Source organism: Paenibacillus sp. FSL L8-0435, from assembly GCF_037965655.1.
Lineage (GTDB): Bacteria > Bacillota > Bacilli > Paenibacillales > Paenibacillaceae > Paenibacillus.
In genome coordinates, this window is record NZ_CP150185.1 from 115,344 (window position 1) to 576,716 (window position 461,373).

General features: G+C 47.2%; 378 protein-coding genes, 45 tRNA genes, 9 rRNA genes, 2 other RNA genes, 1 pseudogene and 3 riboswitches (2 of these 438 running past the window's edge). Of the genes and pseudogenes, 333 read left to right on the plus strand and 102 right to left on the minus strand.

Annotated features, from left to right (window positions below; genetic code table 11):
* On the plus strand, positions 1–92 hold the end of the coding sequence (locus NST33_RS00560) for a YwhD family protein (RefSeq protein ID WP_017691308.1). 412 nt of this gene lie to the left of the window's left edge; only the last 92 of its 504 coding nucleotides appear in the window; its start codon lies beyond the left edge, outside the window; its stop codon occupies positions 90–92.
* Positions 93–294: 202 nt separating this feature from the next.
* On the opposite strand, the gene NST33_RS00565 is transcribed toward NST33_RS00560, so the two are convergent.
* The gene (locus NST33_RS00565; RefSeq protein WP_339306405.1) at positions 295–2,373 is read right to left on the minus strand and encodes a PBP1A family penicillin-binding protein; all 2,079 of its coding nucleotides are present in this window, start codon (positions 2,371–2,373) and stop codon (positions 295–297) included.
* Positions 2,374–2,785: 412 nt separating this feature from the next.
* Between NST33_RS00565 and speE the strand changes: the two genes are divergently transcribed.
* Entirely contained in the window at positions 2,786–3,613 is an 828-nt protein-coding gene (gene speE, locus NST33_RS00570) for a polyamine aminopropyltransferase (RefSeq protein WP_017691306.1), read from the plus strand.
* A 15-nt stretch (positions 3,614–3,628) separates the two neighbouring features.
* The gene (gene speB / locus NST33_RS00575) at positions 3,629–4,498 is read left to right on the plus strand and encodes an agmatinase (RefSeq protein ID WP_237178613.1); all 870 of its coding nucleotides are present in this window, start codon (positions 3,629–3,631) and stop codon (positions 4,496–4,498) included.
* Between the two features lie 307 nt (positions 4,499–4,805).
* Here speB and NST33_RS00580 read toward each other — a convergent pair whose 3' ends face one another.
* On the minus strand, positions 4,806–4,937 hold the full coding sequence (locus tag NST33_RS00580; protein ID WP_017691304.1) for a hypothetical protein: 132 nt from the start codon (positions 4,935–4,937) through the stop codon (positions 4,806–4,808).
* A gap of 392 nt (positions 4,938–5,329) precedes the next feature.
* Between NST33_RS00580 and NST33_RS00585 the strand changes: the two genes are divergently transcribed.
* The 5 genes from NST33_RS00585 (at position 5,330) to argS (ending at position 10,853) form a co-directional block, all read left to right on the plus strand.
* Positions 5,330–6,517: a hypothetical protein gene (locus NST33_RS00585; RefSeq protein WP_339306407.1), complete on the plus strand. Its 1,188-nt coding sequence runs from the start codon at positions 5,330–5,332 to the stop codon at positions 6,515–6,517.
* A 218-nt stretch (positions 6,518–6,735) separates the two neighbouring features.
* Positions 6,736–8,217 (plus strand): alpha-N-arabinofuranosidase, encoded by a 1,482-nt coding sequence (locus tag NST33_RS00590; RefSeq protein WP_339181074.1) that lies wholly within the window; start codon positions 6,736–6,738, stop codon positions 8,215–8,217.
* Positions 8,217–8,486: a DUF6171 family protein gene (locus NST33_RS00595; RefSeq protein ID WP_237178610.1), complete on the plus strand. Its 270-nt coding sequence runs from the start codon at positions 8,217–8,219 to the stop codon at positions 8,484–8,486. Before NST33_RS00590 ends, NST33_RS00595 begins: the two co-directional genes overlap by 1 nt.
* 265 nt (positions 8,487–8,751) lie before the next feature.
* Positions 8,752–9,177 carry a DUF1934 domain-containing protein gene (locus NST33_RS00600; RefSeq protein ID WP_017691299.1) on the plus strand — a complete coding sequence of 142 codons (426 nt, stop codon included), beginning with the start codon at positions 8,752–8,754 and terminating at the stop codon, positions 9,175–9,177.
* On the plus strand, positions 9,174–10,853 hold the full coding sequence (gene argS, locus NST33_RS00605) for an arginine--tRNA ligase (RefSeq protein WP_221824822.1): 1,680 nt from the start codon (positions 9,174–9,176) through the stop codon (positions 10,851–10,853). Before NST33_RS00600 ends, argS begins: the two co-directional genes overlap by 4 nt.
* Before the next feature lie 288 nt (positions 10,854–11,141).
* Here argS and NST33_RS00610 read toward each other — a convergent pair whose 3' ends face one another.
* Positions 11,142–12,296: a S8 family peptidase gene (locus tag NST33_RS00610; RefSeq protein ID WP_221824824.1), complete on the minus strand. Its 1,155-nt coding sequence runs from the start codon at positions 12,294–12,296 to the stop codon at positions 11,142–11,144.
* 462 nt (positions 12,297–12,758) lie between these two features.
* Between NST33_RS00610 and rpoE the strand changes: the two genes are divergently transcribed.
* The 59 genes from rpoE (at position 12,759) to NST33_RS00905 (ending at position 69,018) form a co-directional block, all read left to right on the plus strand.
* Positions 12,759–13,328: a DNA-directed RNA polymerase subunit delta gene (gene rpoE, locus NST33_RS00615; RefSeq protein ID WP_221824826.1), complete on the plus strand. Its 570-nt coding sequence runs from the start codon at positions 12,759–12,761 to the stop codon at positions 13,326–13,328.
* Positions 13,329–13,781: 453 nt separating this feature from the next.
* Entirely contained in the window at positions 13,782–15,386 is a 1,605-nt protein-coding gene (locus NST33_RS00620) for a CTP synthase (RefSeq protein ID WP_076217010.1), read from the plus strand.
* A 230-nt stretch (positions 15,387–15,616) separates the two neighbouring features.
* Positions 15,617–16,003 carry a response regulator gene (locus NST33_RS00625; RefSeq protein ID WP_017691292.1) on the plus strand — a complete coding sequence of 129 codons (387 nt, stop codon included), beginning with the start codon at positions 15,617–15,619 and terminating at the stop codon, positions 16,001–16,003.
* A gap of 260 nt (positions 16,004–16,263) precedes the next feature.
* Positions 16,264–17,118 (plus strand): class II fructose-1,6-bisphosphate aldolase, encoded by an 855-nt coding sequence (gene fba, locus NST33_RS00630; protein WP_036607263.1) that lies wholly within the window; start codon positions 16,264–16,266, stop codon positions 17,116–17,118.
* A 147-nt stretch (positions 17,119–17,265) separates the two neighbouring features.
* Entirely contained in the window at positions 17,266–18,519 is a 1,254-nt protein-coding gene (locus NST33_RS00635; RefSeq protein WP_017691290.1) for a UDP-N-acetylglucosamine 1-carboxyvinyltransferase, read from the plus strand.
* 463 nt (positions 18,520–18,982) lie between these two features.
* Positions 18,983–20,308 (plus strand): transcription termination factor Rho, encoded by a 1,326-nt coding sequence (gene rho, locus NST33_RS00640; RefSeq protein WP_237178606.1) that lies wholly within the window; start codon positions 18,983–18,985, stop codon positions 20,306–20,308.
* A 97-nt stretch (positions 20,309–20,405) separates the two neighbouring features.
* Entirely contained in the window at positions 20,406–21,680 is a 1,275-nt protein-coding gene (locus NST33_RS00645) for a radical SAM protein (RefSeq protein ID WP_091039190.1), read from the plus strand.
* 102 nt (positions 21,681–21,782) lie between these two features.
* On the plus strand, positions 21,783–21,980 hold the full coding sequence (gene rpmE / locus NST33_RS00650) for a 50S ribosomal protein L31 (RefSeq protein ID WP_036607255.1): 198 nt from the start codon (positions 21,783–21,785) through the stop codon (positions 21,978–21,980).
* A gap of 148 nt (positions 21,981–22,128) precedes the next feature.
* Positions 22,129–22,396: signal recognition particle sRNA large type (gene ffs, locus NST33_RS00655), an RNA gene on the plus strand.
* Between the two features lie 172 nt (positions 22,397–22,568).
* Positions 22,569–24,314: a DNA polymerase III subunit gamma/tau gene (dnaX, locus tag NST33_RS00660; protein WP_339306410.1), complete on the plus strand. Its 1,746-nt coding sequence runs from the start codon at positions 22,569–22,571 to the stop codon at positions 24,312–24,314.
* Between the two features lie 41 nt (positions 24,315–24,355).
* Positions 24,356–24,667 (plus strand): YbaB/EbfC family nucleoid-associated protein, encoded by a 312-nt coding sequence (locus NST33_RS00665; protein ID WP_036607248.1) that lies wholly within the window; start codon positions 24,356–24,358, stop codon positions 24,665–24,667.
* Between the two features lie 35 nt (positions 24,668–24,702).
* Positions 24,703–25,302 (plus strand): recombination mediator RecR, encoded by a 600-nt coding sequence (gene recR, locus NST33_RS00670; protein ID WP_062838113.1) that lies wholly within the window; start codon positions 24,703–24,705, stop codon positions 25,300–25,302.
* Between the two features lie 180 nt (positions 25,303–25,482).
* Positions 25,483–25,758: a DUF2508 family protein gene (locus tag NST33_RS00675; RefSeq protein ID WP_074092951.1), complete on the plus strand. Its 276-nt coding sequence runs from the start codon at positions 25,483–25,485 to the stop codon at positions 25,756–25,758.
* 32 nt (positions 25,759–25,790) lie between these two features.
* Positions 25,791–26,060: a pro-sigmaK processing inhibitor BofA family protein gene (locus tag NST33_RS00680; protein WP_036607241.1), complete on the plus strand. Its 270-nt coding sequence runs from the start codon at positions 25,791–25,793 to the stop codon at positions 26,058–26,060.
* Positions 26,061–26,408: 348 nt separating this feature from the next.
* Positions 26,409–27,961: ribosomal RNA gene (locus NST33_RS00685) — 16S ribosomal RNA — on the plus strand.
* 105 nt (positions 27,962–28,066) lie between these two features.
* A 5S ribosomal RNA gene (rrf, locus tag NST33_RS00690) occupies positions 28,067–28,183 on the plus strand.
* 36 nt (positions 28,184–28,219) lie between these two features.
* Positions 28,220–28,296 (plus strand) — tRNA-Ile (locus NST33_RS00695).
* Positions 28,297–28,318: 22 nt separating this feature from the next.
* A tRNA-Ala gene (locus NST33_RS00700) sits at positions 28,319–28,394 on the plus strand.
* Positions 28,395–28,600: 206 nt separating this feature from the next.
* Positions 28,601–31,528: ribosomal RNA gene (locus NST33_RS00705) — 23S ribosomal RNA — on the plus strand.
* The 16S, 23S and 5S rRNA genes sit together here with 10 tRNA genes alongside, the layout of an rRNA operon.
* 81 nt (positions 31,529–31,609) lie before the next feature.
* Positions 31,610–31,701: transfer RNA gene (locus tag NST33_RS00710), tRNA-Ser, on the plus strand.
* 43 nt (positions 31,702–31,744) lie between these two features.
* Positions 31,745–31,821 (plus strand) — tRNA-Met (locus tag NST33_RS00715).
* A gap of 9 nt (positions 31,822–31,830) precedes the next feature.
* A tRNA-Val gene (locus NST33_RS00720) sits at positions 31,831–31,906 on the plus strand.
* A gap of 5 nt (positions 31,907–31,911) precedes the next feature.
* Positions 31,912–31,987, plus strand: a tRNA-Thr gene (locus NST33_RS00725).
* A gap of 9 nt (positions 31,988–31,996) precedes the next feature.
* Positions 31,997–32,074, plus strand: a tRNA-Asp gene (locus tag NST33_RS00730).
* A 21-nt stretch (positions 32,075–32,095) separates the two neighbouring features.
* Positions 32,096–32,168, plus strand: a tRNA-Phe gene (locus tag NST33_RS00735).
* Between the two features lie 12 nt (positions 32,169–32,180).
* A tRNA-Tyr gene (locus tag NST33_RS00740) sits at positions 32,181–32,266 on the plus strand.
* Positions 32,267–32,273: 7 nt separating this feature from the next.
* Positions 32,274–32,346: transfer RNA gene (locus NST33_RS00745), tRNA-Lys, on the plus strand.
* Positions 32,347–32,465: 119 nt separating this feature from the next.
* Entirely contained in the window at positions 32,466–33,686 is a 1,221-nt protein-coding gene (locus tag NST33_RS00750; protein WP_339306413.1) for a helix-turn-helix domain-containing protein, read from the plus strand.
* A gap of 103 nt (positions 33,687–33,789) precedes the next feature.
* Entirely contained in the window at positions 33,790–34,917 is a 1,128-nt protein-coding gene (gene ugpC / locus NST33_RS00755) for a sn-glycerol-3-phosphate ABC transporter ATP-binding protein UgpC (protein ID WP_017691279.1), read from the plus strand.
* Positions 34,918–35,335: 418 nt separating this feature from the next.
* Positions 35,336–36,274 carry an HPr(Ser) kinase/phosphatase gene (hprK, locus tag NST33_RS00760; protein ID WP_017691278.1) on the plus strand — a complete coding sequence of 313 codons (939 nt, stop codon included), beginning with the start codon at positions 35,336–35,338 and terminating at the stop codon, positions 36,272–36,274.
* A gap of 120 nt (positions 36,275–36,394) precedes the next feature.
* Positions 36,395–37,420, plus strand: coding sequence for a prolipoprotein diacylglyceryl transferase (gene lgt / locus NST33_RS00765; protein WP_221822479.1), 1,026 nt, complete (start codon positions 36,395–36,397; stop codon positions 37,418–37,420).
* 6 nt (positions 37,421–37,426) lie between these two features.
* Positions 37,427–38,083 (plus strand): pyrophosphatase PpaX, encoded by a 657-nt coding sequence (ppaX, locus tag NST33_RS00770; protein ID WP_017691276.1) that lies wholly within the window; start codon positions 37,427–37,429, stop codon positions 38,081–38,083.
* A complete protein-coding gene (locus tag NST33_RS00775) occupies positions 38,080–38,622 on the plus strand; it encodes a DapH/DapD/GlmU-related protein (protein WP_036616162.1) in 543 nt (180 codons plus the stop codon). The genes ppaX and NST33_RS00775 overlap by 4 nt, the downstream gene beginning before the upstream one ends.
* 408 nt (positions 38,623–39,030) lie before the next feature.
* Complete coding sequence (locus NST33_RS00780; protein WP_221822478.1) at positions 39,031–40,230, plus strand: ATP phosphoribosyltransferase regulatory subunit; 1,200 nt, start codon at positions 39,031–39,033, stop codon at positions 40,228–40,230.
* Position 40,231: 1 nt separating this feature from the next.
* Positions 40,232–40,891: an ATP phosphoribosyltransferase gene (hisG, locus tag NST33_RS00785; protein ID WP_339306416.1), complete on the plus strand. Its 660-nt coding sequence runs from the start codon at positions 40,232–40,234 to the stop codon at positions 40,889–40,891.
* A gap of 133 nt (positions 40,892–41,024) precedes the next feature.
* The gene (gene hisD / locus NST33_RS00790) at positions 41,025–42,329 is read left to right on the plus strand and encodes a histidinol dehydrogenase (protein ID WP_339306418.1); all 1,305 of its coding nucleotides are present in this window, start codon (positions 41,025–41,027) and stop codon (positions 42,327–42,329) included.
* The gene (hisB, locus tag NST33_RS00795; protein ID WP_260632859.1) at positions 42,322–42,951 is read left to right on the plus strand and encodes an imidazoleglycerol-phosphate dehydratase HisB; all 630 of its coding nucleotides are present in this window, start codon (positions 42,322–42,324) and stop codon (positions 42,949–42,951) included. Before hisD ends, hisB begins: the two co-directional genes overlap by 8 nt.
* A 3-nt stretch (positions 42,952–42,954) precedes the next feature.
* Positions 42,955–43,581 (plus strand): imidazole glycerol phosphate synthase subunit HisH, encoded by a 627-nt coding sequence (hisH, locus tag NST33_RS00800; protein ID WP_221822475.1) that lies wholly within the window; start codon positions 42,955–42,957, stop codon positions 43,579–43,581.
* Between the two features lie 62 nt (positions 43,582–43,643).
* Positions 43,644–44,378, plus strand: a complete 735-nt coding sequence (gene hisA, locus NST33_RS00805) for a 1-(5-phosphoribosyl)-5-[(5-phosphoribosylamino)methylideneamino]imidazole-4-carboxamide isomerase (protein WP_339181104.1) — start codon at positions 43,644–43,646, stop codon at positions 44,376–44,378.
* Positions 44,379–44,408: 30 nt separating this feature from the next.
* Positions 44,409–45,170, plus strand: a complete 762-nt coding sequence (gene hisF, locus NST33_RS00810) for an imidazole glycerol phosphate synthase subunit HisF (RefSeq protein WP_221822472.1) — start codon at positions 44,409–44,411, stop codon at positions 45,168–45,170.
* A 1-nt stretch (position 45,171) separates the two neighbouring features.
* On the plus strand, positions 45,172–45,897 hold the full coding sequence (gene hisIE, locus NST33_RS00815; protein ID WP_221822504.1) for a bifunctional phosphoribosyl-AMP cyclohydrolase/phosphoribosyl-ATP diphosphatase HisIE: 726 nt from the start codon (positions 45,172–45,174) through the stop codon (positions 45,895–45,897).
* A 12-nt stretch (positions 45,898–45,909) separates the two neighbouring features.
* Positions 45,910–46,734: a histidinol-phosphatase HisJ gene (gene hisJ, locus NST33_RS00820; protein WP_074092958.1), complete on the plus strand. Its 825-nt coding sequence runs from the start codon at positions 45,910–45,912 to the stop codon at positions 46,732–46,734.
* Between the two features lie 264 nt (positions 46,735–46,998).
* The gene (locus NST33_RS00825) at positions 46,999–47,946 is read left to right on the plus strand and encodes a ribose-phosphate pyrophosphokinase (RefSeq protein ID WP_036616184.1); all 948 of its coding nucleotides are present in this window, start codon (positions 46,999–47,001) and stop codon (positions 47,944–47,946) included.
* A gap of 315 nt (positions 47,947–48,261) precedes the next feature.
* Complete coding sequence (locus NST33_RS00830) at positions 48,262–50,463, plus strand: helix-turn-helix domain-containing protein (protein WP_313771477.1); 2,202 nt, start codon at positions 48,262–48,264, stop codon at positions 50,461–50,463.
* A 447-nt stretch (positions 50,464–50,910) separates the two neighbouring features.
* A complete protein-coding gene (locus NST33_RS00835; RefSeq protein WP_221822465.1) occupies positions 50,911–52,500 on the plus strand; it encodes an extracellular solute-binding protein in 1,590 nt (529 codons plus the stop codon).
* A 123-nt stretch (positions 52,501–52,623) separates the two neighbouring features.
* Positions 52,624–53,523: an ABC transporter permease subunit gene (locus NST33_RS00840; protein ID WP_221822461.1), complete on the plus strand. Its 900-nt coding sequence runs from the start codon at positions 52,624–52,626 to the stop codon at positions 53,521–53,523.
* Positions 53,524–53,593: 70 nt separating this feature from the next.
* Positions 53,594–54,466, plus strand: coding sequence for a carbohydrate ABC transporter permease (locus NST33_RS00845; RefSeq protein ID WP_076216878.1), 873 nt, complete (start codon positions 53,594–53,596; stop codon positions 54,464–54,466).
* 58 nt (positions 54,467–54,524) lie between these two features.
* The gene (locus NST33_RS00850) at positions 54,525–55,475 is read left to right on the plus strand and encodes a TIM barrel protein (RefSeq protein WP_221822458.1); all 951 of its coding nucleotides are present in this window, start codon (positions 54,525–54,527) and stop codon (positions 55,473–55,475) included.
* A gap of 264 nt (positions 55,476–55,739) precedes the next feature.
* On the plus strand, positions 55,740–57,491 hold the full coding sequence (locus NST33_RS00855) for a hypothetical protein (RefSeq protein ID WP_339306422.1): 1,752 nt from the start codon (positions 55,740–55,742) through the stop codon (positions 57,489–57,491).
* A gap of 258 nt (positions 57,492–57,749) precedes the next feature.
* Complete coding sequence (locus NST33_RS00860) at positions 57,750–59,483, plus strand: tetratricopeptide repeat protein (RefSeq protein ID WP_221822454.1); 1,734 nt, start codon at positions 57,750–57,752, stop codon at positions 59,481–59,483.
* Positions 59,484–59,656: 173 nt separating this feature from the next.
* Positions 59,657–60,616: a thioredoxin-disulfide reductase gene (trxB, locus tag NST33_RS00865; RefSeq protein WP_091012024.1), complete on the plus strand. Its 960-nt coding sequence runs from the start codon at positions 59,657–59,659 to the stop codon at positions 60,614–60,616.
* A 161-nt stretch (positions 60,617–60,777) separates the two neighbouring features.
* On the plus strand, positions 60,778–61,809 hold the full coding sequence (locus NST33_RS00870; protein WP_036616412.1) for an AI-2E family transporter: 1,032 nt from the start codon (positions 60,778–60,780) through the stop codon (positions 61,807–61,809).
* Between the two features lie 444 nt (positions 61,810–62,253).
* Positions 62,254–63,204, plus strand: a complete 951-nt coding sequence (locus NST33_RS00875) for an ROK family glucokinase (RefSeq protein ID WP_062837749.1) — start codon at positions 62,254–62,256, stop codon at positions 63,202–63,204.
* Positions 63,205–63,255: 51 nt separating this feature from the next.
* Positions 63,256–64,155: an RNase adapter RapZ gene (gene rapZ / locus NST33_RS00880; protein ID WP_017691251.1), complete on the plus strand. Its 900-nt coding sequence runs from the start codon at positions 63,256–63,258 to the stop codon at positions 64,153–64,155.
* Between the two features lie 13 nt (positions 64,156–64,168).
* Positions 64,169–65,155: a YvcK family protein gene (locus NST33_RS00885; RefSeq protein WP_017691250.1), complete on the plus strand. Its 987-nt coding sequence runs from the start codon at positions 64,169–64,171 to the stop codon at positions 65,153–65,155.
* 6 nt (positions 65,156–65,161) lie between these two features.
* Positions 65,162–66,100 carry a DNA-binding protein WhiA gene (gene whiA, locus NST33_RS00890; protein WP_091038642.1) on the plus strand — a complete coding sequence of 313 codons (939 nt, stop codon included), beginning with the start codon at positions 65,162–65,164 and terminating at the stop codon, positions 66,098–66,100.
* Between the two features lie 254 nt (positions 66,101–66,354).
* The gene (locus tag NST33_RS00895; RefSeq protein ID WP_017691248.1) at positions 66,355–66,624 is read left to right on the plus strand and encodes an HPr family phosphocarrier protein; all 270 of its coding nucleotides are present in this window, start codon (positions 66,355–66,357) and stop codon (positions 66,622–66,624) included.
* Between the two features lie 156 nt (positions 66,625–66,780).
* Positions 66,781–67,533: an SIMPL domain-containing protein gene (locus NST33_RS00900; RefSeq protein WP_074092967.1), complete on the plus strand. Its 753-nt coding sequence runs from the start codon at positions 66,781–66,783 to the stop codon at positions 67,531–67,533.
* A gap of 387 nt (positions 67,534–67,920) precedes the next feature.
* Complete coding sequence (locus NST33_RS00905; RefSeq protein WP_221822452.1) at positions 67,921–69,018, plus strand: DUF4163 domain-containing protein; 1,098 nt, start codon at positions 67,921–67,923, stop codon at positions 69,016–69,018.
* Between the two features lie 174 nt (positions 69,019–69,192).
* Here the strand turns inward: NST33_RS00905 and clpP are convergent, their stop codons facing one another.
* Entirely contained in the window at positions 69,193–69,789 is a 597-nt protein-coding gene (clpP, locus tag NST33_RS00910; RefSeq protein ID WP_017691245.1) for an ATP-dependent Clp endopeptidase proteolytic subunit ClpP, read from the minus strand.
* Between the two features lie 176 nt (positions 69,790–69,965).
* Positions 69,966–70,040, minus strand: a tRNA-Arg gene (locus NST33_RS00915).
* A gap of 426 nt (positions 70,041–70,466) precedes the next feature.
* On the opposite strand from NST33_RS00915, the gene NST33_RS00920 reads away from it, so the two are divergent.
* From NST33_RS00920 to NST33_RS01035, 24 genes are all read left to right on the plus strand, one after another.
* Entirely contained in the window at positions 70,467–71,492 is a 1,026-nt protein-coding gene (locus tag NST33_RS00920; RefSeq protein WP_221822444.1) for a sugar-binding domain-containing protein, read from the plus strand.
* Between the two features lie 107 nt (positions 71,493–71,599).
* Positions 71,600–72,607 (plus strand): type I glyceraldehyde-3-phosphate dehydrogenase, encoded by a 1,008-nt coding sequence (gene gap / locus NST33_RS00925; protein ID WP_017691243.1) that lies wholly within the window; start codon positions 71,600–71,602, stop codon positions 72,605–72,607.
* Positions 72,608–72,758: 151 nt separating this feature from the next.
* Positions 72,759–73,940: a phosphoglycerate kinase gene (locus tag NST33_RS00930; protein WP_221822442.1), complete on the plus strand. Its 1,182-nt coding sequence runs from the start codon at positions 72,759–72,761 to the stop codon at positions 73,938–73,940.
* Between the two features lie 36 nt (positions 73,941–73,976).
* Complete coding sequence (tpiA, locus tag NST33_RS00935; protein ID WP_036616221.1) at positions 73,977–74,729, plus strand: triose-phosphate isomerase; 753 nt, start codon at positions 73,977–73,979, stop codon at positions 74,727–74,729.
* A gap of 1 nt (position 74,730) precedes the next feature.
* Entirely contained in the window at positions 74,731–76,275 is a 1,545-nt protein-coding gene (gene gpmI / locus NST33_RS00940) for a 2,3-bisphosphoglycerate-independent phosphoglycerate mutase (protein WP_047841461.1), read from the plus strand.
* 239 nt (positions 76,276–76,514) lie between these two features.
* Positions 76,515–77,801, plus strand: a complete 1,287-nt coding sequence (gene eno / locus NST33_RS00945; protein ID WP_062837741.1) for a phosphopyruvate hydratase — start codon at positions 76,515–76,517, stop codon at positions 77,799–77,801.
* A gap of 212 nt (positions 77,802–78,013) precedes the next feature.
* Entirely contained in the window at positions 78,014–78,247 is a 234-nt protein-coding gene (secG, locus tag NST33_RS00950; RefSeq protein WP_062837740.1) for a preprotein translocase subunit SecG, read from the plus strand.
* Between the two features lie 562 nt (positions 78,248–78,809).
* Positions 78,810–81,599, plus strand: a complete 2,790-nt coding sequence (rnr, locus tag NST33_RS00955; protein ID WP_339306426.1) for a ribonuclease R — start codon at positions 78,810–78,812, stop codon at positions 81,597–81,599.
* A 260-nt stretch (positions 81,600–81,859) separates the two neighbouring features.
* Entirely contained in the window at positions 81,860–82,342 is a 483-nt protein-coding gene (gene smpB / locus NST33_RS00960) for an SsrA-binding protein SmpB (protein WP_036674736.1), read from the plus strand.
* 590 nt (positions 82,343–82,932) lie between these two features.
* Positions 82,933–83,297, plus strand: a transfer-messenger RNA (tmRNA) gene (ssrA, locus tag NST33_RS00965).
* An 86-nt stretch (positions 83,298–83,383) separates the two neighbouring features.
* Positions 83,384–83,581: a hypothetical protein gene (locus NST33_RS00970; RefSeq protein WP_339181135.1), complete on the plus strand. Its 198-nt coding sequence runs from the start codon at positions 83,384–83,386 to the stop codon at positions 83,579–83,581.
* Entirely contained in the window at positions 83,574–84,146 is a 573-nt protein-coding gene (locus tag NST33_RS00975; protein WP_339181138.1) for a zeta toxin family protein, read from the plus strand. The genes NST33_RS00970 and NST33_RS00975 overlap by 8 nt, the downstream gene beginning before the upstream one ends.
* A gap of 212 nt (positions 84,147–84,358) precedes the next feature.
* Positions 84,359–85,066: a uracil-DNA glycosylase gene (locus NST33_RS00980; RefSeq protein ID WP_221822338.1), complete on the plus strand. Its 708-nt coding sequence runs from the start codon at positions 84,359–84,361 to the stop codon at positions 85,064–85,066.
* Between the two features lie 106 nt (positions 85,067–85,172).
* Positions 85,173–85,535, plus strand: coding sequence for a hypothetical protein (locus NST33_RS00985; protein WP_221822337.1), 363 nt, complete (start codon positions 85,173–85,175; stop codon positions 85,533–85,535).
* A gap of 631 nt (positions 85,536–86,166) precedes the next feature.
* The gene (locus tag NST33_RS00990; RefSeq protein ID WP_221822333.1) at positions 86,167–88,239 is read left to right on the plus strand and encodes a sensor histidine kinase; all 2,073 of its coding nucleotides are present in this window, start codon (positions 86,167–86,169) and stop codon (positions 88,237–88,239) included.
* Positions 88,215–89,963 carry a response regulator gene (locus tag NST33_RS00995; protein ID WP_221822332.1) on the plus strand — a complete coding sequence of 583 codons (1,749 nt, stop codon included), beginning with the start codon at positions 88,215–88,217 and terminating at the stop codon, positions 89,961–89,963. The genes NST33_RS00990 and NST33_RS00995 overlap by 25 nt, the downstream gene beginning before the upstream one ends.
* Positions 89,964–90,136: 173 nt before the next feature.
* Positions 90,137–91,450 carry an extracellular solute-binding protein gene (locus NST33_RS01000; protein ID WP_221822329.1) on the plus strand — a complete coding sequence of 438 codons (1,314 nt, stop codon included), beginning with the start codon at positions 90,137–90,139 and terminating at the stop codon, positions 91,448–91,450.
* Between the two features lie 146 nt (positions 91,451–91,596).
* Positions 91,597–92,466: a sugar ABC transporter permease gene (locus tag NST33_RS01005; protein WP_076210184.1), complete on the plus strand. Its 870-nt coding sequence runs from the start codon at positions 91,597–91,599 to the stop codon at positions 92,464–92,466.
* A 15-nt stretch (positions 92,467–92,481) separates the two neighbouring features.
* A complete protein-coding gene (locus tag NST33_RS01010; RefSeq protein ID WP_221822327.1) occupies positions 92,482–93,357 on the plus strand; it encodes a carbohydrate ABC transporter permease in 876 nt (291 codons plus the stop codon).
* Between the two features lie 183 nt (positions 93,358–93,540).
* The gene (locus NST33_RS01015) at positions 93,541–94,182 is read left to right on the plus strand and encodes a polysaccharide deacetylase family protein (protein WP_221822325.1); all 642 of its coding nucleotides are present in this window, start codon (positions 93,541–93,543) and stop codon (positions 94,180–94,182) included.
* A gap of 148 nt (positions 94,183–94,330) precedes the next feature.
* Positions 94,331–95,584 (plus strand): mechanosensitive ion channel domain-containing protein, encoded by a 1,254-nt coding sequence (locus tag NST33_RS01020; protein WP_221822323.1) that lies wholly within the window; start codon positions 94,331–94,333, stop codon positions 95,582–95,584.
* A gap of 309 nt (positions 95,585–95,893) precedes the next feature.
* On the plus strand, positions 95,894–96,343 hold the full coding sequence (locus NST33_RS01025; RefSeq protein WP_221822321.1) for a hypothetical protein: 450 nt from the start codon (positions 95,894–95,896) through the stop codon (positions 96,341–96,343).
* A gap of 182 nt (positions 96,344–96,525) precedes the next feature.
* Entirely contained in the window at positions 96,526–97,770 is a 1,245-nt protein-coding gene (locus NST33_RS01030; protein ID WP_221822319.1) for a macrolide family glycosyltransferase, read from the plus strand.
* Positions 97,771–97,935: 165 nt separating this feature from the next.
* Entirely contained in the window at positions 97,936–98,790 is an 855-nt protein-coding gene (locus tag NST33_RS01035; protein WP_221822316.1) for an aldo/keto reductase, read from the plus strand.
* 109 nt (positions 98,791–98,899) lie between these two features.
* Here NST33_RS01035 and NST33_RS01040 read toward each other — a convergent pair whose 3' ends face one another.
* Complete coding sequence (locus NST33_RS01040; RefSeq protein ID WP_339306430.1) at positions 98,900–102,073, minus strand: alpha-mannosidase; 3,174 nt, start codon at positions 102,071–102,073, stop codon at positions 98,900–98,902.
* A gap of 199 nt (positions 102,074–102,272) precedes the next feature.
* Between NST33_RS01040 and NST33_RS01045 the strand changes: the two genes are divergently transcribed.
* Positions 102,273–103,214: an AraC family transcriptional regulator gene (locus NST33_RS01045; protein WP_339306432.1), complete on the plus strand. Its 942-nt coding sequence runs from the start codon at positions 102,273–102,275 to the stop codon at positions 103,212–103,214.
* A 123-nt stretch (positions 103,215–103,337) separates the two neighbouring features.
* Here NST33_RS01045 and NST33_RS01050 read toward each other — a convergent pair whose 3' ends face one another.
* The 7 genes from NST33_RS01050 to NST33_RS01080 all read right to left on the minus strand — a co-directional run bounded on the left by NST33_RS01050 (position 103,338) and on the right by NST33_RS01080 (position 111,353).
* A complete protein-coding gene (locus NST33_RS01050; protein WP_221822313.1) occupies positions 103,338–104,021 on the minus strand; it encodes an ABC transporter ATP-binding protein in 684 nt (227 codons plus the stop codon).
* Complete coding sequence (locus NST33_RS01055) at positions 104,021–105,142, minus strand: ABC transporter permease (RefSeq protein WP_221822312.1); 1,122 nt, start codon at positions 105,140–105,142, stop codon at positions 104,021–104,023. Before NST33_RS01055 ends, NST33_RS01050 begins: the two co-directional genes overlap by 1 nt.
* Positions 105,143–105,265: 123 nt before the next feature.
* Positions 105,266–105,832 (minus strand): TetR/AcrR family transcriptional regulator, encoded by a 567-nt coding sequence (locus NST33_RS01060; RefSeq protein WP_221822311.1) that lies wholly within the window; start codon positions 105,830–105,832, stop codon positions 105,266–105,268.
* 333 nt (positions 105,833–106,165) lie between these two features.
* Positions 106,166–107,167: a 4-hydroxythreonine-4-phosphate dehydrogenase PdxA gene (gene pdxA, locus NST33_RS01065; protein ID WP_237178320.1), complete on the minus strand. Its 1,002-nt coding sequence runs from the start codon at positions 107,165–107,167 to the stop codon at positions 106,166–106,168.
* The gene (locus NST33_RS01070; RefSeq protein WP_221822309.1) at positions 107,164–108,459 is read right to left on the minus strand and encodes a four-carbon acid sugar kinase family protein; all 1,296 of its coding nucleotides are present in this window, start codon (positions 108,457–108,459) and stop codon (positions 107,164–107,166) included. The genes pdxA and NST33_RS01070 overlap by 4 nt, the downstream gene beginning before the upstream one ends.
* A 97-nt stretch (positions 108,460–108,556) precedes the next feature.
* Positions 108,557–109,543 carry a 2-keto-3-deoxygluconate permease gene (locus tag NST33_RS01075; protein WP_169482134.1) on the minus strand — a complete coding sequence of 329 codons (987 nt, stop codon included), beginning with the start codon at positions 109,541–109,543 and terminating at the stop codon, positions 108,557–108,559.
* A 166-nt stretch (positions 109,544–109,709) separates the two neighbouring features.
* The gene (locus tag NST33_RS01080) at positions 109,710–111,353 is read right to left on the minus strand and encodes a PrpR N-terminal domain-containing protein (RefSeq protein ID WP_339306436.1); all 1,644 of its coding nucleotides are present in this window, start codon (positions 111,351–111,353) and stop codon (positions 109,710–109,712) included.
* 266 nt (positions 111,354–111,619) lie between these two features.
* Here NST33_RS01080 and NST33_RS01085 point away from each other — a divergent pair, with 266 nt between their 5' ends.
* The 24 genes from NST33_RS01085 (at position 111,620) to NST33_RS01200 (ending at position 144,761) form a co-directional block, all read left to right on the plus strand.
* Positions 111,620–111,838 carry a hypothetical protein gene (locus NST33_RS01085; protein ID WP_221822307.1) on the plus strand — a complete coding sequence of 73 codons (219 nt, stop codon included), beginning with the start codon at positions 111,620–111,622 and terminating at the stop codon, positions 111,836–111,838.
* Between the two features lie 302 nt (positions 111,839–112,140).
* A complete protein-coding gene (locus tag NST33_RS01090) occupies positions 112,141–112,845 on the plus strand; it encodes a PspA/IM30 family protein (protein ID WP_339306438.1) in 705 nt (234 codons plus the stop codon).
* A 36-nt stretch (positions 112,846–112,881) separates the two neighbouring features.
* Positions 112,882–113,913 carry a TFIIB-type zinc ribbon-containing protein gene (locus NST33_RS01095; protein ID WP_339306440.1) on the plus strand — a complete coding sequence of 344 codons (1,032 nt, stop codon included), beginning with the start codon at positions 112,882–112,884 and terminating at the stop codon, positions 113,911–113,913.
* Positions 113,910–114,713 carry a TPM domain-containing protein gene (locus NST33_RS01100; RefSeq protein ID WP_221822304.1) on the plus strand — a complete coding sequence of 268 codons (804 nt, stop codon included), beginning with the start codon at positions 113,910–113,912 and terminating at the stop codon, positions 114,711–114,713. The genes NST33_RS01095 and NST33_RS01100 overlap by 4 nt, the downstream gene beginning before the upstream one ends.
* Positions 114,714–114,789: 76 nt before the next feature.
* Entirely contained in the window at positions 114,790–115,833 is a 1,044-nt protein-coding gene (locus NST33_RS01105; RefSeq protein ID WP_036674710.1) for an SPFH domain-containing protein, read from the plus strand.
* A 207-nt stretch (positions 115,834–116,040) separates the two neighbouring features.
* A complete protein-coding gene (locus tag NST33_RS01110) occupies positions 116,041–116,268 on the plus strand; it encodes a DUF896 domain-containing protein (RefSeq protein ID WP_076254330.1) in 228 nt (75 codons plus the stop codon).
* A gap of 144 nt (positions 116,269–116,412) precedes the next feature.
* The gene (locus NST33_RS01115; RefSeq protein WP_339306444.1) at positions 116,413–117,369 is read left to right on the plus strand and encodes a ring-cleaving dioxygenase; all 957 of its coding nucleotides are present in this window, start codon (positions 116,413–116,415) and stop codon (positions 117,367–117,369) included.
* Between the two features lie 229 nt (positions 117,370–117,598).
* Positions 117,599–118,687, plus strand: a complete 1,089-nt coding sequence (locus tag NST33_RS01120; protein WP_076210224.1) for a low temperature requirement protein A — start codon at positions 117,599–117,601, stop codon at positions 118,685–118,687.
* Between the two features lie 266 nt (positions 118,688–118,953).
* Positions 118,954–121,737, plus strand: a complete 2,784-nt coding sequence (locus NST33_RS01125; protein WP_339306446.1) for a glycoside hydrolase family 3 C-terminal domain-containing protein — start codon at positions 118,954–118,956, stop codon at positions 121,735–121,737.
* 189 nt (positions 121,738–121,926) lie between these two features.
* Positions 121,927–122,118: a hypothetical protein gene (locus NST33_RS01130; RefSeq protein WP_017691199.1), complete on the plus strand. Its 192-nt coding sequence runs from the start codon at positions 121,927–121,929 to the stop codon at positions 122,116–122,118.
* Positions 122,119–122,650: 532 nt separating this feature from the next.
* The gene (locus NST33_RS01135) at positions 122,651–123,415 is read left to right on the plus strand and encodes a copper homeostasis protein CutC (RefSeq protein WP_221822299.1); all 765 of its coding nucleotides are present in this window, start codon (positions 122,651–122,653) and stop codon (positions 123,413–123,415) included.
* A 30-nt stretch (positions 123,416–123,445) separates the two neighbouring features.
* Positions 123,446–124,906: an alpha-L-fucosidase gene (locus NST33_RS01140; protein ID WP_339306449.1), complete on the plus strand. Its 1,461-nt coding sequence runs from the start codon at positions 123,446–123,448 to the stop codon at positions 124,904–124,906.
* Position 124,907: 1 nt separating this feature from the next.
* Positions 124,908–126,689 carry a beta-galactosidase gene (locus NST33_RS01145; protein WP_339306451.1) on the plus strand — a complete coding sequence of 594 codons (1,782 nt, stop codon included), beginning with the start codon at positions 124,908–124,910 and terminating at the stop codon, positions 126,687–126,689.
* Positions 126,690–126,793: 104 nt separating this feature from the next.
* On the plus strand, positions 126,794–127,660 hold the full coding sequence (locus NST33_RS01150) for a sugar phosphate isomerase/epimerase (protein ID WP_339181200.1): 867 nt from the start codon (positions 126,794–126,796) through the stop codon (positions 127,658–127,660).
* Between the two features lie 253 nt (positions 127,661–127,913).
* Positions 127,914–128,972, plus strand: a complete 1,059-nt coding sequence (locus tag NST33_RS01155; RefSeq protein ID WP_221822295.1) for a Gfo/Idh/MocA family oxidoreductase — start codon at positions 127,914–127,916, stop codon at positions 128,970–128,972.
* Between the two features lie 693 nt (positions 128,973–129,665).
* Entirely contained in the window at positions 129,666–131,078 is a 1,413-nt protein-coding gene (locus NST33_RS01160) for an alpha-L-fucosidase (protein ID WP_221822294.1), read from the plus strand.
* A 347-nt stretch (positions 131,079–131,425) separates the two neighbouring features.
* Entirely contained in the window at positions 131,426–132,370 is a 945-nt protein-coding gene (locus NST33_RS01165; protein ID WP_223868815.1) for an ABC transporter permease subunit, read from the plus strand.
* A 15-nt stretch (positions 132,371–132,385) separates the two neighbouring features.
* Positions 132,386–133,294 (plus strand): carbohydrate ABC transporter permease, encoded by a 909-nt coding sequence (locus tag NST33_RS01170; RefSeq protein ID WP_017691189.1) that lies wholly within the window; start codon positions 132,386–132,388, stop codon positions 133,292–133,294.
* A gap of 129 nt (positions 133,295–133,423) precedes the next feature.
* Complete coding sequence (locus tag NST33_RS01175; RefSeq protein WP_221822293.1) at positions 133,424–135,061, plus strand: extracellular solute-binding protein; 1,638 nt, start codon at positions 133,424–133,426, stop codon at positions 135,059–135,061.
* A 175-nt stretch (positions 135,062–135,236) separates the two neighbouring features.
* On the plus strand, positions 135,237–137,456 hold the full coding sequence (locus tag NST33_RS01180) for a helix-turn-helix domain-containing protein (RefSeq protein ID WP_221822292.1): 2,220 nt from the start codon (positions 135,237–135,239) through the stop codon (positions 137,454–137,456).
* 50 nt (positions 137,457–137,506) lie between these two features.
* The gene (locus NST33_RS01185) at positions 137,507–139,819 is read left to right on the plus strand and encodes a glycoside hydrolase family 3 N-terminal domain-containing protein (RefSeq protein WP_221822291.1); all 2,313 of its coding nucleotides are present in this window, start codon (positions 137,507–137,509) and stop codon (positions 139,817–139,819) included.
* Entirely contained in the window at positions 139,816–142,962 is a 3,147-nt protein-coding gene (locus tag NST33_RS01190; protein WP_339306454.1) for an alpha-mannosidase, read from the plus strand. Before NST33_RS01185 ends, NST33_RS01190 begins: the two co-directional genes overlap by 4 nt.
* A 38-nt stretch (positions 142,963–143,000) precedes the next feature.
* Positions 143,001–143,876 (plus strand): sugar phosphate isomerase/epimerase family protein, encoded by an 876-nt coding sequence (locus tag NST33_RS01195; protein WP_036674684.1) that lies wholly within the window; start codon positions 143,001–143,003, stop codon positions 143,874–143,876.
* Positions 143,877–143,888: 12 nt separating this feature from the next.
* Positions 143,889–144,761, plus strand: coding sequence for a sugar phosphate isomerase/epimerase (locus NST33_RS01200; RefSeq protein WP_221822285.1), 873 nt, complete (start codon positions 143,889–143,891; stop codon positions 144,759–144,761).
* A 48-nt stretch (positions 144,762–144,809) separates the two neighbouring features.
* Here NST33_RS01200 and NST33_RS01205 read toward each other — a convergent pair whose 3' ends face one another.
* Both NST33_RS01205 and NST33_RS01210 read right to left on the minus strand, forming a co-directional pair.
* Positions 144,810–145,571 (minus strand): MerR family transcriptional regulator, encoded by a 762-nt coding sequence (locus tag NST33_RS01205; protein ID WP_221822284.1) that lies wholly within the window; start codon positions 145,569–145,571, stop codon positions 144,810–144,812.
* Positions 145,572–145,587: 16 nt separating this feature from the next.
* A complete protein-coding gene (locus NST33_RS01210) occupies positions 145,588–146,466 on the minus strand; it encodes a CPBP family glutamic-type intramembrane protease (protein ID WP_221822283.1) in 879 nt (292 codons plus the stop codon).
* A 176-nt stretch (positions 146,467–146,642) separates the two neighbouring features.
* Here NST33_RS01210 and NST33_RS01215 point away from each other — a divergent pair, with 176 nt between their 5' ends.
* From NST33_RS01215 to NST33_RS01225, 3 genes are all read left to right on the plus strand, one after another.
* Positions 146,643–146,870, plus strand: a complete 228-nt coding sequence (locus NST33_RS01215) for a hypothetical protein (RefSeq protein ID WP_017691180.1) — start codon at positions 146,643–146,645, stop codon at positions 146,868–146,870.
* A gap of 79 nt (positions 146,871–146,949) precedes the next feature.
* A complete protein-coding gene (locus tag NST33_RS01220) occupies positions 146,950–147,510 on the plus strand; it encodes a hypothetical protein (RefSeq protein WP_221822278.1) in 561 nt (186 codons plus the stop codon).
* 167 nt (positions 147,511–147,677) lie between these two features.
* On the plus strand, positions 147,678–148,106 hold the full coding sequence (locus tag NST33_RS01225; protein WP_221822277.1) for a VOC family protein: 429 nt from the start codon (positions 147,678–147,680) through the stop codon (positions 148,104–148,106).
* A gap of 114 nt (positions 148,107–148,220) precedes the next feature.
* Here the strand turns inward: NST33_RS01225 and NST33_RS01230 are convergent, their stop codons facing one another.
* Positions 148,221–149,078 carry a hypothetical protein gene (locus NST33_RS01230; RefSeq protein WP_221822276.1) on the minus strand — a complete coding sequence of 286 codons (858 nt, stop codon included), beginning with the start codon at positions 149,076–149,078 and terminating at the stop codon, positions 148,221–148,223.
* A 224-nt stretch (positions 149,079–149,302) separates the two neighbouring features.
* On the opposite strand from NST33_RS01230, the gene ytxJ reads away from it, so the two are divergent.
* From ytxJ to NST33_RS01280, 10 genes are all read left to right on the plus strand, one after another.
* Positions 149,303–149,842 carry a bacillithiol system redox-active protein YtxJ gene (gene ytxJ, locus NST33_RS01235; protein ID WP_260632855.1) on the plus strand — a complete coding sequence of 180 codons (540 nt, stop codon included), beginning with the start codon at positions 149,303–149,305 and terminating at the stop codon, positions 149,840–149,842.
* Positions 149,843–149,952: 110 nt separating this feature from the next.
* Positions 149,953–150,711: a hypothetical protein gene (locus tag NST33_RS01240; protein WP_017691175.1), complete on the plus strand. Its 759-nt coding sequence runs from the start codon at positions 149,953–149,955 to the stop codon at positions 150,709–150,711.
* A gap of 32 nt (positions 150,712–150,743) precedes the next feature.
* Entirely contained in the window at positions 150,744–151,940 is a 1,197-nt protein-coding gene (locus tag NST33_RS01245) for an XRE family transcriptional regulator (RefSeq protein ID WP_339306459.1), read from the plus strand.
* 121 nt (positions 151,941–152,061) lie between these two features.
* Positions 152,062–152,244 (plus strand): hypothetical protein, encoded by a 183-nt coding sequence (locus NST33_RS01250; RefSeq protein ID WP_221822274.1) that lies wholly within the window; start codon positions 152,062–152,064, stop codon positions 152,242–152,244.
* A 164-nt stretch (positions 152,245–152,408) separates the two neighbouring features.
* Positions 152,409–154,082 carry a potassium-transporting ATPase subunit KdpA gene (kdpA, locus tag NST33_RS01255; RefSeq protein ID WP_221822494.1) on the plus strand — a complete coding sequence of 558 codons (1,674 nt, stop codon included), beginning with the start codon at positions 152,409–152,411 and terminating at the stop codon, positions 154,080–154,082.
* Between the two features lie 208 nt (positions 154,083–154,290).
* On the plus strand, positions 154,291–156,291 hold the full coding sequence (gene kdpB, locus NST33_RS01260) for a potassium-transporting ATPase subunit KdpB (protein WP_339308577.1): 2,001 nt from the start codon (positions 154,291–154,293) through the stop codon (positions 156,289–156,291).
* Positions 156,292–156,352: 61 nt separating this feature from the next.
* Complete coding sequence (kdpC, locus tag NST33_RS01265) at positions 156,353–156,913, plus strand: potassium-transporting ATPase subunit KdpC (protein WP_237178291.1); 561 nt, start codon at positions 156,353–156,355, stop codon at positions 156,911–156,913.
* Positions 156,914–157,005: 92 nt separating this feature from the next.
* The gene (locus NST33_RS01270) at positions 157,006–159,345 is read left to right on the plus strand and encodes a histidine kinase (protein WP_339306462.1); all 2,340 of its coding nucleotides are present in this window, start codon (positions 157,006–157,008) and stop codon (positions 159,343–159,345) included.
* Positions 159,346–160,944 (plus strand): ATP-binding protein, encoded by a 1,599-nt coding sequence (locus tag NST33_RS01275; RefSeq protein ID WP_339306464.1) that lies wholly within the window; start codon positions 159,346–159,348, stop codon positions 160,942–160,944.
* 1 nt (position 160,945) lies between these two features.
* Positions 160,946–161,647, plus strand: coding sequence for a response regulator (locus NST33_RS01280; RefSeq protein WP_339306466.1), 702 nt, complete (start codon positions 160,946–160,948; stop codon positions 161,645–161,647).
* 116 nt (positions 161,648–161,763) lie between these two features.
* Here the strand turns inward: NST33_RS01280 and NST33_RS01285 are convergent, their stop codons facing one another.
* Positions 161,764–163,065 (minus strand): alpha-glucosidase/alpha-galactosidase, encoded by a 1,302-nt coding sequence (locus NST33_RS01285; protein WP_036616368.1) that lies wholly within the window; start codon positions 163,063–163,065, stop codon positions 161,764–161,766.
* Positions 163,066–163,267: 202 nt separating this feature from the next.
* Between NST33_RS01285 and NST33_RS01290 the strand changes: the two genes are divergently transcribed.
* Positions 163,268–164,095 carry an AraC family transcriptional regulator gene (locus NST33_RS01290; protein WP_339306468.1) on the plus strand — a complete coding sequence of 276 codons (828 nt, stop codon included), beginning with the start codon at positions 163,268–163,270 and terminating at the stop codon, positions 164,093–164,095.
* A 77-nt stretch (positions 164,096–164,172) separates the two neighbouring features.
* Positions 164,173–164,365, plus strand: a riboswitch (cobalamin riboswitch).
* 720 nt (positions 164,366–165,085) lie between these two features.
* Here the strand turns inward: NST33_RS01290 and NST33_RS01295 are convergent.
* The 7 genes from NST33_RS01295 to NST33_RS01325 form a co-directional block, all read right to left on the minus strand.
* Entirely contained in the window at positions 165,086–168,100 is a 3,015-nt protein-coding gene (locus tag NST33_RS01295; RefSeq protein ID WP_339306470.1) for a DUF5704 domain-containing protein, read from the minus strand.
* 382 nt (positions 168,101–168,482) lie between these two features.
* Positions 168,483–169,769: an S-layer homology domain-containing protein gene (locus NST33_RS01300; protein WP_339306472.1), complete on the minus strand. Its 1,287-nt coding sequence runs from the start codon at positions 169,767–169,769 to the stop codon at positions 168,483–168,485.
* A gap of 332 nt (positions 169,770–170,101) precedes the next feature.
* Positions 170,102–170,431, minus strand: a complete 330-nt coding sequence (csaA, locus tag NST33_RS01305; protein WP_339306474.1) for a chaperone CsaA — start codon at positions 170,429–170,431, stop codon at positions 170,102–170,104.
* 111 nt (positions 170,432–170,542) lie between these two features.
* Complete coding sequence (udk, locus tag NST33_RS01310) at positions 170,543–171,175, minus strand: uridine kinase (RefSeq protein ID WP_036616377.1); 633 nt, start codon at positions 171,173–171,175, stop codon at positions 170,543–170,545.
* A gap of 201 nt (positions 171,176–171,376) precedes the next feature.
* Complete coding sequence (locus NST33_RS01315; RefSeq protein ID WP_339306476.1) at positions 171,377–171,958, minus strand: VanZ family protein; 582 nt, start codon at positions 171,956–171,958, stop codon at positions 171,377–171,379.
* 34 nt (positions 171,959–171,992) lie between these two features.
* A complete protein-coding gene (locus tag NST33_RS01320) occupies positions 171,993–173,117 on the minus strand; it encodes a DUF4179 domain-containing protein (protein ID WP_339306478.1) in 1,125 nt (374 codons plus the stop codon).
* On the minus strand, positions 173,101–173,637 hold the full coding sequence (locus tag NST33_RS01325) for a sigma-70 family RNA polymerase sigma factor (RefSeq protein WP_221822264.1): 537 nt from the start codon (positions 173,635–173,637) through the stop codon (positions 173,101–173,103). Before NST33_RS01325 ends, NST33_RS01320 begins: the two co-directional genes overlap by 17 nt.
* Before the next feature lie 329 nt (positions 173,638–173,966).
* On the opposite strand from NST33_RS01325, the gene NST33_RS01330 reads away from it, so the two are divergent.
* The 4 genes from NST33_RS01330 (at position 173,967) to NST33_RS01345 (ending at position 179,352) form a co-directional block, all read left to right on the plus strand.
* A complete protein-coding gene (locus NST33_RS01330; protein ID WP_339306481.1) occupies positions 173,967–174,812 on the plus strand; it encodes a PRD domain-containing protein in 846 nt (281 codons plus the stop codon).
* 139 nt (positions 174,813–174,951) lie between these two features.
* Positions 174,952–176,880, plus strand: coding sequence for a beta-glucoside-specific PTS transporter subunit IIABC (locus NST33_RS01335; RefSeq protein WP_339306483.1), 1,929 nt, complete (start codon positions 174,952–174,954; stop codon positions 176,878–176,880).
* Positions 176,881–176,928: 48 nt separating this feature from the next.
* Positions 176,929–178,386 carry a family 1 glycosylhydrolase gene (locus NST33_RS01340; protein WP_339306485.1) on the plus strand — a complete coding sequence of 486 codons (1,458 nt, stop codon included), beginning with the start codon at positions 176,929–176,931 and terminating at the stop codon, positions 178,384–178,386.
* Between the two features lie 15 nt (positions 178,387–178,401).
* Positions 178,402–179,352, plus strand: a complete 951-nt coding sequence (locus NST33_RS01345) for a 2-keto-3-deoxygluconate permease (protein WP_339306487.1) — start codon at positions 178,402–178,404, stop codon at positions 179,350–179,352.
* A 103-nt stretch (positions 179,353–179,455) separates the two neighbouring features.
* Here the strand turns inward: NST33_RS01345 and NST33_RS01350 are convergent, their stop codons facing one another.
* Complete coding sequence (locus NST33_RS01350; RefSeq protein ID WP_339306489.1) at positions 179,456–180,139, minus strand: type 1 glutamine amidotransferase domain-containing protein; 684 nt, start codon at positions 180,137–180,139, stop codon at positions 179,456–179,458.
* A 382-nt stretch (positions 180,140–180,521) separates the two neighbouring features.
* On the opposite strand from NST33_RS01350, the gene NST33_RS01355 reads away from it, so the two are divergent.
* Entirely contained in the window at positions 180,522–180,986 is a 465-nt protein-coding gene (locus NST33_RS01355; RefSeq protein ID WP_076210297.1) for a hypothetical protein, read from the plus strand.
* A 112-nt stretch (positions 180,987–181,098) separates the two neighbouring features.
* Here NST33_RS01355 and NST33_RS01360 read toward each other — a convergent pair whose 3' ends face one another.
* Together NST33_RS01360 and NST33_RS01365 are read right to left on the minus strand one after the other, a co-directional pair.
* Positions 181,099–184,119 (minus strand): DEAD/DEAH box helicase, encoded by a 3,021-nt coding sequence (locus NST33_RS01360; protein ID WP_339308579.1) that lies wholly within the window; start codon positions 184,117–184,119, stop codon positions 181,099–181,101.
* Between the two features lie 5 nt (positions 184,120–184,124).
* Positions 184,125–185,939 (minus strand): SWIM zinc finger family protein, encoded by a 1,815-nt coding sequence (locus tag NST33_RS01365; protein WP_339306491.1) that lies wholly within the window; start codon positions 185,937–185,939, stop codon positions 184,125–184,127.
* Between the two features lie 244 nt (positions 185,940–186,183).
* On the opposite strand from NST33_RS01365, the gene NST33_RS01370 reads away from it, so the two are divergent.
* Entirely contained in the window at positions 186,184–187,002 is an 819-nt protein-coding gene (locus NST33_RS01370) for an endonuclease/exonuclease/phosphatase family protein (RefSeq protein ID WP_221822254.1), read from the plus strand.
* Positions 187,003–187,175: 173 nt separating this feature from the next.
* Here the strand turns inward: NST33_RS01370 and NST33_RS01375 are convergent, their stop codons facing one another.
* On the minus strand, positions 187,176–188,003 hold the full coding sequence (locus NST33_RS01375; RefSeq protein ID WP_221822252.1) for a methyl-accepting chemotaxis protein: 828 nt from the start codon (positions 188,001–188,003) through the stop codon (positions 187,176–187,178).
* 370 nt (positions 188,004–188,373) lie between these two features.
* On the opposite strand from NST33_RS01375, the gene NST33_RS01380 reads away from it, so the two are divergent.
* The 34 genes from NST33_RS01380 to NST33_RS01545 all read left to right on the plus strand — a co-directional run bounded on the left by NST33_RS01380 (position 188,374) and on the right by NST33_RS01545 (position 214,546).
* Positions 188,374–190,620 (plus strand): glycoside hydrolase family 88 protein, encoded by a 2,247-nt coding sequence (locus NST33_RS01380; protein WP_221822250.1) that lies wholly within the window; start codon positions 188,374–188,376, stop codon positions 190,618–190,620.
* Between the two features lie 333 nt (positions 190,621–190,953).
* Positions 190,954–192,294: an ABC transporter substrate-binding protein gene (locus tag NST33_RS01385; protein ID WP_221822248.1), complete on the plus strand. Its 1,341-nt coding sequence runs from the start codon at positions 190,954–190,956 to the stop codon at positions 192,292–192,294.
* Positions 192,295–192,341: 47 nt separating this feature from the next.
* A complete protein-coding gene (locus tag NST33_RS01390; RefSeq protein ID WP_260632850.1) occupies positions 192,342–193,292 on the plus strand; it encodes a sugar ABC transporter permease in 951 nt (316 codons plus the stop codon).
* Positions 193,289–194,137 carry a carbohydrate ABC transporter permease gene (locus NST33_RS01395; RefSeq protein WP_192136130.1) on the plus strand — a complete coding sequence of 283 codons (849 nt, stop codon included), beginning with the start codon at positions 193,289–193,291 and terminating at the stop codon, positions 194,135–194,137. Before NST33_RS01390 ends, NST33_RS01395 begins: the two co-directional genes overlap by 4 nt.
* Positions 194,138–194,165: 28 nt before the next feature.
* On the plus strand, positions 194,166–196,034 hold the full coding sequence (locus NST33_RS01400) for a histidine kinase (protein WP_221822246.1): 1,869 nt from the start codon (positions 194,166–194,168) through the stop codon (positions 196,032–196,034).
* The gene (locus tag NST33_RS01405; protein WP_221822244.1) at positions 196,031–197,635 is read left to right on the plus strand and encodes a response regulator; all 1,605 of its coding nucleotides are present in this window, start codon (positions 196,031–196,033) and stop codon (positions 197,633–197,635) included. The genes NST33_RS01400 and NST33_RS01405 overlap by 4 nt, the downstream gene beginning before the upstream one ends.
* Positions 197,636–197,686: 51 nt before the next feature.
* The gene (locus NST33_RS01410; RefSeq protein ID WP_221822242.1) at positions 197,687–198,232 is read left to right on the plus strand and encodes a GNAT family N-acetyltransferase; all 546 of its coding nucleotides are present in this window, start codon (positions 197,687–197,689) and stop codon (positions 198,230–198,232) included.
* A 628-nt stretch (positions 198,233–198,860) separates the two neighbouring features.
* Positions 198,861–200,413: ribosomal RNA gene (locus NST33_RS01415) — 16S ribosomal RNA — on the plus strand.
* Positions 200,414–200,718: 305 nt separating this feature from the next.
* Positions 200,719–203,646 (plus strand): 23S ribosomal RNA (locus NST33_RS01420).
* 75 nt (positions 203,647–203,721) lie between these two features.
* Positions 203,722–203,838, plus strand: a 5S ribosomal RNA gene (gene rrf / locus NST33_RS01425).
* A gap of 38 nt (positions 203,839–203,876) precedes the next feature.
* Positions 203,877–203,950 (plus strand) — tRNA-Ile (locus tag NST33_RS01430).
* Positions 203,951–203,985: 35 nt separating this feature from the next.
* Positions 203,986–204,061 (plus strand) — tRNA-Ala (locus NST33_RS01435).
* Position 204,062: 1 nt separating this feature from the next.
* Positions 204,063–204,138 (plus strand) — tRNA-Asn (locus NST33_RS01440).
* 4 nt (positions 204,139–204,142) lie between these two features.
* A tRNA-Glu gene (locus tag NST33_RS01445) sits at positions 204,143–204,214 on the plus strand.
* Positions 204,215–204,220: 6 nt separating this feature from the next.
* A tRNA-Val gene (locus tag NST33_RS01450) sits at positions 204,221–204,296 on the plus strand.
* 17 nt (positions 204,297–204,313) lie between these two features.
* Positions 204,314–204,387 (plus strand) — tRNA-Met (locus tag NST33_RS01455).
* Positions 204,388–204,414: 27 nt separating this feature from the next.
* Positions 204,415–204,492: transfer RNA gene (locus NST33_RS01460), tRNA-Asp, on the plus strand.
* 16 nt (positions 204,493–204,508) lie between these two features.
* A tRNA-Phe gene (locus tag NST33_RS01465) sits at positions 204,509–204,584 on the plus strand.
* Positions 204,585–204,604: 20 nt separating this feature from the next.
* A tRNA-Thr gene (locus NST33_RS01470) sits at positions 204,605–204,680 on the plus strand.
* A 9-nt stretch (positions 204,681–204,689) separates the two neighbouring features.
* A tRNA-Tyr gene (locus NST33_RS01475) sits at positions 204,690–204,775 on the plus strand.
* Positions 204,776–204,785: 10 nt separating this feature from the next.
* Positions 204,786–204,861: transfer RNA gene (locus NST33_RS01480), tRNA-Lys, on the plus strand.
* 6 nt (positions 204,862–204,867) lie between these two features.
* Positions 204,868–204,948: transfer RNA gene (locus NST33_RS01485), tRNA-Leu, on the plus strand.
* 10 nt (positions 204,949–204,958) lie between these two features.
* A tRNA-Gly gene (locus NST33_RS01490) sits at positions 204,959–205,033 on the plus strand.
* 7 nt (positions 205,034–205,040) lie between these two features.
* Positions 205,041–205,117: transfer RNA gene (locus tag NST33_RS01495), tRNA-Arg, on the plus strand.
* A 17-nt stretch (positions 205,118–205,134) separates the two neighbouring features.
* Positions 205,135–205,213 (plus strand) — tRNA-Leu (locus NST33_RS01500).
* A gap of 7 nt (positions 205,214–205,220) precedes the next feature.
* Positions 205,221–205,294, plus strand: a tRNA-Pro gene (locus NST33_RS01505).
* Positions 205,295–205,306: 12 nt separating this feature from the next.
* Positions 205,307–205,377: transfer RNA gene (locus NST33_RS01510), tRNA-Gly, on the plus strand.
* Between the two features lie 390 nt (positions 205,378–205,767).
* The gene (gene iolD, locus NST33_RS01515; protein ID WP_339306495.1) at positions 205,768–207,633 is read left to right on the plus strand and encodes a 3D-(3,5/4)-trihydroxycyclohexane-1,2-dione acylhydrolase (decyclizing); all 1,866 of its coding nucleotides are present in this window, start codon (positions 205,768–205,770) and stop codon (positions 207,631–207,633) included.
* A gap of 53 nt (positions 207,634–207,686) precedes the next feature.
* Positions 207,687–208,589 (plus strand): myo-inosose-2 dehydratase, encoded by a 903-nt coding sequence (iolE, locus tag NST33_RS01520; protein WP_221824328.1) that lies wholly within the window; start codon positions 207,687–207,689, stop codon positions 208,587–208,589.
* 199 nt (positions 208,590–208,788) lie between these two features.
* Positions 208,789–209,799, plus strand: coding sequence for a 5-dehydro-2-deoxygluconokinase (gene iolC, locus NST33_RS01525; RefSeq protein ID WP_047841171.1), 1,011 nt, complete (start codon positions 208,789–208,791; stop codon positions 209,797–209,799).
* A gap of 98 nt (positions 209,800–209,897) precedes the next feature.
* Positions 209,898–211,373, plus strand: coding sequence for a CoA-acylating methylmalonate-semialdehyde dehydrogenase (locus tag NST33_RS01530; protein ID WP_313771506.1), 1,476 nt, complete (start codon positions 209,898–209,900; stop codon positions 211,371–211,373).
* A 69-nt stretch (positions 211,374–211,442) separates the two neighbouring features.
* Positions 211,443–212,495, plus strand: coding sequence for an inositol 2-dehydrogenase (iolG, locus tag NST33_RS01535; RefSeq protein WP_307540588.1), 1,053 nt, complete (start codon positions 211,443–211,445; stop codon positions 212,493–212,495).
* 109 nt (positions 212,496–212,604) lie between these two features.
* Positions 212,605–213,411: a 5-deoxy-glucuronate isomerase gene (gene iolB, locus NST33_RS01540; RefSeq protein WP_221824325.1), complete on the plus strand. Its 807-nt coding sequence runs from the start codon at positions 212,605–212,607 to the stop codon at positions 213,409–213,411.
* Positions 213,412–213,538: 127 nt separating this feature from the next.
* The gene (locus tag NST33_RS01545; RefSeq protein WP_221824323.1) at positions 213,539–214,546 is read left to right on the plus strand and encodes a LacI family DNA-binding transcriptional regulator; all 1,008 of its coding nucleotides are present in this window, start codon (positions 213,539–213,541) and stop codon (positions 214,544–214,546) included.
* Between the two features lie 175 nt (positions 214,547–214,721).
* On the opposite strand, the gene NST33_RS01550 is transcribed toward NST33_RS01545, so the two are convergent.
* Entirely contained in the window at positions 214,722–216,698 is a 1,977-nt protein-coding gene (locus NST33_RS01550; RefSeq protein WP_221824321.1) for a methyl-accepting chemotaxis protein, read from the minus strand.
* Positions 216,699–216,879: 181 nt separating this feature from the next.
* Here NST33_RS01550 and NST33_RS01555 point away from each other — a divergent pair, with 181 nt between their 5' ends.
* Entirely contained in the window at positions 216,880–217,407 is a 528-nt protein-coding gene (locus NST33_RS01555; RefSeq protein ID WP_221824319.1) for a hypothetical protein, read from the plus strand.
* Entirely contained in the window at positions 217,404–217,913 is a 510-nt protein-coding gene (locus NST33_RS01560) for a GNAT family N-acetyltransferase (protein ID WP_221824317.1), read from the plus strand. Before NST33_RS01555 ends, NST33_RS01560 begins: the two co-directional genes overlap by 4 nt.
* Positions 217,914–218,060: 147 nt before the next feature.
* On the opposite strand, the gene NST33_RS01565 is transcribed toward NST33_RS01560, so the two are convergent.
* From NST33_RS01565 to NST33_RS01575, 3 genes are all read right to left on the minus strand, one after another.
* Positions 218,061–218,420, minus strand: coding sequence for a hypothetical protein (locus NST33_RS01565; RefSeq protein ID WP_221824314.1), 360 nt, complete (start codon positions 218,418–218,420; stop codon positions 218,061–218,063).
* 260 nt (positions 218,421–218,680) lie between these two features.
* The gene (locus NST33_RS01570) at positions 218,681–219,520 is read right to left on the minus strand and encodes a DUF4261 domain-containing protein (RefSeq protein ID WP_221824313.1); all 840 of its coding nucleotides are present in this window, start codon (positions 219,518–219,520) and stop codon (positions 218,681–218,683) included.
* A 78-nt stretch (positions 219,521–219,598) separates the two neighbouring features.
* Positions 219,599–219,955, minus strand: a complete 357-nt coding sequence (locus NST33_RS01575; RefSeq protein ID WP_036608019.1) for a DUF1304 domain-containing protein — start codon at positions 219,953–219,955, stop codon at positions 219,599–219,601.
* 266 nt (positions 219,956–220,221) lie between these two features.
* On the opposite strand from NST33_RS01575, the gene NST33_RS01580 reads away from it, so the two are divergent.
* The gene (locus NST33_RS01580) at positions 220,222–220,755 is read left to right on the plus strand and encodes an MOSC domain-containing protein (protein WP_221824311.1); all 534 of its coding nucleotides are present in this window, start codon (positions 220,222–220,224) and stop codon (positions 220,753–220,755) included.
* A 59-nt stretch (positions 220,756–220,814) separates the two neighbouring features.
* On the opposite strand, the pseudogene NST33_RS01585 reads toward NST33_RS01580, so the two are convergent.
* Both NST33_RS01585 and NST33_RS01590 read right to left on the minus strand, forming a co-directional pair.
* Positions 220,815–221,621, minus strand: a pseudogene (locus NST33_RS01585) (helix-turn-helix transcriptional regulator); the annotation flags it as partial.
* Positions 221,618–222,364, minus strand: a complete 747-nt coding sequence (locus NST33_RS01590; protein ID WP_221824307.1) for a WecB/TagA/CpsF family glycosyltransferase — start codon at positions 222,362–222,364, stop codon at positions 221,618–221,620. The gene NST33_RS01590 and the pseudogene NST33_RS01585, both read right to left, overlap by 4 nt.
* A gap of 258 nt (positions 222,365–222,622) precedes the next feature.
* Between NST33_RS01590 and NST33_RS01595 the strand changes: the two genes are divergently transcribed.
* Complete coding sequence (locus NST33_RS01595; protein ID WP_017691129.1) at positions 222,623–223,072, plus strand: SRPBCC family protein; 450 nt, start codon at positions 222,623–222,625, stop codon at positions 223,070–223,072.
* A 176-nt stretch (positions 223,073–223,248) separates the two neighbouring features.
* Entirely contained in the window at positions 223,249–224,778 is a 1,530-nt protein-coding gene (locus NST33_RS01600) for a PAS domain-containing protein (protein ID WP_221824305.1), read from the plus strand.
* Positions 224,779–224,918: 140 nt separating this feature from the next.
* On the opposite strand, the gene pyk is transcribed toward NST33_RS01600, so the two are convergent.
* Positions 224,919–226,334, minus strand: coding sequence for a pyruvate kinase (pyk, locus tag NST33_RS01605; protein ID WP_036607968.1), 1,416 nt, complete (start codon positions 226,332–226,334; stop codon positions 224,919–224,921).
* Between the two features lie 112 nt (positions 226,335–226,446).
* Between pyk and NST33_RS01610 the strand changes: the two genes are divergently transcribed.
* On the plus strand, positions 226,447–227,226 hold the full coding sequence (locus NST33_RS01610; RefSeq protein WP_221824303.1) for an AraC family transcriptional regulator: 780 nt from the start codon (positions 226,447–226,449) through the stop codon (positions 227,224–227,226).
* Between the two features lie 133 nt (positions 227,227–227,359).
* Here NST33_RS01610 and NST33_RS01615 read toward each other — a convergent pair whose 3' ends face one another.
* A complete protein-coding gene (locus NST33_RS01615) occupies positions 227,360–228,031 on the minus strand; it encodes a phosphatase PAP2 family protein (RefSeq protein WP_076329982.1) in 672 nt (223 codons plus the stop codon).
* Positions 228,032–228,336: 305 nt separating this feature from the next.
* Between NST33_RS01615 and NST33_RS01620 the strand changes: the two genes are divergently transcribed.
* From NST33_RS01620 to NST33_RS01635, 4 genes are all read left to right on the plus strand, one after another.
* A complete protein-coding gene (locus NST33_RS01620; RefSeq protein ID WP_221824301.1) occupies positions 228,337–229,125 on the plus strand; it encodes a CPBP family intramembrane glutamic endopeptidase in 789 nt (262 codons plus the stop codon).
* Between the two features lie 150 nt (positions 229,126–229,275).
* Positions 229,276–229,512: a hypothetical protein gene (locus tag NST33_RS01625; RefSeq protein ID WP_036607962.1), complete on the plus strand. Its 237-nt coding sequence runs from the start codon at positions 229,276–229,278 to the stop codon at positions 229,510–229,512.
* A gap of 395 nt (positions 229,513–229,907) precedes the next feature.
* Positions 229,908–230,108, plus strand: coding sequence for a cold-shock protein (locus tag NST33_RS01630; protein WP_024633772.1), 201 nt, complete (start codon positions 229,908–229,910; stop codon positions 230,106–230,108).
* Positions 230,109–230,296: 188 nt separating this feature from the next.
* Positions 230,297–230,524: a cold-shock protein gene (locus tag NST33_RS01635; RefSeq protein WP_017691121.1), complete on the plus strand. Its 228-nt coding sequence runs from the start codon at positions 230,297–230,299 to the stop codon at positions 230,522–230,524.
* Positions 230,525–230,768: 244 nt separating this feature from the next.
* Here the strand turns inward: NST33_RS01635 and NST33_RS01640 are convergent, their stop codons facing one another.
* Positions 230,769–231,116 (minus strand): hypothetical protein, encoded by a 348-nt coding sequence (locus tag NST33_RS01640; protein WP_221824299.1) that lies wholly within the window; start codon positions 231,114–231,116, stop codon positions 230,769–230,771.
* A gap of 164 nt (positions 231,117–231,280) precedes the next feature.
* Between NST33_RS01640 and NST33_RS01645 the strand changes: the two genes are divergently transcribed.
* The gene (locus tag NST33_RS01645) at positions 231,281–232,015 is read left to right on the plus strand and encodes a class I SAM-dependent methyltransferase (protein ID WP_339306503.1); all 735 of its coding nucleotides are present in this window, start codon (positions 231,281–231,283) and stop codon (positions 232,013–232,015) included.
* Between the two features lie 116 nt (positions 232,016–232,131).
* Positions 232,132–233,465, plus strand: a protein-coding gene (locus NST33_RS01650) for an IS3 family transposase (protein ID WP_260633038.1) whose coding sequence is annotated in 2 segments (ribosomal slippage) — positions 232,132–232,534 and positions 232,534–233,465 — 1,335 coding nt in all. Because the reading frame shifts where the segments join, the coding sequence is not laid out codon by codon here.
* A gap of 77 nt (positions 233,466–233,542) precedes the next feature.
* On the opposite strand, the gene NST33_RS01655 is transcribed toward NST33_RS01650, so the two are convergent.
* Positions 233,543–234,187 carry a GntR family transcriptional regulator gene (locus tag NST33_RS01655; RefSeq protein WP_221825677.1) on the minus strand — a complete coding sequence of 215 codons (645 nt, stop codon included), beginning with the start codon at positions 234,185–234,187 and terminating at the stop codon, positions 233,543–233,545.
* Between the two features lie 322 nt (positions 234,188–234,509).
* On the opposite strand from NST33_RS01655, the gene NST33_RS01660 reads away from it, so the two are divergent.
* The 24 genes from NST33_RS01660 to NST33_RS01775 all read left to right on the plus strand — a co-directional run bounded on the left by NST33_RS01660 (position 234,510) and on the right by NST33_RS01775 (position 245,572).
* Positions 234,510–235,331: a transporter substrate-binding domain-containing protein gene (locus NST33_RS01660; protein ID WP_339306505.1), complete on the plus strand. Its 822-nt coding sequence runs from the start codon at positions 234,510–234,512 to the stop codon at positions 235,329–235,331.
* A gap of 23 nt (positions 235,332–235,354) precedes the next feature.
* Positions 235,355–236,011 carry an amino acid ABC transporter permease gene (locus NST33_RS01665; RefSeq protein ID WP_076217210.1) on the plus strand — a complete coding sequence of 219 codons (657 nt, stop codon included), beginning with the start codon at positions 235,355–235,357 and terminating at the stop codon, positions 236,009–236,011.
* A 141-nt stretch (positions 236,012–236,152) separates the two neighbouring features.
* Positions 236,153–237,367, plus strand: a complete 1,215-nt coding sequence (locus tag NST33_RS01670) for an ornithine--oxo-acid transaminase (RefSeq protein WP_339306508.1) — start codon at positions 236,153–236,155, stop codon at positions 237,365–237,367.
* Positions 237,364–238,329 carry an arginase gene (gene rocF, locus NST33_RS01675; RefSeq protein ID WP_339306510.1) on the plus strand — a complete coding sequence of 322 codons (966 nt, stop codon included), beginning with the start codon at positions 237,364–237,366 and terminating at the stop codon, positions 238,327–238,329. Before NST33_RS01670 ends, rocF begins: the two co-directional genes overlap by 4 nt.
* A 609-nt stretch (positions 238,330–238,938) precedes the next feature.
* Positions 238,939–240,491, plus strand: a 16S ribosomal RNA gene (locus tag NST33_RS01680).
* Positions 240,492–240,796: 305 nt separating this feature from the next.
* Positions 240,797–243,724: ribosomal RNA gene (locus tag NST33_RS01685) — 23S ribosomal RNA — on the plus strand.
* Between the two features lie 75 nt (positions 243,725–243,799).
* A 5S ribosomal RNA gene (gene rrf / locus NST33_RS01690) occupies positions 243,800–243,916 on the plus strand.
* Between the two features lie 59 nt (positions 243,917–243,975).
* Positions 243,976–244,049 (plus strand) — tRNA-Ile (locus NST33_RS01695).
* Between the two features lie 33 nt (positions 244,050–244,082).
* Positions 244,083–244,158: transfer RNA gene (locus NST33_RS01700), tRNA-Ala, on the plus strand.
* Position 244,159: 1 nt separating this feature from the next.
* Positions 244,160–244,235: transfer RNA gene (locus tag NST33_RS01705), tRNA-Asn, on the plus strand.
* Between the two features lie 3 nt (positions 244,236–244,238).
* A tRNA-Ser gene (locus NST33_RS01710) sits at positions 244,239–244,330 on the plus strand.
* Between the two features lie 17 nt (positions 244,331–244,347).
* Positions 244,348–244,419 (plus strand) — tRNA-Glu (locus NST33_RS01715).
* Positions 244,420–244,425: 6 nt separating this feature from the next.
* Positions 244,426–244,501 (plus strand) — tRNA-Val (locus NST33_RS01720).
* A 17-nt stretch (positions 244,502–244,518) separates the two neighbouring features.
* A tRNA-Met gene (locus NST33_RS01725) sits at positions 244,519–244,592 on the plus strand.
* A 26-nt stretch (positions 244,593–244,618) separates the two neighbouring features.
* Positions 244,619–244,696 (plus strand) — tRNA-Asp (locus tag NST33_RS01730).
* A gap of 22 nt (positions 244,697–244,718) precedes the next feature.
* Positions 244,719–244,794: transfer RNA gene (locus NST33_RS01735), tRNA-Thr, on the plus strand.
* A gap of 97 nt (positions 244,795–244,891) precedes the next feature.
* Positions 244,892–244,967 (plus strand) — tRNA-His (locus tag NST33_RS01740).
* A gap of 11 nt (positions 244,968–244,978) precedes the next feature.
* A tRNA-Gln gene (locus tag NST33_RS01745) sits at positions 244,979–245,053 on the plus strand.
* 9 nt (positions 245,054–245,062) lie between these two features.
* A tRNA-Lys gene (locus NST33_RS01750) sits at positions 245,063–245,138 on the plus strand.
* A 9-nt stretch (positions 245,139–245,147) separates the two neighbouring features.
* Positions 245,148–245,234 (plus strand) — tRNA-Leu (locus NST33_RS01755).
* 8 nt (positions 245,235–245,242) lie between these two features.
* Positions 245,243–245,317 (plus strand) — tRNA-Gly (locus NST33_RS01760).
* A 6-nt stretch (positions 245,318–245,323) separates the two neighbouring features.
* Positions 245,324–245,400 (plus strand) — tRNA-Arg (locus tag NST33_RS01765).
* 15 nt (positions 245,401–245,415) lie between these two features.
* Positions 245,416–245,489: transfer RNA gene (locus NST33_RS01770), tRNA-Pro, on the plus strand.
* A gap of 12 nt (positions 245,490–245,501) precedes the next feature.
* Positions 245,502–245,572: transfer RNA gene (locus NST33_RS01775), tRNA-Gly, on the plus strand.
* A gap of 383 nt (positions 245,573–245,955) precedes the next feature.
* Here the strand turns inward: NST33_RS01775 and NST33_RS01780 are convergent.
* Both NST33_RS01780 and NST33_RS01785 read right to left on the minus strand, forming a co-directional pair.
* On the minus strand, positions 245,956–247,005 hold the full coding sequence (locus NST33_RS01780; protein ID WP_339306512.1) for an ABC transporter substrate-binding protein: 1,050 nt from the start codon (positions 247,003–247,005) through the stop codon (positions 245,956–245,958).
* A 95-nt stretch (positions 247,006–247,100) separates the two neighbouring features.
* Complete coding sequence (locus tag NST33_RS01785; protein WP_339306514.1) at positions 247,101–248,783, minus strand: helix-turn-helix domain-containing protein; 1,683 nt, start codon at positions 248,781–248,783, stop codon at positions 247,101–247,103.
* A gap of 147 nt (positions 248,784–248,930) precedes the next feature.
* Between NST33_RS01785 and NST33_RS01790 the strand changes: the two genes are divergently transcribed.
* Positions 248,931–249,356, plus strand: a complete 426-nt coding sequence (locus NST33_RS01790) for a hypothetical protein (protein ID WP_339306516.1) — start codon at positions 248,931–248,933, stop codon at positions 249,354–249,356.
* A gap of 249 nt (positions 249,357–249,605) precedes the next feature.
* Here the strand turns inward: NST33_RS01790 and NST33_RS01795 are convergent, their stop codons facing one another.
* Together NST33_RS01795 and NST33_RS01800 are read right to left on the minus strand one after the other, a co-directional pair.
* Positions 249,606–250,466, minus strand: a complete 861-nt coding sequence (locus NST33_RS01795; RefSeq protein ID WP_339306518.1) for a hypothetical protein — start codon at positions 250,464–250,466, stop codon at positions 249,606–249,608.
* Between the two features lie 147 nt (positions 250,467–250,613).
* Complete coding sequence (locus tag NST33_RS01800; RefSeq protein WP_076216600.1) at positions 250,614–251,522, minus strand: LysR family transcriptional regulator; 909 nt, start codon at positions 251,520–251,522, stop codon at positions 250,614–250,616.
* A 406-nt stretch (positions 251,523–251,928) separates the two neighbouring features.
* Here NST33_RS01800 and NST33_RS01805 point away from each other — a divergent pair, with 406 nt between their 5' ends.
* The 4 genes from NST33_RS01805 (at position 251,929) to NST33_RS01820 (ending at position 257,436) form a co-directional block, all read left to right on the plus strand.
* The gene (locus NST33_RS01805; protein WP_221823770.1) at positions 251,929–252,945 is read left to right on the plus strand and encodes an ABC transporter ATP-binding protein; all 1,017 of its coding nucleotides are present in this window, start codon (positions 251,929–251,931) and stop codon (positions 252,943–252,945) included.
* A gap of 70 nt (positions 252,946–253,015) precedes the next feature.
* On the plus strand, positions 253,016–254,089 hold the full coding sequence (locus NST33_RS01810; protein WP_339306521.1) for an ABC transporter substrate-binding protein: 1,074 nt from the start codon (positions 253,016–253,018) through the stop codon (positions 254,087–254,089).
* A gap of 81 nt (positions 254,090–254,170) precedes the next feature.
* Complete coding sequence (locus tag NST33_RS01815) at positions 254,171–255,841, plus strand: iron ABC transporter permease (RefSeq protein ID WP_221823952.1); 1,671 nt, start codon at positions 254,171–254,173, stop codon at positions 255,839–255,841.
* Complete coding sequence (locus NST33_RS01820) at positions 255,838–257,436, plus strand: MBL fold metallo-hydrolase (protein ID WP_339306523.1); 1,599 nt, start codon at positions 255,838–255,840, stop codon at positions 257,434–257,436. The genes NST33_RS01815 and NST33_RS01820 overlap by 4 nt, the downstream gene beginning before the upstream one ends.
* A 76-nt stretch (positions 257,437–257,512) precedes the next feature.
* Here NST33_RS01820 and NST33_RS01825 read toward each other — a convergent pair whose 3' ends face one another.
* The 3 genes from NST33_RS01825 to NST33_RS01835 form a co-directional block, all read right to left on the minus strand.
* On the minus strand, positions 257,513–258,073 hold the full coding sequence (locus NST33_RS01825; RefSeq protein WP_339181333.1) for a GerMN domain-containing protein: 561 nt from the start codon (positions 258,071–258,073) through the stop codon (positions 257,513–257,515).
* Positions 258,074–258,107: 34 nt separating this feature from the next.
* On the minus strand, positions 258,108–259,520 hold the full coding sequence (locus NST33_RS01830) for an N-acetylmuramoyl-L-alanine amidase family protein (protein ID WP_339306525.1): 1,413 nt from the start codon (positions 259,518–259,520) through the stop codon (positions 258,108–258,110).
* Positions 259,521–259,776: 256 nt separating this feature from the next.
* Positions 259,777–261,177, minus strand: coding sequence for a serine hydrolase (locus tag NST33_RS01835; RefSeq protein WP_339306527.1), 1,401 nt, complete (start codon positions 261,175–261,177; stop codon positions 259,777–259,779).
* Positions 261,178–261,445: 268 nt separating this feature from the next.
* On the opposite strand from NST33_RS01835, the gene NST33_RS01840 reads away from it, so the two are divergent.
* Positions 261,446–263,419: a methyl-accepting chemotaxis protein gene (locus NST33_RS01840; RefSeq protein ID WP_221823777.1), complete on the plus strand. Its 1,974-nt coding sequence runs from the start codon at positions 261,446–261,448 to the stop codon at positions 263,417–263,419.
* 219 nt (positions 263,420–263,638) lie between these two features.
* Complete coding sequence (locus NST33_RS01845) at positions 263,639–264,835, plus strand: DUF2087 domain-containing protein (RefSeq protein WP_339306529.1); 1,197 nt, start codon at positions 263,639–263,641, stop codon at positions 264,833–264,835.
* Between the two features lie 202 nt (positions 264,836–265,037).
* On the opposite strand, the gene NST33_RS01850 is transcribed toward NST33_RS01845, so the two are convergent.
* On the minus strand, positions 265,038–267,038 hold the full coding sequence (locus NST33_RS01850; protein WP_221823781.1) for a methyl-accepting chemotaxis protein: 2,001 nt from the start codon (positions 267,036–267,038) through the stop codon (positions 265,038–265,040).
* Between the two features lie 373 nt (positions 267,039–267,411).
* On the opposite strand from NST33_RS01850, the gene NST33_RS01855 reads away from it, so the two are divergent.
* The 7 genes from NST33_RS01855 (at position 267,412) to NST33_RS01885 (ending at position 275,643) form a co-directional block, all read left to right on the plus strand.
* Positions 267,412–268,116, plus strand: coding sequence for an AzlC family ABC transporter permease (locus NST33_RS01855; RefSeq protein ID WP_036616527.1), 705 nt, complete (start codon positions 267,412–267,414; stop codon positions 268,114–268,116).
* Complete coding sequence (locus NST33_RS01860; protein WP_062837141.1) at positions 268,107–268,436, plus strand: AzlD domain-containing protein; 330 nt, start codon at positions 268,107–268,109, stop codon at positions 268,434–268,436. Before NST33_RS01855 ends, NST33_RS01860 begins: the two co-directional genes overlap by 10 nt.
* 109 nt (positions 268,437–268,545) lie before the next feature.
* Positions 268,546–269,343 (plus strand): NAD(P)-dependent oxidoreductase, encoded by a 798-nt coding sequence (locus NST33_RS01865; protein WP_221823953.1) that lies wholly within the window; start codon positions 268,546–268,548, stop codon positions 269,341–269,343.
* 113 nt (positions 269,344–269,456) lie between these two features.
* On the plus strand, positions 269,457–270,113 hold the full coding sequence (locus NST33_RS01870; protein WP_150365255.1) for an SGNH/GDSL hydrolase family protein: 657 nt from the start codon (positions 269,457–269,459) through the stop codon (positions 270,111–270,113).
* 359 nt (positions 270,114–270,472) lie between these two features.
* A complete protein-coding gene (locus NST33_RS01875; RefSeq protein WP_339306533.1) occupies positions 270,473–272,371 on the plus strand; it encodes a heparinase II/III family protein in 1,899 nt (632 codons plus the stop codon).
* Positions 272,364–274,316: a glycosyl hydrolase gene (locus NST33_RS01880; RefSeq protein WP_339306535.1), complete on the plus strand. Its 1,953-nt coding sequence runs from the start codon at positions 272,364–272,366 to the stop codon at positions 274,314–274,316. The genes NST33_RS01875 and NST33_RS01880 overlap by 8 nt, the downstream gene beginning before the upstream one ends.
* A gap of 190 nt (positions 274,317–274,506) precedes the next feature.
* Complete coding sequence (locus tag NST33_RS01885; RefSeq protein ID WP_339306537.1) at positions 274,507–275,643, plus strand: glycoside hydrolase family 88 protein; 1,137 nt, start codon at positions 274,507–274,509, stop codon at positions 275,641–275,643.
* A 323-nt stretch (positions 275,644–275,966) separates the two neighbouring features.
* Here the strand turns inward: NST33_RS01885 and NST33_RS01890 are convergent, their stop codons facing one another.
* Positions 275,967–276,572, minus strand: a complete 606-nt coding sequence (locus NST33_RS01890; protein WP_339306539.1) for a class I SAM-dependent methyltransferase — start codon at positions 276,570–276,572, stop codon at positions 275,967–275,969.
* A 226-nt stretch (positions 276,573–276,798) separates the two neighbouring features.
* Here NST33_RS01890 and NST33_RS01895 point away from each other — a divergent pair, with 226 nt between their 5' ends.
* Complete coding sequence (locus NST33_RS01895) at positions 276,799–279,156, plus strand: Ig-like domain-containing protein (RefSeq protein WP_339306541.1); 2,358 nt, start codon at positions 276,799–276,801, stop codon at positions 279,154–279,156.
* 158 nt (positions 279,157–279,314) lie between these two features.
* Here NST33_RS01895 and NST33_RS01900 read toward each other — a convergent pair whose 3' ends face one another.
* The 6 genes from NST33_RS01900 to NST33_RS01925 form a co-directional block, all read right to left on the minus strand.
* Positions 279,315–279,860 carry a chromate transporter gene (locus NST33_RS01900; protein ID WP_221823791.1) on the minus strand — a complete coding sequence of 182 codons (546 nt, stop codon included), beginning with the start codon at positions 279,858–279,860 and terminating at the stop codon, positions 279,315–279,317.
* 2 nt (positions 279,861–279,862) lie between these two features.
* Positions 279,863–280,450 carry a chromate transporter gene (locus NST33_RS01905; protein ID WP_221823793.1) on the minus strand — a complete coding sequence of 196 codons (588 nt, stop codon included), beginning with the start codon at positions 280,448–280,450 and terminating at the stop codon, positions 279,863–279,865.
* Between the two features lie 12 nt (positions 280,451–280,462).
* The gene (locus NST33_RS01910; protein ID WP_036616550.1) at positions 280,463–280,957 is read right to left on the minus strand and encodes an Lrp/AsnC family transcriptional regulator; all 495 of its coding nucleotides are present in this window, start codon (positions 280,955–280,957) and stop codon (positions 280,463–280,465) included.
* Between the two features lie 270 nt (positions 280,958–281,227).
* Positions 281,228–282,343 carry a PAS domain-containing protein gene (locus NST33_RS01915; RefSeq protein WP_339306544.1) on the minus strand — a complete coding sequence of 372 codons (1,116 nt, stop codon included), beginning with the start codon at positions 282,341–282,343 and terminating at the stop codon, positions 281,228–281,230.
* Positions 282,336–282,986, minus strand: a complete 651-nt coding sequence (locus tag NST33_RS01920; protein ID WP_017691068.1) for a response regulator transcription factor — start codon at positions 282,984–282,986, stop codon at positions 282,336–282,338. The genes NST33_RS01915 and NST33_RS01920 overlap by 8 nt, the downstream gene beginning before the upstream one ends.
* 108 nt (positions 282,987–283,094) lie before the next feature.
* Positions 283,095–283,526: a GAF domain-containing protein gene (locus NST33_RS01925; protein WP_221823799.1), complete on the minus strand. Its 432-nt coding sequence runs from the start codon at positions 283,524–283,526 to the stop codon at positions 283,095–283,097.
* Positions 283,527–283,902: 376 nt separating this feature from the next.
* On the opposite strand from NST33_RS01925, the gene NST33_RS01930 reads away from it, so the two are divergent.
* Positions 283,903–284,679 carry a Crp/Fnr family transcriptional regulator gene (locus NST33_RS01930; protein WP_260632941.1) on the plus strand — a complete coding sequence of 259 codons (777 nt, stop codon included), beginning with the start codon at positions 283,903–283,905 and terminating at the stop codon, positions 284,677–284,679.
* A gap of 113 nt (positions 284,680–284,792) precedes the next feature.
* Here the strand turns inward: NST33_RS01930 and NST33_RS01935 are convergent, their stop codons facing one another.
* On the minus strand, positions 284,793–285,350 hold the full coding sequence (locus NST33_RS01935) for a GNAT family protein (protein WP_221823801.1): 558 nt from the start codon (positions 285,348–285,350) through the stop codon (positions 284,793–284,795).
* 277 nt (positions 285,351–285,627) lie between these two features.
* Positions 285,628–285,783, minus strand: coding sequence for a hypothetical protein (locus NST33_RS01940; protein ID WP_017691064.1), 156 nt, complete (start codon positions 285,781–285,783; stop codon positions 285,628–285,630).
* A gap of 388 nt (positions 285,784–286,171) precedes the next feature.
* On the opposite strand from NST33_RS01940, the gene NST33_RS01945 reads away from it, so the two are divergent.
* The 4 genes from NST33_RS01945 (at position 286,172) to NST33_RS01960 (ending at position 292,213) form a co-directional block, all read left to right on the plus strand.
* Positions 286,172–287,686, plus strand: a complete 1,515-nt coding sequence (locus NST33_RS01945; protein WP_260632945.1) for a DUF6359 domain-containing protein — start codon at positions 286,172–286,174, stop codon at positions 287,684–287,686.
* 201 nt (positions 287,687–287,887) lie between these two features.
* Complete coding sequence (gene cdaS / locus NST33_RS01950; RefSeq protein ID WP_221823805.1) at positions 287,888–288,517, plus strand: sporulation-specific diadenylate cyclase CdaS; 630 nt, start codon at positions 287,888–287,890, stop codon at positions 288,515–288,517.
* Between the two features lie 287 nt (positions 288,518–288,804).
* Complete coding sequence (locus NST33_RS01955) at positions 288,805–289,911, plus strand: Glu/Leu/Phe/Val dehydrogenase (RefSeq protein WP_221823807.1); 1,107 nt, start codon at positions 288,805–288,807, stop codon at positions 289,909–289,911.
* A gap of 226 nt (positions 289,912–290,137) precedes the next feature.
* Positions 290,138–292,213 (plus strand): methyl-accepting chemotaxis protein, encoded by a 2,076-nt coding sequence (locus tag NST33_RS01960; protein WP_221823809.1) that lies wholly within the window; start codon positions 290,138–290,140, stop codon positions 292,211–292,213.
* 154 nt (positions 292,214–292,367) lie between these two features.
* Here NST33_RS01960 and NST33_RS01965 read toward each other — a convergent pair whose 3' ends face one another.
* Positions 292,368–293,231, minus strand: a complete 864-nt coding sequence (locus tag NST33_RS01965) for a LysR family transcriptional regulator (RefSeq protein ID WP_221823811.1) — start codon at positions 293,229–293,231, stop codon at positions 292,368–292,370.
* A 156-nt stretch (positions 293,232–293,387) separates the two neighbouring features.
* Here NST33_RS01965 and NST33_RS01970 point away from each other — a divergent pair, with 156 nt between their 5' ends.
* Positions 293,388–294,452 carry an alkene reductase gene (locus NST33_RS01970; protein WP_221823813.1) on the plus strand — a complete coding sequence of 355 codons (1,065 nt, stop codon included), beginning with the start codon at positions 293,388–293,390 and terminating at the stop codon, positions 294,450–294,452.
* Positions 294,453–294,498: 46 nt separating this feature from the next.
* Here the strand turns inward: NST33_RS01970 and NST33_RS01975 are convergent, their stop codons facing one another.
* Both NST33_RS01975 and NST33_RS01980 read right to left on the minus strand, forming a co-directional pair.
* Positions 294,499–295,785, minus strand: a complete 1,287-nt coding sequence (locus NST33_RS01975) for an MFS transporter (RefSeq protein WP_221823815.1) — start codon at positions 295,783–295,785, stop codon at positions 294,499–294,501.
* Between the two features lie 66 nt (positions 295,786–295,851).
* On the minus strand, positions 295,852–297,093 hold the full coding sequence (locus NST33_RS01980) for an ATP-grasp domain-containing protein (RefSeq protein WP_339306546.1): 1,242 nt from the start codon (positions 297,091–297,093) through the stop codon (positions 295,852–295,854).
* 217 nt (positions 297,094–297,310) lie between these two features.
* On the opposite strand from NST33_RS01980, the gene NST33_RS01985 reads away from it, so the two are divergent.
* Complete coding sequence (locus NST33_RS01985; RefSeq protein ID WP_221823819.1) at positions 297,311–297,874, plus strand: hypothetical protein; 564 nt, start codon at positions 297,311–297,313, stop codon at positions 297,872–297,874.
* On the plus strand, positions 297,871–298,281 hold the full coding sequence (locus NST33_RS01990; protein WP_339306548.1) for a DUF2000 family protein: 411 nt from the start codon (positions 297,871–297,873) through the stop codon (positions 298,279–298,281). Before NST33_RS01985 ends, NST33_RS01990 begins: the two co-directional genes overlap by 4 nt.
* A gap of 111 nt (positions 298,282–298,392) precedes the next feature.
* Here the strand turns inward: NST33_RS01990 and NST33_RS01995 are convergent, their stop codons facing one another.
* Positions 298,393–299,601 carry an MFS transporter gene (locus tag NST33_RS01995; protein ID WP_221823821.1) on the minus strand — a complete coding sequence of 403 codons (1,209 nt, stop codon included), beginning with the start codon at positions 299,599–299,601 and terminating at the stop codon, positions 298,393–298,395.
* A 306-nt stretch (positions 299,602–299,907) separates the two neighbouring features.
* Between NST33_RS01995 and NST33_RS02000 the strand changes: the two genes are divergently transcribed.
* The gene (locus tag NST33_RS02000) at positions 299,908–300,483 is read left to right on the plus strand and encodes a TetR/AcrR family transcriptional regulator (RefSeq protein ID WP_221823956.1); all 576 of its coding nucleotides are present in this window, start codon (positions 299,908–299,910) and stop codon (positions 300,481–300,483) included.
* Positions 300,484–300,592: 109 nt separating this feature from the next.
* Here the strand turns inward: NST33_RS02000 and NST33_RS02005 are convergent, their stop codons facing one another.
* On the minus strand, positions 300,593–301,717 hold the full coding sequence (locus NST33_RS02005) for an LLM class flavin-dependent oxidoreductase (protein ID WP_221823823.1): 1,125 nt from the start codon (positions 301,715–301,717) through the stop codon (positions 300,593–300,595).
* Between the two features lie 264 nt (positions 301,718–301,981).
* Between NST33_RS02005 and NST33_RS02010 the strand changes: the two genes are divergently transcribed.
* The 10 genes from NST33_RS02010 to NST33_RS02055 all read left to right on the plus strand — a co-directional run bounded on the left by NST33_RS02010 (position 301,982) and on the right by NST33_RS02055 (position 312,517).
* Positions 301,982–303,367 carry a hypothetical protein gene (locus NST33_RS02010; protein ID WP_036673096.1) on the plus strand — a complete coding sequence of 462 codons (1,386 nt, stop codon included), beginning with the start codon at positions 301,982–301,984 and terminating at the stop codon, positions 303,365–303,367.
* A 254-nt stretch (positions 303,368–303,621) separates the two neighbouring features.
* Positions 303,622–304,998, plus strand: a complete 1,377-nt coding sequence (locus NST33_RS02015; protein WP_036673097.1) for a helix-turn-helix transcriptional regulator — start codon at positions 303,622–303,624, stop codon at positions 304,996–304,998.
* Between the two features lie 30 nt (positions 304,999–305,028).
* Complete coding sequence (locus NST33_RS02020) at positions 305,029–306,384, plus strand: helix-turn-helix transcriptional regulator (RefSeq protein ID WP_162163210.1); 1,356 nt, start codon at positions 305,029–305,031, stop codon at positions 306,382–306,384.
* A 66-nt stretch (positions 306,385–306,450) separates the two neighbouring features.
* Positions 306,451–307,755: a helix-turn-helix transcriptional regulator gene (locus NST33_RS02025; protein WP_339306551.1), complete on the plus strand. Its 1,305-nt coding sequence runs from the start codon at positions 306,451–306,453 to the stop codon at positions 307,753–307,755.
* Positions 307,756–307,956: 201 nt separating this feature from the next.
* The gene (locus NST33_RS02030) at positions 307,957–308,130 is read left to right on the plus strand and encodes an aspartyl-phosphate phosphatase Spo0E family protein (RefSeq protein WP_084650459.1); all 174 of its coding nucleotides are present in this window, start codon (positions 307,957–307,959) and stop codon (positions 308,128–308,130) included.
* 182 nt (positions 308,131–308,312) lie between these two features.
* Complete coding sequence (locus tag NST33_RS02035) at positions 308,313–308,528, plus strand: hypothetical protein (RefSeq protein ID WP_036673099.1); 216 nt, start codon at positions 308,313–308,315, stop codon at positions 308,526–308,528.
* Positions 308,529–308,709: 181 nt separating this feature from the next.
* Positions 308,710–309,525 carry an McbB family protein gene (locus NST33_RS02040; RefSeq protein ID WP_339308583.1) on the plus strand — a complete coding sequence of 272 codons (816 nt, stop codon included), beginning with the start codon at positions 308,710–308,712 and terminating at the stop codon, positions 309,523–309,525.
* On the plus strand, positions 309,515–310,345 hold the full coding sequence (locus NST33_RS02045) for a SagB/ThcOx family dehydrogenase (RefSeq protein ID WP_036673102.1): 831 nt from the start codon (positions 309,515–309,517) through the stop codon (positions 310,343–310,345). The genes NST33_RS02040 and NST33_RS02045 overlap by 11 nt, the downstream gene beginning before the upstream one ends.
* A gap of 10 nt (positions 310,346–310,355) precedes the next feature.
* The gene (locus NST33_RS02050; protein ID WP_036673104.1) at positions 310,356–311,396 is read left to right on the plus strand and encodes a YcaO-like family protein; all 1,041 of its coding nucleotides are present in this window, start codon (positions 310,356–310,358) and stop codon (positions 311,394–311,396) included.
* A gap of 20 nt (positions 311,397–311,416) precedes the next feature.
* Positions 311,417–312,517 (plus strand): YcaO-like family protein, encoded by a 1,101-nt coding sequence (locus NST33_RS02055; RefSeq protein WP_036673106.1) that lies wholly within the window; start codon positions 311,417–311,419, stop codon positions 312,515–312,517.
* Between the two features lie 164 nt (positions 312,518–312,681).
* Here NST33_RS02055 and NST33_RS02060 read toward each other — a convergent pair whose 3' ends face one another.
* On the minus strand, positions 312,682–313,209 hold the full coding sequence (locus NST33_RS02060) for a hypothetical protein (RefSeq protein ID WP_156946155.1): 528 nt from the start codon (positions 313,207–313,209) through the stop codon (positions 312,682–312,684).
* Between the two features lie 96 nt (positions 313,210–313,305).
* On the opposite strand from NST33_RS02060, the gene NST33_RS02065 reads away from it, so the two are divergent.
* Positions 313,306–314,013, plus strand: coding sequence for an AAA family ATPase (locus NST33_RS02065; RefSeq protein WP_036673109.1), 708 nt, complete (start codon positions 313,306–313,308; stop codon positions 314,011–314,013).
* A gap of 219 nt (positions 314,014–314,232) precedes the next feature.
* Here NST33_RS02065 and NST33_RS02070 read toward each other — a convergent pair whose 3' ends face one another.
* Positions 314,233–314,322 (minus strand): putative holin-like toxin, encoded by a 90-nt coding sequence (locus NST33_RS02070; RefSeq protein WP_235193912.1) that lies wholly within the window; start codon positions 314,320–314,322, stop codon positions 314,233–314,235.
* Positions 314,323–314,647: 325 nt separating this feature from the next.
* Here NST33_RS02070 and NST33_RS02075 point away from each other — a divergent pair, with 325 nt between their 5' ends.
* The 8 genes from NST33_RS02075 to NST33_RS02110 all read left to right on the plus strand — a co-directional run bounded on the left by NST33_RS02075 (position 314,648) and on the right by NST33_RS02110 (position 323,204).
* On the plus strand, positions 314,648–314,836 hold the full coding sequence (locus NST33_RS02075; RefSeq protein ID WP_036673231.1) for an aspartyl-phosphate phosphatase Spo0E family protein: 189 nt from the start codon (positions 314,648–314,650) through the stop codon (positions 314,834–314,836).
* Between the two features lie 244 nt (positions 314,837–315,080).
* Complete coding sequence (locus NST33_RS02080) at positions 315,081–316,904, plus strand: sensor histidine kinase (RefSeq protein WP_339306556.1); 1,824 nt, start codon at positions 315,081–315,083, stop codon at positions 316,902–316,904.
* Positions 316,905–316,909: 5 nt separating this feature from the next.
* Positions 316,910–317,677 (plus strand): response regulator, encoded by a 768-nt coding sequence (locus NST33_RS02085; protein ID WP_339306558.1) that lies wholly within the window; start codon positions 316,910–316,912, stop codon positions 317,675–317,677.
* Positions 317,678–317,780: 103 nt separating this feature from the next.
* Positions 317,781–319,076, plus strand: coding sequence for a sugar ABC transporter substrate-binding protein (locus tag NST33_RS02090; RefSeq protein WP_339306560.1), 1,296 nt, complete (start codon positions 317,781–317,783; stop codon positions 319,074–319,076).
* A 30-nt stretch (positions 319,077–319,106) separates the two neighbouring features.
* A complete protein-coding gene (locus tag NST33_RS02095; RefSeq protein ID WP_339306562.1) occupies positions 319,107–319,817 on the plus strand; it encodes a hypothetical protein in 711 nt (236 codons plus the stop codon).
* Positions 319,818–320,069: 252 nt separating this feature from the next.
* Positions 320,070–320,969, plus strand: coding sequence for a sugar ABC transporter permease (locus NST33_RS02100; protein WP_339308585.1), 900 nt, complete (start codon positions 320,070–320,072; stop codon positions 320,967–320,969).
* Positions 320,953–321,807 (plus strand): carbohydrate ABC transporter permease, encoded by an 855-nt coding sequence (locus NST33_RS02105; RefSeq protein ID WP_145325714.1) that lies wholly within the window; start codon positions 320,953–320,955, stop codon positions 321,805–321,807. Before NST33_RS02100 ends, NST33_RS02105 begins: the two co-directional genes overlap by 17 nt.
* Positions 321,808–321,866: 59 nt before the next feature.
* Complete coding sequence (locus NST33_RS02110; protein WP_339308587.1) at positions 321,867–323,204, plus strand: FAD-dependent oxidoreductase; 1,338 nt, start codon at positions 321,867–321,869, stop codon at positions 323,202–323,204.
* Between the two features lie 411 nt (positions 323,205–323,615).
* Here NST33_RS02110 and NST33_RS02115 read toward each other — a convergent pair whose 3' ends face one another.
* The 4 genes from NST33_RS02115 to NST33_RS02130 all read right to left on the minus strand — a co-directional run bounded on the left by NST33_RS02115 (position 323,616) and on the right by NST33_RS02130 (position 326,800).
* Entirely contained in the window at positions 323,616–324,266 is a 651-nt protein-coding gene (locus NST33_RS02115; protein ID WP_221823860.1) for an amino acid ABC transporter permease, read from the minus strand.
* Positions 324,267–324,377: 111 nt separating this feature from the next.
* Positions 324,378–325,100 (minus strand): amino acid ABC transporter permease, encoded by a 723-nt coding sequence (locus tag NST33_RS02120; protein WP_036616642.1) that lies wholly within the window; start codon positions 325,098–325,100, stop codon positions 324,378–324,380.
* 101 nt (positions 325,101–325,201) lie between these two features.
* Positions 325,202–326,032 (minus strand): transporter substrate-binding domain-containing protein, encoded by an 831-nt coding sequence (locus tag NST33_RS02125; RefSeq protein ID WP_017691036.1) that lies wholly within the window; start codon positions 326,030–326,032, stop codon positions 325,202–325,204.
* A 39-nt stretch (positions 326,033–326,071) separates the two neighbouring features.
* Complete coding sequence (locus NST33_RS02130; RefSeq protein WP_051449904.1) at positions 326,072–326,800, minus strand: amino acid ABC transporter ATP-binding protein; 729 nt, start codon at positions 326,798–326,800, stop codon at positions 326,072–326,074.
* A 487-nt stretch (positions 326,801–327,287) separates the two neighbouring features.
* Between NST33_RS02130 and NST33_RS02135 the strand changes: the two genes are divergently transcribed.
* A complete protein-coding gene (locus NST33_RS02135) occupies positions 327,288–328,901 on the plus strand; it encodes a glycoside hydrolase family 28 protein (protein ID WP_221823861.1) in 1,614 nt (537 codons plus the stop codon).
* Between the two features lie 152 nt (positions 328,902–329,053).
* On the opposite strand, the gene NST33_RS02140 is transcribed toward NST33_RS02135, so the two are convergent.
* Positions 329,054–329,905, minus strand: a complete 852-nt coding sequence (locus NST33_RS02140) for an AraC family transcriptional regulator (RefSeq protein WP_017691033.1) — start codon at positions 329,903–329,905, stop codon at positions 329,054–329,056.
* A gap of 257 nt (positions 329,906–330,162) precedes the next feature.
* Between NST33_RS02140 and NST33_RS02145 the strand changes: the two genes are divergently transcribed.
* Positions 330,163–330,621: a cupin domain-containing protein gene (locus NST33_RS02145; RefSeq protein WP_076216501.1), complete on the plus strand. Its 459-nt coding sequence runs from the start codon at positions 330,163–330,165 to the stop codon at positions 330,619–330,621.
* Between the two features lie 152 nt (positions 330,622–330,773).
* On the opposite strand, the gene NST33_RS02150 is transcribed toward NST33_RS02145, so the two are convergent.
* The 3 genes from NST33_RS02150 to NST33_RS02160 form a co-directional block, all read right to left on the minus strand.
* On the minus strand, positions 330,774–331,625 hold the full coding sequence (locus NST33_RS02150) for a hypothetical protein (RefSeq protein ID WP_221823863.1): 852 nt from the start codon (positions 331,623–331,625) through the stop codon (positions 330,774–330,776).
* On the minus strand, positions 331,622–332,140 hold the full coding sequence (locus NST33_RS02155; protein ID WP_339306566.1) for a sigma-70 family RNA polymerase sigma factor: 519 nt from the start codon (positions 332,138–332,140) through the stop codon (positions 331,622–331,624). Before NST33_RS02155 ends, NST33_RS02150 begins: the two co-directional genes overlap by 4 nt.
* Positions 332,141–332,414: 274 nt before the next feature.
* Entirely contained in the window at positions 332,415–333,242 is an 828-nt protein-coding gene (locus tag NST33_RS02160) for an aldo/keto reductase (protein ID WP_339306568.1), read from the minus strand.
* A gap of 333 nt (positions 333,243–333,575) precedes the next feature.
* Here NST33_RS02160 and NST33_RS02165 point away from each other — a divergent pair, with 333 nt between their 5' ends.
* The 4 genes from NST33_RS02165 to NST33_RS02180 all read left to right on the plus strand — a co-directional run bounded on the left by NST33_RS02165 (position 333,576) and on the right by NST33_RS02180 (position 337,147).
* On the plus strand, positions 333,576–334,832 hold the full coding sequence (locus tag NST33_RS02165) for a DUF445 domain-containing protein (RefSeq protein WP_221823869.1): 1,257 nt from the start codon (positions 333,576–333,578) through the stop codon (positions 334,830–334,832).
* A gap of 353 nt (positions 334,833–335,185) precedes the next feature.
* Positions 335,186–335,467, plus strand: a complete 282-nt coding sequence (locus tag NST33_RS02170) for a hypothetical protein (protein WP_100527832.1) — start codon at positions 335,186–335,188, stop codon at positions 335,465–335,467.
* Positions 335,468–335,482: 15 nt separating this feature from the next.
* On the plus strand, positions 335,483–336,823 hold the full coding sequence (locus NST33_RS02175; protein WP_237177561.1) for a hypothetical protein: 1,341 nt from the start codon (positions 335,483–335,485) through the stop codon (positions 336,821–336,823).
* 45 nt (positions 336,824–336,868) lie between these two features.
* Positions 336,869–337,147, plus strand: a complete 279-nt coding sequence (locus NST33_RS02180) for a hypothetical protein (protein ID WP_237177562.1) — start codon at positions 336,869–336,871, stop codon at positions 337,145–337,147.
* A 228-nt stretch (positions 337,148–337,375) separates the two neighbouring features.
* On the opposite strand, the gene NST33_RS02185 is transcribed toward NST33_RS02180, so the two are convergent.
* From NST33_RS02185 to NST33_RS02200, 4 genes are all read right to left on the minus strand, one after another.
* On the minus strand, positions 337,376–338,152 hold the full coding sequence (locus tag NST33_RS02185; protein ID WP_260632942.1) for a YcnI family protein: 777 nt from the start codon (positions 338,150–338,152) through the stop codon (positions 337,376–337,378).
* Between the two features lie 392 nt (positions 338,153–338,544).
* On the minus strand, positions 338,545–340,260 hold the full coding sequence (locus NST33_RS02190) for a copper resistance protein CopC (RefSeq protein ID WP_221823872.1): 1,716 nt from the start codon (positions 340,258–340,260) through the stop codon (positions 338,545–338,547).
* Positions 340,261–340,510: 250 nt separating this feature from the next.
* Entirely contained in the window at positions 340,511–341,167 is a 657-nt protein-coding gene (locus NST33_RS02195) for a response regulator transcription factor (protein WP_211084473.1), read from the minus strand.
* Between the two features lies 1 nt (position 341,168).
* Positions 341,169–341,999: a histidine kinase gene (locus NST33_RS02200; protein WP_221823874.1), complete on the minus strand. Its 831-nt coding sequence runs from the start codon at positions 341,997–341,999 to the stop codon at positions 341,169–341,171.
* A 304-nt stretch (positions 342,000–342,303) separates the two neighbouring features.
* Between NST33_RS02200 and NST33_RS02205 the strand changes: the two genes are divergently transcribed.
* Positions 342,304–342,471 (plus strand): hypothetical protein, encoded by a 168-nt coding sequence (locus tag NST33_RS02205; protein ID WP_017691019.1) that lies wholly within the window; start codon positions 342,304–342,306, stop codon positions 342,469–342,471.
* 134 nt (positions 342,472–342,605) lie between these two features.
* On the opposite strand, the gene NST33_RS02210 is transcribed toward NST33_RS02205, so the two are convergent.
* From NST33_RS02210 to NST33_RS02220, 3 genes are all read right to left on the minus strand, one after another.
* Positions 342,606–344,438, minus strand: coding sequence for a diguanylate cyclase (locus NST33_RS02210; protein ID WP_221823876.1), 1,833 nt, complete (start codon positions 344,436–344,438; stop codon positions 342,606–342,608).
* 308 nt (positions 344,439–344,746) lie between these two features.
* A complete protein-coding gene (locus NST33_RS02215) occupies positions 344,747–345,337 on the minus strand; it encodes a DUF5317 domain-containing protein (RefSeq protein ID WP_221823878.1) in 591 nt (196 codons plus the stop codon).
* Between the two features lie 243 nt (positions 345,338–345,580).
* Positions 345,581–347,002, minus strand: a complete 1,422-nt coding sequence (locus NST33_RS02220) for a hypothetical protein (RefSeq protein WP_221823880.1) — start codon at positions 347,000–347,002, stop codon at positions 345,581–345,583.
* Between the two features lie 276 nt (positions 347,003–347,278).
* Here NST33_RS02220 and NST33_RS02225 point away from each other — a divergent pair, with 276 nt between their 5' ends.
* The 7 genes from NST33_RS02225 to NST33_RS02255 all read left to right on the plus strand — a co-directional run bounded on the left by NST33_RS02225 (position 347,279) and on the right by NST33_RS02255 (position 354,372).
* Positions 347,279–348,310 (plus strand): BMP family protein, encoded by a 1,032-nt coding sequence (locus NST33_RS02225; RefSeq protein ID WP_221823881.1) that lies wholly within the window; start codon positions 347,279–347,281, stop codon positions 348,308–348,310.
* Between the two features lie 293 nt (positions 348,311–348,603).
* Complete coding sequence (locus tag NST33_RS02230) at positions 348,604–350,103, plus strand: ABC transporter ATP-binding protein (RefSeq protein WP_221823883.1); 1,500 nt, start codon at positions 348,604–348,606, stop codon at positions 350,101–350,103.
* Positions 350,100–351,167 (plus strand): ABC transporter permease, encoded by a 1,068-nt coding sequence (locus NST33_RS02235; RefSeq protein WP_221823884.1) that lies wholly within the window; start codon positions 350,100–350,102, stop codon positions 351,165–351,167. Before NST33_RS02230 ends, NST33_RS02235 begins: the two co-directional genes overlap by 4 nt.
* A complete protein-coding gene (locus tag NST33_RS02240) occupies positions 351,151–352,074 on the plus strand; it encodes an ABC transporter permease (protein WP_017691011.1) in 924 nt (307 codons plus the stop codon). Before NST33_RS02235 ends, NST33_RS02240 begins: the two co-directional genes overlap by 17 nt.
* 47 nt (positions 352,075–352,121) lie before the next feature.
* Positions 352,122–352,793, plus strand: a complete 672-nt coding sequence (locus NST33_RS02245; protein ID WP_221823885.1) for a sulfite oxidase-like oxidoreductase — start codon at positions 352,122–352,124, stop codon at positions 352,791–352,793.
* A 1-nt stretch (position 352,794) separates the two neighbouring features.
* Positions 352,795–353,553, plus strand: coding sequence for a nucleoside phosphorylase (locus tag NST33_RS02250; protein WP_221823886.1), 759 nt, complete (start codon positions 352,795–352,797; stop codon positions 353,551–353,553).
* 207 nt (positions 353,554–353,760) lie between these two features.
* On the plus strand, positions 353,761–354,372 hold the full coding sequence (locus tag NST33_RS02255; protein WP_221823887.1) for a hypothetical protein: 612 nt from the start codon (positions 353,761–353,763) through the stop codon (positions 354,370–354,372).
* A 65-nt stretch (positions 354,373–354,437) separates the two neighbouring features.
* Here NST33_RS02255 and NST33_RS02260 read toward each other — a convergent pair whose 3' ends face one another.
* Positions 354,438–354,623 (minus strand): hypothetical protein, encoded by a 186-nt coding sequence (locus tag NST33_RS02260; RefSeq protein ID WP_076319539.1) that lies wholly within the window; start codon positions 354,621–354,623, stop codon positions 354,438–354,440.
* Positions 354,624–354,758: 135 nt separating this feature from the next.
* Between NST33_RS02260 and NST33_RS02265 the strand changes: the two genes are divergently transcribed.
* The 9 genes from NST33_RS02265 to nfsA all read left to right on the plus strand — a co-directional run bounded on the left by NST33_RS02265 (position 354,759) and on the right by nfsA (position 362,450).
* Complete coding sequence (locus NST33_RS02265; protein WP_339306573.1) at positions 354,759–355,046, plus strand: hypothetical protein; 288 nt, start codon at positions 354,759–354,761, stop codon at positions 355,044–355,046.
* Positions 355,047–355,150: 104 nt separating this feature from the next.
* Complete coding sequence (locus NST33_RS02270) at positions 355,151–355,336, plus strand: hypothetical protein (protein WP_036616704.1); 186 nt, start codon at positions 355,151–355,153, stop codon at positions 355,334–355,336.
* A 123-nt stretch (positions 355,337–355,459) separates the two neighbouring features.
* Entirely contained in the window at positions 355,460–355,948 is a 489-nt protein-coding gene (locus NST33_RS02275) for a GNAT family N-acetyltransferase (protein ID WP_339306575.1), read from the plus strand.
* A 122-nt stretch (positions 355,949–356,070) separates the two neighbouring features.
* Positions 356,071–356,469, plus strand: a complete 399-nt coding sequence (locus NST33_RS02280) for a metal-sensitive transcriptional regulator (protein ID WP_313771497.1) — start codon at positions 356,071–356,073, stop codon at positions 356,467–356,469.
* Between the two features lie 76 nt (positions 356,470–356,545).
* Positions 356,546–356,746 (plus strand): copper ion binding protein, encoded by a 201-nt coding sequence (locus tag NST33_RS02285; protein WP_221823889.1) that lies wholly within the window; start codon positions 356,546–356,548, stop codon positions 356,744–356,746.
* A 223-nt stretch (positions 356,747–356,969) separates the two neighbouring features.
* Entirely contained in the window at positions 356,970–359,447 is a 2,478-nt protein-coding gene (locus tag NST33_RS02290) for a heavy metal translocating P-type ATPase (RefSeq protein WP_339308589.1), read from the plus strand.
* A gap of 351 nt (positions 359,448–359,798) precedes the next feature.
* Complete coding sequence (locus NST33_RS02295) at positions 359,799–360,959, plus strand: ABC transporter permease (RefSeq protein ID WP_221823891.1); 1,161 nt, start codon at positions 359,799–359,801, stop codon at positions 360,957–360,959.
* A gap of 155 nt (positions 360,960–361,114) precedes the next feature.
* Positions 361,115–361,714, plus strand: coding sequence for a TetR family transcriptional regulator (locus tag NST33_RS02300; protein ID WP_339306578.1), 600 nt, complete (start codon positions 361,115–361,117; stop codon positions 361,712–361,714).
* Positions 361,707–362,450, plus strand: a complete 744-nt coding sequence (gene nfsA / locus NST33_RS02305) for an oxygen-insensitive NADPH nitroreductase (protein ID WP_339306580.1) — start codon at positions 361,707–361,709, stop codon at positions 362,448–362,450. Before NST33_RS02300 ends, nfsA begins: the two co-directional genes overlap by 8 nt.
* A 342-nt stretch (positions 362,451–362,792) precedes the next feature.
* On the opposite strand, the gene NST33_RS02310 is transcribed toward nfsA, so the two are convergent.
* From NST33_RS02310 to NST33_RS02330, 5 genes are all read right to left on the minus strand, one after another.
* The gene (locus NST33_RS02310; RefSeq protein WP_221823895.1) at positions 362,793–363,623 is read right to left on the minus strand and encodes a TatD family hydrolase; all 831 of its coding nucleotides are present in this window, start codon (positions 363,621–363,623) and stop codon (positions 362,793–362,795) included.
* 81 nt (positions 363,624–363,704) lie between these two features.
* Positions 363,705–364,613, minus strand: coding sequence for an ABC transporter ATP-binding protein (locus NST33_RS02315; RefSeq protein ID WP_339306583.1), 909 nt, complete (start codon positions 364,611–364,613; stop codon positions 363,705–363,707).
* Positions 364,614–364,650: 37 nt separating this feature from the next.
* On the minus strand, positions 364,651–365,409 hold the full coding sequence (locus NST33_RS02320; RefSeq protein ID WP_339306585.1) for an ABC transporter permease: 759 nt from the start codon (positions 365,407–365,409) through the stop codon (positions 364,651–364,653).
* Positions 365,409–365,699, minus strand: a complete 291-nt coding sequence (locus tag NST33_RS02325; protein WP_017690996.1) for a thiamine-binding protein — start codon at positions 365,697–365,699, stop codon at positions 365,409–365,411. The genes NST33_RS02320 and NST33_RS02325 overlap by 1 nt, the downstream gene beginning before the upstream one ends.
* A gap of 261 nt (positions 365,700–365,960) precedes the next feature.
* The gene (locus NST33_RS02330) at positions 365,961–367,001 is read right to left on the minus strand and encodes an ABC transporter substrate-binding protein (protein ID WP_339306587.1); all 1,041 of its coding nucleotides are present in this window, start codon (positions 366,999–367,001) and stop codon (positions 365,961–365,963) included.
* Between the two features lie 221 nt (positions 367,002–367,222).
* A riboswitch (TPP riboswitch) is annotated at positions 367,223–367,335 on the minus strand.
* Between the two features lie 546 nt (positions 367,336–367,881).
* Between NST33_RS02330 and NST33_RS02335 the strand changes: the two genes are divergently transcribed.
* Together NST33_RS02335 and NST33_RS02340 are read left to right on the plus strand one after the other, a co-directional pair.
* On the plus strand, positions 367,882–369,171 hold the full coding sequence (locus tag NST33_RS02335; protein ID WP_339306589.1) for a phospholipase D family protein: 1,290 nt from the start codon (positions 367,882–367,884) through the stop codon (positions 369,169–369,171).
* A 128-nt stretch (positions 369,172–369,299) separates the two neighbouring features.
* The gene (locus tag NST33_RS02340) at positions 369,300–369,809 is read left to right on the plus strand and encodes a hypothetical protein (protein ID WP_339306591.1); all 510 of its coding nucleotides are present in this window, start codon (positions 369,300–369,302) and stop codon (positions 369,807–369,809) included.
* Positions 369,810–370,180: 371 nt separating this feature from the next.
* Here NST33_RS02340 and NST33_RS02345 read toward each other — a convergent pair whose 3' ends face one another.
* The gene (locus NST33_RS02345; protein WP_339306593.1) at positions 370,181–371,416 is read right to left on the minus strand and encodes an MFS transporter; all 1,236 of its coding nucleotides are present in this window, start codon (positions 371,414–371,416) and stop codon (positions 370,181–370,183) included.
* A gap of 177 nt (positions 371,417–371,593) precedes the next feature.
* Here NST33_RS02345 and NST33_RS02350 point away from each other — a divergent pair, with 177 nt between their 5' ends.
* Both NST33_RS02350 and serS read left to right on the plus strand, forming a co-directional pair.
* Entirely contained in the window at positions 371,594–371,761 is a 168-nt protein-coding gene (locus NST33_RS02350) for a hypothetical protein (RefSeq protein ID WP_339306595.1), read from the plus strand.
* A 41-nt stretch (positions 371,762–371,802) separates the two neighbouring features.
* The gene (serS, locus tag NST33_RS02355; protein WP_339306596.1) at positions 371,803–373,101 is read left to right on the plus strand and encodes a serine--tRNA ligase; all 1,299 of its coding nucleotides are present in this window, start codon (positions 371,803–371,805) and stop codon (positions 373,099–373,101) included.
* Between the two features lie 224 nt (positions 373,102–373,325).
* Here the strand turns inward: serS and NST33_RS02360 are convergent, their stop codons facing one another.
* The gene (locus tag NST33_RS02360; RefSeq protein ID WP_076253873.1) at positions 373,326–373,529 is read right to left on the minus strand and encodes a hypothetical protein; all 204 of its coding nucleotides are present in this window, start codon (positions 373,527–373,529) and stop codon (positions 373,326–373,328) included.
* Positions 373,530–373,695: 166 nt separating this feature from the next.
* Between NST33_RS02360 and NST33_RS02365 the strand changes: the two genes are divergently transcribed.
* The 29 genes from NST33_RS02365 to sdaAA all read left to right on the plus strand — a co-directional run bounded on the left by NST33_RS02365 (position 373,696) and on the right by sdaAA (position 404,816).
* Entirely contained in the window at positions 373,696–374,802 is a 1,107-nt protein-coding gene (locus NST33_RS02365; RefSeq protein WP_339306598.1) for an Ig-like domain-containing protein, read from the plus strand.
* Positions 374,803–375,178: 376 nt separating this feature from the next.
* The gene (locus NST33_RS02370; RefSeq protein ID WP_221823915.1) at positions 375,179–375,730 is read left to right on the plus strand and encodes a GrpB family protein; all 552 of its coding nucleotides are present in this window, start codon (positions 375,179–375,181) and stop codon (positions 375,728–375,730) included.
* 4 nt (positions 375,731–375,734) lie between these two features.
* Positions 375,735–376,142: a DUF2809 domain-containing protein gene (locus tag NST33_RS02375; protein ID WP_221823917.1), complete on the plus strand. Its 408-nt coding sequence runs from the start codon at positions 375,735–375,737 to the stop codon at positions 376,140–376,142.
* A gap of 28 nt (positions 376,143–376,170) precedes the next feature.
* Positions 376,171–376,728, plus strand: a complete 558-nt coding sequence (locus NST33_RS02380; RefSeq protein WP_221823919.1) for a GNAT family N-acetyltransferase — start codon at positions 376,171–376,173, stop codon at positions 376,726–376,728.
* Between the two features lie 52 nt (positions 376,729–376,780).
* The gene (locus NST33_RS02385; RefSeq protein WP_221823921.1) at positions 376,781–377,110 is read left to right on the plus strand and encodes a DUF952 domain-containing protein; all 330 of its coding nucleotides are present in this window, start codon (positions 376,781–376,783) and stop codon (positions 377,108–377,110) included.
* A gap of 68 nt (positions 377,111–377,178) precedes the next feature.
* Positions 377,179–377,769, plus strand: a complete 591-nt coding sequence (locus tag NST33_RS02390; protein WP_221823923.1) for a DUF1572 family protein — start codon at positions 377,179–377,181, stop codon at positions 377,767–377,769.
* Positions 377,766–378,356, plus strand: a complete 591-nt coding sequence (locus tag NST33_RS02395) for a histidine phosphatase family protein (RefSeq protein WP_221823925.1) — start codon at positions 377,766–377,768, stop codon at positions 378,354–378,356. Before NST33_RS02390 ends, NST33_RS02395 begins: the two co-directional genes overlap by 4 nt.
* Positions 378,357–378,359: 3 nt before the next feature.
* Complete coding sequence (locus NST33_RS02400; protein ID WP_339306602.1) at positions 378,360–379,193, plus strand: DUF2785 domain-containing protein; 834 nt, start codon at positions 378,360–378,362, stop codon at positions 379,191–379,193.
* A 45-nt stretch (positions 379,194–379,238) separates the two neighbouring features.
* Complete coding sequence (gene pxpB, locus NST33_RS02405) at positions 379,239–379,955, plus strand: 5-oxoprolinase subunit PxpB (RefSeq protein ID WP_339306604.1); 717 nt, start codon at positions 379,239–379,241, stop codon at positions 379,953–379,955.
* Positions 379,952–380,983 carry a biotin-dependent carboxyltransferase family protein gene (locus NST33_RS02410; RefSeq protein ID WP_221823931.1) on the plus strand — a complete coding sequence of 344 codons (1,032 nt, stop codon included), beginning with the start codon at positions 379,952–379,954 and terminating at the stop codon, positions 380,981–380,983. Before pxpB ends, NST33_RS02410 begins: the two co-directional genes overlap by 4 nt.
* Positions 380,983–381,756: a 5-oxoprolinase subunit PxpA gene (locus NST33_RS02415; protein ID WP_221823933.1), complete on the plus strand. Its 774-nt coding sequence runs from the start codon at positions 380,983–380,985 to the stop codon at positions 381,754–381,756. Before NST33_RS02410 ends, NST33_RS02415 begins: the two co-directional genes overlap by 1 nt.
* An 86-nt stretch (positions 381,757–381,842) precedes the next feature.
* Complete coding sequence (locus NST33_RS02420) at positions 381,843–382,301, plus strand: NUDIX domain-containing protein (RefSeq protein WP_221823935.1); 459 nt, start codon at positions 381,843–381,845, stop codon at positions 382,299–382,301.
* Positions 382,302–382,949: 648 nt separating this feature from the next.
* Entirely contained in the window at positions 382,950–383,366 is a 417-nt protein-coding gene (locus tag NST33_RS02425; RefSeq protein ID WP_074093246.1) for a pyridoxamine 5'-phosphate oxidase family protein, read from the plus strand.
* Positions 383,367–383,848: 482 nt separating this feature from the next.
* Positions 383,849–386,116 carry a bifunctional 2',3'-cyclic-nucleotide 2'-phosphodiesterase/3'-nucleotidase gene (locus NST33_RS02430; protein ID WP_260632947.1) on the plus strand — a complete coding sequence of 756 codons (2,268 nt, stop codon included), beginning with the start codon at positions 383,849–383,851 and terminating at the stop codon, positions 386,114–386,116.
* A gap of 216 nt (positions 386,117–386,332) precedes the next feature.
* Positions 386,333–387,391 carry an EAL domain-containing protein gene (locus tag NST33_RS02435; RefSeq protein WP_221823938.1) on the plus strand — a complete coding sequence of 353 codons (1,059 nt, stop codon included), beginning with the start codon at positions 386,333–386,335 and terminating at the stop codon, positions 387,389–387,391.
* Between the two features lie 173 nt (positions 387,392–387,564).
* Positions 387,565–389,652, plus strand: coding sequence for a methyl-accepting chemotaxis protein (locus NST33_RS02440; RefSeq protein ID WP_221823940.1), 2,088 nt, complete (start codon positions 387,565–387,567; stop codon positions 389,650–389,652).
* A gap of 151 nt (positions 389,653–389,803) precedes the next feature.
* Positions 389,804–391,096, plus strand: coding sequence for an arsenic transporter (locus NST33_RS02445; protein WP_339306608.1), 1,293 nt, complete (start codon positions 389,804–389,806; stop codon positions 391,094–391,096).
* A gap of 234 nt (positions 391,097–391,330) precedes the next feature.
* On the plus strand, positions 391,331–391,552 hold the full coding sequence (locus NST33_RS02450) for a hypothetical protein (RefSeq protein ID WP_339306610.1): 222 nt from the start codon (positions 391,331–391,333) through the stop codon (positions 391,550–391,552).
* A gap of 237 nt (positions 391,553–391,789) precedes the next feature.
* On the plus strand, positions 391,790–392,716 hold the full coding sequence (locus NST33_RS02455) for a phosphate ABC transporter substrate-binding protein PstS family protein (RefSeq protein ID WP_237177637.1): 927 nt from the start codon (positions 391,790–391,792) through the stop codon (positions 392,714–392,716).
* Between the two features lie 142 nt (positions 392,717–392,858).
* Positions 392,859–393,767, plus strand: a complete 909-nt coding sequence (gene pstC, locus NST33_RS02460) for a phosphate ABC transporter permease subunit PstC (RefSeq protein WP_100528178.1) — start codon at positions 392,859–392,861, stop codon at positions 393,765–393,767.
* A 2-nt stretch (positions 393,768–393,769) separates the two neighbouring features.
* Positions 393,770–394,657: a phosphate ABC transporter permease PstA gene (gene pstA / locus NST33_RS02465; RefSeq protein ID WP_026081329.1), complete on the plus strand. Its 888-nt coding sequence runs from the start codon at positions 393,770–393,772 to the stop codon at positions 394,655–394,657.
* A gap of 12 nt (positions 394,658–394,669) precedes the next feature.
* On the plus strand, positions 394,670–395,425 hold the full coding sequence (gene pstB / locus NST33_RS02470) for a phosphate ABC transporter ATP-binding protein PstB (RefSeq protein WP_036616781.1): 756 nt from the start codon (positions 394,670–394,672) through the stop codon (positions 395,423–395,425).
* 199 nt (positions 395,426–395,624) lie between these two features.
* Entirely contained in the window at positions 395,625–396,641 is a 1,017-nt protein-coding gene (locus tag NST33_RS02475; RefSeq protein ID WP_339306612.1) for a phosphotransferase, read from the plus strand.
* A 192-nt stretch (positions 396,642–396,833) separates the two neighbouring features.
* Positions 396,834–397,544, plus strand: coding sequence for a response regulator transcription factor (locus NST33_RS02480; RefSeq protein ID WP_047840351.1), 711 nt, complete (start codon positions 396,834–396,836; stop codon positions 397,542–397,544).
* Positions 397,541–399,031 (plus strand): HAMP domain-containing sensor histidine kinase, encoded by a 1,491-nt coding sequence (locus NST33_RS02485; RefSeq protein WP_339306614.1) that lies wholly within the window; start codon positions 397,541–397,543, stop codon positions 399,029–399,031. The genes NST33_RS02480 and NST33_RS02485 overlap by 4 nt, the downstream gene beginning before the upstream one ends.
* Position 399,032: 1 nt before the next feature.
* Positions 399,033–400,127 (plus strand): hypothetical protein, encoded by a 1,095-nt coding sequence (locus NST33_RS02490; RefSeq protein WP_339306616.1) that lies wholly within the window; start codon positions 399,033–399,035, stop codon positions 400,125–400,127.
* Between the two features lie 209 nt (positions 400,128–400,336).
* A complete protein-coding gene (locus NST33_RS02495; RefSeq protein ID WP_339306618.1) occupies positions 400,337–402,616 on the plus strand; it encodes a collagen-like triple helix repeat-containing protein in 2,280 nt (759 codons plus the stop codon).
* Between the two features lie 140 nt (positions 402,617–402,756).
* Positions 402,757–402,881: riboswitch (glycine riboswitch) on the plus strand.
* A gap of 278 nt (positions 402,882–403,159) precedes the next feature.
* On the plus strand, positions 403,160–403,849 hold the full coding sequence (gene sdaAB, locus NST33_RS02500; protein WP_253509364.1) for an L-serine ammonia-lyase, iron-sulfur-dependent subunit beta: 690 nt from the start codon (positions 403,160–403,162) through the stop codon (positions 403,847–403,849).
* Positions 403,839–404,816 (plus strand): L-serine ammonia-lyase, iron-sulfur-dependent, subunit alpha, encoded by a 978-nt coding sequence (sdaAA, locus tag NST33_RS02505; protein WP_100528607.1) that lies wholly within the window; start codon positions 403,839–403,841, stop codon positions 404,814–404,816. The genes sdaAB and sdaAA overlap by 11 nt, the downstream gene beginning before the upstream one ends.
* A gap of 182 nt (positions 404,817–404,998) precedes the next feature.
* Here sdaAA and NST33_RS02510 read toward each other — a convergent pair whose 3' ends face one another.
* Entirely contained in the window at positions 404,999–406,759 is a 1,761-nt protein-coding gene (locus NST33_RS02510) for an alpha-glycosidase (protein ID WP_339306621.1), read from the minus strand.
* Positions 406,760–406,987: 228 nt separating this feature from the next.
* Here NST33_RS02510 and NST33_RS02515 point away from each other — a divergent pair, with 228 nt between their 5' ends.
* The 5 genes from NST33_RS02515 to NST33_RS02535 all read left to right on the plus strand — a co-directional run bounded on the left by NST33_RS02515 (position 406,988) and on the right by NST33_RS02535 (position 411,628).
* A complete protein-coding gene (locus NST33_RS02515) occupies positions 406,988–407,671 on the plus strand; it encodes a response regulator transcription factor (RefSeq protein ID WP_339306623.1) in 684 nt (227 codons plus the stop codon).
* Positions 407,668–409,179 carry a HAMP domain-containing sensor histidine kinase gene (locus NST33_RS02520; RefSeq protein ID WP_339306625.1) on the plus strand — a complete coding sequence of 504 codons (1,512 nt, stop codon included), beginning with the start codon at positions 407,668–407,670 and terminating at the stop codon, positions 409,177–409,179. Before NST33_RS02515 ends, NST33_RS02520 begins: the two co-directional genes overlap by 4 nt.
* Positions 409,180–409,264: 85 nt before the next feature.
* On the plus strand, positions 409,265–410,179 hold the full coding sequence (locus NST33_RS02525; protein WP_047840345.1) for an ABC transporter ATP-binding protein: 915 nt from the start codon (positions 409,265–409,267) through the stop codon (positions 410,177–410,179).
* Positions 410,176–410,892 carry an ABC transporter permease gene (locus NST33_RS02530; RefSeq protein ID WP_339306627.1) on the plus strand — a complete coding sequence of 239 codons (717 nt, stop codon included), beginning with the start codon at positions 410,176–410,178 and terminating at the stop codon, positions 410,890–410,892. The genes NST33_RS02525 and NST33_RS02530 overlap by 4 nt, the downstream gene beginning before the upstream one ends.
* 1 nt (position 410,893) lies before the next feature.
* The gene (locus tag NST33_RS02535; RefSeq protein ID WP_076254444.1) at positions 410,894–411,628 is read left to right on the plus strand and encodes an ABC transporter permease; all 735 of its coding nucleotides are present in this window, start codon (positions 410,894–410,896) and stop codon (positions 411,626–411,628) included.
* A 93-nt stretch (positions 411,629–411,721) separates the two neighbouring features.
* Here NST33_RS02535 and NST33_RS02540 read toward each other — a convergent pair whose 3' ends face one another.
* A complete protein-coding gene (locus tag NST33_RS02540; RefSeq protein WP_253505329.1) occupies positions 411,722–412,282 on the minus strand; it encodes a DapH/DapD/GlmU-related protein in 561 nt (186 codons plus the stop codon).
* A gap of 679 nt (positions 412,283–412,961) precedes the next feature.
* Between NST33_RS02540 and NST33_RS02545 the strand changes: the two genes are divergently transcribed.
* Positions 412,962–415,670, plus strand: coding sequence for a PAS domain S-box protein (locus NST33_RS02545; protein WP_339306630.1), 2,709 nt, complete (start codon positions 412,962–412,964; stop codon positions 415,668–415,670).
* Between the two features lie 164 nt (positions 415,671–415,834).
* On the opposite strand, the gene NST33_RS02550 is transcribed toward NST33_RS02545, so the two are convergent.
* A complete protein-coding gene (locus NST33_RS02550; protein ID WP_036607494.1) occupies positions 415,835–416,788 on the minus strand; it encodes an L-lactate dehydrogenase in 954 nt (317 codons plus the stop codon).
* A gap of 545 nt (positions 416,789–417,333) precedes the next feature.
* Between NST33_RS02550 and NST33_RS02555 the strand changes: the two genes are divergently transcribed.
* The gene (locus NST33_RS02555; RefSeq protein WP_339306632.1) at positions 417,334–418,020 is read left to right on the plus strand and encodes a hypothetical protein; all 687 of its coding nucleotides are present in this window, start codon (positions 417,334–417,336) and stop codon (positions 418,018–418,020) included.
* Positions 418,021–418,155: 135 nt separating this feature from the next.
* Entirely contained in the window at positions 418,156–418,977 is an 822-nt protein-coding gene (locus NST33_RS02560; RefSeq protein WP_339306634.1) for a protein kinase, read from the plus strand.
* Positions 418,978–419,193: 216 nt separating this feature from the next.
* Here NST33_RS02560 and NST33_RS02565 read toward each other — a convergent pair whose 3' ends face one another.
* A complete protein-coding gene (locus NST33_RS02565; RefSeq protein ID WP_074093270.1) occupies positions 419,194–419,403 on the minus strand; it encodes a hypothetical protein in 210 nt (69 codons plus the stop codon).
* 207 nt (positions 419,404–419,610) lie between these two features.
* Here NST33_RS02565 and map point away from each other — a divergent pair, with 207 nt between their 5' ends.
* Together map and NST33_RS02575 are read left to right on the plus strand one after the other, a co-directional pair.
* The gene (gene map / locus NST33_RS02570; RefSeq protein WP_036607489.1) at positions 419,611–420,357 is read left to right on the plus strand and encodes a type I methionyl aminopeptidase; all 747 of its coding nucleotides are present in this window, start codon (positions 419,611–419,613) and stop codon (positions 420,355–420,357) included.
* A gap of 174 nt (positions 420,358–420,531) precedes the next feature.
* Positions 420,532–421,545, plus strand: coding sequence for an NADP-dependent oxidoreductase (locus NST33_RS02575; RefSeq protein WP_036607487.1), 1,014 nt, complete (start codon positions 420,532–420,534; stop codon positions 421,543–421,545).
* Positions 421,546–421,665: 120 nt separating this feature from the next.
* Here NST33_RS02575 and NST33_RS02580 read toward each other — a convergent pair whose 3' ends face one another.
* Entirely contained in the window at positions 421,666–422,151 is a 486-nt protein-coding gene (locus NST33_RS02580) for a cytochrome c biogenesis protein CcdC (RefSeq protein ID WP_036607484.1), read from the minus strand.
* A 221-nt stretch (positions 422,152–422,372) separates the two neighbouring features.
* On the opposite strand from NST33_RS02580, the gene NST33_RS02585 reads away from it, so the two are divergent.
* Together NST33_RS02585 and NST33_RS02590 are read left to right on the plus strand one after the other, a co-directional pair.
* On the plus strand, positions 422,373–423,641 hold the full coding sequence (locus NST33_RS02585) for a glycosyltransferase family 2 protein (RefSeq protein ID WP_339306636.1): 1,269 nt from the start codon (positions 422,373–422,375) through the stop codon (positions 423,639–423,641).
* A 54-nt stretch (positions 423,642–423,695) separates the two neighbouring features.
* Positions 423,696–424,826 carry a hypothetical protein gene (locus NST33_RS02590; protein ID WP_339306638.1) on the plus strand — a complete coding sequence of 377 codons (1,131 nt, stop codon included), beginning with the start codon at positions 423,696–423,698 and terminating at the stop codon, positions 424,824–424,826.
* A 777-nt stretch (positions 424,827–425,603) separates the two neighbouring features.
* Here NST33_RS02590 and NST33_RS02595 read toward each other — a convergent pair.
* Positions 425,604–426,176, minus strand: a complete 573-nt coding sequence (locus NST33_RS02595; protein WP_221823731.1) for a TetR-like C-terminal domain-containing protein — start codon at positions 426,174–426,176, stop codon at positions 425,604–425,606.
* A complete protein-coding gene (locus tag NST33_RS02600; protein ID WP_221823729.1) occupies positions 426,173–426,904 on the minus strand; it encodes an MBL fold metallo-hydrolase in 732 nt (243 codons plus the stop codon). Before NST33_RS02600 ends, NST33_RS02595 begins: the two co-directional genes overlap by 4 nt.
* A gap of 430 nt (positions 426,905–427,334) precedes the next feature.
* Between NST33_RS02600 and NST33_RS02605 the strand changes: the two genes are divergently transcribed.
* From NST33_RS02605 to NST33_RS02615, 3 genes are all read left to right on the plus strand, one after another.
* The gene (locus NST33_RS02605) at positions 427,335–427,799 is read left to right on the plus strand and encodes an Rrf2 family transcriptional regulator (RefSeq protein ID WP_339306640.1); all 465 of its coding nucleotides are present in this window, start codon (positions 427,335–427,337) and stop codon (positions 427,797–427,799) included.
* Positions 427,800–427,864: 65 nt separating this feature from the next.
* Entirely contained in the window at positions 427,865–427,996 is a 132-nt protein-coding gene (locus NST33_RS02610; RefSeq protein WP_260632933.1) for a hypothetical protein, read from the plus strand.
* 67 nt (positions 427,997–428,063) lie between these two features.
* Positions 428,064–428,690 carry a nitroreductase family protein gene (locus tag NST33_RS02615; protein WP_076215923.1) on the plus strand — a complete coding sequence of 209 codons (627 nt, stop codon included), beginning with the start codon at positions 428,064–428,066 and terminating at the stop codon, positions 428,688–428,690.
* A gap of 127 nt (positions 428,691–428,817) precedes the next feature.
* On the opposite strand, the gene NST33_RS02620 is transcribed toward NST33_RS02615, so the two are convergent.
* Complete coding sequence (locus NST33_RS02620; RefSeq protein ID WP_221823728.1) at positions 428,818–429,501, minus strand: S-layer homology domain-containing protein; 684 nt, start codon at positions 429,499–429,501, stop codon at positions 428,818–428,820.
* A 145-nt stretch (positions 429,502–429,646) separates the two neighbouring features.
* A complete protein-coding gene (locus NST33_RS02625) occupies positions 429,647–430,507 on the minus strand; it encodes an AraC family transcriptional regulator (RefSeq protein ID WP_221823726.1) in 861 nt (286 codons plus the stop codon).
* A gap of 240 nt (positions 430,508–430,747) precedes the next feature.
* On the opposite strand from NST33_RS02625, the gene NST33_RS02630 reads away from it, so the two are divergent.
* The 7 genes from NST33_RS02630 (at position 430,748) to NST33_RS02660 (ending at position 439,301) form a co-directional block, all read left to right on the plus strand.
* On the plus strand, positions 430,748–431,803 hold the full coding sequence (locus NST33_RS02630; protein ID WP_221823724.1) for a lactonase family protein: 1,056 nt from the start codon (positions 430,748–430,750) through the stop codon (positions 431,801–431,803).
* Positions 431,804–432,138: 335 nt separating this feature from the next.
* Entirely contained in the window at positions 432,139–433,365 is a 1,227-nt protein-coding gene (locus NST33_RS02635) for a transcriptional regulator (RefSeq protein WP_339306643.1), read from the plus strand.
* A gap of 368 nt (positions 433,366–433,733) precedes the next feature.
* Positions 433,734–435,479, plus strand: a complete 1,746-nt coding sequence (locus tag NST33_RS02640) for a rhamnogalacturonan lyase (RefSeq protein WP_221823757.1) — start codon at positions 433,734–433,736, stop codon at positions 435,477–435,479.
* Between the two features lie 479 nt (positions 435,480–435,958).
* Complete coding sequence (locus NST33_RS02645) at positions 435,959–437,038, plus strand: sulfate ABC transporter substrate-binding protein (RefSeq protein WP_221823720.1); 1,080 nt, start codon at positions 435,959–435,961, stop codon at positions 437,036–437,038.
* A gap of 87 nt (positions 437,039–437,125) precedes the next feature.
* Positions 437,126–437,962, plus strand: a complete 837-nt coding sequence (gene cysT, locus NST33_RS02650; protein WP_145325621.1) for a sulfate ABC transporter permease subunit CysT — start codon at positions 437,126–437,128, stop codon at positions 437,960–437,962.
* A 67-nt stretch (positions 437,963–438,029) separates the two neighbouring features.
* On the plus strand, positions 438,030–438,905 hold the full coding sequence (gene cysW, locus NST33_RS02655; protein ID WP_221823718.1) for a sulfate ABC transporter permease subunit CysW: 876 nt from the start codon (positions 438,030–438,032) through the stop codon (positions 438,903–438,905).
* 156 nt (positions 438,906–439,061) lie between these two features.
* Positions 439,062–439,301, plus strand: a complete 240-nt coding sequence (locus tag NST33_RS02660; protein ID WP_036607453.1) for a YezD family protein — start codon at positions 439,062–439,064, stop codon at positions 439,299–439,301.
* 98 nt (positions 439,302–439,399) lie between these two features.
* On the opposite strand, the gene NST33_RS02665 is transcribed toward NST33_RS02660, so the two are convergent.
* Together NST33_RS02665 and NST33_RS02670 are read right to left on the minus strand one after the other, a co-directional pair.
* Complete coding sequence (locus tag NST33_RS02665; RefSeq protein ID WP_313771495.1) at positions 439,400–440,938, minus strand: extracellular solute-binding protein; 1,539 nt, start codon at positions 440,936–440,938, stop codon at positions 439,400–439,402.
* 219 nt (positions 440,939–441,157) lie between these two features.
* The gene (locus NST33_RS02670) at positions 441,158–443,479 is read right to left on the minus strand and encodes a helix-turn-helix domain-containing protein (RefSeq protein WP_221823714.1); all 2,322 of its coding nucleotides are present in this window, start codon (positions 443,477–443,479) and stop codon (positions 441,158–441,160) included.
* 362 nt (positions 443,480–443,841) lie between these two features.
* On the opposite strand from NST33_RS02670, the gene NST33_RS02675 reads away from it, so the two are divergent.
* Positions 443,842–446,553: an S-layer homology domain-containing protein gene (locus NST33_RS02675; RefSeq protein WP_260632932.1), complete on the plus strand. Its 2,712-nt coding sequence runs from the start codon at positions 443,842–443,844 to the stop codon at positions 446,551–446,553.
* Between the two features lie 627 nt (positions 446,554–447,180).
* On the opposite strand, the gene NST33_RS02680 is transcribed toward NST33_RS02675, so the two are convergent.
* Entirely contained in the window at positions 447,181–448,068 is an 888-nt protein-coding gene (locus tag NST33_RS02680) for a hypothetical protein (protein ID WP_221823710.1), read from the minus strand.
* 111 nt (positions 448,069–448,179) lie between these two features.
* On the opposite strand from NST33_RS02680, the gene NST33_RS02685 reads away from it, so the two are divergent.
* From NST33_RS02685 to NST33_RS02695, 3 genes are all read left to right on the plus strand, one after another.
* The gene (locus NST33_RS02685; RefSeq protein WP_221823708.1) at positions 448,180–448,608 is read left to right on the plus strand and encodes a GNAT family N-acetyltransferase; all 429 of its coding nucleotides are present in this window, start codon (positions 448,180–448,182) and stop codon (positions 448,606–448,608) included.
* Between the two features lie 319 nt (positions 448,609–448,927).
* Positions 448,928–449,560: an NAD(P)H-binding protein gene (locus NST33_RS02690; protein WP_221823706.1), complete on the plus strand. Its 633-nt coding sequence runs from the start codon at positions 448,928–448,930 to the stop codon at positions 449,558–449,560.
* Between the two features lie 202 nt (positions 449,561–449,762).
* The gene (locus NST33_RS02695; RefSeq protein WP_221823705.1) at positions 449,763–451,442 is read left to right on the plus strand and encodes an NAD(P)H-hydrate dehydratase; all 1,680 of its coding nucleotides are present in this window, start codon (positions 449,763–449,765) and stop codon (positions 451,440–451,442) included.
* Positions 451,443–451,963: 521 nt separating this feature from the next.
* Here the strand turns inward: NST33_RS02695 and NST33_RS02700 are convergent.
* From NST33_RS02700 to NST33_RS02715, 4 genes are all read right to left on the minus strand, one after another.
* On the minus strand, positions 451,964–453,616 hold the full coding sequence (locus NST33_RS02700) for a methyl-accepting chemotaxis protein (protein WP_221823703.1): 1,653 nt from the start codon (positions 453,614–453,616) through the stop codon (positions 451,964–451,966).
* 26 nt (positions 453,617–453,642) lie between these two features.
* Positions 453,643–454,650 (minus strand): BMP family ABC transporter substrate-binding protein, encoded by a 1,008-nt coding sequence (locus NST33_RS02705; RefSeq protein ID WP_221823701.1) that lies wholly within the window; start codon positions 454,648–454,650, stop codon positions 453,643–453,645.
* A gap of 367 nt (positions 454,651–455,017) precedes the next feature.
* Positions 455,018–456,628 carry a gamma-glutamyltransferase family protein gene (locus NST33_RS02710; protein ID WP_221823755.1) on the minus strand — a complete coding sequence of 537 codons (1,611 nt, stop codon included), beginning with the start codon at positions 456,626–456,628 and terminating at the stop codon, positions 455,018–455,020.
* Between the two features lie 124 nt (positions 456,629–456,752).
* Complete coding sequence (locus NST33_RS02715) at positions 456,753–457,652, minus strand: glucose 1-dehydrogenase (RefSeq protein WP_221823700.1); 900 nt, start codon at positions 457,650–457,652, stop codon at positions 456,753–456,755.
* Between the two features lie 157 nt (positions 457,653–457,809).
* Between NST33_RS02715 and fosB the strand changes: the two genes are divergently transcribed.
* On the plus strand, positions 457,810–458,229 hold the full coding sequence (gene fosB / locus NST33_RS02720) for a metallothiol transferase FosB (protein WP_221823698.1): 420 nt from the start codon (positions 457,810–457,812) through the stop codon (positions 458,227–458,229).
* Positions 458,230–458,369: 140 nt separating this feature from the next.
* Complete coding sequence (locus tag NST33_RS02725; RefSeq protein WP_339306648.1) at positions 458,370–460,181, plus strand: S9 family peptidase; 1,812 nt, start codon at positions 458,370–458,372, stop codon at positions 460,179–460,181.
* 172 nt (positions 460,182–460,353) lie between these two features.
* On the opposite strand, the gene NST33_RS02730 is transcribed toward NST33_RS02725, so the two are convergent.
* On the minus strand, positions 460,354–461,373 hold the 3' portion of the coding sequence (locus tag NST33_RS02730) for an aminoglycoside phosphotransferase family protein (protein ID WP_339306650.1). Its footprint extends 18 nt past the window's final position; the window shows 1,020 of its 1,038 coding nt (coding positions 19–1,038); its start codon lies off the right edge, out of view — the gene reads right to left on this strand; it ends in the stop codon at positions 460,354–460,356.

Below are 461,373 nucleotides of genomic sequence, written 5' to 3' on the forward strand. Positions count from 1 at the left end.
AAGCTCGAGCTGCACTTAAGACACTGCTGATCTCACACAACGAAGACTGGTGGAATGCTTCTCCAGATGTATTGAAGGAAGCACTCGCCTAAGGCAGATCATTTTCAACAAAGTATAAAAGCAAAAAAAGCAAAAGGCCCCTTGACCGGAAAGTTCGGTTGGGGGTCTTTTGCTTGTGAAATGATCGTATTCATCGATCTGAATAATTATGAGTTTTTCATCCAAAGTGAATTTCCAATTGTTCAATATAATCAGGGGTTATAGGTGACGCAACTAAGTCATAGCGCATTTGCGTCATTCTACCCACCAACGTTTGAAATCTCCCCACCAGGAATGTTTCTCTTCCTGTATGCCTTGTTGATTCTGTACCTGACGGGTCTTCTCATCTTCTCCAGAATCCGAATCATCCGTCGTACCATGACAGACCTCTTTTGGTTCAGTGCCATCAATAAAGACTTCCAATCGTTTCTCTTCACAGCCGTTGCCTGCCAGTTTGCCGGATTCAGGGTCGATATAGACACTTACAACATGATCAGGCACGGTGAAAATTTTGGGTGGTACGCTCGCAAGTGCCTGCTCTGTGAACTGGGCAAAGATCGGCGCTGCCCGGCGCCCATCCGAAGTCGAGATGGCTTTGCCTTGGTCGTACCCAACCCATACAGCGGTGGAGAGCTCGGGTGTGAACCCAACCAGCCAGGCATCCGTATTGGTCGTTCCCGTCTTTCCGGCAACCGGACGTTTGATCGCCTTAGACACCCGGTTACCCGTTCCCCCATTTTCGAAGACACTTTCCATTAAACGAGTCAGGACATAAGCTGCTGCAGGTTCCACGACGGTCTCAGCTTTGGTTTGAGGCGATTCATAGAGTACACGTCCTGCGGCATCTGTTACTTGCAGAATGGCGACAGGTGGCGTCCGTTGTCCACCAGCAGCAATGACGGAAAAGGCTGACGCCATCTCCAGCGGACTGACAGGTGACGTTCCCAGTGCAAGAGAAGGTACGGCGCTCAGGTTGCTTGTAATGCCAAGGTTTTTCGCCATACTCACAACCTGTTCAGGACCGATCTGCATAATGGTGTTCACCGCATAGATATTGTCTGAAGCGGCGATCGCCTGTCTTAGATCAATCTCACCCAGATACTTGTCTCCAAAGTTGCCGGGTTTATAGGTTTTGCGGTCATTGTCATAGTGAAACAGGGTAGGTTCACTGTTAAATATGGATGCGCTGGTGAGTTGCTTGGATTCCAGGGCTGCCAGATACATAATGGGTTTAAACGCCGAACCTGGCTGGCGTGTGGTCGCCAGTACATGGTTAATCTGATTGGTCCGGTAATTCTTGCCGCCTACCATGGCTTTGATGTAGCCCGTACGAGGGTCGATGGACACGAGAGCTGTCTCCAGCTCGCTTTTGGCATCCATACCTTTTGCTACAGCATCTTCAGCCGCTTTTTGTACACGCAGATCCAGGGTGGTGTAGATATTTAATCCCCCATGATCCAGCATCGCTTCACTGATTCCCAGCTCTTTGATGGCCAGACTCCGGATATAGTCACGGAAATACGGGGCACTTTCCACTGTTTTACGCTCACTTTCCGGTTTGAACGAAAGCATTTTCTCATAGGCCTTATCGGCTTCAGCCTGGGTGATCTTGCCGATATCCGCCATGGCATTCAGCACAATCTTCTGCCGGTCTTTGGCATTCTTCATATGGTTATAGGGTGAATAGTAGGTAGGTCCTTTCGGGATTCCTGCCAGCATGGCGCTCTCTGCAAGATCCAGCTGTTTGGCTGATTTGCCAAAATACATTCGTGAAGCCGCTTCAATTCCGTACGCACCATGCCCATAATAGATTTCGTTTAGATACATCTGCAAAATTCCATCCTTGCTGTATTTCATCTCCAATTGCGCCGTGTACATGGCTTCCTTGGCTTTGCGAGTCCATGTTTTCTCATGAGACAGATACAGGTTACGCGCCAGCTGTTGAGTCAATGTACTCGCACCCTGCGACATCTGCATATGTTCGAGGTTAACGAGCACAGCCCGTCCCATCCCTTGGACGTCGAACCCGTAGTGATTATAGAATTTGCGGTCCTCTACAGCCAGAGTGGCATTGACCAGATCTGGAGCTATATCCTCCAGTTGAACGGGTACAGAGTCTTTGCCACCTGCGGAGAAGGTAGCGATGACTTCACCTTGACTGTCCAGTAATCTGGAATTCCGGTCAGAGTCTGCGAGGGGCAGGCTGGTTGCGTATAGATAGACTAATCCTGCAGCGGTAGCAAGTATAGCGAGCACGGCGAGCAGAGACAGGTTTTTAATGAATTTTCGTACAGGGAACCCGCGTTTGCGGGTCTTTTGATTTGGCTTGGTCATGGAACGGGCTCCTCTCTTTTCTTCCAGTATGGGACTTGATTGGCAGGGATATTCAATCGGGTGCATAAGCGAACAAAATGTAGCATTTTCGCCTTAAAAACCGTTTTGCAGTATAAACGTCAATCGCGTATAATGCAAAAGGGTAATGAAAAGGTAAGATTCGGCACAAGATACTAAAGCGCGTAAGGACGAACAGACGAATGGTCATTGATTCATTGATTAGTCAGACGCTCTGCACGCTCTGGTCAATTTAATCTATATAATGAAGTGAACCGCGGACCTTTCCCGCAGGCCAGCAATGATAACGCGATATGGCGCCGAACGCTGGACGTGCTTGGGCGAACCGATTATAGTGCACAGCACTTGGTCGGGTATGGCTGATCATTAACTTTACGGAAAGAAGGTAGAGATTATGGAATTGTGGTTTACGGAGAAACAGACCCCGGTATTCGGGATCACCGCGAAGATTAAGCAGACCTATGTTACAGAGAAAACGGATTTTCAAGATTTGGCCATGGTAGAGACCGAAGAATTCGGTAACATGTTGCTTCTTGATGGCATGGTGATGACGACTGTAAAAGACGAATTCGTATATCACGAAATGGCGGCACACCCTGCGCTGAACACTCACCCGAATCCGAAAAAAGTTCTGGTTGTCGGTGGTGGCGATGGCGGAGTCATTCGTGAAGTCATTAAACATGCAGCTGTAGAAAAAGCAGTTCTCGTCGAAATTGACGGTAAAGTCATTGAATACTCCAAAAAATATTTGCCTGAAATCGCCGGAAAGTTGGACGAGCCTAATGTTGAAGTGCTCGTAAACGACGGCTACATGCATATTATTGAACATAAAAATGAATACGATGTGATCATCGTAGACTCGACGGAGCCTGTAGGCCCGGCTGCGCCATTGTTTGAGCGTGGGTTCTATCAAGGCATCTACGAAGCATTGAAAGAAGACGGAATCTTCGTTGCCCAAACGGACAACCCTTGGTTCAAGGCGGATCTGATCCAGAAGGTGAACAAAGACGTCAAAGAAATCTTCCCGATCGTACATGTGTACGGCTGTAATATTCCAACCTATCCAAGTGGTTTGTGGACATTCACCATGGGTAGCAAGAAACATGACCCGCTTGAAGTGGATGAGACTCAAATCCCGGAGATGGATACCAAGTATTACTCTCCGCGTCTGCACAAAGCAGCATTTGTACTTCCTAAATTCGTGGAAGATTTAACGAAATAAAAGGGGAAATCATTAATGAAACTGGATCAAGCTTATTCAGGAAACGTATTTATTTGCAGCTCTGAGGATTATGAGAACTCCAAAGCGGTTATCTATGGCATGCCGATGGATTACACCGTCAGCTTCCGTCCGGGTTCCCGTTTCGGCCCATCTCATATCCGTCAGGCATCGGTTGGACTTGAAGAGTACAGCCCATATCTCGACAAAAGCATTGTAGACATGACATACTTTGACGCTGGAGACCTGCTCTTACCTTTCGGTAACGCGGGACGTAGCCTTGAGGTAATTCATGAATACATCGGCAGTCTGCTCGCTGACGACAAATTCCCAGTGGGTCTCGGTGGCGAGCATCTGGTTACTTGGCCAGTCATCCAACAGATGTACAAGAAATACCCGGATCTTATCCTGATTCATATTGATGCACACGCTGACCTTCGTGAAAACTATGAAGGCGAGCCATTGTCCCACTCCACACCAGTGCGTAAAGCAGCTGAGTTGATGGGTGGCAAAAACATCTATCAGTTCGGTATCCGTTCCGGCTCCCGTGAGGAGTTCCAGTACGGTCGCGAGAACATCAACTTCTATCCATTTGAAGTGGCAGCTCCGATGAAGGAAGCTCTTCCGAAGATGGGCAATCGTCCGGTATACGTAACTATCGACATCGATGTGCTTGATCCATCAGCAGCACCAGGAACAGGTACGGCAGAAGCGGGCGGCATTACGTCCAAGGAACTGCTGGAAGCCGTTCATATGATCGCAGGATCTGATGTGAATGTCGTTGGTTGTGACTTGGTTGAAGTTGCACCAATCTATGATCCAACACAACAGACACAGATTGTAGCTGCGAAGCTGATCCGTGAAATGCTGCTTGGATTCGTGAAATAACATAGAATGATCGATAAGTATAACGCTCTCTGTCTGCGCGGTTTCAAATTTGCGCAGGGGAGAGCGTTTTTGTATTGTTAACTTTTGGACAGAGCTGTGCTATACTGACTACATAAGTATTCAGTAGTATATTAATTGATATATTACATTCGTGAAGTATATGGTGATCGGGTTCGGTCATATACTAAAAAGAGCCTTTACCGCTACCAACGGTAAAGACTCTTAGGACCCGAAGGCTGTGGATTGCCACGGCGCGCATGAACTAAATAATGCTATTCAAGCGAAACCCACCGTCAGGCTTCCGACCTTATGAGGTGGGTTTTCGCTTGCTACGAAACTTTTTGCGTAACCAACGGTAAAGCTTTCGCCCACTCAGTACAATACTGAGGATCGCAGCAATCCATCGGATTACATCAAGTAACGCCACAAGTTTGACCATCGACGTCACCCCCTTTCGGGAAGCTGCGCCGTGGTCTGAAAAACATCCACCGATATTCAAAAGTCCATAACATTAATTATAGCACGTATGTTCCCTTGTCTCTACCATTTTTTGCTTGTGTTAGTATAGCTCGCATATGCAGGTTTCCTGCCTTGGCATGACTCCATCTTAATATTTATGCCTTTTCTTAAGTATCAGTTTTGTTATCCTTGGTATCAGGACATTTCCCATTTAACTTAGAGTACACAACGTTTAGTAATCAACCACCCTTGCCTACATGATCCAATCATGGGTAAAGGTGGTTTTTTTCTTACGGAGTTGTCATCGGGGTTAATCAGATTGTTACGTTAGAACCATCAAATTTGGGTAAAACCATAGAAGGAGGTGTTACGATGACAACCAAGAGTACAATGACATGGAAACGGATTGGTGCACTCGCATTATCGTTAACACTGGCTTGGGGGATGGGACCGGTACATACGCTATCAGGTGCTAACGCTGCATCCTCACAGGCATGTGGAAAGGGAGATCATGGACTATCTGCTACATTGAAAAAGGGGAGCGGTGTGGAAGAGCAACACCTGCAGTTTACTGACATTGATTTTCTTAATGATACGACCGGACGAGCTGGGGGTGAAGGCTTCCTGATCGGTACCTCGAATGCAGGATGTACGTGGCAGTCCATATATACCGGGCAGTGGCAATTCACACAGCTTGATTTTCCGAATAATGTGAATGGATATGCGTTGGCACAAGTGAAAAATTCACCTGCAGCTTATCTGATCCGTACCAATGATGGCGGATCGCACTGGACGAGGCTTGATACGCCGGGCATTCAATTCAAACGAATCGATTTTCGCAATAAAGATGTAGGTTACGGTTACACCTATAATGGTGCATATCAGACGAAGGATGGCGGGGTAACCTGGAGTAAAATGAATACACCTGCCAACACGCGTGCAGCTGCCTTTGCAACAGAGAAACAAGGGTATGCCGTCGTGGTTGTACCTGGATCGGGATATCATCTGAAGCAAACGAGTGATGGCGGCAAAAACTGGGCAACCTCTCTTCGAGTTGTCTCAGACACATGGAGCGGAGCGGATCTGTATGCACATGGCCAGCAAGTATGGGCTCTTCTGTATGGTGATGCAGGCATGTCCCAACAATCATACTCCCTCTATGCGAGCGGTAATCAAGGCAAGAAATGGACCCAAGTATTTGCACAATCCACAGCAGGGGGAGGTCCTGCACCAGGTACAAACAGTACGGGCAAAGGAAACGGACCAGCCAACCCGGGTGGACATCCCGGCAACATGGCGTTGATTGGTAATCAGACGGCTTATCTGTCTGCAGGTTCACCCGCAGCTGGCAAAGTGGGTATTGGACGTTCTTATGATACAGGTTCCACGTGGAAAAACGTTGACTTGAAAGATCCGGGGTACAGTTCCCGTATCTCGTTCCCATCGGCCAAGACGGGGTGGCTCGTAGTAACAAGTGGTAACTCCCCTGCGATCTATCAGACTAAAGATGGTGGAACAACGTGGACACAAAAAATGTTGTTGCCTTCAGAGCAGGATTAAATACCCTGTTATTCTGAAATAACAACGGGGCAAATCCAAATTAGAAATGAATGATAATCAATTTGGCATGTCTCCGTATGAATTTCTATAACAAACAAGCCTCTTCCTAATCAATTACACAGGAAGAGGCTTGTTTGTGTAGAAATAAAAACGGTTGAAACCTACTTCAAAACGAGTTATTGTAAGCGATAACAATAGATTATATGGAGGTTGAAATTATGGTTGATGTTATTTTAAAGGCGGATTCTGATAAAGGATTAATAAATCGCAATATATATGGTCACTTTTCCGAACACTTGGGACGTTGTATTTATGAGGGGCTGTGGGTAGGAGAAGATTCACCTATTCCGAATACGGATGGGATTCGAAATGATGTATTAACGGCCTTGCAGAAGCTTAATATTCCAGTACTTCGCTGGCCAGGCGGTTGTTTTGCCGATGAATATCACTGGAAAGATGGTGTAGGTCCGAAGAGTGAGCGTGCTCGTATGATCAATACACACTGGGGCGGTGTGGAAGAGAACAATCACTTTGGTACACATGAATTCTTGAGATTATGTGAGTTGCTCGGCACGGAGCCATATATTAGTGGCAATCTGGGTAGCGGTACAGTGCAGGAGATGCAGGAATGGGTGGAGTACATCACATTTGACGGCGAATCCCCGATGGCGAACTGGCGTAAGAGTAATGGTAGGGAAGAACCGTGGAAAATGAAGTATTTTGGCGTGGGAAATGAGAACTGGGGATGCGGCGGCAATATGCGCCCTGAATATTATGCGGATGAATATCGCCGGTATGCTACATATGTACGTAACTATTCCGGAAACGAGATTTATAAAATCGCTTGCGGACCGAACGAAGGTAACTATGAATGGATGGAAGTCCTGATGCGGGAGGCTGCTCGCTTTATGGATGGAATCAGTCTTCATTATTACACTATCCCTACAGGAGAGTGGAATGATAAAGGCGCAGCTACAGGATTTGGTGAAGCTGAATGGTTTACCACCTTGAAAAAAACGCTCCATATGGATGAATTACTGGTGAAGCACTCCGAGATTATGGACAAATATGATCCAGAGGGCAGAGTCGGCATTATTGTGGATGAATGGGGTACGTGGTATAACGTTGAGCCGGGAACCAATCCAGGATTCCTATATCAACAGAACACGATGCGGGACGCTGTGCTTGCAGGTGTTAATCTGAATATTTTCAACCAACATAATAAACGGGTACACATGGCAAATCTTGCGCAGATCGTCAATGTGCTTCAATCGCTTGTGCTCACGGAAGGGGACAAAATGCTCCTGACCCCTACGTATCATGTATTTGATATGTATCAGGTTCATATGGATGCGCAGCGACTGGATTTGAATTATGAAAGCCCTGGGTATACCTTCGGAGAAGAAACCATTCCTCAGCTCAGCTTGTCAGCCTCCCGCAACAAGGATGGGGTCATTCACGTGACGGCTTGTAATCTTAGCCACACGGATGAGTTGGAAGTTGTATGCCAGCTGGACGCAGCTCAAGCCGCTAAAGTAACCGGGCAGATTCTGCACCATACTGATTTTGGTGCATTCAATACCTTTGAACAGCCGAACCGAGTTCAGCCTGTGGCGTGGGAAGGACTCACACTGGAGAATAACACCTTGCGTTTTGTCCTTCCACCAGCATCGGTTGGGGTCATCGCTGTCGAGGGTTAATGATGAAAAGGCAGGAACCTTGCAAGGGCTGTAATGATCAGTACGATGTGAAGATTAGCGATGCCAAAATGGCCAGACTTGTGGAGATTGCCTCGCGTTCGCGTCCGACGGTACAGGATGAGGAATATGAACGTCGGCTCTCCATCTGCTCTGCTTGTCCGGGATTGCAATATGGCACAACTTGTCGGCATTGTGGTTGTCTCGTACAGGTACGAGCGAAGCTGAGTGAGTCAACATGTCCTTTTCCTTATGAATCGCAATGGGCCTGATCGGATGAACGAATCTTATTATAATGAAGCAAAAGGGAGTTGCACTTTACAGGTGCGGCTCTTCTTTTTTGGCTTGATGAGGAAAAAACTCTGAATTTGGATTTGAATTGAGCGAGGGAACTGGATATAGTTATACAGTAGAGTGTAGGATAGCGAGCTATCCGGGAATATGAGCGCGTATAGCGACACAACAATACGGGAAGGGCTGTTCTCACCAGCCGTGCCTGATTTTGCGTCGCCTCGAATATAATGGAGGTTAACATTCATGTCGAACATGCGACCGGTACACATCCGGCTGCACAGCCGTTATGAAGGTGAAGATGTGCTGCAGGAAATGCAGGGTGAAGCTGTGTTAAAAGGGTCCGTTCTTTATGTTCGTTATGAAGAACCGCAGGTTGGACCTGAGGGAGGTACAACCCGTACAACATTGAAGTTGGGCGGACAATCCATCAAGATTATACGTCACGGTGAGGTGGAATCGGAGCAGACTTTTGAGTTGAATCGGAAGCTTCCTGGTTTCTACCGATCACCATACATGTCGTTTGCCCTGTCCACGCATACACAGAAGCTGGAACTTTCCATTCAGGGATTGAGCGCACGCGCAGCGTGGAGCTACGACTTTTACCGCTTTGATGAAGAATCCGGACATTTCGCGATTAGTTTGCATATACAGGAGGAACCAATTTCATGACACGTAATCCACTAGATACGATTAACGAACGGGTAAGCACGGCCATCGGCAACGCCATTGTGACGGCCGGAATTGTTACGCAGGAGGAATTGCCAGCCATCACATTGGAAGTGCCGCGCGAGAAAACACATGGGGACTTGGCAACCAATGCTGCCATGCAGCTGACCAAGATTGCCAAGCGCAATCCGCGTCAGATTGCTGAAGAGATCATTGCCAATCTGAATCTGGCAGAAGCCGGAATCGAGAAGGCTGAGATTGCTGGTCCAGGATTCATCAACTTCAAATTGGACAAGAGTTACCTTTACCCAGTACTTGCGCTTGTGCAGGAGCAGGGTGAAGACTACGGAAGAATTAACATCGGAGAAGGACGCAAAGTCGAGATGGAGTTTGTCAGTGCCAATCCGACAGGCAGTTTGCATCTGGGCCATGCCCGTGGAGCAGCTGTAGGTGATGCACTATGTAACATCCTTGACTACGCAGGATATGATGTAACCCGTGAATACTACATTAATGATGCAGGTAATCAGGTGTTTAATCTGGCTCGTTCCATTGAAGCTCGTTATCTGCAAGAGCTGGGTCAGGATGCTGAGATGCCTGAAGACGGTTATCACGGTGAAGATATCAAAGGATTCGCCAAGCAACTTGTTGCTGAAAAGGGTGACGAATTGCTGTCCATGCATCCGGGTGACCGTGCGGCTTATTTCCGTGACTTTGGCCTGGAGAAGGAACTGGACAAGATCAAACGTGACTTGAATCGCTTCCGTGTTAACTTTGACATCTGGTTCAGCGAAACTTCCCTGTATGACAACGGAGAAGTGCTGCGAGTACTTGATGAATTGCGTGACCGCAATGAGATCTATGAGCAAGATGGAGCAACTTGGTTGAAAACGATGCAGTACGGTGACGACAAAGAACGTGTATTGATCAAGAACGATGGCACGTATACTTATCTGACACCAGATATTGCTTATCACCGCGACAAATATGCTCGTGGATACGACACGATGATTAACATCTGGGGTGCCGATCACCATGGATATATTCCACGGATGAAAGCCGCGATGCAAGCACTGGGCAATGACCCTGAGAAACTGGTGGTCTTGATTGCACAGATGGTGAGCTTGTTCCAGAACGGTGAAAAAGTGAAGATGTCCAAACGGACAGGTAAAGCTGTAACGATGGAAGATCTGATGGATGAAGTCGGCATTGATGCCATCCGTTACTTCTTCACAATGCGCAGTATGGACTCCCATCTGGACTTTGACATGGACCTTGCGATTTCGACATCCAATGAGAATCCGGTATTCTACGTACAATATGCGCATGCCCGTGTATGCAGCGTATATCGTCAGGCTGAAGAACAGGGTATTGAGCTGTTGCCACTGGCACAGATTGACCTGTCCAAGCTGACAACAGAGCACGAGTATGACCTTCTCCGCAAAATGGGAGAGCTGCCTGAGGAAATCTCGGCAGCAGCAACAGGATATGCGCCTCATCGTATCATCCGTTATGTATACGAGCTGGCATCCCTGTTCCACAGCTACTACCGTGCAGAACGTGTCATTACGGAAGATGCGCAGCAAACTCAAGCACGTCTGGCACTGATCGGTGCTGTACGTACCGTTATCGCAACAGCGCTTCGTCTGGTAGGCGTGACCGCTCCTGACAAAATGTAAATTCCAGGCTCGCGGCCTATCCCGCTCTGCCTAAGGCAAAAAGTCTCCATGTCCACGTTGAGTGCCTTCAACGTGGTACATGGAGACTTTTTTTGTTGTGTACCCTGAGTTGAAGAAAACGGAATGCCTGACCCATCCAAGGCACACTAGCCTGCCCTGACATCATAGCAGGCGTAATCTAGGGTCTCAGCCGCTACGTAATACTCCCTCGTGCGTACTGCCTGGGCCGGGCTACTGCGTTTCGCCACGAGCCTCAATCAAGTTCTGCTGACGGCTGACAGAGCTGGCTCACTCACCGCCCTCTTGCATTAGCTTCAGGGCATCAATCTCACCACCGCGCACCTTGCTTTTTGCGGTGGTGGTCTTGCGGGCGCGCAGCGGGATCGTAGCACGTTTGACGAGTGTCTTGATTTCACTAGGGGATAACCCCGGATGTTTGGAGAGCAGCAAGGCGATAGCGCCACTCACATGGGACGTCGCCATGGATGTGCCGCTCATCTCGTGATGTTTGCCTTGTACCCAGGAGGAGACAATTTTATCACCGGGTGCATAGACATCCACATATGCGCCACGATTGCTGAAGGATGCAATACGTCTGTTTTTGTCAGTTGCCCCAACAGATATGGTCTGGGGATACCGTGCAGGGTAATCAATACTGCGGCGTTTGCCGTCATTTCCTGACGAAGCAACAATAACGATTCCAGCATGGTACGCACGATTGACAACGTCAAGAAGCGCCTTGCTGCGTGTTTTCATGCCAAAGCTCATATTGATGATATCGACCTTGTTGCGCACACACCAGTCGATGCCAAGTACAATATCGGATACATAAGCCGATCCGTTGTGGTCAAATGCTTTTACTGGATAGATCAGGGAGCGTGGCGCTACACCAATCATGCCTGCGGTACTGTTGGCAGCAGCGATAGTCCCTGCAATGTGGGTACCGTGTCCGTTATCATCATGAGGAAGCAGGCTGCGGTTTAACAGATTGATTCCGCGTGCCAGGGAATAACGAAGATCAGGATGGTGATAATCAGCACCTGTATCAATCACACCGATTTTAATCCGGTGTCCGGTAGAAACAGACCATACTTTGGGCGCCCGAATCTGCTTCACTCCCCAGGGTATGCCCTGGGCATTGCTTGGTTTGCTGTGGAGTGCGGTGGCATGGAGGGAGATGGGTACGTCTGCTTCAATTGTAATCTCATCCCCATAGCGGTATAGGTCCTCCGGGCGTTGGACTGGAGCGATAATGGAACGAGCCAGTCGCGAGGAACGGACAACCCCAAGATCGGTGAATTCATTCCGCATTCGGGACAATTCTACGAGACAGGCCTCGTACTGCTGCGGTTTGGCAAATCGGATCAAATATCGCCCTCCTTGTTCTGGTTCAGGGCGTCGCATTCCGTCAATCAATTGATGCAATAAACCAGTATAGTCCATAATGGGCAGCCCCCTTCGGGATGAACATGCTGAGGTATTCTATGAATGCGCTCATCCCGCCGCATGGGGAACTTGCCCTTTTTTTACAAAAACACATTCTCTTCGTGTCAAAACGGGCGCAGAGACATATGATGGATGGAGAGCTAGAGGGCTCTTGCGGGGAACCTGGTGAGGAGTAATCCTCCAAGGGTATACAGTCAGAAGGCGGAGGGGACTCCGTCTTTTTTATGATGGAGTTGTCTCTTTGGCAATAGAGGATATTTCTGTGGGATCGATGCCACTTCACGTTTAATATATGGACATATTGTTGCTGCTCTCCGCATTTGCGTCACATCCGTACATAAAAACTTGCTTTTTAACGCTAAATAGGTTTTACTTAGGTTTGTTAATGGATATGTTATACGTAACAGTCCAGTTCGTAGGGGTTAAAAAGTGAATTTTGTGTGAGAGGAAGTGTCTGCAGTGAGTACCTCGCTCAATTTGAAAATTGATAAAGAAAAGGTAAAAGAGATCCCTTTGGTGGACCTTGCCTTTATGGTGCTGAAAGCGGCTAATACGCCGTATTACTATCGTGACTTGATGAATGAGGTAGCGAAGCAGCGCGGAATGACTGATGAAGAAATCAACGAGTTTATCGCCCAGCTATATACCGAGATTAATATCGATGGCCGTTTTGCTTGCGTCGGTACAAGTCTGTGGGGCTTGAAGCGCTGGTATCCGGTAGCTGGAACAGAAGATTCCATGACGGGTGCGAAGCGTCCGCGTATCATCAACGATGAAGACGATGATCTGGAAGATGAAGACTTCGGTGAAGAAGACAGCTATAACAGTGATGAAGACTTCGACAGCACGGATAAAGAAGAAGAAGAAGAAGACGAAGAAGATGAAGACGAAGATGACATCTTTGACGAAGAAGACAGCGAAGAAGAAGTGCTGGTTGAAGATGATGATCTGGAAGATGAAGACCTCGAAGAAGACGAAGAAGAGTCCGAAAACGAGGATGAATTTGACGACGATTCTGATAATCGGTAGTCATTTTTGACGTCTATAATTTACCCGTTTCCCCGGAATAGTCAGCCTTGACAGCAGACGGGGTAACGGGTAAACTATTGCATGGGCTTATGAATGAGCGACAATATATTTATGTTTTTTATAGAAGGTGCCCCGTCCTGCGGGAGTACTTTTTTTTGTATTTTTAGAGGCATAATTTTGCAAAATGTTTTCAATTCCACATGCTCCCGGCCAACATTTCGTGGCCCGTTTTTGTATATCAAAAACACGAAATGGAATGAAGGCTACCGGAATGTTTGCACCATTTTTTGCTGTAAAACAATGTTTATTTAAACCGTCTTCGCAGAAAGAGCAGTTCGCAGATGCAGGGAATTTCTGCCATTGCTCTTTTTAACGATGATTACCTGGGAAACAGGTTACGATAACACCATATATCGCCTGAATTTCTGTACTTATATTAGGAGGGTAATAACAGTGACAAAGTATATTTTCGTGACGGGCGGAGTTGTGTCCTCCCTGGGCAAAGGGATTACGGCTGCTTCTCTGGGCAGATTGCTGAAAAACAGAGGGCTTAAGGTAACGATCCAGAAATTTGATCCATATATTAACATCGACCCAGGGACAATGAGTCCTTATCAGCATGGCGAGGTTTTTGTAACGGATGATGGCGCGGAAACGGATCTGGACCTTGGCCACTATGAACGTTTTATTGATATCAATCTCTCCAAAAACAGCAACGTCACGACTGGTAAAGTATACTCTTCCGTCATCAGCAAAGAGCGGCGCGGGGAATATCTGGGCGGAACGGTACAAGTTATCCCACACATTACGAACGAGATCAAAGAGCGGGTATTCCGCGCTGGGCGTGAAGCGGGTTCGGATGTGGTTATTACGGAAATTGGCGGAACAGTGGGCGACATTGAGAGTTTGCCTTTCCTGGAAGCTATCCGTCAGATCAAAAGTGATGTAGGTCGCGACAATGTGATGTATATCCACGTAACACTTATTCCTTATATCAAAGCAGCTGGTGAAGTGAAAACAAAACCAACGCAACATAGTGTTAAGGAATTACGAAGCATCGGTATTCAACCAAATGTGATTGTATGCCGTACAGAGTATGAATTGTCTAAAGACATGAAAGCCAAGATCGCTCTCTTCTGCGACATTGATGAGAATGCCGTGGTTGAATGTCGTGATGCAGACACGTTGTATCAAGTACCTCTGAACCTGCGTGAAGAAGGTTTGGATGAGATCGTGGTAAATCACCTGAAACTGACTACTCCTGCACCGGATATGAGCGAGTGGGAAGGACTGGTTGACCGGATCAACAAGTTGGAGCATACAGTTGAGATCGCTATTGTTGGTAAATATGTAGCGCTTCATGATGCATACCTGAGTGTTGTTGAGTCGTTGTCTCATGCAGGATTTGCATCCAATGCCGATGTGAAAATCCGCTGGGTTCCTTCTGAAGATATTACGGATGAGAATGTAGGCGACCTGTTGCATGGTATTGGCGGTATCCTTGTTCCTGGCGGATTCGGAGATCGTGGTATTGAAGGTAAAGTATCGGCAATCCGTTATGCTCGTGAGAAACAAATCCCGTTCTTCGGTATTTGCCTGGGTATGCAGGTTTCCGTTATTGAATATGCACGTTCCATCGTTGGTTTGAATGGCGCGAACAGTTCCGAGATTAATCCGGCTACGGAATTCCCGGTGATCGATCTGTTGCCTGAGCAAAAAGATATCGAGAATCTGGGTGGAACGATGCGTCTGGGTCTGTATCCTTGTAAGCTTCAAGAAGGTTCTTTGGCGATGGCTTGTTATGATGACGAACTGGTATATGAGAGACACCGTCACCGGTATGAGTTCAACAATGAATACCGTGAAACGATCGAAAAAGCAGGACTGGTTATCTCGGGTACATCTCCGGATGGACGTCTGGTTGAGATCGTTGAACTTCCAGGACACCCATGGTTCCTGGCGGTACAATTCCATCCGGAATTCACTTCCCGTCCAAACCGTCCGCAACCATTGTTCCGTGAGTTTGTAAAAGCTTCTCTGGAGAATGCGCAGAAGTAATACATGTTTTTAGTGTTAATGTAATAGATTATTGGGGATGTTCCTGGCAACCATAGCGGCTGCCGGAACATCCCTTTTTTTTGTATAAAGAGCAGATGGAAATGCTTTTTGTCATTTTGTGAAGGTAGCAGGATTTTAATGGAAGAGGTAGAATACTTATCATGACGACTATGGGATAGTTATCCAGATTCGATGATGTGCATGCTTTCCTAATTCTAGGAGGTTACAGAGTGGAAGATAAAAAAGTTTTGATTGTTGATGACCAGAATGGTATTCGAATCCTGTTAATGGAAGTGTTCAGCAGTGAGGGGTATAACACGTTTCAAGCACCCAACGGCAAGGTTGCTCTGGAGATTGTGAATAATGACAAGCCTGACTTGGTATTGCTCGATATGAAGATTCCTGGGATGGACGGTCTTGAAATCCTGAAGCATATTAAAGAGATTGATCCGGGTATCAAGGTGATCATGATGACCGCTTATGGTGAACTGGACATGATTAAGGAAGCAACAGATCTCGGAGCGCTCATGCACTTTACGAAACCGTTTGATATCGATGAGATGCGAGTGGCTGTGAATATGCAACTTCGCAATGGTACTGCCAATAAATGCAGCTGAATCCTGTTGATACAGGATTTTTTTGCGTGTGGAGAACATAGAAGGTGCTTGGTGGGAGAATTGGGTAGTTCACTCCTACATCCGGGGAATATTGGAAATGTGGAAGTTATAAAGCGGTGTCTATGAAAACTGTGCTGCAAAGCACAGCATTTTTGCAAATGCTTGTTTAGTATTTGACATGGGATGTGGTATAATAAGCCCGTATGTGATTTCGGCTAAAAACCATAGACACAACCCAAACCCCTAGGAGGATTGAAACCATGCCATTAGTATCTATGACAGACATGTTGAACAAAGCACTTGAAGGAAAATATGCAGTTGGTCAATACAACATCAATAACCTTGAGTGGACTCAAGCGATTCTTGGTGCTGCTGAAGAAGAGAAATCCCCAGTAATCTTGGGTGTATCCGAAGGCGCAGCACGTCACATTGGTGGCTTCTACACTGTAGTTAAAATGGTAGAAGGACTCATTCACGACATGAAAATCACCGTTCCAGTTGCAATTCACCTGGACCACGGTTCAAGCTTCGACAAGTGTAAAGAAGCGATCGATGCTGGATTCACATCCGTTATGATCGACGGTTCCCACCACTCTATCGATGAGAACATCGAAATGACTAAAAAAGTTGTTGAATATGCACACGCTAAAGGCGTTTCTGTAGAAGCTGAAGTAGGTACTGTAGGCGGACAAGAAGACGACGTTATCGGCGGCATTATGTATGCTGACTTGAACGAGTGTATCCGTATCGTTAAAGAAACAGGTATTGATACATTGGCACCAGCTCTTGGTTCCGTACACGGTCCTTACCATGGCGAGCCTAACCTGGGCTTCAAAGAAATGGAAGAAGTTCGTGACGCGGTACAAGTTCCACTCGTATTGCACGGTGGTACAGGTATTCCTAAACACGACATCGACAAAGCCATTTCCCTGGGTACATCCAAAATCAACGTAAACACAGAGAACCAAATTGCTTTTGCAAGAGTGGTTCGTGAAGTGCTTGCTGCTAAACCAGATGCTTACGATCCACGTACATTCATCGTACCAGGCCGTGAAGCAATCAAAGAAACCGTTAAAGGTAAAATCCGCGAGTTTGGTTCTAACAACAAAGCGTAATTTATCTTTACCAGTTCCATACTGTGAAATGGAAAAACACCGCCTAGCCGGTGTCTTTCCATTTTCACACCTTATTTCTACATCGGAAGCCAACAGCACGTATTGCCGTTCATCGGCTGCAAAACACGTAGGGGGACATTAAGCTTTATGGAAAAATTGATGATTAGTGGCGGACGTCCGTTACAGGGAACTGTAACTATAAGCGGCGCCAAGAACAGCGCCATTGCGCTTATTCCTGCAGCATTGCTTGCCGAGTCAGAAGTCGTGTTGGACAACCTGCCACTTTTGAGTGACGTGGCGGTTTATGCAGAAATTTTGGAGGAACTCGGAGCACGTGTGACTTGGGAAGGCAGTCAGATGAAGATTGACCCTTCTGACATCAAATCCATTCCTATGCCGAATGGTCCCGTGAAGAAGCTTCGCGCTTCGTATTATATGATGGGTGCATTGCTAGGGCGTTTCAAAGAAGCGACCATAGGTTTACCAGGGGGCTGTAATTTTGAGCCTCGGCCAATTGATCAACATATCAAAGGTTTTGAAGCGCTTGGCGCAACAGTAACAAACGAACACGGCTCCATTCATTTGCATGCCAAAGAGCTGCGCGGAGCAAAAATCTATCTTGATGTAAGCAGTGTCGGCGCAACCATTAATATCATGCTGGCGGCTACTCGTGCCAAAGGCTCTACAATTATCGAAAACGCGGCTAAAGAGCCTGAGATTATAGATGTAGCAACACTTCTGAATTCCATGGGTGCCAGCATCAAGGGTGCAGGTACCGAAACGATCCGTATTGAAGGGGTCTCGGAGCTTAAAGGCTGCCGTCATTCCATCATTCCGGACCGTATCCAAGCAGGTACGTATATGATCGCTGCAGCGGCGACGCGCGGAGATGTTCTGATTGACAATGTGATTCCCAAACATCTGGAAGCTTTAACGGCAAAGCTGCTGGAAATGGGTGTTGGTATTGAGGAATTGGATGAAAGTATACGTGTCATTGGTAAACCAAGCTATAACCACGTTGACGTGAAGGCACTTGTATATCCTGGTTTTCCAACGGATCTACAGTCACCCATGACCAGTGTTTTGACACAGGCAACCGGTGTGAGCGTCCTGAGCGACTTTGTATACAGTAATCGGTTCAAGCATGTGCCTGAGTTAGTGCGGATGGGTGCAAAGATTCGAGTAGAAGGACGGTCAGCGATTATTGAAGGCAGTGCATTAAACGCAGCCAAAGTAAAAGCATCCGATCTTCGCGCTGGGGCAGCGCTGGTAATTGCAGGTCTCACTGTCAGTGAAGGTGTGACTGAAGTAACGGGGGTCGAATATATCGACCGCGGTTATGATCATCTGGTGACTAATCTGCGCCTGCTCGGTGCAGATGTATGGCGGGAAACTGATTAATAGGAAGCGTTATGCATAGTTCGGTCCTACACATGTTTTTTTTAACTGAACTGCATATCTTTTTGTTGATTGGGTAAACCTGTTTTAATAGAGTTCTCAGTCTCTCCGGCATAAGACGAAATGTTTCTGTTTCCTTTACCGGAGGGTCTTTTTTTGAATTAAACTTCATATGGCTGTAAGAACATCATTTCTCATCCCCAACCCCCGGTTTTGTTTGAACTGCGCTCCACAGCCGGTCTATCCGGATTGATCGCCTCAATGCATCGTTCACTCAATAGCGGATCTGCCGAATGTTGGCCATCCCACCCGGAAACTTACACTCAAAGACAAGTATTTGCATTATAACGGTTACATTCCGTACAATGGACAGAAGAGATTGTGGCAGACGCTGCGCTCTATAGCCGAACATCTAGCGAAACTATCCATTTCACACGGACTTATTAATTGAATAGGTGGTTATTATATGGATCTACAAATTTCCGATTTGGAAGAAATGAAACTAACGGACCTCTACAAACTGGCCAAAAAATATCAGATACCTTACTATGGTACGTTAAAAAAGAAAGAATTAATCTTTGCTATACTACGTGCACAAGCTGAACAGAGCGGCCTGATGTTCATGCAAGGCGTACTCGAGATTTTACCTGAAGGTTACGGATTCTTAAGACCTATCAACTACTTGCCAAGTACGGAAGACATCTACATCTCAGCTTCTCAGATTCGCAAGTTTGACCTCAGAACAGGTGACCTCGTATCAGGTAAGTGTAGAACGCCTAAGGAAAATGAGAGATACTTCGGTTTGTTGCAAGTCAACGCTGTAAATGGTGAGAATCCATCGGCGGCTGCAGAGCGACTTCACTTCCCGGCACTAACCCCACTGTATCCGCAGAAAAAACTGGTTCTCGAAACATCCCCCAGCCATTTGTCCACACGCATTATGGATGTGCTCGCCCCGGTAGGATTGGGACAGCGCGGATTGATCGTAGCACCTCCCAAAGCGGGTAAAACGCTTCTCCTCAAAGAAATTGCCAACAGCATCTCAACTAACAATCCTGAAATTGAACTGTTTGTCCTGTTGATTGACGAACGTCCAGAGGAAGTAACGGATATGTCGCGTTCGGTAAAAGGGGAAGTTGTGGCTTCAACATTTGATGAACTGCCTGAGAATCATATTAAGGTGGCGGAATTGGTGCTTGAACGTGCGCTTCGTTTGGTTGAGGCCAAAAAGGATGTCGTTATCCTGCTGGATAGCATTACACGTCTTGCCCGTGCATATAACCTGGTTATTCCACCATCCGGTCGTACGCTTAGTGGTGGTATTGACCCAGCTGCATTCCATCGTCCGAAACGTTTCTTCGGTTCTGCCCGGAATGTGGAAGAAGGCGGAAGCTTGACCATCTTGGCAACGGCATTAATTGATACTGGATCACGTATGGATGACGTCATCTATGAAGAATTTAAGGGTACAGGTAATATGGAGCTTCATCTAGACCGTCGTCTGGCAGAGCGCCGCATATTCCCGGCAATCGACATTCGTCGTTCGGGTACACGTCGTGAAGAAGTGTTGCTTAGCAAGGAAGAGTTGGATACAATCTGGGCGATTCGTAAAAACATGAATGATTCCCATGACTTTGTTGAAGGATTCCTGAAAAAACTTCGTAACAGCAAGACAAATGCAGAGTTTTTGGCGGCATTTGATTCAGCTGGTAATAGTCCAACAAGCAATTCCGGGACAACAACAACCCGTCGTTCACCTAGACAGACAGCTACGTCAGGTACATCGACGTAATTGCCGTTTGACTAATCACTTTCTTTTTGCAGCATTGCTGTGAATGTTACAATACACTCGTCGTTAGGTTTAACCCATTAGATGTGAGGAGAACATCATGTATTTAGTATACGCAGATGAAAAAGGTAATGTATTTGATCATCCTTCCCTGTACGGGCTTGCCCGCAGTGGAGATATGATCGTTGAGATTATGGAAGACGAACTCATCCCTTTGCCAGAGGGTGCAACGTTGGTTGGACTCCCGAGTACCCGGCCGATTGGTATGGACCCGGACACAGGTGAGATGCTTCCAATGCCAACGGACACACAGGCGGTAGGTGCTTTACTTCCACAGGGATTCACTCGTTTGTGTCTCCCTGGTTATGTGAAGACGGATAAAGAGTATAAATTGCCGTTATTCGGCTATTCCGCAGTAGTTTGGAAAGATGGCGGTTTCTATGTCACGGCTGCGAAGTCAGATAGTCCTGACCAATGGAATCCGCTCAACTGTGATCGTGACGATGTACGTTCCGGGGTTAAACGATTGACAGAGCAATATCCCGAGAACCGTCTTTATACCCATCTATCCAACTGTGCGCTTGGATATGAATGCCTAACTTCATCAAACACGTTCCTGAATCGTTGGGAAGGTGGAGTACCGGTATCCTATTCTTGCAATGCGGGCTGTTTCGGGTGTATCTCCGAGCAACCGGATGATAGCGGCTTTGTTTCCCCGCAGACACGTATGAACTTCCGACCACGTGTGGATGAGATTGTGGAGGTTATGCTGGAACACCTGAAGACGCCGGAGTCCATTATTAGCTTTGGACAAGGTTGTGAAGGGGAGCCTTCCACGCAGGCCAAGCTGATTATTGAAGCGATTCGCGAAGTGCGTTCCGTAACGGACATGGGGTATATCAACATTAATACCAATGCCGGACTGAACGATCACATTAGAGGTATTGTAGATGCTGGATTGGATCTGATGCGCGTAAGTACAATTAGTGCACTGGATGACCACTATAACGCCTACTATAAACCGCGTGGTTATACCTTAGCCAATGTTGAGAAATCAATGAAATACGCAGCGCAGCAGGGTGTATATACGTCCATTAACTATCTGATCTTCCCAGGCGTAACAGACCGAGAAGAAGAGATTGAGGCGATGATTGAGTTTGCGAGAAGAACCGATCTACGCTTGATTCAGATGCGTAATCTCAATATTGATCCAGAGAGCTATCTGGAATTAATTCCTCCTGCTCAAGGTGATATCTTGGGCATGAAGCAGATGATTGAGATTTTTGAAGACGAGCTGCCTGATGTTGTGATCGGATCGTATACCCATGTTCCACCCGCTGGAATGGCACGTCCAAAACGGTTGATTACCTCATAACAATAATGGATTGCAACAGGCACAAGGCCGTGTTATAATCTCAGAGTTGTGCCATTTACTCTGGGTCCGCTTGAGGCTCAGGGCGGAAAGAGGTGAAAGGTAATGAAAGAAGCAATTCATCCTAATTACACGATTGGTCAAGTATCTTGCGCTTGCGGGAATACTTTTGAGACAGGTTCGGTTAAAGACGGACTTCGTGTAGAGATTTGCTCCGCGTGCCACCCGTTCTTCACAGGTAAACAGAAGTTTATCGATGCTGGCGGCCGTGTTGATCGTTTCAAGAAGAAATACGGAATCTAATTGGACAATTCTTGGAGTTGTCTGCTAATTGCATCCAACACACCCCTGCTGATCTGGCAGGGGTTTTTATATATTTTATAGGTAAGCATGTTTGCTTACGAGTTCCTCTGGTTGCAATTTGGATAACCTTACGTTATACTATTTCTTACCGTGCTAGATGGGGAGGTAGCGGTGCCCTGTAACTCGCAATCCGCTATAGCGAGGTTGAATTCCTGCTAGAGGTTTTGCCGATGTGAGGTTTGGTCCCTAAACGTGGTGTTGACGGTTGGGTCCTCCGCAATGAGTACTCATGAACCTGGTCAGGTCCGGAAGGAAGCAGCCATAAGTGAGATCACTCTTGTGCCGGAGGGTTGCCTAGCCCGAGCTATTGTTCAGGGGTGCCACTTGGATCGCAAATATCGATAGCAGGTGCACGGCTTACCTTTTAAATGTAGAGACCTTTGCAGTAGTATGTATGCAGAGGTCTTTTTGATATGTCTTAATAAACCGCATGAATGAGTCAGATAAAGTTTGGATTCACCCTAGAATATAGTATAATAGGGGAACGACAAAGGACTCGAATGCGAAGTGGAAGGAAGGTAACGCATCATGGAGCATATCGCGTTATACCGGGCTTGGCGTCCCCAGTCGTTTCAAGATATGGTGGGGCAACAGCATATTATTCAGACCTTGCAGAACGCGATTCGTGAACAGCGGACTTCCCATGCCTACTTATTTAGCGGGCCCAGAGGAACGGGAAAGACAAGTGCCGCCAAGATTTTGGCCAAAGCTGTGAACTGCGAACGTGGGCCTGCGCCTGAACCTTGTAACGAGTGTGAAGCTTGCCGCAGAATTACGACTGGCGCTGTGATGGATGTGCAGGAGATTGACGCTGCATCCAATCGGGGCGTTGAGGAAATCCGTGATCTTCGGGAAAAGGTTAAATATGCGCCAACCGAAGTCCGGCAGAAAGTCTATATTATTGATGAAGTGCACATGCTGACAACGGAGGCATTCAATGCTTTGCTCAAAACATTGGAAGAGCCACCGCCACATGTGATGTTTATTTTGGCAACAACGGAACCACACCGCCTTCCGGCTACCATTATATCGCGCTGTCAGCGATTTGATTTTCGCCGGGTATCCCTGGAAGAGCAGACAGCAAGACTTACACTGATTTGTGAACAGGAAGGCATGGAAGCTGACCAGGATGCGCTCCAATACATTGCCCGTTTATCGGACGGTGGAATGAGGGATGCACTTAGTGTGCTGGATCAGATCTCTTCATTTACGGATGGACGAGTAACGTACCAGCAGGTTATGGACATGACGGGTGGCATTGCTTCAGAGCAATTTGCCAAACTGGCTACTTCGCTGCTCAAAGGTGATGTTGGTCATATTTTACAGATGATTGAAGGTTTCATGCATGAAGGAAAGAGTGCAGACAAGTGTATGGAGAATTTGCTGTATTATTTCCGTGATTTGCTTATGATTAAGATGGTACCTGATGCAGATAAACTGACGGACCGGGTACTTAATCCGGAATCTTTCCGTGATATGGCGGAGTCATTCACCAGGGAACAACTGTTCCACATGATTGACACCCTTAATCGGTACCAGAGTGAAATGAAATATGCAGTACAACCACAGACATTATTTGAAGTTGCATTGCTTAAACTGTGTAGTATTCCAGCTCAAGGTGAGGCTTCTATTCAGGTGGGAGCTTCAGCTCATGCAGCACCTGCCGATGGAGGAGAGATCAACCGCTTGAAGCAGCAGCTTGCTGAGTTGGAGAAGAAGTTGGATCGTGCACTGAAAAGTGGTTTGTCTGGTGGAGAAGGTGCATCGAGTGCTCCATCTCGCCCGGCAACAAGAGCGCCGGTATCGAGAGGCAATTCGCCTGCGAAGCTTCCTGCACAGTTGGATCAGTATGTTGCACGCAAGGGAGCCCCTGAGTTCGCAGAGATCAGCAAAAAATGGAGTCAGATCCTGCAACGAGTGAAGGAAGAGAGGGTTACCGTCCACGCCTGGTTTGTGGATGGTGAGCCGGTATCATTGCTTGAAGACAATGTGTTGGTTGCTTTCAAAAACAACATTCACCGTGAAACAACGGAGAAGCAGGCTAACCGTGAAGTCATTGAGCGGGTGTTGTCGGAACAGCTTGGGCGTCCTGCACGATTGGTGACGATGATGCTCAAAGATTGGACCGGAGCAATGGAGGGAGCTTCTGAAGCGCCAAAGGAGGACTTTAAGCTTGAACCTGAGCATGAAGACGGCGGTTCAGGCAACAAACAGCCTTGGATTGATGAAGCTATCCAGCTCTTTGGTGAGGACCTTGTAGTGATCAAAGAATAATGCGCATAGCGCGATAACCATAACAAAGGAGATGAACAATTATGAACAACATGAACCAAATGATGAAACAAGTGAAGAAAATGCAGGAGCAAATGCTGAAAGCACAAGAGGAACTGGCGGACAAAACAGTCCAAGGTACTTCTGGTGGCGGTGTAGTGACGGCTGAAGTTAACGGACACAAGAAATTGCTTGCTATCACGATTAAACCTGAAGCGGTAGATCCGGAAGATGTTGAAATGTTGCAGGATCTCGTTATGACAGCTGTTAATGATGCAATGGCCAAAGCCGATGAGATTGCCAACAAGGATATGGGCAAGTTCACAGGCGGCATGAATATTCCGGGATTATTTTAATTAAAAATTGATCCTGTCAAAGGAGACACAATCGATTGTATTATCCCGAACCAATAGCCAAGCTGATTGATGCCTTCACCCGGTTGCCGGGTGTAGGTCCCAAGACGGCAGCGCGTTTAGCTTTTCATGTGCTTAACATGAAGGAAGATGACGTTATCGATTTTGCCAAAGCGCTCGTAAGTGTGAAGCGTAATCTTCATTACTGTTCTGTATGTTGTAATATCACTGATACGGACCCATGTCGCATCTGTCAGGATAAGTCTAGGGATGTCTCTGTAATCTGTGTAGTTCAGGATTCGAAAGATCTGGTGGCCATGGAGCGCACCAAGGAATTCGATGGGTACTATCATGTGTTACAGGGCGCGATTTCACCTATGGAGGGAATTGGCCCAGACGATATTCGTTTGAAGGAACTCCTGATTCGATTAAGTGATGAACGTATAAAAGAGATCATCTTGGCGACAAACCCCAATATTGAGGGGGAGGCTACAGCGATGTATATCTCCCGCTTGGTACGTCCGTTTGAGATCAGTGTGACCCGGATTGCGCATGGATTGCCTGTAGGTGGCGATCTTGAGTATGCGGATGAAGTGACCCTTTCCAAAGCGTTGGAAGGGCGCAGGGAGATGCGTTAGTGTGTTCAATTTACGCAGCGGACTTCCTTGGTAACTTCGGATGCTAAATAAGTTTCGATGTGCAAAGAGAGCCTTAGGGCTCTCTTTTTTTTATGAAGAAAATGAATGTCCGAGTTCTAAGTTTGTCCTTTCCCTGATAAGTATGAGAATATGCTGTGCTGATCAGGAGGGGGAGAGTTTATGTTTTTGTGGCGAAATACACGGAACTCGGTAGAGAAACACAACAGAATGTTGAAGGAACTTGAGGCGGATCAGATCTATGCAGATATTCAGATGGCTAAGCAGGAATGGGAACGGGCTATGAGACAGTTTGAAGATGCACAGGGGCAGGATGAGATTGATTATGCCATTTATGTATTGGAGGCAGCTGAGCGGAAGTACCAGATCCACTTGAGAAGAGCAAAGCGAGCCAGAGCTAATGATGATGTTACATCACAACGGGGGATTAGTATGTAGACGCGTTTACATTAAACATGGAGGTGTAACATATGAAGAGTATCATACTGGGAAGTGTATTGGTTATATCATTACTGGGGCTTATCGTTATTTTATTCAGAAAGCGGATAGGGTTATCGTTTTTCACGTCATTTGGAATTCATCTGGTGTTGGCTGCAGTAGGGATATATATCGTGAATTATTCTGGCTGGATTACAGGAACCTACATCCCGCTGAACCCTGCAACGATAGGGACTGTAACTGTTTTGGGATTGCCAGGTGTGGGGCTATTATTAGGGTTGAAAATTTCTTTGTTCGGATAGTTGACTCGCAGGATATTTATATGGTACATTATATCTCGTTGCTTTGCTTGCTTGGTTAGATGCTTTAGATGAAATGAAGGAGCTCATTACGAACTTCGAAAAAGAATTTCAAAAAAACACTTGACCAAAACAAACGAAGTATGATATATTATAAAAGTCGCCGCTGAGAGAAAATGGTGACGAAAAAACGAGTTTGATCTTTGAAAACTGAACAACGAGTGAGTAAACATTCTGCTTGCAGAATGAACGCAAAAGTTGGAGACAAGCCTTGGCTTGGATCGACTGGAGCACAAATGAGATTTTTAATCTCGTCAGATTCAAAATGAGCTTATCGCTCTTTTCAATACTTTATTGGAGAGTTTGATCCTGGCTCAGGACGAACGCTGGCGGCATGCCTAATACATGCAAGTCGAGCGGAGTTGATAGGAAGCTTGCTTCCTTGATACTTAGCGGCGGACGGGTGAGTAACACGTAGGCAACCTGCCCTCAAGTTTGGGACAACTACCGGAAACGGTAGCTAATACCGAATAGTTGTTTTCTTCGCCTGAAGGAAACTGGAAAGACGGAGCAATCTGTCACTTGGGGATGGGCCTGCGGCGCATTAGCTAGTTGGTGGGGTAACGGCTCACCAAGGCGACGATGCGTAGCCGACCTGAGAGGGTGATCGGCCACACTGGGACTGAGACACGGCCCAGACTCCTACGGGAGGCAGCAGTAGGGAATCTTCCGCAATGGGCGAAAGCCTGACGGAGCAATGCCGCGTGAGTGATGAAGGTTTTCGGATCGTAAAGCTCTGTTGCCAGGGAAGAACGCTTGGGAGAGTAACTGCTCTCAAGGTGACGGTACCTGAGAAGAAAGCCCCGGCTAACTACGTGCCAGCAGCCGCGGTAATACGTAGGGGGCAAGCGTTGTCCGGAATTATTGGGCGTAAAGCGCGCGCAGGCGGTCATTTAAGTCTGGTGTTTAATCCCGGGGCTCAACCCCGGATCGCACTGGAAACTGGGTGACTTGAGTGCAGAAGAGGAGAGTGGAATTCCACGTGTAGCGGTGAAATGCGTAGATATGTGGAGGAACACCAGTGGCGAAGGCGACTCTCTGGGCTGTAACTGACGCTGAGGCGCGAAAGCGTGGGGAGCAAACAGGATTAGATACCCTGGTAGTCCACGCCGTAAACGATGAGTGCTAGGTGTTAGGGGTTTCGATACCCTTGGTGCCGAAGTTAACACATTAAGCACTCCGCCTGGGGAGTACGGTCGCAAGACTGAAACTCAAAGGAATTGACGGGGACCCGCACAAGCAGTGGAGTATGTGGTTTAATTCGAAGCAACGCGAAGAACCTTACCAGGTCTTGACATCTGAATGACCGGTGCAGAGATGTACCTTTTCTTCGGAACATTCAAGACAGGTGGTGCATGGTTGTCGTCAGCTCGTGTCGTGAGATGTTGGGTTAAGTCCCGCAACGAGCGCAACCCTTATATTTAGTTGCCAGCACTTCGGGTGGGCACTCTAGATAGACTGCCGGTGACAAACCGGAGGAAGGTGGGGATGACGTCAAATCATCATGCCCCTTATGACCTGGGCTACACACGTACTACAATGGCCGGTACAACGGGCTGCGAAATCGCGAGATGGAGCCAATCCCAACAAAGCCGGTCTCAGTTCGGATTGCAGGCTGCAACTCGCCTGCATGAAGTCGGAATTGCTAGTAATCGCGGATCAGCATGCCGCGGTGAATACGTTCCCGGGTCTTGTACACACCGCCCGTCACACCACGAGAGTTTATAACACCCGAAGTCGGTGGGGTAACCGCAAGGAGCCAGCCGCCGAAGGTGGGATAGATGATTGGGGTGAAGTCGTAACAAGGTAGCCGTATCGGAAGGTGCGGCTGGATCACCTCCTTTCTATGGAGAATCGTTTCCCGAGTGGAAACATTCAAATACAAAATCTAGCCAGGTCGGCTAGTTACTCACTCGTTGCTCAGTTTTGAGAGCTTAAACTCTCAAACGTTTGGTGGCGATAGCGAAGGGGTTCCACACGTTCCCATCCCGAACACGACCGTTAAGCCCTTCAGCGTCAATGGTACTTGGACCGCAGGGTCCTGGGAGAGTAGAACGCCGCCAAGCGTAACCCATTTTGGGTTCAAATAGTATATGTAATGTGGGCCCTTAGCTCAGTTGGTTAGAGCGCACCTCTGATAAGGGTGAGGCCGGTGGTTCGAGTCCACCAGGGCCCACCATCTATACCTTTAAACTTTATATGGGGCCATAGCTCAGCTGGGAGAGCGCCTGCCTTGCAAGCAGGAGGTCAGCGGTTCGATCCCGCTTGGCTCCACCAAAAATGTTTTACAAGTTTGTTCTTTGAAAACTAGATATCGAAACGAAACAAACGCGAATTAGAACATTCCTTTAAGCTGAACTTGTGCAAACAAGTCAAGTGTATAAAGGTAGTTAAATTGCTTTTGTGATGGTATCGGGTGAGAGCGACTTTTGGCTTTGCGCAAGCAAAACAAGGGAGGCGAGCGACCGAAACCGGAACAAAATGGTTAAGCTACTAAGAGCACACGGAGGATGCCTAGGCGCTAGGAGCCGATGAAGGACGTGGCGAACAACGAAACTGCCTCGGGGAGCTGTAAGCAAGCTTTGATCCGGGGGTGTCCGAATGGGGAAACCCAGCTGGGGTAATTTCCAGTTACTCACAACTGAATACATAGGTTGTGTAGAGGCATACCAGGGGAACTGAAACATCTAAGTACCCTGAGGAAGAGAAAACAATAGTGATTCCGTCAGTAGCGGCGAGCGAACGCGGAGAAGCCCAAACCAGAGAGCTTGCTCTTTGGGGTTGTGGGACGTCTCACATGGAGTTACAAAGGAACCGGTTAAGCGAAGAGGTCTGGAAAGGCCCGCCAAAGAAGGTAAAAGCCCTGTAGTTGAAAGTCTGTTCCCTCCGAGACGGATCCCGAGTAGTGCGGGGCACGTGAAACCCCGTATGAATCCGGCAGGACCATCTGCCAAGGCTAAATACTTCCTAGCGACCGATAGTGAAGCAGTACCGTGAGGGAAAGGTGAAAAGCACCCCGGAAGGGGAGTGAAATAGAACCTGAAACCGTGTGCTTACAAAAAGTCAGAGCCCGTTTTAGGGGTGATGGCGTGCCTTTTGTAGAATGAACCGGCGAGTTACGTTCCCGTGCAAGGTTAAGGTGAAGAGCCGGAGCCGCAGCGAAAGCGAGTCTGAATAGGGCGATGTAGTACGTGGACGTAGACCCGAAACCGGGTGATCTACCCCTGTCCAGGGTGAAGGTGCGGTAACACGCACTGGAGGCCCGAACCCACGCATGTTGAAAAATGCGGGGATGAGGTGGGGGTAGCGGAGAAATTCCAATCGAACTCGGAGATAGCTGGTTCTCCCCGAAATAGCTTTAGGGCTAGCCTCGGAAAACAGAGTCGTGGAGGTAGAGCACTGATTGGGTGCGGGGCCCGCAAGGGTTACCAAGCTCAGTCAAACTCCGAATGCCATAGACTTACTTCCGGGAGTCAGACAGTGAGTGCTAAGATCCATTGTCAAAAGGGAAACAGCCCAGACCATCAGCTAAGGTCCCCAAGTGTGTGTTAAGTGGGAAAGGATGTGGAGTTGCACAGACAACCAGGATGTTGGCTTAGAAGCAGCCACCATTGAAAGAGTGCGTAATAGCTCACTGGTCGAGTGACTCTGCGCCGAAAATGTAACGGGGCTAAACACACCACCGAAGCTATGGCTTGATGCTTTGCATCAGGGGTAGGGGAGCGTTGTATAAGGGTTGAAGGTGTACCGTAAGGAGCGCTGGACATTATACAAGTGAGAATGCCGGTATGAGTAACGAAAAGATCAGTGAGAATCTGATCCGCCGAAAGCCTAAGGGTTCCTGAGGAAGGCTCGTCCGCTCAGGGTAAGTCGGGACCTAAGGCGAGGCCGAAAGGCGTAGTCGAAGGACAACAGGTCGAAATTCCTGTACCACCGTAAGCCGTTATGAGCAATGGGGGGACGCAGTAGGGTAGTGACGCGGACTGATGGATGTCCGTCTAAGCAGTGAGGCTGATGTGTAGGCAAATCCGCACATTGTAAGGCTGAGCTGTGATGGGGAGCGAAAATTATAGTAGCGAAGGTCATGATCTCACACTGCCAAGAAAAGCCTCTAGCCAGGTGATGGTGCCCGTACCGCAAACCGACACAGGTAGGCGAGAAGAGTATTCTAAGGCGCGCGGAAGAACTCTCGTTAAGGAACTCGGCAAAATGACCCCGTAACTTCGGGAGAAGGGGTGCCCCGGTAGTGTGAATAGCACGAGGGGGCCGCAGTGAAAAGGCCCAAGCGACTGTTTAGCAAAAACACAGGTCTGTGCGAAGCCGTAAGGCGAAGTATACGGGCTGACGCCTGCCCGGTGCTGGAAGGTTAAGGGGAGTGGTTAGGGAGTAATCCCGAAGCTGTGAACCGAAGCCCCAGTAAACGGCGGCCGTAACTATAACGGTCCTAAGGTAGCGAAATTCCTTGTCAGGTAAATTCTGACCCGCACGAATGGCGTAACGACTTGGGCGCTGTCTCAACGAGAGATCCGGTGAAATTTTAATACCTGTGAAGATGCAGGTTACCCGCGACAAGACGGAAAGACCCCATGGAGCTTTACTGCAGCTTGATATTGAATTTGGGTACGATCTGTACAGGATAGGTGGGAGCCTTTGAAGCATGAGCGCCAGCTTGTGTGGAGGCAACGTTGGGATACCACCCTGATCGTATCTAGGTTCTAACCTGGTACCGTAATCCGGTGCGGGGACAGTGTCAGGTGGGCAGTTTGACTGGGGCGGTCGCCTCCTAAAGAGTAACGGAGGCGCCCAAAGGTTCCCTCAGAATGGTTGGAAATCATTCGAAGAGTGCAAAGGCATAAGGGAGCTTGACTGCGAGACCTACAAGTCGAGCAGGGACGAAAGTCGGGCTTAGTGATCCGGTGGTACCGCATGGAAGGGCCATCGCTCAACGGATAAAAGCTACCCTGGGGATAACAGGCTTATCTCCCCCAAGAGTCCACATCGACGGGGAGGTTTGGCACCTCGATGTCGGCTCATCGCATCCTGGGGCTGAAGTAGGTCCCAAGGGTTGGGCTGTTCGCCCATTAAAGCGGTACGCGAGCTGGGTTCAGAACGTCGTGAGACAGTTCGGTCCCTATCTGTCGTGGGCGTAGGAAATTTGAGAGGAGCTGTCCTTAGTACGAGAGGACCGGGATGGACGTACCGCTGGTGTACCAGTTGTTCCGCCAGGAGCACCGCTGGGTAGCTATGTACGGACGGGATAAACGCTGAAAGCATCTAAGCGTGAAGCCCCCCTCAAGATGAGATTTCCCAGTATGTAAGACCCCTTGAAGACGACGAGGTAGATAGGCTGGGGGTGGAAGTGCAGCAATGCATGGAGCTGACCAGTACTAATCGGTCGAGGGCTTATCCAATAGCAAGTTGTAATTCGCGTGTTTCGTTTCGAATCTAGTTTTCAGGGAGCAATCCTTGAATGATGTTGATGATTGTTATTCGGAGAGATACCCAAGTGGCTATAAGGGGACCCTCTGCTAAGGGGTTAGACTGCGTAAGCGGTGCGAGGGTTCGAATCCCTCTCTCTCCGCCATCTTTACCTAAAGGTGGACAAGCAATCAAGACATAATTAATATGGCGGTGTAGCTCAGCTGGCTAGAGCGTACGGTTCATACCCGTAAGGTCGGGGGTTCGATCCCCTCCGCCGCTACCATATTACCCAGGAGGCTTAGCTCAGCTGGGAGAGCATCTGCCTTACAAGCAGAGGGTCGGGGGTTCGATCCCCTCAGCCTCCACCATATACGCCGGTGTAGCTCAACTGGTAGAGCAACTGACTTGTAATCAGTAGGTTGGGGGTTCAAGTCCTCTCGCCGGCACCATTAATGCCTGGAACCGTGGTGTAGTTGGCCTAACATGCCTGCCTGTCACGCAGGAGATCGCGGGTTCGAATCCCGTCGGTTCCGCCATTAATCCTAAAAATTAAATATGGCTCGGTAGCTCAGTCGGTAGAGCAGAGGACTGAAAATCCTCGTGTCGGCGGTTCGATTCCGTCCCGAGCCACCTTTAATCCCTGGAGGATTAGCGAAGTGGCCAAACGCATCAGACTGTAAATCTGCTCCCGTACGGGTTCGGTGGTTCGAATCCATCATCCTCCACCAGTTTTATGAGTCATTAGCTCAGTTGGTAGAGCACCTGACTTTTAATCAGGGTGTCGAAGGTTCGAGCCCTTCATGACTCATCTTTAAGAAAAGAGTGATTAATCATTAATTTGATTAGTCGCTCTTTTTTGTTATGTGATTTTAACTCAATATGGATTTTTATTAATACTCGGCAAGATATGATAAACTAGTAGAAAACATGCAGAGTGGTGACGTTCATTATATGAAGCTCATACCTGATCTAAAACAGCAAATTGAAGTCATTATTGGCACAACTTTGGACGAATATGAAATTACAATAGAAGAATGGATGCAATCCGTGGAAAATCTGATTGGTCATCATGAGAATTCAGAGACTTTTGGTGATGATGAAGGTGAGAGTCAGGAGTTATCTGATCAATCTGCATCTCCAAGTTCATCCGATGTGATCAGTTTGAATACGGGAGAGCGTATATTTTTTAAGGTTCGGATGAATAAGAAAGAAGAGACCGTCGTGTGTTGGGGATGCGCTGCAAGATCTATTACCTTGGAAACACGGCAATTGATCGAGCTTGTAATCCGTACTAACACGGCTCTACCCGATGAGGTACAACCTGTTGTATATGAGAATGATAGGGAGCAGTATTTGACTGAATTGGGTCTCTGGCTTAAAGAGCAGGTTGAACAACCTACCGAAAAGGAAGCTGAAGCTGTTCCTGATCGCTTTGTAGTGGCAGCAGAGTTGAATACGGAGAAGATTCTCTTCTTGCTGCAAGGAGATACACCGGATGCCCATCGTTTACGATCCAAGGAGCTCAACAAGTTGCTTGAGAGTTACTTTGGCGAGGAGATTGTCTTGATTCCTTTGGGGGAGCAAGAGTGGATTTTCATGGGTGATAAAGAAATTGTTACAGAAGAAGCCGAGGAAGATACAACGGAGGCCAAAAAGGACTCACTGAACGCTTTTTGTCTGGGGTTGCATGAATTGGTTGCCAGTGAGTGGGCTGGGGTGTTCCATCTGTCTGCATCTCTGCCATGCATTCCTGCGCAACAACTTGTATCGGTCACAACTCTTCTTAGAGAGAGTGTTCACTTAGGGAGAGCATTCCATGTTACGCAGCATATTCATCTCCCATGGGATCTTCACCTGGAGAGGTTGGTAGCGAGCATTCCAGATGATCAACGTATACGTTTTATAAAGGAAACTGGCAAAGACACGGTTATCTTCAATGACAGTGAGACACTTGCTACGCTGGAGACTTTTTTTAGCCTGGACTGTAATGTCAGCGAGACAGCGAAACGACTTTTCATTCATCGTAATACGTTGGTATACCGTCTGGACAAGATCAAACAGGAGATTGGCTATGATGTGAGGCACTTCGAAAGTGCCGTTCTAGTGCAGTTTTTACTACTAATGTACAAAGTGACGAAAAAGCATTGATATTTTTGTGCAGTTTGCGAATAGTCAAACCTCACGTAGATAGGGTATTATAAAAATACAAATTGTATTCGATTACAAAATGATCTCTGAGGAGGCAACAATCATGGCTGGAGTACGTTTAGAGCATATTTTCAAAAAATACCCGGGTTCTGATAAAGCAACTGTAGTTGACATTAACCTGGACATTAAAGATAAAGAATTTCTGGTACTGGTAGGTCCGTCCGGTTGTGGTAAATCAACAACACTTCGTATGATCGCAGGCCTTGAGGAAATTTCTGAAGGTAAACTCTATATCGGTGACCGTGTCGTTAATGATGTTGCACCTAAAGACCGCGATATCGCGATGGTATTCCAATCCTATGCCTTGTATCCGCATATGAGCGTATATCAAAACATGGCGTTTGGTTTGAAATTGCGTAAGGTTAAAAAAGATGAGATCGACAAACGTGTACGTGAAGCAGCTAAAATCCTGGATATCGAGCATTTGCTTGAGCGTAAACCTAAGGCACTGTCCGGTGGTCAACGTCAACGTGTCGCTTTGGGACGTGCGATTGTCCGTGATCCACAAGTGTTCTTGATGGATGAGCCTCTCTCCAACTTGGATGCCAAACTGCGTGGTCAAATGCGTGCAGAGATCACTAAACTTGCGAAACGTTTGGAAACAACCGTTATCTACGTAACGCATGACCAGATCGAAGCTATGACGATGGGTGATCGGATCGTTGTTATGAAGGATGGTATCATCCAACAAGCAGCTTCTCCGGAAGAGTTGTATAACCTGCCGGCTAACCTGTTCGTAGCTGGTTTCATCGGTTCCCCGACAATGAACTTTATCTCGGGTAAACTCGCTGAGCAAGGTACTAGCATGCATTTCATAGCTCCTGGTGTGGATGTTGAAATCCCGCAAGGTAAAGCACAAGTGTTGAAATCTAGAGGATACATTGGCAAAGAAGTGATTCTGGGTGTTCGTCCAGAAGACATTCACGAAGAGCCAGTATTCCTGGAAGCATCCCCGAACTCTGTATTCTCTACACACGTAGATGTTACAGAGAACCTGGGTCACGAAATGCTCCTCTACTTGAGCGGTGTTGGTAATGATACAACGATCGCACGTGTAGACGGACGTTCTAACACTCGTGATGGTTCTACAGTTAAAATGGCCATCGACATGAACAAAGTTCATATCTTTGACAAAGAGACTGAAGTGAACGTACTTCTTCAAGACAAATAATACTGGGATTCCTCGGTGACGATGGAACCTGACAGTTAACGCAATTATACATTGTAATGAGAGCCCCTTCCGTTATTGCTGGAAGGGGCTTTTTTAAGATTAATGAATTTATAAGTTTCGGCAGAGTTGAAGGATTAATAATCGTAAGAAAAACACCCCTTAAACTACGAATGTAGTATCCCAGAAGGTGCTTCGATCAGAAGACTTTTCTTACTAATGGTTGTCGGAGGCTGCGATTGCATTCATCCCGGAATTCATTTAAGATTATTTGAAGGTCTGTCTTCATTTATTTGAGAGAATCGACTGTTGGAAGGGTATGCATTCTGTACCCCATGATGTGAATGCGCTAATAATGGAAATAACTGATACACGATCTGATGTACATAGAGGGACAGCTAATGCTGAAAGGAAGAGACAAATGGCGAAAAAAGTGAAAGTATCTGAACTCGTGCAGCAATTTCAGTTGGAGGTTGTTTCTGGATCTCACGGATTGAAAAGAGTCATTACGGTAGATGACCTGAACCGTCCTGGTCTGGAAATGGCCGGTTATTTTGAATATCATCCACAAGAACGGGTACAGCTGCTTGGAAGAACGGAGTTAGCTTTCTTTGCAATGTTACCTGAGCAAGAGCGGCGCGATCGTATGCAACGTCTTTGTACGGAAGAGACGCCTTGTATCGTTGTCACGCGTGGACTGGAAGTTCCGCAAGAGCTGATTGATATTAGTGAAGAGCAGAATCTGGCTGTACTTCGCAGCAATATGGCAACAACGATTCTATCCAGCCGGATTACCGGTTTCCTGGAGAAGAAACTGGCGCCAACAGCAACCATTCACGGTGTACTTTGTGATGTCTATGGCGTAGGTATGCTGATTACAGGTAGTAGCGGTATTGGTAAGAGTGAAACAGCGCTTGAACTGGTGAAACGTGGACACCGACTGATTGCCGATGATGCGGTAGAGATCCGCCAAACGTCAGATTTTCAACTGCATGGTACAGCACCTGAATTGATCCGCCACTTACTCGAAATTCGAGGTGTCGGTATTATCAACGTCATGACATTGTTCGGAGCTGGTGCGGTTCGGAATAATAAACGGATTACCTTGGTTGTACGTCTGGAAGCATGGCAGCAAGATAAACAATATGATCGTCTGGGTCTGGATGAAGAGACTACACGTATCATTGATACGGATGTGCCTCTGGTTACGATCCCTGTTCGTCCGGGACGGAACTTGGCGGTTATTATTGAAGTGGCAGGTATGAACTATCGTCTGAAACAGATGGGCCTCAATGCTGCACTGCAGTTTACAAACAAGCTGACAGCAACCATCTCGGAAGATATGGAAGATATGGATTAAGAAACATTTTATACAAGGAAATGAAGATAAATGGTTGACATGTACTGCTTCTCTTAAGGCGCAGGGCATGCCAACCATTCGTCATGCGTACGATTGTTGAATAAATAGGAGTGTGAATGAATGGATACATTATTACTGTTGAACCCGATTGCGTTCTCTATTGGAGCGTTAAAGGTTCACTGGTACGGGCTTATTCTTGGTGCCGCGGCACTTATAGGACTGCTGCTCGTGATCCGAGAGGGCAAACGATACAATATTCCACAGGAAGTGTTCATGGACATGGTCCTGCTGGGTGTGCCTTCTGCCATCATTGGTGCCCGCATCTACTATGTCGCATTTAAATGGGAAGATTATAGGGATAATTTTTGGGATGTCTTTAAGATATGGAATGGTGGTATAGCCATCTATGGTGCCCTTATTGGTGCAATCATCTGTGCAGTTATTTTCTTCCGTCGTAAAGGGTATAACTTCTGGCGTATGGCCGATATCTGTGCGCCTGGACTGCTCGTTGGACAGTTGATCGGACGTTGGGGGAACTTTGTGAATCAGGAAGCCTACGGCGGTCCTGTAGAAGAATCATTTTTGAGAGACAAGCTTCATCTGCCGGACTTTATTGTGAATCAAATGAACGTAGAGGGCGTATTCCACCACCCTGCATTTTTGTATGAATCGATGTGGAGTCTCGTTGGTCTGGTCTTGCTGCTGGTTCTGCGTCGTCAGAAGTTTCTGCGTTCAGGTGAACTGTTCATGTCTTATTTCATCTGGTACTCTATCGGTCGCTTCTTCATTGAAGCTTTACGTACAGACAGTTTGGGCTTTCAGGCCCCGCAGTGGGTTGCTTCATTAGTGAACGGGCTGTGGTCTCCAATGACTGCAATGGGCTTTGAACAAGGATATCTTGATCCTGCTTACGGTAACGTAAGAATCTCGCAACTGCTCGCGATTGGCATCATTATTGTTGCTGTTATATTCATTGTGGTGAGAAGAGTGACAGGTAAAGCAGATGTTCGTTATAGTGATCCGATTGTATCGTCCAAAGTTACCTCAGATGATATGGAGCATACGGGAACAGTTGCTGGCAAAGAGAACAAGATAACACCTCCAGCCAAAGATGAATCCAAGCAAGTTGATGATAAAAAGGAGTAATGCAACATGATTGACACGGTATTGTTTGATCTGGACGGAACGATTATTGATACCAATGAGTTGATTATCAGCTCATTCCAGCATGTCATGGGGGGATGGGAGCATTCAGCTCCATGGACACGGGAACAGATCATTCCACATATGGGTGGCACACTGGAGCAGCAAATGCGCACTTTCTCTGGCCAGGAGGAAGTCTCCGAGTACGTGAAAGGTTACCGTGCTTATAATGATATCCATCATGAAGCGATGGTTAGACCTTTTCCACATGTTATTGAGGTAGTAGAGGCGCTGCATCAGGCCGGCATTGTGATGGGTGTGGTCACAACCAAAATTCGCCCATCCACATTAAAGGTGCTAGAACGTTTTGATCTACTGAAATATATGAAGACAATTGTAACAGTGACCGATGTAACGAATCCAAAGCCGCACGCTGAACCTGTACTGAAAGCGATGACGGAACTGGGTGCAGATCCTGCTAAAACGCTGATGGTAGGTGACAGTCCAGTGGATATCCAATCGGCACAAAATGCGGGCGCTCTTTCGGCGGGGGTTGCATGGTCCCTTAAAGGGGAAACAATCCTGAACGGATATGGACCCGACCATATGTTGCATGACATGAGAGACTTGTTGAAACTCATCCGTATTGAAACGGGACGTTCATGAGAAAAGTAACCCGCTATCCGGTAGAGGACCAGAATGCACTTTGGCATATCTACAAGACAGTGAGTCCGTGGAAGGGCGTTCGTAATTTTATCTGGATCCAGTTGTCACGCTATTGTCCGATCCTATCGGTGAAGAACTGGATTTACCGCCGAATGCTCGGCATGAAAGTGGGAAAACACACGGCCTTTGGCCTGATGGTGATGGTCGATGTGTTTTTTCCGGAGAAAATAACGGTCGGCGAAAACTCGGTCATCGGTTACAACACAACGATTCTCGCTCATGAGTATCTCATTAAGGAGTACAGGCTCGGTGAGGTGATTATCGGGGAAAATGTACTGATTGGTGCCAATACGACGATTCTGCCCGGGGTGACTATAGGGGACGGAGCCGTTGTGGCTGCTGGAGCTGTCGTACATAAGGATGTTGCACCAGGAGCTTTTGTTGGAGGCAATCCACTACGTGATTTATCCCGCGCGGCAGCTTCTACGGAAGAAACGGTCTTTAACACGGATGATTCTTCTCAGGGTAGTGTGCATTGAGTCAATAAAGTAATGAGTCAATAAAGTAAGTAAGGAATGAAGATGGGTTGAAGTAAAAAGCTGCTTATGGCAGCTTTTTTCGTATATAAATACCGATTGGTAGGCGTAACGGTGTGTATATAAAACGATATGTCGTTCCATGGGCAATCAAGCTTTGGTATTGTTGACGGTAGTGCGGATTTCATGTTATCATATCCCATATCCTTTAGTTTGTTAGCACTTTACCATGTGAAAGTATTTCGAGGGAATTTAACGTGATAAAGGTTGAACTAAACCAATAGTTGAAGGTTTTTGCAGCAATACGGTGATTCAGGGTTACAAGATAGAATGGGGATTTACACTACATAAATCCTGTTGAAATAGAACGAGCACTACTCTTAAACTACTGACTCGGGGTGAATATTACCAATGTCCAAACCAAAAGGTTTTGAAAAACCGACCGGATTCCGCGACTATACACCACATGTAGTATCCAAGCTGCGGACGATTGAACGCAATGTACTGGAATGTATGGAACGCTGGGGTTACCGTCAGATCATCACACCAACGATTGAATATTACGACACGGTAGGTGTGGCAAGCTCTACATCAGATCGAAAATTATTTAAATTGCTAAACAGCCGGGGAACCACGCTGGTGCTCAGATCGGATCTAACGGCTCCGATTGCACGCGTCGTTTCATCCATGCTCAAAGATGAGCAGTTGCCGCTGCGTCTGTCCTATCATGCGAACGTATTTCGTTCTATTGAAGAGGAAGCTGGGCGTGAGGCTGAATTTTTCCAGACGGGCGTGGAGTTGGTGGGAGACGACTCACCTGAGGCGGATGCAGAAGTTGTTGCGCTTGCGATTGCCTCTTTGCAGGCAGCGGGTGTGTCTTCTTTTAAAATAGCGATGGGCCATATGGGATTCCTGAACGGATTACTGGAGGAAGTGATTCCAGGGCAGACCGCTGAGCAGGAGCAATTGAAGGAAGGGCTGCTCGGACGTGATTATGTCGGCTATCGCCAATCAATTGAAGCATTGAATCTGGAGCCGAAGTTGAAAGAACAGCTTGAAGCGATCCTTCGTCTGCGTGGTGGCAAGGAAGTATGCACACATGCGGTAGAGCTAAGTTCAAGTGCTGAAGCAGCACAGTCAATTGCACATCTGTGTGCCGTATTCGAAGTGTTGGAAGCGTACGGTGTATCCGAGCATGTGCTGATTGATCTGACGATGATCGGTGATTTCTCCTATTATACAGGCATGACCTTTGAAGGGTATGCAGCAGAACTGGGATCTCCGGTATGTAGCGGTGGACGGTATGATAATCTGTTACAACAGTTTGGGCGCTCGTTGCCAGCTACAGGATTTGCACTGAAAACAAACCGGATTATTGATGGTGTTCATGGCATTACGATTGAAGAGAAAAAACTGGTACTTATCCAATATACCCCGAAACGTCGGGCTGAGGCACTAACAGAAGCGGCAAGATTACGCAGTATGGGACAAAATGTAGTGACACTCCTTCTTCCTGAAGACGGGGCTGGGGCAAGTGCCGTATCGGTTGAAGCAAGAACCGCTGAGGCTGAGCAGGTTATTACTTACGGATCTGAAGAAGGAGGACGCTGAGATGTCGGATATTCTGAAGGTGGCCATGCCGAAGGGCCGAATCTATAAAAAAGCCTCCAAATTGTTTCGTGAAGCGGGGCTGGATATTCCAGAAGACGTGGACGATACACGCAGATTGGTCATCGAAGTACCGGAAGCGGGAATGGAATTCATTATGGCTAAGCCAGTAGATGTTCCAACGTATGTGGAGTACGGTGTTGCCGATATCGGAGTTGTTGGTAAAGATGTGCTGCTGGAGGAAGATCGGGACGTGTACGAACTGTTGAATCTGGGAATCGCCCAGTGCCGTATGTCTGTGATCGGACTCCCCGACTGGAAGCCAGGCATACAGCAACGTGTTGCAACGAAGTATCCAAGGATTGCTTCACAGTATTTTCGGGAGCAGGGGCAGCAGGTCGAGGTGATCAAGCTGAATGGTTCCATTGAGCTTGCGCCTTTGATTGGTCTGGCAGACCGGATCGTCGATCTGGTGGAGACAGGTCAGACGCTGCGCGAGAACGGACTGGTGGAGATGACAGGCATTCTGGACATCACTAGCCGTCTTATCGCCAATCGGGTAAGTTATCGGATGAAAAATGCACGAATCCAGGCTTTGTGTGATGCACTTCAACAGGTCATTCCGGCATCGAATGAGATTTCTGCGGGAAGCTTTCGGGGATGAAGTACTGCGTTGGAAACATAGATGAGAAACATACAAAGCAGAAGCAGAAGCAAAATTAAGAGTAAGAGACAAAATAAAGAAGCAAATCGGCCACAAGAAGGCAGGTATTACAGAGGATGAGGAGGTTGTACGTATGAAAATTGTACCTGCACGGGAGTTTGATCTGAAGCGGGAAGTGGAGTATGGCACGCCGGAGCAAAATGAGACGGTACGGCGCATTGTCAGCGACATTCGCCGTGAGGGTGATGCGGCCCTGCTGCGTTACACAGAGCAGCTGGACCGCACAAAGCTGACGGCCGCGGATTTGCGCGTGCCGCAGGAAGAGCTGCAGGCGGCTTATGCAGCCGTGGAGCCATCCTTTGTGACGGCGATTCGGCAAGCCGCCGCCAACATTCGTGCGTTTCACGAGAAACAGAAACGCAACTCGTGGATGGATTGGCAGCCGGACGGCAGCCTGCTGGGCCAGGTCATCCGACCGCTGAAGCGAGTCGGGGTCTATGTACCTGGCGGCAAAGCAGCATATCCATCGTCTGTGCTGATGAATGTGATTCCGGCACAGGTGGCAGGTGTGCCGGAGATTGTTCTTGTGACGCCGCCGTCAACGAACGGTGGCGAAGGTATAAACCCGTACATTCTCGTTGCTGCTGCGGAAGCAGGCGTGAGCGAGATGTACCGGGTTGGCGGCGCTCAAGCTATCGCCGCCTTGGCTTACGGCACGGAGAGTATTGCACCGGTCGACAAGATCTGTGGACCGGGCAATATTTACGTGGCGCTCGCGAAGCGCGAGGTGTACGGTGCGGTCGATATCGACAGTATCGCCGGGCCGAGTGAAATTGTGGTGCTCGCCGATGATACGGCGAATCCGGTGTATGTCGCCGCCGACCTGTTGTCGCAGGCGGAACATGACGAGATGGCATCGGCCATTCTCGTCACGAATTCGGCCACGCTGGCGGAAGCCGTGCAGGGCGAAGTGCAGCGGCAGCTTGAAGTGCTGCCGCGGCGGGATATCGCTGCTTCATCCGTGGAGCAGTATGGCGCTATTATTGTGGTTGATTCCATCGATGAGGGAATCGACGTGGTGAACCGGCTTGCACCGGAGCATCTGGAGATCATGGTGCAGGAGCCGATGGCTTATGCTGGCCGGATCGAAAATGCCGGTGCGATCTTCCTCGGCCCGTACAGCTCGGAGCCGGTAGGGGATTATTTTGCAGGACCCAATCACATTATACCGACCAATGGCACTGCGCGATTCAGTTCGCCAGTGGACGTGGATGATTTTATCAAGAAATCGAGTCTGATTTATTATAGTAAAGAAGCGCTGCTGAAGAACGGAGCGGCTATTATAGAGTTGGCCCGCCATGAGGGTCTTGAAGGGCATGCCCGTGCAATTGCTGTACGGTTAGAACAGGAAGGAAAGGCGGAATCGGACAATGGATAAGCAAAATAATGGTGTGGAACTTGAAACCAAAGGTGCAGTGCGCCAAGCAGAGGTTGACCGCAAAACAAATGAGACCAATATTCAATTGGCCTTTAATGTAGATGGAACAGGACAATCCACGATTGAAACGGATGTACCTTTCCTGAACCATATGCTGGATCTGTTCACGAAGCACGGACAATTCGACCTGAACGTGCAGGCCCGTGGAGATATTGATATCGACGATCATCACACGGTTGAAGACATCGGAATCTGTCTGGGACAGACGTTACGAGAAGCGTTGGGTGACAAACGCGGAATTAAGCGTTACGCCAGTGTTTTTGTACCGATGGACGAGGCACTCGCTCAGGTCATTATTGATGTGAGCAACCGGCCTCACTTTGAATATCGTGCAGAATACCCTTCCCAACAGGTAGGCAGTTTCTCCACGGAACTGGTACATGAATTCCTGTGGAAATTGGCGCTGGAAGCTCGGATTACGTTACATGTCATTGTGCACTATGGTCAGAACACCCACCACATGATTGAAGCGATCTTTAAAGCATTGGGACGTGCACTGGATGAAGCAACGATGATTGATCCACGTGTAACAGGTGTGCCTTCCACGAAGGGAGTGCTGTAGACGATGGCGATTGCAATTGTCGATTACGGTATGGGTAACCTGCACAGCGTCGGCAAAGCGGTCGAACGTCTTGGCTACGAAGCGCTGGTCACGGGTGACCGGGAAGAGATTCTTGGCGCAGATGGTGTCATTCTGCCAGGCGTAGGTGCTTTTGGTGATGCGATGGTTCATCTGCGGGAGAGTGGATTGGATACGGTGGTGAAGGAAGCCGCTGCCGGGTCCAAGCCACTGCTCGGTATCTGTCTGGGCATGCAATTGTTGTTCAGCTCAAGTGAAGAGCATGGCGAGCATGAAGGACTGGATATTTTGCCAGGTAAAGTGGTGCGATTCGCACCAGGAGAGCTGAAGGTTCCTCATATGGGATGGAACCGTTTGGAATTCCTGCACGCGGAAAATCCGCTATTTAAGGGGCTTGAGGCAGGTCACGTCTATTTTGTCCATTCCTATCATGCGCTTACTGAAAACAGGGACGATCTGCTGGCAGTAACGGATTATGGACATCCGGTGACAGCCATTGTAGGCAGAGGATCCAACTTCGGCATGCAATTCCACCCGGAGAAAAGTGGAGAGCTTGGTATGAAGCTGCTCGGCAACTTTTTGGCTCTGACAGGATCACCTGTACAAAGGTAAAATATCATCTCTTCTTAACTATAGAAAGCGTACAAATCTAATTCATATTCAGGAGGCCTTGTATGTCATCTTTTATCCTATATCCGGCGATTGATATCCGGGACGGCAAATGTGTAAGACTGGTGCAGGGAGATTATAATCAGGAGACCGTGTATAACGATGACCCGGTTCAAGTGGCTCTATCCTGGGAGAAGCAAGGCGGTACATACGTTCATCTGGTGGATCTGGATGGTGCGAAAGCAGGGCGCCCTGTTAACGATGAGCTGATCGGGCGGATTGCCTCGGCTGTGAACGTACCTGTTCAGGTGGGCGGCGGACTTCGTACGGTAGCTGATGTAGAACGTTTGCTGGGTCTGGGTGTTAGCCGGCTGATCATTGGAACAGCAGCGATTGAGGATCGTGCATTTACAGAGGAAGTACTGGGACGTTACGGTGACAAAGTGGCAATTGGCATCGACGCTCGTAATGGTTACGTGGCAACCCGCGGATGGCTTGAAACATCGGAAGTACAAGCAGAGGTACTCGCGAAGGAATTGGCGGCATATGGGGCAGAAACGTTTATCTTTACGGATATTTCCCGTGATGGCATGATGCAGGGTCCTAATGTGGAAGCGATTGTATCTCTAGCCAAGACAAGCGGACGGACGGTTATTGCTTCCGGCGGTGTGAGTGTAATGGATGATCTGCTTCGTCTGAGTCGCCACGCGGATGATGGTGTTGGTGGAGCAATCGTGGGTAAAGCACTGTATACGGGAAGCATCGATCTGTCTGAAGCAGTACGTGCGGTAAATAAGTAAGAGATATTCGGATAGAGAGGAAGAGGTAACATGCTGGCAAAAAGAATCATCCCCTGTCTGGACGTGAAGGACGGACGGGTCGTCAAAGGCGTCAACTTCGTTAATCTCCGCGATGCGGGTGATCCGGTAGAGCTGGCGGCACTATATGACCGCGAGGGCGCGGATGAATTGGTGTTTCTCGATATCTCCGCTTCAGTGGAAGGCCGCGAAACGATGGAAGAAGTCGTGCGGCAGACAGCGGGCGAGATTGCAATTCCCTTTACAGTAGGCGGTGGCATCTCCAAGGTAGAGGACATGAAGCGGATTCTCCGTGCGGGAGCGGATAAAATTGCAGTGAATACAGCCGCGGTACTTAATCCGCAGTTGATTGCCGATGGTGCACGTCGCTTTGGCTCGCAGTGTATCGTGGTAGCGATCGATGCCAAGTATAACGAAGCTTGGGGCGAGTGGGAAGTCTATACCCATGGTGGACGGAAACCCTCCGGGATCAAGGCACTGGAATGGGTTAAAAAGGCTGAGAGCTTGGGCGCGGGGGAGATTCTTCTCACCAGTATGGACGCGGACGGAACAAAAGACGGCTTTGATCTGAAGCTGACGGCAGCGGTATCCGAATCTGTGCGTATTCCAGTCATCGCATCGGGCGGTGCGGGCAAGGAATCTCATTTCTATGATGTATTTACCACAGGCAAAGCGGACGCAGGGCTGGCCGCAACGATTTTCCATTACAAAGAAATCGCCGTACCGGCGTTAAAACAACATTTGAGAGAACAAGGGGTGGAGATCCGTGACTAAAGTGAGCGATGAAATCAAGGAACAGCTATCCTTGGAGCAGGTTGTGGAACACATTCGTTGGAGTGACGGATTGGTTCCTGCCATTGTGCAGGATATGGATACTCGGGAAGTCTTAATGATGGCTTATATGAATCGCGAATCTCTGAAGTTGTCGCTAGAATCCGGTGAGACGTGGTTCTGGTCACGCTCGCGTCAGGAGTTGTGGCATAAAGGGGCAACATCTGGCAACGTGCAGACGATTACTTCCCTAAAATATGATTGTGACGGTGATACCTTGTTGGTTGAGGTGAAACCGAACGGTCCGGCTTGCCATACAGGGGCGGTAACTTGTTTCCATAATGAAATCATTGGTTTGCCAGAGAAATCGGCAGACAAGGCTTCGGATGAAGCGGGTGCGGCATCTGCTTCTGCAAGTTCCGGTTCCGAAAGTCGCTTTGAGGTATTGGCTGAACTGGAATCCGTTATTGCAGAGCGTGAACGTGAGCGTCCTGAGGGTGCATATACAACGTATCTGTTTGATAAAGGTGTAGACAAAATACTGAAAAAAATCGGTGAAGAAGCGTCCGAGACAATCATCGCCGCCAAAAATAAAGATAATGACGAGCTTCGTCTGGAAGTCAGTGACCTGATGTATCACCTGCTCGTCCTGTTACAAGAGCGCAAGCTGCCGCTGGACGACATTATGTCAGAGCTGAGCCGCCGTCATGAACGGCCTCGCCGCGATTAGGAGGCGAGTTTCGTGCGTATAGACTATCATACACACCATGAGCGGTGTGGACATGCCGTTGGCAAACTGGAAGAGTACGTGCAGCGTGGTGTGGAGATCGGACTCTCCCAGATTGGATTGTCCGATCACATGCCATTGTTGCATGTCGATCCGGCTCAATATTATCCGGAAATGGCGATGCCTATGGATGAACTGCCGCGTTACGTGGAGGAGTGTTTCTCCCTGAAAGAACGTTACCGCGGGCAGATTGACGTACGTGTTGGTCTGGAAGGTGACTATATTGAAGGCTGGGAAACAGAGATCCGTGCAATCATTGAGCGTTATCCATGGGATTATGTGATTGGCTCTGTTCATTTCCTCGGGGAATGGGACATTACGGATTTCCGCCAGACCCATCACTGGGAGGGCAAAGACATCCTTGAGGTATATCGTCAGTACTACGATGCCGTAAGCAAAGCAGCCGCCACGGGCATGTACGATATTATGGGTCATACGGATGTCATTAAACGGTTTGGTTTTGTTCCTTCAACAGAGCAGACAGAAGAACGTATCTCACTGGAGAACGCAGCGCTGCAGGCTATTGCCAAAAGTGGCTGCGCCATGGAGCTGAATGCCTCCGGGTTATCGAAGCCTTGTGCCGAGATGTTCCCTAGTCGCAGAATGCTGACGGAAGCCATTCGCTTGGGTATTCCATTAACCATGGGCTCTGATGCACATGACCCAATGAAGCTGGGCGATTATTTGCCTGAAGCTGAAGCACTTTTACATGAGTTGGGCTGTACGGAAGTCGCTGTTTTCGAAGGCCGTCATCGCTCGTTCATTCCTTTAAATGTATAAGCCATTAGAGTATAATGAGGGTAGGAAATAACCTTTTAGAGGTAGTTCAAAAAGTCCGCCTTTGATTACGAAGGATGCCTAATGGCATCTTCAGCATCGAAGCTGGAATTCAGCCGAAATGTCCGTTGCTCACGTAGTTTTGCCTACGCTCCGCTACTCCATTTCTAGCTTTATCCCATCTTCTCGGTACTGAAATCCGGTCTTTTTGAACAATCGCTTTTAGATAAGGGATTATATAGGGATTTCAACCCTCGGGAGGGCATTATGCAGCATTCGTTACGTATTTTTTCCGGTTCATCGAACCCTAAGCTGGCAGAACAGGTATGTGACAAGCTGGGTGTACAACTGGGCAAGATCAAGCTGTCCAGGTTCAAGAGCGGAGAAATATACGTTCATTATGAAGAAACGATCCGTAATTGTGATGTGTTTCTGGTACAGTCGTTGTCTCATCCGATCAATGAGCTGTTTGTCGAGTTGCTTGTGATGATTGATGCCGCAAAGAGGGCTTCCGCACGCACTGTGAACATCATTGTTCCTTATTATGGTTATGCTCGTCAAGAGCGTAAATCCGCTCCACGGGAACCAATCTCGGCCAAGATGGTAGCAGATGTATTAACGACAGCTGGCGCCAATCGAGTAGTAACAATCGATTTGCACGCAGCGGCCATTCAGGGATTCTTCAACATTCCGGTTGACCATATGACATCACTGGATCTAATTAGTGATTATTTGTTAAGCAAAGGAATTGAGAACCCTGTTGTAGTCTCCCCTGATGCGGGACGAGCATCGATGGCAGAGAAGCTGGCGAACCGTCTGGATTCTCCATTTGCCATTATGATCAAGAAACGTCCAAGCCATAATGAATCGGTGATTACCCATGTCATTGGTGATGTAGAAGGGCGGACACCTATTATTATTGAGGATCTGATCGACACCGGAACAACCATTCTGAATGTTGTGGAAGGGTTGAAGGAACGTGGCTCCAAAAATGTATATGTATGTGCAACACACGGATTGTTCTCCGATGGGGCAGTGAGTAAATTGAATCACCCGTCAATTGAAGAGGTGGTCGTTACGGACTCGATCGCACTGCCAGATGACCACCCCGAATGCTTCAAAGTGTTACCTGTTGCACCAATGCTGGCCCGCGCCGTACGCATTATTGTGGATGGTGGCTCTATGGCCACATTGTTTAAAGATTCTGGCATTTAGAGCATCGAGGATATAACGGTGTGCTGCCAGATGAACTGTCCCGTGTCTGAGTTGTTGTCTGCTCAGCACGGTTTTTTTTGTTTTGGCTCTTTGAATTCAATTCTTGCTTTGCTGCTCAGAGGCTTGTGCTATAATAACATAAAATCAGTTATGATAGCGTTATCATATAGTATTCAGCCTCTAAGGCGAGATGGATGCTGAACAGTAGAACCACGGCTGAGAACATTGGCATCGTGGAGTGAGGAGTGGGGTCTATTGTCTCGTAATTGGTACTACCGGTTATTGTTTTCGTATTTCCCAATTTTTTTTCTTACGGTGACCATACTCATTTTCATCGCGTTTGTATTCATCAATGACATCTCTAAAGAAGAAACAAAAAAAGCAGACCGGATCTCCTCCAGTTATATGATCGACACAGTGGATCGCACAATCAGGGATATTGAACTATCCATTCTGGAGACGGTACAGAGTCAGCAGGCATACAAACTCTATTTTAATAACACAAACCTAACTAGCTCGGACACGGTGTATGCAATTGCGCAGAATTTACGTGAGCTATCCAATTCGTCCTCATGGATTCAGTCCATCTATCTATATGACAAGCGAAATGAACATGTTCTGACTGTAAGTGGTTCCAAAGAAGCAGAAAGTTACTCGGATAACGCATGGATTGATCAAATGGTTAACGGGTCTATAGGTTCGGGCTGGCAGCCGGTTCGGGAATTTGATGCGGATTCTGTCCAACGTACTCCTATTCGCGTATTAACCGTGAACAAGGACATGCCTTTGCCTTTTGGCTCGCAGGGCACATTGGTCATTAATATCAAGATGAGCAGCATTGAACAGAGTGTAGATAGTATGGTTAATGGTCAGCTCTCATTCCTGACGATTACGGATCGGGACGGTAAGGTTGTGTATAATGCACACTCGGACCAAGAGGGCTCGATAGACGGTCAGGAACTGAATAGGCTATCGCTAGAAAGACTGGGCTGGACAATATCCAGTGGAATTAAGGCCGGCAACTTATTTGGCTGGGTATCTGTTATATCTTATGTATGGGTAATCATTGCTATTGTGACTGTTATCTGTGCAATTGTATATATCGTGTACATTACTCGCCGTAACTATAAACCCATTCAGATCATCATGAACCGTATTGAGTCTCATCAGATTCGGGCGTTTGAACACTCAGGTGCTCGCACGGATGAGATGAAGATGATTGACGGTGTGCTTGAGAATCTGATTAATCATATGATGGATTATGACAAAAAAAGCAGGGAAAATGTACTCATGCAGCGCAGCAAGTTGTTCAATGCCCTGTTGCATGGTGAACACATGGAAAATGCAGCAGAGCAATTAAAAGAGCTCTCACCACTGAATGAAGTGCGTGACTCGTCGCGTTTTGTCGTTGTTGTTGGAGAGATTAACCGTTATGAGAAGGGATTTCAGGAGAGATACACGAGAGGCGAACAAAATACGCTGAAGTTTGCCTTGATGAACGTTTTGCAAGAGCTGTCACGTAATACGGGAGTCCAATGCTGGACGGAATGGATTAGTGTAGATCGAATTGCAATCCTTTTTGTGTTCAAAGAACAGAATGATAACAACATGGATATGTCTGGGCAGATTCTTGTTGTAGCTGAGGAATGCAAATCTTGGGTAGAACAAAATCTACGCATTTCCTTAAGCTTTGGCATTGGACCTATCGCTCAGGGAATCGGTACAATACGAGATTCCTATGCAGCTGCAGAAGCGGTAATGCAGCGTAAACTGTTGATGAATGGAGATGTCGGCCAAGCCGACTGCGGTGAAACACAGCATCCTTTGCTGGATACCTATACCTATCTGCAGATGATTGCGGACTTTGTTAAGCGATTCCGGATGTCGAGTGGACAGTGGCGGGAACAGTTGGAGGAGATCTTTACGGCATTTGAACAGAACAAACTGCCGGATGATGAGATTCGTTCTCTGATTCAGGCCATGTTACAGATGCTTAGCCGAGAAGTGGCCATGATGTCGGAAGGACTCCAGGAAGAGCTGTCCGAAGAAAACATCAACAGATGGTTGAGTGCTGTGGAAGAGGCAGTGACGCTTACCGATGTGAAAAGTCTTTTGTTTGATGGTCTGACGGACTTGTTCAGAACGTATGTAGCGGTAACGGAAACCAAGAGTTACAAAGCCATGGTTAATGAAATGAAAAATTATATCGAAGAACAGTTTGCAAATCCTGATCTTTCATTGAAACATCTGAGCGATCGATTCCAGATTACGGGCAAACATGCGAGTTATTTGTTCAAGACAGAATTCAACATGAAGTTTGTTGATTTTGTTACAGAGCTGCGCATGAAGGAGACGGAGCAGCTTCTGCTCAATACCGATTACTCTTTGCAGGATATTGCCCTGAAGGTTGGGTATGCAAATGGAATTACGTTGGGACGTGTATTTAAGCGGGTAACGGGTATTACACCAGGAGATTATCGTCGTTTGAAACGTGAACATCGAGAACCCGAAGAGTAACGCAAAAGTGAACATATTCTGAGAATTGTACATCAGGATAACACAGGGTGAATTTCATGCAGTCACTTTCCACTTAGGAGAGAGGTTTGCAGAGGTTCGCCCTGTTTTCGTTGAACAGTTCTCTGCTGCCCGAGATCGGATGCAACTGTTTTCGCAGGATAGCAAGCTAATATTCCTGTTTTTTTCCCGTTTACGAATATAGGCAGTGTGTGAAAATGGTTTATCCGACTTGGGACAGGCATTTCCAGGTCGTGAGGCGTTGAGAGCAATTACAGCCTAGAGCGGCACAGCTTCGGGAAAATAATCAGTCTGAGAAAATGGGCTTAATGCATAAACTAAATTCCGTTTGTAAGCGCTTCCGAAATTGGTTTATTGCTAGAGTTCGGAAAGATGTGGAATACTCGGAGCAAGCCTTAACATTCACGCAAAGTAAAAGGGGATGACAAAATGATTGGAAAAGCAACCAAGGGGAGTAAGAAGAAATGGATGGGTCTGGCACTTACGATGGTAATGGGAGTGTCCTTACTTGCAGGGTGCTCGTCTGCATCAGAAAAAGAATCAGCAGAAGGCGGGGCAACAACTAATGGTGAGCGTGTTACTTTGAAAGTGGAGGTTTTCGATCGTGGTAACAGTCCTTCTCCACATACGATCACGAACAACTATTTAACTAAATTTGTTCAAGAGAAATTCGGCGATCCGAATAACATTGATGTGCAATTCGTACCTGTTCAACGTTCAGAAGAAACAACCAAGCTCAACGTGTTAATGGCCAGCCCAAGCGACGTTCCAGATATTGTGTTTGTATACGACTCCAGTGTGTTCTACCGTTATGCTCAGCAAGGTGGTCTAACTGAAGTAGGTGAACTGCTTAATGAACATGCACCTAACTTAAAAGAATATCTCGGCGAAGACCTGTTGAGATTCGGTCAGCTTGAAGGTCAGCAATTCGCTATTCCGGGTAAACGTGCCATTACTTCCCGCTACAATTCTTATATTCGTCAGGATTGGCTAGACAAAGTCGGCATGAAGGCTCCAACGACAACGGATGAGCTGTACGAAACGCTGAAAGCATTCAAAGAGAAAGATCCGGGCAATCTGGGCAGCAAAAACATCCCAATGGGTATGGCACTTGCCCCAGCGCAGTACGAAACATTGATTTACTCCTTTATCAAACCCGTACAAGATGGGCTTACGTACAGTCAGCGTTACGAACTACCATTGCATGATGGCTTCAAAGATGCGATGCAGTTCCTTAACAAACTTTACAATGAAGGTCTGATCAGCAAAGACTTCAGTCTGGATGAAGAAAAAACGCAATTGGTCAAAGACTTCCAGAACGGTAATATTGGCTACATGTCTGAGGACGTAGGTCAGATTCTGTATGCAGATGGTATGCTTGATAATTTGCAAAAGAATGTACCGGATAGCAAAGTTGTAGCAGTTGACGCTTACACCAATTCGAATGTGGACAACAAACACATCAAATCACGTTATGGCAGCAATGGTATGTACATCATGATTCCGAAAAGCAGCAAACGTTCGGTTGAAGCAGTGAAATACCTAGACTGGATGGCTTCTGGAACGAACTTGCTGGAGATGAACACCGGTGTCGAAGGTGAAAATTACGATATGGTTGATGGTGTTCCAGTTGTTAAAGATGATGCACCACAGGATGTCAAAGATCGTATCTACAACGGTGGTGACATGGCCATTATTGCCAACGGTAAAGTTGTTGGAGATCAGGCAGCCAATGAAGCCGCATGGATTGCAGGCTTCCCAGAGCGTAACCAAGAGCTGATGAGACAGTCCATTGATATCGCTAATACGGATACGATTGGCCCGGTTATCTTCAGCAAACCAATTGAATCAGAATCTAAATATGGTACAGCGCTAAATGATAAGTTGAAAGTGCTTATTGTGAAAACTGCGATGGCTAAACCGGCAGACTTCGAAGCTGTATATGAAAAAGAAATGAATGATTTCATGTCACTCGGTGGAACAGAACTGAAGAAAGAACTTGAAGCAGCACTTCAGTAAGCGTTAAACAGATTCATCTTGTGATTACTAAATCAATATGTAATTTACCGCATAACTTTGGAAGGAACGTGTGCCGCCAGTATGGCGGCACAGCCGTTTCTCTGTTGATAGGAGGAAACCGACTTGACCATCACATACTTGAAAAGGTATTGGCAATTATATGCGCTCATCTCACTGCCTCTGATCTACTTCTTGATCTTTCGTTACGGCCCAATGTACGGGGTTCAGATCGCTTTTAAGGATTTCAACTTGTTTCAGGGCATCAACGGGAGTGAGTGGATCGGTTTCGATGCTTTCCGTGAAGTATTTGGAATGAGGGACTTCTACACCACATTGCGAAACACCTTTATGCTAAATTTCCTCGACCTGCTTGTTTCGTTCCCTGCTCCAATTTTATTGGCCATCATGCTCTATGAAGTTCGATTCAAATGGTTCAAAAAAATATCGCAAACGATTCTGTACATTCCTCACTTTATCTCCTGGGTTATCATCGGGGGAATTGTATACCAATTGTTCGGTAATCAATCCGGTATGGTTAACGGTGTACTGGAGAGTATGGGCTTTAATTCGATACCATTTTTGACAGAGAAAAATCCATGGCTTGTGACGTACCTATTCACAGGTGTCTGGCAAAGTGCAGGGTGGGGAACCATTCTATATCTGGCCGCATTAACCGGCGTCAACAAGGAATTGTTTGAAGCAGCTGAGATCGATGGAGCATCGCGGCTGAAGAGAATCTGGCACATAACGCTGCCAAGTATCAAACCAACCATCGTGACCTTGCTCATTCTTAATCTCGGACATATGGTCAGCATTGGCTTTGATCGACCTTATATTATCGGTAACACAGCGGTACGTGAATATTCTGATGTACTTAGTACCTTTGTATACAGGGTCGGCCTTGAATCAGGACAATACACGCTTGCAACTGTCGTAGGACTATTCCAGGCTGTTGTAGGGCTAATCTTTGTACTTGGCTCTAACTATATTTCAAAAAAGGCAACCGGCGAAGGCATCTTATAAGTTATCAAAGCATGAAAGATACGCCAATCGGCTTGTATGTATAGACCATCAGTAAAGGAGCTGTGCGCATATGAGTGAACGCACCTCAAATCGGATTTTTGATATCGTTAATATCTCCTTTATCAGTTTGTTTGTTATATTCTGTCTGGCTCCATTTTTACACACCATTGCGATATCTCTAAGTTCTAACCGGGCTATTACTTCGGGAGAAGTGACCATTTTTCCTAAAGAATTTAACTGGGATGCGTATATTCAAGTATTCTCTGATCAATCTATGCTCTACTCATTGGGCTTTACGTCTGTGTTGACAGTGGCTACTACAGTGTTGTGTATGTTATTCACACTTGCTGCTGCATACCCGCTAACCAAGAAAAAATTAAAAGGGCGCAAGCTCTTTATGTATGTCATCATCATTACGATGTTTTTCAGTGGCGGGATGATCCCCGAGTATTTGCTCATTCGTGATCTAAACATGCTCAATTCAGTCTGGGCACTGATCTTGCCAGGACTGGTTAGTCCATTTAACCTCATTATCCTGATCTCATTTTTCAGAGGCATTCCTGAAAGTCTGGAAGAATCAGCAGAAATTGACGGCAGCTCGCATGTACACACGCTATTCAAAATCATACTGCCATTATCCATGCCTGTACTTGCCACATTAGCGCTATTCTATGCGGTTGGTCGCTGGAATGGATTCCAAGATTCACTTTTGTATATTAATGATCCAAAGTTGTATCCACTACAACTGAAGCTCTTCCAAATGGTTCAAAACAATATGGTGAGTGAGCTTACATTAATGGAAGGTGCTAACCGCACACCACTGACTCCGGAAAGTCTCAAGGCAGCAACAGTGGTATTCGCAACTGTACCGATTCTACTCGTCTATCCGTGGCTGCAAAAGTATTTTGTCAGTGGTGCGATGCTTGGCGCGGTAAAAGGTTGAGTTAAGGCTGGTGCAAGAGTTATAGCCATTTCGCCAGAGGGAAGGAGAAGGAAAACAGATGCAGCACATAGATAAGGGTATATATTCGTTCTCCACATGCTGGAATATCCGAAAACATGATGTCGGGGAAGCCATGATTCGGGAGATTGCCGAACTTGGCTTTCGCCAGGTCGAACTCAACTATAACGTAACGAAGGAAATGCTCACGACGATTGAGCCCATGATTGAACGCGGAGACATCGGTATCTCCAGTGTCCATAATACGTTTCCACATGACCCTGATCCCGATTATGGTACGGATTCAGTCCTGCTTGGATTCAAGGATGAGGTTAAACGTCAGCGCGCAATAGAGTTACTTGTTGAGTCGGCAGAATGTGCCCATCGTTATGGTGCTAAAGCTGTAGTCGTACACCCTGGGGAAGTACCTTTTCCTGAGGATATCAGCAAAGATCTTGGAAAGCTCTATCACGAGGAAGGTCCGGATTCCCCGAAGTATCAAAGCAAATGGGCAGAACTGATGGAACGGCGGGAGGCACTCAGCTCTGATTATGTACAAAAGATTATTGTTAGCCTGGATGAGGTCTGTAATCGAGCTGCAGCCAAAGGTCTGGATGTTCGTTTCGGAATCGAGACAAGATCCAGACCACAACAGATTCCTACCCTGGCCGAAGCGAAGACCATCATCACGGCCCTTAAAGGGGCTCCAGTTGGTATCTGGTACGATACCGGTCATGCCATCATGATGGATCGACTGGGCCTCTATGACAGTGTAGGGGAAATGCAGGGCCTGATGGATGATATCGTTGGTGTTCATATTCATGAGACACTGGGTCTCTCTGACCACTGGTGCCCTTATGTACACAGTAAGGACATGAATTTCTATGATGCCTATCTGCCTATGATTCGCCGGGCACAGGTGAAGGTATACGAGTTAAAGTCTGCCTGTAAGCCAGAAGAGATCCACGAGAGTCATGACTTGCTTATGAAGAAGCTTGGATTGGCAGAGTAGCAGAATAGGAGCCGTGAAGTTAGGAACATTCTGCGTGTTAAAAACGTGTGTTGAACGGCGGTTTTCTCGGTGATGAAAATCACATGAAGTTTGGTGAAACAAGAACGGAATTCTAGCGACTTTTGTAAAAATATGATAAATACAGACGAGAAAAAATGAACTCACGTTACGGGCGGTATGGGAAGCAGCTCCCGGTCTGAATCGAAGAGCTGAAGCAACATACTTTGCACATCGGGAGAATGCATTGGTATGGAGGGACTGCACATGTACAAACAACTGGTGGACAGTAATGACAGAGCGGTAGAAAGAGGCATAACCCGGCAAATGCTTGATCCGGAAAGCCGTTACTATGGAGGGACAATTGATCCCTTCACAGGTGTTGCCTGGGTCAACCATACGACAGGAACGCCCACGGATATGTGTTACTGGGGAGCTGCGATCTCCAATCCGGACTCCGTCTATTACCGGGATGAGGCATTGTTAAATCGACTGCTGTTAGCTACGGAATATGTACTTCGCTTCCAGCATGAAGACGGCTCAATATCACCTGGCTGGACCAATTACCATTCCCCTCCGGATACTGCATTTGTCGTTGTAGGGTATTCGCAGTTGTATCAGCTTCTTCTGCAACAGGAATGGGAGCCGCTGCAACCTGTATTGGACAATATGAGGCTGTTTCTGGAACGGACAATCCCAACCATGCTAACGGGAGGCTGTCATACGCCAAATCATCGCTGGGTGCTATGCGCGGCGCTTGGTTTCCTGCATGAACTATTTGATCTGGAGGAAGCTGTGCAGCGCGCAGAGCAGTGGATGGATGAAGGCATGGATATTACACCCGATGGAGAGTGGACGGAGCGGAGCAATGGGATATACAGCGCTGTTAGCGACATCATGTTAATTCATGCAGCGCGTCTGCTCAATCGTCCTGAACTGCTTGAACCGGTGAGGCTCAATCTTCGCATGATGGTGTACCTTGTGCATCCTACAGGTGAGATTGTTACGGACTATTCAGGTCGACAGGATCTGGGCAGTGTTCATGATCTGTCACCTTACTATCTGCCGTATGCCATTCTGGCGCGGTTGGACGGTGATCCACTCTTTGCTGGCATGGCAGCCTGGGCGGGAGATACATTAACAGATCCGGGAGTTTGCTCAGTGAATACGCTCATTCGGTTGATGCTTGAGCCTGAGCTTCAGCAGACAATTGAGGCACCTGATGCATTACCGGAACAGTATGAGGTCATGCTGAATGAACATTTTCTCCGGGGAGAATATCTGGAGCAGATGGATTTAATAGGACATCACGGACGTATCTCTCACAGTCGGATGCATACGGATTTTGGTGCTCCGGTAGCTCGAATTCGGGATGGCGCTACTAGTGTGACTGTGATGACAGAAGTTCCTTCTTTCTTCGCACTTCGTCATGGCAAGGTGCGCCTGCTGGCTGTGCAACTGGCTTCTTACTTTAATCCAGGGTATGTACCTATGCAGCAAATGACGAGGTTGTCCGAAGGGTATCGACTAACTGGTGAGCAGAAAAAAGGTTACTACGGCCCAATCCCTGCAAACCTGCTGCCAGAATCGGCTGCATCAGCCATCAGTCCATGGTACTTGTTACCTCATCAGAGTCGTCAGCTTACTCATGAGCAGACCTTCCGTGTAGGAGCAGAATTACTGCCAACTGAAAACGGATGGAGCATGCATCTATCTGGACAGGAACCGGCGGACATCATGATGCAGTTATCCTTTGTATTCGGAAGCGAAGGTGAGCTGATCTGTGAAGACTCGATTGAAACGAGTGAGGGTCATTATTTGTGGAAAGGCGGTACATTACGCTATACCTGCGGAGAAGACTGGCTGGAGATCACCGGGGGCGAACTGGGTCATCTGGCGGCAACGGTACGTGAGGCAAAACTGCCGGACAAATGCAAGGTTGTGCTGGTCAATTTCATGACGCCTTTTTATAAGACCCTTCATATTTCACTTTCACCTTCGATGGCGTTGAAAAATTAAAGCGATTGATACTCTATTCTTCGGATGTTAACAAAGTCTATCGTTTTAGTTGATCTAATGCAGTTTCAATTGATGTAGTTACCTGAGTATTATCTGTTTACAAAAAATAAAGATGGCATTTCATCCGTGTATGATGGAATGTCGTCTTTATTTGCATTTTTTTCATAAACGACATGAAACTACATATTGAGAAGTGGGCCTTAAGATGTGGTATACTGAAGAGTATGAATGAAATGCAAAGAGGAGGTGCCTTGGAAGATGAAGGGCAAGCTAGTGCGGGCTGAGGGACACCTTGCCAATATTATACCGATTCACTTGGATGCTTCTTTCTTCTTTGAAAGAGCTGTCCGCTCGCTGGACCGAAATCATGTCGACAAGGCATTAAAATATTTTCGCAAAGCTGTTGAATACGAACCGGAAAATCCGGTAAATCATTGCAATATGGCGGGTATATTATCGGAGAAGGGGGATTACGAAGCCTCCAATGCCATTCTGGCTAACGTGCTGGAAGTGGTAGATCCGTCAATGACGGAATGCTATTTTTATATGGCGAACAATTATGCAAATATGGATCGGTTTGAGGAAGCCGAGCAAGCACTTGTTACCTATCTGGAGGAGGACACCCAAGGTCAGTTCATGACGGAAGCCGAAGAGATGATGGAGCTTCTGTACTATGAGCTGGATCGTCCGACCAAACTGAATCGAATCAAATCACGCAAAGGTGTAGTGGAGCACGATCAGGCACGGGAACTGCTGGAAGAAGGGAAATTTGCACAGGCTGCTGAATTGCTCGAAGGCATGTCTTCTGATTATCCTGATTACTTGGCTGCCCGTAACAATCTGGCACTCGCCTACTATTATATGGGCCTGTTTCCCAAAGCAAAAGAGACCATTGCCGAAGTGCTTGAACAGGAACCAGGTAATCTGCATGCACTCTGTAATCTGGCCATTTTCCATCAAAATGAGAACCGGGCTGATCAAGTGCTGCTTCTGATCAAAAAATTGCGGGTCATCGTGCCATTTCAGCACGAACAAGTCTACAAACTGGCGACAACAATGGGAATTCTGGGCCAACACGATACGGCTTATGTTCACTTCCGGCGTTTGCTCAAGGACGAAGAGACAGCTGCTGATCCGGCACTTGCTCACTATGCAGCCGTGGCGGCTTATAATACAGAACGGTACGATGCTGCTGAGCGTTTATGGCATCATGTGTCCAAGCTTGATCCGGGTTCCGAAGTATCCCGGTATTATCTGTCAGGTCTTAAGGCTGTAAGACAAGGCGAGCAAGAGCCAGAGAAGCTGAGTTATCACTATCATCTGCCATTTGATGAGCAGTTCAGACAGTGGGAGAACTATGGTAGTGGCATACCTGAAGAAATGAAAAATGATCCACTGATTCGCTCATCTTTCTTCTGGGCATTGCGTCATGGTGATCGGGCAACCAAGCTACAGGTAATTCATGCGCTTGGGATGATCGGTGACTATGAGGTGCAACAGGCTCTGCAATCCTTTATTGAAGAGCCAGGAGAAGAACAGGATCTGCTTGAGGCAGCACAAGCTGTACTGAACGGATTGAAATCGGCTGAACAAGAGGATCGGAATTCTCAGGTGGTTCGTCCCTTTTCTCCTGTAGCCTTGAAGTCTATTGGGAAGGTTCAATCCACTTCAGAGCAATCGGACAATGGATCAACCTCCCATTGGCAGGCTGTTGTTGATCGTGCGTTACAGATGTCTGAAGCCAAGGCTGAGTTGCAGCAAGAGATGGAACGGCTCTGGACGGATTATGTATCCCGGGTACATCCGGAGGTTCCAGGTACGAAGCAGATTGAGGGTTGGGCTGCAGGACTGGAATATTTGGCAGCGAAGAATCACAGACGGCCCGTTACCTATCAAAGCATTGCTGAGCGGTATGGGATATCGGCATCAACGGTTAGCAAGTATGCTAAACAGATTCATTCGGTTTGTAACAGCAAGCCACCACTTGTATAGAAAAAGTTCGCTTTAACTCGTTTTCAGAAAGACATCATCAGGTGAAGGATACAACAACCGGGAAAACGGGTAAACTTAACGAATGGGCCTCGTAAACGCCTGTAGGATATCATCTTGGCAAGTTCATCGCTAGTACAACACATTCTCACCTTAATTAAGGAGGCTGTATCTATATGTCTAAATACAGAACGATTGTGATCGGAACGGGACCTGCGGGTCTGACAGCAGCGATATATCTGGCTCGTGCTAATCTGAAACCACTGGTTATCGAAGGTCTTCAGCCGGGTGGTCAATTGACGACGACAACGGAAGTTGAGAATTTCCCCGGTTTCCCGCAAGGTATCATGGGTCCGGAACTGATGGACAACATGCGTAAGCAAGCTGAACGTTTTGGAGCAGAATTCAAAAACGGTTGGGTAGAAGAGGTTGATTTCAGCAAACCACCCTTCAAGGTAAAAGTTGGAGGAATTGGTGAACTGGAAGCTGAATCGATCATTATCTCCACAGGTGCTTCCGCTCGTTATCTCGGTATTCCGGGTGAGCAGGAAAATGTGGGACGTGGTGTAAGTACATGCGCGACATGTGACGGCTTCTTCTTCCGAGGCAAAAAAATCGTGGTCGTGGGCGGCGGAGACTCCGCGATGGAGGAGGCGAGTTTCCTGACTCGTTTTGCAACAGACGTGACATTGGTTCACCGCCGGGATGAATTGCGTGCATCCAAGATTATGCAGGATCGGGCTCGCAGCAATGAAAAGGTGAAGTGGGCGCTGAACCGTACTCCACTCGAGGTCGTACCAGAAGCTTTGGGTGTCAAAGGACTGAAGGTGCGCAACAACGAAACGGGGCAGGAAGAGTTGCTCGAAGCAGATGGTGTATTCGTTGCCATTGGTCACACACCGAATACAGGATTCCTTGGGAATGCGATCACTCTGGACGAACATGGCTATGTTGTCGTTAAACCGGGAACAACGGAGACCAATATTCCGGGTGTATTCGCCTGTGGTGATGTTCAAGATACGAAGTATCGTCAAGCTATTACAGCTGCAGGATCAGGATGTATGGCCGCGATGGATTGTGAGAAGTTCCTTGAAGGAAGCATTGTTCATGATTGGAGCGAAACGTTGGATAAATAAGCATTACATGCTTGAGGTTAGGCATATGTTAGGAATAAGAGACAACGGGAAGTCTCATGAATGAGAGAAGCCGGAAGGCTTCTCTTTTTTTGAAACTACAGTGGGCATGAGTTCGTATACATATAGGGCATATTAGCTGTGAGGTGAAGATTTTGGGGGAAATGATAAAAGATTGGTTACAGAATGCGACAGTGAGACGGTTTTTGATCTTGCTCTTGTTCTGTTTAATTTTGTTCAGTATGGGGAGTATGCTGCACATGATTCTGCTGTTGTTCCTGGTGACATATGTCATGAACAGGTTACAGCATTTCATTACAGGTGGTCTGAATCGATTGTTTCCGATCAATTATAAAGTTGTGGTCATTCTGCTCTATATGATCGTGATCGCAGTCATTGTGCTTGGCATATCCAGATATTCACCACGGATCGTGGATCAGGTCGTTCAGTTGACCAACGAGATTATGAAATTTCTGGATAGTGCAGACGGTGATAATTTTGCATCCAAAATTGCGGGTTATCTTCAATCCTTCGATATTAAAAATTACACCAATGATGCATTGAAATATATTTTCGCTTTGAGCAAATGGCTGGAGTTTATTCTGCTCGTCATCATTCTGAGTCTGTTCTTCTTGTTGCAGAAGCAGGAGATATCCAAGTTCACGTCCAAGTTCAAAACAAGTAAAATTGGATGGTTCTACAATGAAGTGGCTTATCTGGGAGACAAATTCGTGTCTTCTTTTGGTAAAGTCATTGAGGCACAGCTTCTTATTGCGGTGTTTAATACGGTGCTGACGATACTTGGCTTATGGATTCTGGGCTTCCCGTATCTGTTCGCTCTGACTATTCTGGTGTTCATGCTCAGTCTGGTTCCCGTTGCGGGAGTTATCATCTCACTTGTACCGCTCTGTCTGATCGGGTATCAGATGGGTGGACTGAAATTAAGCATTATTGTAATTATCATGATTATTGTTATTCATGCTTTGGAGACGTACTTCCTGAATCCAAAACTGATGGCACACAAGACCAAATTGCCAATGTTCTACACCTTTATCGTACTAATTCTGTCGCAACACTTCCTGGGGATCTGGGGACTGATCATTGGTATTCCGATCTTTGTCTTCCTGCTCGATATTCTGGATGTGAACAAGATGGAGAAGACAGAAGAGCCGGTACGTGTGGAAACGAAGTTATAACGCAGAAAAATCAACTGAGTTTAACCCCAATTCTACAACTTCAGAATTTTCATAAAAGTAAGGGTGCCTTCTATATGTAGAAGGCACTTTTTTGTTGGCAATACCGTCATTAGATAACTTTCTGCATGAGAATGACAGGTGGCGGGTGCATAAGACGAGTCACCACTATGAGGGGACGATGTTGATCTTTTATGAATGGAACGAGTGAAGATGCAATATCATGAGTTGAGGCTTCCTCTGTTATGGAGGAAGGAATAAAGCGTGCGTTTATAAATGAAGGTAATGAGGATGTATACGTATTCAAAAATGCTATGTGATGTGGTTCACAACCCTGGTGAAGCATGATGTATACAAGCTCTTATCGTCTTGACCCAGGCGTATCCTTCAATTATAGTTGGTACGTAGGACTTAAACTATTTTAGATAGATAAAGGTGGCTTGCAGCATGTCTGAGAAAATCTACGTTGGGGTCGATCTCGGCGGAACAGCAATCAAGGTCGGTATATGCGATGAACAAGGTCAGCTAATGCATACGTATGAAGGACCGACTGAAGTGGATAAGGGCGTAGACACGGTCATCGCCAACATCGAGAAGTATGTCCGACATATCGTAGCCGAATCACCGTACAGCTGGGAACAGCTTGAGGGTGTAGGTGCTGGAGTGGCCGGTTTCACGAATGTACGCGAGGGAATTATCGTTCATGCCCCTAACATCGGATTTCGGAATGTGGCCATTCGTTCGATTCTGGAAGAACGTCTGGGCAAGCCAATCAAAATAGATAACGATGCAAACGTGGCTGCACTGGGTGAAGTATGGGCAGGTGCTGGCAAAGGCGTAGACAACTGCGTATGTTATACACTCGGTACGGGTGTTGGCGGAGGCTTGATCTTGAATGGCAACATCTATCAGGGTTTCTCCGGTATGGCGGGAGAACTGGGTCATATCAGTGTTGTACCTGATCTGGAGGCCATCAAGTGCGGTTGTGGTAAAATGGGATGTGTAGAAACAGTATCGTCTGCAACGGGTATTATCCGTATGGCAAAGGATGCAGTAGAACGTGGTGATCATACGTCACTGGCTCTCGTCGACAAGATTGCAGCCAAAGAAGTATTTGATGCTGCCAAGGCAGGCGATGAAGTGGCACAGCGCATTGTGAATCGTGCGGCCTTCTACCTGGGCAAGTCCATGGCTACTGTAGCGGCTGTCATTAACCCGGAGATGTTCATCATTGGTGGTGGCGTATCCAAAGCAGGTAATTTCTTGTTCGATGAAATCCGTACCGTATTTGCTAAGTTGACACCGGAACCACTCCAAGAAGGGGTTCAGATTCTGGAAGCTACACTTGGTAATAATGCAGGTATTGTAGGTGCGGCAGGTCTTCTCTTGCGTTCCTAGTGACCTCGTAACAATATATGAAGACAGCAATATGATAAGGAGGGGACATTTATGCTTGAAGGTGAAGGCTCACCAGGCACAGGCGCCACGCTCATTATCATTACGGGTATGTCCGGAGCAGGTAAAACCATTGCAGTACAAAGCCTGGAGGATCTGGGTTTCTTCTGTGTGGATAATCTGCCGCCGGTATTGATTCCGAAATTTGCGGAACTAATTGAACAGTCAAACGGCAAGATTGGTAAGGTTGCATTGGTTATCGATCTGCGCGGGCGTGAATTCTTTACGGCTCTGTCCGAGTCTTTGAACTATATTAAAGATCATTTTACCATTCATTGCGAGATTTTATTCCTGGATGCTACAGATTCTGTACTTGTTCAGCGTTACAAAGAAAGTAGGCGCAGACATCCACTGGCTCCTGAGGGCATGCCGCTGGACGGCATCCGACTGGAACGCAAGATGTTGGAGGAACTCAAAAACTCTGCGACTCAGGTACTGAATACAAGCACAATGAAGCCTGCTCAACTGAAAGAACGCATCATATCCCGCTTTTCTCATCTGGAAAGCCAAATGCTGTCGGTGAATATTACGTCGTTTGGATTCAAATATGGCATTCCGATTGATGCTGATCTCGTGTTTGATGTACGTTTTTTACCGAATCCGCATTATATTGATCATTTGCGTCCGAATACGGGGCAGAATAGTGATGTCTATGAATATGTCATGAAATGGCCAGAGACACAGGCCTTTCTGACGAAACTGCTGGATATGCTGCATTTCCTGATTCCGCAATACCGGAAGGAAGGCAAAAGCCAGGTTATTATTGGAATCGGCTGTACCGGAGGCAAGCATCGTTCGGTAGCAATATCGGAATATTTGGGCAAGATGTTGGGAAGCAGCGAGACAGAAGCTGTCACCGTGAGCCATCGCGACGCTGACCGGGACCGTCATTGAAGAGGGTGAAGGGATGAAAGAGGCCGGACCACGAAGAGAACGTCCGAGAATAGTTGTAATGGGCGGCGGAACCGGATTATCCGTGATGTTGCGCGGTTTGAAAGAAAAGCCGCTGGATATCACGGCCATCGTCACAGTTGCAGATGACGGTGGAAGTTCAGGCATCCTGCGCAATGAGCTACAGATGCCGCCTCCGGGCGACATTCGCAACGTGCTTACGGCACTGGCTGATGTAGAACCATTGCTTTCAGATATGTTAAAGTATCGTTTCAACACAGGCGCGGGGCTTGCAGGCCACAGCTTGGGGAATTTGATTTTGGCTGCAATGACGGATATTTCGGGCGACTTTGTGACCGCAGTGCGGGAGCTTAGCCGCGTGTTTGCCGTTCGAGGTGAGGTGTTGCCAGCAGCCGGTCAGGCCGTTGTGTTGCATGCGGAGATGGAAGATGGGACAATTATTACAGGTGAGTCCAAAATCCCTGAGGCGGGTGGACGCATCAAACGTGTTTTCCTTGAACCGGATCACGTGGAGCCGTTGCCAGAGGCAGTAGAGGCCATTCGTCAAGCTGACGCCATTCTAATCGGGCCGGGCAGCCTCTATACAAGCATCCTTCCCAATCTGCTCGTACCTAAGCTGGCTGAGGCTGTGGTAGAGGCTGATGCGGTGAAGATGTTTATCTGTAATGTTATGACACAGCCGGGAGAAACAGATAACTATACGGTAAGTGACCACCTTAAGGCGGTACACGAGCATATAGGTCATCAGCTCTTCGACTATGTTATCGTAAATAATGGTGATATTCCGCTGCAAGTGCAGAATAAGTATGCGGAAAAAGGAGCAAAACCGGTTGTACTGGATATGAATGTACTCGAAAGTGCCGGCTATCAGGTGGTTGCAGATACCCTTGTTCTGTTCAAAACCTATCTGCGTCATGATGCCGACAAGTTGAGTCATCACATCTACCAACTGGTACAAAATTGGATGTTACGGAAGAGGTGAAGTCCCATGTCGTTTGCAGCACAGACCAAAAAAGAGTTAACCATGATCGAGAGCGAACCGTGCTGCGAAAAGGCGGAACTTTCAGCCCTCATCCGTATGCTTGGTGCAGTGCAGTTATCGAATAAAAAAGTGATCTTGGATATTTCGACGGAGAATGCCGCCATTGCAAGACGGGCATACTCTCTGCTTAAAAAGCATTTTCAAGTGCATACGGAATTACTGGTCCGCAAAAAAATGCGGCTGAAAAAGAACAATGTATATATTGTTCGTATTCCAACCATGGTACAGGAGATTCTCAACAGTCTTCATATTGTATCGGAAGGTTTTCTGTTTACGCCAGGAATTAATACGGAGTTGTTTCAGCAGAACTGTTGTAAACGGGCCTATCTTCGCGGTGCATTTCTGGCCGGTGGATCGGTTAATAATCCGGAAGGCTCCTCGTACCATCTGGAGATTGCGTCCATGTATGAAGAGCACTGTCAGGCACTCGTTGACCTGGCCAATGAATTTCATCTGAATGCCCGGTGTATAGAACGGAAAAAAGGATTCATCCTATACATTAAGGAAGGCGAGAAAATCATTGAGCTGCTCAGCATCATTGGTGCTCATCAGGCCTTGTTCAAGTTTGAAGATGTACGAATTATGCGAGACATGCGTAACTCCGTTAACCGAATTGTCAATTGTGAGACCGCCAACCTGAACAAAACCATTGGAGCGGCGGTAAGACAAATCGATAATATTCGGTTATTGCAAAAGGAAGTTGGTCTGGAGTCGCTGCCTGAGAAGCTTCGCGAAGTGGCGGAGGTTCGACTGGCTCATCCAGATATCAATTTGAAGGAAGTGGGCGAACTCCTTAAAGGTACAGTTAGCAAGTCAGGAGTGAACCATCGGCTTCGTAAAATTGATGAGCTGGCTGAGAAAGTACGCACAGAACGTTATGGTTAAGACGGAGTAGGGTAAAGTAACAAGGTCGGCTGTTTCTGCTGAACAGAAAGGTCGGGAAAGTCAACCGTTAAGGGTCTAGAGGACTTATTTAGGATATTGGATGCGCTGTGCAAAAGATGAAATAGGGCAAGATAATGTCCATCAAAGCACCCTGAGTTTTTTCTTCTAGTGTCCTGCACGGGTTAATGGTATAATGTTGTATAAATATAATTGTGTATTTAATGTCCAGATTTCATAATAGGGGGTAAGTTTCCATGACAAAGCACCCGGTAGTTGTCCGTTTGAAAACGGGTCTCCATGCCAGACCTGCGGCACTGTTCGTTCAAGAAGCGAATAAGTACTCGTCTGAAGTGTTCGTCGAGAAGGACGACAAAAAAGTTAATGCAAAAAGTATCATGGGGATCATGAGCCTTGCGATTAGCACAGGTACGGAAATCCAGATTAGTGCAGAAGGCGCGGATGCCGAACAGGCTGTAAACGCTTTAGTTAGTCTGGTAAGCAAGGAAGAGCTCGAAAACCAATAAGATATGATCAATCCAATGAAGAAGTCCCGAAAGGGGCTTTTTTGCGTTTTTCACGTTTATGCTATCGTCAAGTGCAACATTATGGAATTTGTCCCGTCTGTTAAGGTATCAAATCGTTTAAAGTTTGAGATGTTAACACATAAGGAGGCTATCGTAATGGGTAAACAATGGATGAAACCGTTTGGTGCGGTGCTGGTGGCAAGTACGTTGCTTGTTGGAGGAACGGCATGGGTTGCACCAGGTAACTATGCTTACGCTGCAGAGGTTCAGGGAGTACAACAGAATGTGATTAATGTTGTGGGTAAAGGTGAGATTCAAGTGAAGCCTGATATCGCGTATCTGTCCATTGGTGTGAACAGTACTGCAGAGACAGCTGCATCTGCTCAAAAAGCGAATGCTGCCAAAGTTCAAAAGGTATCCAACTTGCTGAAGAATACGTGGAAGATCAGTGCAGACGACATTCAAACGAGTCAGTTCTCTGTACAACCCAACTATACGTATAGCGAAAAAGACGGACAACAAATTAAAGGATATACAGCGCATCATACGCTGACTGTCACATATCGTGAGATGGACAAGATCGGCGAGTTGCTCGATGCTGCTTCGGGTGCGGGTGCCAACAATATTGAAAATGTGCGCTTTACTGTAGAAAACCCGGAAAGTTATGAGTCCCAAGTGATTGAGAAGGCTGTTGCCAATGCAGATGTGAAAGCTGGCGCCATTGCAAAAGCAGTTAAACGTCAACTGGGTGCTGTTCTTTCCGTAAGCCAAGGTGATGCCAATGTGCCTGTGTTCTATGCAAGTGAGGCATTAATGTCCAAAGCACAAGATACAGCAGGTGGCACTGAGATTGAAACAGGCCAGGTTAAAGTAAGCACAATCCTGAATATCACGTATGAAATGAAATAAACAAGAGGCAACTAGGATTGTAAGCTCAAGTAACCTTTTCAAGTGTTATTTGAAGGGTACAACGGAATAATGACAAAGACTTTGTCCTGTGGACAGAGTCTTTTTTTGTTGGAAAGGCAAACTTTGATGAAGTTAGATAGGAGGGTACCTTTTTGAAGCAACATGAAATGCTGTATATTGGTATCTTTTTTGTATAGTTGTTCGTGACAAAAAGGTCATATCCCCATATATTTTCCGCCTGATATTCATCAACATTGTAACTCGAGCTGTAAACCTTTCCGAAATCGGGTTAATTATAATAGAGAGGTGAGCGTATGAGATATGCGATCAGGTCAGGATTACATACGCAATGATCCCTAATTGTGAATTCAGAGAGGAGTTTTATATATGACATCATGGAAAAAATGGACAAGTGCATTGCTTGCGGCAGGAATTATTGTAGGTAGCGGTTCGGTGTGGCAGGACAGCTCGGTTCAGGCAGCATCGGTATCCTCTAAAGTGACAACCCCAGCTGAGGTAACTCTGAAATCGGGTGGGAAAACACTGACTCAAAAAGGACTTCTTCAAGGTGGCTCAACTTGGGTATCTCTTACGGCAGTTAAAGATGTGGCAGGTGGAACGCTGAAATATGATGCCAAAACCAAAGAGTACGCTTTGACAGCAGCCAATAACACGATGACGATCAGCCTATCGGATGGCGAACCGAGTGTTCGAATTAACAACTATTATCCTCAAGTGGACGCAAAGCTGATCAACGGCAGATTGTATATTCCATTCTCAGCAATGAGAGATTATCTGGGTGTACAGGGGAACTGGGATGGCAAAACCAAAACGTTGACACTCAGCAAGGTGAAACAAAATAACGTAAAAATTAAAGCGGCAACAGTTAATGTCACTGTGAAAAATGCCGAAGTAGATGTTCAATATCCGCAGGTGAGTGGACTTGCCAGCAAAGAAGCTGAAGCGGCGATTAACAAAGTGCTGAAAGATGAAGTGGATGCTTATGTAACTGACTTCAAGAAACAGACATCTGAATTCGGCGGTGCAACAGCCAACCGTCCATATGCATTTGAGAGCTCCTATGTAGTAACGTACAACGAAAAAGGCGTGCTGGGACTCATTACACAACGATACGAGGATTATGCTGGCGCTCATGGTATGACATACCGTACGGGCCACACCTTTGCACTGGACACAGGCAAGGAGCTTACGTTAGATGATGTGCTGCAAAATAATAAAACCATGCGCGAGACGTTGAGTAAAAAAGTGGGTGAACAACTGAAAGCCCGCGGTGGATACCTCGACGGTTACAAAGGATTGAATAAAGATCAAGATTTCTATGTGACACCAACGGGTGTAGTCGTGTTCTTCCAGTTGTATGAATATACGGCGTACGCAGAGGGATTCCCTGAAATGCCATTTACGTATAAAGAGCTTCTCCCTAAAGGCACAGAACCTTTCAGTAATGTATCTAAAACCAAATAAAGAAATCATTATTATGCACTCTTAAGTTATCTTCCTTATTCCTTATAAAATGAAAAAAAGAAGCCCTCATCATGATCATGATGAGGGCTTCTTCTCGTATAGACAACACACGAAGTGTTGCTGATTACGCGGGTGTTGATGATGTTAACGCATAGACCGTGGTCTACGTCACACTTAGATGCCTTGTGATCCTACGTTTTCGATAACTTTATCAATGATACCGTAATCGGCGGCTTCAGCAGCACTCATGAAGTAGTCACGATCTGTATCTTTCTCAATCCGCTCCAGCGGTTGACCTGAACGCTCAGAGATGATGCGGTTCAACGTATCACGCATTTTCAAAATGCGACGAGCACGGATTTCGATGTCAGAAGCCTGACCTTGTGCACCACCAAGTGGTTGGTGAATCATAATTTCACTGTTTGGTAATGCAAAACGTTTACCTTTTGCACCGGCATTCAACAAGAATGCACCCATGGAAGCCGCCATACCTACACAGATGGTAGATACATCCGGTTTGATGAATTGCATTGTATCGTAAATCGCCATACCGGCTGTAATCGATCCGCCTGGGCTGTTGATGTATAAGTGAATGTCTTTCTCCGGATCTTCCGCAGCCAGGAACAACATCTGTGCCATAATGGCATTAGCCACTACGTCATTAACATCGCTACCAAGGAAAATAATACGATCCTTCAGCAATCTGGAGTAGATGTCGTAGGCGCGCTCACCCCGGTTGCTCTGTTCAACGACCATTGGAATAAAACTCACGTGAAAAACCTCCTCGGAATGTAAATGTTATTGGTGTTTATACTTAAACTGTTACCGTATTACCCACATAATAAACAATTCCAAACAAAAAGTCAAAGAAAGTCAAACTAACTTGCAAAAAAAAGAAACCTTTCCGGTTTCATTGGTTAAATGGGTTATGAGCTGTTAAATAAAAATGGCGCGCCCGCCAAGAATCGAACTTGGATCTCAGGCTTCGGAGGCCTACGTCATATCCATTGGACCACGGGCGCACATTATGTGACAGCAATAATGATTATAGCTCATGAAATATTTAATTGCAAGCAGTTCGTTGTGGTATTGGTTTGGATTAACCTAAAAATGATCATGATGAAGAAGAGTGGATAAAGAGTGCATTTAAGTAAATGCTATTAGAGGTTTTGGACATGCCGTATGAAATGTGATTCTGAGCGATATGTAGATTGAATTCATTTGTTTCTTCTATATATGGTATGCGTGAGCTAGTCCTTGATCATGGAAGTCTAGGATTGTGAAAATAGGCGCGTACAAACGCTGAATGCGTGTCGAAATAACACGTTGAAACACTTGCATGTCACGTCAGTTTTAGGTAGAATAGACGTGGGACTTAAAAAGTTAACCCGGGACGTTTTAGGGCCACGAAAGAGAGCTTAGAACGAGAACTTGCGGGAGTGGAAAGCATGCGAACGATTTTAGAAGTACAAAAGCAGCTTCTGCCTGATCTCATGGATATCTTGAAAAAGAGGTATACGATTCTGCAACAGATCATGTTATCGGATGTGATCGGACGGAGAACGTTAGCTAATTCCATGCAGATGACCGAGCGGGTTCTGAGGGCTGAGACCGATCTGTTAAAGGCTCAGGGACTTATTGAAATTGACAGTGCAGGAATGAAGATCAGCGAGGCAGGGTATGATTTGCTGCAGCAGTTAGAGCCCGTAGCCAAAGAGTTGTTCGGATTATCCGAGCTGGAAGAGCGCATCAAGCAAGCCTACGGTCTGCAAAAGGTAGTTGTGGTTCCTGGTGATTCGGACGTTTCTCCATTTGCCAAAAGGGAACTGGGCAGAGCCGGAGCGAAGGCTCTCGGCAATATCATGAGTGACAACGACGTTGTCGCCGTTACTGGCGGATCAACAACGGCTGAAGTCGCAGAGCAACTGACTCCGCCAACATCGCTCAAAGGTGTCTGGTTCGTACCGGCACGCGGTGGACTTGGAGAAAGCCTTGAAATTCAGGCGAATACGATTGCATCCACAATGGCAAAACGGGTTGGAGCGCAATACAAACTCCTGCATGTACCGGATTTGCTTAGTGATCATGCCTATGAATCATTAATCCAGGACCCCAGTGTTCAGGAGATTCTGCAGCTGATTCGGAAATCGCGGATTGTTATTCATGGAATTGGTGATGCCGTGGAGATGGCTACAAGACGTAAACTTGCGACGGAGATTATAGATGAACTTCAGGAGCAAGGAGCCGTATCTGAATCTTTCGGTTATTACTTTAATGATCAGGGTAAGGTGGTACATACCATGCTTACACTGGGTATGCGACTTCAGGATATTGAACGAACCGATGTTGTGATTGGAATTGCAGGTGGCAAAAGCAAAGCTGCTGCTATACATTCCGTGTTGCGATTTGGACAGGAAGATATTCTGATTATTGATGAGGCTGCTGCCGAAGTCATCGTTGCTGAAATGGAATAAGGTTTTACTTTGCATCACAACTATTGTTGTCTTGACGGACTTCACCGTCTGTCTTGAATATATAAGTTTCATAAAAAAATTAATCAAAACTTGGGAGGAACTTACTCATGATTAAAGTAGGTATTAACGGTTTTGGACGTATTGGACGCTTGGCATTCCGCCGTATTCAAAATGTAGCAGGCATCGAGGTAGTAGCAATCAACGACTTGACTGACGCTAAAATGCTCGCTCATTTGCTCAAATATGATACAACTCAAGGTCGCTTCGATGGCGATGTTGAAGTACACGATGGCTTCTTCAAAGTGAACGGCAAAGAAGTTAAAGTATTGGCTAACCGTAACCCGGAAGAACTTCCTTGGGGCGACCTGGGCGTAGATATCGTTCTGGAATGTACTGGTTTCTTCACAACTAAAGAAGCAGCTGAGAAACACTTGAAAGGTGGAGCTAAGAAAGTTGTTATCTCCGCACCAGCTACTGGCGACATGAAAACCATCGTTTACAACGTAAACCATGAAATCCTCGACGGTACTGAAACTGTAATCTCCGGCGCATCTTGCACAACAAACTGCCTGGCACCTATGGCAAAAACATTGCAAGACAAATTCGGAATCGTTCAAGGTTTGATGACTACAATTCACGCTTACACTGGCGATCAAAACACATTGGATGCTCCACACCCTAAAGGTGACTTCCGTCGTGCTCGTGCAGCAGCTGAAAACATCATCCCTAACACAACTGGTGCTGCTAAAGCAATCGGTCTGGTAATCCCAGAACTGCAAGGCATCCTTGATGGTGCAGCTCAACGTGTACCAGTAGCTACTGGTTCCCTGACTGAACTCGTAACTGTTCTGAACAAAAAAGTAACTGCTGAAGAAGTTAACGCAGCTATGCAAGAAGCTTCCGATCCAGAAACTTTCGGATACACAGAAGACGAAATCGTATCTTCCGATATCCAAGGAATCACTTTCGGTTCCCTGTTTGATGCAACTCAAACTAAAGTTCTGACTGTTGGCGACCAACAATTGGTTAAAACTGTAGCTTGGTATGACAATGAAATGTCCTACACTGCACAATTGGTTCGCACTTTGGAGCACTTTGCAAAAATGATCAAGTAATATCTGCAATAACATAGAGCGGAAACAGATGCTATATTGTTTCCGCTCTTTATATATCTACATTTTGCAAATTTCTCAAAAACACCAGGATTGACGAGGGATTTTAGCTCTTGATTGGTCCACCAAATACATGGGTGCGGAGGAAATACAGATGAACAAAAAAAGTGTACGCGATATCGAATTGACAGGAAAACGGGCTTTTGTCCGTGTAGATTTCAATGTGCCGCTCGAAGATGGTAAAATTACAGATGACAAACGTATTCGTGCAACGCTTCCTACAATCAACTTCTTGATTGAAAAAGGCGCTAAAGTCATTTTGGCAAGCCACATGGGTCGTCCTAACGGCGAAGTGGTTGAATCTTTGCGTTTGACTCCAGCAGCTGAGCGTTTGTCTGAATTGCTTGGTAAAAAAGTTGTTAAAGCTGACGGTTCTGTTGGTGACGCTGTTAAAGCTCAAATCGCTGAACTGAACAACGGCGACGTATTGTTGCTTGAAAACGTTCGTTTCCACGCAGGCGAAGAGAAAAACGATCCGGAACTGGCAAAACAATTTGCTGAACTGGCTGACGTTTTCGTTAACGATGCGTTTGGCGCGGCTCACAGAGCACACGCTTCGACTGAAGGAATCGCTCACTTGCTTCCAGCAGTGTCCGGTTTGTTGATGGAGAAAGAACTTGAAGTGTTGGGTAAAGCAATCTCCAACCCTGAGCGTCCTTTCACAGCTATCATTGGTGGATCCAAAGTTAAGGACAAAATCGATGTAATCGACAACCTGCTGAACATTGCAGACAACGTAATCATCGGTGGCGGTCTGACTTACACGTTCTTCAAAGCACAAGGACATGAAATTGGACAATCCTTGCTGGATGATTCCAAACTTGATGTTGCTCTCGGTTTTATCGAAAAAGCGAAAAAATTGGGCAAAAACTTCTACCTGCCGGTAGATATCGTAGTGTCTGACGATTTCAGTGCAAAAGCAAACACACAAATCGTTGACATCGATGGTATCCCAGCAGATTGGGAAGGTATCGACATCGGTCCTAAAACACGCGAGATCTATGCTGATGTAATCAAAAACTCCAAATTGGTTGTGTGGAACGGACCAATGGGCGTATTTGAAATCGAGCCATTCTCCCACGGTACTCGTGCAGTAGCGGAAGCTTGCGCTGAGACAGAAGCTTACACTGTAATTGGTGGCGGTGACTCCGCAGCAGCAGCTGAGAAGTTCAAATTGGCTGACAAGATGAACCACATCTCTACAGGTGGCGGTGCATCGCTCGAGTTCATGGAAGGTAAAGTACTTCCAGGCGTAGTGGCATTGAACGACAAGTAAGTTTTAGTAGTCTATAGCATGAAGGAGTTGAAACCCATGAGAACACCGATTATCGCAGGTAACTGGAAAATGTTCAAAACGGTTTCCGAGTCCAATGACTTCATTCAGGAAGTTAAAGGAAAAGCGGAAGTTGAAGGCGTAGAAACTGTAATCTGCGCACCGTTTACAAATCTGCCATCCCTGGTAGAAGCGGTTAAAGGTACAAACATCAAAATTGGTGCACAAAATCTTCACTTTGAAGATAACGGTGCATTCACAGGTGAAATCAGCGGCGTGATGCTGAAAGACCTGGGTGTGGATTATGTCATTATTGGTCACTCGGAGCGCCGTCAATATTTTGCGGAAACCGATGAGACTGTTAATAAAAAGTTGCATGCAGCATTCCGTCACGGATTGACTCCAATCTTCTGCCTTGGTGAGACGCTTGAAGAGCGTGAAGCGAACCAAACAAAAGACGTATGCAAAGTGCAAACAGTAGCTGCTTTTGCAGGTCTGTCTGCAGAGCAAGCGGCACAAGTTGTTATCGCTTATGAGCCAATCTGGGCGATTGGTACAGGCAAATCCTCCACTTCCCAAGATGCGAATGAAGTTATTGCTTACATTCGTACGCTGGTGAAGGATCTGTACAACGAGACGGTTGCGAATGCAGTTCGTATTCAATACGGCGGCAGTGTTAAACCAGAGAACGTAACAGAATACCTCGGACAAAGCGACATCGACGGCGCACTTGTTGGCGGTGCCAGCTTGCAGCCGGCTTCGTTCATCGCGCTTGTTGAGGGGGCGAAGTAAGATGACAGCTCCAAAACCTGTAGCACTGATCATCATGGATGGCTTTGGTCTGCGTAACACGGTGGAAGGCAATGCGGTAGCGCAAGCCAAGAAACCGAACTACGACCGTTTCATGAGCCAATTCCCACATACAACACTCACTGCTTGCGGTGAAGCTGTAGGTTTGCCAGAAGGGCAAATGGGAAATTCCGAGGTAGGTCACCTGAACATTGGTGCCGGCCGGATCGTATACCAGGATTTGACCCGTATCTCCAAATCCATTCGTGACGGCGAGTTCTACGACAATGAAACACTTGTCAAAGCCGTTCGCGAAGCGAAACAAAGCGGCAAAAAACTTCATCTCTACGGCTTGTTGTCTGATGGCGGCGTACATAGTCACATCGACCACCTGTTTGCTATGCTGGATCTGGCCAAAAAAGAAGAAATGAACGATGTATATATTCATGCCTTCATGGATGGCCGTGATGTTATGCCAGACAGTGGTAAAGACTTCATGCAGAAGCTGATCGCTAAGATTGAAGAAGTCGGAGTAGGTAAAATCGCAACGGTTCAAGGTCGCTATTACGCGATGGACCGTGACAAACGTTGGGAACGGGTTGAGAAATCATACCGCGCCATCGTTTATGGAGATGGACCAAAATACACTGACCCACTCAAAGCGGTTGAAGAATCGTATGAGAAGTCCGTATTTGATGAATTCGTTGAACCAACGGTTATCGTCAAAGCGGATGGTGAGCCGGTAGGTTTGGTAGAGAGCGGCGATTCCGTTATCTTCCTCAACTTCCGTCCTGACCGTGCGATCCAGTTGTCGCAAGTATTCACCAACCAGGATTTCCGCGGTTTCGATCGTGGTCCGAAGTTCCCTGTGGGCTTGCACTTTGTATGCTTGACTTTGTTCAGCGAGACGGTTGAAGGTTATGTGGCTTATTCGCCGAAGAACCTCGACAACACCCTGGGTGAAGTTCTGGTACAGAATAATAAAAAACAACTGCGTATTGCAGAAACTGAGAAATACCCGCACGTTACCTTCTTCTTCAGCGGCGGTCGTGATGTGGAGCTTCCGGGCGAAACTCGCGTACTGATCAACTCACCAAAAGTTGCAACGTATGATCTGCAACCAGAGATGAGCGCGTATGAAGTGGCTGACGCATGTGTTCGTGAGATCGAAGCAGACAAACATGACGCCATCATTCTGAACTTTGCTAACCCTGACATGGTTGGACACTCCGGCATGCTGGAGCCTACCATCAAAGCGGTTGAAGTAACAGATGAGTGTATGGGCCGTGTTGTGGATGCAGTACTTGCCAAAGGTGGCGTTGTACTGATCACGGCGGATCATGGTAACGCGGATATGGTCTTCGATGAGAAAGGACGTCCGTTCACAGCTCATACAACGAACCCAGTTCCATTCATCGTTACGGATGCCAATGTAACCCTGCGTGAAGGCGGAATCCTGGCTGATATCGCGCCAACGATCCTTGACCTGATGCAATTGCCTAAACCGGCTGAGATGACAGGTACATCCGTCATCGCTACCCGTAAATAAGTTACGAAACAAGATATATAATTGGGCGGTTTGGCGTTTGCACATTGAACGAAGGCAGCAGAAATAGTCTGAAGAAGCAACGCGTTCGCCTTTATCACATGATTTCAACTTATGAAAATAAGTTCAAAGAAATCAGGGGATAACAGCGATCAGAAGACGATTCTGCTGACGTAGTGAAAAAGGGCAAACACAAGTTGGTCCAAAAAATTAAATCCCAACTATAAAGGAGATTATCACAAATGACTATTATTTCTGACGTGTACGCTCGCGAAGTCCTCGACTCCCGCGGTAACCCTACAGTAGAAGTTGAAGTATACCTGGAGTCCGGCGCAATCGGACGCGCAATCGTTCCATCTGGTGCATCCACTGGTGCCCATGAAGCCGTTGAGCTTCGCGATGGCGACAAATCCCGTTACCTCGGTAAAGGTGTTCTGCAAGCTGTTAAAAACGTAAACGAAACAATCGCTCCAGAAGTTATCGGTATGGATGCATTGGATCAACTGGGTATCGACAAATTGATGATCACTTTGGATGGTACGCCAAACAAAGGTAAACTGGGTGCTAACGCAATCCTGGCTGTATCCATGGCAGTAGCTCGCGCAGCTGCTGACGCTCTGGACCTGCCATTGTACGTATACCTGGGCGGATTCAACGCTAAAGCATTGCCAGTTCCAATGATGAACATCATCAACGGTGGTGAGCATGCTGACAACAACATCGACGTTCAAGAGTTCATGGTTCTTCCAGTTGGAGCACCAAGCTTCAAAGAAGCTCTTCGCGTAGGTGCAGAGATCTTCCACAACCTGAAATCCGTATTGAGCTCCAAAGGCTTGAACACAGCTGTAGGTGACGAAGGTGGTTTCGCACCGAACCTTGGTTCAAACGAAGAAGCAATCACTACAATCATCGAAGCAATTGAAAAGGCTGGTTACAAACCAGGCGTTGACGTATTCCTGGGTATGGACGTTGCTTCCACTGAGTTCTACAAAGATGGTAAGTACACACTTGCTGGTGAAGGTAAATCTTACACTTCCGCTGAGTATGTTGACCTTCTGGCTTCATGGGTTGAGAAATACCCAATCATCACAATCGAAGACGGTATGTCTGAAGATGACTGGGATGGTTGGAAATTGCTCACTGAGAAATTGGGCGACAAAGTACAACTCGTTGGTGATGACCTGTTCGTAACAAACACTGAGCGTCTGGGCAGAGGTATCGACGAAGGTATCGGTAACTCCATCCTGATCAAAGTTAACCAAATCGGTACATTGACTGAAACATTTGATGCAATCGAAATGGCTAAACGCGCAGGATACACAGCTGTAATCTCCCACCGTTCCGGTGAGTCCGAAGACAGCACAATCGCTGATATCGCTGTTGCAACTAACGCTGGTCAAATCAAAACGGGTGCTCCTTCCCGTACAGACCGTATTGCGAAGTACAACCAATTGCTCCGCATTGAGGATCAACTGGGTGAACTGGCTCAATACAATGGTCTTAAAGGATTCTACAACCTTAAAAAATAAGCTGGATCTACAGCTTTTACGGGCAAGCCGGGTAACCGGCTTGTCTTTTTTATTAAGACGGAGTAATGATATAACGTAAGGATCACGCAGATGGTGAAATTTAGGGCATTGTATAAACTGTACTACTTGTAGTACAACCATAGCTATGTTACAATTAAAGTAACTGTTTTTATGGTGAGATGTTATGCCCACATGGGTAGGAGGTGGAAAGAATGGATATTGCTTTGAAATTGCTGCTCGTTGTTTTCTCGATCGGTCTAATCACTGTAGTATTGCTGCAGCACGGGAAAAGCGCTGGTTTGGCGGGTGCCATCTCCGGTGGTGCGGAACATCTTTTCGGTAAAACGAAAGCGCGCGGATTGGATCTCTTCCTGCAACGTGCAACGGTGGTACTGGGTGCAGGATTTATGATTTTGTCTATTATTGTTACGGTGGTTTCCAAGTAAGATTCGGAACTGCTGTTCAATGAATAGCTTAAGCTAATGGCTTAATTGAGGAACCTTCGTTTCGTGAAGAAACGGGGGTTTTTTAATAAATTCTTACGCGTCCAAACTTTTCCAACAATCTAATCTATAGACTCCATGATTTTCGGTCTTCTTCTCACTTCTGTTTCGGTTTTCCTTCCTTAATATGCAATACACCCCTATCATGTATGGTATGTCCCTCGCTTATTCGTTACGCGAACTCACTCCCTATAATGAATGTCATGTGTACAGAAAATTTTCGCATGTCGTCCTTTTCCAGATGCGCACAGCACGTGTATCGCATAAAATGTCTGTAGAGATACGTGAAAGCGCGATTTTAGTGGAGCGCTTGGCAAACTGTGGTTTTTTTGCGAGGTACGGATGGGCCGGATTGAATTCGTGTATACTAGGGTATGAGATAGTATGGTTGCACTACTACGCTCTTTACAACAGTGATATTGCATTGCATGAAAATGGTAATAATTCCGATACATAAAGAGATGAGATTGCTTACACTTTTATGTTTCCCGAGGTGAATATATTAATGATAACAGAACAACAATTGCTCGACTTCATGCGGGAAACCGCTTATAAACCCATGACTTATCAGGAGTTGGAACAGCACTTCGCTATTGAAGATGCAGCTGATTTCAAAGCCTTTTTGATTATGCTTAATACGCTGGAGGAATCCGGTAAAGTTTTGCTGACCCGTAACAATCGCTATGGCATGCCAGAGCGCATGGATTTGGTACGCGGACGTTTACAGGCTCACGCCAAAGGCTTTGCTTTCCTTATCCCCGAGGATCGGGAGCACCCGGATGTGTACATTCATGCCAATGATATGAAAAGTGCGATGAATGGTGACACGGTACTGGTTAAAGTCACGTCTCAAGGACCTTCTGGCGGTCGCCTGGAGGGTGAGATCGTTCGCATTGTTACTCGTGCTGTAACACAAGTCGTTGGTGTGTTCCAAAGCCATGAAGTGTACGGATTTGTCATTCCGGATGACAAACGGATTAATCGCGATATTTTCATCCCGCGTACCAACTTTGCTGGGGCGGTTGATGGACAGAAGGTCGTAGCAAAGATCGTCAGCTATCCGGAGGGTCGTGCGGCGGCCGAGGGTGAAGTGATCGAGATTCTCGGTCATAAGGATGAGCCGGGTATTGATATTTTGTCCGTCATTCGCAAGCATCAGTTGCCTGAAGCCTTCCCCGATGAAGTGGTAGAAGAAGCGGAGAAAGCACCAGACTCCATCACGGATGAAGAGATCGTACAACAGGGTCGCCGTGATCTGCGCGGACTTAACATTGTCACGATTGATGGCGAAGATGCCAAGGATCTGGATGATGCTGTTAACGTAGAGAAGCTGCCTAACGGTAACTATCGTCTGGGTGTTCATATTGCTGACGTTGGCTATTATGTGCAGGAGAATTCCAAGCTTGATCAGGAAGCTTACAACCGTGGATGCAGTGTGTATCTGGTGGATCGGGTTATTCCGATGTTACCACAGCGTTTGTCCAACGGGATCTGTAGTTTGAACCCACAGGTAGATCGCCTGACACTGTCTTGTGAGATGGAGTTTAACGACCAGATGAAGGTTGTAAAACATGATATTTTCACAAGTGTAATCAAAACCAAAGAGCGGATGACGTATTCCAACGTACGTAAAATCCTTGAAGGTGAAGAGCCGGAGTTGCTTGAGCGTTATAAGGATCTTGTAGATGATTTCCATCTGATGAAAGAGATCGCTTTGAAGTTGCGTGCTATGCGTATGCGCCGTGGTGCGGTTGACTTTGATTTTGAAGAATCCAAAATCATTGTGGACGCAGAGTGCAAACCGGTAGATATCGTAAAACGGGAGCGTTCGATTGCAGAGCAAATCATTGAGGAATTCATGTTGGCAGCGAACGAAACAGTGGCAGAGCATTTCCACTGGTTGAAGGTTCCGTTCATTTATCGTGTACACGAAGACCCGGATCAGGAGAAACTGCAAAATTTCCTCGCCTTTGCGGCGAATTTTGGACACCAGGTCAAAGGACGTGGCAATGCAATTCATCCACGAGCGCTTCAATCGTTGCTTGAGGATATCAAAGAAACGAAAGAACAAACCGTGATTAGTACGATGATGCTCCGTTCGATGAAACAGGCGAAGTATGATTCTGAAATGTCGGGGCACTTTGGCCTCGCGGCAGAATTCTATAGTCACTTTACGTCTCCAATTCGTCGTTATCCCGATCTTGTCATTCACCGGGTGATTCGCGAAGTCATTGAAAATAATGGTGCTTTGCCGGAGAACCGTCAGGAGTATTTGGCAGCACGTATGTCCGATATTGCGCAGCAGTCTTCTGAACGTGAACGTGTGGCGGTAGAAGCTGAGCGGGATACGGAGAAAATGAAAAAAGCCGAGTACATGCTCGACAAAGTAGGCGAAGAGTTCGAAGGTATGATCAGCAGTGTGACCAGCTTTGGTATGTTCATTGAACTGGAGAACACGGTTGAAGGTCTGATTCGCCTGAGCGCGCTCACGGACGATTATTATCATTTTGACGATCAGCATATGGCTCTGATTGGTGAACGTACCTCGAAAGTCTTCCGCATCGGTGATGAAGTGAAGATTCGTGTGGCACGTGTAAGCATGGAAGAGTATACGATTGATTTTGAAATGGTGGATATGAAACCTCGCGCTGAACGTCCTGGCGGCTTCGGTGGCGGACGTGGCGGTAAAGGTGGACGTCCTAGTAGCGCCGGCGGGCGCGGCGGTGCCAAGGGTGGACCAGGTGGATTCAGCGGTTCACGTGGCGGCAAAGGAGGCTCATCTACTGCTGGAGCCAGCCGTGGTGGCAGATCAACGGAAGAAAGCAGCAAAGGTGGACGTGGCGGTCGCGGTGGAGCAGCGAGTGCAGGCGCGGGCTCATCTGGTGGCTACGCAGGTAAGGGCGGTGGCAAACCAAAAGGTGAGCGTCGTGCTGGTGATGCTGGTGGATCAACTGGCCGGGGCAAAGGCGCGTTGAGCTTTGGTTTTGGCTCAGGTAAAGGCGGATATAGCTCTACATCGGGTGGATCGGATAGTAGTTCAACCGGTGGACAAGGAAGTGGCCTGAACAGCGGCAGCGGTCGTGGTGAAGGAAGCTTTAAGTCCGGCAAGGGCGGCGGTAAAGGTGGCAAAGGCGGAAGTGGACGCAAAAACACTTCGCCGAGCGGCGTATTTATTGGAGAAAATGCAACTCCTGGTGGCGCTCAGGAAGGTGGAGCACCACGACGCAAGCGGAAGAAGAGCAAAGGTGCAGCTGGTAACGGTACGGCAGCTTTTGTACGGAAAAAGAAAAAATAAAGCTAACGTAACTTGGAGAAATGGATTACAATTCGTTCCTCCAAGTTAAGCGTTGGAGAAAATAGTCACTTCAGCCGGTGTGTTGTTTCGCACAGTCTGAAAGTGGTGTAATGAGGAGGGGCGGCAGAGGTCGCCTCTTTCTTGATTTTAACAGCCGTACTTGCTACAATTAAGGTCTGGCACGTGGTACCTTGGTGCAACAATGGGTGCGCTGCTATAGAGCATGGTACCGGCTTATTTTACGGAGAAGGAGTGAGGACATGGGCAAGAATGATGGACAGAGTAAAGTGCTTGCACAGAATAAAAAGGCTTCCCATGACTACTTCATTGAAGATACGTATGAAGCGGGCATGGTGCTTACCGGAACGGAGATCAAATCTCTTCGTAACGGCCGTGCGAATATTGGAGATGCATTTGCCACGATTCGAAACGGTGAGATTCATATTCACAATATGCATATTAGTCCTTTTGAACAAGGGAACCGAAATAATCCGCTCGATCCAACGCGTACGCGCAAGTTGCTGATGCATAAAGTGCAGATTCACAAGCTGCTCGGACTGTCGAAACAGGATGGGTACAGCATTGTGCCGCTGAAAATCTATATCCGCAACGGTTATGCAAAGCTTTTGCTTGGACTGGGTAAAGGTAAGAAGCAATACGACAAACGTGAAACTGCCGCGAAGCGGGATGCTCAACGTGATATCCAACGGGTACTGCGCGAGAAGCAGAAGGTTGCGCGTTAAGCGGAGCGCTGGGCTAAAGGCTTTACTTTTCAGTGTAGAAGATATTTTTTGTGATGAAGTTAGGAAGATTGATGTATGAGTTAAGGAGTCTCAAGGTTTGTCCTGCAATGGGCAAGATTGAGGCTTTTTTATTTGTAATGAGAAAGGTAATGTGATGTGAGTTGCTGAAGTGTATTATGTGGTGATTTCCTTTGATATGTGTTGAAGGGAATTCGGTAGGAGCATGGAGCTTGGCACGTTGATGAATCTAAATTTTTAGCCTTTGCGTAGTTTGCCTGAAACGTGGGTAAGATACTAAGGTGCCGTTGTTCGTGATCCAATCTGGGTAAACTTTACTTCCGATTGGTGACGCGGTATAATATGTAGACGATTGAGCCTGTTGTATTGGATAACTTTGTACACGTGCTCAGCCTGCTGGAATGTCTTCCAGCAATCTGTACTATTTCGGTGATGTGTCCTGTGTTATGATTACTCATGTAGCAGACAGGAATGCCGAGTTTGAAAGAAGCATCTTTTTACTTTGGAGGAAAAAGATGTGTAGCACCTTTGCTCCGTATTCACGGATTAATCCTGGAGCCCTTCTTCATTGAGGGGGCGTTTATGGATTCGACGGGGATAGTTCGAGCATGGGTAGCGGGTAGTGGGGACGCGTCCGCTTTATCAACGCTAAAGCCTATTAAACGGCAAACAACAAACAAACTACGCTTTCGCAGCCTAAGAAACTGTGTGCGTGCTTCTACCCTGCATCGCCCATGTGACAGGGATAGGGGCTAACAAGTAGTGGGATACGCTGTCACATCTCCGCCTGGGGTGTGCTGAAGAAGACAATCAGGCTGACCCAACGTATAGCCGGTTACGGGGCGATACTCGGGTGACATCAAAACTGTGACTACACCCGTAGAAGCTTATGTGCCGTTATCTTCGGACAGGGGTTCGACTCCCCTCGCCTCCATTAGAGTCAAAAGCCATCAACCAGTGTTCTGGTTGGTGGTTTTTTAGTTTATGATATAATAAACAGAAATTTAGATTGGGGGACTCAAGATGTTTGAAAATCGAGAACAGCTCCAAGAAATTTTGAAAAAGGCAATTCAACATGCACGGAAACAAGCTAAAGAATCAGGTGCCTCTATTTATTATATAAAGAACAACAAACGCGTTCGTGAGGATGCTGAAGGAAATAAATTTGAAATTATATTTGATGCTACTGGGAAACGCCAGGAGTTTGAGTATCATGAGTGAAATCAGACCAGTTATGACTGTGTTTGCTGGAACCAATGGAGCAGGGAAAAGTACACTCAGTATGCAAATGAGAGAGTGGCTTGGTGAACTGGTTGATCCGGATCAAATTGCAAGAGAGTTGAAGCCAGAGAATCCGCGCAGTGCTGACCTGTCTGCTGGCAGGGAAGCTGTGAAAAAAATCCGATCTCTCATTAAAAGTGGTATGAACTTCGCTATTGAAACGACATTGTCCGGATCATTTGTTTTAAAACATATGGAAATAGCAAAACAAAATAGATACGAAATTGTCGTATACTATATCGGTCTTGAGGATGTTCAAATGCATATAGATCGTGTAGCCTCTCGTGTTGAACAAGGTGGACATTGGATTGCAGAAGAAGACATTCGTTATCGATATGGTGAGTCATTGAAGAACCTTAAACCGGCTCTAGCCATCGCAGATCGGGTTATCCTCATTGATAATACATACGAGCCTTTAATTGTTGCTGAAATCATACAGGGTGATTTGATCTACTGCGCTGAATCCATACCTGCATGGTCTAATCTTGTTCTTGTGGGTTACTGATACTCGGGTGACATCAAAACTGTGACTACACCCGTAGAAGTTTATGTGCCGTTATCTTCAGACAGGGGTTCGACTCCCCTCGCCTCCATTAGAGTCAAAAGCCATCAACCAGCGGTCTGGTTGGTGGTTTTTCTGTTTATGCTATAATATTTGTAAAATAAGCTGATGTAAGCCCGATATACTCTGTAATCTCCCAAAGGAGGCAAAAAAGCATGAGCGAAACGCAGCAACAGATCCGCGAGTTTGTTGCAGGGGTACAAGCATACGTCTCGCCAGTAAATGTGATTAATCCTTGGAAAGATTATGTGAAAGGCTATGATATCGGCCCCGAAGCGGTGAAGATTCGTTCTGAACATTTGGTCAGGTATTTGGGGCCACGAATGTCCAAGGCTCGGTACATTTTTATTGCTGAAGCTGTGGGATATCAAGGGGCGAGGTTCTCCGGCGTACCCTTGACGTCCGAGCGAATGGTTACCGGGAATCACTCGCTGGTGAATCACCAGATGATTTTTGCAGGTGAGCCGGGTGTCCGAACTAGCCTGCCCAATATCGCCAAACCTAACCGGAGTCAGGCACTGTATGGATTCGCAGAACCGACAGCATCCATCATATGGGGCGAAGTGTTATCCAGTTCAAGGTGGAAACCAACGGACTTTATATTTTGGAACATCTATCCCTTTCATCCTTATCAATCTTCTGAAAACAGGATGACGAATCGAACGCCGACTTTGGCAGAGTTGGAGGATGGTTTGCCGTTTGCCAGACAGCTTATGCAACTGAATCCTGATGCTCAGATCGTGGCTATTGGCAGGAAGTCAGCAGACACGTTAAGCTCCCATTTCATTAAACATCACCATGTTCCTCATCCTGCAAATGGAAGGGCAGTACAATTCCAAAAAGCAGTAAGGTCAATTATCTAACCCATTTGGAACTGGAGAAATAAAGGCTGACACATGCATTCTTATCGTTCAAGTGCTCACACATAACGTAATGCCTATTCTATAAAGATTGGTTGGTGAAGCCTAAATGAGTGAAAAATACTGGCTTGTGGTGCAATATCCGCTGAAGAGCGCGCAGGGTAGCAAACGAGATCATTGGTTGAAGGAAAAGGTGATGGAATATCTGGAAACCGTTCTGACCCAGGCGGAGTTGGGAGAGGTGGATGGATGTGACCTGGGCAGCCGTGTGGCTGATCCGAAGGAATATGTAATGAACATTTTCTGTGTGGTCACGGACGAGGATCGGAGCATAGCGCTAGTTAAAAAAGTGCTGAGAGAGAGTCGGTTGGATTACACCCGCATCCAAATCGCTACAATGCCATATGGCACAGAAGGAAGCTACACGCTGAAGTATGCCTCCAAAAAAGGCGTTACCGTATTCTCGCTTTGATCACGATTCGCTGATTCATATCATAACGAACTCTGTACTTGTCCTGCCCGAGGGCAGTTTGCCCCCAACATTTGCCCCACTTAAATTCATCATATGAGAAAACGATAATTGGACTTCCCAACCTTATCCACTCGATCAACACACTGCCAGTAGTAAGAATGATGCCCGTAGATATCGTAATCTTGCTCAAAAGTATGCCATATCAAGGTAGACGTTTATCATCGTCTTTTGTGTATTCAGATCCTCCGCCTCTCCCACATCACTCTCCATCTGGCACAAACCACAACTTATTATCTGTACCTCCAACATTTTATAAGGCAGTACTCCTTGCGGCTCCAATTACGGGGCCTCACCCACAGCGTTCACAGCAATCGTCTTTCCAAAGCCTCATTCTACTTCACTCAGTCAAGCCATCCGTATGCGATAAAAAGAGTTGAGCCTCCTCCATGCACAGTTCTATAATATACAATTGTATAAAATCCGAGAGAGTGGTGGATATCACAATAGGTCATCCGATCACATCGGATAAACCCATCACACATCGGAACCAAGGGAGGGTCACAGTGAAACACAGAGCAAAAGATACAACAACAGATGCAGGAGCAACAACAGAAGGAGATGAAAAATAGAAGTGAAAGCAACAGCTCAATCAGATGTTGAGACCGATGCAGAAGTAAACGCAAATACAAAAGCAAACACCAGTGCAATGAAGAAGAATTGGACTCCCCGTTTCAAAGAGTATATTCAACGCAAGCCCAAGACACTCGCTTTTAAAATCCCATTTGCCTACTTTATCATTATTCTGCTAACGGTGGCGTTCAGTGCGTTGGTACTGAGTCGTATCTCGGAAAATGATACGCAGCGAAAGATCAATGAAGCATCATTGCAGACAATTACATCTATTGAGACCAACGTTAATCTGATGATCGAGAACGTGAACAATTATTCGAAAATGATTTTCTCCGATCCCAACTTGCAGAACCTGCTGCGGCAGGGCAATGTGTACTCCAATTTACAAACACAGTCCAAGGTCAGCGCGTATTTGACTAATCTTATGCAAGCGGTTCCAATTATCGATTCAGTATATATTTACGATAATTCGGGGCACCGATTCTCGGTTGGTACACAGGAATGGCCCACGTTTATGGAAGCGAATGTGAAGGAAGCGCCTTGGTACGAACAGGCACTGAAACATAACGGAAGATATCTGCTCAGGCTGAATGGTGGCAACAACGACAGCGGAGTCTCGGCAACGGGGGAGAATGATCGGCAAGAGGTGGTCTCGTTTATTCGCCTCATTCGAGATTTGGATGATACGTCTCCACTTGGATTTCTGGTCATGAACATCAAGGGAAAATCCATTGCTCAAGCCTATGCCAACCTGTCTGCACCGGATTCATTTCAGGTGGCCATCCTGGATGAGCATCAGCGGGTGATCGCAACGAACGTAACCGATGGAAAGAAGGCCGTGCCTACTGTATCCGACTCATCCATGTCTGCCGCTTCTGGACAGGAAGGGATGCACGAGATATTAGAGGCCAATCAGGCCAAGTTAAAACAAACATTTCAAGAGCAATCTTCCGGCTTCATCACCTTGCAATCGGGTGGTCAGGAATATGCTGTGACCTATCGTTCGGCTGGTGATGATCAGTGGAAATTCATCAGCATGAGCCCATACCGGGATACGGATACCCGTAATAAATCCATGGTGCTGCTTGCGTTGATTCTACTGGCAGTGAACGGAACGGTCTTTTTCGTCAGTTCATTCATCATCTCGCGCAGCGTCATTAAGCCGATTCATAAGCTGCTTCGTTCCATGCAAAAAGCGCCAAGTGGCAACTTCCGCAAAGTGACGGTTGAGCTGAACAGTTACGAGTTCGCACAGCTATATGGAGGATACAACCAGATGATTGAGCAGATTGACCAGATGCTGAAACGCATCATTCAGGAGCAGCAGACGATCCGCCGAGCAGAACTGAATACACTTCAGGCGCAGATCAAGCCGCATTTTCTATATAACACACTTGATTCCATTACCTCCCTGGCGATGTCCGGCATGAACGATAAGGTATGTGAGCTGTTAGAAGCGCTTGGAAGTTACTATCGGCTGAGTGTCAGCAAAGGGCGCGAACTGATTACGCTGCACGAGGAGGTTGAGATTGTACGCAATTATCTGACGATCCAGCAGGTGCGATATCCCGGTGTATTTGAGGTGCAGTACGATATCGATTCAGACTGTGAACGAGTGATGATTCCCAAGCTTGTACTCCAGCCGCTGGTGGAAAATTCTCTTTATCATGGTATTCGTCCCAAAGGCAGCCCAGGCACGATACGTATTCAAGCTCGTCGATCCAAAGAGGGAGTACTTCTAACGATCACTGACGACGGAGTCGGCATGTCCGAGGAAGAAGTACAACAGGTTCAACGCACAGAAATGAACAGGTCTAATCGCTCGAACTCATCTAACCCATCTAACCCATCTAACCCATCTAACTCTTCTAACTCTTCTGATACTTCTAATCCTACCTATAACGCTAAATACAATCCAAGCTTTGGCTTATGGGGGACGATGGAGCGGCTTCGGATTTTTTATGACAGAGAAGATGGACTTAAGCTGCAGAGCGAGGTTGGAAAAGGAACCACCATTATCATAACGATCCCGAAGGGAGCCGATGAATCATGGAATTCACTGTGGAACCATTAAAGGTATTGATTGTGGATGATGAGTACCTCATCCGAAATCTGCTGCGCATGCGTATCGATTGGGAGCAGCAAGGCATGAGCATCATTGGTGAGGCCTCCGATGCTGAAGAGGCTTTGAATCAGGTTGAGCTGTTGCGTCCAGACATTGTGTTCACGGACATATACATGCCCAAGATGGACGGCATTGAACTGAGCGGCATCCTCATGGAGCGTTACCCAAACATAAAAATCGTGGTAGTGACGGGACATGATGAATTTGAATATGCTCGTCAGAGTGTGAAGCTGGGCATATCCGATTTTATTTTGAAACCCATCCGTGCTTCTGAATTATTACAGGTTACGACGAAGCTACGAGTGGCAATCGAGCAGGAGATGGGGCGTGAGTACGAGCTGATGAAGCTGCGGGAGGAGATGAAGCAGAGCTTGCCTTATCTCAGGGAGAGGTTTGTAAATCAATGGTTAAGTAACGTGATACCTGAGGATGAACTACAAGAGAAGGCGCGTTTCTTCGGTATTCCTATCTCGTCTGGTGAACCAGGATCACGCATCGCAGTAATGGAGGTGGAGGTTGCTGTACCGCAAGCTAAGATAGCTGCACCAGAGGTATATCCACATCTGTCCGAATCATATCACCAAACACACCAAGCACAACGAGGGCCTCAACAACAACACGGTCAGTCCCAATTAAGCCAGCATCAGACAGAAGGTCATCCACATACTGCCGAGGAAATACATATTCTGCTGCGAATGGTAGGCATGAAGCAGGTGCAGGCATTTTATCCGCAGGATTCGCAAACCATTATCGTCATGGACCCACATAACCGGATAGTTGTACTCTCGCTTGGTGCGGATACGGAATTTGCCGTTCAGGTACAGCAGCTTCAGGAAGAACTTCAACATACACTTAAGCTCGAAGGGTGTGAAGTTGATGTGACCGTAGGGATTGGGCAATGGCAATCAGGATGGGGAAGGGCCTGTGTGGGATACCGGGAAGCTTGTCGTGCACTCGATTATCAGGCGTTTGTGGGGAAAAATCAGGTTATTTGCTTCGAGGATCTGGTCATCGAAGGCGGAAAAAGGCGGTACCACTCGGATGCTCAGCTGCTCCAACAACTGCAATTTTACGTCAGTGTTGGTGCGGGGGAAGAAGCCGTATTGTTGCTGGAGCGTATGCTGTCTGTGCCGTTCTCGGACGTTTCACAGTTTCGGATGGCTGCCATGGATGTGGTTACGGAGTGCCAGCGTGCTGCCATAGAGCAGCAACTTGAGGGAGAACACGCATTGAACAAAGAGGCCGTTGCGGCCATTTTTACAGCAGGTCATCTGCCTGAACTAAAAAGCATGCTGGAGCAGCATGTCCGCACGGTATCGGATGCCATACAAGCTAAGCGACAGGCCAAAGAAGGCAATCTGATCGACCGGGTGATGGCTTATCTTGAAGAGAACATGGGCAATGCGGAAGTGGGGCTTTCCAGCACCGCGGCTGCTTTTTACGTAAGTTCGGGCCATCTGGGGCGGCTGATGAAAAAAGAGACCGGGCAGACGTTTGTGGAATATATGACGCAGCTTCGTATGAGAAAGGCCGAAACGTTGCTGAAGCAGACCGATTTAAAGGGGTATGAGATCGGGCAACAGGTAGGCATCCCGGACCCACATTATTTCAGCGTCTTGTTTAAAAAACATATCGGTCGGTCCATGAACGAATATCGGAATGTAAAAACCTGAAAAACGAGATGTAAACCCGGGAGTGTAGAGAAGGTGTGAGCGCACCCTCACTTCCGATTTCACATATGCTCGAATATTACAAATCGATGCCTGTTTTCTAAATGGAGAACAACGCACGGTTCGCCTAAAATATGGGCTAGAACCAACTAAAACACATAGGGAGGTCCATAGAGATGAAAGCGCTATTAAAAAAATCAGCAAGTCTAATTCTGACTCTGGGAATTGTAAGCAGTCTGGCGGCATGTTCATCCGGTTCGTCCGGTGGTACACAGGGGGAGAGCGATGGCAAGATTAAGCTGACGCTATGGGATCAATCGGTCGGCAATACCGATCCTTCGGCCAAACTGCTGCCCGAGATTGTTGAGAAATGGAACAGCGAGCATCCGGACATCCAGGTTGAACGTACGGGCACGACAGGAGAACAGTACAAAACCAAAGTCAAAACATCGATTGCAGCTGGTGAAGCGCCAGACCTGTTCTACGGCATGGGTGGTGGCAGCTTTATGCAGCCATATATTAAATCCGGCAATGTACTGGAAATCTCAAGTTACCTGACGGACGATATCAAAGAACGAATGGGTCCGGGTATGGCTGAGGCGATCAATATGGACGGCAAAATCTACACATTGCCCGTGTACACACATATCGCCAACCTTTACGTGAATACGGAACTGTTCGAGCAGGCGGGTGCCAAGATTCCGACCACCTATAACGAACTGCTGGATGCAGTCTCCAAGCTGAAAGCGGCGGGGATCACCCCGGCTGTGATTGGGGAAAAGGACCGCTGGCCGGGCATGTACTGGTACGACGTTATTGCGATGCGTCAGGCAGGCAATGCTGCGGTGATGGAAGCCTTTAAAGATCCGTCGAAATGGGATTCGCCCGACTTTGTAGCCGCCGCGACCAAAATGCAGCAGCTTGCGCAAGCAGGGGCGTTCAACAGCAGTATGTTCAGCATGAGCTATGACGAGATGCTTGGGGCATTTAATGCAGGCAACGGGGCAATGATGTTCCAGGCCAACTGGGTAAATGCAGGAATTGAGGACCCGTCCTCCGCAGTCAAAGGCAAAGTGAAAGTGATTCCATTCCCGGTATTTGAAGATGGCAAAGGCACAAGTACCGAAATCTTCGGCGGAGCCGTCGATGGTTTCTACATCAACCAGAATACCAAACATTCGAAGGAAGCCGTGGAATTCCTCATGTATTTGAGCGAGCAACTTGGTACACAAGGTTTCCTGGCTGGAGCGGGTCTGCCAAGCTGGAAAACAGATGCACTCGACACGTCCAGCCTGTCCTCCCTTGATCTGTCTGCGGCAGATATTATGAAAACGGCGACCTCATTCATTGCGTGGTGGGATAACATTCTGCCAGCGGAGTCTGCCGAAGCGCACAAAAACCTGATTGCCCAGCTGCTTGCCGGCGATGTAACACCGGAGGAGTTCTGCAAACAGATGGCACAGCTCAAACCAACAGAGCTGAGCCTGTAGGTCGCGCAGGTTAATATGTGCGCAACCGTAATCCTTACATGTGTACGCTCGTGAGCTTGCCAAGCTGAAGCCTGTTAACAATGAAGATGAACCCAAACAAGGCGTGGTCCGGAATATCCGGTCACGCCTTTGAGAGGAGAACAACAATGAACTCTGTATTTTCCAATAAAGGCACGATAGCTGTCTTTGTACTGCCCACCCTGATTCTGTTCTGTGGCATTGTGCTCATTCCAATCTTTGTCTCCAGTTATTACAGTCTGCTGGACTGGAACGGCGTAGGCAGGGGTACATTTATTGGTCTGGACAACTATGTAGAGATGTTTAAGGATACCCGTGTGCTGAATTCGATCAAGAACTCCCTGTTATTCGCGGGTGCTTCGGTGTTCATTCAACTGCCGATCTCGCTGGTGCTCGCACTAATTCTGGCGTCCAATGTCAAGGGGGAAGGTTTCTACCGGACCGTGTATTTTATCCCGGTGTTGATCTCAACGGTGGTTATTGCCCAGTTGTGGTCAAAAATCTACAATGCCGATTACGGCCTGCTGAATGTGCTGCTGCAAAGTATCGGCTTATCCAGCCTGGCACAGGACTGGCTGGGGCAGAAGGACACCGCGCTGGCGGCATCGTTTATTCCGACCTTGTGGCAGTACGTAGGGTATCACATGCTGCTGATGTATGCAGGAGCGAAGTCCGTGTCTCAGGACGTACTCGAAGCTGCCCGAATGGATGGTGCTTCCCGTATTCGCACGGCGTGGTCCATCATGATCCCGCTGATGAAGCCAATACTGAAGGTAAGCCTTGTTTTTTCGGTCATCGGCGCATTCAAGGTGTTTGACTTGATCTATGTGCTGACTGGAGGCGGGCCGTTCTACACCACTGAAGTGCCGAGCACGCTGATGTACGCTACCATTTTTGATACGTTCCGGTACGGATATGGCAGTGCAATCTCGGTCTTTATCATTGTGGAGTGTCTGGTCTGTACGATCCTCATTAATTCATTGTTCAAAACGGAGTAGAGGGAGGCAAAAGGCATGAGTACCGTAGAAGTCATGTTGAAAAAAAAGCCCAAGCCGAGGTCCATCTCCGGACCGATCGGGAAAGTGTTCCTGCAAGCGTTTCTGATCCTCGTCGCGATTGTGCAGATCTACCCGCTCATCTGGCTGGCACTGTTTTCCCTGAAGGATAACAGTGAGATTTTCAGCGGTGATGTAGCCGGGTTGCCCAAAGCATTTCTGTGGAGCAACTACACCAAAGCAATGTCCGACGGCCATGTGCTGACCTATTTTATGAATAGTGTGCTGGTTACTGCGGCCTCCATTGTCTTGGTACTGATCCTGTCCTCCATGACGGGATACGCAATCACGAGAATGAATTGGAAGCTTAGCGGGTTGACGATGACGATTATTTTGCTGGGCATGATGGTGCCGATTCATGCGGCGTTGCTGCCATTGTTTATTATTTTGAAGAATCTGAGCCTGCTCAACAGCTACTGGTCTCTGATCATTCCTTATGTGGCATTTGGCATTCCGATGGCGGTATTCATTCTGGGTAGCTTTTTCAAAGGTATCCCAAGAGAGATGGAAGAGTCGGCGGTTATCGACGGCTGCGGCGTATACCGGACGTTTTTCTCCATTATCCTGCCACTTGTGCGTCCGGCCATATCAACTGTAGCGATCTTCACATTTCTGTCCTGCTGGAATGAGCTGATGTTTGCAGTTACGTTTATCAATAACACGGCTTACCAGACGTTGACGGTGGGCATGATGTCGATGGTGGGAACGTACATTACGCAATGGGGTATCATTGGTGCTGGACTGATGATTACGACGGTGCCAACGGTGGTCATCTATCTGTTGCTGAACAAACAGGTGCAGAAGAGTATGATCGCAGGTGCGATCAAAGGTTAGCTGGAGGCTGGACTGGGGAGCGTAAGAAGGGGCTTGCTGCTCACTCACTGTACTCTCTTTCTGGTGGATATCGGCTTGATTCGGGACTTCGCAAGGAGTGATCTCTGGACTAGACCGGAGCCTGTGGACATGGAATAATAAGGGGGTAAGTAGCCAGGCAGTTGCAGAGAGGGGTCATTATTTATGGTCAATACCGCGATGGTAGTGCAGGAGTCTGTTCGGGAAAAAGTTGTGGCGTTCACGTTTGATGATGGGCCACATCCGGTGTATACACCTCAAGTGCTTGAGATATTCCGCCGTGCGGGTGGGCGGGCGACGTTTTTCATGATTGGCCAAGAGATGGAGAACCACCCGGAGATTGCGGCGGAGGTGCACCGGGAAGGGCATGAGATCGCTAACCATACGTACACGCATCCGGATCTGACCAAGTTGACGCTGGAGGAAGCCGGGGAGGAGCTACAACGCGCAGAAAATCTTGTTCAAGAAGTTACGGGGCAACCTGCCCGCAGCTTCCGACCGCCGTATTTTGGCGTAAACGATGATATATTGTCTCTGGCAGCGGAGCGTGGATATCGCACGATTGGTGCGGTGAACGGTGATGCGAGGGATTGGGACAATCCCGGTGTTGAGCACATTCTGGAGCACACCCGGTCTGCGGTGAAACCTGGTAGCGTGCTCATATTTCATGACGGGTACGGGGATCGTTCCCAGACGGTGGAGGCGGTTCGTGTGCTGGTGGAGGAACTGGTCACGGAAGGGTACCGTATGGTGACGGTGAGTGAGCTGTTAGACATTTCTAGTGAGCATGATGCAAAGACGACATAATCAAGTGGGCCCATCATTCTTTGAATGACAGGGTCCTTTTTTAATATATATAATGCATAGGAAGAACGGAGCGGGAGATCAAACTTTGCTTGCCCTCTCAAACTACTTTATAATAATAGGCTAAACTAGATTATGTCAGGAGGAAACAATGGACTTTATCAGAAATCAACTAGAAGAACTCGGCATGAGTGGACCCTCCATTGGTTATCTTTCAAACATCATTATGATTATTTTTATAGCAGTGATCTCGATATTGGCAAATGTGATTGCTAAGCGAGTGGTACTGAAGACGGTTCATCGTATCGTAAGTAACAACCGTTTCAAGTGGGGCCATATTGTGGTTCAAAAAAATTTATTTCAGAAACTGTCGCATCTTGTACCAGCCATTATAATCTATTATTCTGCTTATATTTTCTCGCCCTATCAGGCCATAATTGAAAAATCAGCAATGACCTACATGATTGTCATCATGATTACGGTTCTGAATGCTCTGCTGAATGTGTTCGATGATATCTATCGTACCTATGAGGTGTCGAAGATTCGCCCAATCAAGAGTTACATTCAGGTAGCCAAGATTGTCCTGTTCATTATCGGGGGCATTATCGTCATCTCCAGCCTGATCGGACAGAACCCGCTCATTATCCTCAGTGGACTGGGGGCGTTATCGGCAGTATTAATGCTGGTATTCAAAGACTCGATCTTGGGCCTCGTGGCTGGTGTACAGCTATCGTCGAACGATATGGTGCGTGTTGGTGACTGGATCGAGATGCCAAAGTATAATGCGGACGGTGACGTCATCGACATTACTTTGAATACGGTAAAGGTTATGAATTTTGATAAAACGATTACGATGATTCCAAGCTACGCCCTCATTTCGGATTCGTTCCGTAACTGGAGAGGGATGCAGGTGTCCGGTGGCAGAAGGATTAAGCGGAGTATCTATATTGATATCAGCAGTATCCGTTTTTGTACGGAAGAGATGGTGGCTGAATTTGAGAAAATCCACTACCTGACTGATTATGTCACGGCGAAATTGAAAGAAATTCAGGCTTACAACATGGAGCACCAGGTGAATACCGAAAGCAACGTGAATGGCAGACAACTGACAAACGTCGGTGTATTCCGGGAATATATCCATCAATATTTGAGGAATCATCCAAAAATCAATAAAGATATGACGATGATTGTGCGACAATTAGCACCGGAAGATCGCGGGCTGCCTCTGGAAATCTATGCATTCAGCAATGATATCAACTGGGGTGTATATGAGAACGTTCAGGCGGATATCTTTGACCATATCTTCGCGGTGGCGTCAACATTTGGACTACGGGCCTTCCAGAATCCAACCGGACATGACATTGTGCAGCTGAAAGAGGATAAGCAATATGCGCGAGAGTATTAAGAAGATTTATCAAAATAGATGTGACGGCCACCATATTGGTGGTCTTTTTTACGTTTGGATGCACCTCCAATTCGGCCATGGGTGAGAACACGTCACAGTTTTGGAATCGTGTTCAAATGCAGTTAGAAAAACAGAGATACTGTAAATATAAGTGGACAATACATATATTTTTCATTATATTATAATTAATTCCATATTTTGAAAGGGGTGATTTGGAGCTTTTTCTGATCAGGTGTGTCTATGAACTAGGGAAAAGCATGGAGTCTCTTTGGCGTGCTAACTTTTCAAAAGAAATGGAGGGAGAATGAAATGAAGAAAACATTGTATTCTGTTATTATGATGACGCTTTTATCAGGATCGATTGTGGGTACGGCCTTGGCGGATAATTACGAGTCGAATGACACTTTGAGCAGCGCGTATAAAATCCCAACGCAAACGGTGGCCACTCCCTACGGTCCGGCATACTGGGGTGGAAGTGCTTGGTCTTATCTATCTTCCCCGACAGATGTAGACTACTTTACATTCAGAGGGCATGGCAAATCGGTCGTGCTTGGTTCTCCTTCCGGCTATGATTACGATTTGTACGCCTATGACAGCGCTGGAAATTTGGTTGCTTCTTCTACGAATACGTCAGGAGCGGATACCGTTCTTGTCGACTACAATAATGTATATTTTAAAGTGGTAAGCAAAGATGGACGATACAGCGATACCGATGCTTACAGCGTAACCTTTTATAAAAGGGATGTCTGGGTGCCGTGACCAGCTCGTGAGAGTAAAACAACGTTAGGTATCATAGACTTTAATGCTTCCGTCTCATGAATAGGAACTCTACCGCCTCAATGAGGTAGTAGAGTTTTATTTATTCAAGCCAATGGTCTGGAAGAATGGGTTACCATATCCCCCACTTGAGTTCATTGGAAAATTTAATGGAGGTGAGTGCCGTGGCACGTGTATTAGTTGTGATGATCCCTGCAGAAGGCCATATCAATCCGTCGCTTGGATTAATCAAGGAACTGGTAGAGAACGGTGATGAAGTGGTCTACTGTTGTACCGAAAAATACCGGACGAAGATTGAAGCGTTAGGCGCACAATTTAAGGCCTACTCCTTCAACGAGGCAACCCTGCTCAACAACCCTGGTATGAAGCCATTTGAACTCAAGCATCCTTACCAATTTTTATATATGATATTGAATAAAGTGATTCAACGCTTTATACCAGATGTTCTGAATCTGATCGAACATGAAACCTACGATTATATCATTTTTGACTCCATCATAGGCTGGGGAGGACAAATTCTAGGTGAGAAGCTAGGTATACCAACGGTATGTTCAACCAGCACCTTTGTTTTTGTGGAGCCTCTTGGATCAGACAATCAACTGAAAGATGATACGGAGGAGGTCAAGGAGTTATATAACAGCATCGTGGAAATGTCCCAGCAAATAGCTTCCCAGTTCGATGTGGCTGTACCTTCCCTGGCGGAACTTTCAGGGCATTCAGGACAACTGAAGATTGTGTATACAAGTCGTTATTTTCAACCCATGGGGGACAAGCTGGACGACAGCTTTGTGTTCACTGGCCCGTCCATTATTCCTCGTAAGGATGCGCCAGCTTTTGCAAATGAATCTCTGCATGCTCTTTATAAGCAGGTCGTTTATATTTCGATGGGAACCATTTTAAATAAAGATCTCGATTTTTATAAGCTTTGCTTTACGGCCTTTCGTAATTTGCCTGTGCAGTTTATATTATCTTCTGGGAAGGATACCGATATAGAGCCCATTGCTGATCTCATTCCTGACAATTTCATCATAAGACCCTATGTCCCTCAACTGGAATTGTTGCAGTGTGTAGATGCTTTTCTGACACATGCAGGCATGAACAGTACCAGCGAAGCTTTGTATTACAATGTACCATTAATCATGCTCCCGTTAACATCGGATCAGCCGCGTGTAGCAGGCCGGGTAGAGGAGTTGGGAGCAGGGGTCATCGTGGACAAAAATAACCTTACACCCGATGTGCTTAGAAACGCAGTATTAGAAGTGCTCGGCAATGCCTCCTACAGGGAACAGGCAGGGGTTATTGGGAAAACGTTACGCGATGCTGGCGGGTATAAGCAGGCTGTTATGGCCATTAAGAACTTTATAGGCAATCAGCCGTTATCGGCCACGCCCATCTCTTCGTTTGAATGAAAAGGAGACTGCCTTTCATGAGAGCAAGACGAGGAAGCCGTCACCCGACTAAAACGGAGTGTTAACTTCCAATTGATTCAAGCGCGTATGGAGGGGTAGATAAACGGAGAGGGGCATTATTTTTACCATATTGTTCGTATACCTTTTGCAAAGGAGAGTCTTCAGATGAATCATCATATTCCGGAATATACATTGAACGATGGCTTGAAAGTGCCTGCAATTGGATTTGGTACCTATAGTTTAAAAGGTGAAGAAGGCGTTAAATCGATTGCGTCGGCAATGGATGCGGGTTATCGATTAATTGATACGGCGTATAACTATGAGAATGAGGCAACGGTGGGCAGAGCAATCAAGCAAAGCTCCATCGCCAGAGAGGATCTGCTTATTTCCTCGAAGCTGCCGGGGCGTTATCACGCTCATGATAAAGCACTTGTGGCAATCCAGGAATCCCTGTACAGAGCGGATCTAGATTATTACGACCTGTATCTGATTCACTGGCCCAATCCGAAAAAGGACATGTATGTCGAGGCATGGCAAGCGCTGATCGAAGCCAAAAAACGTGGATATATCCGATCCATTGGAGTTAGCAACTTCCTGCCTGAGCACAATGAACGGCTGATTAAGGAAACGGGGATAGCGCCGAGTCTGAATCAGATTGAGCTGCATCCGTTCTTCGACCAAGCTAATCAGCGAGAACAAGATGCAAAGCATGGCATTGTGAACGAGTCCTGGAGTCCAATCGGACGTGGCAATGATGCCGTACAGGATATTCTGAAGGATGAGAATATTCTTCGGATCGCGGAAACGCATGGCAAAACGCCAACCCAGATCATTCTGCGCTGGCATGTTCAGCTGGGTTCCATTCCAATTCCGAAAGCCGGCTCCCTGCAGCATCAGCAGGAAAATATCGATATATTCGATTTTGAGTTGAGCACAGAAGAGATGCAGCTCATCTCTGCATTTAATCGTCCGGATGGACGGTTGTGGGATCAGGACCCAAGCGAGTACGAAGAATTTTAAAGAACGACAAATGAATGGCTGCTCCCATGTCAGATATGACAGGAAGCAGCCCTTTATTGTTGAAGCATAGTAAGCATTGTTGCAGTTTTCCATGTTACGTAAGTTCTGTTTAGTGTCCGGCAGGGATACGGAAGGTCAGAATCTCATACGGTTTGATATCAAAAGTAAATCGACCATTTTCCACGGCGCATTCTACTTCGTTGTTCTCGAGCAAATCACAAGCGTACGCCGTAGCACCTGCTCCTTCAGGCAATTGCAGGGAAGCACGGCTGCGACGGCCGTGTGCTTCATAGAGACGGATGATCATATCATCGTTGTTCTCGGCTTTTTTGATAACCTCCAGCACGACATTATCCTGATCGACCGATGCAAGTGACCATGTTCCCGGCAAGGTACCGGTTTGCGGTCTTACTTCACGGGCAACCAGCGGACGGTTGAGATCATAAGCGGCTTGGATGACACGTCCCTCACGGAAGTCGCCCTGATGCGGATAGAGCGCGTAGGTGAATACGTGCTGCTCTTTGTCGGCATTTTCATTCGGGTACGTTGCGCTCTTGATCAGCGACAGTCGCATCACCGAGTTATGAATGTCATATCCATATTTGCAGTCGTTCAGCAGAGCAGCACCGTACCCGTTCTCCGCCAGATCTGCCCACTTCTGCCCGCATACTTCAAACCGGGCTTGATCCCAGCTCGTATTACGGTGGGTAGCACGCTCAACGTTGCCGTACTGGATTTCGTAGACTGCTTTCTCACTCCAGATATCGAGCGGGAAGGCGGCTTTCAGCAGCAAATGCTCCTGCTTCCAGTCCACAAACGTACGGAAATCAATCCGGCGTGTATGCGCGTAGAAGATGATCGTCTGCTTAATGACCGAGTCCAGGAACTGTCGCTTCACTTGAAGCACGGAACGTACGGGCCCGCTTTCAACCCACTCCAGCGACTGCAGGTCATTAATTTCCCACATATGCTGTTCATAATAATCGTCAATGTTCCATGCCTCGTATTCCGCAGGTCGATCCTCGAACACTTGCAGCACGTTACCACGCTTGCCAGACTGGAGCAGCTCACGGCCTTCCAGCTTGTCCCATACGGATGTGAACTCGGCACTTTCATTCATGTGAATATCGTACCAAGGTGTGTGGATATGGCGCCGATCTGCTTCCCACTGTGCAACCGAAACTCCCGCGACAAGCTCGTCTGTTAGATCTAGTGTGATTCGGAAAGATTTATACCCGGATGCAGGCACGTTCTCTGCAAGGAACACAAGTCCGCCTTCGGGAGTCCGCTGGCTTGGTACAGGGTGATCTCCATCGTAGACGGTTACTTTTCTTGCAAAAGCAGGCAGCTCAACCACATCCGTCCGTACAAATCCGGTGGTGTTAAATACCGCAATGGCTTCCCCATCAGATGTAATTCGGCTTGCGATGCCGTTCAGTGCACTGTCTTTCAGCTCATCCGTGACACGTAGCACTTCTTCATATTGCTCTTTGGAATCCACATATACCTGCTCAATGGAGCTGCCCGGGAGAATATCATGGAACTGGTTCAGCATCGTCAGCTTCCATGCATGCTCCAGTGCATCGGTTGGATAGGCCGCCTGTGCATTCGCATGACGATGAATCATGGCATACAATTCGGTATCGGCCAGCGCAAATTCGCTATGACGGTTGTACCGTTTGTTGCGCGCCATGGACGTGTAGGTGCCCCGGTGATACTCCAGATACAGCTCACCCGACCAGCGGGGAACGGAAGGAACATCCGCCAGATTTTGCTCCAGCTTCTCGAAAAACTCGCGTACAAAGGTACGTTTCACCGCGGGTACACCCGGCAATCCGACATCAAGTCGTCTGCCATGCTCCAGCATCTCTTCGGTTGGTCCGCCGCCGCCATCTCCGAATCCAAAACATTGCAGGACATCTGCATTGATGTTTTTGTTCTGGTATCGCTGCCACGTGCCTTTTACTTGCGAAGCATTAAATCGTCCATTATAGGTCGTTTCGAAGCGACGTTGCCTGAAATCGGGATGTTTGTCATAGTCTGTTGCTGTGATGAAATGGGTGAGGACCTCTGATCCGTCGATTCCTCGCCAGTACATCGTGTCGTTTGGAATCTGGTTGGTATCATTCCAGGCAATTTTGGTTGTCATAAAATAATCAATGCCGCTCTTGCGCATAATCTGCGGCATCGCTGCACTATAACCAAATACATCCGGCAACCAGAGCACACGGTTCTCCACGCCGAATTCTTCCTTGAAGAAACGTTTCCCGTAGATAATCTGACGGATCATAGATTCACCCGAAATCAGGTTACAATCGGCTTCCAGCCACATTGAACCTTCCGCTTCCCAGCGGCCTTCGGCCACCTTTTCCTTGATTTTCTCATATAGGGACGGGTAATCTGCTTTCAGGTACGCATACAGCTGGGGCTGAGAGGACATGAACGTGTATTCTGGAAACTTGTCCATTAGATACAGTACACTGGCGAAGCTGCGAATGACCTTCTCCCGAGTCTGATCCAGCGTCCACAGCCATGCCACATCGATATGCGTGTGTCCGATACAGTGCACGGTAGGGATGTGATCACCGGCAGGGCGGATATCACCATAGACATGATCTTGCAGATATCGGCGCGCTTCCAGTACCGACGCATGGAATTCTGCACTGTTTTCCTGACGCAAATCCAGCAGATTCACGGCTTTATTCAGATGTTCGACCAACTTCAGCCGCTCCAGATCATCCTCACGCAGCAGATCCGCAGCATCCAGCGCAGCCTTGAGATCATAATACAAATCGGAGACTTGCTGATGATGCTCGGCGATATATACATTTAGAAAAACATCCGCGGCAGACGTACTGCAATACGCATATAATGCCAACTCAAACTCTTCGCCCTTCACCGCGGATGGAGTCAAGTCAATCTCCGTATGGTTAACATCCAGACCGCAGATTAATTCCCCATTGAGGAATGCCAGAAACTGCGGATTATCGTAATTCCAGATATCGTCAGCACCGGTGACGATAGCACACACGACCTTTTTTCCTTCCATATGATCCGGGATGCGAATCTTGGTTTTGAAGCAGCTGTGTACATCTTTACCACCCCAGCCATCACCCTTACGAAATACGTTCCAGGAGGAAGGGTCCTCATGCACCAGTTCCCAGGAGTGGTAACCACTTTCTTTATGATAAAGCTCAGGGATATATGTCTTTGAGGTTAGTCGTGCACGTTCCAAGTGTTTCACAATGGTATGGATTCGAGTATACAAGGAATTCATTTTCATGTTGGTTTCCCACCTTGGTTTGTAGTAAGTACAGGCTGTAGTCGTTGTTGGAGTGATAATACTGCAAGCGCTAACATATCAACTCTATCATAACAAAAGAGAAATGGGCGAAACTATGTATTGTATGCTGAAAATAACGTCTTTTTATTGCATTTCATGCTAAAATAAAATCATTAGAATCAGGATAGGGGGCATGTCCATGACACCATCGGTTTTGGCATACGAGCAAGGATATGCGATCCATGTGAACCAGCCTGGAGATTCACTTTTTTATCATCTGGATTATGACGAGCGCTCCCATGAACTGAATATGGAATTTCAGCATTTCCATGATTTCTATGAAATCTGTATCCTTCTCGATCGCACGGCTGCGCACATCATTGAAGGCAGTTTATATGAGATCCAGCCTCTGGATATCGTTCTGTTGCGGCCTTCATTGCTGCATAAAACGCAATATCCGAAGGGTGCTCCGCCGAAACGATTGATGATCACCTTTGCCATGCCACGTAATACACCTGGTCTTGAGAGCGGTTACACAGAGCTGTTTTCGATTTTTAATAAACCGGTCCCGATATTCCGATTTACAGAAGAAAGACGCAAGGAAGTCCTCGCGCCGATCAATGATATTTTTGCTATATCGCAGCAGCCTTCTGTCCTTCAATCGGTTATGATTCATAGCAAGTTCGTGGAGTTTCTCTGTGCTCTTCATCGTTACTCACCAGAGAACGGGTATGTGCGTGAAGAGACTGGATCAACGATGTCCAGGCGCATGTATGCCATTGCCTCTTATATTCACAGCCATTATCAAAAGGATTTATCTTTGGACGAGGTATCCAGGCGTTTTTATGTAAGTGCCCATCACTTGTCTCGCCAATTCAATAAGGTTACCGGCTTCACCTTCACGGAGTATGTGCAGATGACCCGTATTCGGAATGCCCAGCAATTGCTGCTGAATTCGAGTGAGAAAATCACAGATATTGCTGCACAGTGTGGGTTCACAAGCTTTTCCCAGTTCAATCGCATCTTCAACAAACAGAACGGAATGTCACCAAGTGCATATCGCCGAAGCAGACATTCGCAGAGAGAGCGTGAAGTTATGCTTGTGGGTGAGAGACCCGAACCACTTGGGAGCCTAGAGTGAGAGGGACGAGGAAAGTGATGGACAGACCTAAAATCTACTTAACATGTTACTCTTTTCTGAATAGAAGCTTTTTATAAAAGAAAGAATAGAGAAGAGAAATGGTATATTGTTTGGTCCATATATTCATGATTCTGCCAGGGATAATCCTCCATCACTCATCCGATATACTTTATCGCAATATTCAAGCATGCGCTCATCATGGGTAACCATAATGGCTGCTTTTTGGCGTGATTTCACCTCGTGTGCAATTAGACTGACCACTTCATGTGCTCGTTTGGTATCTAAACTTGCTGTCGGTTCATCCGCCAAAATGATGTTGGGATTATTCATTAAAGCACGAGCTATTGCTGTCCGTTGCTTCTCACCACCTGATAGCTCTTCTGGGAAACTGTTCAACTTCAAACCCAGACCCAGTTCCTCTAACAGCTTAGAGGCAAATTCCTTATCCTGCCTTCCAACCTTGCCAGACATTCTTTTTACCACGAGCAATTGATCAAGAACATTTAAATAGGGAACCAAATTCGAAGATTGCATAATAAACCCAATTTCTTGTAACCTAATATTAGACAGTTCTTTCTCAGTAAGTGCAGAGATGTTATTCCCATTTAGTTGAACCTCTCCTTCAGAGGCTTTAAGCATGGCTCCAGCAATAGATAAGAACGTACTTTTACCAGAACCGGAAGGTCCAACCACAGCAACAAATTCTCCCGGCTCTACTGATATGGATACATGATCGAGTGCAGTGATTTGATTGTTTCCTTCGGCATAATACATGGTGACTTCATTCATGTGCAATCCCTTAACCATTATTCAACCCTCCCGAGCGCCTTGAGCGGATCAATCTTTGTAATTTTACGAACAGAAACCATCGAACTTAACATAGCGATAATGAGCAGGATAACAGAATACGTGACAACAAGACTGGTTTCCAGCTTGAATGGCATACCTTTTGGCATGATCGCTGCTGTCCCATAGGTCAGCAAGATTCCAATAACAATGCTAGTCAGTGAAAGTACAAACACTTGCGAGATAATGGTTTTCCCCAAGAATCGGTTACTGGCACCGATCGCTTTCATAATGCCGAACTGATTGGTCTTTTGCATCGTGATGACATAAAAGAATACCCCAAGCACAAATGCGGAGATCGCAAGCAAAAATGCAAGCATCATTAGTATTGTACCGTTCTCTTCTTTGTACCCTGGCATACCTTGAACGGCTGCCGCTCGGGTGACCGTATCCGTACCTGATAGCATGTTATTAATTACATTTGGCTCGATATCCTTGCCTTGTAACATGATCGCATTCACGGGTCCTGTAACTCCTTTATCCGAACCTGGAGCCGCGAAGGTAATCTTCCGCCATTCATCCATTGGAGTAAATACGGATGCGACGTGGTTATAGGTCTGATTCTCCACATATCCGATAATTGTCAATGATTCAGTCGTTCCATCCAGTTGAAACGTGTCCCCAAGTTGATAGCCCTCATCTTTCATGGTTGAATTCACCACGACACCCGTAGGGTTCTCGGAAGACAGGCTTTCACCTTCTACAATAGCTGGTTCCAAAAAGCTTCCTGGGTCAATTCCTATAATCGCTATATCTACCTTATCTTCATTCTTGGTGTTATTCTCTTTCAGTGCCGTTGCCATCGTACTTCCCATGGGTGCAGCAGCATCCACATTTGGCAGCTTTTCTGCCTCAGCAACCAATTGATCTGACAGCAGCGACTTGCTCATTGAAGACTGTGACCCTTCTTCAAAGATGACATAATCAGCCTTCATGGTCTTGAATGTTGAGGCAGCTAGCGTAGATAATCCATTCCCCAGACCGGATAAAATAAAGACTAACCAAGCCATTAGTACGAAAATAATAATAATCATTAGGAATTTTATTTTACTATGCATTAATTCCTTCATAGCTAAAAACATGATCTGTTCAACTCCTTCTTTCGTTTTTATTGACACATGTGTCAAATTAGAGGTGTGGCAACGTGGTTTGTATAATTAAACGATATAAATGACACATGTGTCAAATTTAATCCAAGAATAAAGTTAGCTCTTGGCTCCTCCGATCCACATTTGGAAGAGCAGCTTTCCCCAATCAGGCGTAGGGATATTTAGCATATTAGGCGTATTAATTAAGTTGAAGAAAACACCAATAAGTACAGGTAGAGGAATATCTTGTCGCAGGGCTTGATCCTGCTGAGCGCGTTCAAACAAGCGTGATAATTGAATTTTAAGAGTCATATGTGCTTTCTCAATAAATTCAATATCTCTCGCTGCTGCGGAAGAATTAGTCGTATTAATTTTACTGGCATCTCCCAAAAGTTGATGGAGCGTAGATTCTTCTGCGTAAATGAGGAGCAATTGTTCGAGAGCATCCATTGGATCTGTCTCATCAATGGCTAATGAATTCTCTAATACGGTTGATATGGAGCGCTTCATACAAGCAGCAACAATCTCTTCTTTATTAGCGTAATATTGATATATCGTGCTCCGGGCTCCAGACAGATGCTGTGAGAGTAGCTTGAGATGAAAACCGTCGTAGCCATGCTCAAGTATTAATTTTTTTGTTGTGTCCAGTAGCTCTGTCTCAGTAAAAGATTGTTTTCTTCCCATAAAATCTCTTCCTTTTTATCGTTTAAAATCTATGTGTAAATTTCAGGCGATCGATGAGTGTTGTTAATGAAGAAGTACTGCGCTTCTTTAGTTTACTATGACCAGTTTAGCATATGTTTGATAGGCATCCTACAAAACAGACCAGCTGTCTTAATAATGGGTGTTAATCCAATTGAAAAATCCGGTATACCAGCGATTGGGAAGGTCATATTGTAATCGGGTTGCTCAAGCCAATCACTTTTCGCTTAATTATAAACTTGGGGACCATATACAAAGAAGACAAACCCTCTAAGTTACAGAGGGTTTGCCTTCTACTTCTATATAAAGCTACTCTTAAAATTGATCCTTTGGTGCCAGCTCAATAGCAGAGCGGATGGCAGCCAGCATGCTTTTATCATCGGCGATGTTTTTACCAGCGATATCAAATGCCGTACCGTGGTCAACGGATGTACGGATGATGCCACCTTTCAGGCCAACGGTGATGTTTACGCCTTCCTCGATGCCCATTACCTTGATCGGCGCATGGCCTTGGTCGTGGTAGCAGGCTACAACGATATCGAAGTCACCGCGACCAGCGCGGAAGAAGAGTGTGTCCGCCGGCAGTGGACCAACGACGTTAATGCCTTCCTGCTGCGCACGCTCAATGCCGGGCTGCAGTTTCTCTTCTTCTTCACCGTTACCGAACAAGCCGTTCTCTCCGGCATGAGGATTGATTCCGCATACGGCAACGCGCGGATTCTCAAAGCCTGCTTTTTTCAACGTATCATGAGCAAGCTTCACAACGGTGTAGGTTCTTTCCGGGTTAATACTCGCAATGGCATCGATCAGACCCATGTGTGTTGTCAGGTGAATAACGCGCAGATTAGGCGTGGTCAGCATCATCGAGAAGTCCTGCGTATCCGTCAGGTCTGCCAGAATCTCGGTGTGCCCCGGATACAGGTGCCCACCCTGATGCAGAGCTTCTTTGTTCAAAGGCGCGGTGCAGATGGAGTGAATCTGCTGTTTTTTGGCAAGATCAATGGCTTTGGCGAGAAACTGGAATGCTGCATCCCCAGCCACGGCAGATACTTTACCATATTCCAGATCCGCAGGAACAAGGTTCAGATCAATCACATCCACAGTACCGAATTCATACTTGGCTTCAGAAGGCTCTTGAATCGCGTTAACGTTCAGACTTGAGCCGATGACTGGCAACACACGCTCCAGAATCTTTGCATCACCAATAACGAGTGGATTGCACTGATCGTACATTTCTTGATGACCCAGTGCTTTCATAATAATCTCCGGTCCAATACCTGCTGCGTCGCCCATCGTAATTCCAATTGTAGGTTTCATACGAGAATACCTCCTTTTAATTTTTGAATCGCATGGATAAAGACATCCGGTTTACCGAACCCGCCTGCTTTGGTAATCACATGCAGATCATCAATCCCGATAAACTTGGAGATTGGCACGCCGATTTCAAGCTCATCCAGCAGCTCGAAGCCGCTAATATTCCATTTCAGACAGATTTGTTTTGCCGTATCGCCGCCAGTCATGGATACCCCTTTGAACAGTCCCTCTTCCAGCAGTCTGGCACAGATCTCACCCATCGCAAGTACAATCTCGTTGCTGACTTCCGTGTGATTGAGACCACGAACTTCGCCCGTTGCCCGTGCCAGTTCGATATCCACTTGTTCAGCGGTGGAGTAGAGGACAACATCTTGTCCTTCCAGCGCTTTGTCTCGGACCTCGTTATAGACACGTTCCATCTCTTCCGCGCGGTCTGCGGTTGCGGATACCGCTTTGAAGGAATGGAAGGAGACTGAAGCTACGCGGGACTTGCGCATCAAGCGATGCAGCTGCTCGCGGGAGTTTTTGTTCACGCTGCCAACCACGGTTAGGATTGGACCGGGATTCTCCGGGATATCAAGTGACGCAGCCCTGGATTCCAACTCGTAATGTGCGGGGAGATAATTGGCAATACCCGCCGAACCTGCCCAAGTAAACGTATACTCCAACTCGCGAGTCATCTGCAGAATCAGTTCCAGATGTCTTTCTTCGGTGGAGTCCACCATTACATACGGGATGTTATTTGTTTTCAACTGTTCTAGCTTGGTGCGAATATGATTCTGCCCGGCTTCCAGATCGGCGACGGTGATCTCGCCAACTTCGTACTTGGTCTGTTGTTTCAACAAGTCCGGAAGGTAGGAAATCGTTACAGGTGTCTTCGGATCATGGGCAATTTCAGTATCTGCCAGCGGGACGCCGTTCAGGTAATGAATTCCTTCCAATATCGTCCGGTTATTTTTTGGATATCCCGGGGCAATCATCATAAAGTCCGGCTTTACGACATCATATACAGCATCAATCTCGATGCCGATATTACCGCGCATGGTGGAGTCCATTTTTTTGAAAATCGTCTCAAATCCGTTGTTCGTCAACAATTCAGCAGCCCGATATACACGGTCATACGCTTCCTGCGAGGATATGGAACGACTATCTGTATCAAAGACGACGGCATCGTAACGTGTAAGAGGGCCTTCATCCATATTAAAAAGAACACTGGTCTTCAAGCCGTGACGGGCAAGCTGCACCCCGCTGTCATTGGCACCGGTCAAATCATCTGCAATAATGGCTAATTTCATGCAGTCATCCCTCCTTGTAAGCACAATTTAATAAAAAGTCCGTTCAGATCATCCATTAAGCACAGATTAAGCAAATTAAATCAGGTGATATACCCATTTATGTGGTTGGTCGTTGATTGTATTTCTCGACTCCACCTGATTTCTCCAGTCGTTTGGAGAGGAACCCGATGAAGATCGGTAACAGGATGGCCGTAGTAACAACACTCGCTGCAATCTGTACCGTTGCAATTTCGGCAATCGGGCCAAATGAAGCATTAGCAGCAACGATGGCAGCAGGTGTACCTACGGCATTCCCGGCAGTTGAACCTTCGGAAGCACCCACGATGGGATTCCAGCCGATGGCTTTAAAGAGCAGAAATCCAATTCCACCTGTGAGAAGAACGGTCAGAACGCCAAGCATGATTCCACCAAGTCCACCTTGGATGATCGACGAGAAGTTGATTCCCATACCCAGTGAGAAGGCAAAGAACGGAACAAGTTTGTCGCTGCCTTTGTGCAGCCACTCCGCAAGATTGCGGTCCAGATTACCAATAATGACACCAACGATGAGCGGAAGCAATACAGCAACGAATGCCATAGGAGAGAACATGCCGTTGGCAAAGCCCATCGCACCGAAGATGGAGAGCGCTACCATGGTTAGGAATGGACCATCGCTGAGTGCGAGGAACGGATAGGCTGCTTTGTCATCTTCTTTGCCGTATTGACCAGCGAGTGCAATGTACAAACCACCGTTCGAGTTGGTCATTGCTGCAATAATGGCCAGTGGGGCAAGACCCAGGAATAACCCACTTGAGTCAGCAAATAGAATGGCAACGAGACCGAGTGCTGCACCGATCGCCCACTTGACGACCAGCAAGGTAACGCCCTTGCCGACGGATGAGCCCGCTGTTTTGAACGTAATCTGTGTACCCGCAATCAACAGGAACAGCGCGATCAACGTACTGGAACTGTTAACGAAGAGAGCTTCCGTGAATCCACCGATGCGTAGGGCATTCGGGAAGAATGTATTGATGGTTGCACCAAGTAACAGGGGAACGACCATCATACCGCCAGGGATGCGATCTAAAGTTGCTTTAATGTTCATAGTAGTAGCTCCTTATGAAGTAATCGTTTTTATGAAGCGCTTGCAGGGATTATATTATCCCATATCGTTTAATATAGCAACAATAAATTATTGTAAATTTTAAATACTTGGTTAACTGTTTAAAAACGCAACACATAGAAGCGATAAAAAAGACGCAAACTTAAAGTTAATCTTTAAGTTTACGCCATAATGTGGCCCGGTTAATCCCCAGACGCTCTGCTGCCTTCGATTGATTGTTATTTTCCTCCTGAAGCACGAACTGAATAACTTCTTTCTCAATCTCCTTCAGCGTACCGTTCAACTTCATTGGGCTTGAAGAAGGTTGCTGATCCAGCAAGCGGGACAAGGTAGCCGTGGTAATTACATAATCCTGTTCATTGAGTGCAGCCTGCTTGATCAGGTGTTTCAACTGGTTGACGTTCATATTCGTGATCTGATCCCGGATCAGCTGGAGTGCATCTTCTTTTATCCTCACCGCAGTAGTTCCGTATTTCTGGTAGTAATCTGTAAGGAAGTGCTGCATCAGTGGGGCCAGATCCTCTGGTCTATCCGCAAGATTTGGCATCATGATTGTATTGAGCTCAAGATCAAGTGACCACTGCGGGTTTAATATCTGTTCCCCGAGTATAAACACCCCTATCTGGTTTTGAAGGCAACTCTGGATAAAGGCGAGCAACTCCGGATCTTCCATACGTGTTTCCATTTGGTTAATCTCTACATTTCTAACCTTGGCGAGTGGTATCTTATGCAAATGACCGGGCGGAACTTGCGTGAGATCCATCTGTAATAACAGTCCGCCACCGGAGTACATCTGATGAATATGTTTGACCAGAAAAGATTTACCGGAATCTGCTTCACCCTGCAGATAGATCGGTTCGTGATTCTCGTAAAGTGCCCGAATGTTCTGTAATACCGCCTGCATGGCAGGGGAATCAGCAACAATGGGCTCCATCGATGCATCCGTAAAAGTTGTTATGCCGAATTGTGCAAAGGCATAGGGTTGTCCTTTTTCCAGCATATACACCTTGTAGTTCTTGTTGTCCAGGGTCGTTTCATAGGCGTTAACCGTGAGCTGGTAATCGTCCACCATGAACACATTTTGGATCTGGGATTGATGGAATTCCAGACTGGTGTTGGTCAGATATATGTGATTATCGGTCAGCGGATTTTTCTCAAAATCGGTCAGATTCTCGAATACAACTTCATTCCGTTCATTTAAAATAAGTAAATTGGGATGTTCCCGTGTAACCAGGTCATTCAGGATGATCGATATCGCATGATTTTTGCTCAAATAACGATAGACCAGCTGTGCATCCTCCATCGCTCTAAGGATGGATTCCTGGCCCGATTGGATTAACAATCCTTCCAGACCATAGGTCTTCGCGGTGTTGACGGTGATCACATCTCCGACAATCTGTCGGTACCCGGAAGCCTTCAACTCCAGGAGCAATCGTGCCACATCTTCCGAGCTATGTATGGTATAGACCTTGAGGGGCAGATCCATCAGATCAATAATCGATTGTGCACCAGAGGTGATGTTGGAGAAGCCAACAATGGCTGTTTGGCCGTTAAACTGGCTTGCCAGGGTAAGTGAACGAATCATATCATAGCCCGATAACTGCACATCAATGACGGGAATGGTCACTGCTTTTTTAATGAGTTGGGCGGTTCCGCCGCGGCTGATGATAATCTCTGCACCGTTTTTCTCAGCTTGGGTTGCTAATTCCACACCGTTCGCCAAGTCGCCCACGTCCGTCTGAATGGCTAACTGGGGAAAGCGAGGAATGCACTCTTGTATAATAGGAATCATCGATTCGTAGGGAGCAATAAAGTGAACTCGTGTACGCATATTTTTCCTGCCTTTATAGAAAACTTTGATCCCCTTATTATAGCCAACTTGCGAAGGAATGGCACCTATGGGGGAACCAACACTGTCACATCTGTAAAATGCCTGTGTGATATGCCGCGATAACTCTCCGAGTCGAATGTGATGAAGTGCACTGAACCGAATTGTTATGTATTTCAAAATTAACGATAATTGCACACGTTAAGTGTAGAGAAATGAGGAGATTTCATATGGGAGACATTCATAAAGTAGCTGAGCCGGATCAGATCATTAAGGATGTTGTCGGGAAGTACCCGTGCAGGGTGCTCTGGAGTGAGGGCCGTCCATGTCTGGAGTATCAGAGGGAAGAGGATGTGGCGTTAATAACCGAATATGTCCGCATTACGTACAACGTTGAGCTACTGGATGTGTTTTTTACAGCGGTGGAGAGCCTTCCGGTTGAACCGTAGTTAGTTAGGGATTTGTAGAATGGGAGCAAAATTAAAACCTTAATACCGATCGAGATCGGATCACAGATGAAAGTATACAATTCATTAACGAACTGTGATTGAGGAAGATTGATACTGATAATTATGAGTGATTTTTTTGATTATAAGGCGACACTATAAGTGCTCGTCCCTTCTTATATTACGTTGTTATAGTACGACTTTGAATCGTAGTAACTCCAGCTGCCATCGTGAAATGTGAAACGTATGTGGGCGTATTCATGTATTATAGTATACATATGAACTTTTCGGAGGAGGAACAAGTAATGGGAATCTTATCGAGGTTTAGAGACGTGATGAAGGCGAATGTGAACCACATGTTGTCGCGGGCGGAAGACCCGGAGAAGAGTGTGAATGAATATATGCGCAGCCTGAGCAGTGATCTGGGCCAGGTGAAGGCTGAGACGGCAGCGGTGCTGTCAGATGAGAGCCGTGCGAAGCGAGCATTCGATGAGTGCAGCGCCGAGGTCAAGAAGTTACAGCGGTATGCGGAAAAATCGGCGGAGTCGGGAGACGAAGATAAGGCACGCGGTTTTCTGGAGAAGAAAGTGAAGCTGGCTGACAAATTGAACGAATTACAGGTTGCCTATGAACGTGCTTCCGCTAAAGCGAAGATGATGAAGCATATGAATGATAAATTGGTTGCAGATCTGGGACAACTGGAAGCAAGGCACGCAGAACTGAAAGGTCGCATGGCAGATGCAAAGGCGCAGCAACAGGCTAATGAACGGAATGCATTTGCGGGCAGAGCTGATGCTGCATTGAAGGCCATGGAAGACAAGGCGAATCAGGCGCTGAACGAAGCAGAGGCTTTGGCAGAACTTCGTGCTGGGACACAGGAAGATGATTTGGACGAATTAATTGCCCAGTTGGAGAGGGACATGAACGCAGATGCGGGTAATAATGAGAATGCGTCGCCAAGTGCGGAGGAAGAACTCGCAACGATTCAGGAAAAGCTGAAGAATAAGTAGTACGTTACACCATTTCGTTAACATTGAGGTGAGCAGATGCCGGTTATTGAATATAAATGTCCAAACTGCGGCAGTGGTATGATCTTTGACAGTGTGTCAGGTGCATTATCCTGTCCCAGCTGCGGCCGTCAGGACAACATAGAGCAGATCCCCGATCCTTTGAAGAGACAAGTATTCATCGAGAATGAGGTCAAGGAATACCACTGTAACAGCTGTGGAGCTGACATCGTGACGGAGCCGGAGACTAGTGCGACGACATGCAGTTTCTGCGGTGCAGCGGTTGTACTCAGTGATCGGCTGACGGGCAATCTGGCCCCCGCGATGGTGATTCCCTTTTCGATCAACAAGCATCAAGCCAAGCAGGCTTTCAAAAAGTGGTGCAGAAATGGCCTATTAACACCAAGTGGCTTCATGTCCGCCGATCGGATTCAGAGCATTACCGGCATGTACGTGCCGTTCTGGTTGTATGAGTTACATAACAAAATCGAAGTGCATGGTCGTGGCACCAAGGTCAGATCCTACACCCAGGGCGATTACCATTACACGGAAACACAGCATTTCGATATATACCGCCGGATTCGGCTGAATTACGTGAACCTGCCCATCGATGCATCGGAGAAAATGAAGGATGAACTGATGGATAAGCTCGAGCCTTTTCCATATAATCAGTTGAAATTGTTCAAGACACCGTATCTGGCGGGGTACATTGCGGAAAAATACAGTTATACGGACGAGGAACTTTTCCCACGGGCCAAGGATAAAACGAGATCGTACATCGACTCTTATATTGCTTCAACCGTATCCGGTTATAGCAGTGTGAGCTACACGGACAAACAGATTGATACCACACTCAAAAATGCGGATTATGTGCTGCTCCCGGTATGGATGGTCAACTATGACTTCAATCGGGCACAGTATACCTTTGCCATGAATGGTCAGACAGGGAAAGTGGTCGGGAAACCACCGATCAGCAAAGCCAAAGTGGCCGGATGGTTCGCAGGAGTCTCTGCGGTCTCGTTGCTGTCACTGAAGCTGGTTTCCTGGATGATGGGAGGTGGATTCTTATGAGAAAAAGAACCCCTCTGGCCGTGATGGCTGCGCTCATTTTACTTATGATCACCCTTGTCGCTCCGTTGATTCCCATGTCATCGGCATCCGCAGCGGAGAACAAAAATCTCATCTACGATGAGGCCGACCTGCTGAGTGAGCAGGAGATAGGTGAATTGAATCTACTTGCAAATCAGTATGGCGCGGAACGGCAGACAGACTTTGTTATCTATACCTCCAATAACGAGGAGCAAAAAAGTGAAATACTGCTTACCGAAGACTTTTATGACGATCAGGGATTTGGTTACGATAAAACGCATGGCAACGCAGTTATTCTTACAATAGACATGTACAATCGGAAGATGTATCTGGCTGGTTTTTACAAAGGGAAAGAGTACATCGATAGTGGCAGAGCTGATAAAATTACGGCCAAAATTGCCCCAGATGTATCGGATGGAAATTATAGATTGGCTTTTGAAAAATATTTGGAGCTCTCCTACGAATATATGGATCTTAAACCCGGGGTAAACCCGGATAATATCCTCTTCAATACGTGGTTTCAACTTGCTGTATCCGTGGCAATCGGAGGAATTGTAGTTGGTATCATGACCCATCGTTCTGGCGGGCGAGTTACTGTCAATCGTGCAACGTATGAGGATTCCAGTAATTCTAGTGTAATTGATCGTCAGGATCGGTACATTCGTACAACGGTCACCAAGCGCAAGATCGAGAAGAACAATAACAATGGTGGCGGAGGCGGCGGCGGTGGAGGAACCACCGGAGGTGGCCATTCCCATAGCGGTAGCAGCCGATCTTTCTAGCATCACGGACACTCGCAATAACTTAACCAGGCATGATGACACACAATGCTTACTAATAGAAGGGATGGGAACGAGTATGGGATTTTTCAGAAATCAGTTTTCGAATGTGGTGGAATGGGAAGAATTCAGAGATGACATGATATTTTGGAAATGGAGCAACCGGGAGATCAAGAAGGGGAGTAAATTGATCATCCGTTCGGGTCAGGACGCCATTTTCCTGAATAACGGTAAAGTGGAAGGCATTTTCGAGGACGAAGGATCATTTAATATCGATTCCGAGATCATTCCGTTTCTTTCTACATTAAAAGGATTCAAATTCGGATTCAACAGTGGCATGCGGGTCGAAGTCTTGTTTGTAAATACAAAAGAGTTCACCGTGCGCTGGGGCACGCAAAGTCCTGTGTTGATTCCAACACCACAACTCCCGGGCGGGATGCCGATTCGGGCCAACGGTACATTTAATTTTAAAGTAAGTGACTACGTGACCCTGATTGATAAGATTGCAGGCATCAAACAAAGTTATCTGGTGGAGGATGTCAAAATCCGAATCACTTCTGTGCTGGATCAGCTTCTAATGAAGTGGATTAGCCGCGAAGGGAAGGATATGTTCAACCTGCAGGCCAATGCATCGGATATTGCCAAAGGGATTCAGGAAGATCTGGATATGCAGATGATGGACATCGGCATTGGGATTACCGGTTTCCAAGTGATGAGCTTCAATTATCCAAAAGAGATTCAGGATATGATTACAAAGACCGCCTCACATGAGATGATTGGTAATCTGCAAAAGTATCAGCAGGTGAGTATGACAGACGGTATCTCATCCGGTAAAGTACAGGGCGGCGGCGCGGCCTCAGATATGGCTGGTATGATGATGGGGATGAACATGGCCAATGAAATGATGAAAAACATGAACCAGAACCAAGGCCAAAACCAGAACAATAATTCCAATTCGTCTCAGAATCAAAATAACGACCAGAAACCAGCGGGAAATAGCAACGGTGATTCAGGTAACTCTTCATCTACAGAAGGCAACAAGAAGCCAAACTTCTGCCCGAACTGTGGAGCCAAAAATGAAGGAGCCAACTTCTGTCCGAATTGTGGTCAAAAACTGGGCTAATCAAATAAATACATGTAGGGCTAGTCCAGCAGTGGTTGAGTTATTGCGGAGCTAGCCCTTTTTTGTTTGGATTCATTATTTAATTTTGATAAAAGTGTTGACAACCGATCACAAATCACTTATCTTTAACTTAAGATATTTAATTTAAATATAAATAACAACCAAAACAAATATCTTTAATCCATTACACAAGGAGAGATCAAGATGATGATCCCAACATTGACCAGAATAAATGAACTTTCAAGAAAAGCCAAAGAGGGCGGATTGACGGAGATGGAGAAAGAGGAACAGGTTCGTCTTCGCCAGGAATATCTGCAAACTTTTCGCGGTTCGGTCAACGACATTCTGCTGAATGCAACCATCTATGATCCAAACGGCGATGACGTGACTCCTGATAAATTGAAACAAGAACAGGCCAATCAAAATAACAACTAGAATATAATTCGCTAGATCATATATCTTAATTTAAAGATAATACAAACTTACTATAAATCAATTAACTGACTCTTTAACTAACTCAAATATCTAAAACACCTACTCAATTCAAAACATGCTTACCAAACCAAGGAGGAATTAATCATGACTATTCAAACAGCAGGTATTCACCATATTACAGCTTTCGCAGGAGATCCACAGGCCAACGTTGATTTTTATGCCGGAGTTCTGGGACTTCGTCTCGTGAAAAAAACAATCAACTTCGATGCTCCTGATGTATATCATCTGTATTTTGGCGATGAACACGGAAGCCCAGGTACCATCATTACCTTCTTCCCATCCGCTGGATCACCACGGGGCAAAATTGGCGGAGGTCAGGTCGGCATCACATCCTATGTCATTCCTCCTGGGTCGATCGGCTTCTGGCAGAATCGGCTGGAACAGTATAACATTGAGGTAACCAAAACAAGTCGCTTCAATGAAGACCTGCTTCAATTCGAAGATGGCGAAGGCCTGCGGCTTGAGCTTGTTGAACGGGAAGAGGGAGCAACCAGCACTTGGGCGCACGAAGGCATTCCAACAGATAAAGCAATCAAAGGCTTCGGTGGTGCTGTCCTGTTCAGTGTTAACCCGCAAAGAACGATGGATGCTCTTGAGAAAATCATGGGATTTGTCAGAGTGAGTGAAAATGAAGAGTATGCTCGTTTCCGGTCCAGTGGGGATATCGGTAATGTCGTAGATGTTCCAGTGACCCGTATGGCTCTGGGTATGGGCGGCGCAGGAACCGTGCACCATATTGCATGGCGCGCCAAAGATGATGAGGAGCATGCACAGTGGAGTGAAGCTGTACGCGAGTATGGCTACCAACCGACTCCAGTTCGGGATCGTCAGTACTTTAATGCAATCTACTTCAGAGAAGCTGGCGGCATTCTGTTTGAAATTGCTACAGATCCTCCGGGCTTTGCCAAAGATGAACCTGCTGATTCGCTTGGAAAAAAATTGATGCTGCCAGAGTGGTTTGAGAAATACCGCCCTCAAATTGAGGACAATCTGCAACCGATCGAAGTCAGAACACTCGTACCTGCTACAGCTGCGAATTAAGAAAAAACCTGAAAAAGCGAAGCGTTCGCCTAAAAGCTTTCTGAAAGAAAGCTACATCGGAAGCATATGCTATCCCCGGATTTTCCCTTGGGAAAAGGGAATCAAAAAATCTGGGAATAACAGCGATTGGAGGGTTATTCTGTCATCGAAGTGTATGTGTGAATCATCTTTAGTTCAACTTATATAGCTGACGTTAGATTATGAGAAAAACCTAAAGGAGCAACGAAGGATGATGGAGAAAAAGGTTACCTGGCTGGAGCTGTTTTACGATCTGCTCTTTGTAGCAGCGGTCGCCAAAGCGGGTCATGTCTTATTGCATGCCGAACACGGAGTAATTACGTTTGAATATTTAATGAAGTTTGTGCTTATTTTTATCCCTGTTTGGTGGGCATGGGTCGGTCAGACCTTGTTTATTAACCGCTATGGTCAAGACATCCTGATCCATCGAATATTCCTCATCCTTCAGCTTCTGTCCGTTATGGTCATGACGGCGAGCCTTTCTACTCATTTTGACCAATACTACCTGTCCTTCTTCGTTGGATATATCGGTTCACGGGCATTTACGGCGATTCAGTATCTGACGGTTCACAAGTCGAAAAGCGAGCATCAGCAGCAAGCCGCTCGTTACTTGGGTATCTGTTTCCTCATTGGCATCTTGATCTCATCAGGTTCATTGTTCTTCGATTCCTGGTTACGCTACTTGATTTTGTATGTGGGGATTGCCGTGGATATTGTACTTCCGTTGATTGGACGTAAAAACTTGGTGAAAGTGCCCGTTCAGACCCATCACTTGTTGGAACGTTTCGCACTCTTTACACTTATCCTGCTTGGTGAATCGGTGGTAAGCATTATCGCTGTGCTGCAAGCAGATCATTGGGATATGAAATCCATCCTGTTTGCCGCCTTTACGTCCATCTTTGTCATTGCGATGTGGTGGCAGTACTTCGACAACGTGGAGAAAAAGGTCAGCAAAGAGATTCAGACTGCCGGGCAAGCGATCATATACGGCCATCTGTTCATCTACATCTCCATGAGCATGATCGCTGCTTCAATTCAGCTGTTATATCAGAATCAGTTAAACTATGTGTTCATGCTAGGGTTTGTGTTTGGATCAACGCTGCTATATTTCTTGTCGACCTCACTTGTGTTCCACCGTTACAGACACGCACATCTACGACTCCGGCCACGTCATCTGGCAGTGATGGTAGGGTTGCTGGTGGCATTTGTCCTTGTTGATCTGATCTATCGGGTTCCGGGTTATGTCATCATGGGCGAAGAGATGTTATTCTTCCTGGTGTATGCGAAACTTACAACTTGAAATAGTGATCTAAAATCAAGAAAAGTCACGGACAACAGGCGTCCGTGGCTTTTTATTATGCCGCTAATCCTAGACATTTTTTAATAATATAAATAAAGCACAAATCTAATTTAATTTCTCCTATAGAATCTGTTAATATGAGACTATGTACAAGTGAATCTACCAGATCATAGAATATCTTTTATATCAAATGAGCGCACGTTTTGTTAGTTCATTTTATATATAGCGATTCGTAGATATGGGGATGACAATCAGGAGGGAAATCATTGAGCACACATCAAATCGGAGTTCCATTGGAAGGGTTTGCAGAGTTTAGTCGTACGGTTGCCGCTGAAGGAGCCGTTTTACTCAGAAATGAAGGCCAAGTGCTTCCACTTCGTGAAAACGAAAACGTTTCAGTTTTTGGACGGATTCAAGTAAATTATTATCGTAGTGGTACAGGTTCAGGCGGTAGTGTACATGTGGCCTACACAACGAATCTATTAGATGGTCTTCGCAGCAAAAAGAATATTACTGTTAATGAAGAGCTGGCAACTGTCTATGAGAAGTGGATTGAGGAAAATCCATTTGATGATGGCGGAAAAGTATGGGCGGCCGAGCCATGGAATCAGAAAGAAATGCCTTTGACGGATGAACTGGTTGCACAGGCCAGAAGCAAGTCTAGCAAAGCCATCATCGTGATTGGACGTACAGCAGGAGAAGACCAGGATAATGCGGATGCGCCAGGAAGTTACCAACTGACAGAAGATGAGAAAGCGATGTTGAAGCAAGTCACTTCGCAATTTGAACACACAATCGTTGTGTTGAATGTCTCAAATATCATCGACATGAGCTGGTTAAACGAAACGTATCTACATCCGATCCAAGGCGTAATTTACTCCTGGCATGGCGGTATGGAGGGTGGCAACGCGATTGCCGATGTGCTGGCGGGGGACGTTACACCAAGCGGTAAACTGACAGATACGATTGCATATTCCATCGAAGATTATCCTTCGACAAGCAACTACGGCAATGAGTTTAAGAACCTGTATCAGGAAGATATCTATGTAGGTTATCGTTATTTCGAAACGTTTCGACCTGAGCGCGTTCAGTTTGAATTCGGTTACGGCCTGTCTTATACGACGTTTTTGGCCCAGCACGAAGAAGCAAAATCCGTGTCCAAAGACGGCGAAACCTACATTGAAGTTCGTGTCAATGTGACCAACTCAGGTACAACATATGCGGGCAAAGAGGTTGTGCAAGTTTATTATGAAGCACCACAAGGCAAACTGGGACAACCGGTGAAGGCTTTGGTGGCTTTTGGAAAAACAGGATTGTTGCAGCCGGGCGAGTCAGAACTTCTGACGATCAGCTTCCCGATCTATGCCATGGCATCTTACGATGATGCAGGTGTTACAGGTCTTGCTTCCGCGTACGTATTGGAAGAAGGTACATACCGACTGCATGTAGGAACCAGTGTGAAACAAGTGCAGCATATCAGCATTGATGGGCAGGATGGCTATGTGATTGAATCCCTTCAATTGGTGGAGCAACTGCAAGAAGCGATGGCCCCAACTGAAGATTTCACACGGATGAAACCAGGTTCGCGCAAGGAAGATGGATCTTATGAACTGACTTATGCAGAAGTACCGAAACGTAAGATATCCATGGCGAACCGGATTGAGCAGAATCTCCCGCAAAAGCTGGAGCAGACAGGTAATCAGGGCCACAAGCTGAGTGACGTTAAGGCTGGCAAAGTGAGTCTGGAAACCTTCATCGCTCAACTGAGTGATCAGGATCTGGCGGCGATTGTCCGTGGTGAAGGCATGAGCAGTCCGCTCGTTACTTCGGGGACGGCATCTGCTTTTGGTGGTGTCAGCGACAGCCTGTTTAACTACGGTATTCCGGTAGCATGTACGGCAGATGGCCCGTCCGGTATTCGTATGGATAGTGGCGAGAAGGCGACACAGGTATCCATTGGTACGTTGCTTGCGGCGACATGGAACAAGGATCTTGTTGAAGAGTTGTATGTGATGGAAGGACAGGAATTGCTGAGAAATCAGGTGGATACCCTGCTCGGACCTGGACTCAATATCCGCCGGAGCCCGCTTAATGGCCGGAACTTTGAGTACTTCTCCGAAGATCCACTGATCTCGGGTGTATTTGCCGCAGCATGTACGAAAGGTATCATGAAGGGTGGTTCCAATGCCACACTGAAACACTTTGCCTGCAACAATCAGGAGAAACACCGCAGTAAAGTAGATGCTGTTGTCTCCGAACGTGCACTGCGTGAAATTTACCTGAAAGGGTTCGAAATCGCTGTAAAAGAAGGCGGAGCAAACTCCATCATGACTTCCTACAACCCGGTTAACGGGCACTGGGCGGCATCCAATTACGACCTGAATACGACGATCCTGCGCGGCGAATGGAATTTCGAGGGTATCGTAATGACCGACTGGTGGGCGATTATGAACGATGTGACCGAGGGTGGAGAAGCTGATCGCAAATACACGAACTGGATGATTCGTGCGCAGAATGATCTCTACATGGTTGTACCGAACTATGGCGCAGAGATTAACGGCTGGGACGATAACACGATTGAATCCTTGGAAAATGGAACATTGACTCGCGGAGAGCTGCAACGCTCGGCGATTAATATCTGCAAGTTCATCATGAATGCACCGGTGTCATCCCGCAAACATGAGATTGTAGAGAATATCGCTTCTTTCCAAGCGAATGCATCCCTATCTGCTGCACAAGCTCAGGCGCTGGTTGAGAACGCACAGGTGAAACCTGCAGTAGCTGAACCAGTCTACATGAAAGTGGATGAGGCAGGCCATTATCGGATTATCGTACAGATCATGTCCCCTGAGCCGGAACTTGCTCAAAGTGCATGTAACCTGCTCCTGAATGACCAGTTGGTAACCACCATTCAAACGAATGGTACGGAAGGCAAATGGATCAGACAGAAACTTGTCAAAGTAGATCTTGAAGCAGGATTGTATGAATTGAAACTGGACTTCACGAAACCAGGGCTCCAGATTGACTGGATCGAATTCAAACAGGTGTAGAAGATAATCGGAAATATCAGGTGACAAGAGCGATCGAAAGGTTGTTCTATCATTCAAAATAGAATACGTTGGCATATGACAAAGGACACTGTACGCAGGTGTCCTTTGTTGTAACACAGAATAGCTACTGTTATGATAGTGTTATGAGATTCGTAGTTCTGAACAATGGGGTCAGGGGTGTTGCGAGGAATGAGAAATTATAATTTTTTGAGTCCAATCCTGCTGGTTGTGGTTGCGCTGATTGTGAGAGGCCTGGTGACTAACCTGGGAGTTCTTTTCGGACTATCACAAGAAGTGGCAAGTAATATTGCCATGATAGCCATGATCATTGCGGCACTGATCATGTTTAATCGAATGACGAAGGCTCGGCGTAGAAAATAGAAAAAGCTCGGATAACCAGGAGGTTATCCAAAACATGAAGACACCCTCGGGGTGTCTTTTTTTGTATTGACGTTCTGATCCTAACGTTTTAGACTATTGCTAATAAATAATAACACTATAAATAACAAAAATAACAAAATTCATTAGATAAAGTGATGAAATCCGTTGCGCTCTCTATTTGCTAGCCCATTCCGGTCCCCAAAGGAGAATCCAATCATGAAGATCATTACCGACAAACCATATATCGTTCAGGAAGGTCAGCCTATTCGGATTGCGTTCCGGGAAGCTGACCGTCGCCCTAATGATGAAGAAGGACCGCAGGAGCGCTGATGATGCGTTCAGTCGGTCCTTTATGTCATGGATTAGGCTGTGTGCAGTTCGAGTGATGTCTATCGATACGGGTTAACGTTGCGAGGGTTGGGTGAGAATACGGGATTGCAATCTCGGAAGTATCTACTTACGACATAATGTCCTGCTGATGATCACCTTAATACGCTGTAATATTCAACGATGAAGTGAAGGGAGCTACATTATGGAAAGACAGCCTGTATTGGAAGTCATTGCTGTGAATGTGGAAGATGCCAAGGCAGCTGAGGAGGGAGGGGCTGATCGGATTGAGCTGGTGTCTGCGATGTCCGAAGGAGGGCTTACCCCCAGTTATGGTGTCATGAAGCAAGTACTGTCTCAAGTCTCCATCCCAGTGTATGTCATGATCCGTCCGCATAGCCGCTCGTTCCGCTATAGCGCAGATGACATCCACGCCATGACCAGGGATGTACGCGTGGCGAGGGAACTTGGAGCCGCTGGCATCGTGATCGGCGCTCTTACAGGAGCTGGTGAAGTCGACCTCATATCTTTGCAATTATGTATGGCCGAAGCTCAGGGTTTGGGCGTTACGTTTCATCGTGCAATTGATGTGAGCACAAGCCTGACTGAGGCGCTCAAGACCATTAACACATTGGGCAATGTGGAGCGTGTGCTTACATCGGGAGGAAAACGGACAGCGCCTGAAGCGATGCTAGAACTGAAACAACTCCAGCAATTGGGGCAAACCTTGAACATCGCTGTCATGGCAGGGTCGGGGGTCACCATAGAGCGGATTCAAAAGCTAGTGAGTCAGACGGGTATCACGGAAATCCATATGGGATCAGGCGTGAGGTACAAAGGCAGCTTTAATTATCCCATTGATCCACATTTGGTTGCAGAAGCCAAGCAGAAGTTATTGCTTGCATCACAGCCGTTCATGGACAGTAGTGCACTGAGTGGCGGTACGAGCAAGGGTGGTCCAATGATATAGGGATGCGCTAAATAAAAGGAGTGATACGCCATGAATTATGAACTGCAACCAGCCGAATGGATTAAGTCCGCAGCACAGGTCAGCCCATCCGAACGCCAGCTGAGATGGCAGGAGATGGAGTTCTACGCGTTTATTCATTTTACGGTAAATACATTTACGGATCAGGAATGGGGCACTGGGGAGGAAGACCCGTCGATTTTCAATCCTTCTGAACTGAGCGCAACGCAATGGGTGCAGGCGTGCAAGGCTGCGGGGATGAAGGGGCTAATTTTGACGTGTAAGCATCATGATGGGTTTTGTTTGTGGCCGAGTCAGTTTACAGCGCATACGGTCGCGGCTAGTCCGTGGAGGAACGGTACGGGGGATTTGGTTCGGGAAGTTTCCGATGCCTGCCGTGAGGGCGGATTGAAGTTTGGCGTGTACCTGTCTCCTTGGGATCGTCATGAAGCCACTTATGGAGATTCCGAGAGGTATAACGAGTTTTTTCTCCAACAGTTACACGAGCTGCTTACGAATTATGGCGACATCTTCTGTGTATGGTTTGATGGTGCATGTGGGGAGGGTCCGAATGGCAAAAGGCAGGTCTATGACTGGGACGCCTATTATGCGCTTATTCGTGAACTTCAGCCTGAGGCTGTCATCTCAGTATGTGGCCCGGATGTTCGCTGGTGCGGCAATGAGGCGGGGCATACACGGGAATCGGAATGGAGCGTTGTGCCAGCGCATATGCAGGATAATGAGAAGATTCAGGAGCAATCACAACAGGTGGATGATGGTGAGTTTGCCACAAGGATCAATACGCAGGACAGTGATTTGGGAAGCCGAGAGGTTATTCGTTTCCAAAGTGAGCCACTGATCTGGTACCCTGCCGAGGTGAATACCTCGATTCGCCCAGGATGGTTCTATCATGCCAGTGAAGATGATCAGGTCAAAACATTGGAAGAATTGCTCACCGTCTATTACGGCACAGTGGGGGGCAACGCTACCTTTTTACTCAATCTGCCACCGGATACGCGTGGTCTCATTCACGAAACGGATGTCGAGCGACTACAGGAATTGGGAGATTCGCTGCGCACCATTTTTCAGGAAAATTTCGCCTTGCAGGCGCTGGTAAAAGCATCGGAGACGATGGATGAACAACATGCCGTATCGGAAGTGCTGACGGAACGACGGGATACGTATTGGTGTCCTCACGAAGGAACGGAACAGGCCTGGATCGAGCTGGATTTGCAGGAAGAAAGATCATTTGACCGGGTGGTGCTGATGGAATATATCCAGACAGGCCAACGGATTGAGCGTTTTACACTGGAGTCACTGAGGGCAGATGGTGGTTGGGAAGAGTTCTACAAGGGGACGGTGGTGGGGTATAAGCGAATATGTTGTTTCCCACAGGTCACATCGAGAAAGATGCGATTTTGCATTCATGAATCCAGATGGTACCCTACGTTGTCCGGGTTAGGCATATATCTGAGCGAGCGGGGAGGGTTGTAAAATGGCGGTGCTGACGTATAAAGGTTCACAATTTATGTATGATGGCGAGCCCATTCGGATTTTGTCGGGTGCCATCCATTATTTCAGAGTGGTCCTCGACTATTGGGAGGATCGGTTACTCAAGCTGAAAGTCTGCGGTTTCAATACAGTGGAAACGTATGTGCCATGGAATGTTCATGAGCCACAGCAGGGGCAGTATTGTTTTGAAGGCATGGCTGATCTGGAACGATTTATTCGCACTGCGGGAGATGTGGGTCTGCATGTGATTGTTCGCCCAAGTCCCTATATATGTGCCGAGTGGGAGTTTGGCGGATTACCTGCCTGGCTGCTTGCCGATGATGAAATTCGTCTGCGGTGTAATGATGCCAAATTTCTGGCGAATGTGGATCGTTATTATGATGTGCTTTTGCCCAAATTAAAACCCCTTCTTAGCACTAATGGCGGGCCGATCATCGCGATGCAGATTGAAAATGAGTACGGCAGCTTCGGGAATGATGCGAGTTACCTGCGATATTTACGTGATGGCATGGTGGAGCGCGGTATGGATGTGTTGTTATTTACCTCGGACGGACCGACAGACCACATGCTGCAAGCGGGATCAGTCCCGGGGCATCTGGCTACAGTCAATTTTGGATCAGGTACGGAGGGAGCGTTCGCCAAGCTGCGTGAATATCAGGCGGACGAACCTTTAATGTGCATGGAGTATTGGAACGGCTGGTTCGATCACTGGGGTGAGTCGCATCATACCCGAGAAGCCGCAGATGTGGCTGGTGTGTTTGAGGAGATGCTTCGAGCAGGAGCTTCGGTTAACTTTTATATGTTCCAGGGTGGAACGAACTTCGGATTTTACAACGGGGCGAACTGTCAGCAGAAGGACCAATACGAACCAACGATTACAAGTTACGACTACGATTCACTACTCAGTGAATCCGGGGAGCCGACAGCGAAATTCCATGCGGTGCGTGATCTAATTGCTCGGTATAGCAATGAGGATCTGGGTGAGCTTGTGCTGCCAGAACCGAAGGGAACCATCGCCTATGGGCGAGTGGGGATGACTCAGCAGGCATCATTACTGGCGCAGATGGACCAGATATCAGTCCCGGTGCAACGCACGAATCCAGAACCGATGGAGAAGCTGGGTCAGGATTATGGATTTATTTGTTATCAAACCCGGATATCCGGCCCAAGGGAGCGACAGGAACTGGTGGTCCAGGAGGTGCGTGACCGTGCGCTTGTGTTTGTTGATGGGCAATTTCAAGGTGTGTTCGAACGGGGAAATACGGAATTATCGATTTCCTTTGAAGTGCCGCCAGAGGACGCAGATCTATTGATCCTTGTTGAAAATATGGGGCGAATCAACTATGGCCCGTACCTGAGAGATCCGAAGGGAATCACCGAGGGTGTGCGACATGGCTTTCAATTTTTATATGATTGGACGATTCATTGTCTGCCATTAACCGATCTGTCGGATTTAAAATTCAGCGATGTGATTAGCGAAGCAATTAACGAAACAATTAATGAAGCACAGGGGCCTGCTTTTTATAGGGGGAATTTTCATATCAAGGATGTAAGAGATACTTTTCTGCGTCTGGATAGCTGGACCAAGGGGGTTGTATTTGTAAACGGATTCAATCTGGGACGCTACTGGAATAAAGGACCGCAAAAAACGTTGTATGTACCTGCTCCGCTCCTTCACGAAGGTGAGAATGAAATCATCGTATTCGAGCTTCATCAGACGGCTGATCTGGCCGTAACGTTTGTGGATACACCGGATTTGGGCTAGAAAAGGAAAATAGGTGAGCCAAACGATTATTGAGAATTGTCGTGTCCGCCGGAAAAAGGTATACGTTGGGTAAGGACATCGACTACATGAGAGGATGATGAAGAATGAAAGTTGGACTCAGCACCTACAGTCTGCAACAAGCATTGGATCGCAAAGAATTGACCGTACCGGATGCCATTCGTTGGATCGCCGATCAGGGTGGTGAACATGTGGAGATTGTCCCGATGGGATTCAGTCTGATCGATAATCCGGAATTAATTGATGAGATTAAAGCTGTGGCAAAAGAGGTCGGGATCGACATTTCGAATTATGCCATCGGCGCTAACTTTGCTGTGCAGGAGGACGCTGAAGCGTTGGAGCAAGAGATCCAAAATGTGATGCGACATGTGGATGTGGCAGCAGCGCTCGGTGTGAAGCTAATGCGTCATGACGTGGCTTTCCGCCCTGCAACAGAAGGAACCGTAGCCCAGTTCGAGATCGACCTGCCGGTACTGGTGAAGGCTTGTCAGCGGATAGCCGATTATGCAGCGGATTTTGGAATCACAACAAGCGTGGAGAACCATGGGTACTATGTGCAGTCGAGTGAGCGCATTCAGCGTTTGTTACACGAGACGGCGCGAAGTAACTTCAAGACCACACTGGATGTTGGCAATTTCCTCTGTGTGGATGAAGATCCGGTGAGTGCCGTAAAAAATAACATTCCGTATGCGTCGATCGTGCACGCCAAAGACTTCTACTGGAGACCTTCCTACCGGAATCCGGGTGAAGGCTGGTTCCAAACCTCGCATGGCAATTACCTGCGCGGCGCCATTGTGGGCCATGGCGATATCGACATGCCTGAGGTATTCCGTGTGTTGAAACAATCCGGGTATGACGGATATATCTCGGTAGAATTTGAAGGCATGGAAGATTGCAAAACGGCCTCACGCATTGCCATGGATAACGTCCGCCGCCTATGGGAAGAGGCATAGGGCTGAGTAGTTGTTTTAAATGAATAAAATTGAATCAAATTCTAAAGAAGGCGTGAGTAACAGAGGGGAAGCTTGGAACTGTAGGAGCGTTAGTGACCGCCTTTGTCTGCGGATTTCAACCGCTAGAGCGGTCAATAAAAAAAATTTGCAGACAACAGCGGCCGAAAGTCCAAGCATTCACCGTCGTTACGGTAAGCCGAATATTATAATTTCCTGAGTCAATTCATATGAAAACGATGGAGGAATCAGCACTATGTCCAAATTGAAAGTCGCCGTTATCGGTGCCGGATCCATATCCGATTGCCATTTGCAAGCCTATGCCAGTAACCCGGACGTTGAAATATACGCTATCTGTGACCTGAATGCAGAACGTGCCGCAGAAGTGGCGAAGCAATATAATGCCCCTCACGTGTTTACCGATTACAAGAAATTGCTCGCCCTGCCTGAGATTCATTCCGTCAGCATCTGCACATGGAACGACTCGCATGCCGAGATTAGCATTGCTGCTCTCGACGCGGGCAAAAACGTATTATGTGAGAAACCACTCTGCCAAACGGTGGAGGATGCGCTCGAAGTAGAGAAGGCCGTTCATCGCAGCGGAAAGCTGCTGCAGGTCGGTTTTGTTCGCCGCTATAGCGACAATGCACAGATTCTGAAGAAGTTTATCGACGAGGGTGAACTGGGCGAGATCTATTATGCCAAAGCCTCCAGTCTGCGTCGTCTGGGCAATCCCGGTGGCTGGTTCTCGGATATCAACCGCTCCGGTGGCGGCCCATTGATTGATATCGGGGTGCATGTGATCGACATTTGCTGGTATCTGATGGGCAGACCGAAGGTAAAGTCCGTCTCCGCTAACGTGTCCAACCGATTGGGAAACCGCTCGAACATTAACAATCTGTCGTTCTACAAAGCAGCGGACTATGACGCGGAACAGAACACCGTTGAGGATATGGCGAATGCCCTGATTCGTTTCGAGAACGGCGCTAGCCTGCTCGTGGATGTCAGCTTTACACTTCATGCCAAAGCGGATGAGACCTCGGTCAAACTATATGGCGACAAAGGCGGTGCCGAGTTGGAGCCGGAGATTTCGATCATCGGTGAGAAATTCAATACTATTTTGAACATGACGCCGCAGGTAGATTTCAAATCTTTCGACTTTATGGGATCATTCCGCAATGAAATTAACCATTTTATCGACAGCACGCAGGGACGCAAAGAAACACTTAGCCCCGTCGAAGACGGCGTCGAGGTAATGAAGATGCTCTGCGCCATCTACGAATCAGCACGCCAAGGCCGCGAAATCACGCTGTAAAAGGAGCATTGTATGGCGTTGTTACGCTACGTTGATACTTTACTACTCCGTTTCATTGAACGTTATGAGCACTTCGCTCCTTTTCAATGAAAAGCTCCGCTCTCAGCAGGTATGGATTCGTCCTTCCCGCTCGCCGATGGAGCAAAGCATGGAGCGAGCGCTAACGAATCTGAGGCGTCTTATTCAAGGGTTTGGAGTGCTAGCAAAAATCTAAGGAACCTGACACACGCTATATGAGAATAAGCAGCAGTTTACAGCGTTTTTATCAGCTAATTTCGGGAAATAACGTGTCTGATCTTCCTTACAATTTAAAAAGAGGACCAAAAGGCTAAATAAGACGCCCTGAGTTCCTTAGAAAATTTTCGACCCATTCGTTAGAAATCAGTCGCTTGGATTCCCCTATAGAAGCGAGGGGAATAAGGGTTCCATAGTAATTGGAGAGGGCACCGCACTCAAAATAACAAAGTTACTACGCCCCTTAATAGTTAAACTAGCGTTTACGCCAAAACGGAGAGCGCAGAACCAATCTGAAGAAGCGAAGCGCTCGCCTTTATCACCGGATTTCCAACAATTATAAAGTTAAATAAAAGAAATCCGGGGATAACAGCGATCGAAAGATGGTACTGCAATCGGAGTGACCAGGCGTAACATGCATGGTTTATCTTTTATCTAATCCTAAGGAGATGAAACAGGATGAGCGAAACCAAAGAAACCGTATTGGAGCAGGAAGGGCAGATTGTCGAAGCCGGCGTGCACAATTTTAGCAAAGAGGAAGAGTGGATCAAACCGGAAGATCCGCTGCTGAATGAGCGGCTGGAGTGGTTCAAGGATCAGAAGCTGGGGCTGATGATGCACTGGGGGCCGTATTCCCAGCTTGGCCTCGTGGAATCCTGGGCGCTGAGTGACGAGGATGGCGATTGGTCGCGCGATGACATCGACTGGACGGATGACATGGAAGACTTCAAGCGGGAATATTTCGATCTGAACAAAACTTTCAATCCGATTCGTTTCCAGCCCGAGGAATGGGCACAAATGGCGGCAGATAACGGGTTCAAATACTTCCTGTTCACCACCAAGCACCATGACGGTTTCTGTATGTGGGATACCAAGACGACGGATTACCGGATTACGGGCAAGGACACGCCGTTTCATACCCATAAGTATGCGGACATCTGTCGAGCATTATTTGACGCTTTCCGGGCCAAAGGACTGGGCATCTCAGCGTATTTCTCCAAAGCGGACTGGCATACTCCGTATTACTGGGCACCGGGCATGGAGCGTGGACGTCATATGTGGCGCGGCCCCTCGTATGATCCCCATAAGTATCCGTGGCTGTGGGAGAAATTCGTGGAGTTCACACATGAGCAGATCATGGAGCTGCTGACGAATTACGGGCGAATCGAATGTCTGTGGCTGGATGCTGGATGGGTGCGCGAAGGTCGTCATGGTCAGGATATCAGGCTGGGAGAAGTCGTGGAACGGGCGCGTCAGACCACACAACCTTGGCTTCTGTCTGCAGATCGCACCGTGGGTGGGCCGTATGAGAATATCGTTACCCCCGAGCAGACCATACCGGAACATCCGATGAACATTCCATGGGAGAGCTGTATTACCGTGGGGAACTCCTTTGCCTTCGGATTCGATGATCAGTATAAAACGGGAAGACAGCTGGCACATATTCTACTCGAAGTTGTATCCAAAGGTGGTAACCTGGCGCTGAATGTAGGACCACAACCCGATGGGCGTCTGCCAAAAGGGGCAATTCGAGGCATCAAGGGCCTCGGTGAATGGTTGGGTACTCATGGAGAAGGCGTCTATGGAACCCGGATCTGCGGGCCATATTTTACGAAAGATTGGGCTTTCACACAGAAAGAAGAGATCAACACCGTATATGCCTTCCGTATATACCGAAACGAGAATGAGACCGTACAACCACAGTTGGTCATTCCTTATCTGGAAAAGGTAGAGCGGATCGAACTTGTCGGTAGCGATGACGTACTTTCGTATCGGCAGACGGAAGACGGACTTCTCGTGGAACTGTCCCAATCCGCTGCAACCAGTGGTACACCCATCACACATACGTTCAGGCTAGTCACAAGCGCATAGAACGCCATGTCAATTCCGGGGGAGATATAACCACCTCCGGGATTTTTATATTCATACATAAGGGACACAATTCCCAATAGAAACGGCTCGCAATCGCTTGTCACACAAGGGTTTGTGGAATAAAGAGAAGTCGGAGAAAATTGCAAATTGATAAAAGTTTATCGGGCGATGTACTATCAAATCAAGAAAGCGCTACCTGATATGAATGTTTACATCATCTATGTTGAACAAGGAACTAAGAACAGAAAAAAGGATGTTTAAGGGATGCAAATGTAATGTATTATTACACTTGAGGTGTAGAAGGAGTGACGCATATGAGTCGAGCTACGGAAAGCATACCCGCCAAGATGGAACTCCAACAGAGGAAACATGTGGAGCCCAAGCGGCAGCATCCATTCATCAAAAGCCTCAAGAAACACTGGGAGCTCTACCTGCTCGTGTTGCCCCCGGTGTTGTATCTGTTGATCTTCAAGTACATCCCTATGGTGGGTGTCCAGATCGCCTTCAAGGACTTCAGTGTAGTCAAAGGAATCTGGGGAAGCCCGTGGGTCGGATTCAAACACTTTGAGGCCTTCTTCCAATCTCCAAACTTCTGGCTTTTAATCAAAAACACGATAGGTATCAGCTTTTATTCCTTAATCGCCGGTTTCCCTATTCCCATCTTGCTGGCGCTGGCGCTGAATGAGATTCGAACGGGTTACTTCAAGAAGACCGTGCAGATGGTCACCTACGCTCCGCATTTTATCTCCACGGTTGTTATGGTATCCATTATCATTCTAATGCTCTCCCCGCATGTGGGCGTAGTAGACAAGCTGTTCACACTGCTCGGCTTCCCGATGACCAACTTCATGGGCATCCCGGAATACTTCAAATCGATCTATGTCTGGTCCGGAGTATGGCAGGGCATGGGATATTCATCAATCATATACATTGCCGCCCTTGCTGGTGTTGATCCATCTCTCTATGAAGCAGCAAAGATGGACGGCGCATCAAGGCTTCGTAAAATATGGCACATCGACCTCCCATCGCTCGTTCCAGTCACCGTTATCATGCTGATTCTGAGTCTGGGCAGCATTATGGGCGTGGGCTTTGAGAAAATATACCTGATGCAGAATCCGCTCAACACAAGCGCTTCGGAGGTCATCTCCACGTATGTGTACAAGGTGGGTCTGATCGGAGCGAATTTCAGTTTCTCCTCGGCAGTAGGGTTCTTCAACTCCATTATCAACCTGATCCTGCTGGTTATCGTCAACGGCATATCGCGCAAAGTTTCCCAGAACAGCTTGTGGTAAAGGAGGAGCTTATCCATGTTCAACCTGATTAATCGTAACCGGATCAAGGACCCGCTCGGTGACCGCATTTTCATGACATTCAACTACATCTTTCTGTTCGCCATACTGCTAACGGTGTTTTACCCGCTTTTGTATATCATCAGTTCTTCGTTTAGCTCTTCACGAGCCGTGACATCCGGTCAGGTGTGGCTGTTCCCGGTAGACTTTAACATCAAGGCGTACATCTCCATTTTCAAAAGCCAACAGCTTATGCTCGGTTTCTATAACACGATCATTTACACCGTGGTGGGTACGTTCATTAACGTAGTGCTGACCGTCATGCTGGCATATCCTTTGTCACGCAAATCGTTCTATGGACGAGGGGCCATCATTATTTTCATGATGATTACGATGTTTTTTGATGGTGGTCTGATTCCCACCTACCTCTTGATGAAGGACTTGCACCTGCTCGATACACGCTGGGCGATGTGGCTGCCCGGGGCGCTCGCGGTGTTCCAAGTCATCGTGGCAAGGACTTTCTTCCAATCTTCCATCCCGGAAGAGCTTGGCGAGGCCGCGGAAATGGACGGTTGCCGGGATATTCGGTATCTGATCAGCGTGGTTCTTCCCTTATCGAAGCCTATTCTAGCGGTCATGACACTGATGTATGCCGTAGGTCACTGGAATGCGTACTTTGATGCACTGATCTACCTGCGTTCCGAGAAGTTGTTCCCTTTGCAATACGTGCTTCGCAATCTGCTTATCCTGAACGCGGCTGATCCGGCGATGCTTGCCAATACCAGCCAACAGATGCGGGACCAAGGGTTCGAGCAGGTGTTGAAATATGCACTGATTGTTGTCGCGAGCATTCCAATTCTGATCATGTATCCATTTGTACAGAAGCATTTTGTGAAAGGGGTCATGGTTGGTTCCCTCAAAGGTTAATCCTAGTGAGTTAAGCCCGGTTGCCTTTTGAAAGGAGGTGGAAGGAACACGCCGGCTTCCGGGAGCGATTTTATACACGTGCAGTACAAGTCAATAATTTGCCGTTATGAACAAAAAGGAGGAGTCAGATTGAGAAAATCTTGGATTTCGATGTTGTTTCTGGTCTTTGCTTCGATGGCTTTGTTGTCCGCATGCAGTTCATCCGAGGAATCGGGTGGAAGTAGCGACGGTAGCGGGGAGAGCGGTGGTCCTGTAACCATGACCCTCTTTGCTCCGCAAGGCAAAGCGTCCATGGAAGAGAATGAATTCACCCAATTTATCGAAGACAAGTTCGACGTTACCCTAAAATGGGATCTGGCCCCAACAGACGCTTTGCAGGATCGCAGACAATTGCTGCTGGCTAGTGGTGATTATCCGGAAGTATTTCTTCACGGCAAGTTCACCACCTCAGACCTTCAAACCTATGGAAAACAGGGCGTGTTCCTTCCGCTACAAGATCTAATTCAGAAGTATGGTCCGAATCTGACCAAGATTATGGAAGAGAAACCTTACTTCAAAGAAGCCATCACGGCACCGGACGGCAACATTTATGCGCTGCCTATCTTCAATGAATGTTACCACTGTACGTATGCACAGAAATACTGGATCAACACGGAGTGGCTTGATAATTTGGGCCTGAAAATGCCAACCACAACTGATGAACTGTATACCGTTCTGAAGGCGTTTAAGACACAAGATCCAAACGGTAACGGGAAAGCGGACGAGATTCCACTTACAGGCGCACCGAACAAGTATGTATGGAATGGCAACATTGATGCCTACCTGATGAATAGTTTTATATACAATGATAACGACAAATACCTGATCGTGAACGATGGCAAGGTGAGTTTTGCCGCCAATCAGGAAGGCTGGAAGAAAGGGCTGGAGTACATGAACAAGCTCTATGCAGATGGCCTGATTGACCCGGCTTCCTTTACACAGAACGATCAGGCGATAGGACAGCTGGGGAACAAGGAAGGCGACGAAGTGGTCGGCTCCATTACAACAGCGCTGGTCAGTTATCTCGTGAATACTTATGACAAAGACATCACCCGTCACCAACACTGGGAGATCGTTCCTCCATTGAAAGGACCAGATGGAGTGCATACGACAGGCGCTACACAGAGCGTAGGTGAGTTTGAGTTTGCCATCACCAACAAAGCGACAGAAGCACAACAAATTGCCGCCATCAAAATTGTAGACTACATGTTCAGTGAGGAAGGTGCGCTGTACGCGGAGTATGGCCCAACCGAAGGCAAGGGCTGGAAGAAGGCAGATGCCGATGAGAAAAACATCAATGGCGAGCCGGCCAAATACAGCTACTACAACCTGCCTGAGCGTGATCCAAACGTTGTTGTGAACGAGAGTTGGTCACAGATCGGAGCCCATGACTTGTCCAACACGTTCCGTAATCTGTTTGCCGAAGGACAGAACCCTTTAGAGGCAGAGGGTTATGGTACACGTCTGGCTCAAGCTACCAATGTGTATGAACCTTATGCACCCAAAGAAGTATACCCTGCGAACGTATTTATTCGTCCAGAGGATACCGAATCAGCAGCACAACTGACTACAGCCATTAAGGATTATGTGCAGACGAATATGGCACAGTTCATTATTGGCAGCAAGAGCATTGATAAGGAATGGGATTCGTATGTCAAAGGCTTTGATGGTCTCGGACTGAGTAATTACCTTGAGATCTACCAGCGTGCCATTGAGAAAAATCAATAATAGAAGGATTCAATATAGAGGCTGTCCCGTCTGTCACCCGTGACCGGGACGGTCTTCTCCTATGACAACCCCACGTCATCCGATATAATGTACTGAATATTTATGGGAAATTAGCGATCAGCACAGGTGTTTGTCGTCATTCAGCATGAACAGTAACGGTGGGGGGATCTCGGAGATGAACAACAATTGGTTTAGGCGTTTGCTGTTATCGTATCTGCCTGTTTTCTTTATTGTGACGACCATTCTATTTTTTATTTTCTTCCAGGTATTCAATGAACAGAACCGTAGGGAAGCACTCAAGGCCAATGAATTCCTAGCATCACAGGTAACGCAATATCTGGACAACTCCTTGCGTTCCATTGATTTCAAGGTACTGCGTGAGATTTTGACCAACCCTAACTTGAAGAATTATTTCTCGGTATCTGGCAGCGAAGATGTGTATGCCGGCATTCAGGCGGTCCAGGTGGTTGATGAATTGAAAATAGAGTATCCGCTGATTGATTCGATTTATCTCGTTCGATACGGGGATGGCACGGTCTTCAGTAACGGGAAGGCTGTTCCGATTGAAGAGTTCCCGGATGCAGACTTTATTGCAGATAGCCGGTCAAGGGATGAACAGAAGTGGGCAGGAGCACGAGCGTTCAAGGCTTTTCCTTCACAAGCGACGGAGCAGGTGATTACGATTGTGCGAAGTGTAGGAAACGGCAAAGGACTTGTGGTGACAAATGTGGACCTGAGTACCCTGAGAAAATCCATTATGCAGATGTATGATCCGGAATTTACGTTTGTGAACATCTTCAACCGTTCGGGCGGCAATCTGTGGGATAGCAGCATGCCAGGAGGGGTCGCAGCTTCTACTAAAACCACGTCGGGAGAAGTCTTCTCCGAATTTACGTCGAGTTATAGTGGTTGGAAGGTGCAGACAGGTCTCAACAATGGAAAAATCGTCAAGTGGACTCTGCAATTTTATAATATCTGGTTTGCCTTTGCGATAGTGGTTGTGTTGATCGGTGTGGTGTGGGTGATCTATGTGACCCGTAGAAATTACAAGCCGATTCAGCAGATTGTCACGTTAATTCAGACCGTCTCTTCACAGAAACAATCTGGACTGAACTATGGCAAGGAGAATGAGTTCCGATTCATCCATACAACACTGGAACGCATGATTGATCAGACGAGACAATATCAGGAGGAGCATGAAGAGAATCTGATTTTGCAGAAAAAAATGTTTTTTCAGGAGTTGCTGGAGGGCACACGAGACTTTACGAGCACGGAGCTGACAGCGGAGATGAAGAAGTTCAAACTGCCTGAGCTGGAGCATCGTTGGGCCGTCATGGTAATTGAAATGGATCGGTATGATACATTTGTGACGGAGTATCATCATCAGGACCAATCCCTCCTGAAATTTGTGTTATCCAGTATTCTGCAAGAGAGTGCACGCCATGAAGGGACGGAAGTATGGGCTGAATGGATCTCCGATCAGCGTCTGTACGCCATCCTCTGGATTCCGGAAATGGAACAAGCTGAGGAGACTGAACATCGATTGCTTGCTGGTTATCTGGACAGAATCGATCAGTATCTGAACTTCACCGTGACCATTGGTGTTGGTCGGGTTGCTGTCGATATTCGGGGGCTGAGAGCTTCATTGAAAGAAGCCGTGCACGCGCTGGAGTACAAGGCTGTACTGGGGATAAATCGTATCATTCCGTGTAGCGATGTGCCGAATTCGACCAATGATGTGTATGAGTTCCTGAAAACCATCTCACTGTTGGTACAGGCGATGCGTTTATCGGACGATGTCTGGGAAAAGCATTTTGAAAGACTCTTTGAACAAATCAGTGAGTCCGTTCTATCCCGGCAGGAGATTATGAATACGATCCAACTGTTATTTCAACATTACAATCGGGAATTCGCCGAACTTCCACGGGAGTATCAGGAGTCATGGGCTGCTATATTCACCCCACTTCTCCCAAGGCTTGAAGGCTGGGAGACGTTAGACGATCTGCGTAAGCTGTGTTGGGAAGGGTTCAGGGAACTGGCGCTGCAGATGCAGACGCTGCATTGTTCCCGAAAACACAGATCACATATTCTGGAGATTCGCAAATACATCGAAGAGCATTACAACAATCCTGATCTGTCACTGAACTACCTTAGTGATCTATTCGATATTAATCCGAAGTATCTGAGCAAGCTTTTCAAGGATGAGATTGGGGAGAAGTTTGTGGATCTGCTCATTAGTCATCGTATCGAAAAAGCCAAGCTGCTCATGCAGGAGACCGATAAGGCTATTCAGGAGATCAGTGAGGAAGTGGGATACACAAACTATAATTCCTTCAACCGGGCTTTCAAGAACGTGGTGGGTGTGGCACCAAGTGACTACCGCAAAGCCATGTGATGTAAGTGCACCCGCCTAACTAATTCCGAACGCATAAGGAGAATGTGCATATGGACTATAAAGATGCTTCGCTTCCCATTCAGGAGCGGGTTCAGGATCTGATCGGACGGATGACAACGGAAGAGAAGATTGGACAACTCATTCAGCCGATGGGATGGAAGACGTATGATAAAGCAGCTGATGGTACAGTACAGGTGACGGAAGAGTTCAAAGCGGACATGGAACAGGGCGGTGTTGGTTCTCTGTATGGTGTGCTTCGGGCCGATCCATGGACGGAAGTGACACTTGAAACGGGGCTTACTCCACGGCAGGGAGCCGTTGCCACGAATGTCATTCAGCAGTATGCCATGGAGCATTCCCGGCTGGGCATTCCCATTTTGTTCGGAGAAGAATGTTCCCACGGGCATATGGCGATCGGGGCAACAGTTTTTCCGGTACCGTTAATGGTGGGCAGCACATGGAATATGGAGTTATACCGCAAGATGTGTGAAGCCATAGCTGTGGAGACCCGGAGCCAGGGGGGAGCGGCAACGTATTCCCCGGTGCTTGATGTCGTACGTGACCCGAGATGGGGACGGACGGAGGAATGTTTTGCCGAAGATCCATACCTAATCGGTGAATTTGCAGTAGAAGCGATGAAGGGACTACAGGGTGATCGCCTCGATTCCAACCAGACGATTGTCGCGACACTCAAGCATTTTGCGGCTTATGGCAGCTCGGAGGGTGGGCGTAATGCAGCACCTGTGCATATGGGATTACGTGAATTACATGAAATAGATCTGTTGCCGTTCAAAAAAGCAGTGGAAGCCGGGGCTTGCTCCGTGATGACCGCCTATAACGAGATTGATGGCGTACCTTGCACATCCAGTACGTATCTGCTGAATAACCTTCTGCGTGAGCAGTGGGGTTTTGATGGGTTTGTGATTACTGATTTTGGTGCCATTCAGATGCTGGTCCATGGACATAACACCGCTGAGAACGGGGAGCAGGCTGTAGCACAGTCCCTTCAGGCAGGGGTAGACATGGAGATGTCCGGGTACATGTATCGCAAACATCTCGCTCAGGCGTTGGAGCAGGGACTGATCGAAGAGAAGGATCTGGACTTGGCTGTGTGGCGGGTGCTGGAGATGAAATTCAGACTTGGGTTATTTGAACAACCTTTCGTTGATCCAGAGTTTGCAGAGCGGGTTATCGGATGTGAAGACCACAATCAGCTGGCGAGGGAAGTTGCACAAGAGGGGATTGTTTTACTGAAAAATGAGGGGGATACCCTTCCGCTTGCCAAAACAGGTACGAAGCTAGCTGTTATTGGTCCGAACGCGAACCATATCTATAACCAGCTTGGGGACTATACCTCGCCACAGCCGAGAGAACAGATTGTCACCGTACTGGATGGTATTACGCGCAAGCTTGGCGCGGATTCGGGCCAGGTGCTGTACGCACCTGGCTGCCGGATTAAAGGCGATTCCAGAGAGGGCTTTGCACAAGCGCTCGCCTGTGCAGAACAGGCGGATGTCATCGTGATGGTGATGGGTGGTTCCAGCGCCCGCGATTTTGGTGAAGGTACGATCGATTTGCGGACAGGTGCTTCAGTGGTGACCGATGATCCATGGAACGACATGGAGTGTGGTGAGGGCATTGACCGGGCTTCCCTGAATCTCATGGGTGTTCAATTGGAGATGGTACAGGAGGTACATAAGTTGGGGAAACCCGTTATCGTCGTGTATATTAACGGCCGCCCCATTGCTGAACCTTGGATTGATGAGCATGTCCATGCGATTGTGGAAGCGTGGTACCCCGGGCAGGAAGGCGGTAACGCGATTGCAGATATTTTGTTTGGCGATGTGAATCCATCGGGTCGCCTTACGGTTTCCATTCCCAAGCATGTTGGACAACTTCCGGTCTATTATCATGCCAAACGCACTCGTGGCAAGCGGTATCTGGAGATGGATCTGGCGCCGCAGTATCCGTTTGGATATGGACTGAGCTACACCGAATTCAAATACGAGAATGTAAGAGTAATACCAGACGTAATTGGGCCAGAAGATGAAGCGCAGGTGATGGTTGAAGTCACCAATACCGGAGCGGTATCGGGAAGCGAGGTTGTACAGTTGTACATCACGGATATGTCGGCTTCGGTCACCCGGGCTGAAATGTCACTTAAGGGTTTTCGTAAAATCCATCTGGAGCCAGGACAGACTCATACCGTTACGTTCCCTGTGCAAAAAGAACATCTCGCACTGATCGACTCCCGTCTCCAGTCTGTCGTAGAACCGGGTGAATTCAGGCTCATGGTTGGCCGTAATTCCACAGATTGGACCGCTTGCAGTCTGCAGATCCAGAAGGTGGGGGTGGAGGTATGATTCGAATTCAGCGATTCATCGAAGATCTGAAACAGCGGCAATGGCTGGATACGATCGAGCTTCCAGTGTGGGAGATGCAGAGGGCCAGATACATTCGGCCAGGGGAATACGAGTACGAGCAGGCACATGAAAATAAAGATGAGCAGGCAAACAAGGCCATGCAAAACTTGAATCCGCTGAACAGCGTACACGGAACGACGTATTTTCTGCGCAAACGTGTGGAGATTCCGGCGGAATGGCAAGATCAGGCTATTGGTCTGATCTTCGATGCCGGAGGAGAAGGGCTGTTGAAGGTGAATGGCATGCCTTATCATGGACTGGATCGGAATCACTGGTTCGTACCCCTTCCGAGGAGTCGTGTTGGCAATACACCGCAGTTGGAGATTGAACTCTATGATCCGATTCCAGAGCCGCATGATCCACTCAACCGACAAGCTGTTATTCAGCCGCCTATTCAGGGCATTCGGGCAGCATTGGTTCATATTAATCAGCCACTGCAGAGCCTGATGTACAGCGTTACGGTACTCGCCGAGTCGCTCCGGGCATATAACGAGAAGGAGCCCAAGCGGATGGCACTTGTTCAGGCCATTCATCAGGTGATGGATGACATGTACAATGACCCGGAACGCTGGAGTGATGCAGCCTGGATACAGAACTTCGAATATGGGTTAGCACAGTCGGTACAGCAGGAAGACCCGGAGGAATATCGAAGTGGCTTCATGCATCTGGTTGGACAATCCCACATTGATATTGCCTGGCTGTGGCCTGTACGTGAGACGGTTCGCAAGTCCAGTCGCACGTTTTCGACCATGTGTACCTTGATGGACACGTACCCGGATTTTGTGTATTCCCAGAGCCAGCCGCAGTTGTATGCCTTCGTGAAGGATCATTACCCGGAGTTGTACGAGCGAGTTAAAGCCCGTATTGCCGAAGGCCGCTGGGAGTTGGTTGGAGGCATGTGGGTGGAGCCGGATCTGAATATTCCGAGTGGTGAGTCATTGGTTCGGCAAATTCTGTATGGGCAGAACTTCTACCAGGCGGAGTTTGGCAAACGCTCCAACATTGAGTGGCTGCCAGATACCTTTGGTTACTGTGCTTCCTTGCCGCAGATGCTGAAGCTCGCCAATATTCCTTATTTTATGACCACCAAGCTGAATTGGAATGATACCAATGCGTTTCCGTATGACCTCTTCGACTGGGTAGGCATAGATGGCACTTCCGTGCTGGCATATCTGAATCATGGGGTGAATGAACATACGCGTCCCAAAGATGTGGATGAACATTGGCAATCATTTAAACAAAAGGATGTACACCCTGAGCAAATGTTGCTTTACGGACATGGCGATGGTGGTGGCGGCGTGACGAATGAGATGGTGGAGTTTGCGGAGCGATCCCATTTGATGGTTGGACAGCCAATCAGCAAATTCAGCACAGCAGGGGCTTTTTTTGAAGATATATCGTTAAACAACCCGACGTTGCCAAAATGGCACGGGGACTTGTACCTGGAACTGCATCGCGGAACCTATACGACCCATGCAAGGAACAAACGTAGTAACCGAAAAGCAGAGGTATTGTACCGGGAAGCGGAGATCTGGGGGCAATTTGCCGGGGCTTACGCCGTACAAAAGAAGAATGATCTGGATGAAGGCTGGAAGTTGATTATGCTCAACCAATTCCATGACATTATTCCGGGAACGTCGATTCCAGAAGTTTACGTAACGTCCACTGAGGAGTACACAAAGGTATTTGCATTAGGTACATCCGCACTGCGGGAAACGCTGGATACCCTTGCGGAGAACATTGCAACAGATGAAGTGGATGGTCTGCCCTACATTATATTCAACAGCCTCGGCTGGGAACGTGGAGAAAATATCACCATTACAGGGGATGCTCACCTCGCCAGGATGGCAGCATTCGATCGTGAAGGTAACCGTCTGGCCTGTGATCTCGAACAAAAGGAAGACAAGTATACACTGCTCGTGCATGTTCCGTCGATTCCTGCTTTTGGGTATACAACGATATGGCTACGAGAGGCACCGGATGTTATCCTTCCATTAAGGGAAGAAGAACTTTTCCCTTCCACGTGGGAAACGGAATTTTACACGCTTGAGTTCAATGACTTGGGAGAGATTACCAGATGGTATGACAAAACGGTAGGACGCGACTGGCTGAAGCCCGGTGATCGGGCGAATGAGTGGCAGTTTTTCCATGACAAACCGACGTACTGGGATGCATGGGATATCGATCCACGGTTTGAATCCCAGCGCGCAGGTGAAGTGCAGTTGATCTCCAGAGAGGTTGTACAGCACGGGGCTACGCGAGATGTACTGCGTTTTGTCTGGAAGCTGAATCAATCGGAGATCAGTCAGGATATCATTTTGCATCGTTACCAGCGGCGTGTTGATTTCCATACAAAAGTGAACTGGAATGAGAGCCATAAGCTGCTCAAGGTGGCATTTCCGGTGGATCTGGTGGCAGCCAAAGCAGCCTATGAAATCCCGTTTGGAGCGCTGGAGCGTCCAACTCATAACAACACCAGTTGGGAGCAGGCACAGTTCGAGGTCTGCGGACATCGTTGGGCGGATATCTCGGAGGGCAACAGCGGTGTGAGTTTGCTGAATGATTGCAAGTACGGCTATGACATCAAGGATCGGACGATACGTCTGTCCCTGCTTCGTGCCCCGAAATGGCCGGATGAACATGCCGATCAGGGCGATCATGAGTTCACGTATTCATTTCTGCCCCACCAGGGAGATTGGCGACAAGCTGCCGTCGTTCGCCGGGCGATGGAGCTGAATCATCCGGTGGAGGTTGTGACAGCGAATCCGTCTTCGGGTCACTTGCCAGCTGAACACGCTTGGGTTCAGTTCCACAGTGAGCATGTCATTCTGGATGCAATTAAGGCTGCGGAAGACGGCTCGGGAACGGTGCTGCGTTTCTACGAATCATCAGGAGGTCGGGAAACGGTGCAGGTTCAGTGGGCTGAAAAGGAAATCAAAGCGTCCATCATTAATCTGCTGGAGGATGAGATCCATCCGTTGGCTTGTCCGAACGGCACATTCGAACTGACCTTTAAACCGTATGAGATCAAGTCGGTGAAACTTGTTGATATCAGTAATGAGTCGAACCTTACATTTACATGAGAATGTAGAGTTAATCATTCAATCACGGGAGGTATGACATGAAATTAACGAATAAGATTGGTGTCATCGTGGATAGCTTTGGCGTAGGTGTACGGGAAGGGTTGAACAAAGCCAAAGACGTAGGTGCAGAAGGTGTGCAGATCTATGCCGTCAAGGGAGAGATGGACCCCGAAAATTTGTCGCCTGCGGCTCGCAAAGAGTTAAAGAGTTATATCGATTCTCTGGGTCTCGACATTTCAGCATTGGTCGGTGATCTGGGAGGACATGGGTTTCAGGTCAAGGAAGATAATCCTTGGAAAGTGGAGAAGTCGAAGCGGATCGTGGATCTCGCTTTGGATCTGGGCACCAACATCGTCACAACACATATCGGCATTGTTCCACATGACCCTTCATCGGAAGTTTATGCTACGCTGCATGCTGCTTGTGAGGAACTGGGCCAATACGCCAAGAGTGTTGGTGCGTACTTTGCCATTGAGACAGGACCGGAAACGGCTGCTGACTTAAAAGGATTCCTGGATACGCTGTCGACCAACGGAGTATCGGTGAATTTTGATCCGGCGAATATGGTGATGGTGACCGGAGATGATCCGGCGCGGGGCGTTCATCTGCTCAAGGATTACATCGTACATACCCATGTGAAGGATGGTGTGCGGCTGAAGGAAGTTGACCCACGAGACGTATACGGAGCGGTCGGTTATGCCCCTATGGATCACGATAAAATTGCCGAGATGGTCTCTTCCGGAACATTCTTCCGTGAGGTGCCTCTGGGCGAGGGTGGCGTTGATTTTGACGGATACTTTGCAGCGCTTCAGGAGATTGGATACACCGGTTATCTGACGATTGAACGTGAGGTTGGTCATCAGCCGGAGCAGGACATTCGCAAGGCGGTTCAATTTATCCAACAATATCGATAGGGAGCTGAGCAGATGAAAGTGGGCCTGAGCACGTATAGTTTGTTGAACGATTTGAATTCGGGTGAGATGACGGTGCTGGATGTGATCGACTGGATTGCGGCGAACGGCGGCGAGCATATGGAGATGGTTCCTTACGGTTATACCGTGGAGGATAATCACGATCTAGCGGATGCGATTCGGGAACGGGCAGCGTCTGCGGGTATTGAACTGTCCAACTACTCGATGCCAGCGAATTTCGTGCAGGAGACGGAAGAGGCGTTTGCAGAAGAGATGGCTCGGGTCAAAAGACATGTGGATGTCGTTCACCGGATGGGTGTAAAACATATGCGTCATGACGTCACGGCGTTTACCCTGCCGAAAGAGAAGATGACCATTGCCTGGTTCGAGGAACATCTGCCGCTGATGGTGCGGGGAAGCCAGATTATTGCGGATTATGCTGCGCAGTTTGGTATCACCACTACCATTGAAAATCACGGCTTCAGTGTACAGGCGAGTGATCGGGTGCAGCGTGTTCTGCATGCTGTAGATCGTCCGAACTTCAAAACAACACTCGATATTGGCAACTTCATGTGCGTGGATGAGAATCCGATTATCGGTGTCATGAAAAATCTGCCGTACGCTTCTCTGGTCCACTTCAAAGATTTCTACTTCCGTCCTTATGATGAGCATCCGGGTGAGGGTGAATGGTTCACCACAGCCTACGGCAACTTCCTGCGTGGGGCCATCGTTGGACAAGGTGACATTCCAATTCGTAAAATTGTAAAGCTGATCAAAGACTTCGGTTATGATGGTCACATTACGGTGGAGTTCGAAGGCATGGAGGAATGTAAGTCCGCATCCAAAATCGCCATGGACAACCTGCGTCGCTTCTGGGAAGAGGCGTAACGAAGCATAAAGAAGGAATGGATCAAGGGCCACTTTTCGAAGTGGCCCTTATTGTTGATCATCAGGATTCTGGACTGCCCATCGATCCAGGATCATTTCGATGTAACGCATGGTTTCCGTTGTCATACCATATACACGAGCTGACTGATCATCCTCTGGGGCGATATAATCCCAATATTTTTCTGCCAATTCTGCATTCCCTTGAAAAGCCCTTTCAGCATAATCAGAGATTCGGATGGCCAGTAACCGTGAGGCTTCGGAATCCGGAGGTTCCATCTTGCATGTATGAATTTCTTTAAGAATATCGGCCCATTCCAGGGATATTGAATTGTTCTGATTATTCAGAGGTAACGATTCCATTTCTTCATGTGTAAAAACATCTTGACGGAACTTGCCCGGAGGCTGATCCAGTTCACGGATGAAACCCAACATTTCATCCAGACTGATTGTACCGGATGCTCTGATGGCATATAGGGTTGAAAAAAGAAGATGCTCGACCTTGCTTAATCTCTCCTGCTGTTCCTTAACGACGGCCAATTGTTGTTCCAACGTATTATTCCATAAAGTAAGGGTACTCTCTGGTTCAGAGCGAGCAGCATCCTGATCGAGGAATTCTCCAATCTCATTCAATTTAAAATGCATTTTCTTCAGAATGGTAATCTGCTGAAGCCGTAAAATATCCTTTTCACCATATAAGCGATACTGATTGTTCTCATTACGGGCCGGTCGCAGTAAACCCAGCTTCTCATAATAATGCAGTGTTCGGATGGACACTCCGGTATGTTTGGATAGTTGTCCAACGGTATACAACAGGCAGATCCCTCCCTCATGATTTCTGTATTCTCCACCAGCGCCATGCATTGAGCACCGCCAGAATGATCCCACCGACGAAGATTATCATCATATACAAAATAAATATTTCGGCCAACCCGTTATCTTGCGCGGTATAGTTTAACAATGCGGGTCTATCACCTGGCATAACAACGAATCTGGCTACTTCCAGGTAAGCGACATGAAATCCGATGGAGGCCCATAAAGATCCGGTCAAACTGCGCAGAAGCTGTAACGTAATACCATAGGTCAAGAGCAAGATCATATAATCCAAGGTTATCCGGCTTCCGGCATCCATACCGACGAGCTCTTGCAATAGGCTGACACTCATCGGAACCAGCAGAAAGAGTATGATTTGAGTTACATAAGCGAAAAACACAGGAAGTCGCAGTCTGAAGCGTAATCCATCATAGACCATGCCTCGCATGGATAGTTCCTCTGGCAAAGCCTCATACAAGAAAGCAATACAACTATTAAGTACGACAGCAAGCAAGAACTCAGCTGAGAAGTGCCACTCCGTAATCGTAATCCAGTTGTTCATACTGGCTATCGCCAACCCGATAAAGGCCAGAGAAGTGGCAAATAATGCGCCAGAGAGCAAGTGAATTATGCTTTTTCCTGTCAGAGGAAGAAGAACGGACTTCATATGGAAGTGTCTTCGAATGACGAATAGTACGGGTAAGACGATACTAATAATGACAACAGCTTGGGTGAGATGAACCATCCATTCAGCAGCAACAACAATAGTGCTGATAAACTCCCCTGCGAGTGTAGCAAAAAACAGACCCAATGTCATCGTTAACCAACTCATTCCAATTATGGCTATTCCACTGCTGCGTCGTTTCTTGGTTACATGTTCAGGTGACATACTCATGCTAATCCCCTCCTGAAGCCAGTATAAACCCTCGAGTTAACGTCAGGGTCAAGCGGAAATCTGCCTATCAGAATATGGTTCTGCGCAAGGATTAAGTTACGAGCAGCACAAGTGTGGTATACTGGATATATTCAGCCTGATAATAACTGGCTATGGATAGGAGATGTCACTGATCTATGCAGGTATTCGAGGACTGGAATCAGAAAGTAAAGAGGACGTTTAATGCTACGAACCCAGAGGTAGTGTTGACGGTATCGGAAGCTGGAAGTTTGCTTGGTTTGACCAAAGACCAGATGAAACTGTACGTGGACAAGAACAAACTAACGAAGGTCCCGATCATGAGAAGTGTTCACCGATACCTCTTATTGAAAAGTGAAATAGATAACATCGTTCAAGCTCGATAACTTTATAGGATTGAACACAACCATTTTACCGATAGGATTCGGGAGAGTGGTCTTTTTTTTATCGGAAAGGGGACAGAATGTGCTGAATAAAGTGTCAGGTTGGTTCTATCAGCGGGTGAATTGGAAATGGGTTGTAGCTGCGGTTGTTGTTTTTGCCTGTTTTATTGCATTCATTCTGCCCTGGCAGGCGGCAAAGTCGGAGGAGGCCACAGGTGGTGGGCAGTCCCCGGATTCATCGTTTCTGTACACGGCGGATGATCTTTATCAGATGGCTGAGCAGTATGGAGAAGCAGGGCGAAGCGCCTATATTCAGGCACGGTTCACATTTGACCTCATATGGCCCTTGGCCTATCTGTCCCTCTTGGTTGTTCTGTTATCGATACTCTATCGCGTGCTTCCGATAAAGAGTCGCTGGCGTTGGGTGAATCTGATTCCGGCCTTAGCTTGGGTTATGGACATGCTTGAAAATATAGGTGCGTCCCTGATCATGTATCGTTATCCTGAACGTACGCCTGTGCTTGCTGAACTCACTCCGATATGTACCCAGTTGAAATGGTGCCTGATCTATGCCAGTTTTGCAGCACTGGTTCCGGGTGTTCTGATCACGGTTCTCTATTATATACGCAAGCGCAAGAAGTAGTGGAGAGAGGGATGGATTAAAAATTATTTGGTAACCCTAATCGTGTAATGGTCCAACAGAAGTAGTGAGAAAATATACGCTTGTCAAAGGACAACCTGTTCATATATACTCATGTCGCAAGTGGCGTGAATCGTATAATTACATGAGCCCAAGGAGATGAAGAACGCATGTCGATCAGCTTGAATGTGTATCTGGTAACAGACGGTAATGGACGTGAAGCGGTAGAATTTTATCAAAAGGCATTTGGAGCCGAAGTGCTCGCGCTTCAAACATTTGGCGATGGTCCGTCTGACCCGAATCACCCCATCCCGCCAGAAGCGAAAGACCGCATTATGCATGCTTCCTTGCAGATTGGCAGCTCGGTATTAATGTTGTCTGATACGTTTCCAGGCATGCCGCACACTGTAGGTAATCATATTACGGTTACAGTGAACACGGATACGGCGGAAGAAGCCAAAGCGATTTTCAACCAGTTGCAAGACGGCGGCGAAGTGAAAATGCCGATACAAGAAACGTTCTGGAGTCCAGCCTATGGCTCGGTTGTCGACAAATTTGGTGTACAGTTTCAGATCAGTGCTACGCCGGGACAAGCTTAAGAGCGTACTCTTCGCTAATATAGCCTACAAATGGCAAAACCTCCGCGATCTGCTTCAGGCAGTCTTGGAGGTTTTTTTGCTTTTTTGTAATGAATCGTGATTAATCTTCCTTGATTAGTCTTCCTTTTGAATCTTGGAAGGATTGTTGATTTTATAGGGAACCGGGTTACGTGTCAGCTTCTTCTTGATAATTTTTGCTTCAAACGTGATAACATCTCCCACTTCCAGTTCCTGTTTCTTAACGGTGGCACTGTGGCTCGACCAGGCTTCCCCAACATCGATGACGTCTGGCTCCGTAATGGTAACTGCTTCATAGATGATGACTTCATCGTCATTGTCCGAGAAGTGATTTGGTACGGTGGTGAACTCTTTGACAACGGCACTCATCTTCACTTTACCTTCGGGCAGATCAATCTTGACGGTCTTGGCTTTGCTCACTGTTTTGGCTTTGGGTTTGGCTTCATTGGCTGCCCCGGTCTGAGGTCCAACATACTCTTCCACCAGCCCGTCCGGATCACCCTTCAGCCCCGAGGAGAATTCATCTGTGTCCGTATCTTCCGCATCATCCAGATCCGCTGGAATTCCATCCGGGTTAGCCAGAGCATTAGGAGTTGGCGCAACATCAGCAGGGGTAACTGGTGCAACTGTATCTGAAATTGAGGGTTCTGTGCTTCGATCTGACCCGGCATTACTTATGCTTCTGGCGCTGTAACTGGACGCTTGCATTTCCTTCAGATAAGACGGGTGAATACAATGTTTTTGTCCATTATCCAGTTGAATAACAGCTGCCATGTGATCGACATATCCAATGATGGTGCACGGCATGTTTAATCCGTTTCCTTTATAATAGAACGTTTTGAGTTTGGTTGCTTTACCGGAAAGCAATCCCCACTCCTGACATTTCTCAATCAGCTCGTCTTCGTTATCCAGCGCAATAAAATCCTGCGGTTCAATCATAAATGCGTATGTCATATGGAATTTCCGCCCTTCCAATCCATTCTTCATGTTCATCGTTTCCAAATTACAACCAGTGTATCACAAATGAGCATTTTGCATAAATCCAATCACTGAAATCTGTACCCGGAGATGAAGATTATTAACGATTGCTCACAGAGGCCTATGCTATAATTTGATCAGAATATAAGGTAGGAAGTTTTATAGCCCTGATATACATATTTCAGGAAGGGAAGATCTGCATGAAGAAAAAAGTAAATCATCAAGCCGTATGGCTTGCTATAGGAACGGCTATGGGAGTCAGCATTGGTACGGCTACGCAGCAGCTTGGACTCGGGATTGCTTTTGGCTTGGCGCTTGGCATTGTGATTGGTTCGGTGGTTAGCAAACGTGCAGGGTCAGACTCGGAACATATGCTCAGCGAACATGTACGTGAATTGCACAAAACGGATGACTGGGAAGATGCGCTTCATCGCTCGCAGGCTCATCCGGTCCTTATCCTGAAACACAGCACAACTTGTCCGACCAGTGCGAGAGCGTACAGAGAGTTTATGGCGTTTGTAGGCACCCATGCATCAGATCCCAAACAGCCTATGGATTACCGCATCGTCAAAGTGATTGAAAATCGCTCGTTGTCCCGCCATATTGCGGAAGAGACAGAGGTTCACCATGAGTCACCCCAGGTACTTCTGCTCGATCAGGGACAAGTCGTCAAGCATACCTCTCATGGCAAAATCACGAAAAAGAGATTATTGCAGTGGGCACAGAATCCATTTGGATGAAGTGTATGAGATAGGTTTACTTTAAAAATATCAAAAAAAATCATATCTTTGCACACGAACTTCGATTAAAATATAACTTGTCTTCATATTTATGAATCGGAGTGATCTATATGGAACAATATAAGTTCAAGTCGGAACATAGTCAGATGCTTGTTGATGCTATTGTTGAAGGATACCGCGAATATATTGATCACCGTAAAGATCGGAAGAGAAACATGAAGATTAGTTCAGCCTTTGCCTGGACAAAGGGAAATTTTATTGAGAGCAAAATCGCAGATTATTGCGGTGAACAAGGATTCACTCACAAGAAATCCAAAGCAGGTTTAACATGGGATTATCTCCAGTTCACACATGAAGAATCAAAAGTTCTGTTTCTGATAAAGAACGCAGCCTACTTTAATGAGAATAGTTTTTCCAGTGCCAAGCTACCTACGGGCGTTGACAACAAAGGTGCTTTCCGTACCTATTTACACGATCTCTCCAAGATTAATAACGATCTGGAATTTTCTTTGATTCAACCACGCCGTAATGAACATGGTGAGTTGGAGAGGGTTGAGCAACTTTCTTTTCCAATCTCAGAGAGTCAGGTCAGCCGTGTGAAAGAAGAACTTGAACATCTTGCATCTACATATAATGAGTTTCATATACTCACTTATGCTATTGATGATGCATACCAAATTTCGAAGGTTCAGCATTATCTGCCTAATCCGCATGATAATATCGCTTATTTTATAGAAGATTTATCGGACCTCATCTCTGGTGCTGAACTGGATGATAGTGAACGGGAGGCGCTTACGCCTGATGTGGAAGATATCGTTGATCCGGCAGCTTATGATATTGAAATTTTGGAAGGAGAACAGCGGGGGTGATTCCCTGTGTCGTTCAGTAAGGAGGGAGCAGCATGTTCGTTGGTGAAAATTTGACCAATTTGCGGATCATGCATGGGTATTCGAGAAAACAGCTCTCCGAACAATTAGGTGTGACAGAACAAGCAGTCTGGCAATATGAAAATGCGTATACCTCTCCGAAGGTGCCAATTGTAAATGAGTTGAAACGCATTTTCAGTGTGAAAAGCAAGTATTTTTATACGAAAGATATGCTTACACAGCGTAATAACGCAGCCAACATTGATGTTATGAACATTGCCTATCGTTCGAAAGTGATGAATGTGATATCCAAGACACAGACAGAAGCAAAGCATGTAGAATATCTGGACACGTTCATTAATTATATTACCGCTCAGATCAGCCTTCCCACACGGAATATTATCCAATTGCGGGAAGAGGCAATTGAGTATATGAATCATACAGACGATGATCGTACGACTCAGATCCATTATGTTGCCCATCTTGCGAGACAACGGCTGAATATGGAGCCATCCACGAATGAGAACCTGATGTTCCGGATCGAAAAAAGTGGTGTATATGTTTTTGAAAAAGCGATTGGTGAAGAAATTGATGCGTACAGCCTTTGGACAAGAAATGATCGTCCGTTTATCATACTGGGCAACATCAAACGTTCTGCGGTTCGTAGGAATTTTGATATTGCACATGAGCTTGGTCATTTGTTGCTTCATTATCGTCTTGAATTTGTCAATCTGGACCGAAAAGAACACAAATTGATTGAAAATGAAGCTAATCTGTTTGCGGGTGCATTTTTATTGCCCGAAGAAGAGTTTTCATCGGACATGAATGAAATCACTTATAAGACGAATCCCGATCAATATCTTGATTTGAAAAATAAATGGAAGACTTCCCTACAAGTGCTGGGATACAGAGCAGCACATCTAGGAATGATGGAAGCTAAAGATCATCGTAATTTCTATGCGGCGATGCACCGAAGAGGATATCTGGAAAAGGAGCCTTTCGACAGGGAGATTCCACTTCAAAAGCCGATGCGAATTAAAACCATTATTGACCTGCTTTCCAATAAAGGTCTTGTGGATATCCGTCATATGATTGAGGAGGATTGGAAAGTGGAAACTTCCTTCTTTCATCATATGACAGGAATAAACACCGACTTTTTTAACAAGTACATGACGAAGAAGCCAAAAACTAGTATTCAAAATGTTAGGGAAATGCCTACACGCAGTTCTTGAAATGACGGGTAGGTAATAGATTGGCACGTAATGGAGTGCTCCGTATAAAAATGATGATAGACCCGTTCTTTTCAGCCCCTAGCTGAGAATAGCGGGTCTTTTTTACGCTTTTTTTACACCTGTGGAGGCATTTCTTTACCCCTTTTTTACAGCGTTTCGTATTACGATTTTACATGTAGCAGGTGCAGAGATCGGTAGAGAGAGGGAGGAAGGGCGCATGGTGAATGATGCCACGATGATTGGATTGGTTGTGCTGCTGTTTGCGGTGTTTTGGGGATTCTTGAAATTCTGCGAAAAGGCTTGAGGGTAGAGAGGGGGAAGCCAGATGATTGTCATCGGCATGATTGTGCTCGCACTGGTGATTTATCTCGGTTATGTGCTGGTGAAGCCGGAGAAATTCTGATGCTGGCGATGTGCGTAATACGGGAACAAGGGAACGTCGAATAGGGAGGAAATGCGGATATGGGTATCGGTGTAGTGCAAGTAGCAGTGACGCTACTGATCATCCTGCTGTTGGTTAAACCGGTGGGGAAATATGTAGTGAACGTGTTTGATGGACAGCGAACGGGGCTGGATCGGGTTTTTGGCGGGCCGGAACGACTGCTCTATCGCGTGATGGGAGTACGCGAGAACGAATCCATGGGGTGGAAAAAGTACCTTACGGCGGTTCTCCTCTCCAACTTTGTAATGTTGGTATTGATGTTTCTGGTGCTGCGGCTGCAAAAGTATTTGCCACTTAACCCGGATGGGATCGGCAATATGCCAGCGGCGCAAGCATTTAATACGGCGGTATCCTTTATGACCAACACGAACTGGCAGTCTTATACGGGCGAGAACGCCCTGTCGTATCTGTCACAGATGCTGGCCGTGACGTTCCCGATGTTTACGTCCGCAGCGACCGGATTCGCGGTGGCTATTGCGTTCATTCGCGGGCTGATAGGCCGCCGGGATGAACTGGGGAATTTTTACGTCGACCTTGTACGGTCGATTACGAGGATTTTTTTACCGCTGAGCTTCATCGTAGCCTTGTTCCTTGTATTCCAGGGGGTGCCTCAGACGCTCGCGGGAGCGGTGAACGCAACCACGCTGGAAGGCGCGCAGCAGACCATTTCACGTGGACTGGTCGCCTCACTGGAGTCGATCAAACACATTGGCACCAACGGTGGTGGCTGGTTTGGAACCAATGCTGCACATCCATTCGAGAATCCGACAGCCCTGAGCAATCTGGTGCATATCGTCTGTATGATGCTGTTACCCACTGCACTGGTATACGCCTTCGGCTTGATGGTCAATAACCGGAAGCAGGGTTGGGCATTGTTCGCAGCGATGAGTTTTCTTTTCCTTGTGATGTTGACCACCGTATTTGTCTCCGAATATCGCGGTGTACCTGCGCTGGATGCAGTGGGTCTTCAAGGCAATATGGAGGGTAAAGAGGTCAGATTCGGCATACCCGAATCGGCTTTATTCACGGCAGTCACGACAGCGGCTACAACAGGTTCGGTCAACAATATGCACGAGTCGCTCACTCCACTTGGAGGCATGGTATCACTGGCTCAGATGATGCTCAATAACGTGTTTGGTGGCAAAGGAGTAGGGCTGATCAACGGACTGTTGTATGTGATTCTGGCTGTGTTTATCTGTGGATTAATGGTGGGACGAACACCTGAGTTTCTGGGCAAAAAAATCGAGGGGAAAGAGGTAAAGCTCGCATCCATTGCGTTGCTCATTCATCCTTTGATTATTCTTGCGCCAACGGCACTCGCGCTTATGCGGCCTGAAGCCATTGTATCCATCTCGAACGGGGGCATGCATGGCCTGACTGAAGTTCTCTATGCTTTTGCCTCAGGTGCAGCCAATAATGGATCGGCCTTTGCCGGACTAAATGCCAATACAGACTTTTACAACATCGCAATTGGTATCGTTATGCTGCTGGGAAGGTACGTTTCAATGATCGCCATGCTGGCTATTGCGGGTTCACTCGCTACGAAACGGGTTGTACCAGTAACTACAGGTACGCTGCGTACACACACGCCTTTATTTGCTGGCGTCTTGGTCATGATGATCGTTGTTGTCGGCGCACTTACGTTCTTCCCGTCGCTTGCTCTTGGACCGATTGCAGAGCATCTGGCGATGATTCAATGAGGGATATAACAGGGGAGCAACAGAGGAATTGGCGCAAGGACGTAACGTATGGAGGTGGCAGTGTACGATGAATGCAGTCGAACGAAAGAAGGAACAGACGATGCAACACATGGATACAGAAATGTTCAGATCAAAGGGCAATGAGCCGGATAACAACCCCGGTAATATTCAACGTGATCCCGGATCGAAACGGTCGTTAAGCAAAGATATGATAGTTCAGGCTTCACTCGATGCGTTCAAAAAGCTGAATCCGGTGGTCATGATCAAAAATCCGGTCATGTTTATTGTCGAGGTAGGTACATTCATTACGTTCCTATTATGCATTAATCCTGATCTCTTCACCGCATCCGAGGCTGGGCGTGGGTACAACATCGCCGTGTTTTTCATTTTGCTGTTCACGCTGCTGTTCGCTAACTTCGCGGAGGCACTTGCAGAAGGCAGAGGTAAAGCGCAGGCGGATACGTTACGCAAGACGAAGTCGGACACCCTGGCCAATCTGGTGCAGAAGGATGGAACAATCCGGCAAGTGTCTTCGACCCAGTTGAAAAAGGGTGATATGGTCCGCGTGGAAGTCGGTGAACTGATTCCGACGGATGGTGAAATTACGGAAGGATTGGCCTCCATTGATGAATCGGCCATTACGGGAGAATCCGCACCGGTTATCAAGGAGGCAGGAGGCGATTTCTCCTCGGTTACCGGAGGTACCCGCGTTGTGTCCGATTACATCATCATGCGTGTTCAGACCGATCCCGGTGAGTCATTCCTTGACCGGATGATCTCTCTGGTTGAGGGTGCTCAGCGCCAGAAAACACCCAATGAAATCGCGCTGACAATCCTGCTCGCCGTATTAACCCTGATCTTTCTGATCGTCATCCTAACAATGGTTCCAATGGCGAATTACCTGGGTATTCGACTGGATCTGGCGACTCTGATTGCACTGCTTGTCTGCCTGATCCCAACCACAATTGGTGGATTACTGTCTGCCATTGGTATTGCCGGGATGGACCGTGTTACGCAGTTCAATGTGCTCGCCATGTCGGGTAAAGCGGTGGAAGCGGCCGGGGATATCGATACGTTGATTCTGGACAAAACAGGAACAATCACATACGGAAACCGCATGGCATCTGAGTTTATTCCCGTTCAGGGCATTACTGCTTCAGAGATGACGCAAGCTGCTTTACAGGCTTCTGTGCGAGATGAGACCCCGGAAGGACGTTCTGTTGTGGAACTGGCAGGCAAACAAGGTCAGAGCTGGTCTGAGACGGAGTATGCAAATGGGGAAAGTGTGGAATTCACAGCAGAGACTCGGATGTCCGGTCTCAATCTGAGTAACGGTATGAAGATTCGTAAAGGTGCCGTGGATGCGATCAAACGTTATATAACTTCCGAAGGAGGTCGCATACCCGATGATCTGGATGAGATTGCAAATCGTATTGCGAAGGCTGGAGGCACGCCGCTTGCTGTAGCCATCGATGAGCGAATCTACGGTGTGATCTATCTGAAAGATACCGTGAAGCCAGGGCTAAAAGAGAAGTTCGCCGAGATGCGCGCCATGGGCATCAAGACCATTATGTGTACAGGCGATAATCCACTGACCGCAGCGACCATAGCGCTGGAAGCGGGCGTGGATGATTTTATTGCCGAAGCGAAGCCCGAGGACAAGATTGCGGCGATCAAAAAAGAGCAGCAGGAGGGCAAACTCGTCGCTATGACGGGCGATGGTACGAATGATGCTCCTGCTCTGGCGCAGGCCGATGTGGGCCTGGCGATGAATTCTGGCACCATGGCGGCCAAAGAAGCGGCTAATATGATTGACCTGGATTCCGACCCGACCAAGCTATTGTCGGTCGTCTCCATTGGCAAACAGTTGCTGATTACACGCGGCGCGCTCACAACCTTTTCGATATCCAATGATATCGCGAAGTATTTTGCCATCATTCCAGCCATGTTCATCCTCGCTATGCCGCAGCTTCAGGCGCTAAATATTATGAATCTGGCTTCACCGCAGTCTGCGATCCTGTCGGCACTAATATTCAACGCTATTATTATTCCACTGCTCATTCCCATAGCGATGAAAGGGGTTAAGTACCGGGCGATGTCAGCCGAAAGGCTGCTCGGGCGCAATGTGTTTATCTATGGCGTAGGCGGTGTGATTGTACCTTTTATCGGCATTAAGCTGATTGACTTGGTTCTGTCAGGAATTCTTTAACGAGATAACAACGCTTATCAACATTATTCTTTTATCCTAATGAATCCAGGAAGTGATCTGTATGAACATGTTCTTGCCCGCTATACGGTTATCCGTCGTACTTATGCTGATATGTGGCCTAATCTACCCGCTCGTAACGACTGGCGTAGCCCAACTTCTCTTTCCTGCGCAGGCGAACGGCAGTCTGATTACACAAGATAAGAAAATCATCGGCTCGTCACTGCTGGCACAGGAAATCCAATCGCCGGGGCTGTTCCAGCCCCGGGCATCGAATGCCAGTTATGACCCAACGGCTTCAGCCGGTTCGAATCGCGCCGTAGCTTCAGAGGAGTATATCGGCGAGATGAAGGAAAAGATTGCTCAGCTCCAGCAGGAAAACCCAGGATTGAAGCAGATCCCTGCTGATCTCGTGACGGGTTCAGGCTCTGGACTTGATCCGGATCTCTCTCCCGAAGCCGCTGAGGCACAGATCCCGCGCATTAGCAAAGCTACGGGGCTTAGTGAACAGCAGCTTATGCAAATTGTAAATGAGCATACGGAAGGCCGGCAGATGGGGATATTCGGGGAGCCGCGTGTGAATGTAACGGCTCTGAATCTGGCGCTGACAGCAGAACTGAAATAAAGGACGAATGTAATTAGCCTGCTCACGATATATCGGGAGGGGCTTTCTCCATTTTTTCATCGTATTTTTAAAGAAAAGGGGGAGATGGACGGATGGAAGACAGCTTCAAGCGCAAGTCACCGGAAGAGATGCTGAAGATGATTACGAAACTGCAGCAGGGTACGCTCAAAATCTACATCGGCCCAGTCAGCGGATCGGGCAAAACGTATCACATGTTACGAGAAGGGAATACGTTGCGTGAGCAGGGCATTGATGTGGTTATTTGCGCCGTCTCCACAATGCGCAGACCGGAAACGGTGGAGCAACTTGGCGTACTCGAAAGAATTCCAAGCATTCACTGGGTGCGCCAGAATGATGATGTAGAGATGAAGGATCTGAACTTGGATGCACTATTAGCGCGTAATCCGGAGGTTGTGCTGGTGGATGGTTTGGCACATCGCAACAGAGAAGGCGCTCGCTATGCTACCCGGCTGGAGGACATTCAGTTCTTGCTCCGAAACAACATCAGTATCATGACAACGGTGAATGTGTATGAGCTGGAAGGTTATACAGAGCTGGCACGGCAACTTACGGGGATCGCAGCAGAATATACGGTGCCTGCCGATACATTGGAGCTTGCGGATGAAGTGAAGTTGATTGATGTCACGCCGGAAACCATACTGAGCCGTCTGGCAGAAGGTCATCTGAAGGGGCATGAGGGAGAAGCTGTGTTCCGTCAAGGCAATCTGGGTATTCTGCGCGAACTGGCCCTGAGATTGGTTGCGGAAGGGGTGAATGAATCCCTGCGTGAGCATCGAGAGGAGATGGGAATTACCGTCACAACAGGCATCATGGAACGGATTCTGGTGTCTACACAATATCACTGGAATGGCTCCATCTATATCCGGCGTGGGCAACAGATTGCCAAACGGCTGAATGGTGATTTGTGCGCCGTTGTTTTCCGGAATATGAAGCAGCCATTAACCAAGGAGGCAACCGTATTTCGGCGCAATATGATGAAGCTGGTAGAGAAGTTTGGCGGCCATATGGAGGAGTTGTCTATATTACACCGTCGCAACATCCCATCTACGCTGGCGCGTTACGCAATGGAGCACCAGATTACCCGCATTGTGATGGGACACTCCCGGCGTACACGCTGGCAGGAACTGTGGCAAGGGTCCGTTGTTAACTCGTTGCTGCGCAGATTACGTGGTGTCGACCTGTTTCTGGTTGCTGATCGAGCGGCCCGGGAGGGTGAACGTGTGGTTCCGGCTAAAGTTAACGATGTGGAGTCACTGACATACCGCAGACTAAGCGAGCAGGAAATGAAGGAACAGATTGGTCAGATTCAGCGCGGCACATTCAAAATATATATCGGAGCCGCACCAGGTGTAGGCAAAACCTACATGATGCTGCGGGAAGGCAATGACTTGCTCCGCAAGGGCATCGATGTGCAGATCGGCTTGCTGGAGACACATGGGCGGGCGGAAACTGTGGAGCAGAGGGGTCACTTGTCTGTGATCCCTCGCGCACAACGCGTTTATCAGGGAACTCGTCTGGAAGAGATGGACACGGAAGCCATTCTGCATCTTTGCCCAGAAGTGGTGCTTGTGGATGAACTGGCGCATACGAATGTACCCGGGAGTGTTCGGCAAAAGCGTTATGAAGATGTTCTGCTCCTGCTGAATGCAGGCATCTCGGTGATTACCACAATGAACGTACAGCATCTCGAAAGTCTGAATGATGCCGTTGAACATATTACCGGTGTTCGTGTCCGCGAGACCGTACCCGATCGGATCATTCAGATGGCGGATGAGGTGCAGTTGATTGATGTGGCGCCCCAGGCCTTGCGGCAGCGCATGAGGGAGGGTAAAATCTATGCAACTGCCAAGGTCGAGCAAGCCCTTGCGAATTTTTTCAAAATCGGCAATCTGATTGCCCTGCGAGAACTTGCCCTGCGCGAGCTGGCGGACGATGTGGATGAACGGCTTGAAGCACAGCAGGCCAAAATTGCACTTCGAGGACCTTGGCGCAGACAGGAAGCAGTCTTTGTATGTGTAAGCAGTGATCGTCATGCCGAGCGGCTGATCCGGCGCGGATTCCGCATGGCTTTTCGTCTAAAAGCCATCTGGCATGTACACCATATCCACATCGGTGAGTCCATGAGTGACGAAGTGAAGTGCCATCTGGAAGCGTTGGAGCAGCTGACGATTCGGCTTGGTGGTCAATTTCATATTCATCACAGTCCAAAGCTGCGGGATGTACCTGAGATATTGGCCAGAAAGGCATCGGAGGCGCGAGCAACCCAGTTGGTGGTCGGGCAGGCAAGACGGATGTGGTGGCTGAATGGCTACCGCGGCTCAGGTTCGGTGGTCAACCGACTTGTACGCTTGTCGCGGCATCTGGATGTATTAATCGTTGCAGATTATGATTATGAACTGAGCGGGATGTGAATGATTTTGTCTGAACGAATAAAAAAAGAAACGCCGGCTGCCCATGGGAAAAGGGTACCGGCATATGCATATGTATGGGTGACCCTCGGGGTGACACTGCTAACTTTGCTGTTTCATGCCATCGGCATGAGTGGTGATCTGGTTAATGTTGGGCTTGTATACCTGTTTCCTGTCTTGGTGAGTGCCGTGTACTGGGGAATGGGACCAGCTGTATATGCTGCGAGTATTAGCGTTATTATGTTTGACTTCTTTTTTGTACCGCCATATCTGAGCTTCACGGTTGAGGATTTGAGATATCTCATCTCCTTTGTTGTGTATCTTGCGGTGGCGATCCTGACAGCCAGTCTTGCAGGTCGATTGCGACAACAGCTGGAGATGGTAAAAGCACGTGAAGCTACGACTAACTCCCTGTACGCATTGAGTCGTCAGATGACAGCCATTACGGATCTGAATGCGTTGCTGGTTAATATTGCAACCCAAGTATCGCTTACCCTGGGTAAGCCGGCCGCTGTGTATCTTCCAGATAAACAGGGTGATCTGCTGGTTACAAGCTCTTCCGCATCAGAAGGAGATAAGGATGGGTGGGGGAATGGAGAGTCGGAGATTGCCATTGCCAAATGGGTATATCTTCACGGACAGATCGCCGGTAAGGGATCATCCACTTTGCGGGAATCTACCGGACTTTACGTGCCGCTACGCACAGAGGAGCAGATTCATGGCGTGCTCGCCGTGAGCATGGACGCTGGTGAGGTTCATGAGCAGCAAGAAGAGCTTCGTCTGTTGGAGGCATGCGGCGGACTGGCCGCAGGTGCCATTGCCCGAGTGAAGCTGGCGGAAGAGGCAAGATTGGCGCAGATCACTGCCGAATCAGAGCGCATACGCACAGCGTTGCTGGATTCTGTTTCTCATGAATTGCGTACGCCCCTAACCGCCATTATCGGCTCGGCTACGGGATTGTTGAAGAATGATACTCTTTTTACACCCGATGATCGGAGAGAATTAACAGGCAACATTCGGGATGGAGCCTTGCGTATGAATCGTCTCGTCACAAATCTGCTGGGTATGGTTCGGCTGGAGAGCGGTATGTTGCAACTGAACCGGAAATGGTGTGACGTGGAAGATATAATCAGCGTTGTACTGACACAGGTTCGGGAATTCAGTCTCAATCGTAATTTTCAAGTTGAACTTCCTGATGATCCGGTGTTCATTTACGGAGATGAAGTATTGCTGGAGCAGGTACTGGTCAATATCGTCAGCAACGCCATCAAATATTCACCTGATGAGAGCCGGATTGTCATCACTGTGACGAGTGACAAGAGTCCAAGTCAATTGACGATCATGGTGGCTGATCAAGGCATCGGTATACCGGAAGCAGAAAGAACACGTATATTTGATAAGTTCTATCGCTCAGAGTCTACTCAGCATGTCACCGGGACGGGGCTTGGTCTGGCCATCTGCAAAGGCATTGTGGAGGTCCATGGAGGTACCATAGTAGCAGAGCCGAATCTGGGCGGGGGAACGAGAATACGCATAGATATCCCCATGGAGGCTCACGGACCGCGGTTTCCCTATTCAGAACAAGGAGAGGTTGAAGAATAACATGAACGTACCACTAGGGGCTCGCATACTGGTGATCGATGATGAGCCGCAGATTCGCAAATTGCTCAAGGTCACCCTTCAGGCACACCAATTTGAACTCCACGAGTGTGAGGATGGCGAAGAGGGCGTTATTCAGGCCAGTATTGTACATCCGGATCTGATCATCCTGGATCTCGGTTTGCCGGGCATGTCCGGTATGGAGGTGCTTCGCCGGATTCGTGAATGGTCACAAGTGCCGATTATCGTGCTGACAGCGAAGGATCAGGAGGGGGACAAAATTGCCGCGTTGGATGGTGGTGCAGATGATTATGTAACCAAACCATTCGGGATGGGTGAGTTGGTCGCCCGTATTCGGGTGGCGCTGCGTCATGTAGCCAAAACGACGGATGAGCCCATACTACGCTTCGGATCACTCACGATTGATCTGGCCCAAAGGCAGGTGGAACTGGAGGGGGCTTTGGTCAAATTAACCCCGACGGAATATGAGATGCTGAAGGTGCTCGCCTCGAATGCAGGGAAAATAATCACTCAGCGTCAGCTTTTGCAGCAGGTATGGGGAGAGCATCATCATGAGTCTGACAGCCATTATCTTCGGGTATATGTGGGACATCTGCGTAAAAAATTAAATGAAGATCCGACAAATCTCCGATATATTCAGACGGAGCCGGGCATCGGTTATCGCTTTTTGCTCCCTGCCGAATAAGGTTCGATGGAGCGGGACACTTCTTAACCATGATGTGATGCACATTCAGCGGGTGAGCACTATGGAACGAACAAAACACCGTCCCCTTTTGCAGCAAAGGAAACGGTGCTTTTATATTATGACGTGTATTTTGGCAACCAGTCGCCGTGAGCCTCAATCAACTCATCACACATGGCTACGATGTCATCGATAGACAGTTCTGCAGCTGTGTGTGGATCAAGCATGGCGGCATGATAGATATGTTCTTTTTTGCCAGTGATTGCCGCTTCAATCGTCAGCAGTTGCGTGTTGATGTTTGTCCGGTTTAGTGCCGCGAGTTGTGGAGGCAGATCCCCAATGTACGTAGGGCTGATTCCTGATCCATCGACCAAACAAGGTACCTCAACACAAGCCTCGCGAGGCAGGTTGGTGATCAGTCCGTTGTTCATAACGTTTCCGCCAATCTTGTACGGGTTATTCGTCTCCATCGCTTCGATAATATGCGATGCGTATTCACGGCTGCGGGTATGTTCAATATTTTCGCTGGCAAACAGTTTGGTACGCATCTCTTTCCAGCCTTCAATCTGGTTCACACAGCGGCGTGGGTACTCATCCAGTGGAATGTTGAAGCGTTCGATTAGCTCCGGGTAATTCCGTTTGATGAAGTAAGGGTGGTACTCAGCATTGTGCTCGGAGGACTCCGTTACATAATAGCCAAAACGCTGCATCAGCTCAAAACGAACCATGTCATCATGCTGTTCCTTCTGTTTTTCCTTCGCGAGACGTTTGATCTCGGGGTACAGATCCTGCCCATCTTTGGTAACTTCGAGCAGCCACGCCATGTGGTTGATGCCTGCAATTTTGGCTACGACACCCGTCTGATCGATCCCCAGTGCATCAAAAAGATGCGGTACACATACCTGCACGCTATGACACAATCCTACGGTTTTGATCCCACCATGTACGTTCATGACGTTAGTAAGCACGGCCATTGGGTTGGTATAGTTCAGGAACCATGCATCCGGACATACTTCCTGCATATCCCGGGCAAAATCCAGCATGACCGGAATCGTCCGCAAGTTACGGAAAATTCCGCCGATACCGAGTGTGTCTGCAATCGTTTGACGCAGTCCGTATTTCTTCGGAATCTCGAAGTCCGTAATGGTGCATGGATCATACCCACCCACCTGAATGGCGTTGATGACATATTTGGCCCCGCGCAGCGCTTCTTTGCGGTCATGATATACGTTCACGACGCAACGACTTCCGAGTGAACGGGCCAGACTGGTCAACAAACGCTCTGAATCACTCAAGCGTTCAGCATCGATATCGAACAATGCCAGCTCAAAATCTTGCAGTGCTTCGGTCATCATGACATCACCCAATACATTTTTAACAAAGACGGTGCTGCCTGCACCGAGGAACGTAATTTTATTCATTTAAGTTTAGCCTCCCTGAAAAATGTTGTACCCCAACTATAGGCCGATTCGGCACATATAACTATGGCTCAAACCCTTTCAAACATGTCATAATCCCATTTTTGTTCCCGCTTTCAACTAATATGGAAGCACTTTAGCTGTTATAATATAAATAGATTGAATGAAGAGATAAGCGGAACGAAGTCAGGATGGAGGGCGAAGAATGAGTCGCATTGAGATGAATGTGGTTCGCGCAGGCTGGACACAGATGGAGCTGATTTTGTTGTTTTTCGGGTGGGAGGCATGTGAACCTGCGCATTATTGGGGACCAGGTGTACGTGATTCTTACATTGTGCACTACATCCATGAAGGACGGGGGATTGTGTACATGGGGGACCAAGAATACAAGTTGACTCAGGGACAGGGTTTTGTCATACTTCCGGACACGCTTATTCATTATGAGGCAGATCCAAAGGATCCCTGGACGTATTCGTGGTTTGGGTTCAAAGGTGTGCAAGCCAAGGCATTCATGCAACGTGCCCGATTGAGCCCGGAGCATCCAGTGTATGATGCCCGTGATACGAATACAATGGAGCACCTGTACTCAGAGATGGTTCAGGCCTCCACGTATTCGGGAGGGGATGTGATGAACCAGAGTCTCTTGTACCGCCTGATAGCGGAGTTGATCTCATCGTCACCGGTAGAGGAAGAGGAGGGACAGCTTCTTTCGAACAAAGAAGAGTACATCAGGCAGGCAGTTCAGTTTATGGAGAACAGGTACAGCCAGCGGACCTCCATTCTGGATATTGCCCACGCCGTGGGGCTGGATCGCACGTATCTGTCGGGATTGTTCAAAGAGCGATATGGCATGTCGCTACAGTCCTTTTTCCTGGAATACCGTATGAATCGGGCAGCCGAACTTCTTCAGAATCCAGGGCTGTCGGTCAGTGAAGTGGCACATTCGGTTGGTTATACAGACCCATTACTGTTTTCCAAGATGTTCAAGCGAGTGACGGGGGTGTCTCCAAAGGGTTCGAGAAATCGAGATTAGACGCATCTAGTGTTTCAAATTTAAAAGAAAAGTTTTGATCATTATTCGTCATCCCGCCATACTGATACAGAAGTGTAATTGAATATGTGGAACTTGGTGCTTTGCCCGTCAGGGTGGAAGCTTAATAGGGAAGTCCGGTGTAATATCGGCGCGGTCTCGCCACTGTAACAGAGGAGTCAGGTAGCGATAATCCACTGGTTTAGACCGGGAAGGAGCTGCAATGACGATGATTCTGGAACCAGGAGACCTGCTAGTTTTAACAAACACAGTAGTACCCTACGGGAGATAGGAAGGTGTTTAGAGAGCATGATTTTTTCTGAAAATTTATTTAAGGCGTCCTCATCCAGTAACACGGAGAGGGACTCTTTTTTTGATAGAATTTATAAGTTTTCAGCGGAGCTGTGGATGAAGAACATCATGGCACATACAAAAAGTTGTGGGGAAGGACGTTAGAGCGTTTGAGCAGATATATCGTTAAACGACTATTACAACTGGTAGTCGTATTGTTCGTCATCACGTTCCTGACGTTCCTGCTAACCTACCTGTCTCCTGGAGAAAGTCTGTCAGGATAATACTAATGTGCGGGTTTTCTTTATAGTCTAAGTAAGGTTATAAAAAGAGAATGATGCAAGAAGGGTTACCCCAGAAGTCCATAGATGACTTTCAGGATAACCCTTTTGTTGTATAACAGGCATGTTGTGTGTAGTTGGGATGTGACACTGGAATCACTTGTGAATGCTTTATCGTATGTGGTTCAGTACACCTATGTCATTCAGTACATCGTAGTTTTGTGAAGGCTGCATAGTATTTTATCTGGCCCCTCAGGGCTATTTCATCATATATTTATTGATTGCTTCATTGGGTGATTATCGCTTAACATCGCTTTATAGATATTCAGTCTTTGGAGAGGTACTTCGCATATAGACTCTTCTGTCCACATGTGGTTGGCTATATCTGCTTAGCCAGTCGTGCTGACATGAGAGATTCAAACTAGTGTGGTACTTGGGATTGGAAGTCATTCCGGCTGGACTGATCAGCATGGTAAAAGACAATATCGCCATCCTTCAACGGCCAGGTTCTGCCTTGACTGTCTGTTGACGTTTTGTTGAAACCTTCCATCTGCCATTGATTCATCAGTGGTGCTTGAATATATTGCAGATGAGGTGCATCTGTATTTCCATTCCGCAGGCTCTCCATGTTGAAGTTAACCACAATATAACCATTCTTTGGAAAAACATTCGATTTCTCATCCAGCTGATTTTGTCGAGCAAGAGGTTCGAGATCCGTACCTTTTGGTACGGCATATACATCGGCAGGTAAGCTGTATTCCCCGTACCAGCGCTGGATTGATGCATTGACCCGGTCCACGTTGACCCCGGAAGGAATGTCCGTTTTGGGTCCAATGAGTGTCCGAATTGGAGCAGACAGGATCATCCAGTCATAACGACCTACCCATGTTTTTTGATGAGAAGTCTGATCGACCAGGCGAACCATATGTTCTGCTAACGTACGCTGGCTGCGTTCTTCCGCTGTCAGTTCATAAGTATACTGATAACGCGCTGTATCGCCTAACTCTGTGCCGGGTACATTTCGAAGCCGGGAGTTCAGGACAACAAATCGTTTCTCCAGATCCTGTGCCGATCCGACACGGATCAGGCGTTCCTGACCTCGATGGTAGTACAGATCCACTTCTTGCCGGGAGGCCCCGTCTTTACTCACAAAAGCAAAAGTGGGTGTAATTCGAATACCATCCTGTTTACCAAACATATTGCCCTTGGTCTTGAGATCGAACTTAAAATGGTACCCTGTCTTCACAGTTGCATTAGCGAATCCCTGCACCGGATGGCTTCCTGGTCGAATAGGCAATACAAATGGAGCCAGGTTACCTCTTGGATCACCATCAATGTTATTCATCCCGGTCCAGTAGCTATAGCCCGTTGGTTCGGGACTGCCCAATCGCTTGCGAAATACATTTTCCCAATTGTAATCGGAGATATCAGTGACGTGAAAATCATATAACCTTCCGATGACATCTACTGGTACGGTGTCCGCAGCAACATGATGTGCCAGATTGGTATTGGCATCCTGTTGCTCGGTAATGTTTGCAGGTGCATTCTCTGCAATATTGCGGAATACAATATGGTATTTGCCTTCGTCTACCCATACAGGGAGATTGAATGTGGTGTCCAGTTGATTGACCGGAATATCGACCCATGTCTTGGCAGGAATAAACTGACTTCGATCTGCGTTGTAGACATCAAACGGGAATTGCACCTGTTTGATTCGAAAATATTTAGCATAGTCCCGATTCCCATAACCGGGATAACTCGCTGCGTCCAAGTGCTGTCCCGATGTGGGAATTCGCACAATGAATGGACGTTCCAGAATGAGTGCAGCACTGGTTGGGTCTGGTACGGTTTTCTGATTATGCGGCTGATCATCCGATACCCAGGCGTAGTTGACGACAGGGGTGTGCACCGTGACCGTGTTGATGCCGTTAATCGGTAATATTTTATTGGCGCCGCCATTCACGTTACCTGGTAGCAAATCATAATAGATCTCACCAGAGCTTGTGGTGTTTGCTTTATTCAGCAGGGAATTGCTGATCATATTACCCGGTTTGTACAGCACATCACGCCCAATCGTCGTTGGATTAGGAATGTTGGATGGCGTTGGCCCATCTTTGGTTGCTTCCACATCATTCATAATGGTTGTGTTGTTGAATTTCACCAAATCATTCTTCACTTTACTTTGAGGTGTGTTGGATTCAGCCATTCCTTTTAACCGTGATGTATCATCAGGCACACTGGGAGGTTGGTTCAAACCACCTGTTAATTTGGGTGGAGTATATGAGATTGAAGTGGTTTGCCCTGGTTGTACATGGCTTTCTACGGATTCATCATTTTTAGACTCCAGTGTTGGTGGTGTATATCCTGCAGGACTCATCGTAACGGTCTCTCCAGGCAAAGCATAATTGTCCATGGTTGCTTTAGCGATCTTGTATACTTCCAGATTGTTAATTTTCCAGTAGGAGTAGTCTCTTGTGATTTGGAAAGTGTATGGCTTGGGTACCGTGTCATTCGCGGGTACAGGCGGCCCTGGTGTACAACCATCATCATCACATATTTCTGGTCCAGGTACTGTCCATTCTCTGTCGTAAGAGATTGTGACATTACAGTTGTATGTAACTTTACCGCTCATTTTCGCCCAAGCTTGTTTAAATAGATAATTGTCAGCAAAGGCATTTGTGTAGAGTGACTCGGAAGTAGGGATCCCTTTTAATACATTGAATGTCTCATTACCTCTGTTATCTGACTTAATAACACCGTTGGCATTTGGATCGAGATCGTTCATGCTCATGATGGTTCCAGCAGAAGGTGGTCCAATCGTTGGCGTGCAACCTCCACCACCGCCTCCGTTATCGTCGCCCCCGCCCGTACCTGGGTTCTCTTCAACACCAATGTTTGTTGTGGTAGTTAACTGAAATCCATCTTTCTTCCACAGTACGGTGATGGTTGTAGTTCCCCTACTGACAGCTTGAACTAATCCGGAATTATTAACGGTAGCAACACCAGGATTGGATGATTCCCATGTCGTTGTACCCCCGCTGCCAGTGTTTACATTGGTCTCTGCTCCAAAGTTTCCATCTCCAGTTTTCGTTTTGACCGTTGCATTCAATTGTTTGGACTGGTTCAAGCTAAGTTGCCCGCCAGCGGTGAGGTTGATTTCTTTGGTTATTTCAACAAGACCTTTCCAGTAAAGATCTGTATTGAAGATGTAATCAGCTGACCATTTAGGTGGGTTATACTCTCTAGCAGCTGTTGCATTGATAACGCCGCCTATTTTCATTGTGAACACTGTTCTTCTACCATTGAAGGAGTCAACAGAAACAAGTTTAGGCATATTCAAATCTGCATTGTAATGTTGGGTGTCGTCCATATAATGAGGCGTTAGGGACACCTCGGTTAATTGTGATCGTGTATAAGGATCGCTGTTCTTATCCATATATACTGCAGGTTTGTATACTTCTTTATCAAGATCAAGATCAACACAAACTGTCGAAGAAACGGGACGATTTTTTGATGGATCGTTAGCTAGCAAATTATGATCATTAGGCCCACTACATACGCCATCAACACTCCATCTTAAATCATCAATTTGATAAATATAAATACCGATATTGGTCATTTTTTGTCCTTCAACAGGTATAACCTTTAGTTGAGATTTCGCTGGTGTTTCGGGTACCATATATTGAGGTTTTATTGCAGGTTTAGTACCAGGTCCGCCACCGGCGTGCACATATGAATAAGGTGTTAATACAGAGCAAATGGTTAGAGAGGCTATCAGTAATTTACTGATAGCTGTCTTTAAATTTAAATTTCCTATTTTATTTTGTATCGATGACACTAAAGATTGCCCCCTCTTTGGTTTCTAGGGTTACAGCTCTCGTCACCGATTGATTAAAATGTAACATTCCTTGTGCCCAATATATAGGCTTTTTAACTCCAAAGACTCCTCTATTCAAGGTGTAGTCTCCTGTTTTTGGAGCCTCATATGACAAAAATGATTTTGACTGTGGGGAAGCCAATGGATTAAAGGTAGCTGAATTAAGGAGACTTCCGGCTTGTGGTTGGTTCATGGATGCCGATTTAATGTTTAAATCAAACTCGACGAAAGAAAAATATCTATCGTTTTGGAGTTTTACTCCTTCATCTACAAAAACGGGATAATAAATGCTACGGTTATTGCTAGCGACATTAGTATCTACAATAATCCAATTCAAAACTTTAAGATCAGCATAATTTGTATCGGTAACTATTTCTTTGTTTCTAACTTTCGAAAAGTCATTAGTTACAACTTCATCGTACTTCTGATTGCCTGATAAAATAATTTTTCTTTCTGGTGTCTTCTGATACTTAGGCGCAATAATACTCAAATTCGTCCCCGTCAAACCCACTGCTCGCAGTTCATTCAAACCCTGGAAATCGGCAGGTTTTGTCTTGGCAACTGCTGCATAACGGGCGATCAATATAGCTACTTCAGCTCGTGTTGTAGTACGATCAACGCCAAATGTTTTATCGTTTGCGACACTCATCAGTCCTGTTCCCAGGGCAACGGCTACTGCATTTTTTTGAGCGCTTGCGAGTTTACCTGTGAAATATTCCTTTGCAGGCACAACGGTGTTGGTCACATCAGAGAGTGCTTGTTTGTACTCAGGATCAACCACGGTTAGCCCTTGCGTCAACCAAGTAGCCATTTCTCCTCGTTGAAGAGCGCCTTGTGCATCCAATTTTCCCTTGTAAGTAGAAGGGCTGATAAAACCTTTTGCTATAGCAATAGAGACGCCGTTTTTTGCCCACTCGGGTATGTCTGTGAAATTGTTTTGTTCTTGTGTTGATGCATTAGGCTGGTCGGATAAACGTCCCAGGATACTTGCCATTTCAGCTTTGGTGACCGGTGAGCTTGGTTTAAATGTCCCGTCGGCATACCCCTTGAAATAACCTTGTTCCACGGCCGAATTAATTGCTGAAGATGCCCAGTGTGTAGAAGGAACATCCTTGAATGTAGTTGCAGCTTGTGCGGCTTCTACAGAACTCCCAACGCCTCCAAAACCTACGATACCCCCTGTTAATAAAGCTAATGCCGTTACGCCGGAAATCATCATTTTTTTCATGAATTTTACTCCTCTCAATTGTGAATTTCTCTCCTTGATATGTACTTTTCAGGCTACTAGATACTAAATTTGTAATAATAATCAATATTCTACCATGTATAACTAGGCTGTTGGTATGATTTATCAATATATTCCCTCCTCTCCACCCAACTGTTACTAATGCTCTAGACCTATATTTCCTCAAAAACACAAAAAAAGGCCACGAATCCGCAGATTCATAGCCTTATGCTTTAAGGTCTCCAACATATGTAGTTCCATCAATAATCAATAAATCAAGAATACTCGATTTCCAAACATTTGAAAAGCCCATATTCTTCTTACTCTAAATAAAGTCAGGCTATCGGTGTTCCATTAGGCAATGGGCTATCCGGTGAGAGCAAGACAACATCGCCTTCACCAGGCACGCCGCCAAGCACAAGTACTTCAGAGACAAAACCGGCAATCCGCCGGGGTGGAAAATTAACTACAGCAACGACCTGTTTGCCGATGATCATGTCAGGGGTATAGCGCTGGGTGATCTGAGCACTGGAATGTTTCAGGCCAAGTGGTCCGAAGTCGATCGTCATTTTAATAGCGGGTATGCGAGCCTTGGGGAAGGGTTCGGCTTCCACCACGGTACCAACCCGGATGTCATGCTGCATGAACTCTTCAAAAGTAGCCATAGGGGAGATCTCCTTTCAACTATTGGGGACTGTTATAAATGAAAAATTAACAAAAAATCCAGATTACGCTGTATCGTAACCTGGATTTCTGTTGTGTTGTTTTACAGCAAATTAAGCGCCGTTCCAATTCTCTCCGGTGAGGTATTTCTCAGTGAGGATGGATAACATCTGAATACCTACTTCATTATGTCCGCCTTCTGGAATAATGATATCGGCATACTTTTTGGATGGCTCGATAAAAGCATCGTGCATTGGTTTTACCGTTTCGAGATATTGTTTGTACACGGATTGGATCGTGCGTCCGCGTTCTTCAATGTCCCGCAGTACTCTACGTAGAATTCGCACATCGGAATCGGTATCAACAAATACTTTGATGTCCATCAGACTGCGAAGATGTTCATCAATCAGCACATGCAGTCCTTCTACAATAACAATATGGTTCGGTGCCAGTTCAACCGTCTCATTGGCAGCACGGTTATCTATGGTGAAGTCATATACGGGAGCATACGCCGCTTGGCCTTTTTTCAACAGGGTGAGATGTTCAATCAACAGATCATTATCGAAGGCAAACGGGTGATCGTAATTGGTGAGTCGGCGTTGCTCAGGTGTGAGCTGCGACTGGTCTTTGTAATAATTGTCTTGGGATATAAACGTAACTTTAGCTGATCCCAGACGGTCTATGACGGAGCGAGCTACCGTCGTTTTACCGGAGCCGGTTCCTCCGGCGATACCAATAATGAGCATGGTTGTTCCATAAGCCTCCCTAAAATGGCAGCATGATGAATGGATAAAAGCACATCAGAAATTCGTAGTTCATGGCCTTTATCCACATGTCTGTCTCTGAATACACAATTCCTTCATTGTACCATAGCACACGACTTTTTTCATCTTGGTGTATGGACCATGTTTTGCCTTCAAGGGATGTTATGCATGCTCATATTCATTTCACTGCATATTTTTGGATGATACTCCCTGTGGTGACTCCCATAGGGCCATTAGTCGCTGGCCGATGGAGCTTTTGGTGAACAGATTCAGGATGACAAAACCAAGTACACTTCCTGTTGTATTGGCTATTATATCGTTCAGATCGGTGCTGCGACCGTTGCCCAAGGTTATTCGGAGCAGGAGTTGTGTAATTTCAATGAGAAAACTTAGGGCTAATCCTGCTGATGCTGCTGTACGCATCGAATGAATCCAAGGCTTTATAAAAGGAAGCATGAACCCCAGTGGCATAAACAGCACGATGTTTAGGAGAAAGCTTACTGCATCCACGGTCAGGAGCGGAATCCATTGAATGCTTTGATACCATGGCGTTTGATTGGCATAGATTCCGATGTTCACGTCGATAGGGAGAAATACAAAATGCATAACGCCCAACATATATATGGCAAATGCGAGCATCGACACATAATGTCTGGCCGTGTACCTGGTTTTGCTCACCCTGGCATGGAACATCAGGGCGAGCAGGACCAGAACGAATAATGGGCCAAGTACGATGGGAGATGAGATTGAATATTGGATGGACATGGAATGGCTCCTTCGATAAGGAAATAATATTAGGCTATTGAAGCTGAATCTTCATTTCCATTCCCTTGATGAATTGATTATCTTTAACCTCTTCAGCGAAGTCATCCTTGATCTCAAAAGGTTTCACTATCAGATATTTTATATTCTTGGTAGTTGTGGCATATATGCGTTCGGATGTTAATTGGGTTCCCTTATAGGTGCCCTCGCCGCTAAGTGAGGTCAGTTGCCGCCCTTGATCATCATAGACGGCAAATCCGATGTGACTCAGCTTTTCCTGCTCTTTTGCCGTAAGAGTATTCTTATCATTCAAACTGATAACAGTAGTTAGGCGAGTGGTGACAGGGGTAACCTCAGCTTCCGTAACAGCGGCCGTATACAGATCGTTGGTCATGGCTGTATTAGGCAGAACCCGATGAATGTTATCTGTTGATTTGGTAAATGGAACCGTCAGCTCGAACTCATGATCAATACCCTGCAATGTCAATTGAACTTTGGCGTCGAACTGATCCGGCCAATGTGCCGTTCCCTGATTGGAGGAAATGACCTGCTCAAAGAGCAGTGTATCTGGCTGCGTTTCTCCTACCGAACTATAGAACAGTCCGCTATTCGGACGGGTCCCGTCCACTTTTAGAAAGACATTCTCAATTCCGCTGCTCAGTTTCACGATGTCCTTGCCATTGTCATATTCGCCTTGATTCAGATTAGGCGCAGTGAAATGAACCAGAAACGCAGCACGTGTACCATCATATACCGCTTCAAGCACTTCGAGCTTCACATCCTGGTAAGCAACCTTGCTGTTAACAGGGGTAGTCAAGCCTTCGTTGCCCGCCGTTCGCAGACCCATATCAGCTTCTATCGAGCTGAAGAGGTTGCCCACGAGTGGAATATTGCGCAAGGAGGCAGCCATGGCCGGTGATACAAAGCCGGATGCAAATACGGTAACGCCCAACACTCCGGCTGCGATCGTCGCAGCTGCAGCCTTGTGCCATCGCTTGTTCCGGCGACTGGAGCGCAAAGTCTGTTCCGTTTTCAATGTGTCTGGCGACACCGGCAGAGATTCCAGTGTGGCATCAATCCGGTTACGAACGAGTTCAGACATCAGAGGACGCTCCTTCGCTTGGTTCTTTAATTCCTGATCGATATTAAACGGGTTTGACATGTAAGTTTACCTCCCGAAAATTTTTGAATTTCTGATATAACTCCTGCCTTGCCCGAGTAAGTCTCATTTTCACTGCACTTTCGGAAATATTCAGGGCATCGGCGACTTGACGGAGGGACAGGTCTTCAAAATAATGCAAAACGACAACAATTCGTTTCGATTCCTCCAGATGGTCTACCGCTTCTCGCATATCGACCTCATCGTAGGGACTGGAATGCTCCCGCTTATCTGAAGGTACTTCCGCATAAGCGGTGGAGAGAGCGCGGCGGGACAGCATCGTGTTGCATTCATTGATGAGGATGCGAAACAGCCAGGTTTTGAAATACCGGGGTTCCCGGAGTGTATGCACCGATTTGTATGCGTTCAGAATTGTCTCCTGAATGGCATCGGCCACGTCCTCCTCTTTTCGCAGCATGGATTTTGCCGTATTGTACAAAGAGTTTTCAATGTCTCGAATAAGCCGGATAAAGGCTTCACGATCTCCTTGGATGGCCTGGTTAACGAGATCGGTTGAACCCATGGATAACAGCTCCTTTCGTATTGGAGGGATGAAGCCAGCACTTGGCTGGTTTTTATATGAATTAGACTGGCGGGTAGGGCATATGGTCACATTTTCTTTTTATAGTTTTAAAAAAGGGTGTTGTTATATCTGACGTATCGGGTCTCTACGTTCCCTTCAATGATAAGAGTGGCTGATTTTTCCCTAAGATTGGATGATTGACTTTTTCAAAAACAGCACTATAATAAACTTATATTCATAACACGGACTGTTACTGGGGAAACCAGGCATGACCGAATTCGATTGCTTTACTGTAATCGCTTTCGGTCTTTTTTTATTTTTGTTGGGGGGTGAGAACATTGAAGGTTATCAAGAAAGTAAACAATAACGTGGCCATCGCTATTAATGAACATAACGAAGAGGTTTTTGTCGTAGGCAAGGGTGTAGGATTTCTGAAAACCCCTTATGAGCTGACGGAGACGGACTTGGTGGAGAAAATTTTTGTGGCACCAAAGAACATCCGTATGTATGACCTGCTGAACAGTATTCCGATTGAGGATATTTATCTCGCGGAGGAAGTCATCAAGTTGGGCAGTCAGATTCTGAATAAAACATTTAACCCGAATCTGCTTCTCACCCTGTCCGACCATATCAGTTTTGCATTAACCCGAACCAGAGAAGGCATCCGTATCAAAAATCCGCTGGAATGGGAAGTGCGGACACTCTATCCGGATGAGACCCGGGTGGGGGAGGCTGCGCTGAAGCTGATTCAGGAAAAAACGGATATCACTCTGCCAACAGCCGAAACAACACTGATTGCTCTGCATTTTGTTAATGCGCAGGTGGGCTCGGGAGAGATGACGGATACCACTAAGGTAACCACAGTTACGGGCGAGATTCTGTCTGTGATCAAATATGCTCTCAAAATTGACTTTCAGGAGGATTCCATCCATTTCATGCGCTTTGCCACACATATCCGGTATTTCATTCTGAGGCAGATGAGCGGTAAATCGCTCAAAGACGAGAATGAATCGCTGTTCCTGATGGTGAAGGAGAAGTTTCCAAAGGAACTCGCTTGTGTGGAGAAGATTGCGGACTTTCTGAAAAATAACTATGGCTGGACCTGTTCGGATGATGAAAAATTATATCTGATTCTGCATATCCAACGATTGATTTCGAATGAACCAACGGAATGAACCTAATGAAGGAACTAACCGAATAATCCATATTGGACTGTTACTGATTCGATCAGGCATGACCAAGCGTAGGGAATGACGATTCCCCGGCTTGGTCATTTTTTATATATCCAATTTACTCATGTAGAGGAGAAGGGTCATGAACAACAAAGACTTGGCTAAAAACGTACTTGATCTCGTTGGCGGCGAGCAAAATATATCCGGGCTAACACACTGTGCAACCCGTTTAAGATTCGTATTGAAAGATGATAACAAAGCAGACCTCAAGGCGCTGGATCAGCTCGAAGGCGTGCTTAAGGCACAAAATTCCGGTGGACAGGTTCAGGTGGTTATCGGTGCCAAAGTAGACGCGGTATACAGTGAAGTGAAGAATCTAACTTCTGACAAGATTGGCGAGCTTACGGAGTCTACAGACAGTGGGCCGAAAAAGAGACGTAACCCCGTTAGTGTAGTGCTTGAAACCATCGCAGGTATATTCACGCCTGTTCTGCCAGCACTTGTTGGTTGCGGGATGATCAAGTGTTTGGCTACCGTTATAACTGCCATGGGTTACCTGGAAGGCTCCGGTTTCCTCACGATCATTAACATGATCGGGGACTGTATTTTCTACTTCATGCCATTCTTCCTGGCTGTTAGTGCAGCAAATCGTTTCAAAACCAATCCCTATTTGGCGGTAGCTCTTGCTGCGGGATTAATGCATCCAACCATTTTGAACGCTGCGGCTCAGATTGCTGAGACAGGTGTAAACAGTATTGATTTTCTCGGCATGCCGATTCTGTTGATGAAATATTCCTCTTCCGTCATTCCAATCATTCTGGCGGTATGGATTATGAGTTATGTGTATCCAATCGTCAATCGAGTGATTCCCAAGTTTCTACAGGTCCTGCTTACCCCAATGATTGTTTTGTTCATTATGATTCCAGTGGAACTGATCGTGCTTGGCCCAGTAGGATCATATATCGGTGACTGGTTGACCAATGGTATCAACTCATTGTTCTCAACCGCAGGTGTTCTTGCTGGTGCGATTCTTGGATTTTTCAAACCGATCATGGTCATGTTTGGTATGCACTATGCCATCATGCCGATTCAGGTTCAACAAGTGGCTACACTGGGTGCAACCGTGCTGTTACCAACGGCACTGGCGGCGAATTTGGCTCAGGCTGGAGCAGCCTTCGGTGTGTTTGTCCTAACGAAGAGTAAAACGATGAAGTCAGCGGCTGCTTCGAGTGGATTCACCGCGTTATTCGGGATTACCGAGCCGGCGATCTATGGTGTAACGCTCAAATACAAACGTCCGTTTTTCGCAGGTTGTCTGGCAGGCGGATTAGTTGGTGGATTCTACAGTTTGGTGCATACAACAGCGAATGCAATTTCACTGCCAGGTGTATTGGCCATTGGCACGTATTCATCGGATCGTTACATGTATGTCGTTATTGGTTGTATTGCCGCAGTTGTACTCGGGTTTGTGTTCACGCTGTTGGCTGGCATCAAGGAAGATACAGAAGGAAGTAAATCGAAGCAGCAAGCTACGGATAAAGTAAACAGCAATCAGACAGCCGTTGCCACAGAGGTGACTCCAGCATCCGTATCATCACAGACATCCACATCTTCTGACATGCTTATCGTTAGTCCAATGACAGGAGAGATCAAACCGATCTCTGAGGTGGAAGATCAAGCATTTGCCCAAGAGTTAATGGGTAAAGGCATTGCGATTGTTCCGACAGATGGCAAAGTATACGCTCCATTTGACGGGGTAGTCGAAGCACTTTATCGCACCAAACATGCCATCGGATTGAAAGCTGCGAATGGTGTCGAGATTCTGATTCATATCGGAGTGGATACAGTCAGTCTGAAAGGGAAATATTTTAACGCTCATATCGAACAGGGACAGACAATCAAGGCCGGCGATTTATTGGTGGAATTTGATCCAGAAGGCATTACGTCAGCAGGTTATAACACCATTACGTCCATTGTGGTTACCAACATGCAACAGTATGGAGATGTGCTGACTACAGCGACCAGCGGCACGATTCGGGAGAGTGAAGCGCTAATGAAGCTGATCCCATAAAACTTGAAATAAGGCCTTAATAATACGTAATAACAGGAGGAAACTAAAATGACGAATTCCAATTTTCCAAAAGATTTTTTATGGGGCGGTGCACTATCTGCCTGTCAGGCCGAGGGAGCTTATAATGTGGATGGCAAGAGCCTGACCATTCCAGAAGTGATGAAGTTTAACGAGAAGAACGACCGCAAAGTGACCAAGCAGATCAGAGTGAATTGGGAGATGATTGAAGAGGCCAAGAATGACCCGGATACCGTAAAATATCCGAAGCGTCGGGGGATTGATTTTTATCATAACTTCCGTGAGGATATCGCTTTGTTTGCCGAGATGGGCTTCAAAGTATTTCGTTATTCCATTTCATGGGCCAGAGTATTTCCAGGTGGCGACGATGCTGTTCCGAATGAAAAGGCATTAGAGTTCTATGATCAGGTCATTGATGAATGTCTTAAACACGGTATGGAGCCCTTGATCACGATCAGTCACTTTGATACGCCAATTGTACTGATGGACAAGTTCGGAGGATGGTATAACCGCAAGCTGATCGATCTGTATGTGAACTATTGTGATGTGTTGTTCAATCGCTACAAGGGCAAAGTGAAATATTGGGTGACATTCAACGAGATCAACATGAGCGTGAAAGCATCGGCCAAAACGCTGGGAATCATTGATTATGATGCTCCAAATTATGAAGAAATGCTGTTCCAGGGGCTGCATCATCAATTTGTAGCTGCGTCCAGAGCAACCAAGATGGCTCATGAGATTGATCCGAATAACCAGATCGGAAGTATGGTGGCTTATTTCACAACGTATCCTTACACTTGCAAGCCGGAGGATGCGCTTCAGATGCAGCAGGATGATCAGATGAAAAATCAGTTCTATCTCGATGTGCTCAATAAAGGCGAGTACCCTTACTATAGTAAAACGTATTTCAAAAACAAGGAGATCCAGTTGCACATCGAGGATGGCGATCTGGATAGCATTCAAGCACATACGGCTGATTTCGTGGGGATGTCGTATTACAACTCGATGATTTCCAGCAGTGATACAGAGCAGCTCGAACTAACGGCAGGCAATGTACACAGTGTATATAAAAACCCGCATCTGCCCGCTAACGAGTGGGGTTGGCAGATTGATCCGATTGGCCTGCGTTATACGCTGAATCTCGTCTATGATCGGTATCAAAAGCCTGTCTTTATTCTGGAGAACAGCTCAGGCTTCTACGACAAGCTGAACGAAGACGGAACGATCAACGATCCATACCGGATTGATTTCCTGAGCAAACATATCGAACAGATGGGACTCGCCATTGCGGATGGGGTCGAGGTGTTGGGATACACGATGTGGGGACCAATCGACATGATCAGTTCAGGGACATCTGAGATGAGCAAACGGTACGGATTTATCTATGTGGATCAGGACGACTATGGCAATGGTACGCTCGAAAGATATCGTAAGGATTCCTTCTTCTGGTATCAGAATGTGATCCGTACCAACGGAGCAGAACTGTAACAGAGCATGAACATTATGGGTCGTATCAAAAAAATACCCGGCGGCTTGCTGATTGTTCCTATGCTGGCCGCCGCGGTCATCAACACGGTGTTTCCATCGTTTTTTCAGATCGGAGATCCAACAACAGCGCTGTTCACATCGAAAGGTACCATGGTGCTGATCGGTATGATTTTACTGATATCAGGAACACAGCTTAACTTGTCACAGCTTCTGGTGACATTAAAGAGAGCAGGGGTGCTCTGTATTTCACGTATCCTCATCAGCTGCCTGTTCGGATGGGCGTTTGTACACTTTTTTGGTATAAGTGGGATCGGTGGAGTTTCTGCGGTAGCCTTCATTGCCGTTCTGACCAGTTGTAATCCGGGATTATATCTGGCCTTGATGAACACGTACGGAGATGATGTGGATCGTGCTGCGTTTGGCATTCTGAATCTAATCGCCGTACCGATTATTCCGGTTATGATATTGAATTCGGCAAGCGGTGTCGGTATCGATTACCTCAGTGTACTTGCTACGCTAGTACCTTTCTTGATCGGGATACTGCTTGGTAACCTGGACAGAAATATACAGAAGATGTTCGCTCCGGGAACACTGATTCTGCTGCCTTTCCTAGGTACAAGCTTTGGGTCCAATATTGATCTGCGCATTGCATTTCAGTCCAGTCTGTCCGGTTTGCTGGTCACGGTGTTATTTTTGCTGATCTGCATGCTGCCGCTCATTGGAATCGATCGCGCGATATTAAGACGGCCCGGTTACGCAGCGGCTGCGACATGTTCGGTTGCTGGATTGTCCATGGTGGTGCCTTCGATGGCTGCCGGGTTCAATCCGGTGTATGCGCCTTATGTTGACACAGCGATCGCCCAGATTGCGTTTGCCGTGATCCTGACATCAGTGACCGTGCCTTATATCGTGAAGCGTTTGGCTGGAGGAACAGCGACGGAAGCTTCTGCTTCAACAAATCACTAGAAAAAACAGCATGTGTTCTGTCAGATTATGACGGATCACGTGCTGTTTTGCTTTGTACATCTATATGATCTCCTAGGGGAGGAGAGGGATCGATCGGTTTATTTTACAGACCCAGCAGTTGTTTAACACTTTCAGCTACAGCTTTGCTGGATTGCGGATTCTGTCCTGTGACCACACGGCCATCTGTTGTGACATAGGAACTGAAGGCAGCAGCTTTATCATATTGTGCAGCGCGTTCTCTCAACGCATCTTCCAACAGGAAAGGAACATACTCAGTTTGTTGAGCCAATGCTTCTTCCTCATTCGTGAAGCCGGAAACGGTTTTGTCGTTGATTAGAAGCAGGCCGTTGGACAGCTTCACATTCAGCAGGGCTGTAACCCCGTGGCACACGCCGGATACAACGCCACCTTTTTCATAGATATCACGAGAAAGCTCTTGAAGTTCGGCATTGTCCGGGAAATCCCACATCGTACCGTGACCCCCTGTGAAGTAGATTGCATCGTAGTCACTCGCGTTTACTTCGCCAGGTTTCAACGTATTTTTCAATTGGTTCATGAACGTTTCGTTCTCGAAATAGGCTTTGGTGCTCTCATCCAGAGAGTCGCCCAGACTTTTCGGATCAAGTGGTACGTTCCCACCTTTAGGGCTAACCAGATCGATCTGAACATTGTCATTATGGTCAAACTCTTCAATAAAGTGAGTTGCTTCGCTCAGCCACAAGCCAGTAGGCTCGTCCTTTGTTGCGTACTTATCTACATTTGTTAGAACAACCAGAATCTTTTTCATATAAAAACCTCCCGTAAAATATATATCATCAATTTATATTAAATATCACAAAATTAGATTGTGTAAAATCTATTATCAAATATAACATAACCTTTTTCTAAAGTAAAATCATGAACGTATCGTCGTTCTCCAATGTGACTTTCATGCGTAGGAGTAAGGAACAAACTAGTAGTAGTAAATATGCCGTAAAAATATAGTTTTACTTATTATGCCCTGCTTAATTTACTCAAATTGTAAGCCGAGGTAGGCGTGTGTAAGGGGAATCTTAATTAATTCAAATTTGAAGTTAATTTGATTGAACAACTAGTTCTTTTGATTTAGAATGGCGGAAGATGCCAACGAAAAACTGGTACATATTACATATATACTTGGAGGAACATTCATGAAACGTTCAGGCAAATTTTTCGCTTCAACAGTAGTTGCTGCTGTTGCTGCAGTATCCATCGTCTCTTCAGCTTCAGCGAGCACAGTTTCAGTCTCCAACATTTCTGGCGTAACACCTGTCAACATCAGCAGTATGGATATCGAAACGGCTTTGATGATGGTTCAGAGCGAACGCACCAAATTGCTGGATGCGCAATTGCAAACGCAAATTCAGGAAGTTCAGAACCGTAATCAACTGATCGCGGATTTGAACTCTCAATTGCAGATAGCCCAGCAAAACGGGGATGAAGCAGCTATTCAAAAGCTGAAAGGCCAAATTGATGCAGCGGGCAATTCCCAACAGATGGACATGCTTCGTCTGCAGTCCATGTCCAACAAGCGCAATGAAGCGTTTGATGTCATGACGAACTTTGTCAAAAAAATGCAGGATTCAAGATCATCCATCATCGGTAACATGCGTTAAGAACGGATGATTAACTGTAACAACACAAAAAGAGCGAAGCCGGAATTTAAATTCCGAAACTTCGCTCTTTTTGTATTTCTCTTTTTCTATGATATATCTCATCTAATCCAAGTTAGCCCGACCAGTCACGACGCCGAGTGAACAGATCCTGCAACTCATCCGTCGACAATTCGGTAATCCAGTTTTCGGAGCTTGTGATGATATTATCGCTGAGCTGCTGCTTGCTCTCCAACATCTCGTCGATACGCTCCTCCAATGTGCCAAGAGAGATGAATTTATGCACCTGAACATCTTTGGTTTGGCCCATTCGGTAAGCCCGGTCGGTAGCTTGATTCTCAACAGCCGGGTTCCACCAGCGGTCAAAATGGAACACATGATTGGCTGCGGTCAGATTCAATCCCACACCGCCAGCCTTGATGGACAGAATGAAGACGGATGGTTGCTTATCCTCAGGCAATGTACGGGACTGGAATTCCTCAATCATGCGATCTCGCGCCGTTTTGGACGTACCCCCGTGCAGGTACAATACAGGCTCCTGCAACTCCTGACGTAGTACTTGTTGCAGCATCTGTCCCATACCGATATATTGGGTAAAAATCAGGCACCGTTCGCCCTCGTCCCTTAATTCCCGGACAAGCTCCATCAGTCGTTCCAGCTTTGCGGAGCGGCTGATCAGCATCGCCATATCCTGCGGGGTATACACGTCATAAGAGGATGTCAGTGCGCCGTCTTCGGGTAGTTCCTCCGGCAAAGCCTCTTTCGTCAGCAGAAGTGGGTGATCACACAACTGTTTAAGCTGGGTTAATGCCGATAGAATAGCACCTTTGCGCTTGATGCCTTCTAGCTCTTTCATTTTATCCATCAGGGCCTGCACGGACTGATCATACAATGCACTTTGTTCACCCGTAAGGTGAATGTAGGTCTTCATCTCGTTTTTGTCCGGCAGATCGAGCTGGATATTGGGATCTTTTTTCTTGCGGCGCAACATGAATGGTTTCACCAATTGCTGCAGATCCTGCATCCGTTGCTCATCCTTGTCTTTCTCTATGGCACTGATGAAGCGAGTTTGGAATGCCCGGGCGTTGCCCAGATATCCTGGATTGATAAAATCATAGATCGACCACAGCTCGGACAACCGATTCTCAATCGGCGTACCTGTCATGGCGATGCGATGTTTCGCCGGGAAACTGCGGACAGCCAGCGACTGTTTGGTCTGGGCATTTTTGATATTCTGTGCTTCATCGAGACAGATGCATGCCCAGGTATAGGTTTGTAACATCTCCTGATCCAGTGTAGCCGTAGCAAAGGATGTGATAATAATATCCACCTGCTCGGTCTGCCCCCGGAATTCTTCTCCACTTAATCGGCGTGCGCCATAATGCAGACTGACATTAATGGAGGGTGCGAAGCGGCTAATTTCCTTTTGCCAGTTGCCCAGTACGGAAGTTGGGCAGATCAGAAGTACCGGGGCTTGTCCCGGCTTACGAGGTTCATGATCCTTGATGTGTAACAGATACGTGATGAACTGAATAGTTTTCCCGAGCCCCATATCATCGGCAAGACATGCCCCAAGTCCGAATCTGCGCAGGAAACCAAGCCATGCAAAACCTTCCTTCTGATACGATCGCAGCTCGGCATGAAGCCCTGTCGGAATGGGCAGGGAAGGCGCGCCGCCTTGTCCGCCCCCGAGTTGTGCAATAACCCGATTCAGGTGTTCGTTAAGTTCAACCTCCAGCCGAATGTTCTGATCATCCTGTGGTTGCTGCTCTTCCTCGGTTTGTTGTCCTTCCTTCCATTTCTGGTTGCGATATTCCCGTTGCTCATTATGCAGCAGATGCAGGTGCAGAATATCCTGGAACGAGAGTCCTTGTTCCCGATCTACACCGCCCATGGCCCGACGAATCTGTTCCAGAAGATCGGGATCGAGCGGGACCCATTCTCCGCGGAAGCGCACCAGTCTTTCATTGCGGGCAACCAGATCAGCGAATTCATCTTCACTGAGGTCCGTGTCACCGATAGCAATGCGCCAGTCAAAATGAATTATCGAGTCCAGTCCAAAGAACGACTGTCCCCGCTCACTGCCTTCCTCAGGCTGCACCTTGGCGCGAAGCTTTGGTTTCTTCTTACGGGCTGCTTCCCACCAACCAGGCAGCAGAACTTGCCAGCCCGCTGCGAGCAATCGCCCGCTATCCTGCGTCAGGAACTGCCAGGCTTCCTGATCTCCCAAAGGATCACTCAGCACATCGCGTCTACCGCTAATGGAACTTCCGAGACGCGGCAGATGTGCGCGAAGCTGATCCAGCCATCCGGCAGAGCGGTCCAGAACGAAGGGGGTCCATACCTCGGGCCATTCCCCTTCAAGCCTGCCGCGCGAATCCAGCATGACGGGTACCAATACAGCGGCATCAAGCTTATTTTGTAATACCAGTCGCAGACGCCAAGATGGCTCATCCTCATCCGGCTCCTGCAATTGCAGCATGGGCCTGAATGGTGCAGCATCCGCTTTCCAGCCAATGGATACGAGCCAGGACTGGGCGTCCATTCCGGCTGTCTTAGGGAGAGTGCCGCGCTCTGGGAACAACTGCGGGAATTCACGCCGCAGATCGGTTGCCGCTTCCTCCGAACTGTACCAGCGCTGGAATACGAAGGCGGAGTAGGCCGCCCCGAGTCCTTCGGCATAACTCTCGTCCGTCTGCTGAATCGCTTTGGTAAGCGATGCTCGATCCTGCTTCTTCAAGCTATCCGGGTCCCAGGTCCACTGAAGCTGTCCTGCACGGTAGGCCTCGAAGCTAGGTACGTATTTGCGTTTTTCGATAGAAGATGCGAGTGCGGGAGCTAGCCGAATCAGATGTTCCGCTTGCGCGTCCCACTTCCATTCAATATGAATCAGGGTATGCATCTCGGCAAAGAAGGGAATCACTTCTTCCGCTGGCAGAACAACCAGCTCAATCTCTTCAATCTGCCGAACTTCCAGTTCGGTACCGTAGAAAGAAGGCACATGCCAGGCGAATAATCGCTGCTTAAGCGACTGTCCGGATACAAAGTGGTGCGTGTTGAGTGCTCCATAAAACAAAGCATCGCCATATCCGGTTAGAGCGACGTGAACCTCAATCGTTTCAGTGTAAGGATGAATTAAGCTCATGAGATCAGTTTACCTTTCCGAAGCTCTTCCTGCAGGGCGCGCAGCCGACTGTTACGAACAGCGAGTGTTGTGATAAATTGCTCCCAGTGCGCTTCTTGCTTCAATTTCTTATAGATTTTGGACAGACGTTTCAGCAGCTTCACGGCTGCTTTGTATCCGTCCCTGTTTTTGTGTCCGATATAACGCTCCACTGCCTGATGATAGAAGGGGAGCAGTAGCTCAGGTGCATCTTTTTCGATCGGTTGCAGCATCGCTACGCGGAATTCGAGAGGTTCCGTTCCCGTACTCAGCTGAAAATCAATCCATCTGCGCCACTGTCCACGCGAATGCATGGCATCTTCGTAGGCGGGGCGGGAGTGGGGAAGCATACTGACAAGCGTGTCCCACATGCGGTTCTCTGCATCGGGCAGATGTTGAATGGCCGTATCCCATAGATGCATGTAATCATTCAAAGGTGTGTTGCGCCGATTCGCCAGAAGGGGGCCGAGTTGTACCAACCAATCCCCAAGCCGCTTCCATTCAGCCGAATCTGCGAGTACATGGAGAAAATGCAACAGATGTTCTGGCGGGATGCCATAGGCTGAGCTTCCATGGACGAGTCGTTGCCATGCCTGATCATCCTGCCCCAGGTGGAAGTGCATCCAGCTCTGCGCGAGTACCAGCGGCAGGGGCAGTGTTACGGCTTTGCTCGATCTCTCATTACTACTACCATTACTTTGAGCGCCACCCAAGACACTTTCGCCTGACTGGGAAGGTGCAGAAGCGGCGATTATACCGCGCTCTATATCATTTAATATGGCCTGTTCCGAGTTCAGCATGTCCTGAGACTCTTGAAGCTCAGGCACAATCCAGTTCAACCACAGTTGTCGATAGATCGGAGTGAAGAACATCATGCTGGCTGTCTCCGACATCATCTGTTTACGTAAATAAGCCGAGGTTTCGGCCAGTCTGTTCCAATGTTGCTCAAGCTTGTTTCCCTTTAGACCCGAAAGGTCTAGTGGATGGTTAAAGATCCGCTCAATGTCTTTCAGAAGTGCATCCACCGCGAGCTGGGCAGGGTAACTCAAGTACACGGGGGTATGCGTGATGGAGTTACGGGCCGGAGGCACGCAGAATCGTATGAGGTACAGCTGTACATGCAGTTCAAAAAGTTGGTCCATTGCAGCGGACAGCCTTGGTTTAATGGCATATAGCTCGTCCGTTGCTTCCTGTACGTAGGATGTGCTTGCTGTGCCGGTACCCAGCCGTCTCAGACATGAGTGGAATAGTTCGTGCCATTCCGAGATTTCGAGATCGGCAAGTTCTGTTGCACGCTCCTTGATCTGGCTGTATTGGTTGTCTGGAATATCCATATCCTGCTGTTCATCGGCATCTGCGTAGCTGGATAGTCCCGCGGACATGGCCCCGACAGGTTTGGTCGTTTGTTTGAGCGCAGTACTGGAGTGTGCATTCACAATGGCATGCACAGGTCGCTCCAGTTGCTCGGCATAACTCATCAATACAGCAGTCATATGTTTGCAAAGGGAACTCACCGGGCAGGTACAATAACTGGTAGACAGGGATTGCATGCTCAGTGTGACCTCGTACTCTTCCGATCCTTGTACAACGGCCGAAATCCCTTTTTGTTCGGAATAAGTTAATGGTCCGACACGTTTCTGTTTATAATATTGGAATCCGCGCATAATCGTCAGGTTGTTAAAATGCTCTGCAACTTCCCGAATCAATTGTTGCCACTGCGCATCATCCATTCTCATGTTAGTGGGTATGTTCATCATTCCATCTCCTGGGGTAAACATAGGTTCGGTAATCACGACGTCTATGACGTCATGGTGTGAATTTGATGTATCCATCATATCAGTTATGAGCCAATCCGTGCATGGGTTATGAAGAATTTGAAGTTATTTTAGACCAACTGGAATCAGGATGAACACGTCGGTTCTGCTGGCGGACGGAATGCATGATTGCACCATATTGTGTATGCTTATGGTATGTATTCCTTTCAGGAACGATGCAGGCCGGGGAAACGGCCATACTACAAACAACAGGAGAGAGCATATGCAAATACTTACGTTAAACACACACGCTTGGGCGGAAGAGGATCAACTGAACAAGATCAGTCAACTGGCTGATTTTATTAATACACATCAATTTGATGTGATCTCCATGCAGGAGGTCAACCAATCCATGCAGGAAGCGGCGCTTTCAGAAGAAGAACTGAAGATGTATTATGCTACTGAATCCGACGCTGTGATTAAAAAAGACAACTATGCCTACGTCCTGCTTCAGCAGCTGACAGAGCAATATTACTGGACGTGGATTCCCGCGCATGTCGGGTTTCAAAAATACGATGAAGGACTGGCGATCCTTAGCCGGACGCCAATTAAGCAGGCTTTTGGGGAATATGTGTCCCACATGCGGGATTATAACAACTATCGTACACGCAAGATTGTGGGAATTCAGACGGTCGTCCAAGGTGAAGCAACCTGGTTTGTGAACGGACATTATAACTGGTGGGATGATGCGCAGGAACCTTTCAAGGGACAGTGGGAGTTGACGGAGAGCAAGCTTGCCCCCTACATGGACCAGCCGTTATATATAATGGGTGATTTCAATAATGTCGCGGAAGTGCGTGGTGAAGGCTATGATTATATGATGAGCAAAGGCTGGAATGACCTGTACACCTCAGCATTGCAAAAGGATGAAGGAGCAACCGTAGTGAAGGCCATTGCCGGCTGGGCAGATAACAAACGCGATCTTCGGATCGACTATATTTTCTCCAATCGTCCGATTCAGGCTAAATCTTCTACCGTGGTCTTGAACGGTAAAAACGGGCCGGTCGTGTCCGACCATTTTGGTGTCGCTGTAGAGATATAACAGCCGTGTGACCATAAACTATAAAGGTGATATCACCGCAAATACGAAACAAAGCCTCCGCTGACTTCCTGTTAAGGGAAGTTGCCGGAGGCTTTTCACATTCTAAATCATTTTCTGTGTCTATGTACATTTCATTTCATATCATTCATTCTTTCTGCTGTGGAACTGGACTGTTACTCGAGCGCCAGCATCTGATGTACAAACTTTTTCAGATTCGCGCTTGTCTTACTAAGCTGTTCGATACTTTCCATGAACTCGGTAACAAGCTTGGCCTGATCCACTGTTGCGGTTGTAATCTGACCGATCTCTTGTTCCATATGCTTCATGGAATCTTGTACACTACTGAGGGATGTTTCGATATCAGCCGCTGCTTGTTTCGTATGATCGGACAGCTTGCGTACTTCACTGGCAACTACACCGAAGCCGGCTCCCTGATCGCCCACACGAGCTGCCTCTATCATGGCGTTGAGTCCAAGCAGGTTGGTTTGTTCCGATACTTCACGAATGACGTTTGTTACTTTACCTACACTGACCGAGTTCTCTGAAGCTTTTTTGGAGTTGCGAAGAATCTCTTCCGAGGTTGCGGAGAGTTCTTCGGAATGTGCAGCAATCTGCTGAATGCCACCAACGAGAGCATTAATGGTTGTTTCATTTTCACGAATCAGCGTTTCCAGTGTCATGTGACTATCCAGTGCGTAGTTCACACCCAATATACCCACAACCTGATCGTTCTCTTTAATAGGGATTAGAATGGCATCAAAAGGTCTACCCTGCAGATCACCAGGCATACGTGCCACGGTACGGGAATCTCTGTTAGTCAGCATTTTGAAATGTTTATAATCATCATGCAGCTCATCCCCAACCTTCACGCCAATCTCCAGACTTTTTGCTTCGGAAAAATACAATACTTTCTCATGATCATTAATGGATATGGATATGTCATCACGGAACATTTGGCTAACAAAAGGCATAGCATTTACCAGAGATTCAAGAGTATTCAATGTGCATCTTTCCTTCCCGATACAAAAAGTGGAATTTTTCAATCTAGTATTTATATCGGTAACGTTTTCTTGTTTTTAAACCATTGTTTAAATTTAAGTTAACCTAGAGAGAAAAGGCGACTAAATCCAATATAATTGTAAGCGTAATCAAAAATCTGTAGCCACCACAGAACATGTCAGTTATACTGGGATTATTATTCGGCTATTCAGAAGATAACCAAGGGACATACCTATTTCCCGGTAAGGGGATTACCCACCTAGGTTAAGCGCTATACTTTATTACTGCATATTAGTTTAGTGCTCTAGTGTGGACGGTATGAATGCTATGATATAAGAATTTATTTCAACAGAAGAAGGATGTGTGCCATCGATGACGACCTATTTCAGTGAACCGCAGAGCATGTATTACCGATTTGGAGAAGATCAGGATCAGGTGTTGAAGGTACTAGCCGAGAGGTATATTGGAGCCAATGCGCAGGCTGATTTTGTATATCGGGTATTCCAGAAGTCTGGTATTTTGCAAAATGAAAAAGGGCTTTATGATCTGAATTTAGGTAAACGCTTTCCTGGTACGCCTAAAGACCATATATCCTACGCAGCTGCACTGGTTTGGGGGGACGAGGACCGGAATCTGGACGTGTTGGTCCGCTGTTATGGGCCTGTTCGTTTCTATTTCAATGAGCAGTTGGTCTATCGCTCTACCGTAATGGATGAGATTAGTCCAGACGCAACGGTGAAGCTCAGCATCGATATCAAGCCTGGTTGGAACACCATTTGGCTGGAGATGAAAAACACCCCTGCCGGATTTGGCTGCCAGTTTGGGTCAGATGAAGGAAAAGTGCGCATTTTGAATGTATTTGCTCCATTTCAGGAGAGACAGGGGCAAGCGGGGTGGGTGTTCTCCCAACCGAACCCAGCCACGAGTAAACAACCGGACCTGCTTGGAAAAGAATCGGACTACAGCTTGAACTGGCTGCCTGAGACAGGCTGGTCTGATGAAGATAAAACCAAGCCAGCTTTCGAACGAATATTCGGAAATCTTCCTGGAAAACATGCTTATGCTTGGACCCATCTGAACAATAACGATTCAACCGGGAATGCGGTGCGATTGTCAGGTCAATCTTCCGGTTCTCTGAGTATATGGATTAGTGGCAAGCCTGTGGCGCAAGTGAAGGAAGCGGGTTCGTTCGAGGTGGATGTACCAGCCTCTTTTGGGCGGAGTGACCTGATTGTCCGAAGTGAATGCAATGATACGGCGGCGGGACCTTGGCATTTTAATTTGAACGCAACCGTGTCGGGCAAGCCGCTCTCACTGGAACTTCCTCAGCGTGTGCACGGTGCTAATGGAGAGTCTTGGTTATATGTTGGACCTTTTGAATCGGAGGTTGAACCGGACTTGGCGGATCTGACTCGAACGGACCGAGTGTATCAAACGGGTCTAGAACAGACGTATTGGCGCTTAGATCGACCGGATGCTTGGATCAGACCTTATTATGAGAACGCGATGTTAAGCAACAAATGGACAGTGGGCAGTGTGACTAATTATGGTCGCTGGGATTATCCATTGGGTGTCACTGTATATGGTCTATTACGGACGGGGCGTTATTTGCAAAGACCGGACATTACACGTTATGCGGCTGAGCATGTGCAGGCATGTACCCAGATGTATGAGTACTCATTATGGGATCGGGAGCAGTATGGTTTCCCGGCAGTCAATCAACAATTGGTCATGCTGAAAATGCTGGATAACTGCGGTTCTTTTGGTTCAGCCATGCTGGAAGCGTATTCCGAGTGTCATGAACCAACGTTTCTTCCGATTGCTGAACGGATCGCCGATTTCATGCTTTTCCGTTTGGAACGACAGGAGGATGGGGCATTTTATCGCACATGTGTAGGGGAGTATGCCGAGAATACCATGTGGGCAGATGATCTCTACATGAGTACGCCGTTTCTCGTTCGTTATGCACGGGTGACAGGCAACTCGGCCGCATTGGATGAAGCCGCCAGACAATTTTCACTGTATCGGAAGTATCTGTTTATGCCTGAGTTCAAGATCATGTCCCATGTGTATGATTTCAAATACGAACAGGCAACGCAGATTCCATGGGGACGGGGAAATGGCTGGACACTGTTTTCCTTGACGGAGGTATTGGAAGCTTTGCCGGCAGAGCATCCCGAGCGTCCAGCCTTAATAGATTTCTTCAATGAGCTGTGTGAAGGGTACGCAGCGCTTCAAGGGGAAAGCGGGTTGTGGCATCAGGTGTTGAATGTTCCGCAGACGTATGAAGAAGCCTCCTGCACGGCGATGTTTGCCTATGGTTTTGCGAGAGGTGTGCGTTTTGGCTGGTTCAAAGACCCTGAAGTTTATGTCGCAGCTGCCGAGCGGGCTTGGAAGGGACTCATCTGCAAAGCAATCGATCGTCAAGGGAATGTGCATGGTGTGTGCAGCGGTTCGAGATATGCGTTTACGGCAGAGTATTATGATCAGGACTTGCGTACCGTCACCAATGACAATCACGGAATAGGCATTATGATGCTGGCAGGAACTGAAGTGGCAAAAATGAAGAAACATCTGGCTGAGCACAGGGTGTCTTCACCTGCCGTCTCACATTCCTGACAGACTCGCAGGAAACACATTTTTATAGCTGAACATCGAGCTTTTCCGACCATTCAATGGCCCGTAGAAAGAAATGCCGTGATTTGATGTTCATACTTTCGTTCCATATCAACCCGCTATCTTTTTCTCACGTATCATGCATGTATACCCATAATCATACCGATACGGGAACGGAACCGCCGGGAATATCATTCCTGGTGGTTTTTGATTCCTGTAACTCCTTACTTTTTTGACAGGAAAGCTTACTTTTGTTTATGTCATGTGCAGCAATGGATCGATACAATAGATTTTGTAAGCGATTCCATAAATGCAAGAAGGGGAGGAAATTCATTTATGATGATTACAAAAAAGTGGGTAACCCTGTTCTGCCTGTCCCTGTTATTGTTCGCTACAGCCTGTTCTGGAGAGGCCACCGATACACCATCTTCTTCTGGAGAAGCAAGTGGAAGTGAAGGAGATTCATCAGGCAAGATTGAACTGCGCATGACCTGGTGGGGATCACAGACTAGACATGATCTGACGACCAAAGTCATCCAATTGTTTGAAGAGAAACATCCGGGAATCACCATTAAACCTGAATATTCCGGTTGGGACGGTTACTTTGACAAGTTGACTACACAGGTAGCTGGTTCGAATGCACCTGATATCATCCAGATGGATTACGCCTTTCTGACTGACTTTGCCCGGCGTGGGGCCTTGCTTGACCTGACCCCGTTTGCAGAGAGCAAAGAGCTGCGGACAGAGGACCATGATCAGAGCATGATTACAGCCGGATCAATTGACGATAAATTATATGCGATTACCCTCGGAGTTAACGCACCGGGTGTCATCTATGATGCCACCGTATTTCAGGAATTAGGAATCGAAGAACCACAAGAGAGCTGGACATGGAAGGATTTTGGGGATATTGCGACTAAGATCGCCGCAGCCAAAGGTGAGGGGTTCTATGGATCTGCAGACATTTCCGGTACAACGAACATGTTTGAAGTGTTTATCCGGCAATCCGGAAAAGGATTGTTCGATGGTGGCACAATGACAGCTACCAGCGAGGAGCTTCAGCAATGGTTCGATATGTGGAGCGCACTACGCGAGAATGGTGGAGTGACCACAGCGGAGATAACGGCATCCACAACCAATGCGCTGGAGACACGCCCGATCTCGCTGGGTACAGCTGCGATGGATTTTGCATGGTCTAATCAATTGCTGACATTCCAGCAGGTGAACAAAAACCAGGATCATAAGCTTGGCATACAGGTTCTTCCGCATGGTGTAGGTGAAAAGCAAATCGGTGAATATCTGAAGCCAGGCCAGTTCCTCTCCGGTTATGGCAAAACCAAACATCCAAAGGAAGTTGCCATGTTCATTGATTTCATGGTCAATGATCCAGAAGCAACCGCTATTCTTGGTTCTGAACGTGGGGTACCGGTCAATTCCAGTATTCGTGAACAGATGCAACCTACGCTGCCGGAAGCAGAGCAAGTCATTTTCCAATTTATCGATACGGTATCGAAGAACTCCAGCGAGATTGACCCGCCATACCCGCAAGGATTTGCTGAAGTGGACACGAGTTTCAAGAGCGCAAGCGAGCAGATCGCCTTCGGTCAAGGCAGTACTCCAGATGTCATTGCCCAGTTTATTGAAGGAGCCAAGGCTACGCTTGGATCGAGTCAATAATAATTGAAACTGTCTCAGACTTCTAATTCTGCGGGGAGGTTGCGAAGATGACGACATCACAGGTCAGTCAAGCCCGAATCGAGCGTGTAACTACCCGGCGGGTGAAACGGAGATATGCCCACAATGGAGCAGCGCTTCTGTTCCTCGCCCCATGGCTTGTCGGATTGTTATTTCTAACCCTTGGTCCCATGCTGGTATCGTTATACTTCTCGTTCACTGATTACAGTATCCTGGCCGCCCCTTCCTGGGTCGGTCTGGATAACTACACCACGATGTTTACATCGGATAAACTGTTTACCCAGTCGCTCAAAGTCACCTTCACGTATGTCGCTGTATCCGTACCGGTCAAGTTGATCTTTGCGCTGCTGGTAGCCATGTTGCTCAACAAAGGGATTCGAGGACTCGGTATTTACCGGACGGTGTATTACATCCCGACATTGCTTGGGGGTAGCGTGGCGATTGCGATGTTGTGGCGTAAAATGCTGGGTGGGGATGGGCTGCTCAATAGTGTCCTTGCCATGGTAGGTATTAAAGCTCCCGATTGGGTTGCGAATCCGAAGTATGCCCTGTACTCCATCGTCCTGTTATCCGTATGGCAGTTTGGATCGTCGATGATTATTTTTCTGGCTGGCCTGAAGCAGATTCCACCCGAGTATGATGAAGCCTCAGCGGTAGATGGTGCAGGTCCTCTTCGGAGATTCTTCTATATAACGTTGCCGATTCTGTCACCTGTCATCTTCTTCAATCTCGTGATGCAGCTGATTACATCGTTTCAATCGTTCACACAGGCTTTTGTTATCAGTAACGGTAGCGGAGGGCCAGTGAATTCAACCTTAATGTACTCTCTGTATCTGTACAAAAAAGGATTCTCATTCTTTCAGATGGGCTACGCTTCCGCGATGGCCTGGGTGCTGGTCATCCTGATTGGCGTATTTACATTGCTCGTATTCCGCAGCAGCAAGCTGTGGGTGCACTATGAGGATGGTGGGAAATCATGATTGGACAACGGAACTCTACAGCATGGGTCGTCGGCAAACATGTGTTGATCTCAGGCATCGCCTTTATCATGCTCTACCCGATCCTCTGGATGCTGGGCAGCTCATTCAAACCGGGACATATGATCTTTACAGAGACCTGGTTCTGGCCACAGGAATGGAATTGGCAAAATTACATGAATGGCTGGTCGGGTATTCAGGGCAATCCATTCTCCCGCTTCCTGACCAACTCTGTCATCCTGTCGCTTGGAGCTGTGCTGGGTAATGTGATTTCCTGCTCTATGGCGGCGTATGCGTTCGCTCGGCTGAATTTTCGTTTCAAAGCTATCTGTTTCGGCCTGATGCTTATGACAATCATGCTGCCCCATCATGTGACGCTGATCCCGCAGTATATCCTTTTCAACCACCTGGAGTGGGTGAATACGTATCTGCCGCTTGTCGTGCCAAAATGGTTGGCGACTGACGCCTTCTTCATTTTCCTCATGGTACAGTTCTTCCGGGGATTGCCCAAAGAGTTGGATGAGGCGGCCACCATCGATGGATGCGGTCCTGTGAAAATATACACCAAAATCATCATTCCACTTGCTTTCCCAGCGCTGGTTACCACGATGATCTTTACGTTCTTGTGGACATGGGACGACTTCTTCAGTCAGTTGATCTACCTGAGTGACGTGAGCAAATACACCGTGCCGCTGGGTCTGCGTTTGTTCCTTGATTCCAGCTCTCAATCCGATTGGGGTCCGATGTTTGCCATGTCGGTGTTGTCACTGGTGCCATGTTTTATCGTATTTATCGTGTGTCAAAAGTACTTCGTGGAAGGAATCGCGACCTCTGGGCTCAAAGGGTAATTCCAAGACGAAACGAGTTGATTTTTCCATGGGGAAAGGAAGATGGTCTTCATTCATTAATCAAAAGCTGCAACAAAGCAAGCTCTCCACGTTGATGGTGACTTGCTTTATTGCGTTTAACCTCCTGCTCGTCTCGGTTGTGGTCTGGCTGGCATATCAGTCTTTCTCCACGGTCACATTTGCCGAGATTAGCAAAGCACGTCTGGCTCTTCTGAACGAAAGCACACGTCGGGGATTTGATTTTATCACAGGGGTAACTGGAACCGCTTATGCCTTGGCAAGCAATCGGGAACTGTCCAGTCTGCTCGAAACGGCTGATACGGGCAGGCTTGCACAGATTCACCAGCGGAGAGAGGTCTCTCGAATTCTGGATCATACCATGGTCGTGAGTGAAGGCATCACTTCCATTGAACTGTATACGGATGTCTTTAATGAAGTGACAGTGACTATGGCTGATCGCATATTTCCGGTGGACACCATCGCACACGACTCTTGGTTTGCTACGCTTGAAAAGGCTGATGCCGCTTGGGTTCCGCTGCGTGAGAACGAATCAGGCCAATCCCTGGTCGGATACGCCCAACGGATTTTCGACAGTCGTGGAGGGACGGTTGCCTATGTGCTCATTCGACTGAGCAGAGCGGACATCGTACGCAGGTTTGCCGATGTACCCATGGTGCTTGATGGAAAAGTCCTGTTGGTAGATACCGCTGGTAATGTCGTAATGCAGATGGGGAGAGTTGATCCAGCAGGGGAGAAGGAACGAGCGGATAGAAGAAATGAAGCGAGTACAGTACAGGAACCGGGTGGAGCTGTAAATTCATCTTCTTCTATTATAGATAGTGCATGGATTCAGGAACATGTCCAACCTGGTGCAGACGGATACGAAGTGGTTTCCGGCCAACCCGGAGGTGCTCAATTGGTGCTGTACTCCAGGCCAGCCATGCTTCAGTGGCGCCTTGTACAGACTATTCCGGTATATACACTGTTATCTCCGCTCAGACAAGCGGGCTGGCAGATCCTTGGCATCGCCGTACTTGGACTATTATGCTCGGCTGTGCTGGCGTACCTGTTTGTAAGGCAGATCATCCGGCCTTTACGACAATTGATCAAGCGAATGAGACAACTGGAGAAAGGGGACTTCGATACCCGGGTCCAACTCTCATTTACGGAGGAATATGCCCACTTGGCTTATGGCTTTAATCATATGGCTTCACAGCTCACGACGCTGATGGAACAGGTGAAGGATGAGAGCCGGGCCAAGCGTGAAGCCCAGACGGGCTTGCTTGAGGCCCAGATCAAACCCCATTTTCTATACAACACCCTCGACATGATCCACTGGCGCGCACTCGATTACGAAGCCAAGGATATCAGTCGTATGATTGTACAACTCAGTAAGCTGTTACGGATCGGACTGAGTGGAGGGAGATTGTTTATACGGGTTCGTGATGAGTTGGAACATGCCCGTTGCTACGTTAACATCCAGTCAGAGCGGCTACCGTTCTCCATTCAATATCAGGAGCAGATCGATCCGCATATTCGCGGTTGTTACATTCCCAAAATCATTTTGCAGCCCTTCATCGAAAATGCCGTTATGCACGGGCACCCTGAAGAAGGCACACTTCGAATTCAGGTGTATATGCACGAAGAGGTTGGCCCGCATGAGGATATCGTCATTCGTATCACGGATAATGGGCGGGGTTTGCCGGAGGGGTGGAAACTCGAAGAGACGTGTGGCATCGGCGTACGGAATGTACATCAGCGCATTCAGCTTTATTGTGGGAAGAGATATGGTGTTCAACTGAGCGATAGAGCGTCAGGTGGCGTGGAAGTGACCATTACGCTGCCGCGTATTGAGACCGACGAGCAATTAAATCTATGGCTGGACGGTGAAAAATGATGAAGACCATTATGCTTGTTGATGACGATCCTCATATTGTAAAGGCATTAACAGATCATATCGATTGGCCTTCTCTAGGCCTCAGCATTGCAGGCACTGCTTCCAATGGCTTGGATGCGCTGGAGCTGTTTCACCGCATGCATCCAGATGTCGTTATGACTGACGTCTACCTGCCGGGGATGACCGGGCTTGAGATCACACAGACGTTGCGCCGTGATCATCCCCACTTGCCGATCATCATTCTTAGTGGATATGACGAATTCGAGAACGCCCGGGCAGCCATGCGTTGGGGTGTGAATCACTTTTTGCTGAAGCCGGCAGAGGTTGAGGAGATTGAATCTGTGCTGCGGGAGGTGCTACTGGAACAAGATGTGAGAGAGCGGCATGAGCGGCTGGAGCAGACATACAAGCAGGAGGTCGGACGGGTACTTCCGTATTTGCGCAAACAATTTCTTCACGAACTGCTGACTACGCGATATCGGGCTGACGAGCTGCCTAAAGAACGCATGGACTATATAGGTATTCATATGTCCTCACAGACACGCGCCATTAGTCTGCAACTGAATCGCCCCGTGTTTTTGACTCGAATGAAAGAACGGGATTGGCAGCTTCTCCGCTATGGGGCGGCCGATATTATTCAGGAGACGGTGAAGGAGCAAGCGGCGTGCCTAAATGGTCAGGTAGAGATTGTTGATTATTCGGATCAGGTATTTGTGTTGCTTCTATTAGGAGATAAAGATTATCTGGAGGAATGTCTGCCACTTGTGGAGCGGATGATCGATCAGATCTTTACGTATCTGAAAATTGAAGTGAGTGCTGGAATCGGAAGATCCAAGAGTCACCCATGTGAGGTGATAGATTCCTATCTCGAGAGCAGGGAAGCGGTGGAAACAGCAGAGTTTCAAGGTGGAAGTCGTATCTACCATTATGAAACATCAAAGGAAACAGAACCAAGTGTGACCGATTATTCATTATTGCTTCGTCAATGGAATGAGGCTTGGACGGATATTCGACCTGACCTGGCGGAAGAGATATGGCATCATATTTGCCTTTTGCTGAAAGAGGGGAAATGTGTTGGGATACAGGATGTACAGGTTGTGGCCGTCAGTTTGTTTGACACATTGATGCATAGCTGGAACCGACTTCACCCTATGTTAACGCCGCCGCTGGCGATGAGTGATTTTCTGCGTGAAATTCAATCGAAATATGCTTTGCATGATCTGGTAAACTGGATGGATCGTATTATCTGCGACTGGCTGGAACAGATACGTAAGGAGATGGGCGAGAAGAAAAGCAATAAACTTATCGAGCAGGTGAAACAGTATGTAGAGCTTCATTACGCCGAAGAGATTAGTTTTGAAGCGATAGCCAAGGGGCTGTTTGTACATCCGAAGTATCTGAGTCAATTGTTCAAAAGGGTGACCGGTGAGAATTTCGTGAGTTATTTGAACGGGTACCGGATTCAGAGAGCGTTGGAACTGTTGCAGTCGGGACATTACATGGTATATGAGGTGAGCGAGATGACGGGGTTCCGTAATGCGACGTATTTCAGCCAGGTGTTCAAAATGCTTACGGGCAAGAGTCCGTCTGAGGTGGGGTAGGGCGATACAGGTACAGTAATTATACAGAGCGGAAGAGGAGATCTGGTTCTTATGATGATCGATCGGCAGGAATATAACATTAAAGGCTTATCTTACTCCATTAGATCAGCAGAGGAAAAGGATGCTGAGGCCTTGTCTTTACTACGTGTACAAATCGATGGGGAAACCGAGAACATGGATCGTGAAGAGGGTGAGGCGTATATCGACGCAGCCGGGTTTAGGCGGATCATCCATTTGGACACTGAGAAGTCACGGAATCTGTTCCTTGTTGCTGTGGCGGCGGGCGAGATTGTGGGATACTCCCGATGTGAAGGTACAGAGTTGAAGCGCTTTTGCCATAAAGTTGAGTTCGGCGTGTGTGTAGCCCGAGAGTTCTGGGGACATGGGATTGGTAAGAACCTGCTGGAGAAGTCGATAGAATGGGCAGACCAGACTGGTGTAGAGAAGATTGCGTTGAACGTGCTGGCATCCAACGATAAGGCAATCGAGTTATATCAAAAGAGAGGCTTCGGGATCGAAGGCATTTTGAAAAGGGATCGGCGACACACGGATGGACAGTATCACGACACGATAGTGATGGGCAGGTTCAGAGACTAATAGTATAAAAAGTGAAAGTAAAATCTATATAAGCCCACAGGATATGGAGTTCTATTGTTAGATTTGATACCGACATAATAGATAGCAGCGTTATTTAGTAGAAGTATTATGTTTCTTATCTTATAGAACGAATGTAATGATGTTGAAGGAGACTGTTTACAACCTATATTGAGATAGATTAGACCAGTGAGTGTAAATAGGGTATAGTGAAAGGATATTGCCATTGGAAAAAGAGATTATGAAGAGATTGAACTAGATATATAGTTAGCTTGGTAATGGGATATTTTACAAGTGGTAATTGTATTGTGCATATGATATATTCTATATCCGGCCAAAAAAACACGAGAAACAAAGTGTTGCAGGTGAAACAAATAAGCTTCGAAAGAAACTTAAAAAAGAGCTTGCTAAGTTGGTTCGGAAGTGTTATGATATAAAAGTTGCTGAGGAGAACAACGCTCGGTAACGAAACGAGTTTGATCTTTGAAAACTGAACAACGAGTGAGTAAACATTCTGCTTGCAGAATGAACGCAAAAGTTGGAGACAAGCCTTGGCTTGAGTCGACTGGAGCACAAATGAGATTTTTAATCTCGTCAGATTCAAAATGAGCTTATCGCTCTTTTCAATACTTTATTGGAGAGTTTGATCCTGGCTCAGGACGAACGCTGGCGGCATGCCTAATACATGCAAGTCGAGCGGAGTTGATAGGAAGCTTGCTTCCTTGATACTTAGCGGCGGACGGGTGAGTAACACGTAGGCAACCTGCCCTCAAGTTTGGGACAACTACCGGAAACGGTAGCTAATACCGAATAATTGTTTTCTTCGCCTGAAGGAAACTGGAAAGACGGAGCAATCTGTCACTTGGGGATGGGCCTGCGGCGCATTAGCTAGTTGGTGGGGTAACGGCTCACCAAGGCGACGATGCGTAGCCGACCTGAGAGGGTGATCGGCCACACTGGGACTGAGACACGGCCCAGACTCCTACGGGAGGCAGCAGTAGGGAATCTTCCGCAATGGGCGAAAGCCTGACGGAGCAATGCCGCGTGAGTGATGAAGGTTTTCGGATCGTAAAGCTCTGTTGCCAGGGAAGAACGCTTGGGAGAGTAACTGCTCTCAAGGTGACGGTACCTGAGAAGAAAGCCCCGGCTAACTACGTGCCAGCAGCCGCGGTAATACGTAGGGGGCAAGCGTTGTCCGGAATTATTGGGCGTAAAGCGCGCGCAGGCGGTCATTTAAGTCTGGTGTTTAATCCCGGGGCTCAACCCCGGATCGCACTGGAAACTGGGTGACTTGAGTGCAGAAGAGGAGAGTGGAATTCCACGTGTAGCGGTGAAATGCGTAGATATGTGGAGGAACACCAGTGGCGAAGGCGACTCTCTGGGCTGTAACTGACGCTGAGGCGCGAAAGCGTGGGGAGCAAACAGGATTAGATACCCTGGTAGTCCACGCCGTAAACGATGAGTGCTAGGTGTTAGGGGTTTCGATACCCTTGGTGCCGAAGTTAACACATTAAGCACTCCGCCTGGGGAGTACGGTCGCAAGACTGAAACTCAAAGGAATTGACGGGGACCCGCACAAGCAGTGGAGTATGTGGTTTAATTCGAAGCAACGCGAAGAACCTTACCAGGTCTTGACATCTGAATGACCGGTGCAGAGATGTACCTTTTCTTCGGAACATTCAAGACAGGTGGTGCATGGTTGTCGTCAGCTCGTGTCGTGAGATGTTGGGTTAAGTCCCGCAACGAGCGCAACCCTTATATTTAGTTGCCAGCACTTCGGGTGGGCACTCTAGATAGACTGCCGGTGACAAACCGGAGGAAGGTGGGGATGACGTCAAATCATCATGCCCCTTATGACCTGGGCTACACACGTACTACAATGGCCGGTACAACGGGCTGCGAAATCGCGAGATGGAGCCAATCCCAACAAAGCCGGTCTCAGTTCGGATTGCAGGCTGCAACTCGCCTGCATGAAGTCGGAATTGCTAGTAATCGCGGATCAGCATGCCGCGGTGAATACGTTCCCGGGTCTTGTACACACCGCCCGTCACACCACGAGAGTTTATAACACCCGAAGTCGGTGGGGTAACCGCAAGGAGCCAGCCGCCGAAGGTGGGATAGATGATTGGGGTGAAGTCGTAACAAGGTAGCCGTATCGGAAGGTGCGGCTGGATCACCTCCTTTCTATGGAGAATCGTTTCCCGAGTGGAAACATTCAAAACTGCAGCTTAGCTGCAAAACACTCACTCGTTGCTCAGTTTTGAGAGCTCAAACTCTCAAACAGCTTGCTTTTGCATGGAGCTTGTTCTTTGAAAACTAGATATCGAAACGAAACAAACGCGAATTAGAACATTCCTTTTTAGCTGAACTTGTGTTAAACAAGTTTAAATAAAAACGGTAGATTGCACGTACGATGGTATCGGGTGAGAGCGACTTTTGGCTTTGCGCAAGCAAAACAAGGGAAGCGAGCAGTCGAAACCGGAGCACGAGGTTAAGCTACTAAGAGCACACGGAGGATGCCTAGGCGCTAGGAGCCGATGAAGGACGTGGCGAACAACGAAACTGCCTCGGGGAGCTGTAAGCAAGCTTTGATCCGGGGGTGTCCGAATGGGGAAACCCAGCTGGGGTAATTTCCAGTTACTCATAACTGAATACATAGGTTATGTAGAGGCATACCAGGGGAACTGAAACATCTAAGTACCCTGAGGAAGAGAAAACAATAGTGATTCCGTCAGTAGCGGCGAGCGAACGCGGAGAAGCCCAAACCAGAGAGCTTGCTCTTTGGGGTTGTGGGACGTCTCACATGGAGTTACAAAGGAACCGGTTAAGCGAAGAGGTCTGGAAAGGCCCGCCAAAGAAGGTAAAAGCCCTGTAATTGAAAGTCTGTTCCCTCCGAGACGGATCCCGAGTAGTGCGGGGCACGTGAAACCCCGTATGAATCCGGCAGGACCATCTGCCAAGGCTAAATACTTCCTAGCGACCGATAGTGAAGCAGTACCGTGAGGGAAAGGTGAAAAGCACCCCGGAAGGGGAGTGAAATAGAACCTGAAACCGTGTGCTTACAAAAAGTCAGAGCCCGTTTTAGGGGTGATGGCGTGCCTTTTGTAGAATGAACCGGCGAGTTACGTTCCCGTGCAAGGTTAAGGTGAAGAGCCGGAGCCGCAGCGAAAGCGAGTCTGAATAGGGCGACTTAGTACGTGGACGTAGACCCGAAACCGGGTGATCTACCCCTGTCCAGGGTGAAGGTGCGGTAACACGCACTGGAGGCCCGAACCCACGCATGTTGAAAAATGCGGGGATGAGGTGGGGGTAGCGGAGAAATTCCAATCGAACTCGGAGATAGCTGGTTCTCCCCGAAATAGCTTTAGGGCTAGCCTCGGAAAACAGAGTCGTGGAGGTAGAGCACTGATTGGGTGCGGGGCCCGCAAGGGTTACCAAGCTCAGTCAAACTCCGAATGCCATAGACTTACTTCCGGGAGTCAGACAGTGAGTGCTAAGATCCATTGTCAAAAGGGAAACAGCCCAGACCATCAGCTAAGGTCCCCAAGTGTGTGTTAAGTGGGAAAGGATGTGGAGTTGCACAGACAACCAGGATGTTGGCTTAGAAGCAGCCACCATTGAAAGAGTGCGTAATAGCTCACTGGTCGAGTGACTCTGCGCCGAAAATGTAACGGGGCTAAACACACCACCGAAGCTATGGCTTGATGCTTTGCATCAGGGGTAGGGGAGCGTTGTATAAGGGTTGAAGGTGTACCGTAAGGAGCGCTGGACATTATACAAGTGAGAATGCCGGTATGAGTAACGAAAAGATCAGTGAGAATCTGATCCGCCGAAAGCCTAAGGGTTCCTGAGGAAGGCTCGTCCGCTCAGGGTAAGTCGGGACCTAAGGCGAGGCCGAAAGGCGTAGTCGAAGGACAACAGGTCGAAATTCCTGTACCACCGTAAGCCGTTATGAGCAATGGGGGGACGCAGTAGGGTAGTGACGCGGACTGATGGATGTCCGTCTAAGCAGTGAGGCTGATGTGTAGGCAAATCCGCACATTGTAAGGCTGAGCTGTGATGGGGAGCGAAAATTACAGTAGCGAAGGTCATGATCTCACACTGCCAAGAAAAGCCTCTAGCCAGGTGATGGTGCCCGTACCGCAAACCGACACAGGTAGGCGAGAAGAGTATTCTAAGGCGCGCGGAAGAACTCTCGTTAAGGAACTCGGCAAAATGACCCCGTAACTTCGGGAGAAGGGGTGCCCCGGTAGTGTGAATAGCACGAGGGGGCCGCAGTGAAAAGGCCCAAGCGACTGTTTAGCAAAAACACAGGTCTGTGCGAAGCCGTAAGGCGAAGTATACGGGCTGACGCCTGCCCGGTGCTGGAAGGTTAAGGGGAGTGGTTAGGGAGTAATCCCGAAGCTGTGAACCGAAGCCCCAGTAAACGGCGGCCGTAACTATAACGGTCCTAAGGTAGCGAAATTCCTTGTCAGGTAAATTCTGACCCGCACGAATGGCGTAACGACTTGGGCGCTGTCTCAACGAGAGATCCGGTGAAATTTTAATACCTGTGAAGATGCAGGTTACCCGCGACAAGACGGAAAGACCCCATGGAGCTTTACTGCAGCTTGATATTGAATTTGGGTACGATCTGTACAGGATAGGTGGGAGCCTTTGAAGCATGAGCGCCAGCTTGTGTGGAGGCAACGTTGGGATACCACCCTGATCGTATCTAGGTTCTAACCTGGTACCGTAATCCGGTGCGGGGACAGTGTCAGGTGGGCAGTTTGACTGGGGCGGTCGCCTCCTAAAGAGTAACGGAGGCGCCCAAAGGTTCCCTCAGAATGGTTGGAAATCATTCGAAGAGTGCAAAGGCATAAGGGAGCTTGACTGCGAGACCTACAAGTCGAGCAGGGACGAAAGTCGGGCTTAGTGATCCGGTGGTACCGCATGGAAGGGCCATCGCTCAACGGATAAAAGCTACCCTGGGGATAACAGGCTTATCTCCCCCAAGAGTCCACATCGACGGGGAGGTTTGGCACCTCGATGTCGGCTCATCGCATCCTGGGGCTGAAGTAGGTCCCAAGGGTTGGGCTGTTCGCCCATTAAAGCGGTACGCGAGCTGGGTTCAGAACGTCGTGAGACAGTTCGGTCCCTATCTGTCGTGGGCGTAGGAAATTTGAGAGGAGCTGTCCTTAGTACGAGAGGACCGGGATGGACGTACCGCTGGTGTACCAGTTGTTCCGCCAGGAGCACCGCTGGGTAGCTATGTACGGACGGGATAAACGCTGAAAGCATCTAAGCGTGAAGCCCCCCTCAAGATGAGATTTCCCAGTATGTAAGACCCCTTGAAGACGACGAGGTAGATAGGCTGGGGGTGGAAGTGCAGCAATGCATGGAGCTGACCAGTACTAATCGGTCGAGGGCTTATCCAATAGCAAGTTGTAATTCGCGTGTTTCGTTTCGAATCTAGTTTTCAGAGAACAACACTCTGAAATGTAAGCTACGCGTTTGGTGGCGATGGCGGAGGGGTTCCACACGTACCCATCCCGAACACGACCGTTAAGCCCTCTAGCGCCGATGGTACTTGGACCGCAGGGTCCTGGGAGAGTAGGACGCCGCCAAGCGAAACCCCATTGGGGTATTTTTTTTCGAAAATTGATAAGGGCCCTTAGCTCAGTTGGTTAGAGCGCACCTCTGATAAGGGTGAGGCCGGTGGTTCGAGTCCACCAGGGCCCATAGCAAGACCACAACAAGAAATACACCAGAGTTATGGGGCCATAGCTCAGCTGGGAGAGCGCCTGCCTTGCAAGCAGGAGGTCAGCGGTTCGATCCCGCTTGGCTCCACCATTCCCTGATAGCTCAGTTGGTAGAGCACTCGACTGTTAATCGAGTTGTCACAGGTTCGAGCCCTGTTCGGGGAGCCAGTAAGGCCCGTTGGTCAAGGGGTTAAGACACCTCCCTTTCACGGAGGTAACAGGGGTTCGAATCCCCTACGGGTCATAATATGGAGGCTTAGCTCAGCTGGGAGAGCATCTGCCTTACAAGCAGAGGGTCGGGGGTTCGATCCCCTCAGCCTCCACCATATAAACTTTATAACGACGCGGGGTGGAGCAGCCCGGTAGCTCGTCGGGCTCATAACCCGAAGGCCGCAGGTTCAAATCCTGCCCCCGCAATTATACTTTCCTTTGAGAAAGTGATCTGGAACCGTGGTGTAGTTGGCCTAACATGCCTGCCTGTCACGCAGGAGATCGCGGGTTCGAATCCCGTCGGTTCCGCCATTTTTTATTTTAGTAAGGCTCGGTAGCTCAGTCGGTAGAGCAGAGGACTGAAAATCCTCGTGTCGGCGGTTCGATTCCGTCCCGAGCCACCATTTATAACACTATGTAATACGCCGGTGTAGCTCAACTGGTAGAGCAACTGACTTGTAATCAGTAGGTTGGGGGTTCAAGTCCTCTCGCCGGCACCATGTAATCCTGGAGGATTAGCGAAGCGGCCAAACGCATCAGACTGTAAATCTGCTCCCGTACGGGTTCGGTGGTTCGAATCCATCATCCTCCACCAGTTTTTCTATGAGTCATTAGCTCAGTTGGTAGAGCACCTGACTTTTAATCAGGGTGTCGAAGGTTCGAGCCCTTCATGACTCACCATTATATGCGCGTGTGGCGGAATTGGCAGACGCACTAGACTTAGGATCTAGCGTCTTTGACGTGGGGGTTCAAGTCCCTCCACGCGCATCCTTTATTTGCGGAAGTGGCTCAGCGGTAGAGCATCGCCTTGCCAAGGCGAGGGTCGCGGGTTCGATTCCCGTCTTCCGCTCCAATATTTTGCGCCCTTAGCTCAGCTGGATAGAGCGTTTGACTACGAATCAAAAGGCCGGGAGTTCGAATCTCTCAGGGCGCGCCATTATAACTTTATATTTTGCCGGCGTGGCGGAATGGCAGACGCGCTCGACTCAAAATCGAGTGGGAAACCGTGGAGGTTCGAGTCCTCTCGCCGGTATATATAACGGGATGTAGCTCAGCTTGGTAGAGCACCTGGTTTGGGACCAGGGGGTCGCATGTTCAAATCGTGTCATCCCGATTTTTTTTATTTGCGGGTGTAGTTCAATGGTAGAACTTTAGCCTTCCAAGCTAATAGCGTGGGTTCGATTCCCATCACCCGCTTAAATATTGATAAGAAAGAGATGGTATTCACCGTTTCTTTCTTTTTTTGCATTCACAGGCATATTGATCATAATTGTATACAAAGATCACGGATTATATGGCTGATTAGCATGTACCAGCATGTATCCCATCCTCATGATATATTTCCCCCCTTTTAAGTCTGTTCTTAGTCATTGTGGAAGTGTTCAAACAGAGAAGGTCTAGTGCATGTTCGAACACAAGAATATCTTTCCTTTACCGCATTTCATAAAAACGCTTACAAAAATAGCTTGCGTAAATCATTAACCTGTAATACCATATCAATTAAGCGCTTAACCTTTAGGGGTAAGGCGCTTAAACTTAACTTAGATTAAGCGCTTAACCCGTAAAGGAAAGGACGGCGATCAATTCATGAAAACAATTCGACTGACGATGGCTCAGGCACTGCTTCGATACCTGGATCAGCAATATATCTCGGTTGACGGGGTGGAAACCAAGTTTGTGAAGGGAATCATCGGTATTTTTGGACATGGCAATGTAACAGGCATTGGAGAAGCGCTAGAGCGCAGCCCGGGAAGCCTGACGTATATGCAAGGCAAGAACGAACAAGGCATGGTGCATACGGCAGCGGCTTATGCCAAGCAGAAGAATCGTAGACAGATCTATGCATGTACAACATCGATTGGACCTGGTGCTTTGAATATGATTACAGCCGCAGCTACTGCAACGGTGAACCGGATTCCGGTTTTATTGCTTCCTGGAGATAACTTTGCTACACGGGAACCGGACCCGGTACTTCAGCAGTTGGAAGTGAGCAGTGATTATACAATCTCAGCCACTGATCCATTCAAAGCCGTCAGCAAGTACTGGGATCGCATTGTTCGTCCCGAACAGTTGATGATTGCTGTTACACAGGCCATGCGTGTGCTAACCGATCCAGCAGAGACGGGAGCAGTAACGCTCGCACTGCCGCAGGATGTGCAGGCAGAGGCGTACGATTATCCAGAATCGTTCTTTGCCCGCAAAGTACATTATCTGGATCGTCGCCCCCCGGTACAGGCAGCCATTGAGCGGGCAACGGAGCAGATTGCCCGAGGCAGAAAGCCGCTGCTCGTTGCAGGCGGCGGTGTGTTGTACTCTGAGGCGTCCGCCCAGCTCGTGGAGTTCGCCGAGGCATTTGGTATTCCGATCGCCGAAACGCAGGCGGGCAAGAGCGCAATCTCTTGGGACCACCCACTAAATGTGGGGGCCATCGGGGTTACCGGCTCTCTGGCAGCCAATAGGCTGGCGAGAGAAGCGGATGTGGTGATCGGCGTCGGTACGCGGTTCTCGGATTTCACGACGGCGTCCCGCTCTGCTTTTCAACATCCGGAAGCTTCATTCATCAACATCAACTTGAACAGCATGGATGCAGCCAAGCTAGGCGGGGAAGCCATTCTGGCAGATGCACGCGAAGGATTGCAGGCTTTGCAGAAGGAATTGCAGGAAAGACAATACCGATGTGCATATGGCGCATCCGAAATCGCTGATCTCCGGGCTGAGTGGAATGCAGAAGTGGATCGGCTGTATGCAGCTCAACATGAAGCAGGGCTGGCACAGACTACAGCAGTTGGCATCGTTAACCGGACAATTGATCCATCCTCCGTTATTGTGTGTGCGGCGGGCAGTCTGCCGGGTGATCTGCATCGTCTGTGGCGTGCGGCTGAACCAAAGACGTATCACATGGAGTATGGGTTCTCCTGTATGGGGTACGAGGTAAGTGGAGCGTTCGGAGCAGCACTTGCCGAGCCGGATCGTGAAGTGTACGCCATGGTAGGGGATGGCAGTTATCTGATGCTGCATTCGGAGTTTGTGACCAGTCTGCAGGAACAGAAGAAGATGACTGTTCTATTATTCAACAACAATGGATTCCAGTGTATTCATAATTTGCAGCGGGAACATGGTAGTGACGGATTCGGCAATGAGTTCCGTTATCGGGAATCCGAGAGTGGACGACTGACCGGGGACTACATGCCAATGGACTTTGCTGCACACGCCCGAAGTATGGGAGCCAAATCCTATAGAGCGGAGACAGCAGAACAGCTGGAACAGGCACTCCGAGATGCGAAGAACGAAACAGTGAGTACGTTGATTGAGATTCCGGTCGTGCCTGGAACCAACGCAGGTGGATACGAGTCATGGTGGAATGTGGGTGTACCTGAGGTATCTGCCGAAGAAAAGGTAGTTCATGCTCATCAAACCATGCAAGCCAACCGTGCTAAAGCAAGACCGATTTAATCCAGTTTAATATAGTGAACCACAATGTTGAACGACAAAGGAGACGTGGAGCAATGAGCAAGCTGCCATTCCAGCTTGGGATTCATCCGATCAATTGGGTCGGTGAAGATGTGAAAGAGCATGGTGACGCGACAACGTGTGCACAGATTCTGGATGACATTCAGCGTCTTGGGCTGACAGGTACAGAGATGGGGCGTAAATATCCAACCGATCCTGATATATTGCGTGAGGAATTGAGTAAGAGGAATATCAAGCTGGTCTCCCAGTGGAAATCGGTACTTCTCTCCGATCCGGCGTATCGTCAGTCGGAGCTGGACAGTTATCGCAGACATGCGGAATTTCTACAATCCATGGGCAGTAAGGTGATTAGTACGGCGGAGGTAGGTGGGTCACTTCATTTTGATCCAAGACGTACTCCGCACGAAAAAGAAGTGCTCAGACTCAGTGAATCTGAATGGCATATCCTTGCTGAAGGATTGAACGAAGCAGGAGCTATTGCCCGCGAACACGGGTTGAAGCTCACATACCATCATCATGGAGGCACAGTGGTAGAGCAACCGGATGAGATTGATCGACTGATGGAGCTGACGGACCCTTCTCTCGTGTATCTACTCTATGACACAGGTCATGCCTACTATGGCGGAGCCGATCCACTTGAACTGCTGCGCAAACATTATGATCGGATCGCCTATATCCATCTGAAAGATATCCGCCCGCATGTGCTGGATGAAGCACGCGCGGAGCACTCTGACTTTGTCGGCTGTATTCGTAGAGGGGTGTTCACCGTACCAGGGGATGGATGCATTGATTTTGCACCAATTCTGCAGGAACTGATCACACGAGGGTACGATGGCTGGGCGATGCTTGAAGGAGAGCAGGACCCTGCGATTCATAACCCGTATGAGTATGCGAAGCGATCTTTGAACTATATGGAGTCGTTATACCAACACAGCTGATTCGTTTAGCATTGCAGCGGTCAGAGGCCACACCTATGAATTGAAAAAGGAAGAAGGCCAGCAAGAGTATAACGTTACGATTGGAAAATAAAACTGATTTACTCTAGCCGTTTACGAGTCCTTACGATGGAATGAGTAACTAGTCTAGATATCCATATACAACATGTAAAATCCCAACACAGAAAGGGGCTCACATGCAATGACCTATGTATCCTTTCCGGTATCCAGGAAGAAGGATTTCACCGCGATTGGCCGCTTGTGCATCGACTTGAACGCCAATGAGATCAATCGCCCGATGGAAGAGACGATGACGTTCACGAAGTATGTTGGCGGCTCTCCGGCCAATATTACGATTGGCATGTCCAGACTGGGTATGGAGACGGCTTTTATCGGTAAGATCGCGGGTGACCAGATGGGCAGATTCATCCAGAGTTATTTGGAGAAGAACGGCATCGACACATCGAATGTAGTTACAGATGACACCGGAGCGGTGACAGGGCTTGCTTTTACCGAAATCAAAAGCCCAACGGATTGCAGTATCCTGATGTACCGGGACAATGTAGCGGATCTGTTATTACAAGCGCAAGAAGTACAAGAGCAGTTGATTGCTGACTCCAAAGTGCTGCTAATCTCAGGCACAGCCCTCGCGCAAAGCCCATCCCGTGAAGCTGTATTACAGGCACTAACGTATGCGAAAAAACATGGCACAGTTATTGTGTTTGATCTGGACTATCGCCCATACACCTGGACATCAGATGAAGAGACAGCGGTCTATTACAACCTTGCAGCCGAGAAATGCGATATCATCCTGGGCACACGTGAGGAGTTCGACATGATGGAGACATTCGACCATAATCCGGATCATAGCGATCAGGTAACTGCACAGAAATGGTTTGATTTCTCAGCCAACATCGTTGTAATCAAACACGGCAAGGAAGGGTCCATTGCTTATACGCGTGAAGGGCTTTCCCACCGTGCGGATAGCTACCCGGCAAAAGTTGTAAAAACGTTTGGTGCAGGCGACTCCTACGCAGCCGGGTTCCTGTATGGATTGATGCAGGGTTGGACGATTGAGCGCAGCATGGCCTATGGCAGTGGCGCAGCAAGTATCGTTATTTCAAGCCACAGCTGTTCGGATGCAATGCCAACGGTCGAACAGGTAAATGACTACATTGAACGTTGCAATCGGGGCGAGATCACCGTGTCTTGAAGCTCGTTGCAATACTTTGAATAACACACTCATACAGATCTATAACAATGAACATGTTGAACATAAGGGATCACACATAAGCGAAGGGAGACAGGGCTATGGGAAAAGGAATTTCTGAAGCGTCTGCAACAGCGACAATGGTACAAAACTGGATCGGAGGTGCCTGGGTAACCCCAGTGTCAACTCGTACGGAGCCAGTGGTGAATCCGGCTACAGAAGAGGTTATTGCACATGTGCCACTGTCCGAACAAGCGGACGTGGATCTGGCGGTTCAGACAGCACGAGAAGCGTTCAAATCCTGGAGCAGCACACCGGTTCCACGCCGTGCACGTATTCTGTTCCGCTACCAGCAGTTGCTGGTTGAACATTGGGAAGAGCTCGCTCGCCTGGTGACACTGGAGAACGGTAAAAGTTATGCCGAAGCGTACGGCGAGGTATTACGTGGCATTGAATGCGTCGAGTTCGCGGCAGGTGCCCCGAATCTGATGATGGGCAAACAACTGCCTGACATCGCTACAGGGCTGGAGTCGGGCATGTATCGCTACCCGATCGGTGTTATTGGGGGAATTACCCCTTTCAACTTCCCGATGATGGTGCCGTGCTGGATGTTCCCGCTTGCTATTGCGTGTGGTAACACCTTTGTTCTGAAGCCATCCGAGCGTACACCGCTGCTGGCAGGCCGCTTGGCAGAGCTGTTCAAGGAAGCAGGGCTTCCGGACGGCGTGCTCAACATTGTTCACGGTTCGCATGATGTTGTGAACGGGTTGCTGGAACATAAGGATGTTCAAGCGATCTCCTTTGTCGGCTCACAACCTGTAGCTGAATACGTCTACACCACTGCATCCAAGCATGGCAAACGGGTACAGGCACTGGCTGGTGCCAAAAATCACTCCATCGTTATGCCGGACGCCGATCTCGATCTGACGGTGAAAGAGATTACGAGTGCAGCTTTTGGTTCAGCAGGGGAACGCTGCATGGCATGTGCGGTTGTTGTGGCTGTGGGTGATGTGGCTGACGAACTGGTACAAAAGCTGGTGGAAGCAGCAGACCGCATTACCATCGGTAACGGTATGGATGAGGGCGTGTTCCTCGGACCTGTCATCCGTGGACCACATAAAGAGCGCACACTCAGTTACATTGAAGCCGGAGAGCAGGAAGGCGCGGCTTTGATCCGGGATGGACGCAAAGATCAGGCAACAAGTGAATCCGGTTATTTTGTAGGGCCCACGGTATTCGACCAAGTTGAGAGCAATATGAAAATCTGGCAGGATGAGATCTTTGCTCCAGTACTCTCGGTAGCAAGAGTGTCTACGCTGGAGGAAGCCGTTGAGCTGGCGAACCGTTCCGACTTTGCCAACGGTGCGTGTCTGTTCACCCGCAGCGGGGCGAGTATGCGTCAATTCCGTGAAACGATTGATGCGGGCATGTTGGGAATTAACCTGGGCGTACCTGCGCCAATGGCATTCTTCCCGTTTTCGGGCTGGAAGAAGTCCTTCTACGGTGATCTTCACGCCAATGGCACGGATGGTGTTGAATTCTACACTCGCAAGAAGATGGTAACGGCGCGCTGGTAACAACCAGAGCATCACTCGGGCTAAGGGGAACGCCCAGCTCATATGGACGCACATAGGGAGGATAACGGAATGGGCAAGGACAAAGTAAGAATTGGCATCATCGGTGCTGGACGGATCGGCAAAATTCATGCAGACAATCTCCTGCGCAACCCGCATGCCGAGATTGTGGGAATCAGTGACTTGTTTGCAGGTCCTGAATTGGAGGCTTGGGCCTCCGACCGTGGCATCCCTGTTGTAACAACGGATAGCAGCCAGTTGATCTCGATGCCTAATGTAGACGCGGTACTGATCTGTTCTTCAACAGATACACATGTGCCGCTGATCGAACAGGCCGCTCAGGCGGGCAAACACATCTTCTGCGAGAAGCCGGTTAGCATGGATCTGGCACAGACCCAAGCGGCTGTAGCGGCAGTTCAGAAGGCTGGCGTGAAGCTGCAAATTGGATTTAACCGCCGTTTCGATCACAACTTCAGACGGATACGTGCACATGTGCAGGATGGTACGATTGGTGATCCGCATATTATCAAAATTACTTCTCGTGACCCGAGTCCACCGCCTGCAGAGTATATCCGGGTATCTGGCGGGATCTTCATGGACATGATGATCCACGATTTTGACATGGCTCGGTATCTGTCCGGGAGTGAAGTGGAAGAAGTGTACGCTCAGGGCAACGTGCTGATCAATCCGGTCTTTGCAGAGCATGGTGACGTGGATACAGCGATTGTAACGATGACGTTTGCCAATGGAGCGATTGGTGTCATTGATAACAGTCGTCAGGCTGTATACGGGTATGACCAGCGTGTTGAAGTGTTTGGCTCGATGGGCAGCGCCGCAGCGGCGAATGATCATCCGAATACGGCTGAGATCAGTACAGCGGCCGGGCTCATGCGCGACAAACCGTTACACTTTTTCCTGGAACGCTACAATGAAGCATATGTACAGGAGACAGCTCTCTTTATCGATGCAATCCTCCATGATACAGCGGTTATCGTAGATGGCCACGATGCAGTACAGGCAGAACGAATTGCGCTGGCAGCAAAACTGTCCATGGAGCGGGGAAGACCTGTAAAGCTGAGTGAAGTTCCTGGGATGTCACTGGAATCGCAAACGGCAATGCCATAGTGGATGATTAAAGTCATTTTTTTCTAATAGAGGGCATGAATAGTCCAAGTTTTTGTTTTTATAAATATCAGGTTGTTATGGACGACTACAGAAAGGAGTGGATGGCAAGATGTCAGAACGTATTGTGAAACCCGTGGTCAACCCGGAGGGAGACGGTACACTTATAAACGTAACACCGGAGTCGGCTGGGTGGGAATATGTTGGCTTTCAGGTAGCGAAGCTGGCAGAGGGGGAGACACTAACCCGTGAGAGCGGTGATCAGGAACTCTGTGTGGTGCTTCTCAGTGGTTTCGCCAATGTAAGTACCCGGGAGCACACATGGGATAACATCGGGAAAAGAATGAGTGTTTTCGAGAAAATACCTCCGTACTCGGTCTACGTCTCAACTTCCGATCAAGTGCAGATCACAGCACGTACCGAACTGGAAGTCGCTATATGTGTTGCACCCGGTAAAGGCACGTATCCAGCTCGTCTCATTGCACCCGAAGATGTAGGGGTAGAGGCGAGAGGGTATGGCAATCTGGAACGCCAGATTCACAACATTTTGCCAGAACAGAAGGAAGCAGACAGTTTGCTCGTTGTTGAGGTGTTTACACCAGATGGGCACTGGTCCAGTTACCCGCCACATAAGCATGATCGGGATGCACTCCCGGATGAATCTTTGCTGGAAGAAACGTATTATTTCCGTGTGCAGCCTGAGCAGGGGTTTGCCATTCAGCGCATATACACGGATGATCGTTCTGTGGATGAGACGCTAGCAGTGAAGAACGGAGAAGTGGTGCTTGTTCCGGACGGATATCATCCGGTAGGCGCTCCTCCGGGGTATGAGGTCTACTATCTGAACGTGATGGCTGGACCAACCCGGACCTGGAAATTCCATAACGATCCTGACCATGAGTGGTTGATGAAAAAGTAAAACAGTTCATGCTACGCACATTGTGCTGGCTTCAAGTTGCGTATGCAGACTTCCCCCTGCATAATGAGAAGAGAACAATTATCTATGTATAACGAAATTTATATATAGCACAAATGGGGAAAAAACAATGAAAGCAACCATATACGATATAGCACGCGAGGCGGGTGTATCCATTGCAACCGTCTCGCAGGTCATTAATGGCAAAGGCAAGATCAGTGAGAAGCGGCGCGCCGAGATTATGGAGATCATGGAACGCCTTCACTATCAACCCAGTGCGATCGCAGCTGCACTTACAGGTAAGCAGACGTATACATTGGGACTGCTCGTACCGGACATCTCAAACCCGTATTTCGCAGAACTCGCCAGAGCGGTGGAGGATCGAAGCCGTCAATTGGGTTACAGCGTGGTCATCTGCAGTACGGATAATAAGGACGAGCGGGTAGAGCGTTATCTGAATCTGCTCCAGCAAAAAAGGGTCGATGGCATGATGATCGGAACCGGAATCGATAATGCCGATATTTTGTCACCCCTCTTGCAGCAGTCCATCCCTGTCGCTTTGATTGCTCGCCATATGCCATCCCTGTCGGTGCATACAGTCACCATTGACGACTTGCTTGGCGGCACGCTCGCAGCGCAGCATCTGCTTGAACTTGGACACACCCGTGTAGCGGTTCTGTCGGAACCGTCCAAAGTCAGCAGCAGTCAGGAACGTGTACGTGGATTCCGCGAAACATTGAATAAGGCAGGTCATACGCTGGAACCGAATCAGATCAGAGAATCGGCAGCTGACTTGAGCTCGGCCAAAAGAGAGGCGCTACTGCTGCTCGGTGAGAAGGATCACCCGACAGGTTTGTTCTGTTGTAATGACATTCAGGCCATCGGTGCTCTTCAGGCTGCCAAAGAACTGGGGCTACGCGTGCCAGAGGATGTGTCCATTATCGGATTTGATAATACGATTCTGGCTTCCGTGACGAGTCCGCCGCTTACAACCGTTGCCCAGCCAATTGAAGAACTGGGACATCGCGCTGTAGATCTGTTAATTGAAGAATTAAAGGATAAGCGTAAAGAACCGCAGAAGATTGTCCTGAAGCCTGAGCTGGTTATCCGAGAATCAGCAGGTCATATATTGAGCTGAAAACAATTAGGTTTCTGATATAACCTGATCAGTTGTGATGCCAAGCCTACGTGTGTCATATTCATGGCTCGGGATAAGGGTTATCGTTTTGCCTTATTCCAAATAGGTGATAAAGCAATATAACCAAGTAACAAACAAGCCGCATTCACCCTATGGGAGAACGCGGCTTGTTGATTTATATCTTGAACTTTTTCACTTCTTCAGCGAGCGTATTAGCTTGTTGAGCCAGTTCATTGGAGCGTTCCGAGATACTCGTAATATAATTGAACTGTTCTTGCGTTGAAGAGGCAACCTCTTCGGTGGAAGCGGCGCTCTGTTCGGACATGGCCGCAACACTGGAGATCACTTCAGCAATCTTGCCAGAACTGTTATCCAATTCGGTTGTTGCAGACGATACTTGTTGAAGCTGAGTGTCAATGCCTTCAATAGATTGCTTGATTCGCATAAATGAGTTGCGCATCTCATGTACGGCAGCAACCTGTTGCTCAATACCATGTTCAGCAGAATCGACCTCGCTCACGCTTTGGTGGCTAGCCGCCTGGATTTCATTCAGCAACACGATGATGTCCTGAGAAGAGCCGGCGGATTGTTCAGCCAGTTTGCGCACTTCCTCGGCAACCACCGCAAATCCACGTCCATGTTCACCCGCTCTGGCGGCTTCAATCGAAGCGTTCAGTGCGAGCAGGTTAGTCTGGGAGGCAATACCTTGAATCATGCTGACGATGCTTTCAATCTTCTGTGATTTGTCTGCGAGTAGATTGATTGATTCACCCACACGGTCAATCGATTGGCGGTTACCATCCGAAAGCTCCACCTGATGATCTACCGCTTGTAGCCCAGCTAGCATGGCTTCTCCTGCCTCACGCATCATCGTTACGGACTGCTCGACACTGCGATTGATACCACCAACACTATCACTCATCTCCGACAGACGGCTTGAGCCATCATACACGGATTCAGCCTGTGTACTGGAACCTTGAGCGAGTTCATCAGTGGCAATGGAGATCTGCTCAGCGATGCGTTTGGTTTTATCTGTATGCTCCTGCATCTCACCCGAGATACTTTGTACGCGATCAGCAGAAGCCGTTACTTGCCTGAACAGCGAGCTAAGCTGATCGGACATCTGATTGAATGCCATACCTAGTTCAGCGAATTCATCTTTGCCTCTGATCTGCACCCTTCCTGTAAAATCACCACTCGACATTTGGCGGGAGGTCTCATGGAGATTTCTCAGTGGCTTGATGAAGAGTGTTGCGATCCAATAGGCACCTGCCAGTACAACCAATAATGTAATGGCGATAATGAGAATGTAGTTATTGCGCAATTCATAATAGTCCGCATAGGCGAGTTTCTCAGATATGACTGATCCGATAATCCAACCAGTACTTGGAATTTGTTTGAAGTAGAGGAGCAGATTTTCTCCGTTATATTGGAATGATCTTTGTCCTGAAGGATGCGTTTGCATCTCTGCAAGCAACGGTCCCAATTGATCGTTGTCTGCGGCTGAAGTACTTGCAAGATCAGCCTCGGGATGAGCTAAAATAACTCCCTTTTTGTCGAGCATAAAAGTGTAGCCTAGTCCATCCAGGTTAATTTGGTTGACTGTATCGGTTAACTTGGAAAGTAGAATATCAGAAGCAACCACTCCCCGTATTGCACCGTTTTCTGTCTTTACTGGCATGGCTATAGACACCGTAAATTGTTTGGATTTGTTGTCGATGTAAGGGTCAGTAAAAATCAGCTTGTCTGCTTGTAGAGCCTCTTTATACCAAGAACGATCCCTGGGATCATAATCTTTATCTGGGACGAAGTCAGAACCATTTATAAACTGTCCTTCCTTATTTCCGTAAAATATGTCCTCTAAGTTGTTAGGGTTGGTGCCCTTATACATGATGGACAGATAATCTTCATTAAGATCAGAAGATGAAACAGCCTCCTGAATTACAAGGCCTAGTGTTTCCACTAATTTCTCGTTTCCGTGTAACCAGCCGTCCAACTGAAATGTTGCGGTAGATATTAATCCTTCTAGTTTGTTGTTCACACTCTGAGAAGCTTGGTTTTCCGTTTGAACCAAACCAAGTGGTGCGAGCGCGCCAGCTGTAAGCAGAACAGTGACGAAGAAGGCTAACATCAATTTGAGTTTTAACTTCATACTTTTCCCCCTAGATGTCATGAATGTGTTAGTATGTTTGAAGCTTATTATATATATCGTCAAATAATATTTAATCCTTAGGCGAGACCAAATACTAAAATGTGGAAGAATAACGAACACAAAACGAGTTTTATTTGATATATAATATGTAAGGTCTCAATTTCTAGGGGGAGGTTAGACTGTGAAAAACAGAATCAAGATGATTATAGGTATCGTCACGATTATTGTTGTCGTAGCTATTGCAGTGCGTATGTATACCTCTGGTCAATATACTAAGTATATCCCCAGCAAACATACGACGTTTCGAGCAGAGGTTACAGATCATATGAGCATGCTGGATCGATTGGATCGACTGACAATTAGGAAGATTTCAAGTGCAGATTCGTATAATGAAGATGATGAAGTGACGATTACAGATCCCAATGAGATTAGAGACATGCTGAAGCTATTAAAGGATATTCGACTTAAAAGAGTACGGGAATTCGACGTTTCCGAAAGGAATCCATATTATTATGAATGGCGACTTACCATTAATAAAGAAGGTCGCTTTACCGATGGATTTGAACTGACGTTTTATAATGAAAAGTCTATCTCCATCTACAATGAGGCGAAAACGAGAGACGAACTTGAAGACTACGAGATTACCAATGAGTTTAATCTGAATGAGATGGACCGCCTTTTTGGAAAGCTGAAGGAGGAGCAAACATGAACAAGACCAACTATCATGTGCGTTCGATTGAGGAACAGGATATCCCCTTTCTGTGGGAGATGTTATACGCATCCCTGCATACACGAGAAGGTGATGAACCTCTCCAACTCGAAAGTATACATACGCCTGAGCTATCCAAATACGTTGAAGACTGGGGAAGAGAAGGGGATTTCGGGTATGTTGCGGTAGACCAGCAGGGCAAGAGACTAGGTTCAATAACATTACGATTCTATGCGGATCAGAATGCGGGATACGGTTATGTGAATGCAGCTACGCCAGAGATGGGAATGGCTGTAACGGAAGATGCACGTGGGAAAGGAGTAGGTACCTTACTGCTTCAGACCGCATTAGATGAGGTTGAACGGCGGGGAATTGAAGCAGTCTCGCTTAGTGTTGACCCGGATAACCAAGCGATTCGCTTATATAAGCGGTTAGGATTCGTGGTGGAGTCCCTAAATGGTACATCGGTAACGATGGTGCGTGTAAGTAACTTGAATCTTAAATGATGAGCGTTCGGATCACTGGCATAACTGAGTAAGCAAAGTGGAACTGCAAAAGAAAAGGCGCTTCCTCATGGGGAACGCCTCTTTCTGTGTGCCATGTACAGCATCGGTATCTCTCTTATTATACTTAGTCCGTATCACTTCAATATTTTATTTCAACAAAAATGCCAAAGCCTCATCATACGTTTCCCATTGAAATTCAGTTTGGTGCGCCGATTCTTTGGAAATCCGATTCAATTGCATTTTGGCGATTGCACCACCTACCGCTACACTGGCTCGCTTCATACCCCACTGTGTCAGTAATTTCTGATGCTCCACAATTTTTTCTTTGGTATCCTGAGGGAAAGCTTTCATGTTCCGCATATCTACTAGCACATCAAACGAATTCCCCAATTGTTCCGCTATTCTCTTGATTTCTGTATTCGCTTGTTCAACATGTTCAGGAGAAACAATACCTTCCCAGAGAATTTCAATAATAGGTTTAGTTGAATCCAAACGTCTAACAGACATGTAGGCAACTCCTCGATAATAAAATAATATGTAATATATGAGACTATAAGCCTATTAATTATACCTTTTTATAGCGAGAATGAAAACTGAATTCATAATATAGTGGTTCTTATGGACTACTTATTCCTAGGGAAGTTAAATTCAGGGATTGTTATCACATCGTCATTGGGAGGATGGCTGGATAGCTAAAAGCCATCCAGAGGATGAACTCCAGATGGCTTCTATGATTGTAACATGATAAATTGAAATTCCTGCGTAAGTTAGAAGCCAATCTTCAAACTGTTGCCTTCTGTAGCTGCACCTTTGGAAAGGGAAATGCTCAGCTTTTGTTCTGCCGAGAAACCAAGTGTTTCCCCGTCATGCAGTGTGACGTCGTTTTCAACCACATACGTTGTTGTCATGAACATCATCTCAAATACATCGCTTAAGGATTCAGACGATTGCATAATCTCCATCTCTTCTTTACCAAAGTTACGTAGTCCGTAAGTGTAAGCTGAAGCGCCTTCGGCATTTTGGAATAATCCGATGAAAATCCAGAGCGAGACGGGCAACTCATCATGTTTGATCCCACGGCTAGTTTCGACATATTGACTGGCTTCAACAACAAGTGGTGCCATGTATATGGCCAGCGCGTGATCCAACTGTAATAAGGCACTTGCTGTTTGAGTGAACAGAACATGTCCATCAATAGCATTTGTTGCGTTCAGAACAGAGACAATAATCTGAGACTGGTGCCGTGAGGTAACTTGCTCCGCTTCTCGCCAAAGGATGTTTAGCTTGGCATTCTCCTCAACTTCACGGTCAGGTACAGGCGCGGCAATGTGAGCACATACCACCTGCATCCCATTCACCTCAAAAAAGAGATTGCCCTCCTCCGGCCGTTCTTCAATCTCGATATCCCATTCGTTCTTCATGTTCCTGATGAAAAGGTCAAAATCACAATCGTCACGCTCCAGCAGGACAAAACCCACGATGGTTTCACTGTAATTAGTCGATTCCACAGCACCACCTGCAGGTACCTTCTCCTTTTTGCGCCGCCGAAGCTTGTCAAACAATCCCATGACATGTTCTCCTTCCAATTCCAGAACGATTCTGGTCATTGTACACTGCTATCTATTCACTACCTTACCATAAAGGATTTAAACATGAATCGAAGCAATGCACCTATCGACAGGAAATTAGAGGAACAGGACCAGCAACAACGCAATGATCGCAGGCAAACCTTGTTTAATAATGATCGACCGTGAAGAAGTTGCTCCTCCATAAAGAGCCGCAATAATCACACACGCCAGGAAGAAAATCTGAATATGCTGTCCAACGGCAGCATCCGGATATACGAGTCCCCAGATCAGACCTGCCGCAAGAAATCCATTGTAAAGACCTTGATTGGCCGCGAGGGACTTGGTGGATTTGGCGAATTCCGGCGTGAGATTAAAGGTTTTCATAGTGCGTGGACGAGTCCACATAAACATCTCCATCACCATGATATAGAAGTGTTCGACAGCTACAAGAGCTACAAAAATGATACTAATCAAAGGAAACACCTTGCTTTCTGATATGTAATTTATTTACTTGTCCATCCTAGTATAAATGTTTGCAACAAGAACGGAAAGAGTAAATTTAATTTGTAACAATTTAATTGCGTATTATTTAAATTATTTATCGTTTTCCAGTTGAGTTATGATGTTGAAATTAAAAAATGGTTACAAAGCTAAGCATACGCCGATTGTCGACAATCCATTCATTGGGTAATAATGAACAATAAAGAAGTGATATTGCTCAGGAAAGGGAGAGGATTACCATGGGAACGGTTCAATTCGTCTTGTTGGCTGATGATCCATCCACATTTGTGACCCGAGTTGTACCTTTTATCGACATTGAGCTTGCAGGAATTCCGGGTGACCGTCATTATGGTCTGCTTCGTCCGGCGGACTCACGTCAGAAAATCTACAAGCGTGGCACACCGATTGCGAATCGCCGCCAGCTCAGTATTGTGTCTGAGGAAGAATGTGCTCTTATTGCTGAGAAAATGAACATTCCTGAAGTGCGTCCAGAGTGGCTTGGTGCCAATATACTGGTTCGTGGCATTGATCGATTGACGGAACTGCCTGCTGGAACGCGGCTCCTATTTCCAAACGGGACAGGGTTAATATGCGAAGGGGAGAACCTTCCCTGTGTACATCCGGGGAAAATGATTGAACAATTCTACGAGCAGGACGGTTTGCGCAAAAAATTCGTGCCTGCGGCTCGCAAAAAACGTGGGATTGCGTGCTCGGTTGAACGGGAAGGTGTAATCCATACGGGGGATACCATAGAAGTCATTCGCCTGTCCTGATTCTCAGGACAGGTTAGCCCTCGGCGCTCACCATTCAGATGTCTAGAGTGTAAGTACTCCTCTGGTGTACTGCCAATAATGGACTTGAAATCTCGGATAAAATGGGATTGATCATGATATCCAAGGTCCTGAGATAGCTTAATCAGGTCACAGTGAAGACCGCGGTCCATCCATTCTGCAGCATTTTGCAGACGATACAACTTGATTACCGTTTTGGGTCCGATGCCCACATACTGATTGAACAGGCGTTGAAGCTTTCGGGTATGCATATTCCAATAAGAAGACAGATCATCCACTCTCAGCATCTCTCGGTTCTGTTCGAACTGTTGCACAATATCATGAACCATTCTCGCTTGAGCATCTTCAGCAGGAAGATGTGCACACAATAGCTGGTCGATGTAACTGGTTTTATCCGCATCATCCCCCGACCCAAGAAGTCGGTCTTCCAAGGACTCCGCTGTGACGTCCAGAATATTGGATACATTCATCGGCTGTCCGTACAAGGATGAGACAGGAGCCCGGAGGAAGGGATAGAACCCTCCTGGTTTGAACTTCACGCCAAACACACGACCTTTTCCGCTCACAAGATAGGAGAATTTACGTCCCGATGGTCCGAAGAAAAACGTATTGTTCCGTTCCACAACCAGATTGACACAAGGGTTAGGCACGACATGTTGGGGATACGGTTCAGATCCAGTCAGATCCCACGATACGATCCAGTAATGTTTAACAAAAGGGCGAAGTGCTTCGGAAGGAGCATGGCGTGTCAGTTGATATTTATGATCACCTTCATTCAGATTCAACAGGCCCATGCTTGGTCTGTCTCCTTGTTCTACCTGTTTCATCTGGACACCCCTCCTGCTCATCTCACATTATTTAGGTTCTCTGAACAACAATGCCCGCACAGCAAAACGGGTAAAATGAGTTGCCTGCGCCATCTCGAAGGTTGACTGAGGAGGCGATAGAGCCATTCCAGGTTAAGCTTCTGCCATATCGCAGGGGCACGTTTGGTTTTGCCAGCTACGATATCGAGACTGCCTCCAACACCTATAGCTACACGAGCGTTCAACTGGTGGCGATATTTGTTAATCCAGTGTTCCGCATGGGGGGCGCCCAGAGCTACGATAAGAAAGTCTGGTTGAGCAGTACGAATCTCTTCCACAATCTGTTGTTCCTCATCTGCCTGGAAATAACCATGGTGTCTACCTTTTAAGATAACTCCGGGGTAACGATGTGCTATGACTTTTACTGCCTGTTCACTTACGCTTTCCTCTGCTCCCAGCAGGTAGAATGACCAGTGTTCTCGATCACCTTCCTCCAATAAACGAAACAGCAGATCACAACCGGTTACCCGTTCAGTTAATTGTCCGCCACGAAAACGGGATACCATCACAATGCCGGCACCGTCAGCCGTGACCAACCCGGCTTGATCGACAACCTCGCGAAGAGAGGCATTCTTTTGACAGGACATAACAATCTCGGGATTGCCTGTGATGACATGGAATAGTTCATTGCTTTCCTGATCTACAACTTCACCAAGGATTGCAACCGTTTGATTCATCGTTACATTGGGAAAAGGGATGCCCATGATATTGGTTGATTCGCTCATATCTCATTTCCTTTCTTTATTAGTCGTATCATCTTGAACAACTCCTGTTATTTCATTCCAGTTTAGTATATCTGATCTTCTGGGAAAGCACTATATGGGCGCAACCCGTTTAGATCAGGGTATAACATTCCTGAAAACATAAAGAGCTTATATTTTACCTGTTGTCGCGTTTTTACAATACGGCCTTTGGGGTATAACGATAGGATAGGAGTGCGAGCTTGGCAGATCGCGTATCCAATACATAAAGGGAGTGAGTCCATGGAACTGAAATATGAATTCTATATCAATGCAGGACTGGAAGAGGTGTGGAATGCTCTAATATCACCAGATGGCACACGAAACAGCTTTTTCGGCAGTGAACTTCGTACCAATTTCCAACCAGGTCAGCCGTTTGCTTATGTAGGGCCAGGTAATGATGGTGCGGAGACGGTCCATGTGTATGGAGATATATTGGAATTTGAACCGCTGTCCAGACTTAGCTATCAGGAGCATCCGGGACCGTCTTACCATGCGAATCATGCCGAGCTTCAATCCAGAGTGGTCTTCCAGTTGGAAACGGTTGGTGAGTGTACGAAGCTGACGCTGATCAATGATCAGTTTACAGATAACCATCCTTCCATTGCGAATGCACAGAGCAGCTGGTGGATGATTCTAAGCAGCATCAAAACTTGGGTGGAGACGGGGAAAACACTGAATTTTGGCTGGTAGCTAGTAAGAGGCAGTCATTTAAGATTTATTTTCATAAAAATAAAGGCATTTAATATAAGAACCAGTGCTGATTCAGTGCTGGTTCTTGTTTTTATACAAAATTAAGACCATTGCTCTACACTTAATGTCTGATAATGTCGAAATATATATCATATGAGCTAAGAGGAGAAATGAGCATGTTTCGTAAACGTACTGAATCGACCAAACACCTTCGTATAGATGCGCATCAGAATTTACTGGAGTATAGTCGTAAACTGGTAGCAAACGCAGAAAAGGGCGACTATGACGCATGGATCGAAGATGGCATTGAGTTTCAGGATACCGATGAAATAGCTAGTAATATCAAAAAAGCAGTACATATGATGAAAGCTCAAAACGAAGACGTGGAAATGCGCCTTAGAATGCTGAATCAGGCGATGCATGTGGGATTATGGGAGTCTGAAATTGTTGCTGGTGATCCACTGGATAACAATAATATCGTCGCATTTTCGAATGAATTCCGCCAAATGTTAGGCTTCCATAATGCCAAGGATTATCCCGATTCATTTGCAAGCTGGGCCAAATCGATATATCCGGATGACAGACCCCAACTGGTGCAGGAGATTATGAAACATGTGAATGACATAAGAGCAACAACTGCCTATAACGTCATCAGCCGTATGATTACTAAAAGTGGAGAAATTCGCTGGTTCCGATGCCTTGGACAAGTCATCCGAAATCAGGCTGGAGTTCCGGTCAAACTTCTGGGTATCATGTTTGATATTCATGAGGAGAAGAGCAAGTCGGATGAGCTGGAAGCACTCGTCACCCGATATGATCTGGTTAACCGTGCCTTGGTGGAGGCACCGTGGGATATGACCGTCGTGGCTGGAGATGTGGTTAATCCAAATAACGAATTCTGGTGGTCACCCCAGTTCCGTAAAGAATTAGGGTTTAAAGACGAGCAGGATTTCCCGAATGTGTTCAACAGCTGGAGCAGCCGACTTCATCCGGAAGACCATGATCGGACGATCAACGAATTTGCCAGACATATGAACGATTACAGTGGTCGTACACCGTACGATCTGGATTATCGTCTGCAGCGCAAAGACGGGGAGTATCGGTGGTATCACGCGGGTGGGGAGACCATTAGGGATCAGGATGGAGTACCACTCCGTGTAGCTGGAACCATTCGAGATGTCACCCATGAGAAGAATAAGGAACAGATCGTGGAAGCCATGAATCTGAAAACAAAACAATTGTCAGAGTCCATTGGCGAGATGGTACGTGGAATCAACTCGATTACCGATCAGGCACAGGATCTGGTTACTGCACAGGAGTTATCTGCCGATGCAGCTATTCAAGTGAAGAGCAGTGCAGATGATACGAAGAATATCACCGTGTTTATTCGAGAGATTGCCAGTCAGACGAATCTGCTGGGGTTGAATGCAGCAATTGAAGCTGCACGAGCGGGAGAGCTGGGACTGGGATTTGGCGTCGTTGCAGGAGAAGTGCGGAAACTGGCTGATCACAGTTCAGAGGCCACAGTAAATATCGAAGATAGTATGCAGAAGATGAAAACACTGATTGATCAGATTCTTGAACATATCGGTAATATGTCCACGTTAACGCAAAATCAGGCTGCCCTGACACAGCAGGTGAATGCTTCAATGGATGAGATTAACACCATGTCACAGGATCTGGTTGATTACTCGCGGAATCTATAATCTCGAAGTCTATTGTAACATCAGAATCATTGGCACACATCATCAACAAAAAATCCACCGGGATGCATTTCTGCTCTCGATGGATTTTTTGTATTTTCTATATATAGCTAAGATGTGTAGCTTCAGTTACAGCTATTGAATTAAACTTGTTGAACTTTGATCAGGTTTGTATTACCGGATTGACCGATTGGAACACCAGCGGACAATACAATGATGTCACCTTTTTCAATGTAACCTGTTTTGATTGCGTTACGCGTAGCCGATTCGAACATTTCATCCGTTGTCGTTACTTTGTCGCCCATAACCGGAATAACACCGGAGAGCAGGCAGATTTTCGCCAATACTTCTTCATGTTGTGTAACTGCAATGATTGGCGCTTTTGGACGATATTTGGAGATCATGCGTGCTGTGAATCCACTCTCAGTCGAAGTGATGATTGCTTTTGCATTCAGTACGAGGGAAGAACTTACAGCGCCCTGACTGATAACTTCAGTAATATCAGCGATCTGTTGAGCCGATTTTTGTGCGAATTGCTCTTTGTAATCGATCATTGTTTCAGCACGGCGAGCAACAGCAGCCATCGTGCGCACGGATTGTACCGGATATTTACCAGCAGCTGATTCACCGGACAACATCACAACGTCAGCACCTTGAAGTACAGCGTTTGCCACGTCACTAACTTCGGAACGAGTAGGGCGTGGGTTTACTTGCATGGACTCCAGCATGTGTGTAGCTACGATAACCGGTTTACCAGCGCGGTTACATTTATCGATCATTTCTTTTTGCATCATAGGTACGTCTTCGATCGGCACTTCAACCCCAAGATCTCCACGAGCTACCATGATGCCGTCAGATGCTTCAATAATATCGTCCAGGTTAGTCATACCTTCCTGGTTTTCGATTTTGGAGATGATCTGTACGTGGTCTACACCGCGTTCTTTCAAAATGCTGCGGATTTCACGGATGTCATCACCTTTACGAACAAAGGATGCTGCGATAATTTCGATATCGTTTTCGATCCCAAATCCGATGTGCATAACGTCACGCTCGGTTACACCTGGCAATGTCGTTTTGATTCCTGGCAAGTTAACCCCTTTGCGTGGTTTCAGAATGCCGCCACTGATGATTTTACAATGGATATCGGATCCTTCCACAGACAGTACCGTCAGATCCACAAGGCCATCATCGATGAGGATACGATCGCCGGGTTTCACAACGAGGTTAAGTTCCGGATAGTTTACAGAGATACGCTCAGCGTCACCGAGAATTTCTTCGGTAGTCAGGATCAGCTCTTTACCAGCTTGCAGATGGCAGGATGCTTCTTTCAGTTTACCGATACGTACTTCCGGCCCTTTGATGTCCATCATGATCGGTATATAGGTGTTCAGTTCGGAAGCTGCTTTACGGATATTGTTAATCCGTGTAACGTGATCTTCCAGTTCGCCATGAGCCATGTTCAGACGGGCAACGGTCATACCTTCCTGAATCATTACTTTCAACAATTCGATTGAGTCACAAGCAGGTCCCATGGTACAAATAATTTTTGTTTTTAACATGCTAATTTCCTCCTCATATTTAAGCTTATATGTGTATTGTAGCGTTTTCTGTCGAAACAGGGTATGAACTATAGTACAATGATTAGAGTATAGTCCAGTAATGAGGTGTGTTATGGTTACTCCACTTGAAGTACGACACATTAATGGTGTTGGTTGGTACGAAGAAGCTGTGCAAACTCAAGAGACTTGGCGGCTTAGCTTGGTTACATATGGGAAATGTGTATATTGGGTGAACGGTGATAAACAGATCATGGAAAAGGGTGAATTGCTACTCATTCCAGGTGGTGTCCCGTATTACGGCAAGAGTATTCCTACGGTTACGCACACACAGATTGTGATTCAACTGCAACGTGACCATACGGAAGGTTTACCTGCACTGGAGCGGTATGAGGCTTTGCGGCATAAACCTGGATGTTATGAACTGATTCACCAACGTATGAGCGCTATCCATCAGCAGTGGCAGGAGCGTCCATCTTATTATGTCATGATGAGCCAAGCCTTATTGATGGAAGTGTTGATTTATATGAACAGAGAGCTTGATCGGGGAGTCATCCCGCCGGAGAGACATAATCATGCTGAACGGATGAAGCGATACATTGAGCGGCATTATCGGGAGAGAGTGACGAAGGAAGAACTCGGGGATGAGATTGGTAAGACCCCCAATTATGCTGCTGCATTATTCAAAAGCATGACGAATCAGACCATCAGCCAGTATGTCCATGATCAACGAATGAAAAGAGCGATATATCTGCTCACCGAGTCGCAACTCTCCATCCAGGAAATTGCCGAATTTCTCGGCTACCGGGATCTGTCTTATTTTTACCGCATATTCAAACGTATAACCGGAAGTCCACCGTCTGACCTTCTTCATGAACGTCCACCTATAGTATGAAACGCGTAGTCCAACCCAAATAAAGTTCTTCTATATAAGTAGGTTTAATTAAATGAGTACAAAAAAAGAGGGCCTATGCCCTCTTTTGCTGTATAGCAGGATCATCATCCGCCTGTTACATATATAAATGTCGTTATACATGACTGCTTGGATTAGAAGCTGTGAGTGGCTGCTTGCCTTTTTTTCGTGCCTGCCCAAGACGAAGAGCAAAGACATGTACAGTCCAATACGCGGCCTCAGCAAACAAAATGCCTCCAGCGATGTCCAGCAAGGAATGCTGTTTTACAAACACCGTTGAAGCAATAATCAACCACAACCATACCGACCAAGAAATCCGAGCCAAAGGTTTAAAGTTCAAGTGTCTGTTGATCACAATAAACAGCAAATAGCTGGTCAGAACATGAACACTTGGGAAACAGTTGAAGGGCGCATCATTGGTATAGATAAACTGTACTAACACACTGCTCAGATCAGTTCCGCCGATCTCCGGTCGTGGGACATGGGTAGGGAACACCGCAAAGCAGACATTGGCAGCCATGACACCAACATTATAGGTAATCAACGTACGCCAGAATAGCGACTTGTTCGTCAGACCCAAATAGAGAAATCCAAGATACAGAATGGGCATCCAGCTAATGTACGGATAAATAAATTCTTTGAGAAAAGGAATCTGTGTGTCAATCCAAGCATAATTGTAGAACACATCACTTCCGGTGTTGCTGCCTAAAAAAACGTAAATGGAGCCTTGGAGCGGTATGCACAGAATAGCCAGTAAATGCCCCCAGCGCTGAAAGAATGCTTTCATAGTATCCCCCTGATTTCATTATGCATTGTGAAACTATCGTTAATGGGTACTTCATAGATATATGACGTTGAAGAGTCGCCACACCCCTGCAGCTTTGAACTCTTGTAATACTATAATGGACAGATAAAGGTATAAGCCATACCTGATTTTAGGTGAAAAGAAGTCAGGATAAGTCTCTTTTTTGTTACTTTTATAGTTTTATCCATAATAGGAATATTCAATATGCGAATGATGTGATACAACTATATTGGCATATAAGTTCTTATGACAACGGAAAACATAAATGAAACGAGGTAGGTGAATGTATGATTAATCCGCAACCCAAGCCAAAACATTCCTTTTCCGAGCGTAAACCTGTGCTCACCGTTGTGATTATTGAGCTGCTTCTCCTGTTAGCCGTATTTGCTGCAGGGGCCATTGCAACGATAAAACAACTGGACTACACTTCCCCTGTACTCATTTCCTTTACACCCATTGCAATGGTTCTGATGATCTATCTGACGTTAAGACGCAAGTGGGGAGAGACTGGCTTCCGATCTTTGCGAAGTATCCCAGCTGGCCATGCAAAGTATTATATTCCACTACTCCTTGTACTGGGTACACTTGCCCTGAAAGGATTTGGGGAGCTGAGCTTGTCACGGGTAGCCTTTTTCATCTTTTTTACCTTGCTCGTAGCTTTTGTAGAGGAAACGATCTATCGTGGACTTATTTTCAAAACATTGCTTCAAAAAAGTGCAGTGGCCGCAGTTGTGACCTCCAGCATCTTGTTTTCGATTACGCATCTACTGAACGCATTGTCTGGTCAGGATATAACGGATACGATCATGCAGTTGATCTATGCGCTGCTCTTGGGAGCTGTACTTGCGTTATTGATGCTGAAGAACGGAAATATCGTACCGCTTATATTGTTTCATTTCATACATAATCTGATTCAATTTCTAGGGAATGATCTGGAGGACACAGGGACACTTCCTTACGATCTGTTTATACTGACAGCACTGATTGCTTACTGTGCATGGTTAGTGTGGAGCAATCGCACACATTCGTCCATTCCTTCCAAAGGGAGTGAACAAGCGAATACGGTTGTTCATTAATGGTATTGGGGGTATTGCTTGAAGGTAGTTATCATACAGTTTCCCCTCAGCAGTTGGATCATGGTATACTTCAGTCTGGCGGGAAGACAGATATGTTCATGATACGAGGTCTGCCTATCCGTACATTAGGTTTAAACAGTAGGTGATATAGTGGAGAAGACAGCACAAGGTGTAGCAGAATGGATGGTACAGGAGATTAAATTCACAGGAACACTTCATCAGGAAGCTGCCATAGAATATGTGAAGACCCATTTTGGCGAAGAGTTTGTTTTTGTGAACGAGAACGGCAATACATCATTGTCCAAAGAAGTGAAGAAAGCTTTCCGAAAGCTTCATCGTGGTCAGATCGCCTGGGATCGGGATGCATTTATGTGGGCATGGACATAGTGTGTTATACTGGAGTAAGATGATTCGTTGGCTGTGTTGGATATGCATGTCAGATTATTATATAAAAAATGTATAAGATGGATTAGATCTGCATATCCTTTCATAAGACCGTACACAAGCGACCAGGCACATAAGCGTGATAAACCCTGGCCCCACGCGTGTTAATAACATGTATTTCCAAAGCTGTTTGAAAAGAAAATACAAAGATTTGCTTTTTGGCTGAAATGGAGTTATAATAAAAACAAGTTGTAGAGAGTGGAAAACCTAATTCATATATTGTAAAGGGCGATCACTTATAGGTTTATGACTGGTACCTTTTTCAATGTGTGAATTTTTATTTGCTTGCTGCAAAGAACAAAGGAACATGTTAATCTTTATTTGGAGGTGTAATTCACATGCAAAACGGAACAGTAAAATGGTTCAACGCTGATAAAGGCTTCGGTTTCATCGAAGTTGAAGGCGGAGAAGATGTATTCGTACACTTCAGCGCTATTACAGGCGAAGGCTTCAAAACGCTGGACGAAGGTCAACGCGTGCAATTTAAAATTGTACAAGGAAACCGTGGTCCTCAAGCAGAAGAAGTTGTAAAACTGTAATTAAAGCATAGCTGCCTTTAACATGTTATAATGGTAAAGGCAGCTTCTTTTTTTTGATCAGTTATATAAAATTCGGCCCATTAGTTGTCGAGGCAGGAGTTCGGTGGAACGTGAAACTTCCGCTAAGTGTAGGCTTCTGTGAAATAACGTCGGTTAGATGTTTTTCCATAACAAAGGGGGTAGAAGTCATGTATAATCGCAAAAAACCGTTGGAAGAGATTCCACAAGCTGATGCGGCAATCTGGGAATGTACGAGTGATACGTGCAAAGGATGGATGCGGGACAATTTTGCGTTTGATAACGTACCTACTTGTCCGATATGTGCTTCTGAGATGGTCAGCACGACTAGGATGCTACCATTGCTTGAGAATTCGAATAGTAATCTGAAAACGATGCCTAAAGGAAATCGGATTTAACATAGCTTACCCGCCTCTAACGAGGTGTTTTTTTTTAAGATCAAATAGACACCCTGTGCATAGGTAAGGGTATTAAATATGAAGTTCCCGGCATTCGTTTTGGCGAATGCCTTTTTTGTATCATTTTTCAACAGAAACTATAGTGTAATTGACGTGAATCGTATGAAAAAGATAAAGACCCTTTTTGCTATAAGCAAAAAGGGTCTTTGTTCTGACTACAATTTTACCATGATCAGATTGGAATTTAGATGAACAGGAATGGCAGCAGAAACAATGTTGCTACCAGAGCCAGATCGATTCCCGCTCCATAGCCGTAGCCCCCGCCGTATCCTCCGTAACCATATGGGCCGTAGGCTGAAGATTTAACTTTCTTTTTTGCAACAGCGTTTTTCTTGCTGCTTTTTACCAGTTGCTGTTTGGATTTGACTGAACACAGCCGTGGTCCCTCGAAACATCCGTTCAAATAAACTTTGCCATCACGACATTGACTAAGCGTACCATACATATGCTTACCGTCGTTCATAACGAGACAAACGGAACGTCCAACGTGCGGAGAAACCGTTTCTTCACATACCGGATTAATTCTGTACATGCAAATCCTCCTCATTAGATGCGGTTGCCGCTTGAATTCAACGGTTTGTATATCATAGTAAAAACAAAAGCAATTGGTATGGACGAGTACCCGGAAAATCGAATGGGGAGGAGCCGTTTTTGAATCTGCTCCATACACTGGGAGGAGTGAGGAGGGGGTTTCGCGTGGATTATCATGACATGCTGGCTCGGTTAGGGGAGGGAAGTGCCCATCCTGGAGGATTTTTGGCAACGCTGAAATTGCTGGATAGCTTAGCACTGCCTGTGGGTAGTCATATTCTTGAGATAGGGTGCGGCACTGGGAGAACTGCGTGTCACCTGGCTAAAAGTGGATATCGGGTAACGGCGATTGATCTTCATCGCAATATGCTGGATAAGGCAGTTCGGCGAGCGAGACGAGAACGGGTGGATGTTCAATTTGTTCAGGCTGATGTAACATCGTTACCTTTTCCGGAAAATCAATTAGATGTGGTATTCGTGGAGTCGGTCACGATCTTCACCCCATGGCGGAGTGCACTTGCTGAGTATAGAAGGGTGTTGAAGCCCGGTGGACTTTTGGTGGATCGGGAGATGGTTCTATCAGGCCAGAAGACCGAATTGATGTGTCGCAGGTTAAAGCAATTTTACGGTATACGAACCCTGGTAACGGCCACAGCATGGAGAAAACGCCTTAAGCAGTGTGGTTTCACCAAGGTAGAGGTCAAAGAACATTCACGATCCATGGGAAAATGGGGCGTTGATCATGATCCACATCGCGAGATCGATATGAATTGGTTTGAGGATGAACGTATGCAGCGAATGAGTCGAACCAATGATCGTTTGCTCGCGAAGTACGGCAAAAAGTTGGGATATGCTGTTTTTGCGGCTAGGGCACCGTTGGAGGTCAAAAAGGAAAAATAGGAAAAAGGCAACTCACACAATTAAACTGTACCCTATAGAGTAGACACTTTAAAAAAGTCTCTCTATAGGGTATTTTTGTTGTATACCATGAATGAGACAAGGACGGAGAACGATTAATGAGTAAAAAAACATTTACAACCGGCGAAGTAGTGCAACTTGCTACAAATCCCTATGTGAAGTCTGTTTCGACCAAGGGAATCACTTATACGGACGAGTTCAAACAGTTCTTTATTACATTAAATCAGCAAGGAAGGATGCCTAGAGAGATCTTTGAGACATGTGGATTTGACGTTCAAATCATTGGGATGACTCGGGTCAAAGCCGCAGCTGACCGATGGAGAGCCAGTTACAACGAGCAAGGAGCTCTAGGCTTACAAGATACACGAGGCAAACATTCAGGAGAGTCTCTAAAACGTGAGTTAACCTTGGCAGAAAAGAACGCGAAACTCGAAGCACAGATTCACCTGCTCCAAGCAGAGAATGAACTCTTAAAAAAGATTCGCCTGGCCGAACGGGGGTGGAACCACGAGTAAAACTAACGCCTAGTCTTCGATACAGGTTAATCCGAACCGTGATTGAGAAATACCATCTTCAGCGAATGGTAAGTGTTCTGTGTGAGACCGCCGAGGTCTCCAAAAGCGGATACTACCGATACTGGAGCACTTCAGCCATTCACAGACGCACGAAGAAGGAACAGGTTGATGAGGAAATAGGTGTGTACATCCGTCGAGCCTTCCAATTTAAGAAACGTAACAAGGGCGCTCGCTCCATTAAGATGACGCTGCAAGGACAATTTCAGATCATGTGGAATCTCAAGCGCATCCGAAGAATCATGAAAAAATACGATATTGTATGCCCTCATCGACGAGCTAATCCCTACAAACGAATGATGAAGGCAACCCATGAGCATCGAACCATGCCTAACCTGTTACAACGCAACTTCAAACAAGGCATCCCGGGCAAAGTACTTCTAACAGATATTACATACTTAAGTTACGGCCAAGGGAAACGCGCCTATCTGTCCACCATCAAGGATAGTTCCACCAATGAAATTTTGGCTTATCATGTGTCGGAGCGAATGACGATGGATCTGGCGACAAACACGTTGCTCCACTTACAGAAAAACCGCAAATTCAAGAAGAGTCATGATGCTTTCATTCATTCCGATCAAGGTACGCACTACACTCATCCGGATTTTCAGAAGAAAGTGAAACGGATGGGGCTTGGGCAATCCATGTCCAGACGAGGAAATTGTTGGGATAACGCACCGCAAGAGTCGTTTTTTGGTCATTTTAAGGACGAAACTTCCTTAAAGAGCTATGCCACGTTAGACGAAGTCAAACGAGAAGTTAAAGCCTATATGACCTACTATAATCACTATAGATACCAGTGGAACCTAAAAAGGATGACCCCTGTACAATACAGAGATCATCTTCTTGAAGCCATATAGTTTTTTTTAGAAATGTCCTTTACATAGGGTACAGTTTAATCGTGTGGGTTGCCTTTGTTTTGTACTGACAGTACGTACTACAGCATATCGTTGTCGATAATCCGCCAGTGATGTTTGAGCAGGGCTTCCAGTTGGTTCTTATCTTTGGCTCGAAAAGCACTTAAAATTTGCCGGTGCTCTTCATTAACTTCGAGCAGTACCTCGGATAGCTTTGGTTTATTATCACTAACATACGACTGCCGGATGAAACTGTTCTTCAATGTGTTTAACATCTCAATGACTGTGGCATTACCACATCGCTGAATGTACAGATTATGGAACTGATATTGGTTCTTGTTGTAGGCAGCAAGATCAAGTTGGCTGATATCTTCGTCCATTCGGACTACCAGAGTTTCCATCTCCATAAGTTCAGATGGTCTGAGATGGTCTGCTGCAAGTGTGGCAGCAAGCGCCTCCAGCACACCGATCGCTTGGGAGAATTCCAGTTTTTTGCCTGCATCAAAAGGAGTGACAATAAATCCCCTGCGTGGGATGTATTGCAGCAGATTGTCTGAAGCCAGCTGAAAAAGCGCCTCCCGGGTAGGTGTGCGACTGATGTCCAGCTTTTTGCATATTTCGGCCTCGTTGATCTTCTGGTTGGGAAGTAACGTCCCGTCCTGAATCTTCTGGGCAATGTAATCGTATACGTGATCTTTCAAGGACCGGTATTTGGGTACCTCCATACCGAATCCTCCTTTCTATGTATAGTGAATAAATAGATGAGTGTGAGGCCGTACTGTACGCGCCGTTCAGGAGTTTCAAGTTTTTATCATCTTAACACCGAGGGGGAAGTTGGGCAAGCGAACTTCATGTTTCAGGCGATGTAAATGCTGTGTCATATATAGTACATTTTATGGAATTAAAGCGTATAAATGTTTAAATAATCATTGTGATAAACCAGATTGTTTGTTAGTATAACTTACATATAAGTCCATATATTGTCTTATGTATATTGTATACAAATCATGATGTTTCTCATTCAAAAAAAGAATAGGGGTATGATGTGTGAAAAAAGTGCTGTTGCCAATGATGCTGTTGTTAGTGGTTGTGATCATGTCCGCATGTGGGCAGGAAAAAACGACAGGAACCGGATCGGAGCCAGATTCATCCTCGGGAAATAACTCGGCAGAAAAGGAAGTAATTGTACTTGGAACCAGTGCAGACTATGCACCCTATGAATTTCATAAGAAAATCGATGGTAAAGATACCATTGTAGGTTTTGACATCGAGATTGCAAAAGCAATTGCGGCTGATCTGGGAGCCGAGCTGAAGATTGAGGACATGGACTTTGATGGCCTTCTTATGGCCCTCGGTACAGATAAGGTTGATTTTGTAATATCAGGCTTAACCCCTACCGAAGAACGGAAGAAGAATGTTGATTTTACGGATATCTACTATTATGCAGAGCAGGCTGTACTTGTTAGAGAAGGGGAAGATACGGCATTAAAGTCCATGGATGATCTATCAGGCAAACAGGTTGGTGTACAAAAAAGTTCCATTCAGGAAGGGATTGCTCAGGAAATAGAGGGGGCAAAGCTCACTTCTCTGGCCAAAATACCTGAACTGATTCTGGAGTTGCAGACAGGACGTGTAGACGCACTCATCCTGGAGAGGCCGGTGGCTGAACAGTATGTGAAGAACCAAGAGGGGCTTGTTGTTGCAGGTGTGGAGATTAAACAGGCTGAAGACGAGGGTGGTTCGGCCATCGCGGTGAAGAAAGGCAATCAGAAGCTGCTGGATCAGATCAACACTACATTGGAAAAGCTCAAAACGAACGGAGATATTGAACGGTTCGTCGTTGAAGCAAATGAGATGCTCGGCGAATAAACCGGACGAGTGAGGGACATGCCGTGAATTTAGATTTTTCCTTTCTATTAGAACATTGGCAGGATTATGCACGAAGTGCGTGGGTCACGCTTGAACTTTCCTTCTTCGGTGTATTGTTTGGTACGTTACTTGGTGTGATCATGGCATTAATGCGATTATCCCGAATATGGCCAATTAAATTTGTGGCATCGGCGTATATTGAACTCATTCGAGGAACGCCGATGCTGGTACAGATTCTTATTATTCATTATGGTCTGACGGTTGTAGGTGTGAACTTGCCGGCATTTATGTCGGGGGTGGTGGCTCTGACGATGAATAGTTCGGCTTATATGGCGGAGGTGTTCAGGGCCGGGATTCAAGCGATTGATAAAGGACAGACCGAGGCTTCGCGCTCCCTTGGTATGACGCATGGTATGACACTTCGCTATATTATACTGCCGCAGGCTTTTCGTAACATGCTTCCAGCTATCGGCAATGAATTCATTATTATCATTAAAGATTCTTCACTTGTCTCCATGATCGGCATAGCCGAGATTATATACACGGCCAGAACGATTCAAGGTGTTACGTTCCAGCCGCTTGCTCCGCTGCTTGTTGCCGCCGGCCTCTACTTTATCATCACATTTACACTGGCTAATTTACTCTCTTGGTTGGAACGTAGACTGTCTACTTCTCGCTAACTATTGATAAAGGATTGGTTCCGAGAAAGGCTTGGAGTAGGCTGGAGTGGAAAAAGAGAGATGTAGTCGTAAATGGGGATGGCATCGCATACATTGTTATTGTATTTTGTATACAATATTTTGGAAAGGTGTTGGGTGTGTATGTCAGATTCCAAAATGTTAATTGATTGGTCGGAGCGTTATGCTGCACCTAATTATCATCCACTCCCTATTGTTATTGAACAGGCGGAAGGGGTATGGGTGGAAGACCCTGAAGGCTGCCGTTATATGGATATGTTAAGTGCATACTCTGCATTGAATCATGGTCACAGACATCCTGTGATCATACAGGCGCTCAAGGATCAGGCAGATCAAGTGACGCTGACATCTCGGGCATTCCATAGCAGCTCAGCTTCTCTTTTTTATCAAAAACTCTCACAATTCACGGGGAAATCGAAGATTCTCGCCATGAATACAGGAGCGGAAGCGGTGGAGACTGCGGTGAAGGCGGTACGTAGATGGGCTTATCGTTGCAAAGGTGTACCTGAGAATCAAGCCGAAATTATCGTATGCTCTGGTAACTTTCATGGAAGAACTCTGACGGTTACGTCCTTTTCTTCTTCGGCGGAGTATAAAAAAGATTTTGGACCGTTCACACCTGGATTCAGGATTATTCCCTATGGAGATATTGAAGCGCTGAAAAAGGCCATTACGCCAAATACGGCTGCTTTTCTTGTAGAGCCTATACAGGGCGAAGCTGGAATCGTTATCCCGCCTGCTGGATATTTGGCTGAAGCTTTTGCTCTGTGTAAGAGCCAGAAGGTGTTGACTGTATCTGATGAGATCCAGACCGGATTTGGAAGAACCGGTCGCCGCTTTGCCTCCGACTGGGAGGGTGTTGAACCAGACATCTGGATTATGGGCAAAGCGCTGGGGGGAGGAGTCATGCCAATCTCAGCTATCGCTGCTGATGCGGAGATACTTGATTTGTTTGAGCCGGGATCTCATGGTTCTACGTTTGGGGGTAACCCACTCGCATGCGCCGTGGCTATAGCAGCTCTGGAAGTTCTTGAGGATGAGAAGCTTGCCGAGCGATCGGAACGTCTGGGGAACTATTTTATGAAAAGACTTCGAGATATTCGCAGTTCAGCCATACGGGATATTCGGGGGAAAGGCTTATTTATTGGTGTTGAACTGCATGAACCGGCCCGCCCTTATTGTGAGCGTTTGATGTCTACTGGACTGCTGTGTAAAGAAACCCATGAGACAACCATTCGATTTGCTCCACCACTGACGATTAAAGAGTCCGAGATTGACTGGGCAATGGAGAGAATTGAGCAGGTTTTGATTAACAATGAGGGAGCTGACCCTACATGAAAAATGACGATGATGTCCATGGTGGAATAAAAGATACTTCTATTGATACAAGTCAAACATCTGTACGGCGTAATATTGCTATCATTAAGGTTCCTTTTGGACTCGGTGGAGCGAGAGGTGGAGCTGAGTTGGGGCCCGATGAATTGATTACAGCTGGACTGAAGCGGGAGATTGCGAGTCTTGGGCTAGTGCTCTCCAAAGAAGTGCGGGTAGATTGTCCTTCGGAACCTGCAGCCCCTACTGAGCGGAATCGGGTGAAATATTTAAACGAAGTACGGCAGGTCAGCGAGAATGTGTTTAATGAAGTATCTGTTGCGGTAGAGGAGGGGGCCTTTCCGCTTGTCCTTGGAGGAGATCATAGTGTAGCGATAGGTACTTTCGCCGGATTAACTGCGCATTATTCTAATTTGGGGGTGATCTGGTTTGATGCGCACGCAGACTTGAATACGGAAGAACGAAGCTTGTCCGGCAACATGCATGGGATGAGTGTGGCTGCTTCTTTGGGTCATACTGCATATAATCTGTCTCACATTGCTGGAGCAGGCGCATTTATAGATCCATCCAACTTGGTCTATATTGGTCTGCGTGATCTGGATGAGTATGAGAAGGAGCAGATTAAGGGACTGGGCATCCAAGCATTTACGATGCATGATATTGACAGGATGGGTATACAGCAAATTATTGAGCAAGCGATAGCTATAGCTGGAGAAGGAACGGATGGTATCCACGTTAGCTTTGACATGGACTGTCTGGATCCGCGTGAGGCTCCGGGGGTGGGCACACCTGTACCGGGTGGTCTGAATTACCGGGAGGCACATTACGCATTAGAACTACTTGCTTCCACGAATCAAGTTACGTCCATGGAACTGGTTGAGGTGAATCCGTTGTTGGATCACAATAGACACACGGCACGACTTGGTGTGGAACTGATTGCTTCGTTACTTGGTAAGCGTATATTGTAAGCACTGAGAAGTGAAGCGGAGTGTGTAAGCTGTGCCTGAGGAGTGTACTTTATTTATTATAGAAGGAAAGAAAAATATGATCTCTGAAAACCGGGCTAGTCACAATCAATTGTTCACTGCAATCGCAGTGGAAGTGGCTTCCCTGGTTATATTTAATGGATAAGTATATTAGAAGCGCCGTAATGAGGGTGCTGAGAGTTATTTCTATCGTACAGGAGCGTCAAATTGCATATGGTACCGATGTTGTAGGCGATTATTAATAATCAAAAAAGACTTGCAATGTAAATCTGTACATGGTATATTCTAATTCCGGCCAAGAAAACACGAGATACACGGTGCGGCAAGCGAATGAAATAAGCTTCGAAAGAAACTTAAAAAAAGCTTGCAAAGTTGGTTCGGACATGATATTATATAAGAGTTGCTGAAGAGAACGGCATTCGGTAACGAAATAAGTTTGATCTTTGAAAACTGAACAACGAGTGAGTAAACATTCTGCTTGCAGAATGAAAGCGAAAGTTGGAGACAAGCGTTGGCTTGGATCGACTGGAGCACAAATGAGATTTTTAATCTCGTCAGATTCAAAATGAGCTTATCGCTCTTTTCAATACTTTATTGGAGAGTTTGATCCTGGCTCAGGACGAACGCTGGCGGCATGCCTAATACATGCAAGTCGAGCGGACTTGAAGAGAAGCTTGCTTCTCTGATAGTTAGCGGCGGACGGGTGAGTAACACGTAGGCAACCTGCCCTCAAGTTTGGGACAACTACCGGAAACGGTAGCTAATACCGAATAATTGTTTTCTTCGCCTGAAGGAAACTGGAAAGACGGAGCAATCTGTCACTTGGGGATGGGCCTGCGGCGCATTAGCTAGTTGGTGGGGTAACGGCTCACCAAGGCGACGATGCGTAGCCGACCTGAGAGGGTGATCGGCCACACTGGGACTGAGACACGGCCCAGACTCCTACGGGAGGCAGCAGTAGGGAATCTTCCGCAATGGGCGAAAGCCTGACGGAGCAATGCCGCGTGAGTGATGAAGGTTTTCGGATCGTAAAGCTCTGTTGCCAGGGAAGAACGCTTGGGAGAGTAACTGCTCTCAAGGTGACGGTACCTGAGAAGAAAGCCCCGGCTAACTACGTGCCAGCAGCCGCGGTAATACGTAGGGGGCAAGCGTTGTCCGGAATTATTGGGCGTAAAGCGCGCGCAGGCGGTCATTTAAGTCTGGTGTTTAATCCCGGGGCTCAACCCCGGATCGCACTGGAAACTGGGTGACTTGAGTGCAGAAGAGGAGAGTGGAATTCCACGTGTAGCGGTGAAATGCGTAGATATGTGGAGGAACACCAGTGGCGAAGGCGACTCTCTGGGCTGTAACTGACGCTGAGGCGCGAAAGCGTGGGGAGCAAACAGGATTAGATACCCTGGTAGTCCACGCCGTAAACGATGAGTGCTAGGTGTTAGGGGTTTCGATACCCTTGGTGCCGAAGTTAACACATTAAGCACTCCGCCTGGGGAGTACGGTCGCAAGACTGAAACTCAAAGGAATTGACGGGGACCCGCACAAGCAGTGGAGTATGTGGTTTAATTCGAAGCAACGCGAAGAACCTTACCAGGTCTTGACATCTGAATGACCGGTGCAGAGATGTACCTTTTCTTCGGAACATTCAAGACAGGTGGTGCATGGTTGTCGTCAGCTCGTGTCGTGAGATGTTGGGTTAAGTCCCGCAACGAGCGCAACCCTTATATTTAGTTGCCAGCACTTCGGGTGGGCACTCTAGATAGACTGCCGGTGACAAACCGGAGGAAGGTGGGGATGACGTCAAATCATCATGCCCCTTATGACCTGGGCTACACACGTACTACAATGGCCGGTACAACGGGCTGCGAAATCGCGAGATGGAGCCAATCCCAACAAAGCCGGTCTCAGTTCGGATTGCAGGCTGCAACTCGCCTGCATGAAGTCGGAATTGCTAGTAATCGCGGATCAGCATGCCGCGGTGAATACGTTCCCGGGTCTTGTACACACCGCCCGTCACACCACGAGAGTTTATAACACCCGAAGTCGGTGGGGTAACCGCAAGGAGCCAGCCGCCGAAGGTGGGATAGATGATTGGGGTGAAGTCGTAACAAGGTAGCCGTATCGGAAGGTGCGGCTGGATCACCTCCTTTCTATGGAGAATCGTTTCCCGAGTGGAAACATTCAAATACGCAGCTTAGCTGCAAAACACTCACTCGTTGCTCAGTTTTGAGAGCTCAAACTCTCAAACAGCTTGCTTTTGCATGGAGCTTGTTCTTTGAAAACTAGATATCGAAACGAAACAAACGCGAATTAGAACATTCCTTTTTAGCTGAACTTGTGTTAAACAAGTTTAAATAAAAACGGTAGATTGCACGTACGATGGTATCGGGTGAGAGCGACTTTTGGCTTTGCGCAAGCAAAACAAGGGAAGCGAGCAGTCGAAACCGGAGCACGAGGTTAAGCTACTAAGAGCACACGGAGGATGCCTAGGCGCTAGGAGCCGATGAAGGACGTGGCGAACAACGAAACTGCCTCGGGGAGCTGTAAGCAAGCTTTGATCCGGGGGTGTCCGAATGGGGAAACCCAGCTGGGGTAATTTCCAGTTACTCATAACTGAATACATAGGTTATGTAGAGGCATACCAGGGGAACTGAAACATCTAAGTACCCTGAGGAAGAGAAAACAATAGTGATTCCGTCAGTAGCGGCGAGCGAACGCGGAGAAGCCCAAACCAGAGAGCTTGCTCTTTGGGGTTGTGGGACGTCTCACATGGAGTTACAAAGGAACCGGTTAAGCGAAGAGGTCTGGAAAGGCCCGCCAAAGAAGGTAAAAGCCCTGTAATTGAAAGTCTGTTCCCTCCGAGACGGATCCCGAGTAGTGCGGGGCACGTGAAACCCCGTATGAATCCGGCAGGACCATCTGCCAAGGCTAAATACTTCCTAGCGACCGATAGTGAAGCAGTACCGTGAGGGAAAGGTGAAAAGCACCCCGGAAGGGGAGTGAAATAGAACCTGAAACCGTGTGCTTACAAAAAGTCAGAGCCCGTTTTAGGGGTGATGGCGTGCCTTTTGTAGAATGAACCGGCGAGTTACGTTCCCGTGCAAGGTTAAGGTGAAGAGCCGGAGCCGCAGCGAAAGCGAGTCTGAATAGGGCGATGTAGTACGTGGACGTAGACCCGAAACCGGGTGATCTACCCCTGTCCAGGGTGAAGGTGCGGTAACACGCACTGGAGGCCCGAACCCACGCATGTTGAAAAATGCGGGGATGAGGTGGGGGTAGCGGAGAAATTCCAATCGAACTCGGAGATAGCTGGTTCTCCCCGAAATAGCTTTAGGGCTAGCCTCGGAAAACAGAGTCGTGGAGGTAGAGCACTGATTGGGTGCGGGGCCCGCAAGGGTTACCAAGCTCAGTCAAACTCCGAATGCCATAGACTTACTTCCGGGAGTCAGACAGTGAGTGCTAAGATCCATTGTCAAAAGGGAAACAGCCCAGACCATCAGCTAAGGTCCCCAAGTGTGTGTTAAGTGGGAAAGGATGTGGAGTTGCACAGACAACCAGGATGTTGGCTTAGAAGCAGCCACCATTGAAAGAGTGCGTAATAGCTCACTGGTCGAGTGACTCTGCGCCGAAAATGTAACGGGGCTAAACACACCACCGAAGCTATGGCTTGATGCTTTGCATCAGGGGTAGGGGAGCGTTGTATAAGGGTTGAAGGTGTACCGTAAGGAGCGCTGGACATTATACAAGTGAGAATGCCGGTATGAGTAACGAAAAGATCAGTGAGAATCTGATCCGCCGAAAGCCTAAGGGTTCCTGAGGAAGGCTCGTCCGCTCAGGGTAAGTCGGGACCTAAGGCGAGGCCGAAAGGCGTAGTCGAAGGACAACAGGTCGAAATTCCTGTACCACCGTAAGCCGTTATGAGCAATGGGGGGACGCAGTAGGGTAGTGACGCGGACTGATGGATGTCCGTCTAAGCAGTGAGGCTGATGTGTAGGCAAATCCGCACATTGTAAGGCTGAGCTGTGATGGGGAGCGAAAATTACAGTAGCGAAGGTCATGATCTCACACTGCCAAGAAAAGCCTCTAGCCAGGTGATGGTGCCCGTACCGCAAACCGACACAGGTAGGCGAGAAGAGTATTCTAAGGCGCGCGGAAGAACTCTCGTTAAGGAACTCGGCAAAATGACCCCGTAACTTCGGGAGAAGGGGTGCCCCGGTAGTGTGAATAGCACGAGGGGGCCGCAGTGAAAAGGCCCAAGCGACTGTTTAGCAAAAACACAGGTCTGTGCGAAGCCGTAAGGCGAAGTATACGGGCTGACGCCTGCCCGGTGCTGGAAGGTTAAGGGGAGTGGTTAGGGAGTAATCCCGAAGCTGTGAACCGAAGCCCCAGTAAACGGCGGCCGTAACTATAACGGTCCTAAGGTAGCGAAATTCCTTGTCAGGTAAATTCTGACCCGCACGAATGGCGTAACGACTTGGGCGCTGTCTCAACGAGAGATCCGGTGAAATTTTAATACCTGTGAAGATGCAGGTTACCCGCGACAAGACGGAAAGACCCCATGGAGCTTTACTGCAGCTTGATATTGAATTTGGGTACGATCTGTACAGGATAGGTGGGAGCCTTTGAAGTGTGAGCGCCAGCTTGCATGGAGGCAACGTTGGGATACCACCCTGATCGTATCTAGGTTCTAACCTGGTACCGTAATCCGGTGCGGGGACAGTGTCAGGTGGGCAGTTTGACTGGGGCGGTCGCCTCCTAAAGAGTAACGGAGGCGCCCAAAGGTTCCCTCAGAATGGTTGGAAATCATTCGAAGAGTGCAAAGGCATAAGGGAGCTTGACTGCGAGACCTACAAGTCGAGCAGGGACGAAAGTCGGGCTTAGTGATCCGGTGGTACCGCATGGAAGGGCCATCGCTCAACGGATAAAAGCTACCCTGGGGATAACAGGCTTATCTCCCCCAAGAGTCCACATCGACGGGGAGGTTTGGCACCTCGATGTCGGCTCATCGCATCCTGGGGCTGAAGTAGGTCCCAAGGGTTGGGCTGTTCGCCCATTAAAGCGGTACGCGAGCTGGGTTCAGAACGTCGTGAGACAGTTCGGTCCCTATCTGTCGTGGGCGTAGGAAATTTGAGAGGAGCTGTCCTTAGTACGAGAGGACCGGGATGGACGTACCGCTGGTGTACCAGTTGTTCCGCCAGGAGCACCGCTGGGTAGCTATGTACGGACGGGATAAACGCTGAAAGCATCTAAGCGTGAAGCCCCCCTCAAGATGAGATTTCCCAGTATGTAAGACCCCTTGAAGACGACGAGGTAGATAGGCTGGGGGTGGAAGTGCAGCAATGCATGGAGCTGACCAGTACTAATCGGTCGAGGGCTTATCCAATAGCAAGTGATAATTCGCATGTTTCGTTTCGAATCTAGTTTTCAGAGAACAACACTCTGAAATGTAAGCTACGCGTTTGGTGGCGATGGCGGAGGGGTTCCACACGTACCCATCCCGAACACGACCGTTAAGCCCTCTAGCGCCGATGGTACTTGGACCGCAGGGTCCTGGGAGAGTAGGACGCCGCCAAGCGATTTCCCTTTGGGGTATTTTTTTTGCCCCCCTTGCAAAGGAATAAGGGATATATATTAGGGCCCTTAGCTCAGTTGGTTAGAGCGCACCTCTGATAAGGGTGAGGCCGGTGGTTCGAGTCCACCAGGGCCCATAGCAAGACCACAACAAGAAATACACAGAGTATGGGGCCATAGCTCAGCTGGGAGAGCGCCTGCCTTGCAAGCAGGAGGTCAGCGGTTCGATCCCGCTTGGCTCCACCATTCCCTGATAGCTCAGTTGGTAGAGCACTCGACTGTTAATCGAGTTGTCACAGGTTCGAGCCCTGTTCGGGGAGCCATATGGAGAGGTGTCCGAGCTGGCCGAAGGAGCACGATTGGAAATCGTGTAGGCGTCACAAGCGTCTCGAGGGTTCGAATCCCTCTCTCTCCGCCAGATAATTTTTTTAGCACGGCCCGTTGGTCAAGGGGTTAAGACACCTCCCTTTCACGGAGGTAACAGGGGTTCGAATCCCCTACGGGTCATATTATGGAGGCTTAGCTCAGCTGGGAGAGCATCTGCCTTACAAGCAGAGGGTCGGGGGTTCGATCCCCTCAGCCTCCACCATATAAACTTTATAACGACGCGGGGTGGAGCAGCCCGGTAGCTCGTCGGGCTCATAACCCGAAGGCCGCAGGTTCAAATCCTGCCCCCGCAATTATACTTTCCTTGAGAAAGTGATCTGGAACCGTGGTGTAGTTGGCCTAACATGCCTGCCTGTCACGCAGGAGATCGCGGGTTCGAATCCCGTCGGTTCCGCCATTTTTAATTAAATATACACCGTGCCGGTGTAGCTCAACTGGTAGAGCAACTGACTTGTAATCAGTAGGTTGGGGGTTCAAGTCCTCTCGCCGGCACCATTTTTAGTATTTACATCTGAATTTGTGATAGAATGTATATTATAGATGCAGTTGTTAATACTAAGATACTCTTAGTGGATGAATGGCTTACTCTATGGCGGTCGTGGCGAAGTGGTTAACGCACCGGTTTGTGGATCCGGCATTCGGGGGTTCAATTCCCCTCGATCGCCCCATGATTTTTTATTGGGGATTAGCCAAGCGGTAAGGCAACGGACTTTGACTCCGTCATGCATAGGTTCAAATCCTATATCCCCAGCCATTTCATTACGAGTCATTAGCTCAGTTGGTAGAGCACCTGACTTTTAATCAGGGTGTCGAAGGTTCGAGCCCTTCATGACTCACCATTATATTTTGCGGTCGTGGCGGAATTGGCAGACGCGCACGGTTCAGGTCCGTGTGGGCTAACCCCCGTGGAGGTTCGAGTCCTCTCGACCGCACCATATGTTTTGCGGAAGTGGCTCAGCGGTAGAGCATCGCCTTGCCAAGGCGAGGGTCGCGGGTTCGATTCCCGTCTTCCGCTCCAATATTTGCGCCCTTAGCTCAGCTGGATAGAGCGTTTGACTACGAATCAAAAGGCCGGGAGTTCGAATCTCTCAGGGCGCGCCATTTTCTCATAAGTATCGGGATGTAGCTCAGCTTGGTAGAGCACCTGGTTTGGGACCAGGGGGTCGCATGTTCAAATCGTGTCATCCCGATTTTTTTTATTTGCGGGTGTAGTTCAATGGTAGAACTTTAGCCTTCCAAGCTAATAGCGTGGGTTCGATTCCCATCACCCGCTTCCTAGTAACATATAGAAGAGCCTTTGCTTATAGCAAGGGCTTTTTTTGCGTTAAAAAGAATCAAGTGTGATCTATTTAAAATAGGGCCAATTGTCATTTGATTAAGGATGAAGCGGAAAAATATAAGGATTTCTTTATTGGATTTAATCCTGTACCTGTAGAGAAAGTGGCTAATACGTTTATCCAGAGTGCACTTGGGATCGAAACAGCCCAAAACTTTAAAATATATTAAAAGCCTGATGTGAATGAAGAATTAAAGAATTACTGGAATGAAGAATTGCTGAATGAGACCATTTGGAATATTAAATATAAAGGAGATTCACCGAAAATTCGGTGGATCTCCTTTTGTTTGTTGTGGATGAAACAGACGGTACGTTTACTATTATGGAGCAGGTAGTCCAAGAACTTCGAGCATTTCATTACGTTTGAGCGATTCGGCAATGGGGCCGTCAATAAGCCATTTCTTAGCATTGAGGACATAGACATGACCATTTTGGACAGCGGGTAGGCTTTTCCATACTTGGAGTTGCTGGATTTCGTTGAGTTCATCTTTTGTTTTTTGCAACGCTTCAGCTGACCCATCTGAGCTAATGGACACGATAAACAGATAGTCTGCTTTGATTTCAGGCAAAAGCTCAACCGAGATACTGGCATTCATCCGATCCGGATTCTCGGCCTCAAGTTTGGTAACGAGAGCGTCGGGAGTGAATCCAATTTCATAACCCGCTCCTACATAACTGGAAGCTGGGAATGGCGTGGATGGAATGGACGAGAAGAACAAACGCATATCATTCTCTTCCAGGCGCAGGAATGCAGCTGTAGGTTGGGTCTTGGTGATATTCGCTGCGAGCTTCTGGGCTTCAGTTACCTGATCTTTATTTTTTTGTAAAAGCTGTTCAGCCCGCTCTTCAATATCCAGTGCAGTAGCTACCTGCACGATAGATTCCTGCCAATTACGGCGATCATAAGTGATCGTTGGCGCGATCTTCTCGAGTTGTTCGAGAATTTTGGCATCCAAACTGGCATTGGCAATAATGAGGTCCGGATTGGCGCTGACTACAGCTTCAAAATTGACACTTTCATTGATGGGTTCGATAGCCACGCCTTGGGCTTCAAGTTGCTCGTTCAGGTAATCTTGCCGGCCAATAGGTGTTGCAAGTACCAGTGGTACCTCCAAGGAGAGGAGAATATCCTCCATATTAATGGACACAATCCGTTCAGGGTGTGCCGGGATTTCTTTGCTGCCATTGGCGCTCTTCACAGTCTTAGTAGCTGATTCAGTGGATGAGCCTCCATCTGTCCCCGCAGCTGATTTCACGCCATCCGCAGATTGCTTCGAAGTGCTTGCAGGTGTCTGTCCACACGCAACAAGTAACATGGCGAGTATGAACAGGATCCCCGTTATTTTGACATAATGCTGTTTGTACATCATAAATCCCCCTGTGTTTCTATTGATATTGATTCTCAGTACACTTTATATTGTAGCGGTCTCATGTTGGGGGAGACATAGCCTTCTGTGCTATCCGGTCATGGATTAATGTGCTGAGTTCCACCAAAAAGTTTGATTGTTTCATCGATGATCTGATCGTGGGCATACGGCGAATAATCCAACCACGGCATTTCATCTAGCAGATATACATACTGGTTTTTCACGGGCATCAAATCTTGCCATAGCTGAGTCTGTTGTAGTTTATGCCAGCGTTGCTGGGATTCTGAGTCCGGGTCCACAATCAGTAACATGCGATCTCCAACCATTTGAGGCAACTCCTGTTCATCCAGTGCACGATAGACTTGCCCTGGAAGCAGATCGTGTGAAGGGGACCCCCCCAGGTCGTTATATAGAACAGCGCCCCCATTGCGTCGCCCGTAGATTAACAGGTGGCCCATCATGATATGAATGATGGAGACCGTATCCTTACCTATAAGATGACTAAGCTGCTCTTTGGCATGGGCTACTTTGTCATCATACTGTTCCAACCATAGCTGAGCTTCTTGTTGCTGTCCCACAATGGAGGCAACTTGTACGAAGTGTTCCCGCCAGCTCAATCCTTTCCATGGGATAACGATGGTAGGAGCAATTCGCTGCAGCGTTCTTTTTAACGTATGGGCTTCGTACTCATTACAGAGTATGAGGTCCGGGCTCGCTTGCATCAACAACTCAACGTTGGTTTGCCAGATACGAGGATTCATTCGTTTGCTACGTCCCAGATGATAAGGGATATTGGAGAAAAAAAGATTCCTGTGTTGATCCCGTCGGTTATCGATTAATGCCGCATGGGGTATGATCTGTAATGCCAGCAGATGGCCGGTGGTTCCAAAGGAAAGGGCAGCGATTTTACTGCGTTTCTGCCGTTGATAGGTGGATGGAGACACGCCAACATATTTTTTGAATTTGCGACTAAAGTAAAACTCGTCCTGATAACCAACCTGTGAGGCGATATGTTTGATAGTCTGGCCGGGAACGAGCAGCATCTCTTTGGCCCTATCCATGCGGATACTATTCACATATTCCATGGGACTGATGCCAGTCCGGTTTTTGAATACCCTCGAATAGTGCCATACACTCATACCTGCCACTCCGGCAAGAACTTCCCGAGAAAGATGCTCAGCATATCCAAGCTCAATAAGTTCAAGCGTTTGATCCAAAGCAGAGGTGTGTTCGGAATCTCCTATTGCACTCTCTTTGGGAGGAGCATACACATGGGTCAACAATTCATGCATCAAAGTCTGAATACGAAATGGACGATTTTCTTGAGGTACAGAGATGCATTCATGGAGCTGTGAGGCAATTCTGGTACATTCCTGAAAAAGTTCGTGCGGTAACTCATCGGCATAAGCCGAACGAAGTAACCCTATTTGGTATACCTCCATTACAGTAGATCCAGAAGTGGTTTTGTTCATATCTGAAATGGGCTTTAACAGATCAAAATATATCGCGAGTCCCTGTAAAGGATGAACTTCATCCGTTGTATATTCTATCGCTGTTCCTGGCAGGATCAGATACATTTTGCCGAGTGTGGCATGATTCAGCCTGTGCCCAATACGAATATCGGCTTCACCGCCAGTACAGATGAGCAGAAGATGTGAGTCCGTTAATACGAATGGGGGAAGAAAAGACGCTTGATTGAGAACTTCGGATGTTTTGAATCTTGCATATAGGTCACGGGTATGGTCACCGTTAGATATCAGTGGAAAGACTTGCAAAGTCACCAGAATCCCTCCTTAACTTACAATAGTAACATTACATAGGATGTATTTGAGAATAATTATCAATTATCGCATATTGTCATTCAAATAAGAAGTCCATATGATAATATGAAATGATATACAGAAGAGAAAGCGAGGGGGGTATATAGAATGTGGTTTATACTTGGTTTTATTATCTTAGTTTCGATATTTGGTATTCGAACGACGAGTCGATCCAATAAACTAAAACAGCAGTTCGGATCAAGGTTACATGCAGTAGGGATTCATCAGTCAGGGCTTCCACAAGTTGCGGAAGGCAGGCGGGTGGATGTGCTGATAGGTAATGGGAACTTATATATTCAAAGTGGTCAGCAAACGTTTGAACTCTCATTAAGAAAAATCGGGAGTGCAGGATATCCAAAAAGAACAGGCAGCTCAAATTCGAGAAATTATCTCGTAATACACTACGAGATGAATGGTAGGGTACGTCCGATAGTATTAAGATTTATGAAGCCTGCGCACGCTAAAGCATTTCTATGGGAAATCGAGGGTCAGCTATTCACGCAAAACTCAAGTGATGGATTTATAAGACTGTAGAAATTCTGATCATTGAACCACGTAACCCTCCACTATAAATTGAATTGAAACAGGTTACCGAGTTGGAAAATAGCCAATACATATTTACCTTGATCCAAACCGTTGAGCGAATAACCAGTAAAATCTCAACTGATGTTAATCGTAGAATTACTTAAATAACAGATCATTTAATTCACTACGCAAAAACAAGCTCCTCTCCTACGATGTACGCAGGAAGAGGAGCTTGTTTTTTTAGCCAAGAGCTAGCGATTAATATCTTTGCAGAATGGTTTGTGTTTTCAAGCCATCAGCCGGAATCAGCCAGTTGTTGTTCTCCAGCAATTGCAGCAGTTGGGTACGCAGTCCGGATACGGCTACAGCATCATCAGTTTTGAACGAAACCTCTACGATATTCTCAATACCTGTACCTGCTGCGTCACGAATCGGCCATACTTCGAGTGTAAGCTCTTGACCATTCCATGTACCTTCATAACGTTGGAATGTGATTGGACCATATGCACGGGATTGTGTAAGCTGCTGTTTACCCCAGTTGGAGGAAGTCCAGCTTTTCAATTTGCCTGGAAGCTTGTCCAGTAACATGTTCAAGGCTTCTTGCTGCGAAGGAAGTTGAACACCTGTCGCTTTGGTATCGACTTTTTTGGTGTTGGAGAAGCTTAAGGTTTGTTTGCCATATCCCCAATCAATCTCAGCCTCGTAATTATCATCTGATTTATCAAAACCCTCTTGATTAGCCAGAGTCAGTGCTGCATTGATGTCGCCATTGATCACAGGGTAACGTTTTTTATAAGTCAATTCGTAGTTATTCTTGTCATCCTTTTTGCGAAAACGAACGTTCCATCCTTGTTGATCCAATCCGAGCGCATTGGTATCGAAGTACTCTACGTTAATGTTTCTTGGCGTGGAACTCAGGCCGAGTGTCTGAATCACTTCACTGCGTGGAGTCCCATCTGTATTCAATACAAGCTCCGGCTTGGCCAGAAACTTCACTTCATAAGCAGGAACGGCATTGGCAGCAGCTGAAGCCTGGGGTGCTCCCAGAAATGTCATTCCACTTCCCAATGTTACGATGCTCAGCATCAATGAGGCGGTTACCTTTTTCCACTTTTTCAAAACCCATCACTCTCCTAATCTGGATTAGCGTACAGACTCAACTTTATCGCCCGAGTATCTGAAAGCGATTAAAGGGAAGCGCACATTGCGTTAACCCTGCATAGATTTGATGAATGGCAAACGATAGTTTATAGCGGATCAGGGCAATCAGCCATGGAAAATGGGGAAGCCATGACTCACCTCTCGCAGCACTTCTTTGAAACGGTTTACCTGAACGGAAGGGTGGCGGTCCTTGTTATGTACGGTGTATATATGGCGCGGTGCCTGCTCTCCCGGAATGGGAAGAACTTGAATGAGCCCGTGCTGTTCCTCCCACTGTACCGCCATCCGAGACATGAATGAGACATGCCCTCCGATTAACACGAGCTGTTTGATCGCTTCCAGGGAATCCATCTCCACGGTGCTCCGCAAACGAATGTCATGTTGCGTGAGCCATTGGTTGGTTAACCGTCTAGTACTGGATTCATCGCCATGTAGGGCAAAAGGAATCTGAGCAATATGATCAGGTGTTAATGCATCCTTCTGGGCCAACCCATGTTGTGGAGAACAGATCAATACCAGATCGTCTTCACACAGCGTCTCAGCTTGCAGGGCGGGTCCAACAAATGGCTCGGAAGAGATCACGCCCAGATCAATCTGATGCCGAATTAACATCTCGCGAATAACAGGTGATGGTTTGACGGATAGGACGATACGAATGCCCGGGAATTCCTGAGAAAAGGTATTGAGTATGGTTGGCAGCAAATATGTGGCCGGTACATAGCTTGCCCCAATGTGCAGGGTGCCCCGGTAGAGACTGTCATATTCCTTCACTACCCGCCTTGCCTCTTGGGTCAAAGCATTGATTTTGACGGAATAGTGAAGCAAAGCCTGTCCGGCTTCGGTTAAAAATGTCTTTCCACTACGCGATTCAAATAATCGCACACCCATCTCTTCTTCCAATGACTTCATATGAAATGTAACGGTAGGTTGTTTGATCCCCAGTAACTCGGCCACGCTTGTCATGTGATGATGTTTGTCGATCAGCTCAACAATTTGTAGTTTGATCAGATTCAATGTCCCAACACTCCTCTCACTTCTACTAGCCCCAATATATAAGATGATCTAATGTTTTCATAAAGACGGAGAGTACAGAACCAATCTGAAGAAGCGAAGCCAAAAGCTTTCTGGAAGAAAGCTGCTTCGGAAGCATAAGCTTCGCCTTTATCCCCGGATTTCTCCCTTCATAAAGGGAATATAAGAAATCTGGGGATAACAGCGATCGGAAGATGGTGCTGTAATCGGAGCGACAACATGAAAATTTATTTAGTTCACCTACTATAGATTTAATCTATGAACATCAACAGAATTCATCTAAAAAGTTAATTCCAATTTTACATACAAGACATACAACTCGCGAAAGCGGACGTTAGACTGAGAACAGTGCAAGAGATCAAGTAACAGAAGACAGGCAGGGATGCTTATGAAATTAGAGATAACGGGAATTCAAAAATCATTTAATCAAACACCCGCACTGCTGCCGACAGATCTAACGCTTGAACATGGAAAGTTCACGACCCTGCTCGGCCCATCGGGCTGTGGCAAAACAACATTGCTGCGCATGTTGGCCGGGCTGGAACAGCCGGACGCGGGGGAGATTCGGGCAGATGGTCAGTGTATCTACTCTGCGGCGAAGCGGATTGATATACCAACACACAAGCGTAATCTGGGCATGGTGTTTCAGGATTTTGCATTATGGCCGCATATGACCGTATACGAAAATGTAGCGTTTGGCCTGAAGGCCGGAAAACAGAAATCTGATCTGCGGCAAAAGGTGAACGAAGCACTTGGCATGGTTCGCCTGCAAGGCATGGAAGATCGATATCCTCATCAGTTGTCTGGTGGACAGCAGCAACGGGTTGCTTTTGCCAGAGCCGTAGCCGTCAGACCTGGTGTGATCCTGTTCGATGAGCCACTGAGTGCACTGGATGCTGTACTTCGGGAAGAGATGCGGATTGAGATGATGTCTTTGGTACGAGACATGGGACTGACTGCGCTGTACGTCACACATGATCAGATTGAAGCGATGTCGATGTCGGATGAGATTGTGGTGATGCAGAAGGGGCGGATATTGCAAAAGGGAAGCCCGGAAACGATCTACTCGGCGCCAAGTGATCCGTATGTCGCTTCGTTTATCGGAAAGTCCAACTGGCTCACGCCTAATCAATCGATGGTGCGACCAGAGCATGTCACCTGGAACAAAACAGGTCATGATGATCTGTGTTATCCGGGGACGGTACTTAGTGTCAGCTATGTAGGTGAGCGTTATGAAGTACGAGTGCAGATGGAAGGGCTGGGCGTATGGACAGCCTATATGAACCAAAGGGTGCGCGTCGGGGAGCGGGTGCAGCTCTATGTAACCCCTGAGCAGATATGCCGAATGGACGGTTATGACCACCCGAGTGTGAAGCAGAACGAAGCAATCGCAGTGGCATACTAAATTATTGAACGAGCACGCAGTTGGAAGCAGGAGTACACATTTTATAAGAAACCAGGGGAGATGGACGAATATGTTGGGTATGAAAACACGGAAAAAGAGCGCAATGCTGTTATTAACAGCGGTAATGAGTATCAGTTTGTTCGGATGTAGCACAGGGAACTCGACCACAGGCAACGCGGCACAACCTGCAGGTGAAGGAAACACAGCAGCGGCGGCGGAAACAACGAAACCGGCTGGCGGCAAGTTGGTATTGTACAGTGCTGGCCCACAGAAGCTGGCGGATAATATCGTGAGCGGATTTACAGACAAAACAGGGATCGAAGTTGAGATGTTCCAGGGAACGACAGGCAAAATTTTGGCTCGTATGGAAGCAGAGAAATCCAATCCGGTTGCAGACGTTGTGATTCTGGCTTCCTTGCCTTCCGCACAGGCTCTGAAAGCCGATGGACTGACTATGCCTTACCCCGAAGCAGCCAATGCAGACAAGCTGAACAAGGATTGGTCGGATGCAGAGGGCAACTATTTTAGCAGCAGTGCTTCTGCACTGGGTATTGTATATAACACCAAACTGGTATCTACACCACCAACAAGTTGGGCAGAGCTCGCAACGCCTGCGTGGAAAGATGCAGTGAACATTCCCGACCCTACATTATCAGGTTCAGCACTCGACTTCATCACAGGATACCTGAGTGTGAATGGTGAAAAAGGATGGGATCTGCTGAGTGCCTATAAAGCGAATGGTGTAGCGATGGCAGGCGCCAATCAGGAAGCATTGGATCCGGTCATTACGGGTGCTAAAAGCATCGTAGCGGCAGGTGTGGACTACATGGCGTATTCCTCCAAGGCAAAAGGCGAACCACTGGATATCGTATATCCTGAGGAAGGCACGGTAATCAGCCCAAGACCGGCAGCGATTCTGAAATCCAGCCCAAATGTAGAGAACGCCAAAGCGTTCATTGATTACCTGTTATCCGATGAAGCACAGAAGCTCGTTGCAGATGCCTATCTGATTCCGGGCCGTGAAGACATTGAAGCGACTAACCGTGCCAATGTGAAGGATATCCCACAACTCAAAGTGGATTGGAACTGGATGAGCGAACATGGCGAAGAGACAGCGGCGCGTTTTTCCGAGACTTTTAAATAATAGGATAGAGACAACTAGGCAAAAGGAATACCTGCTGTCTGTGGAAAGTCATGTGAGGTGAACGTAGTGAAACCTGTTGGAATGGACAACAACCGAATTTTTCGGAGAGTGGGCGTAATTCTGGCCCTCTTTCTGCTGACCATAAGCATTGGTGTGCCGCTCTTGCTGATCTTCTGGCAAAGTGTGTATCCGGACGGACAATGGGACTGGATGGCTCCGATTCGCACGATTACAGGTCATCATCTATCAGGTGTATTGTTGAACTCCGTCTGGCTTGGTATCTGCGTTGTAGCGGTAACCACGCTGCTGGCGCTGCCGCTGGCCTGGATGATGGCGAAGACTCGGATGGGCGAGCATCGCTGGGTGGATGTAATCCTGATGATTCCGTTCATGACCCCGCCGTATATCGGCTCGATGGGCTGGATTCTGTTTATGCAAAAAGGGGGATATCTCCAGCAATGGGTGCCCTCATCTGCGGGCTGGAGTGAGCTGTTCTTCAGCTTCTGGGGCATGGTGCTCATCATGAGCTTGCACCTGTTCCCGTTCTTGTATCTGCTGCTTCGAGATGCATTGATCCGCATCGGTGGCAATCTGGAAGAAGCGGGAGCCGTGCACGGTGCACGAGCAGGATACCGTTTCAGACGCATTATTTTACCCCTGTTGTTGTCGTCTTACGGCATGGGGATCATGTTGGTCTTTGTCAAAACGATTGCGGAATTCGGAACACCGGCAACCTTTGGGCGAAAGATTGGCTATTATGTCATGACCTCCGAAATTCATAAGTACATCTCCAGTTGGCCGATTGACTTCGGTAAGGCGACTTCGCTGGCATCGGTACTGCTATCCGTCTGTCTGGTGATGTGGTATATGCAGTCTGCCATGAGCCGGAAGTTCACGTATCGTCTGGTGGGTGGCAAAGGGCAACGTTCGAAGCGATATTCCCTTCGTGGCGGAGCAGGATGGTTGTGTGGGGCGTATCTTGCAATTCTGTTGATCCTGTCGATAGGTATCCCATATTTCTCCATCATTGCCGCTTCGACCATGAAGTTACGGGGATCGGGGATTGCTTTTGATAATCTGACCTTGGATCATTACAAGGAGCTGTTATCTTGGGGTTCGGTGAGTATGAAGGCGATCGGGAATAGTCTGGGATTATCCCTCGCGGCTTCAACCGTTGCTGTTATTATCGGTACTGGGTTTGCACTCGCGATCGGCAAATCATCTTCATTCATGCAGCGTGTGATTGACTTGTTCAGTCTGTTGCCTAATACAGTGCCGGGCATCGTGATGGTGGTGGGACTGATTCTGTTCTGGAACTCACCCTGGATGCCAGTCACGTTGTATAACACCTACGGCATGGTTGTGCTCACGTACGTTGTTCTCTTCTTGCCTTACACCGTGCAGTATGTAAAATCGAGCTTTACCCAGATTGACGGAACGTTGTTCCAGGCTGGGCAAGTGTTTGGCGGGAAGCCGCTGTATATTCTGCGGCGCATCCTGATCCCACTGATCCTGCCCGGCATGTTGGCGGGCTGGATGATGACCTTTACGATTGCAACAAGGGAACTGGTCGGATCGTTGTTGATTCTTCCACCGTCGATGCAGACGTCGGCTACGTATATTTTTGCGCAGTTTGAACAAGGTCAGGTATCACTTGGCATGGCGATGGCCGTTGTAACTGTAGGTATGACGGTGCTGATGCTGCTTGGAATCGAACTGCTGAATTCAAAGAGAAAGTGGAATGCATCATGATCAAACTGAACGTATGGGGCGGTGCAGGGGAACATGGACGTTCCGCCTATCTCCTGAGCGGGAGCCGGTTTCGCCTTTTGCTGGATTGTGGTGTGAAAAAAGAAGGCACAGGCCAGTATCCGCTTATTGACCCGGAGATTGTCCCGCAACTGGACGCGGTCCTGTTATCTCACGCCCATGAGGATCATTCGGTCGCCATCCCTTTGTTGTATAAGATGGGCTACCAGGGTGAAGTGTGGACGACGAGAGAGACGAGGGCGCAGCTGCGTACGTATTTTGCCAACTGGCGAAGGTTTGCAGAACGTGTCGGAGAGAAGCTCCCATACGATGAAGCAGATGAGCAGGCTATTCGTTATCGGTATCTGGAAGATGAGGTCGTATCCCAAACCTGGTTCCAACCGATTCCCGAAGTAAAAGTGATGTGGGGACGGAGTGGACATCTGGCTGGATCGGTGTGGTTTGGGGTTGAAATGGAAGGTAAGCGGATTTTCTATTCCGGGGACTACACGTCCGAATCAATGCTTTTACAGGAGGATTGTCCAGCGGAGTCGTTCTGGCAGAAAAGCATGCTTCGTGAGAATCCTGTGTCCGATGCTCCGAGCAGCGAGCGGTGGGGTACGGAGCAACTAATCGTTATAAACAGTGGGCAAAAGGCTGGAGAATTCATAACGTCACAAGATCAGACATCTGTTGCATCAGAAGCGTCGTCAAGAACACTTGTATCCATGGAGATACCCATGAAGCAGAGGAATTTCTCATCCAATGGAGCAGATGGAGCAGATGGAGCAGTCAGAGCAGGCAGAGCAAACGTAGCAGACGCTGCGCCAATATCTTCCGTCGGACTGGTGGATCTGGCAATCGTTGATGCGGCCTACGGTACGGACCAGGATACACAGGCCGACAAACTGGAACAGCTTGAACGAGCCATTCGCCAGACGATTGCTCAAGGTGGAAAGGTGCTCTTACCCATGCCTGTCGTAGGGCGTGGACAGGAGATCATACTGTGGGCACAGCAACAATTCCCGGCTATTCCAATCGTAGTGGAACAAGGGCTGGTGGACGGTATGAAGCAGCTTATGCATGTTCCGTATTGGTTGAGGGAGAAGGGAGAGCATGTCATCGGAAGTTCGTTGAAAGACGAAATCGATTGCTTTCTGACCGGACGAGGATGGGATCTACCTACAACCACCCAAGAGCGGGAACAACTGTTGGAACATCATGCTGCTTCGCTATGGTTCATTCCGGACGGCATGATGCAGTCCTCGCTTGCCCGTTGGTACTATAGTCAATTATCGGACAGGGAGGAGAATCTGATTCTGCTCACTGGGCATGTTGCTCATGATACATTTGCTGATAAGCTGCTACGGGTTCCTGAAAAGTATGGAGCATGTGAAGTGCGGAAAATACGTTATAAAGTGCATCAGGGCTGGAAGGATGTTGAACGGATGCTGCATCAGGTTCCAGCAAGACATACGGTCCTTGTACATGCTGACCGGGCAGAGACGGACCGATTAAAAGAAGGTTTGCTCAGAAATAGCCCGTCACCGGGAACAGTTATACATTCACTGTCTGCTGGTGACGAGCTATATGTGTGAATAGTGCATGAATCGAATTGATGCGTCAGATTGGAACGTCCCTGGGGACGTTCTTTTTCCATTGTTGTTTGATCAGTTAGGATTCGCGATGAATGGGGTGTTCCAGTTCGGCATGACCCATCAAACTATCAACGGCTTCACCGTCCACCAGTATATCCAGGCTCTTCACTTCATCAAACTGAAACATCGTTGTTGTTAAAGCTTCCAATGCGAGCATTTCTCCACTGGTACCGAGATTGGCTTCAGCGGGGATATGAACATCCAAAGTCACCGTACCCTCAGCATATTGGACAGAGAGCAGTTCCACCTGCTCCCAGAGGGAAACAAGATCTGAATCGGTGTTCGTTTGCAACGCTGCGAATGTTTTTTCATATTTTTCGGAATCATCCTTGTATTCAATTTTCTGTTCTGTTTTCTCCAGCTCAAGGACCTGAGAATCTGCCAAATATACATCGATGACTTGTGTATTCATTGTGCCCAGATCCACCTCCGGTTCGGATGGGTTTGGTGACTGCGCCTGTCCTCCCTGAACAGCAGGTTCATTCGAACCGGATTCGTTCACTGGCTTCTGGGCACATCCAACTCCGATAAGGATCAAGCATGTTAATATAAGTGCACAACCTAGCTTCTTATTCAAAAAATCACTTCCTTCATCTGATTTATTTGATGATTTATAGGCCCAAATACTCCTTGATTCCATCGGCTATCGCTTGAGCGGCTTTCGTCTGAACAACTTCGGACGACATCAGTTCTTCATCGAGCACATTACTTAAGAATCCCACTTCCAAAAGCACTGCAGGCATGGTCGTGTCTCGGATTACTTCCAAGTTGCCATTTTTCACACCACGATCTCTGAGACCCATGGCTTTCACCAAACGTTGATGAATGATATTGGCTAATTCCTTGCTGTTACTGCGTTGATAATAATATGTCTCCGTACCTGTCGCTTGGGGGGCAGACTTCACACTATTGCCGTGGATAGATACGAATACATCCGCATTTAATTGATTGGCGAGTTGAACACGCTCAGGGCGGGTCGGATAGGTATCACCTTCACGAGTCATCACCAATTCGATATTGGGCTCATTGAGCAACAGGGCTTGTACTTTGTGAGCCAATGCCAGGTTGTATTCTTTTTCGGGTTTGTTCGTGATGCTGATCGTCCCCGGGTCACTGCCACCGTGTCCTGGATCGATCACAACGACCTTGCGTCCTGAATCGCCTACTGGAGTGACAGGAGCAGGTGCGATGTTGTCTCCCGCAACATTCAGATCAATAATCAGTTTGTCGGCAATCACATTCTGGGTGTACTGGACATCCATCACATTATTCAATTCTACGACAATTCGAACTTGTCCTGGATCTCGTTTGAAAAGCGAATATCTCACTTCCGTCACATTGGGATAACCGCTCACATCCAACTTGCCATTGAGTCCTTGATCCAGTGGTTGGGAGATATCACCAAAGGTGGCTCCAGGCAAGTCCACAACCAGACGATCAGGGTACTTGAGGGTCGTTACTACCGGCTGAACGGTCCCATCCGTGGATAAGACGAGCTGATTGTTGGCAAATTGGATATCGGTAACCTGAGCGACAGAAGAGGAGTCCCCTTTCCCTGAACTGTTGCCAGGGTCGACAGCAGGTTCTTTGCTGGTGTTTGTTAAGTATACGATCTTGTCTTGATTGTTCCATTTTACCGTAAGCCCCATTTGTTCACTGACAAATCGAATGGGCACCACCAGCGTTTTATTCAAAATTTGCGGTGCTGTGTTCAAGGTGACCTGCTTGTCAGCAACCATGGCTTGTTTTTGGTCCACGGTTAGAGAGATGATCTGTTGATCTTGCTGGATTTTTACAGTGTGTGCTTGCTGGTTCCAATCGACTTTGAATTTCAAATTTTCGGCAACGACACGAATCGGGATCATCACGTTTTTATTGATAATCTTCACCTGTACATCATTTGGGAGGACTAATTCCTCTCCATCCATAAAGATTTTCGACGTGCTTGCAGCGGCATTTCCCTGATGAGGGAGCAAAACGAGTAAGAACAGGCTCAAAAACAGTAGTAAAATGGTTTTCTTCATTATGCACCTCGACTAGTATTAGATCTATAGCTTACTTCCAAAATATACCTATATAGTATGAACGGTAAAAATGTAAAAATGTTTCTTTTTTGATCTTAAATTATCTAATTTATTTATAGATGAGCACGTATTCTTTTGGACATTGATGGGATTTCTAGTAGATGTATGTATTCGAAGTCGGAATTGAGGATGTATCTAGAACAAAGAGACGATCCTGTTGAAGGACCGTCTCCAATTACTCTTTATGACAATAAAATTATTGCAATTGCAGTGCTTTGGCTGTTTTTGCCTCAACTTCATCCAAAAGTGAAGTCATGTCCATACCTGCGTGGTTGCCGAGCAGGATAATCGTGATATCATCGGACAGATTACGTGAAAAAGCTGTGGCAAACCCGCCGCCACTCCCGTTATGGAAGACGGTACGATTCGTGCCGTTTTCTTTAAGAATCCAGGCGTAGCCGTAGTTCTTATCGGAATAAGGCTCATACATCTGCTCAATCGTATCCTGGCTTAGAATCTGGTCTGTATAAAGCGCACGATCCCATTTCAGCATATCGTCCACCGTGGAATAGATGGTTCCTGACCCGGATTGAGACACATAGTAAGGCGCAGTTACCCATGCGTTATTTTTTTGAACAAAACCACTAATGGTATGCACTTTACGGGAAGCCTCTCCTGAATTTTTCATGCCAAGCGGTTTCAGTATCGTCTGTTGCACGTAATCGGCATAACTCATGCCAGATACCTGTTCAACGACATATGCAAGCAAAACATAACCGCTGTTGCTGTACAGATAGGCACTCCCCGGTTCAAACTTCAGCGTTTTGTGACGAATCTCTTCTACCGTCTCTTCCATAGAAGTTCCTTCACCCCGACCAAATGCGGATGGCAGACCTGAAGTCTGGGATAACAGCATATGAAGCGTGATCTGATCTCCCTTCGGTATACCAGAGATATACTTGGAGATTGGATCTTGCACATTAATCTTACCATTCTCCACGAGACTCAGAATGGACGCGGCCGTTAAGGATTTGCTTAGTGATGCGATTCGTGTCTTCTGATCCGGGCGATTCAGCGTCTGTTCATCGGCAAGTCCGTAGCCTTGCTTTAGAAGTACTTCACCATCGCGGGCGATCAGAGCCATACCTGGATAGTTGATCTCGCGCAGATATGTATCCACGCTGGCAACCTCGCTATTCAGCAAGCTGACTTGATCAGTGACCATATTTACACTCATCTGCCCCGTGGCTGTGCGTTGGACCTTGATGTCTGCCTTGATTGCATTAGCCATTGCCCGGACAGGTACCATCAACGTACCGTTAACGGTACGTGAATTCACACCTGTAGCCAGATCGACCTTATTTACTTTAATGGAATTGCTGCCAGCCTGATGGATCAGCTTGTCTCTGCCAATGGTAATGGTAGCCGTCTTGGTACGATTATCCCATTTCAACGTGCCTTTAACCGATGTGGCCACATCCCGCAGTGGAACAAACGTTGAACCTTTGATGATAAGTGGTGCGTTCTTCCAGGATTGTTGCTCACCATTCACTTCAATGTGAACTGCTTGCGTTGCCTGCGCTGCGGATGCCGTAATACCAGATTGTCCCAGAATCGGTCCTGTGCACAGGATGAGCGCTAACAGAATGCGGAACATGGATGAATATACTGTGGAAATACGTTGTCTTTCATTTGACTTGCGTAAGATTTGAATCCTCTCCTTCCAATCGTTTCATGAATAACCAGCTTATGAGCATTGTAAACGATCTCGGGTAGAGGGTCAAAACGATGAAGCGGATATAATCCATAACATCTGATCAGATCATTTAAATTAAATTTGTACTAATTTAGTATCTATACATAATATTTTTACAGCGATTGTCCGATAAAAGGATGGGTGAAGATTATGATGGGGGATAGTTAAAATGAAGAAAAGGATTCGAAATTGGTTTACTTTAACCGTAAAAAAACGCCTGATTGCTGCATTGCTCCTGTTCCTGATAGTACCGAGCATTACCGTGGGATGGTTGTCTTATCAAAAAGCTGCTGATCAGGTTAAAATGGAGATTATTCGTTCCGCACAGGCCAAAACAGAAATGCTTAGTCTGCAGATAAATCAAATGCTCGATATGGAGAAGGATAACGCAGCTCAGATGGCTGCGGGTATGATTTCAAACGATATTATTACTAAATCCCCTGCACTGCAAAGGCAGATGGATCGGATGTCTCAGAATCATAAGGAACTGGGTGTACTTACCGCAGGTGCCGAAGATGGCAGCTGGATGAAGTCCCCTGAATCCGAGGAACAGAATTATGATCCTCGAGAACGTTCATGGTATAAGATGGGCATGTCCCAGGATGAACCGGTAATCTCGGATACGTTCCAGTCGGCTTCGACGGGCGAATGGGTTGTGACCGCAGCGGTCAAGCTGGCTGACGGCAAAGGGGTATTCGGAGCCAATGTCAGTCTCAATCATCTGAAAGAATCCGTTGATCAGATACGTATTGGTAAAGAAGGAAAACTGTACATGCTGGATAACGGGGGTAAATTCCTGTTCCACTACAATATTGAATCCGGTACACAGTCGGATGAAAGCTACATTAATGAGATGTATACGAAGGAAAGTGGAACGGTGAAGTATACATATGATGGTCACGAAGTGGAAGCTGTATATTTTACTAATCCGGTGACAGGTTGGAAAATTGTTGGTGAGATGGTTCCTTCGGAAGCAACGGAAGCTGTAATGCCTATTTTGATCCGTTCAATTACGATTGTGGCATCTGCATTGGTTATTGGGTTGATTCTGCTTATATTCATTATCCGCAGCATTCACCGGCCATTACTGCAATTAACGCAGGCAGCATCCCAAGTTAGCGCAGGGGATCTAACAGTACGTGTAGGTTTGCAGCGTAAGGATGAGTTCGGACAGCTTGGAGAAAGTTTCGATATGATGACGACTTCACTACGTAGTGTGCTTGGAGAAGTACATGATACGTCCAGCCAGCTGGCAGCATCTTCTGAAGAACTGATGGCAAGTTCTGAACAGACATCCAAAGCCACGGAACAGGTGGCAGAACTGATGCAGGATGCAGCAGCGGGAACGAATTTGCAGAACAATAGTCTTGCTGCTACAGGCCAACTCGTGGGCGAAATGTCCATTGGAGTGAAAGAAATCTCATCAAGTGCTGAAGAAACCGCTCGTATCGCTCTGGATGCTTCCACGAAGTCGGAAGCGGGCATGGTTACCGTGGAAGAAGCGGTTACCCATATTCAGCAGGTGAATGACGAGAGCGAAGCCATGTCTGTGGTCATTGAGGATCTACGCGCGAAAAATGAAGAGATTCTTGTGATTGTGGCCGAGATTACGGCCATTGCCAAGCAGACAAACATTCTTGCTTTGAATGCATCCATTGAAGCTTCAAGAGCTGGCGAGCAAGGGCGCGGATTCGCGGTTGTAGCCAACGAAGTGAAGACACTGGCTCACAGTTCAGGCGCTTCAGCCGAGCGGATTAATGAGCTTATGCATGAGATGCAGGAGAAAACCAATGCGGTACAATCCACCTTTGCCCGTACGGGAGAAGGCATGGTGAAGAGTTCGCAGATGGTTACAGAAGCGGGCGAAGCATTCAATAACATTCGTACTGCGGTACAGTTGGTGGCTGCGCAAGCTGGAGAAGTATCCACGGCTTCCCGTCAAATTGATGGTGGCATGAGTCATGTCAACAAGGCAGTAAATGATACAATGGTTCTGTCGGACAGAATTGCCTCTGGAACGGAAGATGGATCAGCGGCGGCTCAAGAGCAGTTGGCTACAATGGAAGAGGTTGCAGCTTCTTCGGCAGCATTGTCACGTATGGCTGAAGATCTGCAAAGCATGATTGAACGTTTTAAGTTGTAACAGGTATTGAGATGAGACTGCAGGGTTGCGACCCTGCGGTCTTTTTTCTGTTGAACAAAGGGGTATCCGTTGTGTCTTCATACACAGTATCCTTTTCCATTATGTTGACATATTATAAACTGAATTATATTATATCTATAAATGAACAAACAAAAATATAATATGTTTGATTAATATACGTTTGGAATGACCATAACAATGATAAAAAGGAGCTTTTACATGAAATCATCGGAATCCTGGTTGCAAACAGCTTCATTGGAAGAGATCAAGCGTGGTTATACGGAGGAGGGTCCCGCCTATATATGTGTCTGCTGCGGATACAGGACGGAAGCCGGGATTATCTATCCTGAAGAAGGAGTGCTCTATGAGGCAGCCCGTTATATGCGAGTGCATATTGAGAAGGTTCATGGATCGGTATTTGAATATTTGCTGGAGCTGGATAAAAGCGTAACCGGATTGTCTGATGTCCAGCGTGGATTGCTGGCCCAGTTTCATGAAGGAAAGAAGGATGCTGAAGTACAAAAGGCCCTTGGTATCGGGAGTGCCTCCACGATTCGGAATCATCGGTTTGTATTAAAGGAAAAGGAACGGCAGGCCAAAATATTCCTGGCATTAATGGAACTTCTCAAAAGTAAGGATACCCAGGCTCCAGCCGAATGGGTGTCACCGGTGACAAGACATGGACATACAATCCATCGTGATTCATTTGATATTACAGTACAGGATCGGGAGAAGGTGCTAAATAAATTTTTTCCAGAGGGTACCGGTGGTCCGCTGACGACGTTTCAAATGCAGCAAAAGCATAAATATATCGTGCTCATCGAGATTGCCAAACGATTCGAGACAGAGCACAAATATTCCGAGAAACAGGTCAATGAGCTGTTGAAGGAAGTTCATGACGATTACGTGGAAATACGGAGGTATCTCATCGACTATGGCTTGCTGGAACGTGAGCCAGACGGCAGTCAGTATTGGCTGGGAAGCCGCGCAGAACAACAGAGCGCCGAAGTTGGAAAACCGGAGCGCAAAGAAAAGAGGGAGCAGGAGAAGATGAATCGTCGCAAAGAATTGCAGGAACAGGCCAAAGAAGTCAAAACGGAAGCGGGCGTCTACCAAATTCGGAATGAACGTAACGGCAAAGTTTATATCGATAGCACACTTAACCTGAAAACCATTAACGGACAACGGTTCATGTTACAGATGGGTAGTCATCTGAATCGAAAGTTGCAGGCTGAATGGAATGAATATGGAGAGAATGCGTTTGTAATCGAGGTGCTGGAGACATTGAAACAAGACGATAACCCGTATAACGATTCCAAAGATGCACTCGCCAAATGTCTGAATCGCTGGTTTGAACAGTTAGAGCCCTACGGAGATCAAGGATACCACGGAGATAAAAAGCAATCTGCTGAATAGGAGGGATATTTCCTTTCTAGAATTCCCGTTCCTTATAACTCAAATATAACCCAAAAACCCCTTTGCCAATGTGATGGCAAAGGGGTTTTTGGTGTTACAGACTACTTGTTATATAAGTTGAACCAATCATTTGCACGATAACAGCGATTGGAAGGTTATTCTGTCATCGTAGTGTTAGTGTAAACAATCTTTAGTTCAACGACTACAGCTTGAATTGTTCCACCAGCTTCTGCAGCTTGTGAGCCAGATGGGCAAGCGAGTCAGCAGAGGATGATATCTCCTGCATGGAAGCCACTTGCTCCTCCGTAGCAGCAGAGATGTTCTCCGTTCCATCGGCATTGGTTTCCGATATGGCGTGGATCTGATCAATGGATTGCACCACTTCGGCTGTACTTGCAGACATCTGTTGTGAGGCGGCTGCAATGTTCTCAAGCTGATGATTAACGACCCCGACAGCCTCACTAATCTGGGCAAAAGCTTCATCTGCAAACTGAACGGCACGAATGCCGTTGCTTACATCCTGTTGCCCGATCTGCACACTGTGATTGGCCATTGAAATCTCCTGTTGAATCGCTCCGACCATCTCTACAATCTTCTGTCCGGACAGGCTGGATTGTTCCGCGAGCTTGCGGACTTCGCTGGCAACAACGGAGAAGCCGCGTCCATGCTCACCTGCACGTGCTGCTTCTATAGAAGCATTGAGAGCAAGCAAATTGGTCTGTGCAGCGATATCTGTAATGACAGATACCATCTCACCAATGGATGTGGAATGCTGTTCAAGTCGTCCAGCGGTGTCTGCCATTCCTTGCACAAAGCGACTGACGGAACTCATCTCGGATACGGCCGTCTGCATGGTCGCATTCCCTTTATCCGCGAGCTCACTTGCTTGCATGGCAGCTTCGGATACTTGCTGTGTGCTGTTCGTTACCTGTCCCACACCTCCAGCAAGCTCATTCATCTGCAGTGCCGTATGTTTCAGGCTGCTTGCTTGTTTCTCAAGTCCAGCTGCGGATTCTTCTGTGATCAAGGCGACTTGCTCAGTTGCTTTGGTTGTCTCCGATGAATTGACTGCCAATTGTGTGGATGAGGCGGTTAATTCATCAGCCGTGTGTCGCACGTCCTGAATAACGGTTCGCAGGGATTCGCTCATCTTATTGAAGCTGGTGCTCAGCTTGCCGAATTCATCCTGTCCTAATACCGCAACCTCGATAGTCAGATTACCATTACTAATTTCGTCAGATGCCTTCACCAAGCGGTTCAGTGGTTTGGTGATGGATTGCACAATCCAGAAAATAATGATGGAGCTTACCGCAATTGCAATCGCTACAACAATAAGTGTGGTGTATAGGATCGGACGGACAGATGCTGTCACTTCCCCACTGTCGATGACACCAACCACGGTCCAGCCCGTCGTTTCATTGGTAGAGAAAAAGGCGTGTTCCTGGTTTCCATTTAGTGTATAGGTCAGACTTCCGTTTTTCTGTGCAAAAATATCTTTATAGGGTGCCATGGTTCCTTCGGTCCCCGGTTTCTCGGTAGGATGTACAATGATTTTATTGGCATTATCAATGATATAGATATAACCCTTCTCGCCGATCTTCGTGGAGTTAACCGTCTTCGAGAGGGCTTCAAGCGACAGGCTGACAGAGACGACACCATGGCCATCCGCTGAGGTCTGAGCTACCGAAGCAACAACATTGCCGGTATTGCTTGATAAGTAGGGGGTGATTACGGTAGGGACATCTTTGTTCTGCGTAGCAGCCTGATACCACGGGCGTTCGCGCGGGTCATATCCTTCTTTGTTCACCGCAGTTACAGGGGAGTTAATATACACGCCCTGATCGGTACCGATGGAGGCAAGTTCCACGTCATCATGTGTTTCCTTATACGCGTCGAGCAAGGTACGGATGGTATCTGTTTCGTCACCCTGATTGGGTCCGACATTGCCTGCATCCAGCTGACTTGCCAGGAAATCAACATTTTTGCGTGTTGCACCAATGATCTGGTCAATGGTCTGGTTGAGCACAGTAACACTACTGATCGCGTTCTCATACATTTTCTCTTCAACCTTGGCATCGGCTGTTTGGAACGAGATAATGCCAAGACTAATGGTTGGAATGAGCAATACAATGGCAAATGACAAAATCAGTTTCTCTCTCATCTGCATTGTTCTTTTGACCCCTTGTTTACGAATTTTCTTCATACACATTCCCCCTCTGTGTAACCCATCCCCATGTCTAGTGGACAAGCCCATCTGATAAAAGATATTCATTCCATCCTTTCCAGAAGTTTCTGGTGCTATCGTATGACAAATTTCGCGTTTATTCAACATGATTTATGAGTTATGCGATAATATTTTTCGATTTTGTAGGTATTTAGGATTACATCTGTTCTATAAAAAGTAATCTGTCTCTCCCTTAGTGCACATCTTGTGGTATATTTCTGAATTAATGTGGTACGAAAAATGCACCTGAATTAATACTCATCCATATATATCGGTTTATGGGGACAGAAATTGGAGAGGGGTTGTACGGCAGTTGGACCAAAGTACACTACAGATATCTGGACAGGAGAACATGGAAGAGGTTCAGGATCAGGCTACATTCATGCAGGGGGTCAAAGATTGTATCCCAACCCTGCTTGGTTATTTAAGTATTGGCTTTGCGGCGGGTGTCATTGAAATGACCGCAGGTCTGAGTCTGGCGGAAACAGCTCTGCTCAGCCTGATTTTATATGCAGGATCGGCTCAGTTCATTGCAGCAGGCATGCTCGCATCGAATGGGTCAGCAGTAGCAATCATGTTCACCATATTTTTTGTGAATCTTCGTCATTTGCTGCTCAGTGCAGCTGTATCACCATATTTTCGGCATCTGACCCCGCTTAAAAATATGTGGATTGGTTCATTGCTTACCGATGAATCTTTTGGCGTCGCGATGACACGTGCAATTGGCAGGGAAAGGCTGAGTGAACGCTGGATGCACGGTCTGAATATTACCGCATATCTGAACTGGTTCGTGGCTAATATGGCTGGAGCGTACTTTGGACGCTGGATCACCAATCCGGAACGACTGGGTCTCGATTATGCTCTGCCAGCCATGTTTATTGGACTGGTTGTACTCCAGTTAGTGCATCGCAAAAACAAAAAAATACACATTAATGTGGCGATTATCGCCGTTGTCTGTGTAATCTTCGCCAGCATGGCTTCACTTGGCAGCATGAGTGTCATTGTGGCTGCGGTCATTGCGGCAACGATGGGAGTGTTCATGGAACGATGGAAGTAAGATGGGATGTATTCTGGATTATTATGGGTTCGGCACTGTTAACATTTATCCCGCGTGTACTGCCACTGATGCTGTTCAGCAAGATACAGATTCCAATGTGGTTGTTACGCTGGCTGGAGTATGTACCTGTAGCGGTCATGGCAGCGCTAATTGGTCAGGAACTGTTCATGTCAGACAACCAGTTAGTGCCGATTACGCACAATGCAGCTCTGTGGGCATCCCTGCCTACGATTGCAGTAGCTATCTGGACACGCAGTCTGCTTGGAACCGTATTGGTTGGTATTGTGGCTATGATGATACTGCGATATTGGATTGGATAGTTGCAGGTTGTATTGTAAAATCCGGTAATTCCTTCGACTGATCGGTTAATACTGTTCTATAGAGGACAGATAACCTATCTGAGCGAAGGGAGCTGGATTCATGAGTGAACTGAAGCGAAAACTGTTAATTACGGGAGCTGCCGGAGTGATTGGTCGCAGTCTGCTGGAGGGGCTGAGAGCCAAGGGTGCGTATGACATCATTGCGGCTGATCTGCGAGAAGACGAGGAAGCTGGCATTGTAGCCATGGATGTGACCGATGGGGAACGCCTGAAGGAACTAATGCAGGGGGTTCACACCATTCTGCACATTGCATGGGCCAAGGATGAGGAAGATTTTCTGGGCAAAGTTCTGCCGATCAACGTAACCGGAGCCTACCATGTGTATGAAGCCGCACGGTTGAATGGTGTTCAGCGGGTGATCTTTGCAAGTTCCAACCATGCGACAGGCTTCTATCCTACAGGGGAAGATATTGAAGTGGATGACCCGTATCGGCCGGACAGCTTCTATGGACTTAGCAAATGTTATATTGAACTGCTGGGACGATATTACGTTGACAAATATGACCTGTCCTCATTCAACATTCGGATTGGGAACTTCTCAGGTGATACATACCCGCACTCGGAGCGCTCGGCTCATATCTGGATCTCACCAAGGGACATGGTCCAGCTCGCTGAGTGCTGTATTGAAGCCGATTCAGATATGAAATATCTGAATCTGTACGGGACTTCAGCGAATACAGACAATTACTATGATATTGGCTACCTGGCACAGAAGATTGGATACCGTCCTCAGGATGATGCAGCCGAACTGTGGGAAGAGGCAAAGCTTAGGGGCGTACCCGATAAACACGACGAGACAGCCTATCAAGGCGGAGGCCATGTGGAGAAAGAACCAAAAGATTCATAGATGGCGACCCTCAGTGATGAAAACGCTATTTTCTATTGTGACCGAAAGGGATAAAATGGAGACTGAGGTGTTCAGTATTTCCATTTTGCCAAGAGGAAGGAACGATTTCAATCATGAGTACAAGTCCATCCGTTATATTGTTTCAGGGAGACTCGATTACAGATGGGGGAAGATCACGCAATGATGATCCGAATCATTTTCTCGGACACGGATATGCGTATCTGATCTCCAGCAAACTGGGTATGGAACTGGCGGGCAAGCATAAGACGTTCTATAACAGAGGTATCAGCGGGGATCGGGCATCCGATCTGTACGCACGCTGGAATGAAGATACCATTAGTCTAAAACCGGACCTGATCAGCATCCTGATTGGGGTTAATGATGCCTGGCGCACGATGAATGGTGAACCTAGCGGGGTAACGGATCGTTTCGGACGGGCGTATCGACATTTGCTCGAAGAAACACGGGAAGTGATGCCGGATACGGGGCTGATTCTGATGGAGCCGTTTATTCTCAGAACCGGAGCGACCGCGGAGAAATGGGAAGCCTGGGAAGAGTATATCGGTCAATATCAGAAACTGGCTCAAGGTCTTGCTGAAGAATTTGGAGCTGTATGGGTGCCGTTGCAGCAGACTTTTAATGATGCTCTGAAACAGGCGGATGCAGCATACTGGTTATGGGATGGCGTACATCCAACCGCGGCAGGTCATGAGCTGATTGCACGTCAATGGTTGTCTGTTGTACAGAATTCTTCGCTTGCGATTGTGTAATAACAACAGCGGACAGTTACGATATGGGCAGTAGGAATGGGTATTCAGGATTAAGATAGCCATAAAAGCCTGTGGTGACAGGCAGAATGTAACGGAGAACCTGACAAAGGTTCTTCGTTTTTTTGTGTTGGGAAGGAGAAGGAAGTAACGTCGTGGAAAGAGTTTTAATGGATAATTCTTCAAAAGTGCTATCATATCCGGTAAAATGAAATCGATTACATTATAATGTGAGTATGACAATCCATTAACGAAGAGTGGTGAATCCAGTGGAAGATTCCATTCATGAAGTCGAAAATGAAAATATAAACCAACGTGGAACTGAGAACAGAATATGGAGTTCCTTAAGTGCCGATAGACTCTTGGAGAAGTTATCCCGGCCTGAATTGGCTATCTTATACACAGACTTGAAGGCTTACGGTGAACGTGCCTTGAAAGAACCCATGCCTTCCTTGTCGTTCCGTTTATATCGACAGTTCAGCGATACGGGTGAGCGGAAAGCCTATGAAGAGGCTTATTTCGATCGAAGGGGCAGACTGGCTGCTGTGACGATGCTCGCATTGGACCTGTCTAGGCCGAATGCAATGCAAGTGTTGGAAGATATGTTGTGGGACATATGTGGTGAGTATACGTGGTGTTTGACAGCGCATCTGGGTACGGGAGAAGTCGATCAGGTAGATGGAAACATCGATCTGTTCGCCGCAGAGACGGTACATATGTTGGCCGAAGTTGTAACGATTCACGCCGAGCGCCTGGATCGCCTTGTCATAGAGCGTATCAGATTCGAAGCCGAGCGGCGAATCTTCACTCCGCTTTACCGGGATCAGCGGAAGTTCCACTGGCAGACAGCGGATCACAACTGGTCGGCAGTCTGTGGTGGCTGCTGTGGCATGGCTGCATTGTTGCTGTTGGAAGATGAGCCAACACTACGGGAATCGATCTGCCAAACAGTCAGTTGTATGGACGCCTTCCTGAGCGGTTATGGCGAGGATGGCGGCTGTGCCGAAGGCATTGGATATTGGGTATATGGCTTCGGTTATTTCACCTATTATGCCGAGATGCTTCGTGAGTACAGTAAGGGCGAACTAGATCTGCTGACGGGTTCCAAAATAACAGCCATCGCAGCCTTCCCGCTGCGAGTGCATCTGTCGGGCGGCACATATGTGAATTATTCGGACAGTGCCGAGAAGGAAGAGATCCCTTCCGGATTGCTTTCCCTGCTCGCGTCCCGGGTTGGGTTGCAGGTGGATTTGCCACTTCATATTCCACTGTTTACCGAAGATCCCTGTCATCGCTGGGCTCATCTATTGCGGAACGTGATGTGGAGCGACCCGAAAATGTATGGTGATGAAGGTGCCTCTTCACAGGCTGAACGGGGATTTATTTTTCAAAATTTGGGTTGGATGATTGCAAAAGGCTCGCTTGATTCTCCAGATACAAAACGTACAAACGGCGGACCTCTTCATGTGGCTATTTCCGTTAAAGGTGGACATAACGATGAACCTCACAACCATAATGATCTGGGGCAGTTCATTATCCATTGCGGTGGTGAGAATATTCTGTGTGATCCAGGAGCAGGGTTGTATACCCAAGCGTATTTTGCACCAGACAGAGAGCAGTTGTTACACATCTCGTCATCCGGGCATAACGTTCCGCTCATTGAAGGCCAGGAGCAAAGTTCGGGCCGACAAGCGCAAGCCCATGTGTTAGAGGCAAAGCTGGCAGAGGGTGGCGGTGAGCTGAATACAACATTGGATCTGACATCCGCTTACTCTGGAGCTGCTTCACTGGCTCGTTATACGCGCCAATTTCATTGGAAGATGGCTTCTGGCGGTAGCAGGAATGGAGCAGAATTGCATCTGATTGACCATTTTCATTGGAAGAGCAGGATGGTGTCTTCGGCAGAACGATTCTCTTCGGTGGACGATTCAGATGCAGGATGTTCGAGTGTTGTGGAGCGATGGATGAGCAGAGTACAACCTGAGGTGGTGATGAGCGGTAATCTTCGCTGGCAAGGTGTACATGGAACGGTCCATATGACGTATGATGCGAACCAGTGGCAAGTCCTTACGGAGGCAATAGACACAGTTGATCATGACAATGTTCCAGTCACATTCTATCGGACGTCACTATCATGGACAGGTGCAATTGATGAGACGGAAGTTCGGACAGAACGCCCTAATCCGCTTGAAACGGTATGTGAGGTGCGCTTCATTATTGAACCGAAAATGGGAGAAACCGAGGTGAGCATGCGTGAGTAAATATACATCTGCGTCCACGTATCCATGGAAAGATGAACTCGAACGTTACCGTACATTGGCAGAACAAGCGGGCCCTGCTCCGGCAGACGGCTGGAGTCGGGAGCGCAAGTTGGCACTTGTTGAAAGTGTTGTTCGTGCTTATACACCATATCAGGACAGCCAGGGTGCAATTATCGACCCGTTCTCGGGTGTGGAAAGGTATTATGCTACACCAGCCTATGCGATGGCGGCAGCAGTTCTGGTTGACGCAGGGCGTACAGGTCTGCTTGATTCCGCAGCGGCAGCCCTGTCACAGAGCATTGATGCCGTGGTGAACGGTAGCGTACCTGACAATCATCCTGATTTTTATCCAGTGCTCATGATGCGAGCTTATATGTTGTTGAAGTCATATCTGCCGGAACAAGCGAAGATTTGGGCTGAGGCACTCAAGACGATCAGTCCTGAACAAGATTATGTATTTACGATGAGCAAGATGAACAATCCCAATCGCATGATTAACTGGAACGCCATTATGATCTCTGGTGAATATCTGCGGTGGCATGAACAGCTGGCGAATGAGGGTACAACGTGGATGGATCGTTATCTGGAAGCCTACCATCTGCCCCGATTTACGGCCCTTGGGTTGTATCAGGATGGACCGCTGGACCGTCCGAATTGTCCATTTTCCTATGATATTGCCACCCGTTATCACCTTGGGGTGATGCTTGAAGCTGGTTACGAAGGAACCACTGCCGATACGTTACGTGAACATCTGCGCCATGGTGCCTTCAGCTCGTTACTGTCGCTCTCGCCGCTAGGTGAGATTCCACCGCGTGGTCGCAGCTCCCAGCATCAGTGGAATGAAGCTGCCGCAGCTTATGTATGCTCTACACATGCAACGCAGGCTCTGGAGGCGGGAGATCCGGTGATGGCGGGTGCTTTTGCACGTGCGGCCAATCGGTGTTTTGCTGCTGTTGAGCGCTGGAAGATGGATGATGGACGCTTGAAAATTGTACGCAATGAATACGCGCCTGAAGATCGGCACGGGTATGAAGTCTATACCAACCACACCTGTTACAACCTGTGGACGGCAGCAGCGCTGGCCCACGCTTGTCTCAGTGATCCGGGAGACGATGTGGGCGAGGTGTACCTTCCTTCCGAGATGGGCAGTAGGGTTTTGCAGACGGATGGGTGGTTCGAAACGGTGATTGCTTCCATACCTGGTCAGCAACTGGTATTACACACGGCGATGAATGATCCGTATACGATCCCTGGTTTGGTACGGATTCAGCAGACAGGGTTACCTGGTCTGATTGGTCCGTCCGCCGCCAGCCATGTGCAGGCCGGATTCACGGAATTTGCCGAAGGGGCAGTGCGTCCGCTCAGCTACTGTCCTGCGTGGAAGACACCAGATGGGGTATGGCACAGTCTTGCAGAAGGGATTCCATCCGGTGGGGCATATGATCGGGATGTTGGATTAGACCCTGCTCAGGGAGGAGGTTCAATAGTGTATGAGAAAGTGGACCATGATACCCGGAATCAAGTGGAGCAACATCTGGCGGAAAGAGCGTCAGAAGACTTTGGAGAGCATCAGGTTAATTCTTTTGCCGTGACATGGGTCGGTCCATTACCCGGAATTGAATCATTGCGTACCCATTATGTGCAACAGGCAGACTTGCTGACCATAACGTATGAATTCGAAGGTGAGATCGCGGCAGCAGGGGCACTCATTCCGTTGATGTTCCATGATGGTCGTGAACAGGCGGTAATTACCCATACGGATCATAGCGTGAGAACGGAGTATCGGGGAGCGTATGTAGAATCGACAGCACTGGATCAGGGGGCCAATATTCATCTGGAAGAGCAGGTCGTGGCCTCCCGTAATGGGTTGCTGAAGGAAGCACGGATTGAAGTGAACGGAGCACGTAGGTTGTCATTTGCAATCCGATTGGGCGAGGTTAACTGAAGGTGTTCAGGTTGAGGATCATTAGATCTCTGAACATCTCGAATGATAGTTAAAAGTGTTATTCGTGGATGATTAGTGATATTTAACTGATAGATATAGTAGATACGGCATACAACGCTATAGATAAGTTGAGGATGAACTGGAACATCAAGCATAGATGTCTGGTATTGAATCGAGGAGGGATATGTTCATGAACACATCAACGTCGGTAAAATGGCTCGAGGAAGCGTGGCAACAGGGGGCAGCGAAGACGATTCGGAATGCAAAGCGGATCAAGGATACATTTCCACACATTGCCCCGCAGGGGACGTATGACCGGAATGATCCGGAATGGTGGACCGCAGGTTTCTGGCCTGGATTGTTATGGCTGGTCTATGGGGATGCTCCAGAAAGTGAAGCGGCGGCTTCGCTACATCGCATTGCCGAAAGCTGTGAGCGGCAACTGGAAGGTTGTCTGCGTGATCCCGAATCGGTGGATCACGATCTGGGGTTCATCTGGCTGCTTAGTGGCGTAGCCAACTACCGCCAGACCGGCAGCATGGATGGACGGCGGCGCGGCATGCTTGCCGCCAACCTGCTCGCTGCCCGGTTCCACGTGCGCGGTGAGTTCATCCGCGCCTGGAACTTCAGCTCGTCAGCAATGGATACGCGCGGCGTAGCCATCATTGACAGCATGATGAACCTGCCGCTGCTCTACTGGGCATCCGAGCAGAGCGGCGACCCTCGCTTCCGCTGGCTGGCGGAAGCGCATGCGGACACCGTGGCGCGCGAATTCATCCGCGCTGACGGGTCCATCTGTCACGTGGTGGAGTTTGATCCACACACGGGGCAGAAGCTGCGAGAGCATGGCGGACAGGGCCATGCTCCAGGTTCCGCCTGGGCGCGGGGCACCGCCTGGGCGTTGCACGGGTTTGCGCTGTCTTTCCGGTATACGGGCGAAGCCCGATATCTGGAGACAGCGGAGCGTGCGGCCGATTTCTTCCTCGCCATGCTTGGCGAAGAGATCGTGCCGGTGTGGGATTTCCGCGCACCTGCGGAACATCAGGTGGCGTGGGACTCGTCCGCTGCGGCGATTGCCGCGAGCGGGTTGCTTGAGCTGGCGAAGCTGTCGCCGCGCGGTGAAACCTATGCTGCCGCGGGAGAGCGTATCATCCGCGGGTTGCATGAGCACTATAGCTCCGGCGACTCGGCAGCGGAAGAAGGTCTGATCATGCAGGGAACGGTGCATTACCCGGAAGGGCGAGGGTTGAATGTGCCGATTATATACGGCGATTATTTCTATATGGAAGCGCTGGCGAAGCTGCGTGGACATGCGGGGTTATTTTAAAAGAAGAATCGAGAACTACGGGCTGGAAGAACCGAAGATGAGAACGGATTAGTAAGATCGTAGTGTTATGAGCCTTCGAGTTGTTAGCAAACCATCATCACCTGTCCGCATAAGGCTGTCTCCGGTATTTGGAATGGTATTCCTTCTATTGGAGACGGAGTATACCTAAGTTTGAGCTTTGAATAGACGAATCAAGGTGAGCGGACAGGCGGATGGTTTACATAATCGAAGGAAGACAAAAGAATATCTGGCATATGAATATTCATTCTTACAGGTCCAGTTGGGGTGCAGACTTAGCTATGCTTTACTGAAAGAATCGATTTTCACTTCGAAGGCGTACGTCTCAGAATGACAAAGTCGGCAGAAGATTGATCTGGATAGCGCTGCGGAATAATCTCATGAACTTTGAAATCAGGGTAGTCGAAGAGATATTCAAACAGATTACGGTCCTGGATTGTATCAATCCCCGGGTTGCCGTTTTCTTTCAAGCGGGTGTAAAGCACCACCCATGCTGTTGAGGAGTGCAGAATATCATAGAGGGTGTTGCGAAAATCCGTTTCATCCGTGATGTGATATAACACATCCAGACAGACCGTCAGATCGGCTTGCAGGAAACCATGGTTAATCCATAGGCCTGGTGTATACAGCATGAAGCTCTTGGATGAATCCTTGGCAAATTGGGCAGCACAACGCTTTACTGAAGAAGCCGCTACATCCACGCCCAGGTAGTCCTCATAATTCATGTATTGCAACTGGTTGCCATCTCCACATCCAAACTCAATGACACGATGAATCCCTTCACGTTGAATCAGTCCGTTTACGACCTCGGCCTTGAATTCAGCCAAAACCCCGTATGAACCCCTGCCAGAAGTTTCACCCGAACGATATGTTTCCTCCCAATACCCAATGTAATCAAAAGGCTGACTCATTATGTTTCCTCCAATCCTGTTAAAAGAAGTTCAAGACAGTCAATATACATAGGTATGCGCTATATTCGCAGGTATGATCGGTTGAAACAGGAATAGAAGATAAATTAATTTCCATAGAATTCCCTGAAAATTTCCTGGAAGTCTAAACATCTGGAAAGGACTTGCCGACATTAAAGATAAGGAAAAAAATGATGATAATCGGGGGGAAATGATGTTAAAGCCAAGATTGACCAAGTACATGGTGATGATGCTGGTGTTGATGCTGAGTATTTCCAACGTAGGCTTGGCCGCTGCGGCAGACAAAGAACTGTCCAAAATTGTGGTTTCCAAGAATGAGATGTCGCTCGAAGTTGGTGATTCTGGGTCTGTTACGGTGACAGGGGTATATTCAGATAATACCTCGGCTAATGTAACGATTAGTACAACCTGGAGTAGCGAAGATACTTCGATAGCAACTGTATATAATGGTGCAATCACGGCCAAAAAGGAAGGTAAAGCGACGATTACCGCAGCTTACCAGGGTCAGAGTCAGACCGTTCAAGTGAAAGTGACGAAGAAGGTCAAAGCCCTTTCGAAAAACGTGCAAAGTCTGGATTTGCGCACGGGAGATACAAAAGAAATTATTTTGACAGCAACGTATAGTGACAATGAAACAAATAATGCAGCAGCAAGTACTGCAGAATGGTCTACCAGTGATGAGAAGGTTGCTACCGTTGTGAATGGTAAAGTGACTGGACAAAGTGCGGGTACGGCCGTTATCACAGCCAAAGTTGGCAGCCAAAGCGTGACGGTGGATGTTAACGTTGAAGTGGTTAAACGTGTAGATGTAGATAAACAACAAGTTAATCTGTTGTTGAACAAAAGTGAAAGTGTGAAAGTGACGGCTACGTATCCAGATGGCACAACCAAAGATGTAACCGATCTGGCGGAGTGGACATCCAGCAATGAGAAGGTTGCAGACGTACTCAAAGGCGAAATTACAGGATACTCGGCAGGTTCTGCCAAGATCACAGCCAAATACGGTACGAAATCAGTATCCGTTGACGTGGATGTAGATCTGACAAGCAAGCTGAGTGTGGAGAAACAAAGTATTTTCTTCCGTTTGAGCGACACAACTAAAACGGCTAATGTCGTTGTAACGGCTTCTTATCCAAACAGTAGCGATGTGAATGTAACGGATCAAGCAACATGGACATCCAGCAACGAGAAGGTTGCAACGGTATTCAAGGGACAGATCACAGCCATTAGTGCAGGTTCAACAACCATCAAAGCAACCTACAGTGGCAAAACCGTAGAAGTTGCTGTGGATGTAGATACGGCAAGATATTTGGATATCAAAGATGTAAATGACAAGCTCGCCATGAGTGTTACCGGTGATAACAAGTCTAAGACATTGGTAGCCAATGCCGAATATATTGATGCCAGTACAGAAAATGTAACTTCCAAAGCAACATGGACTTCAAGCAATCCAGATGTCGTATATGTATCCAACGGCGATCTGATTGCATACAAATCCGGTACGGCTACGATCACTGTAGCTTATGGCGGTAAAACGGTTAAATTCACAGTGAATGTAGACGTAGCAGACAAGTATGAGATGGACAAGAAGAAAGCATCGGTAGCCGTTGGTGGAACGACTTCTGCCAAAGTACTGGCGTTGTATGGTGAAACATCCAAAGATGTATCTGAAGATGCAACTTGGAGCAGCAGCAGCGACAAAATCGCTGAGGTAGATAGCAAAGGGGTTATCACAGGTGTTGCCACAGGTAAGGCAACCATCACAGCGAAGATTGAAGGTAAAACACTTACTCTGCCTGTTGAAGTAGGTATGGCTAGTGGACTGGAAGCAGATGTGAACTTCGTTGTTCTGTCTGCCAAAGAAACTCAGACGATCCTTCTAACAGGTACTGATGAGGACGGCAACACGCTGGATGTAACATCCGAAGCAACTTGGAAATCCAGCAATGCACGTGTAGCGGATGTGAAAAAAGGCGTGATCACGGGTAACAGCAGTGGTAAAGCCAACATCACAGCCGAATATGGCTCCAAAAAAGTGACTATCCAAGTTGAAGTGGATGTCATCACACGTATTGAAGCTTCCGAGCCGGTTCTTTCCCTGAAATCAGGCGATACAGCTGATCTGACGGTAACTGCCTTCTTGAGCGACGGTAGCGAGCGTGATGTTACGGACAAAGCTGAATGGAAAACGAACAGCTACAAAGTAGCTCAAGTGACCAAAGGTAAAGTCAAAGCTACAGGTTCAGGTAAAGCCAAAATTACTGCAAAATACGGTAGCAAGTCTGTAACCATTGCGGTAGATGTGGATACACTGAAATATTTGCAGACGGATAAAGTAACGTTGACCATGAAACCTGGTGAAAAAGTAACCGTGGCTGCAACTGCAACGTATGCCGATGGCAGTGAAGCGAATGTATCCAAGCCGGCTCTCTGGAAATCTTCCCGTATTGCAACAGCATCGGTGAAAGATGGAATTATTCAGGCGAACGGCAAAGGTAAAGCAACAATTACGGTGACATTTGCAGGTGTGAAAACAAAAGTAACGGTAGTGGTTGAAGCGAAGTAATTGCTTTTCCAAATGTGAGTGTGAAACGCGCAAATAAAAACGGTGATGCCAGCTAATAGCTGGTATCACCGTTTTTGGTCTATAAACTAGAACGTGTCTCCAAGCGCTAACGAATCTGAAACGTCTTATTAAGGGATCGTTCCCTGTATGTTCTATAACTACATCGTGTGAGACAGTACCAGCGCACCATAGGCAAAAGCGATCACGATCAGAATGGCCGGATGCAGCTTGGTTTTGGTCATGACCCAGAGCGAGATGCCTGCAATGATCAACGTCTGCCAGATGCCGATGGAATCAGTGGACAGCTGCCCGAATTCCCATGTGAGCAGAATCATGAGTACGGCGATAACAGGCTGTACGAGTAGAGTCATACCTTTGACTTTTGGTGAAGTGCGATGTTTGTTCAACAGACGAAGTAATATAATTAGTGCGGTCGCGGAAGGTACGATTGTAGCAAAACTTGCGATAAATGCCCCAAACCAGCCTGCCACGTGGTACCCGACAAATGCAGCAATTTTGGTTGCAATCGGGCCAGGAAGGGCGTTACCAATCGCCAGTACATCCCCAAATTGCTCGGTAGTCATCCAATGATAGTGGTTCACAATCTCTTCCTGCATGAGCGGAATGGAGGCCGGACCACCCCCATATCCCAAGATGTTTGCTACGAAAAATCCCCAAAATAATTCCCACCAAGTCTGGAGCATCCTTAGGACACCTCCTTATCGGACTTGCCTTTGGATTTGAAACGCTGGACTAGCTCCAGATGGAAGACACCATATCCAAGGAAAACCGCGATCACAATCCCCGGATGGATATCCAGCAGCTGCAACAGTACAAAGGCAATTACGCCGAATAGGGCGGCAAAAACTTTACCGAGTCCCTTCCAGGCTTTCATGGCAAATTCATAAGCCATCATGCCCAGCATGACAAAAATGACCGGCCGCACGGCGGCTACCATGCCTGCTACCACTTTCGACTCGCGGAGTGCGTACATGGAACCGAGCAGAGCAATAATGGCAATACTGGTCGGTAAGATGTGAGCGAGTACGGACACAATCGCGCCCAGTACACCTTTGGTTTTGTATCCCAGATATGCGGCCATCTTGGTCGCAATAGGACCGGGCAGGGCATTAGCGATAGCCAAAATCTCGCCGAACTCCTCATCACTGACCCATTTGTAACGCGTAACAGCTTCATAACGGATCAATGGAATAACCGAAGGTCCACCGCCATATCCGAGAATTCCGGTTCGGACCATTCCGATGACGAGACCTTTGTAATCTTTCCAACCCATGCTGATTTCCTCCTAGAGTCTCATGCCCATCCGGCTTTTATAACGTTTCAACAACAGCTGTGATTCCACTTTGACGATGCCTGGCATCTTATATAGCTTCTCGAGCAAGAACTGCTCCATCTCTTCCATATCCGCAAAAATACCGTGCATGTGCAGGGTACTCGGGCCTGTCATATGATAGAGGCTAGTGACGGCCGGTTCTTCGTCCAGTTTCTCCGCGACTTCATCCAGGAAGGGCGGTTCAACATCGACATTGAAAAAGGCCGAGACCTGGAGCCCAACTTTGCCAGGGTTGATCACAACGGTGAAGCGTTCGATGATTCCTTTTTCGGATAACGCATTAATGCGCGCCTGGACTGCTACACGTGACAATCCGATCTGTGTCCCCAGATCCGTATAGGATATTCGGCTGTTGTGGTGAAGCGCGGCGATGATTTTGCGATCCATCTCGTCCAGATTGTACATTTGCGGAATTTCTCCTCCTTTGGAGGAGCGTTTCTCTGACATGTTGATCATCCTTTTCCTTCGCTATATGAAATGAACAATGAAATTTTACTAATCATACAATGTGTATGTGGCATTCATAGTTTAATGACGAATCGTAACTGGAGTCAATCTATTTATCATGATTATTGAATTTAACCGATTTTGAGCCTTCATTTTGTCATTTCGACCAATCGGAAATAAAAAGACCACTCGCACAGTCCAATAGCGAGCAGCCGTTAAATAATAGATAAGCTGGAGTAAAGCGCAAAGTGTGATACGAAGCATGACCGGTTATCCCTGTGCTGTCTTGGGCAGTAAAAGGGTAACGGTTGTCCCTTCGCCAGGCTCGGAAGACACTCTTAACGTTCCTCCTGCGCCACGGGCACGCTCTTCCATACTGAACAATCCAACACCATTGCCAGCGGTTACTTCGCTGAATCCCGCGCCATGGTCTTCAATAATAACCATCGTCATGTTCTCAGCGTCTTCTATAGTAACACGTGCTTCGGCAACATCGGCATACTTTGCGACATTGGTTAAGGCTTCCTGAATAATTCGGTAGATAGCTATCTCCCGATTCATCTCCAGTCGTTTGCGCAAATTACATTCCAGATCAACTTCGATTCCGTAGTGACGGGTGTAATTCTCGATATACGTACGAATCGCCGGAACAACACCCAGGTCATCCAGAACGGATGGTCTCAGCTCCCATGCCATACCGCGTACATCTTCCATGATACCCGTGACCTGCTTACGAAGTGCTTCAACCCCGGGGTGAGGCTGGTCTGCCAGCAGTCGGTCCATCTGAATCACCAGAGAGAAGAGACTCTGTCCAATCCCGTCATGCAGTTCACGCGAGATCCGGCGTCGTTCCTCTTCCTGAATATTCATCACTTGGGACATCATCTTTTGCAATTCGGCTTCGACGGATTTCAGCTTGGTGACCTCACTGCGTACAGCCAGATATTGATATGGCTCGCCGTCGTTATCAAGGAAAGGCACGATGGTGGTGTTCACCCAATAATGACTGCCATCTCTGGCACGATTGAGAATTTCCCCGTTCCATACCTTACCTGAGGATATCGTGTCCCACAGGTTTTTCATAAAGCTTTTGCCATGGTATCCGGAGTTAATGATTCGATGATCCTTACCGATCAGTTCCTCGCGCTCATACTGCGAGATTTCACAGAATTTATCATTCACATATTGGATTTTTCCTTTGCGGTCCGTGAGGGCAACGATGGAGGACTCATCCAGAGCAAACTTTAGATCACTCAGTTGATGCAGGGAACCCTTCAATCTGCTGCGGAATTCATTATCCGTAATGTGATTATCGATTTCGTTCAGCAGGAGGCGTACGGGCTGGTCTGCGAGTCCACTTAATCTGTTCTTGCGTGCACTACTCAAAGTTCAGCAACCCCTTTTTCATGGCGAACTTCACCAGTTCCGGTCGTGTACGCAGGCCAAGTTTCTCCATCAGATTACTTTTGTGGGATTCGACCGTTTTGACACTGATGATCAGATGTTCGGCGATTTCCTTGTTGGCGTAACCTTTGGCAATCCAGGACAAAATCTCTTTCTCCCGCTCGGATAACGTGTCATACGGTCCGGCGTTTTCCTGTTTGGCTTTGTCCAGGTATTCACTCATCAGCCGCTTGGTCGCACTTGGGTACAGATAGGCGCTACCTTCTGCTACGGAACGAATCGCGGCAAGCAATTCTTCATGCGGTGCACTTTTGAGGATATATCCGGATGCTCCCGCGTGGATGGCGCGGAACAGATATTCTTCATCGTCATGCATGGTCAGTATCAAAATGGAGACATCCGGCATCAATTTCTTCAATTCAGCGGTAGCGGTCAGACCGTCTTTGCCTGGCGGCATGCTGAAATCCATCAAGACCACATCTGGTTTCAACTCTTGAGCCTTGGCAATGGCTTCATCGCCATCTGCGGCATCTCCAACGATATGTATATCATTCTTTCCTTCAAGTAAGGCGATCAGCCCGGAACGCACGACAACATGGTCGTCTACAACTAATAGTTGAATCACATGATTTCCCCCTGTCCGCTTCCTTAGTTCTATCTATATCATAACAAAAAAAGAAGCCATTCAGAGCTTAATCTCCGAATAACTTCTCTCACTCTCCAGTTCAAACTATTATCCAAACACCTTCGGCTGAAGATGTAGAGCGATTTGCTCCGTCTGCCGGATCATATCGGGGGAGAAGGTGCAAGGCAGTCTGCTGCCAACGAGCAGCACGGCGCCAGGCACGCTTCCTTCCTGGAACACAGGTACCGCTATGGCACATACCAGCCGCTCAGCGAGCATTAACGGGCAACGACCGGGTGTATGCTCCCCGGTGGATTGTGCATCAGATCGGGTTGTGCGTCCAGTCCGAAGGGCTGTGCCCACCAGATCTTGTCCGGGGCGCATTTCCATGCGTTTCACCCGTTCATTACTAGCCCCAGAGGTATACTTCCAGCGTAGCATCGTCCCGTTCAGACAGGCAAGTCCACAGAAGTCGCTGTATGTGTTCAGGCGCAGGCCGTCGATCATCTCCTGAATGCCAGATGGCAGTTCATCATGCATGAGAGGACACTTCCTTTTCCGAAATTATAAGGTACGTAACGTTTAATTATTATCATTAACCTTTGAACAGGATCATCTTAAAGTAAGGGTATTACAATGTTAGTTCTATTGTAGACCCATTCTCGTACGTTGTAATTCAGGGAAAACCCCTATTTCCGTTCCGTAATCTACTGAACTTGGGCAGTAGAGGACTCTTGACTCAGGTACACCAAGGGATTGAAGAAATGCGAAGGATGAGGCATATCGGTGAAATGTGACTTTTCTCACAGCAAATTCAGGGAGTTTCTTGTCAATGATCAGGTAATCCCCCGATAACCCTGAAGCTACTTTCGCGATATGATGTATACATAAGGAATCACCGAGGGGGACGAAGGTAATGGGTACAGTATTTGTGGAAAGAACAACCCAAAGAACAGAGCAGAAACAAACGGAGGCAGGCAAAATGACACGAGAAACAGGCGGAATCCTTTCGTTCGTTACACCTGAGCAATGGGACCTGATTGAAGCGAAAATGCAACCCAAACGGGTAAAGTCGGGGTATAGTCTCTTTCTCGAAGGCGATGAAGCCGGATATCTGTACTACATTCGTTCGGGACGAGTGAAAATGACCAAGTCGACGGAGGATGGGAAGGAAATTATTTTATCCATTCAGCAAAGCGGCGATCTCATCGGTGAATTCGGCGGCATCGGCGGATTTAATCATAGCTACAGTGCAGAGATGGCGGAAAAAGGGGAGCTGGCGATTATCTCGCTTAGCGATCTGGAAAGCATACTCAGCAAACATGGCGACCTTGCCTTGAAATTCTTGCAATGGATGGCGCTGTCGCAGCGGATTACCCAGTCGAGATTCCGTGATTTGTTGCTCTATGGCAAGGCGGGTGCGCTCGCTTCGACACTGATCCGTGCCAGCAATTCGTATGGCAGGGTGACACCGGATGGTATTGTGCTGGACATGAAGCTGAACCATACCGATCTTGCTGAGATGATTGGAGCGACCCGAGAGAGCGTAACGCGGATGCTGGGGGCATGGAAGGAACAAGGTACGCTGGATATGATGGACGGAAAACTGATGATTCGGGATCTGGCAGCCTTGCGTTGCATGTGCGGATGTCCGACATTCCCAAGTTGCCCCGTAGAGTTGTGCCGGTTGTAACATAGCTTGTTCCGGGGGTGTATCTCCATTGGCGATTGGGGTCGTTACGGAGAATAATAAAAAGAGCTGACATCCGTATAATCGGTGTCAGCTTTTTTGATGTATGCGGAAAATTACATATGTAGAATTGGATCTCCATTGGCCGTGCCATATTCACTGGAGAGAATCGAATAGAGCACCGAGTCATGAAAGGAACCTTTGTAGAACCAGTGCTCGCGTAATAGCCCTTCTCGCTGCATGCCGATCTTCTTCATGACATTCTCCGAAGCTGTGTTGTGCGGACGGCATTTGGCGTAAATCCGGTGCATGCCCAGTTCATTGAAACCAAAACCTATTAGAGCACGGGCTGCTTCGGCGGCATAACCTTTTCCTTGATAGGCGGGATTAAGGACGTAACCGATCTCTGCATTGGTTTTCTCCATCACGTGAATACCTACTCCACCAAGGAGAGTTCCATCACTTTTCAAACATATCGCCAGTTCAAAGCCTTCTCGTGGTTGTGTCTGCTGCATGTCCAACACAAACTGCACGTATGCTCGCGTATCTTCTTCCGTATTCGGTCCCCATGCCGTATGCTGAGTAACTTCTGTCATGGATGTGTAGCTATGTATACTTTTCCAGTCTGTTTCCAGAATATCCCTGATGATGAGTCGTTCGGTCTCCAATTGCATCGTTGTTCCCCTCCTATATAAATTGAACTAAAGAATATTACACTTGCCACTCCGATGACAGAACAACCTTCCGATCGCTGTTATCCCAGATTTATTGGATTCCCGTTTTCAAAGGAGAAAATCCGGGAATAAAGGCGAACGCTCCGCTTCTTCAGGTTATTTCTGTCCTCTCCGTTTCTCGTGTAAATGTTTAGTTCAATTATATAATAAAACAAAAATAGCCCAATAACCGATTCATGTAAAGAATGGGTTATGAGCTATGTAAGTATAAGGCATATTATTGTGGTTGTTTACATTGAACTGCGGGATAAGTATACGCCAGCTTACGGATAATTTCCTTTTGCCATCTCGTATCACCCAGGTTGGTTGCCAGGTTCAGAAGATCCAAATAATCGTCAAGCTGCAGATCAGCCTTTTGCAGAGTTGTATTCATTCGATGTTCGTTCCCCTTATCTATAAATTCGTAAAATCATATGCAGTAGAAAGTTACAAAGAGACAAGTTCAAGAATGATAATCATTATCACGTTTATATATTCATTATGCAATGAACGCTGGCAAAATGCAATCCCAAGTCCGCATCGAATTTAACTTTTTTCTGAAAATAGGCTCATTAAAATGTAATTCTAATGATCATCAGTATGGGCCAATAGACTCAACTTCTAAACTTTTTCAATAATTTTACAAAAAGAAAGAGGAATTCAGCATATGAACCATTAAATTAAAAGGAGGATAACCATTATCAGGTAATTTGGAGGAGGAGAAAGGGAATATGAAGAAGGCGTTATGGCAGCACTGGATCGGGGCATTCCTGGTCTTTATCATGATGGCAACCGCACTGCTGGGGCCGGGTTCGCAAAGTCCGGTACAAGCTGCAGCACCACTTACGGTATCTCAGGCCATCGCTGCCCAGAGCGGTGGAGGAACAGCAACGGTTGAAGGAATCATTGTTGGACATGCTACCGGGTCACTTACCGCGAAGTTTACATCTCCGTACGCCAATGATTTTAATGTTCTGATTGCAGATTCAGCGTCAGAGCGAACTAACGCCAGATTATTGGATGTACAGATTCCCTCATCTTTCCGTTCGCAATATGGATTGGCGTCCAATCCCAGTCTTGTAGGCAAAAAGATTATCGTAACCGGAACCCTCGGTGCCTACAACAGCTATGCAGGAGTCAAAAACCCAACGTCCATCACACTTTCCTCCGGAACAACCAATCCTGATCCAGAACCGAACCCGGGTACAACACTACCGGACGGTACCGGCAAGAAAGTATTATTTGATAATACCCACGCCCAGACAGCAGGTGCTGCCGACTGGATTATTGACGGGGCATTTTCGGATTTTGCCAATGGTTTGCGAAACGCAGGCTTTGCCGTGGATCAGCTGGAACGCAGCATCCCGTATACATTTGGTGAGCAAGCCATCACCTATAATAAATTGAAAGACTACCACGTCTTTGTCATTGGCGAAGCCAACGTGCCGTTCAAAGCGACTGAACAGGCTGCGCTGGTGCAGTACGTGCAGAACGGAGGGAGTATTTTCTTCATCTCCGACCACTATAATGCAGACCGCAACAAAAACCGCTGGGATTCTTCCGAAGTATTCAACGGTTATCGCCGCGGTGCTTTCCTGAATCCGGCCAAAGGCATGTCTTCGGCTGAAGCGGGATCACCAGCAATGCAGAGTGTGACGAGTTCAGACTGGCTCGCGACGAACTTTGGTGTCCGTTTCCGCTACAATGCCCTTGGAGATGTAAATGCATCGGATATCGTTGCACCAGCACAATCCTTCGGCATTACGGCTGGTGTTAATTCTGTAGCCATGCATGCGGGATCGACCGTTGCGATTATAGACCCGAACAAGGCCAAAGGTTTGGTGTATGTACCAAGTGGTGTGTCCAAGTGGGGCAATGCCGTGGATCAGGGCGTATATAACGGTGGTGGACGAGCTGAAGGAGCCTATGCTGCCATTGCAAAGGTTGGTGCAGGCAAAGCCGCATTTATCGGCGACTCTTCACCTGTGGAAGATGCGACTCCGAAATATTTGCGTGAAGAGACCGGTGCTACCAAGAAGACCTATGATGGATTCAAAGAAGTGGATGATGCAACGTTCCTTGTGAATACCGTGAAATGGCTCGCGGTCAAAGAGAGCTACACCAGTCTGGCACAAGTGCCAGGACTGACATTGGATACGGCAACAAGCCTGCTTCCTATCGAAGCTCCGGCCGCATCAACCGAGCCGCAACTTGAGCCATGGGCTGCACCAGCGGCAGGGTACAAATGGTATGATCCGACTACATTTAAGACAGGTTCATACGGCAAAGCGCAATAAGTAAAGTAGACAAACATCAAATCATTATGCGAATAGGGTCTGACCGTGAGTTTTGCGGACAGGCTCTTTTTTTGCTTGTTATATTAGTTACAATCACGACTATAGAGCCTTGCTGCCACTGCATAAATATCTGCTCCGGAGGGGAAGGTATGGGTACTAATGATGCGGCGTGAAGCTCAACCCAACCAGAGGAGGCGGTGAATGATGACTCAACAAGGAGACTGTGACAGTTCCTCAATGAGGCAGAAGCTCAAGGCAGATCTGCATCGTGTGGCGGATCGAATGAACATGACGTTATCCCGTTTTGACAATGACAGTGTCTGTCTGCTGGGACAATTTGCAGAGATTCGAGCGGAGATTAAACAGATCGAGGTGCTCGCCTCTTCGTTTTATCTGGATTGTTATCTGTCGCCCTTTACCGAGAAGTTTGCCGAATTAACATCGAGCGTACAGCATCTATCTGACCGGAGATATGGGGCGTTAATTGTGATTGAACGGGAGATTCCGTTGGAGTCGATCATTCACTCAGGCGTGACTGTGGATGCAAGAGTAACGCATGCATTGCTGGAATCGCTGTTTATTCCCGGTGCGCCACTTCATGACGGGGCTGTGCTGATTCGTGGTAATCAGATTGTATCTGCTGGTAATGTGCTGCCGTTGTCGCAAGCGGAAGTGCATGAACGTAAAATAGGCACCCGTCATCGGGCTGCGCTGGGACTCAGTGAATTGACGGACGCCGTAGTGTTGGTTGTCTCCGAAGAGACGGGACAGGCTTCATTTGCGGTGGATGGCGATTTGCATCCCATTAATGTGGTTGAGACGCTATCTTAAATGTGAACGATCAAGTGGCTTACTTGGCACGATTGAGTTAATGCAGTTGAGGGAAGTGTACCTTTCTCCTGTAAGGGAGAGAGGTTTTTCTATTGATAGACGATAAAATTATAATCTGAAATTCGACAGCTTTGCTCCCGCCATATGAGAAACATCGATCAATGCTTCTCTGACATTGCGATGTGATTTTGCACAAACTGGGTATTCATGGGTACAATAGAGGATGGTCAATGAATAGAGAACAATGCGATTGGATCGCAAAAATGGTTGGAGGAGACGGTTAGCACATGAGTTGGTTTGAAGCAATGGAGCAACACGATTATGAGGAACTGGTTCTGTGCCAGGATCGAAATTCAGGGTTAAAAGCAATTATCGCCATACACGACACAACACTCGGCCCTGCGCTGGGAGGCACACGGATGTGGACTTACGCTTCAGAAGAAGCAGCCATTGAAGATGCCCTACGCCTTGCCCGTGGTATGACATATAAGAATGCAGTATCCGGCCTCAATCTGGGCGGTGGCAAAACCGTCATTATTGGAGACCCGCGGCGTGACAAAAATGAAGCGATGTTTCGGGCTTTTGGCCGATACATTCAAGGCTTAAACGGACGTTATATCACGGCCGAAGATGTAGGTACGACGGAAGAGGATATGAACCTGATCTATCAGGAAACCGATTATGTGACAGGCATCTCGGCGAGTTATGGTTCATCCGGTAATCCATCACCTGCAACGGCTTGGGGTGTATATCGGGGGATCAAGGCAGCAGCCAAAGAAGCATTTGGTACCGATCTGCTTGAGGGTAAAAGGATAGCGGTCCAAGGTGTCGGCAATGTGGCGATGCATCTGTGCAAATATCTGTATGAGGAAGGTGCACATCTGATCGTTACGGATATCCATAAGGACTCGGTGAAACAGGCCGTGGACCGCTTCGGCGGAACAGCAGTTGATCCTGCAGACATCACGGGTGTGGAGTGTGATATCTATGCACCATGTGCGCTCGGTGGCACGATTAATGACGATACACTCAAAACGCTCAAGGCGAAGGTCGTAGCGGGCTGTGCCAATAATCAGCTGCTGGAGACCCGTCATGGGGATCAGCTCTATGATATGGGCATCGTATATGCGCCTGACTATGTTATCAATGCAGGCGGCGTAATTAATATCGCAGATGAGCTGAACGGTTACAACGCGGATCGGGCGTGGGGCAAGATCGGAGAGATCTATTCCAATCTGGAGAAAATATTCGAAAGCTCACGTACCGAGGGCATCGCTACCTATGTTGCCGCAGATCGTCTGGCTGAGCGGCGGATTGAGCAGATGAAGAATACGCGCAGCACATTCCTGCAAAATGGTCATCACGCGCTGAGTTCCCGGAGATTGCGCAAGTAATCATAATCCAATCATATAATTTGAAAACTGTCTGTTAGGATCGGCAAACCTACTCCAAAATTGGATGTTGTCGATCTGACAGGCAGTTTTTTGTGCACTGTCAGAACATAACAAAGAAAAACAGTGGCAATATCTCCCTAATTGATCAATTTCACTATGCTTTTTTCCGATAATGTATTTACATCGTTCAGATGGAGATGGTTCAGGGAAGCGGGGAGAAGTGGGAATGGGAAAAACGGGGGAAAAGCAAGGAATAGGGTATAAGATCAAAAATATGTCGCTTAAGATCAAGCTGCCGATCATGATCAGTGTATTGGTTGTTCTGGTTCTGCTCGGTGCAACGACCACAAGTTATATGATTTCATCTGATGTTGTGGTCAGGAAAAGCAAGGATGAGATTAATGTGATGGCTGACCGCCTTGGGGAAGGGCTTTGGACAGCGATGCAGCTTCAGCAACAGATGAGTCATGCGATATCTGTACATAACACGTTCAAAGAACTCTTGGAGTTGCGTGGTACCAATGAAATGCCAGATGACACCTTTTTCACAGATGAGAATCCTTACTTCAATACAGCGAATACGATTCTCACCGACAGTATATCCGACACGGTAGGCACCAAGCCGGACTTGTTCGTGTTTGACAAGGAAGGAACTATGGTGGCGGGAACCATGCCGGAAGTCATTGGACAGTCACGGGGAGATCGGGAATATTTTAAGGAGTCCATACAGGGGAAATCCTTCATCAGTGACGCAGTTGTCTCTAAGACTGGCAAGAAGCTCATTATTGTATTCTCGCAGCCCATCACCGATGAACAGGGTAATATACTGGGTGTGTTCGCCATGTCGGTGGACAGCAGCTTTTTCCTGGGGCAACTGGGAGACATTAAAATCAATGCCCAAGGCAGAGTTGAAGTGCTGAGCCGAAGTGGCATTATCATGTTCGACTCACTGGACCCTTCGGTTGTGGGACAGACACTTGCGGAAGACAAGGAAGCTATGGAACTTATAAATGTCAAGGCAACGGACGAAGTGAAAATCACTTCGATGGATCGAGATGATATCTACTACCGTGTTAATCAGATTCCTGACGCAGATCTCTCCGTGGTGATTATGGACGATTATGATGATATCAAACGTCCATTAGAGGATATGCAGCGCCAGGTGGTTATCGTGACCTTGATCGGAATTGCTCTGGCTATTGGCGTAGGACTATTGATCTCTCGTAGTATTACGAGACCTATTGTTCGTCTGATCGGGCTGTTCCAACAGCTTGCTCAAGGGAATCTGACCGTCAAGGCCAATGGTAGATATAACAGTGAATTCAAGGATCTGGCAGAGAGCTTCAATGGCATGGTGGAGCAGAACCGAAACCTGATTACCGATATGAATAGTTCGATCCATGTTCTTCAAGCCAGCACTCAGGAGCTGGAGGAAACATCCAGACAGACAGCAAGATCCATTGATGAGACATCGGCGACGTCCATGGGCATCGCGAAGGCGATGGAGGCCCAATCCGAAGATACCGAGCAGATTGCAGGCAAATTCAACAGCTTCGGCGATAAAGTGGCTGCCATGAACAGCAGCGCCCAGGATGTAAAGGCGAGAGCAGATGAGATCGAAACGGTATTCCACAACGGGAATGAAGTCGTCAATGAATTGATGCGTATTAATGAGGTGAACGAACGGGAAGTCGAGAAAATCTCGGAGATTACGGTCAAACTTCAAACGAGTTCGGGCAGTATTAGTCAGATCACGGAAGCCATCAGCCAGATTGCCAAGCAGACCAATCTGCTTGCATTGAATGCTTCCATCGAAGCATCCCGGGCTGGAGAACATGGCAGAGGATTTGCAGTTGTAGCTGAGGAGATCCGCAATCTGGCAGAGCAGAGTTCCCGCCAGTCCAAGGAAATCTCCAGCATCATTGAGCAGAATCTGGCCGATGTAGCCGAGAACAACCAAAGTGTTGCAGAGATTCATACCATCTCCTCCAGACAGGATGAGCTTGTCTTGCAGACTCGTCAAGCGTTCGATGTGATTCTGGAGAAGGTAACGGTTATCAATCGACAAATTGCCACGATGGCAGGACAGATGCAAGAGATGTTGCAGAACAAGGATGACGTACTGGAGTCAGCCCACAGTTTGTCCGCTTCAGGGGAGCAGGTATCTGCTTCGGTTGAAGAGGTAACGGCAACCATGATGGAGCAGTCTTCAACGGTGCAGCAGTTGGCGAACATGGTCGATACGATCGATCAATTGACGCAAAAACTGGCCGAATCGGCTGCACGGTTCAAGGTGGAGTAAGGGTTAATTGAATAGCTATAGAGGGAAGGAAGGCAAAAGGCACTCTGTATGAGTGCCTTTTGCTTTGTTTTTTAGGGTCTCGATCAATGGGCTCTGGTCCATTTAGTGATCAAGAAGATCAGCAGTTGGAAGAGGGGGTGCTAAGTTACCTATATCAGAACGTAATGCACTTCTGGTTCAGCAGTTTCACGAATTGATCGAGCGCACTGCTGACATAACGACCCTCACCGCGAACAAAGGTGGTTGTAGTATGTGTGAATCGCTCGGCTAAGTCGAATACAGAGAAATGATCTGGTCTTTTGTGAATAACATTGCACGGCATAATGGTAAAAGCAATTCCAGACTCCACACAGCTGAGCAGGTTTTCCATCGTACTCACTTCGATGATATTACGAGCGGACAGCCCCTCTTCCTGCAAAAATTCTTCGGTCATTTCACGATAAGGGCAGCCCTCGGGGAAAACGACCCACGATACTTGGCACAGACTTTTGGGTGGTGTGTCCATCTGTTTGGATATGATATGCACCGTGTCTTGCATCTCGTATTCCACTTTCAGTCCTTCCTTCACACAAGCCCCGCTGATAAAGGCACCGTCAATCTCATCGTCCTGTATTTTCTTGCGCAGTACTTTGGGTGAAGTAGCGTTGACGAGTGAGATGGACACCTTCGGGTAGGTTATTTGATATTCATTCAGAATCTCCATAAAGCGGCTGGATGCCGCCGTTTCCACAATGCCGATTTTCAGCGTGCCGGAAGGCTCACCGGGATCGGTCATATCCTGCTTCAGATCATATAAAAGGTTATGAATCTGTGTGGCGTACTGGACGAACTGCTCTCCTTTGGAGGTCAGCACAACGCCTTTGGGAAATCGGTTGAACAGCTGTATTTGATATTCCTGCTCCAGTTTTTTGATGCGTGTGGTGACATTGGATTGCGCGTAATTCAGTTCTTTGGCGGCCTGTGAGATTTTGCCTGAACGCGCCACCGCGAGAACAATATCGATATCGGAAAGTTCCATGCTGTATCCTCCTGAACGTGGGTTACCTTCAATTAATTCAGCAGATGGCGATGTTAGGTATCTCTCTGAGAGATACAACTATATATTTCAATCATTTTACGATATATCGGAGCCGCCGTACAATATCCTTAATAACGAAGAGAGTAGGGATATGACATGGATAACAGGATTACACGTTCAACAACATTATTAAGCCCGGTAACGATTCATAAGTGGCAATTAAGGAACCGAATTGTGATGGCACCGTTGACCCGGGGATTTGCTGATGATCAGGAGGGGACGGTAACGGATGAGATGGTGGCGTATTATGAGCAGCGTGCGCGGGATGGCGTGGGACTGATTATTACCGAGGGCATTAACCCGAATCTGGCAGGCAAAGGCACTTATGGCATCCCCGGCTTATATACAGATGAACAGACGACTTCTTGGAAAAGGGTAACGAATGCTGTTCACAGACATGGCGGCACCATTATTGCTCAACTGTGGCATGTCGGCAGGTTGTCGCACTCCGATCTGATCGGAACCGCTCCACTTGCACCTTCCAGCCTTGCGGCAGAGGGAAGAGTGCATAAGCTGCATAAACCGTATCAGGTTCCTCAAGCGATGAGTACACAGGATATAGCGGATACGATTCAGCATTTTCAGACGGCTGCCCGCAATGCGGTTCTGGCGGGGTTTGACGGGATTGAGCTGCATGCTGCGCATGGGTATCTGATCGACCAGTTTATCAATGAGAAGACCAACCACAGAACAGATGAATATGGAGGAGATACTGAGGGTAGATTGCGGTTCCTGCGGGATATTATTGTGGCTGTGAAAAAAGAGATCCCTGTGGATCGCATATCGGTACGATTTTCCGAGAAAAAGGATGATGATGCATCCTATGCTTGGGCAGACAAAGCTGGAATGATTGATGCATATCTGAACTTGTTCCGCGAGACGGGAATTACGATCTTGCATCCCTCAACAGACCATTATGTGAAAGCATGGGAAGGGGAGCAGACCTTTCACGAGTGGGTTCGAAGTCGGTGGGATGGAATCATCATTGGTGTGGGGGATTTGGATGTTCAGACCGCGGAGCACGCGATTGGTAAGGGAAGCGTAGATCTGGCTGCGTTCGGCAGACCGTTTATTGCCAATCCAGATCTAGTACAGAGATTGCATACGGGTCAGCAATTGATTGAGTATGATGCGAATGCACATTTGCCTATTTTGGTGTGAAAATAAAGTGAAAAAAAGGGCAGAATAGGCTGCCCTGCCCTGAGTTTCAGATACTTTTTGAGTGATCCAGCGGTTTCATTTCGTTTCTTCTTGTTGAGCTTTTTTCGATATACCAGAGAATGATCATAGACAACGCATAGAACAGACTGACAGCCAGAATAATGATCCATACACTTTCCATGTCCATGCTTTTGATGAAAATGCCTGTCAAATATGGACTAAGTGTATAACCCAGGCAACCTACGAATAACAGCAAGCCATTGAACCGCCCCTGATGTGTGTCGGGTACACGCGAAGCAATATACAGATTGATATTGGTCTGCACGAGAATCTCTCCAATAGTCCACAGCACCGTGGATAAGGCGACGATGGAAAAATGGGGGAAGGTTCCGAGCAGGTTCAAGGCTCCAAATCCGATTCCATAGAAGAGTGCGCCTGTAGCTATGGAGTTTAGGGCAGTTAATTTGCGTGTAGCGGACAGGATCACGGTGGTAAGAATAATGACGCTAATGGCATTGATGGTCATGACAGAGCCGTAATAGGCTGCCCCGTTCTCGCCAAACGAGTGATTCATCTGGAGTGGGAGGCTAAATGAGTATTGCATATAGATAAAATAGTTAAGAAATGACACAACGATGAAAAAGGCAACGAGTGGATTTTTCAGCAGTAGTCTGAATAACGGCGAAGGCGATTGGCTCGATCGTTGTTGTTCTTGTTGTTGTCCAGCATGTTCGCTGTTTGTTGATGCCAATTCCTTGCGTGTGCCGATCTTAACCTGGTTGATGATGATAAAGGTAGATATCAGAAACACGGTACCGATACTTATAAAGACAATGTTGACGTGATCCTTGATAAAAAAACCGGCGATCAGTGGTCCGATGGCTATACCCAGATTGGCCCCCAGATACATGAGGGAAAAGGCGGACTTTCGCTCTTTCTCCTCCGTACACAGTTGAATAATCAGTGCATTATAAGCAGGTCGGGTAATACTGATGAAAAACATGACTGCAATCAGAAGATAACCAACGGTAATGGTGCCTGACCAAAAAGAGCAGCTTATAATCATGATGGCAGACAACAGTTGCCCGATGACAATAATTGTTTTTTTGCCTATAACATCGCTTAAATAGCCGCCGAGAAGTACACCGGGTCCGCTAATCAGGGCTGCCATGGACACAAAGATCCCTGCACTGACCACATTCATGCCCATCTGTAACGTAAGCACCAAGGTAATCAGGGAGAATACAAAATCTCCCGTGCTGTTAATCGTTCTGGCTAAACAGAGATAATAGATATCGCGGCTCAGACCCGCGTAGGTTTTGAATAAAGACAATAATTCCAGCCCTCCCCAAGATAACCGTCACTCCAGACCAAAAACAGTGAGGATGATCCGTACAACTTATACGGTTTCAGCAACCGTCACTTCAATCTTGAAACGATCGTACATATCCAGCAGGGTTTGACGCAATTCCTCGAACGAATCACCCTCCACGATAGCATAGCCTGATCGGGTCATGGTATCGTTGACGTCCCCGGCGCGCTGCCCCACTTGATAGGATACATTGAACTCAATGATGCCAGGGATATCCGCATAATTCTCTATCCCGGATATGTGTTGAATTACCCCTGCGCGTGATGGGAAGCAGATCATGCCTGTGAATTTATGACTCGTCTCCTGTTGCTTAAATTCATATATTCCAACTTCCAGATCAGTGACGGCTTCGAAGAAATCAACGCCATGGGTGTTCTTGATACAAGGAGGCATAACATGTGATCCCCCGATTCTTGCACCAATTTCTCCAAACACCACTTCTCCTTCCGGAGTCAGAAAAAGTTCGGCATGTGTTACGGATTGATTGATACCCAAGGCAGCAATGACCTGTTCATTGAGTTCTTTGATGTGATGGATAAAATCAGCTTCCGTGCCTTCAGGGAACGTAATACTGGCCGGAGGTTTCTGCTTCGTCGCAATATCCAGGCAGTTATACAGATATTGGGAAACAGATGCAAATACAACTTTGCCCTTGGACACAATGGAATCACAATGAAACTCCGTACCGTGGATGAATTCCTCCAGCAAATCCTTTTGCTGTGCTTGTCTTGTATGGTGAAGATAATGCACCAGTTCATCCATGCTGGACAATTTGAACGTATTGATACTTCCATATCCGCTGAGTGGTTTCACAATAATCGGGAAGCCGTGTACAGCAGTGAAACGAATATAGTCCTGTTCATGTAGAGCAATGGCAATTTGGGATGTCCGAATTCCGCGTTGATGCAGCATTTGTTTCATGATCCATTTATTGCGAACAGCCTCAGCCTGATTGCGCTGCATACCGAGGATCCCGAACTCGGAACGGAACTGACCACCGATCTCAATCGCATTCTCACCCGGCGTTAACAGAGCAGAGATGGAATGGGATTCTCGGATCTGCATCATATGCTCCCGGATGGCATCTACGGACTCCAGATGATCGACATATCTAATTTCATCAAAGAATTCCCTGAGGACCTCATCATGATGCAAATTATGCCGTTCAATAATCAGAATTTTTTTGTGATCCGCCAATTTCTGCAAAGGTTTAACGAAGTTTAATCCGGTTGGAAGCCTGAAATCAGATATGTATACAATGGTTTTCATACGTTCTCGTATATCCCCTTTCAACAAAATACTAAAAATAGTAAAAATTCATTTCATAACATTATAGCTCAATATTTTCCATTTTGAATACACCTTTTGGTTAAAAATATGAACCAAAATACATATTTATGTTGCGTTAAAGTGTTAATTGACAATAGGAATTTTTTGGTATACGATCTTTAGCGGATTAGAAACAAAAAGGAGGAAATAGAAATAAATGGAGATTGTTAAAGAGAAATATGCCATACTGGGAACGCTGGGAGACGATGAAGGATTTCTGACTTGCAGCATGCATATCGCGAAGAAATTAGGCAACTCGGAACGTATCAAGCCATACCCTGAATTTGAAGCGGCTGCGGAAGACTTGAGATCAGGGATCATATCCTGCTTGCTGGTCCCCGGGGCGTATCCCAAGCTCAACAGCTTCATCATGGATTCTGAACTAGCGGTGTCTGAGAGCTTTGTGGAGAAAATTCCTGCGCTGGTTCTATCCGGCTTCCATGCGGTATGTCCCGATCAGATCGATATTATCTATCATCATCCAGCAACCACATACTTGTTAACTGAACTTGATACAACCTATAAAGAGAACAGCACCGTATCGTCCAACCCTGAAGCTTGCAGGAAGGTCATGCACAACACGGAGAAGTCCATTGCGCTCACGAATCAGCTATGCGCTGATCATTACGGGCTTGTGACCTACAAAGTATTGCGCGAGGGAATCAATATGCCATGGGTATGTTTTACACAAAATACACAGAGGGTGAATACAGTCATATGAAAAGAATTGCTATTATACTGGATAAAAATCTGGAACCTGGCGCCGCCGCTAATGTGGCTGCCCTGTTAATGGGACAAGCAGCCCTGAATGAGCCGGAGTTATATTCTGATCAACCTGTGCTGGATCATAGCGGCGTTCAGCATGCCGGCATCCGATATAGCACTGTCATTCTGAAGGCCGGGGAGAATCAACTGATCAATCTGGCCAAACTCTGTTCAGATGACAGCGGGGGACTGAGCCATGTTGTTTTTTCACAGACAGGCCAGTCGCTCAACAATGCCTTTGAACAATATGCAGTTGAGATTGCTTCGATGGAATTGGAAGTTACCAAAGTGGTAGGTGTCATTGTATGGGGCGAGGATGATCAAGTTAGGGCAGCGACCAAAAAATTCAGTGTGATGAAATAAGGGAAAAGGGCAGAAGCTGATCTTAGAGATCACTCTGCCCTTCTTTACATATGAAAGAATCGTTATAGAGGTTGTTCAAGGTACTGAAAACCGACCTTTTTGAACACGCACTTATAGATGATTGCTGATAACGGCAGCTTTCTTTTCGGTTAAGTAGTATACGAGTGCCAGCAAAGGCATCACCAGACCAATCAGAGTGGTGAGACTCCAACCCCCATGCGCATAAGACCAGCTGCCAAGTGATGATCCAATCGCGCCCCCGATAAAAAAGATCGACATGAAGATTCCGTTTACCCGTCCTCTTGCTTCACTTAATGAATAGATAATACGCTGCCCCAGCACCAGATTACCCGAGACCGCCATGTCGAGCGTGATGGCAACGATCACAAGAAGTACAAGGGTAGCGGTAGAGTGACCCTGGAACAGATAGGCGAGCCCAAAAGAACCAGCCGCGATAACCATGGCGAGTCCGGTTAATATGCGGGTAAAGCCTTTATCCGCCCATCTTCCGGCAATCGGTGCTGCAACGGCGCCTCCGACGCCAGCCAATGCAAACCATGCAATTCCTTGCTGGGACATGCCATACTCATTGGCGAGCTGCATGGGAACTGTAGTCCAGAACAAGCTGAAGGCGCCAAACAGGCTGGCCTGATAGAGGGCTCGGCGGCGGAGCATGGGAAATGTTTTTAACAGGGAACCCAATGACAGGATTAATTGTCCATACTTCATCGCCGGTTGGGGCTGACGTGCAGGAAGTGCGCGTGACAGGAGCAAGGTTAACAATACGATAATGATTGCGGAGAAGACAAAGACCGCTTGCCAACCGAGCAGACTCGTAATAAAACTTGCGACAGGGCGAGCCAGCATAATGCCCAGCAGCAGGCCACTCATCACATTACCGACCACCCGTCCGCGTTGCTCCTCCGAAGTGAGGTAGGTGGCGTAGGGAACCAGAATCTGTGCAACGACGGAACCAATACCGATGAAGAGGGAAGCAGCCAGAAATAATATGGCATTGGGAGAGAAGGCGGCGGCAATCAATGCAACGACCAGAATGATGAGGAAAAAAGTGATCAGCCGCTTATTCTCCAGAATGTCACTGAGCGGTACGATGAACAGCAGGCCAATTACGTAACCGATCTGTGTTAACGTCACAATCAGTCCGGCAGCAGCAGAGGAAAGCCCTGTTGTCATGCTGATCGGTCCTATAACCGTCTGAGCATAGTACAAGTTTGCCGCAAGTAGCCCGCATGCCGCGGCCAAAAGTAAAATCAACCAGCTTGGAACCGGGGTTGTCTTCACATCGTTTTGCAAATGCATGATTATCATCCTCCAATTTTTATGTTAATGATCCTTAGTGCCCTAATGGTTCCACTCAAACCATGACCGATCAGGCGTCCAAACCTTTGCGGTACTTTTATGGATTCACTAATTACTAAACGCTTCGTTTACTAATTACAGACATATAATAAACTAAACGTTCAGTATTGTAAATAGGCGATAGGAATTTTTTGTATGTCGAAGTAAGGTAAGAACGAAATTGTTTAATGTATCGGTGTTTTAGTATAATGAACGTACAGTTTTTATGAATTAGAGATGCATTTGTTACACCAAGGAGGGCTTATGATGACAGCCAAAAGAGGACGTCCCCGTAATGTGGAAACCCAGAATGCAATTCTTGCAGCTTCCTATGAATTATTATTGGAACACGGCTTCGGAGCGGTTACGATCGAAAAAATTGCTGAACGTGCTAAGGTGAGTAAAGCAACGATATATAAATGGTGGCCCAATAAAGGAGCTGTCATTATGGATGGGTATATGTCTGCGGCAACGGCAAGATTGCCTGTACCGGATACAGGATCGGTATTTGAGGATGTGCGCATTCATGCGAGCAATCTGGTTGATTTTTTGATCAGCCGGGAAGGAAAAGTGATCACACAAATTGTTGGAGAGGGTCAGTCTGATCCAGGTCTAGCAGAAGAATACCGAACCAGATACATCCAACCTCGTCGGCGTGAAGCGTGGGGAATTTTTGAAAAAGGTGTAGAACGGGGAGAGTTGAAAAAGGATTGTGACATCGGACTGTGCATAGACCTCGTCTATGGAGCGATGTTCTATCGCATGTTGGTAACTGGCGAACCGTTAGATACTGAATTCGTGCAGCGTTCGTTGGTTTCCTTGTTTGAAGGTATTAAATCTTGATCATAGAGAAGGACATCTTGGGGGAGGGAGAGGGCGATTCGAAAGTATCGCCCTGGGTGTGGGTGCAAAAGGCTTGTGGATGAATGGAGAATGTGTGGAGAATTGAGAACTACACCTGGAAGATCGGTGAGATGGCTGGGGGCCATGAATCAGGAGAATGCGATGTGGAAGTGGGAAGAGACTGGTTCAAGAGCGGGGGTTCATTCCATACCGAACTGGGCAGTTCGCGGCGTAATACAGGGGCAACTTCCTTGGCAAAACGCTCTACTTGCTCCAACTGCTCGCTATGCGTCAGTCCATCTACGCTGATACTCAGCACCTGATGTCCGTAAGCGGCATGATAGTCCAGAATTTTCCCAATGATCTGCTCCGGACTGCCGATTAACGCAGGACCTCGTGCAATGTTATCCTCCAGATCGGTGAAGGGGGACTGGTTATGCTGTGCGGCGGCAGTGGCATGGAACGCTTCATAATATGGCTTATAGCGGCGAATGGCTTCTTCGCCCGTATCCGCAAGATAGAGGCTGCCGGCACCAGAGCCAATCACTGCTTGCTGCGGATCATGACCATAATAATCGAGGCGTTCCCGATAATGATCAATTAACGCTTTGTATTTGGCTTGCGGGTGAAAAGAGTTCGACGTGAAGAGCGGCTCGCCATATTTGGCAGCGAGTTCGGTCGAGACCGTGCTCGACGCGCTACCATGCCAGATTGGGATGGATTGCTGAAGCGGCCTTGGCCACGTGGTCACCCCCTCAAGCGGAGGGCGATACGTTCCCTGCCAGGTTACATTCTCTTCAGACCACAGCCGTCTTAGCAGATGGTAGCGTTCATCGAGTGAGTCCCATTGTTCCTCTTCGCTTATGCCAAACAGCGGATAGTGCCGAGGGTCATTGCCTTTCCCGATGATCATCTCCAGCCGTCCGCCCGATAATTGATCCAACGTGGCATAATCCTCGGCAACCCGGACTGGATCAAGTATACTAAGAACAGTAACGGTGGTTAGTAACCGAATGCGTGTGGTTGCTGCGGCTATTGCCGTTAATACGACAGGTGGCGAGGAAGATAGAAACGGCGCACCGTGTCGTTCACCGATTCCGTAGGCATCGAATCCCAGTCGTTCAGCCAGCTTCGCTTGCTCTAATATATTGTGGAATTTCTGCTGAGTTGTCAGAGCTTCCCCGGTTACGGCATTAGGCAGATTCATCATGAGACTAAACAAGGCAAATTTCATCTGACCTTCTCCTCGAACTGAATTGATAATTCCTGTGTTGTCTAATCCTATTGAAATAGTAGGATATGTAAGTTGAATTAAATGTATCACGTTCTCACGGATTCTTCTAATGGATTTTTTCTATAAGCAGGAGCAGCCAGGCCTCCTTGCATAAATGTGAAGGAAATTGCCACGATTTTTATTGACCGCTGTAAAATTTAGGATTAAAATTGTGCTTATCATATAAATTCAAAATTATGGATTTTCATTGTGGAGGTGGGATACATGGAACCTACAACTACGATACGCTCATATATTGAGGACTACATCAGGAAACAGGGGTACACCCTGCAGTATTTTGCCGATATATCGGGAGTTAACGCTGGAACGCTTAGTGCAATTATTAAGGGGACTCGGCCCATCGCTATGGCGCAACTGGATCTGATTACCCAAGGCATGAAGCTGGAAGAGGGGTATTTCTACGAGATTTATGGGGCTGAATGTTTCGTGGAATCGGCACCTCATTGGAGGAGACTGGAACCATTCCTGCAACGCTGTGCTGAATTGGACAAGCTGGAATGTATTCATAAGGTTATCCAGGAAGTGACGGATGATCGCTCGTATATCTCGGAGTTGTTTGAGATGGCAGAAGGCATGCTTGAACGTGGACAGACGAAGGCTGCACGGATGTTGTACGAATGTGTGGCGGAGTGTGAGAAATATCAACACTCGGAACGTCTGGCTCTGTGCCAGTATCGCATCTTCACCCTCTCGCTTGGTCAGAATCAACATGATAACCTGCGGGCCGCTGTGCACTTTGAGCCATATATTAATCGGCTGGATGAGGAACGGCAACTGGATGCGATCAAGGATTTGGCGAATACGTATCTGGCTTTAAGGTATTGGGACAAGGTATTTGATTTGGCAGAAGAGTTAGATCAGAAAACTAAAATTTTGCAGTCATATACAAAGAAAAAAATAGACAAAAGTGATAGACTCACCTCCTATCCTTTGTTCGTATATAGAGCTTATTCCAACTTGCTTAAATCATCGGCATGTGAGGGGCAGGGGCGTTATGACGAGGCATTAGTCTACACAGAGATCTATGCCAAACTCGCTAATGTCTCTGAACCGGATGAAGAAGATCAGATTTTCATTGATAAATTTGCTGGATGGACGGAAGCCAATACTTATTTATATAAATTAATGATGGGTGAACACAGTGTATTACCTGCTTACTTGGAATTTATCGAGAAAAATGAAGAAGAAATTTTACCTGCAATCATTAATATTTTGGAGGCAGCTAATAAGTTTGATCAAAATATTGATGATATTTTGTATAAATTCAGGGATCAAATTAACTCGGAAATTAAACGTTTAAAAGGCTACACTGAGCAGATGAAAAATGAGATTTGTGTTGCATTCTTGTTAGAACTTTCTCTCTATCACTTGAATCGCCATGAATATCGAGAGGGTTTGAAGCAGCTTATGCACTGTCTGAGAGAATCTGTACGATTTAACAATCAAACAGCTATCATTCATTGTATTTCCCTATATGAGAAGTACAAAAACATGGGTACCACTGAAATCGAGCACCAATACAAAACTATAATGATGGAGGTTCAGAAATCTTATGAAAAAAAAGAAAATCTTCTATGTAATCTTGCTTAGCTTTATGATTATTAATATCAGTCAATTAGGTAATTTTGATATCGATGCACCTTTACAAATACTGAATTATCCGCATGGTGCAGGAAGATTATAACAGAAAAAATATATTAAATTTTTCAAAAAGGTTTACTTTCAAGTAACGAGAGTAAGCTTTTTTGTATTTTCATAGATTGACCAATGTAAAATACAGGATTAAAATAACATTTATTATATGTTATTGAATTATAAGTGATTTAGGTGGCGGAGGTGTGATAGTGGAATTGGTTCCTACAATAAGAGTACATATTGAGAGATTTATGAGAGAACAAAATCTCAAGTTGCAGCATTTTTCCGATATTACAGGAATTAATGTTGGGACTTTAAGTGCCATTCTTAAAGGTAGCAGACCGATGTCTATGAACCAACTGAATCAAATTACTTCTGTAATGGGATTAGAAAAAGGTTATTTTTATGAGAGTTATGGGGTAGAGTCCTTCATTGAATCTGCGCCTCACTGGAGACGTATGGAACCATACCTATACGAGTGTGCTGAACTTGGTAAGCTGGATTGTATACAACAAGTTATTACTCATGTGACGGATGATCGATCCTATATAGAAGAGTTATTTGATGTAGCTGAGAGCTTTTTTGCTAGAGGATTAAAAGAAGCAGCTCTTATTCTGTATGAATGTGTGGCAGACTGTGAGAAATATCAACACTCGGAGCGGCTGGCCCTTTGTCAGTACCGTATTTTCCTGCTTCATAAAACACTGAATAAACTCATTAACATGAACGCCGCAGTAAAGTTTGAATCCTATATTGATAAATTGAATGAGGAAATGCAACTGGATGCGCTTAAAGATTTAGCTAACCTGTATAGCACAATGAATCTGTGGGATAAGGTTTTTGAGTTGGCTGAGGAGTCGATACGAAGAACTGACTTACAAATTCATTTTCAATCCTTAAGAAGGAAAAGGAAACCTAGAGTTGCTTTTTATCCTCTTTTCACTTATAAAGCTTATGCCATTCTGCACAAGGCACATGTATCTGGAGAATGTAGGCAATATATAGAAGCTTTAGAGTACACAGATATTTATGAGGATATAGTGAACAATGTTAAAGATCCAACTGGAGAAGAACAAGAACTAATAGGACTGTTCAAGGGTTGGGCGGAGGGAAATCGATATTTGTACAAGATACTATCAGGTGATTTTGAGGTCCTGAATAATTATCTAGATTACCTAGATGCTAATCATGAGGAAATCTCAACAGCATTCGTATATATTATACAAGCTGCCAATCAGTACTCTTACAATATTGACTACACACTGAATAGATTCAAAAATCAGATAAACGAGATTAGAACAAAGAAATATGTAAAAGTAAAAAGAGCATATAACGAACAGGCATCAAATTTTAGATATATACGCTTATTCTACGAACTAGCAAAGTACAGATTAAGTCAAAGTCAGATTGAACAGGGAATAGGACATTTAATTACAAGTTTAGAACGTTCTTCTTTATGTAATGAAGATCTTATGTGTATCAAATGCATTGATTTGTACGGAAAATACAGAAATCACGCTAGTAAGACCCAGGAAGAGCAGTATACAAAACTAATAGATAAGTTAAGTGTACCAACTTTTCGATAGTAAAACATCTGGGGAAGGACGATGAAGACAATGTCCAATATACGTTCCTATATTGAAAGTCACTTGAAGAATAAGGGATATAAACTACAGCAATTTTCAGAAATCGCTGACATTAATGTTGGTACATTAAGTGCGATCATCAAAGGAACCAGGCTTATTTCAATGAACCAACTAGATCAAATTACATCTGTAATGGGTTTAGAACAGGGTTACTTTTATGAAATGTATGGAGTTGAATGTTTTATTGAATCTGCGCCCCACTGGAGGCGATTAGAACCGTATTTATTTCGTTGTGCTGAACTTGGTAAGCTAGATATTATACAACAAGTCATTACTCATGTGACAGATGATCAATCCTATATTGATGAGTTGTTTGATGTGGCAGAGAGTCTCTATAGTAAAAGTATGAATGAATCTGCACTCATTTTATATGAGTGTGTGGCCGACAGTGAGAAGTATCAACATTCTGAACGGTTGGCCCTTTGCCAGTACCGTATCTTCCTGCTTCATAAAACACTGAGTAAATTTGATAATCTCAATGCAACAGTAAAGTTCGAACCGTATATTGATAAATTAAATGAAGAAGTGCAATTGGATGCAATTAAAGACTTGGCCAACGTGTATAATACGATACATTTGTGGGACAAGGTTGATGCATGGGCAAGGGAACTGGAACGGAAAGCAGAAATTCAATTAAAAATTCAATATCGTAGGCGGAAAAATAAAAGAAGGCTAACAGCCTATCCTCTTTTTACATATACAGCCTATGCAAACTTATTAATATCAAGCGTTTATGGTACCCGCAAGGAGTACGATAAGGCCATAAATTATCTGCAAAAATACATGGAGATAATTGAGATTGAGAATCCTACAGAAGAGGATCAAAATATAATAGATCTATTTAAGAAATGGGGAGAGGGGAATCAATATGTATTCCGAATAATGGTAGGTCAGGAGAGTGTGATTTCCCCTTATTTAGGATATTTAGAAAAAAATCCGGAAGAGATATTAACGGGTTTGCTAAATATTTTGGAAGCATCTAATCAGTATGGATTTAATATTGATCATGTTTTGAAAAAGTTTGAACATCCGATTAATTTGTTTAATACGGACGCTCATAATAAAGGTAGTTATACCGATCAAATGATAGACCATGGATATAGAGTTTTTTATTATGAATTGGCAAAATATCAAATAAATCAATATAATTATTCACTTGGAATTGATGCCTTACTTATTTGCTTAGATCTCTCTTCTTCAAGTAAAGATGATCTAATGTGCATTAAATGTTTAGATTTGTATGGGGAGTATAGGAGTGAAGCCAATGAAACACAGATCAGAAAGTACAAAAAAGTAATAGAAAAGTTAAGTTTACCGACTTTTTGATGATGAAATATCTGGGAAGGGACGGTGAAGAAAATGTCCAATATACGTTCCTATATTGAAAATCACATGAATAATAAGGGATATAAGCTACAACAATTCTCGGAAATTGTCGACATTAATGTGGGTACATTAAGTGCTATCGTCAAAGGAACAAGGCTTATTTCAATGAACCAACTAGACCAGATTACCTCTGCAATGGGTTTGGAACAGGGGTACTTTTATGATATGTATGGTGTGGAATGTTTTATTGAGTCAGCACCCCATTGGAGACGATTAGAACCGTTTATATACCGTTGTGCTGAGCTCGGTAAGCTGGATATTATTCAACAAGTCATTACTCATGTGACAGATGATCATTCATATATAGATGAGTTGTTTGAAGTAGCCGAAGATTTGTATAACAAAGGAATGAAGCAAGCAGCACTTATCTTGTATGAATGTGTGTCTGAATGCGAAAAATATCAGCACTCTGAACGCTTGGCTATGTGCCAGTATCGTATATTTCTGATTAGTATGGGTTCTGACCAAAAAGAAAACAGAGTAATTATTTCAAAGTTTGAACCTTTTATAGAGCGATTAGATCAGGACTATCAATTGGATGCAATTAAGGATTTGGCGAATGCTTACTGGGGGTTGCATGAGTGGAATAAAATGAAGGGTTTATCGCAAGAACTTGAGAGACGAGCTAACCTGGCTATGAAACAAACTAAAAAGCGTGTATCTAAATCTCAATATCCTTTCTTCGTATACAAAGCCTATGCCAACTTACTTTTTTCTAACTATTGTGATTATGCTAAAAATTACAAAGAAGCCTTAAAGTACACTGATATATATGAGAAAATCATTGAGAATGAAGCGAAAGTTGCAGATTATGAAGTTCTTCATAAATTTAGAGAATGGGCGAAATTCAACAAATGTTTGTATAAAGTCATGATGGGAAGAAAAGAGGTCATCCCTGAATACATCACTTACATTGAACATAGTGAAGAGGAAATTCTTCCTGCAATGGTCAAAATTCTTCAATCAGCAAATAGATATCAATATGATATAGATGAGGTCTTGATGAGATTTAAAGCTCGGATCGATGCTAAATTCAATGACGTACGTTCACAAGGAAGATATACTGTACAGAGTTGGTATTATCGAAGAGTGGTGCTATTCTACGAATTGGCCTTTTACTACTTTAACAAGAAGAGGTTTGAACTCGGAGCTACTTCTCTGTTAATAAGTTTAGAGATAAGTATTTTTGTCAAAGATGACGTTCTGATCTCAAAATGTGTAAATCTCTATGGGCAGTTTAAGGAGCATTTAACTAATCATGATAATTATAAAATACTAATAGATAATATTTATATAGAAGCGAGTTTATAGTTTAGCCTACTGCAATCAGTAGGCTATTTTTTATTTTCGCTTCCTTGAAAAGATAGAGCGCAATGCCTTTTTCTAAAGAATTCTTTTTACAATATTATGCAAAACATAATATGTTCTTAAGAGAACTTTTCATCATGACCAAAACTAAACAACATACTTATTCTAAATGTTTTTCTAGAATGTCCTAGAGGGGTACATGCCATGAGAGAACTAAGTATCTTAAAAGACCAAATAGAGCAAGGTCGGCAAGAGTTGAGTCGCTTGGTAGATCAATATGGAATCCCGAATGTGAAAGTGCTTGAGCAGTCTATGGCGTTGGACGAGCTAATTAATGAATATAATCGATTTACTCTAGGAGTAAATATGAGGAAATGAACGATATGTTATTTAAGTTTAATTAAATAATTACACATGTTAATTTGTATAATTATTCAAATAAATAAAATATAATATTCTTTTGCAAAATATTATATTTTAAAAAAGGGATCAACATACTAGTTCATTTTTTGAAAAGGTTAAATGAATTTTTTATCTATATTAAATAAGGAGGTGAGCATATGGGAGCAAGTAAACCTGGTAAAGGTAGTAATAAATATCCCGATTTGACTAGCGGGGATTTCGGTGTTGGAGCAATCAGATTTCAAAACCCCCCAAATACAGGCGGGGGAACAGGGAACACCGGTAGCTGTGGTGTTAATGTAAGTTGTGTACTTTGCTGTTGTTGTGGCAAAGGTGGTGGAGCGGATAATGTACAAAAACAAATTGAACTATAGGACTTTTTTTGATTCCCAATAATTATATTGATTCGAGTGCGGCAATATGCGTATTTAGGATATTAGCCGCACTTGAAGTTTAAAGCGGAGGTGTCATATCACTTTGATTACAGAAGAGTACACTACGTATACATTGAATAACTTTGTTATCTATGAAATAAACTCAAATGAACTAGTTTTAATGCATAATTATGGGATAGTGAAAATAAAAGAAGCAAGATTAATAGAAGAAATTAAGAAATGGGATAACAATAATATTAAATCAGTCCATGAAGAAGAACTTATGGATGTTTTTCAAGAAGATTATTCAAATGCTATAGCATTTTTAGAGAATAATTACATCTTCATTACTAAAGAAGAGGTGAACTTCTCAATAGAAAAATGCGTTTTCTTAAGTAACAATGATGAAATACTTAAAGTGTCCCAAGAGTTTCTTTTTGAGAACCAAAATATGAAAAATTCAATTGTAAATCTTAATGAAGAATCGAATAGCACACTACTTTCAGAGAAGAATAGTAATACTTTATATGTAGTATTTATGAATCCTTACAGTAAAGAAATGGCCAATAAGATTACTTCACTTGTAAGAAAGAGTGAGAATTCAATTTTATTAATGAGTTACACGTATAACAACAATTTTTATATTGATTCTCTTTATAGCCCTCAAGCATCTAATCCATGTCATTTTTGCCACATAGGCCACATTGAATCGCAATTGCGTGTAGATTCTACTGGGAATATCTCTTATCAGCAAATTATCGATTCGATTTATAAAGATGAACCCAAATTCAAGGTTCATACTCCTCTAAACAAAAATAATATTTTGAATATACTCTCGTTATTAAGTAATAAAATAAGTAAATATTTCACCTTAGAAAATGGTAGAATAATCCATAATGAAGAGTTGCATGAATGTTCCGTATTTGATCTTCAAACGAATAATTACTATACAGATTATTCATTACATTGGGAGCTATGTGACTGCTATGAAAAATAAGTATGTTGGAAGTCTAGAACATAACACAGTGGAAAGGTCATTCACTGATTACATTTACGCTTCTTATATACCAAAGAAAGTTGAGAACTATATTCTTAAATTTCATCAAAGCAGTACTTTGCTAAAGTTGCCTGATTCCAAGCACCAATCCATCGATGATAACGTAATTCCATGGCTTGAATATGCGCAGTACACAGATATCACTCCTGATTATTACGAACAGAAAATTAATCTTAATACAAGCACAGAAGTGAATGTAATCGGAAGTTACAGATCATTTAACAAAGAGAGACTGTTCAATTTTGCAGAGTTATCCCAATTATTAAATGGTGCTTTTATAAGAGATAAACAAACGGGGTCTAAAAAATATGGTTCTGCTGGTGCTCTCTATCCCATAGTTCCGTTGGTACTCGTGTTCCAAGATCATGATACTTTGACAAGAGGAGTTTACGTATATGATGGGATAGAACAAACATTGTTAAAAATAACGTCTTGGGCCAAAGACGAAGCACTTCATATCAAGAAGTATGTCTGTCATGATGCAATAGATCTACCGGAAATTTGTATCGCATATGCAGCAGACTTACGCAGATCAATAATCAAATATCATATCAGAGGGTACAGACATGCTCTAATAGAGGTAGGAGCCATGAGCCAAGTGTTTAAAAATTCTCTCCATAAAATGAGTAAAGGTGTCGGAGAGGTAAGTTGGTCTGGATTCAATGATAACGAACTGACTAAGCGATGTGGTCTTAATGTGAGATTGTGTCCAATAGTGATGCTTCAATGGTTTGGATACACGGATTCAACAGGAAAATGAGGTCGATATCATGTTGTATTTATCAAATCCTCTTCACTTTAATATACCGGAGCAAAAATTTATTACTGACGACACATACACATCCTTCTCAAGAATTGGGAACTTTCTTAAAAATGGTTATATAGGGCCGGATAGTTCCACTGCAATAGATTTTAATAAGCAACAGTCTCTAATCAAAGCTTTTTCAGAAATGATCGAGAGAAGGGCAATATCTGCCGGGGGCATCCCTTTTGATGAGAAGAGTGTATATGCTATTAATATGGTTAATTCAAGTAGTGTACTTATTGATAAGAAATACTCAACGTATTCATTATCAGAAGAATTCCCAATTGATACTACCGGAACCTCTAGTCATATTTCGTCACAAAAAGCAATTGTTAGTTCTCTCCGAGAAATTATTGAAAAAAATGCCTTGTATCTATTTTGGTATGGTAAACAAGGCTCTAAAATTAAACTAGATGTATCTCTGATAAACAAACATAAAATTTTATCTGGATTAATGTATCAAAAAAATAAAGAAGTTCTTTTTTTTATCAATGAATATTTCTATCCCTTAAAGGTAGTATTTTGTTTTATTCTTCACAAAAATTTTGTGTGCTCTTCTGGGGTGGGTAGCTCTTTTTCCATTGAAGAGGCTATCCTTAAATCCACACAAGAAGCCGTTTTATTACAGTGGAAAGAAGAAAGTAATGAACTCGTTGCTATGTCACGCCAAGTGTTCAAGAAAAAATATGAAAATCAATCTGGGATTATTGATTACTTATCTGTAGGGTACGGAAGTATCTCAACTAGTGATTATGAAAAAACGATGAAAGAATTAACAATCTCCAATTTGTTAAATATACTTCCTCCTTGGGTGGCTGAAGTATATATGATTCCGCTAAAACAAACGGTAACTACAAAAATTAAATGTATAAAAATATACTCTCCTTATCTTTTTAATCATATTCCTTTAAAAGAGTACATTAACCTAAGAAACCCTATGAATGTAAATACGATAAATCTTAACGAGCAAAGCATGTTGAAAATACCTAACTGTATTGTAGTGTGATAGAGGGGAGAGAATACGCTTTGATAAATAATCCAGTTAACGGCACACCTTTTATGATTGAAAGGTTTCATATCAAACAAAATTCATTTCTTCTTGACTATTTTCAGAGTGATGTTATTACGTATTCTGAGAATGGTCCGCCTGCAAGCGCAATTGATTTTGATAAAAGAAAATCAATTAAAGCAGCAATAGGAGAGCATATAGAGAGGGTATCTGTTTTTAACAATTATCATAGATTCAGGGATCAATTAGTAGAGGGAGTCAACATGCTGAATGGTACAATAGAACAATTTCCTCTACATCGTATTTTGTTGAACTGGAATGATCCTATACTTAACAAATTAAATCTAGATAATATATATAGCGATACCTGCGGAATGGCCTCTCATGTTAGTTCCCATCAGTCTATAAATTCTGCATTTTTAGAATTCTTTGAAAGACAAAGCTTGCTCTTTAGTTGGTTCACTAAATCTCCTGCTAAAAAGATTCATCTTGAAGATATAAAATTTATAGATCTTCAATCCATTATCCAGATGTCTCGGATACATGTAGATGAGATTTTTATGTACGATATATCGTTGTGTGATGAGGTCAAGGTAGTAATTACAATCGCCTTTGGAGCAAAAACTAAAGGTGTTGGGATAAGTGCTGATTGGGACTACCAAGGTGCAATAACAGGCAGTTTAAAAGAGCTATTCCAATATGTAACTGTGGAGCAGCCTATAAAAAAATCAAATTATCAAAATACGGAATACTCAGTTGATCCATTACTTTACTCTCATTATTTTATGGAGAGACTTGGTGTAGATGAATTAAAAAGCGAGTTTCAATACCTAGAGAAATCAGATCAAGTGCGTGGTGAACTAATAGATGGAGACACAGCTGATCCTAATGAATTTTATAATACAGTTAAGAAAATCTCTTTAAAATTGGCAATGGATTTTAATCTTTGTTATATACCAGCTCTTGATGGAGAGTTAAATACAAAAATTGTTAAAATTATAACAAATAAAGGCTTCCATCACATGTATGCTGCAAAAATAGACCCAACTCAAGTCGAAATCTTGAAGCCTTATAAGAATCGATTACACAATATTGGGAAAATGCTCCCGTTTGGATAAATTGGAGGTTGTTTTTTGAAAATAACTCGTGAATACTTCCGTCTGTTTACTAAAATGATGTTAAGCAACAAAGTAGCTTTCGTATGGTATCTGTTATTTCCCCTCATTGCTTTTTTTATCTTTAATTATCAATGGTTTACTCAGGGGCCTGAGATCAATGAATTTTACATCCAAACCAGTGTATTTGTTTCATATATTATCTTCGTGATGTCCATCGATGTGACGACCAATCTGATCTCTTTAAGAGAGAGCGGTTTTTTCAAGATGTTCAAATTTATCTCAGGTAGTAAATACCCTATTATCTGGGGAAAGGCTCTGAACCAGATTGGTTTTCTGTTCTTGACCATTCTCCTGTTCTCGCTAGTATCGGGAGTGATATTCCTGGATAGCTTTGGACAGGTTGCTTTGTTTCTCGCCGTGTCTTTAACAAGCTGTATATTGGGGTCTGTAATGGTCATTTTATTAACGCTTATCCTAATGCTTCTTCCAGTAAGGCAGGAGTCGCTGAATGCGGTGGTCAGTATGAGTTTACTGGTCATGTTTTTTCTATCTGCAAAGGGACTGGCGTATTCAACAGAGTATGGTCTACTTCTGGTTTTCATCAACCCTATGGAGTACGTCAGGAATCTAACTTTTTTATTAGCAGAATGGTTTATGAATAGCCCTTTCCCACATTTGAGTCTGATCAACATGAGCTTCATCACACTTTGTTATGTTACCTGCGGACTTATCGCACTCAAATTTGTGAAAGTCATATCCAGAACACATCGGACATAGCAGGAGGATCTATGATTAAAATTGAAAATTTGAGCTTCTCTTATCCCAAAGCCTCTCGTCAAAATCTGGATCATTTACATGTGGAGTTTCCCCAACAAACCGTGAATATGATCATTGGCAAAAATGGTTCTGGCAAAACGACTTTATTTGATCTGATCGCAAATGTGATTAAACGTCCGCCAGAAATACAAGGTATTCCGGATGAGAAGGAGATCATCTACCAGCTCCAGGGTTTGTTATTTCCTCTAACTTTGAAGGCCAAAGATCTCTTTCGCTTTTTCCTGTATTCCGATCACTCAAACCGCATTGAAGTGAACAACGAACCTTATGTAGATGAAGATATGAGTCCAGCAGAGGTTGAATTGGTACAGCGGGTATGGCATATGGAGTTTGGGCAATTATCTGTTGGGGAGAGGCGTTATCTGTGTATTCTGGCAATCACATTAATGAAGAGGGAATTATACATCTTTGACGAGCCATTAGCGGGTATCGATCCGGAAATGCGTTATCATATCTTGAAAAGGATTGAGAAGCTGGCACTCCATAATGAGTGCACTGTACTGGTCTCGAACCATCACTTGCAGGATATTGCAAATATCCAGTGTGTTCTGCATTTTATTCATCAAGGTAAAATAACCTTTAGCGGATCATATGAGACGTTTATTAAAATGGGAGATGGAGTGAATCCGGACTTGGCGTTTCTGAAGCAGGTGAAGTGAGGAGAGGTGTTTCTCCATTTTTGCCACGTCCCTTCTACTCCAAAACTGAGCGACAATAATTACCAGTAAAGAGCTAACTTATGTAACAAACTGTGTTAAACTGGAGATAATAACAAAGAGCAAGGATGCGCGAACATCCTGCTCTTTACAACAGCCGCTTCTATGGGCGGTGGCTGTGCATAGGTAGCTGAAATAGACCATTACCTTAGCTGGGGCGGTCTATTTCTTTTTGTTTTGATTATTTAAGGCAATGACAATAGTTACAATCAGTCCAATCAAGGTTACAATGAACCCCGCAAAACTGATCATAAATGTCAATACCGTTGCAACGATCAGTACACATCTGATTTATGTGTCTAGTGATTGCAATCGACAATGAACCCTATGTAGATGAAGAAATGAGTCCGGCTGAGATCAGTAATCTTTAAGCGGATCATATGAGGCGTTTATTCAAACGGGAGATGGCATCAATCCTGATTTAGCTTTTTTGAGACAGGTAAAGTAGGGAGATATAAATTAATTTTTGTTTTATGAAAACCACCTTTGCAAACAATCAATTAGTTCTGCAAAGGAATATAATATGAATTTTTTGGCAATGTATCCTAAAATGTTATACAAAGAGGGGGTGCATGCTGTGAGTGAACCGATACAGATCACAGATAAAATCGAACGGAACAGGCAAGAGTTGAGTCGTTTGGCGGAGAATCATGGCATGCAGGACAACCAAGTCCTCCGACAGTCCATGGTACTGGACGAGCTTATTAATGAATATAATCGATTCAAATATAAAAGCCATCTCAGGAACAGACAACCGATTGCATAATGCAGTCGGTTTTTTGGTCTAATTAGTGTTCTTATATAAATAGCGTAGTCGACTGTAGCGATACAGTCGGCTTTTTTTGCGTTCCCCCTGAAACCTATGCGGATAACTTGAAATTCCGTACCAATTCCAGGATTGGCAGGATAGCGGATGATCATTAAAACTGGATATGATGACCCCAGTTATATCCAGATTGATCTGTGAAGGGGGCTCATACAATGATCGGGAGAGGGAGGGATGAACGGAAATGATGGACAAGGTACGCATTTTTTTCGGAAAAAATGTAAACCTGCGCACCAAGTTGCTCCTGTTGTTCCTGGCGCTGACGTTGCTGCCGCTAAGTTTACAGGGAGTGATGAACTACAAGCATTTCTCGCAGACGATGGATCGCAAGACCGAGCAGTTCACCATTGATATGGTTCGCCAGATTAACGCCAATCTGAATCGGCTGTTGAAGGACTTTGAGCGGTTGTCGCTCTTGCCGCTTTACGATCAGATGGTGCTTGGCATTCTGGGCAAATACAACGCTTCAATGGGGTCGGGAACATGGGCGAGGTCTGAGGATTATTTGAAAATGAAGCTTTACACATCGGGTCAAGCTTATGACCGGCCCGAGATTCGGGGAATTCACATGATCAGCAACAGCGGCATTTTGTTCTCCAATCTCGATTCGCTGGCGGTCAAGCCGGTATGGGACAGTAGGCAGGATGATTGGTTTGCAGAGCTTGAAGACTCGGAAGGGACATGGCGCCTGCTTCCTCCGCATCAACCCGGCTATTACACGGGCGGTCAGCAAGAATCGTATATATCGGTGGGCAGAGTGCTTCGAGATCCGGGTACGCTCCAACGATTGGGTTACATTCTGATTGATATCCGGCCGGAGGCCTTCGGTCAACTGTTATCCAATCTGAATTATGAGCAAGATGCAAGCCTGATGATTGTAGACAGCAAACAGCGTCTTCTGTTCGAACGGACCTCAATCGGAGGAATGTCTGCGTACGACCAGTTGCTAATGCAGGGACAGCTTCAAAACTATGCAGGAAACCAAAGAGTTTTTCTGGATGGGCAGCCCTATCTCTATGTACAACATCATTCCAGTTATTCCGGGCTTTCGGTGATCAGTCTTACACCTATTGCCGTGATTCAAAAGGAGTCAGGTGAGATGCTCACCTTCACGATATGGTTCGCTGTATTGTGTATGGCGGCTATAGCGGTTCTGGCGGTTCTGTTATCCTATCGTATCACTCGGCCACTGATTCGACTGAAGCACCACATGATTCGGGTTGAGCAGGGAGATTTTAGCCAGCGTGTAGCACACTTCAGCAGTGATGAATTTGGACAGATTAGTCGGGGCTTTAACCGAATGATGGAAGAGATTCATCGACTGTTCAATGAGGTGTTTCTGCTGGGCATTCAAGAGCGGGAGGCAGAGTTGTCAGCGCTGCAAAGCCAGATGAATCCCCATTTTATATACAACACGCTGGAGTCCATTAACATGATGGCCATTCGCCAGAAGCATGCTGAGGTATCGGACATGGTGACGGCGCTTGGCAAGCTGTTGCGTTATACGATTGATAAGGTGGACCGGATGGTCCCACTTGGGGAAGAACTTGCTTTTGTACAATCCTATGTACGCATTCAGCAGGTACGTTACGACGGCAAGTTAGAGATTATCTATGACATCGAAGAAGCAATAACGGAGTATTTGATTCCCAAGCTGGTACTGCAACCGCTGGTGGAGAATGCAGTCTACCATGGCATTGAAGGGCAGGAAAATGGAGGAGTAATCTGGGTATCTGCCTTGAAATTCGACCATGAGCTGCTGATTAGCGTGAGAGACAACGGTATGGGAATGACTCAGACAAAGATTGACGAGTTAAATGAGTCCATATCAAAACAGCCTTCCAATGAGGCATTACGTTGCCATGCCGGGGACAGTCTGGGGCTTAACAATATCGCCCAGAGGCTTCGCCTCATGTATGGAGAAGGCGGTAGCCTAAGCATTGATGGAAGTCCCGGGCAGGGACTGGTGGTCACGATATCCATTCAACTTCTACCGAAAGGGGATTGAAGCGCATGTATAAAGTATTGCTTGTAGAGGATGAGACGGTCATCCGTCAGGGACTGAGGGAGTTGATCGTACAAGTGTCTTCTCAGTTTCAGGTAACGGGTGAAGCGTCGAACGGTACCGAGGCACTGGATTTTCTGAGATGTGAGGTGCCGGACGTGTTAATCACGGATATCCGCATGCGTGAAATGGACGGATTAACTTTGGTAAGCAAAGCCAGAGACATGTATCCTGAATTGCTAATGCTCATCATTAGCGGCTACGGTGAATTTGAATATGCACGCAGAGCGATGGAGTTTGGGGTGTTGAACTACCTGTTGAAGCCAATCGATCGTTATGAACTGGCATTATGTATACAAAAGATTCAATTGCTGCTGGATCGCAGATACGGTATAACAACTCTTTCTATCCCTGAGCCATCAGGCAAAGCAGAACACGCTGGTGGAGATACACGGAAGATCATCCGAGATGTGAAGGAGCACATCAAGCAACATCCCGATGGAGATCTGCGACTTCAGACGATAGCAGATCTCGTTAACTTGAACCCCACTTATTTAAGCCAGTTGTTCAAGAACGAAATAGGCATCAATTATTCCGAATACATCACGGAGGCACGTATGGAGCGGGCCAAGTGGCTGCTGATCAACACGGGTCTCAAAATCTATGATGTGGCACGGTTATCCGGGCATCAGAGCCCCAAACACTTCATGTTGGTGTTTAAGCAGCAGGTGGGATGGACCGCGGGAGAATATCGAGACCGATTCAGTATCTCTTGAAAAACCATACCATTTCTGTAGTTGACGTGATTTATGAGGGAACGATGCTTTCGTTATACTTTGGTTGCACATGTATACCACGACGTCCATAAGGGGGATTTCCATGAAAAAAGCAGGACTGATACTGGTGTTTGTACTCATGATGATGGCTTCAATCGCGTGCACAGGTTCCAATTCCAGCAGTGAACCTGACAGTACGGGCGGGGAGAATGGTGAGGTCGAGCTGAAGTTCATGATGTGGGGCAATCAGGCGCATATGGATGTATACAACAAGTTGATCGATGACTTCACAAAGGAAAATCCAGGCATCAAAGTAACGATGGAATCCGTACCTTTCGCAGAATACCAGCAAAAAATTTCGGTGCTTGCCGCCGGAGGCTCTCTTCCCGATCTCGCCTGGGTATCGGAGCGAATGGTGCCACAATTCAAGTCCAACCACATTCTGGCCGATGTATCCGAGTTCAAGGGTGATACACAGTTTAAGCTGGATGATTATATTCCAAGTACATTGGATTTGTTCCGTGATGGTGATCAACTGCTGGGATTACCTTTTTCTACACCTCCGGTGGTCATGTTTTACAATAAATCGCTGTTTGACCAAGCTGGCCTGACTGATCCAAACACACTTGCCACCCAAGGACAATGGACATGGGAACAGTTCGAAGAGTCCGCCAAAGCCATTACCATCAAGGATGCGACCAACCGAATCTATGGTGCCAACTTTTTTCGCGACTGGAAGACCTGGGCGGTGCTTTCCTCCTACTCCTGGTCCAATGGAAGCGGTCCATTCGACGAAGGCATGACAACGTTCACCTGGAACGATGCCTATGGCGTACAGACTTTTGAATTGTTGGAACGTATGATGTTCACCGATGAATCACACCCGAAGGCGGGTGAGCAAGTCAGCTTTGATGCGGGTAATGTGGGCATGTTCTTTGATAATTACAGCTATGTTTCCAAAGCAAGGGAGATTACGGATTTTGAATGGAGCATCGCTCCTATGCCTTCCGGCTCTCAAGGCAGTGTACCGATGCTGGGGCAGGCCGGATATGCCATGTTCAACGACAGCAAACATCCAGAGGAGACGAAGAAACTGTTGAAGTATTTTGCCAGTGAGCAGGGGATTCAGGCGACAGCCACCTACTTTGTGCCTCCGCGTACCTCTGTTCTGAACTCAGATGCATTCATTCTTCAGCCGAATAACCCAAGCAAAGAGCATATCGTGCATGCGGTCATTGATGAAATGCCAAAAGCGCGCTTAATTCCCGGTCATATCCGTTGGCAGGATATCGACAATGCGGTATTGCAGGGATTTGACCGACTGTTTGCAAAGACAGCGACAGCTGAGGATAACCTGAAACAAATGCAGGAAGAGATCCAAAGTGTGCTGCAACCCTAAATCATTCGATCGAAACCGGAGGTGAGAACGATGGGCAAATTCAAAGAATTACTTGAGCGGAAACCGCTGTCGCTGGTGGTCAGCCTGCCTGAGAACGATCTATCTTTGGCCCGGGCAGCCATGGAAGAGGGCGCTGATGCACTGAAGATGCATTATAATGTCGGTCATCGCGCCAGCGGGAATCATTTTGGTCCATTGGACATGTATGCCGAGGTGTTTCGGGCGATCCGCAGTGAGTTTGGTGGTCCCCTTGGGGTCGTACCTTCTGGCAGTATTGATGGAGCACAAAGGGAGGATGTGGAGGGACTTTCCGTGCTGGGTTTTGATTTCTATTCCATCTATGCACATCACTTGCCTTCCTTCATGTTGAATGACTTGGGGCTGGACCCAACGTTTGCGATCAATGAAGAATATGAGGCTTCCCTCGTAACATCAGCAGCGCACTTCGGCTTTACCGCTCTGGAGGCATCCATTGTACCTGGAAAAGAATATGGTACACCGCTCAGCTTCACGGATGTGCTTAAGTATCGCCGTCTGGTCTTGCAAGCCCAGGTACCGGTATTGGTTCCTTCCCAGCGAAAGCTGGTGCCGGAGGATGTTCGGGTGCTGCGCGATACCGGGGTAAAGGCAATTATGCTTGGGGCGGTCGTGACTGGCAACACGATGGAACAGCTGCGAAGGGCCGTAAACGGGTTCCGCAATGCGGTGGACAGTCTGAACCGTCCGGATTATATAAGTTGAACTAAAGAATATTTACACTTGCCACTCCGATGCCAGAACAACCTTCCGATCGCTGTTATCCCCAGATTTTTTTTGAATCCCATATATAAAGGGGAAATCCGGGGATAAAGGCGACCACTTCGCTTCTTCAGGTTTTTTCTGCCCTCTACGTTCTTGTGTAAATGTATAGTTCACCTTATATAGAATCGTCGCAGAGTTCAGCTTCGGAGGAAATTTGTTTAAAAGGGGGAGGCCTAATTGACCCATTCACGCATGCGCAAAAGAGGGGGGCCGCTCGCCAGAGAGGCCCAGATCGCAGGTTGGCTGTTTGTATCGCCGATGGTGCTTGGGTTTACCCTGCTGCTGTTATTTCCCATGGGTCTCGCGTTATACATGAGCCTGACCGATTGGCCGCTGCTGGGGGATCATCATTTTATTGGATTGGAGAATTACCAGAATATTATGACAGACGCCATGTTCTGGAAAGTGCTTGCCAATACGGTTTATTTCACAGCGGGGCTGGTGCCGCTTAATATTGTGCTCGCCTTGCTACTCGCGTTGTTATTGTCCAGAAATCTGCGGGGCATCGGAATTTTCCGAACCGCCATCTTTGTTCCGGTCATGACCTCGTTGATCGTATGGGCCATCGTGTGGAAGCTGATGTATGCGACAGAGTCGGGATTGATTAATCAGCTTCTGTTGATGGCCGGCATCAAGGGTCCGGCCTGGCTTTACAATGAAGATTTGGCAATGCCAGCGGTTATCGTGACAAGTGTGCTGAAAAATGTCGGTCTGAATATGGTGCTGTTCATTGCAGCCATTCAGCAGGTACCGCGTTCACTGTACGAAGCAGCAACATTAGACGGGGCGGGCAAAAGGGGAACCTTCTTTCACGTCACGCTGCCCATGATCACGCCAACGGTGTTTCTGACTGTAGTCATGACCGTGATTGGTTCACTCAAAGTATTCGGGCAGATCTATGTGATGACACAGGGCGGGCCGAGCAACAGCACCAAGGTATTGGTTTATTATATCTGGGAAAAAGCATTCAAATTATTTCAGTTTGGCTATGCTTCTGCTCTCGCATATGTACTGTTCTTTATCGTGCTAATTCTGACGCTGCTGCAATGGCAGCTCCGAAAGAGGTGGGTATTCAATGAAGGCGATGCCTAGTCCTTCGGGGCGGAAGATAGGAAGTACTCTGGGGACGTATTTGTTGCTGACTCTGATTTCGCTCATTATGATTGTGCCATTTATCTGGATGATATCGACGTCATTCAAGGAGCCTCAGAGTATATTCATCTATCCACCGCAGTGGATACCGGAACCATTCCGATTTCAGAACTACATCGATGTCTTTCGATTGATTCCGTTTCACCGTTTTTATTGGAACAGTATCTACATTTCTGCGTTGGTTGTGATAGGAACAGTATTCTTTGCCTCTCTCGCCGGCTATGCATTCGCCAAAATTCCGTTTAAGGGACGTAATGTGGTATTTCTCATTCTGCTAAGTGCGATGATGATTCCCCATGAGGTGACAGCGATACCGATGTTTCTGTTCATGCGGCAGCTGGGGTGGATTGATACCCATCTTCCGCTGATATTATTGCCGATCTTTGGCGCGGGTGGTGTGTTTGGCATCTTTGTGATGCGGCAGTTCTTCATTACGGTGCCAACGGAACTGGAAGAAGCGGCGATGATTGATGGTTGCAACCGATTCCGGATATATGCGCGAATTATGCTGCCCATTGCCAAGCCGGGTATGGCTACGCTGACGATCTTCACGTTTGTGACGATCTGGAATGAGTTTTTTGATCCGTTAATCTTCATTAACTCGCGTGATCTAATGACGCTGCCGCTTGGATTATCCCTGTTTACAGATGAAGTGGGTACAGCCTGGCAATATCTGATGAGTGCCACCGTCATGGCAACCTTGCCACTGCTTATTGTTTTTTTCCTGGCACAGCGGCGCTTCATTGAGGGGGTTGCCATGACGGGATTGAAAGAGTAAGCCTTGTAATACGTGCAATAGAACGGAAGGAGGGACAACATTTGCGTGAACGGATGAGCATGAAAAAGGAAGAAGCAGATGTCGTTATTGTGGGAGGGGGCCCTGCAGGTATAGCGGCAGCCATTGCGGCTGGACGACAGGGGATACGAACAGTGCTGGTGGAGCGATATGGATTCGTGGGCGGGATGTCAACTGCCGCTATGGTCTATCCCTGGATGACTTTCCATACGGAGCGCGGTGAGCAGGTTATTAAAGGTATTGCGCAGGAGATTGTGGATCGTTTGCAGGCACGTGGTGGCTCCCCGGGGCATCTGCGCGATACGGTTGGGTTTGTGCATACCGTCACGCCGTACCATCCAGCCATCTTTCAGGTGGTTGCGGCAGAGATGTTACAGGAGGCAGGTGTCCGGCTTCTGTTGCACAGCTTTGTGGACGAGGTGGTTGTTGTTGATGATCGGGTGGAAGCGGTTCGAGTGACCAACAAGTCTGGACAAAAAGAGTTCCATGCGAATGTATTTGTGGATACAAGCGGGGATGCGGATCTGGCTTATCTTGCGGGTGCTTCTGTGGCAAAAGGACGAGACGGGGATTATCAGTCACAGCCGATGACCATGAAATTCCGCATGCGTGGTGTCGATCTTGGACGAGTGAAACGATATATGCTGGAGCACCCGGAGGATTTCTATGTGAAAACTCCCTTTGCTGAACTGGACAGCATTCCGTTAACCGGGGTGAGTGGTTTCTATTCCCAGTGGAAAAAAGCAGGTGTGCCGATTAATCGCGACCAGGTGTTATTTTTTACCGGACCGGCAGAAGATGAAGTGCTGATTAATTGTACCCGAGTGCAGGGATTTGATGCGACAGATGCCGAGGATCTGACCTCTGCGGAACAGGAAGGTCGGAAGCAGGTGCTGATGATTGCTGAGTTTTTGCAGCGTGATGTGCCTGGCTTCGAACGGGCTTCGATCTCGGCAGTAGCGCCGCAGATTGGTATCCGTGAATCCAGACGAATTATAGGTCGTTACGCATTGACCCGGACGGATGTAGTTGCAGGACGAAAATTTGACGATGTAATTGCCAGAAGTGGTTATCCGATTGATATTCATGACCCTTCGGGTCAAGGTGTTGTGGCTGCCTTTATAGAAGGAGATGGGGCGTACGATATTCCGTATCGCTGTCTGGTCTCTCGCAATATCCGCAATCTGCTGGCGGCAGGACGTTGCATCTCTACCACACATGAGGCGCATGCAACGACAAGGTTGACTCCAAGCTGTATGGCTACCGGGGAGGCCGCAGGAACAGCTGCTGCACTCACAGTGAAGATGAAGCTGGACCCGGTGGAACTGCCGATCGAGCTGTTACAGGCGGAATTACGTCACAACGGAGCGGCGATCTAGCGGATGAGCTGATTGTGGACGAATTGGGCGATCGGGTGAATCATTAATAGTGGGAGTGGGTGTTTATTTAATTCGCGGTGGCGTACGTTTTAACGAACCTGAGACGTCTAATTCAGGAATATAAGCTGAAATGAAAAATGTAACGAATCTCAGTGAAGTTATTTTACTCAAAACCCTGTAATAGGGGGTAAAAGCGGGGTGAATCGGAAGAATAGAGCGTCTACGATTCGTTAGATTAGAAACTATCCCACAAATAGCTAAATAAGCTTCCCTCAGTTCGTTAGAAATTGGTGGGAGGCTCGTGAATTGAATGATGAGCATAATTGTAGCCCCAAAGACTCCAAATCCACTGCATAGCATAGGTGAATTTAGAGTTTTTGGGGCGTTCTCATGCGTTACTCCCTCTGATTATCAATTCATCCGTGCCTCAAGTCGCCTTGCGACAATGGACAGCGCGTAGTTGATGGCAAAATACAGTACGGCTGCGAGCAGCAGGGCCGGGATAATGTAATCGAAACTTTGACCACCAAGGATCTGCACGTTGTGCATCAACTCCGGCAGAGAGATGATGATCGCCAGTGAAGTATCCTTCAGGAGTGAGATGAACTGGCTGACCATCGGCGGGGACATGCGGCGTAGCGCCTGTGGCATGATGATGCCACCGAGGGTCTGCATGTAGCTGAGGCCCGAGGAGCGGGCAGCTTCCACCTGACCGCGCTCAACGGACTTCAGACCGCTACGGACGATCTCGGCAATCATCGCGCCTTCAAACAGACTCAGTCCAACGACCGTGGACCAGAAGACGGACATTTTAATCCCGAGCTGCGGAAGTACCATGTGAATGAAGAAAATGATGAGCAACAGCGGCAGATTCCGGATCGTATCCACGATCACTGCCACGATCTGTGACAGAACAGGGATACGGGTATACCGGATCGTACCCAGCACAGTGCCAAGCACAAAGCTGAATATAATGGATAGCCCTGCTACCTGCAGGGTAATCAGGAATCCTTGAAGCAGGAAACGAAGGTTGGGCCACGCATAGGCCCCGCTAAAGTCCATATTTTATTAGCCTCCTTCTGTATGCAGGAATGGAATATCGAAGATCAATAGATGGGGCATGGACAAGTCGATATATTTCCCTGAAAATCTGCGCAGGTACAAGTCAATCTGCTACATGGTGACCTGACCTGCCGGTTTGTTCTTTTTCGGTTTGCCTTTGGTGCTGCGCGCTTCTGCATCGCTCTGTCCAAACCTGCGCTCCATATAATGCACCAGAAAGCTGAGTGGTAGTGTCAGCACCAGATAGAACAGCGCAACAATGGTGTACACACTTAGCGGCTGGAATGTATCCGAGTTAACCAGGTCGGCAAAATACATAAGATCCATACCGGCAACAACGGCAAGAATGGATGAGTTTTTGACCAAATTGATGAACTGGTTGCCAATGGACGGCAACACAATTTTGATGGCCTGGGGCAGAATGATCAGGTTCATGGCCTGTACATAGGACAAGCCGGAGGACCTTGCTGCTTCCAGTTGTCCACGCGGCACCGTCTGAATGCCCGCTCGGATCGCTTCGGCAATGAAAGCGGCGGTGTAGATGGTCAGACCCAGAGTGCCGGAGACAAACCCATCCAGCGAGATGCCTAGTGCAGGCAGTCCAAGATAGAAGAAAAACACAACCAGCAGCAATGGGATGTTTCGGATAAATTCCACAAAAGCCGTGCCGATCCAGTTCAGCGGTTTCACAGGGGATATCCGAAAGATAGCCAGGATCGCGCCAAGGATAAAGCTGCCAATGAGAGCCATAATGCTCACTTGAATGGTATTCAGGAACCCTTCCAGAAAACGATCCGAGTGTCGCATTAGTACGCTGAAATCCAATGTGCCCATATAGGCGAAGCCTCCGTTCTCCAGATGTAGAAACGGCGATTACGTCTGCTCATGCTTCGCATCCAGCAGACGAATTCGCCGCTTACCTATCTTAATTCGGGTTACTCGGGCTTGGAGCCCAGCCATTTCTCATGTAATGTGTCATATTCCCCGCTGTCTTTCATGCTTTTGAGCAGCGTGTTGACTTCCTCCACGAAGGCAGTGTCGCCTTTGCGAATGGCCATACCATAAGGTTCGCTTGTGAAATTACCACCAACCAATTGGAAGCTGTTATCCGTCTGTTGCATGCCGATGAGGATGATGTTATCTGTGGTCAGCGCTTCGCCTTTACCTGCTTTGAGAGCAGTGAATGCATCCTGATAGTTATCGAATTCAAGCACCTCAGCATCCGGGGCTTTCTCGCGAATATTCTGAGCAGATGTGGAACCTTTCACCGCGAGTACTTTCACCCCGCTGAGGCTTTCCAAGCCGGTAATTGCACTGTCGTTTTTCACCAGCAGGGACTGCCCTGCTTCAAAATAAACATCACTGAAATCTACCTGTTCCTTACGCTCATCCGTAATCGTCATTGTGGCGATGATGATGTCGATGTCTCCATTTTGCAGCATGGGAATACGCGTCTTGGAAGTGACCTCTTTCAGTTCGACCTTTGTCTCATCTCCAAGGATCTGTTTGGCGAGTGCCTTGGCGATATCAATATCGAACCCTTCAACGTTGCCACTTGCGGGATCTTTCAAGCCAAACAACTTCGTATCGTATTTCACACCGGCAATGAGCTTGCCGCGTTCCTTAATCCGCTCAATTGTGCCTTTCGCCTCGGCGTCACCACCACCGCTCGCTGAAGGTGTATCTGTACCTGTACTACAACCTGACAATACAAGGGAGAGAATGAGGACAAGCATAAATGATGGCCATTTCAATAATTTCTTCATGAATAAAGACCCCTTTCAAAATGGAATATTGGATTATTCTCAATGATGAATCAGACGGCTCAGGAATTGCTGTGCTCGTTCTTCTCTGGGGTTGTCAAAAAATTCAGCAGCGTTGGCCTCTTCAACAATTCGGCCTTCGTCCATGAAGATGACCCGGTCCGCAACTTCGCGGGCGAATCCCATCTCATGGGTAACGACGACCATGGTCATGCCATTATGGGCAAGGGAACGCATAACATCGAGGACTTCCCCGATCATCTCGGGATCGAGTGCGGAGGTAGGTTCATCAAAAAGCATGATTTTGGGCTCCATGGCGAGTCCTCTGGCGATGGCTACCCTTTGTTGCTGTCCACCGGACAACTGGGAGGGATAACTGTCTGCTTTGTCGGCAATGCCCACTCGGGTCAGATACTTCATTGCTGTTGCGGCTGCTTGTTCTTTGGGTTGTTTGCGCACCTTCATGGGTGCAAGGGTAATGTTATCGATGACTTTTTTGTGAGGATACAGATTGAAGTGTTGAAATACCATGCCGATGTCACGGCGGAAGAGGTTAATGTCCACCTTTTTCTGATGTAGAGGAATCCCACTGACGACAAGTTCACCTTCGGTAATGGTCTCCAGGCGGTTAATACAGCGGAGTAATGTGCTTTTGCCGGAGCCGGAAGGTCCGATAATGACGACGACCTCTCCTTCTTCAATGTGAAGATGGATATCCTTGAGGACATGAAAATGACCGAAATGCTTCTGGACACCCCTAAATTCAATCAAGAGTACACCCCATCCTTTCTGCAACGTCTGTGTGTAAAAGGGATAATAAGGAATAAATTGAAACTAGTTATTTAATCATACATAGTCATCCTGCTTATGGCAATTGGTTTGTGATAAAACATGACATAAGTAATGTGTAACCTAGGGCTATAGCCAGAAAATATGTTATATATCTGTCATGTTATTAACTCCCTTGTGACGAATCCTGACAGAAAAATGAATCTATTCTCCTAGTTGTTTTCCAACCTTTGGAATAGTTGTATAGAGTATACTAGAAGTGATGTTTGATTTATGACTCTGATTAACAAAACAAATAGCATCAAGTTCCACGTGTACATGGCAAGAAAGCTCAACCCTACACGTCATGCCATTGATATGATGGAGTGAGAGAGTGTCCGTTTGAACGTAAGTAAAGAAAGTAAAAGCGATATATTGATCATTGATCCCATAACAATTCCATTACATGTAGAGAGGATGATTCTGCACGATGAATACATATCACTCCCCAATGTCGACAGGAGCAAGTGCCCAGTTCGATGTTCGAGCTTATGAAGCCAATTTGCCTGTCATTCCTGCTCAGGATTTTCAGCTTACAGACTATGGAGCTGTTGGAGACGGAGTAACAGATAATACGGAGATGTTCCGACTTGCCATCGCTTCATGTGCTGAAGCAGGAGGTGGGAGAATCGTTATTCCTGCCGGGGTATGGCTCACAGGTCCGATTGTAATGCGCAGCCGGATCGAGCTACATGTGGAAGCAGGGGCACTGGTTACATTTAGCCGAGATTTCGATCAATACCCATTAATTGCATCAAGCTTCGAAGGCTGGCAGGTGGTACGTTGCCAATCCCCGATCGATGGTGATCAACTGGAGGATATTGCGATTACTGGTGAGGGGATATGGGATGGTGGCGGGGAAGCGTGGCGTCCGGTGAAACGCTCCAAAATGACCACTTCACAATGGAAAAAATTAGTCGCTTCCGGTGGTGTTGTAGAGCAATCCGGTGGGGATGAAGAAATCTGGTGGCCTACCACAGCTGCACTTGAAGGCGGCACCATTGCGAATCGATTGCATCAGGAGCAGGTAAGTGATACCACTGCCTATGAAGAAGTTAGAGACTTTTTGCGTCCCAACATGGTCAGTTTACGGAGATGCAAACGGGTATTGCTGGACGGTCCAACGTTCCAGAACTCACCTGCATGGAATCTGCACCCCTGGGCATCTGAGCATGTCACCATTCGTAACGTGAGTGTGCGGAATCCGTGGTTTTCTCAGAATGGAGATGGGCTGGACATTGAATCCTGTCGTCATGTGGTGGTGGAGAAGAGTATATTCGATGTCGGTGATGATGCGATCTGTCTAAAATCAGGCAAGGACGCCGAAGGCCGTGAGCTTGGCCTGCCATCGGAGTACATCACCATTCGGGATTGCACGGTGTATCACGGTCATGGCGGGTTTGTCATTGGCAGTGAAATGTCCGGTGGTGTGCGGCATGTGCGAGTATCGGATTGTACGTTTATCGGAACGGACATTGGACTTCGCTTCAAAAGCGCACGTGGGCGCGGCGGAGTGGTTGAGGACATTCAGATTGAGCGTATATATATGAAAGATATCATTATGGAAGCCATCTCGTTTTCCTTTTTCTATGCGAATCAGGAGGGCTCTGCCCGGGGCAGTGATCTGTCTCAGGAGATTAGCGAAGAGACGCCAGTGTTCCGGGATATTCGAATATCGGATGTGGTCTGTGCTGGTGCCGACACTGCGTTGCTTGTGAGTGGATTGCCGGAACTGCCTTTGGATGGGGTGATCATCCAGCGTTACAGCGTGCAAGCCCGCAGTGGTATCCAATGTGCTCATGCGAAACATCTGCATATCGCTGAATTGCAGGCGCAGATCACCGAAGGTCCGCTGGTTCATTTGCACCAGTGTAAAGGGGCAGAATTAGAGAGCATTCAGGGCAAAGGCGCAGATGGCCGACTTCTGATGGTGACAGGACACGAATCCGCAGGCATTGTCTGCCGAGAAGGTGATGCCGACACAGAAGGTCGCCAGATCTCTGTTGGTCCCGAGGTACGAAGTGGTGTGATCATTCGCAGGTAAAAGTTATGTAATAAGGTTTATACAAGTTGGTCAAACTCAGCCGCAGTGGCGTAGCCATAGATCCAGTAATCGTGGTGCTTCACGATATAAGGGATGCGTAATCTCTGGAGCAAGGCCACCCACTCGGCTTTTATATGAAGTTATCGGATGATCTACCGGTGTTCCTTGCGATAGCGCAGCGGTGTTGTACCGGTAACCTGTTTGAATGTTTTGTTAAAATGAGCCGTATGCTCAAATCCTACCTTCTCTGCGATCATTTGTACACGCTCTTGTGTGGAAAGCAGTCTTCGCTGTGCCTCTCGGACGCGGACAACACGCAAGTATTCGCTGAATCGAAACCCCGTAAATCGGCTGAACATCCGGCTCAGATAGGATGGGCTGATATAAAAACGATTGGCTGCACCCTCCAGCGTAAGTGGTTCGGTATAGTTTTTATTCACATAAGTGACGATTTCACTGATTTTGTCCTGCATCGGATGCAAGGGGCCGGGGCATGACTGCCGGATGTTCTCCTCTACCCGATGAATACGGATCAAAAGTTGGGCAAGCAGACTTCTTACGGCGATCTCATAGTGAGGGCGTCGCTCTTTGCATTCTTGCAGCATCTGCCACAATATACGCTCCATCTCGGGCTGTTCCGCTTCAGGCAGGCGAAGGAGTCTTGAACAATTAAAAGGCAGCAGACCACATATGCCAAGTTCCATCCCCGTTGCAAAAGCAGGCGAAAAACCGATTAATATCCGTTCGAAGCCGGGAATACTTCCTTTGGAGGTGGTATGTACATCGTGTGGATTAATCAGAATGAAATCACCCTTGCGGGCGGACAGAATCTGACCATTCATGGAATACACTCGTTCACCTTCAAGTAAGTAATACAGTTCGTAGAATGGATGAGCGTGAGGTTGTGGCATACCATTCCCATCATGTCTGCGCATATGTTCAATGGTAAATGAATGTTCACCGATTCGGTATTTGGGTCCAATCCGGTCCTCTATGAGACTCATGGTACAGCTCCCCTCTGCTTCACGGATTAACAACGATATCCATATCATAACGGAACATCCATCTTTTTGTAAACGCTATCATTGGAAATGAAATATTTCTTTAATCCTATCGTTAAATACCGAGAGAACGAATTCGGCAAGGCACTTATGTGCTGTCAAGGTGACAAAACTTGAATGATGTTTTAGAGTAGGGAGAGAGAGGCGAAACTCTGGTTAAGGAGTGTCTCCAATATGATTTGGAAGGAAGGAAACAGGTTATGACGACACATGAATTATCGCCATTGGTTGCTGCGCTCAATATGCAGCCTCACGTTGAAGGCGGTTGGTATAAGGAAGAATGGAAGGCATCTTATCAGATTCCACAGTCCGTTCTGCCGGATACATACTCCGGCCCACGATTCTCGGCAAGTTCCACATATTTCCTGCTGCATGCACATGAAATCTCCGAGTGGCATACGGTTCTGTCCGATGAACTTTGGCTGTGGCACAGCGGCAGTCCGGTTGAACTGAAGCTGGGCGGCAACGGGGAGAACCCGGAGAACGAGGAAGTTCTTGTTCTGGGGATGGATATTGCTGCGGGGCAATCACCACAGGTGCTCGTTCCTGCCGGCGTATGGCAGACAGCACGTCCGCTGGGCGATGAGCCTGTACTGGTAACTTGCGTAGTAGCGCCAGGTTTCCACTTTGATGATTTCAAGCTGGTATCCAAAGGCTAAGTATAACTTTTATCACGAAATCCCGATCCAGGTGCATAGGCATCCGAATCGGGATTTTTTTGGATTGCGCGTATTAAGTATGCTAAGGTCTGTACCCAGTTCAGGGATAGATCATTCCCTTTTGAATAAGCATCACTTTTGGCAATAACTGATCACTTGGGATTCTCGTTACTCATCCAGCTGTCCACATAAAACTCCTCATGATAATCCGGTTGCTGAGCGAGTTCTTTAAGCTTCTGTTCAGCTTCTTCAGCGGTAAGATATTCTCCAATAACTGCTGTAAACTCACCAGTGGGCGTTTTGAGGAAAGAGATGTCCTCATCCGGATAGGATTCTTTAATTATACCCATCGATTCTCCAAAAGGCATTGATTCTGTGCGGAGAGAGTATACTTTCCAAGGTGTGACCGGTTTGCCGTCGGAAGTCAGTTTCACTTCCAGGTATCCAGGGTTCTTGAATTCCGTTACGGCATACTGTACCCCTTCTTTCAGTACAACTACGAATCCGACGGAAGAGTCGTCTAAAATCATGGAACCATAAACATCTTTCACTAAAGGCTGGGTCATGAAGTCGGCTTTGACTTTCTCTATATCCATGTAACGTGCACCGCTAAAAGTGAAGAGGATACGATTCGGTGCTTCTTTGTGTACCACATTATAATGGGGCGCATCATTAGTCTGATCTTGCTCGTCGGTGCTAAAATTGATTTTAAGCGTATTTTCGGTTGCTTCCGATCCGACAGTTACTCCATCGGTAATCTTGCCGCCATCGCCGAATTGAAGTACCTGAACAATCGTTCCGACCACAGGTATTTTGGACATGGCGTTTGCTACGGAAGGGATGTTCACCACGAAGAGAAAAGCAGCACATGCCGCTATGACTGAGGCATAACGAATCATTCGAGATGAACTCTTGCGAGCAGCGGCTCTTTTCTGTGCACGATGAATAACGTCATTAAGTTGAGCAGGGATTTCAATATTTTCGTATCGATCTTTTCCTGTCATACGTTCTCGACCTCTCCTTCAATCAAATAAATTTTTAATTTTTTGATAATACGATAGAATTTGGACTTAACTGTATTTTCCGGTATGGAGAGCACTTCAGCCATCTCTCGAAAAGGCAGATTCACAAAGATTTTTAATATAATATAAGCTCTTTCCTCGGGGATAAGCCGGTCCAGTGCATCATATAGATCCATTTTTTCTTCCAGCGACGCCCCTCGCTCTGGAGCCACAAACTCCTGCGCATGATCCTCCATATAGGTCACTCGCTGGTTACGTCGAATATGATCTATCGCCGTGTTAATCACAATTCGTGACATCCAGGAATCAAAATAAGTCATGGACTCCATCTTTCCATAAGCGATGAACCCTTTATAGACCGCTTCGGATACGATATCCAGCGCTTCTTGTTCATTTTTAACATAGCAGTATGCCAGTCGATATAATTTATTTTGAATCTCTGTTATTTTTTCGCTGAACTGTTCTTCTTTTGTCTTTTTATGGTTCAGTCTAATCACTCCTGATCCCCCCTGATCAACCTAAATATTCAAGTCACCGCTTGTTCCAGGCCTGGATTCTATATAAGTGCTTGAGTTCGCTTGACACTCGTTAGACTGATGAGGAGACAAAATAGTTCTAAACGGTCAAAAAAACTTTTTTCTTTCGGCCCTGTATAGGATAATGAGCCTCGCCTCCATTCTTAACAACGAATAGTTGGCCTATAACATCACATACCAAAACACCCGCTCTTCCAAGATCGAAGGCGGGTGTAATCGAATTCATCTGCTTATATTAGAAGTTAAAGTTATCTGGATCAGAACCAAAGCGTTTGTTCTCGTTCAGGCCGTTAATCTGCTCTATTTCTTCCGAAGTTAACTCAAAATCATAGAGATCGGCGTTCGCGCGAATACGCTCAGGGGTGACGGATTTCGGTATCGTCACGATGCCGTTCTGCAGATCCCAGCGCAGAATTACTTGTGCGGGGGACTTGCTGTATTTGGCGGCGATATCCTTCAGCAACGGATAATCCATCAGATGACCTTGTCCGAGCGGAGACCAGGCTTCAATCTGAATCTGATGTTTGTTGCAGTACTCACGAAGCTCTGACTGAATTAATAGTGGGTGAAGCTCCACCTGATTAACTGCTGGTTTGATCGTGGCATCGATCATCAAGTCTTCCAGATGGTGAATCTGGAAGTTGCTCACACCGATCGCCCGGATGCGTCCTTCTTTATGGAGTTTCTCCAGCGCTCTCCATGTATCTTTGTACTTGCCCTTAACCGGCCAGTGGATGAGATAGAGATCCAGGTACTCCAGTTCAAGTCGTTCCATGCTGGCTTCAAAGGCAGCTAGCGTGGATTCATATCCCTGATCGCTATTCCATACTTTAGTGGTAATGAACAGATCCTCACGAGCTACTCCAGATTCACGAATACCCTGAGCGACACCTGTTTCGTTGTTATACGCTTTGGCTGTGTCGATGCTGCGATAACCAGCTTGAATGGCTGTTTTGACAGCATGAACGACTTCGTCTCCGTCTTTAACTTTGAATACCCCAAACCCCAGCCATGGCATTTTGACTCCGTTATAGAGTGTGGTTGTGTCCTGCACGTGTTTCATGGTCCGAAATTCCTCCTCTTATTGATTCATTGTTCCACTATGTAATTACCCTGCTGTTCAGCAGCCAATCGATATCGAAGAGCCGTCTTGAATGATTATACTAAACTCTTCCTTGTATTGGAAAAGGGAGCGATCCATTTTACGAGACAAACGCCGCTATTATCCTTTTTCCTCAACCAGAGGTTTGGTTTTGACGCTTGTGGGTGATAAGATGAAGTATACGAAACATGGAAGTCAAGACTTTGTAATTGGAGAGTTTACATAAGAACAGACGAAGTACGGAATCGGGTACAGACCGGACCGTACGATTAACGATAAAGGAGCAAGAATACAATGGCTAAACCTAAACAAACCAAAAAAGCAGCTGCCTGGTCTCTCGTAGTGATGGGAGCAGGATTTGCTGCATCCTTGCCGTTCCAGGGCGCTCCTGTGGGCAAGTTGCTGGTAGGATCATTTGAAGCGGGACTCGTGGGTGGACTTGCGGACTGGTTCGCAGTTACCGCATTATTCCGTCACCCGCTCGGCATTCCCATTCCACACACGGCATTGCTGCCGAAAAATCGTGATAAAATGACGGAAGGTCTGGTCTCCGCAGTAGAGAATAACTTGCTAAACAAAGACAGTATTACCGAGAAAATTGCAGATTTCAAAGCAGCAGAGACGGTACTCGATACGTTGACCCGTGAGCTTCACAGTGACGGGATCAAGACGATGATTGATACACTCTGCAAGCGAATTCTGGCGGGTCTGCCGTTAGAGCAGATTGCTCCGCTCGTGGCACGTGAGATCAAGTCACAAGCGGGCGCCTTTGATCTGGGTCCGATTCTGGAACGGGCTGCCCACCAGATGACAGAGCGGGGTTATGACGCCAAAGCGCTGGACTACGGACTGAAGCAAGCCGAGGAGTGGCTGGTTAAACCCGAGACGATCATGTTTTTGGGTGAAAGCGGCATGAAAGCCATCAGCGGCATTCAGATGAACGGATTGATGCAGTTTGCGATGAATGCGTTCCTGGGTTATATGAACGAGGAGCGTCTGGGTGGCATTTTACAAGGATATCTCTTCGATCGGGTAGAGGATATGAAACGTGAAGGCAGCGCTCTAAGGTACAAGGTGCTTGATATGGTACGTACCCAGACGGTGCGTTTGGCAATGAGCGAGGCTATGCAAGATGGAATCAACAATTGGAAGAACAATATGCTGGAGGGTTGGAACGCAGAGGAAACGGTGCTGAACAAACTCACCGAACTGAGAGACAAGGCGCTCGCCGCGATGGAAGATGGACAGTATGTAGATACGTATGCACTGCCTGCCATTGAGCGGGTATTGGTTGATCTGCGGGCAGATGACGAGTTGATGACAGGCATGAATGCCAAGATTATAAATGGCGTCACAACACTGCTGGAGAAAAACCATTCCAAAATCGGTAAACTGGTACGCGAAAATGTGGACAAAATGGACAATGCCACTTTGGTTTCGATGATTGAGGATAAGGTTGGACAGGATCTGCAATGGATTCGGATCAACGGAGCCGTTACCGGATTTGTTATCGGGATTGCGCTGACTGCGCTGCAGATGGCATTGGCATAACAGTAAATCATGCAAAAGGAGGGCCGCTCTTTCGAGGAGCAGGCTCTTTTTGTCGTGGATGGGAAAATTATGATGTACTTGATGCAAGAATTAGGAAAGTGGGTAATGTACACCAAAGTGTCCTATTTGAATCATATAGGAAGAAAGTTACATGAAAACGATTCTGTTAGCCGATATGGCTCATGTTGATTTTGTACTATGATGCAGGTAACAGATGAATAGGGTGTACTTCACATATAGTGAATGCCTCTATTCTATCATGAGGGGGGATCCGTATTAAACGTGCAGGGTGGTTGAAGGGTTTGTTCACACTAATGATGGTGTTTACTATATTTTTGGGAGGTTGTCAGAACATGAATGCAAGTGAGAAGGAAGCTCTATACCAAGAAGCTGAAGCAACCGTAATTCAGCACTTCAAGCAGAAGTTTGAACTGGATGTTGTGATTACAAGCAAAGAGTTGTTGCCGGAAATGGCAGTGTCCCAGATTGGGCTGAAAGGGCATGTGAAAGATCATGAAGATCAGAGCTTTGGCATTTCGTACGACTATAAAAAGAAAGTAACCAAGAACCTGGTCATTAGCCCTGAGATTGAGGAAGTGATGATGGCCAAGGGACATAATCCATACGACAAATAAAGGGAGGTGTAGTTATTGAGTAACGGGTCCAATATTGATGATGAAACGTATAAAACGATGTCTGATCTAGCCTACCAGGATCAAAAGGCTGGAGACAAATTAACGGAACTTCCCGGATGGGAGGTCCTTGAGGGGACGGAAAGCAATAAATTTTCCGGTTTTGATGCCGTAACATTTTATAATCCCGAGACCAAGGAAGCTGTCATTGCTTATCGTGGTACAGAAGGAAGTGCGTCCTTGGATCGCTCTGTACCTGACTTTGTCATGGATGGCCGCATTGGGGGCGGAGAATTGATTCGTAAGGGCCAGCAGGAGGCCGGGAATTTTGTCAATAATCTTACGCCGGATTGGCTCGACAAAGGGGTCGAAGGTGTCAAGGACTTCACGGGGATATCCAAAGTGGAGGATTGGGCTGGTGACAGGGTAAGAGACGTGGAGAACTGGACGGGTGATCGCGTAAAGGATATTGAAAAAACCGTTTCCCCTACAGGCTGGGCCAATCAGATGTATCAATCCGAAGACTACGCAAATCACATGCAGAACAAGCATAAGGATCTGAATTTCTCGATGACCGGACATTCCTTGGGCGGGGGAAATGCACAATATGCATCTGCTTATACCGGAATTCCAGCCGTGACGTTTAGTGCACCATCTGTAATGGGTAATCTGACGCCAGAAATGCGGCGCCGGGCAGAAGCGGGTGCATTTGACGGGCAGGTTGTGAACTATGCCAATCCAAGTGATCTGGTAGCCAGCGGAACGCTGGGAGGATATGACCGGCATGTGGGATCGACCTATTACATCAACTCCGATTATGACTCGGCGAATGACGGCGTGAGTATTATCGATAAAGCCAAGAACTCATTTGGCGGGGAAAACTATCACAGTCTGGATCAATATGATTTCAAAAATGGTTACATATCCAATGACCTGTACGATCCGATTACTGGAGAGAGAATCCGCTATTCACCACGCCTTATGGATCACATGGGACCGTTCAGCAAGAACTTAGGTCCGTTACGTTCCAAGTCTGGCGGCGGTGGAGGTATGGCTTCGGCTGCTGCGGCTTCAGGACTGATTCAGGTAACGCCGGAAGAACTGAAAAGTGTCGCTTCGCGGTGGAAGCAAAATGCACAACAATGCAATGCTGAGCTAAACCAGGTACGAAGCCGCATGGCTCAATACCTGCATACAAGTCGCAGTCGCAGGCTGGAGCCGATTGTCACCCAACTGGACGCGTCGATTCAAGAACTTAGCACATGGCATATGAAACATACCAGTCAGTTCCTGAACTTTATTGATGAGAAAGCAGATGCTTTCCGGCAGGCGGACGAGAGTCCGGTTCATTTTAATTAGGAACCACGTTGGTTAATGTCGATATCACGTACATGGGGGAGGGGAATGCAAGTGGGTGGACAATTGCTGGTGGAATTGAATGATCTTCGAATCGCGGAAAAAGAACTGACACAGCTGCTTGCCCGTCTGCAAGCCGATGAACAGGAAGCGAGGGCGTTATACAGTCGCCTGAACGATTGGAAAGGCCAGTCTGCTGATCATACAAGACAGCAGATTGAAGAGTTTTTTGCGGGCCTGTCCAGACGTATTCAATCCATCGAACAGCAGAAGAAAAGCTTGCTGCAATACATTGAGATCATGATCCAGACGGATCAGGAACGCTAAAGAGTGGTAAGGCTGATGCCATATTGCGGATGGCAATCAGCTTGGATAAGAGTGTGACCGTGGAGCGGCATGATTAGAGCCTTAACCACGGATTGTAAAGAACATGGGTAGCCAATCAAGATGATGATAGCTAAAAAAGCCTATGGCATACCGGGTTTGATCCCGGTGCCATAGGCTTCTTTGTTATCTGAATTTTTCTCAGGTTTTCGTAAATCTGTGAGTTAGTTCTTAACGTTTTTTGCGGCGTGTAGCCAACGCGATTCCCAAGAAGGACAGAATCAGAGCCAGAATGGATACGATCAACGTTGCTTGTTGAAGCTTCAGCGTACCCGGGTCTGTATCCGTGTTGTTTGGTTCACCTGTAACGGTGTCATTGAGGGCATCGCCCAGCGTGGTGTCATCGTTTGCTTTGCTATCGTCGGTAGCTGCATTATCCCCAGTGGCGCCTTCTGTACCTGCACTATCGTGTCCATCGTTGGCATGACCTCCACCTGCCGCAGCATTACCAGCAGCAGCCGGATCTTCGCTAATCGTTGTGATACTGTGCGGGTTGGCATCACTTGGTTGGCCTGTCCATTCTACGATGCTGCCATCGCTGTAGTATTGGAATGCATCCCAAGCTACTTCACTTTCCGCCTTAGGGTTCTGTGCAACGAAGTTGAACTGCTGGAATTGTCCTGCCAGAATTCCCTCGTTATCGCCGTCAATCTCCCACGTAATTGATGTTACTTCATTGGAATCGTTCTTCTCTGTAGTGATTTTCCAGCCTGCCAGTGGTTGATATTGCTTGAATGCAACACCTTCCGGAACTTTCATGGTGATTTTGGTCGTAGGCAGTTCTTTCTCGGATGGAATCTTAATCGTGTACGTCTGCCATGCGCTTGTCTGTGCAACGGATGGGCTAACGGTAACGTGAGCGCTCGCGAATCCGGCGAATAACATGAATGCTGCGGTACCTGTTGCGATAGTGGATGTTAGTTTGGAAATCCATGATGTTTTCTTCAAAATAAATAACCCCTCTCAGTTCTTATCATATATGATTCGGCCCATTTTCTTAAATGAGTGTCTACGTTCTGCAAAGCATCGCTTCGGTTACGATTGGTTCTTTCGAATGATTAAAAGCAGGTTACACTTGCTACTTCGATGACAGAATAACCTTCCGATCGCTGTTATCCCCAGATTTTTTGATTCCCTTTTCTTAAAGGGTAAAATCCGGGGATAAAGGCGAACGCTTCGCTTCTTCACGCTATTTCTGTCCTCTCCGTTCTCGTGTAGATCAGAAAACTTTTAGCTTCGCTTCTCCAGAATCAATTTCATTCCCTTCACTTCACTACATTTGCAGTTTGTAGAAACACTAATTTTAGATTGGGTCACTTTTCAATTTAAACGTTGTGTAACTATGGCTTGGCGGTATCAATCTCAAATTCGGCATCTAGTGCATCCAACGTTTTGGTCAGGAGATGTACCTTGATATTCCAGCGTCCAGGCATGGAGATGTAATCTTCAGCCTTGTACACACCGGTGTCATTTTTCGGAATGGTGATCTCATAGATTCCCATATCCATGTCCAGATGTGTGAGTGACAGGGTGATCTGTTCCAGATCGTTAACGATACTTCCATCTGCACGTTTCACATCGACTTCAAATTGGTTCTCTCCCGTTACATTGGGACTCACCTGAAGTGTGATCGCTGAGCCATCTTCGGTAGTTTTGGTCTCCTGATACGGTCCGACCGCAGCCGGTTGTCCTGGAGACAGGTGTGTCAGTACGGCAGCAAGAGCGAGAATCACAGCACCAGTAGCAAGCTCAGCTTTCAGGCTGCCGGATAATCTGCTTCCTGTTGCTGCTCTTGCTAATCTGGCATGACGCCATGCAAAGAGAACCATCACAATCAGCAGGACGATCTTGCTAATCAGGACAAGGCCATAGGCTGTAGTGAACAAGGAAGTCAGCACAGGTGCTGGTAGAATAATCAGACTGCTGTATATCCCAGTAGCAACCAGAGCGGCTACGGCGCCAATTCCCCAGGCGGTAAACCTGCGAATAGCAACCCAGTAGACTTCTCCTCGCACCTTCGATGGCAGCTTATCCGCCAGTGGAGGCAGACATATCGCCATGGCGGTTAGTGCGCCAATCCAGAAAGCGGCACCAATCAGATGTGTGAAATCCATGGCAATCGCGAGCGCACGTTGATCCGCCGCAGCCGGATGTCCCGTCATGGCATGCGTGAACAGCCATCCAAGCACGAGCACAAGTGAGCCGTAAGAAGACCAGATGCGAGCACGGATGGATCGATCGCGATCATATCCGGAGAGAATCGTGACAGCCAGCAGCATTACAATGAGGATCTGTAACATCCAGATCTGGCCAAAGGATGTCAGCTTGAGCGCACTTCCGATCAGTCCCCAGCTTAGTTCGTTCAGAGCCACACCAGATTCATACAATGTATTCAGTGGCAGGCTGACCAAGGCGGCAAAGGAAGCAGCAGCATAGCTGATCCATAACAATCTGTAGCTACCCGGAACGTCCATAGGTTCTCTTGTCATGGATGTCGGTGCAATTCGCAGCAGCAAGAATGCAAGTGTCCCCAGAATGACAGACAATCCGAGATACTGAATCCAGTCTGTCAGGGAAACGATCCATTTCAGCGGTCCACCTGTTGAACCGGAACCGGATGTAAGATCACTCAGTCCGGCAGGAGAACCGGATGGTTCACCGATGTGGAAAACATATGTCCCTTGGATGGGGTGCCCATCGGCAGATACAGCTTTCCAGTTAACGGCATAAGTCCCGTTCCCGAGTCCAGCCTGAAGGCCAGTCTCCAGAATATGAGGGCGATCCACATCAATCTGTACATTTCCATCGTCTGCCTGATTGCCGTCAGGGCCGGTAATTTTGATATCATAAAAGGCCGTCTGCAAGGATTCGTTAAACTCCAGCGTCAGCTGCTCCGGAGCAGCTACGAGGATCTCATTTTCTCCTGGCGAAGCCTTAACAATATAAGCATGGGCAGATGCCCACTGTGGCATAACAAGGCAACATAAGAGCAACAGGCAGGTGACCAATGCCCAGTGCCGTTTGCCCCATTTCAGGGTAAAGCGTGTGAAAATCAAAAAATCATCACCCTCAGGTTATAGATTTGTAGTCATTCATGGTCCTCTAAGCACAATCTAACCCATTATAACTTTGTCCAAAATGACTGCGTATGACTACATTGGGCTATAAAAAAACGATTTGGTCTACATAAATGTGACAAAAGCATGAATGTGTATGTTGCAGAACAACATCTCGTCTCATGTTACAAATCTCATATAGGTATGTGTTACGTTCGTGCTACCATTCACATATCACTACGAAACTGCGCTATTTGCGAAGTTTACGTCCCGCAAGCCCGCTCTCTAGCGCATAGCGGGTGAGCTGTACCCGGTTTTCAAGCTGGAGCTTCTGCAAAATGTTTTTGAGATGATTCTTCACCGTCTGGTCTGAAATACCGAGTTGATCGGCAATCTCCCGATTGGTATATCCCGCGGATACCCATTGCAGAATCTCAAGCTCCCGTGCCGTTAGCGGGTTATCTTGCATATCTTCACTGCGTGGTGCGGGAAACTCCTGCAAAATCCGGTAGGCCAGTTCCTTACTGAGCGGTGCGTCGTCACTGACGATGGCGCGCAGGTATTCAAGCCAGGTGGAAGGCGTTAGATTTTTGAGCAAATAGCCTTGAGCACCTTGTTTCAGTGCTTCGAACAGAAACGTTACATCATCCGATACCGTGACCATAACAACAATAACATAAGGGAATCGCAGCTTGATCTGACGGGTGGCTTCCAGCCCATCCATGCCCGGCATCTGCACGTCCATCAGGATCAGGTCGGGCATCCATTGCCCGGTGAGCTCCAGCGCTTCCTGTCCATTCGAAGCTGTACCAATCACTTCAAACAGGCTGTCCTCGGATAAAATGCTACAGATCGCTTCACGCGCATGCGCATGATCATCAACAACCAATACACGTACATGTTCCATATTAAGTATGCTCCTTTCCTATCGTCATTCGGGTATGCCCTGATCTTGAATCGAGGGTAAAAGACCACCCCATCTCGGCAGCACGCTCTTTCGTAATTCGCAGTCCGTACCGATCCTTCAGATGAAGAGGATCTCCAGGTAGTCCATTCCCATTATCCTGAATATAAATGAACCAGGCAATTGGGTTACCTTCCGCGTGAACCTGAACGCGGGTAGCCTGCGCATGTTTGCGTACATTCAGTAAACCCTCCCGGATACAAGCGAGCAGTTCCACTTGTTCCTTGGCAGAGAACGTTACACCCTTGAGGTCCCAATGAATCTGTGCACCAGGTACCGTTTCCTTGACGAGCACTTCAACCTGCGCATGCAGTGAAATAATTTCTGATGTTACCGTAGAGGAAGGAACAAAACGCAACTGGGCGATAGCTTGCCTTACATATGTATTGACTTCATGCACGGTTTTTTGAATCTCCTGGATCTCATGCTCATGTCCGCTGCCTGCCAGACTACGGCCTGCTTTATCAGTCTTCACTGAGAGCAGGAAAAGAGACTGAGATATGCCGTCGTGAAGTTCCCGTGCCAATTGGTCACGAGCTTCCAGAGCTGCTTTCGCTGCACGTTCCTGCTCCAGAGCAGCCCTGGCACCTTCGAGCATGTGGAACAATCGGCTGAGCAGTGTCACGCTGACGAGATAAACAATGACGGGTGTTAACCAGTTCCCGGCGTCCATCGAAAGGTATGGCATCAGAAACTGATGGCGAATATATTCCCAGATGCCAACCGTGAAAGTGGGGATCAGCAGAATCATCCATTTAATTTGTTTATAGGACATGAATGCAGAACTCCTTTGATCTAGGATTAGCTTAATTAGGTACTTTATTTATATAGGGATGGGACCATTATAACGCAAGCTTGTCCAAGACCCTAGTCTGTGTCTTTGGAGAAAGCTGGGGAGGATCAGGGAGTATTTAAAAGGATATCTAAGAATGACAAGGGGTGAAATGTTGTCACGCTAGGTGAGGGTTGGTGTGACCAGCTGAGGAAGGCTGAGTCCGTTTTCCCTATCGGAGAAGGTCCTCTATACTTATATAGAACGTGAATTCATTACAAAACATGTTAAGGAGTGAAGCAACAACATGAGTCAAGAAGTATTGGAACGTCGCAGTGAATTGCTCAAAAAGAACATTCACCAGATGCTTGTTCAAGACAATCAGCACGGTATCAGTCGCCAAGACAACATGTTTTTGCAGCAGATGATTAAAGAGCTGCATCAGACCTCACATGAACTGAATACCAAATCTTAATGTAGAATCTGCACGAGAATGAAGTTGTCTGGTGTACGATTCATTCCATGAAAATGAAAATGGCGCTATCTCCGATCAGACCGGGGATAGCGCTTTGACTTGTTTAGGGGCTTATAGAAGAAGCTCCGTTCATCTTACTGCAACTGTTGCTGAGCGGTTCTTTTCTCAATATATTGAATGAACAACTCGGCAAGCTCCGGATCGAACTGTGAACCCGAACATGCGCGTAGCTCCCGAATCGCTTCTTCCACGTTCTTGGTTTCCTGATATGGCCGCTCTGTCGTCATAGCATCAAAGGAGTCAATCACGGTCAGCATCCGGCAGAGCCGGGGAATCTCGTTACCCTTCAGGCCGTAAGGATAGCCTTTGCCATCATAGCGTTCGTGGTGAAGTTCAATATACGGAATCAGATCGGCGAAGCGATCGTTGGTGATCACCATTTTTTTGCCCCAAGTGACATGTCCTTTGATCGTTTCCCATTCTTCTGCAGTGAGCTTGTCCTTTTTGTTCAGAATGGACCAAGGAATCTCCAGTTTGCCGATGTCATGAATCAGTGCTCCCAGCACGAAACGACGTTTTTCCGCATTGTCCAGTGCAAGCAATTCACTGATATCCAGGGCATATTTGTAGACCCGTTTGGAATGTTTAAAAGTATCCATATCCTTGTATCTGAACAGATTGAGCTGCTGCTCAATGTCACGAACGTCCTGTACCAGATCAATCTCGTGTTCCATGCCATCATTGCTACCGTGGCGGTGCACGTTATTCTTGCCCTGTTTCTTCGCATAATACAGTGCTTTATCCGCCTGATCCACGAGCTGGGATTTGTTATACATATCCACCTGATAGGGCGCGACGCCAGCAGAGAAGGAGAGACAACCGTGTGGAAACACTTCAACACCTTCAAACGGCGTGTCGTTCAGTTGTTTACGAAGCTTGTTCATGAACCTGTAGGATTCGTCCAGTTCCATGCCTGGCATGAGCAAAGTAAACTCTTCCCCTCCATAACGAAAGGCGGTAACAGGTGTGCCTTCCGTCTTGCGCATCAGAAAATCTCCCAGCAGGGCCAGCAGACTGTCGCCTTGTAGATGGCCAAACCGATCGTTATACTTTTTGAAATCATCAATATCAATAAGCCCCAGACAGAGCGGTGTTCCTTGCGTACGAGCGGTAGTCAGTTCATTTTCCAGCATACTTTCAAAATAACTATGGTTGAACAGACCTGTGCGTTGATCCGTGTTAGCTTTCTCCTCGATGGTCTGATACATGACAAACAATTGCTTGAATGCATGGGAGAGCAGAATACTGAGACTCAGATACAACAACAGACCGAGCACGCCATTGTGTACAACCAGAATCGTCAGGACAAGCGCCAGAATCAGCGTACATAAATAAACCAGCAGGGATTCGGTAACGAATGCCCGCTTCATCTGCTGTAATGCATCCTTTGTTGAGAAATGAAAGAATAAGCCAAGTGTAATCGTGTTGATGATGAAGTAGGCTGCGAGTGCTGCAAAATAAGGAATCAGGTTATAACCGTCCAGAGTTCCCGATTGCCCGCCAGTCCACTCAAACACGGCAGCTGCTCCCGTAATCATGAGACTGTAGATGCTGAAATTGACAATATGTTTCCACCAGGTAAGCTTGCGCTCTTTGATTAACAGGATGATGGAGACAGGAAGCAGCACAGATAAACTGAAAGCTCCGCCAAACATAAATATACAGGCAAGGTATACCGATGAATCCATGGATTGCTGATTGCCTTTGGGTGGAATCTGGAACGTGAAATAATCCAGAATTAACGCCGCACCCAGCATGGTGTAGACCATAACCCAATCCGCCGTGGTTAGATGAAGATAAGACCACTTGTTCATGTACAGAAAAACACCGATCCCGGTAAAACTAAGCAAAATAACATACAGACTGCTTCGATCTGCCTTATGGATAAGGTTACGAATAAAGTTCATAAAAAATCTCCTGCTTGGGTTTAGTCTACTCTTGATGTGTATATAATTGGTGTTTTGTATATGGATATACTATATAGATGTATAACATACCAAGTTGCCTGCCAAAAATCCAGAAAGAAAAAACAGGCCGCTGGCAGCCTGTTTGTCTTGTTTGGCGGTATGGATACTAGCCGCCCAGCTTGTATCCCGAAGTTAACGCTACAACGACAGAAGCCACGATGATTGCGTTGATGACAATGCGGGAATATTTCATACCTTCAAATTTTTTCATGGAGAAGACCTCCCTTCCTTGGAGTCTACCTGTTTCTTCAAGCCTGATGAGTTTTAGCAGGTTGTACAGCCTTTTTGTCCCGATTCACCATCATGTATTGGATAAAAAGGAATATGCCAACGTTCATGACCACATCACCGATACTGATCACCTGAGTCCGTGGATAAGGGCTGGAGAGTGGGATGATATCACCGAGAAAAGGCAGATTTGTAGATGCATCCATCATAAAATGCTTCGATACGGCGCCGCCTTCCCTGAGCATGTCTACATAATAGGGACCCAGTACAGCGGAGGCTTCCACAGAAACAGGCATGCGCCCACCATTTACAGCCATAACGGCAAAATTGAGAAATACCCCAATCCAGATGAGCATGAACCCGGTATGGTGTCTGTTGAGCCACAGGAAAGCGAGCCCTGTAATGTAAACGGCAGCAAAGAGATATCCATTAATGGATGCCACCCATTCGAATCGTTCCTGGAGATAGAAAATAAAGAACTGGATTAGTAACAATACAGGGAAAATCCAGCCGCTTCGCAGTTTGAGTGTTGCAAACTGGTTGAGCCCATGCCGCAACCCGCCCCGAAAAAATCCAACGATTAAGCCTAGTAGAATACCGTCATATACCATGGAGTAACTCCTGTTCGTGCGGAGATATGCAATATGATTGCGTGTTTGTGTACATATAGGATTCGACCTTATATTGGTAATTCCTGCATGAGGAAAATGATTTTGTAGAAGAAATTTGCAAAATGCTGAACAAAAAACCGCCTTTACGAATCTAGGGGTCGAAACCCCTGTAAAATTCGGTAAAGGACGGCTGCTTATGGTGCCAAAATACGAGCTTTAATTCGGTTGGAGACGGAATTTATTTTATTCGGATCCACCGTTCAGATAGTTGAAGAAAGGCTGGTCCACCCAGAAGTCATACGTTGTAATGTCCGCATCAGGTGCCAACTTCAGGAAACCTTCACGAATGGATTTGGCATTCTCTTTCAGAGAGAAGGACTGAGCATAGTAATTGCCAAGCGCGATCTTATTATTGGAAATGACAGGATAGTTCGCCAATGCAGTTGGTGAATAATACAGCGGTTGCCACCAGGAACTGAGAATCAATGGAGATGTACTGTCACTGTTCTTTTTGGCATATTTCAGCACAATGTCGTTGAAGCGGACTTTGTCTGCCACATTGTTGAACTCGAACTGAATATCATATTCCTTCGCAGAAGCAATATAGTTGCCGTTCTCGATCTGTGTCACTTTATAATCAGGTGTTTCCTTCGGCTCGCCCCATTCCTTCAAATAAATGAAGGCAGATGTCTTCGGCTGGAATTGTACATCAGCATCAATACCTTCGCTACGCAACAAACCAACCAACTGTACAGCATGTTGAATATTATCGTGGCCATAGGTAAGTGTCAGTTCATCGATAAAGTTGGAATCAAAGCGGCTATCCTTCAGATTATAACCTGTTACGAGATCATCTCGCAGGGCCTGATCCACAATCTTTCTCAGCTCAGGTGACTCGATCAGATCCGCTGTGCGATATGCAGCGTATAGTTTGGAATAGATGTCCGCATCGCCGGAACGCCCAATCTCATGTTTGTATTTCCCTTGACTGACCAGTACGCGTCCAAGCAAAGTATTAGCGAAATCTTTACTTGCTACGCCACCTTTAAGGAGAGCGGGGTATAGGCTTTCGGGAATCAGGCCTGTATCGATCGCCGCAGCCAGTTCCTGTGCGGCTTGTCCCTGAACACGGTTCGGGCTAATGCCAACTTTGGCAAGCGCTTTGGCTGTTTTCTCTGCAGGATATGTATAAGCCAGTTCCTTGAATCCGGCTGCTTTCACCGCGATGAAGACCGCTGCATAAGTGCTCAGATGATCCTTGGCACGTACTTCTGTACCGGTAAGAACCCCATTATTGTATAAGGATACGGCAGCATCATATGAAGAATCACCAGAAGACAGATCGGTAAAGACTGGAGCTTTGGCTTCAATGTCACTTGCTTGAGTTGCTTCCGTGATGGCTGCAATGGCTTGAATGAAATCACCTTTGGTAATCTGTTGCGGCAATTGAATGTTGTATTTCGCTTGCAAGAATTGAGCAAAATCCGCTGCGCTTTCCGTATAAGCGCCTGGCGCCTGAGCTACCGGTCCTTTGACACTTTGTGATGTGGTTGGTTTAGCCGGAGTTGCAGATGCTGCAGAAGCGGAAGCGGGCAAGCTTAGGCTGCCGAGTGTTACCGGAGCGGCGAGTAGAGCCGCCAGTGTGATCTGGGTGATTTTTTTCAAATGAATAGCCTCCTTAAAATGGGTTGGAAAATAATTAGCTTTGGGTTATAATTCTGACAATTCCTATCAGAATAGAATAATTGGATTGACTTTAGCACGGAGACGCGCTGGATGTCAACGAAAAAAAGCTTGATACAGAACGGTTTCCAAAGCTTGGTAGAAAGTGAATTGTCAATTATATTCTATTTGAGTGTATACGCTCAAAGATTTATTGACAAGGATCGACAGTATCCGCTAGGATAAGAAAAAAGAATGTTGAAAAGGGGTATTTTCAAAATGAAAAGAGGTTTATCGTTCGTCTTATCGATCATCATGTTGGCTATTTTGTTAGCAGCTTGTGGAAATTCGGCTTCCAAAGACGAACAATCCGCCCAAGGCAGTGATTCTGAGAAATCTCTTCGGATGGCCCTCGTACTTCCCGAAAAAATAGGGGTTAACCCTTTCTTTGTACAGATGGATGAAGGCTTCAAAAAAGCAGGTGAAGAATTCAAAGTAGACACCAAGACGATTGAATCGACAGACCCGGCAGCATTTGAACAAAATCTGCGTGCAGCGGTTGCCGAGAATTATGATCTGATTATTACAGCAACTTTCCAGGCAGAAGATGCATTGAAGAAAGTCGCTGCAGAAAATCCGGACAAGTCCTTTGCAATTGTAGATACAACCGTTGATCTTCCTAACGTTCGTAGCGTTGGTTTCCGTGAATATGAAGGGGCGTACCTGCTCGGTGCAGCTGCTGGATTGTCCACCAAAACAGACAAACTCGGCATGATCGCAGCAATGGATGTACCATTGATCAAGAAATATACGGAAGGTTTCAAAGCTGGATTGGAATCCGTGAATCCGGATGCAGAATTCCTCGTGAACTATGTAGGTGGATTTAATGACCCGGCCAAAGCCAAAGAATTGGCGCTGGTGCAATTCGGCAAAGGCGCTGACTTCATCGCTGGCGCATCCGCTGTAGGTGATCTCGGCGTGTTCGAAGCAGCCAAGGAAAAAGGATTCTACACATCAGGTCAGGATACGGACCGTACAGTTGAAGACCCGGAACATATCGTATTGTCTCAATTGAAGTCAACCGATACGGTTGCTTATGAGACCGTGAAAGATTTTGTAGAAGGCAACTTCAAAGCAGGTGCAGTAAACTACGGTTTGAAAGAAGACGGTGTAGGCCTGACTTACGTTACACGTGATAGCGAATCTCCATTGAATGCTTTCGTCGGACAAGAAGTGATCGACAAGGTTAAAGCAATCAAGGATGATATCGTATCCGGCAAAATTGTAGTCAAAGATCCATTGCAACAATAGTTTTGAATGTTCTTTTCAATGAATGAGTGATGGAAATGATCAGCCGGCTGCCCGATCAGGCAGCCGGTTTTGCTGCTATTAAATGACCAGTATATGTTCAACTTATCGTTTACACGATAACGAAGAGGACAGAAATAACCTGAAGAAGCGAAGTGTTCGCATTTATCCCCGGATTTTCCCGTGTCAAAAGGGAATCAAAAAATCTGGGGATAACGGCGATCGGAAGGTTGTTCTGTCATCGTAGTGGCGTGTGTAACCTTTTTAAGTTGAATTGAGGGGAGCGAACGCGAGATATGCTGTTGGAGATGGAGCAGATTACGAAGAAGTACGGTGGCTTCACCGCTAACCGTGACATCCGTTTTAATTTGCGTGAGGGAGAGATTCATGCCCTGGTAGGTGAGAATGGGGCCGGTAAAACAACCTTGATGCGTATGCTGTACGGTATGGAACAGCCCACGTCAGGCACAATCAAAGTCCGCGGACGTGAGGTGAGCTTTGCCACGCCGTCCCAGGCGATGGCAAGTGGCATCGGCATGGTGCATCAGCATTTCATGCTGTTCCCTTCCTTTACGGTGGCGGAGAACATCGTGATCGGACGCGAACCGGCTAAGGCAGGCGCATTTGACCGCAAAAAAGCAGCGGCTCAAGTAAACGAGCTTGGCAGAAAATATGGTATGCCGGTCGACCCGTGGAAAAAAGTGTCCGAGTGCCCGCTTGGCATGCAGCAGCGTGTTGAAATTCTCAAGGTGCTGCATCAGGGCGCAGACATCATTATATTGGACGAACCTTCGGCGGTATTGACACCACTTGAAGTGAAAGAACTGCTGGCGAACATGAAATCTCTCGCCAAGCTGGGCAAAACCTTTGTACTGATCACGCACAAGCTGCAAGAAGTCATGGATGTAGCCGACCGGATCACGGTGCTTCGGGATGGTCAGGTGACAGGTACGTTGGAAGCCAAAGATACACATGTGGAAGAATTGTCCCGTCTGATGGTTGGTCGTGAACTTGTGCGTATGGACAAGCAGCCATCGGTTCCAGCGGAAGCGGTGCTTCAGGTGGAAGGGGTTAATCTGTCCGGAGCGAAGGATCGTTCGGCGCTCAAGGAGATTCATATGGAGGTTCGAAAAGGTGAGGTCGTTGGCATAGCGGGTATCTCGGGTAACGGCCAGTCGGAACTGATTCAGGTCATTGCCGGACTGCGTAAGGCGGATAGTGGTCGCGTCTTGCTCTCCGGGCAGGATACAACCAACTGGCCTGTACGGCGCATCCGGGAGCATGGACTTGCTCATATCCCGGAAGATCGTTACATGTGGGGAGCGGCCAAGGATGCGAGTGTTCGCGAGAACGGGCTAATGGGACACCATCATCGCTTGCAGTCACGCGGCATTATCAAAGCCAAAGCAGCAAGAACAATGGTAGAGAGTTGGATCCAACAGTTCAGCATCAAGACAGGTTCTGCGGAGACCAAGGCACAGTTTCTGTCCGGAGGAAACTTGCAGAAGCTGATTGCCGCTCGTGAATTTGCACAGGATACACCGTTTCTGATTGCAGCCGAACCAACACGTGGTGTGGATATCGGAGCGATGGAGACGATTCATGCCGAATTGCTGCGCAAGCGTAGCGAGGGTGCGGGTATTCTACTCATTTCATCAGAGTTGTCCGAAATTTTGCAATTATCTGATCGGATTATTGTCATGTATGAAGGTGAGATTGCGGGAGAATTGAGAGCAGAGGAAGCGACTGAGGAACAGATCAGCTTGTTAATGGCAGGAGGGAAAGAGCGGATATGAATCGGGTAAAAGAAACACTTCGCGGACTCGTGCAGCCGCTGCTTGCCGTATTCATCGGTCTGATTGCAGGGGCTGTGGCGATTCTGATCGTTGGCGGTAATGTGGTGGATACGTATGCGGAGATGTGGAAAGGGGCCTTCGGCAACTTCTACTTCTTCACGAATACGTTGGCTCGTTCCACACCAATTATCTTGGCAGGGCTTGGCGTAGCATTGGCATTCCGTGCCGGATTCTTCAATATGGGAGCGGAAGGCCAGATGATTCTTGGCGGGCTTAGTGCCGCGCTCACGGCGCTCTATCTGCCAGGCCCAGGCTGGTTTGTGTGTATTGCTGCGATAATGGCAGGTATTCTTGCCGGGGGAATCTGGTCCCTGTTTGCAGGGTGGCTGGATGCGCGTTTCGGCATGAATCTGTTGATCACAACCTTACTACTTAACTATATTGCCATTTATTTCGGGGGCTACATGGTCTCCTATCCATTCAAGGACACTACAGGATCTGCTGCGATGGCTCAGACACCCATGATTGACCAGAGTATCTGGTTGCCAAAGTTGTTCCAGGGCATGGGGCTGCATGCAGGCTTCATTATTGCCATTGTAGCAGCTATTCTGATCTACTGGTTCACACATAAAACGGTGACTGGTTATGAAATCCGCATGCTCGGCAGCAACCCGTCCTTTGCAACCTACGGTGGTGTTCGACGCATTCGCATGATGATGCTGTCCATGGTCATCAGTGGCGGACTAGCTGGACTTGCAGGTGCGGGGGAAGTGCTTGGTACACAGTACCGTTTCCTTGATGGCTCGCTGTCATCGGCAAGTTACGCATGGAGCGGCATTATGGCAACGCTGCTTGCCCGCTCACATCCACTCGGTACTGCTGTGGCAGCTATTTTGCTGGCTGCGTTACAGACAGGTGCCATGGGGATGGAACGGAACACGGATGTACCGCTGGAAGTTGGCAGTGTCATCCAGGCTGTATTGACGTTATTTGTATCAGCTCAGATCGGTTATTCATTCCTGAAGCGGAGAAAGGAGAAAAAGTCCAATGCAACAACTGTTTGATGCAGCCATGTTTGGCTCAACCTTGCGGATTATGACTCCAATCCTGCTTGCAGCGCTCGGTGGGGCTTTGTGTTCTCGTGTCGGTCTGTTCAACGTCGGTCTTGAAGGACTGGTTCTGATCGGTGCGTTCTCCGCGATTGTTGGTAATTATCTGTTTGGCAATGTGCTGCTGGCTGTACTCTTTTCCATTATAATTGTGATGTTATTCTCAGCGCTCTTTGCCTTTATAAGCATTAATCTGAAGGCCAACGCCATCGTGGTCGGGATCTCGCTCAACTTCCTGGCTGCAGGGGTGACGACCTTTGCACTGCGTGCGATTTTTGATGTGAAAGGTGCATACTACGACAAAGACATGGTGGGACTTCCCAAGTGGGATATTCCATTGATTAAGGACATTCCGTGGGTGGGCGATGTAATATCGGGACATAGTCCGCTAGTCTACCTCGGCATTGTGCTCGTGATTGCATTGCAATTTTATCTGTTCAAAAGTGTATCCGGCTTCCGCCTGCGCTCCGTCGGTGAGAACCCAATTGCAGCGCAGAGCATCGGGATCAAGGTACGCGGCATCCAGTATGGTGCCGTTCTGATGTGCGGTGTGTTGTGTGCTCTGGCTGGAGCACAGTTGTCGCTCGGTCAGGTAACGATGTTTACGGAAGGCATGACTGCTGGTCGTGGCTTTATCGCGCTGGTGGCAACGATGCTGGGGCAAGCGAATCCGCTTGGTGTGATGGGCTCCAGTGTACTGTTTGGCTTCATGGAAGCATTAAGTATTCGTCTGCAAGGATTCTCCCTGCCAACCCATTTCACATTGATGCTGCCGTATATTGTAACGCTTGTCGCGATGTTCTTTTTCAAAGACCGTACCTATGCACAGGATGCACTGAAAGCGGGCGGAAGCTCGCGTTAATTCCTGAATGTCTATGTTAGAGACAGTAAAAGAAGGAGGAATTCCACTTGCATAACAAGGCTGAACGTTTGAAAAAAAGTAAAACCCCGGCACCCAAAACAGGTTACGATCACGGAGATCGGCTGCCGCCAGGACAGATGCTGACGGAGAAATTCCCGATTCTGCATGAAGGGGAAGTGCCGGAATATGACCTGTCCACTTGGGACTTGAAGGTATTCGGCGAAGTGGAAGAGGAGAAGGTGTTCTCCCTAGCTGAGTTGCAGGCGATGCCACAGGTGAACACGGTGAGTGATATTCACTGTGTTACCCGTTGGTCGAAATTTGATACGCCGTGGGAAGGTATTCGCTTTTCCGATTTTGTGAAGCTTCTTGGGGTTAAGCCGGAGGCAAAATACGTCATGATCCATGCGGATCATGATTATGAGACAAATGTACCGCTTGAAGAATTGATGCATGATGATGTATTACTTGCATTCAAATATAACGGTGAGCCACTAACACCCAAGCATGGTTTTCCACTGCGTATGGTTGTGCCACAACTTTACTTCTGGAAGAGTGCCAAGTGGATACGTGGTCTTGAGTTTATGACAGAAGATCGGAACGGATTCTGGGAAGTGAATGGTTTCCACCATTTTGCCGATCCGTTCAAGGAACAACGCTTCTCCGGTGAAGATCTGCCGATTCCGGAAGACGAGTGGACGAAGAAGGAGTTTGATTAAGATGTTAATGCCTATTTTGCAGATTCATTCGGAAGACATGCCGGCATACGCCATCGTCTGTGGTGATCCGGCACGTGCGGAGAAGATTTCCAACAAGCTGGAGCAGGCGAGAGAACTGGCGTTCAGTCGGGAGTATCGTACATTTGTTGGATTGTATGAAGGGGTACAGATCGCTGTGGTCAGCCACGGTGTAGGTTCACCAGGAGCAGCTGTGTGTTTCGAGGAATTGATTCGCGCGGGTGTAACAACTCTGATTCGTGTAGGTACAGCTGGGTCGTATACAGCCGATTATCCGGCAGGCAGTGTGATAGTGAGTACAGCAGCCGTTCGTACGGACGGGTTGACTCGCCAACTGGTGCCGGAAGGTTTTCCAGCGGTAGCGGACATTGGGGTGACACAAGCGTTGATCGAAGCTGCTGGTGAGCAAGAAAGCGCGGATGCTGCAAGCTTTGCAGGTAAAGTGGGCGTAGGTATCACCGTAACGCTGGATGCGTTCTTTGCAGGCGTGGAAGAGATTCCACACCGCAAGTATAAGCAGGCTGGAGCACTTGCAGCTGAGATGGAAATTGCAGCGCTCTATATTGTCAGCACCTTGCGTGGCGCGCGTGCTGGAGCCATTGTCGCGATCGATGGATTCGCGGACAGCGACCTGGCTGCCGAGTATGATCCACATACGGATGCGGTTGGACAAGCGGTGGAGCGTGAGATTAATGCAGCGCTACGCGCACTTGCCACGCTTGCTCGCCAGGATCAGGCATAGGTTGGTTAAGGCAAGTATGCATTTTTGCTCAGTGTTACAAGCAAACCGGTAGATGATGTCCATTTGAGGTGGACAATATAAAAAGGGCGTCCCGTAAGGTCACGAATTTGACCCAGGGGGCGTCTTTTCCTTTTTAAGAGGGGGATGCAGGTACAGTAGCGAATTGTATTTGCATGGCATGTCATTAAATTAGGAGAGTGATTAAATATGGGCTGGAGTGAATTACGTGAAATTCCTAATGAATACAGCGATGAGGTACAGCGGATTGATGAGCAACTTTTGAAACTGGTTGCAGCCAGAAAGGACATAACCGGAGCAGTCCAATACCAACCCCCTCAAAATACCATCGATGAATGGGTGAGCTTACTGGATATGAAGGAGGAAGATATCCGATATGTTCTCCGTAGCGTGCAACCGATGCCGCAAAGACACTACTTTCCAAGTGAACCTCTTCAATTGACGAGTGTGGTGCCGATTATGAAGAAAATGATCAAAGATTCGTGTGAGTATATGATCACGCATTCAATGCAATATGAAGGCGAAAGCCTCGTTTATGTGGAGATTCAATATAAGGGGAATGAAGCTGAGCGTATACAAATGGTTCCACATTTGGCTCTGGAAATATTCAGCGAACAGAGACATATCACCATGAGACATGGCAGTCGTGGAGGAGGTGGGGAGACGCAAATTAGTTTCCGAGTGGTTCCTGCTCTTCCTTCTTCTCTGGAAAACGTTCGATTCTCCTTGATTCCCTCAATACCAGAGATGGAATACAAAGTAGAGGAAATCATTTTGGATAAACAGGTTGATTTCGATTAACGGGTAACAGGATATATCATGAAAAATGACGTATGGATAATGCGCATGTACTAAGGGCGCAAAACCTATACGTCATTATGTTTATCTGGGTAAATAACACCTTGTTCTTTCTCAAATTCTTCAATATGTTGTTCAATAAGATACTCAATTTGCATTGCAATAGATCGTTTGTTTTTGTCCGCAATCACTTTAATTTTCTCAAAATTCTTTTCTCGCAGCCTAAGTGTAAAGACTCTTTTATCTGTAGCCATGAAATAAAATCTCCTCAAAAAGTAATGTTCATATTGTATCATTACAAAATAATTCAATATACAATCATATTGACATCTAAGTGACGTCACTCTAATATTTATATTCATAGTGACGTCACTTTTTTGGAGGGGAACATGGAGGACTTCGAAGAAATATTTAACCAGTTCAAAGCTCTTCGTATGGAGAGTATCGGAAATCTTGTGATTTATAATTCAAAAGAATATAAAAGATTGAGTCAAGAAAGTGATCGTTTGTTTATGGAGCTGTGTGAATATGTTAAGCCAGAGGGGATGGCTTTATTTTTGGACTATTGTAATGTAATAACCCTTCTTCATGGTACAGCAGAGTCAGTAATGTACGAGCAAGGGTTTAGAGATGGATTTAGCTTAATAAAGTTAATGTTTAATTCAAATAACACATAACTTGGGGATCGCATGTCCCTCGCGGAGAATGATAAAGCAAAAAATGGGTAAGTTATATAAAGGAACATCATATTGAAGATAAACACATAAGGGAGGATTCTACGATGACACAGAACAATCAACCTCAGGACGAGGCGGAAATTCGCAACAAGCTGGATGAAGACGGGGATTCCTTGATGGAGAAAAAGAAGATTTTGAGCGGAGTGGACATTGAGCCGCAGGCGGATGAATGGGCCGCGAAGCCATCACCTGTTGCTTTTAATGAAGGAAATACTTCTTCGAAAAAATAAACAACATGAGCATCCTACGGGCTTGATGGAATGAAAATAAATGTAGCGAAGCAGGTACCCTTATGGTATCTGCTTTTTGGTTGTATAATAATGTAAAATTCAGTAGACGAAAGAGTGATGGGGATGAGTACAGGTACGATTAACATCCGAAAGGCAGAAATGAGGGACTACTCTGGCGTGTCATTGTTGATGGATGAACTACACCGGATGCATGTCGAGGGACGGCCCGATCTATACATTGCGTTAGAGACCAGAATGGAGGAAAAGGAGTTCACTGAACTGCTGGAAACGGACAAGCGTTACCTATATGTTGCCGAGTCTTCCGAAACGGGGCTGATTCTGGGTTACGGGAGTGCGCAGTTAAGTGTAATTCAGGATAACCCATTGATGGTGGATCGCAAGATGTTGTACATCCATGAACTTGTAGTGGATAACAAACATCGGGGCCAAGGAACAGGCAAACAGTTACTAGAAGCATTCATCGAGCTAGGGAGAGAGCTTCAGGCAGACAGCGTGGAATTATCCGTGTCGACGTTTAACTCTGGGGCACAGGCTTTCTATGAACAGATGGGTCTGGTCGTCCGCAGCAGCAGGATGGAGTATACCTTGTAAGATGCATCGCTCTATTTAATTAGGAAGGATTCATCCATTTTTATCAAAATATCAGAATAGTCTTGAATACCCCCATGGGGTATGTTACTCTTAGAAAAGAACGAAAGAAAAGGGGTGTTCAGATGGAACATCAGAGCCATCCCGAGGAACCTATGCAATCCTCCATTTCAGATTCAACGGAAGCTTCGGTTACAGTTCAAGAAGCGGCATCCTGTCATGCCGAGGGCAGTGATGGGAAGCATGTGCGCAAGAGTCACCATTCGCAGGAGATGAAGAGTAACCTGGTCTCTCGTTTGAACCGTGTGGAAGGTCAGATTCGCGGGATCAAAGGATTGATCGAAAAGGATACGTACTGTGATGATGTACTGACGCAGATTGCGGCGGCTCAGTCTGCTCTTAATTCAGTGGGCAAACTTTTGCTTGAAGGCCATATGAAGAGCTGTATCGTTGAGCGTATTCAGGCTGGTGAACATGAGGTTGTAGATGAACTGCTGGTTACGATGCGGAAGTTAATGAAGTAAGGAAGTTAATGAAGTAAGCTAAATCAATTCAACTATTTAATTTATCATTTTAATATACCCCAAGGAGGAATTTACAATGTCTAATGTTACGTTGAACGTTACTGGAATGTCCTGCAATCACTGCGTGAAATCAGTTGAAGAAGCTGTGAAGAATGCCGGTGCGAGTGGTAAGGTTGATCTGGCAGCGGGAACAGTAGCGGTGGAATATGATGAGCAGAAAGTGAACGTGGATCAGATCAAAGCTGCGATTGAAGATCAGGGATACGATGTAGTCTAACGGGATCACAGGCTTAAACCGAACATGCTCATGGGCACAAAGAGGGCAAACCCCTTTTCCCACGAGTCAGGTTTAAGCCTAATTTTCTGTCTGGTATATACCCCTGAGGGGTATGTTGATAAGAGATACAATAAATTGAATCGATATGAAAGGAGCTGACATGATGGATAACTCAACGAATAAACCGATGGATGGATCATCTGAACCCACCCCAATACCACCTATGGCAGAAGCACCAGGGCTGAAGGCAACACTGCACATCACGGGGATGACCTGTGCTGCCTGTTCGACGCGAGTAGAGAAGGGATTGTCCCGCATGGAAGGTGTGCATCAGGCCAATGTGAACCTTGCCATCGAACAGGCAACCGTATCTTATGATCCGAAGACAACTAACGTGAACGCGTTGCGGGATAAAGTAGAGGCGCTTGGCTACGGTACGGTGTCCGAATCGGTTGATCTGAACATCACCGGTATGACGTGTGCTGCCTGTTCTGCCCGGATTGAAAAAGGACTTTCCCGACTACCGGGGGTATCTCAGGCGAATGTGAATCTGGCGCTGGAAACAGGGCATATCGAATATGCGGCTGGCACATTGAAACCTTCGGATATTACCGCCAAGATCAAGCAGATGGGCTATGGTGCCGAACTGCAATTGACGCAAGAAGAGACCACATCGGTTCGTGAACGTGAGCTGCAACGCAAAAAGTGGAAATGGATGATATCTGCGTTGTTATCGATTCCTTTACTGTGGGCAATGGTGGGGCATTTCTCGTTCACATCCGGAATCTATGTCCCAGATCTGTTCATGAACCCTTGGTTCCAGCTGATTCTGGCAACGCCAGTACAGTTCGTGATTGGATGGCAGTTCTATGTGGGGGCGTACAAAGCCCTACGTAACCGCAGTGCCAATATGGACGTTCTCGTCGCATTGGGTACCAGTGCAGCGTTTTTCTACAGTCTCTATCTGACGTTATCCAGTGGGTACTTACCTTCAACAACCATGGATCATGGGGCTATGGGAACGAGTACAGCCGCCATGCCTTCGGTAGAACTCTATTATGAGACAAGTGCAATTCTGATTACGTTAATTTTACTTGGAAAATGGTTCGAAGCTGTGGCGAAAGGTCGCTCTTCACAAGCTATTAAAAGTTTGATTGAACTGGCTCCACGTGAAGCTCGTGTCATCCGGGACGGACAGGAAGTGATGGTTCCTGCCGCATATGTTGCGGTGGGTGACTTGGTTCTGGTGAAGCCGGGGGACAGTATCCCGGTGGATGGTATCGTTGAAGAAGGGCAATCCTCAGTAGATGAATCCATGCTTAGTGGAGAGAGCCTTCCCGTGGATAAAAAACCGGGAGATGCTGTTACAGGTGCTACGTTGAACAAAAATGGGGTATTACGGCTGCGTGCGACCCGAGTGGGCTCGGACACGGCTTTGTCTCAAATCATCAAAGTAGTCGAGCAAGCTCAGGGTTCCAAAGCACCAATCCAGCGGATTGCAGATGTCATTTCAGGCATATTTGTACCCATTGTTGTCGGCATAGCCGCGCTGACATTCTTGATCTGGTATCTGTTTGCAAGTCCAGGTGACTTCGCTGGTTCCCTTGAAAAAGCGATTGCCGTGCTCGTCATTGCTTGTCCATGTGCACTAGGGCTGGCAACGCCGACTTCTGTCATGGCTGGATCAGGACGTGCGGCTGAATATGGCATTCTGTTCAAGGGCGGCGAACATCTGGAGTCGGCACAACAGATTCAGTCCGTGGTGCTCGACAAAACAGGTACAGTAACTCAAGGTAAACCGGTCCTTACCGATGTAATCACGGCTCCGAATTGGACGGAATCCGATCTGCTTGAGCGAGTGGGAGCGGCCGAACAGAGTTCCGAGCATCCGCTGGCAGAGGCAATTGTTGCAGGTATTCGTGCCAAGGGCCTGGAGCTAACCCCAACAGAGAAGTTTGAGAACATACCGGGATACGGCGTGCGAGCTTCAGCAAAAGGGCAGGAGATTCTGGTCGGCACACGTCGTTTGCTTGCAGATGCGAAGGTGAATGTCTCTGAGGAAACCGTTCAGCAGATGAACCGTTTGGAGGAACAAGGGCGTACAGCGATGCTGGTAGCGGTGGATGGTCAGTGGGCAGGGATCGTGGCTGTGGCTGATACCATCAAGGATACCTCTCGCGAAGCCATTGGGCGTCTTCAGGCGATGGGGATTGATGTCATCATGATCACGGGAGACAATGAGCGAACAGCTCGCGCTGTAGCAGAACAGGCAGGGATCGGTAAAGTGCTGGCTGAGGTGCTGCCGGAAGGTAAAGCTGCGGAAGTGAAGAAACTTCAGGAGAGTGGCCTGAAAGTTGCGATGGTAGGTGACGGCATTAATGATGCTCCGGCACTTGCTACTGCTGATATTGGGATGGCCATCGGAACAGGAACAGATGTAGCGATGGAAGCGGCGGATATTACGTTGATGCGTGGTGATCTGAACAGCATTGCAGATGCCATTGAGATGAGCCGGCGCACCATGGGGAACATCAAACAAAACCTGTTCTGGGCACTCGGATACAACGTTATTGGTATTCCCATTGCGGCAGTTGGCTTCTTGGCTCCATGGCTGGCAGGGGCGGCGATGGCGTTCAGCTCCGTGTCGGTTGTCCTGAATTCCCTACGTCTGCAACGCATGAAGCTGAAGAGAAATGACTGACTGACCTTTGTTTGGAGATATATTCAACGCCTTATTGTCAATGAAGTGAGGATGAATAAATGCGCGGTCCGCTGTGACGGACCGTGTTTTTTGTTGAGAAAAATACAGTTGAGTCGCCAGAAAGTAAGCCTGAATCGTTGATATAGATGTTCTTTTCTACGGAGAAAGGATAGCATAATGCACCTTTGTGAAAATGGATCGATTGTATTCATGAATAAAGCTTACGTTTTCTGAATTTTTCAAAAATGAGTTGACAATATGGACATATTCACATAAAATTTAAACGATCGTTTGATTCAAACAACTGTTTAAATCAAATTAGAACTATTTGAGTAATGGAGGACACCTTTTATGTTACAGGCTTTACGTACATTGTTTAAAAAACCGCCAGTGATTGTAGGGATCGTAACAGCACTTATGTTCCAAGTGATCTTTAGCGTGATCTGGATGACCGCATATTCTGGAGTAAATGACCGTGCGAAAGAATTGACGGTTGCGATTGTTAATGAGGACGGCGAAATGTCCAAAGGAATTGCGGATTCGCTCGCAGGAACACTGCCTTTTCATACCGTATCCAATCTGAGTGCGGCTGAAGCGTTGGATCAGCTGAATCATCACCAAGTACACATGGTGCTGGATATCCCGGCTGGATTTAACGAATTGCTTCAGACGGCTGGCTCAACCGCCGAGATTAAATACACCATTAATGAAGCGAACCCGGTTACGATCAAAAGCATGATGCAAGGTGTATCACAAAGTGTGACAAACACAATTAACAAACAAGCTACAGCACAAGGGGTACAGACGGTGTTGACCGCTTCAGGTGCGCCTGCCGATCAGGCTGCTGAAGCCGCGACAAACCTGACTACCCGAGTGGAAGGAACGACAACGTCCATCAACCCGGTTAACGGGATGAATAATCAGATGGTGCCGATGATGATGGTACTGGCTTCCTATGTAGGTGCCATGATCATGGGGATGAACCTCCAGACAGCCATGGGTATGCTGTCATCTACCTATTCCCGATTGACTTTGTTTGGCGCGAGAGTAGTCATTAACGTGGGTTCTGCATTGGTCGTTTCCCTGCTGGGATCATCATTGATCGTGGCACTGGGAGGACAGATTGCACAAGGATTCGTTGCATTCTGGTTGTTCCAGGCGCTCTTCCTGTGCACGTTCATGTTCTTCTCCCAGTTCTTCCTGATCTGCTTCGGACCAGCGGGAAGTCTGTTCAACATCATCTCACTGTCCTTGCAACTGGTATCCTCCGGTGCTATGGTACCGCGTGAATTGCTGAACAGCTTCTATAGCGGCATTGGGCAGTACCTGCCTGCAACATACGCCGTTCAGGGTATTCTGAGCGTGCAGTTGGGAGGCCCAGGAGTTCAGTCTGCTGTAGGTTCCATCGTGATTGTACTGTTGGTTGCCGTTGCGTTGTCATTGGTCGTGACGTTGTTGAAAAAACAACGCATGCCAGCTATGGCTCCAAGCCCGGCTCAGGCAAACAACTAATACAGCAGATGTATACCATTGCTTCATAGATAGGACAAGCACCCCGATGATTTTCATCGGGGTGCTTGGTGTAATATAATAGACAGATACAGTACCTGGCTACAGCCCTTGAGCTGAAGCAGATGAAATGAACGGATAAGAGGGAGCGGGACGGAATGACTGAACCGGAATTGGATATCAAAACGAGGATATTGCTTGCAGCCAAGAAGCTTTTTGCACAGCAGGGGTATGACGGGACGAGTGTTCGTCAAATCTGTGATGAGGCGGGTGCGAACGTGTCACTGGTCTCATACCATTTTGGCGGCAAAGAAAAGGTGTTCGAAGCCTTATTTGAGCATTTTTTCCCTGGGCATATGATGAACTCGCTGGCGGAAGAATCCATGTCCTCGCCTGTGGAAGGCATCCGACGAATTATTGGTGAAGTTGTGAAGTTCACGATGACGGATCGGGAGATGAGCGATATTGTGCAGCTTGAAATTACACTTCGTACACATCGCACAGCTACCGTATTTCGTTTTCTGGACCCCGTCTGGACCCGAGTTAAGGAACTTCTGCAAGAAGGAAAAGACCAGGGATTGTTTCAGATTGAGTCCGTAACTTATGCGATGCTTCAGGTGATGGGTGTGGCCTTGGCACACAAACGGGCCAAGAATTCACGATTTGGCTTTGATTATCAGGATATGAATACAGACGAGCTCGCTGAGCAGACAATTGAGTTCGTACTTCGAGGATTGGGAGTGAACAGCCATGAATGAAACCATTGAATTGATGATGAAGCACCGCTCTGTACGCAAATTCAAGCCAGACCCGGTGAGTGATGAGCAGCTTGCAGCCATCGTAGCGGCGGGTCAGATGGCTTCTTCTTCAAGTAGTGTACAAGCCTATACCGTGATTGCTGTGACTGACATAGAGCAGAAATCCAAGCTGGCTGAATTGGCAGGCAATCAGGCCTACGTCAATGAATGTCCGGTGTTTCTCGTATGGTGTGCTGATCTGTATCGGCTGAGTGATGCTGCGAAACGTCATCTTCCTGAGAAGGAATCGTATGCCGATTCAACAGAGAATTTCATGGTAGCCACAATTGATGCTGCACTGGCTTCCCAGAATGCCGCTCTTGCAGCAGAGTCACTTGGTTTCGGAATCGTATATATCGGCGGGCTTCGTACCCGGATTGAGGAAGTAGCTGAGTTGCTGGATTTGCCGGAAGGAGTATATCCGGTGTATGGCATGTGCATTGGTGTTGCAGATCAGGAAACGGGAATTCGGCCGCGTCTGCCGCTGGATGCAGTCCTGCATCATAATCGTTATAATGCCGAGCAGAGCATCAAAGGTGTTGAGCAGTATGATGAGACAACGACGGTGTACATGAAAGAACGGACTAACGGTGAACGAACGACCCCATGGTCCGAACTGATGGCGAAGCGCCTGACTGAGCCGACAAGGTTGCAAGTGAGACCGTTCCTCGAAGGCAAAGGATTCTTGAAGCGTTAAGTTGAACTGAAGGTAGTTACACTTGCCACTCCGATGACAGAACAACCTTCCGATCGCTGTTATCCCCAGATTTTTTGATCCAATTTTTGTGAAGGTGAAAATCTAGTGATAGCGTATGCTTCCGAAGTAGCTTTCTTTCAGAAAGCTTTTAGGCGACCGCTCTGCTTCCTCAGGTTATTTCTGTCCTCTACGTTTCTGTGTAAAAAATTTAGTTCAACTGATATATAATAGTAGACTAGAAGTCAGTCGGGGCGAAACCGACTGGCTTCTTTGTGCTGAACTGTAATGTGTTGTGCTGTGCTGGCAGGACAAGCGAGTGTACTTGATGTTACCTGATTGTACTCAAGTTAAGCCATAGAAACGCTTTGTGTTCTGATAAAAGAGCCGGGCGGCCCGCTCGGTTCCCATGCCGGTGATCTCACTCCATGCCTGGATGACCTGTCTAGTCATGGCAGGGTGTGTCATTCGTCCCTGAAATGGTCCTTCGAAGGGCCAAGGTCCGTCGGTCTCGGCCATGACTTGTTCCGATGGATATTGCCGGGCGAGTTCACGAATCTCTTCTTCGTAATGAATATCTGGCGTGAAAGAGATGAAATAGCCATTATCAGCCATACGCCTTATGGTTTCGCGAGAACCCTTGAACCAGTGGAAATGGGCGCGTCGGAACTGATTTTGCTCCAGCAAATCACAGACGATATCCGCATCTTCGTATACCGCATGAAGGACAAGTGGTTTGTTGTGCTTTTTGGCGAGCTGGATGAAACGTTCAAGCAACTCGATATACCCGCTCTGATCGAAGCGCTGCCCTGCCTGCTCCGCTTCCTGACGGTTGTAATAGGGGAGGCCGACTTCTCCTATGGCTGTAGCTTGTCCAATATGCTTCTCGATCCATTGGAAGAACAGGTCCATTTCTACAACGGACGGCAGTTCCTGTTCTGGATGGAAACCGAAGGCTGGATAGATGTTACGTGGATGTTGTTTTGCAAGCTCCAGATTGGCCTGGGAAGAAGCGAGATTCATGGACACGGCGATGACTGCCTCGACTTGTTGAGACGGGAAAGATAGCAGCATCTCGCGTTGTTCGTCAGGGGTATACTGATCGAAGTGAATATGAGCATCAATTAATGGTGCAAAAGCTTGAGAATGCACGAGGGAATTCCTCCTTGTGGTCATTTATATTCTAACTATGTTACGCAGAATTTCTTGTGGTGGATCACCCATTAAAGGAAAATAATAACTTAAAAACCCGCGCTATTATGATAGGCGGGCTTTCTGCTGTTCTTCTCGCATCCACTGTGCAATCTGCCGTTTACGCTCCAGAAAAGCGGATTCCTCCGTAATTTCTTCTCGTCTTGGGCGATCAAAAGGAACATGTACCTCGTGCAACACCGTTGCAGGTCGGTTGGATAATACATAGACCCGATCCGCTAGCAGCAATGCTTCTTCGATATTATGGGTGATGAACAGCACCGAGCGGCGGTTCTGTTCCCAGATATCGAGCAGCCAGCGCTGCATGTCGCTGCGTGTCAGTGCATCCAGCGCGCTGAAAGGTTCGTCAAGCAGCATGAGTTCCTGCGGACTGAGCAGGGCGCGCAAAAATGCCGCACGCTGCTGCATTCCGCCCGACAGCATATGAGGATAGGCTTGCTCGAACCCGGCAAGACCCACGCTGCTTAACCACTTACGAGCTTCTGCAAGTGCTTCGTTCCGAGGGGGAGCGCTTGAAGCTACTTCTCCAGCAAGCAGTACATTATCTTCAATGGTACGCCAAGGGAAAAGGGCGGGCTGTTGGGGCATATAACTTATCTTGCCACGCTGTCCCGTTACATTCTGACCGTTCATAAGCACTTGGCCTTCCTGTGGCTTCAGCAGACCGCCGATGATATGGAACAGGGTGCTTTTGCCACAGCCGGATGGACCAACGATAGCAACAAACTCGCCTTGCTCCACAGTCAGGGACAGGCCGTTCAGAACCGGTAACCTGCTCCGCCGTTCACGGAATGATGCATGAACTTTAACAACGTCCAGTGCAGGTGGAACGGGAGCAGGAGTCGTATTGGCAGGTCGATCAGGCGTAGCCGGGTGAAGCTTTTCACCATGCTTTGGCTCCATTGTGTGTGCTCCTCGTCCAGGCTGGACTTGTTCATCCTGTTGCCGATTCATATGGTCATCACTTCCTATATACAGATTACATGCTTTACTACCGCTTCTGTGGCCGCCAGCGCACGAGCAGCTTCTCCAGCAGTGCAATGAGCAGGAAGAGCAGCAAGCTGAGCGCGACAATAATCATAATCGCCACGAATAAACGATCGGTGCGATAAGCTGACTTTTGCAGCATCATATAATAACCAATACCCTTGTCTGCGCCAATCCATTCGGCGATGATGGCTCCCATCACACTATAGGTAGCGGCGATTTTGACACCGGAGAACACGGATGGCAGCGCATGGGGAAGCTCCAGCTTCCAGAAGATATGATGACGTTTCGCACCAGCCATGCGCATATAGTTCATCATCGCTGCATCTGTACGGGTCAAGCCGTCCATGGCCGCCACTGCGACGGGGAAGAAACAGACCAGGATGATGGTAATCAGCTTGGGCAACAGTCCGAATCCGAACCAGATTAACAGGAGCGGCGCGAGCGCGATGGTTGGGATATTTTGACTAAGAATAAGTAGAGGGTACAGGGCTGACTTGAGAAAAGGGACCAAATGCAGCACCATCGCAATCAGTAATCCAACCGCTGTTCCAGCGGCGAATCCAATCAGCGTTAACTGAATGGTTGCGGAAGCGTGCATGCCAAGCCGTTCGGCCTGAGTTGCTGCTTCGCGGGCGATATCGGACGGTGCAGGCAGCATCCATTTCTCAATATGGAAGAGGGAGACGGCTCCCTGCCATATCGCTATAAAGAGAATAACCGCCACAATGGGCGGCCATACACTTTTGAAATAGGCATGCATTAGCGATACTTCTCCGTCAGGGTATCCATGCTGAAGCCAGTAGGGCTATGGGCGATTTTGATCTGGGAGATGATGCTTGGGCTGCCAGCCTCCACGAGTACCTCGTGCATCTTGCGGACAACCTCCAGCAGTTCCTCCAGTTCCCCCTCCATCGTGGTGTCGAGTGCGTTCACCTGATATTTCAGGCCGGATTGCTGAATAACTTCAATGGCGCGATCTACGTAAGGATAAGAGTTCTCGCCATTTGGCGTTTTGGGAATAACCTGAATGCTAAGTAATGTGCTTGCCATGAGAGATCACGGCTCCTTTCGTGATATATAAAATGAACTAATAACTGTTACACTTAGCACTTCGATGACAGAATAACCTTCCAATCGCTGTTATCCCCAGATTTTTTGATTCCCTTTCTCTAAAGGGAAAATCCGGTGATAGCGTATGCTTCCGATGAAGCTTTCTTTCAGAAAGCTTTTAGGCGACCGCTTCGCTTTTTCACGTTATTTCTGTCCTCTCCGTCCTCGTGTAAATATTAAGTTCGTTTTATATGAGAAATTTTATTGGGGTAAAAACTCGTTTGTATATGCCTTGCTCACATCGATCTGTTCATCCAGCAGTTTTTTGCTAAACATCCAGTCGGTGTAGTTCTGCCACACTTCCTGTTTCTGTTCCCCCCAGCGAGGGGCGTCATCCGTGTACTTCGGACTGAGCCACTTCTGGCTTGCCAGTACCAATTCCTTGTCCAGATCCGGTACGGCCTTGATCAGAATGTTGGCTGCGTCTTCGGGATGATCAATCGCATATTGATACCCTTCGGAAGTGGCTTTCAAGAATGCTTTCACCAGCTCAGGATCGTTTTGGATCGTCTGCTCGTTCGTTACGAGGACAGGTGTGTAGTAATCTAGTGCTTCTGAATAATCCTTTACATATAACATGTCGATCGGTTCCCCGCGCAGTTCGGCTTCAATACCTGTCCAAGCGTAGAAAATCCACGCGAAATCAATGTCCCGTTTCACTGCGGTGAAAAAGTCGGCATCACCCATGTTAATGTTTTTCACTTTCGATACATCGGCTCCGTCGCCTTCCATAATGGATTGCATCACGGCTTCTTCCACAGGGGAACCCCAACCGCCATAGGTTTTACCTTCAAAATCTTTCGGTGATTTGATATTCCGATCCGCCGGAGCAGCGAACCCGGATGTATTATGCTGAATAACTGCTGCGATGGAGACCAATGGAACACCCTGTGTGCGGGCTTGAGTTACACTCTCCTGATAACTTACGCCAAAAGGCACTTCATTGGAGGCAACCATCGTATCTGCGCCACCGGCACCTGGTTGTACAATCTCCACGTTCAAGCCTTCGGCCTTGTAAAAACCTTGATCTACAGCCGCATACAGGCCGGTATGATTCGTATTTGGTGTCCAATCGAGCACCACTTTAATATCTTTCAGGGCGGCAGTGTCACCTTCGTTGCTGCTTTCCGTATTTGTGTTGCCGTTCTGCCCAGCTGGGGCAGCTTCTTTGCCACCACATGCGGCTACAGTCACCATAAGCACGCATAAGAGCAACAATCCCATCGTTTTACGCCATTTCATTTGTGGTTCTCTCCTTCGGTATGTCCGGCCGATTGGCACGGGGTACTCCTTGGCTTCATATCCAATCATCTTGCATAAATCGACAGATTTATACCAGTTGAGATCTGGATAACGTCACTTTTTTTAGCTCTCTGGCTATATAAAAGAACATTAAAAAAGCGCCCCGTATTCCGGGACGCGTGCAGGCGTTAGAGAGGTGGCGTTCAGCCATAGGGCTGTGCCATTTCGATATACTCCGATTCCTACGCTGGCATGATCCAGATCAGGTCTAAGGGTTAGTATCTTGGTGGGATACACTCTCAGCCGGCCAATTCCGACTCCCCTGGGAAACTATGAAGTTACGGGCATTACTAGGTGTAATTATAGGCCAGCGGGTGGAACGTGTCCAGTCAGGAACTGGATGGGGACACGTATGAACTTATCAAACAGGCCGTTATACATATGTATATCAGCCTGTTTAGATGTGTTATTTTCAATAATTATCGTGGCGAATCATATAAGGAAATCTGGCTGAGTGCAAAAGCATCGGATAGTGGGCCATAGCCTCAGTGCTGAGGATCTGGAAGGTTTTCAACAAAAACTTGGATCAAATCCGATGTTTGATATCTCGTCGCATCAGGGCTGCTTTCCCTATTTCAGTGATCAGCTCTTGATCGATTGACCTTGACCGGAGACGCTTGCTTCATTTAAACAACATAATTTAGATACAAAAGGAGATAGTACTGCTATACAAATAATTACTTTTTACATAAAAATGGGGGCGTACTGAATGATCCTTAAAACCATATTCGCAATTATTCTGTCCTATTGTGTCTACGTTTTTTTCACAGCTTACCTTTTATTTTTGGTTCCGTCTCCATCTACTATTGAAAATACGGATATGCAAAAATTGTTAACCGCAGGAAGTACGACAGATCGCGTACTGCTCTTGGAGGACGGCTTTCAATCCGGTCAGGTGAGAATCCAGACCATTCGAGAGGCAAAAACAAGCATCGACCTGGCTTATTACTCCATCCAAAAAGGAAAAACATCTCAACTCTTTTTTGCTGCTTTATTCGATGCAGCTGATCGGGGTGTTCATGTTCGAATCATTTTAGACGGGATTTTTCACAACATGCGCGGAGAATTGCGTGATATTCCTAATGCCATTGCAGCTCACCCCAATGTGGAGTTAAGGTATTATGAACCACTCAACATAGTTATGCCATGGACATGGCATAACCGTCTGCATGACAAGATCTTTCTTGTCGACAACACATATGGCATCATTGGCGGCCAAAATATTGGTGATAGATACATGGCATTGCAACCCAAAAAAGACTATGTATTCGATCGGGATGTCCTTGTTTACAATCCAAACCATAATACGAACAGCACAGTTGTTGAAATGAAAAAATATATAGATCTGTTATGGGAACATCCATTCACCAAACCAGAAAAACATGCCAAACGTCAACATCATGCAAAGGGGTTAAAAGAGCTGGCTCGGCTGGCTCAGTTATATAAAAAAGCTCGGGCTCAGAGCGATCCTTTTGTTAAAGTGTTGCCGAAGGAATGGGCTCAAGAGGCTCTTCGTTCCGACCACGTCGCTTTCATTCACAATCCAATCCAAAGGCTGTATAAAGACCCGATCATGTGGAGAGCATTTGTTCATTTCGCCAATCAAGCAAAGTCGAAGGTGTACCTTCAGACGCCATATGCCATTCCTACCAAGAAAATGAAGAAAGCCGTACATCTGTCGATGAATCCAAAAGCAGAATGGGTCATGGTAACCAATTCAATCCAGCAGACCCCTAACCCTTTGGCTTTCGCGGGATACTTAAGCTCTAAGAAACGGTTGCTTGATACCAATCTGGCCATTTATGAATACCAAGGCCCTTATTCCATACACGGCAAATCATTTGTCATGGATGATTACCTCAGCATGGTTGGTTCGTATAACCTTGATCCCAGATCCGCCTTTCTAAATACCGAATCTGCTGTGGTCATTTCTGGTTCTGCATTCGCCAACGAACTAACAGAAGCTATGGATATCAAACGTGCACATAGTACACGTGTGAATAATGGTGAGTATCCAGCAGAATCTACGAATCAGAAAGGCCCTGTTTTCAAACGAATGGCAATCACAGCTTTATCCAAACTGTCTTTTCTCTGGAGATTTCTGTTGTAGAGAAGAACCAGCTAATAGATATAGCTACTTTTACAAATTTTAATTTGGAAAAATCACAACTGTTCACAGAATGTTCACTTATGTGGAGGGTTTCCTCATCTCTATAATTACGAAGGTAAACAGAGAGGATGAGAGAATTGCCAACAAGCAAGAAGGAACAAATTATTTTCGGATTAATGATGTGTACAGGAATGGTTGTCGTCATGATGACATTCAATTTATGGCACAGTGGGTTACTCGGTAAGATGTCCCCGCTTGAGATACTGCTTCAATTCATATTATGTTTTGTCATCGCGTTTCTGGTGGAGTCTTTCATTGTTGGCCCTGTGGCGAGAAAGATTGCTTTTTCCTTGCCCTTTGACAAGTCCAACAAAATTCTGGGTGTGCTAGCCATGTCATTTTTTATGGTGATTGGCATGGTTCTGATCATGTCCTTGTATGGGATGGTTTCAGCATATCTCGCTGATCAATTAAGTGGGTCATCCGTATTCCGTACGTATCTCCATACCATTGCTCGTAACTTCAGCCTGGCGCTGCCATATCAATTGATCATTTTGGGACCCCTCGTCCGATATGTATTCGGTAAATTCATCAAAGGCAATGGCCCTGTAGTGCCTGTCGTTAACAAAAGTGTTTGATTCGGTTGGCCATAAGTATTTCCTGGGCAATCTTGTGCAAATGAATAGAGCGAATTCTTTCCCTTGATTTAAGGTGATCAGAGGCAAAGATAGGCTACCTTCCACCACAATTACAGCGCTAACGAATCGAGAACATCTTATTAGGCCAGTTTTTAGGGAACGAAAAATCTAACGAATCTCAGCGGCGTTATTATGCTAAAAAACTGCAACGAGACCTTGAATTTGAGATAATTATCTATAATAACGTGTGTTAGATTTGTTAGAACAAAGTAAAGCTACAAAAAAATGCCCACCGTCAAGTTATGACAGTAGACATTTCGATTTCTTTAATAGGTATTTCTAATCCTCAGGACTGGATCGACACATAACTGTTAAGTCGCAGAATTCGCTATATGTTTGTTCTGCCATTGATACGTGATTAAGCTAATGACAAGCAGGCCAACTGCAAAAATGGCAAGCATCCATGCAGACTGATTAACCGCCAGATGATCAAGACTCCATCCCGTAGTCAAAGGCAGAATGGCACCGCCAACTCCACCTGAGGCAATCAAAATGCTGGGTGTGGATTCTTCTGTTCCGGGAAGCAGTTTACTGGCGAAGACAAGGGCAATGGAGAAAATGCCTGACATCGCAAGCCCAAGCAGCAAGATGATGAGAAATGCAGACCAGATTTGGTTTGTAAATGGAAATACCATTAACAAGAGAACAGATGCGAGACAACTATACAGGACATAGACGCGGTATTGGAATTTCTCTGCGATATATCCGGCGAAGAGTCGTCCCACAGACATGGCAATCCAGAAACAGGTGACACTAAGCGCTGCTCCGGCTTCCTTCATGTTCATTTTCTCAATCAGAATCGCTGGCATGAAGTTCGCAAGACTCATCTCTGTGCCAACATATAGGAAGAAGAACAGGACGAATAATACCAGAAGAGTCCTGTTAAGGCCACGATAGGTTGGACTGGATGTACTTGCAGATGGGGGATGCATCTCACCCGATGTCCCAGCAGTGTGGGCATGTACTGAACCGTTATTAGAACTACGTCGCTCCAGAAACTTATCGAGTTCACCGAATGATCCTTTTGCCCAGAAAACAAAGGTCAGCGCTGCGCAGATCGCAACAACGAGAAAGGAAAGGCGCCAGTACCCGGCAGCAATCAGACCACTGGCAATGAGCGGCATGACCATCGCTCCGATCCCGAATAACACTTCCAGTCGACTCATGGCAACGGCTGTATTGTCTTTGATTGCAGCGATGATAATGGTTCCAATAACAGCTTCAACCATTCCGAATCCAAAGCCGGCTGCGGGTGCGATGACGTACATCCAGCCCCATGGTGGCAGCAGCATGTAGGATAATTCTGCGATACAGAGAAGTGCTGTGGCGATTAACAGGCCTCCCCGTTTACCAAAGCGTCTGTTCAGCCATGGAGATAACAATACACCACCCAGGAATCCGGCAAATTGAGCAAAGATCAGCGTTCCGCCTTGGCTATAATCTTTGCCATAATGTTCAAGTGTAACCGGCAGAATGGAACCGAGCACAACGTGGGCAAGTCCAATCAGGAAATAGGACAGACATCCGATCCAAAGTAATTTTTTCATAAAGAACTCCTTCTACTTATATACATAAATTGAGGATCACAATAAAGCGCAATCTTGAAGACAAAGTCTATCATAACAGTACATGTTAAGTTGTGCCATGAATTCCTGATCGATACAGAAGGTTGCAATTAGGTCCGGCGTTCGTATATACTGAGACCAACAATTACAGATCGGACCATGCCGTTGAAGAGCATCCAACTCGGAGGCGTTTTCGCCAGGGGAGCGATATTTCCCAAGTTAACCGGAACCGCCCGTTATCGCGGACCAAGAGGCTGGAAGCAGGATATCCTGATTCAGCAAGTTGGGTGGCACCGCGAGCAGAGCGCTCCTCGTCCCAAGGGATGAGGGCGCTCTTTGTATTTTTACAGCCAAAGGAGACGGTGACCATGTTGGAAATGAAGTGGATTCGTGCACATGCAGAAGAGGTTCAGGCCGCAGCAGACGGGAAAAAAATCAAGATCAACATTCGCACATTGTTAGAGCGGGATGAAGAACGTAGAGCACTTTTGCAGGAAATTGAAGAAGGTCGCAGGTTGCGCAATACGTTATCTGCTGATATTGGCAAGCTAATGCAAGCGGGGAATAGGGAACAGGCCGAGGGTTTGCGCGCTCAGGTGAAACAGCTCAATGAACAGTTGGAACAGGTGGAAGCGAAGCTTGCCCCTGTGCAGGAGGAAGTAACCAAGCTGCAATGGCTGGTACCCAATATCGTATCCCCGGATACCCCCAATGGCTCGTCGGATGCAGATAATGTAGAACTGCGACGTGTGGGAGAGGTGCCAACGTTCGAGTATAACACCAAAGATCACGTGGAACTTGGGGAGTTGCATGATCTCATCGATATTCCTCGTGGAGTTAAGATTGGCGGTACACGAAGTTATGTATTAAAAGGTGCTGGCCTGTTATTACATCGGGCAGTACAGCAACTTGCGCTGGATCTGTTGCTGAAGCATGGGTTTACACCGATGGAGGTACCTCTGATGGTCAGGGAGGATGCACTGGTGAACACCGGATTCTTCCCAACCGGTCGAGATCAGGTCTATGAACTTGAAGGGGAGAACAAGTGGCTGGTGGGAACTTCTGAAGTGCCGCTGGTCTCGTATTATGCGGATGAGATTGTTGATGTTCAAGAGCCTGTGAAGCTGGCCGCGGTATCGACGTGTTTCCGCAGTGAAGTTGGCTCCGGCGGACGGGATGTACGCGGATTATACCGTGTGCACCAATTTGCCAAAGTTGAGCAGGTCATTCTCTGTGCTCCTGAGGCGGAAGAATCGGAACGCATGCTGCAAGAGATTACAGGACACGCCGAAGAATTGCTGCAATTACTGGAACTGCCGTATCGTGTTGTCGCTGTATGTACCGGAGATATGTCGCAGAAAACGTATAAACAATATGACATCGAGACCTGGATGCCAAGTCGCGGTGCATATGGAGAAACGCATTCGTCATCGAATCTGCATGATTTTCAGGCGCGCCGTTCGAATATTCGGTGCATGGATGCCGAAGGCAAGTTGGCCTATTGTCACACGCTCAATAATACGGCGGTAGCATCGCCGCGTATCCTGATACCGTTGCTTGAGAATCATCAGCAGGAGGATGGAAGCATTCACATTCCGGCAGCCCTGCGGCCCTATATGGGCGGTGCCGAGAGCTTGATTTTGCCAGAGCAGGATGAAGTGAAGTAGAGAGGTTAGGTAACGTTTTAGGAATTCAAAAAGGGGATGTTCCACACGTCATGTTGCATGTGACGATGGAACATCCCCTTTTAAACTGAAATAGAGTATTTAACGATCTGTTCTCCTAATAATTTGTACTTAATTTAACTGAGTGCTGGACCTAAGATATGGCTTACTTCTTTGATTAGAAATTTCTTCGTTTATGTAAGTAAGTAAAAATTATTTCTTAAATGCTAACGCAGCTTCCATTCACGCTCGTTAATGATTTCAATTTGTCCAGATTCAAGGGCTTTTTTGAAACGATTGCGGGCTGTTTTCATCAATAGAACCATTTCGTCTTCAGGACGAATCTTGGTGGATGTCGAAGTGACGATAGCTTTCATACGTTTACGGTTATTTTTAGGTGAAACCATATCAAGCAAATTCTTTTCGATCATACATATCCCACCCCATTTTTTAGTATTACGCGACCTTCCCATATTATACAATGAAAATCATGAATTGTTCCAAGATTCCCACTTATGTTATTCAACTTTATGCAATTCGTATCCGATATAATATAATAGAAGTAAAATATTGGATTATGGGAGTTGGAAATTAAAAATGAATAGAATCAAACTGGCGCTTCGAGGCACGCTCGCTCTAATTATGGCATTAACAATACTGGTCCCTTCGTTGGCCTTGGCGGCTACTGGTGACGTGACATCGATTGAAATAACCAATAGCAGCCCGCAGAAAATGAGTGTCTCCGAAACAGCTGCACTTCAGGTGATGGCAACGGTTGAAGGTTTTGATAACAAGCAGGATGTTACCCAAGGCGTGACTTGGTCCACCAGTAATGCAGCAGTCGCGACGATGGTGAAAGGCAAAGTCAAGGCTGTGGCCGCGGGCGAAGCGACGATTTTTGCAGAAGTAGACGGGGCTAAAGCCCAATTGGTTGTGCAAGTGCAGGAGAAGATCAAAAGCATCAAAGCTTCACCGAAATCCTACAGTTTTGTTAAAGGCAGTGAAAGCACCCTTCCGAAAGTAAGCATTACACGTGCGAATGGCAAGGAAGAGGATGTGACTTCTGAGATTGTGTGGTCCGTATCCACTTCTTCGGCTGTCCTGGAAAACGGTAAAATCAAAGGCGTTACACCCGGCAGAGTATTGCTGCAAGGCAAGTACGGAACAACGATTGTGAAAGTCCCTGTTGCTGTGACGGACGAGATTACCAAAGTTGAGGTTACTCCTGCCACAATGCAGCTGAACATCAAGAAGTCCAAGGCGTTGAAGGTCATCGGCACCTACGCGAATGGCAAAACCATTAACCTTTCGAAACAAGTGATATGGACCTCTTCCAACACAAATGTAGCTATCGTGAAAAATGGAGCCGTTAAGACGCTGACAGAAGGACAAGCAACCTTGACAGGAACTTATCAAAATCAGACAATAAAGGCAGAGGTTACCGTTGTACCTTTGCTCAAAAAGTTGATTACAGGCCAGAAAAAACTTGTTTTGTCCCCACAGGGAAGTACAACGCTGAGTCTGATGGCCCAGTATGATACGGGCAAAACCACTGTTGTGACCAACAGTGCGGTGTGGAGCAGCACAAAGCCGGGCGTAGCGACAGTAACAAATGGCAAGATCGTGGCTGTAGGCAAAGGTAAAACGTCTATCACGGCCAAGTGGGGCAACAAAAAAGTGACGATCCCTGTGACAGTAAAATAAATATTTATATAATGAAGTGCTTTGCATCAATTCAAAGATAAAATCAGTACATGACACGTTAAAATCATCAAGGTAACAGACAACCAAGGGGCGTAGACATACGCTCCTTTTTTGGATATATAGAAATATGTATCTGAAATGCCTTCTGCTTTAACAACTATATAAGGGGATTGGATGGGATGAATATGAAAGCTTCGATTATAAGCTCAGACGCTAACTCTAGTGATCTGACTTACCTGAAATATCTTCTTTTATCCCTAAGTTCCATACTTACATTTCAACGGAGCACTACGATTGAGCGCATGAAGCAAAGCACCTATGAAAAATACAGAGAAGGTTACCATTTAAAATGTCATGGTGAAGAGGAGGTACCTGAATGAAAGATTCAATGCAACCTGAGAACTGGCCTGCCTGGGCGACAGAGTTGGTAGAGATTGCTCCGGCCAACCCCAATTGGGACGCACAGGCTCAGGAAGAAATCAAGCAACTCAAACGTCTTCTACAGCAGTATAATATCCATTCATTCGAACATATCGGAAGCACATCCATTCCCGGATTACCCGCCAAACCCATTATTGATCTGATGGCAGAGGTACAGTCATGGGACGACATGAATCTGATTGCGGATCAGCTGAATCCGTTAGGCTGGAACTATGTTCCGCCTGAATTGGATGGACGGGAGTACAGACGATTCTGGGTCAGGGTTAAGGATGGCAAGAGAGCTGTACACCTTCATCTTATGCGCCCGGGAGAAGAACGCTGGGATCGTCAAATTCGGTTTCGGGATGTGCTGAGAAAACGCCCAGATCTGGTGGAAGCTTACGCCGTCCTGAAGACAAAGCTTGCTGATGAGAACAAGGAAGATAGGGAATCGTATACCGCTGCCAAAACGCAATTTATTTTACAAGTGCTTGATGAAGGCGTGTGATTGATTGAAAAGCGTACATATCAAAGACAGGCTGATCTATTTCTTCGCAGTCATGATGACCATGGCGGCAGGACTCGCATCCAGACACTTTGGTGAACGATTGCCGGGTTGGGTGCATGAACATTTCGGAGATGCATGTTGGGCGGGCATGATTTATTTCGGGGTACGCATGGTGTGGCCTCGTCGCAGCTTGGTATGGGCGATGTGTTTGAGCTGTGTATTCAGCTGGATGATTGAGTTCTCACAGTTGATTCAGACGCCTTGGCTGATTGAGATACGCTCAACCGTATTAGGTGCTCTTATTTTGGGACATGGGTTTCTGGTGATCGATCTGATTCGATATACGGTTGGTATTCTGTGCATGGTTATGATAGATCGTTATTTCCTGAGAAATAAGATGGCTGGATCATGAACTCAAGTGAATCATGGAGGGGTGCTGTATGAATGTAGAAAAACTTTTTGACGAATCGCCCGAATTCGAAACACAGCGGTTAAAGCTGAGGCGGCTTGCGATGGATGATCTCGATGAATATTATGCATTTGCCTCTGATCCGCGAGTAAGTCAGCAAAGCTTGTGGAACTGCCATGAGACGGTGGAGGATTCAATTCAATATATTCAGCGGGTACTGGATAATTATGAACGGCAAACAGTACATATCTGGGGTTTTGTTTTAAAGGAAACAGGGACCTTGATCGGGAGAGGTGGCATTTTTCATTTCAATGAACCCATGCAGAGTGCTGAACTGGGATACGCGATAGCCAGCAGTCACTGGGGGAAGGGTCTCGCAGCAGAAGCGATGCAACCCATCGTGGATTATTGCTTTCGGGAACTGGACTGCAATCGGCTGGAGGGGAAATGTAATGCAGGCAACATAGGCTCTGCACGCGTAATGGAGAAGCTGGGCATGTCGTACGAAGGTTTGCTACGCAAACAGTTAAAGATCAAAGGTGTATTTACGGATCAAAAATTGTACTCCCGTATCCGGGATGATCTATAATACTTCCAATGAACACATAGGGTACATCGCAGAAATTGAAGGAGGCGGAATCATGATCTATAGTATTATTTCCCGTTCGTTGTGGGAGCAAGTGTCAAAGGGGAGTGAGTATGCACCAGATAGCCTGGAGACGGACGGATTCATTCATTGCTCCACCAAGGAACAGATCCCATGGGTAGCCGGGCAATATTATGCAGGCCGCACGGATCTGTTATTACTCAGTATTGATGAGAAGGCGTTAAAGCCTGAGCTGGTATATGAGGATCTCTACGAATTGAATGAACTATTTCCACATATCTATGGAGAACTCAATCTGGATGCGGTTCGTAAAGCCATTCCATTTGAACCGAATGCAGACGGCACATTCTCATTTCCTGAATAAATAACATGTGACGCTTCTGTTTGAACATGATCCATGGACAACATGCTTTTCCGAAGGGTGGTTAACGGATGGATATGAATCAAGTTTTTCTGGAGACGGCGGAGAAACAATTCTTGTATTACAAGCAGCTCGGAGAAAAAGCCATGGCACAACTGGAGTCCGAGCAATTGTTTCATTCCTGGAATGAAGACGCAAACAGCATTGCGGTAATCGTAAAACATCTATGGGGCAATATGCTGTCCCGTTGGACGGGTGTACTGACAACAGATGGTGAGAAACCGTGGCGTGAACGGGACGCCGAGTTCGTGAATGATATTTCTTCCCGGGAAGAGTTGCTCTCCAAATGGGAGGAAGGCTGGAATTGTCTACTCGAATCCATTCGTTCGTTTACCCCGGAACAATTGTCTCATATCATATATATTCGGAATGAAGGTCATACCGTCATGGAGGCTATTATTCGTCAATTGGCGCATTATCCGTATCATGTTGGGCAGATTGTATTTGCCGCGAAAATGCTTAAAGAAACAGCTTGGGACAGTCTCTCCATTCCGAGAAACGGCTCTTCTCAATATAATGGCGGCAAATTTGCCAAGCCGAAGGCACGTAAACATTTTACAGAAGATGAACTTCATATAGAAAAAGGTGAGGAACAACAATGACTCAAATTGCATTGATCCGCCATGGAAGCACAGCGTGGAATAAGGAAAAACGTTCGCAGGGACAGACGGATAATCCGCTGGATCAGGATGGCAGGGAACAGGCAGTATTGCTTGCTGCGAGACTGGCCGAAGAATCCTGGGATGCCATCTATGCAAGTGACTTGGAACGTGCAAGTGAGACGGCTCGCATCATTGGTGATCGCTTGGGCATTCAGGAGATACATCTGGACCCTAGACTTCGCGAGATGGGCGGAGGACAGGTCGAAGGAACAACGGAAGAGGAACGGTTAGCCAAGTGGGGAGCGGACTGGGGTACCCTGGATCTGGGACGTGAGCTTGCAGATGCAGGGACTGTTCGAGGCAGTGCGGTGCTTGAAGATATTGTACAGCAGCACCCCGATGGAAGAGTGATCGTTGTCAGTCATGGTGCCGTTCTACGGAATACACTGAGAGGTCTGGTGCCTGAACTGGATATCAGCGTGAAGTTGTCCAACACATCTATTACCCGGATTGCCAAGAATGAGAATGCATGGCAATGCGAGCTGTACAATTGCAGCTTGCATTTGGATTCGTCCAGGGAGTCTTAATAGATGGATGCTCTGACGTTAAAACAAAAATTACAGCATATTCAGTCGTCTAATCATTCCATTGATCACGAGAAACAGCCTTACGAATTGTCACTGCATATGATGAAGCATATTGGTAGTACTGACCCTGTCCTGCGGGATGAATTGATCTATGTTACGTTTGCAACCTGGATTGGACAGGGTGTATTTTCGGAAGAGCAGCTAAGGCATGTGTTACAGTTGGCGCTGGACGATCAGCACCTGTTCTATGGGATCGGAGAGCAGGGAATGGATAGTGTGTTTACGCGGACGTTCTCCGTATTATTACTGCCTCCAATTCTGAATGTGGATCGTCAGCGACCTTTCCTGGACAGAGAGGATATCGCAGGGATTCATCATCGGTTGACTAAATATCTGGAACGTGAAAAAGATGTTCGTGGCTACGCCGATAACAAGGGCTGGGCGCACGCCCCCGCACACGCGGCGGATGCGGTTGAAGATCTGGCACAGTCGCCATATCTGGAGCGAACGGATCTGCTGGAACTTCTGCACGCACTCGCTGTAAAAATAACGGAATCAAGTGTGGTTTACATCCATGATGAAGATCAGCGAATAGCGCATGCTGTAATTACCATTCTTCGTCGCAATCTGTTGGAGCCAAAGGATATTACGGTGTGGATCGATTCTCTTCATCAAGAAGACCAGGCGGAGGACAGATCACTTCTGGAAACCAGTCATAGGAACCTGAATGTGCGTCTGTTTTTACAGACACTCTATATTGCGATACGAACAGAAGAAGATGAACCTTTTCCGGCGGTTTGTTCACTGGTATTGCAGGCATTGGAGAGAGAAAAGTAACGGGATACTAGATATATGGATGTGGGGAAAAGGAGGAGATGGCGCATGACCAAACAGCCGTATTCATGGACCGAGGAGGTCCTATCTCCGCTGAGTGAGACAGCAGTTATCATCCATTGCGGGGATCAATTGTCTGATGCTGTGCAGCGCAGAGTGATGTCTGTATGTGCTTTGCTGGAAAAAAGCACTTTGCCAGCCATGATCGAATGGGTGCCTTCATATACGTCCGTTACAGTATTTTATGATCCGTTCATCTCCCCGTACCCCGAGTTATGCCGGATTCTGCTTCAGCAGTTGAATCAAATGAAGGAATCCGTACAAGACAAGTCCAGAACGGTCACGATTCCCGTATGTTATGGTGGCGAGTGGGGGCCTGATCTGGACTACGTTGCCAGTGAACATGGACTGACCGCAGAGGACGTTATTGCGATTCATACATCCGGGGATTATCTCGTACATATGATAGGATTCGCACCGGGTTTTCCGTATCTCGGCGGGTTGTCTGCACAGATTGCTACGCCCAGACGTGCAACGCCAAGGCTTTGGGTTGAGGCGGGTACAGTAGGAATTGGTGGCAAACAGACGGGAATCTATCCGGTGGACACACCCGGAGGATGGCAATGTATTGGACGAACGCCACTCCGGTTGTTTCGGCCGGAAGAGAACGTACCGAGTCTGCTGGCAGCAGGTGATCGGGTTCGATTTGAACAGATTACGATGCAGGACTATCTGGCGTTGAAGCGGAAGGAGGGCGAACGATGAGTATTGAGGTGGTTCGCCCTGGTCTGTTATCTACTGTTCAGGATGTAGGGAGAACCGGTTATCGCCGGTATGGTATTCAACCTGGCGGGGTCATGGACACCTTTGCAGCCAGAGCAGCCAATATGCTTGTGGGCAACTCCCGACATGCGGCAGTGCTGGAGATGACGATGACGGGGCCAGAGCTTCGATTTCAGGAGAGTCAACTTATCTCATTATGTGGAGCCGATCTGACGGCAACGGTGGATCATCTGTCTGTACCTTTGTGGCGTCCTGTGTTGGTGCGGGCTGGAAGTGTACTGAAATTTGGCCCATGTCGTCATGGTTTGCGTGGATATCTGGCGATTGCGGGCGGAATAGCTGTGCCTGAAGTGATGGGTAGTCGGAGTACAGACCTCAAGACAGGTCTTGGCGGTGTGGAGGGCCGAGCCTTGCACGTGGGGGATCTGTTATCCAATGGTGAACCTTCTGTTGAAGTGCAAGGTTGGATGCAGCGTATGGAGCAGCAGGTAAAGGAGAGCGAGCGGAACCACCGAATATTGACGCCTGCGTGGTTTTTGTCTGAGCGGGAAAGACCTGACTATTATGGGCAACCTGTTATTCGTGTGATGGAGAGCAAGGATAGTTCGCTGTTCAGCGAGACGACTCTGGGACAATTCTATGCCGAAAAATACGTGATTTCTTCACAATCCGATCGGATGGGCTATCGCATGCAAGGCTCCATACTGGAACTGGATCAGCCGCTGGATCGGCTGTCTGAAGCCGTTACCTATGGCACGGTGCAGGTGCCACCGGATGGTCAGCCCATCATCTTGATGGCAGACCATCAGACGATTGGAGGTTATCCTGTCATTGCACAGGTAGCTCGCGTGGATATGCCTATCCTGGCTCAGGCTAGGCCAGGAACCCAAATTTCTTTTAAAAAGATTACGCATGATCAAGCCGGACAGTTGTATATGGAACAGGAAATCAATATGCAACTCATGGATAAACTGATACGCAGAAGAATGGCAGGAATGGGGGGCACTTAATGAATACCTCGAAAATTTTGGATATCAATTGTGATCTGGGCGAAAGTTATGGTGTGTATCGCACGCTATCGGATGAAGCCATTCTGCCCTTAATTACGTCAGCCAATATTGCCTGCGGGTTTCATGCAGGTGACCCGGCTACGATGCGGCTGACGGTAGAGAGGGCATTGGAGCATCAGGTGGCAATTGGAGCCCACCCCGGGTTGCCGGATTTGCAAGGGTTTGGCAGAAGACGTATGGACATTACGTCACGGGAAGCATATGACATGGTGGTGTATCAGATTGGTGCGCTGGATGCCTTTGTCCGGGCAAGTGGGGGGCACATGCATCACGTAAAACCGCATGGAGCTTTATACAATATGGCCGCAGAAGATATGAAGCTTGCTGAAGCCATTGTGGAGGCAATCTTTCAAGTACAGCCTGAACTGTATCTGTATGGTCTGGCGGGCAGTGAGTTGATTCACGCCGCGGATCGCATCGGTATGCGCAGTGTGAGCGAGGTGTTTGCAGATCGCACCTATGGGGCGGATGGTAAGCTAACCCCTCGCAACCAAGCTGGAGCCCTCATTGAAGAGTCGGGACAAGCGATTGCGCAAGTGCTTCGGATGGTGAAAGACAGCGTGGTTGTATCCGCGGATGGTACGTTGGTCCCCATTAAGGCAGAGACGGTCTGTATCCACGGTGACGGATCAAACGCTCTCGCATTTGCTCAAGAGATTCGTCGTGTGCTGGAATCGGAAGGCATTAAATTATCTGCGCATACAACGGGATGATACGCCTGTTCAGCGGAACAATTGTAGTATCAGGTTGTTCGGATTGAACTTTGAAATTTTGGAATGACAAGGAGTGAATGAACAGAATGAAACCCATACGCAACTCGGCAAAGGCTGTCATTGTACAGGATGGACGATTGCTGGTCATCCGGCTGGAAGACCAATATGGTACCGCTTATGTGTTCCCAGGTGGAGGACAGGAGAAAGGTGAAGAACTCAAGGATGCGGTCGCGCGCGAATGTCTGGAGGAGATTGGTCAGGCCGTGAACGTGGGAGAGCTGTTACATATCCGGGAGTACATCGGTAAAAACCATGAATTCGCCGAGTGGGATGCAGACATCCACCAGGTTGAATTTTATTTTGCGTGCAGCCTGATAGATCCGGAGGCAAGCGTTTTTGAAGGCTCCAATCCAGACGACCACCAAGTCGCTGTGGAATGGATTGCACTTGAAGAGCTGTCCCAGATTCGTCTATATCCAAAAACCATTGGCGAATTGCTTCTTAAATCAGGCGCTTCATCAATCTATCTGGGAGATCTGAATTAAACCAGCCAAGAAGAAATATCGTGCTAACCCCTTTATGTAAACATTTTTATAAAGAACTTTTCCAATTTTGTCACGTTAGCGTATCGGTTCATGGATTCACCATAGGTGAGGTGGGTACACTATAAGTACAGGCTTATTACAAAAGCATTTGCATTAAGCTGTCTCTAGTAATAAGGGATTAATGAACTGTCATTAAACACAAAGAGATAGTAACAACTACACTTCTCTTGTACTTTTTATTATTCACCCTTAATTGGAAGAACGGTAGACGTAGTGGAGGGGACGGAATCGATTCTGAGGAAGCGAAGTGTCTGCTGGCATCCTGGATTTTCACTTGTATATCCATTGAATTAAACATTTACACGATAACGGAGAGGACAGAAGAAACCTGAAAAAGCGAAGCGGTCGCCTTTATCACCGGATTTTCCCCTTGAGAAAAGGGAATCAAAAAAATCTGGGGATAACAGCGATTGGAAGGTTATTCTGTCATCGTAGTGTCAGTGTAAATTGTCTTTAATCCAATGTATACGAGGAAGAGATCAGGATCAATCATTGAGAGATAACAGCGATCAAAAGAACGATCCGTACCCGCAACGGCCTTCTACATAGTCCTTCCAATATTCCCCCAAACCGAAAGGAGCACTTCCCATGAACCAGACTGAATTGGAACAAAACATTGTAAAAGCATTGGAAAACAACCCTTTTTGCAGCTTCTCCACTGTGGAGAATGGTAAACCGAAATCCCGCTATATGGCGCTTTTCAACGATGGACTGAACATTCATCTGGCAACGAACCGCCGTACACACAAAGTAGAGGAACTGGAGAATAATCCGAATGTTAGCCTGCTACTTGGTTATGAGGCTGGTGGCTCCAAAGAAGTGGTTGAGATCGAAGGAACCTGTGAAGTGACAAAGAACGAAGGCTTGCGCGAGCAAGTGTGGAACGACGAACTGAAGGCGTGGTTCGATGGACCTAATGATCCAAACTATGTCATTCTGGACATCACCCCGACTCGTATTGAATATACAGGGAAAGATCATGAACATCATGTGTGGGAACAATAATCCGAATATGAACATAACCTCTGCAAAGTAGCGTCCTTATGCGAAAATACGCGCAGAGTTTAATCCAACCGTGAAAGCCATTAAGGTTTCACGGTTTTTGGTATGGATGAATAACGATGAATTGGATATACATGTAAGACATATGTAATATACGTATTTTAAAGATAATAAGCACTAAGTACCTACTAAAATGTTGAAAAAAATGTCGAAATCACGCATGATAATGTAAACTCGCCTAGGTATGTGCGGGTAATGTAAAAAATAATGCTTTTCAATGGCTGATCATTGCGTTATGATTTGGAATGTAAACGACAAGCACAGACATAAATAGATGTTCATGTGAGATAAACTTACCTGAAATTCCGATGCATGTCATCAGAGCGTCAGTACGCACAACCCATGAAATCTATCTTTTTCTGCGCTCTTCGTTTGCCCATTAATGCATGATTCAATGTACATAACCGGGAGGGGTTATTTTGAAAATGAGAAAAAAAGTATTATCAAGCCTGACTGCCGCTTTGGTTGCATTAAACGTGCTTGCGGTATTTCCGGTACCAGTATCGGCTGCGGATGATGCCAAAGTTAAACTGCGGATCATGGAGACAACAGATATTCATGACAATCTGATTAACTACGACTATTATTCCGACAAAGAGACAGACCAGTATGGACTCGCCAAAACAGCGACACTGATCAAAAAAGCGCGTGATGAAGCCAAGAACAGCTTGCTGTTTGACAATGGTGATCTGATCCAGGGTAACCCGCTGGGAGACTATGTTGCGAAGATTGATCCACTGAAAAAGGGTGAGACTCACCCTGTATATAAAGCGATGAATCTGCTCGATTATGATGCAGGTAACATCGGTAACCATGAATTCAACTATGGTCTGGACTTCCTGGACATGACACTGGAGGGAGCAAACTTCCCTTACATTAATGCCAATGTCTATGTAGACGATGGTGATGATGATGAGACAAATGACAAGAACTATTTCACACCGTATGAGATTTTGGATAAAAAGGTAACGGATGAGACTGGCAAAGAACATACGATCAAAGTGGGTGTGATCGGATTTGTACCGCCACAAATCATGCAGTGGGACAGCGCTAACCTTGAAGGCAAAGTAATCGCCAAGGATATTATTGCTACCGCGAAAAAATTCATTCCGAAAATGAAAGCCGAAGGTGCCGACATTATTGTAGCGATCCCTCACTCCGGATTTGAGGATATCCCTCAAACGGATCTGATGGAGAACTCCGTATTGTACCTGAGCCAGGTAGAAGGCATTAATGCCATTCTGTTTGGACATGCTCACAAAGTATTCCCAAGTGCTGATTTTGCCGGCAAAAAAGGGGTAGACCTTGAGAAAGGGACAATCAATGGCGTTCCTGCTGTGGAGCCAGGATTCTGGGGGGATCACCTGGGGATTATTGATCTGGATCTAGAACAAGTGGATGGCAAATGGAAAGTGGTCGATTCCAAAACGGAAGCACGCCCAATCTATGACACAGCGGGCAAAAAACCATTGGTAGATGCGGATCAGGACATCATTGATGCGGTTCATGAAGAGCATGAAGGTACATTGGAGTATATTCGTGGTCCGGTGGGCGAAACGACTGCACCTATCAACAGCTTCTTCGCTCTGGTTCAGGATGATCCATCCATTCAGATCGTAACGAATGCACAGAAATGGTATGTCGAAAAACATATGCAAGGTACGGAATATGAGAAAATCCCTGTATTGTCCGCAGGTGCACCGTTCAAAGCCGGTGGACGTTCAGGCGCTTCGTATTACACGAATATTCCTAAAGGCACCATTGCCATCAAAAACGTTGCTGACCTGTACGTGTATCCAAATACGGTACATGCTGTAATGGTTAACGGCGCAGAACTGAAAGAGTGGCTGGAATGGTCTGCAGGCCAGTTCAACCAGATCGACCCGGCTAAAGGTGGACAACAACAATTGATCAACAACGACTTCCCGACGTACAACTTCGATGTTATCGATGGTGTAACGTATCAGATCGATGTGACACAACCAGCCAAGTATGACGGTAAAGCAACCGTTGTTAATGCATCCGCAAGCCGGATCAAGGATCTGAGCTTTAACGGTAAACCGATTGACCCAGCGCAAAAATTCATCGTAGCGACGAATAACTACCGTGCTTCTTCGTCCAAGCTGGCTAACCCGGACGGTAAACGTATCGTTCTGGCTGCACCGGATGAGAACCGTCAAGTGATCATCGACTATATCCGTGAGAATAAAACAATTAACCCAACCGCTGACGGCAACTGGTCCCTGGCACCAATTAAACCATCTGCTGGGTTAACCGCAGCAGCACTTAACGACCTTGAAGTGGTATTTGCTTCTTCACCGGATGCAAAAGATCTGGTTGAAGCAAACCCGGCGATGTCTTTCATCGGTACAAATGATGATGGTTTTGCTGAATACGGCATGAAATTGACTGGAGAAGCAACAACAACTCCGAAACCAGGTACGGAGCCTGCTCCTACGCCTACAAAGCCAACTAAACCTACGGAGCCGACTACTCCAACCAAACCAACGACCAAGCCACAGCCTGAGAAACCAGCGGGCAGCAAAGTGGTATATGTAGTGAAAAAAGGCGATAACTTGTACCGTATCGGCTTAAAATATGGTGTGGACTGGCGCAAGATTGCTACATTTAACGTAATTCCAGATGTGCATAACCTCAAAGTTGGACAGAAAATCGTGATTCCCGCTTCTTAAAGTTTAATAAGCGGTGAGGAGAAGACCGACAGTCATCAGACTGTCGGTCTTTTTTTCTGCAAATTTGAATATATTTGTTCCAAGAACCGTCATACAGGAAGTCATCAAAACAGTAGAGATTAATTTTAAGACCCATGATATAATATTTACAAACTTTGGGTATATACAAGTGAAATCTAATGGACATGGAATCTAAATTGGCAAGGGGGGTCCTACATGAATTGCAGTGGCTGCAGTCCAATCTATCCTATAGAGGGCCAAGGTACCTTGTACTTGCGTCCCATTTCCCCCGCTTTGCTGGAAGCGCTACAAACGCCGGGAAGACTTATCGAGACGTCGGATGACATGATGTGGATGCATTTTTCGAATCTGGAGACGGTTCAGAGCTTAATAGAAAAGATCGGCGAAATGGATCCGACATTACGTGATTCCCTAACTGTTCAGATTATGCCTATATACGAACAGGCTAATGAAGAAAGCTGGATTAGTCTAACCATGCAGGAGTCCCGTTTCAAGCATGCGGAGCTGGTTTCCATTATTCTGGAGCATCAATTCAGCAGTCATATGCAACCCATCGTTGATGCATCAGAGCAGATTATCGGATATGAGTTTTTGCTTCGTCCTGCTGAGAATGGAAAATCCTTCAGTTCCTATGAATTATTTGAAGTTGCGCGTGAGACTGGACTGCATTCTTTTCTGGATCGATTGGCGCGTATTACTGCTATTGAGACCAGTGCCCTTTTTCTGCCGCATGGTGTCAAACGCTTCGTAAATTTCCTGCCTTCCTCCATATACAATCCCGAATATTGTCTGACACATACGTTTGAAGCGATTGAACGCCTTTCGCTGGACCCTAAAGATTTTGTGTTTGAAGTCGTGGAAACAGAGCAGATTCATCATATGCCCATCTTGCAGCAAATATTTGAGGTGTATCGCTCCCGTGGAATGTCTGTTGCACTGGATGATGTGGGTGCCGGATATTCAACAATAGAGTTGATGAATCGGTTAGAACCGGATTTTGTCAAAATAGATCGAAGTCTTATTGACCGTTGTGATCAGGATTCGACCAAACAAGAGAAAATTCTTCACATTGTTGAGATGTCGAGTCGATTTGGTGGGCAAGTCCTTGCCGAGGGGATCGAACGGATGGAAGAGTTTGAATTCTGTCGTTCCATAGGTATTGAGCTTGCACAGGGCTACTATTTTGGTAAACCCTCGGCACAACCGCCAGGCGGTCCGTACTGCAATACTTCATCTAATTCATGTAATAATTAGTAACCTGTACCTTGTACAAGTCGCTTCTGATCAGAGGTGGCTTGTTTGGCGTGCCTGCACATTTTTCTCTCAAATAAAAACCTTCATATAGCCGATATATAAGATAAGCCTTTTAGATTGATCCATACATACAAAGAAAGAGGGCACTTTTACATTTTGAGGGGGAGAAAGACATGAGTGAAACTCAGGATAATAAACCAATGAAAGCAGCTAAACCTGCCAAAGCAAAACATAATCAAAATAAAAAGAAAAAAAAGAAAGGTTTTGTCTGGAATATAAGGAACAAACTATTGGTCTCCTTCCTGGCCGTACTGCTTCTGCCAAGCTTGGCAATCGGCTTGATCACACTAACGATGGCTGAAGATGGCGTACAAGGACAATTAGTGGATAGCGCCATGCAAAGTGTGAGCACTGCCAATACCATTGTAGAAAGCCAAGTGAAATACAAGATTCATGACATTAACTATTTCGCGGATGGCCTTGATCCGAACTTGGTCAAAGGAGAGAACGATAGTCCCGAGCTTCAGTTGAAGCTGGAGCAATACCTGGGCTTGCATCCCGATGCCATGAATATTTTTGTAGGAACAACAGACGGAGTCATGGTTCGAGGTAAACCAACAGCGAGCAGCACACGGGGAGATGCATACGATCCTAGGGAGCGGGAGTGGTACAAACTAGCGATGGAAAAGCCAGGTACAGCTGTTGTATCCGCTGTGTCTGTTAATACGGATGGTGTTGCAGTTGTGTTTATCTCCAAAACATTAAAGGACCAATCTGGTGTTGTCGGTTTGTCTCTCGACCTGACAGACCTGCAAGAACAGGCATCCATTAAGGTGGGCAAAGAAGGCTACGTCATTATTATGGATGCAAACAAAAACTATGTTGTATCCCCTGTAGCAGATGCAGGTACGCCGGAAACGAGCGGCTTGCTGGATGAAATGTATGAAGGTCCAGAAGGTCAATTCGATTACGTGTACAACGATCAGCCGAAGATGATGATTTTTTCAACAAATGAAGCAACAGGCTGGAAAATTGCCGGCACGATGCTCAAGAGTGAAGTAACTAATGCAAGTAAGGATATTCGCATGGCCACATTTATTGTTATTCTGGCGGCTACGTTCCTTACACTCCTCTTTATTATATGGTTTACACGCTCCATGCTGCGTCCAATTAAACGACTGCAGGAATCTGCCAGAGCCGTGAGCAAAGGTGACTTGACCGTGAAAATGGAAACAGGGCGTAAAGATGAAGTCGGAGAACTGGCGAAGTATTTTGAACGTATGGTCGATAACCTGCGGATGATGATTCTGGGCGTACAGGAAACGACAGAGCAGGTATCTGCTTCTTCTCAAGAGTTGTCTGCCAGTGCAGAACAAACTACCAAAGCGATTGAACATTCAACACTGGCCATTCAGGAACTGGCTGAAGGTGCAGAGCAGCAGGTAAACAGCGTGAAAGACGGATCGGGACAGATGAGCCGAATGGCAGAAGATGTTCGAATGATGTCGGAGCGTGTACAATCGATTACGGCAAATATGCGGCATACGTCCGGAGCGGCTTCATCTGGGAATGAGGCAGCAGGACAGGCTGTGGAGCAGATGAACAGTATCCAGGAAACGGTGGAGCAGCTGGGGACGGTGGTTCAATCTCTGAATGCCCGTTCCGTTGAGATTGGTAGCATGGTTGATGTCATTGCATCCATCTCCAAACAAACGAACTTGCTCGCATTAAATGCTTCTATTGAAGCGGCAAGAGCGGGGGATGCGGGTCGTGGGTTTGCAGTTGTAGCTGGTGAGGTACGTAAACTGGCAGAAGAATCCGGAAGTTCGGCAGCGCAGATCGGTGAGGTGGTTCATAATATCCGTCAGGACATGGATGCCGCTCTGATCGCCATGAATGCAGCACAGACTCGGGTGGGAGAAGGAATTCAGGCTGTGAATACGTCAGGACAATCCTTTGCTCAGATTCGGGAGGCGGTGGAAGATGCTGTTCATACATTGGATGACTTGTCCGCAACAACAAAGCAACTGGAGAGTGGTGCATCCCACGTTGCCAAGGCGATGAGTGATATTTCGAATGTGACCCAGGAATCGGCTGCGAATACAGAATCCGTGTCGGCATCTTCGCAAGAACAACTGGCATCGGTAGAAGAGATTGCATCATCCTCGGCACATCTGAATAGCATGGCGGAACAATTACAAGGATTGCTTGGCATGTTCAAGATGGTGGAGGACACACCGAAGGATAAGGGCAAAGAATAAAATCTAACATTGGAACGCCATAATTCACCACATCTTTTATAATAGAAGAAAATAAAGATAGACAATGTTCCTGTTGCCCTGTATAAATATATCGTCTGGTTATTCCGCGCATATAAATAATATATTGATACAGGGTACAGCAGGAGGCTCTATGGTATACGTAGCAATACTGATTTTTGTAGTGACGATCACCTTGGTGATCTGGCAACCTCGTGGATTGGGTATCGGTTGGACTGCCTCTGGTGGGGCATTACTTGCCCTATTGTGTGGAGTCGTCAGCTTAAACGATGCCTCGGATGTGGCATCCATTGTATGGAATGCAACGCTGGCTTTTGTCGGCATTATTATGATTTCTCTCATTCTCGACGAGACGGGTTTCTTCGAATGGGCTGCGCTTCATATGGCGAGGCTGGCTGGAGGAGACGGTCGCAGACTGTTTTTCTACTCCATTCTGTTGGGAGCCGCGGTGTCTGCTCTGTTCGCGAATGACGGTGCCGCGCTTATTCTGACGCCAATTGTGCTGGCAATGGTGCGTGCATTGAAGTTTGATGAGCGTATGGTGCTGGCTTTTGTGATGGCGAGTGGGTTTATCGCCGATACCACGTCGTTACCGCTGGTCGTCAGCAATCTGGTTAACATTGTATCGGCCGATTTCTTTGGTATCACCTTTGTGGAGTATGCGGTACGCATGGTTGTACCCAATCTGTTCTCAATCGTAGCGAGTACGGGGATGTTGTTTTTGTTCTATCGCAAAAGCATCCCCCTTCGCTACGACATCTCCGCTGCACGTGACCCGAAGGAAGCGATACGTGATCCACGGATGTTCCGAATCGCCTGGTTCATGCTTGGGCTGTTGTTGGTTGCCTATGCATCCAGTGAGTTTCTGCCGATTCCCGTGTCGGTTATCGTTGGCTCCGTTGCGTTGCTGTTCGCTTTATTGGCACGCAAGAGCGAGGCTGTTGATCTGAAACGGGTAATCAAGGAAGCGCCATGGTCGATTGTGGTGTTCTCCGTGGGCATGTATATCGTCGTATATGGACTGCGTAATGCAGGGTTAACGGATCATCTGAGCCGCTGGCTGGATGCCATAGCAGAGCATGGTTTGCTGGCTGCTTCGCTCGGGATGGGAATTATCGCTGCTGTATTATCATCGGTGATGAACAACCTGCCGACCGTGTTGATTAACCTGCTAGCCATCCAGGGCGCACATACCGAAGGTATCATTCAAGAAGCATTGATCTATGCCAATGTCATTGGTTCCGACCTGGGTCCCAAAATGACCCCGATTGGATCACTTGCCACATTGCTGTGGCTGCACGTGTTATCCCGCAAAGGTGTGAAGATCACATGGGGGTATTATTTCAAAGCAGGTATCATCCTGACGATCCCGACAATGTTAATTACCCTGGCCGGGTTGGCATTGTGGTTATGGATTCTAGGTTAGCAAATTAGATTTTACATTGAGTATGAATAAGATAATCTGTTGTAATGTAAAAGGCTGCTCTCACAGCTGGTGCTACGCACTGGCAGCGAGGCAGTTTTTTTATTTCCTGCTTTTGTAACTTCTATAGAAGAAACAGATTTTCTTGCTCTATCAAAGAATCAACAAAGCATTTACATAAGGCCAGCCCACTATAGGGCTGGCCTTCTTTGCCTACTTCCCAGGCAGGAGATTGAGATGCCTGAGATTCAACGAGCACTGACACAGCGAAGGGAAACCGCGATCGTAGTGGAGGGGACGGTATCGATTCTGAAGAAGCGAAGCGTTCGCCTTTGTATCCGAATTTCAACAATTAAGATTATTGATCAAAGAAATTTGGAGACAACAGCGATCAGAAGAACGATCCGTAACCGGAACGGCCACTCAGGGTATCAGCTTACTTCATATATCTATAAGTAAATTTTTTTCATGGAAATCTGGACACAATACGGATTAAAACAACGTCCATTCCCATAGCGACCACTTCAGCGCCAGATTGAATCCCAGATATTTCAAAATGCTGCCGATATTTTTAACATTGCGTTTACAAAACACTGATTTTAAGATGACATACTGAAACTACAATGAGTAAAGAGTTGATGGTGAACAAACAAATTCACAAAACGCCATCACTACATTGGGGGAGGAAAACAAAACATGTTTAAAAAGTTGCCGTTTATTTTGATGACCTTAACGTTCGTACTGGTTCTCGCAGCATGCGGATCGAAAAATGACGCTGGTACAGAGGGTGCCGCAAGCAATGGATCAGGAGAAGCTGCTACTGAGCTTAGCGGTAACATTCTGGCAGTCGGATCGACAGCATTGCTACCTCTGGTTGAACAAGCTGGACAGAAATTTATGGCAGTTGATGAATATAAGAACGTAACGGTTCAAGTTCAAGGTGGCGGTAGTGGTACTGGTTTGACACAAGTATCTGACGGACAAGCTACAATCGGTAACTCTGATGTATTTGCAGAAGAGAAACTGGAGGACGAAGCCAAAGTAAAAGAATTGGTTGACCATCAAGTAGCAGTAGTAGCTATGGCGCCAGTTAGCAACAAAGATGCAGGTGTAGAAGATTTGACGAAGCAACAACTGGTCGACATCTTCTCCGGTAAAGTAACGAACTGGAAAGACGTTGGCGGCGCGGATAAAGCAATTGTTATTGTAAACCGTCCGAGCAGTTCCGGTACTCGTGCAACTTTCGAGAAGTATGCATTGGGTGCAAAAATGGGTGATATCCAAGGTTCGATTCAAGAAGATTCTTCTGGTAACGTAAAAAAATTGGTATCTGAAACGCCAGGTGCTATTGGTTACCTCGCCTTGTCTTACTTGGATGACAGCTTGCAAGTATTGAAATACGAAGGTGTAGAAGCAACAGTTGAGAACGTAGAAGCAGGAACTTATCCAGTATGGGCTTACGAGCACATGTACACAAAAGGTGAGCCTGATGCAGCAACAAAAGCATTCTTGGACTACATCTTGAGTGACGAAATTCAACAAAACGACGTGACAGAACTTGGATACATTCCAATGTCAGGTATGAAAGTAAAACGCGATGCAGCAGGTAATGTGGTTCAGTAATCTTTGAACTTGCGCATACAGCGAAAGAGGCGGACTTAGGTCCCGCCTCTTTACGCGGTTTGCTCTAAAATAATCCCATATTTTGCATTAATTCTACTATAGAAGGATGGTTGTTATGGAACAGACCGAAGGGGGAACGGTAATGAATAACAAGTTGAAACCGCGCCGGCCCTTAAAAGAGAAACATTATTGGGAAGAGTGGACGGGACGGATCTATACGTCGATTTGTGTCGTTTTCCTGATCGTTGTCATGTTTTCCATTGTTTATTTTGTAGCGTCCAAGGGACTATCGACATTTTTCCAAAATGGAATAAGCATCAGCGAATTCCTTGGTGGAAAAACGTGGAATCCGACCGGAGAACCTGCGTTCTACGGGGCATTACCGTTCATCACAGGTTCTTTCATTACAACCTTGCTTGCAGCATTGATCGCAAGTCCGCTTGGCCTGTGTGCAGCGCTATTCATGACAGAGATTGTTCCGGGTAAAGGCAAAAAGATCTTGCAGCCTGCGATTGAACTCTTGTCCGGAATTCCATCCGTTGTATACGGATTTATCGGTCTGAGTGTCATCGTACCTTTGCTTCGCAGTATCTTTGGTGGAACAGGCGTCGGGATTGCAGCCGGATGTCTTGTTCTCGCTGTAATGATTCTCCCTACGGTGACAAGTATTATGGCAGATGCCTTGTCCGCGTTGCCAAAAGGATTGCGTGAATCCTCCTACGCACTGGGTGCCACTCGCTGGCAAACCATCTACCGTGTCATTATTCCAACCACTTTGCCAGCTTTGTTGACAGGTGTCGTTTTGGGTATGGCCCGTGCTTTTGGTGAGGCTCTTGCTGTACAGATGGTTATCGGTAATGCACCGCATGTTCCAACATCCTTGCTCGAATCAGCTTCAACATTAACAAGTGTAATTACACTCAGCATGGGTAACACCACGATGGGTTCTGTTCATAACAATGCACTGTGGAGTATGGCGCTTGTCCTGTTGGTGATGACATTTGTCTTCGTCATTCTGGTTCGCCTGCTTGAAAGGAGAAACCGGGTATGAAAATGAAGGCAAAGACGGTAGATAAAATTGCAACATCCGTTATCGTTGTACTGGCCCTGTTCATTGTTATTCTATTGCTCGGTCTGCTTGGCTTCATCATGTATAGAGGCATTGGGCATATTAGCTGGAACTTCCTGACAAGCGCACCACAGTTGCTTAAGGGTGGCGGCGGGATTGGTCCACAGCTCTTCAACTCCGTATTCTTGCTTGTCCTGACCTTGATTGTTACCATTCCACTCGGATGGGGTGGCGGGATTTACATGGCGGAATACGCCAAGCCAGGCAAGATTACCAGCTTCATTCGTCTGGTCGTTGAAGTATTGTCATCATTCCCGTCCATCGTTATCGGTTTGTTTGGTCTCTTGCTGTTAGTAAATCAATTTGGTCTTGGTTTCTCCCTAATCTCGGGTGCCTTGGCTCTGGCGATCTTTAACTTGCCACTGATGGTACGGACAACGGAGCAGGCCTTCCGGGCCGTTCCGAAGGAACAGAAGGAAGCAGGTCTGGCGCTTGGACTGTCCAAGTGGAAGATTATCACTTCGATTCTGTTGCCTGTGGCATTGCCGAGCTTGATTACGGGTACGATCCTGGCATCGGGCCGGATCTTCGGTGAAGCAGCCGCGCTGATGTTCACCGCAGGTATGAGTAGTCCACCATTGGACTTTACAGATTGGAATCCCACGAGTCCAAGATCACCGCTTAATCCTTTCCGTCCGGCAGAGACACTTGCTGTCCATATCTGGAAAGTGAACAGTGAAGGTATTGGGCCAGATTCCAAAGAAGTGGCAGCAGGGGCATCCGCCGTGCTTGTCATTCTCGTGCTGGCGTTCAATCTAAGTGCACGCTGGATCGGTCGGGTTGTATTCCGCCGCATGACAGCTTCGAAATAAGGAGGAACCAACATGGCCATACCTTTTGGTACGGAACAGTTAAGCATATATTATGGACATTTCCAGGCGGTCAAGCAGATTAGCCTGACGTTTCCTGAAGCAAGCGTAACGGCTCTTATTGGACCGTCTGGTTGCGGTAAATCCACGTTCCTCCGGTCGCTGAACCGGATGAACGACGAGATTGCCGGTTCCCGTACTGAGGGACATATCTGGATGGACGGTAACGATCTGAATGAGCCTGGAACCGATGTAATCAAGCTTCGCCAGAAGATTGGCATGGTGTGGCAGAAGCCAAATCCTTTTCATAAGTCCATCTACAACAATATCGCGTTTGGCCCCCGCTACCGTGGTACGAAGAGTAAGAAGGCACTGGATGAAATTGTGGAAAAAAGCTTGCGCCGTGCTGCGCTCTGGGACGAAGTGAAAGACAGACTGCATGAGTCAGCTCTGTCTCTCTCTGGCGGACAACAGCAACGCCTATGTATCGCTCGCGCTTTGTCTGTTGAACCACAGATTCTGTTGCTCGATGAGCCGGCATCTGCACTTGACCCGGTATCTACGGGTAAAGTTGAAGAGTTGATTACCGAGCTCAAGAAGGAGCTACGGATTGTTATTGTTACCCATAACATGCAGCAGGCGGCACGCATCTCGGATTATACAGCTTATTTCTATCTGGGAAGCATGATTGAGCACGGGGATACAGAGCATATTTTCACGAACCCGGACAATCGTCTGACACAAGAATACATTATGGGTCGTTTCGGTTAATTGGATCATGGAGTGTCACATAGAGCAACAGACAGAGAGATAGAGAAATAATAGAGACAAAAGAAAGCACAATGCCTGGACGGTTGTTCGGGGGTTGTGCTTTTTTAATTTATAATTTTAGTGGGATTTTCTGTATGCGGGATAAACATTATGCTACGATATTTAGTGTGAAGAGAACGTTTACTTGACTTCGAAGGAGATGTTAATAATCACTACGGATCAGATGTCTTACGACCATATGGCAGCTCAGATTATACAGAACTACACTATTGAGAAACCTGTCGTTTCATATATTCGTCATAATGAGAATCTGACATATCATGTCGTTGATGGAGCAAGCGGGCAGAAGTATCTGGTACGTATCCATCAAGCCGCATATGCAAGTATGACCGGCATTCAGCATACGCTTCCTGCGCTGGAGGCAGAGATGAACCTGCTTCATGAGTTAAATGCAACGACAGCATTGCGCGTGCAACATCCGGTACGGAATGCATCGGGTGAATGGGTCACGGTATGGACAAGTGAAGCAGGGAAAGAAATCTGCTGTACAGTACTGGAGTGGATTGAGGGAAGGGACATCCAGCAGGGAGAACGGCTGACAACAGAGCAGATCTATGATCTTGGGGCACAACTGCAGATGCTTCATCAATATGGGCGTATGCAGAATCAGATAGATCGAACAAAGGTGCGGCCGGCATATGGCAATAGCCATGAGAACTTGGTCATGCTAGGGCAGCTAGAGGAAGGTGTCCGACTGGGGATTTTTACAACGGAAGACTTTGATCTGCTTCGTGAGACGTTTGAGAACATTAATGAGCAGTTAGAAACATACCCGCATCACGCAGGGACATGGGGGATCATTCATGGGGATATTACTCGCAACAATCTGCTGATAACGGAGCAGGGGATTTCCATGATTGATTTTTGTCTACACGGTTATGGTTATTATCTTTTTGATGCCGGAGGGGCAGCACTTATGTTCAATCGGGAGGAACGTGACATATTTTTATCCGGTTATACCCAACAGATCGCACCACTGACGGATCGTGATATTCGATTGATGGAAGGGTTCATGTTGATCTTTACACTGGGTTATTATGCCTTTCAGATGGCGAATGAGTCGAGGCACGAATGGATGAAAGATTGCATGCCGAAGCTGTGCAGTAAGTATTGTAGACCCTATGTACAGAACGAGAGCATCTTCTATGAGTTATGAGGTGTTTCCTTTTCAAGGAGCTATAACTTAGGATTAAGATTGTGAATATTACCTGGGCGTCCTGAACAATCGGGGTGCTCTTTTTGCATGCATTAGATAACGATCGTAATGGACATTTATGAAGAAAGTATAAACTCTGAGGAGAGTCAACTTTTCTTAGCTACAATATAGTCATGGGAGGATGAAGCAGCGATGAGAGACAGCGAGAATATATTGCTGGTGGAGGATGATCCGGAGATTGCCCGTATTTTGAGAGATCATCTACGTCATGAGGGTTATGGGGTAACTTGGGCATCAAGCGGTTTGGAGAGCTGGGAAGACTTTAGGGAGGGAACCTATCAATTAGTCTTGTTGGATCTGATGCTACCGGAAATGGATGGGTTCACGGTATGCAAAAACATTAGACTGATCAGCGATGTTCCGCTGCTCATGATGAGTGCTCGAATCGAGGAAGAGAGCAAAGTCAGGGGGCTTGGGCTGGGAGCTGACGATTATATTACGAAGCCCTTCAGTCTAACGGAACTTACAGCTCGCATTAAATCTCATCTGAATAGGTACCGCAGATATCAGGGCGTGGAGCCGGATTCGACAGATAGACAGTATAACGATGGGTTATCGATTGATTATTTGAATCAGCGCGCACAGGTTCATGGAGAACATGTGGCACTAACCAACAAGGAATGGGCTTTGCTCATACTGCTTGCTTCTCATCCGGGCCGGGTGTTTACCAAGGCGGAACTGTATGAACATGTCTGGAGTCAGCCAGAGGCGGGGAACTCGAGTACAGTCACAGTTCATGTGAAGAGCCTTCGGGCCAAGCTTGGTGACGAGCCCCATCATCCACGCTGGATTCAGACGGTGTGGGGCAGTGGTTACCGGTTCGTGGGGGAGCCTGAGGAATGAAGTTGAAGTACTGGTTAATGCTTGCCTTCCTCATTGTAATGCTGCTGCCTGTCGCTGCTGGGTGGGCGCTGTACTCCCTGTATAACTATTACAATGATCAGCGTGCCGTAACGGAATATGTGGAGTTGTCCGGACAATTGGCTCCTATTGAACTGGCTTTATCTGACCCGGGACTGTACCAGCTGCACTCGCCTGATGCTTTCGCTGCACTCTCTGAATTGGAGAATGGTCGGGTGAACTTTGCTCTGTATTTACCAACAGGGATTCGGGTGTACACATCAGAGGGGAGTACATGGTCTGCTGGAGCTTACACCGTTGGGGGGGCGGAGCTGTATCGTAATTTGTACAACTTACAGATTCGTCATCGTACATTCTCGTTGAAGAAACCCGTATGGGAAAAGGGTGAGTTGGTCGGCATTTACGAAATCGTCATGCTGCGTGGAGATTGGCTGGAAGGCATATCCTTGCGGACTACCTGGGTCATGGGTCTCGCTGCTACTTTCTTTATTCTGCTATACGGAACAGTGCTGTGGTTGCTGTCCCGAAAGCTCTTTCGGCCGATGAAATATCTCATAGAACGAATGGATGCTTTTGCACGAGGAGAGGCTGCTACGGATGTGGTACCTGTTCGTCATGATGAAATGGGCATCTTGCTCCAACAGTTTGATGCAATGCAAGACAAGATCAGACATACTCAGGTCGATGTGGAGAGGGAGCAAAAAGAAAAAGAGCTCATGATCGCCTCGTTATCCCATGATCTGAAAACACCGTTGATGTCCATTAGTGCCTATACGGAGGTACTTAACGGTGATCGTCAACTGAAACGCCTTGAAAGGCAGGAATATCAGGATGTGCTGCTCGGAAATGTGGAGCGGATGAAACAGATGATTAGTGAACTTGAGATGTATACGGCGTTGGGTTCCAGTGAATCGGAGATGGCCATGGTTAAGGTGGAAGGTGAAGAGTTTTTTGATATGCTGCTTGGGAGCTATGAGGGACTTGCCGAGCGTGGTCAGATTGACGTGAAGATGGATGTCCGCACAGATCAACTGTACCGGGTTCATCCCGAACAACTGATGCGCCTGACAGATAATCTGATAAATAATGCACTACGCCACACAAGGACGAACGGTGTAATGGGACTAGGGGTTATTGCTTCAGATTGGGAGCTTCCTGAATGGATTATTCCTTCGCTTGGAGCTGAATTGGATAACTACAGGGCGGGAGCAACATTGATCATAGTACAAAACGAAGGTCCTGCTATTCCTGAGGAACAGCTCATTCGTATCTTCGAACCCTATGTTCAACACCAGAATCAGGATGAGAAGACGTATGCAGGTGGTTCGGGATTGGGATTGAGTATAGCCAAACGGGTTGCGATAAAGCACGGAGGGGATATGCGCATGTGGTCATACGAAGGATATGGAACGCTGGCAGCATGCCGATTGCCTGAACATGGAGAATGTAAACGCAGAGAGGGTGGATAAGATGATGAAAAAAGGATGGATGATGCTGGGTACTGCTGTGTTGGCAGGCGCCCTGCTTGGAGGTTGCGCGGAGAAGGATATGCTGGCTATGTCAGGAGATGAGATGATTGAGAAGGTTGTCTCAGCAGAGACAGAACCCGCCTCGTATTATGCGGAAGGTGTGATGAAGATATGGGCAGATGACAAGCTGACTAACACGTTGCAAATTAAGGAATGGGTAGATGGTGAAACCGGACGAAAGCGCACGGAAACATCAGAGAATGGCAATGTCAGTTACGCAGTTAATAATGGAAAGAAGATCATCATATATGAAAAAGAAACAGGGGCAGCATATTCCATGGATGCATCATCCGTGTCACAACAACCTAATCAAACCCAGAAGCAAATATTGCTCGATCAACTAGAGCGGTTACGTACTACGCATGATGTGAATATGATGGGACAGGAGAAACTTCATGGACAGGACGTCATTCATATTGAATTGACACCAAAAGAAGAAGGCGCATTCTCCATATCTTCAGAGTATTGGGTAGATCCCAAAACGTGGATGATTGTCAAAGTAAACAGCGCGTATGGGGATGGAAAATCAGAAATGGTCTATGATCCGATTCAGTATGACCCTGAATTCACAAAGGATACTTTCGTAATTGACATCCCTAAGGAGGTCGATGTGAAGGACTTGAACGATATGATGCAGAATTCCGAAGTGACCCTAGAGGAAGCGGAAAAAGCGTTGGAACAGCCGTTCCTACAGGACATGAGTGGAGAATTCGAACTATCACGGATCGAAATGTCTACATCGCGCGGTGAGCTGAGCAGAGATGAAGTAACCTTGTATTACGTAAGTAACGACAAGGTAGAAGTCAGCCTGACGGTATTCAAGATGCCGGAAGAAAATGTGGACGATACACTAATGCCGGATGAAGCCAAGATTAAGGTTCGTAACACCGAGGGTTCATATATGAAGAGCATTCGGAACATATCATGGAGTGAGAATGGCTTGCGTTACTCCATTATGGGTGAAAACGAAGGATGGACAAAGGCAAAGCTGCAAGCTTGGGCGGAAGCACTGACCCTTCCCAATCCGTCTAGATGAGCTAAAGAATAATAATAAGGTTGCCGCAGAAACGAAGCGGCAGCTTTTTTTTGTATATTCTCCTTTTGGTGTGGTGGATATCTATTCGATCTCCTTTCAGTCCATTCCAAAAAGGCAAGAGGGCAACTTCACGTTTACAGTTCAATATGCATATTCATAGAAGACAATCTTGATTTGGTGATGGAGGCAGGAGAAGGGGGCATCGCAGGATGGCTGTTTTATCAACAGGGCCAATAGAAAATAATATAGTGGTGGGAAGCGGCGAGCGTCCTACACAGAGAATTACAGTGAAATTAGACAATTGGAGTCTCACTAGTTTCTCTACCGTTCTGGTTCAAGGCTATTATTTGAATGGTGTTCGCACACTATACGTTGAGGAATTGTTTAATGTTTTGCCTAACCAGGTTATAACAAAAGACTATTATGCAGATTTGGATGCATTTGAGTTTATATTTATCACAGGTGATGATACGGAGGATGAAGTTCAGATTTCCGTATGGGGGAAAAACGAGAACGGTCAACTGGTAACGGCACATCGTTTGGTGTCTGAGGAATTGTTAGGAGCGAACCCCGGTCTAGTCGGGGTAACGGGTGCGACTGGAGCTACAGGGACAGCAGGGGTTGCGGGAACAACTGGTCCTACAGGGGCTACAGGTGTTACAGGACTGACAGGAGTTACTGGTCCTCCTGGAGGAACTACGGGATCGACGGGAGAGACCGGTGTCACTGGGACCACGGGGGAGACAGGATCTACCGGAGTGACAGGAGTCACGGGCGCTACTGGAAGTACGGGGACCACAGGAGAGACAGGGCTTACGGGAGTGACGGGTATTACTGGGAGTACAGGAATAACAGGAACGACTGGAGTCACCGGGAGCACAGGGGAGACAGGGTCTACTGGAGCCACAGGTGTCACCGGTAGTACGGGAATAACAGGAACGACTGGGGTCACTGGGGCTACAGGTGCGACAGGCGTAACGGGGACGACCGGAGTTACTGGAGATACGGGCGCGACAGGACTTACAGGAACGACCGGAGTTACTGGGGCTACAGGTGCAACAGGCGTAACAGGGGCGACTGGAGATACTGGTGTTACAGGTGCGACAGGCGTAACGGGTGCGACCGGAGTTACTGGAGATACGGGAGTGACAGGCGTAACGGGGACGACCGGAGATACTGGTGTTACAGGTGCAACCGGATTGACGGGAGCAACAGGAGTCACTGGAGATACAGGCGCTACGGGAGTTATTGGAGATACGGGTGTGACAGGACTGACGGGATCCACTGGAGTTACTGGGGATACAGGTGCAACAGGAGTTACGGGAACGACTGGAGTTACTGGAGATACGGGCGCGACAGGCGTGACAGGAGCAACCGGAATTACTGGAGATACAGGTGCGACAGGTGTCACGGGATCCACTGGAGTCACTGGCGTTACAGGTGCAACAGGCGTGACGGGAACGACTGGAGTCGCTGGAGATACAGGTTCGACAGGCGTGACGGGAACGACTGGAATTACTGGAGATACAGGCGCGACAGGTGTGACGGGATCCACCGGAGCTACTGGTGCTACAGGGGTAACAGGCGCTACGGGAGTTACTGGCGTTACAGGTGCAACAGGCGTGACGGGAACGACTGGAGTCGCTGGAGATACAGGTTCGACAGGTGTGACGGGATCCACTGGAATTACTGGAGTTACTGGTGACACAGGTACAACAGGAGTAACGGGAGCGACTGGAGTTACTGGGGATACAGGTGCAACAGGTATAACGGGATCCACCGGATCCACTGGTGATACGGGTGCGACAGGCGTGACGGGAACGACGGGAGTCACTGGTGTTACAGGAGCGACAGGAGTGACGGGATCCACCGGAATCACTGGAGATACAGGCGCGACAGGCGTGACGGGAACGACGGGATCCACTGGTGTTACAGGCGCAACAGGCGTAACGGGTGCGACCGGAGTCACTGGTATTACAGGTGCGACAGGCGTAACCGGAACAACCGGGACGTCCGGAGTAACGGGAGTAACGGGAACGACCGGAGCCACTGGGGCTACAGGTGCGACCGGATCAACGGCAGCTTCTGCTCCTGCGGATTCTTCCTTGTTTGCTGATAGCCAGACCACGGCGTTGGGTCTTTCATTAGTAGCTGAAACGACGATTCAGACACTTAATGTACCTGTAGTGGCAGGTCAACGCGTGAAAATAGACAACAGTACACAAGTAGCAGTAGTTGTAGGTTCTAACTGGACTATCGCATATAACATTAATCTGAGACGTAACGGAGTTCTAATTAATCAATTGCAACTCTCAAGGAGCGGTAATGCTGCGGGAACGTTAAGGTTTCTTTCCTCCAACACTTACGTGGATACTGCCCCTGCTACAACGACTAACGCATACACGATAAGCATCCAATTTACAACCACTACAAGCGTCACTAGTGCCTCAGCGGAAGTGAGAAATATTAATGCTATTCGCTTCAGTTAAAATAGACATCGAACTTATGATAATTACACGTTACTTTTGTTGACATATATGATGTTGTACATTACTCTATGGGTATGCTTGATCATGATCAAAAACTTAGAAATGTACCAATTCGAATCGAATTAAGATAATACAGCGGATGATAACGAGCGGGAGAGACCTGGGTTAGCCGAGCAATATGGCTAGTGTTCAGGCACCGAAGGAGCAAGCTGCTGCGCACCCGGCGCAGTGGTTAATCTCTCAGGTAAATGTACCATCGTTGGACGCAACTCTGGAGAGTGCGCGAACTGCGCCACCCAAGGGGTATATGATCAGTCAGCCCGGTGAACTTGTCTGTAATCGCAGGCAGTGCACCCTTGTCGTGAGACACTGCTGATCGTGAAACTCTCAGGTATCGAGGACAGAGAGAGGGCCTAAGGCCTTCTTCTGTCCTTTTTTGATGTCATCATATCTAAATAAGGGACATTGTGGATGAAACTCCTGGATCGAAATGACGAATACATTTTACAAATATGAATCATGATTAATAATGGAGGTTTACAAGTGCGATTTAAAGATGTTTTCTCAATTATTGGTCCGTCGATGACGGGGCCTTCAAGTTCACATACAGCTGGAGCGGCAAGGTTAGGGAGAATTGCTCGACAGTGGCTAGGATGTACGCCAGATCGTGCCCGGCTGACACTGTACGGTTCATTTGCAGATACGTATCAGGGGCACGGAACAGATCTGGCACTGATCGGCGGTCTGCTGGATTATGTCACAGACGATCCGCGTATCCCGGATGCAGAGCAATACGCAGAGGAAGCGGGCATGGAGGTTGAGTTTTATACAAGTGGCCTGCCTGCTCCTCATCCAAATACGGTCAAAATTGAGTTGTGGCATGGAGAACGTGCCTGCTCCTTAATCGGTGCATCCATTGGTGGTGGAAGCGTATCGGTGCATTCGATGAATGATTTTCGTGTTCAGATTAGTGGTGAGTTTCCAACACTCGTTCTGCGACATGCGGACAAAGCAGGGGTGCTTGCATCGGTAACGTCCACGATCAGTTCATCCGGGGTTAACATCGGGTATATGCAGGTGGACCGGAAAGCCCGTGATGGCGAGGCACTTACCGCGATGGAAATGGATGGTTTGCCTAATCCCGATATGCTCAAGCGTCTAAGGGAGCTGGACCATGTGCTAGACATTCGTGTTATTGATTTGAAGAGAGGAGTTGATTCGGATGCGATTTAAACATTTACACGAACTGAATACGATCTGTACAGCGGAATCCAAAACCATTGCTCAGCTAATGATTGAGGAGCAAGTTCAGGAGACCAATACACCGGAAGCGGATGTTGTGAAGCAGATGTCTGAATATTATCAGGTGATGAAGGAAGCGGTACGCAAAGGGTTAACGGAAGATACGACATCACGCAGTGGATTAACAGGTGGAGACGGCAAAAAAATGGCTGAGTACATTCGCAAGGGCGAGACTTGCTCGGGAGATGCTTCCGCACTTGCCATGGCGTATGCCCTGTGTGTATCTGAAGTGAATGCCTCCATGGGTCGGATCGTGGCAACACCAACAGCCGGTTCCTGCGGCATCATCCCCGGTGTGTTTATTAGCTCACAGGAGCGATTTGGCTGGACGGACGAACATTTGGTGAACGGGTTGTTCTGTGCGGGAGCGATTGGTTATGTTATTGCCAACAATTCATTTATCTCCGGGGCCGAAGGTGGCTGCCAGGCGGAAGTGGGTTCCGCGATCGGCATGGCTGCGGGTGCCATGGTTGAACTGCGTGGAGGTACACCGGAACAGGTCGTTCATGCCGTTGGTTTGGCGTTAAAAAATACACTGGGCCTTATCTGCGATCCGGTCGCAGGCCTTGTTGAAATCCCGTGCATCGTCCGTAATGGACTGGGTGCAGTTACGGCGCTGGCTGCGGCTGACATGGCCCTGGCCGGAGTGCGTAGTGCCATTCCGTCAGATGAAGTCATCGATGTCATGCTGGAAGTAGGCAGTGCGATGCCGAGCCGCCATCGGGAGACAGCCCAAGGCGGGTTGGCCCAGACGCCAACAGGCCGCAAAATGATGCAAAAGCTGGCTAAACCAAAGGCAAAGCGTGCCGAGCCTGAGCAGGAGTCGAAACCGGCGGATTCTGACACAACTACAAGTGGGGCGGACAATGCTCAAGTGGACAAGGGTACTCAGGTTTAAGCTGAACCGGGACCACCGATATATAAATCAGTGACATTATGATGTATAACGGCGAATACAAAATTACAAAACAAGCGTCCGCGAACCCGAATCCGGGTTATGCAGGACGCTTGTTTTATGCTGCCAGATGAAGCGAAGTTAGGATACTTATATTTGACTTCAGATGAATGTGTATTATGAATCTAGTTCTGGCTCACAGCCGTACTCAGTACAGCATATCCATACGCGGGCAGCTCAATGGCCAGTACGCCTTCTTCCTTGGCGGTACGATGGTTTCCGCCGAATAACTCGGTCCATTCCTCGTCACCCGCCTCGAGCTCGACAATAGCCGTCTCTTCTGATCGGTTGAACAGAACCAGAATGCGTTCCTCCTCATTTTGCCGCTCAAATACCAGTTGGCTACCATCGGGACGAGCCTGTAGGAAACGAACGGTGCCTTCTGCACGCAGGGCAGGATGCGCATGACGCAGGGAGATCAGTTTCTGATAAAAGTCGAACAGTTCTCGGTCCTGCTTTGCTTCATCCCATTCCATACATTTACGGCAGCCCGGATCATGTTCGCCGTCCATGCCAATCTCGTCTCCGTAATAGATGCACGGAGCACCCATGTAACTGAACTGGAATAACGCAGCTAGCTTCATCTTACGCTGGTCGCCTTCACACAGCGTGAGCAGCCGCGGGGTATCGTGGCTGTCCAGCAAATTAAACGCCACTTCGCTGGCCTGAAGCGGATAACGGGATAACTGTCGCCCGATGGAGTTTGCGAACTGTTCGGCGTGCATTGTATTTTTCACAAAGAAAGCATTCACGGCATCGGTAAACGGATAGTTCATGGACGCATCGAACTGGTCGCCTTGCAGCCAGGAAGAAGACTCGTTCCATACTTCGCCCAGAATGTAGGCATCCGGATTAGCCGCTTTGACTACACGGCGGAAATCACGCCAGAATGCATCGTCCACTTCGTCTGCCACATCCAGCCGCCATCCGTCCGCACCCACTTCCTTGATCCAGTACTCAGCAACCTCCAGCAGATAGGCCTTCACCTCGGCATTCTCCGTATTCAGCTTTGGCATGTGCGCTTCGAATCCGAAGGTCTCATACGTAGGAATGCCATCCTTCACGTCCAGAGGGAATTCATGCACATGGAACCAGTCCTTGTATTTGGATTGTTCTCCGTTCTTCTGCACATCCACAAACGGCGCAAATGTTTTCCCGGAATGGTTGAACACAGCATCCAGAAGTACGCGAATTCCGCGTGCATGGCACAGCTCGACCAGTCGTTTCACGGTATCTGCGTCACCAAAGTGCCGGTCTACCCGCAGGTAGTCTTCGGTATCGTATTTGTGATTGGTGGTGGCTTCGAAGATGGGTGTGAAGTAGATCGCATTAATGCCAAGATCGCTGATGTAATCCAGATGGTCGATCACGCCCTGAAGGTCACCGCCGAAGAAATTGAAAGGTGTTGGCTCACCGCCCCACGGCTCTACCTTTTCCGGACTAATATCCGGGTTGCCGTTGGCGAATCGTTCGGGAAAAATCTGATAGAACACCGCATCCTTAACCCACGCAGGGGTTGTGAATACAGCTCCGGCATGAATATAAGGGAACTGGAACATACGACCCGGATCGTCTGGTTCTTTTTCCTGGAAGTCCGTCTCGGTCATCCAGATCTGTTCGTCTCCGTTTTTGAGCAGAAAAGAGTATTTCAGTCGGTGGTAGGGAGGTTTCACCTCACCCTCGAAGTAATCGAACATGGAGTCAGAGGTGAACTTTGTTAAGGGAACCAGCGCTTTGGTTGCATCCCACGCATATTTATCCCCGGTCAGGGCATGTACCTCGGTCAGATCATTCTTTTTGGCACGCAGGCGCAGATGGATTGTATCTTGGTCATAGGCATAGGCCCAGTTTCGTTTTGGTTGATGATAGATGGCTTCCAGCAGCATAATGAATTTCCTCCCGTCAGGTGTGGATATAGTATGTACTTGGTAGACTTGATTAATATGACATTCCCCACGTCAATGAATACGCTATAATTAGAATGTGTGGTAACGTAAAGGACTTTAACATTGTTTCAACAAGACATGAATCCATATGTTATAGACAGCTTTTACCATGATGATGCTCAGATATATCATTAACCCAATGGGGGCAGAAAGGAAACGAATATTCGGATGAAAACCAAACTGTTATATATTGAAGATGATACGGAAATTGCGACTTGGGTCAGAGCCGATCTGGAGGAGCGCGGTTATGAGGTGGTATGGCTCGGCAGTGGTGAAGGTGCAGCGGAGGCGGCTGTCGGTTGCTCACTCATTATTCTGGATGTCATGCTGCCCGGGCTGGATGGATTTACGGTGGGCCAGCGACTGAAAAAAGAACATCCCGCCGTGCCTATTGTCATGCTCTCGGCCAGAACTTCCATTGACGACAAGTTGTACGGTCTTGATTTTGCCGATGACTATGTGACCAAACCATTTCACCCCGATGAACTGGCTGCCCGGATTGAAGTGCAACTGCGGAAGGCGGGAACTGCGGTCTCATCAGATACAGCCCTGAAGCTGGATCATCTCTCCATCTATGAGAAGGACAACCGGATCGTTAATGAGGAGACGGGAAATGAGATTATTTTATCGGGAAAACAGTTCCACATCTTCGCCTACCTGCTACGACATATGGGCATGATTCGCACGAAAGAGCAGATCTATGAAGCCGTCTGGAACGAGCCTTATCTGGATGGGGACAAGACTTTAATGGTACATATTCGACATCTACGCGAAAAGCTGGAGCTTGATCCGGCCAATCCTGTAGTTATTCAGACGGTCCGCGGTGTGGGATATCGTGTGAAGAAGCCATGAATAAAAAACAATCCGGGCGGCGCAAGCTTCGCTTTGGGCGCTCCTTGATGTCCAGATACATCCTCCTGATCTTGGCGGCTATATTGTTTGTGCCTGTTGTCCTTCCGATCATATCCGTTATATATATTGTTGTAGTGAATAACACGGACACGAATACGAACCGAGCAGCACCTTACGGTGATGTTACCCGGATCAGTAACCTCTGGTCACGTGAAGCGAAGAACCTGGATGGTGCTTCGGATGAAGAGATTAAGGCCCGGTTGGAGCAATTACATGACTCGTATCCCAAATCTTCCATGTATCGTGTGAGTGTGAGCGGTGAGACCCTCTTTATTCTTGGGGGTGAAGATGTAACGCTTCTGAAATCCACGTCGCCGGACGGGAGGACAGACACGACATTGAGATGGTCACTGGATTCCGGGCAAACGACAGAGACTTATATTCCAGCCTTATGGAATGTAAACAATACGGTGCAATTCATGAAAGTAGCTTCCTTTCGCGATCCACTGACCGTAGTTGCATATATTGGAGGAGCTGAGCAGGACAAAGGACAGGGATTCATGATCATTGAAGTGCCACGGTCACTTCTGCAAATGAATCAGAGTAACTGGCCGATGGAACTCTTGTATCTTGGTATCGTAATGACCCTCATCTTTCTGATCTTTATCATTATGTCGATTCTCTTCTTCGCACGCATTCGCAAACGACTTATTCGGTTGCAGACGGCCATGATGACCACAGGCAAGGAAGGTCTCCCGCTTCCGGTAGATATCCGCCGGACAGACGAGATTGGTCAACTGGAAGAATCCTTCAATCAGATGGTGCATCAACTGTCCGACAGCCGCCACCGTGAACGCGAAGAAGAACAATTGCGCAAACGTCTCATTGCAGGGCTTTCCCATGATCTGCGCACCCCGCTAACGGTGATTCGTGGACATATGCATGCTTTGCACAAGGAAGAGCTGAGCGAGCAAGGTGACCGTTCATTACATCGCATGGAAGCAAAGATGGAGGACCTCGGCGGGCTCATTGACAACATGTTATCCTACAATTTGCTCACAAGTGGGAAATATACACTGAAGCTGGAAGAGAAAGATATACTGCGGATCGTCAGGGAAACGGCGGCCGCCTGGTACCCGGTCTGGGAGAAAGAGCAATTCGATATTGATATTGACCTGCCAGAGGAACCGTTGATTTGGCATATGGATGAACAGGGCATGCGCCGTATTCTTGATAATTTGTTCCAAAACGTGATCCGTCATGCCGCCAACGGGAAATATATTGGTATATCTACTCAGGAGATTCAGGGTGAGACGGCCATCGTTATTCAGGATCGGGGTCCGGGAATGCAACAGAATTCCGACACAAAAGGCACAGGTCTAGGCTTATCCATTGTAGACCTGTTGATTCGTGAGATGGGTCTGCGCAAGCGGGTAGACAGTTCCGATACGGGTGTCCAGACATATATCTACAGTGGTAAGGGAAACAGGGAAACAATAAACCGCTGAATTAGCTTTTTTAAACTAAACTTAAACTAGAGACTACTTTGGCTTTAACCTTGGAAGGTTACGATAGTTCCGAGGTGATCATACAGTGAGTGAAAATATTATTCAAACAGCGAATTTATGGAAAACATACCGGGACCGTGCAGCGGTCCGTGAACTTGATCTGCATATTAAAAAGGGAGATATCTACGGCTTCCTCGGTCCCAACGGCGCCGGCAAAACAACAACGATTCGCATGCTTCTCGGCTTGATTAAACCAACCAAAGGCGTGATCCGTGTCTTCGACAAGGATATCCGCAAGGATCGCATGGATATTTTGCGCCGTGTGGGCTCTTTGGTCGAATACCCGTCCTATTACGGACATCTGAACGCAGTAGAGAATCTGGAGACTTTGCGCCGCATCATCAATGTACCCAAATCAAGAATTGCTGAAGTGCTGTCCATTGTAGATCTGACCAAGGATGCCAAACGTTCAGTGAAGGGGTATTCCCTTGGGATGAAGCAACGTCTGGGTATTGCCAGCGCTTTGCTGGGTGAACCGGAGCTGCTGATTCTGGACGAACCAACGAATGGGCTTGATCCGGCCGGTATTCAGGAGATTCGGGAACTGATCAAACGCATGCCTCTGGAACATGGCATTACCGTTCTGGTTTCCAGCCACTTGCTGAGTGAAGTCGAACAGATGGCAAGTCGTGTTGGTATTATCCGTGAAGGCAAGATGGTGCTTCAGGATACTATCGCAAGTCTGCATAGTCAGACGGGTAGCTCTATCCGGTTAACGGTTTCCGAGCCGGAAGAGGCTATGAAGCTGGCGAGAGAACAGGGACAATTTGGTCAGCAACAAGGTGCTGCATTAACGTTCCCTTATATGGATAACAGTTCAGTGGCACTGCTTGTACGCCGATTAATTGAGCAGGATCATGATGTGTATCGTGTAGAGGAACAGCGTCAGTCGCTGGAAGATCTGTTCATGCGGGTCATTGGCGAGGGGGCTTCCATATGACCGGGCGAGCATTATCGTCAGACTGGCTCAAGATTCGGGGGAAAGGGATCTGGTTTCTTGTCTTTCTGGCCCCTCTTGGATTGACAGCGATGCAGGCGCTTAATTTTGGCTTACGGTTGGACTATCTGAAAGAGCAGTATGCAGATAACCTCTGGGGCGGATTATTGGGCAATGTGGTTGTCTTTGTGCCCTTGTCTCTGATGCTGGGAGCAACCATTCTCAGCTCCATGATCGCTAATGTTGAGCATGAACAGGGATCGTGGAAACAGTTGCTCGCGATGCCCATTCCCAGACCAGCCGTGTATTTAGCCAAGTTCCTGCTTGCTTGTGTGCTGCTGGTGATCTCCTGCCTGCTGCTAACCGCAGGAATTGTGGGTCTGGGTCTGATCCTCGGATTCCATGCCAGCGAAATACCTTGGACACATGCGATCAAGCTGGGTCTATTGCCTTTGGCTGGTGCACTTCCGGTGTTGTCACTGGAGTTGTGGCTCACGATGATTAACAAGAATCAGGCGCTTCCCGTCACCCTGGGCATCGTTCTCGCGATAACGGGTATGTTCTCACTCAGTATCTCACCAATCTTTCCGCTCGCATGGGCACAGATGGCCTGGAATGGGCCTAATCCATACCTGTATGCAGGCATGGGGGCAGGTCTAGGGTTATTAATCCTGTTGCTGGGTATGGTGCATTTTAGCCGGAAGGATGTGGCCTGATATGAGCTTTGCGACAACGTACTTCCGAATTTTGTCAGCTGAACGATTGAAAATGAGCAAATCGCCCATATGGCTCCTGATTCTGCTGAGTCCACTCATTGCGCTGCTCATCGGGCTGTTGTCCACGCCATCGGGAAATTGGCAGGTATTGATGACCACGATGGTTTTCCTGCACGGATTGTTATTGTTACCGATGCTGACTGGCGTGTTTACGTCCTTTGTCTGCCGTTTTGAACATGCAGGTGGAGGGTGGAAGCAGATGCTGGTTTTACCGCTCACACGTTCAGGTGTATATGCAGGTAAACTGACGATTGTACTCATGCTTCTGGCGGGTACGCAAGCATTGTTGCTGATGTCCATTCTGCTGGCAGGCATGATTCATGGCATTACGATGCCAGTACCTTGGGGATTCTTGGTAGGCAAACTGCTGCTTGGCTTGCTGGCCTGTGTACCCCTGGCTGCCCTGCAGATGTTCGTTTCATTGGTGTGGAGCAGCTTTGCCGCACCGCTCGCACTGAATTTTGCACTGACCATACCGAATATTCTCATTGTAAACTCGGCGACATATGGGCCGTATTATCCATGGGCACAACCGATGATTCTGATGACACCCGTGGACGGCACAGGTTTCGGAGCCTACAATGTTCCACTGGTCACAATGCTGGCGGTTGTTGGAGGCAGTGCTGTTATTTTCATTGGAATCGGCATGATGTATTTTGCAAAAAAAGAAATCTGAATAATCCGTTACACCCTTGGTTATCGTAGATCAAAATCCTCTTTAAGCAAAACATGCAAACTCCATTGTATGTAGGCTTCAGGAGGATTTTTTCTAATGTCTGACCCACCCATCATGAATGGTCAGCTCCCGAATGATTTTGGCTGGTGCCCCGGCTACAAGTGTATTGTCGGGTACATCTTTGGTTACCGTGCTTCCTGCTGCCACGACTGCATTTCTGCCAATAGTCACTCCGGGCAAAATAAGCGCGCCTGTACCAATCCAGGCATTATCCTGAATCACAATCCGCTTGGCAGTCTGGCTCCCGTCATCCAGCGAGTCAATTCGGTGGTAGGCACTGTCGAATATGCTTGTTCGAGGACCAATCATGACGTTATTGCCGATGGTCACTTCAACGTTAGCGGCAATCCCCACACCTGCATTAATCATGACGTCATCGCCAATCGTTAATCGTGCACCTTTGACCACGGTTAACTGGGTTCCCCAAGGTTTGCCTATAATGTTAAGACGTTTTCCCACCTGCAAGTCACCCAATTTATTCAGATAAACCTTACCCCTGATTCGTGGCAGCAGGCCCATAGAGGGCTGGATTTTACCAAAGATGGCCAAACCTCTTAGTTTACCGTAAACAATTTTAACTCTGTTGGGCAGCATGATTCATCCGTCCTCTCCGTAATCAAAAAAACTTTTTTTAAAGATTATAGCCTTTTTGATACAAAATGTATCGTTAATTTTATATCGAGGCATCATAAGAGCAGATGATCTCTCTTTCTTTGAGAAAATTTGCTTCAGGCGGGGGTCGGGTTCATCCTCTCAACTCCCTAACGAATCTGAGGAGTCTTAATCATGGATTTGAAGTGATCTCAGCAATCTAAGGAACCTGAGACATGTTATATCCAATGAAACAACCGTTGGAAGCGTATATGACAGGAGATTATGGGGATTAACGTGTCTGATGTTCCTTAAAATATAAAAAGAGCACATGGACGCTAAATAAGATGTCCTGGGTTCTTTAGAAAATCGTTTAGCCATCCGCCAGAATCAGCTGACGTGGAATTGAACTTCAAGCTTGTTAGAGGCTTAATTTGATCTTTGTATAAAATGTCTGCCTTTGCAGGCACCTCCTAAGTAAATCAAAATTCCAAGTATTACCTCACACATCACGTAAATTGAATCATAGATTACAAGCAAAATGAGACGAGAATCTGGTAAAATAAAAAAAGCTGTTTCTAGGCAGGCTTACATGGTTATTCGAGGGTAGGCCCATTTTTGTAAGGGATAATTAATCCCTGCTGTTAGATGAAGATATTGGCTGAGAAAAGAGGGGTAAGCCTTGGATATTAATAAAACGGAAACCCTGAAGCGCATTATTTCTGAGGGAAGTTCTTACCAATCACTGTTTTTTAACCATCCGGATGCCATTTATGTAATGGACATCCATGGAAACTATATTGATGCTAATCCCTCGGTAGAGCGGATATCTGGGTATACACTGGATGACTTGATTCGTATGAATCAGAGTGAGATCTGTCCTCCGGACAGTGAAAATTCACGCAAACAATACATTAAAGAGGTACTGGCTGGACGTTCAGTCAGTAATCCCATTACTTTTTATCATAAAGATGGTTCCCTGAAACAGGCAGAGATAACGTATGTGCCTATAACGGAGGGAAAAGAAGTTGTAGGAATCTATGGCATTGCCAAAGATGTTACCGATATCCTGGAAGTGCAACGTGAGCTTAAGGAGGCACAGGAGAAATATCAGGTGCTGGCTGACCATGCACAAGATCTGATTACAACTTGTGCTACGGATGGCGAATTGTTATACGTTTCCCCTTCCGTGTACACCTTGCTGGGTTATAAGCCGGAGGAAGTCATAGGAAAGTCCTTCAAGGATTATTGTTATTCGGGAGATTATCCGGACCCTATGGATCTTTCCAAGATCGGCAATGGCTGCAAGATGCGTGTGTTGCACAAGAAGGGACATTATATCTGGATGGAGACATTGGCGAAACCTGTTGCTGGAGAGCGTGGCAAGAGTGTCCAGATTGTAAGCATCAGCAGGGATATCACCCAGCATAAGGATGCGGAAAGACGTCTTCGGGAAAGCCGTCAGCGATACAGATCGTTGTTCGAACATAACCCGGCAGCTGTGTATTCATTGAATCTGGAAGGTAAATACAGCGCAGTGAACAGCAAACTGGTGCAAATGTTGGATATTCCGCGCAATAAGCTTATTGGCCAATCTTTTTTATCCAATCTGGATAAATGCGAAGTGCAATATGGCAAACATTATTTTGACATGGTGAAGCAAGGCGAACCCCAATATTATGAGACCCGAGTCGTCAATTCAAGTGGTCGGAAGATTGAAGTATCTGTTACGAATGTGCCCATTATTGTGGATAAGGAAATGGTGGGCGTTTATGGGATCGTGTCCGATATTACCGAGCGCAAGGAATACACGGAACGGATTCAGGAGCTCAGCAAGCAACATGAGCTGATTCTCAACACGGTTACGGAAGGAATATTTGGTTTGGATGCGGATGGAATCACCATGTTTATGAATCCAGCAGCAGCTTCGATGTTCGGTTATGAGGCGAAAGAATTCATTGGAAAAAACTCACATCCCATCATCCATCACACCCGTGCAGACGGAAGTCATTTGCCACAAGAAGAATGCCCGATCCACATGACCGTGTTGGATGGGCAGATACGTTCAATCAAGGAAGATGTGTTCTGGCGTAAAGATGGCAGCAGCTTTCTGGTGCAGTATCAGGTGACGCCGATTATTGAACAGGGACAGATTCAGGGTGCGGTTGTTGTATTTAATGATGTGACTGGCGAACGTGAAATTGTACGTGCCAAAGAGACAGCTGAGCTGGCAGCTCAGGCCAAGTCGGAATTTCTGTCGATGGTTAGCCATGAGATCCGGACACCGATGAACGGGATCGTGGGGATGACAGAATTGCTGATCGGTACCGATTTATCGGAAGAACAGCGTGAATATGCCGAGATTATTCGAGACAGCGGCGATGCTCTGCTGAACATCCTTAATGATATTTTGGACTTCAGTAAGCTGGAATCCGGGAAAATGGCACTGGCTTATGAACCATTTGCATTACGCAAGATGCTGGAACAGGTTGCCGAACTGTTTAAACCGCGTGCAGATGAGAAACATCTGGAGATCAGATATCGCCTCAATCCAAGCATCCCTGAGTTCTTGGTCGGTGACGCTATACGTATCCGGCAGATTCTGGTGAACTTGGTTGGCAATGCGCTCAAGTTCACAGATCAGGGAAGCATTGATGTTAACGTGGATATTATCAAGGGCAGAAAGCCTGAAGACAGCGTTCTTGATTTTGCGGTGCAAGACACGGGAATTGGCATCCCGGCTGACAAGCTGGATCAGTTGTTTCAGTCCTTCTCTCAACTACATCCGGTGATTAACCGGAAGTATGGTGGTACCGGACTGGGACTGGTCATCTCCAAGCGACTCGTGGAGATCATGGGAGGCAGTATCAGTGTCGAGAGTATAGAAGGGGAAGGCTCAACCTTCCGGTTTGCTGTTCCTGCGGCGAGTGTAGATGCTTCAGCAGAACAGACAGCAAGTCAGTTCCATCATGATCGCACACGTCAAAGTGACAAGGTCGCCATGCGTATTCTGGTGGCGGAGGATCATCCGGTAAACCGGAAGATTTTGCGAGAATATCTGGAGAAGCTCGGATACCACGCAGATGTATGTACCAATGGTGTGGAGGCAATTGATGCCATCTCTCAGAATGCTTATGATATTGTCCTGATGGATATTCATATGCCTGTGATGGATGGACTGAAGGCGACAGACCTGTTACGCCGCCTAATTCCACAGGATCGCATACCTCCAATCATCGCAGTTACAGGCAATGCCAAACGTGAAGACAAGGAAGCTTGTCTGGAGATGGGTATGCGTGACTTCATTAGCAAACCGGTTATGCTGAGTGAGTTGAAGCGGGTGTTACAGCAATGGGGGCCAAGGGACGAACCTCAGCTTGCACCAAATTGAACAACTACTCAAATCAATTATGAAATTGATTCATCTGGCTGTGAAAAATAATAAACGCAAACATGCCAATAAAACTCCTCGGATGGAGTGTTATTGGCATGTTTGTGTCAGCAGGCTTTTGAAGTTGAGCCGAAGCATACAGTGTGGAGTTGTACACGAATGGCTTATACCAATGTCAGACGATTGATGTTACCTGATAGGATTTCACAGGAATTGTTGAATTTCTCACGTTCCGTTGCATCCAGATTTAGTTCGATAATCTCCTGAATGCCATTGCCACCGATGATTGCAGGAACACCGACGCAGACGTTATGTTGCTCGTACTCTCCGTCCAGAATAGCCGATACGGCTATGATCTTGTGTTCGTCATTGAGGATGGAACGAGTGATATGCGCGAGAGCGTTGCCGATCCCGAATTGGGTAGAGCCTTTACGGGTAAAGATCTCCCAGCCGGCATCCTTTGTTTTGCGTGCAATATCCTCCAGATCCAGATGTTTGAAGCGCTCCTTGTGTTGATCCATAATGTGCATAATCGGTTTGCCACCGATGGTCACATGCGACCAGGCCACGAACTGGGATTCTCCATGCTCCCCGAGAGCATAACCATGCACACTGCGTGGATCGATGGAAAAGACTTCAGACAGCAGTGTTTTGAGTCGTGAAGAATCAATGGACGTGCCTGTACCGATGACGTGTTCGCGCGGGAGGCCGGATAATTTCCATACCATATAAGTTACTATGTCAACCGGATTAGCAGCGACGACAAAAATCCCGTTAAATCCACTGTTCATGATCGGGACCACGATGTCTTTGGCAATCGACTCCGCTTCCTCCAGAATATCCAGCCGTGTTTGTCCTGGCTTGGGATTCGCCCCGGCAGTTAAGATAATCACATCCATATTGCCACAATCGGCATACGTTCCTGCATATACTTTGGTGCGGTTATGTGTGAAGTCCATACAATGGGAAAAATCCAGTGCCTGCGCTACAGCACGGTCATACGTCCGGTCCACCATCATAATTTCCCTGCATATCGATTGATTAATCATGGAATACGCACAACTCGAACCGACAAGACCCGCCCCGATCACCGCTACTTTGCCTGATTTGCCTAACACTGCCGTTCAGCCCCCATTTAGATTGATATTTATCCGTTACTCATGCGTCCTATGTTAAGTATAGTCCTTTATTTTATGCTGGAATCCACTTCTACGTTACATAAGATAACACATGAAAAAGCTGTGCAGCAATGATATCCGCTATCGCGGGAGCGTATTGGAGTAACGGAGTTAACAAAATTGACATGAATAATCCATAATCACAAGATTTGACGGCGTTTGCACCTGTGTCATTCGACATGACAGCATTCATGTTTGTTGTCGGATGGGGGGTTATTTGTGCGGATCATATACCTGACAAAACTTCTTAGGAATCCGCAGAAACAGAACAAAACCGCCAAAGGGATCTGCCGAGAAGCTGACGAATACATACGGACAAGCAAAAGATAAGCATACTTGATCCATGAGACAGGTTGCCCCGATCCGATGACGGTTCCAAAAAGGAACGCTGAAGCCATAAGGTGTTTATCCAAGAATCAATTTCATAACTCACTAAAGGTATTATGAAATTGATTCCCAAAAGACTTCATTCCGGGAGGGAATTAATGATGATTGAAGAAGCAGGAGCAACGACGGAAACGGCCAAGAGCCTGGGCATAGGTGCCAGTACTCTTCGTAAATATGCGGCGGCACTGGAAGAGCAGGGATACCGGTTCGAACGTTCCGCCAACAAATCCAGACTATTCAAGTCCGACGACATCGAGTGCATTGAACGGCTGATGACTGAACTCCGAGAGCATAATCTACCCCTAGCTGATGCTGTGGTGACTGTATTGGCTCCAGAAGTACCTGTAGCTGCAGTAGATGTAGATGTACCGGTGATGGGGATTGAAGGTCTGTCAGAGACGGAATGTGCAGCGACAGTCATGTCATCCGTATTCCCTGAAGAACCTGAAATAATGGGTAATCTGAGATCCTATGAAGGTCTGGGGCAACTGGTAAGTGAGGTGACTTATGGTGCTGTAGAACAACAGCAGGATGATCGGGTACAGATGCTGCAACAGCGGGTCGATGAACTGGAGCTGACCCTTCAGCATCTGGCGGAGACACATATGGCGCTTCAGGAACAGATGGAGAAACAGCGTCTATGGATGAACGAGAAGCTGGAAGAGGAGCGGGATCGTGAACTCGTAACCAATCTGCGCAGTTTCCAGGGAAGAAAACGCAAACCAAAAGGAGTATCCCTGCGTATGTTGTTCGGGTTCCTGCCCAAGAAGCATAAGGAAGCTTGAGCAACAGGCATTTACCTATCGTGATTTTACAGTATCCGCCTGATATAATAAGCTCCATACAACATGAAGACTGGCAACGGACTGCTCGGTATAGATAAAGACTGAGTGGATCAGGAAGCTGGCGTGGGAGGATCTGTGGAGCTGCGACGAAGTTGGCAAAGAGTGCTCGGACTATGGACGGATCGTCCTCGGCGGGAAGGCACGACCATTGCTGAGCGTTATACAATACAGGAATTGCTGGGTATGGGGAGCTATGGGCTGACATACCTGTGTACAGATGACCAGGATGGCAGGGAAGTGGCGTTGAAGGAGTCCAAGCCTAGCAAGGGCAGACTCTCTGCGCACCTGTTGGAGCGGGAGGCGGACGTGATGAGACGTCTGCATCATCCGGCGATCCCTGATCTATTGGATGTGTTCACATCCGGGAGACGAAGTTATATCGTTACCGAGTATATTCGTGGACAGACGCTGGAAGATTGCATATTTGAGCAAGGTCTTCGATATACGGAGCGGGAATGTCTGGAATTGGCAGGTCAACTGCTGGCTCCGGTGGCTCATGTGCATGAGCAGGGATATATTCATGGAGATGTGCGGATTCCCAATGTTATTTTACGTGAAGGGACGGTGCATCTGATTGACTTTGGCCTGGCGAGACGCTTGGGGGAGCCGTTGTTGCCGGAGCTAAAGCGACGTATGCGTGAAGTCCCTGAGCCTGAAGATGAACCGGCTATACCGGATCATGATTTGCAGGATATCGGCCACTTTCTTCTCTTTATGCTGTATTCGGCTTATGAGCCAGAGAAGGGCCGTGAACCCGCCAGCTGGCAGGAGGAACTGAAGCTTACGCCGGAATTGCACCAGATGCTGGAGCGACTCCTTGGACTCCGGCCAAGTTATGAGGGTGGGGCGACAGAGTTACAGGCAGAGATTGAGAATATGTTGCTGAAATTACAATGAAATAAGCTCTGTAGGCGGACCTATATTTGTTATCCGTGACCTCTTCGTATGATATCTGCAGGGGTCTTTTTCCTTTTTACTATATAGAAACAATAAAGGGGTGTTCTGTTAGCCGTGTGTATGGCTAGCGAACACCCCTTTATTACATATTCATTTATTGTAGCGTCCAATAAGCTGGTGTGATCATTGCTCTTTATAAGCAGTAGTGGAAGCCGCTTAGCTGGAGCTATATTTTCTGCTTTTGTAATACCCGGAGCCACTGCGGCTATCCCGGTATTTCACATCCGAAGAAGAATAACGCTTGTAGGAACGCTTGCCTGAGGAACTGCTGTGACGTTTATATGAGCGCCTGTCTGAGGAGCTATGACGTTTGCGGTGAGATGAAGATTTGGAATCGATAAGTTTGCCGATAATCTTTTTGAACATGAGCTTTCACCCTTTCGACTTCAACTGTTTTAAGCATATACGTGGCCAGATATGGAGGGGTTTCGATTTTTTCATGGATAATTGTATTCAATGGACAGGAGCTTGGCGTATAATAGGATGTTGCTGATTGCGCGGAATTTTTTATTTTGAGTGTTTAGCGTTACAATAGAGGACAGGATAAGATTTTAACGGACAGGAGTAGTTGTTATGATTACAATAAAGACCAAAGAACAGATTGAATATATGAAAAAAGCCGGAGAAATTCTCGCCGCATGCCATAGAGAAATTGCAAAGATGATTCGTCCAGGCATTACGACACAGGAGATCGACCAGTTTGCAGAAGCTTTTATGAAGAAAAATGGCGCTACGCCGGAACAAAAGGGATATAACGGATACCAATATGCGACATGTGCGTCGGTTAATGATGTGATCTGTCACGGGTTTCCGGGAAAATATGCATTGAAAGACGGCGATATCGTTACAATCGACATGGTCGTTAATCTGAATGGCTGGCTGGCGGATTCGGCTTGGTCATATGCCGTAGGTGAAGTGACTCCGGAAGCACAACATCTGCTGGATGTAACCAAAAACTCTCTGTACAAAGGCATTGAACTTGCCGTGGTGGGCAACCGGATCGGAGATATCTCCAATGCGATTCAAGTGTATGCAGAAGGTGAAGGCCTATCGGTTGTGCGTGAGTTTATCGGACACGGCATTGGTGAGAAGATGCATGAGGAACCACAAGTCCCTCACTACGGTCCGCCTCATCGGGGTCCGCGTCTCAAGGAAGGCATGGTTATTACGATCGAACCGATGCTGAATATTGGTACGTTCCGAAGTAAGCTGGATTCAGATGGATGGACTGCTCGTACTTTGGATGGAAGTCTGTCTGCCCAGTATGAACATACGATTGCGATTACGGCGGATGGTCCAGTGATTTTGACAGCACAATAATAGCCAAAAGCAGCTACAATGTGACGATATTTGCATATTTCAAGGCGGCCCACGTTTGTGAACCGCCTGTTTCGGTTTAAACTATTAAGAAGTGATAACACAGAGCCAGTGGTAAGTGATCTCAGCTGACAAGGGTTAACCTTGCGTCCACTTGGCAACAAGGAGGTAATTTTGGTGTCTTTAAATAAACAGATCGTACTTGCTTCTCGTCCCGAAGGTGCCCCATCCAGAGAGAATTTCAAATTCATTGATGCACCTCTTCCTGAACCGGAAGCTGGGCAAGTCCTGGTACGTACATTATATTTGTCGGTTGATCCATACATGCGGGGCCGCATGAAAGATACAAAATCCTATGCTGCACCGTACGCGTTAAATGAAGTGATTAAGGGTGGAGCCATTGGACAGGTTGTGGAATCTTCGGAACCGAATCTGCGCAAAGGTGACCTCGTATCCGGTATGTGGGGCTGGCAGCAATATGCCGCAGTGAATACGGCTGATCTTTCGCTAATTGATACCGAAGAAGCACCAATCACGGCTTACCTGGGTGCGCTGGGCCTGACGGGTCTGACGGCTTATTTTGGTATGGAGGACATCGGCAAACCGAAGGACGGCGAAACGGTTGTTGTATCGGGAGCAGCCGGAGCGGTAGGCATGATTGCAGGTCAGATTGGTAAAATTGTGGGAGCACGCGTGGTTGGTATTGCAGGCTCTGATGAGAAATGCGCTTATTTGAAAGAAAAGCTGGGCTTCGACGTGGTGTTGAACTACAAGAAGGAGCAGGATATGTCAGCGGCCATTGAACGGGCTTGCCCGGACGGCGTAGATGTCTACTTTGACAATGTTGGCGGTGACATCTCGGATGCAGTCTTGCGCCACATCAATCGGAATGCACGTATTCCGTTATGCGGTCAGATCTCGTCCTATAATCTGGAGAAGCCGGATATCGGGATGCGACCACAGACGTTGCTGTTAACAAATACAGCATTAATGAAAGGTTTCCTGCTGGGTGACTATACGAAATCCTTCAAGGAAGGCCGCGCCAAGTTGGCGAAATGGATCAAGGAAGGTCATATCCAGTATGAAGAAAACATTGTGGACGGGTTCGAACAGACGCCGGAAGCATTCATGGGTCTCTTCTCGGGAGATAATCTGGGCAAGCAACTGGTTAAGGTTGCAGATCCTGAATAGATATTGAATGGTTTACATGTACAATTAGGTTGAAAACGAAAAGACACGTTCTGCACACCGAGGGTGCAGCAGAACGTGTCTTTTTTATCTGTAAATCTGTGCGTGGTCTATGTAGGGTGACTAGTGTTCGGCGACCAGCACTTCTTTGTAGTGTTTGTACATATATACACGCCAGCGTACAATCATGCCAAAAGCCAGCAGGAAGAACAATCCGCCTGTTTGCGGAATACTTACATATCGCTGAATGACTTCATGCAGGATCAGGCGTACGGCCAGCAATCCAAGCAAGATAAAAGCAAAGCTGCGAGAACGTGTGGCAAAAATTTCTTCACCTACTCGTTCAAACCGTGTACTGCGAATGAGGGGATAGGAGAAGAGGAACCAGCCCACCAGAAACGCAAAGAATGCCCAGAGTAGAGGAACATGTGTTGCTGGTACAACAAACATGAGAAATCCTGTGCTCATGCCGAGCGGAGGAATAAGGATTTTACGAATGGTCACCGGTCTGTGACTGGCTTTCATGCGGATGAAGATGGCAAGCAGTGCCATGACAAGCATGCCCACGGTTGCTCCGATTTGCAGGTAGTACGGACTGATTTGAGCCACGTAGAACTCCCTCTTTCTGGAATAATATGTTATCCGGAGATCCGGAACCCAATACGAATTGCCGGAATTTTCAGTTCCTATTATATCACAAACGCAGAAAGCCGATAGAAAGCTTAGTGTATCATATACCCGATATGTATTCACAGGGTGTATTTGAAAATTTTGTATTATTGTGCCCGTTGTAAGGCCGTTTATTCGATTAAGGGGAAATCATGCAATGATTGGACAACAATGGATGTATATCAAGCTTATCGGTTCACATCAATAGTGAGAATACGATCGTACAGCGAATTGATTGTCTGCTGGATATTCAGTATGCACGCTATGAGGTTCTCATCATTAATGATGGATCAGAGGATGGAACAATGCGGCGTCTAAAAGAAACCTATGATCTGATGCCCATTCGGAGTAAAGTTCATTATTCGGGACTCGGCCAGGAGACAGCTCAGATTAAATGTGTCTACCAATCCAGGTTACATCATCGTCTGGTTGTGATCGACAAGGCGTATGGTGGACGAATGGACTCCCTGAATGCAGGCCTGAATATCTCGCAATATCCTTATATCGCCTCTGTTGGACCCTGGACAGTTCTGGAACGGGATGCATTGGTGAAGATTATGAAACCCTTTATGGATGCTCTCCCCGGAGAAGAGGTTGTTGCTTGTAGTGGACGAGTAGATCTCATGGCCCCCAGAAATACAAATCATACAGATTTAACGTATAACAGCACAAGGCCTACGGACAGTACGTTGTATGTAATGCAGACCATTGAATACGTGCGTGCTTTTTTGATTGGTGGTGTGGGACTTGTTCGTTACAATATTAATGTGCTTTTATTTACGTCTGAAGTATTCGGTATATTCAAAAAGAACCGGGTGTTGGAAGTTGGAGGTTACAAGCGCGATGACCAGGTCGCTCACATGGAACTGGTGATGCGGTTACAGAAACATATGAAGCAGATTCGGGAACGTGGCCGTATTATATATATTCCCGATCCGATCTGCAGGGTAGAAGTACCCGGTACATGGCGTCAGCTGTCCAGACAGCGTATCGGTTGGCACATGCAGCTTGCAAGCAGTCTATGGACTCAGCGGAGCATGATCTTCAATCCGGCCTATGGCTGGATGGGGATGGTATCCATCCCTTATTTTATTTTGATCGAATTGTTGGGGCCTGTGTTGGAACTGGGAGCGATCGTGCTGTTCATTGCAGGCATAGGGCTACAGTGGGTGGATATTAACCTATGCATCATTCTCGTTCTGCTGCTGACCCTCTATGGTTCCTTGTTGTCCGCAAGTGTGGTGATGTTCGAAATATGGTGTTCACGCAAGGCATATACGTCCCGAGAGGTGACACGTCTGCTGTTGTATGCATGTACGGAGACGTTCTGGTTCAGACCGCTGAATAACATATCCCGTATATATGGCATGTTGCAGGCTATGGGATTGCGGAAGGCAGAGGAAAAGGACAGCAGACATGGATTAGGGTAATCTAACGATCGATCCTGACAATACCTTGGAACAGAGCAAGGAGGAATACGCTTCATGAAAAAAAGTTACAGGCCAGCCACGATGTGGACGTTGGCTTGTTTTACAGTGGTATCGGTGGTGCTGGTTGTCCCCTGGGTTATGTGGCAATCCCAGGCCCCGGTTCCGCTTAACATCATGATTATTGACAAGAGCAGACCTGACCAGTCCTATCAGGGGCACAAGGGATTGGTCTGGCTGCTGAATCAGCAGAAGATCGTACAGCAAACAGGGGAACACTATTCCTATGAAGAGGATTATTACGGTTATGATCTTCAGGACGGGCTTCCTCGGATGAAGCGATTGTTGCCTGATGAGGTGACGGACACGGATCTGATCTATCTGACGGCGAATCGAAGTAGTCTGTCTGCACAAAAGAATGAACGGAAGCAAGACGAAATCTATGAAGAATTAACAATATATGATGTGCAGAAGATTCGCGAGGCTGCGTATAAAGGCGTGACGATTGTTGCCGAATACAGTGCATTGGCGAATACGGCTTCCAAGATGACAAGAGAGCAGCTATACCCCATCTTGGGTGTGGACAGCAGTGGATGGCAGGGGAAATCGGTATCTAATCTGCAAAGTATACAAGAAGTACCCCGCTGGGTTAGGGCGCACTATGAGCAGCAGGAGAAGAAGAAATGGCATTATCGCGGAGCGGGTATGCTGCTGATCCATATGGATGGACAGGTCATGGTACTGGAGAAAGGTCCGGATGTGAAGACAGGCAATATACAGATTGCATTTACACCGGAAGGCAGCGATTGGAGCGGTATAACCCAGGATATACATTACAATGGCTGGTTCGATATCATTGTGCCGCAACAGAAGAATTCCATACTGGCCTGGTATAAGACGGATCTTACGGAGACAGGCGAGCAGAAGCTGGTGGATGCAGGAATTCCTGCGGAATTTGCTGCACTTGTCCGCTATGACGACTATAATCGGTCATATTACATGGCAGGGTCATTCGGAGAGATGAAGCATTATTCCTTCTGGCGCCGAATCCGGGGTTGGGAGGTCGTCCGGTCCAAACTTACGCCAGATCAAAAAGGTATCCCGGACATGTTCTACTGGAAGGTGTACGTGCCCGTGATGAAGCATATTTTGAAAGAAGTGCAGGATGGACGGCAGCAATGGCCATAGATAGGCTATCGAGAACCGTTTCGATGGAAAGAGGGAAGCCAAAGTCCATTCCAGCCTTCGAGAGGAACGAGAGATGTACATAATAGAGAAGTGCGTCGTTGTGAGTGGCAAAAGTGTAATTGAGAGACAGGGCGAATCAAGTAAGGATCAGATTGCCAAGTGAAATGGGATTGGGACTGGGGAGAACGATACGTTTCAGACTCTTACCACTGAACAACGGGAGTTGTAGCTAGATCCTCAACAAGAATCATCCCGCTGCGGCGTAGATGCAGTGTGATCTATAAAGATTCGTATTAGAACAAGTACTAAAACAAGCACTAAAGTGTGCATCACGATCAGGGTAAGCTCCGTATCGGGAATCGTCTCAATGTGTGCACTGAACGGTAGCTTGATCTATACATGAATAGTATTAAAGCTTGTACTAGTATGTGCATCACGATCAGAGTAAGATCCTTATCTAGCCGTGTCCCGCTATGATGAGTGGACGAGTGTCTATGACATCGTGATCTGAAGCACTGTATGTAGCACGTTCTAACGAACTCAGCGCATCTTATTTGGCCTAATTTGGGTACGTTGGTAAATGTAACGAATCACAGACACGTTAAATGAACACAAGCCGATGAAAGATGAATTCAAAGTGGATGTTAATTTGCTAAAAGTCATCGGCGTAACTATAACATTATTACTGTCCAATCTATGGGATGTACCAGTACACCGCAATGAAAAAGGACTGCAGATCCTCTGCAGTCCTTTTTCATGATGCAATGCGTGCCTCAACTAGTCCTGATGAAGATGCCGGAGTCCGTGCAGGAAGGCGGATATGGTCAGACGCAGACTTTCGTCTGGATCAAAGTTCATGCCGAAGCCGCCCTGTGCCTCAATGGAGGCAAATCCATGGCAGAGGCTGCGCAAACCACGAACGGCGTGCAATGCTTCCGCTTCGGTGAGCGGGTAGGGCTGCAAGCTGTACAGCAGCAACTCCAGCGTAGCTGTGCTGGCCGCGGCGAGCTGTGGCTCCTCGCGATCCGGGGCATGAAATGAGGCTTCGTACAGCCCGGGGTGCTCGCGGACGAAGCCAATGTATGCCGCAGCGATGGCCTGGATGGCATCATCGCCAGTGCGGTCAGCGATAGCCGCGGTTAATGCGCGGCTAAGCTGTTGTACGGACATCAGCGCCATTTCCTGGCGAAGCCCGGGAAGTCCGCTGATGTGGTTGTAGAGCGACGGCGAGCGCACATCCAGCCGCTGTGCCAACGCGGCGAGTGTCAGCGCCTGAAAGCCGTCGCTGTCAGCAAGCTGGGCGGCGGCGCTGAGCAGAGCGCCGCGATCCAGCCCTTGCCGGGGGCTCACAGATGCCCCCCGGCAAGGCCGAGCCGCTGCTGTGCATCAGCGGCTGCCGCGCGCATGGCGGCCGCGGGCTGGCGCAGCATCCGTCCGTGGCCTACCGCCAGCACGGACGGTTCCAGCTCCGCCAGGCGCTTCGCGCTGGTCAGAGCCGCTTCGCGGTTCCACGTCGCCAGCGCGGGGAACGGGAAGAGCGGGCGCATGCGGCCGGATACGGCAAGGCCGCCTTGCAGCTGGTACGCGTCGCCAGCGATGAGCACGCGGCTGCGCGCATCCATGAAGGACATATGCCCCGGCGTATGTCCTGGTGAGGCAATGGCGACCAGTGAACCAATCTGGTCACCGTCATCCAGCAAGTGGTTTGGCTGGGTGCGCACCGCTTTGGGCTTAGGCACGCCGCCGCGTACCGGGGTTTGTGGCTCACCGGGAAGAAGGGAAGTATCACCCGCCAATAACCGGGCATCCCGTCTGGAGATGAAGACCTCGGCTTGGGGCAGTGCCTCTTTGAGACGATCCAATGCACCAATATGGTCGCTATGCGCGTGAGTCAGAATGATCTTGGTAATGGGCTTTCCAAGGGACTGGGCAGTTGCCAAAATCCCCTTAAGACTGACCGGTATTCCGGCATCAATCAGCGTTAATCCATCTTCCTCTTCAATCAGGTATACGTTCACAGGGAAAAGTCTTGGGAAAAACGTAACTTGAACGACATCAAATTCTCGGGTAATACGCATCGTTAAACCCTCCTTAAAACTAATGGTATTAGTATCATAACTAATGACATTAGTTTTATCAATACCTATTGTTCATTTTATTCAAATAAAAAAAATTTAAAATAATGATGCACTTTACAAAAAAAGCGTTTTCAAATTGAGGATTACCGATTATAATAATCACGTAAGCCCTTTCATATGTCTATCTTATTGGAGCCCTTCGCGTAGCGAAAGGCTCACTTTTTTGTTCTTTTTGGATAAAAATGAAGACAGGATGTTCATCCTAGCTTAATTGTGTTGATGAGCTGTAAGTATTGGTATAACAGGAAAAATCACGTTTGATCTCCATTCGGGATGAAAGTTGACAAACATAACTGTTATTCATATAATGACAGTTATACTTACCTTGGGTTGGAGTTCATCGGTGTTGTAAGCCGGGAAGGAGTAAGTTATGAACAGCGAATTTACCATAGCGGTGCATTGTCTTGTTTTTCTGTCGATGAGAAATGAGTGTATGGCCAATAGTGAAGATTTGTCCCAGAGTGTGGGTACACACCCGGCCAGAGTCCGTAAGGTACTTAGTGTTCTGCGCAAACATGGTTACCTGACGACGAAGGAAGGTGCTCATGGTGGGTACTTGCTTAGCCGTCCAAGTGAAGAGATCAAGCTGGGAGAATTGTACAGACTGGTAGCTGGTGGTTCACTCGGTCCCAACTGGTGCTCAGGGGAGTCCGGTTCATCGTGCGTAGTATCTTCCAATATGCAGGATGTGATGGGGAACATATATAACGGAGGCGAAGAGGCGCTCAGCGCTTATTTTGACCGTATATCCATTCAGGATGTGAAAGAGCGCATAGGTCATGGGGAAGCGATAACCCTGTCGCTGTATGGATTGCCTGCAAAGGAGAAGTCCTGACGGAGTCCACAACGAATGGTCCTTCATGACATGGCCTTGGTTGAGTCAGGCATGGTGGACAAGTTATGGCATTGGCGTGTGCTCCGGTGAAAGATCCATTGATGTTCTCAGGCGATTCCGGGCATAACGTGAACACAGATGGGGAGAGATTATCTGCGCTGATGTTATTTTCGGAAGGCAAATCCTTGGGAGAGTAGTATTCTTCAAGATTACCTTGCGAAAGTAAAGAAGTATAAACAAACTAGATTCTGGGGAGTGGAACACATGTCAGGCATTGAAAAAAATGAAACACTTCGCGTTATTAGCGAACGCCATGCTGTCAAAAAGTACGAAAAAGGTTTTGAATTGCCTGAAGCTGATCTCAATGCGATTCTGACAGCAGCAGCGGAAGCACCATCTTCATGGAACCTGCAACACTGGAGATTCCTCGTAATTGAATCTGAAGCAGACAAAGCGAAATTGCTGCCAGTTGCTTACGGTCAAAGTCAGATCGTGGAAAGTTCGGTTACGATTGCTGTTCTTGGAGATTTGGAAGCAAACCGAAACACCGTAATCTACGATCAAGCTGTTGAGGCAGGCGCACTGACTGCTGAGGTTCGTGACGCATTGGTTGGACAGATCAACGGTGCTTACCAAAGCCCGCAAATCGCTCGCGATGAAGCGATCCGCAATGCATCTTTTGCTTCCCAAAATATTATGCTTGCTGCACGCTCCCTGGGTTACGATACATGTCCAATCGGTGGATATAATCCACAAAAACTGATCGAAACATTCAACATTCCTGCACGATTTGTGCCAACGTTGTTGATTACTGTAGGTAAAGCTGCACAGCCAGCTCGCCCGTCAGGACGTTTACCGTTGTCTGAGGTTGTTGTTAAAGGTTCTTTCTAAGTTAGAAAGTTAAATCTGATGATTGCATCAGTGATATAGGTATAAATAACGGTATAATACAAACGGCCGCACTTTCCTGTTGAGGGAAGGTGCGGCTGTTTGGCATACTGCTTCCACCAAGGAAATATTACTCCTCAGGTGTTTCCGGGATTTGTGGTGCATGGAACGATTCCATGTACTCGATTGCGTTATACATCATCACTGCTGCTTCGGCACGAGTAATCGTTTGTTTGGGATTGAAGTTGCCGTCGGCATCCAGTTGATTGATTTTGAGAACGAGTGAACGCTGAATGGCACCTTGATACTCTGGCGTAAGTTCCTGTTCGTCGGTAATGTCCACAGGTTTGATATTAATCATCGGCAGACCGCCTTTGGCCTCGATGCCTTGCATCAGAAACAGTGTGAATTGTTCACGAGTAAGCGGTTTGGACGGATCGATATCCTGTGACATCTGAATGCCATTATATTGTGCACGGATAAATGCATCACTGTACCATACGCCATCTTTTACATGAGAGAAGTGATCACTTGGCAGCGGCTGTTTGATAAAACGAATCGTGTCCAGATTCAGATTCAGGCCGTCCGCAATCAGTTGAATGCCCTGAGCGGTATTTAACTCCAGTTCAGGTTTGAACAAGCTGTCGCTCACGCCTTTGATGAATCCATCCTGATGGAGAGATTCAATTTTGTCTGCTCCTGCGATACCTTGAATATCCGTGAATTGGGCTTGCGCAGCGTTGATCGGGCCTGCACTCAGAGACAGCGTGAGCAGAGCTCCCGCAGTTAATGTAGCAAGTATATTTTTTTTCATGAAAGGTGCGCCTCACTTTTCCAGGGATGATCCCTTTATATAAAAGTTATTTGCCCCTATAGACGACCCTTCTGTTCAAAAAGTTGCTGGAATTTTCCAACGGAATTCATAATCATTCAGAAGGGGCTAAGTGAAGACACTGCCTTTAACCTTTGGATTTATTTCGATAATCCGTGGGTGAACGTCCCATCATTTTGCTGAACAGACGGGAGAAGTAGTAAGGGTCCTTGAATCCAAGCTCGGAACTGATCTGCTTCACGGTCCAATCGGTAAAATCCAGATAGCGGCAGGAATGCTGAATCTTAAGCCGCAGGAAATAATCGATGGGCGAATGCCCCGTAGCTTGCTTGAATAACTGAGAGTAATGAGGGACAGACAGCCGCGCGTGTGCCGCGAGTTCCTTGAGCGTGATTCCATTCTCCAGGTGCTCCAGCATATATTGAACGGATTGTTCAGCCGCCCGTTTGCTGCTCACGATCCCACCATCTGTCCCTGTCGTCTCCGGTCCATAAGCCAGCATACCAAGCATATAACCGATAATCTGGGAGGCATACGTCATCGTCTGTATGGAGTAACCCGTCTCTAACGCGCCGTAACATTCATGGAACAGCTCAAGCCATTTCTGAGCCTTGGCCGGTGGCATGGTAGTAATATGATGAGTTAACAAGGGTTCTATGTAGGATAAAGCGTGTTCCCCGCGCAGATGAATCCAGAAGATGCTCCATGGTTCAGCTGCGTTGGCACCATACACATGAGGGACATGTGCAGGTAATATAACGAGGTTTCCCGGGTTGACATCATATGTCTTGCTGCCATCCATCGTATACCAGCCTGTGCCTTGGACACAGTACATCAGAATGTGTGATTCACAACCATCGGGACGGTCACGGTAATGATGTTCCGCTTCGTGAAAGTAACCGATATCGGTTACGTATAATCCGGACGTGACCGGATAAGCTGCGGTTTCTTGCAGCAGGGCGTCCGGAAGCACAATGAGTTTTTGCATACGAAATCCGTCAGATTTACGCTGTAGGGGTGGTCTGTTGTTAGGTCTCATACTTTGTATTATGGTGAGAGGGGATAAGGGAGTCAATGACAGATATGAGAGTGCACACCGGGGTTGTTATCGATTTAGAAAGCCACGTTATAGGACAGGAAGTGAAGCAGTTGCCCGTGAATTGGGTAAGTACATACCAGTGAGAAGAATCAGAACAGTGAATATATAGGATAAGGGAGAGATATAGTTATGGAACCAGTCACAACTCAGGAAACGTTTTTCTATACAGGTACGTATGCGTCAGCGGATGAACCCGGAATATTCCTATGTGCGTTGAATGCGGATACAGGAGAGATGCGAATCGTCAATCACATGGATGGTGTGGATAATCCGTCTTATCTGGCGCTATGCCCGGATGGAAACTGTCTGTATGTGGCGAGTGAGAAGGACGAGGGAGAGGTACTGGTCTATCGGAGAGATGCGGCAACGAGTGAGCTGCACCTGATGGATAGAAAACAGACCAGAGGAGCTTCTCCATGTTATGTGTCTGTCTCCACGGATGGTCAGTGGGTGTTCTCATCCAACTATAGCAGCGGCAGTGTCAATGTATTCCCGGTTGGCGATCAGGGGACGCTTGGTGAGATGAGTGCATGGGTGGAGCACACGGGAAGTGGAATCAACGAAGAACGCCAGGAAGGGCCGCATGCACACTCCATTCAACCAGATCCGTCCGGGCAGTATGCTGTCGTATGTGATCTCGGTCTGGATCAGATCATTGTGTATCGGTTGGAAGAGGGACGTCTGGTTACCCATCGTGAGATGGATCAACCACCAGGCGCAGGGCCAAGGCATCTTGTGTTCCATCCCAACTCGAAGTGGGCATATGTAATCAACGAATTGAACAACACGGTTACGGCATTCCTGTACGATGAGCGCAGAGGGGAGTTCACTACGGTACAGCACATTTCCACACTTCCAGAAGGGCATAAAGGAGAGGGGACAGCTGCGGACATCCGTGTATCTCCATGTGGACGCTTCCTGTATGCATCCAATCGGGGAGATGACAGCATCGTGCTCTATCATATTGACCAAGAGAGCGGTAAGTTGGAAGCCGTAGAGTGGACGTCCACGATTGGGCAGACACCGCGTAACTTTAATATTTTGCCAGGTGGGATTCTGGTTGTGGCGAATCAGGACAGCAATAACCTCGTAGGTTTCCAGATCAGTGAAGAAGACGGACGCCTGACGCATAACGGGTTCAAGCTGGAACTGCCTCGTCCGGTATGTATTGCGCCTGTGGTGTAAAAGTGGTCTATAAGCTGTGAAATCATGGAGAAACACATGGTTTTACAGCTTTTTTAGTCTTTTTATGCGAATAACTTGAAAATAGTGGCAATTATCACATTTTTTTATTGACCATCGTTTGAACGTTCATTATGATCAGGATATATAGGGATAAAACCTAAAATCTGGATGTTGCACGAAGGGTGGTGCTTTCCTTGATACCTGCAAATTCAATTCGGGAGCAATTAACCCAGTATATCGATAAGAACAGCATGACGCTCTCCCGATTCTCGGAAGTATCTGGCATTAATACAGGCACAATTAGTCGTATTTTACATGGAAATCGTCCCATATCCGTGAGTCAGTTGATTGCGATATCATCAGGAATGGGCGTGGCAGCAGATCATTTTTTTGCCGACTATGTGGAAGAATGTTTTGCTTATACCGTATCTATGCGGCGGATCAGACCATTTATTCTCAGAAGTGCGGAGTTGAATCGGCTGGACTGCATCGAGCAGATTCTTTATCGGCTACTGGACGACCTGGATTATGCGACAGAACTATTTGAGATGGCTGAACAATTATTTGAACAAAATCAGCGGTCTGCGGCGGCGTTGTTATATAAGAGTGTGAGTGAAGTTGAGAAATATCAGCATTCCGAACGGCTTGCCATGTGCCAGTATCGCATGTTTCTAATTGGACAAGGTGAGAACCTGGAGGAAAATCTAAGGATGGCTATCTTGTTCGAGCCCTATGTTGACCGGTTGGATGAGGGATACCAACTTGAAGCCTTCAAAGATCTAATTCATGTTTTTGGCTCGGTAAATAAATGGAGCGAAGTTAAATATTTTGCTGACAAGATGTTACAGTTAGCCAAAATTCAATATAATACAATTAACATTTCGGAACGACAAAATCAGGAGTGGAAACTAACAGTGCGGCCACTTTACTTTTATATACTATATGCTTGGTTGATTCAGTTGACGGTATTTGAGGAGCAGGGAGACTATACTAAAGCATTAGAACTTGTGGGGCTTTATGCAAGTGGACAGAGCTGGGTGCGGGAGGACGATGATGAGTCTCGACGTGTGCTGAAGCAATTCGAAGAATGGGCAACGGCTAATAAGTATCTCTATCAGATGTTATCTGGAGATATAAATGTTGTTAACGAATATGCAAATTACATCACACAATACCCGGATGAGATATTTTTGGCATTACGTTACATCATCCAGGCAGCGAATAAGTTTAACTGGAATATTGATGATATTTTAGAGCGTTTCTCGGATTACATTCCTTTACGTACATACAAGACAGAGTTTGGACAATACAATTCTTCAATGATGAATCAAAATTATGCAAAACTTCTAGGGGAATTGGCGATATACTATTTAAACCACAATCGCGATGTTGCAATAAGTCGAATTTTAGAAGGATTGAACTTCTCTATTCAAAAAAATAATGATCTCAATTTCATTAAATATGTAATGGCTTTTCTTGAAAAAAGCTTTAGCAGTGAAAATTTTGAAGACAAGGAAAAGCTTAAATTACTAATTAATGAAATGCAGCGAATTAATGCTTAATAACAAGTACTTTAGTTCTGAATCTATTTAGCATTATGATTACACTGTAATATACTTTACGAAGCCAAAGGAGAAATCCGTTGGCTTTTTTCATGTACCAACCATTCAATTACTAAATTAGACCTATAGATGGAATTATATGTTTAATTTAAAATGAATATATTAAAGCGCTTACATAAAAAGATGGCGCTACAAGGGCATCGGGCTTACCAATACAATTGGGGAGGCAATTGTTTATGGGAAATCGATCATCATTGTGGAAGCGCACATTACGTACAGCGGGAGTATCCCTGCTGAGTTCCGCGTTACTGATTACTTCGCTTGGCCTTGGCAACACGTCGGTAACACATGCAGCGGGTCCAAGGCAGATGGAATATCTGGATCGCGGTGTGGTGGCTGTGAAGACCGGGACAGGTGTGTTTGTCAGTTGGCGGCTTATGGGAACGGAAGGGTCGAATGTATCGTTTAACGTCTATCGGGATGGAACCAAGGTGAACGCTACGCCCATAACAAACAGCACCAACCTTCAGGATGCAAGCGGGACAAGCAGTTCCAAATATACGGTTCGCGCTGTCGTCAGTGGAACGGAGCAGGCTGCTTCAGCGGCAGCGAGCGTATGGGGCAATAACTATCTATCTGTACCGCTCAGTGTACCCGCAGGCGGGACAACGGCCGATGGAGTAGCCTACACCTACAGTGCCAACGATGCCAGTGCAGGTGACCTGGATGGTGATGGTGAGTATGAATTGATTGTGAAGTGGGACCCTTCCAACTCTAAGGATAACTCCCAGAGTGGTTATACCGGGGAAGTGTTTATCGATGCCTACAAATTAAACGGAACACGCCTCTGGCGGATTAGTCTGGGCAAAAATATCCGAGCCGGCGCTCACTACACCCAGTTCATGGTCTATGATCTCGACGGTGATGGCAAAGCCGAAGTTGCGATGAAAACAGCCGATGGCACCAAGGATGGCACTGGCGTAGTCATCGGGGATGCAAGCAAGGATTACCGCAATTCCAGCGGTTATGTGTTGTCTGGTCCCGAATTCCTGACGGTTTTCAATGGACAGACTGGCAAAGCACTCTCCACGGTGAACTACGAACCGGCGCGTGGCAATGTATCCAGTTGGGGGGATAACTACGGCAATCGGGTGGACCGATTCCTTGCCGCCATTGCTTATCTGGATGGAGAGCGCCCAAGTCTGGTCATGGCGCGTGGGTACTACACCCGCACAGTGCTCGTGGCTTATAACTGGCGTAATGGACAGCTGACCAAACAATGGACATTTGATTCCAATACCTCCGGTAACTCGGGTTATGCCGGGCAGGGCAATCATAATCTGAGTGTGGCGGACGTAGACGGAGATGGGAAAGACGAGATCGTTTATGGTGCCATGGCAGTGGATGACAACGGCAAAGGATTGTACACAACAGGACTTCATCATGGCGATGCCATGCATTTGAGTGACCTCGACCCGGATCGCCCTGGACTTGAGGTATTTCAGGTTCATGAGACGCCATCCAATGCCGGAGTGGAGTTCCGGGATGCAGGTACAGGCCAGTTAATCTGGGGAGTCAAAACAACGAAGGATATTGGACGCGGCATGGCAGCAGATATTGATCCAAGATATAAAGGCGCTGAAGTATGGGCAGACGGCAGTCTGTATACGGCCAAAGGGCAGAAACTCGGGACAACTCTGCCGTCCTCCACGAATTTTGGGATCTGGTGGGATGGGGATCTGCTTCGTGAACTGCTGGACAGCAACCGAATCGACAAGTGGAATTATGCCAACAGCACAACGATGAACCTGCTCACCGCTTCCGGCGTATCTTCCAATAACGGAACCAAGTCTACGCCGAATCTGCAGGCCGATCTGTTCGGGGACTGGAGAGAAGAAGTGGTATGGCGGACGAATGACAGCTCAGCACTGAGGATCTATACCACAACAGCAGTTACGGACAAACGCATCTATACGCTGATGCATGATCCGGTGTACCGACTTGGCGTCGCTTGGCAAAATGTAGCCTACAATCAACCGCCACACACTGGTTTTTATCTGGGAGAAGGCATGAGCACACCACCGGTACCCAATATTCGGTATGCGGACAGATGAGAATGGACAACGTGTAGCCGTCCATTACCGATTAGGTTTACAATAGCCAGCGAAGTATGGGATTCGCTGAAGGGAACAACGGACGCTGGTTCGTTGTTCCTCTTTTTTTGCCAATAGCCCAGAAATACGGTAAAAATCGGAAAAAACGTTTGACAGGTATATAGACTGCCTTTATTATACGTATATAACTTACTAAACAGGTAGGAATAATAAAAACGAATCTGTTTTCATTGTGAAAACGATCATTTTACAGACAGATGCAACCATGCAACCTGAACAGAATAACGTTCTCACCGTATAGACGGAGGAACACCGCAGCGCATCCTTTTCAGATGGAGCATGCACGGCCTTAAGCCGGCATGACTTTATGGGGAGAAGTGCGCGGGGGTTCCTCCGTCTTCTTGTTTTTTATGGGGCGTTACATCCTGATCAGCCGGCCTGAGGTAGTCATGCAGATCTATATCGGGGGAGTGTATTTAATGAAAAAGAGAATTCACAAGGGTATTCTGGTTGGTCTGGCACTGGTATTAACAGGAGTTCTGGCAGCATGCGGATCGGATAGCGGGGGGTCCAGTGCGGCAGGAACATCGGGGGGAGCGGAAGGCGGCAAGGAAGGGGCCAAGGCCATCGAACTGCTGAATGTTTCCTACGATCCAACACGGGAACTCTATGAGCAATATAACAAAGCGTTTGCGGCGCATTGGTTGAAAGAGAAAGGCCAGGAAGTGACCATCAAGCAATCTCATGGGGGCTCGGGCAAACAGAGCCGTTCTGTTATTGACGGGCTGGATGCAGACGTGGTGACGCTGGCATTGGGATACGATATTGATGCGATTGAAGATAAAGGTCTGATTAACGAAGGCTGGCAGGACAAATACGAGCATAACAGCGCTCCTTACACCTCTACGATTGTATTCCTTGTGCGTAAGGGTAATCCAAAGGGCATCAAGGACTGGGATGATCTGATCACAGGGGATACGCAAGTCATCACCCCGAATCCCAAAACGTCCGGCGGAGCACGCTGGAACTATCTGGCGGCATGGGGATATGCCCTTAAGCATAATAACAATGATGAAGAGAAAGCGAAGGAATTTGTTGGTGAATTGTTCAAACATGCGCCTGTACTGGATTCCGGTGCTCGCGGATCTACGACAACGTTTGTTGAACGTGGCATCGGTGATGTGCTACTTGCTTGGGAAAATGAAGCTTTCCTATCGGTAAAAGAGTTGGGTCCGGACAAATTCGATATTGTCGTGCCTTCGGTTAGTATCTTGGCTGAACCACCGGTTGCGATTGTGGATAAAAATGCAGACAAAAAAGGAAGCCGCGACGTGGCGGATGCCTATCTGAAATATTTGTACAGTGAAGAAGGACAGACAATTGCCTCTGAAAATTATTACCGCCCAACGCTGGACAGCGTGGAGGAAAAATTCAAGGATCAGTTCCCGGCGCTTGAACTGTTCACGTTGAAAGATGTATTCGGTACATGGCGGGATACTCAGGCCAAACATTTCAATGACGGTGGTATCTTCGACCAGATCTATGTTCCAGGCAGCTAAGGTTATTCTGTTCAATGAACAACCGATCAATCGCGCTGTGAGCGGCCAACCAGCCTTGCCGGCTGAAGGCAGAGAGGATGAACGTGCATGAGCAAGGTGATGGTGGCGCGGAGACGCACATTGCCGGGATTTGGATTAACGATGGGTTACAGTGTACTCTACCTGAGCCTGGTTGTACTTATTCCACTGGCTGCGCTGTTGTTTAACTCCACAGGGCTGACGTGGGCAACCATGATTGAAGTTGCAACTAATCCCAGGGTGCTGGCTTCCTTCCAGGTCAGCTTCCTGACGGCAGGTGCAGCGGCGCTGATTGATCTCGTGCTGGGACTACTCCTGGCATGGGTGCTTGTTCGGTATGAATTTCCGGGCAAAAGGCTATTTGATGCGGTCATTGATCTGCCTTTTGCCTTGCCAACGGCAGTAGCAGGGGTTGCTCTTACGGCGATCTATGCCGGCAATGGCTGGATTGGGCAGTTTGTAGAGCCTTTGGGCATCAAGCTCGCTTATTCACAGGCCGGGATTACGCTGGCGCTGATGTTTATAGGAATTCCGTTTGTAGTTCGCACGGTGCAACCGGTGTTGGAGGAGCTGGAGGCTGAGGTGGAAGAGGCGGCTGCCACACTGGGGGCAGGAAGATGGCGGATATTCCGTACCATTCTGCTGCCAGATCTGATCCCACCGCTGCTGACGGGTTTTGCTCTGGCTTTTGCCCGGGGCATTGGCGAATATGGCTCGGTTGTATTTATCTCAGGCAATATGCCGATGAAAACGGAGATTGCTCCCTTACTGATCATGGCCAAGCTGGAGCAGTTCGATTATGCAGGCGCTACAGCTGTAGCTTTGCTGCTGCTTCTGGTTTCTTTCATCCTGCTACTGATCATTAATTCCTTGCAACGTTGGAGCCGAAAGGCGGGCAGAGCATGACAATGAGGCATGGTGGAATAAGTATATTAAAAGACGTCACTCACCGAAACCAAAGGAGGTGCAGCATATGGCGGGTTCTATCCCACTGAGCCCTGTTCCACCCGTAAAGACCAGGCGTGGAACTAATCGTGCAACAACGGAGGCTCGATGGGTCAAATGGTTGTTAATCGGACTGGCAAGCCTGGTACTCATCTGGCTGCTTATTTTGCCACTGGCCATTGTGCTCATGGAGGCGTTGAAGCAGGGCTGGGTTGTGTACATCGCGGCTCTTACCGAGCCGGATGCCATGTCTGCACTGAAACTCACGTTATTGGTTGCGGCGATTACAGTGCCGCTGAATACGATATTTGGTGTGGCCGCTGCATGGGTCATTACCAAGTTCCAGTTCAAGGGCAAAGGACTCATGATTACCCTGATTGATCTTCCCTTTTCCATCTCGCCTGTGGTGGGCGGGTTGATCTTTGTATTGGTCTTTGGTTCGAATGGGTGGTTAGGGCCGTGGCTGTCCGAACATGATATCAAAATCATTTTTGCGCTGCCAGGCATTGTGATTGCAACGCTGTTTATTACCTTCCCCTTCGTAGCGAGGGAGCTGATTCCACTAATGGAGGACCAGGGAACCCGGGAAGAGGAAGCGGCGGTTACACTAGGTGCTTCCGGGTGGCGAATCTTCTGGAGTGTAACCTTGCCCAACATCAAATGGGGGCTGCTGTACGGCATTATTCTGTGTAATGCCCGTGCTATGGGCGAGTTCGGAGCCGTATCTGTGGTATCCGGGCATATCCGCGGGGAGACCAATACGTTACCCCTTCATGTCGAGATTTTGTATAACGAATATCAATTCTCGGCTTCGTTTGCTGTAGCTTCCCTGCTCCTGATTCTGGCTCTTGCCACGTTGCTGCTCAAGAGCTGGCTTGGACACAAAGCCGTCTCAGAAAAGTGATTTTGAGAAGAAGAAAATACAGATTGACAGCTACTGGAAGCCCTGATAATGTATAAACCAAGTATATAGGTTGGAAAAGAATGATTTATAAATCCGTTGGATGACAGCGTACTTAGGAATATGGCGGGCAATAGCCCGAGAAGAGGAGGCAGCTCTATGGCTAAGCCGTTAAAAGTGGATGAGGTATGGTTGGACCGAATTGCCGGACAGCTGAATGACATGGAGTTTGGTTCATTGCATATCGTAGTGCACGAAGGTCAGATTGTGCAGATGGAGCGGACCGAACGCAAGCGTTTTGAGAACACGCCCTCAGGCAGCGCCTCCAAATCCGGAAGCACGGCACGAAGCAGTTCAGCCCGTTCACTACGCGGATCCAATGCGAGTGCAAAGGGATAGCGAGTGACACGGCGTCAGGAAACGAGAATGGGTGCATAGGAACACAAATGTATACTTTTCAGAAACTCATGGGAAATGCATGTTCCAAATCATCCTATCTATTGTGCGCGACTTGTCTCCATATGCTCCTTATACCAATGATTCGCTTCAAGCAGCACCTGTTGCCCACCTGCATCCATGACTTCTTCCACAAAGGTATCGAAATACCCCACAGGCTGATCGCCAGTGATGATGGAGATGTACGCTCTGTCTCTCATGCGAATCAATTCAGATGAATATTGAATCAGGGCAGGGGTTGCAACCTCCAGGCGATTATAGATACCATTCTCCGTCAACCCTGCAGATGCAGCCCACTGTTCACGTTTATCCGAGGGTGTACCTGGAACCGTCATGCCGATACTTGAGCCGATCCTATTAATATAATTCTCCATTCTGTTGTATGGGTAAAGTAAATGGAACGAGTTTGAATCTTCAGCGCTCCAATTCCAGTGTTTTCCTGGAAGGCCATACTCCATTTTGATCTGCTCCTCCGGATCGGGGTTGGCACTTACATAATCGAGTATCTCCAGAATTTCCTCCAGTTTTCCCGGCTCCTTCGCAGCCTCAGCACCTATAGCAATAAAATTCATCAGCAGATTGTTCCCTTTTGAACCGCTATGTCCATCAGGACCAATAACAGGAGAACCAAATACAACTTCTGCAGTTGCGTTCTTCTGTAACAGCTCATTAACATTGAACGAGGCTCTCACTGGGGTTTCTTGACCATTTTCATTAAGGACACTGTAGTCTCCCTCTTGATTCCAATGATAGTAGTTGCCCATTGAGGTCATCCCAATTTTTCCATTAATAAAAGTATGGGATAGATGTTTATATCCACCTTTATTTTCGCCGGTTATAAACTCGGGGTCAATAATCCCGTCCTGATACCACTTTTGCATATAAGTCAGGGTTTTTTTCATCTCAGGCTCCAAAGCGCCGATCACGAGTTGGTTGTTTTTTTCATTAAAATATAGTTGCTCGGTGAAAACGGACTGTCCAAAAGCGCCAAACACGACATTTAAGCCCTCTCTGGATAGGCCATACGTATCCTGTTTACCATTTCCGTCCGGATCATCTTTGGCAAAAGCATACATAACCGTTTCAAATTCATCTAATGTCTTCGGAACCTCCAGACCAAGCTGCTTAAGCCAGTCCTCTCGGTATACAACAGGAGTTCGATAGATATTGGTCTGATTAATGACCGGAATTCCATATAAGCCACCGTTTATTTTTCCATACTCTAAATAACGTGAATCATAATCGCGAATTCGCTGCACGATATTTGGCGCATATTGTTCAAGGACTTCTGGGGAGATTTCCGCTAATACCCCTTGCATTTGATATTTAAGCAGATCATGCGGTTGTCTGATTCGAAACAGATCGGGTATCTTCCCTTGAGCAAGCTCCAGGTCCAGCAGTTCCTCGTACCGCTTGTTCTCAAGATTCCACACCTCCAGATCGACATCAAACTGATCCTCAATATATGCAATCATCTCCGCGTCCACAGGAACAGCAATATTTTGATGCATGGTCCAGGATATCGTATATTGCGGTACTGTCTCCTTCTCAGGACTTTCCAAATGGTCCTGCTGTTGCACTTGTGATCCTTCCCTGTTTAGAAAGGTACAACCGTTCATCAATCCTATAAGAATAGATGTAGCAATCAATAGACATAGCTTTCTTGACAGGTTAAGGTTCATAGCAGCTCCTTTACTAATTTTAAATTCTATATAGGTTCAATTTAACATTTACACAATAACAGCGATCGGAAGGTTGTTCTGTCATCGGAGTGTCCGTGTAAATATTCCTAATTGAACCTATATAGATCCCTGTTCCATTAGACTGCGCATGAAGTTTTTTGGTGTACAGCCGTGAATTTCTTTGAACTTCTTAATGAAATAAGCAGGGGTACGGTAACCGACCGAACTTGCGACCTGCTCAACTGTAATTTCGCGTTGTGTCATGAGTTCCCGTGCGCGTTCCATTCTCTGATTCGTAACATATTCGGAATAAACAATCCCGGTTTCTTCCTTGAAAAGTTTACTGAGATATTTAGGGCTGATGAATACTTGCTCTGAGACATGATCCAGCGTGAGATCGCCCGATAAGTGCTCGTGAATATAGGCTTTGACAGCCGAGATGGTATCCACACTTCGTACCTCGCTGCGCTTCTCCATCTGCATCACAAATTCGGTCACGAGATGAATCATCCATTCCGAATAGCGGTTGATATTGTAGAACAATGAAAGTTGCTTGTACATATTCAATGAACTCGCCTCGGCGGGTTGCAGGCGCACCTGATTAATACACTCCGCGTAAATAGATACCGTTTTTAATAATATGATACGGCTGTATTCGGCGGAATAGGGGCCTTCCTTTATTGTCGCGACCAATTTCTGAATGGCCTCAACCGTACCTTGCACATCCCGAGTCTGCAATTTCTTTTCAAAGTTGACGAGGTATGACTCCGGAATTTCCAAACTGCTGGCTTCCCTGTTCAGAAGATCAAGATCCTGAATGGCAGACTGCTCGGGAAAGAAGTAGCTGTAGCGAATCAGGATATTCGCCTGATGATAGCTTGTGTGAATCTTCGTGAAGTGTTCTACCCATCCGCCTAACGATAGTACAAATTCCAGGCCAAATCTGCTGCTCGCCTCAGCGTGAATAAAGTCCACAATGTGATCAGAGAGCGGTTCTTCGGGTTGGTTGGTACAGATGATTACTGCTATTTTGTGATCCTGCAATTCCTCTGCCAGTAGTTGAGTTTCATCCATTTCTGTGAGCTCCAGTTGCTGGATCATCGTATACAACGTATGCTGCAACTGTCGTGGCTGCAGATCCTTCCACTTCTCATTGACGGGGTCAATGACGATGCAACGGAAGCGAGAGTAAGCCATTGAAATGTGAACAGACTGGAGCTGTTCTGAAAGTTCCTCGGGTGTAAATCGATTATTTAACATATTAAGCATGATACTATGCTTAATCATTCTGTGATTGGCCTGTAAGGTTTCTTCAAGACTATCAACTTTATTGGACAGACTGTTAAACGTTGTATCGATGAACCGATATTCGTCTTGCTTTAAGCTGGTTGGGCTGTCCATCCGGCTCTTGATGTTATTCATGATTCGCTTAAGAGGACTATAGTTGGCCCTGGTAAAAATGGAGGACATCACGATCCCAACTGCGACAGCCAACAAGCCAAGAAAAACCGAAATTTCTTTTAAGCTATCCAATTTATAATAGAAGCTTTCATTAGGTGTGGTTGTGTATATTCTCCATGCATTTCCTTTAAATTGATCTTGGGTGACGACATGAGAGTCATAGTTAAATACAGGTGCGAAGCTCTCATCTGAAGAATGATAGGCAAGGAGCGACTGCGTTAGATTCTCCTCCGTGGAGCTGCCTATCAACGTTTTGTCCGCGGCAGATATGACGGTTCCGTCCTGATCGATGATTAATGTATTTGCATAGTCAGCAGGGATCATATTTTTAATGATCTGACTGATCGCTGATTCTTTGATATCAATCGCAATCATGGCCTTACTGTCTTGTCCAGACGATTGAAACGGGTAACTATGGACATAGGAAATTAGATGACTCATATTGCCCTGTTCCCGTGATTCGATATAAGCATCCTGAGGCACCATGCGAGTCTTCATCCATAAGGAGCTTTCTGGAGTCTCTTTCATCGCAGCAATCCAATCCGTCGTATGATCCACACTCGAAGGCGTGTCCTCATAGAGCAATAGCCCATATACAGATGAGACGATGAAGTGGTTCCTCGTATCGTACACATGAATAGCTTCAATGAGATCCGAATAATTTTGCACCATATTTTTGAGGGACTGTTCGATGTCCAAGATTTTGCTATGGTTTCCTTTTAAGCTATCTAAATCGATACTTGCTGCGTTACCGAGTGCCAGGGACAGATAGACCTGATTCACCTTCTGGATCACGGAGCTCTCAATAGTATTGACGGTGCTTTTCAGCGAAAGTTGATTATTGATTCGAATCTCTTTGCTGTATTGATGGGAGAAGAAAAGGTATAGAATGGAGCCGAAAAGAAGCGCAATGACAAGAACGACTGCAAGGTAGGAAAGAACCATTTTGGATCTCACAGATTGAAATGGCTTATGCATTCTTTTTCCCCCTTCATGTCTCTTTTCTAAACAACTTCATCATTATATAGCAGGCCGAGGACTAGAAATCATGTTGATCGAAATTTAACAAACTCCCACTCCATAATTTACTTTCAGTTAATAAAGCGTTTACAAAAGTAGGTATTTTAATTGATAAAGTAGTATCTAACTCCATTTTCTTGGCATATAAGCTCCGAAACGTACGATTTTGATATAAAACGGAATTTGTTCTATAGATGCGAAACGCTCCCTAATGCTACAGTAACGGCAGATCAGACATCTGTATAGAGTCTTTCTTACTCATTTGCAGATGCAGAAGCAAAAAAATAATTTACCATAACGGGAGCGTGTATTTGCAAGCCATGAGAAAACCACTTAAAAAGTCACTGGCATTACTTCTAATGTTGTCTATGGTAGGTCCGACATTTGCAGAGAAGAGTTTTGCAGCCGATCAGAAGATTCAGTTCTCTGATATTAAGGGACACTGGGCGGAAGCAAATATTCAAGCATGGGGTGATGAAGGATTAATTCGAGGTTACCTGGATCATTCCTTCAAACCAAATACGTATATTACCAGAGCAGAATTTATGAATTTGGTAAACGGTGCTTTTGGATATTCCGGACAAGCTAAAATTACCTTTAACGATGTGTCTGAGAGTGCATGGTATTACGAAGCAATTTCTATTGCAAATGCGAATGGATATATAGATGGATACACCGATGGCACAATGAAGCCGCAAGATCCGATTACCCGTCAAGAAGCAGCTAAAGTGATCGCTGGCATTTTGAACTTGGAGTTAAATGAAACAGCAGCGAATGTATTTAGCGATTCATCGTCTATTGCGGCGTGGAGCAAGGGAGCGGTAGGTGGAGCGGCAGCAGCGAAAATTATCGCTGGTTATGCAGATGGAAGCTTCAAACCGCTTAATTCCATTACTCGTGCCGAAGCGGTGTCTGCGCTCGTTAAGGCTGTGGAAACAGATGCTACTACAGCTGCCAAACCAGCTAAGCCAAAAGGAACGGCAACCGTGCTGAATGTTAACCCCCCAGCAGATGAAGCTCGGTTGTCCGCCGTGAAGCACGGAGCCAATGCTGGAGACGACACCTTGAAAAATATTGCGGAAACCAATCCATTTATTGATATTTTGGACGGTTTTGATCAAGTATGGTCCATGAACCAAGCGGATTGGCGAGATGGAACAGCGGCAACCAAAATTGGAGCTGACGGAAAAAATGCAAAGTATGGAGATGGACCGTCCCCTTATTATGACGGATTTAAAAATGACCCAACCGTAGCCGTCGCTGATCAGAAAACATATGCAAATGAAGAGATCCGAAACAAAGCGACTTGGGAAGCCAATATCAAATATGTCGAAAAGGTCACGCAAAACCGCACGGGTGAAGAGGCTTTGGCAGCCTACTATGATGACCAAAGAGATAAGATCTATAGCGTGATGGAGGGCTTTGGTCCGTTGGCTAACACGTATGTAGATATCATCAAGCCAAAGACCAACGTTGAACGAACGGTGGACGAGATGAATGTGGTATTGACCGAAGAAACAGTGGAAGATGAAAGCCAAGGTATTGGAGATTGGGATGAAAAAACGGAGCTTTCAGACTTGGTTAATTTGGTTGATCTGGTTCGATTCAAAATTCCTGCCTCATCTAATCCCTCTAAATATTTCTACTCTTCCCCAAGACCGTGGAGAATGAATTCCAATGGAGAAGTGAAAGAAGTTGTTGACAGCAAAGGATTGCCTGTATGGGAAACCATGGGCGAAGGTGAGAAAAAAGAAGTACCTTTGGCTTCAGGCGGCACCAAATCTACAGGAGAAAAACATTACCAGCAATACGAAACCAACGTTAAGCTTATTCCTGCCTTAAGTTATGTCAAACGAATCGCTGAGGATGGAAGAGGAAAAGATGGCGGATTTCCGAGCGGACATACCAGTGCAGCTTACTTATCCGTATTTCCTTTGGCATACGCTACACCAGAACGATTCGCTGAATTGTTAACGAGAGCAGCTCAGTTGGGAGAGAATCGAGTCGTAACGGGGATGCACTCGCCGCTTGATGTTATAGGAGGAAGAATACAATCCACAGCCATGGCTGCATATGCACTTAATCAGGCTGAGAACAAAGATGTGTTAGAGAAAGGTTATGAGAATGCCGGAGAAGTATTTGGAGCTGCAGCCAAGGAAAAAAATATGAGTCTGTATGAGTATGCACACACCGTAACTGAGGATTACACGTTCAAGAGTGCTTATGATGAACACAAATGGGAAGATCATGATGCCAATAAAGCCTTCTATAGAGAAAAGATGACTTACGGTCTACCACAAACCGGAACCAAAGGTTTGGCTCCAGTTGTACCGCAAGGAGCAGAAGTCCTGTTGGAAACGCGTCAACCGTATTTAACAGATGAGCAACGCAGACAAGTGTTGTATACAACATCCATTGACTCTGGATATCCTGTACTGGATGAATCCAAGGGCTGGGGTAGAATTGATCTGGTCACGGCTGCGGATGGATACGGTGCATTCTTGAACAATGTAACTGTGGATATGGACGCTTCCAAAGGGCGCTTTAATGCAGAAGACTGGTGGAGAAATGATATTACCGGTAGTGGAATGCTTACGAAAAAAGGAACAGGAACCCTTACATTGACAGGGAAAAATAGCTACACTGGCGGAACATTACTGCAAGCAGGAACGCTGGTAGCCGAATCTGAAACTGCTTTTGGTACAGGTGATCTGTATGTAGAAAATGGAACAGTTGTCGTTGATGTCGACGGCGCACTCAACTTAAATAGAAACTTTACCATGGATAACAGTACGTTGGAATTGGTAGTGACTGATAACAACAGTCAGCTGAATGTCGGCAGAAAGCTCTATATTGATGGAGGAAGTCTCAAACTCGACTTGTCCAAGCATAAGATTGAAGGTTCCAAAGATATTACGTTAATCACGGCTAATGGAATCACAGGTGAATTCGACAGTGTAACGGCAGATGGTTATGACGTGACTGTCACGTACGAAAAGGGCCGCGTCATTGCACATGTTGTAGCCAAATAAGTGAAGTAATTATCCATGATATAAAGTGACTAAAGTATGTTACACATGCCACTTCGATGACAGAATAACCTTCCGATCATTCTTCGCAAGACAAAATTAGTAATATAGAAAAGGGCTGAAGCTACAATGTAGTTTCAGCCCTTTTTGCGTACAGACTTGCAGAATTTAAAGCGTGTCTTCAAACTTACTGAAAGCCGACGCTTACATGAACGGGTCCAGAGTAGGGAAGCATGCTGCATACTCTGCATACTGAATGTACGAGCTAGCGATCAGGATGTCGCAAAGGCGATTCTCCTATTTTCTTCTATTAATGAAAATTTTCGCTTTGTACGAGAGGGACACGAGGTTGTCCTCTCAGTGCGCTTGGAACAGAGCATGAGCAGGGAGTGAGCGCTAACGAATCTGAGACACGTTATATCGAAATGTACGGCGTTTTAGAGCGTTTTTATCGAGCGATTTTGGGAAATAACGTGTCTGAGGTTCTTTACAATTTTGGGACACTGACATCCATCATCGTATAACATGCCGAGTAAGGAGACATGACCTGATCAGTGAAAATCCAGCGAGGGAGGACCGAGTCTCCTATCTATCTAAGTTTAATCATACGGAAGCGGCTGGATGCGTAGGTTATTCTTCGGTGTTGGTACCAGATGTACGACGTGTATTCCCTTCCAGTTCCGTAGAGACTTGCTTTGTTGGTTCCAGATCCGTATGTCCTGCGTAGGGGCGATCACTTCGAGAGCGTGTCCCAGTCAACCCGAAACCAGAAGTAAATATAATCAGCTGTAATCCAAGGGCGTAGGGCGCAGCAGCAGGTCCAATCAGATGGAGCAAGGAGCATAGTGCGATCAGCAAGGAGAGCATTTTGGTTACTGTACTTGACCTATCGCGTCGTGGGCTGGCCCAGAGCAGGTAACCATATATTATGGTGATCATCAGGGAAATCGCGCGAATCCATGGCAAGATGCTGTCCCATGAGTCCACAGGGACGTCCAACATTCGCTGACGAAATACCAGATCTGTAATCAGAAACCCTGTGGCCGCCAGTGCGGCTGGTTCGGCTATGGGCCGAAGGATGGTCCAGACCGCTGTGCCCCAATGATCTGCATAAGTCTCCCGGCTGAGTTCATCCGATAATACGGTGCATTCCCGTTCCAGTGCTCTGTGCATCAGGCCAAGTCGGGCAGAATCATGATCCTTAATACAGTCACGGATCTGGTCCTGTAGCTGAGGGGATAGGTAAGATGCAGCTTTGCAGGCTAACATTGCTGTTATCAGATCGTCATGTTCGTGTTCCGATCGTTCATAATTCCGATTTTCCTGGATGGTAAGTTGTCCCAAGAGGGCTGTACTTATGTATAATGTATCTCGTATCCTTCTCATTCGCCTTTCGTGGCTGCGGCGAACTTCAGTGGCAGACCATATGTATATCCCCAGAAGCAAAGCCATGACTCCAAACAGCACAGCCACAGTGCCTGGGCGCGATGTTAGATCTTCAATCCAACGTTGAAACACACTTGTTCCTCCTTTGCACCAACTTCACGTATCATGAAACACGCTTCACGTAAGCTTTCTCTCACTATTACACAGGAAGTAGATGAATTCAAGCAGAAAGGGGCACAATTCATGGATCATGTGAATATTGAACACACACCACCCGCAGCGGTGGAGTATCTTGCCTTGCGGCAGATTGCCGGCCTTAGTGCAATGAGCAGGGAAGGGGCGGAGATTGGATTACCGAATAGCCTGTTTGCCGTATGTCTGCGTGAAGAGGATATGCTGATAGGCATGGGGCGAGTGATTGGAGATGGAGGTTGTTTCTTTCAGGTCGTCGATATTGCTGTACACCCGGATGTTCAGGGAATGGGGTATGGAAGACTGATCATGAGCGAGATTATGAATTATCTGCGTGAAGCAGTACCTGCCCGTGGTCTGGTCAGTCTGCTGGCGGATGTTCCGGCTGATCGCCTGTATGCTCAATTTGGATTTGAATACACCAGCCCAAAATCGGAGGGTATGTGGTGGAGGCAGGGAGAAGAAGGATCGACTACCTAGCGGAACGAAAACTGAAATTTTAAGATAAGAATAGACTTAGGTCGTATGAAATTATCTTAGTATAGCCGCATTTAGCGGCTTTTTTCATGATTCGTGTTGAGTGCTGGCGGAGAGAGGGGATACTTAAGAGTGTCAGTGTTTCTTCCGCTAGTTGAAGTAAAGATTATTTTTCTACATATAAGCTGTAAGAGATAGGTTTACAAGTTGTTCACATCCGGTTTAAGATGGCGTGAGCCGTTTAAGGTATATAACAATAGGATTAAGTATTAAAATAACGGTAAGTTGATGAGATGATATCTACAGAAAAGAGGGAATTCATATGAAAGTAACCATTTTTGGAGCAACCGGAGCGATTGGCAAGACGATACTGTGGGAGCTGATGGATCGTGGGCATGAAGTGACAGCGGTGGTGCGTGATCCGTCGAAGATTGAGATGGTTCATGAGCGTTTGCGTGTAGAACAGGGAGATCTGCTTAACCCGGATCAGGTGGCAGATTTTGCAGCGGGTCAAGAAGTGGTTGTGAGTGCGTATGGACCGAAGTTTGGAGAAGAAGAAGAAATGCTGGAAGTCACACGCTCATTAATTGAAGGTGTGCGCCGTGCAAAAGCAGGACGGCTGGTTGTGGTTGGTGGAGCAGGAAGCTTGCTGACTGATTCCAGTGATATGCTGATGGATACGCCGGGATTCCCGGAGGAAGTCAAACCACTGGCAAAAGCACATGCAGAAGCCTATGACCTGATTGAAGCATCAGGTATTCACTGGACCTACATGAGCCCTGCTGCGACAATCACAACAGGACGTCGGACAGGCCAATTCCGGGTTGGCATGAACCGTGTGATTACGGATGATATCGGGGAAAGCTCGATTTCGGTTGGTGATTTTGCAGCGGCTTTGGTGGATGAACTGGACGATCCGCAATTTATCCAAGCTCGGTTTACGGTAGGTTATTAAGCGTAGACAGGCTTTGGAATGGATGATTTAATCTGAAGGTCTCGTACACGGGATTAATAGAGCTTCCAATGATGCATGGAGCGCATCATGGTAACTATATGAGGTTAAGGGAAAGATAGAGATACAAATATAGGATGCAGCGTTTAGTGTGAAGTTGTTGCTTTTAGGTATGAGATGAGCTTGTCACGGGGAGGGATGAACGTTGTTTATCGTAACCGCTGAACAGATGAGAGCTGTGGACGAGCATACCATTCATCAGCTCGGTATTCCGGCAGCAAGTCTGATGGAGAATGCAGGACGAGCCATTGCTGAGGAAGTGATCAAGCTGTGCCGGGAAGGGCAGGCAGAAGGCAGGCTTGCGGATTCAGTAAGGCTTGGCTATAACAGCAAGACAGATGCGAGGCGGGCACACACCGGGCCCGGTGATCGGCAAGGGTATGGTGGCGACATCATCGCCGATCCGGCGCTGGTGATGGAGCGCCCGGGAGATCAGCAGTGGTACATGCTGATCGGCAAGGGCAATAATGGCGGCGATGGGCTGGTGGCCGCGCGCCATTTGGTTGAAGCAGGGCTTGGCGTGACATTGGTCTATGCCGATGCCCCTGATGCACTGCGGGGCGAAGCCGCAATGCAACGGGATGCCGCCGCGAAGCTTGGCATCCCTGCTCTTGTCCACGGGCGCGAAGCCGTGGACTTCAGCCGGTGCACAGGCATCGTGGATGCGCTGTTGGGCACCGGCTCGAAGGGAGCGCCGCGGGGAGCTTACGCGGCGCTGATCGAGGCGGCGAACGACAGCGGCAAGCCGGTCGTGTCCGCCGATGTGCCAAGCGGGCTGGACGCCGACACCGGAGAGGTGTACGAGCCCTGCATTCAAGCCCGGGTGACCGTATGCCTCGCGCTGCTTAAGCGTGGGCTGGTGCAGTACCCGGGTGCTTCTGCCGCGGGGCGCATCGTGGTGAGCGCCATCGGCATTCCCGCGCGGCTTGCGCCAGAGCATGGCCCCTCGGTCCGTCTGCTGACGGACGAGGTGCTGCGCGGTGCGCTGCGCGTGGATACAGGCCGTCTCCGGGCACCGGACGGCCACAAGGGCACCTACGGCCACGTGTTGCTGGCCGCAGGAAGATTGCCGATGAGCGGCGCTGGCCTGCTCTCGGCCAAAGCCGCGCTGCGCGCAGGCTGCGGGCTCGCCACATGGGCGCTGCCCGCGGCACTGCTGCCGCATGTCATCGGCACCGTACCCGAGCTCATGCTCGCTGCCGCCGCCGATGGCGACAGCGGCGAATGGAACGCGGCTTCCGCCGACGCCGTGCTGCGTCTCGCGGAGAGCCGCGACGTGCTCGCGACCGGCCCCGGCCTTGGCCGCTTCCAGGGCGACACAGAATGGCTGCGCCGTCTGTGGCAACATACGGATCGTCCGCTGATCATCGACGCGGACGCCCTCAACATGCTGGCAGACGCTGGCCCAGAGGGGCCTCGCGACTGGGGCCAGCGAAGTGCGGCGACAATCCTGACGCCGCACCCTGGCGAGATGGGCCGACTGCTGGGCATGTCGACCCAGGAAGTGCAGCGTGACCGCATTGGACACGCTGCAAAATACGCCCGCGAGCAGGGCGTGACCCTTGTGCTCAAGGGAGCACGAACGGTCATCGCAACGCCAACCGGCGAGGCGTACATCAACACCACCGGGCACGCCGGCATGGCAACTGGCGGTGCCGGAGACGTATTGACCGGCATCATCGCCGGTCTGCTTGCCCAAGGGCTCAGCGCGGAGCAAGCCGCCGCGTTCGGCGTATATCTCCACGGACAGGCCGCCGAACGCGCAGCCCTGCTGCGCGGTGACCCGTCGTCTCTACTGGCCGGAGACATCATCGACGCACTGTGAGGATGGGGCAGGTGTGGGACAAGCTCGTCAGTGCTCTAACGAATCTTACACACCTTATGCCACGGTATACATGGAGGAGCAAAAGCTAACGAACCTTATCCACGTTATTTCTGTGTATTTCAGAGAATATACCTGTAAAACCAGGCTGAATTAGGGAATAGAATGCCTGAGATTCGTTAGTTTTTAGAATCTGCAATGAGTGGCCCAATAAGGTTTGCTCAGTTTGTTAAACGTTTGGATCTGAAACGCTGATACCTTGTTATCAACTTTCGTGTCTGCTTACCGTCTTGCGCGTGCCATGGGAACGATGATTAGATGAAACAGCGATTAGCTATTGAAAAGGGGAGCCCTGTCATGATCCATGACGGAGACTCCCCTTTATTTGTTTTTATGTTTGTATGTTCACGCTACCTGATCCTGGCTTGCTTATAACCTGCCCATAACTTGCCTATAATCTGCATCTAACCTGCATCTAAACGACATCCGAACTACGCCCGGTCCGAATTCTCCCGACATCTTGATTACAACCGGAATCGCAGCAGCTCCTGATGCATCTCTGCGCTGATATCACGCAATGACTTCACCTTGATACTTGCATCAGCGAAGGAACGTTGTTGTTCCGACGTGGAGGCGGTAATCTCTTCACTGCTGGCAGCTGACTGCTGGGTGATGGCACTGATATTTTCGATGGCCTGTTGCACCTGTGTACTGAGTTCATTGGAGTGTTGCATGTCCTCAGCAAGCTGATGGATGCCGGTACTAATCCGCTCCACACTTCCACGAATGGCGGAGAAGGATTCACGAGTCTGGCTTGTGGCTTGTTCCTGTTCGCCGAATAGCTGCATGCTCTGTGCTACAGAGTTCTTCACCTTGTCCATGGAGGTTGTGATTTCGCCCACAGCCGCATAGATATGTTTGACCGATTGCGCAGATTGTTCGGCGAGTTTGTTCACCTCGCCGGCAACAACAGCGAAGCCACGTCCGGCTTCTCCAGCGCGAGCAGCCTCTATGGAGGCATTTAACGAGAGCATGGTCGTTTGTTTGGCAATCTCCGATACATATGCCGTCATCGTAGTGATTCGAACCGCGCTTTCTTCCAGTTCCCGCACCGTTTGTTCCACCTCGGACATCGCCATGCGATTCACTTCGGCCAGGCGGAGTTGCTCTGCTACAGCCTTATTACCTTCCTCAACGGTAGTTAATACTTCACGACCATCGATCACCGATTGGGAAGTGGCCTCCAGATTGCTATTGAAAGTAGACTGCATTTTGTCCACAACCATCACCGTTTCACTCAGATCCTCGGCAATCTTTTGACTGCCAATCGAGAGTTCCTCCGTGGTGCGGGATACTTGCTGTACGATCGCTTGGGCTGTATCATTACCGCGGTCAATATCTTGTGCCATCAGATCGACCCGCTGACCCGCTTCACCAATCGACTGAATAATGCCACGAATATTATGAGTCATGATACCGAAGGAGCGACTCAGGTCATCGAGTTCATCTTTGCCCCGAGCTTCCGGTAATTGTCCGGTCAGGTCACCGTCCGCAATTTGTCCAGCGGCGTCTTTGAGTGTACGAATACGTTTGGCGATCTGACGTGAAGTATACATATTAAACAGCATTACGGCGACGAGCAATACGATGGCTCCTGCCAGAGCGGCTTGCCACGTTTGCTGAATGTCATGTTCCAAATCAACCGTATATTGATCATAACGATCCCGAGTCATCTCATCTAACGAATAGATATCATTCTGTATGCCCCGAACCCGAGTGCTGTAACGTTTTGCTTCCGCACTGTTCATCTTGCTCATCGCTTCTGTGGCTCCCTGGTTGAGAGCTTCTAATTTTGTCTCGATGGACTGAATAAGTTGTAACTGCTGATCTGTTTCGAGCAATCCGTCCGTAAGCTCCTGAATCATCGTTTGGCCTTCATCCAGCAAGCGAAGTACGGCGTCCTGGTTTCCTGCTGTCATGGAGAATGAGTAGACATCCAGCGCCTGCTGGGTCTGAATCTGATTGGCATTCAGTTCACTCACCTTGAGCATGGCGGGTACCAGATTTTGATTTTTGGCATTCATGCCGAGCAATTGCATGATGATATAAGCCACTAGCACAAGGCATAGAAGCAGTGAAATTAGAGCATTAAATATCAGTTTTCCCTGTAGTTTCATGAGCGTACCTCCTCGTATCCGATGGGTTATTGATCAAGCTTAATTTTGATTTGACCGGAAGAGATCTTTGCCTTCAGATCTTCGAAGGTTTGCTGTTGTTCATCACTGAGCGTGATATTATGTAGAGCAGTCAGACCCACGGCGTTCTCCGCCAGCCCCTCCACGATTTCCTTTTGAGGGAAGGTATGATTGTTTTGAACAAACGTGTTAACGGCATTATAGATAGAGACATCCACATTTTTCAGCATGGACGTAAGAATGGCTTTTTCCGCCAAAAAGAATTGATCGGTATCTACACCGATGGCGTATTTCCCTAATTTCTGAATCTCCGTCAGTGCGCCTACGCCTGTGAGACCGGCAGCAACGTAGATCACGTCAGCGCCCTTCTCCTGAATCATCTGTGCAGCCAGTTGTTCACCGAGATCAGCATCACCGAAGTCCCCTGCGTAGACGGCATCAACGGTTGCATCCGGCTTGACAGCCAGAACACCTTGTTTAAAACCCTGCTCGAAATTACGAAGGACAGGTATCTCCATTCCACCAATGAAGCCAACATGATCTTCCGTTGAAGCCATAGCAGCAATAACGCCTGCCAGATAACTTCCTTCTTCCGCCCGGAATGAAATGGAGGCGATGTTAGGCAGTTCGGACTGACTGTCAATCATGAGGAACTGCTGGTCAGGATATTTGGCTGCAACTTTCTCCATATCCGCTTGGACAACATCACTCAGGCCGATAACCAGATCAAATTTGGCTTCCGCAAACTCTTCAAATGCAACTTCGGCATTCTCGCCTGGTTCACGATAGTCAAAGACAATGCTTTTCTCATTTCTGGCCTGAACCAGTCCATCAAAAGCAGCATCATTAAAAGAACGGTCACCCAGACCCACTTCCGTAAGCACGATTCCAACCTTCGTTCTTGTGTCTGTTGCCGTTGTTGTATTATTGGCCGAACATGCCCCCAGGATCAGTACCGTCAGGATCAACATTAGGGTGAGACCTAGACCTGCGCGTCTGTTCTTGTTTGTTTTCATATGTGGTACCCTCATTTCTGTAGTCGCATTTTTCTGTTTTGCATGGTTTCTTAGTTTCAGGGAATAACGTGTACATGATGACACGTATGGTGAGGATTTCCCTTTATCTATATCGGTCAGAAAGGCACTGTGATTTATGATATGTAGTGAAAATTTACGAAAAAATAAATATTTTTCATGAATTACACATTATTTTTACATTTCTCTGGTAAAAAGGGTACATAAATATCTACAGTATGTTGTTTACTGATGTTAGAAGTCGAAAAAAAGGCACAAGAGAGATGACGTGAATCATCTCTCTTGTGCCATAGAATAGCACCCTATACGGATGATAAGGTGATCATCCTATTATAAAATTACGTGAGTTTTACCAAGCCGCAATCGAGCCGTCCGCTCGGGTTTCCGTCCCCCCGCATAATACGCCATTGTCCGGGTTGCGCCAGATGATCTGACCACGTCCAAACTGGGATGGATCGAGTGCCACTTGAATATCATGTCCCTTGCGGGCGAGTGCCTGTGCAATGTGCTGTGGGAAACCCGGTTCCACGAGAATTGTTTTGCCCTTCGTCCACTGCCAGCGCGGAGAATCCAAGGCGGCCTGTGGGTTCAGATGATAATCGATCGTATTCATGACCACCTGCACATGACCTTGCGGCTGCATGAAACCACCCATGACACCGAATGGCCCAACCGCTTCGCTGCCACGGGTGAGGAACCCCGGAATAATCGTGTGATACGTTCGTTTGCCCGGCTCCAGTGCATTTGCATGATTCGGGTCCAGTGAGAAGTTGTGTCCACGATTCTGCAATGCAATGCCTGTCCCCGGAACAACGAGTCCAGACCCGAAGCCCATATAGTTACTCTGGATAAAGGAAACCATATTGCCTTCACCATCGGCCGTAGCCAGATAGACGGTTCCACTTGCGCGTGGATCACCTGCCTCAGGTGCGCGTGCGGTATCACCAATGAGTTTGCGCCGTTCTTCTGTGTATGCCTCGGACAGCAGTTCCTCCACGGTCACACCCATTTTGCGTTCTTCGGTAATATATTTCTCCCCATCGGCAAACGCCAGCTTCATGGCTTCAAGTTGCTGATGATACGCCAGAACGGATTCTTTCTCGTCAAAATCATATCCCTTCAGCAGATTAAGCGCCGCGAGAGCAATCAGTCCTTGTCCATTCGGCGGAATCTCCCATACATCGTAACCACGATAGGAGACGGAGATGGGATCAACCCACTCCGGCTGAAAAGCCTTCAGATCTTCGCGAGTCAGATAACCACCGTGCTCTGCCATAAAGGAATGAATGCGCTCTGCCAGTTCTCCTTCGTAAAAGTCTCGCGCTTCGCTCTCGCCAATCTGGCGCAAAGTCGCCGCATGATCCGGCGAGCGCCACATCTCTCCAGCTGCGGGAACACGCCCGCCTGGAGCAAATGTCTCAAACCACGCACGGCCTGCCTCCGCATCACCCTGGCGTGCATAGATCTCGGCTGCCCTTGCCCAATGGCGGGCCAGCCCAGGCGCAAGCGGATAACCTTCCTCCGCATAGCGGATGGCCGGTTCCAGCGCTTCCGCCAGCGTGAGCCGCCCAAAACGGCGGCTCAACTCAGCCCAACCCGCCGGTGCGCCAGGCACCGTCACCGGAACAACCCCAAGCTTCGGCATCTCCGTATAGCCTGCCGCTTGAAGCGCCTCAATGGATATGCCCTGAGGCGCAGGGCCGCTGGCATTCAGGCCATGCAGTTTGCCCTCGGTCCAGACGAGGGCAAAAGCATCGCCTCCAATGCCATTAGACGTGGGCTCCAACACCGTGAGTGCTGCAGCAGTTGCAATGGCGGCATCAATGGCATTGCCGCCTTTTTTCAATACATCCAGACCAGCTTGTGCAGCCAGTGGCTGAGACGTGGCGACCATGCCTTGTTTCGCATACACAGGCACGCGGTAAGAGGGGTACGGTTGGTAGAGTGGATCGAAGTTCATCAGGTTGTTCAGCTCCTTGTCGCAAGATGTCAGGCTCCGGCATAACCGGATCATACTCCTAACCCTCTTCGCAACGGGATAACCGATATCCTGCCACAACTGCCAAATCCAACCTGACATCAGCCTATGTCGTTACCATATCGCCGCCATTCACATGAATGCATTCACCTGTGACGTAGGATGAATCGCGGGAAGCGAGATAAACGTAGGCTGCCGCCAGTTCGTAAGGCTGACCAGCCCGACCCATAGGCGTATCTGTTCCAAATACCTGTACATCCTCAGCGGAGAAACTGGCAGGGATGAGTGGTGTCCAGATGGGTCCCGGGGCGACGGAATTCACACGGATTCCCTGTGCAGCGAGCGATTGGGCGAGTACACGAGTCAGCGATACGACGGCTCCTTTGGTAGAAGAGTAGTCGATCAGTTGGGTATTGCCTTTATATGCCGTAATGGAAGCCGTATTGATGATGGAGGCACCTCTGCACAGATGGGGGAGAGCGGCCTGAATCAGAAAGAAATAAGCGAACACATTGGTCTGAAAGGTGTGATACAGCTGTTCTTCTGTAATATCAACGATGCTTGGCTGCACATACTGTACGCCATGATTGTTGACCAGAATATCGATCTTCCCGTAGGTTTCCATGGTTGTGCGAATGACGGCTTCACAGTTTTTCTTTAAGCGGAGATCAATCTCGATTAAGAGACAGCGCTGTCCGATTTCTTCGATCCGTTCACGAGTCCTTTCGGCATCTGTCCGTTCATATAGATAAGCAATGACGATATCCGCACCTTCCTTGGCAAAAGCGATGGCGGCCGCCCGGCCGATTCCACTGTCACCACCCGTAATAATGGCAACTTTACCTTGGAGTTTACAGCTGCCGATATAGGCAGGATCTTCACTAATTGGTTCAGGCACCATCAGGGTTTCCAGACCGGGTTGCTGGTCCTGATGCTGGGGTGGAAATGCCAGTTTTTGCTCCTTGCATACCGTTTTCTCACCATAAAAAGGATAGACAGGATTCATTCGCTTTACATCCTCCTCGAACGTTCATTGATACGGATAACCTATGCATTCGCCCAGAAGAAGGTGCGGGAGGAAGCAGCAGAACGGTTGTTTTTATTGCACAGAATATACCATAATAAGGATAGATCCTTAAATCGATGGAGGTGTCAGGAGCCACATGAATATTCAAGGAATTAATCATTTGTGCTTTTCCGTATCCAATCTGGAGCGGGCCATTACCTTTTATGAGCAGGCTCTCGGTGCCCGAATTCAGGTGAAAGGACGCAAACTGGCTTATTTTGAGCTTGCCGGTGTGTGGATTGCCCTGAATCAGGAGGATGTTATTCGCAACTATACGGAACGAACCTATACCCATATTGCATTTACCGTTACAGAAGAGGAGTTCGACGCGTCTGTGCAGCAGCTGCGAGCAGCGGGTGCTGACATTCTTCCCGGAAGGCCAAGAGATCCGCGGGATGCATTATCTGTATATTTCACCGATCCGGATGGTCATCTGTTCGAACTGCATACAGGTACGATGAAGCAAAGGCTGGATTATTATCGCGAAGACAAGGCTCATATGACCTTTTATCCGTGAGTTCATGTACAAATTGATAAAATCTGGAATTATAACTCACATATCTATTGTTTAAACATTGGCATTACCTATAATATGGACAAAAGGTACCTTAATTTACCAATGTTAAATTCGTTGGTTCAATTCCAAGGAGGTTTGTCATGATTCAGTTCCCTAAACCGGATGTCGAGCAATATTTTCAGACGTACCGTATTTCGCACTTTGCCGTATCGGCAGACGAGAAACGTTTGTTCATGGACAGCAACCTGAACGGTCAGCCGAATATTTGGGCGATGGATTTGCCTGGAGGATACCCGTATCCTTTAACGTACTTGAATCAGAGCAGTCAATTTATCAAAGCAGACCCGCAAGGACGTCATCTGCTTACCGCGTTTGATCGGGATGGAGATGAGAACTATCATCTGTATGCACTTCCGCCCGAGGGTGGTGTCCCACTGCCTGTGGTTCCGGCAGAACCTAATGATCGCTGTTATTTCGCTGATTTGTCCGAGGATGGACAACGTCTCTATTATGTCACCAACGCGGGTAATCCGAATTATCTGAATTCACGCCGCATCGATCTGGAGACAGGAGAAGATGAACTGTTATACAGTGGAGAAGAGGTTACGAGCAGCCTGGTGGCTGTAAGTCCTGACGAGAAGAGTTATGTCATTTTAAAAATGTACTCCAATACGTATCAGACGGCGCATTTGCATCGTAACAATGAAGAAATGGAGATTCTGCCAGCTTCAGAACGTCATAGTCAGGTATCCGATCTGATTTTTGCAGATGATAATCGTCTTCTGTTCATTACCAATGATGACTCCGCATACGCTTATGTGGCTGAGTACCGTATTGATACCCGCGAATTCCGTTTATTGTGCCGAATCGAAGGGGAAGATGTGGAGTTTATTCGCTGGCATCAGGCTTCCGAGACCTTATATTTCTGGACACTTACAGGGCCGGAGAATCGTATGTACGTATTGGGCAAAAATGCCGATGAGCCTCGGCGCATAGAGATGCCGCTGGATACGATAGAGCAGGTGAACGTTACGAAGGCTGGTAATGTGTATATCCTCGGACGTGGAGCGATCCAACCGCATAACATTTATCGCAAAATCGCAGGTGATGAGTCCTGGGAGCCGCTGACTGCCAATCGGGTAACCGGACTGGACCCAAGTGATCTCGTGTACCCTGACGTTATTCGGTATAACTCCTACGACGGACTGGAGATCGAAGCTCTCTTGTTCAAAGCAAAACCAGAGCAGGCCAATGGCTACACCGTATTTTGGCCGCATGGTGGGCCGCAGGCATCGGAAGCGAAGTTTTTCCGGCCGATGTTCCAGATGATGCTCGCTCAGGGCTATCATATTTTTGCACCGAACTTCCGTGGCAGTACCGGATATGGTGCAGAATTCGTCAAATTGGTTGAGCGGGATTGGGGCGAAGGCCCGAGGCTGGACTGTGTTGCCGGGATCAACTGGCTGTTTAATCAGGGAATTACCTCGCCTGAACGGTTGTTTGTGGTGGGTGGTAGTTACGGTGGATACATGGCCCTGCTACTAGCAGGGCGTCATCCGGAGCTGTTCCGGGCTGCGGTTGATATTTTTGGGCCGAGCAATCTGTTCACATTCCTGGAATCCGTACCGGAAGACTGGAAGCCGATGATGGATAACTGGCTTGGTGATCCGATCCGTGACCGCGAACGCCTAACGAGAGATTCACCGATTACGTATCTGGATCAGATGGTGAACCCGATGCTGGTTATTCAAGGGGCTAATGATCCAAGAGTCGTGAAGGCCGAATCCGATCAGATCGTGGCTGCGCTTCAGTCGAAGGGACTGGATGTGGAATACATCGTTCTGGATGATGAGGGCCACGGCTTCTCCAGAAAGACCAACGAGATTCTCGTGTATCGCCGGATGCTGGAGTTTTTGCAGAAACATCAGGAGTCACCTGTCGCACAGGCTTAAGTTGAGCGGGGTTCCATCGTTAATTGAATATATCGTGGTATGACGAAAACCGTCAGAGATCATCCTTGATCTTTGGCGGTTTTATGCGTGCGCCCGGATGTTGGGCGACATATATGGAACGATACATACGTAAGTTTGGAAGGCCGCTATCCATTGAGCACCCTGTACAAATCTACTCATCCAGTAATGCAAGAATCGAATCGATGGACTGCTCCGCCCACTGTGCAAAAGGCAGGTCGGATGCCCACGGCACTTGTCCAGTCGCTTTGGCTTCCCCCCACCATAAGATACGTTGATAGAGCAGATGCATGCTGAGACGTGTGCGGAAGTGTTGGCATTTCTCTTCATCTGCTGCACAGACCAGATCCCGGTAGCAGCGAAGGAACTGTGCGGCCAGTTCTGGTTGACCCTCACGAACATACCTGGTGGATATTTTGGTTAGGTCGGCTGTGCCATCTCCGAAGTAGGCGGTTGTAAAATCGAACAAACCACTAATCTGCCACCCTGAAGAACGGTCATTCGGATTTTGAATCAAAATATTCTCGACCTTGAAGTCTCCCATGACAAAACATGGAACAGCTTTGGACCGAAATGCCGGTTCAGCATTTTTGAATTGCTCGTCCACCCACTGAACATCTTCATCCGTAATCACCGAGTACTGTTCAGCATCATGTAACCAGTGACGAATGGTCCCGTACAACCAGTCCAGATAATCGCCTGCAAAGGAAACAATCTGCTGCGCTACAGGATCATATTCCCCGGCATCGGGCACCTTCCAGCGGTGCAGTTCAGCCAAAGTATGGGCAAACATACAGGCGATCTCTTCCTGATCTTGCTGTGACAGTGAAGCCTGGAATGCTGGATCATACAGGTGATTCCCGGGCAGGCGCGGCATTATGGCATAACTCCAGCCTAGCAGATGGGTATCTTCATGTAATAAATATGGATCAGGGACAGGAATGGACGTATGTTTTGCCAGTTGTTCTACAAAGAACTTTTCTTCCTGCAACTGTCCTGCATATAAAGGATTGCCTTTCAGAATATACTCTCCACGGGAAGAGCGAATGAGCAGTGTCTGACCCATAACACCTTTATCTGTTCGTCGATAATCTTCAAGGGTTCCCAGATCAAGCTCATTCAGCGCATCCTGCAATGGAATTGCGGCCACTTCGCCAAGTTGATTGGAACCAAA

Excerpts from the sequence above, each read along its gene's own strand:
- NST33_RS00565 (WP_339306405.1), bottom strand. The coding sequence starts at position 2,373 with ATGACCAAGCCAAATCAAAAGACCCGCAAACGCGGGTTCCCTGTACGA.
- speE (WP_017691306.1), top strand. The coding sequence starts at position 2,786 with ATGGAATTGTGGTTTACGGAGAAACAGACCCCGGTATTCGGGATCACC.
- speB (WP_237178613.1), top strand. The coding sequence starts at position 3,629 with ATGAAACTGGATCAAGCTTATTCAGGAAACGTATTTATTTGCAGCTCT.
- NST33_RS00580 (WP_017691304.1), bottom strand. The coding sequence starts at position 4,937 with ATGGTCAAACTTGTGGCGTTACTTGATGTAATCCGATGGATTGCTGCG.
- NST33_RS00585 (WP_339306407.1), top strand. The coding sequence starts at position 5,330 with ATGACAACCAAGAGTACAATGACATGGAAACGGATTGGTGCACTCGCA.
- NST33_RS00590 (WP_339181074.1), top strand. The coding sequence starts at position 6,736 with ATGGTTGATGTTATTTTAAAGGCGGATTCTGATAAAGGATTAATAAAT.
- NST33_RS00595 (WP_237178610.1), top strand. The coding sequence starts at position 8,217 with ATGATGAAAAGGCAGGAACCTTGCAAGGGCTGTAATGATCAGTACGAT.
- NST33_RS00600 (WP_017691299.1), top strand. The coding sequence starts at position 8,752 with ATGTCGAACATGCGACCGGTACACATCCGGCTGCACAGCCGTTATGAA.
- argS (WP_221824822.1), top strand. The coding sequence starts at position 9,174 with ATGACACGTAATCCACTAGATACGATTAACGAACGGGTAAGCACGGCC.
- NST33_RS00610 (WP_221824824.1), bottom strand. The coding sequence starts at position 12,296 with ATGGACTATACTGGTTTATTGCATCAATTGATTGACGGAATGCGACGC.
- fba (WP_036607263.1), top strand. The coding sequence starts at position 16,264 with ATGCCATTAGTATCTATGACAGACATGTTGAACAAAGCACTTGAAGGA.
- NST33_RS00635 (WP_017691290.1), top strand. The coding sequence starts at position 17,266 with ATGGAAAAATTGATGATTAGTGGCGGACGTCCGTTACAGGGAACTGTA.
- rho (WP_237178606.1), top strand. The coding sequence starts at position 18,983 with ATGGATCTACAAATTTCCGATTTGGAAGAAATGAAACTAACGGACCTC.
- NST33_RS00645 (WP_091039190.1), top strand. The coding sequence starts at position 20,406 with ATGTATTTAGTATACGCAGATGAAAAAGGTAATGTATTTGATCATCCT.
- rpmE (WP_036607255.1), top strand. The coding sequence starts at position 21,783 with ATGAAAGAAGCAATTCATCCTAATTACACGATTGGTCAAGTATCTTGC.
- dnaX (WP_339306410.1), top strand. The coding sequence starts at position 22,569 with ATGGAGCATATCGCGTTATACCGGGCTTGGCGTCCCCAGTCGTTTCAA.
- NST33_RS00665 (WP_036607248.1), top strand. The coding sequence starts at position 24,356 with ATGAACAACATGAACCAAATGATGAAACAAGTGAAGAAAATGCAGGAG.
- NST33_RS00675 (WP_074092951.1), top strand. The coding sequence starts at position 25,483 with ATGTTTTTGTGGCGAAATACACGGAACTCGGTAGAGAAACACAACAGA.
- NST33_RS00680 (WP_036607241.1), top strand. The coding sequence starts at position 25,791 with ATGAAGAGTATCATACTGGGAAGTGTATTGGTTATATCATTACTGGGG.
- NST33_RS00750 (WP_339306413.1), top strand. The coding sequence starts at position 32,466 with ATGCAGAGTGGTGACGTTCATTATATGAAGCTCATACCTGATCTAAAA.
- ugpC (WP_017691279.1), top strand. The coding sequence starts at position 33,790 with ATGGCTGGAGTACGTTTAGAGCATATTTTCAAAAAATACCCGGGTTCT.
- hprK (WP_017691278.1), top strand. The coding sequence starts at position 35,336 with ATGGCGAAAAAAGTGAAAGTATCTGAACTCGTGCAGCAATTTCAGTTG.
- lgt (WP_221822479.1), top strand. The coding sequence starts at position 36,395 with ATGGATACATTATTACTGTTGAACCCGATTGCGTTCTCTATTGGAGCG.
- ppaX (WP_017691276.1), top strand. The coding sequence starts at position 37,427 with ATGATTGACACGGTATTGTTTGATCTGGACGGAACGATTATTGATACC.
- NST33_RS00775 (WP_036616162.1), top strand. The coding sequence starts at position 38,080 with ATGAGAAAAGTAACCCGCTATCCGGTAGAGGACCAGAATGCACTTTGG.
- NST33_RS00780 (WP_221822478.1), top strand. The coding sequence starts at position 39,031 with ATGTCCAAACCAAAAGGTTTTGAAAAACCGACCGGATTCCGCGACTAT.
- hisG (WP_339306416.1), top strand. The coding sequence starts at position 40,232 with ATGTCGGATATTCTGAAGGTGGCCATGCCGAAGGGCCGAATCTATAAA.
- hisD (WP_339306418.1), top strand. The coding sequence starts at position 41,025 with ATGAAAATTGTACCTGCACGGGAGTTTGATCTGAAGCGGGAAGTGGAG.
- hisB (WP_260632859.1), top strand. The coding sequence starts at position 42,322 with ATGGATAAGCAAAATAATGGTGTGGAACTTGAAACCAAAGGTGCAGTG.
- hisH (WP_221822475.1), top strand. The coding sequence starts at position 42,955 with ATGGCGATTGCAATTGTCGATTACGGTATGGGTAACCTGCACAGCGTC.
- hisA (WP_339181104.1), top strand. The coding sequence starts at position 43,644 with ATGTCATCTTTTATCCTATATCCGGCGATTGATATCCGGGACGGCAAA.
- hisF (WP_221822472.1), top strand. The coding sequence starts at position 44,409 with ATGCTGGCAAAAAGAATCATCCCCTGTCTGGACGTGAAGGACGGACGG.
- NST33_RS00825 (WP_036616184.1), top strand. The coding sequence starts at position 46,999 with ATGCAGCATTCGTTACGTATTTTTTCCGGTTCATCGAACCCTAAGCTG.
- NST33_RS00835 (WP_221822465.1), top strand. The coding sequence starts at position 50,911 with ATGATTGGAAAAGCAACCAAGGGGAGTAAGAAGAAATGGATGGGTCTG.
- NST33_RS00845 (WP_076216878.1), top strand. The coding sequence starts at position 53,594 with ATGAGTGAACGCACCTCAAATCGGATTTTTGATATCGTTAATATCTCC.
- NST33_RS00850 (WP_221822458.1), top strand. The coding sequence starts at position 54,525 with ATGCAGCACATAGATAAGGGTATATATTCGTTCTCCACATGCTGGAAT.
- NST33_RS00855 (WP_339306422.1), top strand. The coding sequence starts at position 55,740 with ATGTACAAACAACTGGTGGACAGTAATGACAGAGCGGTAGAAAGAGGC.
- NST33_RS00860 (WP_221822454.1), top strand. The coding sequence starts at position 57,750 with ATGAAGGGCAAGCTAGTGCGGGCTGAGGGACACCTTGCCAATATTATA.
- trxB (WP_091012024.1), top strand. The coding sequence starts at position 59,657 with ATGTCTAAATACAGAACGATTGTGATCGGAACGGGACCTGCGGGTCTG.
- NST33_RS00870 (WP_036616412.1), top strand. The coding sequence starts at position 60,778 with ATGATAAAAGATTGGTTACAGAATGCGACAGTGAGACGGTTTTTGATC.
- NST33_RS00875 (WP_062837749.1), top strand. The coding sequence starts at position 62,254 with ATGTCTGAGAAAATCTACGTTGGGGTCGATCTCGGCGGAACAGCAATC.
- rapZ (WP_017691251.1), top strand. The coding sequence starts at position 63,256 with ATGCTTGAAGGTGAAGGCTCACCAGGCACAGGCGCCACGCTCATTATC.
- NST33_RS00885 (WP_017691250.1), top strand. The coding sequence starts at position 64,169 with ATGAAAGAGGCCGGACCACGAAGAGAACGTCCGAGAATAGTTGTAATG.
- whiA (WP_091038642.1), top strand. The coding sequence starts at position 65,162 with ATGTCGTTTGCAGCACAGACCAAAAAAGAGTTAACCATGATCGAGAGC.
- NST33_RS00895 (WP_017691248.1), top strand. The coding sequence starts at position 66,355 with ATGACAAAGCACCCGGTAGTTGTCCGTTTGAAAACGGGTCTCCATGCC.
- NST33_RS00900 (WP_074092967.1), top strand. The coding sequence starts at position 66,781 with ATGGGTAAACAATGGATGAAACCGTTTGGTGCGGTGCTGGTGGCAAGT.
- NST33_RS00905 (WP_221822452.1), top strand. The coding sequence starts at position 67,921 with ATGACATCATGGAAAAAATGGACAAGTGCATTGCTTGCGGCAGGAATT.
- NST33_RS00920 (WP_221822444.1), top strand. The coding sequence starts at position 70,467 with ATGCGAACGATTTTAGAAGTACAAAAGCAGCTTCTGCCTGATCTCATG.
- gap (WP_017691243.1), top strand. The coding sequence starts at position 71,600 with ATGATTAAAGTAGGTATTAACGGTTTTGGACGTATTGGACGCTTGGCA.
- NST33_RS00930 (WP_221822442.1), top strand. The coding sequence starts at position 72,759 with ATGAACAAAAAAAGTGTACGCGATATCGAATTGACAGGAAAACGGGCT.
- tpiA (WP_036616221.1), top strand. The coding sequence starts at position 73,977 with ATGAGAACACCGATTATCGCAGGTAACTGGAAAATGTTCAAAACGGTT.
- gpmI (WP_047841461.1), top strand. The coding sequence starts at position 74,731 with ATGACAGCTCCAAAACCTGTAGCACTGATCATCATGGATGGCTTTGGT.
- eno (WP_062837741.1), top strand. The coding sequence starts at position 76,515 with ATGACTATTATTTCTGACGTGTACGCTCGCGAAGTCCTCGACTCCCGC.
- secG (WP_062837740.1), top strand. The coding sequence starts at position 78,014 with ATGGATATTGCTTTGAAATTGCTGCTCGTTGTTTTCTCGATCGGTCTA.
- rnr (WP_339306426.1), top strand. The coding sequence starts at position 78,810 with ATGATAACAGAACAACAATTGCTCGACTTCATGCGGGAAACCGCTTAT.
- smpB (WP_036674736.1), top strand. The coding sequence starts at position 81,860 with ATGGGCAAGAATGATGGACAGAGTAAAGTGCTTGCACAGAATAAAAAG.
- NST33_RS00970 (WP_339181135.1), top strand. The coding sequence starts at position 83,384 with ATGTTTGAAAATCGAGAACAGCTCCAAGAAATTTTGAAAAAGGCAATT.
- NST33_RS00975 (WP_339181138.1), top strand. The coding sequence starts at position 83,574 with ATGAGTGAAATCAGACCAGTTATGACTGTGTTTGCTGGAACCAATGGA.
- NST33_RS00980 (WP_221822338.1), top strand. The coding sequence starts at position 84,359 with ATGAGCGAAACGCAGCAACAGATCCGCGAGTTTGTTGCAGGGGTACAA.
- NST33_RS00985 (WP_221822337.1), top strand. The coding sequence starts at position 85,173 with ATGAGTGAAAAATACTGGCTTGTGGTGCAATATCCGCTGAAGAGCGCG.
- NST33_RS00995 (WP_221822332.1), top strand. The coding sequence starts at position 88,215 with ATGGAATTCACTGTGGAACCATTAAAGGTATTGATTGTGGATGATGAG.
- NST33_RS01000 (WP_221822329.1), top strand. The coding sequence starts at position 90,137 with ATGAAAGCGCTATTAAAAAAATCAGCAAGTCTAATTCTGACTCTGGGA.
- NST33_RS01005 (WP_076210184.1), top strand. The coding sequence starts at position 91,597 with ATGAACTCTGTATTTTCCAATAAAGGCACGATAGCTGTCTTTGTACTG.
- NST33_RS01010 (WP_221822327.1), top strand. The coding sequence starts at position 92,482 with ATGAGTACCGTAGAAGTCATGTTGAAAAAAAAGCCCAAGCCGAGGTCC.
- NST33_RS01015 (WP_221822325.1), top strand. The coding sequence starts at position 93,541 with ATGGTCAATACCGCGATGGTAGTGCAGGAGTCTGTTCGGGAAAAAGTT.
- NST33_RS01020 (WP_221822323.1), top strand. The coding sequence starts at position 94,331 with ATGGACTTTATCAGAAATCAACTAGAAGAACTCGGCATGAGTGGACCC.
- NST33_RS01025 (WP_221822321.1), top strand. The coding sequence starts at position 95,894 with ATGAAGAAAACATTGTATTCTGTTATTATGATGACGCTTTTATCAGGA.
- NST33_RS01035 (WP_221822316.1), top strand. The coding sequence starts at position 97,936 with ATGAATCATCATATTCCGGAATATACATTGAACGATGGCTTGAAAGTG.
- NST33_RS01040 (WP_339306430.1), bottom strand. The coding sequence starts at position 102,073 with ATGAAAATGAATTCCTTGTATACTCGAATCCATACCATTGTGAAACAC.
- NST33_RS01045 (WP_339306432.1), top strand. The coding sequence starts at position 102,273 with ATGACACCATCGGTTTTGGCATACGAGCAAGGATATGCGATCCATGTG.
- NST33_RS01050 (WP_221822313.1), bottom strand. The coding sequence starts at position 104,021 with ATGGTTAAGGGATTGCACATGAATGAAGTCACCATGTATTATGCCGAA.
- NST33_RS01055 (WP_221822312.1), bottom strand. The coding sequence starts at position 105,142 with ATGTTTTTAGCTATGAAGGAATTAATGCATAGTAAAATAAAATTCCTA.
- NST33_RS01060 (WP_221822311.1), bottom strand. The coding sequence starts at position 105,832 with ATGGGAAGAAAACAATCTTTTACTGAGACAGAGCTACTGGACACAACA.
- pdxA (WP_237178320.1), bottom strand. The coding sequence starts at position 107,167 with ATGAAACCTACAATTGGAATTACGATGGGCGACGCAGCAGGTATTGGA.
- NST33_RS01070 (WP_221822309.1), bottom strand. The coding sequence starts at position 108,459 with ATGAAATTAGCCATTATTGCAGATGATTTGACCGGTGCCAATGACAGC.
- NST33_RS01075 (WP_169482134.1), bottom strand. The coding sequence starts at position 109,543 with ATGAACATTAAAGCAACTTTAGATCGCATCCCTGGCGGTATGATGGTC.
- NST33_RS01080 (WP_339306436.1), bottom strand. The coding sequence starts at position 111,353 with ATGATTCCTATTATACAAGAGTGCATTCCTCGCTTTCCCCAGTTAGCC.
- NST33_RS01085 (WP_221822307.1), top strand. The coding sequence starts at position 111,620 with ATGGGAGACATTCATAAAGTAGCTGAGCCGGATCAGATCATTAAGGAT.
- NST33_RS01090 (WP_339306438.1), top strand. The coding sequence starts at position 112,141 with ATGGGAATCTTATCGAGGTTTAGAGACGTGATGAAGGCGAATGTGAAC.
- NST33_RS01095 (WP_339306440.1), top strand. The coding sequence starts at position 112,882 with ATGCCGGTTATTGAATATAAATGTCCAAACTGCGGCAGTGGTATGATC.
- NST33_RS01100 (WP_221822304.1), top strand. The coding sequence starts at position 113,910 with ATGAGAAAAAGAACCCCTCTGGCCGTGATGGCTGCGCTCATTTTACTT.
- NST33_RS01105 (WP_036674710.1), top strand. The coding sequence starts at position 114,790 with ATGGGATTTTTCAGAAATCAGTTTTCGAATGTGGTGGAATGGGAAGAA.
- NST33_RS01110 (WP_076254330.1), top strand. The coding sequence starts at position 116,041 with ATGATCCCAACATTGACCAGAATAAATGAACTTTCAAGAAAAGCCAAA.
- NST33_RS01115 (WP_339306444.1), top strand. The coding sequence starts at position 116,413 with ATGACTATTCAAACAGCAGGTATTCACCATATTACAGCTTTCGCAGGA.
- NST33_RS01120 (WP_076210224.1), top strand. The coding sequence starts at position 117,599 with ATGATGGAGAAAAAGGTTACCTGGCTGGAGCTGTTTTACGATCTGCTC.
- NST33_RS01130 (WP_017691199.1), top strand. The coding sequence starts at position 121,927 with ATGAGAAATTATAATTTTTTGAGTCCAATCCTGCTGGTTGTGGTTGCG.
- NST33_RS01135 (WP_221822299.1), top strand. The coding sequence starts at position 122,651 with ATGGAAAGACAGCCTGTATTGGAAGTCATTGCTGTGAATGTGGAAGAT.
- NST33_RS01140 (WP_339306449.1), top strand. The coding sequence starts at position 123,446 with ATGAATTATGAACTGCAACCAGCCGAATGGATTAAGTCCGCAGCACAG.
- NST33_RS01145 (WP_339306451.1), top strand. The coding sequence starts at position 124,908 with ATGGCGGTGCTGACGTATAAAGGTTCACAATTTATGTATGATGGCGAG.
- NST33_RS01150 (WP_339181200.1), top strand. The coding sequence starts at position 126,794 with ATGAAAGTTGGACTCAGCACCTACAGTCTGCAACAAGCATTGGATCGC.
- NST33_RS01155 (WP_221822295.1), top strand. The coding sequence starts at position 127,914 with ATGTCCAAATTGAAAGTCGCCGTTATCGGTGCCGGATCCATATCCGAT.
- NST33_RS01160 (WP_221822294.1), top strand. The coding sequence starts at position 129,666 with ATGAGCGAAACCAAAGAAACCGTATTGGAGCAGGAAGGGCAGATTGTC.
- NST33_RS01165 (WP_223868815.1), top strand. The coding sequence starts at position 131,426 with ATGGAACTCCAACAGAGGAAACATGTGGAGCCCAAGCGGCAGCATCCA.
- NST33_RS01170 (WP_017691189.1), top strand. The coding sequence starts at position 132,386 with ATGTTCAACCTGATTAATCGTAACCGGATCAAGGACCCGCTCGGTGAC.
- NST33_RS01180 (WP_221822292.1), top strand. The coding sequence starts at position 135,237 with ATGAACAACAATTGGTTTAGGCGTTTGCTGTTATCGTATCTGCCTGTT.
- NST33_RS01185 (WP_221822291.1), top strand. The coding sequence starts at position 137,507 with ATGGACTATAAAGATGCTTCGCTTCCCATTCAGGAGCGGGTTCAGGAT.
- NST33_RS01190 (WP_339306454.1), top strand. The coding sequence starts at position 139,816 with ATGATTCGAATTCAGCGATTCATCGAAGATCTGAAACAGCGGCAATGG.
- NST33_RS01195 (WP_036674684.1), top strand. The coding sequence starts at position 143,001 with ATGAAATTAACGAATAAGATTGGTGTCATCGTGGATAGCTTTGGCGTA.
- NST33_RS01200 (WP_221822285.1), top strand. The coding sequence starts at position 143,889 with ATGAAAGTGGGCCTGAGCACGTATAGTTTGTTGAACGATTTGAATTCG.
- NST33_RS01210 (WP_221822283.1), bottom strand. The coding sequence starts at position 146,466 with ATGAGTATGTCACCTGAACATGTAACCAAGAAACGACGCAGCAGTGGA.
- NST33_RS01215 (WP_017691180.1), top strand. The coding sequence starts at position 146,643 with ATGCAGGTATTCGAGGACTGGAATCAGAAAGTAAAGAGGACGTTTAAT.
- NST33_RS01225 (WP_221822277.1), top strand. The coding sequence starts at position 147,678 with ATGTCGATCAGCTTGAATGTGTATCTGGTAACAGACGGTAATGGACGT.
- NST33_RS01230 (WP_221822276.1), bottom strand. The coding sequence starts at position 149,078 with ATGACATACGCATTTATGATTGAACCGCAGGATTTTATTGCGCTGGAT.
- ytxJ (WP_260632855.1), top strand. The coding sequence starts at position 149,303 with ATGAAGAAAAAAGTAAATCATCAAGCCGTATGGCTTGCTATAGGAACG.
- NST33_RS01240 (WP_017691175.1), top strand. The coding sequence starts at position 149,953 with ATGGAACAATATAAGTTCAAGTCGGAACATAGTCAGATGCTTGTTGAT.
- NST33_RS01245 (WP_339306459.1), top strand. The coding sequence starts at position 150,744 with ATGTTCGTTGGTGAAAATTTGACCAATTTGCGGATCATGCATGGGTAT.
- kdpB (WP_339308577.1), top strand. The coding sequence starts at position 154,291 with ATGATAGTTCAGGCTTCACTCGATGCGTTCAAAAAGCTGAATCCGGTG.
- kdpC (WP_237178291.1), top strand. The coding sequence starts at position 156,353 with ATGAACATGTTCTTGCCCGCTATACGGTTATCCGTCGTACTTATGCTG.
- NST33_RS01270 (WP_339306462.1), top strand. The coding sequence starts at position 157,006 with ATGGAAGACAGCTTCAAGCGCAAGTCACCGGAAGAGATGCTGAAGATG.
- NST33_RS01275 (WP_339306464.1), top strand. The coding sequence starts at position 159,346 with ATGATTTTGTCTGAACGAATAAAAAAAGAAACGCCGGCTGCCCATGGG.
- NST33_RS01280 (WP_339306466.1), top strand. The coding sequence starts at position 160,946 with ATGAACGTACCACTAGGGGCTCGCATACTGGTGATCGATGATGAGCCG.
- NST33_RS01285 (WP_036616368.1), bottom strand. The coding sequence starts at position 163,065 with ATGAATAAAATTACGTTCCTCGGTGCAGGCAGCACCGTCTTTGTTAAA.
- NST33_RS01290 (WP_339306468.1), top strand. The coding sequence starts at position 163,268 with ATGAGTCGCATTGAGATGAATGTGGTTCGCGCAGGCTGGACACAGATG.
- NST33_RS01295 (WP_339306470.1), bottom strand. The coding sequence starts at position 168,100 with ATGGATAAGAACAGCGATCCTTATACACGATCACAATTAACCGAGGTG.
- NST33_RS01300 (WP_339306472.1), bottom strand. The coding sequence starts at position 169,769 with ATGAAAAAAATGATGATTTCCGGCGTAACGGCATTAGCTTTATTAACA.
- csaA (WP_339306474.1), bottom strand. The coding sequence starts at position 170,431 with ATGGCTACTTTTGAAGAGTTCATGCAGCATGACATCCGGGTTGGTACC.
- udk (WP_036616377.1), bottom strand. The coding sequence starts at position 171,175 with ATGCTCATTATTGGTATCGCCGGAGGAACCGGCTCCGGTAAAACGACG.
- NST33_RS01315 (WP_339306476.1), bottom strand. The coding sequence starts at position 171,958 with ATGTCCATCCAATATTCAATCTCATCTCCCATCGTACTTGGCCCATTA.
- NST33_RS01320 (WP_339306478.1), bottom strand. The coding sequence starts at position 173,117 with ATGTCAAACCCGTTTAATATCGATCAGGAATTAAAGAACCAAGCGAAG.
- NST33_RS01325 (WP_221822264.1), bottom strand. The coding sequence starts at position 173,637 with ATGGGTTCAACCGATCTCGTTAACCAGGCCATCCAAGGAGATCGTGAA.
- NST33_RS01335 (WP_339306483.1), top strand. The coding sequence starts at position 174,952 with ATGAACAACAAAGACTTGGCTAAAAACGTACTTGATCTCGTTGGCGGC.
- NST33_RS01340 (WP_339306485.1), top strand. The coding sequence starts at position 176,929 with ATGACGAATTCCAATTTTCCAAAAGATTTTTTATGGGGCGGTGCACTA.
- NST33_RS01345 (WP_339306487.1), top strand. The coding sequence starts at position 178,402 with ATGGGTCGTATCAAAAAAATACCCGGCGGCTTGCTGATTGTTCCTATG.
- NST33_RS01350 (WP_339306489.1), bottom strand. The coding sequence starts at position 180,139 with ATGAAAAAGATTCTGGTTGTTCTAACAAATGTAGATAAGTACGCAACA.
- NST33_RS01355 (WP_076210297.1), top strand. The coding sequence starts at position 180,522 with ATGAAACGTTCAGGCAAATTTTTCGCTTCAACAGTAGTTGCTGCTGTT.
- NST33_RS01370 (WP_221822254.1), top strand. The coding sequence starts at position 186,184 with ATGCAAATACTTACGTTAAACACACACGCTTGGGCGGAAGAGGATCAA.
- NST33_RS01380 (WP_221822250.1), top strand. The coding sequence starts at position 188,374 with ATGACGACCTATTTCAGTGAACCGCAGAGCATGTATTACCGATTTGGA.
- NST33_RS01385 (WP_221822248.1), top strand. The coding sequence starts at position 190,954 with ATGATGATTACAAAAAAGTGGGTAACCCTGTTCTGCCTGTCCCTGTTA.
- NST33_RS01390 (WP_260632850.1), top strand. The coding sequence starts at position 192,342 with ATGACGACATCACAGGTCAGTCAAGCCCGAATCGAGCGTGTAACTACC.
- NST33_RS01395 (WP_192136130.1), top strand. The coding sequence starts at position 193,289 with ATGATTGGACAACGGAACTCTACAGCATGGGTCGTCGGCAAACATGTG.
- NST33_RS01400 (WP_221822246.1), top strand. The coding sequence starts at position 194,166 with ATGGGGAAAGGAAGATGGTCTTCATTCATTAATCAAAAGCTGCAACAA.
- NST33_RS01405 (WP_221822244.1), top strand. The coding sequence starts at position 196,031 with ATGATGAAGACCATTATGCTTGTTGATGACGATCCTCATATTGTAAAG.
- NST33_RS01410 (WP_221822242.1), top strand. The coding sequence starts at position 197,687 with ATGATGATCGATCGGCAGGAATATAACATTAAAGGCTTATCTTACTCC.
- iolD (WP_339306495.1), top strand. The coding sequence starts at position 205,768 with ATGAAAACAATTCGACTGACGATGGCTCAGGCACTGCTTCGATACCTG.
- iolE (WP_221824328.1), top strand. The coding sequence starts at position 207,687 with ATGAGCAAGCTGCCATTCCAGCTTGGGATTCATCCGATCAATTGGGTC.
- iolC (WP_047841171.1), top strand. The coding sequence starts at position 208,789 with ATGACCTATGTATCCTTTCCGGTATCCAGGAAGAAGGATTTCACCGCG.
- NST33_RS01530 (WP_313771506.1), top strand. The coding sequence starts at position 209,898 with ATGGGAAAAGGAATTTCTGAAGCGTCTGCAACAGCGACAATGGTACAA.
- iolG (WP_307540588.1), top strand. The coding sequence starts at position 211,443 with ATGGGCAAGGACAAAGTAAGAATTGGCATCATCGGTGCTGGACGGATC.
- iolB (WP_221824325.1), top strand. The coding sequence starts at position 212,605 with ATGTCAGAACGTATTGTGAAACCCGTGGTCAACCCGGAGGGAGACGGT.
- NST33_RS01545 (WP_221824323.1), top strand. The coding sequence starts at position 213,539 with ATGAAAGCAACCATATACGATATAGCACGCGAGGCGGGTGTATCCATT.
- NST33_RS01550 (WP_221824321.1), bottom strand. The coding sequence starts at position 216,698 with ATGAAGTTAAAACTCAAATTGATGTTAGCCTTCTTCGTCACTGTTCTG.
- NST33_RS01560 (WP_221824317.1), top strand. The coding sequence starts at position 217,404 with ATGAACAAGACCAACTATCATGTGCGTTCGATTGAGGAACAGGATATC.
- NST33_RS01565 (WP_221824314.1), bottom strand. The coding sequence starts at position 218,420 with ATGTCTGTTAGACGTTTGGATTCAACTAAACCTATTATTGAAATTCTC.
- NST33_RS01570 (WP_221824313.1), bottom strand. The coding sequence starts at position 219,520 with ATGACCAGAATCGTTCTGGAATTGGAAGGAGAACATGTCATGGGATTG.
- NST33_RS01580 (WP_221824311.1), top strand. The coding sequence starts at position 220,222 with ATGGGAACGGTTCAATTCGTCTTGTTGGCTGATGATCCATCCACATTT.
- NST33_RS01590 (WP_221824307.1), bottom strand. The coding sequence starts at position 222,364 with ATGAGCGAATCAACCAATATCATGGGCATCCCTTTTCCCAATGTAACG.
- NST33_RS01595 (WP_017691129.1), top strand. The coding sequence starts at position 222,623 with ATGGAACTGAAATATGAATTCTATATCAATGCAGGACTGGAAGAGGTG.
- NST33_RS01600 (WP_221824305.1), top strand. The coding sequence starts at position 223,249 with ATGTTTCGTAAACGTACTGAATCGACCAAACACCTTCGTATAGATGCG.
- pyk (WP_036607968.1), bottom strand. The coding sequence starts at position 226,334 with ATGTTAAAAACAAAAATTATTTGTACCATGGGACCTGCTTGTGACTCA.
- NST33_RS01610 (WP_221824303.1), top strand. The coding sequence starts at position 226,447 with ATGGTTACTCCACTTGAAGTACGACACATTAATGGTGTTGGTTGGTAC.
- NST33_RS01615 (WP_076329982.1), bottom strand. The coding sequence starts at position 228,031 with ATGAAAGCATTCTTTCAGCGCTGGGGGCATTTACTGGCTATTCTGTGC.
- NST33_RS01620 (WP_221824301.1), top strand. The coding sequence starts at position 228,337 with ATGATTAATCCGCAACCCAAGCCAAAACATTCCTTTTCCGAGCGTAAA.
- NST33_RS01630 (WP_024633772.1), top strand. The coding sequence starts at position 229,908 with ATGCAAAACGGAACAGTAAAATGGTTCAACGCTGATAAAGGCTTCGGT.
- NST33_RS01635 (WP_017691121.1), top strand. The coding sequence starts at position 230,297 with ATGTATAATCGCAAAAAACCGTTGGAAGAGATTCCACAAGCTGATGCG.
- NST33_RS01640 (WP_221824299.1), bottom strand. The coding sequence starts at position 231,116 with ATGTACAGAATTAATCCGGTATGTGAAGAAACGGTTTCTCCGCACGTT.
- NST33_RS01655 (WP_221825677.1), bottom strand. The coding sequence starts at position 234,187 with ATGGAGGTACCCAAATACCGGTCCTTGAAAGATCACGTATACGATTAC.
- NST33_RS01670 (WP_339306508.1), top strand. The coding sequence starts at position 236,153 with ATGTCAGATTCCAAAATGTTAATTGATTGGTCGGAGCGTTATGCTGCA.
- rocF (WP_339306510.1), top strand. The coding sequence starts at position 237,364 with ATGAAAAATGACGATGATGTCCATGGTGGAATAAAAGATACTTCTATT.
- NST33_RS01780 (WP_339306512.1), bottom strand. The coding sequence starts at position 247,005 with ATGATGTACAAACAGCATTATGTCAAAATAACGGGGATCCTGTTCATA.
- NST33_RS01790 (WP_339306516.1), top strand. The coding sequence starts at position 248,931 with ATGTGGTTTATACTTGGTTTTATTATCTTAGTTTCGATATTTGGTATT.
- NST33_RS01805 (WP_221823770.1), top strand. The coding sequence starts at position 251,929 with ATGAAATTAGAGATAACGGGAATTCAAAAATCATTTAATCAAACACCC.
- NST33_RS01810 (WP_339306521.1), top strand. The coding sequence starts at position 253,016 with ATGTTGGGTATGAAAACACGGAAAAAGAGCGCAATGCTGTTATTAACA.
- NST33_RS01815 (WP_221823952.1), top strand. The coding sequence starts at position 254,171 with ATGGACAACAACCGAATTTTTCGGAGAGTGGGCGTAATTCTGGCCCTC.
- NST33_RS01820 (WP_339306523.1), top strand. The coding sequence starts at position 255,838 with ATGATCAAACTGAACGTATGGGGCGGTGCAGGGGAACATGGACGTTCC.
- NST33_RS01830 (WP_339306525.1), bottom strand. The coding sequence starts at position 259,520 with ATGAAGAAAACCATTTTACTACTGTTTTTGAGCCTGTTCTTACTCGTT.
- NST33_RS01835 (WP_339306527.1), bottom strand. The coding sequence starts at position 261,177 with ATGTTCCGCATTCTGTTAGCGCTCATCCTGTGCACAGGACCGATTCTG.
- NST33_RS01840 (WP_221823777.1), top strand. The coding sequence starts at position 261,446 with ATGAAGAAAAGGATTCGAAATTGGTTTACTTTAACCGTAAAAAAACGC.
- NST33_RS01845 (WP_339306529.1), top strand. The coding sequence starts at position 263,639 with ATGAAATCATCGGAATCCTGGTTGCAAACAGCTTCATTGGAAGAGATC.
- NST33_RS01850 (WP_221823781.1), bottom strand. The coding sequence starts at position 267,038 with ATGAAGAAAATTCGTAAACAAGGGGTCAAAAGAACAATGCAGATGAGA.
- NST33_RS01855 (WP_036616527.1), top strand. The coding sequence starts at position 267,412 with ATGGAAGAGGTTCAGGATCAGGCTACATTCATGCAGGGGGTCAAAGAT.
- NST33_RS01860 (WP_062837141.1), top strand. The coding sequence starts at position 268,107 with ATGGAAGTAAGATGGGATGTATTCTGGATTATTATGGGTTCGGCACTG.
- NST33_RS01870 (WP_150365255.1), top strand. The coding sequence starts at position 269,457 with ATGAGTACAAGTCCATCCGTTATATTGTTTCAGGGAGACTCGATTACA.
- NST33_RS01885 (WP_339306537.1), top strand. The coding sequence starts at position 274,507 with ATGAACACATCAACGTCGGTAAAATGGCTCGAGGAAGCGTGGCAACAG.
- NST33_RS01890 (WP_339306539.1), bottom strand. The coding sequence starts at position 276,572 with ATGAGTCAGCCTTTTGATTACATTGGGTATTGGGAGGAAACATATCGT.
- NST33_RS01900 (WP_221823791.1), bottom strand. The coding sequence starts at position 279,860 with ATGCTCCAGACTTGGTGGGAATTATTTTGGGGATTTTTCGTAGCAAAC.
- NST33_RS01905 (WP_221823793.1), bottom strand. The coding sequence starts at position 280,450 with ATGGGTTGGAAAGATTACAAAGGTCTCGTCATCGGAATGGTCCGAACC.
- NST33_RS01910 (WP_036616550.1), bottom strand. The coding sequence starts at position 280,957 with ATGTCAGAGAAACGCTCCTCCAAAGGAGGAGAAATTCCGCAAATGTAC.
- NST33_RS01925 (WP_221823799.1), bottom strand. The coding sequence starts at position 283,526 with ATGCATGATGAACTGCCATCTGGCATTCAGGAGATGATCGACGGCCTG.
- NST33_RS01930 (WP_260632941.1), top strand. The coding sequence starts at position 283,903 with ATGGGTACAGTATTTGTGGAAAGAACAACCCAAAGAACAGAGCAGAAA.
- NST33_RS01935 (WP_221823801.1), bottom strand. The coding sequence starts at position 285,350 with ATGCAATTGGAGACCGAACGACTCATCATCAGGGATATTCTGGAAACA.
- NST33_RS01940 (WP_017691064.1), bottom strand. The coding sequence starts at position 285,783 with ATGAATACAACTCTGCAAAAGGCTGATCTGCAGCTTGACGATTATTTG.
- NST33_RS01945 (WP_260632945.1), top strand. The coding sequence starts at position 286,172 with ATGATGGCAACCGCACTGCTGGGGCCGGGTTCGCAAAGTCCGGTACAA.
- cdaS (WP_221823805.1), top strand. The coding sequence starts at position 287,888 with ATGATGACTCAACAAGGAGACTGTGACAGTTCCTCAATGAGGCAGAAG.
- NST33_RS01955 (WP_221823807.1), top strand. The coding sequence starts at position 288,805 with ATGAGTTGGTTTGAAGCAATGGAGCAACACGATTATGAGGAACTGGTT.
- NST33_RS01960 (WP_221823809.1), top strand. The coding sequence starts at position 290,138 with ATGGGAAAAACGGGGGAAAAGCAAGGAATAGGGTATAAGATCAAAAAT.
- NST33_RS01965 (WP_221823811.1), bottom strand. The coding sequence starts at position 293,231 with ATGGAACTTTCCGATATCGATATTGTTCTCGCGGTGGCGCGTTCAGGC.
- NST33_RS01970 (WP_221823813.1), top strand. The coding sequence starts at position 293,388 with ATGGATAACAGGATTACACGTTCAACAACATTATTAAGCCCGGTAACG.
- NST33_RS01980 (WP_339306546.1), bottom strand. The coding sequence starts at position 297,093 with ATGAAAACCATTGTATACATATCTGATTTCAGGCTTCCAACCGGATTA.
- NST33_RS01985 (WP_221823819.1), top strand. The coding sequence starts at position 297,311 with ATGGAGATTGTTAAAGAGAAATATGCCATACTGGGAACGCTGGGAGAC.
- NST33_RS01990 (WP_339306548.1), top strand. The coding sequence starts at position 297,871 with ATGAAAAGAATTGCTATTATACTGGATAAAAATCTGGAACCTGGCGCC.
- NST33_RS01995 (WP_221823821.1), bottom strand. The coding sequence starts at position 299,601 with ATGCATTTGCAAAACGATGTGAAGACAACCCCGGTTCCAAGCTGGTTG.
- NST33_RS02000 (WP_221823956.1), top strand. The coding sequence starts at position 299,908 with ATGACAGCCAAAAGAGGACGTCCCCGTAATGTGGAAACCCAGAATGCA.
- NST33_RS02005 (WP_221823823.1), bottom strand. The coding sequence starts at position 301,717 with ATGAAATTTGCCTTGTTTAGTCTCATGATGAATCTGCCTAATGCCGTA.
- NST33_RS02010 (WP_036673096.1), top strand. The coding sequence starts at position 301,982 with ATGGAACCTACAACTACGATACGCTCATATATTGAGGACTACATCAGG.
- NST33_RS02020 (WP_162163210.1), top strand. The coding sequence starts at position 305,029 with ATGTCCAATATACGTTCCTATATTGAAAGTCACTTGAAGAATAAGGGA.
- NST33_RS02025 (WP_339306551.1), top strand. The coding sequence starts at position 306,451 with ATGAATAATAAGGGATATAAGCTACAACAATTCTCGGAAATTGTCGAC.
- NST33_RS02030 (WP_084650459.1), top strand. The coding sequence starts at position 307,957 with ATGAGAGAACTAAGTATCTTAAAAGACCAAATAGAGCAAGGTCGGCAA.
- NST33_RS02035 (WP_036673099.1), top strand. The coding sequence starts at position 308,313 with ATGGGAGCAAGTAAACCTGGTAAAGGTAGTAATAAATATCCCGATTTG.
- NST33_RS02040 (WP_339308583.1), top strand. The coding sequence starts at position 308,710 with ATGCATAATTATGGGATAGTGAAAATAAAAGAAGCAAGATTAATAGAA.
- NST33_RS02045 (WP_036673102.1), top strand. The coding sequence starts at position 309,515 with ATGAAAAATAAGTATGTTGGAAGTCTAGAACATAACACAGTGGAAAGG.
- NST33_RS02050 (WP_036673104.1), top strand. The coding sequence starts at position 310,356 with ATGTTGTATTTATCAAATCCTCTTCACTTTAATATACCGGAGCAAAAA.
- NST33_RS02060 (WP_156946155.1), bottom strand. The coding sequence starts at position 313,209 with ATGTTGATCAGACTCAAATGTGGGAAAGGGCTATTCATAAACCATTCT.
- NST33_RS02065 (WP_036673109.1), top strand. The coding sequence starts at position 313,306 with ATGATTAAAATTGAAAATTTGAGCTTCTCTTATCCCAAAGCCTCTCGT.
- NST33_RS02070 (WP_235193912.1), bottom strand. The coding sequence starts at position 314,322 with ATGATCAGTTTTGCGGGGTTCATTGTAACCTTGATTGGACTGATTGTA.
- NST33_RS02080 (WP_339306556.1), top strand. The coding sequence starts at position 315,081 with ATGATGGACAAGGTACGCATTTTTTTCGGAAAAAATGTAAACCTGCGC.
- NST33_RS02085 (WP_339306558.1), top strand. The coding sequence starts at position 316,910 with ATGTATAAAGTATTGCTTGTAGAGGATGAGACGGTCATCCGTCAGGGA.
- NST33_RS02090 (WP_339306560.1), top strand. The coding sequence starts at position 317,781 with ATGAAAAAAGCAGGACTGATACTGGTGTTTGTACTCATGATGATGGCT.
- NST33_RS02095 (WP_339306562.1), top strand. The coding sequence starts at position 319,107 with ATGGGCAAATTCAAAGAATTACTTGAGCGGAAACCGCTGTCGCTGGTG.
- NST33_RS02100 (WP_339308585.1), top strand. The coding sequence starts at position 320,070 with ATGCGCAAAAGAGGGGGGCCGCTCGCCAGAGAGGCCCAGATCGCAGGT.
- NST33_RS02105 (WP_145325714.1), top strand. The coding sequence starts at position 320,953 with ATGAAGGCGATGCCTAGTCCTTCGGGGCGGAAGATAGGAAGTACTCTG.
- NST33_RS02110 (WP_339308587.1), top strand. The coding sequence starts at position 321,867 with ATGAAAAAGGAAGAAGCAGATGTCGTTATTGTGGGAGGGGGCCCTGCA.
- NST33_RS02115 (WP_221823860.1), bottom strand. The coding sequence starts at position 324,266 with ATGGACTTTAGCGGGGCCTATGCGTGGCCCAACCTTCGTTTCCTGCTT.
- NST33_RS02120 (WP_036616642.1), bottom strand. The coding sequence starts at position 325,100 with ATGGGCACATTGGATTTCAGCGTACTAATGCGACACTCGGATCGTTTT.
- NST33_RS02125 (WP_017691036.1), bottom strand. The coding sequence starts at position 326,032 with ATGAAGAAATTATTGAAATGGCCATCATTTATGCTTGTCCTCATTCTC.
- NST33_RS02135 (WP_221823861.1), top strand. The coding sequence starts at position 327,288 with ATGAATACATATCACTCCCCAATGTCGACAGGAGCAAGTGCCCAGTTC.
- NST33_RS02140 (WP_017691033.1), bottom strand. The coding sequence starts at position 329,905 with ATGAGTCTCATAGAGGACCGGATTGGACCCAAATACCGAATCGGTGAA.
- NST33_RS02145 (WP_076216501.1), top strand. The coding sequence starts at position 330,163 with ATGACGACACATGAATTATCGCCATTGGTTGCTGCGCTCAATATGCAG.
- NST33_RS02150 (WP_221823863.1), bottom strand. The coding sequence starts at position 331,625 with ATGACAGGAAAAGATCGATACGAAAATATTGAAATCCCTGCTCAACTT.
- NST33_RS02160 (WP_339306568.1), bottom strand. The coding sequence starts at position 333,242 with ATGAAACACGTGCAGGACACAACCACACTCTATAACGGAGTCAAAATG.
- NST33_RS02165 (WP_221823869.1), top strand. The coding sequence starts at position 333,576 with ATGGCTAAACCTAAACAAACCAAAAAAGCAGCTGCCTGGTCTCTCGTA.
- NST33_RS02170 (WP_100527832.1), top strand. The coding sequence starts at position 335,186 with ATGAATGCAAGTGAGAAGGAAGCTCTATACCAAGAAGCTGAAGCAACC.
- NST33_RS02180 (WP_237177562.1), top strand. The coding sequence starts at position 336,869 with ATGCAAGTGGGTGGACAATTGCTGGTGGAATTGAATGATCTTCGAATC.
- NST33_RS02195 (WP_211084473.1), bottom strand. The coding sequence starts at position 341,167 with ATGGAACATGTACGTGTATTGGTTGTTGATGATCATGCGCATGCGCGT.
- NST33_RS02200 (WP_221823874.1), bottom strand. The coding sequence starts at position 341,999 with ATGTCCTATAAACAAATTAAATGGATGATTCTGCTGATCCCCACTTTC.
- NST33_RS02205 (WP_017691019.1), top strand. The coding sequence starts at position 342,304 with ATGAGTCAAGAAGTATTGGAACGTCGCAGTGAATTGCTCAAAAAGAAC.
- NST33_RS02210 (WP_221823876.1), bottom strand. The coding sequence starts at position 344,438 with ATGAACTTTATTCGTAACCTTATCCATAAGGCAGATCGAAGCAGTCTG.
- NST33_RS02215 (WP_221823878.1), bottom strand. The coding sequence starts at position 345,337 with ATGGTATATGACGGTATTCTACTAGGCTTAATCGTTGGATTTTTTCGG.
- NST33_RS02225 (WP_221823881.1), top strand. The coding sequence starts at position 347,279 with ATGAAAAGAGGTTTATCGTTCGTCTTATCGATCATCATGTTGGCTATT.
- NST33_RS02230 (WP_221823883.1), top strand. The coding sequence starts at position 348,604 with ATGCTGTTGGAGATGGAGCAGATTACGAAGAAGTACGGTGGCTTCACC.
- NST33_RS02235 (WP_221823884.1), top strand. The coding sequence starts at position 350,100 with ATGAATCGGGTAAAAGAAACACTTCGCGGACTCGTGCAGCCGCTGCTT.
- NST33_RS02240 (WP_017691011.1), top strand. The coding sequence starts at position 351,151 with ATGCAACAACTGTTTGATGCAGCCATGTTTGGCTCAACCTTGCGGATT.
- NST33_RS02250 (WP_221823886.1), top strand. The coding sequence starts at position 352,795 with ATGTTAATGCCTATTTTGCAGATTCATTCGGAAGACATGCCGGCATAC.
- NST33_RS02255 (WP_221823887.1), top strand. The coding sequence starts at position 353,761 with ATGGGCTGGAGTGAATTACGTGAAATTCCTAATGAATACAGCGATGAG.
- NST33_RS02260 (WP_076319539.1), bottom strand. The coding sequence starts at position 354,623 with ATGGCTACAGATAAAAGAGTCTTTACACTTAGGCTGCGAGAAAAGAAT.
- NST33_RS02265 (WP_339306573.1), top strand. The coding sequence starts at position 354,759 with ATGGAGGACTTCGAAGAAATATTTAACCAGTTCAAAGCTCTTCGTATG.
- NST33_RS02270 (WP_036616704.1), top strand. The coding sequence starts at position 355,151 with ATGACACAGAACAATCAACCTCAGGACGAGGCGGAAATTCGCAACAAG.
- NST33_RS02275 (WP_339306575.1), top strand. The coding sequence starts at position 355,460 with ATGAGTACAGGTACGATTAACATCCGAAAGGCAGAAATGAGGGACTAC.
- NST33_RS02280 (WP_313771497.1), top strand. The coding sequence starts at position 356,071 with ATGGAACATCAGAGCCATCCCGAGGAACCTATGCAATCCTCCATTTCA.
- NST33_RS02285 (WP_221823889.1), top strand. The coding sequence starts at position 356,546 with ATGTCTAATGTTACGTTGAACGTTACTGGAATGTCCTGCAATCACTGC.
- NST33_RS02290 (WP_339308589.1), top strand. The coding sequence starts at position 356,970 with ATGGCAGAAGCACCAGGGCTGAAGGCAACACTGCACATCACGGGGATG.
- NST33_RS02295 (WP_221823891.1), top strand. The coding sequence starts at position 359,799 with ATGTTACAGGCTTTACGTACATTGTTTAAAAAACCGCCAGTGATTGTA.
- NST33_RS02300 (WP_339306578.1), top strand. The coding sequence starts at position 361,115 with ATGACTGAACCGGAATTGGATATCAAAACGAGGATATTGCTTGCAGCC.
- nfsA (WP_339306580.1), top strand. The coding sequence starts at position 361,707 with ATGAATGAAACCATTGAATTGATGATGAAGCACCGCTCTGTACGCAAA.
- NST33_RS02310 (WP_221823895.1), bottom strand. The coding sequence starts at position 363,623 with ATGACCACAAGGAGGAATTCCCTCGTGCATTCTCAAGCTTTTGCACCA.
- NST33_RS02315 (WP_339306583.1), bottom strand. The coding sequence starts at position 364,613 with ATGAATCGGCAACAGGATGAACAAGTCCAGCCTGGACGAGGAGCACAC.
- NST33_RS02320 (WP_339306585.1), bottom strand. The coding sequence starts at position 365,409 with ATGCATGCCTATTTCAAAAGTGTATGGCCGCCCATTGTGGCGGTTATT.
- NST33_RS02325 (WP_017690996.1), bottom strand. The coding sequence starts at position 365,699 with ATGGCAAGCACATTACTTAGCATTCAGGTTATTCCCAAAACGCCAAAT.
- NST33_RS02330 (WP_339306587.1), bottom strand. The coding sequence starts at position 367,001 with ATGAAATGGCGTAAAACGATGGGATTGTTGCTCTTATGCGTGCTTATG.
- NST33_RS02335 (WP_339306589.1), top strand. The coding sequence starts at position 367,882 with ATGCAAAAATTGTTAACCGCAGGAAGTACGACAGATCGCGTACTGCTC.
- NST33_RS02340 (WP_339306591.1), top strand. The coding sequence starts at position 369,300 with ATGAGAGAATTGCCAACAAGCAAGAAGGAACAAATTATTTTCGGATTA.
- NST33_RS02345 (WP_339306593.1), bottom strand. The coding sequence starts at position 371,416 with ATGAAAAAATTACTTTGGATCGGATGTCTGTCCTATTTCCTGATTGGA.
- NST33_RS02350 (WP_339306595.1), top strand. The coding sequence starts at position 371,594 with ATGCCGTTGAAGAGCATCCAACTCGGAGGCGTTTTCGCCAGGGGAGCG.
- serS (WP_339306596.1), top strand. The coding sequence starts at position 371,803 with ATGTTGGAAATGAAGTGGATTCGTGCACATGCAGAAGAGGTTCAGGCC.
- NST33_RS02360 (WP_076253873.1), bottom strand. The coding sequence starts at position 373,529 with ATGATCGAAAAGAATTTGCTTGATATGGTTTCACCTAAAAATAACCGT.
- NST33_RS02365 (WP_339306598.1), top strand. The coding sequence starts at position 373,696 with ATGAATAGAATCAAACTGGCGCTTCGAGGCACGCTCGCTCTAATTATG.
- NST33_RS02370 (WP_221823915.1), top strand. The coding sequence starts at position 375,179 with ATGAAAGATTCAATGCAACCTGAGAACTGGCCTGCCTGGGCGACAGAG.
- NST33_RS02380 (WP_221823919.1), top strand. The coding sequence starts at position 376,171 with ATGAATGTAGAAAAACTTTTTGACGAATCGCCCGAATTCGAAACACAG.
- NST33_RS02385 (WP_221823921.1), top strand. The coding sequence starts at position 376,781 with ATGATCTATAGTATTATTTCCCGTTCGTTGTGGGAGCAAGTGTCAAAG.
- NST33_RS02390 (WP_221823923.1), top strand. The coding sequence starts at position 377,179 with ATGGATATGAATCAAGTTTTTCTGGAGACGGCGGAGAAACAATTCTTG.
- NST33_RS02395 (WP_221823925.1), top strand. The coding sequence starts at position 377,766 with ATGACTCAAATTGCATTGATCCGCCATGGAAGCACAGCGTGGAATAAG.
- NST33_RS02400 (WP_339306602.1), top strand. The coding sequence starts at position 378,360 with ATGGATGCTCTGACGTTAAAACAAAAATTACAGCATATTCAGTCGTCT.
- pxpB (WP_339306604.1), top strand. The coding sequence starts at position 379,239 with ATGACCAAACAGCCGTATTCATGGACCGAGGAGGTCCTATCTCCGCTG.
- NST33_RS02410 (WP_221823931.1), top strand. The coding sequence starts at position 379,952 with ATGAGTATTGAGGTGGTTCGCCCTGGTCTGTTATCTACTGTTCAGGAT.
- NST33_RS02415 (WP_221823933.1), top strand. The coding sequence starts at position 380,983 with ATGAATACCTCGAAAATTTTGGATATCAATTGTGATCTGGGCGAAAGT.
- NST33_RS02420 (WP_221823935.1), top strand. The coding sequence starts at position 381,843 with ATGAAACCCATACGCAACTCGGCAAAGGCTGTCATTGTACAGGATGGA.
- NST33_RS02425 (WP_074093246.1), top strand. The coding sequence starts at position 382,950 with ATGAACCAGACTGAATTGGAACAAAACATTGTAAAAGCATTGGAAAAC.
- NST33_RS02430 (WP_260632947.1), top strand. The coding sequence starts at position 383,849 with ATGAGAAAAAAAGTATTATCAAGCCTGACTGCCGCTTTGGTTGCATTA.
- NST33_RS02435 (WP_221823938.1), top strand. The coding sequence starts at position 386,333 with ATGAATTGCAGTGGCTGCAGTCCAATCTATCCTATAGAGGGCCAAGGT.
- NST33_RS02440 (WP_221823940.1), top strand. The coding sequence starts at position 387,565 with ATGAGTGAAACTCAGGATAATAAACCAATGAAAGCAGCTAAACCTGCC.
- NST33_RS02445 (WP_339306608.1), top strand. The coding sequence starts at position 389,804 with ATGGTATACGTAGCAATACTGATTTTTGTAGTGACGATCACCTTGGTG.
- NST33_RS02450 (WP_339306610.1), top strand. The coding sequence starts at position 391,331 with ATGCCTGAGATTCAACGAGCACTGACACAGCGAAGGGAAACCGCGATC.
- NST33_RS02455 (WP_237177637.1), top strand. The coding sequence starts at position 391,790 with ATGTTTAAAAAGTTGCCGTTTATTTTGATGACCTTAACGTTCGTACTG.
- pstC (WP_100528178.1), top strand. The coding sequence starts at position 392,859 with ATGAATAACAAGTTGAAACCGCGCCGGCCCTTAAAAGAGAAACATTAT.
- pstA (WP_026081329.1), top strand. The coding sequence starts at position 393,770 with ATGAAGGCAAAGACGGTAGATAAAATTGCAACATCCGTTATCGTTGTA.
- pstB (WP_036616781.1), top strand. The coding sequence starts at position 394,670 with ATGGCCATACCTTTTGGTACGGAACAGTTAAGCATATATTATGGACAT.
- NST33_RS02475 (WP_339306612.1), top strand. The coding sequence starts at position 395,625 with ATGTTAATAATCACTACGGATCAGATGTCTTACGACCATATGGCAGCT.
- NST33_RS02480 (WP_047840351.1), top strand. The coding sequence starts at position 396,834 with ATGAGAGACAGCGAGAATATATTGCTGGTGGAGGATGATCCGGAGATT.
- NST33_RS02485 (WP_339306614.1), top strand. The coding sequence starts at position 397,541 with ATGAAGTTGAAGTACTGGTTAATGCTTGCCTTCCTCATTGTAATGCTG.
- NST33_RS02490 (WP_339306616.1), top strand. The coding sequence starts at position 399,033 with ATGATGAAAAAAGGATGGATGATGCTGGGTACTGCTGTGTTGGCAGGC.
- NST33_RS02495 (WP_339306618.1), top strand. The coding sequence starts at position 400,337 with ATGGCTGTTTTATCAACAGGGCCAATAGAAAATAATATAGTGGTGGGA.
- sdaAA (WP_100528607.1), top strand. The coding sequence starts at position 403,839 with ATGCGATTTAAACATTTACACGAACTGAATACGATCTGTACAGCGGAA.
- NST33_RS02510 (WP_339306621.1), bottom strand. The coding sequence starts at position 406,759 with ATGCTGCTGGAAGCCATCTATCATCAACCAAAACGAAACTGGGCCTAT.
- NST33_RS02515 (WP_339306623.1), top strand. The coding sequence starts at position 406,988 with ATGAAAACCAAACTGTTATATATTGAAGATGATACGGAAATTGCGACT.
- NST33_RS02520 (WP_339306625.1), top strand. The coding sequence starts at position 407,668 with ATGAATAAAAAACAATCCGGGCGGCGCAAGCTTCGCTTTGGGCGCTCC.
- NST33_RS02530 (WP_339306627.1), top strand. The coding sequence starts at position 410,176 with ATGACCGGGCGAGCATTATCGTCAGACTGGCTCAAGATTCGGGGGAAA.
- NST33_RS02535 (WP_076254444.1), top strand. The coding sequence starts at position 410,894 with ATGAGCTTTGCGACAACGTACTTCCGAATTTTGTCAGCTGAACGATTG.
- NST33_RS02540 (WP_253505329.1), bottom strand. The coding sequence starts at position 412,282 with ATGCTGCCCAACAGAGTTAAAATTGTTTACGGTAAACTAAGAGGTTTG.
- NST33_RS02555 (WP_339306632.1), top strand. The coding sequence starts at position 417,334 with ATGATGATTGAAGAAGCAGGAGCAACGACGGAAACGGCCAAGAGCCTG.
- NST33_RS02565 (WP_074093270.1), bottom strand. The coding sequence starts at position 419,403 with ATGTTCAAAAAGATTATCGGCAAACTTATCGATTCCAAATCTTCATCT.
- map (WP_036607489.1), top strand. The coding sequence starts at position 419,611 with ATGATTACAATAAAGACCAAAGAACAGATTGAATATATGAAAAAAGCC.
- NST33_RS02590 (WP_339306638.1), top strand. The coding sequence starts at position 423,696 with ATGAAAAAAAGTTACAGGCCAGCCACGATGTGGACGTTGGCTTGTTTT.
- NST33_RS02600 (WP_221823729.1), bottom strand. The coding sequence starts at position 426,904 with ATGCGTATTACCCGAGAATTTGATGTCGTTCAAGTTACGTTTTTCCCA.
- NST33_RS02605 (WP_339306640.1), top strand. The coding sequence starts at position 427,335 with ATGAACAGCGAATTTACCATAGCGGTGCATTGTCTTGTTTTTCTGTCG.
- NST33_RS02610 (WP_260632933.1), top strand. The coding sequence starts at position 427,865 with ATGGCATTGGCGTGTGCTCCGGTGAAAGATCCATTGATGTTCTCAGGC.
- NST33_RS02615 (WP_076215923.1), top strand. The coding sequence starts at position 428,064 with ATGTCAGGCATTGAAAAAAATGAAACACTTCGCGTTATTAGCGAACGC.
- NST33_RS02620 (WP_221823728.1), bottom strand. The coding sequence starts at position 429,501 with ATGAAAAAAAATATACTTGCTACATTAACTGCGGGAGCTCTGCTCACG.
- NST33_RS02625 (WP_221823726.1), bottom strand. The coding sequence starts at position 430,507 with ATGCAAAAACTCATTGTGCTTCCGGACGCCCTGCTGCAAGAAACCGCA.
- NST33_RS02630 (WP_221823724.1), top strand. The coding sequence starts at position 430,748 with ATGGAACCAGTCACAACTCAGGAAACGTTTTTCTATACAGGTACGTAT.
- NST33_RS02640 (WP_221823757.1), top strand. The coding sequence starts at position 433,734 with ATGGAATATCTGGATCGCGGTGTGGTGGCTGTGAAGACCGGGACAGGT.
- NST33_RS02645 (WP_221823720.1), top strand. The coding sequence starts at position 435,959 with ATGAAAAAGAGAATTCACAAGGGTATTCTGGTTGGTCTGGCACTGGTA.
- cysT (WP_145325621.1), top strand. The coding sequence starts at position 437,126 with ATGAGCAAGGTGATGGTGGCGCGGAGACGCACATTGCCGGGATTTGGA.
- cysW (WP_221823718.1), top strand. The coding sequence starts at position 438,030 with ATGGCGGGTTCTATCCCACTGAGCCCTGTTCCACCCGTAAAGACCAGG.
- NST33_RS02660 (WP_036607453.1), top strand. The coding sequence starts at position 439,062 with ATGGCTAAGCCGTTAAAAGTGGATGAGGTATGGTTGGACCGAATTGCC.
- NST33_RS02670 (WP_221823714.1), bottom strand. The coding sequence starts at position 443,479 with ATGCATAAGCCATTTCAATCTGTGAGATCCAAAATGGTTCTTTCCTAC.
- NST33_RS02675 (WP_260632932.1), top strand. The coding sequence starts at position 443,842 with ATGAGAAAACCACTTAAAAAGTCACTGGCATTACTTCTAATGTTGTCT.
- NST33_RS02685 (WP_221823708.1), top strand. The coding sequence starts at position 448,180 with ATGGATCATGTGAATATTGAACACACACCACCCGCAGCGGTGGAGTAT.
- NST33_RS02690 (WP_221823706.1), top strand. The coding sequence starts at position 448,928 with ATGAAAGTAACCATTTTTGGAGCAACCGGAGCGATTGGCAAGACGATA.
- NST33_RS02700 (WP_221823703.1), bottom strand. The coding sequence starts at position 453,616 with ATGAAACTACAGGGAAAACTGATATTTAATGCTCTAATTTCACTGCTT.
- NST33_RS02705 (WP_221823701.1), bottom strand. The coding sequence starts at position 454,650 with ATGAAAACAAACAAGAACAGACGCGCAGGTCTAGGTCTCACCCTAATG.
- NST33_RS02710 (WP_221823755.1), bottom strand. The coding sequence starts at position 456,628 with ATGAACTTCGATCCACTCTACCAACCGTACCCCTCTTACCGCGTGCCT.
- NST33_RS02715 (WP_221823700.1), bottom strand. The coding sequence starts at position 457,652 with ATGAATCCTGTCTATCCTTTTTATGGTGAGAAAACGGTATGCAAGGAG.
- fosB (WP_221823698.1), top strand. The coding sequence starts at position 457,810 with ATGAATATTCAAGGAATTAATCATTTGTGCTTTTCCGTATCCAATCTG.
- NST33_RS02725 (WP_339306648.1), top strand. The coding sequence starts at position 458,370 with ATGATTCAGTTCCCTAAACCGGATGTCGAGCAATATTTTCAGACGTAC.